The 461,373-nt window shown below is 59.4% G+C and carries 421 protein-coding genes, 5 tRNA genes, 1 other RNA gene, 3 pseudogenes and 1 riboswitch (2 of these 431 only partly in view); of the genes and pseudogenes, 169 read left to right on the top strand and 261 right to left on the bottom strand.

Features of this window, described 5'->3' with window-relative positions; genetic code table 11:
• Both galU and K5K95_RS18515 read left to right on the top strand, forming a co-directional pair.
• Positions 1-534 carry the 3' portion of a UTP--glucose-1-phosphate uridylyltransferase GalU gene (gene galU, locus K5K95_RS18520; RefSeq protein WP_222585489.1) on the top strand. Its footprint begins 300 nt before the window's first position, so only the last 534 of its 834 coding nucleotides appear in the window; its start codon lies off the left edge, out of view; its stop codon occupies positions 532-534.
• A gap of 54 nt (positions 535-588) precedes the next feature.
• Entirely contained in the window at positions 589-954 is a 366-nt protein-coding gene (locus K5K95_RS18515) for a mannose-1-phosphate guanylyltransferase (RefSeq protein WP_222585488.1), read from the top strand.
• Between the two features lie 3 nt (positions 955-957).
• On the opposite strand, the gene K5K95_RS18510 is transcribed toward K5K95_RS18515, so the two are convergent.
• The 8 genes from K5K95_RS18510 to K5K95_RS18475 form a co-directional block, all read right to left on the bottom strand.
• On the bottom strand, positions 958-2,103 hold the full coding sequence (locus tag K5K95_RS18510) for an SGNH/GDSL hydrolase family protein (RefSeq protein ID WP_222585487.1): 1,146 nt from the start codon (positions 2,101-2,103) through the stop codon (positions 958-960).
• A 38-nt stretch (positions 2,104-2,141) separates the two neighbouring features.
• Entirely contained in the window at positions 2,142-3,179 is a 1,038-nt protein-coding gene (locus K5K95_RS18505) for an acyltransferase family protein (RefSeq protein ID WP_222585486.1), read from the bottom strand.
• A 12-nt stretch (positions 3,180-3,191) separates the two neighbouring features.
• Positions 3,192-4,295 (bottom strand): hypothetical protein, encoded by a 1,104-nt coding sequence (locus K5K95_RS18500; RefSeq protein ID WP_222585485.1) that lies wholly within the window; start codon positions 4,293-4,295, stop codon positions 3,192-3,194.
• Positions 4,295-5,515, bottom strand: coding sequence for a polysaccharide biosynthesis C-terminal domain-containing protein (locus K5K95_RS18495; RefSeq protein WP_222585484.1), 1,221 nt, complete (start codon positions 5,513-5,515; stop codon positions 4,295-4,297). The genes K5K95_RS18500 and K5K95_RS18495 overlap by 1 nt, the downstream gene beginning before the upstream one ends.
• Positions 5,512-6,624 (bottom strand): polysaccharide pyruvyl transferase family protein, encoded by a 1,113-nt coding sequence (locus K5K95_RS18490; protein ID WP_222590366.1) that lies wholly within the window; start codon positions 6,622-6,624, stop codon positions 5,512-5,514. The genes K5K95_RS18495 and K5K95_RS18490 overlap by 4 nt, the downstream gene beginning before the upstream one ends.
• Positions 6,625-6,639: 15 nt before the next feature.
• Positions 6,640-7,722 (bottom strand): glycosyltransferase, encoded by a 1,083-nt coding sequence (locus K5K95_RS18485; protein WP_222585483.1) that lies wholly within the window; start codon positions 7,720-7,722, stop codon positions 6,640-6,642.
• A 101-nt stretch (positions 7,723-7,823) separates the two neighbouring features.
• A complete protein-coding gene (locus K5K95_RS18480) occupies positions 7,824-10,052 on the bottom strand; it encodes a polysaccharide biosynthesis tyrosine autokinase (protein WP_222585482.1) in 2,229 nt (742 codons plus the stop codon).
• 44 nt (positions 10,053-10,096) lie between these two features.
• Positions 10,097-10,534 (bottom strand): low molecular weight phosphotyrosine protein phosphatase, encoded by a 438-nt coding sequence (locus tag K5K95_RS18475; RefSeq protein ID WP_222585481.1) that lies wholly within the window; start codon positions 10,532-10,534, stop codon positions 10,097-10,099.
• 316 nt (positions 10,535-10,850) lie between these two features.
• On the opposite strand from K5K95_RS18475, the gene K5K95_RS18470 reads away from it, so the two are divergent.
• A complete protein-coding gene (locus K5K95_RS18470; protein WP_222585480.1) occupies positions 10,851-11,819 on the top strand; it encodes a glycosyl hydrolase family 5 in 969 nt (322 codons plus the stop codon).
• Positions 11,820-11,835: 16 nt separating this feature from the next.
• Here K5K95_RS18470 and K5K95_RS18465 read toward each other — a convergent pair whose 3' ends face one another.
• Positions 11,836-12,222 (bottom strand): hypothetical protein, encoded by a 387-nt coding sequence (locus K5K95_RS18465; RefSeq protein WP_222585479.1) that lies wholly within the window; start codon positions 12,220-12,222, stop codon positions 11,836-11,838.
• Positions 12,223-12,561: 339 nt separating this feature from the next.
• On the opposite strand from K5K95_RS18465, the gene tal reads away from it, so the two are divergent.
• Positions 12,562-13,488, top strand: a complete 927-nt coding sequence (gene tal / locus K5K95_RS18460) for a transaldolase (RefSeq protein WP_090182140.1) — start codon at positions 12,562-12,564, stop codon at positions 13,486-13,488.
• Positions 13,489-13,598: 110 nt separating this feature from the next.
• On the opposite strand, the gene rssC is transcribed toward tal, so the two are convergent.
• Positions 13,599-14,081 carry an anti-sigma factor antagonist RssC gene (rssC, locus tag K5K95_RS18455; RefSeq protein WP_090182139.1) on the bottom strand — a complete coding sequence of 161 codons (483 nt, stop codon included), beginning with the start codon at positions 14,079-14,081 and terminating at the stop codon, positions 13,599-13,601.
• A complete protein-coding gene (gene rssB, locus K5K95_RS18450) occupies positions 14,081-15,262 on the bottom strand; it encodes a two-component system response regulator RssB (RefSeq protein WP_090182138.1) in 1,182 nt (393 codons plus the stop codon). Before rssB ends, rssC begins: the two co-directional genes overlap by 1 nt.
• A 275-nt stretch (positions 15,263-15,537) precedes the next feature.
• On the opposite strand from rssB, the gene K5K95_RS18445 reads away from it, so the two are divergent.
• Positions 15,538-15,837, top strand: coding sequence for a PilZ domain-containing protein (locus K5K95_RS18445; protein WP_222585478.1), 300 nt, complete (start codon positions 15,538-15,540; stop codon positions 15,835-15,837).
• A 58-nt stretch (positions 15,838-15,895) separates the two neighbouring features.
• Here K5K95_RS18445 and K5K95_RS18440 read toward each other — a convergent pair whose 3' ends face one another.
• Positions 15,896-16,585 (bottom strand): VacJ family lipoprotein, encoded by a 690-nt coding sequence (locus K5K95_RS18440; RefSeq protein ID WP_222585477.1) that lies wholly within the window; start codon positions 16,583-16,585, stop codon positions 15,896-15,898.
• 199 nt (positions 16,586-16,784) lie between these two features.
• On the opposite strand from K5K95_RS18440, the gene K5K95_RS18435 reads away from it, so the two are divergent.
• Both K5K95_RS18435 and K5K95_RS18430 read left to right on the top strand, forming a co-directional pair.
• Positions 16,785-17,396: an HAD family phosphatase gene (locus K5K95_RS18435; RefSeq protein WP_222585476.1), complete on the top strand. Its 612-nt coding sequence runs from the start codon at positions 16,785-16,787 to the stop codon at positions 17,394-17,396.
• Positions 17,397-17,505: 109 nt separating this feature from the next.
• Positions 17,506-17,769 carry a DUF4404 family protein gene (locus K5K95_RS18430; protein WP_222585475.1) on the top strand — a complete coding sequence of 88 codons (264 nt, stop codon included), beginning with the start codon at positions 17,506-17,508 and terminating at the stop codon, positions 17,767-17,769.
• A 110-nt stretch (positions 17,770-17,879) separates the two neighbouring features.
• Here K5K95_RS18430 and queF read toward each other — a convergent pair whose 3' ends face one another.
• Together queF and K5K95_RS18420 are read right to left on the bottom strand one after the other, a co-directional pair.
• The gene (queF, locus tag K5K95_RS18425; RefSeq protein WP_222585474.1) at positions 17,880-18,710 is read right to left on the bottom strand and encodes an NADPH-dependent 7-cyano-7-deazaguanine reductase QueF; all 831 of its coding nucleotides are present in this window, start codon (positions 18,708-18,710) and stop codon (positions 17,880-17,882) included.
• 61 nt (positions 18,711-18,771) lie between these two features.
• A complete protein-coding gene (locus K5K95_RS18420; protein ID WP_222585473.1) occupies positions 18,772-19,296 on the bottom strand; it encodes a plastocyanin/azurin family copper-binding protein in 525 nt (174 codons plus the stop codon).
• A 155-nt stretch (positions 19,297-19,451) separates the two neighbouring features.
• Between K5K95_RS18420 and K5K95_RS18415 the strand changes: the two genes are divergently transcribed.
• Positions 19,452-20,132 carry a heavy metal response regulator transcription factor gene (locus K5K95_RS18415; protein WP_208672073.1) on the top strand — a complete coding sequence of 227 codons (681 nt, stop codon included), beginning with the start codon at positions 19,452-19,454 and terminating at the stop codon, positions 20,130-20,132.
• Positions 20,132-21,481 carry a heavy metal sensor histidine kinase gene (locus K5K95_RS18410; RefSeq protein ID WP_222585472.1) on the top strand — a complete coding sequence of 450 codons (1,350 nt, stop codon included), beginning with the start codon at positions 20,132-20,134 and terminating at the stop codon, positions 21,479-21,481. The genes K5K95_RS18415 and K5K95_RS18410 overlap by 1 nt, the downstream gene beginning before the upstream one ends.
• A 123-nt stretch (positions 21,482-21,604) precedes the next feature.
• On the opposite strand, the gene K5K95_RS18405 is transcribed toward K5K95_RS18410, so the two are convergent.
• The 3 genes from K5K95_RS18405 to K5K95_RS18395 all read right to left on the bottom strand — a co-directional run bounded on the left by K5K95_RS18405 (position 21,605) and on the right by K5K95_RS18395 (position 24,857).
• Positions 21,605-22,849, bottom strand: a complete 1,245-nt coding sequence (locus K5K95_RS18405) for a lipoprotein-releasing ABC transporter permease subunit (protein WP_090182123.1) — start codon at positions 22,847-22,849, stop codon at positions 21,605-21,607.
• Between the two features lie 66 nt (positions 22,850-22,915).
• On the bottom strand, positions 22,916-23,599 hold the full coding sequence (lolD, locus tag K5K95_RS18400) for a lipoprotein-releasing ABC transporter ATP-binding protein LolD (protein ID WP_222585471.1): 684 nt from the start codon (positions 23,597-23,599) through the stop codon (positions 22,916-22,918).
• Between the two features lie 7 nt (positions 23,600-23,606).
• On the bottom strand, positions 23,607-24,857 hold the full coding sequence (locus K5K95_RS18395) for a lipoprotein-releasing ABC transporter permease subunit (RefSeq protein ID WP_222585470.1): 1,251 nt from the start codon (positions 24,855-24,857) through the stop codon (positions 23,607-23,609).
• Between the two features lie 94 nt (positions 24,858-24,951).
• On the opposite strand from K5K95_RS18395, the gene K5K95_RS18390 reads away from it, so the two are divergent.
• Both K5K95_RS18390 and K5K95_RS18385 read left to right on the top strand, forming a co-directional pair.
• The gene (locus K5K95_RS18390) at positions 24,952-25,530 is read left to right on the top strand and encodes a PilZ domain-containing protein (RefSeq protein WP_222585469.1); all 579 of its coding nucleotides are present in this window, start codon (positions 24,952-24,954) and stop codon (positions 25,528-25,530) included.
• A gap of 13 nt (positions 25,531-25,543) precedes the next feature.
• Positions 25,544-26,266 carry a glycerophosphodiester phosphodiesterase gene (locus K5K95_RS18385; RefSeq protein WP_090182118.1) on the top strand — a complete coding sequence of 241 codons (723 nt, stop codon included), beginning with the start codon at positions 25,544-25,546 and terminating at the stop codon, positions 26,264-26,266.
• Between the two features lie 42 nt (positions 26,267-26,308).
• On the opposite strand, the gene sthA is transcribed toward K5K95_RS18385, so the two are convergent.
• Positions 26,309-27,703 (bottom strand): Si-specific NAD(P)(+) transhydrogenase, encoded by a 1,395-nt coding sequence (gene sthA / locus K5K95_RS18380; RefSeq protein WP_007907752.1) that lies wholly within the window; start codon positions 27,701-27,703, stop codon positions 26,309-26,311.
• Positions 27,704-27,910: 207 nt separating this feature from the next.
• Complete coding sequence (locus tag K5K95_RS18375) at positions 27,911-28,897, bottom strand: FAD:protein FMN transferase (RefSeq protein WP_261397997.1); 987 nt, start codon at positions 28,895-28,897, stop codon at positions 27,911-27,913.
• Between the two features lie 200 nt (positions 28,898-29,097).
• On the opposite strand from K5K95_RS18375, the gene K5K95_RS18370 reads away from it, so the two are divergent.
• A complete protein-coding gene (locus K5K95_RS18370; protein ID WP_222585467.1) occupies positions 29,098-30,396 on the top strand; it encodes an MFS transporter in 1,299 nt (432 codons plus the stop codon).
• A gap of 175 nt (positions 30,397-30,571) precedes the next feature.
• Here the strand turns inward: K5K95_RS18370 and K5K95_RS18365 are convergent, their stop codons facing one another.
• Entirely contained in the window at positions 30,572-32,035 is a 1,464-nt protein-coding gene (locus tag K5K95_RS18365) for a glyceraldehyde-3-phosphate dehydrogenase (RefSeq protein WP_222585466.1), read from the bottom strand.
• A gap of 362 nt (positions 32,036-32,397) precedes the next feature.
• Here K5K95_RS18365 and mfd point away from each other — a divergent pair, with 362 nt between their 5' ends.
• The 3 genes from mfd to K5K95_RS18350 are packed head-to-tail and all read left to right on the top strand — an operon-like array spanning position 32,398 to position 39,141.
• Positions 32,398-35,847: a transcription-repair coupling factor gene (gene mfd / locus K5K95_RS18360; protein WP_090182111.1), complete on the top strand. Its 3,450-nt coding sequence runs from the start codon at positions 32,398-32,400 to the stop codon at positions 35,845-35,847.
• Between the two features lie 10 nt (positions 35,848-35,857).
• Entirely contained in the window at positions 35,858-36,436 is a 579-nt protein-coding gene (locus K5K95_RS18355; protein ID WP_222585465.1) for a CsiV family protein, read from the top strand.
• 11 nt (positions 36,437-36,447) lie between these two features.
• Positions 36,448-39,141: a DEAD/DEAH box helicase gene (locus tag K5K95_RS18350; RefSeq protein ID WP_222585464.1), complete on the top strand. Its 2,694-nt coding sequence runs from the start codon at positions 36,448-36,450 to the stop codon at positions 39,139-39,141.
• Positions 39,142-39,210: 69 nt separating this feature from the next.
• Here K5K95_RS18350 and K5K95_RS18345 read toward each other — a convergent pair whose 3' ends face one another.
• The 4 genes and pseudogenes from K5K95_RS18345 to K5K95_RS18330 form a co-directional block, all read right to left on the bottom strand.
• Positions 39,211-42,501, bottom strand: coding sequence for a DEAD/DEAH box helicase (locus K5K95_RS18345; RefSeq protein WP_222585463.1), 3,291 nt, complete (start codon positions 42,499-42,501; stop codon positions 39,211-39,213).
• A gap of 55 nt (positions 42,502-42,556) precedes the next feature.
• Positions 42,557-43,294 carry an S-methyl-5'-thioinosine phosphorylase gene (locus K5K95_RS18340; RefSeq protein WP_222585462.1) on the bottom strand — a complete coding sequence of 246 codons (738 nt, stop codon included), beginning with the start codon at positions 43,292-43,294 and terminating at the stop codon, positions 42,557-42,559.
• Between the two features lie 12 nt (positions 43,295-43,306).
• On the bottom strand, positions 43,307-44,317 hold the full coding sequence (nagZ, locus tag K5K95_RS18335; protein WP_222585461.1) for a beta-N-acetylhexosaminidase: 1,011 nt from the start codon (positions 44,315-44,317) through the stop codon (positions 43,307-43,309).
• Positions 44,318-44,475: 158 nt separating this feature from the next.
• Positions 44,476-45,172 (bottom strand): annotated as a pseudogene (locus K5K95_RS18330) (TetR/AcrR family transcriptional regulator).
• A 229-nt stretch (positions 45,173-45,401) separates the two neighbouring features.
• Here K5K95_RS18330 and lexA point away from each other — a divergent pair.
• Together lexA and sulA are read left to right on the top strand one after the other, a co-directional pair.
• Positions 45,402-46,010 (top strand): transcriptional repressor LexA, encoded by a 609-nt coding sequence (gene lexA / locus K5K95_RS18325; RefSeq protein ID WP_090182100.1) that lies wholly within the window; start codon positions 45,402-45,404, stop codon positions 46,008-46,010.
• Positions 46,011-46,020: 10 nt separating this feature from the next.
• Positions 46,021-46,494 carry an SOS-induced cell division inhibitor SulA gene (sulA, locus tag K5K95_RS18320; protein ID WP_222585460.1) on the top strand — a complete coding sequence of 158 codons (474 nt, stop codon included), beginning with the start codon at positions 46,021-46,023 and terminating at the stop codon, positions 46,492-46,494.
• Positions 46,495-46,584: 90 nt separating this feature from the next.
• Here the strand turns inward: sulA and K5K95_RS18315 are convergent, their stop codons facing one another.
• From K5K95_RS18315 to K5K95_RS18285, 7 genes are all read right to left on the bottom strand, one after another.
• The gene (locus tag K5K95_RS18315) at positions 46,585-46,818 is read right to left on the bottom strand and encodes a hypothetical protein (protein ID WP_090188568.1); all 234 of its coding nucleotides are present in this window, start codon (positions 46,816-46,818) and stop codon (positions 46,585-46,587) included.
• Positions 46,819-46,957: 139 nt separating this feature from the next.
• Positions 46,958-47,482, bottom strand: a complete 525-nt coding sequence (locus K5K95_RS18310) for a DUF6586 family protein (protein ID WP_222585459.1) — start codon at positions 47,480-47,482, stop codon at positions 46,958-46,960.
• Positions 47,483-47,624: 142 nt separating this feature from the next.
• A complete protein-coding gene (gene topA / locus K5K95_RS18305) occupies positions 47,625-50,252 on the bottom strand; it encodes a type I DNA topoisomerase (RefSeq protein ID WP_222585458.1) in 2,628 nt (875 codons plus the stop codon).
• A 114-nt stretch (positions 50,253-50,366) separates the two neighbouring features.
• Positions 50,367-50,603 (bottom strand): DUF1653 domain-containing protein, encoded by a 237-nt coding sequence (locus tag K5K95_RS18300; protein WP_046047845.1) that lies wholly within the window; start codon positions 50,601-50,603, stop codon positions 50,367-50,369.
• Between the two features lie 100 nt (positions 50,604-50,703).
• Positions 50,704-51,879 (bottom strand): acetyl-CoA C-acyltransferase FadA, encoded by a 1,176-nt coding sequence (gene fadA / locus K5K95_RS18295; protein ID WP_090182092.1) that lies wholly within the window; start codon positions 51,877-51,879, stop codon positions 50,704-50,706.
• Positions 51,880-51,911: 32 nt separating this feature from the next.
• Positions 51,912-54,059 (bottom strand): fatty acid oxidation complex subunit alpha FadB, encoded by a 2,148-nt coding sequence (gene fadB, locus K5K95_RS18290; RefSeq protein ID WP_222585457.1) that lies wholly within the window; start codon positions 54,057-54,059, stop codon positions 51,912-51,914.
• Positions 54,060-54,596: 537 nt separating this feature from the next.
• On the bottom strand, positions 54,597-55,034 hold the full coding sequence (locus K5K95_RS18285) for a hypothetical protein (protein WP_222585456.1): 438 nt from the start codon (positions 55,032-55,034) through the stop codon (positions 54,597-54,599).
• A 104-nt stretch (positions 55,035-55,138) separates the two neighbouring features.
• Here K5K95_RS18285 and K5K95_RS18280 point away from each other — a divergent pair, with 104 nt between their 5' ends.
• A complete protein-coding gene (locus K5K95_RS18280; RefSeq protein ID WP_090182088.1) occupies positions 55,139-55,576 on the top strand; it encodes a universal stress protein in 438 nt (145 codons plus the stop codon).
• 98 nt (positions 55,577-55,674) lie between these two features.
• On the opposite strand, the gene K5K95_RS18275 is transcribed toward K5K95_RS18280, so the two are convergent.
• Positions 55,675-57,594 carry an ATP-binding cassette domain-containing protein gene (locus K5K95_RS18275; RefSeq protein WP_222585455.1) on the bottom strand — a complete coding sequence of 640 codons (1,920 nt, stop codon included), beginning with the start codon at positions 57,592-57,594 and terminating at the stop codon, positions 55,675-55,677.
• 214 nt (positions 57,595-57,808) lie between these two features.
• Between K5K95_RS18275 and K5K95_RS18270 the strand changes: the two genes are divergently transcribed.
• The gene (locus tag K5K95_RS18270) at positions 57,809-59,737 is read left to right on the top strand and encodes a transglycosylase SLT domain-containing protein (protein ID WP_222585454.1); all 1,929 of its coding nucleotides are present in this window, start codon (positions 57,809-57,811) and stop codon (positions 59,735-59,737) included.
• 80 nt (positions 59,738-59,817) lie between these two features.
• Here K5K95_RS18270 and K5K95_RS18265 read toward each other — a convergent pair.
• Both K5K95_RS18265 and K5K95_RS18260 read right to left on the bottom strand, forming a co-directional pair.
• Positions 59,818-60,627, bottom strand: a pseudogene (locus tag K5K95_RS18265) (Fic family protein); the annotation flags it as partial.
• Positions 60,628-60,685: 58 nt separating this feature from the next.
• Positions 60,686-62,473 carry an ABC transporter transmembrane domain-containing protein gene (locus K5K95_RS18260; RefSeq protein ID WP_222585453.1) on the bottom strand — a complete coding sequence of 596 codons (1,788 nt, stop codon included), beginning with the start codon at positions 62,471-62,473 and terminating at the stop codon, positions 60,686-60,688.
• A gap of 238 nt (positions 62,474-62,711) precedes the next feature.
• Here K5K95_RS18260 and K5K95_RS18255 point away from each other — a divergent pair, with 238 nt between their 5' ends.
• Entirely contained in the window at positions 62,712-62,891 is a 180-nt protein-coding gene (locus tag K5K95_RS18255; protein WP_222585452.1) for a PA1571 family protein, read from the top strand.
• A gap of 182 nt (positions 62,892-63,073) precedes the next feature.
• Here K5K95_RS18255 and pdxB read toward each other — a convergent pair whose 3' ends face one another.
• On the bottom strand, positions 63,074-64,216 hold the full coding sequence (gene pdxB, locus K5K95_RS18250; protein WP_222585451.1) for a 4-phosphoerythronate dehydrogenase PdxB: 1,143 nt from the start codon (positions 64,214-64,216) through the stop codon (positions 63,074-63,076).
• 175 nt (positions 64,217-64,391) lie between these two features.
• Here pdxB and K5K95_RS18245 point away from each other — a divergent pair, with 175 nt between their 5' ends.
• Complete coding sequence (locus K5K95_RS18245) at positions 64,392-65,801, top strand: MATE family efflux transporter (RefSeq protein WP_222585450.1); 1,410 nt, start codon at positions 64,392-64,394, stop codon at positions 65,799-65,801.
• Here the strand turns inward: K5K95_RS18245 and tusA are convergent.
• Both tusA and rlmM read right to left on the bottom strand, forming a co-directional pair.
• A complete protein-coding gene (gene tusA / locus K5K95_RS18240) occupies positions 65,798-66,049 on the bottom strand; it encodes a sulfurtransferase TusA (RefSeq protein ID WP_111450598.1) in 252 nt (83 codons plus the stop codon). The genes K5K95_RS18245 and tusA overlap by 4 nt on opposite strands.
• Positions 66,050-66,288: 239 nt before the next feature.
• Positions 66,289-67,362 (bottom strand): 23S rRNA (cytidine(2498)-2'-O)-methyltransferase RlmM, encoded by a 1,074-nt coding sequence (gene rlmM / locus K5K95_RS18235; protein ID WP_222585449.1) that lies wholly within the window; start codon positions 67,360-67,362, stop codon positions 66,289-66,291.
• 222 nt (positions 67,363-67,584) lie between these two features.
• Here rlmM and acnA point away from each other — a divergent pair, with 222 nt between their 5' ends.
• From acnA to K5K95_RS18220, 3 genes are all read left to right on the top strand, one after another.
• On the top strand, positions 67,585-70,326 hold the full coding sequence (acnA, locus tag K5K95_RS18230; protein WP_222585448.1) for an aconitate hydratase AcnA: 2,742 nt from the start codon (positions 67,585-67,587) through the stop codon (positions 70,324-70,326).
• 279 nt (positions 70,327-70,605) lie between these two features.
• Positions 70,606-71,397 (top strand): CPBP family intramembrane glutamic endopeptidase, encoded by a 792-nt coding sequence (locus K5K95_RS18225; RefSeq protein ID WP_222585447.1) that lies wholly within the window; start codon positions 70,606-70,608, stop codon positions 71,395-71,397.
• 103 nt (positions 71,398-71,500) lie between these two features.
• The gene (locus K5K95_RS18220; protein ID WP_222585446.1) at positions 71,501-73,066 is read left to right on the top strand and encodes a methyl-accepting chemotaxis protein; all 1,566 of its coding nucleotides are present in this window, start codon (positions 71,501-71,503) and stop codon (positions 73,064-73,066) included.
• A gap of 171 nt (positions 73,067-73,237) precedes the next feature.
• Here K5K95_RS18220 and K5K95_RS18215 read toward each other — a convergent pair whose 3' ends face one another.
• Positions 73,238-73,597: a DUF6124 family protein gene (locus tag K5K95_RS18215; RefSeq protein ID WP_222585445.1), complete on the bottom strand. Its 360-nt coding sequence runs from the start codon at positions 73,595-73,597 to the stop codon at positions 73,238-73,240.
• A gap of 1,435 nt (positions 73,598-75,032) precedes the next feature.
• A complete protein-coding gene (locus tag K5K95_RS18210) occupies positions 75,033-75,710 on the bottom strand; it encodes an alpha/beta family hydrolase (protein ID WP_261397995.1) in 678 nt (225 codons plus the stop codon).
• An 85-nt stretch (positions 75,711-75,795) separates the two neighbouring features.
• On the opposite strand from K5K95_RS18210, the gene ccoN (K5K95_RS18205) reads away from it, so the two are divergent.
• The 8 genes from ccoN (K5K95_RS18205) (at position 75,796) to ccoP (K5K95_RS18170) (ending at position 82,698) form a co-directional block, all read left to right on the top strand.
• A complete protein-coding gene (gene ccoN / locus K5K95_RS18205) occupies positions 75,796-77,220 on the top strand; it encodes a cytochrome-c oxidase, cbb3-type subunit I (RefSeq protein WP_222585444.1) in 1,425 nt (474 codons plus the stop codon).
• Positions 77,221-77,230: 10 nt separating this feature from the next.
• Positions 77,231-77,839: a cytochrome-c oxidase, cbb3-type subunit II gene (gene ccoO / locus K5K95_RS18200; RefSeq protein ID WP_222585443.1), complete on the top strand. Its 609-nt coding sequence runs from the start codon at positions 77,231-77,233 to the stop codon at positions 77,837-77,839.
• A 3-nt stretch (positions 77,840-77,842) separates the two neighbouring features.
• A complete protein-coding gene (locus tag K5K95_RS18195) occupies positions 77,843-78,043 on the top strand; it encodes a cbb3-type cytochrome oxidase subunit 3 (protein ID WP_222585442.1) in 201 nt (66 codons plus the stop codon).
• A complete protein-coding gene (gene ccoP / locus K5K95_RS18190) occupies positions 78,040-78,993 on the top strand; it encodes a cytochrome-c oxidase, cbb3-type subunit III (protein WP_222585441.1) in 954 nt (317 codons plus the stop codon). Before K5K95_RS18195 ends, ccoP (K5K95_RS18190) begins: the two co-directional genes overlap by 4 nt.
• A gap of 483 nt (positions 78,994-79,476) precedes the next feature.
• Positions 79,477-80,919, top strand: coding sequence for a cytochrome-c oxidase, cbb3-type subunit I (gene ccoN / locus K5K95_RS18185; RefSeq protein ID WP_090182059.1), 1,443 nt, complete (start codon positions 79,477-79,479; stop codon positions 80,917-80,919).
• Positions 80,919-81,527, top strand: a complete 609-nt coding sequence (gene ccoO, locus K5K95_RS18180) for a cytochrome-c oxidase, cbb3-type subunit II (RefSeq protein WP_054054085.1) — start codon at positions 80,919-80,921, stop codon at positions 81,525-81,527. Before ccoN (K5K95_RS18185) ends, ccoO (K5K95_RS18180) begins: the two co-directional genes overlap by 1 nt.
• Positions 81,528-81,532: 5 nt before the next feature.
• Positions 81,533-81,718 carry a CcoQ/FixQ family Cbb3-type cytochrome c oxidase assembly chaperone gene (locus K5K95_RS18175; RefSeq protein WP_003175465.1) on the top strand — a complete coding sequence of 62 codons (186 nt, stop codon included), beginning with the start codon at positions 81,533-81,535 and terminating at the stop codon, positions 81,716-81,718.
• Positions 81,715-82,698, top strand: coding sequence for a cytochrome-c oxidase, cbb3-type subunit III (gene ccoP / locus K5K95_RS18170; RefSeq protein WP_222585440.1), 984 nt, complete (start codon positions 81,715-81,717; stop codon positions 82,696-82,698). The genes K5K95_RS18175 and ccoP (K5K95_RS18170) overlap by 4 nt, the downstream gene beginning before the upstream one ends.
• Positions 82,699-82,753: 55 nt before the next feature.
• On the opposite strand, the gene K5K95_RS18165 is transcribed toward ccoP (K5K95_RS18170), so the two are convergent.
• Positions 82,754-83,755, bottom strand: coding sequence for a metallophosphoesterase family protein (locus K5K95_RS18165; protein WP_222585439.1), 1,002 nt, complete (start codon positions 83,753-83,755; stop codon positions 82,754-82,756).
• Between the two features lie 472 nt (positions 83,756-84,227).
• Here K5K95_RS18165 and ccoG point away from each other — a divergent pair, with 472 nt between their 5' ends.
• From ccoG to K5K95_RS18125, 8 genes are all read left to right on the top strand, one after another.
• Complete coding sequence (gene ccoG, locus K5K95_RS18160; protein ID WP_222585438.1) at positions 84,228-85,643, top strand: cytochrome c oxidase accessory protein CcoG; 1,416 nt, start codon at positions 84,228-84,230, stop codon at positions 85,641-85,643.
• An 11-nt stretch (positions 85,644-85,654) separates the two neighbouring features.
• Positions 85,655-86,194, top strand: a complete 540-nt coding sequence (locus K5K95_RS18155; RefSeq protein ID WP_222585437.1) for a FixH family protein — start codon at positions 85,655-85,657, stop codon at positions 86,192-86,194.
• A gap of 146 nt (positions 86,195-86,340) precedes the next feature.
• Positions 86,341-88,791 carry a heavy metal translocating P-type ATPase gene (locus K5K95_RS18150; protein WP_222585436.1) on the top strand — a complete coding sequence of 817 codons (2,451 nt, stop codon included), beginning with the start codon at positions 86,341-86,343 and terminating at the stop codon, positions 88,789-88,791.
• A gap of 22 nt (positions 88,792-88,813) precedes the next feature.
• A complete protein-coding gene (gene ccoS, locus K5K95_RS18145) occupies positions 88,814-89,032 on the top strand; it encodes a cbb3-type cytochrome oxidase assembly protein CcoS (protein WP_208672037.1) in 219 nt (72 codons plus the stop codon).
• Positions 89,025-89,708, top strand: coding sequence for a sulfite exporter TauE/SafE family protein (locus K5K95_RS18140; RefSeq protein ID WP_222585435.1), 684 nt, complete (start codon positions 89,025-89,027; stop codon positions 89,706-89,708). Before ccoS ends, K5K95_RS18140 begins: the two co-directional genes overlap by 8 nt.
• A gap of 203 nt (positions 89,709-89,911) precedes the next feature.
• The gene (hemN, locus tag K5K95_RS18135) at positions 89,912-91,294 is read left to right on the top strand and encodes an oxygen-independent coproporphyrinogen III oxidase (RefSeq protein ID WP_222590364.1); all 1,383 of its coding nucleotides are present in this window, start codon (positions 89,912-89,914) and stop codon (positions 91,292-91,294) included.
• Between the two features lie 152 nt (positions 91,295-91,446).
• Complete coding sequence (fnr, locus tag K5K95_RS18130) at positions 91,447-92,181, top strand: fumarate/nitrate reduction transcriptional regulator Fnr (protein WP_222585434.1); 735 nt, start codon at positions 91,447-91,449, stop codon at positions 92,179-92,181.
• A 79-nt stretch (positions 92,182-92,260) separates the two neighbouring features.
• Positions 92,261-92,809, top strand: coding sequence for an adenine phosphoribosyltransferase (locus K5K95_RS18125; RefSeq protein WP_222585433.1), 549 nt, complete (start codon positions 92,261-92,263; stop codon positions 92,807-92,809).
• Positions 92,810-92,942: 133 nt separating this feature from the next.
• Here the strand turns inward: K5K95_RS18125 and K5K95_RS18120 are convergent, their stop codons facing one another.
• From K5K95_RS18120 to dnaX, 5 genes are all read right to left on the bottom strand, one after another.
• Positions 92,943-94,091 carry an acyl-CoA dehydrogenase family protein gene (locus tag K5K95_RS18120; RefSeq protein WP_222585432.1) on the bottom strand — a complete coding sequence of 383 codons (1,149 nt, stop codon included), beginning with the start codon at positions 94,089-94,091 and terminating at the stop codon, positions 92,943-92,945.
• Positions 94,092-94,282: 191 nt separating this feature from the next.
• Positions 94,283-94,885: a recombination mediator RecR gene (gene recR / locus K5K95_RS18115; protein ID WP_208672035.1), complete on the bottom strand. Its 603-nt coding sequence runs from the start codon at positions 94,883-94,885 to the stop codon at positions 94,283-94,285.
• A 65-nt stretch (positions 94,886-94,950) separates the two neighbouring features.
• A complete protein-coding gene (locus tag K5K95_RS18110; RefSeq protein WP_222585431.1) occupies positions 94,951-95,985 on the bottom strand; it encodes an NADP-dependent oxidoreductase in 1,035 nt (344 codons plus the stop codon).
• A gap of 286 nt (positions 95,986-96,271) precedes the next feature.
• On the bottom strand, positions 96,272-96,610 hold the full coding sequence (locus K5K95_RS18105; RefSeq protein ID WP_007933349.1) for a YbaB/EbfC family nucleoid-associated protein: 339 nt from the start codon (positions 96,608-96,610) through the stop codon (positions 96,272-96,274).
• Positions 96,611-96,677: 67 nt separating this feature from the next.
• Positions 96,678-98,762, bottom strand: coding sequence for a DNA polymerase III subunit gamma/tau (gene dnaX, locus K5K95_RS18100; protein WP_222585430.1), 2,085 nt, complete (start codon positions 98,760-98,762; stop codon positions 96,678-96,680).
• A 143-nt stretch (positions 98,763-98,905) separates the two neighbouring features.
• On the opposite strand from dnaX, the gene K5K95_RS18095 reads away from it, so the two are divergent.
• Positions 98,906-99,655: a substrate-binding periplasmic protein gene (locus K5K95_RS18095; RefSeq protein WP_222585429.1), complete on the top strand. Its 750-nt coding sequence runs from the start codon at positions 98,906-98,908 to the stop codon at positions 99,653-99,655.
• Positions 99,656-99,735: 80 nt separating this feature from the next.
• On the opposite strand, the gene K5K95_RS18090 is transcribed toward K5K95_RS18095, so the two are convergent.
• The gene (locus K5K95_RS18090; protein ID WP_222585428.1) at positions 99,736-101,436 is read right to left on the bottom strand and encodes a putative bifunctional diguanylate cyclase/phosphodiesterase; all 1,701 of its coding nucleotides are present in this window, start codon (positions 101,434-101,436) and stop codon (positions 99,736-99,738) included.
• A gap of 301 nt (positions 101,437-101,737) precedes the next feature.
• Here K5K95_RS18090 and K5K95_RS18085 point away from each other — a divergent pair, with 301 nt between their 5' ends.
• Complete coding sequence (locus tag K5K95_RS18085) at positions 101,738-102,052, top strand: helix-turn-helix domain-containing protein (RefSeq protein ID WP_222585427.1); 315 nt, start codon at positions 101,738-101,740, stop codon at positions 102,050-102,052.
• Positions 102,053-102,237: 185 nt separating this feature from the next.
• Here the strand turns inward: K5K95_RS18085 and ffs are convergent.
• The 6 genes from ffs to K5K95_RS18055 all read right to left on the bottom strand — a co-directional run bounded on the left by ffs (position 102,238) and on the right by K5K95_RS18055 (position 111,661).
• Positions 102,238-102,334: signal recognition particle sRNA small type (gene ffs, locus K5K95_RS18080), an RNA gene on the bottom strand.
• Positions 102,335-102,484: 150 nt separating this feature from the next.
• Positions 102,485-103,651 carry a putative zinc-binding metallopeptidase gene (locus tag K5K95_RS18075; protein WP_222585426.1) on the bottom strand — a complete coding sequence of 389 codons (1,167 nt, stop codon included), beginning with the start codon at positions 103,649-103,651 and terminating at the stop codon, positions 102,485-102,487.
• Positions 103,652-103,824: 173 nt separating this feature from the next.
• On the bottom strand, positions 103,825-106,182 hold the full coding sequence (gene ligA / locus K5K95_RS18070; protein WP_222585425.1) for an NAD-dependent DNA ligase LigA: 2,358 nt from the start codon (positions 106,180-106,182) through the stop codon (positions 103,825-103,827).
• Between the two features lie 158 nt (positions 106,183-106,340).
• Positions 106,341-107,195, bottom strand: coding sequence for a cell division protein ZipA (gene zipA, locus K5K95_RS18065; RefSeq protein WP_222585424.1), 855 nt, complete (start codon positions 107,193-107,195; stop codon positions 106,341-106,343).
• Positions 107,196-107,510: 315 nt separating this feature from the next.
• A complete protein-coding gene (smc, locus tag K5K95_RS18060; protein WP_222585423.1) occupies positions 107,511-110,999 on the bottom strand; it encodes a chromosome segregation protein SMC in 3,489 nt (1,162 codons plus the stop codon).
• Positions 111,000-111,001: 2 nt separating this feature from the next.
• Positions 111,002-111,661, bottom strand: coding sequence for a GntR family transcriptional regulator (locus tag K5K95_RS18055; RefSeq protein WP_222585422.1), 660 nt, complete (start codon positions 111,659-111,661; stop codon positions 111,002-111,004).
• Between the two features lie 266 nt (positions 111,662-111,927).
• Here K5K95_RS18055 and xdhA point away from each other — a divergent pair, with 266 nt between their 5' ends.
• The 4 genes from xdhA (at position 111,928) to guaD (ending at position 118,049) form a co-directional block, all read left to right on the top strand.
• The gene (gene xdhA, locus K5K95_RS18050; protein WP_222585421.1) at positions 111,928-113,382 is read left to right on the top strand and encodes a xanthine dehydrogenase small subunit; all 1,455 of its coding nucleotides are present in this window, start codon (positions 111,928-111,930) and stop codon (positions 113,380-113,382) included.
• Positions 113,375-115,774: a xanthine dehydrogenase molybdopterin binding subunit gene (gene xdhB / locus K5K95_RS18045; RefSeq protein WP_222585420.1), complete on the top strand. Its 2,400-nt coding sequence runs from the start codon at positions 113,375-113,377 to the stop codon at positions 115,772-115,774. Before xdhA ends, xdhB begins: the two co-directional genes overlap by 8 nt.
• 116 nt (positions 115,775-115,890) lie before the next feature.
• Entirely contained in the window at positions 115,891-116,736 is an 846-nt protein-coding gene (gene xdhC / locus K5K95_RS18040) for a xanthine dehydrogenase accessory protein XdhC (protein ID WP_222585419.1), read from the top strand.
• A gap of 8 nt (positions 116,737-116,744) precedes the next feature.
• Complete coding sequence (gene guaD / locus K5K95_RS18035) at positions 116,745-118,049, top strand: guanine deaminase (RefSeq protein ID WP_222585418.1); 1,305 nt, start codon at positions 116,745-116,747, stop codon at positions 118,047-118,049.
• Between the two features lie 179 nt (positions 118,050-118,228).
• Here guaD and K5K95_RS18030 read toward each other — a convergent pair whose 3' ends face one another.
• Complete coding sequence (locus K5K95_RS18030; protein ID WP_090182016.1) at positions 118,229-118,993, bottom strand: GntR family transcriptional regulator; 765 nt, start codon at positions 118,991-118,993, stop codon at positions 118,229-118,231.
• Positions 118,994-119,351: 358 nt separating this feature from the next.
• Here K5K95_RS18030 and K5K95_RS18025 point away from each other — a divergent pair, with 358 nt between their 5' ends.
• Positions 119,352-120,542 (top strand): benzoate/H(+) symporter BenE family transporter, encoded by a 1,191-nt coding sequence (locus tag K5K95_RS18025; protein ID WP_222585417.1) that lies wholly within the window; start codon positions 119,352-119,354, stop codon positions 120,540-120,542.
• 59 nt (positions 120,543-120,601) lie between these two features.
• Here K5K95_RS18025 and K5K95_RS18020 read toward each other — a convergent pair whose 3' ends face one another.
• Entirely contained in the window at positions 120,602-120,946 is a 345-nt protein-coding gene (locus K5K95_RS18020; protein WP_007896965.1) for a YggL family protein, read from the bottom strand.
• A gap of 235 nt (positions 120,947-121,181) precedes the next feature.
• Between K5K95_RS18020 and dacB the strand changes: the two genes are divergently transcribed.
• The gene (gene dacB, locus K5K95_RS18015) at positions 121,182-122,642 is read left to right on the top strand and encodes a D-alanyl-D-alanine carboxypeptidase/D-alanyl-D-alanine-endopeptidase (RefSeq protein ID WP_222585416.1); all 1,461 of its coding nucleotides are present in this window, start codon (positions 121,182-121,184) and stop codon (positions 122,640-122,642) included.
• Positions 122,643-122,774: 132 nt separating this feature from the next.
• Here the strand turns inward: dacB and K5K95_RS18010 are convergent, their stop codons facing one another.
• Together K5K95_RS18010 and rlmKL are read right to left on the bottom strand one after the other, a co-directional pair.
• Positions 122,775-125,165 carry a GGDEF domain-containing protein gene (locus tag K5K95_RS18010; RefSeq protein WP_222585415.1) on the bottom strand — a complete coding sequence of 797 codons (2,391 nt, stop codon included), beginning with the start codon at positions 125,163-125,165 and terminating at the stop codon, positions 122,775-122,777.
• A 142-nt stretch (positions 125,166-125,307) separates the two neighbouring features.
• The gene (gene rlmKL, locus K5K95_RS18005) at positions 125,308-127,578 is read right to left on the bottom strand and encodes a bifunctional 23S rRNA (guanine(2069)-N(7))-methyltransferase RlmK/23S rRNA (guanine(2445)-N(2))-methyltransferase RlmL (protein ID WP_222585414.1); all 2,271 of its coding nucleotides are present in this window, start codon (positions 127,576-127,578) and stop codon (positions 125,308-125,310) included.
• Between the two features lie 529 nt (positions 127,579-128,107).
• Between rlmKL and rmf the strand changes: the two genes are divergently transcribed.
• Entirely contained in the window at positions 128,108-128,323 is a 216-nt protein-coding gene (gene rmf, locus K5K95_RS18000; RefSeq protein WP_003223300.1) for a ribosome modulation factor, read from the top strand.
• 285 nt (positions 128,324-128,608) lie between these two features.
• Here the strand turns inward: rmf and K5K95_RS17995 are convergent, their stop codons facing one another.
• Positions 128,609-129,628 carry a quinone-dependent dihydroorotate dehydrogenase gene (locus K5K95_RS17995; protein ID WP_222585413.1) on the bottom strand — a complete coding sequence of 340 codons (1,020 nt, stop codon included), beginning with the start codon at positions 129,626-129,628 and terminating at the stop codon, positions 128,609-128,611.
• A gap of 230 nt (positions 129,629-129,858) precedes the next feature.
• On the opposite strand from K5K95_RS17995, the gene K5K95_RS17990 reads away from it, so the two are divergent.
• The 8 genes from K5K95_RS17990 to cobA all read left to right on the top strand — a co-directional run bounded on the left by K5K95_RS17990 (position 129,859) and on the right by cobA (position 141,615).
• Positions 129,859-131,070, top strand: coding sequence for a CmpA/NrtA family ABC transporter substrate-binding protein (locus K5K95_RS17990; protein WP_222585412.1), 1,212 nt, complete (start codon positions 129,859-129,861; stop codon positions 131,068-131,070).
• Positions 131,071-131,085: 15 nt separating this feature from the next.
• The gene (locus K5K95_RS17985; protein WP_008146285.1) at positions 131,086-131,661 is read left to right on the top strand and encodes an ANTAR domain-containing response regulator; all 576 of its coding nucleotides are present in this window, start codon (positions 131,086-131,088) and stop codon (positions 131,659-131,661) included.
• A gap of 373 nt (positions 131,662-132,034) precedes the next feature.
• Positions 132,035-133,246, top strand: coding sequence for a nitrate/nitrite transporter (locus tag K5K95_RS17980; RefSeq protein WP_222585411.1), 1,212 nt, complete (start codon positions 132,035-132,037; stop codon positions 133,244-133,246).
• Between the two features lie 7 nt (positions 133,247-133,253).
• The gene (locus K5K95_RS17975; protein WP_222585410.1) at positions 133,254-134,924 is read left to right on the top strand and encodes a bifunctional protein-serine/threonine kinase/phosphatase; all 1,671 of its coding nucleotides are present in this window, start codon (positions 133,254-133,256) and stop codon (positions 134,922-134,924) included.
• A gap of 416 nt (positions 134,925-135,340) precedes the next feature.
• A complete protein-coding gene (gene nirB, locus K5K95_RS17970; protein ID WP_222585409.1) occupies positions 135,341-137,809 on the top strand; it encodes a nitrite reductase large subunit NirB in 2,469 nt (822 codons plus the stop codon).
• Positions 137,806-138,123 carry a nitrite reductase small subunit NirD gene (nirD, locus tag K5K95_RS17965; RefSeq protein WP_090181907.1) on the top strand — a complete coding sequence of 106 codons (318 nt, stop codon included), beginning with the start codon at positions 137,806-137,808 and terminating at the stop codon, positions 138,121-138,123. The genes nirB and nirD overlap by 4 nt, the downstream gene beginning before the upstream one ends.
• Positions 138,123-140,840 carry a nitrate reductase gene (locus K5K95_RS17960; protein ID WP_222585408.1) on the top strand — a complete coding sequence of 906 codons (2,718 nt, stop codon included), beginning with the start codon at positions 138,123-138,125 and terminating at the stop codon, positions 140,838-140,840. The genes nirD and K5K95_RS17960 overlap by 1 nt, the downstream gene beginning before the upstream one ends.
• Positions 140,841-140,850: 10 nt before the next feature.
• Entirely contained in the window at positions 140,851-141,615 is a 765-nt protein-coding gene (cobA, locus tag K5K95_RS17955; RefSeq protein ID WP_222585407.1) for a uroporphyrinogen-III C-methyltransferase, read from the top strand.
• Between the two features lie 77 nt (positions 141,616-141,692).
• Here cobA and K5K95_RS17950 read toward each other — a convergent pair whose 3' ends face one another.
• From K5K95_RS17950 to ppsA, 8 genes are all read right to left on the bottom strand, one after another.
• Complete coding sequence (locus tag K5K95_RS17950; RefSeq protein WP_222585406.1) at positions 141,693-142,742, bottom strand: OmpA family protein; 1,050 nt, start codon at positions 142,740-142,742, stop codon at positions 141,693-141,695.
• A gap of 107 nt (positions 142,743-142,849) precedes the next feature.
• The gene (sigX, locus tag K5K95_RS17945; protein ID WP_008146300.1) at positions 142,850-143,440 is read right to left on the bottom strand and encodes an RNA polymerase sigma factor SigX; all 591 of its coding nucleotides are present in this window, start codon (positions 143,438-143,440) and stop codon (positions 142,850-142,852) included.
• 87 nt (positions 143,441-143,527) lie between these two features.
• Entirely contained in the window at positions 143,528-144,352 is an 825-nt protein-coding gene (locus tag K5K95_RS17940; protein ID WP_008048604.1) for a mechanosensitive ion channel family protein, read from the bottom strand.
• Positions 144,353-144,354: 2 nt separating this feature from the next.
• The gene (locus K5K95_RS17935) at positions 144,355-144,603 is read right to left on the bottom strand and encodes a CrfX protein (RefSeq protein WP_090181900.1); all 249 of its coding nucleotides are present in this window, start codon (positions 144,601-144,603) and stop codon (positions 144,355-144,357) included.
• A 63-nt stretch (positions 144,604-144,666) separates the two neighbouring features.
• Positions 144,667-145,662, bottom strand: a complete 996-nt coding sequence (locus K5K95_RS17930; RefSeq protein WP_222585405.1) for a zinc transporter ZntB — start codon at positions 145,660-145,662, stop codon at positions 144,667-144,669.
• Positions 145,663-145,685: 23 nt separating this feature from the next.
• Entirely contained in the window at positions 145,686-146,177 is a 492-nt protein-coding gene (gene rraA, locus K5K95_RS17925; RefSeq protein WP_222585404.1) for a ribonuclease E activity regulator RraA, read from the bottom strand.
• A gap of 121 nt (positions 146,178-146,298) precedes the next feature.
• Positions 146,299-147,288 carry an alpha/beta fold hydrolase gene (locus K5K95_RS17920; protein WP_222585403.1) on the bottom strand — a complete coding sequence of 330 codons (990 nt, stop codon included), beginning with the start codon at positions 147,286-147,288 and terminating at the stop codon, positions 146,299-146,301.
• A 99-nt stretch (positions 147,289-147,387) separates the two neighbouring features.
• A complete protein-coding gene (ppsA, locus tag K5K95_RS17915; protein WP_090181893.1) occupies positions 147,388-149,763 on the bottom strand; it encodes a phosphoenolpyruvate synthase in 2,376 nt (791 codons plus the stop codon).
• 174 nt (positions 149,764-149,937) lie between these two features.
• Between ppsA and K5K95_RS17910 the strand changes: the two genes are divergently transcribed.
• Positions 149,938-150,756, top strand: a complete 819-nt coding sequence (locus tag K5K95_RS17910) for a pyruvate, water dikinase regulatory protein (protein ID WP_077748193.1) — start codon at positions 149,938-149,940, stop codon at positions 150,754-150,756.
• A gap of 118 nt (positions 150,757-150,874) precedes the next feature.
• On the opposite strand, the gene prpD is transcribed toward K5K95_RS17910, so the two are convergent.
• The 6 genes from prpD to K5K95_RS17880 all read right to left on the bottom strand — a co-directional run bounded on the left by prpD (position 150,875) and on the right by K5K95_RS17880 (position 159,530).
• Complete coding sequence (gene prpD / locus K5K95_RS17905; protein WP_222585402.1) at positions 150,875-152,359, bottom strand: 2-methylcitrate dehydratase; 1,485 nt, start codon at positions 152,357-152,359, stop codon at positions 150,875-150,877.
• Between the two features lie 210 nt (positions 152,360-152,569).
• A complete protein-coding gene (gene prpF / locus K5K95_RS17900; RefSeq protein ID WP_222585401.1) occupies positions 152,570-153,760 on the bottom strand; it encodes a 2-methylaconitate cis-trans isomerase PrpF in 1,191 nt (396 codons plus the stop codon).
• A gap of 56 nt (positions 153,761-153,816) precedes the next feature.
• A complete protein-coding gene (gene acnD / locus K5K95_RS17895) occupies positions 153,817-156,414 on the bottom strand; it encodes a Fe/S-dependent 2-methylisocitrate dehydratase AcnD (protein WP_222585400.1) in 2,598 nt (865 codons plus the stop codon).
• Between the two features lie 205 nt (positions 156,415-156,619).
• Complete coding sequence (prpC, locus tag K5K95_RS17890) at positions 156,620-157,747, bottom strand: 2-methylcitrate synthase (protein ID WP_222585399.1); 1,128 nt, start codon at positions 157,745-157,747, stop codon at positions 156,620-156,622.
• 176 nt (positions 157,748-157,923) lie between these two features.
• Positions 157,924-158,814 carry a methylisocitrate lyase gene (gene prpB, locus K5K95_RS17885; protein WP_008146328.1) on the bottom strand — a complete coding sequence of 297 codons (891 nt, stop codon included), beginning with the start codon at positions 158,812-158,814 and terminating at the stop codon, positions 157,924-157,926.
• Complete coding sequence (locus K5K95_RS17880) at positions 158,811-159,530, bottom strand: GntR family transcriptional regulator (RefSeq protein ID WP_222590363.1); 720 nt, start codon at positions 159,528-159,530, stop codon at positions 158,811-158,813. Before K5K95_RS17880 ends, prpB begins: the two co-directional genes overlap by 4 nt.
• A 301-nt stretch (positions 159,531-159,831) precedes the next feature.
• On the opposite strand from K5K95_RS17880, the gene K5K95_RS17875 reads away from it, so the two are divergent.
• From K5K95_RS17875 to pabB, 4 genes are all read left to right on the top strand, one after another.
• Positions 159,832-160,368 (top strand): ATP-dependent zinc protease, encoded by a 537-nt coding sequence (locus K5K95_RS17875; RefSeq protein ID WP_046047911.1) that lies wholly within the window; start codon positions 159,832-159,834, stop codon positions 160,366-160,368.
• Positions 160,369-160,373: 5 nt separating this feature from the next.
• Positions 160,374-161,909, top strand: a complete 1,536-nt coding sequence (locus K5K95_RS17870; RefSeq protein ID WP_222585398.1) for an inactive transglutaminase family protein — start codon at positions 160,374-160,376, stop codon at positions 161,907-161,909.
• Positions 161,909-162,895, top strand: a complete 987-nt coding sequence (locus K5K95_RS17865) for an alpha-L-glutamate ligase-like protein (RefSeq protein WP_222585397.1) — start codon at positions 161,909-161,911, stop codon at positions 162,893-162,895. Before K5K95_RS17870 ends, K5K95_RS17865 begins: the two co-directional genes overlap by 1 nt.
• 213 nt (positions 162,896-163,108) lie before the next feature.
• Positions 163,109-164,446 carry an aminodeoxychorismate synthase component I gene (pabB, locus tag K5K95_RS17860; protein ID WP_222585396.1) on the top strand — a complete coding sequence of 446 codons (1,338 nt, stop codon included), beginning with the start codon at positions 163,109-163,111 and terminating at the stop codon, positions 164,444-164,446.
• Between the two features lie 151 nt (positions 164,447-164,597).
• On the opposite strand, the gene thrH is transcribed toward pabB, so the two are convergent.
• Positions 164,598-165,215, bottom strand: coding sequence for a bifunctional phosphoserine phosphatase/homoserine phosphotransferase ThrH (gene thrH, locus K5K95_RS17855; RefSeq protein ID WP_222585395.1), 618 nt, complete (start codon positions 165,213-165,215; stop codon positions 164,598-164,600).
• A 173-nt stretch (positions 165,216-165,388) separates the two neighbouring features.
• Between thrH and K5K95_RS17850 the strand changes: the two genes are divergently transcribed.
• From K5K95_RS17850 to K5K95_RS17840, 3 genes are all read left to right on the top strand, one after another.
• Positions 165,389-166,129, top strand: coding sequence for a phosphoadenylyl-sulfate reductase (locus K5K95_RS17850; protein ID WP_008042297.1), 741 nt, complete (start codon positions 165,389-165,391; stop codon positions 166,127-166,129).
• A 572-nt stretch (positions 166,130-166,701) separates the two neighbouring features.
• Entirely contained in the window at positions 166,702-168,237 is a 1,536-nt protein-coding gene (locus K5K95_RS17845) for an NCS1 family nucleobase:cation symporter-1 (protein ID WP_222585394.1), read from the top strand.
• 57 nt (positions 168,238-168,294) lie between these two features.
• Positions 168,295-169,023: an aspartate/glutamate racemase family protein gene (locus K5K95_RS17840; protein WP_222585393.1), complete on the top strand. Its 729-nt coding sequence runs from the start codon at positions 168,295-168,297 to the stop codon at positions 169,021-169,023.
• Between the two features lie 35 nt (positions 169,024-169,058).
• Here the strand turns inward: K5K95_RS17840 and K5K95_RS17835 are convergent, their stop codons facing one another.
• Positions 169,059-169,982 carry a LysR family transcriptional regulator gene (locus K5K95_RS17835; RefSeq protein ID WP_222585392.1) on the bottom strand — a complete coding sequence of 308 codons (924 nt, stop codon included), beginning with the start codon at positions 169,980-169,982 and terminating at the stop codon, positions 169,059-169,061.
• 126 nt (positions 169,983-170,108) lie between these two features.
• Here K5K95_RS17835 and K5K95_RS17830 point away from each other — a divergent pair, with 126 nt between their 5' ends.
• Positions 170,109-170,855, top strand: coding sequence for a 3-oxoacyl-ACP reductase family protein (locus tag K5K95_RS17830; RefSeq protein WP_222585391.1), 747 nt, complete (start codon positions 170,109-170,111; stop codon positions 170,853-170,855).
• A gap of 60 nt (positions 170,856-170,915) precedes the next feature.
• Here K5K95_RS17830 and K5K95_RS17825 read toward each other — a convergent pair whose 3' ends face one another.
• On the bottom strand, positions 170,916-171,611 hold the full coding sequence (locus K5K95_RS17825) for an HAD-IA family hydrolase (protein WP_222585390.1): 696 nt from the start codon (positions 171,609-171,611) through the stop codon (positions 170,916-170,918).
• 252 nt (positions 171,612-171,863) lie between these two features.
• Between K5K95_RS17825 and K5K95_RS17820 the strand changes: the two genes are divergently transcribed.
• Together K5K95_RS17820 and K5K95_RS17815 are read left to right on the top strand one after the other, a co-directional pair.
• On the top strand, positions 171,864-176,723 hold the full coding sequence (locus K5K95_RS17820) for an RHS repeat-associated core domain-containing protein (protein ID WP_222585389.1): 4,860 nt from the start codon (positions 171,864-171,866) through the stop codon (positions 176,721-176,723).
• Between the two features lie 2 nt (positions 176,724-176,725).
• Positions 176,726-177,121, top strand: coding sequence for a hypothetical protein (locus K5K95_RS17815; RefSeq protein WP_222585388.1), 396 nt, complete (start codon positions 176,726-176,728; stop codon positions 177,119-177,121).
• A gap of 130 nt (positions 177,122-177,251) precedes the next feature.
• Here K5K95_RS17815 and K5K95_RS17810 read toward each other — a convergent pair whose 3' ends face one another.
• The 8 genes from K5K95_RS17810 to K5K95_RS17780 form a co-directional block, all read right to left on the bottom strand.
• Positions 177,252-177,464: a hypothetical protein gene (locus K5K95_RS17810; protein WP_222585387.1), complete on the bottom strand. Its 213-nt coding sequence runs from the start codon at positions 177,462-177,464 to the stop codon at positions 177,252-177,254.
• A 105-nt stretch (positions 177,465-177,569) separates the two neighbouring features.
• A complete protein-coding gene (locus tag K5K95_RS17805; RefSeq protein WP_222585386.1) occupies positions 177,570-177,764 on the bottom strand; it encodes a hypothetical protein in 195 nt (64 codons plus the stop codon).
• Between the two features lie 128 nt (positions 177,765-177,892).
• Positions 177,893-178,321 carry a hypothetical protein gene (locus K5K95_RS17800; protein ID WP_222585385.1) on the bottom strand — a complete coding sequence of 143 codons (429 nt, stop codon included), beginning with the start codon at positions 178,319-178,321 and terminating at the stop codon, positions 177,893-177,895.
• Between the two features lie 192 nt (positions 178,322-178,513).
• Entirely contained in the window at positions 178,514-178,879 is a 366-nt protein-coding gene (locus K5K95_RS17795; protein ID WP_222585384.1) for a bacteriocin, read from the bottom strand.
• Between the two features lie 335 nt (positions 178,880-179,214).
• On the bottom strand, positions 179,215-179,403 hold the full coding sequence (locus tag K5K95_RS33095; protein WP_261397994.1) for a hypothetical protein: 189 nt from the start codon (positions 179,401-179,403) through the stop codon (positions 179,215-179,217).
• 188 nt (positions 179,404-179,591) lie between these two features.
• Positions 179,592-179,912 (bottom strand): YbjQ family protein, encoded by a 321-nt coding sequence (locus K5K95_RS17790; RefSeq protein WP_222590362.1) that lies wholly within the window; start codon positions 179,910-179,912, stop codon positions 179,592-179,594.
• A gap of 148 nt (positions 179,913-180,060) precedes the next feature.
• A complete protein-coding gene (locus K5K95_RS17785; RefSeq protein WP_208672255.1) occupies positions 180,061-180,243 on the bottom strand; it encodes a hypothetical protein in 183 nt (60 codons plus the stop codon).
• A gap of 330 nt (positions 180,244-180,573) precedes the next feature.
• A tRNA-Ser gene (locus tag K5K95_RS17780) sits at positions 180,574-180,663 on the bottom strand.
• 308 nt (positions 180,664-180,971) lie between these two features.
• Here K5K95_RS17780 and K5K95_RS17775 point away from each other — a divergent pair.
• The 3 genes from K5K95_RS17775 to K5K95_RS17765 all read left to right on the top strand — a co-directional run bounded on the left by K5K95_RS17775 (position 180,972) and on the right by K5K95_RS17765 (position 183,731).
• A complete protein-coding gene (locus tag K5K95_RS17775) occupies positions 180,972-181,661 on the top strand; it encodes a crotonase/enoyl-CoA hydratase family protein (protein WP_222585383.1) in 690 nt (229 codons plus the stop codon).
• Between the two features lie 212 nt (positions 181,662-181,873).
• Positions 181,874-182,596 carry a lysophospholipid acyltransferase family protein gene (locus tag K5K95_RS17770; protein WP_222585382.1) on the top strand — a complete coding sequence of 241 codons (723 nt, stop codon included), beginning with the start codon at positions 181,874-181,876 and terminating at the stop codon, positions 182,594-182,596.
• Between the two features lie 163 nt (positions 182,597-182,759).
• On the top strand, positions 182,760-183,731 hold the full coding sequence (locus K5K95_RS17765) for a magnesium and cobalt transport protein CorA (protein ID WP_222585381.1): 972 nt from the start codon (positions 182,760-182,762) through the stop codon (positions 183,729-183,731).
• Positions 183,732-183,823: 92 nt separating this feature from the next.
• Here the strand turns inward: K5K95_RS17765 and K5K95_RS17760 are convergent, their stop codons facing one another.
• The 3 genes from K5K95_RS17760 to K5K95_RS17750 form a co-directional block, all read right to left on the bottom strand.
• Complete coding sequence (locus K5K95_RS17760; protein ID WP_222585380.1) at positions 183,824-184,546, bottom strand: amidotransferase; 723 nt, start codon at positions 184,544-184,546, stop codon at positions 183,824-183,826.
• A 95-nt stretch (positions 184,547-184,641) separates the two neighbouring features.
• On the bottom strand, positions 184,642-186,786 hold the full coding sequence (locus K5K95_RS17755) for a 3-hydroxyacyl-CoA dehydrogenase NAD-binding domain-containing protein (RefSeq protein ID WP_222585379.1): 2,145 nt from the start codon (positions 186,784-186,786) through the stop codon (positions 184,642-184,644).
• Between the two features lie 25 nt (positions 186,787-186,811).
• Positions 186,812-188,017 carry an acetyl-CoA C-acetyltransferase gene (locus K5K95_RS17750; RefSeq protein WP_222585378.1) on the bottom strand — a complete coding sequence of 402 codons (1,206 nt, stop codon included), beginning with the start codon at positions 188,015-188,017 and terminating at the stop codon, positions 186,812-186,814.
• A gap of 272 nt (positions 188,018-188,289) precedes the next feature.
• Here K5K95_RS17750 and K5K95_RS17745 point away from each other — a divergent pair, with 272 nt between their 5' ends.
• Positions 188,290-188,502 (top strand): hypothetical protein, encoded by a 213-nt coding sequence (locus K5K95_RS17745; RefSeq protein ID WP_222590499.1) that lies wholly within the window; start codon positions 188,290-188,292, stop codon positions 188,500-188,502.
• A 106-nt stretch (positions 188,503-188,608) separates the two neighbouring features.
• Positions 188,609-189,431: pseudogene (locus K5K95_RS17740) on the top strand (c-type cytochrome).
• Positions 189,432-189,570: 139 nt separating this feature from the next.
• Here K5K95_RS17740 and K5K95_RS17735 read toward each other — a convergent pair.
• The 10 genes from K5K95_RS17735 to K5K95_RS17690 form a co-directional block, all read right to left on the bottom strand.
• On the bottom strand, positions 189,571-190,386 hold the full coding sequence (locus tag K5K95_RS17735; RefSeq protein WP_208671982.1) for a transglutaminase N-terminal domain-containing protein: 816 nt from the start codon (positions 190,384-190,386) through the stop codon (positions 189,571-189,573).
• On the bottom strand, positions 190,383-191,333 hold the full coding sequence (locus K5K95_RS17730; protein ID WP_033055742.1) for an alpha-E domain-containing protein: 951 nt from the start codon (positions 191,331-191,333) through the stop codon (positions 190,383-190,385). Before K5K95_RS17730 ends, K5K95_RS17735 begins: the two co-directional genes overlap by 4 nt.
• A 12-nt stretch (positions 191,334-191,345) precedes the next feature.
• Complete coding sequence (locus K5K95_RS17725) at positions 191,346-192,755, bottom strand: circularly permuted type 2 ATP-grasp protein (protein WP_090181836.1); 1,410 nt, start codon at positions 192,753-192,755, stop codon at positions 191,346-191,348.
• Between the two features lie 405 nt (positions 192,756-193,160).
• Positions 193,161-193,502: a ribonuclease E inhibitor RraB gene (locus K5K95_RS17720; RefSeq protein ID WP_090181832.1), complete on the bottom strand. Its 342-nt coding sequence runs from the start codon at positions 193,500-193,502 to the stop codon at positions 193,161-193,163.
• Between the two features lie 218 nt (positions 193,503-193,720).
• Entirely contained in the window at positions 193,721-193,954 is a 234-nt protein-coding gene (locus tag K5K95_RS17715) for a hypothetical protein (protein WP_222585376.1), read from the bottom strand.
• A 148-nt stretch (positions 193,955-194,102) separates the two neighbouring features.
• Positions 194,103-194,978 carry a polyamine aminopropyltransferase gene (speE, locus tag K5K95_RS17710; protein ID WP_222585375.1) on the bottom strand — a complete coding sequence of 292 codons (876 nt, stop codon included), beginning with the start codon at positions 194,976-194,978 and terminating at the stop codon, positions 194,103-194,105.
• Positions 194,979-195,239: 261 nt separating this feature from the next.
• Positions 195,240-195,431, bottom strand: coding sequence for a PLDc N-terminal domain-containing protein (locus K5K95_RS17705; RefSeq protein WP_054048570.1), 192 nt, complete (start codon positions 195,429-195,431; stop codon positions 195,240-195,242).
• A gap of 63 nt (positions 195,432-195,494) precedes the next feature.
• A complete protein-coding gene (locus K5K95_RS17700; RefSeq protein ID WP_222585374.1) occupies positions 195,495-196,025 on the bottom strand; it encodes a hypothetical protein in 531 nt (176 codons plus the stop codon).
• A gap of 73 nt (positions 196,026-196,098) precedes the next feature.
• On the bottom strand, positions 196,099-196,617 hold the full coding sequence (locus K5K95_RS17695; RefSeq protein WP_222585373.1) for an ankyrin repeat domain-containing protein: 519 nt from the start codon (positions 196,615-196,617) through the stop codon (positions 196,099-196,101).
• Positions 196,618-196,728: 111 nt separating this feature from the next.
• Positions 196,729-198,555, bottom strand: coding sequence for a long-chain-acyl-CoA synthetase (locus tag K5K95_RS17690; protein WP_222585372.1), 1,827 nt, complete (start codon positions 198,553-198,555; stop codon positions 196,729-196,731).
• A 343-nt stretch (positions 198,556-198,898) separates the two neighbouring features.
• On the opposite strand from K5K95_RS17690, the gene K5K95_RS17685 reads away from it, so the two are divergent.
• Positions 198,899-199,177 carry a DUF3509 domain-containing protein gene (locus tag K5K95_RS17685; protein ID WP_222585371.1) on the top strand — a complete coding sequence of 93 codons (279 nt, stop codon included), beginning with the start codon at positions 198,899-198,901 and terminating at the stop codon, positions 199,175-199,177.
• Between the two features lie 204 nt (positions 199,178-199,381).
• On the opposite strand, the gene mtnC is transcribed toward K5K95_RS17685, so the two are convergent.
• Genes mtnC through aroC form a run of 5 tightly spaced genes read right to left on the bottom strand, consistent with a single transcriptional unit; the run spans position 199,382 to position 203,530 of the window.
• A complete protein-coding gene (mtnC, locus tag K5K95_RS17680) occupies positions 199,382-200,065 on the bottom strand; it encodes an acireductone synthase (RefSeq protein WP_222585370.1) in 684 nt (227 codons plus the stop codon).
• 4 nt (positions 200,066-200,069) lie between these two features.
• Complete coding sequence (locus K5K95_RS17675) at positions 200,070-200,615, bottom strand: 1,2-dihydroxy-3-keto-5-methylthiopentene dioxygenase (RefSeq protein WP_222585369.1); 546 nt, start codon at positions 200,613-200,615, stop codon at positions 200,070-200,072.
• 21 nt (positions 200,616-200,636) lie between these two features.
• Complete coding sequence (locus K5K95_RS17670; RefSeq protein ID WP_222585368.1) at positions 200,637-201,263, bottom strand: methylthioribulose 1-phosphate dehydratase; 627 nt, start codon at positions 201,261-201,263, stop codon at positions 200,637-200,639.
• Complete coding sequence (locus K5K95_RS17665; RefSeq protein ID WP_222585367.1) at positions 201,260-202,426, bottom strand: MFS transporter; 1,167 nt, start codon at positions 202,424-202,426, stop codon at positions 201,260-201,262. The genes K5K95_RS17670 and K5K95_RS17665 overlap by 4 nt, the downstream gene beginning before the upstream one ends.
• 12 nt (positions 202,427-202,438) lie before the next feature.
• Positions 202,439-203,530: a chorismate synthase gene (aroC, locus tag K5K95_RS17660; RefSeq protein WP_222585366.1), complete on the bottom strand. Its 1,092-nt coding sequence runs from the start codon at positions 203,528-203,530 to the stop codon at positions 202,439-202,441.
• A gap of 129 nt (positions 203,531-203,659) precedes the next feature.
• Between aroC and K5K95_RS17655 the strand changes: the two genes are divergently transcribed.
• Both K5K95_RS17655 and K5K95_RS17650 read left to right on the top strand, forming a co-directional pair.
• The gene (locus K5K95_RS17655) at positions 203,660-204,613 is read left to right on the top strand and encodes an alpha/beta hydrolase (RefSeq protein WP_222585365.1); all 954 of its coding nucleotides are present in this window, start codon (positions 203,660-203,662) and stop codon (positions 204,611-204,613) included.
• A gap of 96 nt (positions 204,614-204,709) precedes the next feature.
• Positions 204,710-205,501 (top strand): hypothetical protein, encoded by a 792-nt coding sequence (locus K5K95_RS17650; RefSeq protein WP_222585364.1) that lies wholly within the window; start codon positions 204,710-204,712, stop codon positions 205,499-205,501.
• Positions 205,502-205,623: 122 nt separating this feature from the next.
• Here K5K95_RS17650 and prmB read toward each other — a convergent pair whose 3' ends face one another.
• Positions 205,624-206,532 (bottom strand): 50S ribosomal protein L3 N(5)-glutamine methyltransferase, encoded by a 909-nt coding sequence (gene prmB / locus K5K95_RS17645; RefSeq protein ID WP_090181807.1) that lies wholly within the window; start codon positions 206,530-206,532, stop codon positions 205,624-205,626.
• A gap of 238 nt (positions 206,533-206,770) precedes the next feature.
• On the opposite strand from prmB, the gene K5K95_RS17640 reads away from it, so the two are divergent.
• The 5 genes from K5K95_RS17640 (at position 206,771) to K5K95_RS17620 (ending at position 209,551) form a co-directional block, all read left to right on the top strand.
• The gene (locus K5K95_RS17640; RefSeq protein WP_090181805.1) at positions 206,771-207,361 is read left to right on the top strand and encodes a cysteine hydrolase family protein; all 591 of its coding nucleotides are present in this window, start codon (positions 206,771-206,773) and stop codon (positions 207,359-207,361) included.
• A gap of 130 nt (positions 207,362-207,491) precedes the next feature.
• A complete protein-coding gene (locus K5K95_RS17635) occupies positions 207,492-207,812 on the top strand; it encodes a hypothetical protein (protein WP_222585363.1) in 321 nt (106 codons plus the stop codon).
• An 85-nt stretch (positions 207,813-207,897) separates the two neighbouring features.
• Positions 207,898-208,455, top strand: coding sequence for a Smr/MutS family protein (locus K5K95_RS17630; protein ID WP_222585362.1), 558 nt, complete (start codon positions 207,898-207,900; stop codon positions 208,453-208,455).
• Positions 208,456-208,532: 77 nt separating this feature from the next.
• Positions 208,533-209,078, top strand: a complete 546-nt coding sequence (folE, locus tag K5K95_RS17625; RefSeq protein ID WP_003204506.1) for a GTP cyclohydrolase I FolE — start codon at positions 208,533-208,535, stop codon at positions 209,076-209,078.
• A 101-nt stretch (positions 209,079-209,179) separates the two neighbouring features.
• The gene (locus tag K5K95_RS17620) at positions 209,180-209,551 is read left to right on the top strand and encodes a glutathione S-transferase N-terminal domain-containing protein (protein WP_222585361.1); all 372 of its coding nucleotides are present in this window, start codon (positions 209,180-209,182) and stop codon (positions 209,549-209,551) included.
• Positions 209,552-209,638: 87 nt separating this feature from the next.
• Here the strand turns inward: K5K95_RS17620 and K5K95_RS17615 are convergent, their stop codons facing one another.
• Complete coding sequence (locus tag K5K95_RS17615; protein ID WP_222585360.1) at positions 209,639-210,805, bottom strand: PLP-dependent aminotransferase family protein; 1,167 nt, start codon at positions 210,803-210,805, stop codon at positions 209,639-209,641.
• 82 nt (positions 210,806-210,887) lie between these two features.
• Here K5K95_RS17615 and K5K95_RS17610 point away from each other — a divergent pair, with 82 nt between their 5' ends.
• The 3 genes from K5K95_RS17610 (at position 210,888) to K5K95_RS17600 (ending at position 213,722) form a co-directional block, all read left to right on the top strand.
• A complete protein-coding gene (locus K5K95_RS17610) occupies positions 210,888-211,334 on the top strand; it encodes a MarR family winged helix-turn-helix transcriptional regulator (protein ID WP_222585359.1) in 447 nt (148 codons plus the stop codon).
• A 333-nt stretch (positions 211,335-211,667) separates the two neighbouring features.
• Positions 211,668-213,017: an NCS2 family permease gene (locus K5K95_RS17605; RefSeq protein WP_222585358.1), complete on the top strand. Its 1,350-nt coding sequence runs from the start codon at positions 211,668-211,670 to the stop codon at positions 213,015-213,017.
• Between the two features lie 78 nt (positions 213,018-213,095).
• Complete coding sequence (locus K5K95_RS17600; RefSeq protein WP_222585357.1) at positions 213,096-213,722, top strand: LysE family translocator; 627 nt, start codon at positions 213,096-213,098, stop codon at positions 213,720-213,722.
• 197 nt (positions 213,723-213,919) lie between these two features.
• On the opposite strand, the gene uraH is transcribed toward K5K95_RS17600, so the two are convergent.
• Positions 213,920-214,273, bottom strand: a complete 354-nt coding sequence (uraH, locus tag K5K95_RS17595; protein ID WP_010456673.1) for a hydroxyisourate hydrolase — start codon at positions 214,271-214,273, stop codon at positions 213,920-213,922.
• Positions 214,274-214,692: 419 nt separating this feature from the next.
• On the opposite strand from uraH, the gene puuE reads away from it, so the two are divergent.
• From puuE to K5K95_RS17555, 8 genes are all read left to right on the top strand, one after another.
• Entirely contained in the window at positions 214,693-215,619 is a 927-nt protein-coding gene (gene puuE / locus K5K95_RS17590) for an allantoinase PuuE (RefSeq protein WP_222585356.1), read from the top strand.
• Entirely contained in the window at positions 215,616-216,131 is a 516-nt protein-coding gene (gene uraD, locus K5K95_RS17585; RefSeq protein WP_222585355.1) for a 2-oxo-4-hydroxy-4-carboxy-5-ureidoimidazoline decarboxylase, read from the top strand. The genes puuE and uraD overlap by 4 nt, the downstream gene beginning before the upstream one ends.
• A 90-nt stretch (positions 216,132-216,221) precedes the next feature.
• Positions 216,222-217,217, top strand: coding sequence for an allantoicase (gene alc / locus K5K95_RS17580; protein ID WP_222585354.1), 996 nt, complete (start codon positions 216,222-216,224; stop codon positions 217,215-217,217).
• A gap of 117 nt (positions 217,218-217,334) precedes the next feature.
• On the top strand, positions 217,335-217,838 hold the full coding sequence (locus tag K5K95_RS17575; RefSeq protein ID WP_090181784.1) for an ureidoglycolate lyase: 504 nt from the start codon (positions 217,335-217,337) through the stop codon (positions 217,836-217,838).
• A 50-nt stretch (positions 217,839-217,888) separates the two neighbouring features.
• Complete coding sequence (locus K5K95_RS17570) at positions 217,889-219,190, top strand: urate hydroxylase PuuD (RefSeq protein ID WP_222585353.1); 1,302 nt, start codon at positions 217,889-217,891, stop codon at positions 219,188-219,190.
• Between the two features lie 138 nt (positions 219,191-219,328).
• A complete protein-coding gene (locus K5K95_RS17565; protein ID WP_222585352.1) occupies positions 219,329-220,687 on the top strand; it encodes a nucleobase:cation symporter-2 family protein in 1,359 nt (452 codons plus the stop codon).
• A 160-nt stretch (positions 220,688-220,847) separates the two neighbouring features.
• On the top strand, positions 220,848-221,633 hold the full coding sequence (locus tag K5K95_RS17560; protein WP_222585351.1) for an outer membrane protein OmpK: 786 nt from the start codon (positions 220,848-220,850) through the stop codon (positions 221,631-221,633).
• Positions 221,634-222,009: 376 nt separating this feature from the next.
• Positions 222,010-222,795, top strand: a complete 786-nt coding sequence (locus K5K95_RS17555) for an outer membrane protein OmpK (RefSeq protein ID WP_222585350.1) — start codon at positions 222,010-222,012, stop codon at positions 222,793-222,795.
• 116 nt (positions 222,796-222,911) lie between these two features.
• On the opposite strand, the gene K5K95_RS17550 is transcribed toward K5K95_RS17555, so the two are convergent.
• Positions 222,912-224,084 carry a patatin-like phospholipase family protein gene (locus tag K5K95_RS17550; protein WP_222585349.1) on the bottom strand — a complete coding sequence of 391 codons (1,173 nt, stop codon included), beginning with the start codon at positions 224,082-224,084 and terminating at the stop codon, positions 222,912-222,914.
• A gap of 35 nt (positions 224,085-224,119) precedes the next feature.
• Entirely contained in the window at positions 224,120-225,052 is a 933-nt protein-coding gene (locus tag K5K95_RS17545) for a lipid A biosynthesis lauroyl acyltransferase (protein ID WP_222585348.1), read from the bottom strand.
• A 118-nt stretch (positions 225,053-225,170) separates the two neighbouring features.
• Here K5K95_RS17545 and minC point away from each other — a divergent pair, with 118 nt between their 5' ends.
• From minC to K5K95_RS17510, 7 genes are all read left to right on the top strand, one after another.
• Entirely contained in the window at positions 225,171-225,908 is a 738-nt protein-coding gene (gene minC, locus K5K95_RS17540; RefSeq protein ID WP_090188538.1) for a septum site-determining protein MinC, read from the top strand.
• A gap of 191 nt (positions 225,909-226,099) precedes the next feature.
• Positions 226,100-226,912: a septum site-determining protein MinD gene (gene minD / locus K5K95_RS17535; RefSeq protein WP_090181772.1), complete on the top strand. Its 813-nt coding sequence runs from the start codon at positions 226,100-226,102 to the stop codon at positions 226,910-226,912.
• On the top strand, positions 226,912-227,166 hold the full coding sequence (gene minE, locus K5K95_RS17530; RefSeq protein WP_007898843.1) for a cell division topological specificity factor MinE: 255 nt from the start codon (positions 226,912-226,914) through the stop codon (positions 227,164-227,166). Before minD ends, minE begins: the two co-directional genes overlap by 1 nt.
• Before the next feature lie 90 nt (positions 227,167-227,256).
• Positions 227,257-227,892: an RluA family pseudouridine synthase gene (locus tag K5K95_RS17525; RefSeq protein WP_030131660.1), complete on the top strand. Its 636-nt coding sequence runs from the start codon at positions 227,257-227,259 to the stop codon at positions 227,890-227,892.
• Between the two features lie 112 nt (positions 227,893-228,004).
• Complete coding sequence (locus K5K95_RS17520; protein ID WP_090181768.1) at positions 228,005-229,294, top strand: M18 family aminopeptidase; 1,290 nt, start codon at positions 228,005-228,007, stop codon at positions 229,292-229,294.
• Positions 229,295-229,474: 180 nt separating this feature from the next.
• Positions 229,475-229,651: a hypothetical protein gene (locus tag K5K95_RS17515; RefSeq protein WP_167360485.1), complete on the top strand. Its 177-nt coding sequence runs from the start codon at positions 229,475-229,477 to the stop codon at positions 229,649-229,651.
• A gap of 76 nt (positions 229,652-229,727) precedes the next feature.
• Positions 229,728-231,896, top strand: a complete 2,169-nt coding sequence (locus K5K95_RS17510; protein ID WP_222585347.1) for a mechanosensitive ion channel domain-containing protein — start codon at positions 229,728-229,730, stop codon at positions 231,894-231,896.
• Between the two features lie 124 nt (positions 231,897-232,020).
• Here K5K95_RS17510 and K5K95_RS17505 read toward each other — a convergent pair whose 3' ends face one another.
• Positions 232,021-232,734 carry a UTRA domain-containing protein gene (locus tag K5K95_RS17505; RefSeq protein ID WP_090181765.1) on the bottom strand — a complete coding sequence of 238 codons (714 nt, stop codon included), beginning with the start codon at positions 232,732-232,734 and terminating at the stop codon, positions 232,021-232,023.
• A gap of 349 nt (positions 232,735-233,083) precedes the next feature.
• Between K5K95_RS17505 and K5K95_RS17500 the strand changes: the two genes are divergently transcribed.
• The 6 genes from K5K95_RS17500 to K5K95_RS17475 all read left to right on the top strand — a co-directional run bounded on the left by K5K95_RS17500 (position 233,084) and on the right by K5K95_RS17475 (position 238,512).
• Positions 233,084-234,148 carry an ABC transporter substrate-binding protein gene (locus K5K95_RS17500; protein ID WP_222585346.1) on the top strand — a complete coding sequence of 355 codons (1,065 nt, stop codon included), beginning with the start codon at positions 233,084-233,086 and terminating at the stop codon, positions 234,146-234,148.
• Between the two features lie 173 nt (positions 234,149-234,321).
• Complete coding sequence (locus K5K95_RS17495; RefSeq protein ID WP_222585345.1) at positions 234,322-235,128, top strand: alkaline phosphatase family protein; 807 nt, start codon at positions 234,322-234,324, stop codon at positions 235,126-235,128.
• On the top strand, positions 235,125-235,970 hold the full coding sequence (locus K5K95_RS17490; RefSeq protein ID WP_222585344.1) for an ABC transporter permease: 846 nt from the start codon (positions 235,125-235,127) through the stop codon (positions 235,968-235,970). The genes K5K95_RS17495 and K5K95_RS17490 overlap by 4 nt, the downstream gene beginning before the upstream one ends.
• Complete coding sequence (locus tag K5K95_RS17485; protein ID WP_222585343.1) at positions 235,957-236,757, top strand: ABC transporter permease; 801 nt, start codon at positions 235,957-235,959, stop codon at positions 236,755-236,757. Before K5K95_RS17490 ends, K5K95_RS17485 begins: the two co-directional genes overlap by 14 nt.
• On the top strand, positions 236,754-237,743 hold the full coding sequence (locus K5K95_RS17480; protein WP_222585342.1) for an ABC transporter ATP-binding protein: 990 nt from the start codon (positions 236,754-236,756) through the stop codon (positions 237,741-237,743). The genes K5K95_RS17485 and K5K95_RS17480 overlap by 4 nt, the downstream gene beginning before the upstream one ends.
• Positions 237,744-237,858: 115 nt before the next feature.
• On the top strand, positions 237,859-238,512 hold the full coding sequence (locus K5K95_RS17475) for an HAD family hydrolase (protein WP_045058073.1): 654 nt from the start codon (positions 237,859-237,861) through the stop codon (positions 238,510-238,512).
• A 111-nt stretch (positions 238,513-238,623) separates the two neighbouring features.
• Here K5K95_RS17475 and K5K95_RS17470 read toward each other — a convergent pair whose 3' ends face one another.
• Positions 238,624-239,586: a zinc-binding dehydrogenase gene (locus tag K5K95_RS17470; RefSeq protein ID WP_222585341.1), complete on the bottom strand. Its 963-nt coding sequence runs from the start codon at positions 239,584-239,586 to the stop codon at positions 238,624-238,626.
• A gap of 139 nt (positions 239,587-239,725) precedes the next feature.
• Between K5K95_RS17470 and K5K95_RS17465 the strand changes: the two genes are divergently transcribed.
• Positions 239,726-241,807: a carboxy terminal-processing peptidase gene (locus tag K5K95_RS17465; protein WP_222585340.1), complete on the top strand. Its 2,082-nt coding sequence runs from the start codon at positions 239,726-239,728 to the stop codon at positions 241,805-241,807.
• 138 nt (positions 241,808-241,945) lie between these two features.
• On the top strand, positions 241,946-243,736 hold the full coding sequence (locus K5K95_RS17460) for a bifunctional diguanylate cyclase/phosphodiesterase (RefSeq protein ID WP_222585339.1): 1,791 nt from the start codon (positions 241,946-241,948) through the stop codon (positions 243,734-243,736).
• 557 nt (positions 243,737-244,293) lie between these two features.
• Here the strand turns inward: K5K95_RS17460 and K5K95_RS17455 are convergent.
• The 6 genes from K5K95_RS17455 to K5K95_RS17430 form a co-directional block, all read right to left on the bottom strand.
• On the bottom strand, positions 244,294-244,701 hold the full coding sequence (locus K5K95_RS17455) for a sel1 repeat family protein (RefSeq protein ID WP_222585338.1): 408 nt from the start codon (positions 244,699-244,701) through the stop codon (positions 244,294-244,296).
• Positions 244,702-245,073, bottom strand: a complete 372-nt coding sequence (locus K5K95_RS17450) for a hypothetical protein (RefSeq protein ID WP_003223109.1) — start codon at positions 245,071-245,073, stop codon at positions 244,702-244,704.
• Complete coding sequence (locus K5K95_RS17445) at positions 245,070-245,411, bottom strand: helix-turn-helix domain-containing protein (RefSeq protein WP_222585337.1); 342 nt, start codon at positions 245,409-245,411, stop codon at positions 245,070-245,072. The genes K5K95_RS17450 and K5K95_RS17445 overlap by 4 nt, the downstream gene beginning before the upstream one ends.
• A gap of 114 nt (positions 245,412-245,525) precedes the next feature.
• Positions 245,526-245,981, bottom strand: a complete 456-nt coding sequence (locus tag K5K95_RS17440) for a YkvA family protein (protein WP_222585336.1) — start codon at positions 245,979-245,981, stop codon at positions 245,526-245,528.
• A gap of 293 nt (positions 245,982-246,274) precedes the next feature.
• Complete coding sequence (locus K5K95_RS17435; RefSeq protein WP_222585335.1) at positions 246,275-246,988, bottom strand: FKBP-type peptidyl-prolyl cis-trans isomerase; 714 nt, start codon at positions 246,986-246,988, stop codon at positions 246,275-246,277.
• A gap of 13 nt (positions 246,989-247,001) precedes the next feature.
• Positions 247,002-247,256 carry a hypothetical protein gene (locus K5K95_RS17430; RefSeq protein ID WP_222585334.1) on the bottom strand — a complete coding sequence of 85 codons (255 nt, stop codon included), beginning with the start codon at positions 247,254-247,256 and terminating at the stop codon, positions 247,002-247,004.
• 1 nt (position 247,257) lies between these two features.
• Here K5K95_RS17430 and K5K95_RS17425 point away from each other — a divergent pair, with 1 nt between their 5' ends.
• Both K5K95_RS17425 and K5K95_RS17420 read left to right on the top strand, forming a co-directional pair.
• The gene (locus K5K95_RS17425) at positions 247,258-249,066 is read left to right on the top strand and encodes a di-heme-cytochrome C peroxidase (protein ID WP_222585333.1); all 1,809 of its coding nucleotides are present in this window, start codon (positions 247,258-247,260) and stop codon (positions 249,064-249,066) included.
• Complete coding sequence (locus K5K95_RS17420) at positions 249,063-250,196, top strand: catalase family protein (RefSeq protein ID WP_222585332.1); 1,134 nt, start codon at positions 249,063-249,065, stop codon at positions 250,194-250,196. The genes K5K95_RS17425 and K5K95_RS17420 overlap by 4 nt, the downstream gene beginning before the upstream one ends.
• 86 nt (positions 250,197-250,282) lie before the next feature.
• Here the strand turns inward: K5K95_RS17420 and K5K95_RS17415 are convergent.
• The 4 genes from K5K95_RS17415 to K5K95_RS17400 form a co-directional block, all read right to left on the bottom strand.
• Positions 250,283-250,359, bottom strand: a tRNA-Asp gene (locus K5K95_RS17415).
• Between the two features lie 18 nt (positions 250,360-250,377).
• Positions 250,378-250,453 (bottom strand) — tRNA-Val (locus K5K95_RS17410).
• A 189-nt stretch (positions 250,454-250,642) separates the two neighbouring features.
• A tRNA-Asp gene (locus tag K5K95_RS17405) sits at positions 250,643-250,719 on the bottom strand.
• Between the two features lie 18 nt (positions 250,720-250,737).
• Positions 250,738-250,813, bottom strand: a tRNA-Val gene (locus K5K95_RS17400).
• Positions 250,814-250,974: 161 nt separating this feature from the next.
• Here K5K95_RS17400 and rdgC point away from each other — a divergent pair.
• The 3 genes from rdgC (at position 250,975) to sugE (ending at position 253,439) form a co-directional block, all read left to right on the top strand.
• Positions 250,975-251,895 (top strand): recombination-associated protein RdgC, encoded by a 921-nt coding sequence (rdgC, locus tag K5K95_RS17395; RefSeq protein ID WP_045061665.1) that lies wholly within the window; start codon positions 250,975-250,977, stop codon positions 251,893-251,895.
• A 144-nt stretch (positions 251,896-252,039) separates the two neighbouring features.
• On the top strand, positions 252,040-253,005 hold the full coding sequence (locus K5K95_RS17390) for a bile acid:sodium symporter family protein (RefSeq protein WP_222585331.1): 966 nt from the start codon (positions 252,040-252,042) through the stop codon (positions 253,003-253,005).
• Between the two features lie 119 nt (positions 253,006-253,124).
• Positions 253,125-253,439 (top strand): quaternary ammonium compound efflux SMR transporter SugE, encoded by a 315-nt coding sequence (sugE, locus tag K5K95_RS17385; RefSeq protein ID WP_222585330.1) that lies wholly within the window; start codon positions 253,125-253,127, stop codon positions 253,437-253,439.
• A 126-nt stretch (positions 253,440-253,565) separates the two neighbouring features.
• Here sugE and K5K95_RS17380 read toward each other — a convergent pair whose 3' ends face one another.
• From K5K95_RS17380 to K5K95_RS17370, 3 genes are all read right to left on the bottom strand, one after another.
• Positions 253,566-255,440, bottom strand: coding sequence for an MFS transporter (locus K5K95_RS17380; protein ID WP_222585329.1), 1,875 nt, complete (start codon positions 255,438-255,440; stop codon positions 253,566-253,568).
• Between the two features lie 98 nt (positions 255,441-255,538).
• Entirely contained in the window at positions 255,539-256,690 is a 1,152-nt protein-coding gene (locus K5K95_RS17375) for a TDT family transporter (protein WP_222585328.1), read from the bottom strand.
• Between the two features lie 115 nt (positions 256,691-256,805).
• The gene (locus tag K5K95_RS17370) at positions 256,806-257,705 is read right to left on the bottom strand and encodes a LysR family transcriptional regulator (protein WP_222585327.1); all 900 of its coding nucleotides are present in this window, start codon (positions 257,703-257,705) and stop codon (positions 256,806-256,808) included.
• A gap of 160 nt (positions 257,706-257,865) precedes the next feature.
• Between K5K95_RS17370 and K5K95_RS17365 the strand changes: the two genes are divergently transcribed.
• The gene (locus K5K95_RS17365) at positions 257,866-258,615 is read left to right on the top strand and encodes an SDR family NAD(P)-dependent oxidoreductase (protein ID WP_222585326.1); all 750 of its coding nucleotides are present in this window, start codon (positions 257,866-257,868) and stop codon (positions 258,613-258,615) included.
• A gap of 46 nt (positions 258,616-258,661) precedes the next feature.
• On the opposite strand, the gene K5K95_RS17360 is transcribed toward K5K95_RS17365, so the two are convergent.
• Entirely contained in the window at positions 258,662-259,858 is a 1,197-nt protein-coding gene (locus tag K5K95_RS17360) for an MFS transporter (RefSeq protein ID WP_222585325.1), read from the bottom strand.
• 91 nt (positions 259,859-259,949) lie between these two features.
• Between K5K95_RS17360 and K5K95_RS17355 the strand changes: the two genes are divergently transcribed.
• Both K5K95_RS17355 and K5K95_RS17350 read left to right on the top strand, forming a co-directional pair.
• Entirely contained in the window at positions 259,950-260,489 is a 540-nt protein-coding gene (locus K5K95_RS17355) for a TetR/AcrR family transcriptional regulator (protein ID WP_222585324.1), read from the top strand.
• A 234-nt stretch (positions 260,490-260,723) separates the two neighbouring features.
• A complete protein-coding gene (locus tag K5K95_RS17350) occupies positions 260,724-264,191 on the top strand; it encodes a PAS domain-containing hybrid sensor histidine kinase/response regulator (protein WP_222585323.1) in 3,468 nt (1,155 codons plus the stop codon).
• Between the two features lie 148 nt (positions 264,192-264,339).
• On the opposite strand, the gene rmuC is transcribed toward K5K95_RS17350, so the two are convergent.
• Positions 264,340-265,704, bottom strand: a complete 1,365-nt coding sequence (gene rmuC / locus K5K95_RS17345) for a DNA recombination protein RmuC (RefSeq protein ID WP_222590361.1) — start codon at positions 265,702-265,704, stop codon at positions 264,340-264,342.
• Between the two features lie 175 nt (positions 265,705-265,879).
• Positions 265,880-266,203, bottom strand: coding sequence for a sel1 repeat family protein (locus tag K5K95_RS17340; protein WP_222585322.1), 324 nt, complete (start codon positions 266,201-266,203; stop codon positions 265,880-265,882).
• Between the two features lie 941 nt (positions 266,204-267,144).
• On the opposite strand from K5K95_RS17340, the gene K5K95_RS17335 reads away from it, so the two are divergent.
• The 3 genes from K5K95_RS17335 to K5K95_RS17325 all read left to right on the top strand — a co-directional run bounded on the left by K5K95_RS17335 (position 267,145) and on the right by K5K95_RS17325 (position 269,545).
• Positions 267,145-267,369: a hypothetical protein gene (locus K5K95_RS17335; protein ID WP_008031832.1), complete on the top strand. Its 225-nt coding sequence runs from the start codon at positions 267,145-267,147 to the stop codon at positions 267,367-267,369.
• A 276-nt stretch (positions 267,370-267,645) separates the two neighbouring features.
• The gene (locus K5K95_RS17330; protein ID WP_222585321.1) at positions 267,646-268,128 is read left to right on the top strand and encodes a hypothetical protein; all 483 of its coding nucleotides are present in this window, start codon (positions 267,646-267,648) and stop codon (positions 268,126-268,128) included.
• A 145-nt stretch (positions 268,129-268,273) separates the two neighbouring features.
• Positions 268,274-269,545 carry an OmpP1/FadL family transporter gene (locus K5K95_RS17325; RefSeq protein WP_222585320.1) on the top strand — a complete coding sequence of 424 codons (1,272 nt, stop codon included), beginning with the start codon at positions 268,274-268,276 and terminating at the stop codon, positions 269,543-269,545.
• Between the two features lie 89 nt (positions 269,546-269,634).
• On the opposite strand, the gene K5K95_RS17320 is transcribed toward K5K95_RS17325, so the two are convergent.
• The 14 genes from K5K95_RS17320 to cobO form a co-directional block, all read right to left on the bottom strand.
• A complete protein-coding gene (locus K5K95_RS17320; RefSeq protein WP_222585319.1) occupies positions 269,635-270,186 on the bottom strand; it encodes a glutathione peroxidase in 552 nt (183 codons plus the stop codon).
• A 55-nt stretch (positions 270,187-270,241) separates the two neighbouring features.
• Positions 270,242-270,364, bottom strand: coding sequence for a hypothetical protein (locus K5K95_RS33090; RefSeq protein WP_259151027.1), 123 nt, complete (start codon positions 270,362-270,364; stop codon positions 270,242-270,244).
• Entirely contained in the window at positions 270,361-271,569 is a 1,209-nt protein-coding gene (locus K5K95_RS17315; RefSeq protein WP_222585318.1) for an MFS transporter, read from the bottom strand. Before K5K95_RS17315 ends, K5K95_RS33090 begins: the two co-directional genes overlap by 4 nt.
• A gap of 53 nt (positions 271,570-271,622) precedes the next feature.
• A complete protein-coding gene (locus tag K5K95_RS17310; protein ID WP_222585317.1) occupies positions 271,623-272,027 on the bottom strand; it encodes a MarR family winged helix-turn-helix transcriptional regulator in 405 nt (134 codons plus the stop codon).
• Between the two features lie 174 nt (positions 272,028-272,201).
• A complete protein-coding gene (locus K5K95_RS17305; RefSeq protein WP_222585316.1) occupies positions 272,202-272,933 on the bottom strand; it encodes an adenosylcobinamide-GDP ribazoletransferase in 732 nt (243 codons plus the stop codon).
• A 2-nt stretch (positions 272,934-272,935) separates the two neighbouring features.
• Positions 272,936-273,511: an alpha-ribazole phosphatase family protein gene (gene cobC / locus K5K95_RS17300; protein WP_222585315.1), complete on the bottom strand. Its 576-nt coding sequence runs from the start codon at positions 273,509-273,511 to the stop codon at positions 272,936-272,938.
• Positions 273,508-274,563, bottom strand: coding sequence for a nicotinate-nucleotide--dimethylbenzimidazole phosphoribosyltransferase (cobT, locus tag K5K95_RS17295; RefSeq protein WP_222585314.1), 1,056 nt, complete (start codon positions 274,561-274,563; stop codon positions 273,508-273,510). The genes cobC and cobT overlap by 4 nt, the downstream gene beginning before the upstream one ends.
• Positions 274,560-275,081, bottom strand: a complete 522-nt coding sequence (gene cobU, locus K5K95_RS17290) for a bifunctional adenosylcobinamide kinase/adenosylcobinamide-phosphate guanylyltransferase (protein WP_222585313.1) — start codon at positions 275,079-275,081, stop codon at positions 274,560-274,562. Before cobU ends, cobT begins: the two co-directional genes overlap by 4 nt.
• A gap of 109 nt (positions 275,082-275,190) precedes the next feature.
• Complete coding sequence (locus K5K95_RS17285; RefSeq protein WP_222585312.1) at positions 275,191-276,642, bottom strand: cobyric acid synthase; 1,452 nt, start codon at positions 276,640-276,642, stop codon at positions 275,191-275,193.
• Entirely contained in the window at positions 276,639-277,631 is a 993-nt protein-coding gene (cobD, locus tag K5K95_RS17280) for a threonine-phosphate decarboxylase CobD (protein WP_222585311.1), read from the bottom strand. The genes K5K95_RS17285 and cobD overlap by 4 nt, the downstream gene beginning before the upstream one ends.
• Positions 277,624-278,532 carry an adenosylcobinamide-phosphate synthase CbiB gene (gene cbiB, locus K5K95_RS17275; protein WP_222585310.1) on the bottom strand — a complete coding sequence of 303 codons (909 nt, stop codon included), beginning with the start codon at positions 278,530-278,532 and terminating at the stop codon, positions 277,624-277,626. Before cbiB ends, cobD begins: the two co-directional genes overlap by 8 nt.
• On the bottom strand, positions 278,529-279,179 hold the full coding sequence (gene bluB / locus K5K95_RS17270) for a 5,6-dimethylbenzimidazole synthase (protein ID WP_222585309.1): 651 nt from the start codon (positions 279,177-279,179) through the stop codon (positions 278,529-278,531). The genes cbiB and bluB overlap by 4 nt, the downstream gene beginning before the upstream one ends.
• A complete protein-coding gene (locus K5K95_RS17265; protein ID WP_222585308.1) occupies positions 279,176-280,576 on the bottom strand; it encodes a cobyrinate a,c-diamide synthase in 1,401 nt (466 codons plus the stop codon). Before K5K95_RS17265 ends, bluB begins: the two co-directional genes overlap by 4 nt.
• Positions 280,577-280,586: 10 nt before the next feature.
• The gene (gene cobO, locus K5K95_RS17260) at positions 280,587-281,198 is read right to left on the bottom strand and encodes a cob(I)yrinic acid a,c-diamide adenosyltransferase (RefSeq protein ID WP_090181682.1); all 612 of its coding nucleotides are present in this window, start codon (positions 281,196-281,198) and stop codon (positions 280,587-280,589) included.
• An 80-nt stretch (positions 281,199-281,278) separates the two neighbouring features.
• Positions 281,279-281,510, bottom strand: a riboswitch (cobalamin riboswitch).
• A 154-nt stretch (positions 281,511-281,664) separates the two neighbouring features.
• On the opposite strand from cobO, the gene K5K95_RS17255 reads away from it, so the two are divergent.
• Positions 281,665-282,249, top strand: a complete 585-nt coding sequence (locus K5K95_RS17255; RefSeq protein WP_222585307.1) for a hypothetical protein — start codon at positions 281,665-281,667, stop codon at positions 282,247-282,249.
• 67 nt (positions 282,250-282,316) lie between these two features.
• Positions 282,317-283,630, top strand: a complete 1,314-nt coding sequence (locus K5K95_RS17250) for a PQQ-dependent sugar dehydrogenase (RefSeq protein ID WP_222585306.1) — start codon at positions 282,317-282,319, stop codon at positions 283,628-283,630.
• Positions 283,631-283,742: 112 nt separating this feature from the next.
• On the opposite strand, the gene K5K95_RS17245 is transcribed toward K5K95_RS17250, so the two are convergent.
• From K5K95_RS17245 to K5K95_RS17220, 6 genes are all read right to left on the bottom strand, one after another.
• Positions 283,743-284,396 carry a class I SAM-dependent methyltransferase gene (locus K5K95_RS17245; protein ID WP_222585305.1) on the bottom strand — a complete coding sequence of 218 codons (654 nt, stop codon included), beginning with the start codon at positions 284,394-284,396 and terminating at the stop codon, positions 283,743-283,745.
• A 22-nt stretch (positions 284,397-284,418) separates the two neighbouring features.
• Complete coding sequence (locus K5K95_RS17240) at positions 284,419-284,958, bottom strand: C40 family peptidase (protein ID WP_222585304.1); 540 nt, start codon at positions 284,956-284,958, stop codon at positions 284,419-284,421.
• 222 nt (positions 284,959-285,180) lie between these two features.
• Entirely contained in the window at positions 285,181-285,822 is a 642-nt protein-coding gene (locus K5K95_RS17235; protein WP_222585303.1) for a C40 family peptidase, read from the bottom strand.
• Between the two features lie 214 nt (positions 285,823-286,036).
• Positions 286,037-286,741: a DnaA regulatory inactivator Hda gene (hda, locus tag K5K95_RS17230; protein ID WP_010456804.1), complete on the bottom strand. Its 705-nt coding sequence runs from the start codon at positions 286,739-286,741 to the stop codon at positions 286,037-286,039.
• 230 nt (positions 286,742-286,971) lie between these two features.
• The gene (locus tag K5K95_RS17225) at positions 286,972-288,045 is read right to left on the bottom strand and encodes an AI-2E family transporter (RefSeq protein ID WP_222585302.1); all 1,074 of its coding nucleotides are present in this window, start codon (positions 288,043-288,045) and stop codon (positions 286,972-286,974) included.
• A gap of 38 nt (positions 288,046-288,083) precedes the next feature.
• Complete coding sequence (locus tag K5K95_RS17220) at positions 288,084-289,145, bottom strand: DUF2066 domain-containing protein (RefSeq protein WP_222585301.1); 1,062 nt, start codon at positions 289,143-289,145, stop codon at positions 288,084-288,086.
• A 383-nt stretch (positions 289,146-289,528) separates the two neighbouring features.
• Between K5K95_RS17220 and purM the strand changes: the two genes are divergently transcribed.
• The 3 genes from purM to K5K95_RS17205 are packed head-to-tail and all read left to right on the top strand — an operon-like array spanning position 289,529 to position 291,959.
• Positions 289,529-290,587: a phosphoribosylformylglycinamidine cyclo-ligase gene (gene purM, locus K5K95_RS17215; protein ID WP_010456810.1), complete on the top strand. Its 1,059-nt coding sequence runs from the start codon at positions 289,529-289,531 to the stop codon at positions 290,585-290,587.
• A complete protein-coding gene (gene purN / locus K5K95_RS17210; RefSeq protein ID WP_222585300.1) occupies positions 290,587-291,237 on the top strand; it encodes a phosphoribosylglycinamide formyltransferase in 651 nt (216 codons plus the stop codon). Before purM ends, purN begins: the two co-directional genes overlap by 1 nt.
• Positions 291,238-291,245: 8 nt before the next feature.
• Entirely contained in the window at positions 291,246-291,959 is a 714-nt protein-coding gene (locus K5K95_RS17205; protein WP_222585299.1) for a DUF3108 domain-containing protein, read from the top strand.
• A 64-nt stretch (positions 291,960-292,023) separates the two neighbouring features.
• Here the strand turns inward: K5K95_RS17205 and K5K95_RS17200 are convergent, their stop codons facing one another.
• Both K5K95_RS17200 and K5K95_RS17195 read right to left on the bottom strand, forming a co-directional pair.
• Positions 292,024-293,202, bottom strand: a complete 1,179-nt coding sequence (locus K5K95_RS17200) for a cystathionine gamma-synthase (RefSeq protein ID WP_222585298.1) — start codon at positions 293,200-293,202, stop codon at positions 292,024-292,026.
• The gene (locus K5K95_RS17195) at positions 293,199-294,575 is read right to left on the bottom strand and encodes a pyridoxal-phosphate dependent enzyme (RefSeq protein WP_222585297.1); all 1,377 of its coding nucleotides are present in this window, start codon (positions 294,573-294,575) and stop codon (positions 293,199-293,201) included. The genes K5K95_RS17200 and K5K95_RS17195 overlap by 4 nt, the downstream gene beginning before the upstream one ends.
• Positions 294,576-294,826: 251 nt before the next feature.
• Here K5K95_RS17195 and K5K95_RS17190 point away from each other — a divergent pair, with 251 nt between their 5' ends.
• Both K5K95_RS17190 and K5K95_RS17185 read left to right on the top strand, forming a co-directional pair.
• Positions 294,827-295,243 (top strand): OsmC family protein, encoded by a 417-nt coding sequence (locus K5K95_RS17190; RefSeq protein WP_222585296.1) that lies wholly within the window; start codon positions 294,827-294,829, stop codon positions 295,241-295,243.
• A gap of 61 nt (positions 295,244-295,304) precedes the next feature.
• Positions 295,305-296,192, top strand: a complete 888-nt coding sequence (locus tag K5K95_RS17185; RefSeq protein WP_222585295.1) for a pirin family protein — start codon at positions 295,305-295,307, stop codon at positions 296,190-296,192.
• A gap of 117 nt (positions 296,193-296,309) precedes the next feature.
• Here K5K95_RS17185 and K5K95_RS17180 read toward each other — a convergent pair whose 3' ends face one another.
• The 4 genes from K5K95_RS17180 to K5K95_RS17165 form a co-directional block, all read right to left on the bottom strand.
• The gene (locus K5K95_RS17180; protein WP_222585294.1) at positions 296,310-297,041 is read right to left on the bottom strand and encodes a dienelactone hydrolase family protein; all 732 of its coding nucleotides are present in this window, start codon (positions 297,039-297,041) and stop codon (positions 296,310-296,312) included.
• A 67-nt stretch (positions 297,042-297,108) separates the two neighbouring features.
• Entirely contained in the window at positions 297,109-299,013 is a 1,905-nt protein-coding gene (htpG, locus tag K5K95_RS17175; protein ID WP_222585293.1) for a molecular chaperone HtpG, read from the bottom strand.
• Between the two features lie 81 nt (positions 299,014-299,094).
• A complete protein-coding gene (locus tag K5K95_RS17170; protein ID WP_090181651.1) occupies positions 299,095-299,547 on the bottom strand; it encodes a PaaI family thioesterase in 453 nt (150 codons plus the stop codon).
• Positions 299,544-300,020, bottom strand: a complete 477-nt coding sequence (locus tag K5K95_RS17165) for a PaaI family thioesterase (RefSeq protein WP_222585292.1) — start codon at positions 300,018-300,020, stop codon at positions 299,544-299,546. The genes K5K95_RS17170 and K5K95_RS17165 overlap by 4 nt, the downstream gene beginning before the upstream one ends.
• A 156-nt stretch (positions 300,021-300,176) precedes the next feature.
• On the opposite strand from K5K95_RS17165, the gene K5K95_RS17160 reads away from it, so the two are divergent.
• Positions 300,177-300,410 (top strand): hypothetical protein, encoded by a 234-nt coding sequence (locus K5K95_RS17160; protein WP_090181648.1) that lies wholly within the window; start codon positions 300,177-300,179, stop codon positions 300,408-300,410.
• Positions 300,411-300,477: 67 nt separating this feature from the next.
• On the opposite strand, the gene K5K95_RS17155 is transcribed toward K5K95_RS17160, so the two are convergent.
• The 12 genes from K5K95_RS17155 to sdhC form a co-directional block, all read right to left on the bottom strand.
• Positions 300,478-300,879, bottom strand: a complete 402-nt coding sequence (locus tag K5K95_RS17155; protein WP_222585291.1) for an MAPEG family protein — start codon at positions 300,877-300,879, stop codon at positions 300,478-300,480.
• Positions 300,879-301,616 carry a DUF599 domain-containing protein gene (locus tag K5K95_RS17150; protein ID WP_222585290.1) on the bottom strand — a complete coding sequence of 246 codons (738 nt, stop codon included), beginning with the start codon at positions 301,614-301,616 and terminating at the stop codon, positions 300,879-300,881. The genes K5K95_RS17155 and K5K95_RS17150 overlap by 1 nt, the downstream gene beginning before the upstream one ends.
• A 265-nt stretch (positions 301,617-301,881) precedes the next feature.
• Positions 301,882-303,195 carry a branched-chain amino acid transport system II carrier protein gene (gene brnQ / locus K5K95_RS17145; protein ID WP_222585289.1) on the bottom strand — a complete coding sequence of 438 codons (1,314 nt, stop codon included), beginning with the start codon at positions 303,193-303,195 and terminating at the stop codon, positions 301,882-301,884.
• A 418-nt stretch (positions 303,196-303,613) separates the two neighbouring features.
• Positions 303,614-304,495: a succinate--CoA ligase subunit alpha gene (sucD, locus tag K5K95_RS17140; protein WP_007898976.1), complete on the bottom strand. Its 882-nt coding sequence runs from the start codon at positions 304,493-304,495 to the stop codon at positions 303,614-303,616.
• Positions 304,495-305,661, bottom strand: coding sequence for an ADP-forming succinate--CoA ligase subunit beta (sucC, locus tag K5K95_RS17135; RefSeq protein WP_007898980.1), 1,167 nt, complete (start codon positions 305,659-305,661; stop codon positions 304,495-304,497). Before sucC ends, sucD begins: the two co-directional genes overlap by 1 nt.
• 179 nt (positions 305,662-305,840) lie before the next feature.
• Complete coding sequence (lpdA, locus tag K5K95_RS17130; RefSeq protein WP_222585288.1) at positions 305,841-307,277, bottom strand: dihydrolipoyl dehydrogenase; 1,437 nt, start codon at positions 307,275-307,277, stop codon at positions 305,841-305,843.
• 106 nt (positions 307,278-307,383) lie between these two features.
• Positions 307,384-308,604, bottom strand: coding sequence for a 2-oxoglutarate dehydrogenase complex dihydrolipoyllysine-residue succinyltransferase (odhB, locus tag K5K95_RS17125; RefSeq protein ID WP_222585287.1), 1,221 nt, complete (start codon positions 308,602-308,604; stop codon positions 307,384-307,386).
• 42 nt (positions 308,605-308,646) lie between these two features.
• Complete coding sequence (locus K5K95_RS17120; protein WP_222585286.1) at positions 308,647-311,478, bottom strand: 2-oxoglutarate dehydrogenase E1 component; 2,832 nt, start codon at positions 311,476-311,478, stop codon at positions 308,647-308,649.
• 259 nt (positions 311,479-311,737) lie between these two features.
• Positions 311,738-312,442, bottom strand: coding sequence for a succinate dehydrogenase iron-sulfur subunit (locus K5K95_RS17115; protein ID WP_010456852.1), 705 nt, complete (start codon positions 312,440-312,442; stop codon positions 311,738-311,740).
• Positions 312,443-312,453: 11 nt separating this feature from the next.
• Entirely contained in the window at positions 312,454-314,229 is a 1,776-nt protein-coding gene (gene sdhA, locus K5K95_RS17110; protein WP_027922415.1) for a succinate dehydrogenase flavoprotein subunit, read from the bottom strand.
• Positions 314,230-314,232: 3 nt separating this feature from the next.
• Positions 314,233-314,601, bottom strand: coding sequence for a succinate dehydrogenase, hydrophobic membrane anchor protein (gene sdhD / locus K5K95_RS17105; protein ID WP_222585285.1), 369 nt, complete (start codon positions 314,599-314,601; stop codon positions 314,233-314,235).
• Positions 314,595-314,969, bottom strand: a complete 375-nt coding sequence (gene sdhC, locus K5K95_RS17100) for a succinate dehydrogenase, cytochrome b556 subunit (protein WP_027922413.1) — start codon at positions 314,967-314,969, stop codon at positions 314,595-314,597. Before sdhC ends, sdhD begins: the two co-directional genes overlap by 7 nt.
• A gap of 363 nt (positions 314,970-315,332) precedes the next feature.
• Here sdhC and gltA point away from each other — a divergent pair, with 363 nt between their 5' ends.
• Positions 315,333-316,622 (top strand): citrate synthase, encoded by a 1,290-nt coding sequence (gene gltA, locus K5K95_RS17095; RefSeq protein WP_017337241.1) that lies wholly within the window; start codon positions 315,333-315,335, stop codon positions 316,620-316,622.
• Positions 316,623-317,917: 1,295 nt separating this feature from the next.
• Here gltA and K5K95_RS17090 read toward each other — a convergent pair.
• The 3 genes from K5K95_RS17090 to K5K95_RS17080 all read right to left on the bottom strand — a co-directional run bounded on the left by K5K95_RS17090 (position 317,918) and on the right by K5K95_RS17080 (position 320,963).
• Positions 317,918-319,576 carry a cation acetate symporter gene (locus K5K95_RS17090; RefSeq protein ID WP_222585284.1) on the bottom strand — a complete coding sequence of 553 codons (1,659 nt, stop codon included), beginning with the start codon at positions 319,574-319,576 and terminating at the stop codon, positions 317,918-317,920.
• Positions 319,573-319,884, bottom strand: a complete 312-nt coding sequence (locus K5K95_RS17085; protein WP_201118703.1) for a DUF485 domain-containing protein — start codon at positions 319,882-319,884, stop codon at positions 319,573-319,575. Before K5K95_RS17085 ends, K5K95_RS17090 begins: the two co-directional genes overlap by 4 nt.
• 227 nt (positions 319,885-320,111) lie before the next feature.
• Positions 320,112-320,963: a glycine betaine ABC transporter substrate-binding protein gene (locus K5K95_RS17080; protein WP_222585283.1), complete on the bottom strand. Its 852-nt coding sequence runs from the start codon at positions 320,961-320,963 to the stop codon at positions 320,112-320,114.
• 328 nt (positions 320,964-321,291) lie between these two features.
• On the opposite strand from K5K95_RS17080, the gene K5K95_RS17075 reads away from it, so the two are divergent.
• Positions 321,292-322,845 (top strand): beta (1-6) glucans synthase, encoded by a 1,554-nt coding sequence (locus K5K95_RS17075; RefSeq protein WP_261397991.1) that lies wholly within the window; start codon positions 321,292-321,294, stop codon positions 322,843-322,845.
• A 96-nt stretch (positions 322,846-322,941) separates the two neighbouring features.
• On the opposite strand, the gene K5K95_RS17070 is transcribed toward K5K95_RS17075, so the two are convergent.
• Positions 322,942-323,310, bottom strand: a complete 369-nt coding sequence (locus K5K95_RS17070; protein WP_222585282.1) for a hypothetical protein — start codon at positions 323,308-323,310, stop codon at positions 322,942-322,944.
• A gap of 224 nt (positions 323,311-323,534) precedes the next feature.
• Here K5K95_RS17070 and K5K95_RS17065 point away from each other — a divergent pair, with 224 nt between their 5' ends.
• Both K5K95_RS17065 and K5K95_RS17060 read left to right on the top strand, forming a co-directional pair.
• Entirely contained in the window at positions 323,535-324,833 is a 1,299-nt protein-coding gene (locus K5K95_RS17065) for a serine/threonine protein kinase (RefSeq protein WP_222585281.1), read from the top strand.
• Complete coding sequence (locus K5K95_RS17060) at positions 324,826-325,614, top strand: VacJ family lipoprotein (RefSeq protein WP_222585280.1); 789 nt, start codon at positions 324,826-324,828, stop codon at positions 325,612-325,614. The genes K5K95_RS17065 and K5K95_RS17060 overlap by 8 nt, the downstream gene beginning before the upstream one ends.
• A gap of 189 nt (positions 325,615-325,803) precedes the next feature.
• On the opposite strand, the gene K5K95_RS17055 is transcribed toward K5K95_RS17060, so the two are convergent.
• Positions 325,804-326,718, bottom strand: a complete 915-nt coding sequence (locus tag K5K95_RS17055; RefSeq protein ID WP_222585279.1) for a DUF808 domain-containing protein — start codon at positions 326,716-326,718, stop codon at positions 325,804-325,806.
• A 134-nt stretch (positions 326,719-326,852) separates the two neighbouring features.
• Here K5K95_RS17055 and K5K95_RS17050 point away from each other — a divergent pair, with 134 nt between their 5' ends.
• Positions 326,853-327,458: a TetR/AcrR family transcriptional regulator gene (locus K5K95_RS17050; protein ID WP_222585278.1), complete on the top strand. Its 606-nt coding sequence runs from the start codon at positions 326,853-326,855 to the stop codon at positions 327,456-327,458.
• Between the two features lie 127 nt (positions 327,459-327,585).
• Here the strand turns inward: K5K95_RS17050 and K5K95_RS17045 are convergent, their stop codons facing one another.
• Together K5K95_RS17045 and K5K95_RS17040 are read right to left on the bottom strand one after the other, a co-directional pair.
• Positions 327,586-328,044 carry an REP-associated tyrosine transposase gene (locus K5K95_RS17045; protein WP_222585277.1) on the bottom strand — a complete coding sequence of 153 codons (459 nt, stop codon included), beginning with the start codon at positions 328,042-328,044 and terminating at the stop codon, positions 327,586-327,588.
• Between the two features lie 216 nt (positions 328,045-328,260).
• Entirely contained in the window at positions 328,261-328,701 is a 441-nt protein-coding gene (locus K5K95_RS17040; RefSeq protein WP_222585276.1) for a GlcG/HbpS family heme-binding protein, read from the bottom strand.
• 267 nt (positions 328,702-328,968) lie between these two features.
• On the opposite strand from K5K95_RS17040, the gene gcl reads away from it, so the two are divergent.
• The 8 genes from gcl (at position 328,969) to K5K95_RS17000 (ending at position 338,568) form a co-directional block, all read left to right on the top strand.
• Entirely contained in the window at positions 328,969-330,744 is a 1,776-nt protein-coding gene (gene gcl / locus K5K95_RS17035; RefSeq protein WP_222585275.1) for a glyoxylate carboligase, read from the top strand.
• Positions 330,745-330,881: 137 nt separating this feature from the next.
• Entirely contained in the window at positions 330,882-331,664 is a 783-nt protein-coding gene (hyi, locus tag K5K95_RS17030; protein WP_222585274.1) for a hydroxypyruvate isomerase, read from the top strand.
• Positions 331,665-331,816: 152 nt separating this feature from the next.
• Positions 331,817-332,707, top strand: a complete 891-nt coding sequence (locus K5K95_RS17025) for a 2-hydroxy-3-oxopropionate reductase (RefSeq protein ID WP_222585273.1) — start codon at positions 331,817-331,819, stop codon at positions 332,705-332,707.
• Positions 332,708-332,882: 175 nt separating this feature from the next.
• Positions 332,883-334,163 carry a glycerate kinase gene (locus K5K95_RS17020; RefSeq protein ID WP_222585272.1) on the top strand — a complete coding sequence of 427 codons (1,281 nt, stop codon included), beginning with the start codon at positions 332,883-332,885 and terminating at the stop codon, positions 334,161-334,163.
• Complete coding sequence (gene pyk / locus K5K95_RS17015; RefSeq protein ID WP_222585271.1) at positions 334,153-335,568, top strand: pyruvate kinase; 1,416 nt, start codon at positions 334,153-334,155, stop codon at positions 335,566-335,568. The genes K5K95_RS17020 and pyk overlap by 11 nt, the downstream gene beginning before the upstream one ends.
• Before the next feature lie 147 nt (positions 335,569-335,715).
• Positions 335,716-336,630 (top strand): urea transporter, encoded by a 915-nt coding sequence (locus K5K95_RS17010; protein WP_222585270.1) that lies wholly within the window; start codon positions 335,716-335,718, stop codon positions 336,628-336,630.
• 21 nt (positions 336,631-336,651) lie between these two features.
• Complete coding sequence (locus tag K5K95_RS17005) at positions 336,652-337,476, top strand: ion transporter (RefSeq protein WP_222585269.1); 825 nt, start codon at positions 336,652-336,654, stop codon at positions 337,474-337,476.
• A gap of 93 nt (positions 337,477-337,569) precedes the next feature.
• The gene (locus tag K5K95_RS17000; RefSeq protein WP_222585268.1) at positions 337,570-338,568 is read left to right on the top strand and encodes a sulfate ABC transporter substrate-binding protein; all 999 of its coding nucleotides are present in this window, start codon (positions 337,570-337,572) and stop codon (positions 338,566-338,568) included.
• A 156-nt stretch (positions 338,569-338,724) separates the two neighbouring features.
• Here K5K95_RS17000 and K5K95_RS16995 read toward each other — a convergent pair whose 3' ends face one another.
• Entirely contained in the window at positions 338,725-339,354 is a 630-nt protein-coding gene (locus K5K95_RS16995) for a DUF5666 domain-containing protein (RefSeq protein ID WP_222585267.1), read from the bottom strand.
• 234 nt (positions 339,355-339,588) lie between these two features.
• On the opposite strand from K5K95_RS16995, the gene K5K95_RS16990 reads away from it, so the two are divergent.
• Positions 339,589-340,794: an MFS transporter gene (locus K5K95_RS16990; protein ID WP_222585266.1), complete on the top strand. Its 1,206-nt coding sequence runs from the start codon at positions 339,589-339,591 to the stop codon at positions 340,792-340,794.
• Positions 340,795-340,855: 61 nt separating this feature from the next.
• On the opposite strand, the gene K5K95_RS16985 is transcribed toward K5K95_RS16990, so the two are convergent.
• Positions 340,856-341,260 (bottom strand): type II toxin-antitoxin system HicB family antitoxin, encoded by a 405-nt coding sequence (locus K5K95_RS16985; protein ID WP_208671878.1) that lies wholly within the window; start codon positions 341,258-341,260, stop codon positions 340,856-340,858.
• Positions 341,261-341,575: 315 nt separating this feature from the next.
• Here K5K95_RS16985 and K5K95_RS16980 point away from each other — a divergent pair, with 315 nt between their 5' ends.
• Both K5K95_RS16980 and K5K95_RS16975 read left to right on the top strand, forming a co-directional pair.
• Positions 341,576-342,295 carry an SDR family oxidoreductase gene (locus K5K95_RS16980; protein ID WP_222585265.1) on the top strand — a complete coding sequence of 240 codons (720 nt, stop codon included), beginning with the start codon at positions 341,576-341,578 and terminating at the stop codon, positions 342,293-342,295.
• Between the two features lie 126 nt (positions 342,296-342,421).
• Positions 342,422-342,889 carry a helix-turn-helix domain-containing protein gene (locus K5K95_RS16975; protein WP_090181594.1) on the top strand — a complete coding sequence of 156 codons (468 nt, stop codon included), beginning with the start codon at positions 342,422-342,424 and terminating at the stop codon, positions 342,887-342,889.
• 182 nt (positions 342,890-343,071) lie between these two features.
• On the opposite strand, the gene K5K95_RS16970 is transcribed toward K5K95_RS16975, so the two are convergent.
• The 10 genes from K5K95_RS16970 to ccmA all read right to left on the bottom strand — a co-directional run bounded on the left by K5K95_RS16970 (position 343,072) and on the right by ccmA (position 350,458).
• Positions 343,072-343,476: a hypothetical protein gene (locus K5K95_RS16970; protein WP_222585264.1), complete on the bottom strand. Its 405-nt coding sequence runs from the start codon at positions 343,474-343,476 to the stop codon at positions 343,072-343,074.
• A gap of 31 nt (positions 343,477-343,507) precedes the next feature.
• On the bottom strand, positions 343,508-344,710 hold the full coding sequence (gene ccmI / locus K5K95_RS16965) for a c-type cytochrome biogenesis protein CcmI (RefSeq protein WP_222585263.1): 1,203 nt from the start codon (positions 344,708-344,710) through the stop codon (positions 343,508-343,510).
• Complete coding sequence (locus tag K5K95_RS16960) at positions 344,707-345,177, bottom strand: cytochrome c-type biogenesis protein (protein WP_222585262.1); 471 nt, start codon at positions 345,175-345,177, stop codon at positions 344,707-344,709. The genes ccmI and K5K95_RS16960 overlap by 4 nt, the downstream gene beginning before the upstream one ends.
• A complete protein-coding gene (locus K5K95_RS16955) occupies positions 345,174-345,710 on the bottom strand; it encodes a DsbE family thiol:disulfide interchange protein (RefSeq protein WP_222585261.1) in 537 nt (178 codons plus the stop codon). Before K5K95_RS16955 ends, K5K95_RS16960 begins: the two co-directional genes overlap by 4 nt.
• Positions 345,707-347,695, bottom strand: a complete 1,989-nt coding sequence (locus K5K95_RS16950; protein WP_208671873.1) for a heme lyase CcmF/NrfE family subunit — start codon at positions 347,693-347,695, stop codon at positions 345,707-345,709. The genes K5K95_RS16955 and K5K95_RS16950 overlap by 4 nt, the downstream gene beginning before the upstream one ends.
• Before the next feature lie 3 nt (positions 347,696-347,698).
• Positions 347,699-348,154, bottom strand: coding sequence for a cytochrome c maturation protein CcmE (ccmE, locus tag K5K95_RS16945; RefSeq protein WP_054596313.1), 456 nt, complete (start codon positions 348,152-348,154; stop codon positions 347,699-347,701).
• The gene (ccmD, locus tag K5K95_RS16940) at positions 348,151-348,327 is read right to left on the bottom strand and encodes a heme exporter protein CcmD (RefSeq protein ID WP_027922383.1); all 177 of its coding nucleotides are present in this window, start codon (positions 348,325-348,327) and stop codon (positions 348,151-348,153) included. The genes ccmE and ccmD overlap by 4 nt, the downstream gene beginning before the upstream one ends.
• Positions 348,324-349,079, bottom strand: coding sequence for a heme ABC transporter permease (locus tag K5K95_RS16935; RefSeq protein ID WP_090181584.1), 756 nt, complete (start codon positions 349,077-349,079; stop codon positions 348,324-348,326). The genes ccmD and K5K95_RS16935 overlap by 4 nt, the downstream gene beginning before the upstream one ends.
• Positions 349,080-349,157: 78 nt before the next feature.
• Positions 349,158-349,826: a heme exporter protein CcmB gene (gene ccmB, locus K5K95_RS16930; protein WP_090188533.1), complete on the bottom strand. Its 669-nt coding sequence runs from the start codon at positions 349,824-349,826 to the stop codon at positions 349,158-349,160.
• The gene (gene ccmA / locus K5K95_RS16925; RefSeq protein WP_222585260.1) at positions 349,823-350,458 is read right to left on the bottom strand and encodes a cytochrome c biogenesis heme-transporting ATPase CcmA; all 636 of its coding nucleotides are present in this window, start codon (positions 350,456-350,458) and stop codon (positions 349,823-349,825) included. The genes ccmB and ccmA overlap by 4 nt, the downstream gene beginning before the upstream one ends.
• Positions 350,459-350,655: 197 nt before the next feature.
• Between ccmA and K5K95_RS16920 the strand changes: the two genes are divergently transcribed.
• Both K5K95_RS16920 and K5K95_RS16915 read left to right on the top strand, forming a co-directional pair.
• Entirely contained in the window at positions 350,656-352,230 is a 1,575-nt protein-coding gene (locus K5K95_RS16920) for a flagellar hook-length control protein FliK (protein ID WP_222585259.1), read from the top strand.
• Positions 352,227-352,556 (top strand): EscU/YscU/HrcU family type III secretion system export apparatus switch protein, encoded by a 330-nt coding sequence (locus K5K95_RS16915; RefSeq protein WP_222585258.1) that lies wholly within the window; start codon positions 352,227-352,229, stop codon positions 352,554-352,556. The genes K5K95_RS16920 and K5K95_RS16915 overlap by 4 nt, the downstream gene beginning before the upstream one ends.
• A 117-nt stretch (positions 352,557-352,673) precedes the next feature.
• On the opposite strand, the gene K5K95_RS16910 is transcribed toward K5K95_RS16915, so the two are convergent.
• The 66 genes from K5K95_RS16910 to K5K95_RS16585 form a co-directional block, all read right to left on the bottom strand.
• A complete protein-coding gene (locus tag K5K95_RS16910; RefSeq protein ID WP_222585257.1) occupies positions 352,674-353,066 on the bottom strand; it encodes a DUF2802 domain-containing protein in 393 nt (130 codons plus the stop codon).
• Positions 353,067-353,552: a chemotaxis protein CheW gene (locus K5K95_RS16905; RefSeq protein ID WP_008155806.1), complete on the bottom strand. Its 486-nt coding sequence runs from the start codon at positions 353,550-353,552 to the stop codon at positions 353,067-353,069. It abuts the gene before it with no gap.
• An 89-nt stretch (positions 353,553-353,641) separates the two neighbouring features.
• Complete coding sequence (locus tag K5K95_RS16900; protein WP_222585256.1) at positions 353,642-354,526, bottom strand: CheW domain-containing protein; 885 nt, start codon at positions 354,524-354,526, stop codon at positions 353,642-353,644.
• A 1-nt stretch (position 354,527) separates the two neighbouring features.
• Positions 354,528-355,316 (bottom strand): ParA family protein, encoded by a 789-nt coding sequence (locus K5K95_RS16895; protein ID WP_090181574.1) that lies wholly within the window; start codon positions 355,314-355,316, stop codon positions 354,528-354,530.
• Positions 355,317-355,359: 43 nt separating this feature from the next.
• Positions 355,360-356,250 (bottom strand): flagellar motor protein MotD, encoded by an 891-nt coding sequence (gene motD / locus K5K95_RS16890; RefSeq protein ID WP_222585255.1) that lies wholly within the window; start codon positions 356,248-356,250, stop codon positions 355,360-355,362.
• 15 nt (positions 356,251-356,265) lie between these two features.
• Positions 356,266-357,006, bottom strand: a complete 741-nt coding sequence (locus tag K5K95_RS16885) for a flagellar motor protein (protein ID WP_208671866.1) — start codon at positions 357,004-357,006, stop codon at positions 356,266-356,268.
• Entirely contained in the window at positions 357,006-358,133 is a 1,128-nt protein-coding gene (locus tag K5K95_RS16880) for a chemotaxis response regulator protein-glutamate methylesterase (protein WP_222585254.1), read from the bottom strand. Before K5K95_RS16880 ends, K5K95_RS16885 begins: the two co-directional genes overlap by 1 nt.
• A gap of 49 nt (positions 358,134-358,182) precedes the next feature.
• Complete coding sequence (locus K5K95_RS16875) at positions 358,183-360,414, bottom strand: chemotaxis protein CheA (protein WP_222585253.1); 2,232 nt, start codon at positions 360,412-360,414, stop codon at positions 358,183-358,185.
• Between the two features lie 55 nt (positions 360,415-360,469).
• A complete protein-coding gene (locus K5K95_RS16870) occupies positions 360,470-361,258 on the bottom strand; it encodes a protein phosphatase CheZ (protein ID WP_222585252.1) in 789 nt (262 codons plus the stop codon).
• Between the two features lie 23 nt (positions 361,259-361,281).
• Complete coding sequence (locus K5K95_RS16865; protein WP_003183998.1) at positions 361,282-361,653, bottom strand: chemotaxis response regulator CheY; 372 nt, start codon at positions 361,651-361,653, stop codon at positions 361,282-361,284.
• Positions 361,654-361,819: 166 nt separating this feature from the next.
• Positions 361,820-362,560, bottom strand: a complete 741-nt coding sequence (fliA, locus tag K5K95_RS16860) for an RNA polymerase sigma factor FliA (protein ID WP_007894214.1) — start codon at positions 362,558-362,560, stop codon at positions 361,820-361,822.
• Positions 362,557-363,387, bottom strand: a complete 831-nt coding sequence (gene fleN, locus K5K95_RS16855; RefSeq protein ID WP_003222917.1) for a flagellar synthesis regulator FleN — start codon at positions 363,385-363,387, stop codon at positions 362,557-362,559. Before fleN ends, fliA begins: the two co-directional genes overlap by 4 nt.
• A gap of 116 nt (positions 363,388-363,503) precedes the next feature.
• Positions 363,504-364,838, bottom strand: a complete 1,335-nt coding sequence (flhF, locus tag K5K95_RS16850; protein ID WP_222585251.1) for a flagellar biosynthesis protein FlhF — start codon at positions 364,836-364,838, stop codon at positions 363,504-363,506.
• Positions 364,839-364,849: 11 nt separating this feature from the next.
• A complete protein-coding gene (gene flhA / locus K5K95_RS16845) occupies positions 364,850-366,979 on the bottom strand; it encodes a flagellar biosynthesis protein FlhA (RefSeq protein WP_222585250.1) in 2,130 nt (709 codons plus the stop codon).
• A 247-nt stretch (positions 366,980-367,226) separates the two neighbouring features.
• A complete protein-coding gene (gene flhB, locus K5K95_RS16840; RefSeq protein ID WP_222585249.1) occupies positions 367,227-368,366 on the bottom strand; it encodes a flagellar biosynthesis protein FlhB in 1,140 nt (379 codons plus the stop codon).
• Positions 368,367-368,369: 3 nt separating this feature from the next.
• Positions 368,370-369,155, bottom strand: a complete 786-nt coding sequence (gene fliR, locus K5K95_RS16835) for a flagellar biosynthetic protein FliR (RefSeq protein WP_222585248.1) — start codon at positions 369,153-369,155, stop codon at positions 368,370-368,372.
• 3 nt (positions 369,156-369,158) lie between these two features.
• Positions 369,159-369,428: a flagellar biosynthesis protein FliQ gene (gene fliQ / locus K5K95_RS16830; RefSeq protein WP_090181555.1), complete on the bottom strand. Its 270-nt coding sequence runs from the start codon at positions 369,426-369,428 to the stop codon at positions 369,159-369,161.
• The gene (fliP, locus tag K5K95_RS16825) at positions 369,425-370,183 is read right to left on the bottom strand and encodes a flagellar type III secretion system pore protein FliP (RefSeq protein ID WP_222585247.1); all 759 of its coding nucleotides are present in this window, start codon (positions 370,181-370,183) and stop codon (positions 369,425-369,427) included. Before fliP ends, fliQ begins: the two co-directional genes overlap by 4 nt.
• Positions 370,183-370,644: a flagellar biosynthetic protein FliO gene (fliO, locus tag K5K95_RS16820; RefSeq protein WP_222585246.1), complete on the bottom strand. Its 462-nt coding sequence runs from the start codon at positions 370,642-370,644 to the stop codon at positions 370,183-370,185. The genes fliP and fliO overlap by 1 nt, the downstream gene beginning before the upstream one ends.
• Positions 370,645-371,103, bottom strand: coding sequence for a flagellar motor switch protein FliN (gene fliN / locus K5K95_RS16815; protein ID WP_090188530.1), 459 nt, complete (start codon positions 371,101-371,103; stop codon positions 370,645-370,647).
• 65 nt (positions 371,104-371,168) lie between these two features.
• Positions 371,169-372,137: a flagellar motor switch protein FliM gene (gene fliM, locus K5K95_RS16810; protein ID WP_222585245.1), complete on the bottom strand. Its 969-nt coding sequence runs from the start codon at positions 372,135-372,137 to the stop codon at positions 371,169-371,171.
• Positions 372,138-372,146: 9 nt separating this feature from the next.
• Complete coding sequence (gene fliL, locus K5K95_RS16805; protein WP_222585244.1) at positions 372,147-372,644, bottom strand: flagellar basal body-associated protein FliL; 498 nt, start codon at positions 372,642-372,644, stop codon at positions 372,147-372,149.
• 226 nt (positions 372,645-372,870) lie between these two features.
• Positions 372,871-374,256, bottom strand: a complete 1,386-nt coding sequence (locus K5K95_RS16800; protein ID WP_222585243.1) for a flagellar hook-length control protein FliK — start codon at positions 374,254-374,256, stop codon at positions 372,871-372,873.
• A gap of 105 nt (positions 374,257-374,361) precedes the next feature.
• Positions 374,362-374,709 (bottom strand): Hpt domain-containing protein, encoded by a 348-nt coding sequence (locus K5K95_RS16795; protein ID WP_222585242.1) that lies wholly within the window; start codon positions 374,707-374,709, stop codon positions 374,362-374,364.
• 30 nt (positions 374,710-374,739) lie between these two features.
• On the bottom strand, positions 374,740-376,443 hold the full coding sequence (locus K5K95_RS16790) for a fused response regulator/phosphatase (protein ID WP_222585241.1): 1,704 nt from the start codon (positions 376,441-376,443) through the stop codon (positions 374,740-374,742).
• A gap of 5 nt (positions 376,444-376,448) precedes the next feature.
• Complete coding sequence (locus K5K95_RS16785) at positions 376,449-376,754, bottom strand: STAS domain-containing protein (RefSeq protein WP_222585240.1); 306 nt, start codon at positions 376,752-376,754, stop codon at positions 376,449-376,451.
• Positions 376,755-376,872: 118 nt separating this feature from the next.
• Complete coding sequence (gene fliJ, locus K5K95_RS16780) at positions 376,873-377,322, bottom strand: flagellar export protein FliJ (protein ID WP_222585239.1); 450 nt, start codon at positions 377,320-377,322, stop codon at positions 376,873-376,875.
• A gap of 6 nt (positions 377,323-377,328) precedes the next feature.
• Complete coding sequence (gene fliI / locus K5K95_RS16775; protein ID WP_222585238.1) at positions 377,329-378,687, bottom strand: flagellar protein export ATPase FliI; 1,359 nt, start codon at positions 378,685-378,687, stop codon at positions 377,329-377,331.
• Complete coding sequence (gene fliH, locus K5K95_RS16770; RefSeq protein ID WP_222585237.1) at positions 378,677-379,486, bottom strand: flagellar assembly protein FliH; 810 nt, start codon at positions 379,484-379,486, stop codon at positions 378,677-378,679. The genes fliI and fliH overlap by 11 nt, the downstream gene beginning before the upstream one ends.
• 7 nt (positions 379,487-379,493) lie before the next feature.
• Complete coding sequence (fliG, locus tag K5K95_RS16765; RefSeq protein ID WP_007894195.1) at positions 379,494-380,513, bottom strand: flagellar motor switch protein FliG; 1,020 nt, start codon at positions 380,511-380,513, stop codon at positions 379,494-379,496.
• The gene (fliF, locus tag K5K95_RS16760) at positions 380,506-382,293 is read right to left on the bottom strand and encodes a flagellar basal-body MS-ring/collar protein FliF (protein WP_222585236.1); all 1,788 of its coding nucleotides are present in this window, start codon (positions 382,291-382,293) and stop codon (positions 380,506-380,508) included. Before fliF ends, fliG begins: the two co-directional genes overlap by 8 nt.
• A 14-nt stretch (positions 382,294-382,307) precedes the next feature.
• Positions 382,308-382,637 carry a flagellar hook-basal body complex protein FliE gene (fliE, locus tag K5K95_RS16755; RefSeq protein ID WP_008072611.1) on the bottom strand — a complete coding sequence of 110 codons (330 nt, stop codon included), beginning with the start codon at positions 382,635-382,637 and terminating at the stop codon, positions 382,308-382,310.
• Between the two features lie 145 nt (positions 382,638-382,782).
• Entirely contained in the window at positions 382,783-384,168 is a 1,386-nt protein-coding gene (gene fleR / locus K5K95_RS16750) for a sigma-54-dependent response regulator transcription factor FleR (RefSeq protein ID WP_222585235.1), read from the bottom strand.
• Positions 384,169-384,173: 5 nt separating this feature from the next.
• The gene (locus K5K95_RS16745) at positions 384,174-385,397 is read right to left on the bottom strand and encodes a sensor histidine kinase (RefSeq protein ID WP_409999703.1); all 1,224 of its coding nucleotides are present in this window, start codon (positions 385,395-385,397) and stop codon (positions 384,174-384,176) included.
• A gap of 110 nt (positions 385,398-385,507) precedes the next feature.
• Entirely contained in the window at positions 385,508-386,983 is a 1,476-nt protein-coding gene (locus K5K95_RS16740) for a sigma-54 dependent transcriptional regulator (protein ID WP_090181532.1), read from the bottom strand.
• Between the two features lie 169 nt (positions 386,984-387,152).
• Positions 387,153-387,449, bottom strand: a complete 297-nt coding sequence (locus K5K95_RS16735) for a flagellar protein FliT (protein ID WP_222585234.1) — start codon at positions 387,447-387,449, stop codon at positions 387,153-387,155.
• Between the two features lie 10 nt (positions 387,450-387,459).
• Entirely contained in the window at positions 387,460-387,855 is a 396-nt protein-coding gene (gene fliS, locus K5K95_RS16730; RefSeq protein WP_222585233.1) for a flagellar export chaperone FliS, read from the bottom strand.
• Positions 387,856-387,986: 131 nt separating this feature from the next.
• Positions 387,987-389,408 carry a flagellar filament capping protein FliD gene (gene fliD / locus K5K95_RS16725; RefSeq protein WP_222585232.1) on the bottom strand — a complete coding sequence of 474 codons (1,422 nt, stop codon included), beginning with the start codon at positions 389,406-389,408 and terminating at the stop codon, positions 387,987-387,989.
• An 82-nt stretch (positions 389,409-389,490) separates the two neighbouring features.
• Positions 389,491-389,853: a flagellar protein FlaG gene (locus K5K95_RS16720; RefSeq protein ID WP_222585231.1), complete on the bottom strand. Its 363-nt coding sequence runs from the start codon at positions 389,851-389,853 to the stop codon at positions 389,491-389,493.
• Positions 389,854-389,925: 72 nt separating this feature from the next.
• Positions 389,926-390,777 carry a flagellin domain-containing protein gene (locus K5K95_RS16715; RefSeq protein ID WP_090181524.1) on the bottom strand — a complete coding sequence of 284 codons (852 nt, stop codon included), beginning with the start codon at positions 390,775-390,777 and terminating at the stop codon, positions 389,926-389,928.
• Between the two features lie 246 nt (positions 390,778-391,023).
• Positions 391,024-391,290: a hypothetical protein gene (locus K5K95_RS16710; RefSeq protein WP_222585230.1), complete on the bottom strand. Its 267-nt coding sequence runs from the start codon at positions 391,288-391,290 to the stop codon at positions 391,024-391,026.
• Positions 391,287-392,579 carry a motility associated factor glycosyltransferase family protein gene (locus K5K95_RS16705; protein ID WP_222585229.1) on the bottom strand — a complete coding sequence of 431 codons (1,293 nt, stop codon included), beginning with the start codon at positions 392,577-392,579 and terminating at the stop codon, positions 391,287-391,289. The genes K5K95_RS16710 and K5K95_RS16705 overlap by 4 nt, the downstream gene beginning before the upstream one ends.
• Positions 392,580-392,664: 85 nt before the next feature.
• Positions 392,665-393,591, bottom strand: coding sequence for a ketoacyl-ACP synthase III (locus K5K95_RS16700; protein ID WP_090181518.1), 927 nt, complete (start codon positions 393,589-393,591; stop codon positions 392,665-392,667).
• Positions 393,592-393,819: 228 nt separating this feature from the next.
• Entirely contained in the window at positions 393,820-394,872 is a 1,053-nt protein-coding gene (pseI, locus tag K5K95_RS16695; protein ID WP_222585228.1) for a pseudaminic acid synthase, read from the bottom strand.
• Positions 394,865-396,370, bottom strand: a complete 1,506-nt coding sequence (gene pseG / locus K5K95_RS16690; RefSeq protein ID WP_222585227.1) for a UDP-2,4-diacetamido-2,4,6-trideoxy-beta-L-altropyranose hydrolase — start codon at positions 396,368-396,370, stop codon at positions 394,865-394,867. Before pseG ends, pseI begins: the two co-directional genes overlap by 8 nt.
• Positions 396,367-397,074 carry a pseudaminic acid cytidylyltransferase gene (gene pseF / locus K5K95_RS16685; protein WP_222585226.1) on the bottom strand — a complete coding sequence of 236 codons (708 nt, stop codon included), beginning with the start codon at positions 397,072-397,074 and terminating at the stop codon, positions 396,367-396,369. The genes pseG and pseF overlap by 4 nt, the downstream gene beginning before the upstream one ends.
• A complete protein-coding gene (locus K5K95_RS16680) occupies positions 397,071-397,691 on the bottom strand; it encodes a pseudaminic acid biosynthesis-associated methylase (protein ID WP_222585225.1) in 621 nt (206 codons plus the stop codon). Before K5K95_RS16680 ends, pseF begins: the two co-directional genes overlap by 4 nt.
• Before the next feature lie 59 nt (positions 397,692-397,750).
• Complete coding sequence (gene pseC / locus K5K95_RS16675; protein ID WP_222585224.1) at positions 397,751-398,908, bottom strand: UDP-4-amino-4,6-dideoxy-N-acetyl-beta-L-altrosamine transaminase; 1,158 nt, start codon at positions 398,906-398,908, stop codon at positions 397,751-397,753.
• Positions 398,905-399,906: a UDP-N-acetylglucosamine 4,6-dehydratase (inverting) gene (pseB, locus tag K5K95_RS16670; protein ID WP_222585223.1), complete on the bottom strand. Its 1,002-nt coding sequence runs from the start codon at positions 399,904-399,906 to the stop codon at positions 398,905-398,907. The genes pseC and pseB overlap by 4 nt, the downstream gene beginning before the upstream one ends.
• A 30-nt stretch (positions 399,907-399,936) precedes the next feature.
• Complete coding sequence (locus tag K5K95_RS16665; RefSeq protein ID WP_222585222.1) at positions 399,937-402,855, bottom strand: glycosyltransferase family 2 protein; 2,919 nt, start codon at positions 402,853-402,855, stop codon at positions 399,937-399,939.
• Positions 402,856-402,910: 55 nt separating this feature from the next.
• On the bottom strand, positions 402,911-403,648 hold the full coding sequence (locus K5K95_RS16660) for a cephalosporin hydroxylase family protein (RefSeq protein WP_090181503.1): 738 nt from the start codon (positions 403,646-403,648) through the stop codon (positions 402,911-402,913).
• 17 nt (positions 403,649-403,665) lie between these two features.
• Positions 403,666-404,736: a class I SAM-dependent methyltransferase gene (locus tag K5K95_RS16655; RefSeq protein ID WP_222585221.1), complete on the bottom strand. Its 1,071-nt coding sequence runs from the start codon at positions 404,734-404,736 to the stop codon at positions 403,666-403,668.
• Complete coding sequence (locus K5K95_RS16650; protein ID WP_222585220.1) at positions 404,726-405,583, bottom strand: NAD-dependent epimerase/dehydratase family protein; 858 nt, start codon at positions 405,581-405,583, stop codon at positions 404,726-404,728. The genes K5K95_RS16655 and K5K95_RS16650 overlap by 11 nt, the downstream gene beginning before the upstream one ends.
• Positions 405,580-406,806, bottom strand: a complete 1,227-nt coding sequence (locus K5K95_RS16645) for a class I SAM-dependent methyltransferase (protein ID WP_222585219.1) — start codon at positions 406,804-406,806, stop codon at positions 405,580-405,582. Before K5K95_RS16645 ends, K5K95_RS16650 begins: the two co-directional genes overlap by 4 nt.
• Complete coding sequence (locus K5K95_RS16640; RefSeq protein ID WP_090181495.1) at positions 406,803-407,363, bottom strand: dTDP-4-dehydrorhamnose 3,5-epimerase family protein; 561 nt, start codon at positions 407,361-407,363, stop codon at positions 406,803-406,805. The genes K5K95_RS16645 and K5K95_RS16640 overlap by 4 nt, the downstream gene beginning before the upstream one ends.
• Positions 407,360-408,442: a CDP-glucose 4,6-dehydratase gene (gene rfbG, locus K5K95_RS16635; RefSeq protein ID WP_222585218.1), complete on the bottom strand. Its 1,083-nt coding sequence runs from the start codon at positions 408,440-408,442 to the stop codon at positions 407,360-407,362. Before rfbG ends, K5K95_RS16640 begins: the two co-directional genes overlap by 4 nt.
• Complete coding sequence (gene rfbF / locus K5K95_RS16630) at positions 408,424-409,197, bottom strand: glucose-1-phosphate cytidylyltransferase (RefSeq protein WP_222585217.1); 774 nt, start codon at positions 409,195-409,197, stop codon at positions 408,424-408,426. Before rfbF ends, rfbG begins: the two co-directional genes overlap by 19 nt.
• 1,041 nt (positions 409,198-410,238) lie before the next feature.
• The gene (locus K5K95_RS16625; protein ID WP_222585216.1) at positions 410,239-413,835 is read right to left on the bottom strand and encodes a glycosyltransferase; all 3,597 of its coding nucleotides are present in this window, start codon (positions 413,833-413,835) and stop codon (positions 410,239-410,241) included.
• Between the two features lie 116 nt (positions 413,836-413,951).
• Positions 413,952-415,529: a flagellar hook-associated protein 3 gene (locus K5K95_RS16620; protein ID WP_222585215.1), complete on the bottom strand. Its 1,578-nt coding sequence runs from the start codon at positions 415,527-415,529 to the stop codon at positions 413,952-413,954.
• 13 nt (positions 415,530-415,542) lie between these two features.
• A complete protein-coding gene (gene flgK, locus K5K95_RS16615) occupies positions 415,543-417,582 on the bottom strand; it encodes a flagellar hook-associated protein FlgK (protein WP_222585214.1) in 2,040 nt (679 codons plus the stop codon).
• Positions 417,583-417,605: 23 nt separating this feature from the next.
• Positions 417,606-418,898 (bottom strand): flagellar assembly peptidoglycan hydrolase FlgJ, encoded by a 1,293-nt coding sequence (gene flgJ / locus K5K95_RS16610; protein ID WP_222585213.1) that lies wholly within the window; start codon positions 418,896-418,898, stop codon positions 417,606-417,608.
• 11 nt (positions 418,899-418,909) lie between these two features.
• Positions 418,910-419,998: a flagellar basal body P-ring protein FlgI gene (locus K5K95_RS16605; protein WP_167360535.1), complete on the bottom strand. Its 1,089-nt coding sequence runs from the start codon at positions 419,996-419,998 to the stop codon at positions 418,910-418,912.
• Positions 419,999-420,025: 27 nt separating this feature from the next.
• Positions 420,026-420,721 (bottom strand): flagellar basal body L-ring protein FlgH, encoded by a 696-nt coding sequence (flgH, locus tag K5K95_RS16600; RefSeq protein WP_222585212.1) that lies wholly within the window; start codon positions 420,719-420,721, stop codon positions 420,026-420,028.
• Positions 420,722-420,772: 51 nt separating this feature from the next.
• Complete coding sequence (flgG, locus tag K5K95_RS16595; protein WP_222585211.1) at positions 420,773-421,558, bottom strand: flagellar basal-body rod protein FlgG; 786 nt, start codon at positions 421,556-421,558, stop codon at positions 420,773-420,775.
• Between the two features lie 46 nt (positions 421,559-421,604).
• Positions 421,605-422,345 (bottom strand): flagellar basal body rod protein FlgF, encoded by a 741-nt coding sequence (locus K5K95_RS16590; RefSeq protein ID WP_222585210.1) that lies wholly within the window; start codon positions 422,343-422,345, stop codon positions 421,605-421,607.
• Positions 422,346-422,665: 320 nt separating this feature from the next.
• A complete protein-coding gene (locus K5K95_RS16585; protein WP_222585209.1) occupies positions 422,666-424,228 on the bottom strand; it encodes a sigma-54-dependent transcriptional regulator in 1,563 nt (520 codons plus the stop codon).
• 281 nt (positions 424,229-424,509) lie between these two features.
• Between K5K95_RS16585 and phhA the strand changes: the two genes are divergently transcribed.
• The 7 genes from phhA to K5K95_RS16555 all read left to right on the top strand — a co-directional run bounded on the left by phhA (position 424,510) and on the right by K5K95_RS16555 (position 429,880).
• Positions 424,510-425,295, top strand: coding sequence for a phenylalanine 4-monooxygenase (gene phhA / locus K5K95_RS16580; RefSeq protein WP_222585208.1), 786 nt, complete (start codon positions 424,510-424,512; stop codon positions 425,293-425,295).
• A 105-nt stretch (positions 425,296-425,400) separates the two neighbouring features.
• Positions 425,401-425,757 (top strand): 4a-hydroxytetrahydrobiopterin dehydratase, encoded by a 357-nt coding sequence (locus tag K5K95_RS16575; RefSeq protein WP_222585207.1) that lies wholly within the window; start codon positions 425,401-425,403, stop codon positions 425,755-425,757.
• Positions 425,757-426,950 carry an amino acid aminotransferase gene (locus tag K5K95_RS16570; protein ID WP_409999702.1) on the top strand — a complete coding sequence of 398 codons (1,194 nt, stop codon included), beginning with the start codon at positions 425,757-425,759 and terminating at the stop codon, positions 426,948-426,950. The genes K5K95_RS16575 and K5K95_RS16570 overlap by 1 nt, the downstream gene beginning before the upstream one ends.
• Positions 426,951-427,506: 556 nt before the next feature.
• The gene (locus K5K95_RS16565; protein ID WP_222585206.1) at positions 427,507-427,890 is read left to right on the top strand and encodes a DUF6124 family protein; all 384 of its coding nucleotides are present in this window, start codon (positions 427,507-427,509) and stop codon (positions 427,888-427,890) included.
• A gap of 295 nt (positions 427,891-428,185) precedes the next feature.
• Positions 428,186-428,317 carry a hypothetical protein gene (locus tag K5K95_RS33085; protein ID WP_010461912.1) on the top strand — a complete coding sequence of 44 codons (132 nt, stop codon included), beginning with the start codon at positions 428,186-428,188 and terminating at the stop codon, positions 428,315-428,317.
• Between the two features lie 76 nt (positions 428,318-428,393).
• Positions 428,394-428,576, top strand: a complete 183-nt coding sequence (locus K5K95_RS16560; RefSeq protein ID WP_090188525.1) for a hypothetical protein — start codon at positions 428,394-428,396, stop codon at positions 428,574-428,576.
• Between the two features lie 104 nt (positions 428,577-428,680).
• Positions 428,681-429,880: an MFS transporter gene (locus K5K95_RS16555; RefSeq protein ID WP_222585205.1), complete on the top strand. Its 1,200-nt coding sequence runs from the start codon at positions 428,681-428,683 to the stop codon at positions 429,878-429,880.
• Here the strand turns inward: K5K95_RS16555 and arfB are convergent.
• Entirely contained in the window at positions 429,877-430,290 is a 414-nt protein-coding gene (gene arfB, locus K5K95_RS16550; RefSeq protein WP_090181465.1) for an alternative ribosome rescue aminoacyl-tRNA hydrolase ArfB, read from the bottom strand. The genes K5K95_RS16555 and arfB overlap by 4 nt on opposite strands.
• Before the next feature lie 229 nt (positions 430,291-430,519).
• Complete coding sequence (locus tag K5K95_RS16545; RefSeq protein WP_222585204.1) at positions 430,520-431,935, bottom strand: amino acid permease; 1,416 nt, start codon at positions 431,933-431,935, stop codon at positions 430,520-430,522.
• A 931-nt stretch (positions 431,936-432,866) separates the two neighbouring features.
• Here K5K95_RS16545 and K5K95_RS16540 point away from each other — a divergent pair.
• Both K5K95_RS16540 and K5K95_RS16535 read left to right on the top strand, forming a co-directional pair.
• The gene (locus K5K95_RS16540) at positions 432,867-433,004 is read left to right on the top strand and encodes a hypothetical protein (RefSeq protein ID WP_167360483.1); all 138 of its coding nucleotides are present in this window, start codon (positions 432,867-432,869) and stop codon (positions 433,002-433,004) included.
• Positions 433,005-433,072: 68 nt separating this feature from the next.
• The gene (locus K5K95_RS16535) at positions 433,073-434,038 is read left to right on the top strand and encodes a leucyl aminopeptidase (RefSeq protein WP_222585203.1); all 966 of its coding nucleotides are present in this window, start codon (positions 433,073-433,075) and stop codon (positions 434,036-434,038) included.
• A 199-nt stretch (positions 434,039-434,237) separates the two neighbouring features.
• Here K5K95_RS16535 and rluB read toward each other — a convergent pair whose 3' ends face one another.
• The 6 genes from rluB to K5K95_RS16505 form a co-directional block, all read right to left on the bottom strand.
• Positions 434,238-435,506, bottom strand: a complete 1,269-nt coding sequence (rluB, locus tag K5K95_RS16530) for a 23S rRNA pseudouridine(2605) synthase RluB (RefSeq protein ID WP_090181460.1) — start codon at positions 435,504-435,506, stop codon at positions 434,238-434,240.
• 169 nt (positions 435,507-435,675) lie between these two features.
• A complete protein-coding gene (locus tag K5K95_RS16525) occupies positions 435,676-435,867 on the bottom strand; it encodes a DUF1289 domain-containing protein (protein ID WP_222585202.1) in 192 nt (63 codons plus the stop codon).
• Positions 435,868-436,012: 145 nt separating this feature from the next.
• Positions 436,013-436,999, bottom strand: a complete 987-nt coding sequence (scpB, locus tag K5K95_RS16520) for an SMC-Scp complex subunit ScpB (RefSeq protein WP_222585201.1) — start codon at positions 436,997-436,999, stop codon at positions 436,013-436,015.
• Between the two features lie 11 nt (positions 437,000-437,010).
• Positions 437,011-437,769 (bottom strand): segregation and condensation protein A, encoded by a 759-nt coding sequence (locus K5K95_RS16515; protein WP_222590357.1) that lies wholly within the window; start codon positions 437,767-437,769, stop codon positions 437,011-437,013.
• 60 nt (positions 437,770-437,829) lie between these two features.
• Positions 437,830-438,459 carry an L-threonylcarbamoyladenylate synthase gene (locus tag K5K95_RS16510; RefSeq protein ID WP_222585200.1) on the bottom strand — a complete coding sequence of 210 codons (630 nt, stop codon included), beginning with the start codon at positions 438,457-438,459 and terminating at the stop codon, positions 437,830-437,832.
• 13 nt (positions 438,460-438,472) lie between these two features.
• Positions 438,473-439,336 carry a PHP domain-containing protein gene (locus K5K95_RS16505; RefSeq protein WP_222585199.1) on the bottom strand — a complete coding sequence of 288 codons (864 nt, stop codon included), beginning with the start codon at positions 439,334-439,336 and terminating at the stop codon, positions 438,473-438,475.
• Positions 439,337-439,423: 87 nt separating this feature from the next.
• On the opposite strand from K5K95_RS16505, the gene K5K95_RS16500 reads away from it, so the two are divergent.
• The 6 genes from K5K95_RS16500 to K5K95_RS16475 all read left to right on the top strand — a co-directional run bounded on the left by K5K95_RS16500 (position 439,424) and on the right by K5K95_RS16475 (position 443,622).
• The gene (locus K5K95_RS16500; RefSeq protein WP_222585198.1) at positions 439,424-440,020 is read left to right on the top strand and encodes a septation protein A; all 597 of its coding nucleotides are present in this window, start codon (positions 439,424-439,426) and stop codon (positions 440,018-440,020) included.
• Position 440,021: 1 nt separating this feature from the next.
• Positions 440,022-440,321 (top strand): YciI family protein, encoded by a 300-nt coding sequence (locus tag K5K95_RS16495; protein WP_222585197.1) that lies wholly within the window; start codon positions 440,022-440,024, stop codon positions 440,319-440,321.
• 109 nt (positions 440,322-440,430) lie between these two features.
• Positions 440,431-440,844 carry a translation initiation factor 2 gene (locus K5K95_RS16490; RefSeq protein ID WP_222585196.1) on the top strand — a complete coding sequence of 138 codons (414 nt, stop codon included), beginning with the start codon at positions 440,431-440,433 and terminating at the stop codon, positions 440,842-440,844.
• Between the two features lie 7 nt (positions 440,845-440,851).
• Positions 440,852-441,529: a response regulator transcription factor gene (locus tag K5K95_RS16485; RefSeq protein ID WP_222585195.1), complete on the top strand. Its 678-nt coding sequence runs from the start codon at positions 440,852-440,854 to the stop codon at positions 441,527-441,529.
• 125 nt (positions 441,530-441,654) lie between these two features.
• Positions 441,655-442,113 carry a Spy/CpxP family protein refolding chaperone gene (locus K5K95_RS16480; protein WP_222585194.1) on the top strand — a complete coding sequence of 153 codons (459 nt, stop codon included), beginning with the start codon at positions 441,655-441,657 and terminating at the stop codon, positions 442,111-442,113.
• Between the two features lie 174 nt (positions 442,114-442,287).
• Complete coding sequence (locus tag K5K95_RS16475) at positions 442,288-443,622, top strand: sensor histidine kinase (RefSeq protein ID WP_222585193.1); 1,335 nt, start codon at positions 442,288-442,290, stop codon at positions 443,620-443,622.
• Between the two features lie 131 nt (positions 443,623-443,753).
• On the opposite strand, the gene K5K95_RS16470 is transcribed toward K5K95_RS16475, so the two are convergent.
• Positions 443,754-444,317, bottom strand: a complete 564-nt coding sequence (locus tag K5K95_RS16470; RefSeq protein ID WP_222585192.1) for an NAD(P)H nitroreductase — start codon at positions 444,315-444,317, stop codon at positions 443,754-443,756.
• Between the two features lie 122 nt (positions 444,318-444,439).
• Between K5K95_RS16470 and K5K95_RS16465 the strand changes: the two genes are divergently transcribed.
• Positions 444,440-445,894, top strand: a complete 1,455-nt coding sequence (locus tag K5K95_RS16465) for a TrkH family potassium uptake protein (protein WP_222585191.1) — start codon at positions 444,440-444,442, stop codon at positions 445,892-445,894.
• On the opposite strand, the gene K5K95_RS16460 is transcribed toward K5K95_RS16465, so the two are convergent.
• The gene (locus tag K5K95_RS16460) at positions 445,851-446,912 is read right to left on the bottom strand and encodes an AraC family transcriptional regulator (protein ID WP_222585190.1); all 1,062 of its coding nucleotides are present in this window, start codon (positions 446,910-446,912) and stop codon (positions 445,851-445,853) included. The two genes, K5K95_RS16465 and K5K95_RS16460, sit on opposite strands and share 44 nt — an antisense overlap.
• A gap of 163 nt (positions 446,913-447,075) precedes the next feature.
• On the opposite strand from K5K95_RS16460, the gene K5K95_RS16455 reads away from it, so the two are divergent.
• Positions 447,076-447,387, top strand: coding sequence for a DUF962 domain-containing protein (locus tag K5K95_RS16455; RefSeq protein WP_222585189.1), 312 nt, complete (start codon positions 447,076-447,078; stop codon positions 447,385-447,387).
• A gap of 99 nt (positions 447,388-447,486) precedes the next feature.
• Positions 447,487-448,080, top strand: coding sequence for an HD domain-containing protein (locus tag K5K95_RS16450; RefSeq protein WP_222585188.1), 594 nt, complete (start codon positions 447,487-447,489; stop codon positions 448,078-448,080).
• Between the two features lie 132 nt (positions 448,081-448,212).
• Here K5K95_RS16450 and K5K95_RS16445 read toward each other — a convergent pair whose 3' ends face one another.
• On the bottom strand, positions 448,213-449,028 hold the full coding sequence (locus tag K5K95_RS16445; RefSeq protein WP_222585187.1) for a UDP-2,3-diacylglucosamine diphosphatase: 816 nt from the start codon (positions 449,026-449,028) through the stop codon (positions 448,213-448,215).
• A gap of 130 nt (positions 449,029-449,158) precedes the next feature.
• Between K5K95_RS16445 and K5K95_RS16440 the strand changes: the two genes are divergently transcribed.
• Positions 449,159-449,923: a helix-turn-helix transcriptional regulator gene (locus K5K95_RS16440; protein ID WP_222585186.1), complete on the top strand. Its 765-nt coding sequence runs from the start codon at positions 449,159-449,161 to the stop codon at positions 449,921-449,923.
• A gap of 181 nt (positions 449,924-450,104) precedes the next feature.
• Positions 450,105-450,998: a DMT family transporter gene (locus K5K95_RS16435; protein ID WP_222585185.1), complete on the top strand. Its 894-nt coding sequence runs from the start codon at positions 450,105-450,107 to the stop codon at positions 450,996-450,998.
• Here K5K95_RS16435 and K5K95_RS16430 read toward each other — a convergent pair.
• The 4 genes from K5K95_RS16430 to recQ all read right to left on the bottom strand — a co-directional run bounded on the left by K5K95_RS16430 (position 450,992) and on the right by recQ (position 455,930).
• A complete protein-coding gene (locus K5K95_RS16430) occupies positions 450,992-451,279 on the bottom strand; it encodes a SelT/SelW/SelH family protein (protein ID WP_090181428.1) in 288 nt (95 codons plus the stop codon). The genes K5K95_RS16435 and K5K95_RS16430 overlap by 7 nt on opposite strands.
• Positions 451,280-451,324: 45 nt before the next feature.
• A complete protein-coding gene (locus tag K5K95_RS16425; RefSeq protein ID WP_222585184.1) occupies positions 451,325-453,121 on the bottom strand; it encodes a FimV/HubP family polar landmark protein in 1,797 nt (598 codons plus the stop codon).
• 128 nt (positions 453,122-453,249) lie between these two features.
• The gene (locus K5K95_RS16420) at positions 453,250-453,684 is read right to left on the bottom strand and encodes a MarR family transcriptional regulator (protein WP_208671801.1); all 435 of its coding nucleotides are present in this window, start codon (positions 453,682-453,684) and stop codon (positions 453,250-453,252) included.
• Positions 453,685-453,803: 119 nt separating this feature from the next.
• On the bottom strand, positions 453,804-455,930 hold the full coding sequence (gene recQ / locus K5K95_RS16415; RefSeq protein ID WP_222585183.1) for a DNA helicase RecQ: 2,127 nt from the start codon (positions 455,928-455,930) through the stop codon (positions 453,804-453,806).
• Positions 455,931-456,331: 401 nt separating this feature from the next.
• Between recQ and K5K95_RS16410 the strand changes: the two genes are divergently transcribed.
• The 5 genes from K5K95_RS16410 to K5K95_RS16390 form a co-directional block, all read left to right on the top strand.
• Positions 456,332-456,919, top strand: coding sequence for a YecA family protein (locus tag K5K95_RS16410; protein WP_222585182.1), 588 nt, complete (start codon positions 456,332-456,334; stop codon positions 456,917-456,919).
• Positions 456,920-456,929: 10 nt separating this feature from the next.
• Positions 456,930-457,325, top strand: a complete 396-nt coding sequence (locus K5K95_RS16405) for a YbaN family protein (protein ID WP_222585181.1) — start codon at positions 456,930-456,932, stop codon at positions 457,323-457,325.
• A gap of 92 nt (positions 457,326-457,417) precedes the next feature.
• Positions 457,418-458,125 (top strand): cysteine protease LapG, encoded by a 708-nt coding sequence (gene lapG / locus K5K95_RS16400; RefSeq protein ID WP_222585180.1) that lies wholly within the window; start codon positions 457,418-457,420, stop codon positions 458,123-458,125.
• A gap of 22 nt (positions 458,126-458,147) precedes the next feature.
• Positions 458,148-460,088, top strand: coding sequence for a cyclic di-GMP receptor LapD (gene lapD / locus K5K95_RS16395; RefSeq protein ID WP_222585179.1), 1,941 nt, complete (start codon positions 458,148-458,150; stop codon positions 460,086-460,088).
• Positions 460,089-460,226: 138 nt separating this feature from the next.
• On the top strand, positions 460,227-461,373 hold the 5' portion of the coding sequence (locus tag K5K95_RS16390; protein ID WP_222585178.1) for a hypothetical protein. Its footprint extends 2,255 nt past the window's final position; only the first 1,147 of its 3,402 coding nucleotides appear in the window; it begins with the start codon at positions 460,227-460,229; its stop codon lies beyond the right edge, outside the window.

Genomic DNA, 461,373 nt, shown 5'->3' with positions numbered 1-461,373 from the left:
CGCCAGGTCGAAATGAAAGGCCTGGGGCATGCGATTCTCAGCGGTCGCCCCTTGATCGGCGACGAACCCTTTGCCGTGGTGCTGGCAGACGACTTGTGCCTGAACCTGCAAGGCGACGGCGTCCTGGCGCAGATGATCCAGCTCTACAAAAAATTCCGCTGCTCGATCGTGGCCATTCAAGAAGTCCCCCATGACCAGACGCACAAGTACGGCGTCATTGCCGGCGAACTGATTTCCGAAGGGATCTACCGGGTCAACAGCATGGTCGAGAAGCCGGCCCCTGAGGACGCCCCCTCCAACCTGGCAATCATCGGCCGCTACATTCTGACCCCGGACATCTTCGACCTGATCGCCGACACGCAACCTGGCAAGGGCGGCGAAATCCAGATCACCGACGCACTGATGAAGCAGGCGCAAAATGGCTGCGTGCTGGCCTACAAATTCAAGGGCCTGCGCTTTGATTGCGGTGGTGCGGAAGGCTATATCGACGCGACCAATTTTTGCTATGAGCAGTTGTATCTCAACGGCCTTTAAGCACTGTTGACCCTGCGCATCCGTCATCAAATCCATTCACCCAGGCAGGCCACTATGACCACCGCAAAACGCTCGGCAGACATCAAACCGAAGGCGAGCAACTTCGCAGTGATGGCCTGGCTGGGCACCAGCCTGCTGGTGGAGCGCATCGGGGTGTTTCCCTCGTCGGGCGATCTCCTTCGCCCGGTCAAGGAGCTGCTTCCCCTGCTCGCTCACCTCAAGAGCCTGTACGTTCACCAGGCGCTGGATATCGAGGAGCACAACGGACTTAAAATGATATTCAACGACTGGCGATTCCGGGTTCGTCCCCACGACAGCGACCCGGTTGTCGTGATCACGATTGAAACGCGCTGCGATGCGGATCTGATGCCGCTGAAAACCGCAGAGCTGCTCAGTCATCTGGAGCATTTTGAGCGGTGACGATTATTTCAAACCGCCAGCGCAGCCCTGCTCCTCGAGCCCACCGACGATCAGTCGATAAAGATGATCGGCGATCAGCCGGCCGCCCGAACCGGGGATGGGATGTATCTTGTCCGGACCGATCATCGGGGTCGGCCCGTCGCTGGCATAGCGTTTGAAGTCAGGACCGAATGCACACTGCAAACTCAAATACGTGATGGTTTGCGAACGCGCCCAGGGTTCCAGCACCCGGGCATAATCCGCCATCGGATAGGCACTGGAGCGCGTGGTGTCCTGACGCAGAATCACGTTGATGCTCGCCGCCGGATGGATCTCGCGAATCATCCGCACCAGCCCTTTGATGTTCTCCAGATAGTCCTGGGGCTTTACGCCGAACCCCTGATCGTTACCCCCCAACATAATCAGGTAAACGTCCGCTGGTATCTTTGAAACGACTGCCTTCCACTGGGTTTGCCACTGGCGGTCATCTTTATAAAAGTCAGCGGAAGTGGCGCCGGAAGCAGCGAGTTTGGAGACCCTGACGCCACCGCGATTATTGGCCAGCCACAAACCGAACAACGTCGGCGCACCCTTCACCACTTCGAGCCTTAACGCCCAATCAGCACTGGCGGGGACGCTCAATTGCACTTCCTGAACCCCGGAGCCCGCCATCGTCAACGCCTGCCAGGGGTCTGAAGGTGCCCACCGATAGCGCAACTCATTGGTTTTGCCGTCGCCCAGATAGAGCAATCTGGCTTGGGCAATAGAGGTATCGATGACGGCCGTTCGACTGGAATCCACCTCAAGCCACGCCCCCACCTGGCCGGTCACAGTGCGGCTGTCCGGGCTCGCCTGGCCAAGCCTGGAAACGTCCCAATCACCACTGAAGTACTTCTCGCTGCTGCGGGTGTATTTGACGTTGGTACCGCCGAGCGCAGCGCCATGGTTGAACCCGACATAACCGGGTCCGGCGAAACCGAAATCCTTGGCCAGACGTTGAGTCAGGGTGTTCAGATAAAAGTCCTGGCCGGCGCTGTAGCTGTCGCCAATCACCGAAATGTCCAGCACCTCCCCCGCATTACCCTTGCCCAGCCCGGCAAGCCGTTCACTGGAACTGCGCACCTCGACAACCGGAGCCGGCACGGGACGCACATCATCGACATAGGCCATTGGCTCATTCCTCTATCAAATCACCCGCTGAATGCTGCTCAGGATTGAGACACTTTCAGCTCGGGTGTTGGCGTCTTTTTGCCGCTCGCGCGCTCACCCAGAAACAGCACGGACGTCAGGGCGAAACGACTGAACACGTTCGACAACAGCACCGGCCCCAACAGTCCGCAGAGCACACCTCCGATAACCAGGACGCTGTCGTCGGTAATGCCCAGACGACCGAACGCGAACCGTGAACTGGCCGCAAACAACACGTGAAACAGGAAGATCGCGTAAGAGTATCCGCCCAGCCAGATCAGCGCTTTTGAACGCATGTCACTCGACAGCAGCGCCACGCAGGACGCACAGCCGACAAGCAATCCGACAAGGCTTCTGCGATCGACGATCAGTTCGCGGTCCACCGCAGCAATGTAGAGCAATGCGATGGAGATCAACACAAACACCACCGGCCCGATCACTTTGAGCGATTGCTTTATGACCGCGACCTTCTCGTGGCAGATCATTCCCGTGACGAAAAACGGCAGCAAATAGAACGCGCCATTGATGCCAAACGCATCGATCGCGAAAGGCGGCAACAAGAACGCCACCGCTGAAAAGAAAAACAACAGGTACAGCCGCGTCATCGTTTGCAACAGACCACGCCACTGCAGAAAACCGACAAACATGAAAATGATGAACACCGCCTGCAAGAACCAAAAATGGTTGACCGGCAGATAAAACGACAACAACGCCTGGATTAAACCGACGTCCTTGTTCACACCCGGCGCGACAGCCTGCAACACCGAAAATGGAACACCGACAAAAAACAACGGCACGATCAACCGCCTCACCTTGCCTGTGCAGTAAGCGGAAAAGTCATTGCCCCTGATTTTGTAGATGGAATAGATGTAGCCCGATATGAAGGTAAACAGCGGCATCCGGACGTACACCATCGAATCAGCCAGCACTCGAAACGGCGACCCCAGGTCTATTTTCAATCCACCGCCCAACGGCCCGATCACGTGATAGAGCACCAGCAGCAAACACGCCAGGCCTCTGAGGGTTTCTATTTCCAGCGACTTCTTCTTGCTTTGCATACAGCCCAAACCTCAGTTCAAGACCCGTGATTCAACCGGCCCGGGGTTTCTTGCGCGTAACTGCAGCCCCAGCCCCAGAAAGAGCACCGGCACCACCATGGAGAAATGTCGTGCGAACGAACCGAAGTCAGGCTCGAACAAGCCCTGCACCAATAAGAACGACAGTGGGATCGCAATCAGCTCTTTGACTTTCGGTTCGATGATCGAGCCCTTGAAGTGACTCGCCGTCATCATTTTGAAGATCAACAACGAGGTCATCATCATCAGCACGACAAAGATGATCTGGCCCAGGCCAGACAACAGGATCAACTCCACCGGGAACGACAGCCTGAAAAAAATGCTCATCGAGTCCACGGCCTGGGAAACGAAGTCACCGCCGCTGAGCCACGACACAATCAATGACTTCGAGCCCTCCTCCCCGAGAGTGCGCTGTTCGTTGTTACTGGCGCGAATCGACGACACCGAATAACCGACCAGCAGTTGAATCGAGGTGGCAATCACCAGGTAGAACATGAACAACATCACGAAAAAGCTGAAGCGCGATACACGCTTCTTCATCACGCACACACCGACCCAGACCAGCGAAAACAATATCCAGTAGGGCCGAATCAGCACGCCATAGAACAGCGCAGAAAGAAAAAAGCCCGCCCGGTATCGCTTCGAAAAGGAAAAAAACAGGATGGCGATGACCGCCACCGACACAATGATTTCCTTGGTCAGGTTATCCAGAAAAAACGACCTGACCACGCCCCACAGGCACAGGGTCAGAAAGATCGTCAGCGGTATTCTTCTGAAGATGAAGATCGGAATAGACGTCAGGAACAAGTTGCACAACATGCCGTAGGCCCACGCGTTGTCCAGGTTGATCCCGGTGGGTCGCAACAGGTACGCGGAACATTCGTAGGAAGAACGGTCTGGCGAAAACGGATTCCAGAAGTTGCAGTTGTCCGAGCGAGCGTAGGACGTCCACAAAGTCATCGCATCAGGACCCGGATCGCGGTGCATCAACAGCGGCATCGCAATGGACAGGAAAAGACCGCAAAACAGAATCAGGAAGGAAATGGACGAATCCAGTTTTCTGCCGCGAAACTCGATGGAAGGCAGGGATAACGCCATTACACAGTCCCCTTCGTCCGGGCAAACCGAGTCAGCAACGCAATAACGACCAGTTGCACCGTAATCGAAAAGACATTGCCCCACGCCGCGCCATAGATTGAATAGTGCTTGATCAGCACGTAGCTGACGGGCAGCGAAATCACCAGGCAGATCGCCGCACTGGCCAATGACACTCGACTGTTCTTCGAAGCGATAAGGCCTCCCCAAACGATGTCGCCAATGGCACGAAGCGCAAACGAAAAAATCAGGACCGCTAAAATCCGGTTGTCCGGGCGCGGAACAGCTACATCCACATAATCCAGCAGGATGTTGAAAAAGGCGTAGATCGCCACCGCCACAGCGGCGGAAACCACCAACGAACGCAGCACCCATTGATTCAGGAACAACTGCCGAACCGTCAGCGCCTGTGGATTATTCTTGTAGCGCTTGGCGAGCACGGGAATGCCGACGACAGCAACAACCGCGTAGGACAGCGCTTGCAGGGTGTTGGCGGCGGACCAGGAATACACGTACTTGCCGAGGCTGGCGTAGGGCTCGATGTCCAGAATAAGAAAGCGCTCGGCGTATTGGCTCAACGCGATCAAACCGCCGCCCAGATAAAAAGGCAGCCCGGCTTTCCAGACGGACACCGTGGTGACGGTACTGACCTCCCGCTCCCGGTGAACGTTAACCACAATGAAGTAGCCGGCCAGGATCACCAGCACGTTGGTGACTACCCACAACCACAGCACGCTGGCGATGGAAGACACGACGCCCGTCATGAGTCCGCCTACGGCAATGAGCGCCCAGAGCCCGGTTTTTATGAAGAACAGCAACGCGCCCCAGTTGGCTTTTTGTGCGGAAAAGACAAACGAATTGATTTCGAACGACAGATGCTCGGTGAGCAACAACAGCGTCACGCAAGCGATCAACGCGGCACTCGCCTCGACATTGCTGATCAGCGAGTAAAGCGTGACCGTTACCACCGACAACAACAGACCCACCGCCAGGTACAAGATCAGCACCTTGTCGAGGACACCTCGCGAACTGCCGCCGACACTGATCAGCCGGTTGATCTCGGAACTGAACCCGACGCTGTAAAACTTCGAGGCTATCAGTGAGGCCGCCACCACGACGCCGTAAAAACCCAATGCGTCGTAGCCCAGATAATGAGTAATGGCCAACACCAGCAAAAACTTGGCACCGAGTGCGCCGCCCCGCAGCAACAGCCGGAATATCATCGAACAATCCCTTTGATGATAGTGTCCATCTGCAGCGTTTTGGCTTCGATTTCCTTACAGGTGTCCGTGAGTCTTTTGCCGAATCGGCTCAGCGCATTCGGCGCATAGACAGTGTCGATGATGGTGTCGACGTTGATGTCTGCGCCGTTGATCACCCAGTCTTCCACGCCCATGTCTTCATAGGCGCCAAAGCCTTTGCGCTCATAGCTGATATGAAATGCCGGTACGCCGGCCAGCAGCGACTCGATGGCGCCGTGCAGCCTGACGGAAATGACCAGGTCGGGCTGATACTTGGCCAGCGTCGCCTTCAACGGCAGCAGATCCTCGGTGATACCGAGTTCACGATAAAACGCCCCGTCATCGTTGCCGCGCACGGCGCTTTGTACGGCGCACACCACTTTGCTCTTGGCCCGCAATCGCTGCAGAAGAAGTTTCAGATTGGCCACGTAGCCGACTTTCTTGTCTTTGCTCCATTGTGGCGGTTTGCGTAACACCACGCAAACCACGGCCGGCGACGCTGCACAGCGGGTGAACTTGGGTTGCAGCAGGATCTTCTTGGCCAACGCCTGGACCGCCAGATCCGGCGCGCGATACACGTTTTCATGGGCCGCGAAAATGGCTGAAGAACGGTTGTCGCGGACAAACACTGCATCGGCGCTGGCGTAGTGCTCTACGATCTTGCTGCTCTGGCCATGGAACGGACCGATACTCTGCGGCAGGTAAACCGACGGCACCTTGCTCAAGATCGCCGTCTCGAGTTGCTTGGCATGCCCCAGTTTCAGCTTGATATGTTCAAAGACGCTTTTGGAGCGCATGTACCCACCGCCGACCCCGACAATCAAATCACAGGTGCTCAACAGATCAGCCAGCGCGGTGTAAGACTGGTTGAGAAACACGGCTTCCTTGACCCGGCCAAATCCTTTAGCCGCCATGACAGGCGCGTCATACCGCTTATAGGGAAGATAACTGAATGATTTGGGGTCCGACGCAACTACGTTGATTAAAGTGTCAGGCCCGAAATTTCGCAGCACCAAGGCGATTGCCAAATCCACGAGAAGGCCATCGCCCGAGTTGGACGCACTGTAGCCATGCAAAATAGTTACGTTCATCATCTTGATTTCTACTTAATAGGTTTGAGCGGAATACACGTCGTAGGTTTGCTGAATCATCAAGGTCGCACTGAACCGCTCGCGCACTTTCTTGCGGCTTTCGGTCCCGAGCTCGAACAATTTTTGCTTTTTGATGTTCAGTAGAATGTTGGCCAGCGCCTGGTAATCGCCCGTCGAAAACAAGTAGCCGGTGATGTTGTCCGTCACCAGCTCAGGCAGCGAAGTGCAGTCACTGGCAATCACCGGCACGCCCATGGCCATGCCCTCAAGCGGCACCATGGCAAAGCCTTCCCAACGACTGGGCACAATCAGGGCATCGGCGGTTTTATACAGCTCGTTGACTTCAGCAGGCGTTACCCAAGGCAGGTATTCCACGGCATCGATAGCCGGGCATTCGACGGACTCTTCATTGACAGCACTGCCCACGACCGTAAGCCGCAAGTCCGTTCGCTCGACTTCAGCAAACGCCTTCAGCAGGACATCGAAGCCTTTCTGATAGTCGAGTCGCCCCACGAACAGCAGCTGAATGTCCGTGCTCTCGCCAGACTTGTTCTCATCGCTTCTGTAATGAATACCGTTGTAGATCAGCTTCATCCGGTGCCGGTCGATACCGAACGAAGCTGCCTTATCCATTTCGTACTGGCTGACACAGATAATGACGTCGGTGACTTTTTGCAAAAGCCGCTCGATCAGCGAATACACTTTCTGTTTGACCGGAGAGCTCTCCATCAAGAAAGAAAATGCATGTGGGCAGTAGATGATTTTGGGTGCACGCCATGGGCGCATGACCAGACAGACACACCGGCCAATGACCCCGGAGAATGTGCTGTGCAGGTGCACGACATCCGGTTTTTCCTTGAAGATCACACGGATCAGTTGCCAGGCAAACCGCAGGAGGGAGATCACATCCCGCTTGTTCCTGGAGAAGGTCCTGATGTCTTTTTCATCAATACCGTGCAGTTCTTTTTTCTGATCGAACGGGATCAGATACACCAACTCGTATTGACGAGCGTCGCCCTCGGGCGGCGTCGATATCGTACGAATGACTGTTGCCACTCCGCCCTTAATCGTTTCGGCCACGTGCAGTATTTTTTTCACAATCTACCCATCTCCATGATCGTAGTCGCAGGCGATAAAGCGCTGAGCGTGGGTATGTTTCACCCCACGCTCGGTCAATTACCTGGCAGATAGAAGTCGCGTCACGCCTTGTCAGAGGCGTATTCATAGTTGTAATAGCCATAGCTGCTATTACCGTAATAACTGGACGCCCGTTTCTCGACGCCATTGAAAATGGCGCCCTTCAACTCGATGCCGTTTTGAGCAAACCGGCGAATGGTCAGCTCGATCTCTTTGGCCGGATTAACGCCAAAACGCGTCACGATCAGATTGATGGCGGCTTCACGTCCGACAATGGCTGCATCGGTGACAGCCAAAAGCGGCGGAGTGTCGATGATGACCACGTCGTAGCGTTCGCTGAGTTCCGCCATCAGCTCTCGGAAGTTGGCATGCATCAGCAGTTCCGAAGGATTCGGCGGTACTTGGCCACGACTGATGAAGTGCAGGTTTTCGACCTCCAGCTTATTGATCGCCTGGTCCAGACTGCAGCGTTTAACCAACAGGTCCGACAAGCCGTTGTTGATCGGGGTCGCCAGCGTCTTGTGCAAATGACCTTTACGCATATCCGCATCGATCAGGATGACCCGCTGCCCGCTTTGAGCCATGACGGCGGCGAGGTTAGAGGAGACAAATGTCTTGCCGACCTGAGGGCTCGGGCCGGAAATCATGATGCGATTGTTGGTCGCGTCCAGCCCCGCAAAATGCAAACAGGTTCGCAGGCTGCGTATCGATTCGATGGACAAATCGGTGGGGTTACGCAGCGCCAATAGAAAGCCTTGATTAGCACTACCGTCGGCCAGCCGGAGTTTCTTGGTGTCCTCTTCCTGCTGTAACGCGCTGTACGGAATAGAGGCGTAAACAGGCAGCCCAAGTTGCTCGATGGCTTCGGGCCCTTCAAGTCCTCGGCTCAGCGATTTGCGTACCAACACCAGGGCGACGCCGACAAACGCTCCCAGAAAAGTCGCTATAAGCACGATCAGGACTTTACGTGGCTTGACCGGGGTGGTGATGTCGACATCCGCCGTATCAATGAGCCGCGCATTGCCGACTGCACCGGCCCTCACGATGTCCAGCTCCTGGGATTTGTTCAGAAGTTGGGTGTAGATCTGCGTCGCCACTTCGACATCACGGGTGAGGTTCAACAACTCTTGTTGCGTCGCCGGCAGATCCTGAACCTTCTTCTCCAGTCCACGGCGCTGGCTGTTCAAATCGCCCATCTGAGCCATCAAGGCGCGGTAAGCCGGGTGCTCGCGGGTGAATTTACGATCCAGGTCGGCTTGCTGCAGCTTTAAATCCGAGAGGCGCGTATCCAGCACCACAATCTGTTCCAGGACAGACTTGGTTTCCAGGGAGATATTCACGGTGTTGCCGCGAGTCTGATAGCTGTTGAGCGCGTTGCTGGCTTTGACCAGATCGTCTTTGACTTGAGGAAGCTGTGCCTGCAGGAAGTCCAGGCTCTGCGCCGCCTCGGCAGACGTGCGTTGCACGTTCTGCTGCACGTACAGGGTCGATATCTTGTTGAGTATCTTCACCGCCAGGGCGTAGTCGGTGCTGGCCAGGGCGAGGCTGATGATGCCCGACTCCTTGCCTTGCTCGGAGACATCCAGCGCGTCCTGGTAACTTTGAATGGTGACGATACGTGAATTGCGCACCACCTCGAATTTCGTCCCCGGGTTGGCGGCCATACCCGTTACGAGCACCTCGACGCCGTTCTCTGCAGCGGCAACGCCTGCGGTACCGCTGACTAACAAACCGCCGTTGTCATCAAACAGCTGGAATCGGTTTTGCTCACCGGCAATCAGCATCAGCTTCTTGCCCAGCAACTCATCGGGCAGTTTGAGCCGTTCGATTTCAAGGCGCTCACCGCCCCAGGCAAAACTGCTCAACCCAAAGCGTGCAGGTGACACCGGTTGATCGGGAGCACTTTTATAACGACGCGCCAGAAAGCCGCCAATCACGGGAAAAGTGTTGGGCGTGACCACAATATCCAGGCGCAGATCATCGACCGTTTTACCAATGACCGCGCGGGACTTGATGATGCCAATCTCGGTAGCCGCCGGCGATTGCCCGCCAAGCATGCTGCTGATATCCGAGAAGCCCAGCATGTCGTTCTTTTTCGGCTCGACCTGTACCAGGGCGTTCGCCAGATACACGGGCGGCGATAAAACCGAATACGCGGCACCGGTCACCATGAACGCACCGGTGATAGCACCTATTAACCATTTATGGTCAATCAATGTGCCGAGTAAACCGAGAAGATCAATCTCGTCTCTATCTTTATCCCGGGTGCTGATTACTGACGGTAACTGCATAAGGTCTATTCTTTTACCAATATTGCTAATCTGAAAATCATCCATTAACGTCCGAGGCGCTGCGCCCATGAGCAAACAGCCTCTTCAATCAATGCATGGGCATGGACAAAAGCAGCTTTTCCCTGACGATACGGATCCTTTATTTCGCGCTCACGCTGCCACTTCCCCAGCAGAAACACTTTGCCTCTGGCATGTGATGCAATATCGAGCACGCGTTTTACATGCTCTTTTTCCATGACCAGAATAAGGTCTGATTCATTAACGATGGCCGCTGTTATCTGCCGTGCTTTGAAGTTCGGCGCAGCGCGTCCATGTTCTTCCAGTACCGAAAGTGCATCGGGCTCCATAGACTCGCCCACCCGCGCGCCAAGGCCCGCAGAGGTCACTGAAATTGAAGGTTCCAGCGCATTGCGCAGCAACATTTCGGCTGTGGGGCTTCGGCAAATATTGCCTACGCAAACGACAAGAATTTTTTTAAACAAGGCTACTCTTCCCGTTGTAGTGTCGAATCGGCCAATGTGCAGCGGGAGTTGAGTGAACCCATAAGATCGTCCCGCAGTCAGCGCTGGATCCATCATGAAATTACAAGTGTATTAAATACCACGCCCCATAAAAAACGCCCAACCAGAATAACTGGACCAAAAATAACAACAGCATGTCCGCCATTATTTATCCGACAAAAAATAACAACGGTATGTTTTAAGTAAGCGATTAGGGGTATGGCTGTATTGATTGTTCGATGTTACTTTCATTCGACTAACACCGGGACGATACACTTGATTACCAGGAAAACTGCCAATGACCTTGACGCGCTTTCGACTGATGACGACTTCCATGCTCTTTCTATGCGCCGCCAGTCCTGCTTACGCCGCGCAGCCTTTTGCAACGCTGGCGAAAGACGACAAGACAATAGGCGTTCAGGTAAAAATCCAAAGCTTCACCGCTAAAGATGCCCAACAGATCAAAGCCTCGGGGTTTGGATTCGTGCGCCTTGGCGTATGGACCAACAGCTTGGGCACCCCGTCGTATCAACAGCAGATCAGCGAAGCCTTCGCCGCCGCCAAAACCGCTGATCTGCCGGTATTGATGACCGTGCGCTCAACCAAACCCTTGACCAGTACGACAAACAGCAGTGACAGCGATCTCGCCGCGGCAGGTGAGGCATTCGCCCGCTCGGTCATCAGCCTGGACAACGCATACAGCACGCAACTTGTCGCCATCGAAATATGGAATGAACCGGACTTGCCGAAATATTGGCCGACTCAAGACTTCGAAGTAACGTTTGCGCCCTTCATGAACGCTGTGTGCAGCGGGCTGCAAAAACGCGACACTTCAACCCCGCTGATCGGCTTTGGATTTGCAAAGGCACCTGCCCAGGGCTCCAAGGCTACCGTCGCACTGAACAAAATCATCAATGAACACCCCAAGTGCCTGAGCGCGGTGTCCTATCACCCCTACGGCATGTCGAGCGCGCAAATCAGCAATGCTCAAGCTTTCATACTCGACAACTTTCATCTGCCGGGCGTCATCAGCGAATGGGGCGTGCCATCGCTCAGCTCCATTGGCGGCGCCACCGGGCAAGCCTCTCGAATCACCCAATTCATCAGCGACACCCGAAAACTGAACATACCGCTGACGTCTATTTATGAATGGAAAAACAGCGATTCCGGAGGCAATGATCGCGAGAGAAGTTTCGGAATCTTGTCTTCGGACGGGACTTCAAAACCCGCGGCCACCGCCGTCAAGTCGCTATTAAAATCACACTAGTCAATCAGTGCCCCTTCTATTGGAGAGGGGCCTCTTTGTCCAACTGCGAATAACGCTCGATATCCATCGCCAGCGATGCCTCCACCAGCGCATCAAACAGAACGATTTGCGCTTGGAAACGCTGGTCTTGCTTGAATGTCTGCGCGTCGTTCATTTGCTCGATCAACACATGGGAGACCTGGATGGGCGCGCTGGATTCCACGCGCTTCAGCCAGAAGGGAATGAGGGCTGCGCCTTTGACACTCCCCATCTGCAGCAAACCCTGCATGTTGTCCGGATGGTGTTGCCGGGAAACTTCCATCAACGCTTCAAAAACGTCGGTCAGTTTTTTCAAGACATAACCCAGAATAAGGTTATCGACGACCTCCACACTGACGCACGCTTGTTGCTCCTGTGAAGCCATGTTCCGATCCACTGCGTCCATTTATCAGCAGCACATTACACGGCATCCGCACGCCTCTATTTGACATCTTATAACGTCTGCACCCGACCCTTTTTAACAGCGCAAAAGGCTCAAATTCAGGCATCAAAGTGGACGCACCGGCGCTGACCGAGCGATGCCAACGGTCAATCGCTTTGAACCTGTGTCGTGTTTTGGCATCGTATTATCACTACCGTGCCCCGCCTTTCAAACATCCGTTTTGCGGATGTTGCCGCCGGGACCCATCGATACGTACATGCGCCCTTGAGTGGCTGTCAGCGCTCGGGTAATGTCATTAGACCCATAGGACAGAGCACGCCCATGACTTCCAAGCTGGAACAACTCAAACAAATGACTACCGTAGTTGCCGACACCGGCGACTTCGAAGCTATCGCTCGCGTTAAACCCGTGGACGCTACCACCAACCCTTCCCTGCTGCTCAAAGCCGCAGCCATTTCCGGTTATGCCGAGTTGTTGAACGCCTGCGTTCACGACTGCAAAGGTGATGTAGGCCTGGCCAGCGACCGTTTTGGCGTCGCCGTCGGCCAGGAAATCCTGAAGGTCATACCGGGTCGCATTTCCACCGAAGTGGATGCACGCTTGTCGTTCGACACTGACGCCGTATTGAAGCGCGCGCACCGTCTGATCGAGTTGTATGACAAAGCAGGCATTGGCCGCGACCGCGTGCTGATCAAGATCGCTTCCACCTGGGAAGGCATCCGCGCTGCCGAGATCCTGGAAAAAGAAGGCATCCAGACCAACCTGACGCTGTTGTTCTCGTTTGCCCAGGCCGCCGCGTGTGCCGATGCGGGCGTGTTTCTGATTTCGCCCTTTGTCGGTCGTATCTACGACTGGTACAAGAAAGCCAACGGCAACGACTACACCGGCGCGGATGATCCGGGCGTGCAGTCGGTGACGCGCATCTACAACTATTACAAGGCCAACGACTACAAGACCGTGGTCATGGGCGCAAGCTTCCGCAACCTCAATCAGATCGAGCAGTTGGCCGGGTGTGATCGCCTGACCATCAGCCCGGATCTGCTGGAGAAACTGGCGGCCGACACCGGCAAGCTGGAGCGCAAACTGGCGCCGGGTCATGCCGGCGAAGCGCGTTTGAGCTTGAATGAAGCGCAGTTCCGCTGGTTGTCCAACGAAGATGCGATGGCGACCGAGAAGCTGGCAGAAGGTATTCGTCAGTTCGCTCGCGACCAGGAAAAACTCGAAGCATTGCTGCAAGCCAAGCTCTGATCGAGTAAGGCAAACGCAAAAAGGGCGAACCTTGACGGGTTCGCCCTTTTTTATGCGTTGGTTTTGAGGCTGTCATGCAGCCTAGGGAGAGCTTGCTCCCTCGCCAGACGTCAGTGGCGCTCGAGAGCGTTCACCAGGTCATGAAACGCTTCACGATTGGAGTCGTTCAGGCCCATGAGGATCTTGTGCGCCTCCAGCACTTTGATTCGCACCACTTCTTCGGACTGGTCCTGATCCGGCAAGTCGGTCAGGCACTCAGGGCACGGAATCGGGCGGTCAACAATGTTGAACACTTGCTCGAAGCCCATGGACTCCAGCAGACGCGTGATGTCTTCGTGGGTGGTGACGACGGTCGGCAGCAGGCCAACCTTTTGCCGCGACAGGATCGACAATTTAGCCAGCAGGCCAAGGGTGGTGCTGTCGATGCTGCGGGTTTCGGTCAGGTCGATCACGATCGCGTTGAAGTTCAACGCCGTGAAGATCCGATCAATAGTCGCATCCAACGCCGAACACAGGGTCAGGCGAACTTCACCGACGAACTTCAGGACGAAGGTGCCGTCCTGCTCGGCGAACTGGATTCTACCGGTACTCATTAAAGATTCCTGCTCAACACCAACAGGGCGATATCATCCGGCATCTCCCCTAGCGTGGCCAATCCAAAAACCTGCCGCAGACCATCCAGGCTGCCGCCCGCTGCCTTGACCCGTTGGGGCAAAGCCGCCTCTTTTTCTTTGAGTGTCGGTTCTGGCAAAAGGTCCAAAATGCCATCGGACATCAGCGTCAGGCTGAACGTCGGCGGCAGCTCCAGTACGTGGTCTTCGTAGGTGGCTTCATTGAAGAGGCCCACCGGCAGGCCACGTCCTTCCAGATAACGAACACTGTCTGGCGTGTACAACACTGGCAACGGCAAATGACCACCGATGCTATAGGTCAACAAACCTGTCTCCTCGTCGATGACTCCACCGACCATTGTGACGTGTTTACCCAGCTTACAACTGATCAGGCCCCGGTTGATATGACCAAGAACCTCTGAAGGCTTGAATTCCGGCAATGTACCGCTGCGCTTGGACTCGAACAGCAAGCGCGTGGTCATGAACTTCAGCAGCACAGTGACGAAGGCTGAAGAGGCGCCATGACCGGAAACGTCCGCCAGATAGAACGCTACCCGACGCTCGTCGACCCGAAAGTAGTCAACGAAATCACCCGACAGGTACAGCGACGGGATGATCTGGTGAGCAAACTGGAACTCATCGATGGTCCAGGGACTGACCGGCAGCATGTTCATCTGCACCTGGCGACCGGCGTTCTGGTCTTCCTGGAGCAGGTTCAGGCTGGCGGCGAGCTCGCGGTTGGCTTTTTCCAGCTTCTCGCGGTAGCGCTGGTTTTCCACCAGCAAGCGTGCGCGATCCAGGGCCCGGCGCACAGAGTGCTCGAGCACAGCCAGATCTTCGAGAGGCTTGATCAGGTAGTCCGCCGCGCCCAGGCGCAAGGCCTCGACCGCGTCGTTCATCACCCCGGCACCCGACACCACGATCACCGGCGTTTGCGGTGACCGCTCAGTGACCTGACGAATGAGTTCGAGACCGCCCATCTGCGGCATGCGCAGATCGCAGATGACCAGGTCGGGCTTGTCTTGCTCGAATACCTGAAGACCCTGCTGACCGTTACTGGCCTGCAGGACACTGAAACCACTGTCTTCCAAATAGGCCGCGAGGCTCGCGCGCACTACTTCGTCATCATCGATTATCAGCAGCGTGGCACTGGTTTTTGGCATGTGGGCAAACGGCGCCAGAATTAGGTTGGCGTAGCAGGCGGGGCTGTGGCCCGGCTCACACTACTGGATTCGCTTTCTAGCCTCTCTGTCGCACCATTTTCGAGCATCCGCCCTACTCACAGGTTCACCAGAGGTGCCCTTCTAAGGCGCAGACGGTACTCCCATCCGCGGGGCGTTTCAAGCTCACGCCGATGGTCGCTTGACGACTTTACTTGTCAAATCACCGGGAGTTATAAGAACAGACAAAACCGTAACCCAATGGAAGGATGGAGCCCATGCGTCAAACCGATCGGGACTACAGCGAAAAGCGCGATTTCATCCGCATGCGGGTCGATGCCGATGTGTCGCTGATTCATGAAGGCGATGAGGTGCCAGCTGTCTGCATCGACCTTTCCAGCAGCGGCATGCAGGTCGAAGCGCCGCGTTCGTTCAGGGTTGGAGACCGGCTCAGCGTGCGTATCGATTCCGATCACGCGGCACTCAAAGGGCTTGAGGCTGACACAGAGGTGGTGTGGGTGAAGGAACAGGACGGAGGCAGTCAGAAACTCGGGCTTACAATCTTGAAGATGAAATAACCCCCCAAACGCAAAGAAGGCGGCCAACTGGCCGCCTTCTTCGTTTTACAAGTCGAGATCAAAAATCGTCGACGACCTTGCCGTCTTTGACTTTGAATTCGCGGTTCTGCAAATACGCATTGCGAATGAAGGTGTATTTGTCACCGGTGATCAACTTCTCGCTCGACAGCAGACTGGCGCGGGTGTCGACAATGTTCAGACCGAAGACCGAGTTACGCACAGGCACATCGTTGATGTACGGGTATGGGCCGGTGTAGTTGTCGACGACCTTGGATGGCGCATCACGCAACGTGCTTGGGCCCAACAGCGGCAGCATCACGTACGGACCGCTGCCAACGCCCCAATACCCGAGGGTCTGGCCGAAATCTTCGTCGCTGCGATTCAGGCCCATTTTGGTGCCCACATCGAAGAAGCCCAGCAGGCCGAAAGTGGTGTTGAAGATCAGGCGAGCCGTATCGACGCCAGCGGCGGCTGGTTTGGCCTGCAAAATGTTGTTGGCAAGGTTGGTGACATCACCCACGTTGCGAAACATGTTGTGGATGCCGTCTTCCAGAAACTGCGGCGTCACGAACTCATAGCCTTGAGCGATAGGCTTGAGTGCATAGGTATCGACGAAGTCGTTGAACTGGTAGATCGGACGGTTGACGCTTTCCCAAGGGTCTTCTTCCGTAGCAGCCTGGGCTACGAACGGAACCAGCGTTACGCTGGCACACACACAAAACTGAGCTAGATAATTGCTCCAGCGCATAGAAAACTCCTTGGATTATACTGGCACGGGCACATGAGCCCAGGCGTTAAGCTGGGCAGTATAAGACGGAAACGCCGATTTAGGCAGCCTCACCGCAACAGGCTACAGATGATTCTTCTGAATCGGGAGCGGTTCACCTGCCTGTCACGCAACTGTCATGGACGGCACCTAGCCTTGTGGCTATTTCAGGGACGTTGATATGCCGCACGCCAACACCTTGCCCCTCGCTGCCCCCAACCTGACCGCCGTGTTGTTCGGCCTCAGTGGTTGCCTGGTGGATTTCGGTGCCCGGACGCGTCACGGCAGTCTCGCCCCCGAGCATGCCGAAGCCACGCCCGGCGCGCTGGACAGCCTCAGCAGCTTGCAGCGTCAGCAGATTCCGTGTGCCTGGCTCGACGAATTGCCCCTCACCCACTCGCTGGCCGCTGCCCTGCCTTCGTGGATCAAATCTTCGCAACACCTCGCAACGAACGCTCCCTGGCCAGCGCCGAACGCTTGCTGGCAGGCGCTGATGGCGTTGAACGTCGGGCAACTGGATGGTTGCGTGCTGGTCAGTGGCGAACCTCGCTTGTTGCAGTCAGGCCTGAATGCCGGGCTGTGGACCATCGGCCTGGCCTCCTGTGGCTCGCTCTGCGGACTGGCACCCAATGAGTGGCTCGCCTTGAGCCCGAAAGAGCGCGAACACTTGCGTGGCCAGGCGACGGTGCAGCTGTTCAGCCTCGGCGTGCACTCGGTGATCGATCACCTGGGCGAACTCGACACCTGCCTGGCGGATATCAGCCTGCGTCGGCTAAAGGGCGAAAAGCCCTGACTGAGATCATGCAGGTTGCGCGCGAGTGGATTAATCTAAAGGTCAGCCATAGACCTTTGGCGCGCTGCCGCGGTCTATGCCAGTGCCTATCGATAAAAGGAAGAACGTCATGCCTGCCCGCGAACTGCAAGAACAGCTCAACACTCTGCGCGAGCAATTGGAACAGAATCCGCCGCTGACGGAAGCCGAGCGCGCCGACCTGCACGCACTGATGCAACAGATCGAACTGGAGATAGAGCTCGAAACCAAAACCCAGGACTCCAGCCTCGCCGACAATGTGAACCTGGCCGTCGAGCGCTTCGAAATAGAGCACCCTACCCTTGCCGGCACCTTGCGCAACATTGTGCAAGCCTTGGCCAGCATGGGGATTTGAACCCACCAGATGCAAAAAAGCCCCGCTATCGCTAGCGGGGCTTTTTCATATCCGTGATTTGCAATGCAATCCCCTGTGAGAGTGAGCCTGCTCGCTCCCACATCGGCTGCTTATTGACGGACCAGGCGCTGGTTCGGCAGTTGCACGTCTTCGGTACTGCGATACGGGTTGATGTCCAACCCACCACGGCGCACATACCGCGCGTACACGGTCAGTTTCTCGGGTTTCAGCAAGCGCTGCAGGTCGAGGAAAATCCGCTCCACACACTGCTCATGGAAGTCCGAGTGCTGGCGGAAGCTGACGATATATTCCAGCAGACTCGCGTGATCCAGCGCCGCGCCACGGTACTCCACCGCCACGCTGCCCCAGTCCGGCTGGCTGGTCACCGGGCAGTTGGATTTGAGCAAGTGACTGTGCACGCTCTCTTCCACAATGCGCGATTGATCGCAGCGCAGCAGCTCAGGGCGTGGGTGCTCGTAATTGCTGACGCTGATCTCCAGATCGTCGATGCACACGCCCGGCAACGCCACGACACCTTCGGCTTCAACCTCCTTGAGGCTGCGAATACGCACGCCCACCGGTTTGCCGGCAGCTGCCGACAGGTCTTTCACCAGGGTTGCTTCAAGGGTGGCGGTATCGGCGAACGGCGTCTGGTTCAAGGAGTTCAGGTACAGCTTGAACGACTTCGATTCGATGATGTTCGGCGAATCCGCCGGAATGCTGAATTCACCAATCGCCACCACGGGTTTGCCGGACGGCAGCAGCCACGACAACTCGAAGCAGTTCCAGAAATCCACACCCTTATACGGCAGGGTTTCAGCGGTCAGGCCCAGCTCCGCCCATTTCGCGGTGCGCGGGATCGGGAACAGCAAAGACGGCGTGTAAGTGGCGATGTATTCGCTGGATTTGCCCAGCGGCGAGTGTTCGGCTGCGGGATGCATGGCGGAAACCTGACTGAAGAATCAGCGGATTCTACCAGCCTTTGCTCCCGCCTTTGAGTGCTTACTGACTGACAGTCAACTTACCGACCATGCCAGCCTGATAGTGACCTGGAATATTGCAGGCAAATTCCAGGTTGGTGGCCTTGGTAAAAGTCCAGGTCAGCTCGGCTGTCTTGCCCGGCTCAACGAGGACGCTGTTGGGATCGTCGTGTTTCATCATTCCATGGTCCATGCCCGCCATCGAGCCGTGGTCCATTTCCTTCATGCCGGTCGGCGTGAGCATGCCGCTCTGCTGCATCTTCAGCATTTCCTGCTGGTGCCTGGCATGCATCGCCGCATCGCCGAGGTTGAATTCGTGCAACAGCTGGCCTTTATTCACCAGGACAAAACGCACGGTCTCACCGGCCTTGATATCGATGGCCTTGGGGGTGAAAGACATATCACCCATCACCACCTCGACACTGCGGGTCGCCTTGGACGCCGGGGCCGGTTGACCGAAATCGTAGGTCGACGCAGGCGAGGCCCATACCGGCGAGCTCAGCGCCAGCAAACAGGCGGCCAGCAACAGCGGTTTGCGCAAAAACATAGTCGTACTCCAACAAGATAAGGTTCAGCCTGTGGAAAACTCTAAACTGCTACCACTGCCCGCAAGCTGACAGCCAGATTACAACTTTGTCAGGTTGACCTGTACTAACGCTGCCCACGGTATAAAGCGTTCGTTCCACTTGCCTTGAGTTGCCCATGAAACTGCTGATTGTCGAAGACCAACCGAAAACCGGCCACTACCTGCGCCAGGGCCTGACCGAGGCCGGCTTCAATACGGAACTGGTGGCCGACGGCAACACCGGACAGCAATTGGCGTTGAGTGGCGATTACGCGCTGTTGATCCTCGACGTGATGCTGCCCGGGCGCGATGGCTGGCAGATTCTGCAAGCCGTGCGCGGTGCCGGTCTCGATACGCCGGTACTTTTTCTGACCGCGCGAGATGCGGTGGAGGACAGAGTCCATGGCCTCGAACTGGGGGCCGACGACTATCTGGTCAAGCCTTTCGCCTTCTCCGAGTTGCTGGCCCGGGTCCGCAGCCTGTTGCGCCGTGGCAGCGCTTCGCCCCAGGAAACCAGCCTGCAACTGGCCGATTTGCGCCTGGACCTGATCCGGCGCCGGGTCGAGCGAAGCGGTCAGCGCATCGACTTGACCGCCAAGGAGTTCGCCCTGCTGGAAATGCTCCTGCGGCGCCAGGGTGAAGTGCTGCCCAAGTCGCTGATCGCCTCTCAGGTCTGGGACATGAATTTCGACAGCGACACCAATGTCATCGAAGTCGCGATCCGTCGTTTGCGCCTGAAGATCGACGATGAATTCCCCAACAAGCTGATTCACACCGTGCGCGGCATGGGTTATGTCCTTGAAGAGCGTCCCGCCTGATGCGCCGGCTGTCTTTGAGCAGTCGCCTCGCGCTGTTGTTTGCCGCGTGCACCGCCGTGGTTTCACTGTTCGCCGGGGTGCTGTTCAGTCGCGCCAGCGAGGCGCACTTCGTTGAACTGGACCAGCAGTTGCTGGACGGCAAACTGATTGGCCTGCGCCGGGCACTTCACGACATTCAATCGAGCGAAAGCGAAATCAGGCTGGCCGATGAATTGAGCCGACAAGCTGATTTGTCGCTGCGGATCACAGGCAGCGACGGCAAGCGCTGGTATGACAGCTCGACAGGTTTGCCCGAGGACTTGCCACATCAGCCGGGCCTGTCGACGGTCAGCGACGAAGGCACGGACTATCGCGTATTGAATGCTCCGCTGTATCCCGACAAGCCCGACTCGCCACAACTGACCCTGCTGCTGGACATCACCCATCACCAGCATTTTTTACAACGCATGCAGCACCTGATCTGGCTGACCGTGGGCTTGTCAGCGCTGGCCACGGCACTGCTTGGCGCATGGGCGGCGCGCAGCGGGTTGCGGCCGTTGCGCAGGATGAGTGCGATTGCCAGCGGCGTTTCGGCGCAATCGCTGAATGCCCGGCTGCCCGAAGAGAACATGCCGTCAGAACTCACGGAATTGGCCCACAGTTTTAACGCCATGCTCGGACGCCTGGACGATTCCTTCCAACGGCTCTCGGCGTTTTCCGCCGACATTGCCCATGAACTGCGCACCCCGCTGTCGAACTTGCTGACCCACACCCAGGTCACCCTCACCCGCCCGCGCGCCCTGGAGGATTACCGCGAAGCGCTGCACAGCAACCTCGAAGAGCTGCAATGGATGGCGCAACTGGTCAACGACATGCTGTACCTGGCCAAGGCTGACCATGGGTTGCTGACGCCCAATCGAGAGCCATTGGAGCTGGCAGAGGAAGTGGATGTGTTGCTGGAATACTTTGCGCCGCTGGCCGAAGACGCCCGTGTGATGCTGAGCCGTGAAGGAAGCGCGCACATGGAGGGCGACCGAAGCATGCTGCGTCGAGCGCTTTCCAACCTGCTGGATAACGCGTTGCGCTGTACCCCCGCCGATGGCGAGATTCGGGTGCGGATTGCCGATCAGCTCAATGGTTTGAGCCTGACGATCGAGAACAGCGGAGATGGTATTGACCAGGCGTTGCTGCCGCGCTTGTTCGATCGCTTCTACCGCGCTGATCCGGCGCGCCAGGAAGGCAGTAGCGAACATGCGGGATTGGGGCTGGCGATCACCCAGTCAATCATCCGTGCCCATGGCGGGCAGATTCATTGTGAGTCGGATAAGGGATGGACGCGGTTTGTGATTGAGTTGCCGAAGGGGGATTGAGGCCAGCGGCCTCAGGCCTCTTCGCGGGCAAGCCCGCTCCCACAAGGTCCGGAGTCGTTCACAAATTTGTGGCTCAACCCGGTCACTGTGGGAGCAGGCTTGCCCGCGATGAGGTCTGACAGATTACGAATACCGCAACGCAGTTGCCGGTTCGACTTTCGCCGCCCGCCACGCCGGATAAACCGTCGCCAAAAAGCTCATGATGAAACCGGCGGAGCAGATCAACAAGACATCCCCGCCCTGCAGTTCCGAAGGCAGATTGCTGACGAAATACACATCAGAACTGAAGATGTGCTGCCCGCTCACCCGCTCCATCCAGCCCACCAGTGCACTGACGTTCAGCGCGGCAATCACGCCAAGCACACCGCCAATCAAGGTGCCGACAATCCCGATCACCGTGCCCTGCACCATGAAGATCGCCATGATCTCCCGGGGTGTCGCGCCGATGGTGCGCAGGATCGCGATGTCCGCGCCCTTGTCGTTCACCACCATGATCAGGGTTGCAATGATGTTGAACGCGGCCACGGCAACGATCATCAGCAACAGCAGGCCGATCATGGTTTTTTCCATCTTCATCGCACTGAACAGGCTGCCCTGGGTGTGGGTCCAGTCGTCAGCCTTGTAAGCCGTGCCCAGTGCGCCGGCAATATCGCTGGAGACCTTCGGCGCGGCGTACAAATCCTTCACCGCCAGGCGCACGCTCTGCACCTGATTCGGCTGCCAATGCTGCATCTGCGCGGCATCGGCCATGTGGATCAACGCCATCGAACCGTCCAGTTCGGCGCCCACCTTGAACACGCCAACCACGTTCAGCCGCTGCATGCGCGGGGTGATGCCACCCGGCGCGGTGCTGACTTCCGGCACGATCAAGGTGATCTTGTCGCCGACATTCAAGCGGAAACGTCGCGCGGTGATCTCGCCGATCACCACGCCGAATTCACCTGGCTTCAAAGCCTCGAGACTGCCCTGCACGATGTGCTTGGCAACAATCGACACCTTGCCTTCCAGTGCAGGATCGACGCCGCTGACCTGGATCGGCTGCATCGTGCCCTTATAGGAGAGCATGCCTTCCATTTCAGTGAACGGCACGGCGGCGGTGACTTCCGGGTTTTTCATCGCGGCGGCGGCCACCGGCTGCCAATCGTCAATCGGATTGACGCCGACGATGGTCGCGTGCGGCACCATGCCGAGGATGCGTGAGCTCATTTCGCGCTGGAAGCCGTTCATCACCGATAGCACCACGATCATCGCCAGCACGCCAAGGGCGAGGCCGATCATCGAGGTCATCGAGATGAAGGAAACGAAGCGATTGCGGCGCTTGGCGCGGGTATAGCGCATGCCGATAAAGATCGATAACGGTCTGAACATTCGCTGGGGCACCGTATAAAAATAAAAGACCCGACGCACTGTTCAGTGACGTCGGGTTTCGGCCAGTCAGATAGGGGTCAGGCAACCTTCCTGCAAATGCAGGACGCGATCCATCTGACGGGCCAGGTTCATGTCGTGAGTCACCACCAGGAACGCCGTGCGCATCGAGGTGCTGAGCTCCAGCATCAAATCCTGAATGCCCTGGGCGGTGTGGGAGTCGAGGTTGCCGGTCGGCTCGTCGAGCATCACCAAGCCCGGCTTGTTCACCAGGGCGCGGGCGATGGCCACGCGCTGACGTTCGCCGCCGGACAACTCGGACGGTTTGTGTTCCAGGCGATGGCCCAGCCCTACCCGCTCCAGCAATGCCGTCGCACGCTGACGCGCTTCCGGGATCGCCGTCTTGCAGATCAGCAACGGCATGCAGACGTTTTCCAGTGCGGTGAATTCCGGCAGCAAGTGGTGGAACTGGTAAACGAAACCCAGCGACCGGTTGCGCAACAGACCGCGATTCTTCTCGCTCAGGGCCGACAGCTCTTCGCCGTCGAGCCAGACGCTGCCCTTGGTTGGTGTGTCGAGACCGCCCAACAGGTTAAGCAACGTGCTTTTGCCCGAACCGGAGGTGCCGACAATCGCCACGCGCTCACCCGGGTGCAGCTCCAGTTGCAGCCCTGCCAGAACTTCTACCGACTCCGGGCCTTCCTCGTAGGATTTGCCCAGGTTGCGGCAGCTCAAGATTGCTTTATCACTCATGCCCGACTCACTCATAACGTAGCGCCTCCGCAGGCTGGGTGCGCGCAGCACGCCAGGCTGGATACAGGGTGGCGAGGAAACTCAGGACCAACGCGGCGGCGCAGACCATCAATACATCCTGGCTCTGCACTTGCGACGGCAGGTAATCGATGAAGTAAACGTCGGCGTTGAGGAATTTATGCCCGATCAAGCCTTCGAGGACCGAGATCGCGGCGCTGACGTTCAGTGCGGCGACGATCCCGACCACGGCGCCGATCAGCGTACCGATCACACCGATGACCGTGCCCTGCACCATGAAGATCGCCATGATCTGCCCCGGCGTGGAGCCGAGGGTGCGCAGGATCGCGATGTCGCCCTTCTTGTCGTTGACCACCATCACCAGCGTGGAAATGATGTTGAAGGCCGCGACGGCGACGATCAGCAGCAACAGCAGGCCGATCATGGCTTTCTCCATGCGGATCGCCTGATACAGGTTGCCGTGGGTGCGCGTCCAGTCGCGGGCATAGAAGCGGTCTTCACCGAGCTGCTGGGCGATTGTCCACGCCACGCGCGGCGCCTGGAACAGGTCGTCGAACTTCAGGCGGATGCCCTGGACCTGATCCGGCTTCCAGCGATGCAGCCTGGCCAGATCCTGCAGGTTGGTGACGCCCAGGTAACCGTCGATCTCGCCGGCGCCGACATGGAAGATGCCGACGACGGTAAAGCGCTTCATGCGCGGAAACATGCCGGCTGGGGTCACCGTGACTTCAGGCGCGACAAACGTCAGCTTGTCGCCGATGGCCGCACCGAGCTTGGCCGCGGCTTTGTCGCCAATGACGATGCCGAAGCTGCCAGGCGCCAGATCGTCAAGTTTGCCCTGGAGCATGAACTTGTCGATGATCGAGACCTGCCGTTCCAGCGCAGGGTCGACGGCATTGAGCAGCACTTTGGACACCTTGCCGTTGTTGGTCAGCAGGCCCTGCATCTGGGTGAATGGCGCAACGGCCGTCACCTGCGGGTTCTGCTTGACCTTGGCGGCCAGGCTTTGCCAGTCGCTGATCGGCTCACTGGACTCGATGGTCGCGTGGGGCACCATGCCCAGCACACGGGTGCGCATCTCATGATCGAAGCCGTTCATGACCGACAACACGACAATCATCACGACCACGCCGAGGGCCAGTCCGATCATTGAAGTCAGGGAAATGAACGACACAAAATGATTGCGACGCTTTGCACGGGTATAACGCGTGCCAATAAATACGAAGAGAGGTCTGAACATGTCGGGGCTTGTTCGGAGGGAAAAGGAACGTCCTTGTGGCGGGGGTCGGTAACCAGCTTTACACTCAGACCACCGCCGCTACCATGGGTTCGCCATGTCGACATTAGATGAAGAAGATCGCCGCGAATACTACCGTATCGAGGACATGATCGCACTGGAAATTCGGCCCCTGTCCGCTCCCGAAGCCGCAGGCCAGGAAGTGTTGCAGGATGCTTCTCCACTATTCAACTTGCTCAGCGAGCTGCACCTGAGCGAATTCGAGTCGCAGCACCTGCTGCGCCAGATCAGTGAGCGTGACCGCAATCTCGCGGCGTTCCTGAAATCCCAGAACAAACGCATCGATTTACTGAGCCAGGTGATCGCCATCACCGTGCTCGGGCAGATTGGCGAACCGCAGCCGGTGATCATTTCCGAAGGCGGTATCGAATTTCAGCACCCGACTCCCATCGCCGTGGACGCGCACCTGTCGGTCAAACTGGTGTTGATGCCGCAAGCCCTCGGCCTGTTGCTGCGCGCGCGCGTCACCCATTGCGATAGAAAGGGCGAAAGCTATGAAGTCGGCACCGAGTTCGAGTATCCGACCGATGCCCAGCGCCAGTTGCTGGCCCGTTACATTTTGCAGAAGCAGGCCCAGGAACGACGTCTGGCCCGCGAAAACGAATCAGGCATTTAATTAAGGAAGAACCGTGACCCTCATCTACGGCCATCGCGGCGCCAAGGGCGAAGCACCGGAAAACACCCTGACCAGTTTTCAGGAATGTCTCAAGCACGGCGTACGCCGTTGCGAACTGGACTTGCACCTGTCCAAGGACAACGAGTTGATGGTCATCCACGACCCGACGCTTAAACGCACCACGGAGCGGCGCGGCAAGGTCGTCGAGCACACGGCGGCCGAGCTGGTGACCTATGACGCGCGCAAGGGCGGCCCGGGCTGGATCAAGCCCTGCCCGATTCCGACACTGGAAGAACTGTTCGAGAAATGCGATTTCGAGCATTGGCAGCTGGAAGTCAAAAGCGCTTCACGCACCCGCGCCGCGACGACCGTTCTGGCGATTCGCGAGATGGCTCAGCGTTTCGGCTTGCTGGACAAAGTGACCATCACCTCAAGTTCGCGCGAAGTGTTGAAAGCCGCGCTGGACCTGGTGCCGGACGTGTCCCGCGGATTGGTGGCCGAGTACGCCTGGCTCGACCCGTTGAAGGTCGCACAAAGCTATGGCTGTGAGATTCTGGCGCTGAACTGGACCCTGTGTACGCCGGAACGCCTGCAAAAGGCGCAACGTCAGGGGTTGCATGTGTCGGTATGGACAGTCAACGAGCCCGCGCTGATGCGCAGACTCGCCGACTTCGGCGTTGACAGCCTGATTACAGACTTTCCCGGTTTGGCCAGCGCCACGCTCGAGAATTGCTGAAATCGGTCTCCCCGGCCGGCTCAGGCCACCGGCCGGAGCCGCTCAAAAAAGCCGGTTGAGGCCATCGTACGCCGCTACCCGATAGGCTTCGGCCATGGTCGGGTAGTTGAACGTCGTGTTGACGAAGTACTTCAGCGTGTTCAGTTCGCCCGGCTGGCTCATGATCGCCTGGCCGATGTGAACGATCTCCGACGCCTGATAGCCGAAGCAGTGAACGCCCAGCACTTCCAGGGTCTCGCGGTGGAACAGGATCTTCAGCATGCCCTGAGGCTCGCCGGCGATCTGTGCACGCGCCATGCTCTTGAAGAACGCCTTGCCCACTTCGTATGGCACTTTGGCTTGGGTCAGCTCCTGCTCGTTCTTGCCGATCGAGCTGATCTCCGGAATGGTGTAGATGCCGGTCGGCACGTCATTCACAAAGCGCCAGCTGTTGTTATCGACGATGCTGCCAGCGGCCGAACGGCCCTGGTCGTGCGCGGCACTGGCCAGGCTCGGCCAGCCAATCACGTCACCGGCACCGTAAATGTTCGGCACGCAGGTGCGGTAGGCTTCGTCGACTTCGATCTGGCCACGGCTGTTGACCTTCACGCCGATGTTTTCCAGACCTAACTGATCGGTGTTGCCGGTACGACCGTTGCACCAGAGCAAGGCGTCGGCCTTGATCTTCTTGCCGGACTTGAGGTGCAGGATCACACCGTTGTCCACGCCTTCGACGCGGTCGTAGTCTTCGTTGTGGCGAACCGTGATGTTGTTGTTGCTGAAGTGGTAGCTCAGGGCCTGGGAAATTTCCGAGTCGAGGAAGCTCAGCAACTGACCACGGTTGTCCACCAGTTCAACCAACACACCCAGACCGCTGAAGATCGAGGCGTATTCGCAGCCGATCACGCCGGCGCCGTAAACGATGAGTTTGCGCGGGGTGTGACCGAGGCTGAGGATGGTGTCGCTATCGTAGATACGCGGGTGATGGAAATCGATGTCCGCCGGGCGATACGGGCGCGAACCGGTGGCGATGATGATGTGCTTGGCGACCAGCTTTTCGACCACGCCATTGGCGCAGACCACTTCGATGGTTTGCTCGTCGGCGAAGCTGCCGGTGCCGAAGAACACGTCGACACGGTTACGGGCGTAGTAGCCGGTGCGTGAAGCGACTTGCTTGGAAATGACTTTCTCAGCGCTTTTCAGCACGTCCGGGAACGAGAACCAGCGCGGCTCACCAATGGCCCGGAACATCGGGTTGGTATTGAACTGCATGATCTGCCGGACCGAGTGACGCAGGGCCTTTGACGGAATGGTGCCCAAGTGGGTGCAGTTACCGCCGACCTGGCGACGGCTATCGACCATCGCCACCTTGCGCCCTGCTTTAGCGGCGTTCATTGCCGCGCCTTCTCCCGCCGGGCCGGAACCCAGCACCACCACGTCGTAGTTGTAGACAGCCATGCGTACTCCTCAGAACAGGCCGCGGCGCCCTCGGCACCTGCGGCTAAATCACGCCATCTGCGGCGTGAAGGAACAATTTGGGGCCAATGCAGAACCCGGACACAGTCTATAGAAGCGTCAACGCCGGGCACATTAACCCTTGGTCGCGTCGTAGGCTAGTTTTGCCTGCACTACAACGCCAGTCTTTCAATGCGCGAATCGCCGTGATCATTCGGTTTTGCCGGCACTGAGCCGCTCAAAAGCCTGATTGGCTCGTGTGACAAAACCTGTATCGGCACGAATCACAAAAAATGCGCCGATATCGTGTTTTTCTGCGTAGTCCCAACCCTGTTCGGGGCCGAGAATCAGCAACAGCGTCGATAAGCCATCGGCCATCAACGCGGAAGGATTAATTACCGTGACGGATGCCAGGGTGTGCGAGACCGGTGCACCGGTACGAGCATCGAAGGTGTGGGAATAGCGCCGGCCATCCTGCTGAAAATAATTGCGGTAGTCGCCGGAGGTAGACAGACCGTAGCCGTCGACCGCGATGATTTTTTGCGCGACCTGCTGATCGTCACGGGGCTCTTCCAGCGCGATCTTCCAGGGTGAGCCATCGAGCTTCTTGCCCGACGCCTTGAGCTCCCCAGTGGCTTCGGCGAGGTAATCGTGGATGCCCATCGCTTCCAGTCTTGCGGCAATCGTGTCGACGGCATAACCGGCAGCGATGCTGTTGAAGTCGACTTCGACGGCGGCGTCCTTGCACAGTTGATCACGGTCGATGCGCAGGTGCTGATAACCGACTCGCTGCCTGACATCAGCCAGCGCCTGGGCGCTGGGGACTTTTTCTTCACGAGCCTGCGGGCCGAACCCCCAGAGATTGAGCAGCGGCTCCACGGTCAGGTCGTAGGCGCCTTCGCTTTGCTCCGAAAGTTGCTCACCGAAGCGGATCAGCTTGAGGACCGGCGCAGGCATTTTCTGACAGCGATTGGCGGGCAAATCGTTGAAGCGTTCGATGTCGGAGTCGCTGCGGTAGGTCGACAGTTGTTGATCGACCTCGGCGAGGATTTTTTCAACTTGGGCCTGGACGGCGTTCGCAGCAGGAAGACCGGCGTGACGTACGTACTTGATCGAATAGGTGCTGCCCATGGTCGGGCCGCCGAAGCTTTCCAGACTGTCGCCGTTATCACAACCGGACAAAACGCCGGCCAGCATCACAATTGCGCCCCACCGTCCAGTTAACAAAACTTCATCTCCCCTCAAAACCGCGCCCGCCATTATGGGCTTCGGAGCGAATGAGAGCGAGACCTGCCTCTGCTGCCCGCAAGCAAAACCTGTGCTCGCGCCCCCTAGCCACACAGGCCCACGCAGGTGCAGCGCTTTCAAATAAGATTTACCAGAGTGAGTATCTATAAATGGCTTCCAATACGGGCAAAGGCAAAGCGATTTTTCGCGTTGTCAGCGGCAACTTTCTCGAAATGTTCGACTTTATGGTCTACGGCTTCTACGCCACGGCCATCGCCAAAACCTTCTTCCCCGCCGACAGCGCCTTCGCGTCCCTGATGTTGTCACTGGCGACCTTTGGTGCCGGCTTCCTGATGCGTCCGTTGGGGGCCATATTCCTCGGCGCCTACATTGACCGTCATGGCCGTCGCAAAGGACTGATCATCACCCTGGCATTGATGGCTGCCGGTACGGTGCTGATTGCCTGCGTACCGGGTTATGCAACGCTGGGTGTCGCGGCGCCGTTGATCGTACTGTTTGGCCGATTGCTGCAAGGCTTCTCGGCCGGCGTGGAGTTGGGCGGCGTGTCGGTGTACCTCGCCGAAATCTCCACCCCGGGCCGTAAAGGCTTTTTCGTCAGTTGGCAGTCGGCCAGTCAGCAAGCTGCGGTGGTGTTCGCCGGCCTGCTGGGTGTGGGTCTGAACCACTGGCTCAGCCCGGAACAAATGGGTGATTGGGGCTGGCGCGTGCCGTTCCTGATCGGCTGCATGATCGTGCCGGTGATCTTCGTGATTCGCCGCTCGCTGGAAGAAACTCCGGAGTTCCAGGCGCGCAAACATCGCCCTACCCTGCGGGACATCCTCCGTTCGATCAGCCAGAACTTCGGCATCGTTATCGCTGGCATGGCGCTGGTGGTGATGACCACCGTGTCGTTCTACCTGATCACCGCCTATACCCCGACCTTCGGCAAAGCCGAGCTGCATTTGTCGGATATGGATGCGCTGCTGGTGACGGTGTGCATCGGGCTGTCGAACTTCTTCTGGCTGCCGGTGATGGGCGCGCTGTCCGACAAGATTGGCCGTAAACCCCTACTGTTGGCGGCGACGATTCTGGCAATTCTCACGGCTTACCCTGCCCTGTCGTGGCTGGTGGCGAACCCGAGTTTCAGCCATTTGCTGATCGTCGAGTTGTGGTTGTCGTTCCTGTATGGCTCGTACAACGGCGCCATGGTGGTGGCCCTGACCGAAATCATGCCGGTGGAAGTTCGTACGACCGGTTTCTCCCTGGCCTACAGCCTGGCGACTGCGACCTTCGGTGGTTTCACACCGGCGGCCTGTACTTATCTGATCCATGTGCTGGACAACAAGGCAGCGCCGGGGATCTGGCTCAGCGGCGCAGCGGTGTTGGGCTTGATTGCCACGCTGGTGTTGTTCCGCGGCAATCGGCATGAGTTGCGGACTGCGCAGGCGTCAGTGGTCCGCGGCGCCTGACAGACCGCAATCGCCAACAGGCGAGCTCCCACACTGGATCTGTGGCGTTCACAAGTCCTCTGTGGGAGCTAGCCTGCTAGCGATGAGGCCAGTACAGGCAACAAAGACCCAACAGACACACAAACAAAAACGCCCCGACCTAGGTCGGGGCGTTTTCATGTGCAGCTATTGAAGCTTAGCGCGGGAAAGCTGGCGGGTTTACACCGGCCATGTCTTCCATCACGCGAACCACCTGGCAGCTGTAACCGAATTCGTTGTCGTACCAAACGTACAGCACAACGCGGTTGTCTTGGGTGATGGTCGCTTCAGCGTCCACAACGCCTGCGTGGCGCGAGCCAACGAAGTCGGTGGAAACCACTTCCTGCGAGTTGACGTAGTCGATTTGCTTATGCAGATCGGAGTGCAACGCCATGTAGCGCAGGTATTCGTTCATCTCTTCACGGGTGGCGGCTTTCTCAAGGTTCAGGTTGAGAATCGCCATCGACACGTTTGGCGTCGGAACGCGGATCGCGTTACCGGTCAGCTTGCCGGCCAGCTCAGGCAATGCCTTGGCAGCAGCGGTGGCAGCACCGGTCTCAGTGATCACCATGTTCAGCGCGGCGCTACGACCACGGCGATCGCCTTTGTGGAAGTTGTCGATCAGGTTCTGGTCGTTGGTGTACGAGTGAACGGTTTCGACGTGGCCATTGATGATGCCGAACTTGTCGTTGACAGCCTTCAGTACCGGCACGATGGCGTTGGTGGTGCAGGAAGCGGCCGAAACGATCTTGTCATCAGCGGTGATTTCACCGTGGTTGATGCCATGAACGATGTTCTTCAGCTTGCCTTTGCCAGGCGCAGTCAGCACGACGCGGTCGATACCCGGGCAGGACAGATGCTGGCCCAGGCCCTCGGCGTCACGCCATACGCCGGTGTTGTCCACCAGCAGTGCGTCTTTGATGCCGTACTGGGTGTAATCCACCTCAGTCGGGTTTTTCGCGTAGATCACCTGGATCAGGTTGCCGTTGGCGGTGATGGTGTTGTTGGCTTCATCAATAGTGATGGTGCCATCGAACGGACCATGAACCGAATCACGACGCAGCAGGCTTGCACGCTTGACCAGATCGTTCTCGGCGCCCTTGCGGACAACGATGGCGCGCAGACGCAGGCCGTCGCCACCACCGGTTTTCTCGATCAGGATACGCGCCAGCAGACGGCCGATACGACCGAAGCCGTAGAGAACCACGTCAGTGCCTTTGCGCGCGGCAACGTTCTGCTGGCCAACCACGTCAGCCAGTTCTTCACGGACGAACTGCTCGGCAGTACGGCCATTGCCTTCGGCCTTGAACTTGACCGCAAGCTTGCCCAGGTCGACCGAAGCGGCGCCGAGTTTGAGCTCGCTCATCGCCTTGAGCAGCGGGAATGTTTCGTGGACGGAGAGTTCGCTGTCATCGGACTGGCGGTGACGAGCAAAGCGGTGAGCTTTGAGAATCGCAATGACTGAACGGTTGATCAGGCTGCGGCCATAGATCGAGCTCACCACGTTGTTATTGCGGTAGAGCTGACCGATAAGCGGAATCATCGCTTCTGCGAGTGCTTCACGGTCGATCCATTCACCAAGACACTGGTCGGGCTTCTGAGTCACGGGAACCTTCCACATGTAGGGGCAGAAAAAAGGGGCTACATTATGCCGCCGAGTGCCTCCCGTAGCAATGCGCGCCTGTCGTGCGATCCGTAACAAATTTCTGTTCAAAAAAATCACGCATCGCTAAAGCCCAGTAAATACGCGGCTTTCAGCGCAGTCAATTTTTTGGAGATACCGCTGTCTTATCCGTAACCCTCCGTAACACTCGGTCGTTTTGCCACTACATAATCATCAATTTTCAGTAAAAAACGGCCAGATTTTGTCTTTACCACTACATTTCGCCAAACCTGCGTAATAGACACACTAGCAACTGACAGGCGGCACCCGGGGCCGCTACAATTACCGACTTTGTCGCAACGCTTGGAGCTCAACCTTCCGTGCCCGTTCTGCGTCTACCGCTTCTCCCTGCCGCGGCAGGTAAACAGCACTGGGGCAACTTGCCCGGTGCCGCCCTGAGCCTGGCCATCGCCGAGGCTGCCAGCGCTGCCAAGCGCTTTACCCTGCTCCTGACCGCCGACAGCCAAAGTGCCGAACGGCTGGAACAGGAGCTGAGTTTCTTCGCCCCGGATTTGCCGGTGCTGCATTTCCCGGACTGGGAAACCCTGCCCTACGATCTGTTTTCGCCACACCAGGACATCATTTCCCAGCGTATCGCCGCTCTTTATCGATTGCCGGAACTGAGCCACGGCGTGCTGGTGGTACCGATCACCACGGCTCTGCATCGCCTGGCGCCGACCAAATTCCTGCTCGGCAGCAGCCTTGTTCTGGATGTCGGTCAGAAGCTCGATGTCGAGCAAATGCGTACCCGACTGGAAGCCAGCGGCTATCGCTATGTCGATACGGTTTACGAACACGGTGAATTCACCGTGCGCGGTTCGCTGATCGATCTGTTCCCGATGGGCAGCAAACTGCCCTTCCGGATTGATCTGTTCGACGATGAAATCGAGACGCTTCGTACATTCGATCCGGAAAACCAGCGCTCCATCGACAAAGTGGACACCGTTCGCCTGTTGCCCGCGCGGGAGTTCCCGCTGCAGAAAGACGCGGTCACACGCTTCAAGGCACGCTTTCGTGAACGCTTCGATGTCGACTTCCGCCGCTGCCCGATCTTTCAGGACTTAAGCAGCGGGATCACTCCGGCCGGTATCGAGTATTACCTGCCGCTGTTTTTCGATGACACCTCGACGCTGTTCGATTACCTGCCTCAGGACACGCAAGTGTTCTCCTTGCCGGGCATCGAGCAGGCGGCGGAAAACTTCTGGAACGATGTGCGCAATCGCTATGAAGAGCGCCGCGTCGATCCCTCCCGTCCTTTATTACCACCGGCCGAACTGTTCCTGCCGGTGGAAGATTGCTTTGCCCGCCTGAAAAACTGGCCACGGGTGGTGGCCAGTCAACAGGACGTGGAAACCGGTGTCGGCCGCGAGCGCTTTCCGGCACGCGAATTGCCGAACCTGGCCATCGAAGCCAAGGCCACCCAGCCGCTGGCGGCGTTGGCCGGTTTCCTCGACGAGTTCCCCGGACGCGTGCTGTTCACCGCCGAGTCCGCGGGCCGTCGCGAAGTGCTGCTGGAATTGCTCGAACGCCTGAAGCTGCGACCGAAGACCGTCGACAGCTGGCCGGACTTTGTGGCGAGCAAGGAGCGCCTGGCAATCACCATTGCGCCGCTCGATGAAGGCCTGTTGCTGGACGATCCGGCCCTGGCGCTGGTCGCCGAAAGCCCGTTGTTCGGGCAGCGCGTGATGCAACGCCGTCGCCGCGAAAAACGCGCCGACGCCAACAATGATGCGGTCATCAAGAACCTCACCGAGCTGCGCGAAGGCGCACCGGTGGTTCATATCGATCACGGCGTCGGTCGTTACCTGGGACTTGCGACCCTCGAAATCGACAATCAGGCCGCCGAGTTCCTGACTCTGCAATATGCCGAGGGCGCCAAGCTTTACGTGCCGGTGGCCAACCTGCACCTGATCGCGCGTTACACCGGCAGCGACGACGCCCTGGCCCCGTTGCATCGACTTGGTTCCGAAACCTGGCAGAAAGCCAAGCGCAAAGCCGCCGAACAGGTGCGCGATGTGGCCGCCGAGTTGCTCGACATCTATGCCCGCCGCGCCGCTCGCGAAGGTTATGCCTTCGAAGATCCGAAAGCCGATTACGCGACATTCAGCGCTGGCTTCCCGTTCGAAGAAACGCCAGATCAGCAAACCACCATCGATGCCGTACGCGCCGACATGCTCGCGCCGAAGCCGATGGATCGACTGGTCTGCGGTGACGTCGGCTTCGGCAAGACCGAAGTGGCAATGCGCGCCGCGTTCATCGCCGTGCATGGTGGTCGCCAGGTGGCGATCCTGGTGCCGACCACCCTGCTCGCCCAGCAGCATTACAACAGTTTCCGCGACCGCTTCGCCGACTGGCCGGTGACCGTGGAAGTCATGAGCCGCTTCAAGTCGGCCAAGGAAGTGAACGCGGCGGTCGCAGACCTTGCCGAAGGCAAGATCGACATCGTCATCGGCACGCACAAGCTGCTGCAGGATGACGTGAAAATCAAAAACCTGGGGCTGGTGATCATCGACGAAGAACACCGCTTTGGTGTCCGCCAAAAAGAACAGCTCAAGGCCCTGCGCAGCGAAGTCGATATCCTGACCCTGACTGCCACGCCGATTCCGCGCACGCTGAACATGGCGGTGTCGGGCATGCGTGACCTGTCGATCATCGCCACGCCGCCGGCACGTCGCCTCTCGGTGCGCACCTTCGTCATGGAACAGAACAAGAGCACGGTCAAAGAAGCCCTGCTGCGTGAGCTGTTGCGTGGCGGCCAGGTCTATTACCTGCACAACGACGTGAAGACCATCGAGAAATGCGCGGCCGACCTCGCCGAACTGGTGCCGGAAGCACGGATCGGCATCGGCCACGGACAGATGCGCGAGCGTGATCTCGAACAGGTGATGAGCGACTTCTATCACAAGCGCTTCAACGTGCTGATCGCCTCGACCATCATCGAGACCGGCATCGACGTGCCGAGCGCCAACACCATCATCATCGAGCGTGCCGACAAGTTCGGCCTGGCGCAGTTGCACCAGTTGCGCGGCCGGGTCGGTCGCAGCCACCACCAGGCTTACGCGTATCTACTGACACCGCCGCGCCAGCAAATCACCCCGGATGCGGAAAAACGTCTGGAAGCGATCGCCAATACCCAGGACCTCGGCGCGGGCTTCGTCCTCGCGACCAACGACCTGGAAATCCGCGGCGCGGGCGAACTGCTGGGCGACGGTCAAAGCGGTCAGATCCAGGCCGTCGGTTTCACGTTGTACATGGAGATGCTTGAGCGCGCGGTGAAGTCGATCCGCAAGGGCGAGCAACCGAATCTCGATCAGCCGCTCGGCGGAGGTCCGGAAGTCAACCTGCGAGTCCCGGCGTTGATTCCCGAAGCCTACTTGCCCGACGTGCATGCCCGACTGATTCTCTACAAACGCATCGCCTCGGCCACTGACGAGGAAGGCCTCAAGGACCTGCAGGTGGAGATGATCGATCGTTTCGGCCTGTTGCCGGAGCCCACCAAGAACCTGATGCGCATCACGGCGTTGAAGTTGCAGGCCGAACTGCTGGGCATCAAGAAAGTCGACGGCGGCCCGCAAGGCGGTCGAATCGAGTTCGCGGCGCAAACACCGGTCGACCCGCTGACGCTGATCAAACTGATTCAGGGCCAGCCAAAACGCTACAAATTCGAAGGCGCCACGATGTTTAAATTCATGGTCCCGATGGAAAGCCCGCAAGAGCGCTTTAATACTGTAGAGGCGCTGCTTGAATGCCTCATCCCGAAAACTGCTTGAAGGACGCCGCATGCGCCTGTTTCGTTTACTGACCTTGCTGACAACGTTGCTGATAACGTCGTTCGCCCCAACGGCGTTTGCCGATGACCTGTATCAGATTGAAATGATTCTGATCCGGCAGAACGCCGTGCCTGCCATTGTCAGCAAAGCCGCACCGGAAGACTGGGCTGTCGGCGCCCAACGCATCAGCCCCGACAGTCTGCGCACGCCGAGCCTCAACGGTGAAGTGGCAAAACTTACTGCCAGCACGGATTACACGGTGTTGCTGCACAAGGCCTGGCAACAGACCCTGGGCGAAGAAGCCACCAAAGTTGCGATCAACGACGGCAAGGAACAGTTCGGCCAGTTCCCGATCGAAGGCACCCTGGCCCTGAAACTGGGGCGTTTCACCGACGTCGATGCCGACTTCTGGGTCAACCAGATTGACGCCAACGGCCTGGTCACCGCCAGCGAACGCCTGAAGCAGAACAGTCACACCAAGAACGGCCAACTGAATTTCCTCGACAACGGCCATCTGGCCCTGCTCATCAAGATCACCTCGCTGACCGTCCCTGCGCCTCGGCCAGTCCCCGATGAAATTCCGGACTGATTGAAGTCTCTATGGCCCCGACCCTGAGCAAACCCCTGGCACCTTCCTGGGTCAGCCGATTCAAGGAACAAAGCCTGGAGCGCGGCCGCCGCTACGCGCTGGAAAACCGCGTCAGGATCGTCGAGGCCGGCGACGCAACGATCCTCGCTGCGTGCGAAGGCTCGGGCGGCAACGTCTACCGTCAGACCATTCGCCTGCGCGAGTCAGCCAAATCCACGCTGCTGATGATCGATGCGACATGTACATGCCCAGTGCACAGCAACTGCAAACATTGCGCGGCGGTGTTGCTGAAAGTTCAGGAAACCCTGGACTACCCCGCTGCCGCGCAAGATGCCGAGCTGCTGGAAAAACTTCAGGCGGTGCTGGAAAACCGTAGCCCCAAGGCGCCGCCACAAGTGCTGGTGGACAACGTGCAACCGGTGCCGCGCCTGTGGCTGGCGAGCATCGAGTTCAGCGCCTTCGAACCGCGCAACGGCAAGATGCAGCGCTACATCCAGCATCGCGCGGCGTTGTCGTTCAGCTATCTGGATGAATACGTCAGCGGGCAGAAGAATGCCGACATCCTGATCCGCCAGGAAACCCAGACACTGCGGATAAAGCGCCACCCGGAAGTCGAACAGGCCTACAGGGAACAGCTGCGAATCCTCGGTTTCAAAGTTGCGACCCGGCAAAGCAAAGCCTTGCCGGAAAGCGCCGGCGAACTCTATGAGATGGTCAACGACAGCGCCTGGCTGACCTTCACCCTCAATGAGCTGCCGAAACTGCGCACCCAGGGCTGGGAGCTGCAGATCGACGAGGATTTCGGTTTCGACCTGACGGCCGTGGATGATTGGTACGCCACCGTCGAACAGGCGCCGGAGCGCGACTGGTTTGATCTGGAGCTGGGGATCATTGTCAACGGCGAGCGGCTGAGCCTGCTGCCGATCCTGCTGAACCTGATGCGCTCCCACACCGAAATCCTCAACCCGGAACGCCTCGCCCGCCGTCGTGATGACGAACTGATTTTGGTGAACATCCCCAATCGCCCGAATTCCGAGTACGGCCCCTTGCAGGTCGCCCTGCCCTTCGGTCGATTGAAACCGGTGCTGGCGACCCTCGGCGAGTTTTATCTGCAGGAACCCGGCGAAACCACATTGCGCCTGAGCAAGGCCGATGCCATACGCCTGAATCCACTGGAAGGCATGCCGCTGCTGTGGGAAGGCGGCGAGCAGATCCGCACCTTTGCCCAGCGCCTGCGCGACATCAAAGACTACACCGCCACCGCGCCGGAAGGCTTGAATGCGACCTTGCGTCCGTATCAGCTTGAGGGCCTGAGCTGGATGCAGTCGTTGCGGCAACTGGAAGTCGGCGGAATTCTCGCAGACGACATGGGCCTGGGCAAAACCCTGCAAACCCTGGCGCACATTCTCAGCGAGAAAATCGCCGGACGCCTCGACCGGCCGTGCATGGTGGTAATGCCCACCAGCCTGATCCCGAACTGGCTGGATGAAGCGGCGCACTTTACGCCGCAGCTCAACGTACTGGCGCTGTACGGTGCCAGTCGCAAAAAGCATTTCGACACTCTGGCCGATTACGACCTGATCCTGACCACTTATGCATTGCTGCCCAAAGACATCGAACGCCTGGCGGCGCAGCCGTTACACGTGCTGGTGCTGGACGAAGCGCAATACATCAAAAATCCCAACAGCAAGGCCGCTCAAGCTGCCCGCGAGTTGAACGCGCGCCAACGCCTGTGCCTGAGTGGCACGCCGCTGGAAAACCACTTGGGCGAACTGTGGTCGCTGTTTCACTTTTTGCTGCCCGGCTGGCTCGGTGACGTCAAAAGCTTCAACCGCGATTACCGCGTACCGATCGAAAAGCGTGCCAGCGAAATCAGGCTTCAGCATCTGAACGGTCGGATAAAACCGTTCCTGTTGCGCAGGACCAAGGAACAAGTCGCAACGGAATTGCCGCCCAAGACCGAAATCATCCATTGGGTCGAACTCAATGAAGCGCAGCGCGATGTGTACGAAACCATGCGCCTGGCGATGGACAAGAAAGTCCGCGACGAAATCACCCGCAAAGGCGTGGCGCGCAGCCAGATCATCATTCTTGAGGCGCTGCTGAAGCTGCGTCAGGTGTGCTGCGATTTGCGCCTGGTCAACGACGCTGCATTGCCCACTCGCGGCAGCACGTCAGGCAAGCTCGACAGCTTGATGGAAATGCTTGAGGAGTTGTTCGAAGAAGGTCGGCGGATTCTGCTGTTTTCGCAGTTCACCTCGATGCTGGCGCTCATCGAAGTGGAGCTGACGAAACGCGGCGTTAAATATGCACTGCTGACCGGACAGACCCGAGACCGGCGCGCGCCGGTGAAAGACTTCCAGAGCGGCAAGCGTCAGATCTTTCTGATAAGCCTGAAGGCCGGTGGTGTTGGCTTGAACCTGACCGAAGCGGATACGGTGATTCACTACGACCCGTGGTGGAACCCGGCGACGGAAAACCAGGCGACTGACCGGGCGTATCGCATCGGTCAGGAGAAGCCGGTGTTCGTCTACAAGATGATTGCCCGCGGGACGGTGGAGGAGAAGATTCAGCATCTGCAAAAGGAAAAATCCGACCTGGCGGCCGGCGTGCTGGATGGACGTCAGACCGGGGACTGGAAGTTGCAGAGCGATGATATCGAAGCGTTGTTTGCGCCGTTGCCGGACAAGCTGGAGAAGCGCTGAAACGCCGGTGCCTGATAGATTGCATTCGCGAGCAGGCTCGCGAAGCGGCCTTCACTCATAAACTATTGATCAAGATTTGAGACCCGGCAGCGGCGCAAATAACGCCTCGATATCACTCTGCTCAAGCTTCAATCCACCCGTCGTCCCACCCTCAAGCACCGCCCCCGCCAACGCGGCCTTCTCCTGCTGTAATGCCTGTATTTTTTCTTCCACGGTGCCACGGGCAATCAGCTTGTAGACGAACACCGGTTTGTTTTGCCCGATTCTGTAGGCACGGTCCGTCGCCTGATTTTCTACCGCCGGGTTCCACCAAGGATCGAAATGGATCACCGTGTCCGCAGCCGTCAAATTCAGACCTGTACCTCCGGCCTTCAGGCTAATCAGAAACAGCGGCACTTTACCGCTCTGGAAATCCCTGACCGGTGTACGCCGATCCGTCGTTTCGCCCGTCAGCAATGAATAACCGTAGCCACGCTGCTGCAACTCCTCCTCGATCAACGCCAGCATCGAGGTGAACTGCGAAAACAACAAAATCTTACGGCCTTCGCTGAGCAACTCTTCCAGCATCTCCATCAAGCTGACCAGTTTCCCACTGCCTGATCGAAGCGCCTTTGCCGTGATCGGCATGTTGATCAAGCGCAGATCGCAGCAGACCTGACGCAACTTGAGCAACGCATCGAGGATGATGATTTGACTGCGGCCGACGCCACTGCGGGCGATTTCGTCCCGGACCTTCTTGTCCATCGCCACGCGCACGGTTTCGTACACATCCCGTTGCCCATCGCTGAGATCAACCCAGTGGATGATTTCGGTTTTCGGCGGCAATTCGGTGGCGACCTGATCTTTCTTGCGACGCAGCAAAAAGGGTTTTATCCGAGCGGTCAAATGTCGCATCCGCTCACTGTTGCCGTGTTTTTCAATCGGTGTGCGGTAGTCGCGATTGAAGGTTTTGCTGTCGCCAAGCCAACCGGGCAGCAAAAAGTGAAATTGGGACCAGAGCTCGCCGAGGTGGTTTTCCAGCGGTGTGCCACTCAGGCAAAGCCGTTGACGCGCCTGTAGATCACGGGCGGCCTGAGCGGCTTTGCTGACCGGGTTCTTGATGTTCTGCGCCTCATCGAGAATCAGCACGCTCCAGACCTGAGGCTGTAAAATCGGCAGATCCCGCGACAGCAATGCGTAGGTGGTCAACACCAGATCGTATTCGGCCAGGTTGGCAAAGTCTTTTTGCCGTGCCGCGCCATGCAGCGCCAACACCTTCAATTGCGGAGTAAAGCGCTGTGACTCGTCGAGCCAGTTGGGGATCAGGCTGGTGGGCATCACGGCAAGTGCCGGACGATCAAGTCGCCCGGCCTGCTTTTCCGTCAGCAGGTGAGCCAGGGTTTGCAGGGTTTTGCCCAGCCCCATGTCATCGCCGAGAATGCCACCGACTTCCAGCTCGCGGAGGGTTTGCATCCAGTTCAGACCTTCCAGCTGATAAGGTCGCAGTGTCGCTTTCAAGCCCTCGGGCGCCGAGATATGAACATGGTTCGACTCTCGCAGACGCTTCGCAAAATTGCGCAGTCGTTCACCGCCCTGCCAAACCAGCGGGACGCCTTCCAGTGCACTGAGGCGCGCGGCATCCGGCAAACTCAAACGCAATGAATCACCTTGATGCCCTCCCAGGTACAACTCGCCCAGGGTGGCCATAAGCGGTTTTATCCGACCATAGGGCAGCGCGACTTTGCCATCGGGTTTGGCACCGAAACGCCCATCACCCAGTCCAATCAGCAACAATTCGTCATCGTTGCGTTGGGCCAGAGTTGCAGGATCCATCAACTGTGGCTGGCTACGCAGCAAATGCAGCAATATCGGCAGCAGGCTGTGACGCTCGCCGTTGACCACGATGCCCAGTTGCAGGTCAAACCACTGATGCCCCGACTCTTCCTCGACTTGCGCATACCAGTCTTCTACAGGCTGCACGTTGAAGTGAAAGCCATGGCCTATATCGATGTGCCAGTTTTTCTCGCGCAGCGCCGGAAGCCCGTTTTGAACAAAGGCCAGCCAGGTCGCATCATCCGGCAGATCGAACATCTCGCCGGGGCGGTCCACGCTGCTTTTGCGCGTGGCCTTTTTGAAACCATATTTTTGCAGGATCTGACGCAAGGCTTTTTCGGCGGCGGGCTGGCGCTGAATTCGCCGGGTTTCAGTACCGGAAAAGATCAACACTTCCGGGTTTCTGTCCGACGTCGGATGCCCGTCGTAGGTGAACGCCAATGCGGCGCGATGCTCAGGCTCATACTTCCAGTTTTTGTAGCGCATGCCGCTATTGAGCGTCAGGTGCGCTTGGGGATTAATGTCATCGATCACCCGCTCCGTCAGCCTGTGCGGTGGAGCAACTTTCGTCGAGGCACTCATCCGATGGCTGAATTGCATTGCCTGATGTGCCGGGATTTCCGGAGCCAAAGTCAGGTGACAAGCCAGTTTGTCATCCAGTTCGTTGAACAGCGTTCCGACTTGTAGCTGCTCGCGATCCAGGTAGTACAGGGGCGCCACGGCCAGCACTGTTTCACACGCGGCTTCGTCGCTGCTCCACTGAGGGTAGAAACTGCCGTTGGATCTTTCGACCCAGGCAAACTTACCCGCCCTCTTCGCTCCTGGAGCCAAGGGCGGTTGCTCGAAATCAAGGAACAGCCGAGCGCTACGCAACAACATCTCCAGGAGTTCGGCGCCACTGCTGCCCTCCAAGGGGTAACCGCCGTAATACGCGTGATGGGAGTGAACGGCCACCAGAAGCCTGGCGACTCGAAGGTCCAGTTCAGACACATAGGCGGGTTGTCGCACCAGCATTTCCGACAATGAGTACATGGCCCGAATGTCTTGAAAGGCGCCGTTCTTGAGCTGGCGAGCCTTGAAAACCTCCAGCGTCCATTTCCCGGCGACAGGCGTTGCCTTGAGCCTGTAGAGCAGGCAGGCATTCGTCCCCAGCGCCGGCTCACCGGGCGTCTTGTCTGTTAAAGGAATTGCGTCGAGCCAGCGCTCCAATTCGCGATTCAGGTGGACCTGAACGGCGCTTTCAGGCTGTTGACCGTGATGATCTTGCAGGTGATAGATAACTGCAGCGCAGTGCTTGCAATTGAACATGACAGGACAGGAACAAACGCATCGAAGCTCTTCTTGCCCCTGCAGAGATTCAGAGAGCTCAATGACTTGCTCATACACCTGCGATTTGGAGCCGACGCACGATGCGACAATCATCGAATCGTCGATCTGATGGATCGTTATCCGATCCTTATCCGCATAACTGCGGGCCTTCTCCAGAGCGCGATGACTGAACACCTCTGCCCAACGAAGTGCATGAAGTTGTTTGGTTATTGCCGTCATAAATCAACGCCGCTTGAAATCAGTAAGGCAGCCGGACATTTCATCAGGCCGAAATTCAACCCGCCAATACCCGCGCCAACGTCGATTTCACCTTGCCCATCCCGTCATGCAACGCCTGCTCGATCTGGGCCATGGTGATCACCGCCGAGGACTTCCCCGCTGCCGGGTTTACCACCAGCGCCAGACAGGCGTAATCCAGTTCAAGTTCACGCGCCAACGCTGCTTCCGGCATGCCGGTCATGCCAACGATGTCGCAGCCGTCACGCTCCAGTTTCGCGATTTCAGCAACGGTTTCCAGGCGAGGACCTTGAGTGCAGGCGTACACGCCTTGATCGCTGTAGCCCACGCCTTCAGCCGCCAGCGCCGCAATCAATTGCTGACGCAGTGATTCGCTGTAGGGGTAGCTGAAATCGATGTGAGTGACGTGTTCCAGGTTATCGGCAAAATAGGTGTGTTCGCGGCCGCTGGTGTAGTCGATCAGTTGGTGCGGCACGCAGAAATGCCCGGTGCCCATCGCCGGGTGAATACCGCCCACGGCATTGACCGCCAGGATCGCTTCGGCACCGGCCTGCTTCAGTGCCCAGAGGTTTGCGCGGTAGTTCACCTGATGCGGCGGGAACCGGTGCGGGTGACCGTGACGCGCGAGGAACAGCACTTCCTTGCCCGCGTACTCACCGATCTGCACCTCAGCCGAAGGGGCGCCGTAAGGGGTATCCACCGCTAGCGACTGACGAATGTTCAGGCCTTCTAACTGAGTCAGGCCGGTGCCACCGATAATCGCGTAAACCGTCATAACGAAAAGTCCTTAATCAATCAGTTGAGCTTCTTTGAGCGCGCCGACTGCGGCGAGCCAGCGCGGGTCTTGACGGTATTCGGTGCCGGCGAACGACTGCCCGCGCATCCGCGCGATACGCGGCGACGGCTTGACCTTCATGCGTTGGGCGGCGCTCAGCGCCAACTCCGCGGCAGCACGGTCATTGCACACCAGGCCCATGTCGCAACCGGCGGTCAGCGCGGCTTCGATTCGACTGGCGGCATCACCGACCACGTGGGCGCCAGCCATGGAAAGATCATCACTGAAGATAACCCCATCGAACTGCAACTCGCCACGCAGGATGTCCTGCAACCAGCGCCGGGAGAAACCGGCAGGCTGGGAATCGACCTGTGGATAAATCACATGCGCCGGCATGACGGCGGCCAGTTGCTTGCTCAATCGGGCAAACGGTACCAGGTCTTTGGCGCGGATCTCGTCGAGGCTGCGCTCGTCGGTGGGAATGGCCACGTGGGAGTCCGCCTCGGCCCAGCCGTGACCCGGGAAATGCTTGCCCGTGGCGGCCATGCCGGCACTGTTCATCCCGCGGATGAAGGCACCGGCCAGAAGCGCGGCGCGCTCCGGGTCACCTTCAAAGGAACGGGTGCCGACAACGGCGCTACGCTGGTAATCCAGGTCGAGCACCGGGGCGAAGCTCAGGTCCAGGCCAACGGCCAATACTTCGGTCGCCATGATCCAGCCACACTGCTCGGCCAGGTATTCGGCGTTCAGGTTGTCGGCGATGGCACGCATGGCCGGCAGCCGGACGAAGCCCTGACGCAGACGCTGAACCCGCCCGCCTTCCTGGTCTACCGCCAACAGCAGATCGGGGCGAACGGCGCGGATTGCAGCGCTCAACTCGCGCACCTGGCGTGGGTGCTCTATGTTGCGGGCAAAAATGATCAGGCCGCCCACTTCGGGCTGGCGCAACAATTGGCGATCTTCGGCCGTCAGCCAGGTACCGGCGACGTCCACCATCAACGAGCCTTGCAGGCCAGCAGTCATAAAGATTCCTTGAGAACGATGAATCCGTCTCGCACATAATCGCCGCCGTAGGCGGTGCCCGGCAGGACGGCGATATCGATAGGGAGCGGGTTCAGAACGAGAGTCGGCATGGGCGGCTAGCTTAGCGGATGTCAGCTGCCCCGCCCACCCGTGTGCGGTTAAACCTTGGCGGCAACCGGGGCTGATTTGCTGCGCGGGCGCAACTGCGCAGTGGCCATCGCCGAATCGGTAACGCCGGTTTCAGCGCGCATGCCAGCGGCCAGGAACGGCACCATCAGGCGCATCACCTGCTCAATGGAGGTGTTGACGCCGAAATCGGTTTCGGCAATCGCACGCAGCGCCTTGATCCCCGACATGCTGAATGCCGCGGCACCGAGCATGAAGTGCACGCGCCAGAACAACTCGATCGGTGGGATACGCGGTGCGGCTTCGTTGACCAGCATCATGTAGCGGCGAAATACCTTGCCGTACATGTCTTCCAGATAACGTCGCAAGTGGCCCTGGCTCTGACTGAAAGCCAGGCCCAGCAACCGCATGAAAATAGACAGATCGTTGCCACTGCGTGGCTGCACGACGAGCGCCTGCTCGACAAGAATTTCGAGCAACTCTTCAAGCGTCGGCTTGTTTTCAGGCTTGGCCTGACGGCGTTCGAGCTCTTTATCGAGACTCAGGCAGAACGGGCCGAGAAAACGCGAGAAGACGGCCTGAATCAGCGCCTTTTTCGATCCGAAGTGATAGTTCACCGCCGCCAGATTGACACCGGCCTTGCTGGTGATCAGACGCAAAGAGGTTTCCGCGAAACCTTTTTCGGCGAACAACTGCTCGGCAGCGTTCAACGGTTTCCGACTGGGCCATGGCTACTCCGCCTGACAAACACTTGTTTGAAACATACGTTTCAGCCTGTGCGTTGTCAAGCCTGCCGGTTCGTTTTGGGAATGGTCGGTCAGCTATTTAACCATACATCGTCGACGCTTTAATCAGCAGCCTGATTGACCGTCCAGCGGCCAGTAAAAAAAGGGGCATTGCCAAGACCGATCCACTGTATATAATCCCAGTCACTGTATAAAAAGACAGAGCGATCAATATGCTAAAGCTGACGCCACGCCAAGCAGAGATTCTGGCCTTCATCAAACGCTGCCTCGAAGACAACGGTTACCCGCCAACACGTGCGGAAATCGCTCAGGAACTGGGTTTCAAATCGCCCAACGCGGCGGAAGAACACCTGAAGGCACTGGCCCGAAAAGGTGCGATCGAAATGACCCCGGGCGCCTCCCGCGGCATTCGCATCCCTGGCTTCGAAGCCAAGGCCGACGAGTCCACACTGCCGATCATTGGCCGAGTGGCCGCCGGTGCGCCGATCCTGGCCCAGCAGCACATCGAAGAGTCCTGCAACATCAACCCTGCCTTCTTCCATCCGCGCGCCGACTACCTGCTGCGCGTTCATGGCATGAGCATGAAAGACGTCGGTATTTTCGACGGCGACTTGCTGGCGGTCCACACCACCCGTGAAGCCCGCAACGGCCAGATCGTCGTGGCACGGATCGGTGACGAAGTGACCGTCAAGCGTTTCAAGCGCGATGGCAGCAAAGTCTGGTTGCTTGCCGAAAACCCTGAATTCGCCCCTATCGAAGTGAACCTGAAAGATCAGGAACTGGTGATCGAAGGCTTGAGTGTTGGCGTCATTCGCCGCTAAAGGAGGCTCTATGCAGTTCCCACACACACCACAACAAGCCCAACTGCCATTGTTCGAGGCATTTCTGGCACAGCCATTGGCACCGATCCTGAAAGACGTGGTCGAGTCGCCTTGGGGCGCAGAACCCGAAGTCTTCAGCGAGCTGTCATTGCGTGGTGCGGCGGGGAACTGCCTGAATCTTCTGGCGCCCATTCTTCGGGAGCTGAGTCAGGATCAGGACGCACGCTGGCTGACACTGATTGCTCCGCCCGCCAGCCTGACTCAAGTGTGGTTGCGCGAAGCTGGCCTCAACCGCGAACGCATCCTGCTGCTGCAACCACGCGGTACTCAGAGTGCCCAGCAGCTGACTTGCGAAGCCTTGCGCCTGGGCCGCAGCCACACGGTTGTCAGCTGGCTCAACCCGCTGAACGCAAATTCACGGCAACAACTGATCAGCGCAGCCCGTATCGGGGATGCCCAAAGCCTGAATATTCGACTGGGTTAACGTGCAACAAGACGCCATGAATAGCGCAGGGCTTCTCAACGGACAGAGAAGCCGGACTGGAGCGGTTTCAGCAGAAAGCGACGAACGGGATCAATGAAGGACCCGCGAGCTCTCATCCGTATTGAATTCACCTTCAACCAGGCGCCCTGCCATCTGCACGCCGACGCTCAACATCGCCTTGGCGACTTCCACGTGCTGACCTTGCAGGAACACTTTGGCATCCTCGGAGAAATCCAAAGTAACCAGAGAACCTTCGTCCTCGGCCCTGCGCAGCTCGATTCGGCCGTCTGGTAACTCGACAATTTCTAGAAAGGACGTTGGCATAAAGGTCTGTTCTCCACGAAAGGCGGGGATTATATAGGCATCGGCCAGGCTTCGCTCAGTAACTTGACCAGATGTCATCACGAAGCAACATCTACCAGCGCTCATCCCTGAGCAGACGACCCATCGGGTCATCCTTCCCTTAACACTCGTTCAAACCTTCGCGAAACCGAATCGCCAACCCTTTCAGGTTCTGACGCCAGCTCTCCAGCTCTTCCCGACTCAGCTCCTCTGGCGCCTCTTCATCATCCAGGTTAACCGCCAGGATGAGTGGTTGCGTCACATCGCCTTTAGGCTTGTGCGGAGCGCGAGGTGGTTGAAACAACGCTGCATGCGCCGCCAACAGTTTGGCCAGCCAGGTTTCAGGGTTTTGCGCCAACTCGACCATCTCGGCCATTTCGGGAATGGCGATGGCGTCCAGCACCTCGCGAGTCAGCAGTAACTCGGCCCGAGGCGCGCTGGCCTGAGGCAGGCGATAGAAGCCGGCGATTTCATGACACAGGCCCAGCAGCGCACCGTACAGGTGGAACAGCGCCGATTCACGTCCTGCCTGAATCAACGCCAGGGAGTTCATTGCCCGCCCTTCTTCGGCTTTGGCCAGCGCTTCCAGCGACAGGCCGGCGAAATAAATCTTCTGGTTGGTGCGGGTATAGAGTTCGTGGGCCATGACGGCAGTCTCCACAACGAAATAATTGCTTCACGCAGGTCAGACAGTGTCGTGGATCACCTCCGCCTCCCGCAAGCACAAAACAAAAAGGCCGCATGAAAACCCGAGGGTTTGCATGCGGCCTTCTGTGTATCGCGCCTGATTAAGCCTTGGCTGCCGGACGCTTGTCTTCAACAGTCCACTTACCGCCGTCGTAATACGCTTTCCAGCCAGTCGGCTTACCGTCGACTTCAGTCTGTACGTACTGCTCTTTGGTCTTGCGGCTGTAACGGATCACGGCAGGCAGGCCGTCCGGATCCTTTTTCGGTGCTTCGCAGAGGAAATGGTACTTCGGATCGATCTCATCCTTGTGCGGCACGATTTCCATGACCAGCGGAGCACGAGTCTCGCGGTTTTTCGGGAATTGGCTGGCCGCCAGGAACAGACCGGAAGCACCGTCACGCAAGATGTAGGTGTCGTTGACCTTCTCGCATTTAAGCTCAGGCATCTTCACCGGGTCCATCTTCGGCGGCGCCGCGTCCCCGCTTTTCAGCAGTTTGCGGGTGTTCTTGCACGTTGGATTGGTGCAACCGAAGAACTTGCCGAAACGGCCAGTCTTGAGCTGCATCTCACTGCCGCACTTGTCGCATTCCAGACTCGGACCTTCATAGCCCTTGATGCGGTAGTTGCCCTCTTCGACTTCGTAGCCGTCGCAATCCGGGTTGTTACCGCAGATGTGCAGCTTGCGCTTTTCATCCAGAAGGTAAGCATCCATCGCCGTGCTGCAAATCGGGCAACGGTGTTTGCCGCGCAGGACCAGCGATTCCGACTCACCCTCGTCGTCCGCAGCGATTTCATCGCCCGGCACCAGGTTGACCGTGGCCTTGCAGCGTTCTTTCGGCGGCAGGCTGTAGCCCGAGCAACCCAGGAACACACCAGTGGACGCTGTACGAATCTGCATTGGACGACCGCACACCACACACGGAATGTCAGTCATTACCGGTTGGTTGGCGCGCATGCCGCCTTCGGCGCTTTCGGCTACTTCGAGCTTCTTCTTGAAGTCGCCGTAGAACTCGTCGAGCACGTTTTTCCAGTCGCGTTCGCCTTGGGCTACGTCATCGAGATTCTCTTCCATGCCGGCGGTGAAGCCGTAGTCCATGAGATTTGAGAAGCTCTCGGCCAGACGCTCAGTGACGATGTCACCCATCTTTTCCGAGTAGAAACGACGGTTGTGCAGCGCGACGTAACCACGGTCCTGAATGGTCGAAATGATCGCTGCATAAGTCGAAGGACGACCGATGCCGCGTTTTTCCATCTCTTTAACCAGGCTCGCTTCCGAGTAACGCGCCGGCGGCTTGGTGAAGTGCTGGGTCGGATCAAGCTTGATCAGCTTCATCGCGTCACCCTGGGCCATGTCCGGCAGCACATCGTCATCGCCTGGCTTGGCGATTTGCGGCATGACGCGGGTGTAACCGTCGAACTTCAGGATACGGCCCTTGGCGCGCAACTCGAAATCACCGGCGCCGACAGTAACAGTGGTCGACAGGTATTGAGCCGGCAGCATCTGGCAAGCGAGGAACTGGCGCCAGATCAGCTCATAGAGCCGCTCTGCGTCACGTTCCATGCCCGACAGCTTGCTTGGCTCGGTATTGGCGTCGGACGGACGAATCGCTTCGTGAGCCTCTTGTGCGCCTTCCTTGCTGCTGTAGACGTTCGGGGTTTCCGGCAGGTACTTCTTGCCGAACTCGCCTTCGATATAAGTGCGCGCCATCGTCACGGCATCGGCCGAGAGGTTGGTGGAGTCGGTACGCATATAAGTGATGTAGCCCGCTTCATACAAGCGCTGGGCCATCATCATGGTTTTCTTCACGCCGAAGCCCAGGCGATTACTCGCCGCCTGTTGCAGGGTGGACGTGATGAACGGTGCCGACGGCTTGCTGCTGGTCGGCTTGTCTTCGCGTTTTACGATGCTGTAGCTGGAAGCCTTGAGCTTCTCCAGCGCAGCCATGGCCTGGGCTTCGTTGAGCGGCTTAAAGGCCTCGCCTTTCTCGCGAGCCACGTCAAAGCGCACGGTCGCGCCCTTGGCGGTGCCCAGGTCAGCGTGAACCTCCCAGTACTCTTCCGGGTTGAACGCGCGAATTTCACGCTCACGCTCAACGACCAGCTTCACCGCCACCGACTGCACACGACCGGCAGACAGACCACGGGCAACTTTGGCCCACAGCAGCGGAGAAACCATGTAACCCACGACACGGTCGAGGAAACGACGTGCTTGCTGTGCGTTTACACGATCAATGTCCAGCTCGCCCGGTTTGGAGAAGGCTTCCTGGATCGCTTTCTTGGTGATTTCGTTGAACACCACGCGCTTGTAGCGGCTGTCGTCACCACCGATGGCTTCGCGCAGGTGCCAGGCAATGGCTTCCCCCTCGCGATCCAAGTCGGTTGCGAGATAGATGGTGTCAGCATCCTTGGCGAGCCGGCGCAGCTCTTCGATGACCTTTTCCTTGCCCGGGAGGATCTCGTACTTGGCTTTCCAGCCATGATCGGGATCGACACCCATGCGCGAGACCAGCTGCTTGCGCGCTTTCTCTTTCGGCGTGAGCACCGGACCTTCACCCGCGGCGGCCTTGCCGCGCTTGGCGGCTGGCTCTTTGCTGGCGCTAGCCGAACCGCTGGTGGGCAGGTCTCGGATATGGCCGATACTCGACTTCACCACGTATTGGTTACCCAGATACTTGTTGATGGTCTTGGCCTTAGCCGGGGATTCCACAATGACCAGCGATTTGCCCATGGATCAGAAAATTCCTGAATTCTAGAAGTGAAAGGCGGTTGGCGCCTGACGCGGCACCGCTATATATAGTGGCTACAAGGTGAGGTCAAGCGCAGGGTTTTGCGCGCACTCAGCTTATGGCTTCGAAAAAAGGCTCGGTTCGGCTTGCACCAAAGCAAAGCGTGGCACCTGTTCGCCGTCAACTTCGACCGACTCCAGGAACATGCTCAAGGGACGCACCCAAAAGCCGTAATCGCCATACAGGGCTTGATAGAAGACCACTTCTTCTTCGGTTTCCGAGTGCCGCGCAATGCTGAATACGCGGTACTGAGGACCTTTGTAATGCTGGTAGAGCCCAGGTTGTATCGGCATGGCTTGGCCCTCACTCAAATCTTTTAAAAATAAAAACAAAAAATAAATTCAGAAAAACAAAAACCGGGGCACTTGGCCCCGGCTTCCGTCAACGGAACGCTTAAACGCGTTCGAAGACGGTGGAGATGCCTTGGCCGAGACCAATGCACATGGTGGCTACCCCGAAGGTGCCGCCATTTTGCTTCATCACGTTCAGCAGAGTGCCGGAGATACGGGCACCGGAGCAACCGAACGGGTGACCCAAGGCGATTGCGCCGCCGTGCAGGTTAACCTTCTCGTTCATCTTGTCGAGCACTTTCAAATCTTTCAGCACTGGCAAGGCCTGTGCGGCGAAAGCTTCGTTGAGCTCAAAGAAGTCGATATCGTTAATACCGAGGCCCGCACGCTTCAAGGCTTTTTGGGTGGCCGGTACTGGACCATAGCCCATGATCGCCGGGTCCACACCTGCCACTGCCATCGAGCGGATCACCGCCATAGGCTGGATACCCAGGTCTTGTGCACGCTGCGCCGACATCACGATCATGCACGAAGCACCGTCGGTGATCTGCGACGAAGTACCTGCTGTCACGGTGCCGCCCTTCGGGTTGAAAGCAGGCTTGAGAGCCGCCAGGCTTTCCAGGGTGGTTTCCGGACGAATGGTTTCGTCGTAGTCGAACAGTTTCAGGAAACCGTTCTCGTCGTAGCCTTGCATCGGGATGATTTCGTCTTTGAACTTGCCTTCCACAGTCGCCTTGTGAGCGAGCTGGTGGGAACGCACGCCGAAAGCATCCTGCTGTTCGCGAGTGATGCCGTGCATTTTACCCAGCATTTCAGCGGTCAGGCCCATCATGCCCGAAGCTTTTGCCGCGTACAGCGACATGTGCGGGTTCGGATCGACACCGTGCATCATGCTCACGTGGCCCATGTGCTCGACGCCGCCGACCACGAACACGTCACCGTTGCCGGTCATGATCGCTTGTGCGGCAGTGTGCAGAGCGCTCATCGACGAACCACACAGACGGCTGACGGTCTGGCCGGCGGCAGTGTGCGGGATCTGAGTCATCAGGGACGCCATGCGGGCGATGTTCCAGCCCTGCTCCAGGGTCTGGTTTACGCAGCCCCAGATGACGTCTTCGACTTCATTCGGGTCGACCTTGACGTTGCGTTCCAGCAATTTGCTGATCAAGTGCGCCGACATGTCCTCGGCGCGGGTGTTGCGGTGCATGCCGCCCTTGGAGCGGCCCATCGGAGTACGACCGAAGTCGACAATCACGACGTCTCTTGGATTCAAGCTCATAAAATTTCACTCTCGCTCAAAAGTTGGGACGCTTAACCGAAGAACCGTTGGCCGGTTTTGGCCATTTCACGCAGTTTTGCGGTCGGGTGGTACAGCGCGCCCAAATCAGCGTACTGGTCAGCCAGGGCAACGAACTCGGCAACACCGATCGAATCGATGTAGCGCAGCGCACCGCCACGGAATGGAGGGAAACCAATACCGTAGACCAGACCCATGTCGGCTTCGGCAGCGGTTTCGACGATACCGTCTTCCAGGCAGCGTACCGTTTCCAGGCACAGCGGGATCATCATCCAGTTGATGATGTCTTCGTCAGTGACTTCGCGCTGCTCGTAAACGATCGGCTTGAGCACTTCCAGCACCGACGGATCGGCCACTTTCTTCTGCTTGCCTTTCTTGTCGGTCTCGTAGGCGTAGAAGCCTTTGCCATTTTTCTGGCCCAGGCGCTTGGCTTCGTAGAGCACGTCGACAGCCGAGCGGCGGTCGTCTTTCATGCGGTCCGGGAAGCCTTCAGCCATCACGTCACGACCGTGGTGACCGGTGTCGATACCGACCACGTCCATCAGATAGGCCGGGCCCATTGGCCAGCCGAATTTTTCCATGACCTTGTCGATACGGACGAAGTCCACACCTGCGCTGACCAGCTTGGCGAAACCGCCGAAGTACGGGAACAGCACGCGGTTGACCAGGAAGCCCGGGCAGTCGTTGACGACGATCGGGTTCTTGCCCATTTTCTTGGCGTAGGCAACGGTGGTGGCAACTGCCAGCTCACTGGACTTCTCGCCACGAATCACTTCAACCAGCGGCATCATGTGCACCGGGTTGAAGAAGTGCATGCCGACGAAGTTTTCCGGACGCTTGAGGGCTTTGGCCAGCAAGGTGATGGAAATAGTCGAGGTGTTGGACGCGAGGATGGTGTCCTCTTTGACCTTGTCTTCGACTTCAGCCAGCACGGCTTGCTTGACCTTTGGGTTCTCGACGACAGCTTCAACCACCAGATCCACGTGACCGAAATCACCGTAGGACAGGGTCGGACGAATGCCGTTGAGCACTTCAGCCATTTTCGCCGGGGTCATACGACCTTTATCAACGCGGCCCACCAGCAGCTTGGCGGCTTCAGCCAGACCTTGCTCGATGCCGTGCTCGTTGATGTCCTTCATCAGGATCGGAGTGCCTTTGGACGCCGACTGATAAGCGATACCGCCGCCCATGATGCCAGCGCCCAATACGGCAGCCTGCTTCACGTCCTTGGCGATTTCATCGTAGGCCTTGGCCTTTTTCTTCAGTTCCTGATCATTCAGGAACAGACCGATCAAGCTCTGCGCGGCAGAGGTCTTGGCCAGTTTGACGAAACCGGCCGCCTCGACTTCCAGCGCCTTGTCACGACCGAAGTTCGCGGCTTTCTGGATGGTCTTGATCGCTTCAACCGGCGCCGGGTAGTTAGGGCCCGCTTGCCCGGCAACGAAACCTTTGGCGGTTTCGAAAGCCATCATTTGTTCGATGGCGTTCAGCTTGAGCTTTTCCAGCTTCGGCTGACGCTTGGCCTTGTAGTCGAACTCGCCGGAGATGGCGCGCTTGATCAGCTCAAGGGCTGCTTCCTGCAGCTTCTCAGGTGCAACCACTGCATCGACGGCGCTGACTTTCAGTGCGTCTTCAGGACGGTTTTCCTTGCCGGAGGCAATCCACTCGATGGCGTTGTCGGCACCGATCAGGCGCGGCAGGCGCACGGTGCCGCCGAAGCCAGGGTAGATGCCCAGCTTCACTTCCGGCAGACCGATCTTGGCCTTGGTCGACATGACGCGGTAGTCCGCCGCCAGGCACATTTCCAGACCGCCACCCAGGGCGATACCGTTGATCGCGGCGACAGTCGGGACGTTGAGGTCTTCGAAATCGCTGAAAATCTTGTTGGCTTCCAGATTGCCAGCAACAAGCTCGGCATCAGGCAGCTTGAAGTTCTCGACAAATTCGGTGATGTCGGCGCCGACGATGAAGACGTCCTTGCCACTGCTGACGATCACACCCTTGATCGAAGCATCTGCCTTGATGGTGTCTACGGCCTGACGCAGTTCGTTCAGGGTTAGACGGTTGAACTTGTTGACGGACTCACCCTTGAGGTCGAATTTCAATTCGACGATGCCACTTTCAAGAGCCTTAACCGTGATGGCTTTACCTTCGTAAATCATCAACTGATCTCCACGATATGGAAGCTGAACAGTACACGTCGGACGCAGGCAAATGGCTTGGCAGGACGTTTAACGTCGATGCTACGCCCATCTACCCGGCACACCCGCCAACGCGATAGTCGGGATTCTGTAGGAGCATTCTGAAAACAAACGCTCAATTCATACGCCCGTTTGATTTGGGTACGCCACCTTCACGGAATTTCCGACAATTGTCAATCGCCCAAAATACGGGTTGAAACGCGACTTTGCGGTCACTTCCGTACTGCGAAGATCTTCAACACGCGGATGCATGTGTAGCCATTCATAGAATCAATAGTTAGAAAAGTCGCCCTAATTCGCTGCAGCCTTTGTTTAACAAGCTACGCTGGCAGGAACCTGAGGAAAAAATATCAACGCTGTTGGCGAATGCCCGGCGAAGATTCAGTGACGCAAAGAATTACCGGCCTGCCTGGCCAATCCCGCCCGATGATGATGTCGGGCTTTTTATTGCCTGTCTGTCGGAGGTTTCGCGCCATTGCAGCGCGAAATGTCCACGGGTCATGCCAGCGCTTTCAGCACCGCATCAATGTCCTGCAATACTGTCGCTTCTCCTTTTTCGCCCCAATACAGCGTAATCATTTGCTTGTCCGCCTCAACCTTGTAGACATTGGCTGGCAATTTTTCGAAATGATTGAGCAGTGTCTGATCTTCACAGACTTCCTGCCACTGATTCACCCACACACCCGGCGACTTTTGCCAGTAGCTCCAGCACGCGGGCTGGTTGCCACGACGCGGCCGATGGTACTGGGCACAAGGGCTTGGCGGCTCCTGACTCAGCCAGTGCGGCCACTCTTGCGGTGCCAGTTGCATGGACAGCCCGATGCGTCGCGCCTCCATGCGCAACGCCATTCGACCACTCTGCCCGCGAGACGGGCGCAACCATGCCAGCGGGCTCAGTACCACCAGCAGGATTGACACCACTATCCAGACCGTCATATCTGTACTCCCGATTCTTGATGGGCGCTTTGAGTCACTTTGGAACCAATGCGCTTGAAACCAGCCATACTTACCAATATTGCAATCCTCAGGAGGAGCACCTCATGCCCTACACCCACATTCTGGTCGCTGTAGACCTAACCGAAGAGTGCGACCCTGTCATCCACCGTGCTCGCGAGCTGTCAGTGAGCAGCGGTGCGAAATTATCCCTGGTGCACATCGTCGAACCCATGGCCATGGCCTTTGGCGGCGACGTCCCCATGGACCTGTCACAACTGCAACAACAACAGTTTGATCAGGCCAAGGAGCGTCTGGACCGGCTGATCGTGAAATACCCGGAACTCTCCAAGGAATACAGCCACCTGACCTACGGCCAGCCACGCCAGGAGATCCACCACCTGGCCAAGGAGCAAACCTGCGACCTGATCGTGGTGGGTAGCCATGGTCGACACGGCCTCGCACTGCTGCTGGGCTCGACCGCCAATGACGTGCTGCACGGTGCGCCTTGCGATGTACTCGCGGTTCGCCTGATCAAGAGCTAACCGCGCCACAGGGCACCTACAACAGCCTGTAGATCGCAATCCATACAAAAAGCCCGGCGCTCATCACTGAGCGCCGGGCTTTTTTATCGCAGGGTCAATCAGGCATCCAGCTCGGCCCAGCGCTCGACCATCACGTCCAGTTCAGCCTGCAACTGTTCCAGCTGGGCGATCACCGCTGCTGTCTCCGTCGCCGGACGCTGATAGAAAGCCGTATCTGCCATCTGAGCTTCAACGGTAGCGATCTGCTTTTCCATGACTTCAATCTGGCCCGGCAACATTTCCAGCTCACGCTGCAATTTGTAGCTGAGCTTTTTCTTCGCCACCGGTGCTTCGACCGCTGCTGCCACCGGCGCTGCTTCGGCAGTCACGACCGCGGAGGCCAAGTCGGCCTTGCCGGATTTGCTTTCGGTCACGCCCAACAGACGCGGCGAACCGCCCTGACGCAACCAGTCCTGATAACCACCGACGTATTCACGAACCTTGCCTTCACCTTCGAAAACCAGGGTACTGGTCACCACGTTGTCGAGGAATGCCCGGTCGTGGCTGACCATCAGCACGGTGCCATTGAAGGTCAGCAAGACCTCTTCCAGCAGTTCGAGGGTTTCCACGTCGAGGTCGTTGGTCGGTTCGTCGAGGACCAACAGGTTGGCTGGCTTGCTGAACAGTTTCGCCAGCAGCAGGCGCGCACGCTCACCACCCGACAGCGCCTTGACCGGCGTGCGGGCACGCTGCGGGCTGAACAGGAAGTCGCCGAGGTAGCTCAGGACGTGACGGCTCTGACCGTCGATATCGATGAAGTCGCGACCTTCGGCAACGTTGTCGATCACGGTCTTTTCCAGATCCAGCTGATGGCGCAACTGGTCGAAATAGGCCACGTCGATGCGCGTCCCCTCCTCCACCGTGCCGCTGGTCGGTTGCAGACCACTGAGCATCAACTTGAGCAATGTGGTCTTGCCGGTACCGTTGGCGCCGAGCAGACCGATACGGTCGCCGCGCGTCAGGACCATCGAGAAGTCCTTGATCAGGAACGGGCCACCCGGGTGAGCGAAGCTCACGTTCTCGAGAACCATTACCTGCTTGCCGGACTTGTCAGCGGTGTCCAACTGAATGTTGGCCTTGCCGGTGCGTTCACGACGCTCGCTACGCTCGACGCGCAGGGCTTTCAAGGCGCGTACGCGGCCTTCGTTACGGGTGCGACGCGCCTTGATGCCTTGGCGGATCCAGACTTCTTCCTGGGCCAGCTTCTTGTCGAACAGCGCGTTGGCGGTCTCTTCAGCCGCCAGCGAGGCCTCTTTGTGAACGAGGAAACTGGCGTAGTCGCCGTTCCAGTCGATCAGGCCACCGCGATCCAGTTCCAGAATGCGGGTGGCGAGGTTCTGCAGGAACGAACGGTCGTGCGTGATGAACAGCACGGCGCCCTGGAAATCCTTCAGCGCTTCTTCGAGCCAGGCAATCGCACCGATGTCCAGGTGGTTGGTGGGTTCGTCGAGCAGCAGCAGGTCCGGTTCGGAAACCAGGGCCTGAGCCAGCAGGACGCGACGACGCCAGCCGCCGGACAATTGGGCGAGGGTTTTGTCGGCCGGCAATTGCAGACGGCTCAAGGTGCTGTCGACCAGTTGCTGCAGGCGCCAGCCATCACGGGCTTCGAGGTCGTGCTGGACATGCATCAGTTTGTCCAGGTCGGCATCGGTGACGATGTTCTGGCTCAGGTGGTGATACTGCGCGAGCAGCTCGCCGACACCGTCCAGGCCTTCGGCAACCACGTCGAACACGGTCCGCTCGTCGGCTACCGGCAATTCTTGCGGCAATTCGCCAATCTTGAGGCCTGGCGCACGCCAAACGGAGCCCTCATCGGGCTTCTGGTCGCCCTTGACGAGCTTCATCATGCTGGACTTGCCAGTGCCGTTGCGGCCGATGATGCACACCCGCTCTCCACGGGCGATCTGCCAGGACACCTTGTCCAACAACGGCATAGCGCCGAAAGCAAGGGACACATCGCTGAATTTGAGCAGGGTCATGAGCTTCTCCAAAAACCGGGCGCGTATTCTACCTGACTTGAGGCTTCAGAAGGCCGGCAATTTCACCTTCGTCTCACTCTGCATGACAATTGTTGCGAACTTGTGCCGCAAGGCCGGCAAAGCTTTCGCCCGTTGCTGGCAAAAGGCTAAGCTACAGATTATCCAGTGCGACTTACGTCAGCACTTGTCATGATTTTCTCTGCCCGGACGTCTCATGCGCAGTCGCCTTTTTAGTTTTTTATCTTGTTTGATTCTCTCTGCCGCTGCCGTTCAAACCGCCCAGGCGGTGGACCTGTCTACCCAACGTCAATATTACGATGAGGCCAAGCGCGCCCTGGCCAAGGGCGATACCGGCCCTTATTTCCGCTACAGCCAGGCCCTCAGCGATTATCCGCTGGAACCCTACCTGGCTTACGATGAGCTGACCGCGCGACTGAAAACCGCCAGTAATGCCGAGATCGAAAAATTTCTGGCCGAACACGGCGACCTGCCGCAGGCCAACTGGATGAAACTGCGCTGGTTGCGCTGGCTGGCCGAGCGCGGTGACTGGGCGACTTTCGTCAAGTACTACGACCCCAAGCTCAACTTCACGGAGCTGGACTGCCTGAACGCGCAATATCAGATCGGTCACAACCAGAAAACCGAAGGCTACGCCAACGCGAATAAACTCTGGCTGACCGGCAAGTCCCAGCCCGCTGCGTGCGATGCACTGTTTGGGCAATGGGCCGCCGAAGGTCAGCTGACCGAACAGAAACGCTGGGAGCGCACCAAGCTCGCCGCCCAGGCGCGCAACTATCCGTTAGCCAACAGTCTGGTCAGCGGCCTGACGACCCTGGCCCCTCGAGGCCGCTTGCTGATCGATGTGGCGCAAAAACCCGAGCTGCTCAACCAGCCTTCGCGCTTCACCCCGGCCGATGAGCCAATGTCCGACGTGGTCAGCCTCGGCCTGCGCCGCCTGGCCCGCCAGGATCCCGACAAGGCCATGGAGTTGCTCGATGGCTATGCCAGCAGCATGCATTTCTCCCGTGATGAGAAAGTGGCCATCGCCCGTGAAATCGGTTTGACCCTCGCCCGCCGCTTCGACCCTCGCGCGCTGGACGTCATGACCAAATATGACCCCGAGCTGCGCGACAACACCGTGTCGGAATGGCGCCTGCGCCTATTGCTGCGCCTGGCCCGCTGGGACGATGCCTATCAGCTGACTCGCCGCCTGCCGCAGGATCTGGCGACCACCAATCGCTGGCGCTACTGGCAGGCTCGCAGCCTGGAACTGGCGCAGCCGCAGAACCCGGAAGCGCAAACGCTCTACAAGAACCTCGCTCGTGAGCGCGACTTCTACGGTTTCCTCGCCGCCGATCGTTCGCAGTCTCCGTATTCACTGGCGAACAAGCCGCTGGTGCTGAGCCAGGCATTGATGAACAAGGTGCGCAACACGCCGGGCATTCGTCGCGCCCTGGAGTTTCACGCTCGCGGGCAGATCGTCGATGGCCGTCGTGAGTGGTACCACGTCAGCCGGCACTTCAATCGGGATGAAATGGTCGCCCAGGCAAAACTGGCCTACGACCTGAAATGGTATTTCCCGGCGATCCGCACCATCAGCCAGGCGCAATACTGGGACGATCTGGACATCCGCTTCCCGATGGCCCACCGCGAAACCATGGTGCGTGAAGCCAAGGTCCGTGGCCTGCACTCGAGCTGGGTGTTTGCCATCACTCGTCAGGAAAGCGCCTTCATGGACGACGCCCGCTCCGGCGTCGGCGCCAGCGGCCTGATGCAACTGATGCCGGGCACCGCCAAGGAAACCGCGCGTAAATTCAGCATCCCGTTGGCCTCGCCGCAACAAGTGCTCGACCCGGACAAAAACATCCAGCTCGGCGCCGCCTACCTGAGCCAGGTTCACAGTCAGTTCAACGGCAACCGCGTCCTCGCCTCCGCCGCCTACAACGCCGGCCCTGGCCGCGTTCGTCAATGGTTGCGCGGCGCCGATCACCTGAGCTTCGACGTTTGGGTGGAGAGCATCCCGTTCGACGAAACCCGCCAGTACGTGCAAAACGTGCTGTCGTACTCGGTGATCTACGGCCAGAAACTCAACTCGCCACAGCCACTGGTGGACTGGCATGAGCGGTATTTTGACGATCAGTAAGGATGGTTTGACCTGCTGAACAAAAATGCCCGCATCGATTGATGTGGGCATTTTTTTTACCTTAAGAACGTCTACGCCGATTAGAGCCGTGCGGCAGTCTGTTTACCCTGCGAGGTCAGACGATACTTTTGAGCCGGGCTGCTTGGCGATTCGGGATGGGTCATTTCAATCAAATCAGCAGCCAATGCAGGCTTGAGGTAGTTAGCCCGAAAGATGGCCTTGTGCACCAAACCGACCTCAGCCATCAAGTCGCTGATTTTAAGCGGACCATTAACATGAAGCGCAGCCAATAACTTCCCTACTGGGTCGGTTACTAGGTCGGTTACTGGGTCGGTTACTGATTCAGTGTCGGCCGCTTCCTTCAACGCAACGCTCAATGCTTGCAGCATGAACTCGACGAAAGGTGTCGATTCAGCCAACTGGTCTGCCGCCGACAATGCTGCGTAATAGGCATCCTGCTGCTCTCGAATAACCGCTTCGACTGGCAGATAAGCCAACACCGATCTCCATTGACTGAGTATCAAGGTTTGCCAGAGTCGCCCAATTCGACCATTTCCATCAGCGAAGGGATGAATGAACTCGAATTCGTAGTGGAACACGCAGCTGACAATCAAAGGATGCCAATCCGAATCCCCGAGCCACGCCAGTAAATCGTCCATCAAGTGCGCAACACGACTCGGCGGCGGGGCCATGTGGACCAACTTTTCGCCACGGTAAATACCTACACCGGCTCGGCGAAACTGCCCACAGTCGTCAATCAATCCACCCATCAGCAACTCATGCGCCCGTAACAGGTCAGCGCGGCTGCTCGACCGCCACTCAGGCATGGCCTCATAAGTCGCAAACGCGTTACGCACTTCCTGGATTTCTCGCGGCAGGCCAAGTACGTCGCGTTCGCAACAGAGGTCGACATAATGCCCGAACCCGGCAGTATTCAGCAGCTCTCATTCATGCCGCTACGTGCCCATCACTGAACTGCAACGCCGCCAGCCGCGCATACAGCGCATTGCTCGCAATCAGCTCCTGATGCGTCCCCACCGCCACCAGTTTTCCCTGGTCCATCACCGCGATCCGGTCGGCGTTTTTCACCGTAGCCAAACGATGGGCGATGACCAGTGTGGTGCGGTTTTTCATCAGGCTTGGCAGGGCTTGCTGGATCAGGTGTTCGCTCTGTGCGTCGAGGGCGCTGGTGGCTTCGTCCAGCAGCAGGATCGGTGCGTCCACCAGCAGCGCCCGGGCGATGGCCAGGCGTTGACGCTGGCCGCCGGACAATCCGAGACCGCCGTCACCCAGGTGAGTCTGATAGCCATTGGGCATTTGCTCGATGAACTCATGGGCGTAGGCGATTTTTGCGGCTTCCTGGACCTGAGCCAGGGTTGCCGTCGGATTGCCGTAACGGATGTTCTCTTCGATGCTGCCGAAGAACAGCGCCGGGGTTTGCGAGACCAGGGCGAAACAGCGGCGCAGGTCGAGGGGATCGAGCTGGGTCAGCGGCACGCCATCCAAAAGAATCTGCCCTGAGGCCGGATCGTAGAAACGCAGCAGCAGGTCATACACCGTTGACTTGCCAGCACCGGACGGACCGACCAGGGCGAGGGTTTCCCCGGCATTGATGGTCAGGCTCAAGCCATCGACGGCATAACTCTCCGGGCGTGAAGGATAGGAAAAGCGCACGTCTTGCAGCGCCAGACTGCCCTTCACCCGATCAGGCAGGGTCACCAAACCCGTGGTTGGGGGCTGGATAATGTTTTCCGAACGCAGCAACTCGGCAATACGTTCCGCCGCCCCTGCCGCGCGCTGCAGCTCGCCGATCACTTCGCTCAACGTGCCGAAGGCGCTGCCGACAATCAGGCTGTAGAAGACAAATGCCGCCAGTTCCCCCGCCGAGATGCGCCCGGCGATCACGTCCATGCCGCCGACCCAGAGCATCACGCCGACGGCGCCCAGCACCAGCACGATCACCAGCGTAATCAGCCAGGCCCGCTGGAAGATGCGTTTGCGAGCGGTGTTGAACGCCTCTTCAACGGTGACGGCAAATCGTTGCTCGTCCTGGACCTGGTGGTTGTAGGCTTGCACGGTTTTGATCTGGCCAAGGGTTTCGGAAACATAGCTGCCGATGTCGGCAATCCGGTCCTGACTCTGGCGCGACAAGCTGCGCACCCGGCGACCGAAGATCAGGATCGGCGCGATCACCAGGGGCAGCGCCACCACCACGATACTGGTGAGCTTGGGGTTGGTGATGAACAGCAAGACGATCCCGCCGATCACCATCAGTAAATTGCGCAAAAACAGCGACAACGAAGAGCCGATCACCGATTGCAGCAACGTCGTGTCGGCGGTCAGGCGTGACTGAATCTCGGAACTGCGATTGTCTTCGTAGAAACCCGGATGCAGATAAACCAGGTGATTGAACACTTGCCGGCGGATGTCCGCGACAACGCGCTCGCCAATCCAGGACACCAGATAAAAGCGTGCAAAGGTGCCGATCGCCAGCCCCACCACCAACACCATGAACAGGCCGATGGATTGGTTAAGCAGGTGCGGCGACTGAGTCATGAAACCCTGATCCACCAACAACCGAATTCCCTGCCCCATGGACAAGGTGATGCCGGCGGTGACGATCAACGCAAGCAAAGCGCCGAAGGCTTGCCAACGATAGGGGACCAGAAATCGCAGGGTAAGGCGGAGCGCGCGGCGGTGACGGGCAGAGAGCATCGAGGTTTTCCAGGTACGCATTGGATGGCTCAGCCTACACCGCTCAACGTGGGCTGAAACGCTGTAAATCACAATGAGTCACTTTAATTATGTCCGCAGAGACTAGGCGCTAGACGCTATTGGTCTAAAGTGCGGGTGGCAACGTTCGGGAATTTCTGGTGGAGTGGAGTTGCCGATCTGGAAAGACCGTAGGGAGTTGTCACAGCCCGGTCACCTGGCGGTTTTAAAGTAGGCGCACAACCTGAAGAGGAGACAGGCCATGTCCTTGCAACACAGCAGCGATGACAAGATTCAAGTGATCCGCACACAGCCCGACCAGTCTCTGGGTTGCTCGATTATTGATGAGAATGGGCGCGAAGTACCGATCACTGAAGACATGATCCAGAACGCTTGCCGCGAACTGGAAAAGCGATTGGTCAAGCCTGCCGAACAAGAGTGATATAGCCACCGTCTTCTTGACCCGGCACTGATGGCCGGGTTTTTTATGGGTGCTTTCTGGAAATTTTGGCGCGACCATCGCGAGCAGGCTCGCTCCCACAGGTTTCGGGGCGTTAGCCAATTAGATGAACGACGCAAAACCAGTGGGAGCGTGGCTTGCCCGCGATAGGGCCGACTCGGTTCCTAGACCGCCGTCGCACCCAAAGCCGACACTATCTTCAGCAACTCAGGCGAATCCCCCTCGATCCGCACCTTGAGCCCATCGATCTCGCGCCGCTGCGGGTAATGCTTGCGCAACGCATCAAACGCCGCACGCTGCTCGCTCACATTGCCGACAAGGCTACGACGGAAATCCGCATCGTCGCGGCGCGGGTCGTACACGCCGCGGCACAGCATCGCCAGTGCCCAGGCCGGATCGCTTTCGGCACTCAGGGTGACCTGCGACAACCACGGCGCCGGCAGCAAATCGCTCAAGCTGACCTGCGGCGCTTGCCCGATAAATTCGCAATACGCCTGATAGATCTGCGCCGTCCCGCGCTGCTTGCCATCAAGGCTGTAACCGGCAATGTGCGGCGTCGCCAACACGCAGAGCTCAGCCAGCGCCACATCGACTTCGGGCTCACCTTCCCAAACGTCGAGCACCGCTTGCAGGTCTTCACGCTGCATCAACACTTGGCGCAGGGCGGCGTTATCCACCACCGGGCCGCGACTGGCATTGATCAGCCAGGCGCCGTGCTTGAGCTGGTTCAGGCGGTTTCTGTCGAACAGATGCCAGGTCGACTGGGCGCCGTGTTTCTTTAAAGGGGTGTGCAGGCTGATGACGTCGCACTGTTCGATGACCTGTTCAAGACTGACGTAATCGCCGCCTTCAGCGGCTTGCCTTGGTGGATCGCACACCAGCACGTTCCAGCCCAGGCCACGCAGAACCTTGACCAGGCGACCACCGACTTCACCGGCACCGATCACGCCGTAAGTACGCTGGTTCAGGTCGACGCCCTCGATCTCGGCCAGGGTCAACAGACTGCCGAGCACATAGTCGACTACGCCCCGGGCATTGCAGCCGGGCGCGCTGGACCAGGTGATGCCGGCCTGTTGAAAGTAGTCCAGGTCCAGGTGGTCGGTGCCGATGGTGCAGGTGCCGACAAAACGCACCTTGCTGCCTTCAAGCAGCGCGCGGTTGACGTTGGTCACCGAACGCACGAGCAATACATCGGCCTGCTCTACAGTGGCGCGGTCGATGGAGCGTCCCGGCACTCGGCGGATTTCGCCGAAACGTTCGAAGAAGGCATCGAGCAGCGGGATATTTTCGTCGGCAACAATCAGCATGGCAGGCTCCTTTGGGGGATCGGCAGTTTAGGCGTAGATGAAGGTGATGGGCCACCCGGGATGCATAAAGATCCGCAAACCGCTTACAAATCCCTAACACTGGACTTTTCCTGACCGCTGCGTCAACGCGTAGAATGCGCCGCCTCGCGCCTCAAAATCTTTGGACGTTTCGCCCTTGAATTCCGTAACTGACCGCCCCGCCGCTACTTCCCTCACCCGCCCGGCCCGGGTTCGCCTGGAGCTCAGAACCCTGCTCGCGCTCGCGCTGCCGATCATGATCGCGCAGTTGGCAACCACCGCCATGGGCTTCGTCGATGCGGTGATGGCCGGTCGGGTCGGACCGCGCGATCTGGCGGCAGTGGCACTCGGCAACTCGATCTGGGTGCCGGTGTTCCTGTTGATGACCGGCACCCTGCTGGCCACCACCCCGAAAGTCGCCCAGCGTTTCGGTGCCGGCACCCACAGCGAGATCGGTCCGATCGTGCGTCAGGCGCTGTGGCTGGCATTGGTCGTGGGCTTGATCGCGACGGCCATGCTGTTCAGCGCCGAACCGATCCTGCACAAGATGAAGGTCGATCCAGAGCTGATCGGCCCGTGCATGCAGTACCTGCACGGCATCGCCAGCGGCCTGCCCGCGGTTGCCATCTACCATGTGTTGCGCTGCTTCAGCGACGGCCTGGGCCGTACACGCCCGGCGATGGTCCTTGGTCTGTGCGGCCTGGCGCTGAACATTCCGCTGAACTACATCTTCATCTACGGCCACTTCGGTGTGCCCGCCATGGGCGGTGTCGGCTGTGGCTGGGCCACGGCGATCGTGATGTGGGTGATGGCGCTGGGGATGGCCGGCTGGGAGCGCTGGGCACCGGCCTATCAGTCGAGTCAGTTGTTCAGCCGTTTTGACTGGCCACAATGGTCAGTGATCAAACGCCTGCTGGGCATCGGCCTGCCCATCGGCATTGCGGTGTTCGCCGAGTCGAGCATTTTCGCGGTGATCGCCCTGCTGATTGGCAGCCTCGGCGCCACAGTGGTTGCCGGACATCAGATCGCGCTGAACTTCAGCTCGCTGGTGTTCATGATCCCCTACTCCCTGGGCATGGCCGTGACGGTTCGGGTCGGCCAGGCGCTCGGGCGACAGGAACCACGCGAGGCGCGCTTCGCTGCCGGGGTCGGCATGGGTACGGCGCTGGCTTACGCGTGTATTTCGGCGAGCATGATGCTGTTGCTGCGCGAACACATCGCAACGATCTATACGGCTGATCCGACGGTGATTCGCGTGGCGTCGATGCTGATTGTGTATTCGGCGCTGTTCCAGTTTTCCGACGCGATCCAGGTGACCGCGGCCGGCGCGTTGCGCGGTTATCAGGACACGCGGGTGACGATGATCCTGACCCTGTTCGCCTATTGGGGGATCGGTTTGCCGGTGGGTTACGCCTTGGGCTTGACCGACTGGTTCGGCACACCAAGCGGCCCGAGCGGGCTGTGGCAGGGTTTGATCGTGGGCTTGAGCTGCGCGGCGCTGATGCTGTCAATCCGCCTCACGCGCAGCGCACGCAAGCGGATCCGCATCAGCTCTTCGGCGGGTTAAACGAGTTTCTTGCGGATCCAGTACAGGTAGGTGCCCGCCTCTTCGTGCTGCGCGACCAGTTCGTGGTCGAGAAACACGCAGAATTTGGGAATGTCGCGACGGGTCGAGGGATCGGTCGCGATGACCTTGAGCAGGCCGCCAGGCACCAGGTCACGGATGTGCTGGTGCAGCATCATCACCGGTTCCGGGCAGTTGAGGCCGGTGGCGTCGAGGGTGCCGTCTACCGGCGTATCGATCATTTCACTCATGATTAACTCCTGAAACTGGCCGGCATTGTCGCGCATTGCCGGGTGTTCGGTCATCTATTGCGTTACACCGCCCCCAGCAGGAGCTGTGTAGGAGCTGTGTAGGAGCTGTCGAGTGAAACGAGGCTGCGATCTTTTGATCTTCAGCGATTTCAAATGCGCCGAAAATCAAGATCAAAAGATCGCAGCCTCGTTTCACTCGACAGCTCCTACAGTCCTTGGGTTCTACAGAGGCCAGTCAATCAGCGGGACTTGGGTTTCTTTACGTCAAGCCGGCGCAAATGGCAGGTCACTTCCTCGCGGTCGTGATAGAGCTGCTTGCAGCCGATCTCGACCCGAATGCCACGCGCCTTGAAGCCATCGGCAATCCGCTCCAGCAAACGCTTCACTTCGGCGTAACGCTGCTTCATTGGCAACTTGAGATTGACCACCGCTTCGCGGCAATGCCCCTCGCCAATCCACTCTTCGAGCATCGCGGCGTTACGCGCCGGTTTCTCGACGATGTCGCAGACCATCCAGTCCACTGGCTGCTTGGGCTTGAAAGTGAAACCGTCGGCCATCAAGTGCTGCACCAGGCCGGTGTCCATCAGGCTTTCGGCCATTGGCCCGTTGTCGATGGCGGTCACCAGCATGCCACGATTGACCAGCTGCCAGGTCCAGCCACCGGGCGCGGCGCCGAGGTCGACGCCGGTCATGTCGCTGTGCAAGCGCTCATCCCACTGATCGCGGGGGATGAAGTGGTGCCAGGCCTCTTCCAGCTTCAGCGTCGAACGGCTTGGCGCTTCACGCGGGAACTTCAGGCGTGGAATGCCCATCGGCCACATCGCCGAGTTGTTCGACTCGGCCAGGCCCATGAATACTTCGCGACCACTTTTGAACGTCAGCAGCAGACGCGGCTTGTGGGCGTCTTCGACCAACTTGCCCGCCGCCATCAGCGCCTTGCGCAGGTGAACTTCGAATTTCTTGCAGAAGTTTGAAAGCTCTTTGCCATCATTGGTGTCGACCATTTCCAGCCACAGGCTCCCGCACAGCGGAAAGTCGGCCATGTGCGCGAGGATCACGCTGATGCGGTCGGTTTCCGGCAGGTCGATGAAGATCCCGCGGGCCCATTGGCGTGGAAAGATCAACTCGGCGAACCGCTGGCCGCGCATCAGGCGCTCGGCGCCGTCTTCTTCGGTGCAGATGAACTCGGCAAAGGCGCTGGCGGTCTTGGCCTTGGCATAACCGGCCACGTTCAGCCGTGCGGCGTGTTCGGAAATCTCGGAACAGACTTCGCCTTCGAAGCCTGGCCGGCAATGCATAAAGAGGGTGTTCATTGTTACTCCTGAGCAGATGGCGAGGAATTCAGCCACTGCGCGATGCCCAGACTTGCGTTGAAGCAAAGCCTGTCACGAAAACCGGCGCATGATAGCCGAGATCGGAACCTTGGACTTATCCATAGAGTCCAGTTATTAGCTTTAACGCTCAAACAGGGCTAGGTTGAATGCTCTGTCCGTCCCCTCAGTCCGCAGCCGTGCGGACTCAAAGGAGTGATCGCAATGCCGTCCCTCGATAGCCTTAAATCCCTTAAAACCCTGCAAGTCGACGACAAGACCTATCATTATTTCAGTCTGCCCGACGCTGCCAAGAGCCTCGGTGACCTCGACAAATTACCGATGTCGTTGAAAGTGCTGTTGGAAAACCTACTGCGCTGGGAGGACGAAAAAACCGTCACCGGCGCCGACCTGCGAGCGATTGCCGCCTGGCTCAAGGAGCGACGCTCCGATCGCGAAATCCAGTACCGCCCCGCGCGGGTACTGATGCAAGACTTTACCGGCGTGCCCGCCGTAGTCGACCTGGCGGCCATGCGCGCCGCCATGGCCAAGGCCGGCGGCGATCCGCAGCGGATCAACCCGTTGTCGCCGGTGGACCTGGTGATCGACCACTCGGTAATGGTCGACAAGTTCGCCAGCGCCAGTGCCTTCGAGCAGAACGTCGATATCGAAATGCAGCGCAACGGTGAACGTTACGCCTTCCTGCGCTGGGGCCAGAACGCCTTCCACAACTTCAGCGTGGTGCCACCGGGCACCGGCATTTGCCACCAGGTGAACCTTGAATACCTGGGTCGCACCGTCTGGACCAAGGATGAGGACGGCCGCACCTATGCCTTCCCCGACACCCTGGTCGGCACCGATTCCCACACCACCATGATCAACGGCCTCGGCGTGCTCGGCTGGGGCGTCGGCGGGATTGAAGCGGAGGCGGCGATGCTCGGGCAACCAGTGTCGATGCTGATTCCGGAAGTGATCGGCTTCAAACTCACCGGCAAGCTCAAGGAAGGCATAACCGCCACCGACCTGGTGCTGACCGTCACGCAGATGCTGCGCAAAAAAGGCGTGGTCGGCAAATTCGTCGAATTCTACGGCGACGGCCTCGCCGACCTGCCGCTCGCCGACCGCGCGACCATCGCCAACATGGCCCCGGAATACGGCGCCACCTGCGGTTTCTTTCCGGTGGACGACATCACCCTCGAATACTTGCGCCTGTCGGGTCGCCCACTGGAAACCGTGAAACTGGTCGAGGCCTACAGCAAAGCCCAGGGCCTCTGGCGGTTGCCGGGCCAGGAGCCGGTGTTCACCGACACCCTGGCGCTGGACATGGCCAGTGTCGAAGCCAGTCTCGCCGGGCCAAAACGCCCGCAAGACCGCGTCTCGCTACCGAATGTCGCGCAAGCGTTCAGCGATTTCATCGAGCTGCAATTCAAACCCACCAGCAAGGAAGTCGGTCGCCTCGAAAGTGAAGGCGGCGGTGGCGTTGCGGTGGGCAATGCCGATCTGGCGGGTGAAGCCGACTACGAATACGACGGCCAGGTCTACCGGTTGAAAAACGGCGCGGTGGTGATCGCCGCGATCACCTCGTGCACCAACACGTCCAACCCGAGCGTGATGATGGCCGCAGGCCTCGTGGCCAAGAAAGCCGTGGAGAAAGGCCTCAAGCGCAAACCGTGGGTCAAGAGTTCGCTGGCCCCTGGCTCCAAAGTGGTCACCGACTACTACAAGGCTGCAGGCCTCACTCAATACTTGGATGAGCTGGGTTTTGCCCTGGTCGGTTACGGCTGCACCACCTGCATCGGCAACTCCGGGCCTTTGCCGGAGCCGATTGAAAAAGCCATTCAGGCAGCCGACCTGACCGTTGCCTCGGTGCTGTCGGGCAATCGCAACTTCGAGGGGCGCGTGCACCCGCTGGTGAAAACCAACTGGCTGGCGTCCCCGCCGCTGGTCGTTGCCTACGCGCTGGCCGGCACGGTACGCATCGACATCAGCAGCGAGCCTTTGGGCACTGACAAGGACGGCAACCTGGTTTACCTGCGGGACATTTGGCCGAGCACCAAGGAAATCGCGGATGCGGTAAACCAAGTCAACACCGCCATGTTCCACAAGGAATACGCCGAAGTGTTTGCCGGTGACGAGCAGTGGCAAGCCATTGAAGTGCCGCAAGCGGCGACTTATGTCTGGCAAGACGATTCGACCTACATCCAGCACCCACCGTTCTTCGATGACATCGGCGGGCCACCGCCGGTGGTCAAGGATGTCGCTGCGGCGAGGATTCTCGCGCTGCTCGGCGATTCGGTGACCACCGACCACATCTCCCCCGCGGGCAACATCAAGGCTGACAGTCCCGCCGGCCATTACCTGCGCGAAAAAGGCGTGGAGCCGCGAGACTTCAACTCCTACGGCTCGCGTCGCGGCAACCACGAAGTGATGATGCGCGGCACCTTCGCCAACATCCGTATACGCAACGAAATGCTCGGCGGTGAAGAAGGCGGCAACACGATCTACATCCCCAGCGGGGAAAGGATGCCGATTTACGATGCCGCCATGCGCTATCAAGCGTCGGGCACGCCGCTGGTGGTGATTGCCGGTCAGGAATACGGCACGGGTTCAAGCCGCGACTGGGCGGCCAAGGGCACCAATCTGCTGGGGGTGAAAGCGGTCATAGCCGAAAGCTTCGAGCGCATCCACCGTTCCAACCTTGTGGGCATGGGCGTTTTGCCGCTGCAGTTCAAGCTGGATCAGAACCGCAAGAGCCTGAACCTCACTGGCAAGGAAACCCTGGATATCCTCGGTTTGACTGGCGTCGAGCTGACGCCGCGAATGAACCTGACCCTGGTAATCACCCGCGAAGATGGCCAGCGCGAGAAAGTCGAGGTGCTGTGCCGGATCGACACGCTCAACGAAGTGGAATACTTCAAGTCAGGGGGGATTTTGCATTACGTGTTGCGGCAGTTGATTGCGTCGTGATCCACCGCTGACAAAAACACCGCCTTCGGGCGGTGTTTTTGTTGGTGGGGCATTTCGCCTCTATAATCGCCGCGCTTTTGTATGCCGAACACCACCGTCACTGTCGGAGCGAGCTTGCTCGCGATAGCGGTGTATCAGGAAATATTGATGTTGAATGCGATGACGTTATCGCGAGCAGGCTCGCTCCCACAGGGGTTATGTGTCGAGCGCCAATCCCCTGAACAACACCTTCCACAGGGAACCGCGGTGCCGGCCAGTTTCTGGACACAAGGACTTCCAATGATTGCCCTGCCATGGACGTATCTGGCCCTCCTCTCCCTCGGCTACACCCTCGCACTGACCTACGGTCACCTTGGTGGGCTCGCCGGCATTTCCTTTGCGTTGCTGCTGATTGCCGGTTTTGCCGTTCGCCAACAACTGGTTCCCGTCGCTCGCTACCTGGGTCACGGGGTGTTCATTATCCTGGCCCTGGCGCTGGCGACGCACTGGCTGCCGGGTTTCTACAACGGTCGCGCCATCGACCCGCAACGCTTCACCGATGATGCCGTGCAGTTCGCCATGTACCTGAATCTGGACAAATCCCTGATCGGTTTCTGGTTACTGCTGGTTTGCCCGTGGATCATCGGCCGGCACTCGCTGCGCCGTTCTTTGCTCGCCACCGCACTCGCCCTGCCCCTGAGCGCCGTGCTCGCCTTGGGCGGCGCGCTCTTGCTGGGCGTAATCCATTGGGCACCGAAATGGCCGGATCAAGCCGGATTGTGGGTGCTGAACAACCTGTTGCTGGTGACGCTGGTGGAGGAAGCCTTGTTTCGCGGTTATATCCAGGGCGGCCTGAGCCGGTGTTTGAAACACCGACCCTACGGCGAACATCTGGCGTTACTGCTTGCTTCACTGTTATTTGGCCTGGTGCATGCGGGTGCCGGCGCGCAATGGGTGCTTCTGGCGAGCCTGGCGGGTGTCGGCTATGGTCTGGCCTACCGTTTTGGCGGCTTGGGCGCGGCCATCGCCACCCATTTTGGCCTGAACGCGCTGCATTTCGCGCTGTTCACGTATCCGATGCTCGCCGGCTGATGCAATGGCTGTTTTGCAACGCGCTGCTGATTATCGAAAAATAATTTCAATAAATTCCTGACACCGCCGACAACCTCTCAAAGCCTTGCGGATTGAAAAAGCCATGCGTAATAACCAGCCCATCACACAGCGCGAACGGACCTTCCCGGCTCAGCAACGGTTGATTTCCACCACCGATGCCAAGGGCGTGATCACCTACTGCAACGACGCCTTTGTCGAAATCAGCGGGTTTTCTCGTGAAGAGCTGATCCGTGCGCCGCACAACCTGGTCCGTCACCCAGACGTGCCGGCGGCGGTGTTCGCGCACATGTGGGCCACACTGAAACAAGGCTTGCCATGGATGGGCATTGTCAAGAATCGCTGCAAGAGCGGGGATCATTACTGGGTTAACGCCTACGTGACGCCCGTGTTCGAAGGCAATCAGGTGATCGGGTACGAGTCGGTGCGGATCAAACCCACCGCCGAACAGATCCGCCGTGCCGAAGCGCTCTACCAACGCATCAATCAGGGCAAGTCGCCGATTCCTTCAAGGGACAAATGGCTGCCGGTGCTTCAGGACTGGCTGCCGTTCATTCTGGTCAGCCAGCTGAGCTTCATGATCGGCGCCACGCTGACGTCCCAATGGGGCTTTGCCTTGGCCGCCGGTCTTTCCGTACCGTTGGGGCTGATGGGCTTGAGCTGGCAACAGCGCGGCCTCAAGCGCCTGCTGGTCCTGGCCGGGCAAACCACTTCCGACCCGTTGATCGCACAGATGTATACCGACAGCCGCGGTGCGCAAGCGCGCCTGGAGATGTCGATCCTCAGCCAGGAAGCACGCCTGAAAACCTGCCTGACCCGTCTGCAGGACACCGCCGAACACCTCACCGAGCAAGCGAAGCAGTCCGACGCGTTGGCGCACAGCAGCTCCACAGGCCTGGAACGGCAACGCGTTGAAACCGAGCAAGTGGCCACTGCCGTCAACCAGATGGCCGCCACTACTCAGGAAGTCGCCAGCCACGTGCAACGCACCGCCGATGCGACTCAGGAAGCCAATCGCCTGACCGGTCGCGGTCGCGACATCGCAGGCGAAACCCGCGATGCCATTCAGCGCTTGTCGGTGGTAGTCGGTGAAACCGGCATGACTGTGACCCAACTGGCCAAGGACAGCGACGAAATCGGTGGCGTGGTCGATGTGATCAAAGGCATCGCCGACCAGACCAACCTGCTGGCCTTGAACGCCGCCATCGAAGCCGCTCGTGCCGGCGAGATGGGCCGTGGTTTTGCGGTGGTGGCCGACGAAGTGCGCCAACTGGCGCAACGCACCAGCGAATCCACCGGGCAGATCCACGCCCTGATCGCCAAGCTACAACAGACCGCCAGCACCGCCGTGCAAACCATGGAAGCCGGGCATCGCCAGGCAGAAGAAGGCGTGGCGCGGGTACTGGAAGCGGATCAGGCACTGGTGGGAATCAGCGAAGCGGTGGCCAACATCACCGACATGACCACACAGATTGCCGCAGCGACCGAAGAGCAAAGTGCGGTGGCCGAAGAAATCAGCCGCAACATCAGCAACATCTCGCACCTGGCGGATCAGACCTCGGAACAGGCGCAGAACTCGGCGTTGTTGAGTGAAGAGCTGACCAAAACCGCGAATACCCAGTATTCGTTGGTGGAGCGGTTTAACCGCTAAAAGCAAAAGATCGCAGCCTGCTGCAGCTCCTACAGGGAAATGCATTCCAATGTAGGAGCTGCCGCAGGCTGCGATCTTTTGATCTTGCTCTTCATTCAAAAAAAGCCCGGAAAGCGAAAGCTCCCGGGCTTTTTATTGACCTGCTGAAACGTCAATCGCCAGTGCCACCGATTACTTCGGCAAACGAAGCCTGTCCAGCAATCGATTGACCAGCAGCTCGTTCAACATGATCAGCTGTTGCAGCGCCAGCAGCGGTTTGCGCTCCGGACCTCTCACCGAGTTGGCGATATTGCCGGCCATGGCATTGGCCGACGACAGCGATTCACTGGCTTCGACGAGCAGCGTTTCGTCATCCAGCGTGGGGTCGACCTGATAGATGGGGCGGGTCTTGGGTGGAAAGTACTGCGGAATTTCGGGGCAGAGGTAATAGTCGAGTGCGCGGTCGGCGGCTTCTTTTGTCTTTTGAGATTCGAGCTCGGGATCGTGGGAGGTTGGATCGGTTTCTGGTGGGTTGGGTGTGGCTTTGAACATAGGTGTAACTCCGGTTTCGAATTTTAGGAGCCATCACCCTCGCTACCAAACGAAGGGTGGTGGCCATACGCGGGTTGGTAGACCGGTCGAAACGGGAAACCCGGCGCTCACAAAGGAGCCCCACGCATGCCCACCATAAAAATCTGAGCCCCACATAAAGGACTGCATACGGTGACGCCATACGACGGTTTCGAAGCGGGCTACCAAACCCGATCACTGTTTTTCAGTGACAGGGAAACGATATAGCCCACCCCATAGCCGCGTAAGCCGGCGGATTCTGGCGTACGCGTAGGCAACGACGCAAGGTGTTGTAGCCCTTATGGCGTAACGGTTCGTGTACTTTAAACGTGCTCTCGGGATTACGTTTATGCACAGACAGCGGCCGGATATTTTCCTGATCCCTTGATGTGATCTGGTCAGACCGCTTTCGGCAGATCGCCGCCCGGAGCAAGCTCGCTTGCACATTTAGATGGGGACACCAGTAAAAAATTGGTCGGCTGTCAGGCCGCCATCGCTGGCAGGCCAGCTCCCACAGTTGGGTTGAGTGCATTCAATTAGAAATTGGTTGGCTGGCAAGCCGCCATCGCTGGCAAGCCAGCTCCCACAGGTTTGATTTGAGTGCATTCAGTTAGAGATTGGTTGGCTGGCAAGCCGCCATCGCTGGCAGGCCAGCTCCCACAGTTTTGATTTGAGTGCATTCAATTAGAGATTGGTTGGCTGGCAAGCCGCCATCGCTGGCAGGCCAGCTCCCACAGTTTTGATTTGAGTGCATTCAATTAGAGATTGGTTGGCTGGCAAGCCGCCATCGCTGGCAAGCCAGCTCCCACAGTTTTGATTTGAGTGCATTCAGTTAGAGATTGGTTGTCTGGCAAGCCGCCATCGCTGGCAGGCCAGCTCCCAAAGTTTTGATTGGAATACATTCAGCTAGAGATTGGTTGGCTGTCAGTCCGCCATCGCTGGCAGGCCAGCTCCCACAGTTTTCATTGGAATGCATTCAGTTAGAGAATGGTCGGCTGTCAGGCCGCCTTCGCGAGCAAGCTCGCTCCCACAGAAGAGCAATAGCAGAACGCGTACCGCTTCTGCTTCTGCTCCTCACCACTCAACAGGATGAGCGTTAGCTCGGCTGCAGCTCTTGATCTTGATCCACGGGCGACATCGGAAGGCTGAGTGGAGGGATTCATCCGGGGGTGGGAGCGCAGCGACCGTTCGACGAAGTCGAACACATCGAGAGGAGGCGCAGCGAAGCAAACCGGAGGCGATGCCCCCGGATGGATCCCGGAGCGAAGGAACCCCGAGCCTCAGCGAGCGGGCCGAACGTAGGAGCAAGCGTTTTTTTGCTTACTTTTTTTAGGCGTTTGTAAAAAAAGTGAGTCGCCGTCAGGGCGAAACCCTAAGTGGCCGTTACCGCAGCAACGGATATGCCCCCCCTCAAATCTCACTGAAGAAATGCAGCAACCTTGCCCGCCGCAGCCGCCAGATGCTGCTCATGGGTAAACCCCGAGGCCTTCAAAGGCTTCAAGTCATGATCCCCAGCGGCCAACCAAAACACCTCAATCCCCGTCGATAACGAATACCCCTCAACCGCCTCACGATTACCCAGAGCATCCCGCTCCCCCTGCACAATCAACGTCCGAGTCCGCAAAGAAGCCAAATGCTCGACCCGAGGCTTCTCCGGCTTCCCCACCGCATAAAACGGATAACCGAGGCACACCAAGGCATCCGCACCCAGTTCATCAGCCAACAGACTGGCCATCCGCCCGCCCATGGACTTGCCGCCAATGGCCAGACGCCCCGTGACATGGCGTCGCACCACGGCATACACCTCACGCCAGCATTCCAGCAGTTTTGGCGCCGGATTCGGAGGACGCTTGCCGCCATCGACACGCCTTTGCGCCATGTATGGAAACTCAAAGCGCAATACATTAACGCCTTGAGCTGCAAGGCGCGCAGCCACATCGTCCATCCAGGCACTGTCCATCGGCGCACCGGCACCATGGGCAAGAATCAGCGTCGCCGATGCTGACACTGACGCGGCATTCCACAACCATCCATGCTCCCGCACACATTGCGCCCATTGATCCCCGTCAATACTGGCCTTGTGCTCTTTGTCCATGCTTGCCTCGCTTTTAGTCTGCCTATAACTCCAGGCGAAGCGGCGCTGCTGGCGCTCACTTCGGCTGAACCGTGGATGGGGAACCATGAACACTTCTATCAGTACCGCCTACAACTACAAGGTGGTCCGCCAATTCGCCATTATGACGGTGGTGTGGGGCATCGTCGGCATGGGTCTCGGGGTTTTTCTCGCGGCTCAATTGGTCTGGCCCGAACTCAACTTCAATCTACCGTGGACCAGTTTCGGGCGGTTGCGCCCATTGCACACCAACGCGGTGATCTTCGCTTTCGGCGGTTGCGCCCTGTTTGCCAGTTCGTTCTATTCGGTGCAACGCACCTGCCAGACTCAATTGTTCGCGCCGAAAATCGCCGCGTTCTGCTTCTGGGGCTGGCAACTGGTGATCCTGCTGGCGGCCATCAGCCTGCCACTGGGTTACACCAGTTCCAAGGAATACGCCGAGCTGGAATGGCCGATCGACATCCTGATCACCATCGTCTGGGTCGCCTACGCCATCGTGTTCTTCGGCACGCTGGCCAAGCGCAAGACCAAGCACATCTACGTCGGCAACTGGTTCTTCGGTGCGTTCATCATCACCGTGGCGATCCTGCACATCGTCAACAACCTTGAAGTGCCGGTGAGTTTCACCAAGTCCTACTCGGTGTACGCCGGTGCGACCGATGCGATGGTCCAGTGGTGGTACGGACACAACGCCGTGGGCTTTTTCCTCACCGCCGGTTTCCTGGGGATGATGTATTACTTCGTGCCCAAACAGGCCGAGCGCCCGGTGTATTCCTATCGCTTGTCCATCGTGCACTTCTGGGCGCTGATCACCCTTTACATCTGGGCCGGTCCGCACCACTTGCACTACACCGCGCTGCCGGACTGGGCGCAGTCGCTGGGCATGGTGATGTCGCTGATCCTGCTGGCGCCAAGCTGGGGCGGGATGATCAACGGCATGATGACGCTCTCGGGCGCCTGGCATAAGTTGCGCAGCGATCCGATCCTGCGCTTCCTCGTGGTGTCCCTGGCGTTCTACGGCATGTCGACCTTCGAAGGGCCGATGATGGCGATCAAGACGGTCAACGCCCTCTCCCACTACACCGACTGGACCATCGGCCACGTTCACGCTGGCGCGCTCGGCTGGGTGGCGATGATTTCCATCGGTGCGCTGTATCACATGATCCCGAAAATCTTCGGTCGCGCGCAGATGCACAGCATCGGCCTGATCAACGCGCACTTCTGGCTCGCGACCATCGGCACCGTGCTGTACATCGCCTCGATGTGGGTCAACGGCATCGCCCAGGGCCTGATGTGGCGCGCCGTCAACGAGGACGGCACGCTGACCTACTCCTTCGTCGAAACCCTGGTGGCCAGCCACCCAGGCTTCGTCGTGCGACTGGTGGGCGGTGCGATCTTCCTCAGTGGCATGTTCCTGATGGCTTACAACACCTGGCGCACCGTGCGGGCCTCGCAGCCTGCCGAAGTCGCCGCTGCCGCGCAGATGGCCTGAGGAGTCCGCCATGAAACACGAAACAATCGAGAAAAACGTCGGCCTGCTGATGCTGCTGATGGTCCTGGCCGTGAGCATCGGCGGTCTGACCCAGATCGTCCCGCTGTTCTTCCAGGACGTGACCAACAAGCCGGTGGAAGGCATGAAGCCCTACACCGCGCTGCAACTGGAAGGACGTGACATTTACATCCGTGAAGGCTGCGTCGGTTGCCACTCGCAGATGATCCGCCCGTTTCGCGCCGAGACCGAACGCTACGGCCACTATTCGGTCGCCGGTGAGAGCGTCTGGGATCACCCGTTCCTGTGGGGTTCCAAACGCACCGGGCCGGACCTGGCACGGGTCGGCGGCCGTTACTCCGAAGACTGGCACCGCGCGCACTTGTACAACCCGCGCAACGTCGTGCCGGAATCGAAGATGCCGGCCTATCCGTGGCTGGTGGCCAATCCGCTCGACAGCAGCCACACCGAAACCAAGATCAAGACCATGCGCACCCTGGGCGTCCCCTACACCGACGACGACATCGCCGGTGCAACGGCCTCGCTCAAGGGCAAGACCGAAATGGACGCACTGGTCGCCTACCTGCAAGTGCTCGGCACTGCCATCAAGAGCAAGAGGTGAGCCATGGTCGTTGAGTTAAGCAGTGGAATGATCCGAGGCCTGGGCACGGTCGTGGTGTTCGTGGCCTTCGTCGGCCTGTCGTTGTGGGTGTTCAACAGCAAGCGCAACCCGGCATTCGCCGAAGCGAGCCTGCTGCCGTTCGCCGACGAACCACAACTCGATAGCCCTCAAGAACCCGCAACAACAAGGAGTACCCGGCCATGACCACCTTCTGGAGTACGTGGATCTGCGTACTGACCATCGGCAGCCTGATCGGCCTGACCTGGCTGCTGATCGGCACCCGCAAGGGCGAAACCAAGGGCAGCGTCGACCAGACCATGGGCCATAGCTTCGACGGCATCGAGGAGTATGACAATCCGCTGCCGCAGTGGTGGTTCATGCTGTTCGCCGGCACGCTGGTGTTTGCCGTGGGCTATCTGATCCTTTATCCCGGCCTGGGCAACTGGAAAGGCGTCCTGCCGGGTTACGAGGACGGCTGGACCGGCGTCCACGAATGGGAAAAGGAAATGAACAAGGCTGACGCGAAGTTCGGGCCGATCTTCGCCAAATTCGCCGCCATGCCGCTGGAAGAAGTGGCCAAGGACCCGCAAGCGCTGAAAATGGGCGGTCGTCTGTTCGCCTCCAACTGCTCGGTCTGCCACGGCTCGGATGCCAAGGGCGCCTTTGGCTTCCCGAACCTGACCGACGCCGACTGGCGCTGGGGCGGTGCTGCCGACACCATCAAGACCACCATCATGGGCGGTCGCATGGCGGCAATGCCGGCCTGGGGTGAAATCCTCGGCGAAACCGGTGTGAAAAACGTTGCCGCGTATGTACGTCACGAACTGGCGGGCCTGCCATTGCCAGCCGACAGCGGTGCCGATGTGCAAGCCGGACAGCAACTGTTCAGCACCACCTGCGTGGCCTGTCATGGAGCAAACGGCCAGGGCACTGAAGCCATGGGAGCGCCGAATCTGACGCACCCGGCCGGATTTATCTATGGAACAGGCCTGACGCAGCTTGAGCAAACGATACGTCATGGCCGCCAGGGCCATATGCCGGCGCAGAACGAATTGCTCGGCAACGACAAAGTACAACTGCTGGCTGCGTATGTTTACAGCCTGTCTCACGGCCTGAGCACCGAGCGCTTGCAAGCCGAAGGCAAACGCGAATAAATCTCGACCGCTCTACTGCCGCATTCTCCCGGATGCGGCAGTTCCCTGCTTTTTTGCGACCAAGTGTCGCACCCCTCCTTGGGTCGCTCCTTTCGGTTCACCAGATTCGGGTCTAAGCTTCTGCGATGCGGACTGGCATGAGCCGGTTCCAGGTCGACCCAACCCGATGCGTTCGACGAATTCGCTCGATGACAGGCCGCAAAGGCTGGTAGATACCGGCTGTCGTGCCAATCGCCGTCTGTCACTCGATCGTTGCGTTTGAACACACCCCGTTACAACTGACCTGACCCCCTCACACTTTTCGTTCGCTGCGACATTTTGTCCGGGGGCAATTTTGTCCTTACGCGGCGCATGGAAAGGCCGCAGAATCAGCTTTTGAAAGCATTGATCCAGGTCATGGCGCGTTGCAATGACCCCCTGCTTTCTCCATACTTGCGACCGATTTTTACTCCTAATAAAACACCCAAACCGTGGAACCTTAGAATGAGCACAGCAATCAGTCCGACTGCTTATAACTATAAGGTAGTCCGCCAGTTCGCCATCATGACGGTGGTCTGGGGGATCCTTGGCATGGGGCTTGGTGTCTTCATCGCCTCACAGCTCGTATGGCCGGAATTGAACTTCGGTCTGCCGTGGACGACTTTTGGACGCTTACGCCCGTTGCACACCAACCTGGTGATTTTCGCCTTCGGTGGTTGTGCACTGTTTGCCACTTCTTATTACGTCGTGCAGCGAACCTGCCAAACGCGACTGATTTCCGACAGTCTCGCCGCCTTCCACTTCTGGGGATGGCAAGCGGTGATCATCGGCGCCATCGTTACCTTGCCGCTGGGTTACACCACCACCAAGGAATACGCTGAGCTGGAATGGCCCCTGGCTATTTTGCTGGCCATCGTCTGGGTTGTTTACGGTCTGGTGTTCTTCGGCACCATCGTCAAGCGCAAGACCAAGCACATCTACGTCGGCAACTGGTTCTACGGTGCCTTCATCGTCGTGACGGCGATGCTGCACATCGTCAACCACATGTCGCTGCCGGTCAGCCTGTTCAAGTCCTACTCCGCCTATGCGGGTGCGACGGACGCGATGATCCAGTGGTGGTACGGCCATAACGCGGTCGGTTTCTTCCTGACCACCGGCTTCCTGGGGATGATGTACTACTTCGTTCCGAAGCAGGCCGAGCGTCCGATCTACTCCTATCGCCTGTCGATCGTGCACTTCTGGGCGCTGATCACCCTGTACATCTGGGCCGGTCCGCACCACTTGCACTACACCGCACTGCCGGACTGGGCTCAGTCCCTGGGCATGGCGATGTCGATCATCCTGCTGGCTCCGAGCTGGGGCGGCATGATCAACGGCATGATGACCCTGTCGGGCGCCTGGCATAAGCTGCGCACCGACCCGATCCTGCGCTTCCTGGTGGTATCGCTGGCGTTCTACGGCATGTCGACCTTCGAAGGCCCGATGATGGCCATCAAGACCGTGAACTCGCTGTCGCACTACACCGACTGGACCATCGGCCACGTACACGCCGGCGCTCTTGGCTGGGTAGCGATGATCTCGATCGGCGCCATCTACCACATGATCCCGAAACTGTTCGGTCGTGCGCAGATGCACAGCATCGGCCTGATCAACACACACTTCTGGCTCGCAACCATCGGTACCGTTCTGTACATCGCCTCGATGTGGGTCAACGGCATCACCCAGGGCCTGATGTGGCGTGCAATCAACGACGACGGCACCCTCACCTACTCGTTCGTCGAAGCCCTGCAAGCCAGCCACCCTGGCTACATCGTTCGCGCCCTGGGCGGTGCGTTCTTCGCCAGCGGCATGCTGTTCATGGCTTACAACGTATGGCGTACCGTACGTGCCTCGAACCCGGCAGAAGCCAAAGCCGCTGAACAGATTGCTGTAGTTGGAGCTCACTGATGAAGCATGAAGCAGTCGAGAAGAACATTGGCCTGCTGGCCTTCTTCATGGTTATCGCCGTCAGCATCGGCGGCCTGACCCAGATCGTTCCGCTGTTTTTCCAGGACGTCACCAACAAGCCGGTCGAAGGCATGAAGCCTCGCCCTGCGCTTGAAGTCGAAGGACGCGATGTGTTCATCGCCAACGGTTGTGTCGGCTGCCACTCGCAGATGATCCGCCCGTTCCGTGCTGAAACCGAACGTTACGGCCACTACTCGGTCGCCGGTGAAAGCGTCTGGGACCACCCGTTCCTGTGGGGTTCCAAGCGTACCGGTCCGGACCTGGCCCGCGTCGGCGGTCGTTACTCCGATGACTGGCAGCGTGCGCACTTGTACAACCCGCGCAACGTAGTGCCTGAGTCGAAAATGCCGGCCTACCCGTTCCTCGTGGAAAACAAGCTCGACGGCAAAGACACCGCCAAGAAACTGGAAGTCTTGCGCACGCTCGGCGTCCCTTACACCGACGAAGACATCGCCGGCGCCAAGGATGCTGTGAAGGGCAAAACCGAAATGGACGCGCTGGTGGCCTATCTGCAAGGCCTGGGCACCATCATCAAAAGCAAACGGTGATTTAGATGGATATCGGGATGATTCGTGGCCTGGGCACCGTTGTTGTGATGGTGGCCTTCATCGGTCTGGCGTTGTGGGTATTCAGCCCCAAGCGCAAGTCGGAGTTTGAAGACGCGACCTTGCTGCCTTTCGCGGATGATCCCGAAGCCATCAAGCACGTCGAGCAAGCTTCTAGGAGTAACAAAGAATGACTACGTTCTGGAGTCTGTACGTCACAGTCCTCAGTCTCGGCACCATCTTCGCCCTGACCTGGCTGCTGCTGTCCACCCGCAAGGGCCAGCGCAGCGAAGCCACCGAAGAAACGGTTGGCCACTCCTTCGACGGGATCGAGGAGTACGACAACCCACTGCCAAAATGGTGGTTCATGCTGTTCGTGGGCACCATCATCTTCGCCCTGGGCTACCTGGTGCTGTACCCGGGCCTGGGCAACTGGAAAGGCCTGCTGCCAGGTTACAACTACCTCGATAACGAGAAGCAGACCGCGTTCGCCAACGGCCAGTCCGGCTGGACCGGCGTTCACGAGTGGGAAAAGGAAATGGCCAAGTCGGACGCCAGGTTCGGTCCGATCTTCGCCAAGTTCGCTTCCATGCCAATCGAAGAAGTGGCCAAGGACCCGCAAGCCCTGAAGATGGGTGGCCGTCTGTTCGCCTCCAACTGCTCGGTCTGCCACGGTTCCGACGCCAAGGGCGCCTATGGCTTCCCGAACCTGACCGACGCCGACTGGCGCTGGGGCGGCGAGCCGCAAACCATCAAGACCACCATCATGGGCGGCCGTCATGCGGTCATGCCAGCGTGGGCTGACGTGATCGGCGAGCAAGGCGTTGCGGACGTTGCTTCGTTCGTACTGACCAACCTCGATGGCCGCAAGCTGCCGGAAGGCACCAAGGCTGACCCGGTTGCCGGCCAGAAGCTGTTCGCCGCCAACTGCGTGGCTTGCCACGGTCCGGAAGGCAAAGGTACGCCAGCGATGGGCGCACCTAACCTGACCCACCCGGCAGCGTTCATCTACGGTTCGAGCTTCGCTCAACTGCAGCAGACCATCCGTTACGGCCGTCAGGGCCAGATGCCTGCGCAAGAACTGCTGCAAGGCAACGACAAGGTTCACCTGCTGGCCGCTTACGTCTACAGCCTTTCTCACGGTGAGAAGGCTCCGGCGGCAGATGCTCAGTAAGGCAAATGCTTGATGCAACAAAAAGGGCCCCGCCAGTGATCTGACGGGGCCTTTTTTATGGGCGACTGGCCCAGATCGATTTCACCGGCACCGTATCCAGCAGCTTTCGGGTCTGCCACTGGTTGTTCGTCACAAGGTTGATGTGCAATTGCTTGCGATCATCCGAGAAGCTGGCAATCAGGTAGGTTTGCTGGGAACTGGCGCCGCTGAGGTACATTGGCACGCCATTCACTTCATAGGCATCGCCACCATTTTGATGGTAATGACCGGCAAAAATGGCAGTGACCTCATACTTCCTGATCATTTGGTGGAAACGCCTCACTTGCTCACTGCTCCCCATCATTTCCTCCGGCTTGTGCATGTTGATAATGATGGCGTAGCCCTGAATCCGAGCGTGTCTCAAATCGATTTCAAGCCAATCCAGGGTACTGTTGATATCGAAGGTCGTCGGGTTTAACGCGTGAGAAATCCTGGTCGCATAGGTCGGTTCATTATTGAGTTGCACCATATGGACGTCACCGATGTTCTTGGAATAGGCGAGGCTGCCCGAATACTGCCGGCTAATGAAACTGCCCGTAATGTTCAGATCAAAGTTATCAACCTTGCCTTCATGGTGTTCTTTGAACTCCACGATACTGCCGGCCGCGCAACTATTGCTGAAGCAATCATCCACATTATTCTCATAATCGTGATTACCCAACCCATACAGATAATCGTCCTTGAAGTATTTTTTCAATACCGAGTTCATGTAAGAGCGCTGCCAGCCGTGACCGAAAGCGGTGATATCACCATTGATCATCAGCGGGACATGGGATTGCGCATTGTTTTTCCGAAAGTCGGCAATACTCGCAAACTGGGTCTCTACCAGCCATTTTGAACGGCTATTGAAATCCGCTTCTGACTCCGGCTCTCTGCGGTCGAGCTTATCGGTCCACGGGTATTGCGTATCCGAAGCGAAGATCATGTGATGTGGAGCACCCTCCACTGAATAGGCCACAGGCATCGTAGACAACAGGCACACGCCCAGCACAAACTGCTTAACTTTCTTGGCAATCATGAAATTCCGTTTCCATTAGTATTAAATAAAGTGCGATTAAAGCCGCACCCCACCAACTTAATGAAAACGAACAAAAACCTCAAACAACCAACCAGAGCCAATTAAATAAATATATTTCCGCTACCCGCAATTAATACAGAAGAACAACTTCGCCCAACTTTCTTTTTGCAGTTTATATTCAGCGTGTGGTGAGCCCCACCAGGAAGCCGCTGCGGCAATCCCTTCGGTGATCGGCATGCCGGGCGGCCACGAATCGCATCACCTCCCAATCTGAATCCCGAAAAACCGTCCATAATTCATAAGTCAATTGATTCAAGTCATTACACCGTCAGTTGATTTCTACCAACGTGACCAAAGGTCGCACCCTTGAGGTAGAGCTACAGGCGTATCATTGCGCCACTGCTACACCCCTTTTCGACCGCGGTCGGCATGCACTGACCGAGGCATTTTTCCACTGCCGTGGGATGCAATGATGAGCAATCAGATTCCGGTACACGACGTCACACCGCCTGCCAAAAACGCGAACAACAGCGTCGACCTCTACGCCTCCCGAGAAAAGATCTACACCCGAGCCTTCACCGGCCTGTTCCGCAATTTACGAATGATGGGTGGGGCCTTTCTGTTCCTGTTGTATTTCGGCACGGTCTGGCTGAACTGGGGCGGTCATCAAGCCGTGTGGTGGAACCTGCCGGAACGTAAATTCTTCATTTTTGGCGCCACCTTCTGGCCCCAGGATTTCATCCTGCTTTCCGGCATCTTGATTGTCAGCGCCTTTGGCCTGTTCTTCATTACCGTGTACGCCGGCCGGGTCTGGTGCGGCTATACCTGTCCGCAAAGCGTCTGGACGTGGATTTTCATGTGGTGCGAAAAGGTCACCGAAGGCGACCGTAACCAGCGCATCAAACTCGACAAGGCGCCGATGAGCGCCAACAAATTCCTGCGCAAACTCAGCAAACACTCGATGTGGCTGTTGATCGGCTTCGTGACCGGCATGACCTTCGTCGGTTACTTCTCGCCCATTCGCGAACTGACCATCGATTTCTTCACCGGCGAAGCGGATGGCTGGTCGTATTTCTGGGTCGCGTTCTTCACCCTCGCCACCTACGGCAACGCCGGCTGGCTGCGTGAGCAAGTGTGCATTTACATGTGCCCGTATGCGCGCTTCCAGAGTGTGATGTTCGACAAGGACACGCTGATCGTTTCCTACGATCCACGTCGCGGTGAAAGCCGTGGTCCACGCAAGAAAGGCATCGACTACAAGGCCCAGGGCCTGGGCGATTGCATCGATTGCACCATGTGCGTGCAGGTTTGCCCGACCGGGATCGACATCCGCGATGGCCTGCAGATCGAGTGCATCGGCTGCGCCGCCTGCATCGATGCCTGCGACAGCATCATGGACAAAATGGAGTACCCACGCGGTTTGATCAGCTACACCACCGAACATAACCTGTCCGGGCAAAAAACCCATAAACTGCGCCCGCGCCTGATCGGCTACGCCTTGGTGCTGCTGACCATGATGGGCTTGCTGGCCGGCGCGTTCTTCATGCGTTCGCTGGTCGGTTTCGACGTCAGCAAGGACCGCGTGCTGTACCGCGAGAACGCCGAAGGCCGGATCGAAAACGTCTACAGCCTGAAGATCATGAACAAAGACCAGCGTGACCACACCTACGTGCTGGAAGCCTCTGGTTTGCCGGACCTGAAGCTGCAAGGCAAGCGTGAAATCAAAGTCGCCGCCGGGGAGATTTTCAGCCAGCCCGTGGAATTGTCCATGGCGCCGGAGAAACTGCCGTCGAGCACCAACGAGGTCAAATTCACCCTCAAGGATGCCGACGACAACAGTGTCCACGTTGAAGCCAAGAGCCGATTCATCGGCCCACAAATTCGTTGAGAGAAGTGATCATGCCCGCAGCAAATGCCGCAAGCCCTTGGTACAAGCATCTTTGGCCATGGATCATCATTGCCATCCTGGCGTGCTCCGTGACCCTGACCTTGTCCATGGTGACGATCGCGGTGAACAATCCCGACAACCTGGTCAATGACAACTACTACGAGGCCGGCAAAGGCATCAACCGCTCCCTGGACCGCGAGCTGCTGGCCCAGACCCTGTTGCTGCGTGCCAGCGTGCATCTGGACGACGTGACGGGCGAAGTCGACTTGCGCCTGAGCGGCAACAGCCAACCCAAGACCCTTCAACTGAACCTGATCTCACCGACCCAACCCGAGAAGGATCGCAAGATCACCCTCGCCCGCAGCGAAACCGAACAAGGCCGCTACATCGGCCAGCTGAGTGACAAGATTGAAGGTCGTCGCTTTGTCGAATTGCTGGGTGTGCAGGACGACAAGACGTGGCGTCTGTTCGAGGAAGAACAGGTCATCCATGACAAGGACCTGATGCTGGGCGATGAGCCGCTGCAAGGCGCCGAAGACCTGAAGAAGTAAGCCTCACCTTGATCGTTCCCACGCTCTGCGTTGGAACGCAGCCAGGGACGCTCTGCGTCCCAGCCGAAGCGGACGCAGAGCGTCCGGGGAGGCATTCCCACGCAGAGCGTGGGAACGATCATCGGACAACACGCTGTGAAAACCCCATGACCAGTCCACTCCCCTGCTACCACTGCGCCCTGCCCGTCCCGACCGGCAGCCGCTTCACCGCCGTGGTCCTCGGTGAAACCCGCGAGTTCTGCTGCCCGGGCTGCCAGGCCGTGGCTGAAGCCATCGTCGCCGGCGGTCTGGAAAGCTATTACCAGCATCGCAGCGAATCCTCGGCCAACCCCGAAGCCTTGCCCGTGCAGTTGGTGGATGAGCTGGCGCTGTACGACCGCGCCGACGTGCAACAACCGTTCGTGCGCCACAACGGCGAACTCGCCGAAACCACCTTGCTGATGGAAGGCATCAGTTGCGCCGCCTGCGGCTGGCTGATCGAGAAACACCTGCGCGGCTTGCCGGCGGTAGCCGAGGCGCGGTTGAACCTGTCCAATCATCGCCTGCATGTACGCTGGGCTGATGCGCAATTGCCATTGAGCCAAGTGCTCAGCGAGTTGCGCCACATCGGCTACGCCGCCCATCCCTATCAAGCCGACCGCGCCAGCGAGCAACTGGCCGCCGAAAATCGCCTGGCCCTGCGCCAACTCGGCGTGGCCGGCCTGCTGTGGTTCCAGGCGATGATGGCGACCATGGCCACCTGGCCCGAATTCAACATCGACTTGAGCCCCGAGCTGCACACCATCCTGCGCTGGGTTGCACTATTCCTCACGACGCCGATTGTGTTCTACAGCTGCGCGCCCTTTTTCAAAGGCGCCCTGCGCGACCTGCGCACCCGTCACCTGACCATGGATGTTTCGGTGTCATTGGCAATCGGCAGCGCCTACATCGCCGGGATCTGGACCTCGATCAGCGGTGTCGGCGAGTTGTATTTCGATGCGGTGGGCATGTTCGCGCTGTTCCTGCTGGCCGGACGTTACCTGGAGCGTCGCGCCCGGGAGCGCACCGCCGCCGCTACCGCGCAACTGGTCAACCTGCTGCCCGCCTCGTGCCTGCGCTTGAGCACTGATGGCCAGAGCGAGCGAATCCTGCTCAGCGAACTGCGCGTCGGCGATCAGGTGCTGGTACACCCTGGCGCGATTCTGCCGGCGGACGGCAAGATCCTCGATGGCCAGTCAAGCATCGACGAATCGCTGCTGACCGGCGAATACCTGCCGCAACCTCGAACGCTGGGCGATGCCGTCACCGCCGGTACGCTCAATGTCGAAGGCGCGCTGACCGTGCAAGTCCTCGCCCTCGGCCAAGACACGCGGCTGTCGGCCATCGTCCGCCTGCTGGACCGCGCCCAGGCCGAGAAGCCGCGCCTGGCGGAAATCGCCGACCGCGCTGCGCAATGGTTTTTGTTGCTGACCCTGATTGCCGTCGTGGCCATCGGCTTGCTCTGGTGGGAACTGGATTCGTCCCGCGCCTTCTGGATTGTCCTGGCGATGCTGGTTGCGACCTGCCCGTGCGCCTTGTCGCTGGCCACACCGACCGCCCTCACGGCCGCCACCGGCACCCTGCATAAACTGGGTTTACTGCTGACTCGCGGTCATGTGCTTGAAGGCCTGAACCAGATCGACACAGTGATTTTCGACAAGACCGGCACACTGACCGAAGGACGCCTGGCGTTGCGCTCGATCCGTCCGCTCGGCGAACTCGGCAGCGATCAATGCCTAAGCCTGGCCGCCGCGCTGGAAAACCGCTCCGAACACCCGATCGCCCGCGCCTTTGGCCGCGCGCCGCTGGCCGCCGAAGAAGTCCACAGCACACCGGGGCTGGGGCTTGAAGGGTTGGTCGGCGCGCAACGCTTGCGCATCGGTCAACCAGGTTTCGTCTGTGAGCTCAGTGGCGCTTCCGTGCCGTCGATGCCGCAGGAAGCGGGCCAATGGCTGCTGCTCGGCGACAGCCAGGGCCCCCTGGCCTGGTTTGTGCTCGACGACCGCCTGCGCGCCGACGCCCAAACGCTGGTTGACGCCTGCAAGGCCCGTGGCTGGCGCACGCTGCTGCTGTCGGGCGACACCTCGCCGATGGTCGTCAGTGTCGCCGCCGAACTGGGCATCGATGAAGCCCGGGGTGGTTTGCGCCCGGATGACAAATTGCAGGTCCTGCAACAGCTGCACAAGGAAGGCCGCAAGGTGTTGATGCTCGGTGACGGGGTCAACGACGTGCCGGTGCTGGCCGCCGCCGATATCAGCGTGGCGATGGGCTCGGCCACCGACCTGGCGAAAACCAGTGCCGATGCGGTCCTGCTCTCGAACCGCCTCGAGGCGCTGGTACAAGCCTTCAGCCTGGCGCGGCGCACCCGCCGGGTAATCATCGAGAACCTGTTGTGGGCCGGGCTGTACAATGGCCTCATGTTGCCGTTCGCCGCCCTCGGCTGGATCACGCCGATATGGGCCGCGGTCGGCATGTCCATCAGTTCGTTGACCGTGGTGCTCAATGCCCTGCGCCTGACTCGCCTGCCGAGCGCGCCTGCCAGCCGTACCACGCCAGAAACCCGTCCGCTGCCGGCCTGAGCCGCGCGGGCATGGAGTCCAGATGCCAGCTCTCTACGTGATGATCCCGGCCGCGCTGCTGATCGTGGCCATCGCCGTTTACATCTTCTTCTGGGCGGTCGACAGCGGTCAGTACGACGACCTCGACGGCCCGGCCCACAGCATTCTGTTCGACGACCAGGACCCGAACCACAAGGCCGCGGTCGACGAAGCCAGCGGTCATCCGGTCAAACCGGACGACAAGGCTCCTCCGCATGCTTGAGTTGGCGCCGCTGTTAGTGTCTGCGGTGATTCTCGGGCTGCTTGGTGGCGGGCACTGCCTGGGAATGTGCGGCGGCTTGATGGGTGCGCTGACCCTGGCGATTCCCAAGGAGCAACGCAGCCGCCGCTTTCGGCTGCTGTTGGCCTATAACCTGGGACGAATTCTCAGCTATGCCACCGCCGGACTCTTGATCGGCCTGGCAGGCTGGGCCGTGGCCAACAGCCCGGCGGCCATGTTCATGCGGGTGATCGCCGGTTTGCTGCTGATCGCCATGGGCTTGTACCTCGCCGGATGGTGGAGCGGCCTGACCCGCATCGAAAGCCTCGGTCGCGGCCTGTGGCGGCATATCCAGCCGGTCGCCAACAAACTGTTGCCCGTGTCGAGCCTGCCCCGCGCTTTGCTGCTGGGCGCGCTGTGGGGCTGGCTGCCGTGCGGACTGGTTTACAGCACCTTGCTGTGGGCCGCCAGCCAAGGCAATGCTTTGGACAGTGCACTGTTGATGCTGGCCTTCGGCCTGGGCACCTGGCCGGTGCTGCTTGCCACAGGCCTGGCGGCTGAGCGGGTCACGGCGTTGTTGCGCAAACGCAGTGTGCGGATGACCGGCGGGTTGCTGGTGATTCTGTTCGGCCTGTGGACCTTGCCGGGGCCGCATCAGCATTGGTTGATGGGGCATTAAATCGGCGGTGCCCCCATCGCGAGCAAGCTCGCTCCCACAGGGATTTACAGTGTTCACAAAACCTGTGGGAGCGAGCTTGCTCGCGATGAGGCCCTCACTGACAACAAAGATCTTGAAGCCCGTTGATGCAAATCAAGATGCCCCACCGCCCCGCGCCCTAGACTCGCTGACACTGCCAGCCTATCCGGGGGAACGCCCGCATGATGCTCGACGCCATTCGTTGGGACACTGATCTGATCCGCCGTTACGACCTGGCGGGACCGCGCTACACCTCTTACCCGACCGCCATGCAATTCGACGGACAGGTCGGCACCTTTGACCTGTTTCACGCCCTGCGCGACAGCCGCAAGGCGCTACGCCCGTTGTCGCTGTATGTGCACGTGCCGTTCTGCGCGAACATTTGCTACTACTGCGCCTGCAACAAAGTCATCACCAAAGACCGCGGCCGCGCCCTGCCGTACTTGCAGCGACTGGAGCAGGAAATCCAGCTGATCGCCTGCCACCTCGACCCCACGCAAAAAGTCGAGCAACTGCACTTTGGCGGCGGCACCCCGACCTTTCTCAGCCACGACGAACTGCGCCAGCTGATGGCCCAGTTGCGCAAACACTTCAACTTGCTGGACGACGATTCCGGCGATTACGGCATCGAGATCGACCCACGCGAAGCGGATTGGTCGACCATGGGCCTGCTCCGCGAGCTGGGCTTCAACCGGGTCAGCATTGGCCTGCAAGACCTCGATCCGGCGGTGCAACGGGCAGTCAATCGCCTGCAAAGCCTGGAAGAAACCCGCGCGGTGATCGATGCCGCCCGAACCCTGCAATTTCGCTCGATCAACATTGACCTGATCTACGGCCTGCCGAAACAGACCCCGGAGAACTTCGCGCGCACCGTCGACGAAGTCATCGCGCTGCAACCGGACCGGCTCTCGGTATTCAACTATGCGCACCTGCCGGAACGCTTCTTGCCGCAACGGCGGATCAACAGCAACGAGCTGCCGACACCGGCGCAGAAACTGGAAATGCTCCAGCGCACCATTGAACAGCTGACCGCCGCCGGTTACCGCTACATCGGCATGGACCACTTTGCGTTACCCGACGATGAGTTGGCGATTGCCCAGGAAGAATCGACCCTGCAGCGCAATTTCCAGGGCTACACCACCCACGGTCATTGCGATCTGATCGGGTTGGGCGTGTCGGCCATCAGTCAGATCGGCGACCTTTACTGCCAGAACAACAGCGACCTGAGCCAGTACCAGAGCGCTCTGGCCAGCGCTCAACTGGCGACCAGCCGTGGCCTGGTGTGCAACGCCGATGATCGCGTGCGGCGGGCGGTGATTCAGCAATTGATCTGCACGTTCAACCTCGAGTTTTCGGCGATAGAGCAGACGTTCAACATCGATTTTCGTGGCTACTTCGGGGAACTGTGGCCGCAGCTCCAGACCCTGGCCGATGACGGCTTGATCACGCTCGACAACGATCGGATCACCGTACTGCCCGCCGGACGTCTGCTGGTGCGGTCGGTGTGCATGGTGTTCGATGCCTATCTGCAACAGCACAATAACCAGCGTTTTTCCCGGGTGATCTAGTGCCTCATCGAGTCGGCAGTCATCAGGCAGACGTTGAGCGTCGAGAGAGCGCCCCGTCATCGACAAGCGACAAAACGGCGCAGGCTGGCTTGAATGTCCTCCCGTGAGTTACCCTTACGGCTTATGTGTGTTTTCCCACAAGGATTGAAGAAATGTCCGAGCCAGTAAAACTGCGTGCTCACAGCCAGGCCCATTGCAAGGACTGCAGTCTGGCCCCGCTTTGTCTGCCGCTGTCTTTGAATCTGGAAGACATGGACTCGCTGGACGAAATCGTCAAACGTGGCCGACCGCTAAAGAAAGGCGAATTTCTGTTCCGCCAGGGCGACACCTTCGACTCCGTTTATGCCGTTCGCTCCGGCGCCCTCAAGACTTTCAGTCTGAGCGATGGCGGTGAAGAACAGCTCACCGGCTTCCACCTGCCGAGCGAATTGGTCGGCCTGTCGGGCATGGACACCGAAAAGCACCCGGTGTCGGCGCAAGCCCTGGAAACCACCTCGGTGTGCGAAATTCCTTTCGAACGTCTCGATGAACTGGCCTTGCAACTGCCGCAACTGCGCCGGCAGCTGATGCGCGTGATGAGCCGCGAGATTCGTGACGATCAACAGATGATGTTGCTGCTGTCGAAGAAAACCGCCGACGAGCGCATCGCCACCTTCCTGGTCAACCTCTCGGCACGTTTCCGCGCCCGAGGCTTCTCGGCCAACCAGTTCCGCTTGAGCATGTCGCGCAACGAAATCGGCAATTACCTGGGCCTGGCCGTGGAGACCGTGTCCCGCGTATTCACGCGCTTCCAGCAGAACGAACTGATCGCCGCCGAAGGCAAGGAAATCCACATCCTCGACCCGATCCAGCTCTGTGCACTGGCCGGTGGCTCGCTCGAAGGCTGACGGTAACGAATGCGGCTGAGCGAAACGGTTCAGCCGCCGTTATACTGCGACGTTTGCAGCCTGCCAGGATTCTTCGACTATGGCCTTCGATGCCTTCGACATCAAATCCCTCATCCGCCCGGTAATCGACTTTCCGAAGCCGGGGGTGATCTTTCGCGACATCACACCTTTGTTCCAGTCCCCAACCGCCCTGCGCGTGGTAATGGACAGCTTCGCCCACCGTTATGTCGAGGCGGACTTCACCCATATCGGCGCGATGGATGCTCGCGGTTTCTTGATCGGTTCGGTGCTGGCCTATCAACTGAACAAGCCGCTCGTGCTGTTTCGCAAGCAGGGCAAACTGCCGGCCGACGTGCTGGCTGAAGGTTATGCCACCGAATACGGCGAAGCGTTCCTCGAAGTGCATGCCGACAGTTTGTGCGAAGGCGATTCGGTGGTGATGTTCGATGACCTGATCGCCACCGGCGGCACGCTGCTCGCCGCGACGAACCTGATTCGACGCATGGGCGCGCGGGTTCATGAAGCGGCGGCGATTATCGATTTGCCGGAGCTGGGTGGATCGAAGCGACTGCAAGAGATGGGGATCCCGACGTTCTGCCTGACGCAGTTTGCGTTGAGCGAGAAGTAAGCGGCGTTCTCAAGGGCCTCTTCGCGAGCAAGCCCGCTCCCACAGTGATCTACGCCGTACACAAGATGTGTATCTGACGATAATCCTGTGGGAGCGGGCTTGCCCGCGATAGCGTCAGCCGCCACACCAAGGATTAGAGCCCCATCTGCTTGCTGATGATTTCGTTCATCACTTCCCGCGTCCCGCCGCCAATCGACAGAATCCGGTTATCCCGGTACAGCCGCTCCACCAGGCTCTCGCGCATATAACCCAGGCCCCCAAGGATCTGCACCGCATCCGTGGTGATCCGGTCGGCCGTGTCGGTGGCAAAGTTCTTGGCCATCGAAATCTCCTTGATCACGCTCTGCCCCGCCGCCATTTTCGCCGCCTGACGATAAGTGAACTCCCGCGACACCTCCAATGCCGTGGCCATTTCCGCAAGACGGTGTTTAAGCACCTGGAACTTGCCGATCGGCTTGCCAAACGCTTCGCGCTGACGCGCCCATTTCAGGCTTTCTTCCAGGGCCAGTTGCGCGGTCATGTTGGCCATGAGCGCCAGGGCCAGGCGTTCACTCTGGAAATTGCCCATGATGCAGGCGAATCCCATGTTCTCGGCACCGATCAAATTACCCGCCGGCACCCGGCAATCATCGAAGAACAGTTCGGCGGTGTCCGATGCCCACCACCCCATCTTCTTCAACTGGCGACCGACCGTGAATCCAGGCGTGCCTTTTTCGATCAGCAGCAGGCTGATGCCACCGAAACCTGGGTCACCCGTGCGCACCGCAACCGTGTAGAAATCGGCGCGGACACCGCTGGTGATAAAGGTTTTGCTGCCGCTGACCCGGTAGAAATCGCCTTCACGCACGGCGCGGGTTTGCAGGTTGGCGACGTCGGAGCCGCCGCTGGGTTCGGTGACTGCCAGGGCACTGATTTTCTCGCCGGACAGCACGTGCGGCACCACACGCTCGCGGACCTCGGGCTTGGCCCACTTGAGGATGGGTGGCAAGCCGATGTCCAGCGAGCCGAGACCCGCCACCAGACCGCCAGAGCCACAACGCATCAATTCTTCGCTGGCCGCGATCTTGGCGAACAGGTCGCCTTCGTGACTGCCGCCCAGGGATTCGGGGTAACCGATCCCCAAAATACCCGCCGCACCGGCCTTGAGGTAGAGCTCGCGGGGAAAGCTTTCAGCCTCTTCCCACTGGTCGATGTCCGGAAGAATCTCGCGCTCGACGAAACGTCTGACGCTGTCGCGGACCAATTGGTGGCTGGGGTCGAAGTATTCCTCAAAGGCAGGCATCGGCGAGCTCCACTGAAGGTTCAGCGAAGTTAACCGAGCGCTTGCTTGGTTTTCAAGAGGATTGTTTTGAAGCAGATGGATCGAGGCGTGCCATTCGCGAGCAAGCCCGCTCCCACACTGGATTTTCGGCGCATGCGCCCCCCCTGTGGGAGCGGGCTTGCTCGCGAAGGCGTCAGCCCAAACAACACAAATTACAAGGCAATCGGCTTACGCCCGGCAAACGAATGCGCCAACGTCCCGCCATCCACCAACTCCAGCTCACCGCCCAACGGCACGCCATGGGCAATGCGCGAGGCAATCAAACCTTTGTTGCTGAGCAACTGCGCGATGTAATGCGCCGTTGCCTCACCTTCCACGGTCGGGTTGGTGGCGAGGATGACTTCTGTGAACGTGCCCGCTTCTTCGATGCGCGTCAGCAGTTGCGGAATACCGATGGCCTCAGGTCCCAGGCCATCAAGTGGCGACAGATGCCCTTTGAGCACAAAGTAGCGACCACGGAAACCGGTCTGCTCCACCGCGTAGACATCCATCGGTCCTTCCACCACGCAGAGCAAGGTGTCGTCGCGGCGGGTGTCTGCACATTGCGGACAGAGGTCGTCTTCGGTCAGCGTGCGGCACAACCGGCAATGGCCCACCCCTTCCATGGCCTGGCTCAAGGCCTGGGCCAATCGCGAACCACCGCTGCGATCACGCTCAAGCAGTTGCAGCGCCATGCGCTGGGCGGTTTTCTGACCCACGCCCGGCAAAATTCGCAGGGCGTCGATCAGTTGGCGAATCAAAGGGCTGAAGCTCATGGGGAAACGTCCGACATAACAACGAGACGCGGTTTATACCCGCGCCTCTCTTTAGCGTCAAATACTCAGTCTTGCGCGACCCGCACCACCAGTTTGCCGAAGTTGCGTCCTTCCAGCAGTCCGATGAACGCTTGCGGTGCCTGCTCCAGGCCATCGACCACGTCTTCGCGGAATTTCACCTTGCCATCACGCACCCACGGCGCCATCGCGCTGACGAATTCCGGCTGACGATCGCCGTAGTCGTCAAACACGATGAAGCCCTGGATACGCACGCGCTTGGTCAAAAGCGTCCGTTGCAATTGCGGCAGGCGGTCCGGCCCGGTCGGTGCTTCGTGGGCGTTGTAGGAAGCGATAAGGCCACAAAGCGGAATCCGTGCCTTGGCATTGAGCAGCGGCACCACCGCATCGAATACGTTGCCGCCCACGTTTTCGTAATAAATATCGATGCCTTCGGGGCACGCTTGGGCCAGTTCTTCGGCGAAGTTCGGGCTCTTGTGGTCGACGCAGGCGTCAAAGCCCAATTCCTCGACCACATAACGGCACTTCTCCGAGCCACCCGCCACGCCAACCACACGCAGGCCTTTGATCTTGGCCACCTGGCCGACCACCGAGCCTACTGCGCCCGACGCTGCCGCCACCACCAGGGTTTCACCGGCTTTCGGCTGACCGATATCCATCAGGCCCATATACGCCGTCATGCCCGGCATGCCTAACACTCCCAGGGCCATCGACGGGCTCGGCAGCCCGGACGGCACGGGAATGATGTTGCCACCGTCGCTGATGCTGTGGCTCTGCCAGCCAGTGGAGCCGACCACCAGGTCACCTTCCTGAAATTTCGGATTCAGCGAGCGTTCGACGCGGCTGACAGCCCCACCGGTCATCACTTCGCCGATTTGCACCGGAGCGGCGTAGGACGGTGCGTCACTCATGCGACCGCGCATGTAGGGGTCCAGCGACAAGTACAGAGTCTTGAGCAAGACCTGACCGTCGGCCAGGTCCGGCAGCGCTTCGCGCTCCAGGCGAAAATTCTCCGGCGTCGGCGCGCCTACAGGCCGGGACGCCAGGACGATGCGTTGGTTCAGGGTCAGTGGGTCAGACATGGCAGCGTCTCCTTGAATGTTGAATTCGATGGTATAGGGAGCAGACCGTTGTGAGGGTGTGGCGTTCGATGTTTCTGTCTGGCACTGATCGTTCCCACGTCGAGGCGTCGAACCGTCCGCGTGGGAATGCAGCCCGGGACGCTCCGCGTCCCTTGCGAAGCGGACGCAGAGCGTCCATTGAGGCATTCCCACGCAGAGCGTGGGAACGATCAGTGTGTGCCAGAAACAAAAATGCCAGGCGCGATGCCTGGCATTTTTTGTAGCTCATCGGACGCGCCTTGGCGAATCAGAACGGCAGTTTCATACCCGGTGGCAGTTGCATGCCAGCGGTCATGCTGCCCATTTTGTCCTGGCTGTTGGCTTCGATCTTGCGCACGGCGTCGTTGACGGCGGCGGCGAACACGGCCTCCAGCATCTCCTTGTCGTCTTCGCTCAGGCCTTCGACCAGGCTTGGGTCGATGGTCACGCGCTTGACGTCGTGACGACCGGTCATCACCACGGTGACCATGTCGCCGCCGGCTTTACCGGTGACTTCAGCGTTGGCCAGTTCTTCCTGCATCTTGGCCATTTTTTCCTGCATCTGCTGCGCCTGCTTCATCAGGCCGGCCATGCCACCTTTCATCATGGGAATCACCTCAAAAGTACTTGGATTAAAACAGCGCCCGGCCCTTGAGGCCGAACGCCTTCAGTTATTAGCCCTGACTGACCAGGGCTTCGACAGGTTCAATAGTATCGTTGCGGACCACCGCACCGAACTGCTGCATCATTTGCTGGATGAACGGATCACCGTGGATCGATTCCTCCGCCTCGCGCTGACGGTTCGCACGGCGACGGGACGCGGCCTGGGCCGGCGTTTCCTGCTCGGGCTTGATCAGCTCCATGGTCAGGGTCAGGGTGCGCCCGTGAAACTGGTTCAACGCGTCGTTGAGTCGACGTTGCTGGGTCGCGTTGAACAAGGCGCTGTGGGCCGGATCCAGGTGCATCAGCCAGTGATCGCCCTCGACTGAAATCAACGTGCAGTTGGCGGCGATGCTGCCCGTCATGCCGGAGATCGGCAATTTCGGGAACATCTCCAGCCATTGCAGGGCCAGACCGGTGGCCGGCATGGCCGCGGGTTCGGGCTCAGGTTCTGGCGCCGGCTCGGCGGAGTGTTCGCTGGCCAGTTCATCAAGGTAACTGTAGGCCGAATCCAGGTCTGGCTCGATGTAATCCTCGTCCAGCGGCGGCTCGTCGTCCAGGTCCATGCCCGGCGTGGCGGCATCGACTTCGGCGACCGACGGCTCCGGTATCGGTGCAGCGGCCCATTCCGGCGCGTCCGGCACCACGCTGTCAGGTGTCGGCAATGGCATCGGCGGCAAATCAGGTTGCTCGCCGGCGGTTTCCAGAACCGGCTCGACGGCCGGTTGCTGGACGACTTCAGGCACTACCGGATCGTTCCACGGCAGATCGACCACCGCTTCGACCGCTACGGACTCAACGACGGGTTCAGGCACGACCACCGGCGCAACAGGCTCAGGCTCGGGGACCGGGACTGGAGCAACAACCGCAGCGACGGGCGCAGGCGAGACCGGTGCAACTGCCGCAGGGACTACCGGCGCAACAACAGGCGCGGCAGCCACTGAATTTGCGGAATCAACTGTGGCCTGGCTGATCCCCACTGGCTTTAGCGGTTGCCTCGGCGCATCCGCGGTGTCTGCCGGCCTGAACGCGAGCATGCGCAGCAGGACCATTTCGAAACCACCACGCGGATCTGGCGCCAGCGGCAGGTCGCGACGGCCGATCAGGCCCATTTGGTAGTAGAACTGCACGTCTTCGGCCGGCAGTGCCTGAGCGAGTGCCAGCACCCGATCGCGGTCGCCGTGACCGTTGTCGACACCTTCAGGCAGGGCCTGGGCGATGGCAACGCGGTGCAGCACGTTGAGAATTTCCGACAGCACACCGTTCCAGTCCGGGCCTTGTTCGGCCAGGTGACGGACGGCTTCGAGCAGCGCCTTGGCGTCGCCTTCGATCAACGAATGCAAAACATCGTAGACCTGACCGTGATCAAGGGTGCCCAGCATCGCCCGCACGTCAGCGGCCATGACCTTGCCTTCACCGAAGGCGATGGCCTGGTCGGTCAGGCTCATGGCGTCGCGCATCGAACCGTCGGCGGCACGGCCCAGCAGCCACAGCGCGTCATCTTCGAACGGCACGTTCTCGGCACTCAACACATGGGTCAAATGCTCGACCACCCGTTCCGGGGTCATGTTTTTCAGGGAGAACTGCAAACACCGCGAAAGAATGGTTGCAGGAAGTTTCTGCGGATCCGTCGTCGCCAGGATGAACTTGACGTAGGGCGGCGGCTCTTCAAGTGTTTTCAACAGCGCATTGAAGGAATGGCTGGAGAGCATGTGCACTTCGTCGATCAGGTAGACCTTGAAGCGCCCACGGCTCGGCGCGTACTGCACGTTGTCGAGCAGCTCGCGGGTGTCCTCGACCTTGGTCCGGCTCGCGGCGTCGATTTCGATCAGGTCGACGAAGCGGCCTTCATCGATTTCGCGGCATACAGAGCACTCGCCGCAGGGTGTCGAAGTGATACCTGTTTCACAGTTCAGGCATTTGGCAATGATGCGCGCGATGGTGGTCTTGCCGACCCCGCGCGTACCGGTAAACAGGTAGGCGTGATGCAGCCGCTGGCTGTCCAAGGCATTGATCAGAGCCTTGAGCACATGGGTCTGGCCGACCATTTCGCGGAACGAGCGCGGACGCCATTTACGTGCAAGAACCTGATAACTCATCGAAAACCGTCGCCACGAAGGAACACAAGCGGCTAATGCTAGCGGAGCAAGGCCAAAATTGCATCCGGCGCGCTCGTCTAATCTGGCTAAGATGCACTTTGGGGGCTTTTATCCACTCAGGTTTTCGTCATACCGGAGCGTTTATGCGTTTTGCCTTGGGGGCACTGCTGTGGATAAGTCTGAACGTCGCCGCCGCCGAGCCGCCGTTGCGTTTTGTAATACCCGACAGCTGGGCGATGCCGATGGTGCAACTGGACCACGGTCGCCCGACCCAGGGCATTCTGTATGACGTGATGCTCAGTCTTGCGACCCAGGTCGGCGTCCCGGCCGAATTTCATGTCCTGCCCCGGACACGTGTGCAAAACGCCATGGAACACGGCGAAGTCGATGTCCGCTGCTATGCCGCGCAGTCCTGGCAGCCCAATCAGTCCGGCGATTATATCTGGAGCATTCCGCTCTGGACTCAGCCCGACGTGCTGATCACCCGGCAGACCCCACCGAGCGCCGTAATCGCGGCGGACTTGCCGCGGCAATCCATCGGCACGGTGCTCGGCTACAGCTACCCGACTCTGCAACCGCTGTTCGACGCCGACCGATTGCAGCGCGAGGACGCGCGCAGTCAGGAACAAGTGCTGGAAAAACTCCACGCCGGACGCTATCGCTACGCCGTGAGCAATCAATGGACGCTGGACTGGTTCAATCAGCGGTTGTTGCCCGAACGGCAACTCAAAAGCGTGGCGGTGCTGCAGGAGCAGCGTGTCGGCTGCTATGTGCGCAACGACCCCAAGGTGCCAGTGCAACGGATCCTGCGCACATTGCTGCGGATGAAAATGTCGGGAGAGATCGATGACATCATCCGGCTTTATATAGGCGGCGAACCCGGTACGCTCTAGACGAATCTTCCGATCAACGCGGCGCGTTGTGGGAGCGAGCTTGCTCGCTCCCACAAGAGATCAGTGTTGGCCAGCAAACTTCAGCCAACCTGATCCAGCGCCTGCCATCGCGCGGGCGCGACGAACTTCGCAACCCAATCCGGCACATCGGCGGGCGGCATTGGCCGGGCGATGAAATAGCCTTGGGCAACTTCACACCCCAGCCGCAGCAGCAGTTCACCGTGCTCGATACTTTCCAGCCCTTCAGCGATCACCTGCCGGCCAAACGCCCGTGCCAGACCGATCACAGCCGTGGTCAGGGCCAGGTCGTCGCGATCCTCAAGAATGTCGCGCACAAACGATTTATCGATCTTGATGGTTTGGGTGCGCAAGCGCTTGAGGTAGCTCAGCGATGAATATCCAGTGCCAAAATCTCCCAGGGAAAACTGCACGCCGAGCGCTTGGCAGGCCTGCAAACATTCGCTGACATGCTGGATGTTTTCGATCGCGACCGACTCGACGATTTCCAGATCCAGCATTTGCGGAGCGACATCCGCATGCCGGGCAAGTACATAACTGAGCCGGTCGACAAAGTCCGCACGCTGAAAATGTCGTGCCGCGATATTGATGCTGATCGGCCAGCACTGCCCCGCCTGCTGCCAGCGGCGGAGCTGCGACAGCACCTGATCCATCACCCATTCGCCGATGTCGATGATCAGGTCCGTCTCTTCCACCACAGGCAAAAAATCCCGGGCCGGCACCATGCCGTTCTCAGGGTGCTGCCAGCGCAACAGCGCCTCGAAACCCACCACTACGCCCAGGCGCATATTGACCTTCGGTTGAAAATGCAGGCACAGCTCATCGGCGGCCAGCGCCTGGCGCACCCGCTCGACCGTCTGGTGGGTGACTTTGACTTCCTGATCCCTGGACACATCGAACAGATGAAAACGGTTGCGACCGCGCTGCTTGGCCACGTACATGGCCTGATCGGCGTGACGCAGCAAGGTTTCGGCATCCTCGTTATCGAGGGGAAACAGAGTGACGCCGATGCTGGCGAACACATTGATGTCCTTGCCATGCAGCGTGTATGGCGCCGAGATCGCTCCCAGCACCCGGTTCAGTGCCGCGCGCAACTCCGTCAGATCACGCACATAACGCAACACCAGCACGAACTCGTCACCGGCCAACCGCGCCACCACATCTTCGGCACGCACGATCTGGCGCAGACGCTTGGCCACTTCAACCAGCAACTGATCGCCACTGGCGTGACCGTAGCCGTCGTTGACTGCCTTGAACCCGTCGAGGTCGAGCATGCACACGGCCAACGGGATGTTTTCCTGACGGGAAAACTCCAGCGCCTGATCCAGCAAGTCTGAAAGAAACGCACGATTGGGCAGCCCGGTCAGCACGTCGTGCCCGACCCGCCATTGCAGGGTGTGCAGCAACTGGCGTTTTTCGCTGACATCGAAACGAATCGACAGGTATCGGTCAACGCGCCCGGTGGCATCGTCGAGTACCGGCACCATGGTACTGTCGACCCAATACAGGCTGCCGTCCTTTGCCCGATTGCAGATCTCGCCCTTCCAGACGTTGCCCAGCGCGATGGTGCGCCACATCGTCGCGAAGAAGTCGGTGCCGTGCAGGCCGGAGTTGAGAAGACGGTGATTCTGACCGATCAATTCCGCACGGCTATAGCCGGACACGGCGCAAAACTGATCGTTGACGTAGGTGATCCGGCCGCTCAGGTCCGTCTCGGAAAATATGGCGGCGGCATCCACGGCCCTGCGGTATTTCTCATCCATGAATCAGGCTCGCTGTCACTAGCGGTGGGACTGCGCAGACACGTTACAACTCCATGATCAGCATTTGATGGCCTGCAGAACCTTGATCAGCCAGGCTCAAAGACCTCAAGAAACGCTGACAAAGAAGCGCAGTGCCGGCCGTTTCGCATTGCCGATTTTCTGGAAACAGGTCACCAAATACCGCTTAATGGCGGCAATTCTACGAAATGCATCACATTTTGCAAAGCAAGGTGATGGATCATGCAGTTGCCTAATGCAAAAATCTATCGTTAAGTTCTTGATTCTAAATGGGAATTGAGCGATGCACATTTCAAGTTTGGGTCCGGCCATCCGACGTTACCGCAAGGGCGCGGGGCTTACTCAGGCTGAACTCGGCGAAAAAACCGGTTTTGACCCCAAAACCATCAGCCGCTTTGAAACCGGAACCTACACGCCCAGCGTTGAAGCCTTGTTCCGGCTTGCTGATGCACTGGACGTAAAGCTCAAAGTCTTTTTTGCAGATTCAGGCGATGAAGATGAACAGCGGGCGTATTTGTTCAGTGTCATACACAAAGCAACCCCCAAGGATCTGGGAAAGCTGATCGCAGCGGTTGACCAGGCCTTGTCCAAGCCTTAGCGGCGAAAAACTGCCGCTCATGAAAAAGGAGGCTCCGTGTCTGATATAACAGGCCGGCCTCCTTTGGGTGCTCATGTGGAAAATCGGAAACGACGAAAAACCGCACCGGACAACGCCCGTGGCAGTAAAAAGTATTTTTTTAAAAGATAACGCGAGAGAAGGCTCGCGGTGCGTTATGGAGGCAACCCCACCAGCCACACCCCGGCACACAATGTTCCCGCTGTGGCTGCTTCCTTCCGGATCTGACCAGGTTCACGGGTAATCGTTGCGGGGGGACCGATGGGGTCACCATAACGACGCTCACCTGACGGCGAGCCGCGCCATTGTACCTGTCTGAGAAGAACTTACAACCGTTCGTGCGGATTAAAAAATCTGTGCTGCTTCAAGGACATGCAATACCTGCGCAACATCGAAGATTGAAGCCGCGTGCAGCTAGAGATCCTGCAGCACCTCATCCACCCTGCCGCCCTCTTCCTGGATCACCAGGTGAATGAAGTGCAGTTTGGCAATCACCGCTGGCGGCAGGACAAATGGATAGAAATCCGGCTGCCCCATGCTGCGCGACAGCTCGTTGAGCATGCCAGCCAGTTCGATCCACGCATTGACGAACGACAGGAACGCCGCACCGCCGGGATGTTGTGGATCGTAGAGGACGCTGGACGGAAACGGCTGGTAATCGAAATCCATTTCCCTCGCGCTCATGCCAAACCCCAGCGCCGTATCCACCGCATCCATCATGTGCAGATAGTGCGCCCAGGTTTCGGCCCAGTCTTCCCACGGATGCATGGTGGCGTATGCGCTGACGGCTTGTTGCTGCCAGTCGAGCGGCGCACCTTGCTGGTAATGCCGTTCGAGGGCCTCGGCGTAGCTCGCCCGCTCGTCGCCGAACAAACCGCGGAACGGTTCCAGCCAGTGACTGTTGGCGATCAGCCGGTCCCAATAATAATGCCCGACCTCATGCCGAAAATGCCCCAGCAGCGTGCGATAGGGCTCGTGCATTTGCACCCGGACCTGCTCACGATGAGCGTCGTCGGCTTCCTTGATATCGAGGGTGATCAGGCCGTTGGCGTGACCGGTGGTTGGCGCGTTGCCTTCAAGGTCGACACCAATGAAATCGAACGCCAGGCCGGTGTCTTCGTCAAGGGTTTTGGGGATGACCTGCAAACCAAGACTGATCAACTGCGCGACCAGACGACGCTTGGCGGTTTCCACCTTGCGCCAGCGTTCATGGTTTTCGGCAATCGACAGATCAGGGATGGTTCGATTCAAACTACAGGCGATGCACAACGCATCGTTATCGTTGGCCGGCAGCAGCCAGTTGCACGCCGCCGGCGAATCGAGGTTGGCGCAGCGACGGAACACTCCCGCCTCGGGATCGGCATCGAGCAACCATGTATCGGCTTGCACACCTGGTTGCAGCGAAGACAAACGACTCTGCTCCGGCTGATAACCCAACGCCGCCGAACAGGCCAGGCACTGACTGTTGCGAAAGAACAGCGACTGGCCGCAGCGGCAGTGCCAGATTTTGCTGTTACGCGAACTTTCGCCGATGAAAGGCGCGGCAATGCGTGTACTGAGCTGTTCGAAGAAGCGGTACATGACGATCTCTCCCTGGGGCTTGCCAAGACTAGATCATGAATGGCCGTCGATCGTTCCCGGTTTTTTGCGCAATACAACTATCGCCTTCGCGGGCAAGCCCGCTCCCACATTTGATCGCATTCTTACAGGGAGAACTCAGTTAAATGTGGGAGCGGGCTTGCTCGCGAATGGCATCACACCGAAATATCGTGCTGGCGCAAAAACTCGACAAACGCCTCTTCATCCAGAACCTTCAACCCCAGCTCATTGGCCTTGGCCAGCTTGGAGCCAGCCCCCGGCCCAGCCACCACGCAATGAGTCTTGGCCGATACCGAACCGGCCACTTTGGCACCCAGGCTCTCGAGCTTGTCCTTGGCGACATCGCGGCTCATCAATTCCAGCGAACCGGTCAGCACCCAGGTCTGCCCGGCCAGCGGCAATCCTTCGACGACTTTTTTCTCGCTCTGCCAATGCATGCCGAAATCGCGCAGCTGCTTTTCAGCGGCTTCAGCGAGCTGACGATTTTCAGCGACTGCAAAAAACTCGCGAACCGAATTGGCCTGCTTCTCGGGCAACGCCTGGCGCATGTCCAGCCAGTCGGCGCTCATGACCGCTTCCAGCGAACCAAACTTGTCCGCCAACTTCTGCGCACCACCCGGTCCGACCGAAGGAATGTTCAACTTGTCGAGGAAGCCGCCCAGCGTAGTGCTCGCAGCAAACTCTGCGCCCAGCTCGCCCTGATCCTGAATCTGCAGGCCATGCTTGAGTAGATCCTTGATCACCTGCTGGTTATGCGCATCTTCAAAGAAGCTGTGAATCTCGTGTGCCACTTCCAGGCCGACATCCGGCAAATACGTGAGCACTTGCGGCAATGCCTGCTGAACCCGTTCCAGCGAGCCGAGAGAGCGCGCCAGCACCTTGGCCGTCTCTTCGCCGACATCAGGAATCCCGAGGGCGTAGATAAACCGTGCAAGGCTCGGGCGCTTGCTGTCTTCAATGGCGCTGAGCAGGTTCTTGCTCGACAGCTCGGCAAAACCTTCCAGGTCGACAACCTGCTCAAACGTCAGGGCGTACAGATCGGCCGGCGAACTCACCAGGCCTTCATCGACCAACTGCTCGACGCTCTTCTCGCCCAGGCCTTCGATGTCCATGGCACGGCGCGACACGAAGTGAATGATCGCCTGCTTGAGTTGCGCACCGCAGGCCAGTCGACCGACACAACGATAGACCGCGCCTTCGCTGACGGTCTCGCGCCCCTTGCTGCGCTTGACCAGCTGCGTGCGCTCGACGTGCGAGCCGCAGACCGGACATTGTTGCGGAATCTGTACCGGCCGCGCGGTTTCCGGGCGACGCTCCATGACCACTTGCACCACTTGCGGAATCACGTCGCCTGCGCGACGGATGATCACGGTGTCGCCGATCATCAGGCCCAGGCGTGCCACTTCATCCATGTTGTGCAACGTTGCATTGGCCACGGTAACGCCGGCGACCTTGACCGGTTTCAAGCGCGCCACCGGCGTCACGGCACCGGTGCGGCCCACCTGGAATTCCACGTCGAGCAATTCGGTAAGCTCTTCCATCGCTGGAAACTTGTGCGCGATGGCCCAGCGCGGTTCGCGAGCGCGGAAACCCAGTTCACGCTGGGAGGCGATGCTGTTGACCTTGAACACCACCCCGTCGATTTCGTAGGCCAGCCCGTTACGGCGCTCACCGATGTCGCGGTAGTAATCCAGGCATTCATCGATGCCGTGCGCCAGTTTCAACTCGCGACTGATCGGCAGGCCCCATGCCTGAAGCTGTTTGAGATTACCGATGTGCGTATCGGCGATATCTTCCGACACCTGGCCGATGCCGTAGCAGCAGAACTCCAGAGGACGATTGGCGGTGATCTTCGAATCCAGCTGCCGCAAGCTGCCTGCCGCCGCGTTGCGCGGGTTGGCGAAGGTCTTGCCGCCCACTTCAAGTTGCGTGGCGTTCAGGCGTTCGAAACCGGCCTTGGACATGAACACTTCACCGCGCACTTCGAGAGTCGCGGGCCAGCCGGTGCCTTGCAGCTTGAGTGGAATATTGCGCACGGTGCGCACATTGACGCTGATGTCTTCGCCGGTGGTGCCATCGCCGCGCGTGGCGCCGCGCACCAGCACACCGTCCTGATACAACAGGCTGACCGCCAGGCCATCGAGCTTCGGCTCGCAGCTGTATTCCACCGCCGCGCCGCCGCCAAACAAGTCGCCGGCCGGCAGATCCAGGCCTTCCGTCACGCGGCGATCGAATTCGCGCATGTCGGTTTCTTCAAAGGCGTTGCCGAGGCTGAGCATCGGCACTTCATGACGCACTTGCGTGAACGCCGACAACGCCGCGCTGCCCACACGCTGGGTCGGCGAGTCGCTGGTGATCAGTTCGGGATGCGCCGCTTCAAGGGCCTTGAGTTCGTGGAACAACCGATCGTATTCGGCGTCCGGAATGCTCGGTTCATCCAGCACGTGATAGCGATAGTTGTGCTGATCAAGCTCGGCACGCAGCTCTAGAATGCGGGTTTTGGCGGCGGTCATGGGTGTTCTCTCATAAAGCAAAAGAGCAGCCGTGGCTGCTCAATCTCATTTCATCCAGATCAAGAGATCGCAGCCTCGTTTCACTCGACAGCTCCTACATTGGAATGCGTCCATCCTGTAGGAGCTGTCGAGTGCAACGAGGCTGCGATCTTTTGCCTTTATCGTTTCTGGGTCAGGGCGCGGCGTTCGAATTCAACGATGCGCTGACGGTAGTGCTCGATGGTCTGGGCGGTCAGCACGCTGCGCTGATCGTCCTTGAGTTCACCGTTCAGCTCCTGGGACAGCTTGCGTGCCGCGGCAACCATCACGTCGAAAGCCTGTTTCGGATGACGCGGACCTGGCAGACCGAGGAAAAAGCTTACGGCTGGCGTGCTGAAATGGTCGATGTCGTCCAGATCGAACACGCCCGGCTTGACCGCATTGGCCATGGAGAACAGGACTTCGCCATTGCCGGCCATGCTTTCGTGACGGTGGAAGATATCCATCTCGCCGAAACGCAGACCGCTTTCCAGAATGTTCTGCAACAACGCCGGGCCCTTGAAGCCTGCCGCATCACGGCAGATAACACTGATCACCAGCACTTCTTCGGCTTGCGGTTGTTCCTTGTCGCTGACCGAAGGCGACGATTTGCTGTCATCCGGGAAGTCATCGTCACGGCTGCTGAAGCTCGGGCCGCCATCGAGGTCCAGGCTGAGGTTCATGTCGCCCTGGGACGGCTCGCCATGGCCACGCTTGCCGCGCTTGGAACCCGATTCGCGGGGTTCCCGGGCCGGCATGCTCACGGACGGCAGATCATGCTCATCCAACTGCGGTTCTTTATGCGTATCCAGCACACGAGGCGGGCCCAACAGCTCGGCGCTGGTGTCCTCGTCCGGCAGGTTGGATAAACTTCGGTCAAGACGGAATTTCAGTTTTCCCTTGCCGCCGCGCATGCGACGCCAGCCATCGAAAAGAATACCGGCAATGACAATAATGCCGATGACGATCAGCCACTCGCGCAGACCGATTTCCATTTAATCCCGTGCCTCTATAAAAAATGCTGAAAAATAAGGGGTTTACAACTCGTAAACCGCTTTAAAACGTGGCGCCAACTCTATGTTCTGACAGGCGTTTTGCCCACGTATACGAAAAATTGACATTAAACTAGCACGACCAAAGGTAACTTTACACCGTCTGTCAAAATCGCTGCGCAAATTGTGTCGATTTGCCATCTTCATTCAACAACCCGTACAGACGCATGGCATGCGCAGCTCAAGCTAAAAGTCTCAAGCTTAAAGCCTCAAGTCACTGCTCTTGAAGCTTGAGGCTTATGGCTTCTAACTGCGCCGCTAGGCGTCCACCATCGCCATTGCCTCTTCGACATCCACCGCCACCAGACGCGAGCAACCAGGTTCGTGCATCGTCACCCCCATCAGTTGATCGGCCATTTCCATGGCGATCTTGTTGTGGGTGATGTAGATGAATTGCACCGTTTCCGACATCTCTTTAACCAAGCGTGCGTAGCGTCCCACGTTAGCGTCGTCCAGTGGTGCGTCAACTTCATCAAGCATGCAGAACGGCGCCGGATTCAATTTGAAGATGGCAAACACCAGGGCCAATGCCGTCAGGGCTTTTTCGCCACCGGAGAGCAAATGGATGGTGCTGTTCTTCTTTCCTGGCGGCTGCGCCATGATCGTTACCCCTGTATCGAGTAGATCTTCGCCCGTCAGTTCCAAATACGCGCGTCCTCCACCGAAAACTTTCGGGAAAAGAGCCTGTAAACCGCCATTGATCTGATCAAAGGTATCTTTGAAGCGGTTGCGGGTTTCCTTGTCGATCTTGCGAATCACGTTCTCGAGGGTGTCGAGTGCTTCCACCAGATCGTCGTTCTGCGCGTCCAGATAACGTTTGCGCTCGGATTGTTGCGTGTATTCGTCGATGGCCGCCAGGTTGATCGCACCGAGACGCTGAATGCGTGCGGCAATGCGTTCAAGTTCTTCCTCGGCGTCCTTCTCGTTGGCCTCGGTCGTCAGCGTGGCGAGCACGCCGTGAAGGTCGTAGCCGTCTTCCAGCAATTGATCTTCGAGGGTCTTGCGGCGCACGGTCAGGGCTTGCCATTCCATGCGCTGGGTTTCCATCTGACCCCGAATCAACTGCGACTGCTGTTCGGCCTGGTGACGGCGTTTCTCGGCGTCGCGCAGTTCGCGGTCGGCGTCTTCCAATGCGATTTGCGCGGTCTTGAGTTCTTCGTCAACGGTCATGCGCTTGTCGAGCAACTCTTCGAGTTTCAAGCGCAACTCTTCCAGTGGTGCCTCGCCCTCCTCCAGATTGAGACTCAGTTGTTCGCGTTTTTCGGTCAGGCGCTCGGACTGCATTTCCAGTCGTTCAAGTGCCTGACGTGTGGAGTCATGTTGCGCCTTGAGCGAGCCCAGACGCACCGCCAGCTGATGGGCGTGATCCTTGTGCTGCCGGGCTTCCTGACGCACGCGATCAAGTCGCTCGCGCAGGCTGTCGCGCTGGGCCAGCAGCAACTCGCGCTGCTCGGTGTCCAGCGCCATGGCGTCGAGGGCTTCCTGCAACTGCAGACGCGCCTCGCCGATGTTTTCGTGTTCCAGCGCGCGCTGCTCGGCCAGTTCGGTGAGCTCTTCATCCAAGCGTGTACGGCGCAAGGTCAGTTGCTCGGCCTTGGCTTTGCCGGCGGATAACTGCGCCTTCAACTCGCCTTGCTGACGCGCTTCGTCTTGCAGCAAACGACGCAAGTGCTCGCGACCGTTCTCCTGCTGACGCTGTTGCGCCCGCAGGTTTTGCAATTTCGTTTCGAGGGTTTCGACCGTGGCTTCGCGCTCTTCGCGCTCCTGGGTCAGACGCTGGATTTCCTGGCCACGGGCGAGCACGCCGCTTTCCGCTTCGCTGGCCCGGCGCACACGTAAAAAATGCCGGCCGACCCAGTAGCCATCGCGACTGATCAGGCTCTCACCGGCGGCCAGTGTGCCGCGCAAAGCCAAGGCCTGCTCAAGGGTGTCGACCGGTTTGACCTGACCCAACCAGGGCGACAGATCAACAGGGGCTTCAACTTTATCGAGCAGGCTGCCCGGCACCCGCACGCCATCACTGGCCGGGCTGAGCAAGCGCAAATCGCCTTGGGCAAAACCGGCCAGATCGAAGTCGCCGAAATCGTCCACCAGCACCGCTTGCAGGTCGGCGCCCAGCACGGTTTCCACCGCCAGCTCCCAACCCGCTTCGACTTTCAGGCCCTCAGCCAGGCGCGGACGGTCGGCCAGATGCTGATCGCGCAGCCATTCAGCGGTGCCGGTGCCTGGATCGAGTGCCGCTTGCTGCAACGCTTCAAGCGATGCAAGACGACCGTTGAGGCGCTGCAAGTCGCCTTGGGCCTGTTGCTGGTTTTGCAGGGCAAGCTGCAATTCCTGGCGCAGTTGCTCAAGGCGTTCGACCTGGGCTTCTTCGCTGGCTTGTAAATCTTCAAGCGTGGCCTCGGACGCGGCCAACTGCTCGCTGAGTTCCATGATCGCCGCGTCTTCCGGGTCCGCCGAGAGCAACGCACGTTCTTCGCCCAGGCGCTTCTGGCGGTCGGCCAAACGCTCCATGCTGGTTTCCAGCTGCTGGATGCGCGATTGCTGCACTTCAGACTGGCGACGCGGTTCAGCGGCGGTGAGGTTGAACGTGTCCCACTGCTCCTGCCACGCGTGCATGGTGGTTTCAGATTCTTCCAGCGCAGCGGCGGCTTCTTCGGCGGCTGCGCTAGTCACTTCCTGCTCGGGGGTGAGCATGTCCAGCTCTTCGCCGAGGGTCAGCAGCAAAGTGCGGTCGTGGCCCAAGTGAGATTCGGTTTCCAGACGCGCGCGCTCGGCTTCTTTGAGATCGTCCTGCAACTGCCGCAAACGCTGCTGGCCGTGCTGGATGCTCTGTTCGACCCGAGCGATATCGCCACCGACCGAATAGAAACGCCCCTGCACCAGATTGAAGCGTTCGGACAGGTCATGGTGCCCGTCACGCAAGCGCTCGATGGCCGCGTCGGCGTTGCGCTGCTCGGCGACCAACGCTTCGAACGTGACTTCCTGATTACCGATGATCGCTTCGCGCTGACCGACCTGTTCGTTCAATGCCTGCCAGCGCAGGGCCGACAGTTGGGCCTTGAGCTGACGCTCCTCGCCTTTGTATTCCTGATACTTCCTGGCGGCCTCGGCCTGGCGGTGCAAGCGTTCGAGCTGGCGTTCGAGTTCTTCGCGCAGATCGGTCAGGCGGGCCAGGTTTTCGTGGGTGCGGCGGATACGGTTTTCAGTCTCGCGCCGGCGCTCCTTGTATTTGGAAATGCCCGCCGCTTCTTCAATAAAGTTGCGCAGGTCTTCGGGCTTCGACTCGATCAGCTTGGAGATCATCCCCTGTTCGATAATCGAATAGCTGCGCGGGCCCAGGCCGGTGCCGAGGAAGATGTCGGTGATATCGCGGCGCCGGCACTTGGTGCCGTTGAGGTAGTAAGTAGTCTGGCTGTCGCGGGTCACTTTGCGGCGAATGGAAATTTCCGCATAGGCGGCGTATTCACCGAGCAACGTGCCGTCGGAGTTATCGAACACCAACTCGATGCTGGCCTGGCTCACCGGCTTGCGGCTGGTCGAACCGTTGAAGATGACGTCGGTCATCGACTCGCCACGCAGGTTCTTCGCCGAGCTTTCGCCCATCACCCAACGTACGGCGTCGATGATGTTCGACTTTCCGCAGCCATTGGGCCCGACGACGGCCGCCATGTTGCTGGGGAAGTTCACCGTGGTCGGGTCGACGAAGGATTTGAACCCCGCCAGCTTGATGCACTTTAGCCGCACGCTTAAGCGTCCGTCAGGGCGGAAACCACCAGATCGCAGCTGCGCTGGCCGTAAGCCGTCAGCACTTCGCGAATCTGCGCAAAGTCCCGGGCCAGCACCGCCGCCAGCAGGCGTTCGAACAGCTCAAGAAATTCGCTCATCGACGCTTTGCGCTGGTCCAGGGCGAGAAAATACGCGCGGCTCATGGCCGGCTGCAGATTTTCGACGGTTTCCTGCAAATAAGGGTTGTTGGCAAACGGGTACGCAGCACGCATCACGTTGAAGCTGTCGTCAACGAAGGTGCGGATGTCCTGTCGCTCATAGCTGGCGGCCAGGCGCTGCTGGATCTGCACGAACGGCGCCATGTCGGCCTGGACTTTCCAGCCGCTGGCTACGGCGTTGCCGAGCAGAATGTAAAGTTCGCTCATCAGCGCGCACAGGCTCTGGACCTTGTGGGTCGTGAGCTCGGTGACATGCGCGCCCCGTCGCGGCAGGATCGCAATCAGGTGGCGGCGTTCGAGGATCAGCAATGCCTCACGGACCGATCCGCGGCTGACATTGAGGGCCAGCGTGACCTTCTGTTCCTGGATGCGCTCTCCCGGCTTCATTTCGCCACGAATGATGCGTTCGGCGAGGTGATGGGCGATTTGCTCGGCGAGGCTGTCCGGCGCCTTGAACGTCATGGGTGTCCTTCAAATTCTTCGATCTGTACAAGCGGCGCAGTGTAGCGCACATGAAGGGTCATGGCGGAGTGCCCACTCAGCGGTTTTTGGCACGAATCACGCAAAAGGCAAGCTATCCCGCGAGGGTCAATAATGAAGAAACGAGTCGTTGATCGACAAAATGCCATTTCCTGACCTTTAAGTCAGAAAATCATTGACCGCAAAGTCAGACCTGATAAATTCGGGTCAAGTCGGTTAACAACAATAATGAGTCTGCGAGGCCTTCCGTGATCCAGTTTTTACTTAACCAGGAACTCCGTAGCGAGCACGCCCTGGACCCAAACCTGACCGTGCTCAATTATCTGCGCGACCATGTGGGCAAGCCCGGCACCAAAGAAGGCTGCGCCAGCGGTGACTGTGGCGCCTGCACCGTGGTGGTCGGCGAGCTGCAAACGGATGACGATGGCCGCGAACACATTCGCTATCGCAGCCTCAACTCGTGCCTGACGTTCGTCTCGTCATTGCATGGCAAACAATTGATCAGCGTCGAAGACCTCAAGCACCAGGGCGAGCTGCACAGCGTGCAGAAAGCCATGGTCGAGTGTCACGGCTCGCAATGCGGCTTCTGCACCCCGGGCTTCGTGATGTCGTTGTTTGCGCTGCAAAAGAACAGCGATCAACCCGACTCGCACAAGGCTCACGAAGCACTGGCCGGCAACCTCTGCCGCTGCACCGGCTATCGGCCGATCCTGCAAGCCGCCGAGCAATCCTGCTGCGCCAAGCAGCCGGACCAGTTCGACGCCCGTGAAGCCGAGACCATCGCACGCCTGAAGGCCATCGCCCCCACCGACATCGGCGAACTCAACAGTGGCGACAAGCGTTGCCTGGTGCCGCTGACCGTGGCCGATCTGGCCGACCTCTACGACGCTTATCCACAGGCGCGCCTGCTGGCTGGCGGGACGGACCTGGCGCTGGAAGTCACCCAGTTCCACCGCACGCTGCCGGTGATGATTTATGTGGGCAATGTCGTCGAAATGAAGCGCATCGAGCGCTTCGACGATCGCCTGGAAATCGGCGCCGCGACCACCCTCTCCGATTGCTACGACGCCTTGAAAGCCGAATACCCGGATTTCGGCGAACTGCTGCAACGCTTCGCGTCCTTGCAGATCCGCAACCAGGGCACCCTCGGCGGCAACATCGGCAACGCCTCGCCCATCGGTGATTCGCCACCGCTGCTGATTGCCCTGGGCGCGCAGATCGTTTTGTGCAAAGGCGAAACCCGCCGCACGATGGCGCTGGAAGATTACTTCATCGATTACCGCGTCACCGCGCGCCAGGAAAGCGAGTTCATCGAAAAGATCATCGTGCCCCGTGCCAGCGCGGAACAATTGTTCCGCGCCTACAAGGTGTCCAAGCGTCTGGACGATGACATTTCCGCCGTCTGCGCCGCGTTCAACCTGCGCATCGACAACGGCATGGTCGCTGATGCCCGTGTCGCCTTCGGTGGCATGGCGGCGATTCCGAAACGCGCCAGCCACTGCGAAGCCGTGTTGCTCGGTTCACCGTTCAACAACGCCACCGTCGAACGCGCCTGTGCCGCACTGGCCGAAGATTTCACGCCGCTCTCGGACTTCCGCGCCAGCAAGGAATATCGCCTGCTCAGCGCGCAGAACCTGCTGCGTAAATACTTCATCGAACTGCAAACACCGCACATCGAGACTCGGGTGACCGCTTATGTCTAATCATCACGCTGTAGAGAAGACCCAAGCCGAACTGGCTGAACTGTTCGCCAAGGACCTGACCACCGGCGTCGGCCGCAGCGTCAAGCACGACAGCGCCGCCAAGCACGTGTCCGGTGAAGCGCAGTACATCGACGACCGCCTGGAGTTTCCGAACCAGCTGCATGTTTACGCACGCCTGTCGGACCGCGCGCACGCGAAAATCATCAGCATCGACACCAAGCCCTGCTACGCCTTTGAAGGTGTACGCATTGCCATCACCCACGAAGACGTGCCGGGCCTGAAAGACATCGGCCCGTTGCTGCCGGGCGATCCATTGCTGGCCATCGATACGGTGCAATTCGTCGGGCAGCCCGTGGTGGCCGTCGCGGCGAAAGACCTGGAAACCGCACGCAAAGCCGCGATGGCCGCGATCATCGAATACGAAGATCTCGAGCCGGTGCTGGACGTGGTCGAAGCCCTGCGCAAACGCCATTTCGTGCTCGACAGCCACACCCATCAGCGCGGCGATTCGGCTGGCGCCTTGGCAACCGCCGAACATCGCATCCAGGGCACGCTGCACATCGGCGGCCAGGAACACTTCTACCTCGAAACCCAGATCTCTTCGGTGATGCCGACCGAAGACGGCGGCATGATCGTTTACTGCTCGACCCAGAACCCGACTGAAGTGCAGAAGCTTGTCGCCGAGGTGCTTGACGTATCGATGAACAAAATCGTCGTCGACATGCGCCGCATGGGCGGTGGCTTCGGCGGCAAGGAAACCCAGGCGGCGAGCCCGGCATGCCTGTGCGCGGTGATTGCGCACCTGACGGGGCAGCCGACCAAAATGCGTCTGCCGCGGGTCGAAGACATGCTGATGACCGGCAAGCGTCACCCTTTCTACGTCGAGTACGACGTCGGCTTTGACAGCACCGGCCGCCTGCACGGCATCGCCCTGGAACTGGCCGGCAACTGCGGTTGCTCGCCGGACCTGTCGGCGTCGATTGTCGACCGTGCGATGTTCCACGCCGACAACTCGTACTACCTGGGCGATGCGACCATCAACGGTCACCGCTGCAAGACCAACACCGCGTCGAACACGGCGTATCGTGGTTTCGGTGGCCCGCAAGGCATGGTCGCGATTGAAGAAGTGATGGACGCCATCGCCCGTCATCTTGGCCTCGACCCGCTGGCCGTGCGCAAGGCCAACTACTATGGCAAGACCGAGCGCAACGTCACCCATTACTACCAGACCGTCGAGCACAACATGCTCGAGGAAATGACCGCCGAACTGGAAGAAAGCAGCCAGTACTTTGAGCGCCGCGAAGCGATCCGTCGCTACAACGCCAACAGCCCGATCCTGAAAAAAGGCCTGGCGCTGACCCCGGTCAAATTCGGTATTTCCTTCACCGCCAGCTTCCTCAACCAGGCCGGCGCGCTGATCCACGTCTACACCGACGGCAGCATCCACCTGAACCATGGCGGCACCGAAATGGGCCAGGGTTTGAACACCAAAGTCGCGCAGGTTGTGGCCGAGGTGTTCCAGGTTGAAATGGACCGCGTGCAGATCACCGCAACCAACACCGACAAGGTGCCGAACACCTCACCGACCGCGGCTTCCAGCGGCGCAGACCTGAACGGTAAAGCCGCGCAGAACGCCGCTGAAATCATCAAGAAACGCCTGATCGAATTCGCCGCGCGGCAGTACAAGGTCAGCGAAGAAGACGTGGAATTTCACAACGGCCACGTGCGGATTCGCGATCACATCCTGACCTTCGAGGCGCTGATCCAGCAGGCGTATTTCGCTCAGGTGTCGTTGTCCAGCACCGGGTTCTACAAGACTCCGAAAATCTTCTACGACCGCAGCCAGGCGCGGGGTCGGCCGTTCTACTACTACGCCTTTGGCGCGGCCTGTTGCGAGGTGATCGTCGACACCCTGACTGGCGAGTACAAGATGCTGCGTACCGACATCCTCCACGACGTCGGCGCCTCGCTGAACCCGGCCATCGACATCGGTCAGGTCGAGGGCGGTTTCATCCAGGGCATGGGCTGGCTGACCATGGAAGAGCTGGTCTGGAATGCCAAGGGCAAATTGATGACCAACGGCCCGGCCAGCTACAAGATCCCGGCGGTGGCCGACATGCCGCTGGACCTGCGGGTGAAGCTGGTGGAAAACCGCAAGAACCCGGAAGACACGGTGTTCCATTCCAAGGCTGTGGGTGAGCCGCCGTTCATGCTTGGTATCGCCTCGTGGTGTGCGATCAAGGACGCGGTGGCGAGCCTGGGCGATTACAAGCATCAACCGAAGATCGACGCACCGGCGACGCCGGAGCGGGTGTTGTGGGGTTGTGAGCAGATGCGCCAGTTGAAGGCTTTGAAGCCTGCGGAGGCTGAAGCCGAGTTGGCTTCGCTGTAAGACCGAGGCGCGGCCAATCGCCAGCAGGCTAGCTCCCACAGGAGAATGCGATCAACTGTGGGAGCTGGCCTGCTAGCGATGAGGCCCGAACAGACTACAGAGATGTTGAGGTGAATATGTACAACTGGATCGACGCCCTCGCCGACCTGCAATCCCGGGGTGAACCCTGTGTGTTGGTGACCATCATCGAAGAGCTCGGCTCGACGCCGCGCAATGCCGGCTCGAAGATGGTCATCAGCGCCACCCAGACCTTCGACACCATCGGTGGCGGGCACCTGGAATACAAAGCCATGCAAATCGCCCGCGAGATGCTCGCGAGCGGCAAGCAGGACACCCATCTGGAGCGCTTCAGCCTCGGCGCCAGCCTTGGCCAGTGCTGCGGCGGCGTGACCGTTTTGCTGTTCGAACCGATGGGCCAGGTCCAGGCGCAGATCGCCGTGTTCGGCGCCGGTCATGTGGGTCGCGCATTGGTGCCATTGCTCGCCGGCCTGCCCTGCCGCGTGCGCTGGATCGATTCCCGGGAAGACGAATTCCCTGAACACATCCCTCATGGCGTACGCAAGATTGTCAGCGAAGAACCGGTGGACGAAGTCGACGACCTGCCCGCCGGCAGCTACTGCATCGTCATGACGCACAACCACCAGCTCGACCTCGAACTCACCGCCGCCATCCTCAAGCGCAATGACTTCGCCTACTTCGGCCTGATCGGTTCGAAGACCAAACGGGTGAAGTTCGAGCATCGCCTGCGCGAGCGCGGTTTTGACAGCAGCGTGCTGCAACGCATGCGCTGCCCGATGGGCATCGGCGAAGTCAAAGGCAAGTTGCCTGTGGAAATCGCCATCTCCATCGCCGGCGAGATCATCGCCACCTATAACGCGGATTTCGGCCAGCACACTGCCAGCGCCGGATCATCAATTGCCAAACTGCTGCCTGCTTCACGCCGCAGCCAAGCCACACGTTGAGAAACCACATGCCTTTCACTCGTAAAGCCTACCGCGCCGCCATCCTGCACAGCATCGCCGACCCCGCCGAAGTGGGCATCGAAGCCTCCTATGAGTATTTCGAAGATGGCTTGCTGGTGGTCGAAAACGGCCAGATCAGCGCCCTCGGTCACGCCAGCGAATTGCTGCCGAACTTATCGGCCGATATTGAAATCACCCATTATCAGGACGCGTTGATCACCCCCGGCTTCATCGACACCCACATTCACCTGCCCCAAACCGGCATGGTCGGGGCCTATGGCGAGCAGTTGCTCGACTGGCTCAACACTTACACCTTCCCGTGCGAAAGCCAGTTCGCCGACAAGGCCCACGCCGATGAAGTCGCGGACATTTTCATCAAGGAACTGCTGCGAAACGGCACCACCACCGCGCTGGTGTTTGGCAGCGTGCACCCGCAATCGGTGAATTCGTTCTTCGAAGCCGCCGAACAGCTGGACCTGCGGATGATCGCCGGCAAGGTGATGATGGACCGCAACGCGCCGGACTACCTGACCGACACCGCTGAATCCAGCTACGTCGAAAGCAAGGCGCTGATCGAGCGCTGGCACGGCAAGGGCCGCCTGCATTACGCGGTCACCCCACGCTTCGCGCCGACCAGCACCCCGGAACAACTGACCCTCGCCGGTCAGTTGCTCAGCGAATACCCAGACCTGTACATGCAGACCCACATCAGCGAAAACCTCAAGGAAGTTGAATGGGTCAAGGAGCTGTTCCCGGAGCGCAAGGGTTACCTCGACGTCTACGACCACTACAAACTGCTCGGCGAGCGCTCGGTGTTTGCCCACGGCGTGCACCTGTGCGACGACGAATGCGCACGACTGGCGCAAACCGGCTCGGCCATCGCCTTCTGCCCGACCTCGAACTTCTTCCTCGGCAGCGGCCTGTTCAACCTGCCGATGGCCGAGAAGCACAAACTGAATGTCGGTGTGGGCACGGACGTGGGTGGTGGCACCAGCTTCTCGATCCTGCAAACGTTGAACGAAGCCTACAAAGTCATGCAGCTGCAAGGCGCGCGGCTGAGCCCGTTCAAATCGCTGTACCTGGCGACGCTGGGCGGCGCGCGCGCGTTGCGCCTGGAAGACAAGATCGGCACCCTGCAACCGGGCACCGACGCCGACTTCCTGGTGCTGGACTACAACGCCACGCCGCTGCTGAGCTATCGCTTGAAGCAGGCCAATAACATCGCCGAAACGTTGTTTGTGTTGATGACGCTGGGGGATGACCGGACGGTGCTGCAGACGTACGCGGCGGGGAATCAGGTGCATCAGCGCTAGTTTTCTTCGGGCCATAAAAAATCCCCCAGTGCTTTTCAGCCTGGGGGATTTTTTGTGTCGTTGAGGCCGCCTTCGCGAGCAAGCCCGCTCCCACATTGAATCTATGCCTTACACAAATAGTGTGGTCGCTGGAGATCAAGTGGGAGCGGGCTTGCTCGCGAAGGGCGCGCCTCGGTGTGTCAGAGCTTCGCAGCAGGACGCCCTGGCTTCTTGGTCTGCAACAAATGCGAGAACACCGCATGCAAGTCATCCGACGCACTTTCTTCGTCGAGGTTGAGTTTGCTGTCGATGTGATCCATGTGATGCATCATCAGATTCACTGCCAACTCACCGTTGCGCGCTTCGATCGCGTCGATCAGCTGGGTGTGCTCGTCGTAGGAACAGTGCGAGCGATTGCCGCTTTCATACTGGGCAATGATCAACGATGTCTGGGACACCAGGCTGCGCTGGAAGCTGATCAGTGGCGCGTTTTTCGCCGCTTCGGCCAGTTTCAGGTGGAACTCGCCCGACAAACGGATACCGGCACCACGATCGCCACGGGAGAAGCTGTCGCGTTCGTCGTTGACCATCTGGCGCAACTCGGCAATCTGTTCGGCGGTGGCGTGTTGTACGGCCAGCTCAGTGATCGCCCGCTCCACCAGACGCCGCGCGAGGAACACCTGACGGGCCTCTTCGACACTCGGGCTGGCAACGACCGCGCCACGGTTTGGACGCAGCAGCACGACGCCTTCATGGGCCAGGCGCGACAGCGCGCGGCGAATGATGGTGCGACTGACCCCGAAAATTTCCCCCAGCGCTTCTTCGCTCAACTTGGTGCCGGGCGCCAGACGCTGTTCGAGGATGGCCTCGAAGATATGCGCGTAGACAATATCGTCCTGGGTACCGCTGCGGCCGGCTTTGCCTGCTCGCGGTTGTTTCTTTAGGGGTTGCAACTGTTCGTTCATGGGCACTCGAGTCGGGAGAACTGCGGCGAATTGACCGTGACTGTAATACGGCACAGTGGGTCGCTGGCAAGTATCGCGTAAAAAACACTGCGATTGTACACAATGGATGGTGGCAACACGACTGTACGGCTGTTTGTCACTTCCGCTGTATTGCAACGACTGGTTACTTTTGAGTTTAGGCTTGAACACAGAATCCGCTGCCTGATCGCAATCCCCTGTGGGAGCGGGCTTGCCCGCGAAGGCGGTGTGTCAGTCAAAGCAGATGGCGACTGACAAGACGCTTTCGCGGGCAAGCCCGCTCCCACAGGGTTCAACGTTGCAACGGACATCTTTATCAGAACAAGGAAACACCGCTGTCATGAACGACGCCACGCACACGCAGCTCCGCCCCCTGGCCGACACCTCACCGTCGGCGATCGTCGCCGGCTTCATCGCCATGATGACCGGTTACACCAGCTCCCTGGTCCTGATGTTCCAGGCCGGGCAAGCGGCGGGTTTGACCAGCGGGCAGATTTCATCGTGGATCTGGGCGATCTCGATCGGCATGGCGGTCTGCTCCATCGGCCTGTCCTTGCGTTACCGCACGCCGATCACCATCGCCTGGTCGACGCCCGGCGCAGCGTTGCTGATCACCAGCCTGGGCGGCGTCAGTTACGGCGAAGCCATCGGCGCCTACATTACCTGCGCGGTGCTGGTGACGATTTGTGGTTTGACCGGCAGCTTCGAACGCCTAGTGAAAAGAATTCCGGCTTCATTGGCTGCGGCATTGCTGGCGGGGATCCTGTTCAAGATCGGCAGCGAAATCTTCGTCGCCGCCCAGCATCGCACCGGGCTGGTATTGGGAATGTTCTTCACTTACCTGGTGATCAAGCGCCTGTCGCCACGCTATGCGGTGCTCGCGGCACTGCTGATCGGCACGGCGCTGTCGGGGTTCATGGGGCTGCTGGATTTCAGCGGCTTTCATCTGGAAGTGGCAACACCGGTCTGGACCACGCCGCATTTCTCTCTGGCCGCGACCATCAGCATCGGCATCCCGCTGTTCGTGGTGGCAATGACGTCGCAGAACATGCCCGGCATTGCCGTGCTGCGCGCCGACGGCTACACCGTGCCGGCCTCCCCGCTGATCACCACCACCGGGATCGCTTCGTTGCTGCTGGCGCCGTTCGGCTCTCACGGGATCAACCTGGCGGCCATCAGCGCAGCGATCTGCACCGGGCCGCACGCCCATGAAGATCGTAACAAGCGCTACACGGCGGCGGTGTGGTGCGGGATTTTTTACGGGATCGCCGGCGTGTTTGGCGCGACACTGGCGGCGTTGTTTGCCGCGTTGCCTAAAGAGTTGGTGCTGTCGATTGCCGCGCTGGCGCTGTTTGGTTCGATCATCAATGGCTTGAGCATCGCCATGACCGTAGTGAAGGAGCGTGAAGCGGCGCTCATCACCTTTATGGTCACGGCGTCGGGGCTGACGCTGTTTTCCATCGGGTCGGCGTTCTGGGGGATTGTGGCGGGGGTGTTGACGCTGTTGATCCTGAACTGGCGTAAAAACTGAAAGATCCTTTCTGCAGGCATAAAAAAACGGCGACCCTTGGGTCGCCGTTTTTTATGACATCAAGCTACCGGATTGATCGGCTTTTCCGGGTACCAGACGTCGATCAGCGGGCTGACGGTTGCTTCGGTCAGTTCGCTGCGGCCTTTGAGCCAGGCTTCAACAGCGGCACGCTGCTCTTCGGATACCGAGCCACGCTTCTGCAGGCAAACCAGACCGAAGTCGTCGCCGCCAACATAGCCCAGACCGTTGGCTTCCATGGCTTCTTTCAGGAACGCGTCGAGGAAAGCATCAATGGCTTCATCAGCCAAATCTTCTTTGAAATCCAGGTTCAGTTCGAAACCCAGCTCTTGAAATTCATCGACGCACAGTTTTTTGCGCAGACGCTGGGAACGGTTAGTCGCCATTGGAACAATCCTCATAAGTAATAACGGGCGGCACTTTAGCAGTTTCAGCCGCTGATTGCCCGACTCTCGGCGGCGTGACGCCTACCGCCGGTAAAAAAATAGCAAATCAGAGAGGCCTGGCACGGCACAAGCGGTTGCACCTTGGGGCATAATGCCGACACTTTCATGACCACTGAGGGATTTTTGTCTCCATGCCCTCGTCTTTTTTCCCCTCGGCTGTAGGGTTTTATTTCACATGATCAAGTCTTTGCGTCCATTGCTGCTGGCCGGTTTCCTTCTTCCCCTGGCCTTCTCCGTTTCCGCCGCTTCCATCAATACCGGCCTGTCGCCCAACGTCGAAAAAGCCCTCAAGGCCAGCAAACTGCCGGACACCGCCCTGTCGCTGGTGATGATTCCGCTGACCGGTCCCGGCACCCCAACCATTTTCAACGCTGACGTTTCGGTCAACCCGGCGTCGACCATGAAGCTGGTCACCACCTACGCCGCGCTGGAAATGCTCGGCCCGAACCATCAGTGGAAAACCGAGTTTTACACCGACGGCACGCTGAGCGGCGGCATCCTCAACGGCAACCTCTACCTCAAGGGTGGCGGCGATCCGAAACTGAACATGGAAAAACTCTGGCTGCTGATGCGTGACCTGCGCGCCAACGGCGTGACGCAAATCACCGGCGACCTGGTGCTGGACCGCAGCTTCTTCGTCCAACCGCAATTGCCCGAGTTCAACGATGACGGCAATGACGAGAACAAGCCGTTCCTGGTCAAGCCAGACTCGCTGATGGTCAACCTCAAGGCCCTGCGCTTCGTGGCACGCAACGACAATGGCCGGGTGCTGATTTCGGTGGAACCGCCGATCGCCACCATCAACATTGAAAACCAGGTCAAAGCCATCAATTCCAAGCAATGCACCGGTGGCGTGCGCTACAACCCGGTGACCCAGGCCGATGGCAGCGTGACCGTGACGGTTGGCGGTCAGTTGGGCGATGGCTGCAGCTCGCAGACTTACCTGTCGCTGCTCGACCACGCCACGTATACCGCTGGCGCGGTGCGTGCGATCTGGAAAGAACTGGGCGGCAGCATCCAGGGCAAGGATCGCCTGGCCCCGACGCCAGGCAACGCCAAGGTGCTGGCCCGGGCTTACTCGCCGGACCTGGCGGAAATCATTCGCGACATCAATAAATACAGCAACAACACCATGGCCCAGCAGTTGTTCCTGAGCCTGGGCCAGAAATTCCGCACCGACGCTGACGGCGACGACGCCAAGGCTGCCCAGCGTGTGGTGCGCCAGTGGCTGGCGAAGAAAGGCATCACCGCGCCGCACCTGGTGATGGAGAACGGTTCCGGCCTGTCCCGTGCCGAACGGGTAAGCGCGCGTGAAATGGCGGCGATGCTGCAAGCCGCATGGCACAGCCCGTACGCTGCCGAGTTCATCAGTTCGATGCCGATTGCGGGTACCGATGGCACCATGCGCAAACGCCTGAAAACCACCGCGATGCGCGGCGAAGCCCACGTCAAGACCGGCACCCTGAACACCGTACGCGCGATCTCCGGCTTCAGCCGCGACGTCAACGGCAATACCTGGGCGGTGGTGGCTATTCTCAACGACAAGGCGCCGTTTGGTGCTTCGTCGGTGCTGGATCAGGTGCTGCTGGACCTGTATCGCCAGCCGAAAATGCCGGAAACGGCTTCGGTGCTCTGACCTGTTTTACCAAACACTGGAGATCCATGTGGGAGCGGGCTTGCCCGCGATGAGGGAGTGTCAGTCGAAATCATGTTGACTGATACACCGCTATCGCGGGCAAGCCCGCTCCCACAGGGTCAGCATAAAGCCTTACTTCGTCTCTTCCTGTACCCGATCCCGTCCCGCCTGCTTCGCCGCGTAAACCCCCGAATCCGCCCGCAACAACAGCGCATCCGCGCCCTCCCCGACGCGCCAACTGGCAATCCCGAAACTCGCGGTCACGATGCCAACGCCTTCAATCGGCGAACTGCGCAACCCTTGCCAAAGCTGCAAGGCCAAGACATGCGCATGCTCGCCGTCAATGTCCGGGCAGAGCACCATGAACTCCTCGCCGCCCAGGCGACAGAACACGTCCGTGCGGCGCAGGCGATGACTGATTCGTTCGCACACGACCTGCAACACCCGATCGCCCACAGCGTGGCCATGCAGGTCATTGATGCGTTTGAAGTGGTCGATGTCGAGCATGATCACCGACAATTCGCCGCCACCGCGTTCGACCCGGGACATTTCCGTGGTCAGGCGCTCCTGGAAGTAGCGGCGGTTGTGAATTCCGGTCAGGGAGTCAGTGATCGACAACGCCCGCAGTTCTTCCTCCACCCGCTTCATGTCGGAAATATCCGAAACATAGCCATGCCAGAGCACGCCACCGCCGGGCAGTTCTTCCGGAGTCGCCTCGCCACGCACCCAACGCAGACCACGCTTGGGCAGTAGCACCCGGTATTCCTCGCGCCACGGGCTGAGGGTGTCCGCCGACGCCCGGATCGAGGCGCGCACGCGCGTCATGTCCTGCGGATGAATCCGCGTGAAGATCGCTTCGGCGTCGAACAACAGCACGTCCGGTTCGAGTTCGTAGATGTCGCGAATACCGTCGCTGGCGTAAATCAAGCTGAAGCGCCCGTCGAATTCCATCTTGAATTGATAAATGCCACCGGGCACATGGGCGCTGAGTTTTTTCAGCAGCAGGTCCCGCGCGGCCAATGCCTCGTGCACGCGTTTGCGTTCGGTGATGTCGATGCAAATGGCCAGATGCCCGACCCACAGGCCTTGTTCGTCGAGCACCGGAGTCGCGAGCATGTTGACCGTCAAATGGCTGCCATCCTGGCGGACCAACGTCCACTCCCGCGCTTCGTGGCCTCCTTTTTCGCCCCCTTCGACCAGCATCGCCTGACAGGTCGGAATCGGCTTGCCATAGGACGCACTCAATTCGGCCGCGCGGGTGACCAGCTCGCGGGGGAAGTGCAGGTTTTCCAGGGTCATGCGCCCCACCACTTCGGCACTGGAGTAACCGAGCATCTGCTCGGCCCCGGCGTTGAACGTGCTGATGACACCGCGCAAGTCGGTGGCGATGATAGCCACCTGAGTCGCCGCATTCAGCACGCCACGCAACTGGCCATGGGTGCCGCGCAACTCCTGCTCACGGGCGTGCAACTCCTGAGTGCGCTGCTCGACCATGCTCAGCGCACGCTGGCGCTGACTGACCAATACATAGAGCAATGCACTGAGCAACAAACTGAGCAAACCGCCGAGCACCACCAGGCTGCTCACCGAGGAATGGTTGGCTTGCAGAAAGGCTTCGCTGGGCAGGATGTCGACTTGGTAGTCATGGTCAGCCATGCGCAACAGGCGTGTCGCTGACAACTCGCTGGTGGCTGGCGTGTTGGAGGATTCATAAAGCACTTCGTGCTGATCATCGGTGGACAAATCGAGGATTCGCACCGAGAGGTAGTCATGACTGGCCTCGGGCAGCCCATCCGCCAGCAGCTGACGCATGCTGATCACCGCCATGACATAACCGGAGGGTTTCCCGGCCGGATCACTGGCCTGCTTCACCGGCGCCACCAACAACACCCCGCGCGCGTAAGCCGGCTCGATGCTGACCAGGTGCATTGGCTTCGACACCGCCATGCCCCCCCGTTGGTTGGCCCGCTCCAGCGTATCGCGACGCAAGGGCTGGGCCCACAAGTCGTACCCCAGCGGCGAGCCGAGCCGGCTTTGCGTCTGACTGTAAAGCACAGCCACGTACTCATCCCGTTCGGCCGCCAATTGCAGTTGGCCTTCGCCATTGAGTTCGCGGATGGTGAAGTCGCTCAACCCCTCGTCGCGCACCCGGCGTTCGAAGGCAGGACGTTCGGCGCGAGTGACCCGAGTGGCGAACGAGTACGCCTGTGTGCGGTGCAAGAGTGGTTGGGTGTAGCCGTCGAACTCCTCGCGGGAGACCGACTCGGAATTGGCGAAGAACCGGCGCAACCCGTCAAGGCGTTGCTCCTGATCTTCGAAACGTTCTTCGATGCGGCTGTAACGTTCGCTGGCCAGCAGTTGGAAACGTTGCCGCAATTGATGCTGAAACAGATTGAGCGTCGACCAGGCCAGCAAACCGGTGAGAATCCCGCCAACGAGCAATACCAGCAGCGCGACCAGCCAGGCCGAGACATCTTCACTGATAAAACCCAGGATCTTGGGGCGCACGGCGTGCAACGACATAGACGCAACTCAAAACGCCATGTGCGGGAAAGCCCATTGGCCATGCGTTGAGTTATAGCTATTAGCCACTAATTTGGCCAGCACTGAAAGAACCAAAGAGCCTTTAAAAATCAAGGCTCTGTGGATCCAATCGGCTTAACCGTCAACGGGCCGTGATTTTCCAGGCACGGTGGATCTTGCCATTCCGGGCGAAATCCGGATCGATGGTCTGGGCGGTGATTTCTTCGACGACATAACGCTCGGTGAGGTTTTCCTCAAGCGTGAATTTGCGGAAGTTGTTGGAGAAGTACAACACGCCGCCCGGCGCCAGGCGCGCCATGGCCAGGTCGATCAATTGCACCTGGTCACGCTGCACGTCGAAGATGCCTTCCATGCGCTTGGAGTTGGAGAACGTCGGCGGATCGATGAAGATCAGGTCGTACTCGTCGCGGCAAGCTTCAAGCCACGCCATCACGTCACCCTGCTCCAGACGGTTCTTGTCGGAGAAACCGTTCAGCGACAGATTGCGACGCGCCCAGTCGAGGTAGGTTTTCGACAGGTCGACGCTGGTGGTGCTGCGGGCGCCACCCTTGGCCGCGTGAACACTGGCGGTCGCGGTGTAGCAATACAGGTTGAGGAAGCGCTTGCCGGCCGCCTCTTTCTGAATCCGCATGCGCATTGGACGGTGGTCGAGGAACAGACCGGTGTCGAGGTAGTCGGTCAGGTTGACCAGCAACTTCACACCGCCTTCATTGACCTCGACGAACTTGCCCTGCGCCGCCTGGCGTTCGTACTGCTTGGTGCCGCTCTGGCGCTCGCGGCGCTTGACCACTACCCGGCTCTTGTCGATGTTCAAGGCCTGCGGAATGGCGGCCAGGGCATCGAACATGCGCGCCGAGGCTTTTTCCGGGTCGATGGATTTCGGCGCGGCGTATTCCTGGACGTGGACCCAATCCTGATAGAGATCGATGGCCATGGAATATTCCGGCATGTCGGCATCGTAGACGCGATAGCAATCGATGCCTTCGCGCTTGACCCATTTGCCCAGTGCCTTGAGATTCTTTTGCAGGCGGTTGGCAAACATCTGCCCGCCTTCGCTCAAGCGCGGCTGCTCGATCACCACCGGGGCCGGTTTGATCGGGTTGCCGTTCTTGTTGTACTTCTCGTACTTGCCCGGTGCCACGTCGTTGTCGGCAACTTCGACTTCAGCTTGCTCGCGCTCAACCTGACGCTGTTCCGGGGTGCGACGCTCGCCGGTGACGAACTGGTCCGGGGTGACCTTGATCAGCAGCAGCTTGCACGGCAAGGCGCCGTTCCAGAACGAATACTGTTTGAAGCTGCGGATGCCCATGCGCTTGCCCAGCTCCGGGGCGCCGGTGAAGACGGCCGCTTCCCAGTTCAGGCAAGCCTGACGCAGGCGCTCGCCGAGGTTCTGATAGAGATAAAGCAGACTTGCTTCGTCGCCCAGGCGCTCGCCGTATGGAGGGTTGCAGATCACCAGGCCTTTCTGGTTCTGGTCCGGACGTGGCTCGAACGTGGCGACTTCGCCCTGGTAGATCTTGATCCACTCGCTCAGGCCCGCACGTTCAACGTTGTTGCGGCCCGGCTGAATCAGCCGCGGGTCGGCTTCGTAACCGCGAATCCACAGCGGTGGCTTGGCCAGGCCGGCAGCGGCGCGTTCGGTGGCTTCTTCGTGGAGCTTTTTCCACAGTGCCGGTACGTGACCGAGCCAAGCGGTAAAACCCCACTGCTCGCGACGCAGGTTCGGCGCCATGTCGGCAGCGATCATGGCCGCTTCGACCAGGAACGTACCCACACCGCACATCGGGTCAGCCAGTGCGCCGCCTTCGGCCGCAATGCGTGGCCAGCCGGAGCGGATCAGGATTGCGGCCGCAAGGTTTTCCTTGAGCGGCGCCGCGCCTTGCTGCAAGCGATAACCGCGCTGGTGCAGGCTGTGGCCGGACAGGTCGAGCGAGAGAATGGCTTCGCCACGGTCCAGGCGCAGGTGAATGCGCAGGTCCGGGTTGAGCTTGTCGATGGACGGACGGTCGCCTTGCGGGGTGCGCAGCTTGTCGACGATGGCGTCTTTGACTTTCAAGGCGCCGAAGTGGGTGTTGTCGATGCCCGAGCCATGGCCGCTGAACTCGACGGCCAGAGTGCCGTCGTTGAGCATGTGGTCTTGCCACTCGATGTCGAGCACGCCGTGATACAGGTCTTCAGCGTCCTTCATCGGGAAACGCTTGAGCACCAGCAGCACCCGGTTCGCCAGACGCGACCACAGGCACAGGCGATAAGCGGTTTCCATGGTGGCCATGCCGCGCACAGCCGAGGTGTGCTCACGCGCGTCCTCAAGGCCAAGCCCGACGGCTTCCTCGATGAGCAGGCCTTCAAGGCCTTTGGGGCAAGTGAGGAAGATTTCGAATTGATCGGACATTGGAATTTCAAAGCCTTTGGCTAGTGAACCGGCAACGCATTGCCGGCCCGGTTTTCAATCAGGCGCTTTTCTAAAAGAGCGCCCGCGTGGCACGGAGGTGTGCCGTCCCACCCCTGCAAGCCCGGGTTAAAAGAGCTTAGATGCAAAGGCAGATAAAAAAGTTGATGCAACAAAATGTCATAAACCGACCCTTCGTCGAATAATGCCTCCGGGCAACGCGAGGCATTCTCAGCAAGGGATTGGCGCAATCATCCAGCGCGGGGCTGATCATACCGGGGTTTGGTCAATAAACACGGGCAAACATCGTGTTACTTATGGCCATACCACCTTAATGGTTACGTCCTTATGACAAAACGATCATTCCATCGGTGTGACGCATTGGTTAGAACTCAACTCAGGTTGACGCCGCAACGACGTCAACACCTTGGCTCGCGACGCCGGCAGCGAGCCCCAACGGCAGGATTTTTTCTGCCAGACCTCAATTGAGGTCGACGCGATAAATACAGTCAACAAGTGAGGGCAACACCCTATGAGAAGACTTAAGCGTGATCCGTTGGAAAGAGCATTTTTGCGCGGATATCAATATGGCGTTGGTGGCAAATCCCGTGAGCTTTGCCCATTTACTCTACCGTCGGTACGCCAAGCCTGGATTAATGGCTGGCGAGAAGGACGCGGCGACAACTGGGACGGTATGACCGGCACTGCGGGAATCCACAGACTCAACGAACTTCACGCCGTCGGCTAATTTACAGGGCCAAACACTCCGACACGACAATCTGATTACTGAACGACTTAACCACGCACGCCCCATCCGGGCGGCGGGCTCCGGCCCAGGGGCACCTTCGAGGTGCCCTTTTTTATGCCCGTTCACCTATCCCTGTAGGAGCTGTGTAGGAGCTGTCGAGTGAAACGAGGCTGCGATCTTTTGATCTTGTTTTTTTAAAAATAAAAGTCAAAAGATCGCAGCCTCGTTTCACTCGACAGCTCCTACACAGCTCCTACACAGCTCCTACATTGACGGTGTGTGAGATCAGCGCAGGGCGGCGATGGCGTCGACGGACTCGCGAATCAGCGCCGGACCTTTGTAGATGAAACCGGAATAGAGCTGCACCAGGCTCGCGCCCGCGGCGATTTTCTCAGCCGCGTGCTTGCCTTCGGTGATGCCGCCCACGGCGATGATCGGCAAGCGACCGGCCAGCTCCGACGCCAGCACCTTAACGGTGTGGGTACTTTTTTCGCGAACCGGCGCGCCGGACAAACCGCCCGCCTCCTCGCCATGCTCAAGGCCTTCGACACCCACGCGGCTCAGGGTGGTATTGGTGGCGATCACCGCGTCCATCCCGGTTTCGATCAATGCTTGCGCGACCTGCGCGGTTTCTTCATCGGTCATGTCCGGGGCGATCTTGATCGCCAGCGGCACGTGTTTGCCATGGCGCAACGCCAGTTCCGCGCGACGGGTCGCCAGGTCCGCCAGCAACTGCTTGAGCGAATCGCCGAACTGCAAGCTGCGCAGGCCCGGGGTGTTCGGCGAACTTACGTTGACTGTCACGTAGCTGGCGTGGGCGTAGACCTTGTCCAGGCAGATCAGGTAGTCGTCGACCGCACGTTCAACCGGCGTATCGAAGTTCTTGCCGATGTTGATGCCCAGCACGCCCTTGTACTTGGCGGCTGCCACACGGGCCAGCAGGTGATCGACGCCGAGGTTGTTGAAACCCATGCGATTGATGATCGCCTCGGCTTCCGGCAGACGGAAAATCCGTGGTTTCGGGTTGCCCGGCTGCGGGCGCGGGGTGATGGTGCCGATTTCAACGAATCCAAAACCCAACTGCGCGAAGCCGTCGATGGCCGCGCCATTCTTGTCCAGGCCGGCCGCCAGACCGACCGGGTTAGGGAAGTCCAGGCCCATGACCTTCACCGGCATTTTCGCCGGGGCCTTGCACAGCAAACCGTTGAGGCCCAAACGCCCGCCCGCGCCGATCAGGTCCAGGGACAGATCGTGGGAGGTTTCCGGGGAAAGTTTGAACAACAGCTGACGGGCCAGGGTGTACATGGGCGGCTTTGACTCGAATGGCGGCGAAATGAGGCGGCGATTATAGCCGGGCATCGGGGTCGCAAGCGAGGCACGCGGCAAAATCAAGGGCCGATGGCATATGCCTTGCACCGACATAGGCATCAGCACTCATGCCAACGGCGGGATGAGTGGAAGGACAATGGCGTCGTCACAAGGCTTTGCTCACGCAAGGGTCTGGGGCGACGTTTTTTTTTGGAAGGTGTTGAGTCATGAATGAAACCACAGCGGGCCCACTCGCCTGGGTCAACGGCAGCGATGCCCCGGAAAAGACCGAAATCAACCTCGGCTTCATGGCCCTGACAGACTGCGCCTCCGTGGTGGTCGCGGCCACCCAGGGTTTCGCCCAGCCTTATGGCCTGACCCTGAACCTCAAGCGCCAATCGTCCTGGGCGAACCTGCGGGACAAACTGGTCAGCGGCGAACTCGACGCCGCGCACAGCCTTTACGGCCTGATCTACGCCGTACACCTGGGCATCGGCGGTGTAGCCGCCACCGATATGGCGGTGTTGATGGGGCTGAATCAGAACGGTCAGAGCATCAACCTCTCCCATGGCTTGCAAGCCTTGGGCGTGACCAGTCCTGAAGCACTGGATCGGCACGTGCACCAAAGTCGCCCAAAACTGACCTTCGCCCAGACTTTTCCGACCGGCACCCACGCCATGTGGCTGTATTACTGGCTCGCGAGCCAGGGCATTCATCCGTTGCAGGACGTCGACAGCGTGGTGGTGCCGCCACCCCAAATGGTCGCGCACCTGCAGGCGGGTCGCATCGATGGTTTCTGCGTCGGCGAGCCTTGGTCTGCCAGTGCGGTGAAGCAGAACCTGGGGTTTACCCTGGCGACGACCCAGACGATCTGGCCCGATCATCCGGAAAAAGTCCTCGGCTGCACCCGTGCCTTTGTCGAGCAATACCCGAACACGGCGCGGGCGCTGGTGATGGCGATTCTGGAGGCCAGCCGCTTCATCGAGGAAAGCACCGAGAACCGTCGCAGCACCGCCAAGCTGTTGAGCGCGCCGGAATACCTCGATGCGCCGCTCGACTGCATCGAGCCACGGTTGCTGGGTGATTACGCCGACGGACTCGGCAATCGCTGGCAAGATCCGCACGCCCTGCGTTTCCATGGGAATGGCGAGGTCAACCTGCCCTACTTGTCCGACGGCATGTGGTTCATGACCCAGTTTCGCCGCTGGGGCTTGTTGCGTGACGACCCGGACTACCTTGGCGTGGCCCGTCAGGTCCAGCAACTAGACTTGTACCGTGAGGCGGCCGCGGCGGTCGGTGTTGCCGCCGAGGGCCAGGCCATGCGCGCCAGCCAACTGATCGACGGCAAAATCTGGGACGGCAGCGACCCGGCCGCTTACGCCCGCAGTTTCAAGTTGCACGCCATGAGCGACAGCTCGCACCGATTCGCCACCCGCTGACAGGAGACTGCGAACATGTTGCGTATCCTGCTGATCAACGACACGGCGAAGAAAGTCGGTCGCCTGAAAGCCGCCCTCACCGAAGCCGGGTTTGAGGTCATCGATGAATCCGGCCTGACCATTGACCTGCCCGCACGCGTCGAAACGGTGCGTCCGGACGTGATCCTGATCGATACCGAGTCACCGAGCCGCGATGTGATGGAGCAAGTGGTGCTGGTGTCGCGTGATCAACCGCGGCCGATCGTGATGTTTACCGACGAACACGACCCCGACGTAATGCGTCAGGCGATCAAGTCCGGCGTCAGTGCCTACATCGTCGAAGGCATTCACGCACAACGCTTGCAGCCGATTCTCGACGTTGCGATGGCGCGCTTTGAAAGCGACCAGGCCTTGCGCGCCCAGCTCAACGCCCGCGATCAGCAACTGGCCGAGCGCAAGCGCATCGAGCTGGCTAAAGGGCTGTTGATGAAAATGAAAGACTGCAACGAGGAAGAGGCCTACACCCTCATGCGCCGCCAGGCCATGAGCCGGCAGCAGAAGCTGATTCAGGTGGCGGAGCAGATCATTGCCATGAGCGAACTGCTCGGCTAACCCCCCGCCCAATGATCGTTCCCACGCTCCGCGTGGGAATGCCGCCATGGACGCTCTGCGTCCGCTTCGAGCTGTGACGCAGAGCGTCACGAGATGCATTCCCACGCGGAGCGTGGGAACGATCAGATGCTGCGCGTGGAAACGATCATCCTGAACATGGCACAAATCTCGCTAAGTAATCACTACAGGTAACCAACGGCGGTTGCCCCACCTACGACAAAGACGTCGCTCACCTTATTTGCCCATGGCGAATCGGGTGGCGGCGTTTTTTAGTTTTTGGCCCCAGAGACCGGGGCCGGTGGTGCGGCCGATGCGGCGCCCCACCTGCAAGCTCATGACTCTTTCTCGAGACTCCCTACAGCTGAGGTGCGCGATGAATTCAAGCTTCTGGAAATCCGGCCATACCCCGACATTGTTCGCGGCCTTCCTCTATTTCGACCTGAGCTTCATGGTCTGGTACCTGCTCGGCCCGCTGGCGGTGCAGATCGCCGCCGACCTGCACCTGACCACCCAACAGCGAGGGATGGTGGTGGCCACGCCGATTCTGGCCGGTGCCGTGCTGCGCTTCATCATGGGCATGCTGGCTGATCGCCTGTCGCCAAAAACCGCCGGGCTGATCGGCCAGGTGATTGTCATCTCTGCCCTGTTCGGTGCCTGGAAACTCGGCATTCACAGCTACGAGCAAGCGCTGGTGCTGGGCCTGTTCCTCGGCATGGCCGGTGCGTCCTTCGCCGTCGCCCTGCCGTTGGCGTCGCAATGGTATCCACCGCAGCACCAAGGCAAAGCCATGGGCATCGCCGGTGCCGGTAACTCGGGCACTGTGCTGGCAGCATTGATCGCCCCGGTGTTGGCGGCGGCCTTCGGCTGGAGCAATGTGTTCGGTTTCGCCCTGATCCCGTTGATCCTGACCATTATCGTCTTCGCCTGGCTGGCGAAAAACGCGCCTGAACGGCCGAAAGCCAAGTCCGTGTCCGACTACTTCAAAGCCCTGGGCGACCGCGACAGCTGGTGGTTCATGTTTTTCTACAGCGTGACCTTCGGTGGATTCATTGGCCTGGCCAGCGCCCTGCCCGGCTATTTCAATGACCAATATGGCCTGAGCCCTGTGACCGCCGGCTACTACACCGCGGCCTGCGTATTCGGTGGCAGCCTGATGCGTCCATTGGGCGGCGCGCTGGCCGACCGTTTTGGTGGCATCCGCACATTGCTGGGCATGTACACGGTCGCCGCGGTCTGCATCGCAGCGGTGGGTTTCAACCTGCCAAGTTCCTACGCGGCACTGGCACTTTTCGTCTGCACCATGCTTGGCCTGGGCGCGGGTAACGGCGCGGTTTTCCAACTGGTGCCGCAGCGTTTTCGTCGTGAGATCGGCGTAATGACCGGTTTGATCGGCATGGCCGGCGGCATTGGCGGCTTTGCCCTGGCTGCGGGCATGGGCGCGATCAAGCAAAGCACCGGCAGTTATCAATTGGCCTTGTGGTTGTTCGCCAGCCTCGGTGTTCTTGCCTGGTTTGGTCTGCACGGCGTGAAGCGTCGCTGGAGAACCACTTGGGGTTCGGCGGCAGTGACCGCTGCCCGGGTCTGAGACGTTAATGAGCCTGCAACTGAGCTTTGCCGAAGCGAGCGCCATCGGTCCACGCGCGGAAAACCAGGACGCCCTGCGCCTGGTCACGCCGGCCCCGGCGCTGGCGGCGAGCAAGGGTTTCTTGTTCGCCATCGCCGACGGGGTCAGCCAGTGCGCCGATGGCGGTCTCGCCGCCCGTTCGACCTTGCAGGCCCTGGCGCTGGACTATTACGCCACCCCGGAAACCTGGGGTGTTGCGCAGGCGCTGGATCGCCTGCTGTTGGCGCAAAATCGCTGGTTGCAGGCCAATGGCGGCGGGCAACCATTGCTCACCACGGTCAGTGCCCTGGTCATGCGTGGCCGGCGCTTTACCCTGGCCCACGTCGGCGATTGCCGGGTTTATCGCTGGCACGCCGACACCTTGCAACGGGTCAGCGAGGACCACGTCTGGGATCAGCCGGGCATGCAACACGTGCTCAAGCGTGCGCTGGGCCTCGATCAGCATCTGGTGCTGGATTTTCTCGACGGTGAATTGCGCCTCGATGAGAGCTTTGTGCTGCTCAGCGATGGCGTTTGGGCGGTCCTCGGTGACACCGCCATCGCCGCGATTCTGCGCGATCAACCGGACCTTAACAGTGCGGCGCAGACCTTGGTCAGCGCCGCGCACCTGGCCGGCAGCCAGGACAATGCCAGCGCCCTGTTGGTGCGTGTCGATGCCCTCGGTGAGACAAGCATTGGCGATGCGCTGATTCATTTGCAGCAATGGCCGCTGCCTCCGGCACTGAAACCGGGCCAGATGTTCGAGGGTTGGCAGGTCGACGGGATTCTCGGCCAGAGCCAGCAATCGCTGCTCTATCGGGTTCGCGACAGTCAGCAACAACCCTGGCTGCTGAAAACCTTGCCCGTTGCCTTGCGCGATGATCATCTGGCCGGGCAAGCCTTGCTGTCGGAAGAATGGTTTCTCAAACGCGTCGCCGGACGGCATTTTCCTGAAGTGCATGCCGCCAGTCAGCGTCAGCATTTGTACTACGTGATGCGCGAATATTCCGGATCTACCCTCGCCGCCCTTCATGAGCGCGTTGAGCAGCTACCGTTGGCCCAGTGGCAAGACTTGGCTGAACGCCTGCTGCGGGCCGTCGGCATGCTTCATCGACGGCAAATCCTGCACCGCGACATCAAACCGGAAAACCTGTTGCTGGGGGACGACGGCGAGTTACGCCTGCTGGATTTCGGCCTCGCCTACTGCCCCGGCCTGTCTGAAGATCAACCGTCTGCCCTGCCCGGAACACCCAGCTATATCGCGCCGGAAGCCTTTCGCGGCGACCCGCCATCCCTGCAACAGGATCTGTATGCGGTCGGTGTGACCTTGTATTTCCTGCTGACCGGGCATTATCCCTACGGCGAGATCGAAGCCTTCCAGCGCCCACGGTTTGGTGTCCCGATCAGCGCCAGTCGCTACCGCCCCGACCTGCCGGAATGGATCGCGCAAAGCCTGGATCGTGCAGTTGCGGTACAGCCGGCCCAGCGCTTTGAAACCGCAGAGGAATGGCTGCAGGTACTGGAACAGGGTGAACGTCGCAGCTTGAGCGTGCGCCCCAGACCGCTGCTGGAGCGTGAGCCGCTGAAAGTCTGGCGGACGTTGGCGCTGGTGTCGTTGCTGGTGAATCTGGTGCTGCTGGTTTTCGTGTTTCATGGTTGATACCCAGTCGCGCCCTTCGCGAGCAAGCCCGCTCCCACAGGGTAAGCGCATTTCCAATGTGTGCGGGCTTGCTCGCGAAGGCGCTATTACGGACACGAAAATCTAAATAAAGGCCGCTCCATTAATGGGCGACGCGCTTTGATTCGGTGCAATAAGTCGGACGCTTTGACTCAAAACTGTTATTTCCCTCTTTAAATACGGGTTCTGGCAACTTGGCACAACCGCTGCATTACCTTTCTCAACTTACATAAAGCCCAGCCTTCAACGACGAAGGATGCGCTTCCCGAGAGAACGGGACCAGGACAAAGGCGTCCTCGCTAGTTAGCTAGCGGGACGCCTTTTTTTGTTTGCGCAAAATTTGTCGAGCACGACCTGAACGCCCTGATAAGGCGGGTCCGAGCTCCCGGAGAACCTGAATGAAAAAACTAAAACTGGTGATGATCGGCAACGGCATGGCCGGGGTTCGCACCCTGGAGGAATTGCTCAAGCTGAGCAATGAGCTGTACGACATCACCGTCTTCGGCGCCGAACCCCACACCAATTACAACCGTATCCTGCTCTCGCCCGTCCTGGCCGGCGAACAAACCTTCGAAGAGATCGTGCTCAACGATCTGGACTGGTACCTGGAAAACAACATCAAGCTGCTGCTCAACCGCAAGGTGGTGGAGATCGACCGAGTCAAGCGCCGGGTCATCGCCGAAGACGGCACCGAGGCCGAATACGATCGCTTGCTGATCGCGACCGGATCGACGCCGTTCATCCTGCCGATCCCCGGCAACACCCTGCAGGGCGTGATCGGCTACCGCGACATCGCCGACACCCAAGCGATGATCGACACCGCCAAGACCCACAAACACGCCGTGGTCATCGGCGGCGGCCTGCTTGGCCTTGAAGCCGCCAACGGCCTGATGCTGCGCGGCATGCACGTCACCGTGGTGCACATCGGCGAATGGCTGCTGGAGCGGCAACTGGACAAAACCAGCGGCCAGCTCCTGCAAACCGCGCTTGAAGGCCGCGGCCTGCACTTTCGCCTGTGCGAACAGACCCAGGCGCTGCACGATGCCGGCAATGGCCGGGTCGGCTCGGTGCAGTTCAAGAACGGCGACATCATCCCCGCCGACCTGGTGGTCATGGCCGCCGGCATTCGCCCAAACACTGAACTCGCGGAAAAATCCGGCATCCCCTGCAACCGCGGGATTCTGGTCAACGACACCCTGCAAACCTACGACCCTCGGGTCTACGCCATCGGTGAGTGTGCCAGTCACCGGGGCATCGCCTACGGTCTGGTCGCGCCGTTGTTCGAGCAAGCCAAGGTCTGCGCCAATCACCTCGCCCAACTGGGCTTCGCCACCTACAAGGGCTCGGTGACCTCGACCAAATTGAAAGTCACCGGCATCGACCTGTTTTCCGCCGGCGATTTCATGGGCGGCGAAGGCACCGAGACCATCACCCTCTCCGACCCGATCGGCGGGGTCTACAAAAAACTGGTGATCAAGGATGACGTGCTGGTCGGCGCCTGTCTGTACGGCGATACGGCAGATGGCGGTTGGTATTTTCAGCAAATCCGAGGGACTCATAACGTCAGCGAGATCCGCGATCACCTGATGTTCGGCGGCTCTAGTTTTATGGAGCATGCCCTCGGCGATGTAGGACACCAAGGCCAGGACAAAGCCATGAGCATGGCCGACACCGCCGAAGTCTGCGGTTGCAACGGCGTGTGCAAAGGCACCATCGTCAAGGCAATTCAGGAACACGGTCTGTTCAGCGTCGACGACGTGAAAAAACACACCAAGGCCGCCAGCTCCTGCGGCTCCTGTGCGGGGCTGGTCGAACAGATCCTGATCAACACCGTGGGCGGTGCCGCCGACGTCAAACCGAAAAGCGAAAAAGCCATCTGCGGGTGCAGCGACCTCAATCATGGGCAAATCCGCCAGGCCATCCGCGAACAGCATCTGCTGACCATCGCCGGCACCCTGAGCTACCTGAACTGGCGCACCCCGAACGGCTGTGCCACCTGCCGCCCCGCGCTCAATTACTACTTGATTTCGACCTGGCCGGGCGAAGCCAAGGACGATCCACAATCGCGCCTGATCAACGAACGGGCCCACGCCAATATTCAGAAAGACGGCACCTACTCTGTGGTCCCGCGGATGTGGGGCGGTGTGACCAATCCTTCAGAGCTGCGACGCATCGCCGATGTGGCGGACAAGTACAACGTGCCGATGGTCAAGGTCACTGGCGGGCAGCGCATCGACTTGCTAGGCATCAAGAAACAGGACCTGCCGGGTGTCTGGAAAGACTTGGACATGCCCTCCGGCCATGCCTATGGCAAATCCATCCGCACGGTAAAAACCTGCGTCGGCAGCGAGTTCTGCCGCTTCGGCACGCAGAACTCCACGCAACTGGGGATCGAGCTGGAACATGACCTGTTCAACATGTGGTCACCGCACAAAGTGAAACTCGCCGTCTCCGGCTGCCCACGTAACTGTTCAGAAGCGGGCATCAAGGATGTGGGAATTATCGGCGTGGATTCGGGCTGGGAGATGTACATCGGCGGCAACGGCGGGATCAAAACCGAAGTCGCGGAGTTTTTCGTCAAGCTCAAAACAGCCGAAGAAGTGCGCGAATACAACGGCGCATTCCTGCAGCTGTACCGCGAAGAAGCCTTCTACCTCGAACGCACCGTGCACTACTTGCAACGGGTCGGCATGGAACACATCAAGAAAGCCGTGCTGGAAGACCCACAGCGCCGCAAAGCGTTGAATGAGCGCCTGCAATTTTCCCTGTCGTTCGAACAGGACCCGTGGAAAGAACGCCTGGAGCAACCCCTGCTGAAGAAAGAATTCGAGGTCATCCCCGTGAAGAACCTGGAGGTGCAGGCATGAACTGGCTGGATATCTGCGCACTGGAAGAGATCAATGCCCTCGGCTCCCGGATCATCGCCGGCCCGAAAGGCGACATCGCGATTTTTCGTACAAGCGACGACGAAGTGTTCGCCCTCGACGACCGCTGCCCGCACAAGGGCGGACCGCTGTCCCAAGGCCTTATCTATGGCAAACGCGTTGCCTGCCCGCTGCACAACTGGCAGATCGACCTGGAAACCGGCGAGGCCCAGGCCCCGGATATCGGCTGCGCCCATCATCATTCGGCACGGGTCGAGAACGGCCGTGTGTTGCTGGCCCTGCGGGAAGCACGCTGATGAACAGCCAGATCACCGCCTCCACTTGCTGCTACTGCGGGGTTGGCTGCGGCGTGCTGATCGAGCATGACGGCGAGCGCATCTTCGGCGTCAGCGGCGATCCGACCCACCCGGCCAACTTCGGCAAATTGTGCAGCAAGGGTTCGACCTTGCACCTGACCGGCGACCTGACCGCGCGCGCCTTGTACCCCGAGTTGCGCCTTGGCAAAAGCCTGGCCCGCAGCCGCACCGACTGGGACACCGCCCTCGATCATGCCGCCAATGTCTTCGCGCAAACCATTGCCGAGCACGGCCCGGACAGCGTGGCCTTCTACATTTCCGGGCAGTTGCTGACCGAGGATTACTACGCCTTCAACAAACTGGCGCGAGCGCTGGTCGGCACCAACAACATCGACAGCAATTCACGCCTGTGCATGTCGTCGGCGGTGGTTGGCTACAAGCGCAGTCTTGGTGCCGATGCACCGCCCTGCAGCTACGAAGACCTGGAGTTGAGCGACTGCGTGATGATCGTCGGCAGCAACATGGCCTACGCCCACCCGGTGCTGTTTCGTCGCCTGGAAGAAGCCAGATCCCGCCGTCCACAGATGAAAGTCATGGTCATCGACCCTCGTCGCACCGACACCTGCGATCTGGCTGACCTGCACCTGGCGATTCTTCCCGGGACCGATGTCGCTTTGTTCCATGGGATTTTGCACCTGCTGCTGTGGGAAGACTGGATCGACCGCGACTTCATCAAGGCGCACACCGAGGGCCTGGGTGAGCTGAAAAGCCTGGTGCGCGATTACACGCCGCAGATGGTGTCGCAGCTGTGCGGGATCAGCGTCGAGCAACTGCAGCAATGCGCTGAGTGGGTGGGCACCTCGAAGAGCTTTCTATCGTTGTGGTGTATGGGGCTGAACCAGTCCACCGCTGGCAGCGCGAAAAATAGCGCGCTGATCAACCTGCACCTGGCCACCGGGCAAATCGGCCGTCCGGGTGCAGGACCGTTCTCCCTGACCGGTCAGCCCAATGCCATGGGCGGACGGGAAACCGGCAGCCTGTCGAACCTGCTGCCGGGGCATCGCGAAGCGGCCAATGCCGACCATCGCGCGCAAGTGGCGTCCTACTGGGGGGTTGATCAGCTGCCGGCAAACACCGGGCTGACCGCGATTGAATTGTTTGAGCAGGTCCGTAGCGGAAAAATCAAAGCCCTGTGGATCGCTTGCACCAACCCTGCGCAATCGCTGCCGGACCAGACCGCCGTGCGCGCCGCACTGGAGGCCTGCCCGTTTGTGGTATTGCAGGAGGCTTTTCGCACCACCGAAACCGCCGCCTTCGCCGACCTGCTGTTGCCTGCCGCCAGCTGGGGTGAAAAGGACGGTACGGTGACCAACTCTGAACGGCGCATTTCCCACGTTCGTCGGGCCATCGTCGCACCGGGTGAATCCCGCCCCGACTGGTCGATTACGGTAGATTTCGCACAACGCCTGGAAAAATACCTGCGCCCTGGGCAGAACAGCCTGTTTGCCTTTGAGTCGCCTGCGCAGGTGTTCGACGAATACAAACAACTGACTCGCGGGCGCGACCTGGACCTGTCCGGCATCAGTCATGCGCTGATCGACCGTCTCGGCCCGCAACAGTGGCCTTTCCCTACGGGCGCCAGCGAAGGCACCGCTCGTCTGTACCTCGACGGCGTTTTTCCGACTGCCAGCGGGCGCGCGCAATTTGTGGCCGATCCGTATCGCGCCGCCAAGGAACAACGCGACGCACGCTTCCCGCTGACCCTGATCACCGGCCGTCTGCGTGACCAGTGGCATGGCATGAGCCGCACCGGCACTGCCGCGCAGCTTTTCGGTCATGTCAGCGAGGCCGTGCTGAGCCTGCACCCGGATGAACTGCGCCGGCATCGCCTGCAACCGGGCGACCTGATCAACGTCAAAAGCCGTCGCGGCTCGGTGATTGTGCCGGTCAGCAGCGATGACAGCGTGCGGCCTGGCCAAGCGTTTCTGCCAATGCATTTTGGTGACCGATTTCTCAAAGGTGGCGTGAACACCCTTACCCTTCCCGCCTTCGATCCGCTGTCGAAACAACCGGAACTCAAACACAGCGGCGTGCGACTTGAGCCGGTGCAGTTGCCGTGGCAGCTATTCGCCCTGATCGAGGGCAATGTTCAACAGCATATTGAGACGCTACGACCGCTCTGTGAGGCGTTTTCCTACGCTAGCCTCAGCCTTATCGGCCGTGAGCGCCCGGCGTTGCTGATACGCGCTGCCAGCGCCGCAGCGCCCGACCCACAACTGCTGCGTGAAATCGATCAGTGCCTGGCGCTCAACGATGGCCCGGTTCTGGCCTATGACGATCCGCGACGCGCCATCGGCAAACGGGTGCGTATCGAGAACGGCCGAATTACCGCCCTGCGCCTGGCCGGCGAAACACTTGCCCAACACTGGCTGCAAAACCTCTGGCTTGAAGGCCGCGCCGACGAACAACTGCGGCGCTGGCTGCTGGCACCGCTGAGCGCGCCACCGGGCAACGCCGGCGCCGCGTCACTCGGCACAAAAACCCTGTGCAACTGCAAAAACGTCAGCCAAAGCGCCATCTGCGCCGGTATCAGTCGTGGCCTGGACTTGCAGGGCCTGAAACAAACATTGGGCTGCGGCACGCAATGCGGCTCCTGCGTACCTGAAATCAAGCGCCTGTTGGCTGCCACTGCGCAGCCGATCGCCGTCATCTCGTGAGGAAAACACTATGAGCGCAAAAGTCTGGCTGGTGGGCGCGGGCCCCGGCGACCCTGAATTACTGACCCTAAAGGCTGTTCGGGCGTTGAGAGAAGCGGATGTGGTGCTGATCGACGATCTGGTCAATGACGCGGTGCTGGAACATTGCCCCGGCGCGCGGATTATTCCTGTGGGTAAACGCGGCGGATGTCGATCCACCCCCCAAGCGTTCATTCATCGCCTGATGCTGCGTTATGCCCGGCAGGGCAAGTGCGTGGTGCGGCTCAAGGGCGGCGATCCGTGCATCTTTGGTCGCGGCGGAGAGGAAGCGCAGTGGTTGCGCGAGCACGGTGTCGACGTTGAGCTGGTCAACGGCATCACCGCCGGACTGGCCGGAGCGACGCAATGCGATATTTCATTGACCCTGCGCGGCGTGGCGCGTGGTGTGACGCTCGTCACCGCCCACACCCAAGATGGCAGCAGCCTGAACTGGCAAGCCCTGGCCCAAGGCGGCACGACGCTGGTGATCTACATGGGGGTGGCGAAGTTGAGCGAGATCCGCGAGCAATTGCTGGCGGGAGGCATGGCGACAGATACGCCGGTGGCAATGATTGAAAACGCGTCCCTGCCACACCAACGGGAATGTCGCAGCGATCTAACCGCCATGGAACAGGCGGCCAGCGATTTTCAGCTCAAGAGCCCCGCCATTCTGGTGATCGGAGCAGTGGCAGCCCGCGCAACGTCGACCCTGTGGGAGCACGGCTTGCCGGCAATAACCGCCGATCAATCCGCCTGATTCACCCCGTCCTTCACCAAATCGCAGACAAAGAAAAGCCCGGCCTAAGCCGGGCTTTTCTCAGAGCTGCGAGCTAATTACTTAGCTTGAGCTTCAACCTTCGCTTCTACGCGACGGTTTACAGCGCGACCAGCTTCAGTGGCGTTGTCAGCAACTGGGCGGGATTCGCCGTAGCCAACAGACTGAACGCGGGACGGCGAAACACCGTACTGGTTGGTCAGAACTTGTTTAACGGCGTTTGCACGACGCTCGGACAGTTTCTGGTTGTAAGCGTCAGGACCGACGGAGTCAGTGTGACCTTCAACAACAGTAGTGGTCGATGGGTACTGCTTCATGAAGTCAGCCAGGTTTTTGATGTCGCCGTAGCTGTTAGGCTTGACTACCGACTTGTTGAAGTCGAATTTCACGTCCAGCTCAACACGAACAACTTCAGCAACTGCCGGGCAGCCATCAGCGTCAACAGTTACGTTGGCTGGGGTGTTCGGGCACTTGTCAACGTTGTCGCACACGCCGTCGTTGTCGCTGTCGGTGCAGACTTCAGCTGGAGCGGCAACTGGTGCAGCAGCAGGCTTGTTGCCGCCACCGAAGTTCACGCCCACACCGATGGATGGGATGTAGTCCCAACGGCCGTTGTCCAGTTTGTAGTCAGCTTCTACGCCAGCACGGGCGAAGACGTTTTCGAGGAAGTAGTACTTAACGCCAGCGCCAGCAGTCAGGAAAGTCGACTGGTCACGACCGGTGTGGCCATCAGCGGCTACGTTGGTCATGCTGCCGTGCTTAACACCACCTTGAACGTAAGGACGCAGAGCGTCGCCAGCGTTGTTGAAGTGGTACTGGGCGTTCAGACCGAACTGGTCGCCTTCGATTTTTTGATGGCCAGTGCCGTTGTTCGAACGGGTGTAGTCATCGTTGTTGTAGGTAGCGTTCAACGACACGTCGTCGGTCAAGAAGTAACCGATGGAAGCGCCAGGGGTGTAGCCGTCTTCAACATTGTTAATGCTGTCGTTGTACTTTTTCCCGTAGTTGAGCTCGCCTTCAACTGCGCCTTGGCCTTGTGCCAGAGCGCCGAACGAAGTAGCGGCAATAAGAGTACCAATGGCCAAGCCCAAGGTGTTTTTCAGTTTCATCCGTTAAATCCCCATCTGGTGATTGTGAAGCAGTCCCGCAAACCGGGGGACAACTCGGCGGCAAGTCTATCAGAACTTGCCTACACGTAAGAGATATTTGCGCTGAACTAAGTTTCAGCAATGCCTGCAAATTTCTCACGCAATTTATCTAGAGCACGTTTGTAACGCATTTTTGTCGCACTCAAACCCATATGCATGATATCCGCGATCTCTTGAAATTCCAGCTCTGCGACAAAACGTAGCACCAGAATTTCACGATCAATCGGGTTCACATACACCAGCCAGCGATCAAGTCCGCCCTTGTCCTCAGGTTTCGGCGCCTTCTCTTCAGACGCTTCCTCGAGGGGGTCCAGACTCAAAGCGTCCATCAAGCGACGCTTTCGCCTTTCCTTCCGATACTGTGTGATGCATTCGTTGTACGTGATGCTGTAGAGCCAGGTCTTGAACTTCGATTTCCCCTCAAAGTTCTTCAGGCCATACAGCACCTTCAACATCACTTCCTGACAGACATCGTCTGCATCGCGATCGTTCCCTAGATATCGTGCACAGACGTTAAATAATGTTCGTTGGTAACGCCGCATCAGTTCTTCATAGGCGCGGGTTACGTGAAACAGCTCGGTATGCGAGCGCGCGACCAACTCCTCATCAGAGAGCTCGCGGGGGTCGTAGCGCGTAGAGAGCGATTGAGCTTTATTCAAAACAAGTCGGGCCGACAGTCAGGTCAATGTCCGCCGCAGCCCTTACCGGGCACTTTGCGGCGGCATACATTAGCAGGGTTTGCCGGATTAGCGGCTACTCACGTGCTGTTCCAGCAGTATCCGATTGGAGAGAGAGACCAGCTCGCCCTCATCGGTCAGCAACGTGGTTTTAACCGTGCCGATCTCCTCGATCTGACCTTCGACCTCGCCAACACGCACTTGTTGCCCAACCTGATACAACTCACGCACATAGATTCCCGCAAGAATCTGACCGGCAATTTCACGGCTTCCCAACCCCATGGCCAGCGCAACGGCCAGACCAACGGTAATCAATACGATCACAATCACATGGTTGAGCAGGTCAGTCTTGACCTCCAACTGGCTGATTGCAACTGAAATGCTGATGATGATCACAAGGCCCTGGGCAATTCGTCCCAGGCCCGAAGCGTAATCCAGCCCTACGCCTTCCGCTGCGCCGCGAACCAGCCCATTGGCCAGTTGCGCCAGCAAGACCCCTACCAGCAGCACGAGCGCGGCGCCGAATACTTTCGGCAAATACAGCGCAAGCATATCCAGCGTAGCTGAAACTCGCTCAAGTCCAAGGGATTCTGCAGCAGAAACCAGGAAAATAAGCAAAACGAACCAATAAACGATTTTGCCAATCAGGGTCGAGATCGGCACTTGCAGGCCGGCCCGGGACAGCAGCTTGGTCAGACCGGTACCGCCCATCAGGCGATCAAGGCCCAGCTTGGCAAGCAGCTTGGACAGCAACGTGTCCAACAGCTTCGCCACGACGAAACCCAGCAGCAGCACTACCAGCGCGCCGAACAGGTTCGGAATGAAGTTGGCAACCTTGGTCCATAACGCAGTCATTGCAGTGACGAGGCTCTGAGTCCAGAGATCAAGTTCCATATTCAATCAGCCTTATCAGCAGTGCGAGCGGTAGGTTTACGGTGACGGGAAACCGGCGAGATGTGCGCCGAGCCGTTGTTGAGGGCAATCATCAGCGCGGGCAACCAGCGGCCCAGCAGGCTGAACAGATCACCAGCGCCGACCTGCCGGTTGGCGGTTTTCAGGACACGCCCCAGACACGCATCGTCGTCACGGGTGGACGGCGAAGCGTTCAGCATGTCACGCAAAGACTGTTCAAACGGATCGTGCATACGCACCTCTCGTGATGTCTGTGAAAGACGCGGCCAATTTTGCCCGGGTCACATGACTCATCCTCAGACCCAGCGCAAACGTCGGAATAACCACCACTGCCCGAGCGCCACCGAGACCATCATCAGGCAGGCGATCAGGAACCCATAAGGGCTGGACGAGAACGGAATTCCACCGACGTTTATGCCCAGCAGACCGGTCAGGAAACTCATCGGCAAAAAGATCCCGGTGATGATCCCGAAGCGATACATCGTGCGATTCATGCGCACGCTCAAACGCCGGTCTTCTGCCTCGAGGACCAGCCCCACCCGCTCCCGGGTCAATTCCAGCTCCTCAAGGTAACGGGTCAGGCTGTTGTTCAATTCGTTCCAGTAATCGCCATCATCGTCGACGAACCAGGGCAGTTTGATCCGTGTCAGTTGCCCGAAAATATCGCGCTGCGGCGCCAGGAAACGTTTCAGTCCGGCGGCCCTGCGACGGATCTGCAAAACGGCTCCGTGCTCGGGTGTATACCGTTCGTCGGCATCCAGTTTTTCTTCTTCCTCATCGACCACTTCCGAGAGGCAACTGACCAGATCCTGAACCTTGTTGGTCAAGTACTGAGCCATATAAAGGATGAGTTCAGAGGCGGTTTTCGGCCCTTTGCCGTCAGCGAGCTGCACCAGCAATTCATCGGTCGCGCGCAATGGACGCAGGCGCAGGGAAATCACCCGCTGGGCGGATGCGAAAATACGCACAGACACCATGTCTTCCGGTTCCGCGCCAGGGTTCAGGTTGACCCCTCGCAGAAACAGCAACAGCTCGGAGTCAGGCAGAGGCAAAAGTCGGGGCCGGGTGTTTTCTTCAAGCAGTAGGTCACAGCTGAATTCACTCAAACCGCTGGATTTGCGCAACCATGTCTGGGTTTGCGGGTGACTTCGATCCCAGTGCAACCACAGGCTTTCATGGGCCTGCAGTTGCAAATCGTCGAGTTCAGTCCGGGCTATCGCACGCGCACCGCCTTTACCGTCCAGCACCAGGGCATGCACCAGCCCCCACTGCGCGTTTTCTTCCTCGAACATCCTCACCCCTGGGTTGGAAAGCTTTATTCAGGCATTTTCAGCGGACTGGGCGAGATGATCACGCCATTGTTGTCCGCATAAATGTAGTGGCCGGGATGAAATGTCACGCCAGCGAAGGTTACGGCCACGTTGAGATCGCCGATGCCGCGCTTGTCGGTTTTCATCGGATGGCTGGCCAGGGCCTGAACCCCCAGGTCGGTTTGCGCGATGACGTCGACGTCGCGGATGCAGCCGTAGATCACCAGCCCTTCCCAACCGTTCTGCGCTGCTTTCTCGGCGATCATGTCACCCAACAGCGCACGGCGCAGCGAACCGCCACCATCCACCACCAGCACCTTGCCATTGCCCTTGAGCTCGGCTTGTGCCTTGACCAGCGAGTTATCTTCGAAGCACTTGATGGTCACGATTTCGCCGCCGAACGAATCGCGGCCGCCAAAATTGCTGAACATCGGTTCCAGCACCTGCACCAGCTCTGGATAGGCATCGCACAGGTCAGGCGTGAGGTAATGGTTCATCGAGAAACTCCTGTAAAAAGGAAGACAATCGAGAGTGTCGCAAAGTGACCGGAACAGCTGAATGCGTCATATCTTAGCCGCAAGCCGATCAGAGCGAAATGCCCTTGTTAGAGCATCAGGCTCAGCTTGCTGTCGCCAGATCCGGCTTTTCACCCAACAACGGCGTCTGTTGATCGGTCAGCCAACGAGCCACCAATGGCCATACTTCGACCTGAGCGGCTTTGCTGACGAGCATTTCGACATGGCCGAAGTTATCGCCAAAGCCCTGCTCGCGCCCCAGGTTGATGAATTGCTTGTGCTCGGAACCGATCTGGTCGAACAGCTTGCGGCAAGCCCACATCGGGTCCTGATGGTCTCCGGTGGCACTTACAGCCAGTACGGGCAACCGAACCTCGGCCAATCCCGCCCACCAGTTCTTGTCGGCATCGCCAAAGCGCCCGAACAGGCCATACCAGCGCATGCTTTCCAGGGCCAGGCCAATGGGCTCGTCCTCCGGGCCGCGCTTGAGCCGTGAACCTGACAGTTGTGCAAAACGCTTGAGAATAAAGCGCCCGCTCCACTCCACCGGTGGAATTTTCAGTGGCCAGTAGGTGCGGCTGACCTGCGTCCCGAAAAACGCCGCCGAGGCGACCAAAGGCTCGCCGATGTACTCACCACCCAATGCTGCCGCCAGGGTAATGCCACCCAACGAGTGACCGATCCAGTGTGGCACCTGGCCGCTTTGCTCGCGCACGAAGGCGCCAATGGCCGGCAAATCGTAACGGGCGTAGTCGCTGACACGGTTATTGCGGTAGTTCTGGTTGCGTTGGGACAAGCCGTGGCCGCGCATTTCGGGAATCCACACATCGAATCCCAGGCGTGTCAGATAGGCGCCCAGCCCAAGCCCCTTTGGCGAGAACCAGAACCGGCGATTGGAAAAGCTGCCGTGCAACAGGATGACCGGCACGCCACGCACCGCCGGCTCATCGGCCATGCCCAGACGCGTCACCGCCAGCTCGACGGTGCCGTCAGGGCTGTTGCCCGGCTTCAAACGATAGACGTCTTCGCTCAGATCGCCGCGCCGCTCGGCGCTGATCAGGGCGACAGGAAATAGGTTGCTGCTGCTTTGCATAATGCTCTTGCACAAAAAAGGGCGGCGTCCAGAGGAGCCCGCCCTACTTAAAACTCTAAAAGGGCCGCCCCAAAGAGAGCAGCCCTTTCACTTACGCCATCAAGCCGACGCTTGACCTTCAGCCAGGAAGAACCAGGTTTCCAGTACGGAATCGGGGTTCAGCGAAACACTTTCGATGCCTTGTTCCATCAACCATTTAGCCAGGTCCGGGTGGTCCGAAGGACCCTGACCGCAAATGCCGATGTACTTGCCAGCCTTGTTGCAGGCCTGAATCGCGTTGGCCAGCAGCTTCTTGACCGCCGGGTTACGCTCGTCGAACAGGTGAGCAATGATCCCTGAGTCACGGTCCAGGCCCAGCGTCAGCTGAGTCAGGTCGTTGGAACCAATGGAGAAGCCGTCGAAGAACTCGAGGAATTCTTCCGCCAGGATCGCGTTGGACGGCAATTCGCACATCATGATGATGCGCAGGCCGTTTTCGCCACGCTTCAGACCATTCTCTGCCAACAGGTCGATGACCTGGCTGGCTTCGCCCAGGGTACGGACGAATGGCACCATGATCTCAACGTTGGTCAGGCCCATCTCGTTGCGCACGCGCTTGAGGGCGCGGCATTCGAGTTCGAAGCAGTCACGGAACGATTCGCTGATGTAACGCGAGGCGCCACGGAAGCCCAGCATCGGGTTTTCTTCTTCCGGCTCGTAGAGCTTGCCGCCGATCAGGTTCGCGTATTCATTGGACTTGAAGTCCGACAGACGCACGATGACCTTTTTCGGGGTGAACGCTGCGGCCAGGGTGCTGATGCCTTCGACCAGCTTCTCGACATAGAAGCCGACCGGATCGTCGTAGCCGGCAATGCGCTTGTCGACGCTGTCCTTGATGTCCTGCGGCAAACCGTCGTAGTTCAACAGCGCCTTAGGGTGAACACCGATCATGCGGTTGATGATGAACTCCAGACGGGCCAGGCCCACACCGGCGTTCGGCAGCTGCGCGAAGTCGAAGGCGCGGTCCGGGTTACCGACGTTCATCATGATCTTGAACGGCAGGTCCGGCATGGCATCAACGGAGTTTTTCTTGATGTCGAAGCCCAGTTCGCCTTCGAAGATGTAGCCGGTGTCGCCTTCTGCACAGGAAACGGTCACGCCCTGGCCATCTTGCAACAGCTGGGTGGCGTTGCCGCAACCGACCACGGCCGGGATGCCCAGTTCGCGAGCGATGATCGCCGCGTGGCAGGTACGACCGCCACGGTTGGTGACGATGGCGCTGGCGCGCTTCATGACCGGTTCCCAGTCCGGGTCGGTCATGTCGGAAACCAGTACGTCGCCTGGCTGGACCTTGTCCATCTCGGACACGTCCTTGATGATGCGGACCTTGCCGGCGCCGATGCGCTGGCCGATGGCGCGACCTTCCACCAGCACGGTGCCGGTTTCTTTCAACAGGTAGCGTTCCATGACGTTGGCCTGGGTGCGGCTCTTCACGGTTTCAGGACGGGCCTGAACGATGTAGAGCTTGCCGTCGTCGCCGTCTTTGGCCCATTCGATGTCCATCGGGCACTTGTAGTGCTTCTCGATGATCATCGCTTGCTTGGCCAGCTCGCTGACTTCGGCGTCAGTCAGGCAGAAACGTGCGCGATCAGCCTTGTCCACGTCGATGGTCTTGACCGATTTACCGGCCGTGGCGACTTCGCCGTAGATCATCTTGATGGCTTTGCTGCCCAGGTTGCGACGCAGGATGGCCGGACGACCGGCTGCCAGCGTGCCTTTGTGGACGTAGAACTCATCCGGGTTCACCGCGCCTTGTACGACGGTCTCACCCAGGCCGTAGGCGCCGGTGATGAACACCACGTCACGGAAGCCCGATTCGGTATCGAGGGTGAACATTACGCCGGCGGTGCCGGTTTCGGAGCGGACCATGCGCTGCACGCCGGCCGACAGGGCAACCAGCTTGTGGTCGAAGCCCTGATGCACGCGGTAGGAAATGGCGCGATCGTTAAACAGGGAGGCGAACACCTCTTTGGCGGCGCGAATGACGTTTTCGACGCCACGGATGTTCAGGAAGGTTTCCTGCTGACCGGCGAAGGAAGCGTCCGGCAGGTCTTCGGCGGTAGCGGAAGAGCGCACGGCCACGGCCATGTCAGGGTTGCCGGCCGACAGCGTGGCGAACGCGGTGCGGATCTCGGCGTTGAGCTTCTCGGGGAATTCGGCTTCCATGATCCATTGACGGATCTGGGCGCCGGTCTTGGCCAGGGCATTGACATCGTCGACGTCCAGGGCGTCGAGGGCGGCGTGGATCTGATCGTTCAGGCCGCTCAGTTCCAGAAAATCACGATAAGCCTGAGCTGTCGTGGCAAAGCCACCGGGCACCGATACACCGGCGCCTGCAAGGTTACTGATCATCTCGCCAAGGGATGCGTTCTTGCCCCCTACGTGCTCTACATCATGGACGCCGAGCTTATCGAGGGAAACTACGTACTCTACCAAGGTGATCTCTCCACTAACTGTGTTGGAAAAGCTCAGAAGCCGGCTGCTCGGGGGAGCGTTTGCCAGCTATATGGCCTGGACCTGGAAAATAAGTGAGAATGCGGGCCACTGGCGGCCGGCAAATCGCGCCTATCATATCCAAGATTCGTTATTAGCTTAAGGCCCAAGGTGCAAATGAAACGATCTGCTTTCTTTATTTCCGACGGCACTGGCATTACAGCCGAAACCCTCGGCCAAAGCCTCCTGGCGCAGTTCGAAAACATTACCTTCAGCAAATTCACGCGTCCGTACATCGACAACGTCGATAAAGCACGGGCCATGGTACAACAAATCAACAAAGCCGCCGAAACCGACGGCTTCCGGCCGATCATCTTCGACACCATCGTCAATCAGGACATCCGTGAGATCCTCGCAACGTCCAATGGTTTCATGATCGACATTTTCTCGACCTTCCTGGCGCCTCTGGAACAGGAACTGACCGAGCATTCTTCCTACACCGTCGGCAAATCCCACTCCATTGGCACCAACTCCAATTACATGGAGCGTATCGAGGCGGTGAACTTCGCCCTCGACAACGATGACGGCGCCCGCACCCACTATTACGACAAGGCTGACTTGATACTAGTGGGCGTGTCGCGATGTGGTAAGACGCCGACGTGCCTGTACATGGCCATGCAATTCGGCATCCGCGCGGCCAACTACCCGCTGACCGAAGACGACATGGAACGCCTGCAACTGCCGACCGCCCTGCGCGCCCACCAGCACAAGCTGTTCGGCCTGACCATCGACCCGGACCGCCTCACCGCGATCCGCAACGAGCGCAAGCCCAACAGCCGCTATTCGAGCTACGCCCAGTGCGAATTCGAAGTGCGCGAGGTGGAAAACCTGTTCCGCCGTGAAAACATACCGAACATCAATTCCACGCATTTCTCGGTGGAAGAAATTTCCGCGAAGATCCTTGTGGAAAAAGGTGTCGAGCGGCGCTTTAAGTAGTCCTCTATAGCCAGTTCTGGCCTCATCGCCAGCAGGCTGGCTCCCACATTTGATCAGCGCTGAACACGAATCAACTGTGGGAGCTAGCCTGCTAGCGATTGAACGATAATGCGGTCTCCTAGATCACAAACAAATCCACAAACCGATTAACCGGCGTTGCCTCCAGCGCCGCCTGGTCCTTGCACAACTGAAAAATCTCGGCACTACGCTGGCCGGTGAACCGCGTCGCCAGGTTCGCCCTGAACTTGTCTTCCAGCAATGGAATACCTTCGGCGCGACGACGGCGATGACCGATCGGGTACTCGACCACCACATTCTCGGTGCTTGTACCGTCCTTGAAGAAAACCTGAATCGCGTTAGCGATGGAGCGCTTGTCGGCTTCCAGATATTCGCGGGTGAAGCGCGGGTCTTCGACGATGACCATTTTCTCGCGCAGCACATCGATGATCGGGTGCGCGGCGTGGAAGTCATCTTCGTACTGTTCGGCCACCAGATTACCGAAAGCCAACGGCACGGCGGTCATGTATTGCAGGCAGTGGTCGCGGTCCGCGGCATTTGCCAATGGACCGACCTTGGAAATGATGCGGATCGCCGACTCGTGGGTGGTGATGACGATTTTATCGATTTCATGCAGACGATTTCTAACCTGTGGATGCAAGGTCACTGCCGCTTCACACGCGGTTTGCGCATGGAATTCAGCCGGAAAACTGATCTTGAACAGCACGTTTTCCATCACGTAGCTGCCGTACGGGCGGGAGAAGCTGAACGCGCGTTTGTCCTCGGGCTTGAGTGCCAGATTGTTATTGGTATGGCTGAACAGCACGTCGTAGAAGCCCCACTGCCTGGCGGTCAGCACGCCGGGAATGCCCATTTCACCGCGCATCGCGATGTCCGCCAGACGCACGCCCCGGCTGGAAGCATCGCCTGCGGCCCAGGATTTGCGCGACCCGGCATTCGGCGCATGGCGATAAGTGCGCAGCGCCTGACCATCGGCAAAGGCATGGGACAGCGCCGACAGCAATTGCTCGCGATGGGCGCCCATGAGTTTGGCGGTGACCGCCGTCGAGGCGACTTTCACCAGCAACACGTGATCAAGGCCTACACGATTGAAGGAATTTTCCAGGGCAATCACGCCTTGAATCTCGTGGGCCATGATCATCGCTTCGAGCACTGCACGCATCGTCAGCGGCGCATCACCATTGGCCAGGCGTTTTTGCGACAGGTGATCCGCCACCGCGAGAATGCCACCAAGATTATCGGACGGATGGCCCCACTCGGCGGCGAGCCAGGTGTCGTTGTAGTCGAGCCAACGGACGATGCAGCCGATGTCCCACGCGGCCTTGACGGGATCGAGACGGTAATTCGTACCAGGAACCCGGGCGCCGAACGGAACGACGGTGCCTTCGACGATAGGGCCCAGGTGCTTGGTGCATTCGGGGAAGCGCAGGGCCAGCAGGCCACAGCCGAGGGTGTCCATCAGGCAGTTGCGGGCTGTGTCCAGGGCTTCGCTGGATTCGATGTTGTAGCTGAGGACGTAGTCCGCGATGTCCTGCAGAACAGTGTCGTAGTCGGGGCGATTGTTCAGGTCGACGTTGGCGCTCATGTTCGATTCACTCGGTTAGTGCTTCGTTGATGGGACCTCGGTTCAGGGCGATCTCTGTCAGCTACTACTTTCTTATTTGGAATACGATCCACTGTGGGAGCGAGCCTGCTCGCGATGGCGGTATAACTGGCAACAAGGATGTTAAATGTTATGGCCTCATCGCGAGCAGGCTCGCTCCCACAGGTTTTTTTGTTTATCTCAGGTTCCGGATCAGAAAGAATCACCCGGCACACGGACAAACCCTTCCATCAACACCCGCGCACTGCGGCTCATGATGGCTTTGTTCACGGTCCATTCGCCGTTCACCTGGCTGGCCTCGGCACCGACGCGCAACGTGCCGGACGGATGCCCGAAGCGTACCGCGTTGCGTTCGATGCCGCCCGCCGCGAGGTTCACCAGGGTGCCGGAAATCGCTGCCGCCGTGCCGATGGCCACCGCAGCGGTGCCCATCATTGCGTGGTGTAATTTGCCCATCGACAGCGCGCGCACCAGCAGGTCGACATCTCCCGCCGCAATTGCCTTGCCACTCGACGCGACGTAATCAGCTGGCTTGGCGACAAAGGCAACCTTGGGTGTGTGCTGACGCTTGGTCGCCTCGTCCAGGTCCTTGATCAGCCCCATGCGCAACGCGCCATAAGCGCGAATGGTCTCGAACATCGCCAAGGCTTTCGGATCGCTGTTGATCGCACCCTGCAATTCAGTGCCCTTGTAACCGATGTCTTCGGCATTGACGAAAATCGTCGGAATGCCGGCGTTGATCATGGTCGCCTTGAAGGTCCCGACGCCGGGCACTTCCAGGTCATCCACCAGGTTGCCGGTGGGGAACATCGAACCACCGCCGCCCTCTTCTTCCGCCGCAGGGTCCATGAATTCGACTTGCACTTCGGCGGCCGGAAAGGTCACGCCGTCAAGCTCGAAATCGCCGGTTTCCTGCACCTCACCGTTGGTGATCGGCACATGGGCGATGATGGTCTTGCCGATGTTGGCCTGCCACACACGCACCACGGCAATGCCGTTGTGTGGAATGCGGCTGGCGTCCACTAGACCGTTGCTGATGGCGAACGAACCGACGGCCGCCGACAGGTTGCCGCAGTTGCCGCTCCAGTCGACGAAAGGTTTATCGATGGAGACCTGACCGAACAGGTAGTCAACGTCGTGATCGGCCTTGATGCTTTTCGACAGGATCACGGTTTTGCTGGTGCTGGAGGTCGCGCCGCCCATGCCGTCGATTTGCTTGTCGTACGGGTCGGGGCTGCCGATCACGCGCAACAGCAGCGCATCGCGGACCGGGCCGGGAATCTGTGCTGCTTCGGGCAGGTCTTTGAGGCTGAAAAACACGCCTTTGCTGGTGCCGCCACGCATGTAAGTAGCGGGGATTTTGATCTGGGGTGCGTGAGCCATTTGTGCTCCTTCAAAGCGGGCAAGAGACGTATAATCCCCTGCCCGCACAGCCTGTTTTAGACGGCGACCGCCGATTCTTCGAGGAAGTCCTGGGCAAAGCGTTGCAACACGCCGCCCGCCTCATAGATCGACACTTCTTCGGCGGTATCGAGGCGGCAAGTCACCGGCACTTCGACGCGTTCGCCGTTGAGACGGTTGATCACCAGCGTCAGCTGCGCACGCGGGGTACGGTCGCCGATCACGTCGTAGGTTTCGCTACCGTCGATACCCAATGTGTGACGATTAGTGCCCGGCAGGAACTCCAGCGGCAACACGCCCATGCCCACCAGGTTAGTGCGGTGGATGCGTTCGAAACCTTCAGCGGCAATCGCTTCCACACCGGCCAGGCGCACGCCCTTGGCCGCCCAGTCGCGGGACGAACCCTGACCGTAGTCGGCGCCGGCGATGATGATCAGCGGCTGCTTGCGTTCCATGTAGGTTTCGATGGCTTCCCACATGCGCATCACTTGGCCTTCCGGTTCGACGCGGGCCAGTGAACCCTGTTTGACCTTGCCGTTTTCCTTGACCATTTCGTTGAACAGTTTCGGGTTGGCGAAGGTGGCGCGCTGCGCGGTCAAATGGTCACCGCGGTGGGTCGCGTAAGAGTTGAAGTCCTCTTCCGGCAGGCCCATTTTCGCCAGGTATTCACCAGCGGCGCTGTCGAGCATGATCGCGTTCGACGGCGACAGGTGATCGGTGGTGATGTTGTCCGGCAGCACCGCCAGCGGGCGCATGCCCTTGAGCGGACGCGCGCCGGCCAGCGCACCTTCCCAATATGGCGGACGGCGGATGTAGGTGCTCATCTCGCGCCACTCATACAACGGCGTCACTTTCGGGCCGGTGTCTTCGTGGATGGCGAACATCGGAATGTAGACCTGGCGGAACTGCTCCGGCTTGACCGAGGCTTTCACCACTGCGTCGATTTCTTCGTCGCTTGGCCAGATGTCTTTCAGACGGATTTCCTTGCCGTCGGCGTCCAGGCCCAGCACATCTTTTTCGATGTCAAAGCGGATGGTCCCGGCGATGGCGTAAGCGACCACCAGCGGCGGCGACGCCAGGAATGCATTCTTGGCGTACGGGTGAATCCGTCCGTCGAAGTTACGGTTACCGGACAGCACAGCCGTGGCATACAGGTCACGGTCGATAATTTCTTGCTGGATCACCGGGTCCAGCGCACCGGACATGCCGTTGCAAGTGGTGCAGGCGAAAGCCACGACGCCGAAGCCCAGTTGCTCCAGTTCAGTAGTCAGGCCGGCTTCGTCGAGGTACAGCGCGACGGTTTTCGAGCCCGGTGCCAGGGACGATTTGACCCACGGCTTGCGGGTCAGCCCGAGCTTGTTGGCATTGCGCGCCAGCAGGCCGGCGGCGATCACGTTGCGCGGGTTGCTAGTGTTGGTGCAACTGGTGATGGCAGCGATGATCACCGCGCCGTCCGGCATCTGGCCAGGCACGTCTTCCCACTGGCCGGAAATGCCTTTGGCGGCCAGATCCGAAACCGCAACACGAGCGTGCGGGTTGCTCGGGCCGGCCATATTGCGCACTACCGAAGACAGGTCGAAGGTCAGGCCGCGCTCGTATTGCGCGCCTTTCAGGCTGTCGGCCCACAGGCCGGTGGTCTTGGCGTAATTCTCGACCAACTGCACCTGCTCATCTTCACGGCCGGTGAGTTTGAGGTAGTCGATGGTCTGCTGGTCGATGTAGAACATTGCCGCGGTGGCGCCGTATTCCGGGGCCATGTTGGAAATGGTCGCGCGGTCGCCGAGGGTCAGCGCAGACGCGCCTTCGCCGAAGAACTCCAGCCATGCACCGACGACTTTCTGCTGCCGCAGGAATTCGGTCAGCGCCAGCACCATGTCGGTGGCGGTGATGCCCGGTTGCAGCTTGCCGGTCAGTTCGACGCCGACGCTTTCCGGCAGACGCATCCACGAAGCGCGGCCGAGCATCACGCTTTCCGCTTCCAGACCACCAACGCCGATGGCGATCACGCCCAGCGCATCGACGTGCGGGGTGTGGCTGTCAGTGCCGACGCAGGTGTCGGGGAATGCGACGCCATCACGCACCTGGATCACCGGGGACATTTTCTCCAGGTTGATCTGGTGCATGATCCCGTTGCCTGGCGGAATCACGTCAACGTTCTTGAACGCCTTCTTGGTCCAGTTGATGAAGTGGAAACGGTCTTCGTTGCGACGGTCTTCGATGGCGCGGTTCTTTTCGAACGCCTCCGGATCGAAGCCACCGCGCTCGACGGCCAGGGAGTGGTCGACGATCAGTTGCGTCGGCACCACCGGGTTCACTTGCGCCGGATCGCCACCTTGCAGGGCAATGGCGTCACGCAGACCGGCGAGGTCGACCAGTGCGGTCTGGCCGAGAATGTCGTGGCAAACCACGCGCGCCGGGAACCACGGGAAGTCGAGGTCGCGTTTGCGCTCGATGAATTGCTTCAGGGATTCGGTGAGCGTGGCCGGGTCGCAGCGACGCACCAGGTTTTCCGCCAGCACGCGGGAGGTGTACGGCAGAGTGTCGTAGGCGCCGGGCTGGATGGCTTCGACAGCCGCACGGACGTCGAAGTAATCCAGATGGCTGCCCGGCAGCGGTTTACGGAATTCAGTGTTCATCGTCAGGACTCGGTCACGGTGATTACAGAAGGTGGGCGTCTGGCACTAGCCCTGAAGTGAACTCGGTCAAATGTGGGAGCGGGCTTGCTCGCGAAAGCGGTGTATCAGTCGACATCCCTGTTGAATGTCAGTCCGTCTTCGCGAGCAAGCCCGCTCCCACAATGGTCCCTGTTCATTCAGCAACCAGTGTGGGAGCCCCCACCATTCAGCGTTGTTCGATTGGCACGAACTTGCGCTGTTCGACGCCGACGTACTCGGCGCTCGGGCGGATGATGCGGTTGTTGGCACGTTGTTCGAACACATGCGCCGCCCAGCCGGTCAGGCGCGAGCAGACGAAAATCGGCGTGAACAACTTGGTCGGAATGCCCATGAAGTGGTACGTCGACGCATGGTAGAAGTCAGCGTTCGGGAACAGTTTCTTCTGCTCCCACATGGTCTTGTCGATGGCTTCGGAGACGGGGAACAACACGGTGTCGCCCACTTCTTCTGCGAGTTTTTTCGACCAGCCCTTGATCACCTCGTTGCGCGGATCGTTGTCCTTATAGATCGCGTGGCCGAAGCCCATGATCTTGTCTTTGCGCTCGAGCATGCCGAGGGTGCCTTTGATCGCCTCTTCCGGCGACTTGAAGCGCTCGATCATTTCCATCGCCGCTTCGTTGGCGCCGCCGTGCAGCGGACCGCGCAGCGAGCCAATGGCCGCCGTGATGCAGGAGAACATGTCTGACAGGGTCGAAGCACACACCCGCGCGGTGAAGGTCGAGGCGTTGAATTCGTGTTCCGCGTAGAGGATCAGCGAAACGTTCATCACCTTCACGTGCAACTCGCTCGGCTTCTTGTCGTGCAGCAAGTGCAGGAAGTGGCCGCCGATGGACGGTTCGTCGCTCACGCAGCTGATGCGTTTGCCGTCGTGGCTGAAGCGATACCAGTAGCACATGATCGCCGGGAACGCGGCCAGCAGGCGGTCGGTCACATCGTGCTGCTCGGAGAAGTCTTTCTCCGGCTCGATGTTGCCCAGGAACGAGCAACCGGTGCGCATCACGTCCATCGGGTGGGCGTCGGCAGGGATGCGTTCCAGCACTTCCTTGAGCGCTTGCGGCAGGTCGCGCAGCTTGCCCAGTTTGTTGATATAGGCGCTGAGTTGCGCTTTGGTCGGCAGTTCGCCGTACAGCAGCAGGTAGGCCACTTCTTCGAATTGCGCGTCAGCCGCCAGTTCGCGAACGTCGTAACCGCGATAGGTCAGGCCTGCGCCCGACTGGCCCACGGTGGACAGGGCGGTTTGCCCGGCAACCTGGCCACGGAGCCCGGCGCCACTGAGTACTTTTGCTTCGGCCATTGCTGTCTCCAGTTTTTGAATTTGTTAGGGAATCGGCAAGTTGTGATTCATCAGGTCTTTTGGGTGTTGCCGAACAGATCGCAGCCTCGTTTCACTCGACAGCTCCTACATCGACCTCGTTCGGCAACAACCCTGCAGGAGCTGTCGAGCGGAGCGAGGCTGCGATCTCTTGATCTTTACTTCTTCGCCGCAAACAACGCATCGAGCTTCTGCTCGAAGGTGTGATAGTCGATGCGATCGTAAAGCTCCATGCGAGTCTGCATGGTGTCGATGACGTTCTGTTGCGTGCCGTCGCGGCGGATCGCGGTGTAGACGTTTTCCGCGGCTTTGTTCATCGCACGGAAGGCCGACAGCGGGTACAGCACCAGCGACACGTCGGCAGCGGCGAGTTGCTCGGTGGTGTACAGCGGCGTCGCGCCGAATTCGGTGATGTTGGCCAGGATCGGCGCTTTCACGCGGCTGGCAAACAGCTTGTACATGTCCAGTTCGGTGATGGCTTCCGGGAAGATCATGTCGGCGCCGGCCTCGATGCACGCGGCGGCGCGATCCAGGGCGGACTCCAGGCCTTCGACCGCCAGGGCGTCGGTGCGCGCCATGATCACGAAGCTGTCATCGGTACGCGCATCGACGGCCGCCTTGATGCGGTCGACCATTTCCTGCAGGGACACGATTTCTTTATTGGGACGGTGACCGCAGCGCTTGGCGCCGACCTGGTCTTCGATGTGAATCGCCGCCGCCCCGAACTTGATCATCGACTTGACGGTGCGCGCAACGTTGAACGCCGAGGAACCGAAGCCGGTGTCCACATCCACCAGCAGCGGCAGGTCGCAGACGTCGGTGATGCGACGCACGTCGGTCAGCACGTCATCCAGGCCGGTAATGCCCAGGTCCGGCACGCCGAGGGAGCCGGCAGCCACCCCGCCACCCGACAGGTAAATCGCCTTGAAACCGGCGCGCTTGGCCAGCAGTGCGTGGTTGGCGTTGATCGCGCCGACCACTTGCAGCGGATGTTCGCTGGCGACCGCATCGCGGAAACGCTGGCCTGGAGTGCTCTTGTTGGAACTCATGACTCACCTCGTTCTGTGGCTGTCTGGTGCGCGCCGTCCTGGTAATGACGGGCGATATTGCGTTTGGAGGCGCCGATGTGACGGCGCATCAACAACTCGGCCAGCTCACCGTCACGGTCGGCGATGGCGTCGAGAATTCGATGGTGTTCGGCAAAGGCTTGATGCGGGCGATTGGGCGTGGTGGAAAACTGGATGCGGTACATGCGCACCAGTTGATAAAGCTCGCCGCAGAGCATTTGCGTCAGGGTGCGGTTGCCGCTGCCCTGAATGATCCGGTAATGGAAGTCGAAGTCGCCCTCCTGCTGGTAATAGCCTCGCCCCGCCTGAAACGCCTCATCGCGCTCGTGGGTTTCGAGAACCCGACGCAGCTCGTCGATTTCTTCGAGGGTCATGCGCTCGGCCGCAAGGCGACAGGCCATGCCTTCGAGGGATTCGCGAATTTCGTACAGCTCCAGCAGCTCGGCATGGCTCAGCGAAACCACCCGCGCCCCGACATGCGGCACCCGCACCAGCAGGCGCTGGCCTTCGAGACGGTGAATCGCCTCGCGCAACGGCCCACGGCTGATGCCGTAAGTGCGCGCCAGTTCCGGTTCGGAGATCTTGCTGCCCGGGGCAATCTCGCCTTTGACGATGGCCGCCTGGATGCGGCGAAAGACGTTTTCGGAAAGCGTCTCCGTATCGTCTTGGGCAATGACCGGGGGATCGAGTTGATCCAGCATATTGTCGACACCTTGAAAGCTAGTGCCGCAAAAACTAGCGAAAACAGGCGTCACAGTCAAAGGATAAATAAATATTGTCGACAATCGTCTAATAACCGACTGCACCATAACGAAGCAGCACCACTGTTTATAGCCGTCCGCCAGCGCTGGCGCCATAAAACGACCGTGCTAGAATGCCGGCCGCATTTGTCGGTGACATCTGCACTGCTTGTCATAAATAGCTGATAGGCATACGAGGGAGCTTGCGCAGCAATGCCAGGGCCTTGATCGATACACGGACCGCTGCGCACCAGGATTTATGAGACTCAAGCCCTTCCCGACATTCCTTTATCTTCTTTGCCTGCCCGGTTTCGCCGCGGCGGGGGAAAAGACCGTGTACGGTCTCAATGAGTACGCATCTCTCGATGGCATCGACCTGGAAGTCGCCGCCAAACTCGACACCGGGGCGAAAACCGCGTCCCTGAGTGCCCGCGATATCAAACGTTTCAAGCGTAACGGCGAGTCCTGGGTGCGTTTCTACCTGGCCATCGACGCCGCCCATTCGCACCCGATCGAACGGCCATTGGCCCGGGTCAGCAAAATCAAGCGCCGCGCCGGCGACTACGACCCGGAAGAAGGCAAGAAGTACACGGCCCGTCCGGTGATCGAGCTGGATATCTGCATGGGTTCGGCTTTGCGCAGCATCGAAGTGAACTTGACCGACAGAAGCGCCTTCCAATACCCGCTCCTGATCGGCTCCGAAGCACTCAAGCGCTTCGATGCGCTGGTCGACCCCAGTCTTAAATACGCTGCTGGCAAACCCGCCTGCGCCACCGACGCACATACCGCAGAGTAATTCCAATGCGCTCTCTTACCCTCCATCTGAAATTGCTGATCGCCATCCTGGTGGTCCTGGGCATTTCAGTTACGGCCTATCAGATCTTCGTGCTCGGCATTCCCGTGACCGAAGACGCCACGGACGACTTGTGGAACATCGACGCCAAAGTCGAGTTCGTCGCCAGTGCCAAGGACCCGGTCAAGATCCAGATGTTCGTGCCACCGCTGAGCCGCGATTACGTCAGCCTCAATGAGAGCTTCATTTCCAATAACTACGGCGTGGCCGTAAACCGTGTCGATGGCAACCGCAAGGTCACCTGGTCGGCGCGTCGGGCCAAGGGCAACCAGACCCTGTATTACCGGCTGGTGTTGACCAAGCGCTACACCGGCGAAAAAGCCAAAGTCAAAGGCCCGACCTTCCGCGACAGCATTGCCGTCGAAGGCGCGGAAAAAGTCGCCGCCGAAGCCCTGCTCGCACCGATCCGCCAACATTCGGCTGACGTCGAAACCTTCGTTGGCGAAGCGATCAAGCGTGTCAACAATCTCAGCGACGACAACGTCAAGCTGCTGCTGGGCGGCGATACGTCCACCCCCAACAAAGCCAAAATCGTCGAGCTGGTACTGTCCATCGCCCACGTGCCGGTGGAAAAGGTCCACACCATCCGCCTGGTGGCCGATCAGCCGCAAGTGCCTGAACTCTGGCTGCGCAGCTTCAACGGCACCGACTGGCTGTACTTCAACCCGGAAACCGGCGAACAAGGCCTGCCGACCGACCGCCTGCTGTGGTGGACCGGCGACGAAAACCTGATCACCGTCGATGGCGGCAAAAAAGCCAACGTGACGTTCAGCCTGAACAACAGCGAAATGAACGCGATTCGCCTGGCCAAGCTGACCGACGAAAACACCGACGCCAACTTCCTCGAATACTCGCTGTACGGTCTGCCGCTGCAAACCCAGCAGACCTTCATGATCATGGTGATGATCCCGATTGGCGTGCTGGTGATCCTGATCCTGCGCAACCTGATCGGCCTGCAGACCCTCGGCACGTTCACCCCGGTGCTGATCGCCCTCGCCTTCCGCGAAACCCAGCTTGGCTTCGGTATCGTGCTGTTTACGATCATCACGGCGCTGGGCCTGTCGCTGCGCTCTTACCTTGAACACCTGAAGCTGCAAATGCTGCCCCGGCTCTCGGTGGTGCTGACGTTCGTGGTCGTACTGATCGCGGCGATCAGCCTGTTCAGCCACAAACTCGGGCTGGAACGCGGGCTGTCGGTGGCGTTGTTCCCAATGGTGATTCTGACCATGACCATCGAACGCCTGTCGATCACCTGGGAAGAGCGCGGTTCCGGGCACGCCATGAAAGTGGCCATCGGCACGCTGTTCGCCGCGTCCCTGGCTCACTTGATCATGAGCGTGCCGGAGCTGATCTACTTTGTGTTCACCTTCCCGGCCGTGCTGCTGATCCTGGTGGGCTTCATGCTGGCAATGGGTCGCTATCGCGGCTACCGCCTGACCGAACTGGTGCGTTTCAAGGCTTTCCTGAAGAAGGCTGACGCCTGATGTTCGGCTTTTGGAAGACCTGGAAGGCCCTGGAAGCCCAGGGCATCATGGGCATCAATCGGCGCAACGCGGACTACGTGCTCAAGTACAACAAGCGCAGTCTGTACCCGATCGTCGATGACAAGATCATCACCAAGGAACGCGCAATCGCCGCCGGCATTCATGTGCCCGAGCTGTACGGCATCATCTCCACCGAAAAGGAGATCGATAACCTCGACGAGATCATCGGCGGGCGCAACGACTTCGTGATCAAGCCGGCCCAGGGCGCTGGCGGTGACGGCATCATTGTGATTGCCGACCGCTTCGAGGGCCGTTATCGCACGGTGTCCGGCAAGATCCTCAGCCATGAGGAGCTCGAACACCATGTCTCCAGCATCCTCACTGGTTTGTATTCCCTGGGCGGTCACCGCGACCGTGCGCTGATCGAATACCGGGTGATCCCCGACCAGATCTTCAAAAGCATCAGCTACGAAGGCGTGCCGGACATCCGCATCATCGTGCTGATGGGCTACCCGGTGATGGCGATGCTGCGCTTGCCGACGCGCCAGTCCGGCGGCAAGGCCAACCTGCACCAGGGTGCAATCGGCGTTGGCGTCGACCTCGCGACCGGACAGACCCTGCGCGGCACCTGGCTGAACAACATCATCACCAAACACCCGGACACCACCAACGCGGTGGATGGCGTGCAACTGCCCTATTGGGACGGTTTCATGAAACTCGCCGCCGGCTGCTATGAACTGTGCGGACTGGGTTACATCGGCGTCGACATGGTGCTCGATCAGGAAAAAGGCCCGCTGATCCTGGAGCTCAATGCCCGGCCTGGCCTGAACATTCAGATTGCCAATGATTGCGGCCTGACATTGCGCACCCATGCGGTGGAAGCGCGGCTCGAAGAATTGAAGGCCCGCGGGATGACCGAGACAGTGCGCGAGCGAGTAGAGTTTGTGCAGGAGATGTTCGGGCATATTCCGGCGGTTGAGGGTTGATCCAACACCGCGTCGCGCGCATCGCGAGCAGGCTCGCTCCCACAGGGGATCTGTGTCGTACTGAAGATCCAGTGTGGGAGTGAGCCTGCTCGCGATAGCTGACTTCCAGTCACTAAAGCACTCAACCTGCCAATCCCCGACATCCCCTCTAGGAGCAATTCCTGCAGAGGACTACAATCGCCACCCCGCCTCGATGGCTGATCTGCCCCGCCCATGTTGACCTGTTCCGTACATCCGCTGCCTTATCGCGCCAACCCCGCCGAGTACTTCGCGGCGATTCGTCATGCCCCCGGCGCCGTGCTGCTCGACAGCGGCCGGCCCACTGCTGATCGTGGGCGTTATGACCTGCTCAGCGCCTGGCCGCTGGAGCAGTTGGCGGTGCTGCCCTCTGAGCAAGGCAGCGCGTTCCTGCAACGTCTTCGCGACAAGCTGACACAACTGGGCGAAGCGGACGTCCCGTTTGACCTGCCCTTCGCGGGCGGCCTGATCGGCTACTTGAGCTACGATTTCGGTCGGCATCTGGAGCATTTGCCGAGTCAGGCGCAGGACGACCTGCAATTGCCCGACGCGCGGCTCGGCCTGTACGACTGGGCACTGATCAGCGATCACCAGTTGAGCACCAGTCAGTTGGTGTTCCACCCCTCGCTGATCGACAGCGAACGTCAGCGCCTGATCACGCTGTTCAGCCAGCCTGCGGTTACGGCGGTCGAGCCTTTCAAGTTGAAAGCCCCGATGCAGCCCGACCTGAGTGCGGACGAGTATCGCAGCGCGCTGGAGCGCATTCAGCATTACATCCAGGCCGGCGACTGCTATCAGGTCAACTTCGCGCAGCGTTTTCGGGCTCAGTGCCACGGTGATCCATGGGCCGCGTATGTCGCGCTGCGGGCGGCGTGCCCGACACCGTTTTCCGGCTTCCAGAGCCTGCCCGATGGCGGCGCGGTGTTGAGCCTGTCGCCGGAGCGCTTCGTTAAAGTCAGCGAACGCCACGTCGAAACCCGCCCGATCAAAGGCACACGTCCCCGCGGACTGACTGCAGCCGAAGACGCGGCGAACGCCGCCGAACTGCTGGCCAGCCCCAAGGATCGCGCGGAAAACCTGATGATCGTCGACCTGCTGCGCAACGACCTGGGCCGTACCTGCCGCATCGGCTCGGTGCGGGTACCAGAGTTGTTCAGCCTGGAAAGCTATCCAAACGTGCATCACCTGGTGAGCAGCGTGACCGGCGAACTGGCGGAGGACCGCGACGCGCTGGACCTGATTGCCGGCAGTTTCCCGGGCGGCTCGATTACCGGCGCGCCGAAGATTCGCGCCATGCAGATTATTGATGAGCTGGAGCCGACCCGGCGCGGGTTGTACTGCGGTTCGTTGTTGTATCTGGACGTGCGCGGCGAGATGGACAGCTCCATCGCGATTCGCAGTTTGTTGGTCAAGGATGGGCAGGTGTGCTGCTGGGGCGGTGGCGGGATCGTCGCGGATTCGCAGTGGCAGGCCGAGTATCAGGAATCGATTACCAAGGTGAAAGTCCTGCTCGACACCCTGCAAAACCTTTGATTCCGGGCTTGATCGTTCCCACGCTCTGCGTGGGAATGCAGCCCGGGACGCTCCGCGTCCCAGAGCGGACGCAGAGCGTCCATTGAAGCATTCCCACGCAGACGGTTCGACGCCTCGACGTGGGAACGATCAGCGGCGTCTTCTAAGACGACTACAAGGTCAGGGCGCGGTTGGAAGCCTTGATGAACTCCTGCTTCAAATCCGCAAAGGTGTGCACCGCCGGGAACTGCGGGAACTCGCGAATCACGTTGTCCGGCGCATGAAACAGAATCCCCGCATCCGCCTCACCGAGCATCGTGGTGTCGTTGTACGAATCCCCCGCTGCAATCACGCGGTAGTAGAGGCTCTTGAACGACAGGACTGACTGGCGCTTGGGATCTTTCTGACGCAGTTGATAGCTTGTCACCCGTCCCGAATCATCGGTAATCAGGCGATGGCACAGTAACGTCGGGAACCCCAGTTGACGCATCAGCGGCTGGGAGAACTCGTAGAACGTGTCCGACAGAATCACCACCTGAAACCGCTCACGCAGCCAGTTGACGAACTCGATGGCGCCGTCCAGCGGCTTGAGCGTGGCGATCACTTCCTGAATGTCGGTGAGTTTCAAGCCGTGCTCATCGAGAATCCGCAGGCGCTGCTTCATCAACACGTCATAGTCGGGAATGTCCCGGGTGGTGGCCCTGAGGGATTCGATTCCGGTTTTTTCGGCAAAGGCGATCCAGATTTCCGGGACCAGCACACCTTCAAGATCCAGACAGGCAATTTCCACAAGACACTCCCATTTGTATTGATTATTGAGTCGAGCGAGCAAAAGGACTGCCGAACTCTAGCGACTCAGACAAACCTGTGCAACGCAGAGGGCGCGCCAGCGGTTGCAGGATTTTGTTACCATCGCATCCATATAGAGCGCCCAGCGCCACCGACCTGTAGGAAGCCGCCCTGATGAGCCCATCGTTCGATGTTGTGGAACTCGCCACGACCTATGCCAACAAATCCGCCCAGGACATCCTGAAACTCGCGTTTGCCGAGTTTGGCGATGACCTGTGGATATCTTTCAGCGGTGCCGAGGACGTGGTGCTGGTGGACATGGCCTGGAAGCTGAACAAGAACGTCAAAGTGTTCAGCCTCGACACTGGCCGCTTGCACCCTGAGACCTACCGCTTCATCGATCAAGTGCGCGAGCACTACAAGATCGACATCGAACTGGTGTCCCCGGACTACACGAAACTGGAACCGTTCGTGAAGGAAAAGGGCCTGTTCAGCTTCTACAAGGACGGCCATGGCGAATGCTGCGGCATCCGCAAAATCGAACCGCTGCGCCGCAAGCTGTCAGGCGTGACCGCCTGGGCCACCGGCCAGCGCCGTGACCAGAGCCCGGGCACCCGCAGCGCGGTCGCCGTGCTGGAAATCGACACCGCTTTCTCCACCCCGGAACGTACCCTGTACAAATTCAACCCGCTGGCGCAAATGACCAGCGAAGAGATCTGGGGCTACATCCGCATGCTTGAACTGCCGTACAACAGCCTGCATGAACGCGGCTTCATCAGCATCGGCTGCGAGCCCTGCACCCGCCCGGTCCTGCCGAACCAGCACGAACGTGAAGGCCGCTGGTGGTGGGAAGAAGCGACGCAGAAAGAATGCGGGTTGCATGCCGGGAACATCATCAGCAAATCCAAGGCATAACCCCTGCGGTGCGAAGTTCCAAATGTGGGAGCGGGCTTGCTCGCGAATAGGGCGTTTCAGTCGACATCAACGTTTGCTGACCCACCGCTTTCGCGAGCAAGCCCGCTCCCACAGGTTCAGTGACCTGACTCAAAAATGTGTACACACGAATGTCACCATAGGTGCCATTTGTGTGTGCACTTTTTGTTTATGCGCCCCAAAAAGTTACAGCGACCTTTCCTGACTTCCCCAGTTGCGTTTTCCTGCCCACTTCGCTGAAAAATAAATAGCTGTTCAATCGGTCAATTTATATCGCCTTTTTTTCAACCACTTATCCACCATCAATAACAATTCGAAATGAGCGCTGCAATTGATAGATTCAGAGCTGGCATGGATCTGGCTTAAGTGCATACATGTTTTGTATACAATCGTACAAAAACATACACACACTTTAGATCCGCAAGCCTGAAGCGCCCTATCCCGTACAGGCTGCAGATGCCCCGTAACCAATGATGCTTGCCGTCAGCGACGAAGATTTGTCGAGCTCATGCTCATGCACAGTCATCGCGACGCCAAGCTCGGAGCCTGCCGGAATGCGTACTAGCCTCTCCAATAACAACATCGCGCTGGATCTGCCCTCCTTCCCAACCACTGCTCAGGATCAAACCTTTCAAGAACCCGTGTTACTCAGCCCTCGCCTGCACAACAAAGACCTGGCGCCGACCAAAGCGGAAGGTCGACGCTGGGGTCGCTACAGCATCTTTGCCCTGTGGACCAACGATGTGCACAACATCGCCAACTACTCCTTTGCCATCGGCCTGTATGCGCTGGGCCTGGGTGGTTGGCAGATTCTGCTGTCGCTAGGGATTGGCGCGGCGCTGGTGTATTGCTTCATGAACCTCTCGGGCTACATGGGCCAAAAGACCGGCGTGCCGTTTCCGGTGATCAGCCGGATCAGTTTCGGCATTCATGGCGCGCAAATTCCTGCATTGATCCGCGCCGTTATCGCCATCGCCTGGTTCGGCATTCAGACGTACCTGGCGTCGGTGGTCTTTCGGGTGTTGCTGACGGCGGTGCATCCCGGCTTCGCCGAGTACGACCACGACTCAATCCTCGGTCTGTCGACCCTCGGCTGGGTATGTTTCGTGGCCATCTGGCTGGTGCAACTGGGCATCCTTGCCTATGGCATGGAAATGGTCCGGCGCTACGAGGCATTCGCCGGACCGGTGATTCTGCTGACCGTGGCCGCTCTCGCCGGGTGGATGTACACCCAGGCCAACGCCACCATCGCCTGGTCGATCCGCGAACCGCTGACCGGCGGTGAGATGTGGCGCAACATCTTTGCCGGTGGCGCGTTGTGGCTGGCGATCTACGGCACGCTGATCCTCAATTTCTGCGACTTCGCCCGTTCTTCGCCGTGCCGCAAAACCATCAAGGTCGGAAATTTCTGGGGCCTGCCGGTGAATATCCTGGTGTTCGCGGCCATCACCGTCCTGCTCTGCGGTGCGCAATTTCAGATCAATGGCCGGATCATCGAAAGCCCGACCGAGATTATCGCCTCGATCCCCAACACCTTCTTCCTGGTGCTCGGTTGCCTGGCGTTCCTGATCGTCACCGTGGCGGTGAACATCATGGCCAACTTCGTCGCCCCGGCGTTTGTGCTGAGCAACCTGGCACCGAAATACCTGACCTTCCGCCGCGCCGGGTTGATCAGCGCGACCATCGCCGTGCTGATCCTGCCGTGGAACCTCTACAACAGCCCGCTGGTGATCGTGTATTTCCTGTCCGGCCTCGGCGCCCTGCTCGGGCCGTTGTACGGCGTGATCATGGTCGATTACTGGCTTGTACGAAAAGGCCAGGTCAACGTGCCGCAGTTGTACAGCGAAGATCCCAATGGCGCCTATTACTACAGCCGCGGGGTCAATTTACGCGCGGTGGCGGCGTTTATTCCTGCAGCGTTGATCGCCATCGTCCTGGCACTGGTGCCTGGTTTCCACTACGTGTCGCCATTTTCCTGGCTGATTGGCGCCGCGATTGCAGGGATGCTCTACCTGATCATTGCCAAACGGCAGCCTCACTACGCCGACGTCAGCGGTGAAAGCATCGCGGTCGATAACGTCAGTCATTAATCCCATGACAGCCCGGCGATGTCGGGCTGCAGAACCTATGCGCTATAAGGATTTTCCATGCGAATTCTCGTGGTCAACGTCAACACCACCGAATCCATCACCCAGGCCATCGCCCGGTCAGCTCAAGCAGTGGCGGCACCGGGGACGGAAATCATCGGGCTGACGCCCTACTTCGGTGCCGACTCCATCGAAGGCAATTTCGAAAGCTACCTGGCCGCCATTGCGGTGATGGACCGGGTGATGGCCTACGACCAGCCATTCGACGCGGTGATTCAGGCCGGGTACGGCGAACACGGTCGCGAAGGTTTGCAGGAACTGCTCAACGTGCCGGTGGTGGACATCACCGACGCCGCCGCCAGCACCGCGATGTTCCTGGGCCATGCCTATTCGGTGGTCACCACCCTGGACCGCACCGTGCCGCTGATCGAGGACCGGCTGAAATTGTCCGGACTTTGGGACCGTTGCGCGTCGGTACGGGCCAGTGGTTTGGCGGTGCTGGAGTTGGAGTCCGATCCGCAGCGGGCGCTGGAAGCGATTGTTCGTCAGGCGGAACTGGCCGTGCTTGAGGACAAGGCCGAGGTGATTTGCCTGGGTTGTGGCGGGATGGCCGGGCTGGACGAGCAGATCCGCCAGCGCACCGGGGTTCCAGTGGTGGATGGCGTGACGGCGGCGGTGACGATTGCCGAGTCGTTGGTACGCCTTGGATTGTCGACATCGAAAGTGCGGACGTATGCGACACCGCGACCGAAAAATATCATTGGCTGGCCGGGGCGGTTTGGCAGGTAGACCACGATGAACGATGACGCGGTCTCAAGCCAGGCTCAAACCGCACTGAACCGCTGCACCAACCCCTGTTGCGCAAACTGCTCAATGATGAAATCCACAAACGCCCGGGTCTTGCCGGGCAGCAGTTTGTGTTCCGCGTAATAGATGGAAATGTTGCCATCGTCGACATACCAGTCCGGCAACACCCGCTGCAATGTCCCGGCCTCCAGATAAACGGACGCAAACGGCATGCTCACCAATGCAATGCCCAACCCCTGGGCCGCCGTCGCACAAGCGGCCTCCGAATCGCTCATGGTCATTCGCGCCTTGAGCGTCAGCGGGCTGTTTTGCCGGGTACGACTGGTCAACTGCCAGGAACGCACGCGCCCTGTCTGCGGCGACCGAATCAGGATGCCATCGTGATCCGTGAGATCTTCAGGCTCAAGGATCGCCTGCCGCCCCTCCAGATAATCAGTCGACGCCACCAACACCCGATGCGCCGGCGTCAGCTTGCGCGCAACCACGCCTTGCGGCAGTTCAAAACCGCCGCCAATCGCCGCGTCGAACCCCTGCGCAATCAAATCCACCTGGCGGTTATCGAAATGCCAGTCCGGGCTGATTGCCGGAAACCGTCGTAGAAATTCGCCCAGCAACGGCACTACATACAAACGCCCGAATACCGTGCCCATGCTGACCTTCAGCGTTCCTGCCGGGCGCCCTTCAGCGCTTGCCAGGTTGGCCACGGCATTTTGAATCGTGAGCAGGCTGGAACTGACTTCGCCGAGAAACAGTTGCCCGGCCTCGGTCAGCGTCAGGCTGCGCGTGCTGCGCTGGAACAGGCGCACGCCAAGGCGAGCCTCAAGCTTTGCAACACTTTTGCCCACCGCCGCCGGGGTCAGGCTCAGGCGCCGCGCGGCTTCGGCAAAGCTGCCGACTTCGGCGCTACGCACGAAGCATTCGATACTGCTGAAGGTTTCCATAAGCATCACTATAAACTTTTGGTTTACACAGACTATCGCAATAACCGTCTACTCAGCGGGTAATCCTGAATCGATACTAGGCTCCATCAACCGAGACAATCTCGCCTCGGGACTCTGGAGATCGATATGACTACTCATAACCTCAGCGGCAAAGTGGCTTTGATTCAAGGCGGGTCCCGCGGAATCGGCGCCGCCATCGTCAAACGTCTGGCCGCTGAAGGCGCGACCGTTGCCTTCACTTACGTCAGCTCCACCGCCAAAGCCGAAGAACTGCAAAACAGCCTTATTGCCAATGGCGGCAAAGCCCTGGCCATCAAGGCCGACAGCGCCGACGCCGAGGCCATTCGCAATGCCGTCAACGCCACCGTGAAAGCCTTCGGTCGCCTCGATATCCTGGTCAACAACGCTGGCGTGCTGGCCGTTGCGCCGCTGGAAGATTTCAAACTCGAAGACTTTGACCAGACCCTGGCCATCAACGTGCGCAGCGTGTTCGTCGCCACCCAGGCCGCCGCAAAACACATGACCGAAGGTGGTCGCATCATCAACATTGGCAGCACCAACGCCGACCGCATGCCCTTCGCCGGTGGCGGCCCGTACGCCATGAGCAAATCGGCACTGGTCGGTCTGACCAAAGGCCTGGCGCGCGACCTGGGCCCGCGCGGGATCACCATCAACAACGTACAACCGGGCCCGGTCGACACCGACATGAACCCGGCCAGCGGTGACTTCGCCGAGAGCCTGATCCCGTTGATGGCAGTGGGTCGCTATGGCAAAGCTGAAGAAATCGCCAGTTTTGTCGCCTACCTGGTGGGTCCGGAAGCCGGCTACATCACCGGCGCCAGCCTGACCATCGACGGTGGTTTTGGCGCCTGATGCTTTAAACCGCGCAAAAAAAACGCCGGCAAATCTGCCGGCGTTTTTGTGTCTGCTGCTTTATGCCCACTCGAGCGCCGGCAAACCGCAAGCGCTCGGTATGAACGCTTTCAGCGTACGAAGAATGCCATCGGCGTGTGCGTACTTTTCGTCAGCCATCGCTGCGTCCGGAATCGCAATCGCGGTCATCCCCGCCGCTTTCGCCGCTGTGACACCGAAGGGTGAATCTTCAAACACCAGGCAATCTGCAGGCGCAACGCCCAGGCGCCGTGCTGCCGTCAGGAAAATGTCCGGCGCCGGTTTGGCCGCGCCCACTTCCGGGTCGTCAGCCGTCACGACGAAATCGAACAGCGCGAACCAATCGCGGTGCAACGTGGTTTTCTGACCAAACGACTGACTCGAAGAACTGGTGCCAACCGCTATGGGAATGTTATGGGCCTTCAAGTGCCGGACCAGTTCCTCGGCGCCGGGCATCGCCAACGCGGTCGGAAAAAGTTCGCGCATCAGTGGCTCGCGGATCACCAGAAACTCTTCGGCAGTAATCGGCAGGTCCAGGGCTTCGACCACATAACTCGCCAAATCACCCGCGCCACGACCGATGATGTTCTGCTTGATGCTCCAGTCGAAGACCCGGCCATACCGCGCGGCAATTTGCGCGGTCACCTGGGTATAAATGCCCTCGGTGTCCAGCAACAAGCCATCCATGTCGAAAATCACGGCCTTGATCGGGCCGAACTCATTGAGCGTTGCATTCATCGCGTCGGATCCGTTTTTTACTGACATCCCAGAGGCGGCGCAGGTACGGCCGGGTCCGTGATCGATTAAAGGATTCAGCAGCATAACGAGCGTCGCTGGCATTGGGCAACGGGCAATGCCTCACGGAAACAAAAAGCGCTCGTCGTCATTTAGCGATTTCCCCTACATAAAACGCCTCCTTTCCCGACTTCTTTAGCCGCTGATCCCAAGCAAAGTCTCGCGCTCAAATTTGATCTGCGCGAGGGACTGCGAATGTTCGTACCGGACAAGGTACTGGCCTTGAATAACGCCATCGGCCTTCTGGTGGTCGCCGCAATGGACCCCGAGAAGCCTGATGTCGACGCGCTGCTCGCTGATTTTCGGCTCTGCCTCAATGACTACGATGCCTGGGCGCAAAGCTTCTGGACCGGCAAGGCACTGGATATCGAGCAGGTGTTCAAGGTCGGTAACGAAGTCCGCCTGGTCGCACCAAAAACCGCCACCACTCCCGTCAGCGCCACCGTCGCCGCATGCCCGGCCGCCGGTCCCCTGACCTTGGTGCACATGTTCGACGCGGCGCGTTTTGTGCCGATCGGCGATACGCCGGTGATGCTTGAGCCGTTGGCCCCTGACGGTACATTTGGCGAGCCGGTCTATCACCAGATCGGCCCCAGCGGCGTCCTCGAAATCCCCGAGTGCGACCGCAACCTGCGTTATCGAATCACCTTCTTTCCGAATGTTTCCGCTGCGCATGTCAAAGCGCTCTATGCCTCCTATCAAGGCGTCATCGACGATCTGGAAGGCTGGTTGCGTAACGAGTGGACCAGCGAATTCGAATCCTCGTGGGCCGAATTCGCCGAGGCCGGATTCATCAAACGCTACGGTCAGCTGCAACAGGCCGATTGGCGCGGTTTCGAGAATTCGCTGAACGGCTTGTGGGATGACGTGAAGCAGATCTACGCGCTGATCACGGACCTGCAAGCCAACAGCCAAAAGCTCCTTGAGTACCTGACCGAGACCGAACTTGAAACACTGCTGAACGCTTCGGCTGAATCGATTGCAAACCTGTTGCTGGTGTTGAGTGACGAGCCGCTGATGTTCATTCATCTCGCCGCCATCACCAGTTGGTTGCGGATGTTACCGCCGCAGTTCGTCGCCGAAGTCGTGGCAGAAATTCGTACCGGAATACTGATTGGATTGCTGCTGGCGCGCTTCAGCGGTAGCGCAGGGCTGACGCTTGGCATCAGCGCCAAGGTGCTCGACAAGGTCAAAAATGACCGTGCGCGAAACTGGCTGGCCGCCGCGAGCTTGAGGCTGGCGGCGCTCGGCACCCGATCCGATCTGACGGCCCACGCCGGCATCCTCAAACCCCTAGCGGTCCACGCCCGAAAAGCATCGGTGAACCCAGCGCCCGCGGTGCCGTTGCAGATCAGCACGGCCGCCGCGCCGGTGTTGCTTGTGAATAACCCGGTCGCCATTGCTCGCGACAAGTCCGCGGCGATGACTCGATTGGCCCGGCAGGAACGCCGGGATGACGCCCCCGAGCAGGCGAAAAACCCCAATGGCGACAGCGCCGATTGCGGACCGCTGACCTGCACCAACGGCTGCCCGGTGTCGATGGTCACCGGCGAAGAGTTGCTGACCCTTGATGACGGTTCGCTCAACGGTTTGCTGCCGTTTGCGTTTACCCGCCTCTACCGCACCAGCGCCGTGGAAGTTGATTGCGGGCTGGGCTGGGGCTGGAGTCATTCGCTGGCGCATCGGCTGGAGCTGGACGCAGAACACGTCGTCTGGATCGACCATGAAAATCGTCGCACGAGGTTTCCGCTGCCAAGCGCCGAGCGCCCGGCCATTCACAACAGCCTGTCGCGCGCGGCGATTTATCTGGGGGATCAGCCTGAAGAATGGGTGCTCGCGCTGGCTGGCGAAGCCGTGCGGTTTTACCACTTTCAAAGCGGTTGCCTGACCGCGATCAGTGACGCCTACAACAACCGACTGCGCATCACCCGCGACGGTCAGGGGCGCATTCAACGCCTCGACAACGGGACCGGTCGGTCACTGCTGTTGCGTTACGAACGCCGGCACATTGTCGCGGTCGAGTATCAGTCATTCAGTTCCGACGCACCTGAAAACGCCTGGCGTACCGAGCAAACGCTGGCTACTTACCGCTACGACGCTCGTCAGCGGCTGATCGAAGCCACCAACGCCGCAGGCGAAAGCGAGCGCTACGACTACGACGACCAGCACGTGATTCTGCAGCGGCAACTGGCCGGTGGGGCGAGTTTCTTCTGGGAGTGGGAAAGGTCCGGTAAGGCAGCGCGATGCGTGCGGCATTGGGCTTCGTTTGCGCAGATGGATACGCGTTACGCCTGGGACGACCACGGCGCGGTGTTGGTTAAAAACATCGATGGCAGCGAAGAGGTTTACGTCCATGACGATAAGGCGCGTCTGGTGCGTCGGGTCGACCTGGACGGCGGCGAACAGCTCAAGGCCTACGACGACCAGGGGCGGTTGATTGCCGAGCAGGGTCCGCTCGGCGCGGTGACCGAGTACCGCTACGACGAAGTCGGACGGCTGGTGGCGCTGATTCCACCGGAAGACGAGCCAACGTCCTACGAGTACCGCAACGGTTTCCTGCACGCGCGGTTTCGCGGTGAAGCGGTATGGACCTGGCGGCGCAATGCCCAAGGTGACGTTACCGAAGCCATCGATCCTGACGCGCAGGTCACCCATTACCACTACGACGATAAAGGTCAGTTGCTGTCGATCCGCTACCCGGATACCAGCCGGCATGTGTTTGTCTGGAACGCCTTAGGGCAACTGCTCGAAGAGATCTTGCCGGACGGTGGCGTACGGCGCTTTTCCTACGATGCACTGGGTCGGCAGCTTACCCGTCAGGACGAGCATGGCGCTGTTACGAAATACCAATGGGACGCCGTCGGCCGACTGATTCAGACGACTCTGCCGACCGGTGCCAGCCGCGCCTTCAGCTACAACGCCTACGGCAAGATCACCGCCGAACGCGACGAACTTGGCCGCGTCACGCGTTACGAATACCTCGACGATCTGCACCTGGTCAGCCGCCGCCTCAACGCGGACGGCACCGAGCTGAAGTATCGCTACGACAACGCGCAGCTGTTGCTCACGGAAATCGAGAACGAATCGGGCGAAAAGTATCGGCTGGACTACACCCCCGGCGGCTTGATCCGACAGGAAACCGGATTTGACGGTCGGCGCACGGCGTATGCCTACGACCTCAACGGCCATCTGCTGGAGAAAACCGAGTTTGGCGATGACGGCTCGCAGCTTTTTACAAGTTATCAACGGGATGCCGCTGGACGCCTGTTGGTCAAAAAACTGCCCGATGGCGTCAAGGTCCAATACCGCTACGACAGCCTCGGCCGATTGGTCAGCGTCGACGATGGCCACGACCATCCGCTGGAATTCGCGTACGACCAACAGGATCGCCTGATCACCGAGCATCAGGGCTGGGGCACGTTGCGTTATGCCTACGACGCCTGTGGCCAGCTCAACCATCTGCGTCTGCCGGACGGCAGCAAACTCGACTACCACCACGCCAAGGGCGGCGCACTGACCGCCATCGACCTCAACGGCGCGCGGCTCACGACCCACCAATTCGTCTTCGGTCGCGAACGGCAACGCCAGCAAGGCCAGTTGCTCAGCGACTATGCCTACGACGATCAGGGACGTCTGAAGGCCCACGCTGTCAGTCAGCAACACCAAACGCTGTATCGCCGCGACTATGCCTACAGCGCCAACGGCAATCTCGACAGCATCGCCGACACCCGTCACGGCCAGCGCAACTATCAATACGACCCGCTCAACCGCCTGATCCGCGTCCGTCACCTGCGCGACCAGCCGCCCGAAAGCTTCGCCCACGACCCGGCGGGCAACCTGCTGATGCAGGACCGTCCCGGCGCCGCGAAGGTGCAGGGCAACCGCCTGCTGATGCAAGGCGACCGCCATTACGACTACGACGCCTTCGGCAACCTGATCCGCGAACGCCGCGGCACCGCGCAAAAACTCGTCACCGAATACCGCTACGACTGCCAGCACCGGCTCATCGGCGTCACCACCCCGGACGGTCGTTGCTCCAGCTATCGCTACGACGCCTTCGGCCGCCGCATCGCCAAGACCGTCGACGGCAAAACCACCGAGTTCTTCTGGCAAGGCGACCACCTCGTCGCCGAAAGCGGCCACGAACACTACCGTAGCTACGTCTACGAACCCGGCAGCTTCCGCCCACTGGCCATGCTAGACGGCAAAGGCCCGCGCAAGGCCTGCCCGTTCTACTACCAACTCGACCACCTCGGCACGCCCCAAGAACTGACCGACTACAGCGGCGACATCATCTGGGCCGCGCAATACACCGCGTATGGCCGCCTGACCCGACTCAACCGCGATACCCATCAGGTGCTGGATCAGCCGTTGCGGTTTCAGGGGCAATATTTCGATGCCGAGACTGGGCTGCATTACAACCGACATCGGTATTACAACCCGGATGTGGGGCGGTATCTGACGCCGGATCCGAGTGGATTGGCGGGTGGGTTAAACGGGTATCAGTACACAAGGAACCCGACGGGGTGGGTTGATCCGTTGGGGTTGAATGAGTGTCCTGGGGGGGATGGGTGTCGCAAGCCTTCGTTTGGGGATGAGGATCCGGTTGGGAAGGTGAAGGTTGATGAGGGGGAGACAATTACTCCTTCCCCATCCTCCAAACCAAAAAATCGTTACTTATATCGTGGTGATTCACGAGAGTCGTGGGAGATATTTGAAGCGGGATTTGAACCCTTGGGAGACAGCATGGATCTCTACTTACACGCATTAGACAACCGAAGCCCTCCCAGTTTCTTTGTCAGCGCTTCGACTTCTGAAAAGGAAGCTATAAAGTTTGCAACAGGCTACGGATATGAAGACGGCTTCCTCTATGTACTAAAAAATATTCGCGGAATAGATGTGAATAAAAAACTTGGCATGATGTCGCCTCATAGGCGAGAGACTGAAATAGCGTTACCTGGAGGCGTAGACAGTCGGGACATTCTTGGTGTTACCCCAGTCAATGCCGACGGCAGCTATAAGGGCTACTCAACTCCAAACCCAGGCAGGAAGTGATCATGAAAAAAACAATTGAAGTATCCATAAACACCTGCGGAGTTACCCAAAAGGCCTTAATTGAATGCGACCGAAAAAATTTGACGTTAGCATTAAGAACGAAAAACGGATTGAGTAAAACATACACAGCTCAAGATCTTTTCCAATGCTTTGGGTTGTTGCGAGCCGACTTTCAAGAAATAAATTTTCTATGCAAAGGAGCTAAAGTCAATGTCTATCCGTCGCGCATGGCATCGCAAATGGCTGGCGGCATAGTGGCGTATGAACTTCAATTAGGACGGCCTGCAGAGACGGAAGACATCGTAAATATCTTCGACTTTGATGACACAGACATCACAAATGACATTCAACAGCAAAGGGATTTCTATAAACGTTGGATAGAATCGTTAATGCACTAGTCTTGGGCTATCAGACAACAATCACCACATGCAAAAAATTACAACTATACCGGGACCATCAGATTGGCTCGGATCATGGTGCAGCACCCTTAAAAATCTTTAAAAGTGCCGCACAATCAACAAGCAGCCTTCAACTCGGCTCACCCGAAGCGTCATTACCAGCGATATCCGGGTCTTCCGGGGTGGCTTCTACATCGCCACGTTTTACATCATTCGTGCGCAATTGCTCCTCTGCGGCGTCGTCATCCGGCGGACGTTGATCGCGACTCAAGGAATCGGTGGGCGAAGGCAGCGGATATTCAGGGGTTTCGTCGATGTCGGCGTCTTTCGGATCAGCGTTCATTCAGCACCTCTCAAAGGGCCTGAAAAGCAGGCCCTGAAATTTCGAGGGCGAGTCTCCGCGAGTGTTCGATCAAAGAGACGATCGGTCGGTCCGCTCGAATGCAGGTCAATCTTCTTCGTTTTCTTCGTCTTCATCCTCTTCTTCATACTCGGTGTTACCCACATCACCGGCATCATCGGAATCGTTGAGCGGCACCGTTGCGTCATCCATTAAAGAACCAGGATCTTCGTTTCCGGGATCATTGATGAATGGCAACCCACTTGGGCCTTTTTCTTCCTTGCCTTCGGTTTCAGGTGTCATGACGTGCCTCGTAGGATTCAGGGATCTATGAAGTTCGAGGCGGCTCGCGGCCAAACGTTCCGATGCCCAACAGACAGACACGAAAAACCCGGCACCAGGCCGGGTTTTTTCTGTCACTCACTGACGAATCAGTGATTTTTGTTTCTGTGTTTGTTCTTATGCTTGTGGCCGTGTCCAGAATGAGAACCGCCGCCGCCACTGTCTGTACCCAGGTTGTTGCCTAGGGCGCCGCCTGCTGCACCGCCAAGGCCTGCGCCAATGGTCGAACCGGTGGATCCACCGAGGCGATTACCGACCAGCGAACCACCGGCAGAGCCCAGACCACCGCCAATGGCTGCTTCTGTGCGGCTTCCCTTGGGAGCGCCGACGGCACTGCCTGCCGCGCCACCCACACCAGCGCCAATCGCCGCGCCTGTGCTGCCGCCCATGCTCTGGCCGACCACGTTGCCCAAAACACCGCCTAAACCACCGCCAACTGCCGCAGTGCCGTCACCGGCAGCCATTGCACCTTGAGCGACCAAAAGTCCCAGAAACAACGTGGACAAAGTCAAACGCATGATATGAACCTCAAATTCCGCATCGGGGGTAAGAGTACGCTCTGCGGATGGCCGTGAGTCTAACACCTGCACTCACTGAATCCGGTCAGCGATGAAGGTTGGACAGCTTTTAATTCGAAGTAAGCGAAAAAGAAACATTCAGATACGAAAAGCCCGGCATAAAGCCGGGCTATTCAGCAAATCAATCCAAAATCAGTGGCGCTTGTGACCCAGGTTGCTACCTACACCGCCACCCAACGCACCACCCAAGCCGGCGCCGATGGTAGAACCGTTCTTGCCGCCCAGGCTGTTACCGATCAACGAACCGCCCGCGGCGCCGACACCGCCACCAATGGCTGCTTTGGTGCGGCTGCCTTTACGTGCTGCAACAGCGCTGCCTGCTGCGCCCGCAACGCCAGCACCAATCGCAGCGCCAGTGCTGCCGCCCATGCTTTGGCCGACCACGTTGCCCAACGCACCACCCAGACCACCACCGATCGCAGCAGTGCCATCACCGGCAGCCATTGCACCTTGAGTCACCAGAAGTCCCAGAACCAGAGCAGGCAGTGTTAAACGCATGACGAAAAACCTCAAAAATAGGGGAAACCGAAAAGCCGGGGATTGAATGCTTTTGAGGAGGTAACGTCCACACAAAAACCACCGTACCTCGCAATTAGCGACGGTTGGACAGTTTTTATGGAAAAGGTTTTATGACAGGCAAAAAAAAGCCCGCTGGGGAACGGGCAGGTACTGCTTTCTAACGGATGAGCTGAGACTACGTAGCGAGGTGTGAAAAGTTTGTGAAATTAATCAACAGGAAAATGATCATTTTTCTGTAGGCCATTTCGCGGAAAATCAGTCCTGAAAAAATGAAAAAACCCCGCTCTGATAGGCGGGGTCTGAACGGTTGATTGTTACTTCCTGGGAGGCGCCGCCACCCGAGGCAAGAATTTCGTCCTGGCCCCTCGGGGCGCCTTGGATTTCAGCTTTTGGGTCTGGACCGGGTCTTCGCCAAACCCCGCCACATACTCTGTCTGGCCACATTGCACGCAATTGTTGATTGGTAACTCTGCCCCGTCGTCTTCGATATACGGATCAGCCATAGCTCTTCCCCTCTCAAAGCGGGATCGATACCGGCAAGCCCTATTTGCCTGAAAAATACCGACCACCAAGGCTTTTGAGACTAGCCGGTCATTAGCGGACTTGTAATTCAGATTTTGCCATGACCGACGAATGGACCGCGCCACGTCCTACAAAATCCATCAGACGAATAAACAAGATCGCCGCCCACTCACCTCAGCTTGACGGCCGTCCCGGTCACAAACACCACCACCATCCCGCCGTTTCCGGACGGCATGCTGATCTCAAAATCGAGTCCCACCACCGCATCCGCCTGAAGAGCCCGCGCCCGTTCCTTGATCTCGTCGGTCGCCTGAATTCGCGCTTCCTTCAACGCCCGCTCCAATGTCTGTGACCGGCCACCGAAAAAATCCCGCAAGCCAGCGAACATGTCGCGGATGACGTTGACACCCTGTACCGACTCCGCGCTGACGATGTCCAGGTAGGCGGTGATTTGGCGGCCTTCGATGGCGTGGGTTGTGGTGGTGATCATGGGAATTCCTTCTTCACGGGGGCAGGCATTATTCGCCGACAGCCAACGGATGAAAACAGAAAAGCCCAGCATCGGCTGGGCTTTTGAATTCATATTTCGCTCAAGTATCAGGAAATGTATCGGGCGTTGGGCAACTGCATCAACAAGGTCATAGAAGCTTGATCAACACCGTCGTAATGGTTGCCACCGTTCCAATCAATCCCGTCGCAACAGCCACCGGATACCAAAAAGTTTCACGGGTCATCTTGCCAGCTTCGGCATTCAGTTTGCGTTGTTCAGAGAGCAACTTGACGATCTCTACGTGAACCTTTTCCAGCTCGGCCTGTTTCATGGTCATTTCCTGCATTCTTGCGTATGTCCGTCTCGGATAAGGGAGAGCGCCACTTGCGCTGCTCTTTGATTCATTTTGTACCTTTGAAGAGCAAAACAAAAACCCCTACCCAAAGCAGCTCATCAGAGGTGCAAGCCCCATGGAAGCACCGAAACAACTGGCTTTCCAGCATTACTTCCGACACCCCAATGACTGTTCCTACATTACTTCAGGACGTTTCTCCACCGATTGAGCTGCTTCCAAATCGGAGCCGTGACTATTTTTCAGTCTCCCAGAAACCACAAAACCCCTGATTTCTCTCGAAATCAGGGGTTCTGGTTACATCGAATTTGGCGGTGAAGGAGAGATTCGAACTCTCGATACAATTTCTTGTATACACACTTTCCAGGCGTGCTCCTTAAGCCACTCGGACACTTCACCGTATCTCGTCAAACATGTTCTGTCTGTCGAGGCGCGCTAATGTAGTCGAAAGCTTTTGCGATGGCAAACTTTTTTTGCAGAATTTTCATGCGCTTAGCGTTTCAGTCGTTCCAGCAGATTCCGGGCCATGGCAAACCTGCCAATCTCCGGGTTCGCGCCCTCTTCTATAGAGAGGGGAATGCGTTGTGGGGGCGGCGAGCTACGCTTGCCGGGCGGGGAAAGGGTGACTGGCGGGTCAGTCACGGCGCTTTACCTGGGCTGTCGCGGTGGGTAACGTCTGCTCCAACTTTCATATAAGGAATAGCGTCATGAGTGAGTTGATTTCCTACCATCTCGAAGACGGTATCGCGACCCTGACCTTGAGCAATGGCAAGGTCAATGCCATCTCGCCAGACGTGATTGCGGCGTTCAATGCTGCGCTGGATCAGGCGGTGACTGATCGTGCGGTGGTGATTATTACCGGTACGCCCGGGATTCTGTCCGGCGGTTATGACTTGAAGGTGATGACGTCCGGCCCTAAAGAAGCAGTGGCGTTGGTCACCGCCGGCTCGACGCTGGCCCGCCGCCTGTTGTCGCACCCGTTCCCGGTCATCGTGGCGTGCCCTGGGCATGCGGTGGCCAAAGGCGCCTTCCTGCTGTTGTCGGCGGACTACCGCATCGGTGTCGACGGCCCGTTCAGCATTGGCCTGAACGAAGTGCAGATCGGCATGACCATGCACCACGCCGGTATCGAGATCGCGCGTGATCGTCTGCGCAAGTCGGCGTTCCACCGTTCCGTCATCAACGGTGAGATGTTTAATCCGCAAAGCGCCGTTGATGCCGGTTTCCTCGACGTGGTGGTGTCGGCCGAGGAGCTGCAAGGCGCGGCGCTGGCGGCAGCCCGTCAGTTGAAGAAGATCAACATGACCGCGCACAAGAACACCAAGTTGAAAGTGCGCAAGGCACTCCTGGAGACGCTGGACAACGCAATCATCCTGGATCAGGAACACATGGGTTAAGTCCAACCGCGCTACACCGAAAGCCCGACCGTCGTGTCGGGCTTTTTCTTACACCTATTGTTGAAAACTCAACAACCGCTCTAGAACGCGTCTGACCCACAAGTCGGAAACATGCGCACAAACATCGCCTATCTCCTTCCTCTATAGGGGCAATTGCCGAAAACAGTGCACATCCGTACACTGCGCCACCTTTTGTCCCGGTGGGCCTGCAAATGCTGTTTGTGTTGCGTATGTTATTGATGGGCCTGCACTTTGTTCTGGCGGGCGTGCTGGGAGTGATACTCGGGCTGTGCCGACCGTTCAACCCCGACAACAGCCGTCTGTGCGCGCGCCTGTACGCATGGCCGGCGATGTGTATTTTACGTTTGCGCGTGAAGGCAGATGTCGGGCCGTTGATGAACAAACCCGAGAGCTGCGTGATCATCGCCAACCACCAATCCAACTACGATCTGTTTGTGTTCGGCAACGTGGTGCCCCGCCGCACCGTGTGCATCGGCAAGAAAAGTCTGAAGTGGGTGCCGCTGTTCGGTCAGTTGTTCTGGCTGGCCGGCAATGTGTTGATCGACCGCGGCAATGCGCACAAGGCGCGCCAGTCGATGCTGACCACCACGCAGACCTTGCAGCATGAGGACACCTCGATCTGGGTCTTTCCGGAAGGCACGCGCAACCTCGGTGAAGAACTGCTGCCCTTCAAGAAAGGGGCGTTCCAGATGGCGATTGCCGCCGGGGTGCCCATCGTGCCGGTGTGCGTCAGTACCTACGTCAAACACATGCGATTGAACCGCTGGCGCAGTGGGAAAATTCTGATTCGCTCGCTGCCGGCGATTCCAACCGCGGGATTAAGCCTGGACGATATGCCTCTGCTGATTGCCCAGTGTCGTGAACAAATGCGCGAGTGCATCGAGTCGATGGACCGGCAACTGCAAGCCGCGTAAAAGGAAAACCCGCCTGGTGCGGGTTTTCTTTTGCCTGCGAGCTTTGGCCCACGAACTCTGCGGTGTTTGCTGACTCTCAAGCAGCAGACACGGCTAAGCTTAATAGTGCTTGCCACTGAGTTTTCGCTGATAAAAAACGCTGAATAAGAAGTGAATCAACATCATGGGTAGAGTTGTTGCTGCAGCGGTGTATAGCGCCGGTAAGAAAGTCACCAATATCACCCTCGACGAAGGCGCTGCCTGGGCTGCGAAGCCTGGCCACTTTGTCTGGATCGGCCTTGAAGAGCCGAATGCGCACGAGCTGGCCAACCTGCAACGCCAGTTCAATCTGCACGAACTGGCCATTGAAGACGCCCTGGAAAAACACAGCCGACCGAAGCTCGAAACCTTCGGCGATGCGTTGTTTATCGTCACATATTCGCCGATCCGCAATGAAGGCAAACTGGAGTTTATCGAGACCCATATCTTTGCCGGCAACGGTTACATCATTACCGCACGCAATGGTCATTCGGCGTCCTACTCCCTCGTCCGACAACGTTGTGAGGCGCGTCCGATTCTGTTGGAGCACGGGGAAGATTTCGTCCTCTATGCGATCCTCGATTTCGTCATTGAAAACTACCAGCCGATGGGCGAAGCGATCCATGCCGAGATCGATGAACTTGAGCGCAACGTGCTGTGTAGCGAGTTGAAGGAACGTGACATCCAGAAACTTCACAGCCTGCGCCGGGATGTATTGCGCCTGCGTCGTTACGCGGGGCCGATGGTGGAAATCGGTGAGGAACTGCAAAAGCTGAGCTTCCCCTTCATCGACAAGAACATGCGCCCCTACTTTCGCGATGTGCAGATTCATGTAACGCGGCAACTGGAGGATCTGACGACCCTGGCGGACATTGCCAGCCAGACGATTGAAGTTGGAGTTTTGCTGGAGGCTGCACGCCAAAGCGTGGTGCAACGCAAGTTTGCGGCGTGGGCGGCCATTTTGGCATTCCCGACGGCAGTGGCCGGGATTTATGGGATGAACTTCCAGAACATGCCTGAGCTGGCGTGGCATTACGGGTATTTTGCGGTGTTGGGGTTTATTACGTTGGGATGCGTGGGTTTGTGGGCGAGTTTCAAGAAGTCGGGGTGGTTGTAGCCAACACCGGGTCGCCTGGAATAATCGCGAGCAGGCTCACTCCCACATTGGATCTGCGCAACACCGCAGATCCAATGTGGGCGCTTTTAGCGTCAAACAGCTTCGGGCTTGTGCGCGACAAACCGCATCATCCATTCCGCCACGGTTGTGCCGTGATGCTCATGCTCAAGACTCGCCATGCCCTGGGAATAAACCTTCTCGCCCAGCGCTTCCTGACGGATATCCAGTAACGCTCGCGAGTAATCGTGAATGAATTCCGGATGGCCCTGGAAACACAGCACCTGGTCGTTGATGTGGTACGCGGCGAACGGACAGAAATCGCTCGAGGCGATGACCGTGGCGTTTTCCGGCAGCGACGTCACCTGATCCTGGTGGCTGATCAACAAGGTCAGCTCTTCGCGCAGCGGGCTCATCCACGGCGCTTTCGCAGCCATTTTGTATTTGTGCGTGCCGACGCCCCAGCCCTGGGTTGCGCGCTCACTCTTGCCGCCCAACAGCAGCGCCAGCAACTGGTGGCCGAAGCACACGCCCAGCAATTTGTCGCCGCGCTCGTAACGTTTGAGCAAGTAGGCTCGCAGGGTTTCAATCCACGGGTCGGTGCCGAAGGAGTCAGCCTTGCTGCCCGTGATGAGGTAGGCGTCGAACGTCAGATCATCGCTTGGGTACTCGCCCTGCATCACGTTGTAGACGCTGAACTCGGCCTCGATGGGTTGCTGCGAAAACAGACGCTGGAACATCTGCCCGTAACCCTGGTATTGATCGACCAGTTCTGGACGCAGGATGTCGGTTTCCAGAATGCAGATGCGTAACGACATAAAAAATACCTGACACGTGATGGGAATAATGCACACCCCAGAGCCTGCCTTGAAACACGGTGGCAAGGCAAGCCCCGGAGTGCGTCATACGTCCCTTAGAAGGCCTCCCCTTTGGCGGCTTTCTCCAGCAGCAGCGCAGGTGGCGCGAAACGCTCGCCATATTGCCGGGCCAGGTACTGGGCACGGGCGACGAAATCTTTTACGCCGTACTGGTTGATGAACTGCAGCGCGCCGCCGGTCCAGGCCGCGAAGCCGATGCCGAAGATCGAGCCGACGTTGGCGTCCGCCGTCGAGGTCAACACGCCCTCCTCCACGCAACGCACGGTTTCGATGGCCTGCACGAACAGCAAGCGATCACGCACGTCCTTGGGCGAAATCTGTCCGTCGGCTTTCTCGAAGCGGGTTTTCAGTCCGGGCCACAGATGTTTCTGGCCACCGGCCGGATAGTCATAGAAACCGCCTCCGGCCGCTTTACCGGGCCGTTTGTATTCCTTGAGCAGCAGGTCAATCACCGCGAACGCCGGGTGTTCAACCAGCGGTTTCCCTTCCGCTTGCAGGTCTTTAGCGGTTTGCTGGCGGATATGGTTCATCAGGCTGAGGGACACTTCGTCGGAGATCGCCAGAGGCCCGACCGGCATGCCGGCCTTGCGCGCTTCGGTCTCGATCATCGGCGCGCTAACGCCTTCGCCGAGCATGGCGATCCCCTCGTTGGTGAAGGTGCCGAACACCCGCGAAGTAAAGAAACCGCGACTGTCGTTGACCACAATCGGAGTTTTCTTGATTTGCAGGACTAAATCGAATCCACGCGCCAGGGTTTCGTCGCTGGTGTGGGTGCCCTTGATGATCTCCACCAATGGCATTTTTTCCACAGGGCTGAAGAAATGCAGGCCGATGAACTTGCTTGGGTCCGGTACGGCGGTGGCCAGGCCGCTGATCGGCAAGGTCGAGGTATTGGAGGCGATCACTGCGTCAGCGCCAACGACCTTCTGCGCGGCCGACGAGACTTTGCCTTTCAATTCACGGTCTTCGAACACCGCTTCGATGATCAGATCGCAACCGGCAAGATCCGCATCGCTCTGCGTGGTGTGAATCCGCGCCAGAATCGCTTCGCGCTGCTCGGCAAGCATCTGGCCACGGGCAACTTTCTTGTCCAGCAGCGCTGCCGAGTGCGCCTTGCCCTTCTCCGCTGCCATGAGCGTGACGTCCTTGAGCACCACCTCAATACCGGCCGATGCGCTGACGAACGCAATACCGGCACCCATCATCCCGGCACCGAGCACGCCGACTTTCTGCGTCACGTAAGGGGCAAAACCTTGAGGTCGCGAGCCGCCAGCGTTGATCTCATTGAGTTGAAACCAGAACGTACCGATCAGGTTTTTTGAGATTTGGCCGGTGGTCAATTCGGTGAAATAGCGGGTTTCGATCAGGTGCGCCGTGTCGAAATCCACTTGGGCCCCTTCCACCGCCGCACACAGGATCTTCTCCGGCGCTGGCAGGCAGCCTTGGGTTTTACTGCGCAGGATCGACGGCGCGATGGCAAGCATTTGCGCGACTTTCGGGTTCGATGGCGTGCCACCCGGAATCTGATAACCCTTCACGTCCCAACGCTGCACAGCCGACGGATTGGCCACAATCCAGGCCCGCGCCTTGCTCAGCAACTCATCGTGATCCTTCGCCAACTCGTCAATCAACCCCGCCTGCAACGCTTGTTGTGGCCGGACTTTTTTACCCTCGAGCAAGTAAGGCAAAGCCTTTTCAATCCCTAGCATGCGCACCATGCGCACCACCCCGCCGCCGCCCGGCAACAAGCCGAGGGTCACTTCCGGCAAGCCAAGTTGCACCGATGGATTGTCCAGCGCCACACGGTGATGACACGCCAGGCAGATTTCCCACCCGCCGCCCAACGCGGCACCGTTGATCGCGGCGACTACCGGTTTCCCGAGTGTTTCCAGCGTACGCAATTGAGCCTTGAGGGTCAGCACCATATCGTAGAAGGCTTTGGCTTCGGGTTTGCCGACCTTGATCAATTCATTGAGGTCGCCACCGGCAAAAAAGGTTTTCTTGGCCGAGGTGATGATCACGCCGGCAAGGCTGTCCTTTTCGGCCACCAGTCGGGCAACGCAGGTGGCCATGGCCTCGCGATAGACCGCGTTCATGGTATTGGCGCTCTGGCCCGGCATGTCGATGGTCAGGACGACGATCTGGTCCTGACCTTTTTCGTAACGAATGGCTTCTGTCATGTCATTTGTTCCTTAAGGTCGGGGCTCAGAGGCGTTCGATGATGGTGGCAATGCCCATGCCGCCGCCGACACACAGGGTCGCGAGGCCGTAGCGCAGGCGCCGGGTTTCCAGCTCATCGAGCAAGGTGCCGAGAATCGCGCAGCCAGTGGCGCCCAGCGGGTGCCCCATGGCTATGGAGCCGCCGTTGACGTTGACCTTTTCCGGGTCGATGGCCATGTCCTTGATGAATTTGAGCACCACCGAGGCGAAGGCCTCGTTGACCTCGAACAGGTCGATGTCTTCGACGCGCAGCCCGGCCTTGGCCAAGGCCTTGCGCGTAGCGGGTGCGGGGCCGGTGAGCATGATGGTCGGATCGGTGCTGGTCACCGCAGTGGCAACGATCCGCGCCCGCGGCTGTAACCCGAGTGCCCGGCCCTTGGCCTCGGAGCCGATCAGCATCAACGCCGCGCCGTCGACGATCCCGGAGCTGTTGCCCGGCGTATGCACGTGGTTGATCCGCTCGACATGGCTGTACACGCGCAATGCGGTAGCGTCGAAGCCCATTTGCCCCATCATCTCGAAGCTCGGCTTGAGTTTGGCCAGGCCTTCGAGGGTCGATTCGGCGCGAATGAACTCATCGTGATCGAGCAGGATGATGCCGTTCTGGTCCTGCACCGGCACCAGTGACTTGTTGAACGAACCATCGGCCCGCGCCCGCGCCGCTTTCTGCTGGGAGTGCAGCGCGTAGGCATCGACGTCCTGACGGCTGAAACCTTCGATTGTAGCGATCAGGTCGGCGCCCACGCCTTGCGGGGTGAAATGGCTGTGCAGATTGGTTTCCGGGTCCAGCGCCCAAGGGCCACCGTCGCTGCCCATGGGCACGCGAGACATGGACTCAACGCCGCCGACCACCACCAGGTCTTCGAAACCGGAACGGACTTTCATCGCGCCCAGGTTCACGGCCTCCAGTCCCGAGGCGCAAAAGCGGTTGATCTGCACGCCTGACACGCTGACGTCCCAATCGGCCACTTGTGCTGCGGTCTTGGCGATATCGGAGCCTTGATCGCCGATTGGCGTGACACAGCCGAGCACCACGTCATCCACTTGGCTGGTGTCCAACGACATGCGCTGTTGCAATGCCGTGAGCAACCCGGCCACCAGATTCACCGGCTTGACACTGTGCAGGGAGCCCTCAGGCTTCCCTTTGCCACGGGGCGTGCGTAACGCGTCGAAAATCAAAGCTTGGGTCATGACGTCCTCGAACCTGGCGGTGAGTAAACACTGAGCCTCCACCTTATTCCGAGCCCGCACCGATTCAATGACCGCAATGCTCACTGGCGTTGACGGACACGCTCAGACGGACGGTCGCCAACCCGCTGATTAACCGATTCACGTCACCAAGCTGTCTAGCAAAAGGGCGCCCAAGAAGCTGGCAATAGGCCTCATGCCTTTTTAATAGCCTGCAGCAAGCGAACCATATGAAATGGATCTAAACCAAGCGTGACGCGGGCTCTAAGGTGAACATGTACGAAGTTGTCGTCGGGTTTTGCCGAGGCACTCGTCTTACAGGAAGTGCAGCGCTCGCCGTCATGGAGATATGCAGGCAAGCATCAGGAAATAACAAAAAAGGCGGTCAAGCCATGTTCAAACATTCGAAAGTACGTCAAGCCGGGCTCATTTTATTCGCCACTACGCTGTTGTTGATTTTGCCGAACCTGACGAAGGTGATCGGCTAGTCGATCATTTAACGGTGCCAGGTTTTTATATCGCCATCCAAAATATGTGACTGGCTCGCTACCCGGGCCAGCGTGGGTGTGCCAACCTTTAAGGCACTCTCACGACATGGACGGCGATCATCTTGAAAACGCTTATTTTATTCGGGGCCTTGCTGCTTGCCTCGCCCCTGTATGCCGCACAGCTGAATCTGGAGCTGGGCGCGAACAGTCGCACCTGGCAGACCGAGGAGTTGCTCAAGCATCCTCAAGCCCAGACCATCACCATCAGTAACGACGTTTCCTACAAACGGGACATGAGCTATCGCGCCGTTCCGTTGAGCGCGTTGTTGACCGGAATCAAGCCTGACGATCATCTGCAAGCCGTGGCCCTGGACGGGTTTGCCGCGGAGTTGTCGGCGGCGCCATTGCTCAATGCCAAGGGCGCCCGCGCCTGGTTGGCGATTGAGGACCCGGCCAAGCCGTGGCCACCATTGTCCGAAGGCAAGCACAGCGCCGGGCCGTTTTATCTGGTGTGGACCAATCCACAAGCCGGCAATATCAGCCCCGAGCAATGGCCATACGAGGTGGCAAGCCTCAAGCGCATGGCGCCCGTGGCCGAGCGCTTCCCTGCCCTGCTACCTGATCCTGCGTTGAAGGCGGATGATCCGGTGAATAAAGGCTTTGCGCTGTTTCAGAAAAATTGCCTGGCCTGTCATCGACTCAATGGTGCGGGGGACGCGCAGTTTGGGCCGGACCTGAATATTCCGTTCAGCCCGACCGAATACTTCGGCGCGGAATTTCTCAAGCGCTACATTCGTGATCCGCAGAGTTTGCGCCAGTGGCCGCAGGCGAAGATGCCGGCATTTGCGCCGTCGGTGTTGCCGGATGGCGATCTGGAGATGTTGGTGGGGTATTTGAAACACATGGCGGGGCGCAAAGCCAAGCCGTAATCGATCGTTCCCACGCTCTGCGTGGGAATGCAGCCCGTGACGCTCTGCGTCGCATCAAAAGCCGAACGCAGAGCGTCCGTTGAGGCATTCCCACGCGGACGGTTCGACGCCTCGACGTGGGAACGATCAGTGTGCAGGTTTACTGTTGCTGAACGGAGATAACCGGCGCAGGCATCGGCGTTGGCGATACAAACACCTTCGCGTGCATCTGCTCACACCCACCTCCGCGCCGCATACCGCGCACCGGGCAGGCATCCAGATAATCCAGGCCCACGGCCAGTTTCAAATGGCGTTCCGGGCGAGCCAGTTCGTTGGTCACATCGAAGCTGTACCAGGCGTCATCCAGCCAGGCTTCCGCCCAGGCGTGACTGGCCAAGTGCTCGCTGTTCTCGCTGTACAAATAACCCGACACATAACGCGACGGAATGCCCAGGCTGCGCGCACAGGCGAGGAACGCATGGGTGTGGTCCTGACAGACGCCTGCACGCCCGGCGAAAGCCTGGGCGGCGCTGGTGTCGACTTCGGTGGAGCCCGGCGTGTAGGTCATGTGCGAGTTCAGGCCATGCATCAAATCAATCAGCGCCGTACGATCCCGACGTTTTTTGCATTCTTTATCCGCAAACGCGCGCAGGGCTTCGTCCGCTTCAGTCAGCCGGGTGAAACGCAGGAACGGCAGCGCCGATTGGCTTTCATGTTCGGCTTCGCGCAGCTCGTCAATGTCGACCTGGCCACGGGCGCCGATGATGATCGCTTCATGCGGCTCGTCCATGGTCAGCACGTGCAGGATATTGCCGAACGGGTCCAGTTGCGCGCGCACCGGGCGCGGCAGGTCGAGTTGCCAGCTCAGAACATGCTGGCGCTCACTGTCGTGGGGTGTCAGTCGCAAATACTGGATGCTCGCCCGCACCTGATCTTCGTAGTGATAGGTGGTCTCGTGGCTAATGGAAAGTCTCATGCAGCCTCCAGGTAGGAACTGTGAATGGCGTTGCCCAACTGGCGCACCAGCGGGATGAACTCGGTCAGCCAGGCGTGCAGGCCTTCGTCGAGAATTTCGGTGATGCCGGTGTAGCGCAAGCGCGCGTCCATCTCCGCCGCCAGACGTTGCGCGGGACGACCGTTGGCCCCCGGCAACTGGGCGAGGATCTGGTCGATTTCTTCGGTGCAGGCTCGCAAGGAACGAGGAACGTCAGCTCGCAGCAACAGTAGTTCGGCGACATGGCGGGCGCCGGGAGCATCGCGATAGATCTCGGTGTATGCCTCGAACGAGGACAATGCCCGCAGCAATGCGCTCCACTGGTAATAGGCGTGAGCGGTGCCGTCGCTGACCGCCTCGGCCTGATCGCCGGCCATTTCATAGCGGGCGTCGAGCAGGCGCAACGTGTTGTCGGCCCGTTCGATAAACGTCCCCAAGCGAATGAAGCGGAATGCATCGTTACGCATGATCGTGCCGTAGGACGCGCCGCGGAACAGGTGGGAACGCTCCTTGATCCACTCGCAGAAACGGCTCATGCCGTAACGGCTCAAACCCTGATCGGCGATCCCGCGAATTTCCAGCCAAGTGGCGTTGATGTTCTCCCACATGTCAGCGGTGATTCGCCCACGCACCGCATGGGCACTGGCCCGTGCAGCGCCCAGACAGCTGTAGATGCTGGCCGGGTTGGCGGCGTCCAGGGCGAAGAAATGCAGCAGCCGTTCGGCGTGCAAATCGCCGTGGCGCTCAAGGTAATCGTCCAGTGTCCCGGTGATCAGCAATGGCATGGCCAATTCGTGCAGACCGTCACCGCGACCATCTTGTGGCATCAGCGACAGCGAATAACTGATGTCGAGCATCCGTGCGAGGTTTTCCGCCCGCTCCAGGTAACGCGACATCCAATACAAATCCGAGGCAGTTCTACTTAACATGGCAAGCTTCCTTCAATCCTCGACTACCCAGGTGTCCTTGGTTCCGCCGCCCTGGGAGGAATTCACCACCAGGGAGCCTTCGCGCAGGGCGACACGGGTCAAACCGCCGGGCACAACCCGTGTTTCACGGCCAGACAATACGAACGGACGCAGGTCGATGTGCCGTGGTGCGATGCCGTTTTCGACAAAGGTCGGACACGTCGACAATGACAACGTCGGTTGCGCGATGTACGCATGGGGCTTGGCTTTGATCCGCGCACGGAACGACTCGATCTCCGCCGCCGTCGCCGCCGGCCCCACCAGCATTCCGTAACCGCCGGAGCCCTGGGTTTCCTTGACCACCAGGTCTGGCAGATTGGCCAGCACGTGGGACAATTCAGAGGGATTACGGCACTGGAACGTCGGCACGTTCTTCAGGATCGGTTCCTCATCGAGGTAGAAACGGATCATGTCCGTGACAAACGGATACACCGACTTGTCGTCCGCAACCCCGGTGCCGATCGCATTGGCCAGCACCACGTTGCCGGAGCGGTAGGACGACAACAGTCCCGGCACGCCGAGCATCGAATCCGGGTTGAACGCCAGCGGATCGAGAAACGCATCGTCGAGGCGTCGGTAAATCACGTCGACGGCTTTCGGCCCGTCCGTTGTGCGCATGAATACCTTGTCGTCGCGCACGAACAGGTCAGCGCCCTCCACCAGTTCAACGCCCATCTCCCGCGCCAGGAAGGCATGCTCGAAAAATGCGCTGTTGAAGCGGCCCGGCGTCAGCACCACCACGCTCGGGTTATCGATCGGGCTGGAGCTTTTCAGAGTGTCGAGCAACAGATTCGGGTAGTGGTCGATGGGTGCGATGCGCTGAGCCGCGAACAACTCGGGGAACAGGCGCATCATCATCTTGCGGTCTTCGAGCATGTAGCTCACGCCGCTCGGTGTGCGCAGATTGTCTTCGAGCACGTAATACGTGCCGTCGCCATCACGCACAAGGTCTACGCCGGAGATGTGCGAATAGATATCGCGGTGCAGGTCCAGCCCTTGCATCGCCAACTGGTATTGCTCGTTGGCCAGCACTTGTTCGGCCGGAATGATGCCGGCCTTGATGATGCGCTGCTCGTGATACAGGTCGGCGAGGAACATGTTCAACGCCTTGACCCGCTGGATACAGCCGCGTTCGACGATCCGCCATTCGCTGGCGGGGATGCTGCGGGGGATGGTGTCGAAGGGAATCAGGCGCTCTGTCCCCTGCTCATCACCGTAAAGCGTGAACGTAATCCCGGCGCGATGAAATAACAGATCGGCCTCGCGTCGCCGTTGTGCCAATAGCTCGTCAGGCGTCTCGGCCAGCCAACGGGCAAACTCCCGATAATGCGGGCGGACCTGGCCGCCGGCATCGTACATCTCATCAAAATAGGTGCGGATCATGCCGTACTCCTTGTCACCCGGACATCTAGGCTTCGCAAGGCCCGTGCCATCGGCAGAAACGCTTTGATATCAATCAGTTGGATAATGACTCCGTTAGCACCGCACCAATCCTGTGCAGCAAACGCCCCAAGCTGATCGCCCCCGCTTCATTGCAAGGCGAAGTTCTCGCCTATCACCAGCATAGTCAGAGTTGATTTCACTGCCCGGGAGTCGATACGGATAATCCGTGCATCCGTTGCAAAACCTGACTGAAACTTCCCTTTGGCCGCCTGCTCAGGCGGTTTTTTTTGCGTCGGATTCTTGTATCAGGGTTTTGCCGAGTGCAGCCGAGGGCTGCCAGCCACACATACGAAAACGGCCAACCCGAAGGTCAGCCGTTGCTGAGCGTTGTCACTGTTCATAGCGTTATGCGAGTAGCCCTCGTACCTCCTGCTTGACGCCCCACCCTTCGATGATGCCGCCCAGAGGCTCGACCACCGCCTCGAAATCCTGCTCAAAGTCGCCAATCCCGTCATAGGTGGCGTACATCACTTTGCTCAGTTCCAGCGCCCATGCGCCGTCATCGCGCACGCTGATTTGTGCATTCAAGGATTCACCACAGTAATGCCCTGCCGCCCTGCGTGCCCGCTCCTCATCAGGGAAAATGGCGTAGAACTCGATGGGATGGAATCTTGAAAAGTCAAAACCGCCTTCTTTCATGCGGCGCAGCACGCTGCTGCTGATGTCTTCTTGATAGGCTGTGCTCATGAAACGTCCCCCTCAAATTGATGGATAGACTTTCCGTATTCCCGGCACTCGCAACCGATGGGTGCGAGCGATGCGGCAACGATGTTGCCGGTGGGAAGCAAGCATGTAGCTGACAAGACCAGACCTTAGCGATCCGTTCGCTGATCTCGATTGCAGAGTAGCGCCAAGATAGAGCCGTTGCCAAGGCCTGGTGTTTCAAGAATGTGCCAGAGGGTGTATCAGACGGGAGTAATACCGAGGATTTCAATGCTGTTTTGGGCTTTAAGACTTTTGACACTCGCGTCAGCCGTTCGCCCTTCCAGATCATTCAGATCCAGTTCGGCAACGACAGGAAGGAGCCGGGCCTTGATGAGTTTGGCGGCTTCCTCGTTATCGGGGCACTCGTCGCACTCAAAGACTTCGTCGACTGTTTCACCGTGATCATCCACGAAAGTGATTTTCCACTTTTGCATCAGTGCCTCCTCGAACAAACCCGCAAATGGGCTTACCTCTATCTGGACTTTTGGCCTGACTGATCGTTCAACGGATTACGACGTAAACGCATGAAATATATAACCTGTGGGGCAAGCTCCCACAGGGGGTTATGCGTACATCTTCAGTTTAGTCGTTGCTTGGCTTGTTCACGGCTTGCAATACGTATTGCGGCAAGGCGAAGGCGCCGATGTGGATTTCCGGGTTGTAGTAGCGGGTGACGATGCCGCTGCCGGCGAAACGCTGTTGCAGGGTTTCACGGGACAACTTGCGATAGGCAGTATTGGTCGCGCCCCAGGCAAAGGTCATCGAGCCACCGATGTAGGTCGGCACCGCGGCCTGATAGAAGTGCCAGTCCGGGAACAGGCTGCGCAAGCGGCCGGCGGTGGTTTTGACTTCTTCGATCTGCATGAACGGCGTGCCGTTCTGCGTGACCAGAATGCCGCCTTCGTTGAGGCAGCGACGGCACGCCTGGTAGAAATTTTCCGAGAACAGCACTTCACCCGGACCGATCGGGTCGGTGGAGTCGGAAATGATCACGTCGAATTTTTCAGTGGTGGTGGCAACGAAACGCATGCCGTCGTCGATCACCAGGTTCAGGCGTGGATCATCGAATGCACCTTTGGAGTGGTTCGGCAAAAATTCCTTGCACATGTCGACCACAGTGCCGTCGATCTCGACCATGGTAATGTGCTCGACGCCGCCGTGTTTAGCCACTTCACGCAACATGCCGCCGTCGCCGCCACCGATGATCAGTACGCGCTTGGCACTGCCGTGCGCCAGGATCGGCACATGGGTGAGCATTTCGTGGTAGATGAATTCATCGGCTTCGGTGGTCTGGATTACCCCGTCCAGCGCCATCACCCGACCCATGCGCGGATTTTCAAAGATCACCAGATGCTGGTGTTCGGTGCGCACTTCGTGCAGCAGCTTTTCCATGCGAAAACGCTGGCCGTAGCCTTCGTAGAGGGTTTCCAGGTATTCGCTGGTCGGGGTCGTGCTCATGGGAATTGCTCCGAGGAGTGCGGGTGGCAACGGACGGTTACCCGCCCATGATGGCCAATCGATCGGCACGATTGACCGGGAAAGGCGCGCATTCTACGTCGCGGAATATGACAGGTCGAACCTCGCTGATGAGCCAACACAATCCTTTGTGGGAGTGGGCTTGCCCGCGATGAAATCGCTGCGGTCTGTCAGGCACACCGCGGTGATCCCATCGCGGGCAAGCCCGCTCCCACAGGTAAGGTGTCGACCTTCAGAGAGAGATCAGATCCGAACATTGCCCCGTGGCCCGGCGATGGCCCAGATGATCAGGCCCAGGACCGGCAGCAGCAGGATCAGCAGCACCCAGATGATTTTCATCCCTGTTTCAGCGCCACTTTTGAGCACGTTGATGATTGCCCAGATATCGAGGGCAAGAATGATCAGGCCAACCAGACCGTTGAACGTGGAACCCATGGTGTCGCTCCTAAGAGTGGTATGCACTCTTAGGATAGCCGGGCCTTGCGAGGGTTCCGTTATTTAAACGTGAATCGCGACTTTGAGGGCTTCGAGCGAAGGCGCGGCAGCGATGCCGACTTCGGCGCACAGCTCCAGCACGCGAGGCACGTCGTTGCCAAAGACCAGCACCACTTGCAACTCGTCGTCGAGCAACTGACTGAAGTTCATCAGCGTGTAACCGCCGTTTTCCTTGTTCATGCTGCCCATCTGCACCTGAATGCGGTTGAGTGCGGTCAGGGCTTCGGTCTTGGCCAGTTGCTTGGGCTTGATGTTGAAATCCACGCCCGGGCCGAACGAGGCGACGATCTGCGCGAGCAAATCCATGTAGGTATCGGCCTGGAAGAGCACAGTCTCCGGCAGACTGCCGACAACCACCCACTCGCCCAGCGGAATCGGGAAGGTGTCGTCGTAGTTGATATCCGGATTGGCCGCCAGAAAAGCTTCGGGATCGGCGTAGGCCTGGGCCGCTTCCTCAGCGACTTTCAGGATTTCGTCATCGCTCATGCACCCGGAGCTGATTTTGCTGATGAGTTCGACGAGTGCGGCTTTCATGGGACGGATCCTGTAGCGAGTGAATTTTGAGGGCGCGAAGGATAGCGCATTACGCCCCCCAATCCGTAGCCGATCAGCCGAGCAATTTCTGCAATTGCGCAGTGGTATCGACGGCACCCAGGGTTTTCGCGGCGTCCAGTGCCGACACGCCATTGGCGTCCTTGGCTTTCGGGTCGGCACCTTTGCTGATCAGGTAGTCGACGATTTCGACGCGGTTGAACATCGCCGCCATCATCAGCGCGGTACGACCGTCAAACGACGAACCTTCAACTTGTGCGCCACCTTCCACCAACGCCTTGACCACTGCCAGGTCGCCTTTGAACGCAGCGCCGGCAATCGGGCTCTGGCCGTTGTCGTTGCGGATTTCCGGGTCGGCCTTGTGTTCCAGCAGCACTTTTACCGTGTCCACATGACCGTGGTAAGCGGCGAGCATCAACAAGGTGTCGCCCTTATGGTTGCGCAGGTTCGGCGGCAGGCCTTTGCTCAGCAGCGCGGCCATCATCGCCGCATCGCCCTCGCGCGCTTTGTTGAAGACCTGCTCGGCAAATTCGGCGGCTTCTTCGGGGGTCATCTGGCGGCTTTGGTCTGACATCGGGCACTCCACGTTCGGTTATTCGCAAAGCCGACAGTTTCCCGAGCAGCTCCGAAGCTGTCACTTCTTTTTTCTCAAGGGCCGCCATAGCCACCTTCAATAGCGCTGCTTTCAATAACGAAAAGCGCCGCCGTGAATATCCGCCAACACCTGATCGGTGACTTGCACGTAAGTCTGGGTGCCGGGCAGCCAGGCATAGATCGGGTCGTCGCCGGTTTTAGCGAGGTCGAAGGCTTCGTCCTTGAGCCGGGTCTTCTGGTATTTGAAGGTGCCGGTGGTCTCCATTTTCACTTTCACCCGCAGGAAAAGTGGCACCGCATATGCGGGCATTTGCTCGCGGGCAAACGCCAACAGTTCACTGAAATCCAGGGTCGCCAAGGACTCCGCCGGCGTGATCGCGGCCATGCCGGCACGTCCGTTGGTGTTGCGGATTTCGACGCCGTAGGCCACGGCTTCGCAAATATTCGGGTGTTTCAGGAGGATGTTCTCGACCTCGGTGGTCGAAACGTTTTCACCCTTCCAGCGGTAGGTGTCGCCCAGCCGGTCGACAAATTGCGCGTGACCGAAACCGATGTTGCGCAACAGATCGCCGGTGTTGAAGTAACGGTCGCCTTTCACGAACACGTCGTGAAGGACGACTTTCTCGGTCTTTTGCGGATCGGTATAGCCGTCCAGTGGCGCCTTGTCGTCGATCCGCGCCAGCAACAGGCCCTGCTCGCCTTTGCCGACTTTGCGCATGAAGCCCTTGGCGTTACGCGTCGGCTGGCCGCTGTCATGGTCGTAGGCCACCAGTTCCCAGGCCATCAGGGAGAAACCGACGGTGTTGTCAAAGTTGAGAATGTTGCTGAACCCGATGTTGCCGTCGCTGGCGGCATACAGCTCACAGATGTGCCCGACGCCAAAGCGTGTCTTGAACTCGCGCCAGGCGCCGGGACGCAGGCCATTGCCGATCATCTTGGTCACTGGATGCTGGTTGTCGTCGGGGCTGGGTGGTTGATCCACCAGGTAGCGGCACAATTCACCGACATACCCCAGGGTGGTCGCCCGATACTTGCGCACGTCATGCCAGAATTGGCTGGCGCTGAATTTGCGGCGGATGGCAAATCCTGATGCGCCGTTGATCGCCGAGCCCCAACACACGCAAAGCCCGGTGGCGTGATACAGCGGCAAGGTGCAATAGACCACATCCTGGGGCTGCATATTCAGGGCGATCAGGCCGAAGCTGACCGAGCTGCGCATCCAGCGACCGTGCTTGAAGACGCCTGCCTTGGGTAATCCGGTGGTGCCCGAGGTGTAGATATAGAAACAAGGATCGTCGAAAAAGACCTGCCGGCTGCTGACGGGGTTCTCGCTGGACGCACTGGCCGCGTCAGTCATCAGATTGATGAAACCGGCCGGCGCGACACCGGGACGAGTGTAGGTGTCTTGATCGGCAACGAACCAGGTGCGCGTCGTCTCGATCGATACCCGTTCGCGGACTGCGTTGAAGGCCGGGACCAGTTCTTCGCCGACGATGATCGCCACGGGCCTCACCAGGTCCAGGCTGTGGGCCAGTGTGTCACGGGTTTGCGAGGTGTTGAGCAAGGCACTGATCGCACCGACCTTGGCCACGGCCAATATCGTCACCAGCAGTTCCGGGCGGTTCTCGAGGAAAACCGCCACCACATCCCCCTTGCCGATGCCTTGGACAATCAGGTGATGGGCGATGCGATTGGCCCACTGGTTGACCTGTGCATAACTCAGCGCCACATCGCCCTGCAGCAACGCGGGACCATCAGGGTTGCGCAAGGTGGCTTGCTCGAACGTCCAGCCGAGGCCACACGGTTGGGTCGGGTCCTTGACGTTGGCGACTTTCATGCCTTTCACCACACGGGGAATGGTTTTGGCAATGGAAGGCAGCTTGCGGAGCATCATGCCCCAGGTAATCGTGTCGCTCATGCGTGCTCCCGTTAGATCTTTTTATTGTCGGGCGGCGTTCTATGAGACCGAAAATACGTCAGCGGTTCTTGAGCTGTACACGCGGTTTTTGAAATGTTTTGTATCTGCACCAGCAGGTTGAAAACCGTGAACCTCAACGCGGCTAAATGGTTCCATTGAATCGTGCCCGACCACGCAAAATGCAGGATGCACGATGGCCTTTCATGCAGTTTGCACGAATCCAAAAAATCACCTAAAAATTAACTTGTTGATTTATAACGATTTTTAAAAAATCAGGTGCTGGCACAATCGCTGCAACTACCTCTCCATGCTTGCTAATCAAGTGCTAACGGAGCTGATAGACATGAGCCTGATCCAAGAAAAATTTACCTCCCTGTTCTCCAACTTCGAAGTGACCACCCAGCCGCGTCCTGACGGTGGCATTCTGCTGACCTTGCGCAGCAACGAAGGCAAAGTGTTCAAGCGTTCGATTTCCTACCAGCAATTGCATGCTGGTGATCAGTTGTCCTGGGTGATCAGTGCGATCCGTCGTGACCTGGCCGAACAAGCCAGCGAACTGCCGCAGATCTCCATGCTGCAAAGCCAGCAACGGTTTGCCCTGCCGACGTACCACTCGGCGTAAAACCTGCGGTTGTATAAGTCAGTACGCAGCAAACAAACAGGCCGTGAGAGCTTTCGCTCCACGGCCTGTTTTGATTTCAGGCGTAGCACGATTCCTTGTGGGAGCGGGCTTGCTCGCGAAAGCGGTGTGTCAGGTTATACATCTGTCGACTGACACACCGCTTTCGCGAGCAAGCCCGCTCCCACAGGTTATGTGTTTCGAGGCTTAGAGAGTGGAAGGGTCGATCCGCGCGAAACTGTCGACGGTCGTATGCCCCGCCAGTTCCCCGCCCTCTCGGGCCAGCCCGCAAGTCGCCATGCCGGCCGTGCGTGCCGCGTCGAGTTCTTCGACGATGTCGGACAAGAACAGAATCTGCGACGGCTCGACGCCGATGGCTTGGGTGATGCGCATATAAGAAGACGCTTCACGCTTGGGCCCCGACGTGGTGTCGAAATAGCCGCTGAACAGTGGCGACAGATCCCCCGCCTCCGAGCAGCCGAATATCAGCTTTTGCGCCTGAATCGAGCCCGAGGAATACACAAACAGTTTGAAACCTTCCTGATGCCAGCGCTTGAGCGCTTCAACGGCGTCCGGATAAACGTCGCCTTTCAACTGCCCGGCCTGATAACCCTGGGCCCAGACCATTCCCTGCAATGCCTTGAGCGGAGTGGCCTTGCGGTCTTCGGCAATCCAGCCCAACAGAATGTCGATGACTCGCTCGACGTCCGCCTCAGGCTCATTGCTGTCCCGGCGCACGGCCGTCAGTTGCTCGGCCACATCGGCGCGTTCGGCGTGTTGGCGAACGAAGTCCGGCAAGTGTTTGGCCGCGTAGGGAAACAGCACGTCGAACACAAAACTCACCGCGCTGGTGGTGCCTTCAATGTCGGTGAGAATCGCCTTGATCGGCATTGGCTCAGTCCTCAAGACGCGGGAAGCGGTTGGCGATGTCTTCGCCAGTGAAGTTGGCCACCCAGCCTTCAGGGTTGTTGAACAGGCGAATCGCCACGAAATGCGGATGCTCGCCCATGTCGAACCAGTGAGGTGTGCCGGCGGGCACCGAGATCAGGTCGTTCTTCTCGCAGAGCACCGCATAGACGTAATCGTCGATGTGCAGGGTAAACAGCCCACGGCCAGCGACGAAAAATCGTACTTCGTCTTCACCATGGCGGTGTTCGTCGAGGAACTTGGCGCGCAATTCGGCCTTTTGCGGGTGATCGCTGTTCAGGCTGATCACATCGACCGTGACGTAACCGCGCTCGGTCATCAGTTTGTCGATCTGTTCCTGATACGCGGCAATCACTTCTTCCTGGCTGGCGCCGGGCTGGATTTTCGCCGTGGCTTGCCAGCGGTCGAAACGCACGCCCTGCTCGGCCAGGGTCGAGGCGATGTCTTCGAAATGGGTCAACACCTTGTTCGGAATGTCAGGGCTTGAGACGTGGTAAACGGACAGGCTGCTCATCAGGGGCAACTCCTTAACGGTTCATGCATTACGGTTAAAGAGCGAACGCGTCTTCAACTCGCACTCGAACAAAAATTCAAAGGCCTCGATCTGTCGCAGCGCATCGCTCATGCGTGCGCCCCAGGTGTAGAGGCCATGGCCGCGAATCAGGTAGCCGACGCAATCCGGATGGGCTTCAAGCCAAGGCTGCACCTTGGTGGCGAGGCGCGCAATGTCCTGATCGTTGTCGAAAATCGGCACGCACACCCGGGATTCATGGGTCGAGATACCACTGAAAGCTTTTTGCAATTCGTAGTCTTCGAAGTCGATGAATTCGCCCGGCGTCAGGCGTGACAGCACCGTGGCGTTCACCGAATGGGTATGCAGCACCGCGCCGATCTCCGGGCGCCAGTTGTAGAGCTGGGTGTGCAGCAGGGTTTCGGCGGACGGTTTTTTACCCGGTTCCAGACTGTTGCCCGACAGGTCGGTGGCCAACACATCATCCACACCGAGCTGGCCTTTGTGCTTGCCGGACACTGTCAACAGCGCTTCGGTCGCCGACAGGCGGGTCGAATAGTTGCTGCTGGTGGCCGGCGACCAGCCGCGACCATACAGAAAACGCCCGGCGTCGATGATTTCCTGGGCGAGGTGTTCACGGGTAAGGCTCATGGCCTGTCCTCTTGCAGTCGTGTGGCAATGATAACGGCAGCCGCCAGCGCTGCGAGGCTTGCAATACTAAAGGTCAATGTGGCGCCAAGGGCGTTCCAGCTGTAGCCGGCATATAACGCGCCCAGTGCGCCACCGGTGCCGGCCAGCGCCGCGTACAACGCCTGGCCCTGCCCTTGCTGGCGCGCGCCGAAGCTACGTTGCACGAACTGGATGGCAGCGGCGTGAAAGCTGCCAAATGTTGCCGCGTGCAACACTTGGGCAAACAGCAGCACCCACAGAAGCTCGGCGAACGAACCCAGCAGCAACCAGCGCAACGCCGCCAGCAGAAAACTCGCCAGCAGCACCCGACGCACCGAGAAACGCGCGAGGATCTTGCTCATGGCCAGAAACATCAGGACTTCGGCAACCACACCGACCGCCCAGAGCATCCCGATCACGCCACGGCTGTAACCGAGTCGTTCAAGGTGCAACGTCAGAAAGGTGTAATACGGACCGTGACTCATCTGCATCAGCGCCACACACCCGTAAAACGCCAGAACCCCGGGGCTGCGCAGTTGCTTGAGAAAGCCGTCCGCCGCTGGCCGCTCACCGTGAACGGGTTGGGCGTTGGGCACCCACAAGCTGCTCACCACGATCCCGGCCATGATCAGCACCAGCGCCACCGGATAAATGTCCAGGCTCAGCCATTCGAACAACCGGCCGAGCGCGACCACGGTGATGATGAAACCGATGGAACCCCAGAGGCGGATCTGACTGTAGCGCGAGGTCTGGCCTTTCAAGTGCGCCAGGGTGATGACTTCGAACTGCGGCAACACCGCGTGCCAGAAAAACGCGTGCAAGGCCATGACCATCGCCAGCCAGGCGTAGGTCTTGCTGACGAAAATCAGCGAGAACGTCAGCAGCGTGCACACGGCGCCGAAGCGCACGATGGCCAGGCGTCGGCCGGTGTAGTCGCCGAGCCAGCCCCAGATGTTCGGCGCCACGCAGCGCATCAGCATCGGGATCGCCACCAGTTCGCCGATGCGCGCGCTGGAAAAACCCAGGTGATCGAAGTACAGCGCCAGAAACGGCGCCGTCGACCCGAGCAAGGCGAAATAGAACAGATAGAAACTGGAAAGCCGCCAGTACGGGAGCGCCGCCACGTCGTCAGACCGCAGCGGCATTAAGGTCAGCCATTAAAGCTGACCCAGCACCGGCGTGCTCACACGCACGTCGGCATTCTGCCCGCGATGACGCAACAGGTGATCCATCAGCACGATGGCCATCATCGCTTCGGCGATCGGCGTTGCGCGGATACCGACGCAAGGGTCGTGGCGACCTTTGGTAATGACTTCCACCGGGTTGCCGTGGATGTCGATGGAACGCCCAGGCGTGGTGATGCTCGAAGTTGGCTTGAGTGCCAGGTGTGCAACGATCGGCTGGCCCGACGAGATCCCGCCCAAAATGCCCCCCGCGTTGTTGCTGAGGAAACCTTGCGGGGTCATTTCATCGCGATGTTCGGTGCCACGCTGGGCCACGCTGGCGAAACCAGCGCCGATTTCCACGCCTTTGACTGCGTTGATGCTCATCAGCGCATGGGCCAGTTCGGCATCGAGACGGTCGAAGATCGGCTCGCCGAGGCCCGGCATCACGCCTTCGGCGACCACGGTGATCTTCGCGCCGACCGAATCCTGGTCGCGGCGCAACTGGTCCATGTAGGTTTCCAGCTCCGGCACCTTGTCCGGGTCAGGGCAGAAGAACGCGTTTTCTTCTACCGAATCCCAGGTCTTGAACGGGATTTCGATCGGACCGAGCTGGCTCATGTAGCCGCGAATGACGATACCTTGGGTGGCCAGGTATTTCTTGGCGATGGCACCCGCCGCCACGCGCATCGCGGTTTCACGCGCCGAGCTGCGACCGCCGCCGCGGTAATCGCGCTCGCCGTATTTGTGGTGGTAGGTGTAATCGGCGTGGGCCGGGCGGAACAGATCCTTGATCGCCGAGTAGTCCTTGGACTTCTGGTCGGTGTTGCGGATCAGCAGGCCGATGGAGCAACCGGTGGTACGCCCCTCGAATACGCCCGAGAGGATTTCGACCTCGTCGGCTTCCTGGCGCTGAGTGGTGTGGCGGCTGGTGCCGGGCTTGCGGCGATCCAGATCGCGCTGCAAATCCTCAAGGGATATCTCCAGCCCCGGCGGGCAGCCGTCGACAATGGCGACCAACGCCGGACCATGGCTTTCGCCCGCGGTGGTGACAGTGAACAGCTTGCCGTAGGTATTGCCGGACATGCAGGACGCTCCGTGAAATGAACCTGAATACGTAATGCGCGCCAGTATACGCAGGCTACCCAAGTAGTTCATCCTCGAACCTTATGGGTGCCTGCGAGTCCAACCGGCACCTTTGTGAATGATGGCGTGATGATGCTGCGAGTTCTAGTCTTGACTCTTACCCTGTTTACCGGCTTTGCCCAGGCCACTGTCCTGCAACGCCCGATCACCCTTGATACCGGTAGCGGAGAGCTTTTCGGCTCGCTGTTGCTGCCAAAGTCCGACACTCCGGTGCCGGTTGTGCTGATCATTTCCGGCTCCGGTCCTACGGATCGTGACGGAAACAACATAGAAGGCGGACGCAACGACAGCCTCAAACGGCTGGCCTGGGTGTTGGCCAAACACAACATCGCCAGTGTGCGTTTCGACAAACGCGGAGTAGCGGCGAGTCTTGCGGCGACGCCAGACGAGCGCAATCTCTCGGTGGAAGCCTATGTGTCCGACGCCGAGGCCTGGGCCCGCAAGCTCAAAACCGATCCACGTTTCGGCCAACTGATCTTGCTGGGCCACAGCGAAGGGGCGTTGATTGCCACCCTCGCCGCTCCGAGCGTCGACGCCGCTGCGGTGATTTCCTTGTCCGGGAGCGCCCGACCAATCGACCAGGTTATACGCCAGCAATTGAGCAACCGCCTGCCGCCACCGTTGATGCAGCGCAGCAATGAGTTGCTCGACAGCCTCAAGGCGGGCCACGCTGACGATAACGTGCCGCCACAACTGGAGGCGATTTTCCGCCCGAGTGTGCAGCCGTACATGATTTCACTGTTCCGCCAGGATCCGGCCGCAGCGTTCGCGAAGCTGAAGATGCCGGCATTGATCATTCAGGGCAGCAACGATATCCAGGTTGGCGTGGGTGACGCCAAAATGCTCAAGGCGGCCAAACCGGACGCCGAACTGGTGGTGATCGAAGGCATGAACCACGTCATGCGCATCGTGCCCAACGACGTAAAGCGGCAACTGGCGTCCTACAAGGATCCACAATTGCCACTGGCCGCCGAACTCGGGACGCGGATCATCGAGTTTATTGACGGACTTCACTCTCGTTAAGCGACCTACCCTCCAGTCCTGAAAAAAACGGCCGATAAGCCTTTGTCGCCAGCGCTATGGCGGGCGACAAGCAGAGCTTGGACAGGACTCGCCGCGATGACAGATACCCAGACTTCACCCGACACCACCGCTGAAAAAGACGTACCGCCAGCGGTCGAGCTGCCGTGGGCGGACGTCCACGTCGAGCACCACAAGATGCTCCGCCTGGCGCCGCTGCAAACCGACCGCAACACCGGTGGGCGGCCATTGCGCTTTGTCGAGTTCGGTTACGCCGAGCGCACCAGCAAGGAATACAGCCTGATGCGCATGAGCATCACGCTGCCCGGCCAGCGCGTGCGCAAAGAGCAGAATCATCTGGATGTGTGGGTCAACCACACGACCAAATGTGTGCACTTCGGGCCAGACAGCGGCCTGCAGGTCGAGCCGGTCAACCGTGGTATCGGCCGCTTCATGGCCGCTCAAGGCATCACTTGGGCGAAGAAGCGCTGGCCCGGCTACTCCGTTGATGGCACTGACCTGAACAATAAAGATGCGCTGAACGAAGACACACGCCTGCGGCGAGATAGCTTTCTCAAAGCGCACGGCTTTGAGGTGGTGTACGCCGACGCCCAGCATCTGAAAGGCAGCGTCAAAGAGGTTCAGGTCGGCGACCTGAAGGGTGACTGGAACAGCGAAAAGCTGCAGGTGGTGGAAATCATCGAGGCGGCGCAGATGCTTCAGCAGGCCGAGCAGAATCTCGCCGAGCAGGAAGTGAAGCTCAAGAAACACGAAGAAAAAGTCAGCAAGTACAAGCGTGAAGACGCCGGGCTGCGCTTTACCATTACGTGCCTGGTGGCGTTTGCGGTGTTTCAGGCGGGGTTGTTGATCTGGATTGCGACGCACCGCTGATCGCTGATCGTTCCCACGCTCTGCGTGGGAATGCAGCCCGGGACGCTCTGCGTCCCAAGTGGACGCAGAGCGTCCATTGAGGCATTCCCACGCAGAGCGTGGGAACGATCAGGCTGGTTCAGTCAGACGCGGGAAGCGAACAGCGCTTGATGATCGCGGCACTGCTCTGCGGTCAACATGAACACGCCATGCCCGCCTCGCTCGAAATCGAGCCAGGCGAAGTCTACTTCCGGGTACAGCGCCTCGACGTGCACCTGGCTGTTGCCCACTTCAACAATCAGCAAACCCTTCTCGGTCAAATGATCCGCTGCTTCGGCGAGCATCCGTCGCACCAGGTTCAAACCATCGTCGCCACAGGCCAGGCCCAATTCCGGTTCATGCTGGTATTCATCCGGCATGTCGGCGAAATCTTCCGCATCGACGTAGGGCGGGTTCGACACGATCAGGTCGAAACGCTGACCCGGCAAACCGTCAAAACCATCGCCCTGAACGGTGTACACCCGCTCATCCACGCCGTGACGCTCGATGTTCTGGTTGGCCACCTCCAGCGCTTCGAACGACAAGTCGGCCAGCACCACTTCGGCCTTCTGGAATTCATAGGCACAGGCAATGCCGATGCAACCGGAACCGGTGCACAGGTCAAGAATCCGCGCAGGTTCGGCGCCCAACCAAGGCTCGAAACGTTTTTCGATCAGTTCGCCAATCGGTGAACGCGGGATCAGGACGCGCTCGTCGACAATGAACGACATGCCACAGAACCAGGCCTCGCCCAGCAAGTAAGCGGTGGGAATGCGTTGTTCGATGCGACGCTTGAGCAACCGTTGCAGATTGACCACCTCGTCCTCTTCCAGATTGCAGTCCAGATAGCTGTCGGCGATTTCCCACGGCAAGTGTAAGGCACCGAGCACCAGTTGACGGGCTTCGTCCCAGGCGTTGTCGGTCCCATGGCCGAAAAACAGATCCTCCCCATGGAAGCGGCTGACGGCCCAACGGATATGGTCACGCAGGGTACGAAGGCGGGAAGTGATCACGAGGTAGACTCCAGAAAAAACGACTGGCGATTCTAACAGCCAAAACGCGCCACGACGACGCAGGAAAAACACCGGATCAGATGTAGGACATATCCATTTTTACCGGTGGCTATTGAACAAAATGTGCATCTTGACAAGGCTGCACGCCAGCAACGACGGCGTTTGCGATAGTAGCGATTCACAGAACCGCTCAGCCAGAGGACAATGTCGCAAAAGCCCCACTCCAAGGAGCCCCAGAATGTCCGTTCCAAAAACGATGTTTCAACTCAGCGGCCGCGGTTACGCAGCAGCCAATCTGGGTCATGCGACCCTAGTCATCATCGATGCCCAGAAAGAATACCTCAGTGGTCCGTTGGCCCTGAGCGGCATGGATGCTGCCGTCGCGAACATCAAGCAACTGGTCGCCGCTGCCCGCGCGGCAGGTCGGCCGATTGTGCATGTGCGTCACTTGGGTACCGTGGGCGGCCTGTTCGATCCACAAGGCGAACGCGGTGAGTTCATCCCGGGGCTTGAGCCACAGGGCGATGAAACCATCATCGGCAAACTGTTGCCAAGCGCGTTTCACGGCACCCAATTGTACGATCGACTGCAAGAACTGGGCTCCCTGGACCTGATCGTTTGCGGCTTCATGAGTCATTCCAGCGTTAGCACCACCGTGCGCGCGGCGAAAAACCTGGGCTTTCGCTGCACCTTGGTGGAAGACGCCTGCGCGACCCGCGATTTGCCCTACAAGGGTGGCGTACTCACGGCCGAGCATGTGCAGCACACGGAAATGGCGATCATGGCGGATAACTTCGCCACCCTCGCGCTGACTCACGATCTGATCTGATCGGCCTCGGTGAGCGGTCGATACCGCCGCTCATCCACAAAAGCCTCTCATTTGGTGCAATTGACTTAGCCTCAGGAACAACCCGGACAACTCCCGGTCGAAGGGCCGATACCCATTGAGGAAGGTCGGAATGAAGTTATCCGATGGTTTTGATGCACGCCGCCTGCGGCCCAAAGGGCAACGCAATTGGCGTTTTCGATTCGGCGCCGCGTTTGCGGCCTTGCTGGCAACCTGCGGTGTGTTGCTGGCCATGGCGGGCGCCGCCAGCCTGCTGGGTCGTCCACCGGCCCTGGGCGAGTTGAATGCCAGCCGGCTGGGCTCGGCGATCATTCTGGCCGTTGGCCTGTTGGTGCTCTATATCGGCGTGTGGTTGTGGCGCCGCTGCCGTCGCCGCTCGCGCCAGTCGCGAGAGCTGAACATATCCCCGCACCTGATGAAAAAACACGACTGAATCCAGGCCCGCCCTTTGGCGGGCCTCAATTGTTATGGATAGCGCCCCGACTTGGGTAAACTGGCCGCCCTTCGCGGAGGCTGACATGCAAGACGACGATTTTTCCCTGTTCAAAAGTGCGATCCAAGGCGTCAAGCCGATCAAGCACGATCGCGCCGACACCGGCAAACCCAAGGCCGACCGGGCGCAAATCGCCAAGTTGCGCCAGGCCGCGACCGTTCGCACCGACGCCACCACGGTTGATGGCTTGTCCGATCAGTTCGTCATCGACGTCGGCCCGGAAGACGAGTTGATGTGGGCGCGTGACGGCGTTCAGGAAAGCCAGATGCGCAAGCTCAAGATCGGACAGATTCCGTTCGAAGGCAGCCTGGACCTGCATGGCATGACCGTTGAAAAGGCCCGGGAAACCCTCTGGGCGTTTCTGGCCGAAGCGACCAAATTCGAAATCCGCTGCGTGCGTGTCACCCACGGCAAAGCCGTGCGCCTGGACGGCAAGCGGCCGATGATCAAAAGTCACGTCAACACCTGGCTGCGCCAGCATTCGCAGGTGCTCGGCTTCACCTCGTGCCAACCCAGGCACGGTGGCGCCGGCGCCGTTTATGTGATGCTCAAACGAACCATGATGGAAGGCCGCGACGAGTAAAGCTGTCGCTTCACGCTTGCAGCGCCGTGTCCGCCACCGTACCCTTGCCCTTTGCGAAAATCCCCACAGGTAGTTTCATGTCCCTGGAACAGAATTACACCGCGATTCTCGGCCAATTGGGCGAGGACGTCTCCCGCGAGGGCCTGCTCGACACGCCAAAGCGTGCCGCCAAAGCCATGCAGTACCTCTGCCGCGGCTATGAACAGACACTGGAAGAAGTCACCAACGGTGCCTTGTTCAGCTCCGATAACAGCGAAATGGTGCTGGTCAAGGACATCGAGCTCTACTCGTTGTGCGAACACCACCTGCTGCCGTTCATCGGCAAGGCTCACGTCGCCTACATTCCGAGCGGCAAAGTGCTGGGCCTGTCGAAAGTCGCGCGGATCGTCGATATGTACGCCCGCCGCCTGCAGATCCAGGAAAACCTCAGCCGCCAGATCGCCGATGCGGTCCAGCAAGTCACCGGCGCCCTGGGCGTTGCGGTGGTGATCGAGGCCAAGCACATGTGCATGATGATGCGCGGTGTGGAGAAACAGAACTCGTCGATGATCACCTCGGTGATGCTGGGTGAGTTCCGCGAAAACGCGGCGACCCGCAGCGAGTTTCTCAGCCTGATCAAGTAACCCGCAGCACGAAGAAAACCGGCATTCATCGCCGGTTTTTTTTCGCCTGTGAAAATCAGGTAAGCTGCGCGCCTTCTGCTTGCCCCTGTGAGGCTTATACCGTGTTCGTAAAAGCGCTTCGTGTCGGCCTTGGCCAACTGATCATCTTCATCGACTTCATCACCCGTCCCGGCAAGAAACAACGTCCTGCTGAGGTTCAGGCCCAGGTCAACACGGCGGCCAAGAGCCTGACGTTGTATCAGTTTCACGCCTGCCCGTTCTGCGTGAAAACCCGCCGCACCTTGCGCCGTCTGAACGTGCCAGTGGCGTTGCGCGATGCGAAAAACAATGAACAGGATCGCCAGACCCTGCTGCAGCAAGGCGGCAAGATCAAAGTGCCGTGCCTGCGCATTGAAGAGAATGGGCAGACCACCTGGATGTATGAGTCCAAGGTGATTATTGATTATCTGGATAAGCGATTTGCTGCGGCGTGATCGTTTTGTGTTAGCCGGTCTGGCTTCATAAACCTCAGACAAAAATAAACCGGCCGATGAGCCGGTTTATTGGTTTCTACCCTCCCCTCAAGCCGCTTTCACCGCGTAGGCCTGGCGTATCACTGCCGCCAATCGACTGAGCCCTTCGTCCAGCCGCGCCGGGTCGATGTGGCTGAAGTTGAGCCGCAGGTGCCCGGGATTGTTGTCCGGATCGGGAAAGAACGGTTCGCCCGGCATGAACGCAACATCCGCCGCCAGCGCAGGCTTGAGCAATGTCCGGGTGTCCATCGGTTGTTTGAGCGTCAGCCAGAAAAACAGCCCGCCCTGCGGCACATTCCAGTCCGCCAGATCGGAGAAATGCGTTTGCAGCGAACACTGGAAAGCATCCCGGCGCCCCCGATAGAAATCTCGCAACTCGCGCAAATGATGGTCGAATTTCTCAGTGCCAATCCATTGCAACGCTTGCCACTGCCCCACGCGATTGGTGTGCAGGTCTGCCGACTGCTTGAGTTTCAACAAGTGCGGAAACAGGTCCGCACTGGCAATCAGGTAACCGACCCGCAAGCCTGGCAATAAGGTTTTCGATACCGTGCCGGTGTAGATCCAGCTGCTCTTTTTCAGGCGACTGACAATCGGCATCGCACTGCCGCCATCGAAGGTCAACTCACGGTACGGTTCGTCTTCGATCAAGGTCACGCCGAATTCATCCAGCAACGCCGCCACCGCATCACGCTTGGCTTCGCTGTAGCGCACCGCCGACGGATTCTGGAACGTCGGGATCAGGTAGATGAACGCCGGACGATGTTTTTCCAGACGGGCACGCAATTGCTCCAGGTCAGGGCCATCCGCCTCCAGCGGCACGGTGATGCAGTCCGCGCCGAACAACTGGAAAATCTGCAACGCCGCCAGATAGGTCGGCGCTTCCAGCAAGATCTCGGTGCCTTTGTCGATGTACAACTTGGCCGCCAGATCGAGGGTTTGCTGGGAGCCGCTGACCACCAGGACCTGACTCGCTTCGCACGGTACGCCCAGCGCCCGCGCCTCGGCCGCCAAGGCTTCACGCAGCGCCGGCTCGCCCTCACTCATGCCGTATTGCCCCATCGACAGCGGCATGTCGGCCCACTCGACTTTCGGCAGCATGGCTTCGGCCGGCAAGCCGCCAGCGAACGACATCACTTCCGGGCGCTGGGCGGCCGCGAGGATTTCTCGGATCAAAGAACTTTTAAGGCGCGAGACACGTTCGGAAAAAGCCATGGGGGTCACCGGTAGCGAGGCCTGAGGAAAATGAGTCAAACTGATTGACCGAAATTACGACAACTCCAACGGAAACGTCAACATGCTTGACCTTAAAAACCCTGGCACCCAGCAACAAGCCATGGAAGCGTTCTTCTTCGGCTACCAGGCGTTCACCGCAAAGGCTGACGAAATGCTTGAGCGCCGCGGCTTGAGTCGGGTGCACCAACGCATTGTGTTTTTTATCGCTCGCTACCCGAACCTGAGCGTCAAGGAGCTGCTGGCCTTGCTCGGCGTGACCAAGCAGGCGCTGAACATGCCGCTGCGTCAGTTGGTGGAAATGCATCTGGTGAACAGCGTCTCGTCCGAGACCGACAAGCGTAAGCGGCTGCTCGAATTGACCGAGGATGGCGCGCGGTTCGAACAGTCGCTGCGACGCGAGCAGGTGAAATTGCTCGAGCGGGTGTTTGCCGAGGCTGGGGAGTCGGCGGTGAATGGGTGGTTGGCGGTGAATCTGGCGCTGGGGAAAAGTCAGTTGGCTGCAGATTGAGTTTTTCCCTGGTGGATTTGTAGTGGCCAATCTGGCCTCTTCGCGAGCAAGCCCGCTCCCACACTCGACCGCATTCCTCTGAAGGAACCCGATCACCTGTGGGAGCGGGCTTGCTCGCGAAGGGGCCAGAACAGGCGATATATCCCTATCGCCAAACTTTTCGTCTACAAGATCAAAAACATTATTTGCTTTATTTGTATACAAAAGCATAATCCACTTCGTGCGAGTTCCTGACCAACCGGTCAACAAATTCGCAAGTGCCTCAAAGGGCCGCCGCCACCCTCATGGGTCCGGCCCTGGAAATAACAATAAAACTCTTGAGGAGTACTCGCTGTGGAAAGCCGCAAATCCGAAGCCCCGACGCTGGAACTCTCGCCGCCGTTACGCAATGGCTGGCTGGAGCGCATCTTCAAACTCACCTTGCATGGCACCACGGTGAAGACCGAGCTGATTGCCGGTCTGACAACCTTCATCACCATGGCCTACATCATTTTCGTCAACCCCAACATCATGGCTGACGCGGGGATCGATCACGGTGCCGCGTTCGTCGCGACCTGCATCGCCGCGGCATTGGGCTGTCTGCTGATGGGCCTGTACGCCAACTGGCCAGTCGGCCTGGCGCCGGGTATGGGCTTGAACGCTTTCTTCACCTACACCGTGGTCGGCACCATGGGCTACAACTGGGAAACCGCCCTCGGCGCGGTGTTCGTTTCCGGTGTGTTGTTCATGATCCTGACCTTTTCGCGGATTCGCGAATGGCTGCTCAACAGCATCCCGGTGAGCTTGCGCTTCGCCATGGGCGCCGGCGTGGGTCTGTTTCTCGGGCTGATCGGCCTGAAAACCGCTGGCATCGTCGTCGATAGCCCGGCGACCTTGATCAAGCTCGGCTCCCTGCGCGAACCCGGCCCGCTGCTCGCCGCCATCTGCTTCCTGATGATTGCCGTGCTCAGCTACCACAAGGTGTTCGGTGCGATCCTCATCAGCATCATCACCGTGACCCTCGCGGGCTGGGGTCTGGGCCTTGTCCACTACGAGGGCATCATGTCGGCACCGCCGAGCCTGGCGCCCACCTGGATGGCCATGAACATTGCCGGCGTGTTCAACGTCAGCATGATCAGCGTGGTGCTCGCATTCCTCTTCGTGCACATGTTCGACACCGCCGGCACCTTGATGGGCGTCGCCCAGCGCGCCAACCTGGTGAACGCTGACGGCCGGATCGAAAACCTTTCCCGCGCCATGAAAGCCGACAGCGCGTCCAGCGTTTTCGGGGCAATGGTCGGTGTGCCGCCAGTCACCAGCTACGTGGAAAGTGCTGCCGGTGTCGCTGCGGGTGGTCGGACTGGTCTTACCGCAGTGACCGTAGGTGTGCTATTTATTGCCGCCATGTTTTTCGCACCGCTGGCTGGCATGATCCCCGCTTACGCAACCGCAGGTGCGCTGATTTATGTGGCAATGCTGATGATGGGCGGCATGAAGCACATCGAATGGGACGAAGCGACCGACAGCATTCCGGCGATCGTCACCGCGATCATGATGCCGCTGACCTTCTCGGTGGCTGACGGTATCGCACTGGGCTTTATCACTTATGTGGTGCTCAAGGCGTTCACCGGTAAGCACAAGGAAATTTCCGTCAGTCTGTGGGTGCTGTGCGCGATCTTCATCGCCAAGTTCGTTTTCTTGTAAGCCGCATACGCTTCAAAAACAGGATTCAAAACAGCCTCACCCCGTCGGGTGGGGCTTTTGCACAAATGGAGGAAAGAGATGAGTCTGGAAACCTGGCTGCTGTTCAGTGGCGCTGCGCTGGTGGTGATCCTGATCCCGGGGCCGCTGTCCCTGCTGATGATCAGCAACAGCCTGAATTACGGCTTGCGTCGTTCATATCCAGCGTTTCTGGGGGGAGTGATTGCCTCGATCTGTTTGCTCAGCGCTTCGGCGTTGGGGCTGGGCGCGCTGTTGTTGGCGTCGGAACAGTTGTTCAGCGCCCTGAAAATCGTCGGCGCGTTGTACCTGTTCTACCTCGCCTGGCAGAGCTGGCAGCAATCGCGCCAGCCATCGGTGGGCGCTCAAGTGCCCCAGGCTGCGCCAGTGCCACGCTTTCGCGCACTGTTCGGGCGCGCGTTCGTGCTGGGTGCGAGCAACCCGAAAGACATCCTGTTCTTCGCCGCTTTCCTGCCACAGTTTTTGAATGCAGGGCAGCCGTTCCTGCCGCAACTGCTGGTGATGATTGCGACCTGGACCGTGCTCGATCTGCTGTGCAAATTGGCTTACGGACTGGGCGCGCATGGTGCGGCGCGGTATCTGCGCAGCGGCAAGGGCCAGAGCTGGTTCAACCGGGTCAGTGCCGGGTTGTTCAGTGGTGCCGGCGCTGCGTCGCTGTTGAGTCGATAAGGGCAAAAGATCGCAGCCTCGTTTCACTCGACAGCTCCTACATGCAGACGCATTCCCTTGTAGGAGCTGTCGAGTGCAACGAGGCTGCGATCCTTTGACTTTCCAGCAGGCAAAAAAAAGCCCGCAGTGTGAGCGGGCGAAAGACCAAAGAAGCTATATGCGCAGTCGCTTCCAGGTTGAGGCAGCTGCTTGGGGGATCAGCTGCCGCGGTACGTGGAATAGCTGTATGGCGAAATCAGCAGCGGTACATGGTAGTGATCCTGTTCGGCAGAGATGCCAAAACGCAGCACCACCACATCCAGGAACGCCGGCTCCGGGAGCTGAACGCCACGGGCGCGGTAGTAATCGCCCGCATGAAACTGAACCTGATAGACCCCGGAACGGTAGTCATCGCCTTGCAGCAGCGGCGCATCGACACGGCCGTCGCTGTTGGTGATCGCGCTGGCGACCAATTCCAGCTGCGAGCCTTCAACGCGGTACAACTCGACCTTGATCGAGCTGCCCGGGCAACCGTGTGCAGCGTCCAAAACGTGTGTAGTCAAACGTCCCATTGATTCTGCGCGCCCGCCTGCAAAGAGCAGTCAGGCCTCGCGCCTCCCGAAGTCAGTTGAAAAGGAGACCGCACCGATTCGGAGCACGAAACGCTGCGGCGAGCGACTGATTAAGACACTTTTCAAAAAAATTGTACACAATAAAAACGACATTTTTGCAGCCAGTCCCGCCATTGTCGATTTCAAAGTGAATCTGAAGCAAAACCATGCGCTCAGCGGACCTCCCATCCATTACCTGACCAACTGGGCAAGTTTCTTGCAGTAGCATGAGAAGATGACAGTTCATCAAAAATGCAAAAAATCAGGCTTACAAAGTGAATATAAAGTTGTATACAATCAGCCCATCGCTGTGACGCCAGCCTGTCATCTCATCGCCAGGCCGCCACACAACCTGTCAACGAATAAGAAGGAAGACTGCAGTGAGCGCTGACTACCCACGCGACCTGATCGGTTACGGCAGTAACCCTCCTCACCCCCACTGGCCGGGCAATGCCCGCATCGCCTTGTCGTTCGTACTCAATTACGAAGAAGGCGGCGAGCGCAACATCCTGCACGGTGATAAAGAGTCTGAAGCCTTCCTCTCGGAAATGGTTTCGGCCCAGCCGCTGCAGGGCGCGCGCAACATGAGCATGGAATCCTTGTACGAGTATGGCAGCCGTGCCGGCGTCTGGCGGATTCTGAAACTGTTCAAGGAATTCGACATTCCGCTGACCATCTTCGCCGTGGCCATGGCCGCCCAGCGCCACCCGGATGTGATCCGCGCAATGGTCGAGGCCGGCCACGAGATCTGCAGCCACGGCTACCGCTGGATCGATTACCAGTACATGGACGAGGCGCAGGAACGCGAGCACATGCTCGAAGCGATCCGCATCCTCACCGAACTCACCGGCGAACGCCCGCTGGGCTGGTACACCGGCCGCACCGGTCCGAACACTCGTCGACTGGTGATGGAAGAAGGCGGTTTCCTCTATGACTGCGACACTTACGACGACGACCTGCCCTACTGGGAACCCAACAACCCGACCGGCAAGCCGCACTTGGTGATCCCGTACACCCTGGACACCAACGACATGCGCTTCACCCAGGTTCAGGGTTTCAATAAGGGCGACGATTTCTTCGAATACCTCAAAGACGCCTTCGACGTGCTGTACGCCGAAGGCGCCGAAGCACCGAAGATGTTGTCGATCGGCCTGCACTGCCGCCTGATCGGCCGTCCAGCGCGCCTGGCCTCGCTCAAGCGCTTTATCGAATACGCTAAAAGTCATGAGCAGGTGTGGTTCAGCCGCCGTGTCGACATCGCACGCCACTGGCACGAAACCCACCCGTACCAAGGGGCTGCCAAATGAGCACCTTTCAAACACTGAAACCCTCGACCCTGAGCCGCGACGCGTTCGTCAAAGCCTTCGCCGACATCTACGAACATTCGCCATGGGTAGCCGAAAAGGCTTTCGACCTGGGCCAGGACGCCTCGATCGACGAGATCGAAACCTTGCACCAGCGCATGAGCGACATCCTGTTGAGCGCTGATCACGAAAGCCAACTGGCCCTGATCAACGCTCACCCGGACCTGGCCGGCAAAGCCGCCGTCCAGGGCCAACTGACCGAAGCCAGTACCAATGAACAAGCTGGCGCCGGTATTCACCAATGCACGGCCGAAGAGTTTTCTCGCTTCACCGAGCTGAACGACGCCTACAAGGCCAAGTTCAAGTTTCCCTTCATCATGGCGGTAAAAGGCAGCAACCGGCATCAGATCCTCGCGGCGTTCGAAACGCGCATTCACAACTCGGCAGATACCGAATTCAAGTGCGCGCTGGCGCAGATCAACAAGATCGCCCTGTTCCGATTACTGACCCTATAAGCAAGCCTCGCCCGAGTGTTCTTAAACGCGAAGAAACACCCAGGGCCTGGCAAGCATCCCAAGCCAACTTATTAAAGGCAGACAAGAAGAATGAAAGCTTACGCCGTACCTTTCGAGAAGTTCGTCAATCTGGCCGATGCCCGCCTGGGCACCAAGATCATTTCGGTCACCGATGACTGGTTCGCTGATGCCAACCGCCTGTTCCAGCCGACTCCGGCTGTGTGGAAAGAAGGCGTGTTCGATGACAACGGCAAGTGGATGGACGGCTGGGAATCGCGCCGCAAGCGCTTTGAAGGCTACGACAGCGCCGTGATCCGCCTGGGCGTACCGGGCTCGATCAAAGGCGTGGACATCGACACTTCATTCTTCACCGGCAACTTCCCGCCGTCGGCCTCCCTGGAAGCGTGCTTCCTGGCCTCGGGCGAACCGGACGACAACACCCAGTGGACTGAAGTGCTGTCCGCTGTCGAGCTGCAAGGCAACAGCCACCACTACCACGAAATCAGCAATGACCAGGCCTTCAGCCACCTGCGCTTCAACATCTACCCGGATGGTGGCGTGGCCCGTCTGCGTGTCTACGGTATTCCGTTCCGCGACTGGTCCGCTGTCGGTGACAACGAGCAAGTCGACCTGGCCGCCGCCCTCAACGGTGGCCGCGCCCTCGCCTGCTCCGACGAACACTTCGGTCGCATGAGCAACATCCTCAACCCGGGCCGTGGCATCAACATGGGCGACGGCTGGGAAACTGCACGTCGTCGTACCCCGGGCAATGACTGGGTGATCGTCGCGCTGGGTCATGCCGGCGAGATCGAAAAAGTCATCGTCGACACCCTGCACTTCAAGGGCAACTACCCGGACACCTGCTCGATCCTGGGCGCCTTCGTGAAGGGCGGCACCGACAGCCAGATCGAAACCCAATCGCTGTTCTGGCGCGAATTGCTGCCGGCGCAGAAACTGGAAATGCACGCCGAACACACCTTCGCCGAGCAGATCAAAGCCCTGGGCCCGATCACCCACATCCGCCTGAACGTGTTCCCGGACGGTGGTGTGAGTCGCCTGCGCGTTTTGGGCAAGGTCGCTAAGTAAGCGCTGAACCCAATCGCCAGCAGGCTGGCTCCCACAGGGAAATGCATTCCAAATGTGGGAGCTGGCCTGCCAGCGATGACAATAGAACCAACAACACAGAATTCGGAAAAGAACAGCATGCGCACACTGACGATTGAACCGCTGACCAAAGAAGCCTTCGCCCCTTTCGGTGACGTGATCGAAACCGACGGCAGCGATCACTTCATGATCAACAACGGTTCGACCATGCGCTTTCACAAACTGGCGACGGTGGAAACCGCCACGCCAGACGACAAGGCGATCATCAGCATCTTCCGCGCCGACGCGCAGGACATGCCGCTGACCGTCAGCATGCTGGAGCGTCACCCGCTGGGCAGCCAGGCCTTCATTCCGCTGCTCGGCAACCCCTTTCTGATCGTGGTCGCGCCACTTGGCGATGAACCTGTATCAGGCTTGGTCCGCGCCTTCGTCACCAACGGCAGGCAGGGCATTAATTACCATCGCGGCGTTTGGCACCATCCGGTGCTGACGATCGAAAAGCGGGATGACTTCCTGGTGGTTGATCGCAGTGGCACAGGCAACAACTGCGATGAGCATTTTTTCAAAGAGGATGAGCGTTTGATCCTCGCCCCCCACCAATAAGAGAAGGTCTGATCACTCGACAACAGAGTGACAGGCGAGAGGTAAAGACTGTGGAAGCACATCTGTTGGAATGGCTGAACCTGAGCGTGCGCTGGGTTCACATGATTACTGGCGTGGCCTGGATCGGCGCGTCGTTCTATTTCGTCTGGCTGGAAAACAACCTCAATCGGGTCAACCCGAAAAGCGGTCTGGCCGGCGATTTGTGGGCGATCCACGGCGGCGGTATCTACCACCTGGAAAAATACAAACTGGCCCCACCGACCATGCCGGACAACCTGCACTGGTTCAAATGGGAAGCCTACTTCACCTGGATGTCAGGCATTGCGCTGCTGTGCGTGGTGTTCTACTCCAACCCGACGCTGTATCTGCTGGCACCCGGCAGCACCCTGAGCGGTCCTGAAGGCGTGGCCATCGGTATCGGCTCGCTGTTCATCGGCTGGTTCATCTACTCCTTCCTCTGCGACTCGGCCCTGGGCAAACGCCCTGCCCTGCTCGGTGCAATCCTGTTCGTGCTGATCATTGCCGCTGCCTACGGCTTCAGCAAAGTGTTCAGCGGTCGTGGTGCTTACCTGCACGTCGGCACGATCATCGGCACCATCATGGTCGGTAACGTATTCCGCATCATCATGCCGGCGCAGCGCGCACTGGTGGCAGCGATTGCCGAAAACCGCACGCCCGATCCGGCGCTGCCGGCCAAAGGCCTGTTGCGTTCGCGGCACAACAACTACTTCACCTTGCCCGTGCTGTTCATCATGATCAGCAACCACTTCCCGAGCACTTACGGCAGCCAATACAACTGGCTGATCCTGGCCGGGATCGCGGTGCTGGCGGTGTTGGTGCGTCACTACTTCAACACCCGTCATGACAGCCACAAGTTTGCCTGGACGTTGCCGGTGGCAGCGGTCGGCATGATCTGCCTGGCTTACGTGACAGGCCCTGCGCCGATGTCCAGCGCACCTGAAGTGGCCAAGGCGCCTGGCGCCATCGAGTACCAGCCGCTGCCGGAAACCGCCCTCGGTGGTGGCGCCAAACCTGAAGCCGCGAAACCTGCAGCTCCGGCTGCCACACCGGCCCAGGCGTCGAACCAGGGTCCGGCGTTCGACAAGGTGCACAGCGTGATTCAGGAACGTTGCGCAGTGTGTCACTCGGCCAAACCGACCAGCCCGCTGTTCAGTGCCGCACCGGCCGGCGTGATGTTCGACACCCCCGAGCAGATCCGCCAGAACGCACCACGCATCCAGGCGCAAGCCGTTACCAGCCAGATCATGCCTCTGGGCAACATCACCCAGATGACCCAGCAGGAACGTGACCTGATCGGTGCCTGGATTGTTCAGGGAGCTCAAACCAACTAACCGTTGAAAAGCATCGCAGGCAAGCCAGCTCCCACAGGATTCAGGTTGTCCCTGTGGGAGCGGGCTTGCCCGCGATTGGCCGCGCCGCGGTCAACCTGACGCAAAAAATCACAAGAATAAAAAGATCCGAGGTGTTGCATGTCCGAGCTATCCGAAGCGCGCATCCCCGACGCACCCGCTATTCAGCGATTGCCCCTTTTGCAACTGATTCTGGTTGGCCTGCAACACGTTCTGCTGATGTACGGCGGTGCCATCGCAGTGCCTCTGATCATCGGACAGGCCGCCGGCCTGAACCGCGAAGAAATCGCCTTTCTGATCAATGCCGACCTGCTGGTAGCCGGGATCGCCACCATCGTGCAGTCGCTGGGCATCGGCCCGATGGGCATTCGCATGCCGGTGATGATGGGCGCCAGTTTCGCCGCGGTGGGCAGCATGGTCGCCATGGCCGGAATGCCGGGTATCGGTCTGCAAGGGATCTTCGGGGCGACCATCGCCGCCGGTTTCTTCGGCATGATCATCGCGCCCTTCATGTCAAAAGTCGTACGCTTCTTTCCGCCCCTGGTGACAGGCACCGTGATCACCTCGATCGGTTTGTCGCTGTTCCCCGTGGCCGTCAACTGGGCCGGTGGTGGCGCTGGCGCCGCTCAATTCGGTTCACCGGTTTACCTGGCCATCGCCGCGTTGGTGCTGGCCACCATTCTGTTGGTACACCGCTTCATGCGCGGTTTCTGGGTCAACATTTCCGTGCTGATCGGCATGTGCCTGGGCTACGTGGTCTGCGGGCTGATCGGCATGGTCGACCTGAGCGGCATGGCCCAGGCGCCATGGCTGCAGATCGTCACCCCGTTGCACTTCGGCATGCCAAAATTTGAACTCGCACCGATCCTGTCCATGTGCCTGGTGGTGGTGATCATCTTCGTCGAGTCCACCGGGATGTTCCTTGCGCTGGGCAAAATCACCGGTCAGGAAGTCTGCCCACGGATGCTGCGTCGCGGCTTGCTGTGCGATGCCGGCGCCTCGTTTGTCGCCGGTTTCTTCAACACCTTCACCCACTCATCTTTCGCCCAGAACATTGGCCTGGTGCAGATGACCGGCGTGCGCTGCCGTTCGGTGACCATCGTTGCCGGTGGCTTGCTCGTGGTGTTGAGCCTGCTGCCCAAAGCGGCGTTTCTGGTGGCGTCGATTCCGCCAGCGGTGCTGGGCGGCGCAGCGATTGCGATGTTCGGCATGGTTGCGGCCACCGGCATCAAGATCCTTCAGGAAGCCGACATCGGTGACCGTCGCAACCAGTTGCTGGTGGCGGTGAGCATCGGCATGGGGCTGATTCCGGTGGTGCGACCGGAATTCTTCGCCCACTTGCCGTTATGGATGAGTCCGATCACGCACAGCGGCATCGCCATGGCGACATTGAGTGCGCTGTCCCTGAACCTGCTGTTCAACATCCTCGGCGGCAAAGAACGCGCGGCCATCAACGACTGCCCCGCTCACCCGCACTAACCCACCAGCGCCACAGAAACCTGTGGGAGCGGGCTTGCCCGCGAAGGGGCCATCAGCCTCAACATCTTTGTTGACTGACACACCGCTTTCGCGAGCAAGCCCGCTCCCACAGGTCAGGGCTGCCTGTGCCTCAAACAATAAAAACAAGAGGGAGCAACAGATGATTCGGACACAGACAAACATGCTGTTAGGCGGTGGTCTATTGGCCGCCAGTCAGGCCATGGCCGGCGATTTGCTGCTGTGGCAGACCAACAGCCTGAGCTATCTGTATGGCAAGGACTTCGCGGTCAACCCGTCGATCCAACAGACGATCACCTTTGAACACGCCGACCGCTGGAAGTACGGCGACAACTTCCTGTTCCTCGACAGCACTTACTACAACGGCGAGAAAGACCGGAACAAAGGCGTTCACGCCTATTACGGCGAGTTCAGTCCGCGCCTGTCTTTCGGCAAAATCCTCGACCGCCATTTAGGATTCGGCCCGATCAAGGACGTGTTGCTGGCCATGACCTACGAGAATGGCGAAGACGATACCGAAGCCTATCTGATCGGCCCCGGTTTCGACCTCGCGGTTCCTGGCTTCAATTTTTTCACCTTGAACTTCTACTATCGCCAGACCGAAGGCTCGCGCCCCGGCGACGATGTCTGGCAGATCACGCCGGCCTGGTCCTACACCCTGCCATTGGGCAACTCGAACCTGTTGATCGACGGTTACATCGACTGGGTCGTGGATAACGACCAGAACTCACAGGGCACCTACCACGCCAACCTGCACTTCAATCCGCAGATCAAGTACGACCTGGGCAAAGCCCTGGGCTGGCGGGAGAAACAGGTGTACGTCGGCGTCGAGTACAGCTACTGGAAAGACAAATACGGCATCGAAAACAGCGCTCGCCTCGACACGAATGAGAACACCACCAGCCTGCTGGTGAAGGTGCACTTTTAAGATGGCCCGCAACCGTGCTCCAAACCTGTCGTCGGTGCGCTGTTGCGGGGCACTTGAGACCTGGCCAAGGAGTCAGTATTCTCCGCGGCCGCCTGAATCCGCGTTAAAAAAAAGCCCGGATTTAATTTCTGACCAGAAAGCCAACTTATCCCGGCTCTGGACGGTACCAAGGCCCTCCAAAACCCCTCTCAATCGACTGTTCTTGAGCAGCCGAGCGGGAGTTTTTTTGCTTATCGAAAGCCTTGGCGCAGCTCTTGCTAACAGCACTAAAGCTGACCGGATGGATAATTTTTTACAGCTAAAGAAAAAGGCGCCACACCAGAGCGCCGACCTTAGAAAAATAACGTGGAACCACCTTCTTTTTGGGAGCAACCGAATGAAACGTACGTGCACCAGCCTGATGCTCGCGGGTTCGTTACTGGCCGGGGGCCAGGCAATGGCCGGCGACTTGCTGCAATGGCAGAACAACAGCCTGACCTACTTGTATGGCAAGGACTTCCAGGTCAACCCGCGCATTCAGCAGACCGTGACGTTCGAACACGCCGACGGCTGGAAATACGGCGATAACTTCTTCTTCATCGACAAGATCTTCTATAACGGCAAGCAAGACGCCTTCGCGGGTGAAAACACGTACTACGGCGAATTCAGCCCGCGCCTGTCGTTCGGCAAAATCTTCGATCAGAAACTGGAGTTTGGCCCGATCAAAGACGTATTGCTGGCCATGACCTATGAGTTTGGTGAAAACGACACCGAGTCTTACCTGATCGGTCCAGGCTTTGACCTGGCCATCCCGGGCTTCGACTACTTCCAGTTGAACTTCTACAACCGTCACACCGAAGGCGACCGTCCGGGTGACAACATCTGGCAGGTCACGCCGGTCTGGTCCTACACCATTCCTGTCGGCGATTCGAACATCCTGATCGATGGTTTCATGGACTGGGTCGTCGACAACGATGTGAACAAAAAAGGCGAATACCACGCCAACCTGCACTTCAATCCGCAGATCAAATACGACCTGGGCAAAGCGCTGAACCTGGGCGAAAAGCAGTTATATGTGGGCGTCGAGTACGACTACTGGAAAAACAAGTACGGTATCGAAGACAGCCAGGGCTTCAAGACCGATCAGAGCGTGACCAGTTTCCTGGTCAAGGTGCACTTCTGATCCGGCGGCGTCTGTAAGGACGCCATCGCGAGCAGGCTCGCTCCCCAAGGTGATCTGAGTGACACTGAAGATCCACTGTGGGAGCTAGCCTGCGAGCGATAGCAACACCCCCAATCTCAAGCCGAAACCACAGGCTCCGCCAACCCGAGAAACCGGCACAGCTCCTCGCGCTTGGCCAACGCGTCCCGGCGCCCCAGGTCGATCAATTCGCTGCAATACCCCGCCTCGAACAGCAAATAGCTCAACACCCCCGCCCCGCTGGTCTTGGTCGCCCCTGGCCCGCGCAGAAACAGGCGCAACGCCGCCGGCAACTCCTGCCGATGCCGCGCCGCAATCTCGTCGATCGGCTGACTCGGCGAAATCACCAATACGTCTACCGGCGCCACACCCAGCGCACGGGTCGGCGTGCCATCGGGAAGCAGGTGACTGAACTGATTCAGACGCTGCAGCAACTCGATGTCACTTTCCAGGCTGTCAATGAACGTACTGTTGAGCATGTGCGCACCGATCTGCGCCAACGATGGCTGCTGCCCCGTGTAAGCCCGTTGCAGCGGCTGCTCCGGGTCGACACCGCGCGGGTTGCCGCTGACGCCCACCACCAGCACTCGGCTCGCGCCCAAGTGCAGCGCCGGACTGATCGGTGCGGATTGGCGTACCGCGCCATCGCCGAAATACTCCTCGCCGATTTTCACGGGGGCGAACAACAGCGGAATCGCTGAGCTGGCCAGCAAGTGTTCGACGCTGAGTTGAGTGGGAATGCCGATGCGTCGATGACGCAACCAGGCGTCGATGGTCCCGCCGCCCTGATAGAACGTGACGGCCTGTCCGGACTCGTAACCGAACGCCGTGACGGCAACCGCGTGCAACTGCTTTTGCGCGATGGCCTCGGCGATGCCGCTCATGTGCAGTTTGTCGTTGAGCAAACCACGCAGCGGCGAACTGTTGAGCAACGCCACCGGCACCGGCGCCCCAAGCCCCAGCAAACTGTGGCTGACAAACCGGGTGGCCTGGCTGATCACGCCAGGCCAGTCACTGCGCAACACCAGATGACTGCGAAAGCCCTGCCAGAAAGCGGTCAGGCGCTCGATTGCCCCGCGAAAATCCATCGCCCCGCTGGCCAGGCTGACCGCATTGATCGCCCCCGCCGAGGTGCCGACGATCACCGGAAACGGATTCGCCGCGCCCATCGGCAGTATCTCGGCAATCGCCGCCAGCACGCCCACCTGATAAGCCGCCCGAGCCCCGCCGCCGGAAAGAATCAACCCTGTAACCGGTTCAGCAGGACTCATCGCAACACTCCATGGCGCTTAAGGGAATCGGTGACTCAACCGCGCTTTTTATACAGCTTCGGCTCGCCCGGCGGACGGCTCTTGAAGCGCCGATGGGCCCAGAGATATTGCTCCGGACATTCGCGCAACGCACCTTCGACCCACTGGTTGATACGAATGCAATCGGCCTCTTCAGTCTCGCCGGGAAACCCTTCGAGCGGTGCATGGATCACCAGTCGATAACCGCTGCCATCGGCCAGGCGGCGCTGGGTGAACGGCACGACAAGTGCCTTGCCCAATCGCGCAAATTTGCTGGTGGCGGTAACGGTCGCCGCCTGGATCCCGAAAAACGGCACGAAAATGCTTTGCTTGGCGCCATAGTCCTGATCCGGCGCGTACCAGATCGCCCGACCGGATCGCAGCAGCTTGAGCATGCCACGCACGTCGTCGCGTTCCACCGCCAGCGAATCAAGGTTGTGGCGCTCGCGGCCACGGCGCTGGATGTAGTCGAACAGCGGATTCTTGTGTTCGCGGTACATGCCGTCGATGGTGTGCTGCTGCCCCAGCAGCGCCGCGCCGATTTCCAGCGTGGTGAAATGCACCGCCATCAGGATCACGCCCTTGCCTTCACTGTGCGCCTTTGTCAGATGCTCCAGCCCTTCGACATGGGCCAGCTTCGCCAGACGCTGGCGCGACCACCACCAGCTCATGGCCATCTCAAAGAAGGCGATGCCGGTGGAGGCAAAGTTTTCCTTGAGCAGGCGCTTGCGCTCGGCAGCGGATTTTTCAGGAAAACACAGTTCCAGATTACGTTTGGCAATGCGCCGTCGGTCGCCCGCCACCCGGTACATCAATGCGCCCAGCAGGCGACCGATAAACAGCAACGCCGGATACGGCAACTGAACAATCAGCCACAACAGCCCCAAGCCACACCACAGCGGCCAGAAACGCGGCATAAGAAATGTTTTTCGAAAACGCGGGCGATCCATTAAATGTTCCGGAAAGACAATGGCCGCGCATTCTACATCGTTCGACCCGGCTTGCGGCTTGCGGGCGTTCTCGTTATAAGTCTCGGCACTTTTAGTGACAAGCCGTTGTATGCCGACCATGAGCCAAACCGAACCGCTAGACCAAGATCCCGTGTTCCAGCTGAAGGGCAGCATGCTCGCCATTACGGTGCTGGAACTGGCCCGCAACGACCTCGAGAACCTTGATCGGCAGCTGGCCGCAAAGGTTGCGCAGGCGCCGAATTTCTTCAGCAACGCGCCGTTGGTGCTGGCCCTGGACAAACTCCCGGCCAGCGAAGGCGCGGTCGATCTGCCGGGGCTGATGCGCGTTTGCCGCCAGCATGGCCTGCGCACCCTGGCGATCCGCGCCAGCCGCATCGAAGACATCGCGGCCGCCATAGCCGTCGATTTGCCGGTGCTGCCGCCGTCCGGTGCCCGTGAGCGTCCACTGGACCCGCTGGAAGGCCAGGTGAAGAAAAAACCGGAAAAGCCGCCCGAGCCGACGATCAAACCGACAAAAGTCATCACGTCGCCAGTACGTGGTGGCCAGCAGATATATGCCCAGGGTTGCGATCTGGTGGTGATTTCGTCGGTCAGCCCGGGTGCGGAACTTCTCGCCGATGGCAACATCCATGTATACGGCCCGATGCGCGGTCGCGTGTTGGCCGGAGTCAAAGGCGACACCAAGGCCAGGATTTTCTGTCAGCAAATGAGCGCTGAACTGGTCTCCATCGCCGGCCATTACAAGGTGTCCGAAGATTTGCGCCGCGACCCTTTATGGGGTTCGGGTGTGCAAGTCAGCCTGTCAGGCGACGTGTTGAACATCATTCGGCTTTAACGGATACTGCCGCATTTTCCAAGCATCTCTAAAACGTAGCGAAAACGGCTCAAACGAAGTAGGAAAAAGGCCAAAAGCAGTGTTTATCGCTGTTCCGGACCGGATTCCAGCCAAGGCTGTCCGACTGCAGTAGTTTTTCAAGAGATGTTTTTCAGGGGCTAAATGTCCTTTTTCCTTAGGGGTGAAACACCTTGGCCAAGATTCTAGTGGTTACATCCGGCAAGGGTGGTGTGGGTAAGACCACCACCAGCGCCGCTATCGGTACCGGCCTCGCTCTGCGCGGTCACAAAACAGTTATCGTCGACTTCGACGTTGGTCTGCGTAACCTCGACCTGATCATGGGTTGCGAGCGTCGCGTGGTGTATGACTTCGTCAACGTGGTCAACGGCGAAGCCAACCTGCAGCAAGCGCTGATCAAAGACAAACGCCTCGAAAACCTCTACGTGCTGGCCGCCAGCCAGACCCGCGACAAAGACGCGCTGACCGTCGAAGGCGTGGAAAAAGTCCTGATGGCGCTCAAGGAAGACTTCGAATACGTGGTCTGCGACTCCCCGGCCGGTATCGAGAAAGGTGCCCACCTAGCCATGTACTTCGCTGATGAAGCGATTATCGTGACCAACCCGGAAGTGTCCTCGGTACGTGACTCGGACCGCATGCTGGGCCTGCTGGCCAGCAAATCCCGTCGCGCCGAAAACGGCGAAGAGCCGATCAAGGAACACTTGCTGCTGACTCGCTACAACCCGCAACGCGTCAGCGATGGCGAAATGCTGGGCGTGGAAGACGTCAAGGAAATCCTGGCGGTTGCCCTGCTGGGTGTCATTCCGGAGTCCCAGGCGGTACTCAAGGCTTCCAACTCGGGCGTGCCCGTGATTCTCGACGACCAGAGCGACGCCGGTCAGGCGTACAGCGATGCGGTCGATCGTCTGCTGGGCAAAACTGTGGAGCATCGTTTCCTCGATGTGACGAAGAAGGGCTTCTTCGAGCGCCTGTTTGGAGGTAGATAATGAATCTTTTTGACTTCTTTCGTGCCAGCAAAAAGGTCAGCACCGCGTCGGTAGCGAAAGAGCGTCTACAGATCATCGTGGCGCATGAACGCGGCCAACGCAGTACGCCGGACTATCTTCCAGCCTTGCAGAAGGAACTGGTGGAAGTGATCCGCAAGTACGTCAATATCGGGTCCGATGACGTGCACGTCGCTCTGGAAAACCAGGGCAGCTGCTCGATCCTGGAACTCAATATCACCCTGCCTGATCGCTAGTCGATCCAGCGGGAGCCACGGCGGCTCAGGGCCCTTCTGTGACAGGAAGGGGCCTGAGTCGCCGTTGGCGTTTGTTACGAGGCTGTTTTAATGCCGTTGTCCAACATCCGCATCATCCATCAGGACGCCGCCGTGCTGGTGGTGGATAAACCGACCCTGTTGCTCTCCGTCCCTGGCCGGGCCGATGACAACAAGGATTGCCTGATTACCCGCCTGCAAGAAAACGGCTACCCGGAAGCACGAATCGTCCATCGTCTGGACTGGGAAACGTCGGGCATCATTCTGCTAGCCCGTGACCCGGACACTCATCGCGAGCTGTCTCGGCAGTTTCACGACCGCGAAACCGAAAAGGCCTACACCGCCCTGTGCTGGGGCCAGCCGGAACTGGACAGCGGCAGCATCGACCTGCCCTTGCGCTACGATCCGCCGACCAAGCCGCGCCACGTGGTCGATCACGAATTTGGCAAACACGCCCTGACGTTCTGGCGTGTGCTGGAGCGTTGTGGTGACTGGTGCCGGGTCGAGTTAACGCCGATCACCGGCCGGTCGCACCAGTTGCGCGTGCACATGCTCTCCATCGGTCACCCGCTGCTGGGCGACGGCCTCTATGCCCATGAGCAAGCCCTGGCTGCCTGGCCACGATTGTGCCTGCACGCCAGCATGCTCAGCTTCACCCATCCCCAGACCGGCGAACGCTTGCGCTTCGAGTGCCCGGCACCGTTTTAAGCGCTAGCAAAAAGCCTGTGGGAGCGGGCTCGCCCACTCCCACAAGTTCTGCGCCGCCGCACTTTGCGCTTTCAATACGGTAAACTTGCGCCATTGCTGTCTGGAGCTTCTTATGCGCGAAGAGTTGAACCAAGGCCTGATCGACTTCCTCAAGGCCTCCCCTACCCCGTTCCACGCCACCGCCAGCCTTGCCCAGCGCCTGGAAGCGGCGGGTTTTGTGCGTCTGGACGAGCGTGAGCCGTGGACCACCGAAGCCAACGGCCGTTACTACGTCACCCGCAATGATTCCTCGATCGTCGCGTTCAAGATGGGACGCCATTCGCCGCTGCATGGCGGGATTCGCCTGGTCGGCGCCCACACCGACAGTCCGTGCCTGCGGGTCAAACCCCAGCCGGAGCTGCAGCGCCAGGGTTTCTGGCAGCTGGGTGTCGAAGTCTACGGCGGTGCGCTGCTGGCGCCGTGGTTTGACCGCGACCTGTCTCTGGCCGGCCGCGTGACGTTCCGCCGCGACGGCAAGGTCGAAAGCCAGCTGATCGATTTCAAGGCGCCGATCGCCACGATCCCGAACCTGGCGATCCACCTCAACCGTGAAGCCAACATGGGCTGGGCGATCAACGCACAGAACGAACTGCCGCCGATCCTCGCGCAATTTGCCGGCGACGAGCGCGTGGACTTCCGCGCTGTGCTGACTAATCAGCTGGCGCTGGAGCACGGTTTGAATGCCGACGTGGTGCTCGACTACGAGCTGAGCTTCTACGACACCCAAAGCGCGGCCGTCATCGGCCTGCATGGCGACTTTATCGCCGGCGCGCGCCTGGACAACCTGCTGTCGTGCTATGCCGGCCTGCAAGCCTTGCTGACCGCCGAAACCGATGAAACCTGCGTGCTGGTGTGCAACGATCACGAAGAAGTCGGCTCCTGCTCGGCGTGCGGTGCCGATGGCCCGATGCTTGAGCAAACCCTGCGTCGCCTGCTGCCCGAAGGTGACGAATTCGTACGCACCATTCAGAAATCCCTGCTGGTCTCGGCCGACAACGCCCACGGCGTACACCCCAACTACGCCGACAAACACGACGCCAACCACGGCCCGAAACTCAACGCCGGCCCGGTGATCAAGGTCAACAGCAACCAGCGCTATGCCACCAACAGCGAAACCGCCGGGTTCTTCCGCCATCTGTGCATGGCCGAAGAAGTGCCGGTGCAGAGCTTCGTGGTGCGCAGCGACATGGGCTGCGGCTCGACCATCGGCCCGATCACCGCCAGCCACCTGGGCGTGCGCACCGTGGACATCGGCCTGCCGACGTTCGCCATGCACTCGATCCGCGAACTGTGCGGCAGCCACGACCTGGCACACCTGGTCAAAGTGCTGAGCGCGTTCTACGCCTGCCAAGAGCTGCCGTAATCACTGGCGCCATCGCGGGCAAGCCCGCTCCCACATTGGAATGCATTTCAAATGTGGGAGCGGGCTTGCCCGCGATGGCGCCGGCTCAGACCCCGCTGATTTAAAGATCCAGCACACCTCACCAACGGCCGCCCAAAAGCCACCTAGACTTTAAATATTCGTCCGACAAGGCAGTCACCCATGATCACGTTGTCCTCGTTCCACGCCATGCTGATCCCCATCCTTGCCGGGATGATCCTGTTGGCAATCGGCTTCAACTTTCGCGATAAAAACGCCGGTGTATTTGCCATGTGGATCGGCATGCTGACGATCCTCGCGACGGTGGTGTTCAAGATCCTCGCCAAACTCAACGAATAAATCCTCCCCCTGACTCGCATTGATTTTGACGGGCTCGTACACTCGGTCGATCCGTTCATCCGAGGTTGACTGCCTAGTGCTCGCTCGTCTTTTCGCCCTGCCATATCTTTTCCTTGTCTGCCTGATGACGCTGCTGCCGATGGCGCCTGCGCAGGCGGTTGGTTTGCCGAGCCTGCTCAGCGGCTCAACCAAGGCCCAGCCAGAGGCACAGGCCCCGCTGGGACAATCGCTGGACGAAGTCATCAAGTCGCTGGAGAACGATCAGCAACGGGCAAAGTTGCTGGCCGACCTGAAGAAACTGCGCGATGTCACCAAGAAAGCCCAGCCGGCTGCCGAGGAAGGCGTTCTCGGCCTGATCGGCGGCACGCTGGCCTCTTTCGAAAAGCAGTTTTCCGGCGCCGACAGCCCGCTCACGCGCTGGTCCGAGGAGTTTTCCCTGGCCGAGGACGAGCTGATGGCCTTGATGCTGCCGGCCAATGAATGGCTGCCGATCATCTTTGCGTTCGCCATGATCCTGATGGTCTGGAGTCTGCTGGCTGCTGCGCTGATCTGGGTCGGTCACCGGGTGCGCATGCGCTTTGGCTTGACCGAAGAACTGCCGCAACACCCCAAGGCCCTGGACATGTTGCGCTTTGCCCTGCGCAAACTCGGGCCGTGGCTGATCGCCTTGGTCATCACGGTCTACATGAGCTATGCCCTGCCCTCGTCACTGGGCAAAAGCCTGGCCATGGTGCTGGCGTACGCGCTGGTGGTCGGCACCTGTTTCTCGGCCATCTGTGTCATCGCCTTTTCCGTGCTCGATGGCCCCCATCGCCATCGCGCCTTGTACATCCTGCGGCATCAAGCGTTTCGGCCGTTGTGGCTGATCGGCAGTTTTGCGGCCTTCGGTGAAGCGCTGAGCGATCCGCGCCTGGTCACCAGCCTCGGCACTCATTTAGCGCATACCGCAGCCACCGTGGCCAACGTCCTGGCGGCACTGTCCACGGGGCTGTTCATCCTGCGTTTCCGCCGACCCATCGCGCACCTGATCCGCAACCAACCTTTGTCCCGCCGCCTGACCCGCCGCGCGCTCAGCGACACCATCGATATTCTGGGGACCTTCTGGTACGTGCCGGCCCTGGTGTTGGTGGCCATCTCGCTGTTCGCCACATTCGTGTCGGCCGGCGACACCAGCACCGCATTGCGTCAGTCGCTGATCTGCACCGTGCTGCTGGTGTTGTGCATGGTCATCAACGGCCTGGTGCGGCGCCATTCGCTGAAACCGCAACGCGGGGTGAAACGTCATGCGCTGTATTCGGAGCGCCTGAAAAGCTTCTTCTACAACCTCGCCCATCTCTTGGTGTGGCTGGCGTTCATCGAGTTGGGCCTGCGTGTCTGGGGCATGTCGCTGATCGGCTTCACCGAGGGTGAAGGCCATGAAATCAGCGTCAAACTGTTCAGCCTCGCGGGCACGCTGATTTTTGCCTACCTGGTCTGGATCCTCAGCGACACCGCCGTGCACCACGCCCTGACCCGCTCACGCAAAGGCCTGGCAAACGCGCGCGCGCAGACGATGATGCCGCTGATCCGCAACGTGCTGTTCGTGGCGATTTTCATCATCGCGCTGATCGTTGCGCTGGCGAACATGGGCATGAACGTCACGCCGCTGCTGGCCGGTGCCGGTGTGATCGGCCTGGCCATCGGTTTCGGTGCGCAGTCGCTGGTCGCGGACTTGATCACTGGCCTGTTCATCATCATCGAAGACTCCCTGGCCATCGACGACTACGTGGACGTCGGCGGCCACCTGGGCACCGTCGAAGGCCTGACCATCCGTACCGTGCGGCTGCGGGACATCGACGGCATCGTCCATACCATTCCGTTCAGCGAAATCAAAAGCATCCAGAACTATTCGCGGGAATTCGGCTACGCGATCTTCCGGGTAGCGGTGCCTTCCAGCATGGACATCGACGAGGCGATCAAGCTGATGCGCGAAGTCGGTCAGAAAATGCGCACCGACCCGCTGCAACGCCGCAACATCTGGTCGCCACTGGAGATCCAGGGTGTCGAGAGCTTCGAGTCCGGCAACGCGATTCTTCGCGCCCGGTTCAAGACCGCGCCGATCAAGCAGTGGGAAGTTTCACGGGCGTTCAATTTGTCGCTGAAGCGGCATCTGGATGAAGCGGGGATGGATCTGGCGACACCGCGGATGAGTGTGCAGGTGATTACGGCAGGCGGTGGGCCGCAGAAGGATGTGTCCGCTACTTGATTGATAGGGTGGCTGTCAGGGCCCCTTCGCGAGCAAGCCCGCTCCCACATTGGAATGCATTTCAAATGTGGGAGCGGGCTTGCTCGCGAAGGGGTCGACACGACCCACAGTCAAACCACGCCAGTCAAACCACATCCACACCGACATGAATCGCATCATGCCGCCAAAACTCCAGGTCACAGTCGATCAACCGCTCATGCTGGTCATAATTGACCCGGGCAATCCGCAAGCCCGGACTTCCCACCGACACCCGTAAGGCCGCCGCCGCATCCACCGACAACGCCGTCGGCACGATCTCGAAACGTACTCGCCCGTAGTGCAAGTCGTAGTGCCTGGCGTACAGCTCGGTAATCGACTGATTCAAATCAAACTCCAGAATCCCCGGAAAATACTGCGGATTGAGGTAGTGCTCCACGTACAACACCAGCCGCTCATCGATACGCCGCGCCCGGCAGATCTGGATCACGCTCGACAACGCCGGCAACTGCAACCACGCACACACCGCCGCCGACGCCGGCTGCAAGCGCGCCGAAATCACCTCGGTGGACGGCACACGCCCCTGGGCGCTGACCATCGCGTGGAAGTGACTGCGCTGCATCAGGTTGTAAGCCAGGCGCGGCGGCGACACAAACCAGCCGCGGCGCTCCTCGCGATAAATCTGACCTTGGGCCTCCAGTTGCAACAATGCTTCACGCACGGTGATTCGCGTGGTACCGAACAACTCACTGAGTTTGCGCTCGGACGGCAGCTTGCTACCGGACGCCAACAGGCCGTGGTCGAGCTGTTCCTGCAAAACCTGACCGATGGCTGTCACCGCTTTGGTGGTCTCGATGCGCATCAACGTTACCTATCTGGACTAGACCAGCACTGTTTCGGGGCGGAACCGTCGCTCAAACCGGCTCCATCAACTCCCTGCAAGCCTAGGCACTGCTTGTGACTGGCAGATGACAAAGCCGCCGAACGGTTGAGTCAGACACCTGCAAAATTACAGCCAAGTCCTTTTGTATCAGCCCTTTAGCCATGGTCTACGCTTAGTCCGAAGCCTGAGTCCTACTGTTTGAAAAAAAGAGGCAGACCGATCGTCGACATCAAAATGTCATCAGCGGCGCCTAAATTGGCTCAGGTATTGCTGACCTAGACCAACACAACCGCAATCGCAGCGTTGAAAACGCCCAAAGGAGCTTCGGATGAAAAAGCTTTTCCTGGCATCACTGTTAGGCTCGACCATTGCCATGTGCACCGCCGCAATGGCCGCTGATGATTTGAAAACCCTGGAAGCCGCTGCGAAAGCGGAAGGCGCGGTCAATAGCGTCGGCATGCCCGATGACTGGGCCAACTGGAAAGGCACCTGGGAAGACCTGGCCAAGAATTACGGCCTGAAACACATCGACACCGACATGAGCTCGGCGCAGGAAATTGCCAAGTTCGCCGCTGAAAAGGACAACGCCAGTGCCGACATCGGCGACGTTGGCGCGGCTTTCGGCCCGATCGCGGTCAAACAGGGCGTGGTGCAACCTTACAAGCCAAGCACCTGGGATCAAGTTCCGGAGTGGGCCAAAGACAAGGACGGCAACTGGGCACTGGCCTACACCGGCTCCATCGCCTTCATCATCAACAAAAAGCTGCTGCACGAATCCGATGCGCCTACCAAATGGGCTGATCTGAAAACCGGTAAATACAAGGTCTCCATTGGTGACGTGAGCACCTCCGCGCAGGCGGCCAACGGTGTACTGGCAGCAGCACTGGCCAACGGTGGCGACGAGAAGAACCTGCAGCCGGCGCTGCTGTTCTTTGCAGACATTGCCAAGCAGGGCCGCCTGTCGATGACCGACCCAGTGATTGCAACCATGGAAAAGGGTGAAATCGAAGTCGGCGTGGTCTGGGACTTCAACGGCCTGAGCTACAAGGCCAAGATGGTCAACCCGGATGACTACGTGGTGGTGATCCCTTCCGATGGCTCGGTGATTTCCGGCTACACCACCATCATCAACAAATACGCGAAGAACCCGAACGCCGCCAAGCTGGCCCGCGAATTCATCTTCAGCGATGCCGGTCAGATCAACCTGGCGAAAGGCAACGCCCGTCCGATCCGCGCCGAGCACATCACACTGCCGGAAGACGTCAAGGCCAAGCTGCTGCCTAACGAGCAGTATAAAAATGTTACGCCGATCAAGGACGCGGATGCATGGGAGAAGACCTCCAAGGCTCTGCCGCAGAAGTGGAACGAAGAAGTCATCGTCAATATGCAGTAATGCGGTAGAGCAAACGCTGAAAATCTAATGTGGGAGCGGGCTTGCTCGCGAAAGCGGAGTGTCAGTCAACTTAAATGTTGTATGTGAAACCGCTTTCGCGAGCAAGCCCGCTCCCACACTGGACCGTGTGAAGTCTGAGTTTTTTGAATTCCTGTTTCGCGGAGTTTTGCCCTATGAAGCACAACGTCATCCTTGTCGTGCTCGACGGCCTCAACTACGAGGTCGCGCGCCACGCCATGGGGCACCTGCAGGCTTATGTCGGCGCAGGACGCGCGGCGCTCTACAAACTGGAGTGCGAACTGCCGGCCCTGTCCCGCCCCCTTTACGAATGCATCCTCACCGGCGTTGCGCCCATCGAGAGCGGCATCGTTCACAACAACGTCTCGCGGCTGTCCAACCAGCGCAGCATTTATCACTACGCCAGCGATGCCGGCCTGAAGACAGCCGCCGCGGCCTATCACTGGGTCAGCGAGCTGTATAACCGTTCGCCGTTCGTGGCGGCACGGGATCGCCACACCGACGACCCCGACCTGCCGATCCAGCACGGTCACTTCTACTGGACCGATCACTACCCCGATTCACACCTGTTCGCCGACGCCGAAAACCTGCGCCTGCGTCATGACCCGGCGTTTTTATTGATTCACCCCATGAACATCGACGACGCCGGGCACAAGCACGGCCTCGACACCCCGCAATACCGCAACAGCGCCCGCTCGGCCGACATCATCCTCGCCGACTACCTGCAAGGCTGGCTCGACAGCGGCTATCAGGTGCTGGTGACCGCCGACCACGGCATGAACAACGACCGCTCCCACAACGGCCTGTTGCCGGAAGAGCGCGAAGTGCCGCTGTTCGTCCTCGGCGACGCCTTCAGCTTCAACGCCGGCGCCACACCGAAACAGACTGAAATCTGCGGCACCGTCTGCGAACTGCTGGGTGCGCCCCATGACAAACCTGTGTGCAGGGAGCTGCTCAAGTGAATGCCATGACTCGCGGCAAATGGCTGGCAGCGTTATGCCTGGTGCCCTTCGTATTGTTCTTTATCGTGTTCGAGATCGCGCCCCTGGTCTGGGTGATGATCAACAGCCTGCAATCGGAAGAGTTCGGCTGGGGAATCGCCAACTTCACCAAGATCTTCAATTCGAAGTTCTATATGCAGGCGATCCAGTACAGCCTCGAGATCAGTTTCTGGTCCAGCGTATTCGGCATCATCATCTCGGTGCTGGGCGCTTATTCCCTGCGCCGGGTCGACTCCAAACTGCGCAATTTCGTGAATGCGTTCGCCAACATGACCAGCAACTTCGCCGGCGTGCCTTTGGCCTTTGCGTTCATCATTCTGCTGGGCTTCAACGGCAGCTTCACCATCATGCTCAAACAGGCCGGGATCATTCAGGATTTCAACCTGTACTCGAAAACCGGGGTGATCATTCTCTACACCTACTTCCAGATTCCATTGGGCGTATTGCTGCTCTACCCGGCCTTCGACGCCTTGCGCGAAGACTGGCGTGAGTCCGCCGAACTGCTCGGGGCCAACAGCTGGCAGTTCTGGCGGCATATCGGCTTGCCCGTGCTGACTCCGGCATTGCTTGGCACTTTCGTCATCCTGCTGGCCAACGCCCTCGGCGCCTACGCCACGGTCTACGCGCTGACCACAGGCAACTTCAACGTGATGCCAATCCGCATCGCGGCGATGGTCTCCGGCGACATTTCTCTGGACCCGAACCTGGCCAGTGCCCTGGCTGTGGTGCTGGTGGCGTTGATGACCCTGGTAACCATCGTGCATCAGCTGCTGTTGAAGAGGAGCTACCATGTCTCGCGTTGAACTGGGCCCTGCCGGTGTCTATCACCGCGTCGTGGTGTATCTGCTGTTTGCGATTCTGTTGCTGCCGCTGCTCGGGACGCTGATCTACTCGATCGCCAGCAGTTGGTCGGCGACGATTCTGCCCAGCGGCTTTACCTTCAAGTGGTACATCCAGCTGTGGAGCGATCCACGTTTTCTGCATGCGTTCGGGCAGTCATTGCTGGTGTGCGTCGGCGCGCTGATCCTGTCGGTGGTGCTGATTCTGCCGCTGCTGTTCGTGGTGCATTACCACTTTCCAAAACTCGATGCGCTGATGAACATCCTGATCCTGCTTCCCTTCGCGGTGCCGCCGGTGGTGTCGTCGGTGGGGCTGTTGCAACTCTATGGCTCCGGGCCGTTTGCGATGGTGGGTACGCCGTGGATTCTGATTGGTTGCTACTTCACCATCGCGCTGCCGTTCATGTACCGGGCGATCACCAACAACCTGCAAGCGATCAACCTGCGCGACCTGATGGACGCCGCCCAACTGCTCGGCGCCAGCACCTGGCAAGCCGCGTTCCTGGTGGTGCTGCCCAATCTGCGCAAGGGTTTGATGGTGGCGTTGCTGCTGTCGTTCTCGTTCCTGTTCGGTGAATTCGTGTTCGCCAACATCCTCGTCGGCACCCGCTACGAAACCCTGCAGGTCTACCTCAACAACATGCGTAACAGCAGCGGCCACTTCACCAGTGCGCTGGTGATTTCCTACTTCTTCTTCGTGCTGGTTCTGACCTGGGCGGCCAATATCTTGAACAAGGACAAAAGCGAATGAGCTATGTCAGCGTCCAACACCTACAGAAAAGCTACGCGGGCACCACGGTGTTCAGCGACATCAACTGCGAAATCCAGAAAGGTGAATTCGTCACCCTGCTCGGCCCGTCCGGTTGCGGCAAATCCACACTGCTGCGTTGCATCGCCGGCCTGACCTCGGTGGATGGCGGCAAGATTCTGCTGGAGGGGGTCGATCTGGTGCCGATGAGTCCGCAAAAACGCGGAATCGGCATGGTGTTCCAGAGTTATGCGCTGTTCCCCAACATGACCGTGGAACAGAACGTCGCCTTCGGTTTGCGCATGCAAAAGGTCAACGCCGACGACAGCCAGAAACGCGTGACCGAAGTGCTGAGCCTCGTGGAGCTCAACGACTTCGCCGCCCGCTATCCGCACCAACTGTCAGGCGGCCAGTGCCAACGTGTGGCCCTCGCCCGCTCGTTGGTCACGCGGCCTCGGTTGTTGTTGCTGGATGAACCGTTGTCAGCCCTGGATGCACGGATTCGCAAACACTTGAGAGAACAGATCCGTCAGATTCAGCGCGAACTGGGCCTGACCACGATCTTCGTTACACACGATCAGGAAGAAGCGCTGACCATGTCTGACCGGATTTTCCTGATGAATCAGGGAAAAATCGTACAGAGCGGCGACGCCGAAACCCTATACACCGCCCCGGTGGATGTTTTTGCCGCCGGCTTCATCGGCAACTACAACCTGCTGGACCCTGCCAGCGCTTCGAAACTGCTGCAGCGGCCGATCAACCATCGCATTGCGATCCGCCCGGAAGCCATCGAACTGAGCCTCAATGGCGAGCTTGATGCGCAAGTGCGCAGCCACAGCCTGCTGGGCAACGTGATTCGCTACCGGATTGAAGCCCGGGGCGTGGAATTGGTGGTGGACGTACTGAACCGCTCGGCGGCCGATTTGCATCCCGATGGTCAGCGCCTGGCACTTTCCATCGATCCGACGGCCCTGTGTGAAGTAGCTTGAAAGCAGCGGCAAGCTGCAAGCTGCTGGCTACAAGTTGTAAACTGCTGACCACCTTAATCACTTCTTGCGGCTTGAAACTTGCCGCTTGAAGCTGTTCTCGGAGAGAACCGCACTAATGGCCTTGGCAATTTTTGATCTGGACGAAACCCTGATCCACGGCGACTGCGCCACCCTCTGGAGCGAGCAAATGGGCCGCCTGGGCTGGGTCGACCCGGAGTCGTTCATGCGGCAGAACAACGAACTGATGGACGCCTACAGCCACGGCAAGCTGCGGATGGAGGACTACATGACCTTCAGCCTGGAGCCGATGATCGGGCGTACACCGGAAGAAGTGGACCATTTGGTCGGGCCTTGGGTGGAAGATTTCATCGAGCCGATCATCTTCAGCGACGCCACCAAGGCCATCGCCGCCCACCGTAAGGCTGGCGACCGGATTCTGGTGATTTCTGCGTCGGGTACGCACCTGGTCCGGCCAATTGCCGACCGCTTGGGCATCGACGAGATTCTCGGCATCGAGCTGGAAGTCGCGCACGGGGTTTATAGCGGCCACACCGTCGGCACCCTGACCTACCGCGAAGGCAAGATCACTCGGTTGCTGGAGTGGCTGGATGCCGAAGAGGAAAACCTCGAAGGCGCGAGCTTCTATTCCGACTCGCGCAATGATTTGCCGCTGCTGCTAAAGGTCGATTTCCCACACGTGGTGAATCCGGATCCGGTGTTGCTTGAGCACGCCGAAAAGGCCGGTTGGCCGATCCATCTCTGGAAATAACCCAAAAACCCTGTGGGAGCGAGCCTGCTCGCGATTCAAGCGACGCGGTTTAGCTGGAAAACCGCGTCATCGTTCATCGCGAGCAGGCTAGCTCCCACAGGTTTTGTATAGTCAGGTCAGGCTTGCGTCGATTATCAGCACCAACTTCCCCGCCACCTTGTTGCTCGCCAACTCCGCAAACGCCGCCTCGGCATCCTTGATCGCAAACGTCTTCGCCAACTGCGCACTCAACCGCCCTTCGGCAAACAGCGGCCAGACATGCTGACGGAGGTCACTGAACAAATCCGCCTTGAACTGATCGTCGCGACTGCGCAACGTCGAACCCAGCAGTTGCACCCGCTTGGCCAGCACCTGCGCCAGATCCAGCTTCGCCTCACGGCCGCCCATCAGGCCGATCAGCACCCAACGGCCATCCAGGGCCAGCATTTTCAGATTAAGCGCTGCGTAGTCACCGCCGACCGGGTCGAGGATCACATTGAACGGTCCCAGATCCCTCAAGCTGTCCAGATCCGTTGTCCGCACCGCCCCGCCCTGGGCACCCAATGCTTCGCAATAGGCCAAGCGTTCGGCGGAACCGACGCTGACCCAGCACGGGTTGCCAAAGGCCTTGCACAGCTGAATGGCGGCTGAACCGATTCCACTTGCTCCGGCATGCAGGAGAACTTTCTCACCCGGTTTGAGCGCAGCCAGTTGAAACAAATTCAGCCAAACGGTCGCGTACACTTCTGGCAACGCAGCGGCCTCGGCCAAGGTCATTCCGTCGGGAACCGGCAGCACATGCCGTCCGTCGACAACTACCTCTTCAGCCATCCCGCCCCCGGCCAGCAAGGCGCAGACCCGATCACCGACCTGCCAGGACGAGCCCGCACCGACCTCGCTGATCACCCCCGAACACTCAAGACCCAGCGCCTGACTGGCTCCCGGCGGTGGCGGATAAAGGCCGGCTTTCTGTAACAAATCGGCTCGATTGAGTCCCGCAGCCGCCACTCGAATCCGAACTTGTCCTACATCACATGTAGGACTGGGCTCTTCAACCCACACCACTTGATCTTCCACGCCTTGCAATGCTTTCACAGTGCCTCCATAGTGAGTCTGGACTGAGCCCGTAGCTGTAGCGCCGGGCTTTCTTGCATTATGCGACCGGCTCTCGTAGAACCGGCGACTTCAAAGACGGCCTAATATGCGTGATCAATTGTCCCCGCGTCGAATCAGCATGAAGCACTTTTTCCCAAGCACCGCCCTAGCCCTGTTCATTGGTATCGGTCTGTTGCCGATGTCGAGCAATTCGTTTGCCGCCAATAGCTGGGACAAGCTTCAGCCTGATCGTGACGAAGTAATCGCCAGTCTGAATGTCGTCGAGTTGCTCAAGCGTCACCATTACAGCAAGCCGCCGCTCGATGACGCGCGCTCCGCGATTATCTATGACAGCTACCTCAAGCTGCTGGATCCGTCGCGCAGCTACTTCATGGCCAGCGACATTGCCGAATTCGACAAGTGGAAAACCCAGTTCGACGACTTCCTCAAAAGCGGCGACCTGAACGCCGGGTTCACCATCTACAAGCGCTATCTGGACCGCGTCAAGGCACGTCTGGACTTTGCCCTTGCCGAGCTGGACAAAGGCGTCGACAAGATGGACTTCACCACCAAGGAGACCTTGCTGATCGATCGCAAGGACGCCCCTTGGCTCAAGTCCACCGCAGAACTTGACGACCTGTGGCGCAAACGCGTCAAGGACGAAGTCTTGCGGCAGAAGATCGCGGGCAAGGACTCCAAGCAGATCCAGGAGACCCTGACCAAGCGCTACAAGAATCAGTTGACGCGCCTGGACCAGACCCGCGCGGAAGACATCTTCCAGGCGTACATCAACACCTTCGCCATGTCCTACGACCCGCACACCAACTATCTGTCGCCGGATAACGCGGAAAACTTCGACATCAACATGAGCCTGTCCCTCGAGGGCATCGGTGCCGTGTTGCAGAGCGATAACGATCAAGTGAAGGTCGTGCGTCTGGTGCCTGCAGGCCCGGCGGACAAGACCAAGCAAGTCGCACCGGCTGACAAGATCATCGGCGTTGCCCAAGGCAACAAAGAGATGGTCGATGTGGTCGGCTGGCGTCTGGACGAAGTGGTCAAGCTGATCCGTGGTCCGAAAGGCACCGTGGTGCGCCTGGAAGTCATTCCGGCCAGCAATGCGCCAAACGACCAGACCAGCAAGATCGTGCCGATCACCCGCGAAGCGGTGAAGCTTGAAGACCAGGCTGTGAAGAAATCGGTCCTCAACCTGAAACAGGATGGCAAGGACTACAAGCTCGGCATCATCGAGATTCCGGCCTTCTACCTCGACTTCAAGGCGTTCCGTGCCGGCGATCCGGATTACAAGAGCACCACCCGCGACGTCAAGAAACTGCTGACCGAGTTGCAAAAAGACAAAGTCGACGGCGTGGTCATCGACCTGCGCAACAACGGCGGCGGTTCCTTGCAGGAAGCCACCGAGCTGACCAGCCTGTTCATCGACAAAGGTCCGACCGTACTGGTGCGTAACGCCGATGGCCGGGTCGATGTGCTGGAAGATGAAAACCCGGGCGCCTTCTACAAAGGCCCGATGGCGTTGCTGGTCAACCGTTTGTCCGCCTCGGCTTCGGAGATTTTTGCCGGCGCCATGCAGGACTACCACCGCGCACTGATCATCGGCGGCCAGACCTTCGGCAAAGGCACCGTGCAGACCATTCAGCCGCTGAACCATGGCGAACTGAAACTGACACTGGCCAAGTTCTACCGGGTTTCCGGCCAGAGCACCCAGCATCAGGGCGTCCTGCCGGACATCGATTACCCGTCGATCATCGACACCAAGGAAATCGGTGAAAGTGCCCTGCCGGAAGCCATGCCGTGGGACACCATCAAAGCCGCTATCAAGCCGGCGGTCGACCCGTTCAAACCGTACATCACGCAGCTCAAGTCCGAGCATGACGTGCGCACGGCCAAGGACGCGGAGTTCGTGTTCATCCGCGACAAGCTGGCCCTGGCCCAGAAGCTGATGGCCGAAAAAACCGTCAGCCTCAATGAAGCCGATCGCCGTGCTCAACACGCCGATATCGAAGCCAAGCAACTGGCGATGGAAAACATCCGTCGCAAGGCCAAGGGCGAAGAACCGCTCAAAGAGCTGAAGAAAGAAGACGAAGACGCGATCGCGGCCGAGCCGGACAAGACCAAGCCAGAAGACGATGCCTACCTGAGCGAGACCGGGCGGATTCTGCTGGATTACTTGAAACTCAACACGGCGGTCGCCAAGCACTAAAGGGCTGATGGCAATTTAATGCTGACGCTCCCCGGAGCGTCATCAAATAGTCATCATTCTGTCGTGAAATAAAGGATTGGGAGCCCTCTTTATCCAAGAGAGTGCTTCCAGTCCTTTTTTTTATCGCCAGAGAATGCCATGACCACTACCGAACAGCTGAGTGCGTTGAGTTCAATATTGGCTCAAAGCGGTTTGCACAGCCTGTTCCAGCCGATCATTTCCCTCTCTGAGCGACGCATTGTCGGCTATGAAGCCCTCACTCGTGGCCCGTCAAACAGTCCGCTGCACTCCCCCATCGCATTGTTCGCCGTAGCGCGCCAGGCCGGTCGCTTGAGCGAGCTGGAAATCGCTTGCCGGGAAAGTGCCTGTCGGCGGTTCAACGAACAACAACTGCCGGGCAAACTGTTCCTCAACGTGTCGCCCGAATCGCTGCTCGAAGTCGCTCACCAGCCCGGTCGCACCCTGCAATTGCTGCAGGATTTCGGTATACCCCCAGATCAGGTGGTGATCGAACTCACCGAACAAACCCCGACCGATGATTTTCAGTTGCTGCAAAACGCCCTGCATCACTATCGGGCCATGGGATTTTCCATCGCGCTGGATGACCTCGGCGCGGGTTACTCGAGTTTGCGCCTGTGGTCCGAGTTGCGTCCGGACTACGTGAAGATCGACCGGCACTTCATCGACGGCATCCACCATGACGCGCTCAAGCGCGAATTCGTCGGTTCGATCCTACAAATCGCCAAGGCGTCGCGGGCCAAGGTGATCGCCGAAGGCATCGAACTGCCCGAAGAACTGGCGGTGTTGACCGAGATGGGCGTGGACCTGGTCCAGGGCTATTTGTTGTGTCGCCCGCAGGAACAGCCACCTCGCGATGCACGCGCCTTGATGCCCAAGCGCGACAGCGCTGCCGTGGCGCTGAATGACGAAGGCAGCGACCTCAGCGCCTTGCTCAACGAGCAACCGGCCGTGACCCGCGATACACCGACGGCCACGGTGCTGGAAGCCTTTCGCCGCCAGGCCAACCTGAACTCGCTGGCGGTGCTCGACGAGCAAGGCCACCCCTGTGGCATCGTCCACCGGCATTCGCTGTCGGACGCGCTGCTCAAGCCCTTTGCCACCGACCTGTTCGCCCGAAAGCCGATCAGCCGCTTGATGAACGATGATTTTCTCGCCGTGGAAATGAGCCAGTCGCTGCAACAGGTCAGCCGCCTGATCACCAGTCGCGCCCGACAGCGTATCGAAGAGGATTTCATCATCACCCTCGACGGCGGTTATTTGGGATTGGGCCGGGTGATCGATGTGCTCAAGCTGATTACCGAACTGAAAATCCAGCAAGCCCGCTATGCCAACCCGCTTACCTTGCTGCCGGGTAACGTGCCCATTCAGCAGTGCCTGACCCGGCTGCTGCAACAGCAGCGCGAATCGGTGATCTGCTACGTCGACATCGACAGTTTCAAACCTTTCAATGATATCTACGGCTACGGTCGTGGCGACGAAGTCCTGCTGTGCCTGGCGCAATGCCTGAACGACCGCGTCGACCCGTCCCGCGACTTCGTCGGCCATATCGGTGGCGATGACTTCCTGCTGGTGCTTGGCCCGCAAGACTGGCGTAAACGCCTGAATCAATTGCTCGAAGACTTCCAGAGCCAGTGCCGGCGTTTCTACCGCAGCGAACACCTGGAAGCCGGCTGCTTTATCGCGCCGAACCGTCAGGGCGTGCGTCAGGAGTTTCCACTGCTGTCACTGTCAATCGGCGTGGTGCATTTGCATCCCCAGGCCTGTGGAAAACTCGATGCGAGCCAGTTGGCTGAGATGGCCTCGCAGGCCAAGCACCACGCGAAGAATGTGCCGGGGTATAGCGTGCATGTGATTGATAGTCTGGCGGTGCCAGCGCAGCACGAGGAATTGTTCATGGGGCAGCGGTGATTGGGCTGACGCTATCGCGAGCAGGCTCGCTCCCACAGTTTTCTGTGGTTGTATGAGATTATTGCGAACGACACAAATCCCTGTGGGAGCGGGCTTGCCCGCGAAGAGGCCAGACCAGACAACCAAAATCTCAGGATCTAATCAGCCAAAAGCCTTCCTACAGGCTTGGGTGGCAGCTATACGCGGGGTAGGAATACCGAGCATCGGAGACTCGACCACGCCGAAGCGTGCCCGCGCACAGCCGCCGCAATAGATGTTACGGACGCACATGGACGGCCGCAAATCAGGTTTCGACGCTTACGCGATACCGATGCTGAAAGGGTTCCTACACCCCACCACTGAGTTCTCAGTGACCATCAAAGGCTATCGGGTGAACTGACTTCGCACCAGTTCATGAAAGCCGCTACAACTCGAAGGAAATCTCCGACAGGCTTACACAGCAATAAACACGCAGGACTTTGCGGGGGATCAATCCGGAAAAAAGTCAGGAACGGACGATGTTGGCGTAGGGCAATTCTCTAATACGTCACGAACGGTCAGAAACGCAAACGATCGGGTTACTTCGCAGCATCCCGAGCCGCCAGCTCTTTCAATTTAAGCTCAGCCAACGGATGCCCCGCCTTCGCCGCTATGTTCCAAAATCTCGCCGCTTCCACCGGGTCCGGCGCCTTGCTCGGCGTTCCCGCCAAACTGATCACGCCCACTTGATACGCCGCCTTGCCATCCCCCGCCAACGCAGCCAGGCGCAGCAATCGCACGCCTTCCTCACGAGCGCCAAGGCCGACGCCGCGAAAGGTCAGGATGTGGCCATAGAAGCTTTGCGCGCCGACGTCACCCAGGTTGGCCATGCGCGCAAACTGGCCTTCGAGCCAGCTCCAGCCCCGTGGCTGTCGCACGAACCATGACCAGTGAAACAGCCGGCGGGCCAGCCAGTAAGAGGCCCGTGCCTTGAGCTTTAAAAACACTCAGGCCTCCGCTGATTCGGGGTATTCGTATTCGAAGACTCGCACCACTTCCGAGGCGTGCCACGAGGCGGCAGCAACGCCGTCTGACGGCCCGGAGAATCGCCCCAGACGCTCGACGCACTCGAAGAAACCGGTACGAGGCAGGCGACTGGCGCCTTGGCTGATCACCAGCGAGCTGCGCAGCGGCTGCTCGGCCTTGGCGTCCAGCGCTGCCAGATGCTCGAGCGCTGCGGTCAGGGTTTGCATGGCCGGCGTGGGCAATTGCAAACGTTCCAGCAAGGCTCGGTAAGTCAAAAGATGTCGCTGGCGACGCGCCTGATCCAGCTCACCCAGCAACCCGTCCCAATGTTGACGACTGATGCGTACGCTCACGATTCGTCCCTCCACCCTGGCACCGTCAATTCCCAGGCCAGGCTGCGGCGAATCGCTGCGTCGGGTTGACGCTCGCCACTTTCGATCAAGGCCAGATAAGACGGGCTGATGCCTACCGTGCGGGCCAGCGCCTCGATGGCGATGCCCTTCCCTTCGCGCAAACTGCGTAGTTGATCCAGACCAGGCAAAATCTGGTCTGGCGGTGCCGCCTGACGTGCCGGTGCGTCGGGCACCGGCTGCTCGTTAATGCCTGCTGCTTTCAGTAGAGCCTGATACTGAGCCCACGGCAAAACCGCATATTCGGGCTCGCCTTCGCGTGTGATTATCTGGATATCCATGACTTCCCCGTAGGACAACGACACTTAGCGAGTCGGCACTTTTCCCTAGAAGTGTAATCCTAACAGCGGCCAAGGTCGCGCGGGGGCATGAAATAGGGACGATGTCCCATCAAATCATGCTTTTTTCGGTCCTTGTAGCCGAAGTTGTTCGGGAGTGTCAGGGAGACGTTCGACCACCGCAAGCTTCTCCGGCTGCTGACGATTGCGCCAGGCGCGAAAGCCATTGAGTTCATCGTCGAGAACTTTCATCAGCCAGGCCAGCACGGCGATGTCATCGAGCATGCCAAATACCGGGATGAAATCCGGGATCGCATCCACCGGGCTGAGGAAGTACATCAGGCCGGCTACTACAGAGATCATCGCCTTCGGGCTGATGGCGCGGTACTCGCCGCGCCAGTACGCCAGGCAGAGCGCCTGCAACAAGCGCAGATCGTCTTTGAGCTTGCCCAGTCGGTTGCCCTGACTTGCACCTTTGCTGGCGACAGCGAACAACAGGGTCGGCAAACGGCCCCGGGCAAGCAGGCGTCCGGCGAGGGGCAGGAAACGCTCGAAATTCCAGGGTGCTTTCATCATTCCTCCGACTGAAATGTTATCCACACAAATTGTGGATAACCTTGTGAACAGAGCTATTTTTCACGGCTGAAAGCCCCGTTTCATAAGGCCTCAACTCAGATCGGGCGTTTTTTACTCACATAAAAAAACCCAAGATTTCATTGACTTGGCGCTCCAGCGCGGCTAGCGATGGCGTCTCAATGGCTATGACTGCACTGTGTGGCATCCGTTCGCTTTGTTTACCCTTGCTGAACGCCAGATGCAACAACGCCCCGCATATAGCGAGGCGTTGTTTTTGGAGCAGACGCGTATTACTTGGCAGCGTCTTCTTTTGCTGGATCTTTGATCCCCAGCAGTTCCAGGTCGAATACCAGCACCGAGTTGGCTGGAATCGCCGGGCTCGGGCTTTGGGCGCCGTAAGCCAGTTCGCTAGGGATGTACAGCTTGTACTTCTCGCCAACGTGCATCAGTTGCAGGCCTTCAACCCAACCCGGAATCACGCCGCTGACCGGCAGATCGATCGGGCTGCCACGCTCGACGGAGCTGTCGAATACGGTGCCGTTGGTCAGCTTGCCGGTGTAGTGAACGGTCACTACGTCAGTCGGCTTAGGCTGTGCGCCGTCGGCTTTCTTGACCACTTCGTATTGCAGGCCCGAAGCTGTGGTGGTGACACCGGCTTTCTTGGCGTTGTCTTCGAGGAATTTCTTGCCGGCAGCAGCCGACTCTTCGCTCATTTTGGCCATGCGCTCTTCAGCACGCTTTTGCAGCGCTGCGAAGGCTTCAACCAGTTCGTCGTCCTTCAGTTTCTGTTCTTTCTTGCCGACGGCATCTTCGATGCCTTGGGCTACAGCCTTGGAGTCGAGGTCATCCATGCCTTCCTGAGCCAGGCTCTTGCCCATGTTCAGGCCAATCCCGTAGGAAGCTTTTTGCGCCGGGGTTTTCAGCTCTACGCTGGTCTGCGAATCACAACCCGCAAGTACCAGGCTAACCAGGGCCACCGCCGCCGCCAACCGATGCTGTTTCATGCTATTTCCTTGTTCATGCGCCTAAAGGGCAATCGAGTAAAGCCGCGAGCTTATCAGGCGGCCACGACCAATGGCTACCGGCATGAGAGCAGGAAACGTCCGATAAGTTCAGGTGTTTTAACGCATTTCCCCAATGCAATGATGAAGCTTCTGTCATCTCACGCTCACCGGATGCTGCTGGATCCCCCAGCATCTGGCGTAATGGCCACTTGCCGCCACCTTGGACGCTGAGGCATAAGAGAGCCAGTAAATCGACAAGGATGTTCATCTTGCGCCTCTTATTCCGTTTGCTGGCTCTGCTTGGAGTGTTGCTGGGCCTGGGCCTGGCCGTGGTGCTGTACTTCGTCGCCAATCCGAAATTGCCGACAGAATCACCCGCCCGGCAGGTGCATTACCTGGACCAATGGAGCGACGCTGACCGTCAGGTTTTCTACTTCACACCCCAGGGTACCGAGGTCAAAGGGTTGCGTTATGACTGGTTCAGGGCCCTTGAACTGCCCTTCTCGTCACAACGATTCGCCGCTCCCGAATACCTCGCACGTTTTGGTTTTCTGATTGACCCTGAGCAGAAGGCCACGCCAGACAACCCAGGCAACTTGCCGGTGGGGTTTGCCCGGCATAAAAAACCTGGCAGCCAGGAAGAGTATCTGGACATCACCTGCGCCGCCTGCCACACCGGGGAATTGCGCTTCAACGGGCAGGCCGTGCGCATCGACGGCGGCGCGGCGCAGCATGTCTTGCCTTCCAGCGTTCCGACATTGCGCGGTGGCAGTTTCGGGCAAGCGTTGGTGGCAAGTTTGGCCTCGACGTATTACACCCCCTGGAAATTCGAACGTTTCGCACGCAACGTGCTGGGCGACGACTACGACACCCGGCGCCAACAACTGCGCAAGGACTTCAAAGCCTCGCTCGATACCTTCGTGAAGGTCGCCTGGAACGACACCCATCGTGGACTTTATCCAACCGAGGAAGGCCCTGGCCGCACCGACGCTTTTGGGCGTATTGCCAACGCCAGCTTCGGTGACGCGATTTCGCCCCGCAATTACCGTGTAGCCAACGCCCCTGTGGACTATCCGCAACTGTGGGACATGTGGACGTTTGACTGGGTGCAATGGAACGGTTCGGCGCAGCAACCGATGGCCCGCAATATCGGCGAGGCACTGGGGGTCGGGGCCACGCTGAACCTCTTCGACGCCGATGGCCAACCGCTCAAAGGAGACGATCGCTACCCCTCCAGTGTGCGGTTGCACGATTTGCACCTGATCGAACAAACCCTGCAACGGCTCAAGCCACCCGTCTGGCCGGAAGCGCTGTTGGGTGCGGTCGATAAGCCTCTGGCAGCTCAAGGGCGCGAATTGTTCAGTGAAAACTGCGCCGGCTGCCACGTACCGCGATCGGCCCAAAGTGACGGGCGCTGGGTACAGCATCTGAAAATGCTGCCGGTGGACTACATCGGCACAGATCCGGGCGCGGCCAACAACATTGCCGACCATCGCTTCGACCTCAGTGCACTGCAATGGGACCCGGCGGAACTGGCGAAACTGGATGTCCAGTTGCAGCCAACGCCCACCGAACCACTGGACTTGAGCAAGCTCTCGTCAGCCAGAGGATTTGCCTACATCACCGCTTTCGTCGGCAAGCGGGCCTACCTCGACGCGAACATCCCTCTCGCCCAGCAACCCGCCATGAACGGCTTCGGCCTGCCGATCGGCGTGCGTGAAATGCGCGCCTACAAGGCTCGGCCATTGGCCGGTATCTGGGCAACGGCGCCATTTCTGCACAACGGTTCGGTGCCAAGCCTTTATCAGTTGCTCTCGCCCCAGGATGAGCGCGCGACGACCTTCTATAAAGGCACGTTCGAGTACGACCCCAAGCACTTGGGGTATCGCACCGAGGCTTTCAGCAATGGTTTCGTGTTCGACACGCGCATCACCGGCAATCACAACAGTGGCCACGAATTCCGTGCCGGCAAGCGCGGCAATGGCGTGATTGGGCGTCTGCTGCAACCCCAGGAGCGCTGGGCGCTGCTGGAGTATTTGAAAGTGTTGGGCGGCCCGTTGGAGGCACAATTGCCATGAGCAGACTCTGGATGCGCCTTGGCGCCTTTTTCGGCAAATCCCTGTTGTGTTTGCTGGGCCTTGGATTGCTCGGCTGGGCACTGGCTACGGCGTGGTTCGCCTGGCAGCACAGAGGACCGGTCTCGGCTGAAGAGTTGATTCCAGACGGCGAAGCGGCGATGACTCAGGACATCATTCAGACCGCCGTGCGTATTGTCGATCAGCACCGTGAAAGCACTCGCTACCTGCGCGATGCGCATGCAAAGGCCCATGGCTGCGTGAAAGCCGACGTTCAGGTGCTACCGGATCTGGCGAGTGAACTGCGTCAGGGTGTGTTCAGCGAACCCGGGAAAACCTGGCAAGCGACGGTGCGGCTGTCCAACGGCAATGCCTACCCGCAATTCGACAGCATCCGCGATGCACGCGGCATGGCGATCAAGCTGATGGATGTGCCGGGCAAACAACTGCTGGACGATCAGCAGAGTCGGCATGAGCAGGACTTCGTGATGTTCAGCCATCCGAATTTCTTCGTCAGCGATGTCGCCGAATACCGGCAGAATGTGGCCGCCCAGGCAGACGGCAAGACGTTGATGGCGTTCTTCCCTGGCTGGGATCCGCGCACCTGGCAGGTTCGCCATCTGTTTATTGCCTTGGCGACACTCTCCCCCGCCCCGCAAAGCCCGACGCAGACCACATACTTTTCGGTTTCGCCCTACAAGTTCGGTGAAGCCAATGCCAAGTTCCGCGTAGCGCCAGATCCTGACAGCTGCCCGACTTACGCCCTGCCCGCTCAAAACCAGAAGCTGCCGAATTTTCTGCGCGCGGCGTTGAATCAGCAGTTGTCGACGGATCGGGTGCCGGCGTGCTTCATCTTGCAGATCCAGCGACAGGATCCACGCCGGTACATGCCGATTGAAGATACGAGTATCGAGTGGCAGGAAAACGATGCGCCATTCCAGACCGTGGCGCGGATCACGCTACCTGCACAGGATTTCGACACGCCGTCGCTGAACCTGCAATGTGACAACCAGTCGTTCAATCCGTGGTTCGGGCTGGAGGCGCATCGACCGATTGGCGGTATCAACCGCCTGCGCAAAGCGGTGTATGAAGCCGTGAGTGATTACCGCCACAGCCGTAACGCCGAACAATAAAACCCAAATCCCAGACAGCAAAAAGCCCGCATAAAGCGGGCTTTTTCCGTGGTGACCTGGCGTTCAGCGTTCCAGATTACCGAATATGGCGCAGCGGACGGGACTCGAACCCGCGACCCCCGGCGTGACAGGCCGGTATTCTAACCGACTGAACTACCGCTGCGCGTAACATTGAAAGTAGTGGTGGGTGATGACGGGATCGAACCGCCGACCCTCTGCTTGTAAGGCAGATGCTCTCCCAGCTGAGCTAATCACCCTTTACCTTCGTTGCGGGGCGCATTGTGCCACAGATTTTCATAAAGTGTTGATTTAATTAATAAATTTATTAAAAAAATCTGAAAATCAATGAAACGACACACCCTGCAGGAACAACAGGCAGAAAAAAACCCGCGTTAAGCGGGCTTTTCCGTGGTGACCTGGCGTTCAGCGTTCCAGGTTACCGAATATGGCGCAGCGGACGGGACTCGAACCCGCGACCCCCGGCGTGACAGGCCGGTATTCTAACCGACTGAACTACCGCTGCGCGTAACACTAAAGCGAATGGTGGGTGATGACGGGATCGAACCGCCGACATTCTGCTTGTAAGGCAGACGCTCTCCCAGCTGAGCTAATCACCCTTCACTTTCGGTGTGGCGCGCATTCTACGGAGCGACCACATCTGTGGCAAGCACTTTTTTAAATAATTTTCTCAGGCCTTCCAAAGGCTTAGCGAAGGGTTGGCCTATGGCTTCGCTAAGAGAATAATGCCCCCCTTTGTATATAAGGAGAGACTCACCCCATGTGGTTCAAAAACCTGCTTATCTATCGCCTGACCCAAGATCTGCCTTTTGATGCCGAGGCGTTGGAAACTGCACTGGCCACCAAACAGGCGCGTCCATGTGCAAGCCAGGAGTTGACCACCTACGGTTTCGTCGCGCCATTCGGCAAAGGCGAAGATGCTCCGCTGGTGCACGTCAGCGGCGATTTCCTGCTGATCTCCGCCCGTAAGGAAGAGCGCATCTTGCCGGGCAGCGTCGTGCGTGACGCGGTGAAGGAAAAGGTCGAAGAGATCGAGGCCGAGCAAATGCGCAAGGTCTATAAAAAGGAACGCGACCAGATCAAGGATGAAATCATCCAGGCGTTCCTGCCGCGCGCCTTTATCCGTCGCTCGTCGACCTTCGCCGCCATTGCGCCGAAACAGGGCCTGATCCTGGTCAACTCGGCCAGCCCGAAACGTGCCGAAGACCTGCTCTCCACCCTGCGCGAAGTGATCGGCACACTGCCGGTACGTCCGTTGACCGTGAAAATGTCGCCGACCGCCACCATGACGGAATGGGTCACCACCCAGAAAGCCGCGGACGACTTCTTTGTGCTGGACGAGTGCGAGCTGCGCGACACCCACGAAGACGGCGGCATCGTGCGTTGCAAGCGTCAGGACCTGACCAGCGAAGAAATCCAGCTGCACCTGAGCACCGGCAAAGTGGTCACTCAGCTGTCGCTGGCCTGGCAAGACAAGCTGTCTTTCGTCCTCGACGACAAGATGGTGGTCAAGCGCCTGAAGTTCGAGGACTTGCTGCAAGACCAGGCGGAACAGGACGGCGGCGAAGAAGCCCTCGGCCAACTGGACGCCAGCTTCACCCTGATGATGCTGACGTTCGGCGACTTCCTGCCGGCGCTGGTTGAAGCATTGGGCGGTGAAGAGACCCCGCAGGGGATCTAAACCGACGCGGTCTAAATGTGGGAGCGGGCTTGCTCGCGAAGGCGGTCTTACAGGCGACATAAATGTTGAATGTACCGGCCTCTTCGCGAGCAAGCTCACTCCCACAGTTGTTTTGTGATGTCACTCAATAATAAGGATCAGACCATGCGCGCACTGGCTGCATTGAGTCGTTTTGTCGGCAACACCTTCGCTTACTGGGTGCTGATTTTCGCGGTTGTGGCCTTTCTGCAACCGACCTGGTTCATCGGCCTGAAAGGCGCAATCGTGCCACTGCTGGGCCTGGTGATGTTCGGCATGGGCCTGACCCTCAAACTCGAAGACTTCGCCGAAGTCGCTCGCCACCCGTGGCGCGTGGCTTTGGGCGTGGTTGCGCATTTCGTGATCATGCCCGGCGTGGCGTGGTTGCTCTGCCAGGCATTTCACCTGCCGCCGGAAATTGCGGTCGGGGTAATTCTGGTCGGTTGCTGCCCAAGCGGCACTTCCTCGAACGTCATGACCTGGCTGGCTCGCGGCGACCTGGCGTTGTCGGTGGCCATCGCAGCGGTCACCACCCTCCTCGCTCCGCTGCTGACGCCGGCACTGATCTGGCTGCTGGCCTCGGCCTGGTTGCCGGTGTCCTTCATGGAGCTGTTCTGGTCGATCCTGCAAGTGGTGCTGTTGCCGATCGTGCTCGGTGTGGTTGCCCAGCGCTTGCTCGGCAGCCGGGTTCGTCATGCGGTGGAAGTGTTGCCGCTGATTTCGGTGGTGAGCATCGTGATTATCGTCACCGCCGTGGTCGCCGCCAGCCAGGCGAAAATCGCCGAATCAGGCCTGTTGATCATGGCCGTGGTGATGCTGCACAACAGCTTCGGTTACCTGCTGGGCTACTTCACCGGACGCTTGTTCAAACTGCCGTTGGCGCAGCGCAAGTCACTGGCACTGGAAGTCGGCATGCAGAACTCCGGCTTGGGTGCCGCGCTGGCCAGTGCGCACTTCTCGCCACTGGCGGCGGTGCCTAGCGCTTTGTTCAGCGTTTGGCACAACATTTCGGGCGCGCTGCTCTCGACGTATTTCCGCCGCATGAGCGAAAAAGAAGACCGTAGAATCGCTGCTGAGCAGGCGGCGGACTGACCCGAAAACTTGATCCCCGGATCAATGATGGGCACTCTATCGCCCAACGCGAGGACGACCTCGCGGCTCGATCGAGTCATTAATCTGGGGACGACCCCGTCAATCGATGGAGGTCTCTCATGTCCTGGATCATTCTGTTTTTCGCCGGTCTGTTCGAAGTGGGCTGGGCTGTCGGCCTGAAATACACCGACGGTTTCAGCCGCCCTCTCCCGACTGCACTCACTGTCGCCGCCATGGCCATCAGCCTCGGCTTGCTGGGCCTTGCCATGAAGGAATTGCCGCTGGGCACCGCCTATGCGATCTGGACCGGAGTGGGCGCCGTGGGCACGGTGATCGCCGGGATCATTCTGTTTGGCGAGTCCATGGCGTTGTTCAGGCTGGCCAGCGTGGCGTTGATTGTTGCCGGGCTGGTTGGCCTGAAGGTCAGCGCGTAGGCAACTACCGCTATCGCGGGCAAGCCCGCTCCCACATTGGATCTGTGTTGTGTCGCAAATAGTCGACACACCATCAATCCCTGTGGGAGCCGGGCTTGCCCGCGATGAGGCCCTGACAGTCACCGACTATCGAACTGTGCCGCGCAACTCGCCGACCATCGCCTGCAACTTCGCCGGCTCCGCCGCCTCGACCGCCACCGCCGGCCCCGCGACCAACGTCACCCGCGACCACAACCGACGAAACAATCCCTTGCCCGGATCGCGGCTGAAGAAACTCCCCCACAACCCTTGCAACGCCAGCGGAATCACCGGCACCGGCGTCTCTTCGAGTATCCGCGTCAGCCCGCCCTTGAACTCGTCGATCTCGCCGTTGGCGGTCAACTTGCCTTCGGGGAAGATGCACACCAGCTCGCCATCCTTCAGATATTCAGCGATCCGCTTGAAGGCTTTTTCGTAGATTTGAATGTCTTCCTGACGTCCCGCGATCGGAATCGTCCCGGCGGTGCGAAAGATAAAGTTCAGCACCGGCAAGTTGTAGATCTTGTAATACATCACAAAGCGAATCGGCCGACGCACCGCGCCACCAATCAGCAACGCATCGACAAAGGACACATGGTTACAGACCAGCAATGCTGCGCCTTCATCGGGAATCAGTTCCAGGTTGCGATGCTCCACGCGGTACATGGAATGGCTGAGCAGCCAGATCATGAAACGCATGCTGAACTCGGGAACGATGCTGAAGATGTAGGCGTTGACACCGATGTTCAGCAGCGACACCACCAGAAACAGCTGCGGGATCGACAGCTTGACCATGCTCAGCAGGACAATCGAGACAATCGCCGAGACCACCATGAACAGTGCGTTGAGAATGTTGTTGGCGGCAATCACCCGCGCACGCTCGTTCTCGGGAGTGCGTGACTGGATCAGCGCATACAGCGGCACGATGTAGAACCCGCCGAAAATCCCCAGCCCAAGGATGTCGATCAGTACCAGCCACGCGTGGCCAAAACCGAGGACTTCGATCCAGCCATGGCCGTTGACGCTGTCCGGAATACCGCCGGAATGCCACCACAGCAGCAGGCCGAACACCGTCAGTCCGAACGAACCAAACGGCACCAGACCAATCTCGACTTTACGCCCCGAAAGCTTCTCGCAGAGCATCGAGCCCAATGCGATGCCTACTGAGAACACCGTCAGGATCAGCGTCACCACGGTTTCGTCGCCGTGCATCCATTCCTTGGCATACGCCGGGATCTGCGTCAGATAAATCGCTCCGACAAACCAGAACCACGAGTTGCCGACGATGGACCGCGACACGGCGGGCGTTTGCCCCAGGCCCAGTTTCAACGTGGCCCAGGACTGGCTGAAGATGTTCCAGTTCAGGCGCAATTGCGGCGACGAGGCCGCCGCCCGCGGAATACTGCGACTGGCCAGGTAACCCAGCACCGCGACCCCGACGATCGCCGTGGAAACGACAGGCGCGTAATGACTGGACGACATCATGATCCCGGCGCCGATGGTCCCGGCGAGGATCGCCAGGAAGGTGCCCATTTCCACCAGCCCGTTGCCCCCCACCAGCTCTTCGTCATGCAGGGCTTGAGGCAGGATTGAATACTTCACCGGCCCGAACAGTGCCGAGTGCGTGCCCATGGCGAACAGCGCCACCAGCATCAGCGACAGGTGATCAAACAGGAAGCCGACGGCGCCGACCGCCATGATGGCGATTTCCCCAAGCTTGATCAGGCGAATCAGTGCGTCCTTGGCGAACTTTTCCCCGAACTGGCCGGCCAGCGCCGAGAACAGAAAGAACGGCAAGATGAACAGCAGCGCACAGAGGTTGACCCAGATCGAGCGGTCACCCTCGATCGTCAGCTTGTACAGGATGGCGAGGATCAACGACTGCTTGAAGATGTTGTCGTTGAATGCCCCGAGGGACTGTGTCACGAAGAACGGCAGGAAGCGCCGGGTGCGAAGCAAAGTGAACTGTGAGGGGTGGCTCATCTTCCATGTGTCCCTGATGTTGGGTGAAGCGTGGCGTGGAATTTGTTATTGGAATGTCGTACGTCGATCCAGGCCACACATTACCTAATCTTTGCAGGTTATTTGTTTAATCCTGCAATGCACGGCGAGACAAACAACTCGCCCCGCCACGCGCCCTGCACGGTCCGTTTCGAGACGATCAGCCACATCACCGCCAGCATCGCCACCAGCACGCAGCCAAAGACATTGAAAAACGTCAGGTTCAAGGTGCTGCCCAGTTTCAACGTCGTCAGAGAATAGACGCCCAGCGGAAAGGTAAAGCCCCACCAGCCGAGGTTGAACGGAATGCCGGCGCGCAAGTAACGCGCAGTGATCAGCATCGCCATCAGCATCCACCAAAAGCCGAAGCCCCATAGCGTGATGCCGGCCACCAGTCCCAACCCAGCAGCGATTTCACCCATGCCCGGCAGGCCATTGGCGGCAAAGATGGCCGGTGAATCGGCGCCCAGCAGCAACATGCCCAATGCCCCGGTGCCAATCGGTCCGAGCGCCAGCCAGCTCGAGGCGGCCATGTTTTCGTGAGGCAATTTGTGCAACGCCATGCGCAGCAACAGGATGGTCAGAATGCTGAACGCCACCGGCAGGGAAAACGCCCAAAGCACGTAGCTGGTCACCAGCATCACCAGTTGCGAATGGGCATCGGCCAGGTGCGGCGCCAGCAGACCACCGCTGGCGGCGGCCACTTCCGCCGCCACTACCGGCAACAGCCAGACGGCGGTCATCTGGTCGATGCTGTGTTCCTGGCGGGTGAACATCATGTAAGGAATCAACACGCCGCAGGCCAACGACAAGGCCACATCAAGCCACCACAGCACTTCAGCGACATGGATCACGCCGTCACCCCAGCGTGGCAACCCGAAAACCAGAAAGCCGTTGATGATCGTCGCCAACCCCATGGGAATGGTGCCGAAAAACATCGATACCGTGGAGTGACCGAAAATCCGCCGAGCCTCATCAAAGAACAGTACCCAGCGTGCCGAATAGGCTGCGGTGAACAGCGCAAACAGCAGGATGTTGAATAGCCACAAACCCTCGGCTACCGCGCGCAGGCCGGGCATGGCAACGGGCAGTTGCGCCAGCGCCAATGCGAGCACGCCCGTGCCCATGGTTGCGGCGAACCAGTTCGGGGTGAATTGGCGGATGGCCTCAAGCGGGTGCTGCAAATGGCTGAGCGGTTTAAAACCGAGGGTGTTGCTATTGGGGCAGGTCATGGCGAATTCCTCTCCTCTTGTGAGGTGGAATTCATGGTAGATCCGAATCGAATATCTATATAACGGGTAATATCTCTAACTGTTATCTGTTTTGTAGATAAGCGCGACACCAAGACTAATCCATATCGGCGAACAGCTGCGCCAGCCAGTCGATAAATACCCGCACCCGATTACTCTGATGCCGGTTTGGCGGGTACAGGACGTGGAATGGATACCGCGGTGGCCGCCAGTCCTGGAGTATCGGCACCAGTTCTCCACGCTGCAGGTGCGCCCGCACGGTATAGGTAAATGTATGAATGACCCCCAGCCCCGCCACCCCGGCCGCCAGGTGGGCATTGCTCTCGTTGACCGTGAAAATTCCCGGCCCGCGGACCTCCAGCTTTTCTCCGTTACGCTCGAAACGCGCCGGCATCACCCGCCCGGTACTGGCTGAGTGGTAACTGACAATGTGATGATTTTTCTCGAGGTCTCGCGGATCGGTCGGGAGGCCAAAACGCTGCAGATACTGCGGCGATGCACAGGTGGTCCATGACGACATCCCCAACGGTCGCGCAGCCAGGGACAACTCGGTCAACGGCCCACCACGAATAACGCAGTCGACGTTTTCGCTGATCAGGTCTACCGGCCGGTCGCTGACGCCCATGTCGATCTGAATATCCGGGTAGCGCGCGTAGAAATCCGGCAACGCGGGAATGATCAGAAGGGTCGCCACCGAGCCTCCGACGTCTACGCGGATCTTGCCGCGCGGATGACCTTGGGCGCTGGCGAAACTGTTGTCCAGATCATCCAGTTCCACCATCAATTGCATGGCACGTTCGTAGTAAGACATCCCGTCCGCCGTCACGGTGAGCCGGCGGGTGGTGCGCTGCAGCAGCCGCGTACCGAGGTGTTCTTCAAGTTCGGCCACCAGTTTGCTGACCGAGGTTTTCGGCAGGTTCAACGAGTCGGCGGCTTTGGTAAACGAGCCGGCCTGCACGACTCGGGCGAAAACACGCATGGCCAATAATTGATTCATCACAAAACCTCAAGGCGACATGCCCTGAGTATTGTCCACAATCATGTACAAACAAACCCGATTCAGATGATTTTTCGACCGAATCTTTGGGCATAGAGTTTGTTCAACGGCGCACAACCCGGCCGGCAAATTCCTACACGACTCACCGGAGATTCACACCATGAGCAGCACACTGAAAGGCAAAATTGCATTGATCACAGGCGGCACCACCGGCATCGGCCTGGCGTCGGCTCAAGCCTTCGTCGACCAGGGCGCCACCGTCTTCATCACCGGTCGCCGTCAAGCCGAACTGGATGCAGCGGTCGAGAGCATCGGCCACCACATCACCGGGATTCAGGGCGACGTGGCGAACCTTTCCGACCTGGACCGGATTTTCGAAGTAATCAAGGCACAGGCCGGACATCTGGACATCGTGTTTGCCAACGCTGGCGGCGGAGACATGCTGCCGCTCGGCGCTATCACCGAGGAGCATTTCGACCGGATTTTCGGAGTCAACGTCAAAGGCCTGCTGTTCACCGTGCAGAAATCCCTGCCACTGCTCAAGGACGGCGGTTCGGTGATCCTCACCGCATCGACCACCGCCACCAAAGGCACGGAAAATTTCAGCGTTTACAGCGCCAGTAAAGCCGCGGTACGCAACTTTGCCCGCTCATGGCTGCTGGATCTGAAAGCCCGCAGGATTCGCGTGAACGTCATCAGCCCCGGCCCGATTCACACCCCGGGCCTGACTGAACTGGCACCGCCGGATCAGCAGCAGGGCTTGCTCGATTTCCTGGCCAGCCAGGTGCCGATCGGCCGCCTCGGAACACCATCGGAAGTGGGAAAAGCGGCGGTGTTCCTGGCCTCGGATGACAGCAGTTTTATCAACGGGATCGAGCTGTTTGTGGATGGCGGGTTCGCGCAGATCTGATCGCAGCCAACAAAAAACGCGGCGCTTTGAGGGCGCCGCGTTTTTTTTATGGCTGGCCGGTGACGCTACAGGGCTGAGCGGCGCGTTGTCGTATCAATGCCGATAAGGCGACGACCGCCAGGACGATCAGCGTGGCGCCGTAGGCATCGGTCGCTGCCACCAGACCAAAGGCCCGCGTCAGACTCCCCGCCAGCAACGACGGCAGGCAGAACGCCAGGTAACTGAGCGCGTAATACGCCGACATCAACCCGGCGCGCTCGTGGGGCAAGGCCAATGGCACCACACTGCGCAACGACCCGAGAAAACTGGCGCCGAACCCGCAACCGGCCACCAGCGTGCCGATAAAAAACAGCGGCAGGCTGGCGCTGTGGACCGCCAGTAAAATCAATGCCACACCCACCGGCAGGATACTCGTACCGATCCACAAGACCTTGTCGGCGGCACGACTGCGTAAGGTGTAGATCATCAACGCGCCAGTGACGGTCAGGACGGCCACCGTCGCACCGCCAATCAGGTTCGAGGTCGATCCGGTGGCCGTGCGAACCAGGGACGGCGCGAGGGAGGCGTAAAAACCACCGAGCGCCCATGCGGCAGTGTTGATTGGCAGCACCCGCCACAGCGCACTCCGAGCCTGGACCGGCACATGCAAGGTCGGACGCAGCGAAGCCAGTGCTCCGGATTGCGCACTCACGCTTTCCGGCAGACGCCAGACGTACAACGCCTGCAACCCGAACAACGCGAGCAGCACGCAAAAGGTCAATTGCAACGGCAACGGCGCAAACTCGGCCAGCAAGCCACACCCCATCGCGCCCACCGCCATGCCCAACAGCGGCGCAACGCTGTTGACCAGCGGCCCCTGCTGACGATCCGTGTCCAGCAACGCCGCGCCTAACGCTGCCGTGGCCATGCCGGTCGCAAAGCCCTGAAGCACCCGCGCGCTGATCAACCAGGCGACGCTATCGGCATTGATAAACAGCAACATCGCCAGCATGTTCAACAGAACGGCGGTGAATATCACCGGTTTGCGTCCCAGGTAATCCGAAAGCGATCCCACGGTGAGCAATGCCGCCAGCAGGCTGAGGGCATACACGCCGAAAATCAGGGTCAGGGTCGCCGCCGAGAATTGCAGGTGGTCCTGATACAGGTGATACAACGGAGTCGGTGCCGTGGAGGCGGCCAGAAAACTGAGTAAAGTGATCGCCAGAAACCACAGGCTAGAACGTTTGGATACTGAACTGGACATGCGCACACTCCGCAAAAGCTAATTTTTTGCTTTTGCGGAGTGTGCTACTGGACAGCGCTTAAAGCAAATTCTTTGTGTTAAGGTCCGATGCATGGCTATTAAAGAAGGTTTACGCCCCGGCGGCCGTAGCGCCCGGGTGCAAGAGTCGGTTCATTCCGCCGTTCGCCAGCTCCTCGAAGAGCAGGACCGCACCACCGTGACCGTCCCGCAGATCGCGGCGCGCGCGGGCGTTACGCCGTCCACCATTTACCGGCGCTGGGGCGACTTATCGGTATTGCTGGCCGACGTCGCCCTCGCCCGCATGCGCCCCGAAAGCGAACCGGCCAACACCGGCAGCCTGCGCAGCGATGTGCGCGCCTGGGCGGAGCAATACCTCGACGAAATGAGTTCCGAGCCCGGCCGGAACATGCTGCGCGATGTGCAATGCAGCACCACACCGGTCTATTGCACGACGATCATTGGCGGGCAGTTGCAGACGATTCTCGACCGTTACCCTGATGAACCGAAACCGAGTGTCGATCGATTGATCAACCTGGTGGCGGCACCGACGGTGTTTCGCATCCTGTTTTCGGCAGCGGCACTTGAGGTCGAGGAGTTGCATCGGTTGATCGATATTGCGTTGCGGCCTTGATGCCGCCAATCGCGAGCAGGCTCGCTCCCACATTATTTGTTCTGTGTTTACCCGATACATTGTGGGAGCGGGCTTGCCTGCGAAGAGGCCCTCTTGAACGCCGAAGATCCAACCAGCAAACACCCTGCGACAGCCCGCCACGCCACGACCTTGGTCGACACTGACTAACCCCTGCCATCGTGCGAGACTGTCTCACCGGGCTGCAATCCGGGGTGTCTTTTGTCTGGAGTTACCATGTCGCTGTCCAGCGGGCTGATCGCCGCCGTCGCCCTGGCCTATATGGCCATCATGTTTGCCATCGCCTTTTACGGCGACCGTCGCAGCACACCGTTGCCGCCGCGAGTGCGTGCGTGGGTGTACAGCCTGTCGCTGGCGGTCTATTGCACCAGCTGGACGTTCTTTGGCGCCGTGGGCCAGGCCGCCGAACAACTCTGGTCGTTCCTGCCGATCTACCTCGGGCCGATCCTGTTGCTGGTCTGCGCGCCGTGGGTCCTGCAAAAAATGGTGATGATCAGCAAGCAGGAGAACATCACCTCCATCGCCGACTTCATCGCCGCCCGCTACGGTAAATCGCAGTCGTTGGCGATCGTGGTGGCGTTGATCTGTCTGGTGGGCGTATTGCCTTACATCGCCTTGCAGCTCAAGGGCATCGTACTCGGGGTGAATCTGCTGATCGGCGCCGGCGCTGACGCAATGGGCACCCGAGCTCAGGACACGGCACTGATCGTGTCGCTGGTGCTGGCACTCTTCACCATCGTCTTCGGGACCCGCAACCTGGATGCCACGGAACACCACCGTGGGATGGTGCTGGCGATTGCCTTCGAGTCGCTGGTCAAGCTGTTCGCATTTCTCGCCGTCGGCGCGTTCGTGACTTACGGCTTGTACGACGGCTTTGACGACCTGTTCGACCAGGCCATGCTCGCGCCACGCCTTGAGCAATATTGGAAAGAAACCATCAACTGGCCATCGATGGTGGTGCAAACCGGCGTCGCAATGATGGCAATCATCTGCCTGCCCCGGCAGTTCCACGTCACCGTGGTGGAAAACATCGAACCCCAGGATTTGCGCCTGGCCAAATGGGTCTTCCCGGCTTATCTGGCATTGGCGGCGTTGTTTGTAGTGCCGATCGCTCTCGCCGGTCAGATGCTGCTGCCCAGCTCCGTGCTGCCGGACTCGTTCGTCATCAGCCTACCGCTGGCCCAATCTCACCCGGCCCTGGCGATGCTGGCCTTTATCGGCGGCGCCTCGGCAGCGACCGGCATGGTGATCGTCGCCAGCGTTGCGCTGTCGACCATGGTCTCCAACGACATGTTGCTGCCGTGGCTGCTGCGCCGAAACAACGCCGAGCGACCGTTCGAAGTGTTCCGCCAGTGGATGCTCTCGGTGCGCCGCGTCAGCATCGTGGTGATTCTGCTGTTGGCCTATGTCAGCTATCGACTGCTGGGCTCAACCGCCAGCCTGGCGACCATCGGCCAGATCGCATTCGCCGCCGTGACCCAACTCGCCCCGGCGATGCTCGGCGCACTGTACTGGAAACAGGCCAACCGCCGGGGTGTATTCGCCGGTCTCGCCACCGGGACGTTCCTGTGGTTCTACACCTTGATCTTGCCCATTGCCGCCAACAGTCTCGGCTGGTCCTTGAGCAGTTTCCCCGGTCTGGCCTGGCTGCACGGTAACCCGCTGCACCTGCCGATCACCCCGCTGACCCAAGGCGTGGTGCTGTCGCTGGCCGGCAACTTCACGTTGTTCGCCTGGGTCTCGGTGCTCTCGCGCACCAGGGTCTCGGAACACTGGCAGGCCGGACGGTTTATCGGCCAGGAAATCAGCGCTCGCCCCAGCGCGCGCTCGATGCTGGCGGTGCAGATCGAGGATTTGCTGCAATTGGCCGCCCGGTTCGTCGGTGAGGAACGCGCCCGACAGAGCTTCATCCGTTTTGCCTACCGCCAAGGCAAAGGCTTCAACCCGAACCAGAACGCCGACGGTGAATGGATCGCCCACACCGAACGCTTGCTGGCCGGTGTACTCGGCGCTTCGTCGACGCGCGCCGTGGTGAAAGCCGCCATTGAAGGTCGAGAAATGCAGCTGGAGGACGTCGTGCGGATCGCCGATGAAGCCTCGGAAGTGCTGCAATTCAACCGCGCCTTGCTGCAAGGCGCGATTGAAAACATCACGCAAGGCATCAGCGTGGTCGACCAATCGTTGAAACTGGTGGCCTGGAACCGGCGTTATCTGGAACTGTTCAACTATCCCGACGGCTTGATCAGCGTCGGCCGGCCGATTGCCGACATCATTCGCTACAACGCCGAGCGTGGCCTGTGCGGTCCCGGCGAAGCCGAAGTGCACGTCGCCCGCCGCCTGCACTGGATGCGTCAGGGCCGCGCCCATACCTCTGAACGACTGTTCCCCAACGGACGGGTGATCGAGCTGATCGGCAATCCGATGCCCGGCGGCGGTTTCGTCATGAGTTTCACTGACATCACCGCGTTCCGCGAAGCCGAGCAAGCGCTGACCGAAGCCAATGAACGCCTTGAACAGCGGGTCATCGCGCGGACCCATGAACTGTCACAACTCAACGTTGCCCTGACCGAAGCCAAGGGCGTCGCGGAAGCGGCGAACCAGTCGAAGACCCGGTTTCTGGCGGCGGTCAGCCATGACTTGATGCAGCCCCTGAATGCCGCGCGGCTGTTCTCCGCCGCCCTCTCCCACCAGGATGGCCTGTCCAGTGAGGCGCAGAAACTGGTGCATCATCTCGACAGCTCACTGCGCTCGGCCGAGGACTTGATCAGCGACCTGCTGGATATTTCTCGCCTGGAAAACGGCAAGATCAACCCGGACCCAAAGCCTTTCGTACTCAACGAGCTGTACGATGCCCTCGGCGCCGAATTCAAGGCGCTGGCCCAGGAACAAGGGCTGAAATTCCGCGTCCGGGGCAGCAAATTGCGGGTCGACAGCGATATCAAGCTGCTGCGACGGATCCTGCAGAACTTCCTGACGAACGCTTTCCGCTACGCCAAAGGGCCGGTGTTGCTTGGCGTTCGCCGGCACAAGGGCGAGCTGCGCCTGGAGGTCTGGGACCGCGGGCCGGGGATTGCCGAAGACAAACAGCGGGTGATATTCGAAGAGTTCAAACGCCTCGACAGCCACCAGACCCGGGCCGAGAAAGGCCTGGGCCTGGGCCTGGCGATTGCCGATGGCTTGTGTCGCGTGCTCGGTCATACCTTGCAGGTACGTTCCTGGCCGGGGCACGGCAGTGTGTTCAGTGTCAGCGTGCCGCTGGCCAGGACGCAAACGGTAGCACCGGCCAAGGTTAACGAGCTCAATGGCCATGCGTTGAACGGTGCGCAGGTGCTGTGTATCGATAACGAAGACAGCATCCTGATCGGCATGAACAGCCTGCTGACGCGCTGGGGTTGCCAGGTCTGGACCGCGCGTAACCGTGACGAATGCGCGGCCCTGCTCAACGACGGCATGCGTCCACACCTGGCGCTAGTGGATTACCACCTGGACGATGGCGAGACCGGGACGCAATTGATGGCGTGGTTGCGCACGCAACTGGGGGAACCGGTGCCGGGCGTGGTCATCAGCGCCGATGGCCGGCCGGAGACGGTGGCCCAAGTGCATGCGGCTGGCCTGGATTACTTGGCCAAACCGGTTAAACCTGCGGCGTTGCGGGCTTTGTTGAGTCGGCATTTGCCGTTGTGAGGCGTCAGGCTTCAGGCTTCAGCCCTGCGGTGTCTGAAATGACGCCATCGCGAGCAAGCTCGCTCCCACAGTGGATCGGTGTTGTTGCTTACATCGAGTGAACGATACAAAACCCTGTGGGAGCGAGCTTGCTCGCGATGCTTTTTAGCTATTCAGGCAACTCAGCCAACCCATCGACATCGGTCATCGCCCGTTCCAGCAAGTCCGCGGGCAAGCTCTTGCTCGCCCGCGCGCCCAGCAACTTCAACTGCTCGCTGCGACTGACCAGATTACCGCGCCCTTCTGTCAGCTTGTTGCGCGCAGAGCTGTAAGCCTTGTCCAGTTGCTGCAAGCGATTGCCGACTTCGTCCAGATCCTGAATGAACAACACGAACTTGTCGTACAGCCATCCAGCGCGTTCGGCGATTTCCCGGGCGTTCTGGCTCTGGCGTTCTTGCTTCCACAGGCTGTCGATGACTCGCAGCGTCGCCAGCAAAGTGGTCGGGCTGACGATGACGATGTTGCGGTCGAACGCTTCCTGGAACAGCGTTGGCTCCGCCTGCAACGCCGCCGAAAACGCCGCTTCAATCGGCACGAAGAGCAAAACGAAATCCAGGCTGTGCAAGCCGTCGAGTCGCTTGTAGTCCTTGCCGGCCAGGCCTTTGACGTGAGTGCGCAAGGACAGCACGTGCTGCTTGATGGCGAGTTGGCCGATGGCATCGTCTTCGGCCGCGACGTATTGCTGATAGGCCGTGAGGCTGACTTTGGAATCGACCACCACCTGCTTGTCGCCCGGCAGATAAATGATCACGTCCGGCTGGAATCGCTCTCCGTCCGGCCCCTTGAGATTGACCTGGGTCTGGTACTCGCGCCCCTTCTCCAACCCGGCATGTTCGAGCACGCGCTCGAGAATCAGCTCGCCCCAATTGCCCTGGGTTTTCTGCCCTTTCAAGGCGCGAGTGAGGTTGGTGGCTTCGTCGCTCAAACGCAGGTTCAACTGCTGCAGGCGCTCCAGCTCTTTGGCCAGGGAAAAGCGCTCTCGAGCTTCGGCCTGATAGCTTTCCTCGACACGTTTTTCAAACGACTGGATACGTTCTTTCAATGGGTCGAGCAACTGGCCCAGGCGTTGCTGGCTGGTTTCGGCGAAGCGCTGCTCACGCTCGTCAAAAATCTTCCCCGCCAGCTCGGCGAATTGTGCTCGCAGCTCGTCTCGCGAGCCTTGCAGGTCATTGAGGCGTTGCTGATGGCTTTCCTGCTGCTCACGCAGCTCGGCGTTGAGCGAGGCCGCCTGGGCGTCGAGGCGCCGCAGCTCAGCCTCTTTGCCGGCGCGCTCGATGTTCCAGGCGTGAGCCGCATCGCGGGCGTCGTCGCGCTCGATCTGTAGCAGTTCAATTTCACGGCGCATGGCCGCCAGGTCTGCCTGCTTGGCAGCGTTGGCCTGGCCCAGATCACCGATTTCATCGCGACAGGCTTCAAGCTGAGCGTTCAAGCCGTCCTGCGCCAATTGCGACATGGCCAGGCGTTCTTCCAGCAAGGCCAGCTCGGCTTGTCCCTCGCTCGCCCGCCGCTGGATGCGCCAGGCCAGCACCAGCAATGGCAGTGCAGCGCCCGCCAGACCGAGCAAAATGCTGGTCAAGTCCATAGCCATAGCGACTCCTGCCGATGAGATAAAGCTTGAAGGTTAACCAAGGCGTCAGAGCTTGGACAGCTCAGTCTTCGATCAGCCCCAGTTCCTGTTGAGCACGCCGATCACCTGCGCGCGCAGCCTTGTGCAGCAAGTCCTGGCCAATGCGACGATCGCGGGCGTTCCCGCATTCGCGGCACATCAGCTGGCCAAGGCGACTTTGTGCGGCCACGACACCTTCACGCGCTGGCTGTTTGAGCAACCGGCCGGCGAGGTGTTTGATGTTGGCGTTTTCACCCAGGCGCGGGCTGTCCAGCAACCACTCGGCCACGCGCATTGAAAAACGCTTGGGCGGGGTAACACGGGGAGGTGTGGAAGTGGCAGAAACTGATACTGAGCGAAACTTCATAAAACACTGTGGGACAGATCGGAGGGCGCGCCACTCTACTCTTTTTTTCTTACAGGTAAAGCCTAAAAAAACCCTGCACGCCCGTGCTAGAGCAAGCGCTCGGGACAATCCACAGAAGCTGTGGATAACTCAGTGGACAACCGCCCTTGAACTCGCGCAAAGCCCTATGGAATGGGGCTCTCAGTCAAACTGACGATTTTTTCACCAATAAAAAAAAGCGATGTTTTTCATTGACTTAAATTTTCAATACAGGCACCCACTGTGGTCGGGGCGCGGATTACACTCCGGTTACAGTCTGCGCAACTAATGTGCACAACTGCCTTCGGGTCGGTTATATCGATGTGCTTTTTGGGAGCGTTTTGTCGGACGTTTCTGGGGATAACCTTGGTAAACCCTTGCCCCAGGCGCGTGCCGAAGCGCCGACCAACCGTCGGAAATTGCTCAATGGCGTGATCTATTTGCCAGACTCAGGAATTAATTTGCAGCCATGCTTCACTTCTCCAACTCAATCCGTTACTATCCGCGGCGTTAGTACCAAGCTGAAAGTCAATTCTGGTCGAACAAATCCTCCCGGTTTGCCTTCCCAACGGAAGCCTCTACCGAATAAGCGGGATCGACCACCTCGATGGTTTCCAGGTAAACCTTGCGTCAACACCGCCTTTGAACAGAAAGCAAAGGGTGTTGCGAAGCTCACTTACTCTGACCGAACCAGCCTGCAAATTGATCAGGATCTTCACCCCGGGCCCAGAACCTTTGCCCTTGATGTGTTGCCTGCCCTCCTAAGTACCTACCTGCCAGCCCAAGCGCGCCAATTATCAGCGCTTCAAACTGGCTGCTTTGTTCCAGTCGGGTTCTTCGTTCGACCAACGGTGGTCGTCGTCACTGGAACGTTTTAATTTTGCACGGCTCTTATCCGTGTCGCTTGTAGGAACACCCAGAACATGACTACTCAAATCCATACCCAGGATGCTATCCGTACCCTGACCAACGCTTTTGCACCAATGAATTGCCTGATCATGGCCGCTCGCAAAGGCTGCTTCAGCTTCACTCTGGTCAACGAACACGGCATCGCTCGTCACAGCGAACGCCTGTACCCCGATCAGTACTCCAGCGCCGAGCCGCTGCAGGCAGTGATCGAGCGTACCCGTCAGGCACTGGTTGCCTGATACGCCAGAAAGGCTGAAACCTCAAAAGCCCTGCTTGAACAGCAGGGCTTTTTATTGCCCGAAATTCCTCATCGGACGGCCCGGGGCTAAGCACAAACCGATATAACGGTTATAACTCGAAGCCGGAAATATTTTAAAAACAGTCCTTTACAGCGCGAATATGACACTACACTTCAACTCAAGCGGTGTAAGCCGCTTCCGGCGAGCCTGATTCGATTCATACGCTGCCAACGCTTACTTCAGGTATCGCCGACCACTTCATGTTTCGAGGGCTTTATGGGTATCGCTGCCTGCGAACTGTGCCGTTATGTGATCCGTCCGACCTTGATCTACCTCGGACGCCATAGCGCGACTGCCGAATCCCTGCTGCTGGGCATTGCTGCCAGCCAGTCAGCCCTTGGTTCCGCCCTGCATGACCGCCGTGGACACGGCCTGTATCGAATCGCCGAACCCCGCCACCAGGCACTCTGGGATCACTACCTGGCACTGGACCCGGAACGCGCAAGCCTGGTTCGCGGCCTGGCCAGCCAGCATGCCTTTCTCAGCGGGCCGCACCTTGAGTTGACCGTCAACCTGCGTTACGCCACAGCCATCGCCTGGCTGCTGGTAGAAGAACAGAATACCCCCCTCCCCGCCGCCGATGACTTGATGGGAATGGCCCGAATCTGGCGCCAGACTTTTCAACCCCAAGGCCGCCTGCGTGACTTCACCTACGCCTGGCAAACCTGTGTTTCACCACTGAATCAGGTCGCTTGCTGACCCGCAATTTCACAAGATCCTGCAACGGGTCGCGATTTCGGTCAGATTGTCCTACAAAACCGCTCTAACTCAAGCGATACAGGCTATGGCGCTGGGACGAAAATGTTGGTAATTTTCGCCCCGGTGATCACCAGGAGTTCTAATAATGAAAAAAGTAATGCTCAAAACCACCCTTAGCCTCGCTGTTACCTTGGCATCCACCCAGATCTTCGCAAGTGGCTTTGCCATCAACGAACAAAGCATCAGCGGGATGGGTACAGGTTTTGCCGGGCGATCTTCCTCTGCCGATGATGCAAGCACAATTTTTGGCAACCCTGCCGGCATGTCCCGCCTCAAGCGTGAACAAGTCACTGGCGGCGCTGCATTTCTAGACGCACACACTGACATCAGCCATGCCTCTTCCAGCCCGAACCGCGGCAGCAACGACGGTGACATGGTTCCGTTCATCGCCGTGCCTATGGGCTACTACGTCAAGCCAATCGACGACCATTGGGCATTCGGTATCGGCATGTACGCGCCGTTCGGCCTGGTGACCGACTACGAGAGCGGCTTTGCAGGTCGTTACTTCGGCAGCAAAAGCGAAGTTAAAATCATCACCCTGCAACCAACTGTCAGCTATGCCTTCAACGACAAGGTGTCGATCGGTTTCGGCCCGACCATCAACCGCATCGACGGCACCCTGGAATCGAACCTGTCGATCACCCAGGCTGCACCGGACGGCAACGTCAAGATCAAAGGCGACGACACGGCGGTGGGCTACAACATCGGCATCCTGGCTCAGGTCACCGACAGCACTCGTGTCGGCCTGACCTACCACTCGAAAGTGAAGTACAAGCTCGATGGCAACACCAAGGTCAACTACAACGTCCTGGGCCTGATCGGTCAGAACCCAAACCAGAAGTATGACGCTTCGCTGGACCTGACCACCCCTGAATCGGTGGACTTCTCGCTGACTCACCAGCTTGACGACAAGTGGACCATTTACGCCGGTAGTACCTGGACTCGCTGGAGCCGCCTGAAAGAAATCACCGTTGAAAACAAAGGTGTTCCGGCGGTCCTCAACGGCCAATTCGGCACCATCACCGAAGAACAGAACTGGCACGATACCTGGGCTCACGCCATCGGCGCGTCCTACCAGCTGAACAAGGAATGGGTACTGCGCACCGGTCTGTCCTTTGACCAGGCGCCGACCAACAACGTCGACCGTTCCCCCCGCATCCCGACTGGCGATCGCAAGATCTTCAGCCTGGGCGCCGGCTGGAGCCCAACCGACGACCTGACCATCGACGTGGCGTACTCGTACCTGCGCGAAGAGTCGGTCACGATCAACAACAGCAACGACCGTGGCCAGACTTACAACGCCAAGTATCAAAACTGGGCGAACGGTTTTGGTGTTGGCGCGACCTACCGCTTCTGATGATTCACGGCGAGCCTGAAACGCTCGCCACCTGAATCAAAAAAGCCCCGCTCTCTTGTACAGAGGCGGGGCTTTTTAATGGGTGTGGATCAGGGTTGCGAAGCCAAGGCCTTTTCCACGGCGGCGATGAATTCAGGATCATCAGGCGTGGTCAGGCTGGAGAAATTGGCAATGACCTTGCCCTTGCGATCAACCACGTATTTGTAGAAATTCCACTTCGGTGCGCTGGACTGTTTGGCGAGTACCTTGAACAGATGAGTGGCCTCGTCGCCGCGTACTTTCTGCGGCTCGGTCATGGTGAACGTCACGCCATAGTTCACGTAACAGACCTTGGCCGTCTCAGCGCCATCCTTGGACTCCTGCTTGAAGTCATTGGACGGCACACCAATCACCTCCAGCCCTTGATCCTTGTAACGCTGATTCAGCGCCTCAAGGCTTTTGAATTGCGGGGCAAAGCCGCAGAAACTCGCCGTGTTGACCACCACCAGCGGCTTACCCTCATACCGCTGGCACAAGTCGATGGATTCCTTGGCGCGCAGCTTGGGTAACGAGCCCTGCAACAGCTCAGGGCACTCTGCCGCTTGGGCCAATCCGGTAAACGCCATCAGCAACGCGGGGACTGCAATCCAGCGCATCAGCATGTCAGTGCATCCTTGTTCAGTTGTCCAAAACGAAGTTACTCGCCCTCGCCCGCTCCTAGCAAGCACCCATGCCCAACTGCATCAGCGCCAGCCCGCCCTGATGCCAGCCCCACCACGCGAGCGCCAGCAGCAAGGCGCCGCCAGCGGCAATAGCAATCCGCGGCCAGAAACTGTTCATATCGCGCTCAGCTGGGTCTGCAGACGCGCGACCGGTCGCTCACGCACCGGCCAGTTCAGGGCGGCCGCCATCAGACTCAAGAGAATCGCCACTTGCCAGATCAAGTCATAGCTCCCGGTTCGGTCATACACCACCCCGCCCAACCAGCCGCCGAGGAACGAGCCGAGCTGGTGGAACAGGAAAACGATCCCGCCGAGCATGGACAGGTTTCGCACGCCGAACAAGGTGGCCACGGTGCCATTGGTCAACGGCACCGTCGACAGCCACAGGAAGCCCATCGCCATGCCGAACAGGTACGCGGTGGTCGTGGTGACCGGCGCCCACAGAAACAGCGCAATCACCACCGCTCGCAGCAGGTACAGTCCGGTCAGCAAGCGCGGCTTGGACATGCGCCCGCCGAGCCAGCCCGCGGTGTACGTGCCAAAGATATTGAACAAGCCGATCAGCGCCAGCACCGTTGTGCCCACCGTGGCCGGAAGGTGCTGATCCACCAGATAGGCCGGCAAATGCACGCCGATGAACACCACCTGGAAGCCGCAGACAAAAAAGCCGAACGCCAACAACCAGAAACCCGAATGCGAACAGGCTTCGCGCAATGCTTCGGACAGGGTTTGATCATGGCCAAGCACCGGCAACGGTTTGTCCTTGAGCATGCTCACCAGCGGAATGATCAACGCCACGAGCAGGCCCAGCACCAGCAAGGCCGCGGACCAGCCGAGCCAGCCAATCAGACCCAGAGTACCGGGCAACATGGCGAACTGGCCGAAAGAACCGGCGGCGCTGGCAATGCCCATGCCCATGCTGCGTTTCTCCGGTGGCACTGCACGACCGACCACGCCGAGGATCACCGAGAACGAAGTGCCCGACAGACCGATGCCGATCAACAGGCCGGCGCTCAGGGACAAGGTCACCGCCGAATCGGACAGGCCCATGAACGCCAGGCCCATGGCGTACAGCACGCCGCCGATCAACACCACTTTCGCCGCGCCAAAGCGGTCGGCCAATGCCCCCGTGAAGGGCTGCGCCAGCCCCCAGATCAGGTTCTGCAAGGCGATGGCAAACGCAAACGTCTCACGCCCCCAGCCGAATTCGGCACTCATTGGCGCCAGAAACAACCCGAAGCCGTGCCGGACGCCCAAAGACAATGCCAGAATCAGCGCACTCCCCACCAACACCCAACCACACGTACGCCACATCGATGTCATTTCTTATTCTCCGGTCGCGGGTATATACCCGCTTAAGATCGGAAAAACCGGCATCAGGCCAGTTCGTCCAGCAATCGCAGCAAGGTTTCGCGTTTCTCGGCGCCCAAACGGTCGATCAACCGTTGTTGCGCCGCCTCCCAGGCCGGCAAGGCTGCAGCCAGGCGTTGTGCGCCTGTCTCGGTCAGCCGGACGATGCGATTACGCATGTCCTCGCCTTCGACCAATGCCACCAGGCCTTCACCTTCCAGCACCCGAAGATTGCGCCCCAGGGTGCTGCGGTCCAGCCCCATGGCTTCGGCCAGGGTGGAAATACTCGGTTCATTCAGTCGCTGCAAATTGCACAGCAAAGAATACTGGGCGACGTTGATCCCGAAGCCGTCGAGAGCGCCGTCGTAATGCCTGCTGACGCCACGGGCGGCGCGACGCAGGTTGATGCATAAACATTGAGAGTCGAGCATGGTGCGTGTATATACCCGCGAGTGTGTTAAATCAAGTTACAGATGGGTTTACCCAGCAGAATGGGAGTGTCAGGCAGACCGCCTTCGCGAGCAAGCTCGCTCCCACAAATGACCGCATTCCCCTGTGGGAACGAGCCTGCTCGCGAAGTGGCCAGCACCTCCAGCACAGAAACATCAGACCAACACCAGCCCCACCAGAACCGCCATCTCCAGCAATTCCAGCAATGCGCCTGCGGTGTCCCCGGTTGTCCCACCCAAGCGCCGCAGCATCACCTGCCGCAACCAGACGAACATCCCGCCCGCCAGCACAAGCGCCCAGACGCCACTGAAACCGGCGATCAGCACACACGCCAGCGCACTGACCGCCAACACCCGTTTACCCGCCGAGCGCGGCAGATGATCGGCCAGCGCCTGGCCCAACCCGCCGGCACGCACGTACGGCGTGGTCAGGAACAAGCCCAGCATCGCGCTGCGGCCGATCAATGGAATGATGATCAGCCAAACGCTGTGCTGCTGCTCGATCAACGCCAACAACGCCGTGAACTTGAGCAGCAACACCAGTGCCAGCGTCACCACCGCGATCGGTCCGCTGCGTGGGTCTTTCATGATCGTCAGGGTGCGTTCACGGTCGCCGAAACCACCGAGCCACGCATCGGCGCTGTCGGCCAGGCCGTCCAGGTGCAACGCGCCGCTGAGCAAGACCCAAACCGTCAGCAGCAACGCCGCGTGAAGCATCAACGGCGCGCCCAGCAACAGCCCGTTCAACGCCCATAAAATGACGCCGAACAGCAGCCCGACCAGCGGATAAAACAGCAACGAACGCCCGAGTTCCTGAGGCGCAGGCATGCCCGGAAGACGAATCGGCAAACTGCTGAGAAATTGCAGGGCGATCCAGAACGGCAACATGGTCAGAGGGTTTCCTTGAGTGTCACGCCCGCCTCGACGCTCAGAGAGAACAGCGCACCGTGGCCGACTTCAACGTTGAGCAATTGCTCACGCGGCAAACCCCGCGCTTGAGCCAGCAGCAAGCGCATGACACCACCATGGCTGATCAGCAAGATCCGCTCGCCCGCATAAGCAGCGTGCAACCGCTCGACAGCGGCCAATACGCGCTCGGAAAAATCCGTTACCGGCTCACCCTCAGGCGGCGTGAACCCATAAGGATCAGCCCAGAACAGGCCCAACGCTTCGGCATCGGTGTCCATCAATGCCGCTGCGCTTTGCCCTTCCCAGGCGCCGAAGTGCAGTTCTTGCAGATCCTTATCGAGCACCACCGGCAAACCCGATTTCGCCCCCAGCTCTTCGGCGAAGCGCGCGCAGCGCTGCAACGGCGAACTGATCAGTCGATCCCACGGCCCCTGCCCGACCACTGCCGCGCGCATCTGCTCCCAGCCCTTGCTGGTCAGCGCATCATCGAGACTGCCGCGCAAACCACCGCCCAGTTCGGTTTCACCGTGGCGCAGCAAGTCCAGGCGCAGCGTCATGCCGGACGATCCGCCACGGCCGCTTCGGCAAACGTTGCCATCTGTCCGTGAAGATCGCAGGCCAGGCGCAACAGCGGCACGGCCAACGCTGCACCACTGCCCTCGCCCAGGCGCAGGCCAAGGTCCAGCAGCGGTTCGGCCTTCAGGGTTTCCAGCACATGACGGTGGCCCGGTTCGGCACCACGATGACCGAACAACAGCCATTCACGGCAGGCGGGATTCAAGCGCACCGCCACCAACGCCGCGACGCTGCAGATAAAGCCGTCCACCAATACTGCGATGCCTTCCTGGGCACACGCCAGGTACGCGCCAACCAGCGCCGCAATTTCAAAACCACCGAGGTTGAACAGCGTCTGCAAGGCATCACCGCGCTGAGCGCCGTGCAAGGCCAAGGCGCGCTCGATGACCTGAGCTTTATGGCTGACGCCCGCTGCGTCCAAGCCAGTGCCAGGACCGGCCAGATGCACCACTGGGCAATCGAGCAAGGCACACGCCAGCGCGCTGGCCGCCGTGGTGTTGCCGATGCCCATTTCGCCGCCGATAAACAACTGCGCACCCGCCGCGAGCGCACGCTGCACGCTGTCGCGGCCAGCCTGCAAGGCGAGCTCGCCCTGGGCCGGCGTCATGGCCGCGCCCGCGACGAAATTGGCAGTGCCCGGACCAATGTTGAGGTGACGCACGCCCGGCAAATTCAACGACGGCGTGACCGTGCCAAGGTCGACCACTTCAAGGGAAGCCCCGAGCTGGCGCGCCAGCACGCTGATGGCGGCGCCGCCACTGACGAAGTTGTGCAGCATCTGCCCGGTGACTTCCTGGGGAAACGCCGACACGCCTTCTGCGACCACGCCATGATCGCCGGCAAAAATAGCAATCCACAGGTGATCGAGGCTCGGCTTGACCTGACCTTGCAGCCCGGCCAATTGCACCGCCACCGATTCGAGCCGGCCGAGAGAACCGGCGGGCTTGGTCAGTTGCTGTTGGCGCGCCTGCGCCTGTTCAACTGCTTGCGCATCGATCGGCTTGCACGGGTTCAGCCACCAGGATTGAGTCATAACGCAGTTCCTTTCAAAGTCAGGGGCAGGCCGGCGACGGTCAGGACGACACGTTGGCAGCGCTCGGCCAGGGCTTGATGCAGCCAACCGGCTTCATCGACGTAGCGGCGAGTCAATTCGCCCAGCGGCACGACACCCATTCCGGTCTCGTTGCTGACAAAAATGATTTCACCCGGCAATGACGCCAGGCAGTCCAGCAAAGCATCACGTTCGGCAATCAGACGCTGATTGTCTTCGAGCATCAGCAGATTGGTCATCCACAGGGTCAGGCAATCGACCAACAGGCAACGGTCGGCCCGGGCGCTGTCGCGCAACACGCGGGCGAGTTCGATCGGTTCTTCGATCAATGCCCATTCGGCCGGGCGACGGGCGCGGTGATGAGCGACCCGTTCGTTCATTTCACCGTCCAATGGCTGGCTGGTGGCGATGTAGGTGACGGCCAGCGCGCTGTCGCCGGCGAGTTGTTCGGCCAGACGACTTTTGCCGGAGCGGGCGCCGCCGAGGATCAGTTGCAGCATGGTTTCATCCTTTCAATTGGCGGTGTGGCAACTTCAGTCATCGCGAGCAGGCTCGCTCCCACATTTGATCTATGTCGTCCCTGCTCGCGATGAGGCATTCAAACTCACCTCAAATCCCGCAGAGTTTCCGCAGCAGCGCGGTATCCAGATGCTTCTCCACCAAATCCGCCAACCGTTCGATATCGCGCTCACGCAACCCGTGATAATCCACGTCCTGCACTTCCTGCAAACCCGCCCAGCGCAGCAAAGCGCTACACGCCGCCGGGGATTCAAATAGACCATGCAGGTACGTGCCCATAATCTGCCCGTCAGCACTTTGCGCACCGTCGCAGCGACCGTCGTCCAGCTGCACGACGGCGTTTTCCAGCGCCAGTCCGGTGGTCACGCCGGCATGAATTTCATAGCCGCTGACCTCGGCATCTTCCAGCACCAGACGACCGCGCACATTGCGCAATTGCTTCTCTTCTTCGAGCTGCGTTTCGAACGCCAGCAACCCCAGGCCAGCACTGGAACCCGGCGCGCCTTCGAGGCCCAGCGGATCATGTACGTGCTCGCCAAGCATTTGCAGGCCGCCGCAAATCCCCAGCACTTTCCCGCCGTACCGCAAATGACGACTGATCGCTGTATCCCAGCCATTGGCCCGCAGGTACGCGAGGTCGCTGCGCACGCTTTTTGAACCGGGGAGGATGATCAGGTCAGCCGAAGGAATCGCCTGGCCGGGGCCGATAAATTGCAGGTTCACTTGCGGGTGCAGGCGCAGCGGATCGAAATCAGTGTGGTTGCTGATGCGCGGCAGCACCGGCACCACCACGTTCAACACCTGGTCTGCCTTGTCGGTCTGGCGCTGATCGATGCCGTCCTCGGCTTCCAGGTGCAAATCCATCACATACGGCAGCACGCCGATCACTGGTTTGCCGGTGCGCGCTTCCAGCCAGTCGAGACCCGGTTGCAGCAACGCGAGGTCGCCGCGAAAACGGTTGATGATGAAGCCTTTGACTCGCGCCTGCTCGGTCGGCGACAGCAGTTCCAGCGTGCCCACCAGATGGGCGAAAACCCCGCCACGATTGATGTCGGCGATCAACACCACCGGGCAATCCACCGCTTCGGCAAAGCCCATGTTGGCAATATCGCCGGCACGTAGATTGATCTCGGCGGGCGAACCCGCGCCCTCGACCATCACCACCGGATAGGCAGCGCTCAATCGTTGATGGGAGGCCAGCACCGCTTGCATGGCGATGGCTTTGTAGTCGTGATAGGCGACGGCGTTCATCGTCGTGACCGCGCGGCCATGGATGATCACCTGCGCACCCGTGTCGCTGTTGGGTTTGAGCAGCACCGGGTTCATGTCGGTGTGCGGCTCCAGATTAGCCGCCTGAGCCTGCACTGCCTGGGCGCGACCGATCTCGCCGCCGTCGGCGGTCACGGCACTGTTGAGCGCCATGTTCTGCGGTTTGAACGGCACCACACGCACGCCCTGACGCGTGACCCATCGACACAGCGCCGTCACCAGCGTGCTTTTGCCGGCGTCGGACGTGGTGCCCTGCACCATCAACGTCGTCATTGGGTTTCCTTGTCGTAGGCCACAAATGCTTGCTCGAGACGCTGCCAATCCGCTTCATCGCCAGGCAAGCCGAAACGCAGGCTGCTGTTGTGGGCGAACAAGCGCAGCAAGATGCCGCGCCGCGCCATGAAGTCGTGAAGGACTTCGGCGCGCTCGGTGATCAGCCATTGAAACAAGGCGCAGCCGCCCTGAGGTTGAAGGCCATGCTGTTCGAGCAACCGCGCCAGGCGCTCGCTCGCCGCTTCGCTGCGCAGGCGCTGCCGGACGTGGCCTTCGGTGTCCAGCAGACACGCTTGGCCCACCACGCGGGTCGGCCCGCTGACTGCCCAGGGCCCGACCTGCTCGGCGAGCAATTTGAGTAATTTGCGCTCCGCCAGTACAAAGCCCAGCCGCACACCGGCCAGACCAAAAAACTTGCCAAAAGAGCGCAGCACGATCAGGCCGACAAGGTGAGTAAAAGGCGCCAGACTCAACATCGGTGTGTTGTCCATGAACGCCTCGTCCACCACCAGCCAGCCACCGCGTGACGCCAGTCGGGCATGCCAGTCGAGCAGACGACTCGGGGTCAGGCTCAGGCCCGTCGGGTTGTTGGGATTGACCACCACCAGCACGTCCAGGCTGTCGAGATAGAAATCGACCTCCTGCTCCAGCACTTCACGCACGATATAGCCGTTGCGCCGCCACGCTTCGGCATGTTCGGCGTAACTGGGCGACAGCACGCCGACCTTGCCGGCGCGGCGCAAACGCGGCAACAACTGGATGGCCATCTGCGAACCGGCGACCGGCAGCACCTGGGTTGTGCCGTAATAGTCGCAAGCGGCCTGCTCCAGACCGTCATCGGTTTCGGGCAATCGCGCCCAGGCCCGCAACGGGATCTCAGGGATCGGGAACGGCCAGGGCGCGAGGCCACTGGACAGGTCCAGCCAGTCGGCTTCTGCAATAGCGTATTCGAGCGCTGCCTTGCGCAAGCGACCACCGTGCTCAAGCATAGAATTCAGCCCCCACGCAGAGGATCAGCAACCATAACCATACCCCGCGCTGGACCAATTGCCAGCCACGGTCGATGGAGTCGGCATCCGCCGGCACGCCCTCGCCCAGTTGCGGTCGTTGATGCAGTTCACCGTGATAGATAGCCGCCCCGCCAAGTTCGACGCCGAGCGCGCCGGCACCGGCCGCCATCACGGGGCCAGCGTTCGGGCTGTCCCAGGTCGGGCCCTGGCTGCGCCAGCATTTCAACGCCAGTCGGGTTTTGCCCAGCAGCGCGTAGGTCAACGCCACCAGCCGTGCAGGAATGTAGTTGAGCACGTCGTCGATCTTCGCCGCCGCCCAGCCAAAGCGTTCGAAGCGTTCGTTGCGATAACCCCACATCGCGTCCAGGGTGTTGCTCAAACGGTAGAGCACCACACCGGGCGCACCGGCCACGGCAAACCAGAACAACGCGGCGAACACCGCATCGCTGCCGTTCTCCAGGACGGATTCAGTGGCGGCGCGGGCGACTTCGGTTTTATCCAGTTCGCTGGTTTGACGGCTGACCAGATAGCCGACCCGTGTGCGCGCTTCAACCAGATCATCACTGCGCAGGGCCTTGGCCACCGGCTCGACGTGTTCACCGAGGCTGCGCATGCCGAGCGCGCAATAAAGCGCGAGGATCTCGACGATCCAGCCGACGTAAGGCGCCCAGGACAATGCCGTGGCCAGCAAGGTCAGCGGCACGACAGCGATCACCCAGGCAGTGACGCCGTGGCTGCGCCAGCCGCGCCCTTCATTGTTGAAACGTTGTTCGATGCGATCGGCAAAACGGCCGAAAGCCACCAGCGGATGCCAGCGTTTGGGCTCACCCAGCAGCGCGTCCAGCGCCACTGCGGCGACACTCAATAACGCCACACTCATTGACTCACTCCCCAATAATTTTCATACAGCAACTCACTGAGCGGACGCGCCTGCGCCCACCCTTCGAGCACCAGCATCGGCGCTGGATAGAATTCCTTGACCGGCCCAAGACAAAGCACCGCCAACGGCTTGGCCCCGGCCGGCAACCCCAGCAGATCCGCCAGCGCTTGCGGCTCGAACAGTGACACCCAGCCCATCCCCAGCCCTTCGGCGCGAGAGGCCAGCCAGAGGTTCTGAATCGCGCAGGACAACGAGGCCATGTCCATTTCCGGCAAGGTGCGACGCCCGAAGATATGCCGTTCGCGATCATCCATGAGCGCAGCGACCAGCACCTCGGCGCAATCGTTGATGCCTTCGACTTTGAGCTTCATGAATTCGTCGGTGCGCTCACCGAGGGCTTCGGCGGTGCGGATGCGCTCCTCTTCAACCAGCGACTGGATTTTGCCGCGCAGGGCCCGGTCGCTGATGCGAATGAAACGCCAGGGCTGCATCAGGCCGACGCTTGGCGCTTGATGCGCGGCTTCGAGCAGGCGCCGCAGCAGCTCGGGCTCTACCGTGCCGCCGCTGAAGTGGCGCATGTCGCGGCGTTCGGCGATGGCTCGGTAGACTGCATCGCGTTCTGACTGGCTGAATGCGTTGTCAGTCATGGCCTCTTCGCGAGCAAGCCCGCTCCCACATTAGATGGAGTACAACCTGACGAAACCTGGTCAACTTTGGGAGCGGGTTTGCTCGCGATGGCGGCCTCAAGTTTTGGCGCAAACAATGCGGCTATCGCTGAAGGATTCGACGGAAAATAAAAATGCACATAAGAGGCCGTCATCCGCCCCTCACGATAAACCGCCTCCGCCCCGCGCCCGCCATTCGGGCTCAGGCCCCGGGCAATCGGCTCAAGCTCGGTGCTGGTCAGCGAATGGTGATAGGTGTGGCCACGCAGCGAACCTTCCGGCAGTTCCACCGCTTGCAACGCCAATGCCGCCAGACGCTTTTGCATCACCGCATCGCCTTTGAGCAAGCCGACCAGTTCGGCACGCGTGCCTTCGACGTCGGTCAGCGAGTCCAGCAGATACAGCATTCCGCCACACTCGGCCAGCAACGGTTTTCCGGCAGCATGATGCGCGCGGATCGCGTCGAGCATCGATGTGTTCCGCGACAGCGCCACATGGTGCAATTCCGGATAACCGCCTGGCAGATAAAGGCTGTCAGCCTCCGGCAATTGGCTGTCGCGGATTGGCGAGAAGAACGACAATTCGGCGCCCATGGCCCGCAGCAAATCCAGGCTCGCGCCGTAGGTGAACGCGAACGCCTCGTCACGGGCCACGGCGATGCGCACGCCGGCCAGCAAAGGCTCGGCAACGATTATTTCAGGTGCCGCGAACTCCACGGGCGGTGGCAGCGCCACGTCGCAACTGCTGGCCAGTGATTCGGCGGCCGCATCGAGGCGCAGATCGAGGTCATTCAACTCACTGGCCTGAACCAGACCGAGATGGCGACTCGGCAATTCGATCCCGGTTTCCCGCGACAAGGCGCCGTACCAACGCAAGCCTTCGGTCAGGCTACCTTCGAGCAATTGCGCGTGACGCAATGTGCCGACGCGGTTGGCCAGCACCCCGGCAAACGGCAAGTCCGGTTGATATTTGGCCAATCCCAACGCCAGCGCACCGAAGGTCTGCGCCATGGCGGTGCCATCAATCACCCCAAGCACCGGCACACCAAAGTGCCGTGCCAGGTCGGCGCTCGACGGCGTGCCGTCGAACAACCCCATGACACCTTCGATGAGGATCAGGTCGGCTTCACCGGCCGCTTCCCACAACAGCCGACGACTTTCCTGCTCGCCGACCATCCACATGTCCAGCTGATACACCGGCGCACCGCTGGCCCGTTCAAGAATCATCGGGTCGAGAAAATCCGGGCCGCATTTGAACACGCGAACCTTGCGCCCCTGATTGCGATGCAAACGGGCCAACGCGGCGGTGACGGTGGTCTTGCCCTGACCGGAAGCCGGCGCGGCGATCAGTACTGCCGGGCAATGACGTATGCTTTTCATAAAATAGTATTCACAGCTCGACGCCTTTTTGCGCCTTGATCCCGGCCTGGAACGCGTGCTTGATCACGCCCATTTCGGTGACGGTGTCGGCCAGTTCAATCATTTCCGGCTTGGCGCCGCGACCGGTGACGACCACGTGCTGCATCGGCGGACGTGCCTGCAAGTCAGTGAGCACCTGATCAAGGTCGAGGTAACCGTGCTTGAGGGCGATGTTCAGCTCATCCAGCACTACCAGGCCGATGGACGGATCGCGCAACAATTCACGGGACACCGCCCAAGCCGCTTCAGCGGCGGCGATGTCGCGCTGACGGTCCTGGGTTTCCCAGGTGAAGCCCTCGCCCATCACATGAAAACGCACCTGCTCCGGAAAGCGGCGGAAGAACAGCTCTTCGCCCGTGCTGTTGCGGCCCTTGATGAACTGCACCACACCGCACTGCATGCCGTGGCCCATGGAGCGGGCGAGCATGCCGAAGGCCGAGCTGCTTTTGCCTTTGCCGTTGCCGGTCAGCACCAGCAACAGGCCGCACTCGTTCGGGGAATTGGCGATGCGTTCGTCGATCACGGCTTTTTTGCGCTGCATGCGCGCCAGATGGCGTTCGTCACGATCGGGGGAATCAGTCATGGGGGAGCTCTCCGTTGAGGCTGGATAACGGCGGGCAGGCACAAGAATAGACGGCAAGAAGCCTGGCATCGCCCACCGTGATGCCGCTGGATGAATCAGGCCGGTCTCCGGGCTCATGAGCGGCTTTCGCCTGACTGCGCGCCTTCCCATGTCAGTCGACACAGTGGCTCAAAGCGCAGCTTTTCACTCATTTACCGTTGCGGGGGCAGCGCCGGGATCGTGCTGTTCATGAGTTGAACCAACGCACTCACCGGCTTCCCTGTTTCACTCTGTCGACCAAGGCCACAGAGCACCTGAAACAAGCCGCGAAGGTTAGAGGGTTGGGGGTGGAGCGTCAATTAAAGCCGGGGTGCCGCCCGGCGAATATCGGCCGCCGATCAAAAATATGACGCCAATCTTGTGCCATGCACGCCGCAATGATATCAAAGAGCCACAATCCCACATCACAATAACAAGGGTAAGCCACATGCAAGGCATGATCATCAGCAATCCGAAGCTGGAATTCCTGCGCCCGGTACTGGAGCGCTGGTTTGACTGTATCGACCGCTACAACGCGGTGCGCGGTGATAACGACACACCTTATTGGTACGACGAAAAAGCCAACCTTGGCCTGCTCGCGGCCGCGGCGTGGATGGCAGAAATGGTCACGCTGCAACAGACCCCGACGCGCAAGCAAACCGAAGAAGGCGACCGCAATGGTCGCGCCGATCTGTTTATCGCCTCCCCCGAGGAGCGCGCCTACCTCCAGGCCACTCAACGTTGGCCACGGGTCAACAACCTGAACCTGACGCAGGCATTGCAGGACATTACCTGCGATGCCAAACGGATCAGCTACGCCAGCGACCTGAAACTCGGCTGTCTGTTCGTGGCGCCGCAAAAGGCCCAGCAGAGCGCGACACCGGAGGAACTTCAGGACATGGTCGACGACCTGCAAAAGGAACACTGCTGCGCCGTGGCCTGGTATTTCCCGTACGCCTACCGCAAGTTGCGCAGCGAAGCCGGCAATTATCATCCCGGCATCGCCGTGCTGCTCAAGGAAGCCCGCGGCTGATGGGTTGAACCATCGCACCACTGATCTTCTCTATGATTAAGTCACTGCATTCATAGGGAAGATCAGTATGCGCAAGCCCCAGCTCGTTCTCGTTATCGCGCTCGCAGGAGGGCTCGCCGCGTGTGGTGATACCTCCAGCCTGCAAGTCACCGACGGCACCGGCCCGTCACCCAAGCTGCCCGAACCGAACAAAACCCTGATTCCGACGGTGAACATCGCCCCGGCGATCGGCTGGCCAGCCGGTGCAAAACCCACTGCCGCGGCAGGCACTCAAGTGGCCGCGTTCGCCGAAGGACTCGATCACCCGCGCTGGCTTTATGTGCTGCCCAACGGCGACGTGCTGGTGGCTGAAACCAACGCGCCACCCAAACCCGATGACAGCAAAGGCGTTAAAGGCTGGGTCATGAAAAAAGTCATGAGCCGTGCCGGCGCTGGCGTCCCCAGCGCCAATCGCATCACCTTGCTGCGAGACAAGGACCATGACGGCATCGCCGAAACCCGCACGGTGTTCCTGGAGAACCTCAACTCGCCCTTCGGCATGACCTTGGTCGGCAATGACCTGTACGTCGCCGACACCGACCGCTTGCTGCGCTTTCACTATGAAAATGGCGACACGGCAATCAAGTCGCCGCCCATCAAAGTGGTCGATCTGCCGGGTGGCACGCTGAATCACCACTGGACCAAAAACGTCATCGCCAGCAAGGATGGCAGCAAGCTGTATGTCACCGTGGGTTCCAACAGCAACGTCGGTGAAAATGGCCTGGACAAGGAAGAAGGTCGCGCGGCGATCTGGGAAGTCGATCGGGCCACCGGCAATCACCGAATTTTCGCCTCGGGGATTCGCAATCCCAACGGCCTGGCCTGGGAGCCGCACACCGGCGCCCTGTGGACGGCAGTCAACGAGCGCGACGAAATCGGCAGCGATCTGGTGCCGGACTACATCACCTCAGTGAAGGATGGCGCGTTTTACGGCTGGCCTTTCAGCTATTACGGCCAGCACGTCGATGTGCGCGTCGAACCGCAAAACCCGGACCTGGTGGCCAAGGCGATCGCACCGGATTACGCGGTTGGCCCGCACACCGCGTCGCTGGGATTGTCGTTCGCCGAGGGCAACACACTGCCGGCGCAATTCAAGGAAGGCGCCTTCATCGGCCAGCACGGCTCATGGAACCGCGAGCCGCACAGTGGTTATAAAGTGATTTTTGTGCCGTTCGCAGGAGGCAAACCAAACGGGAAGCCGGTGGATGTGCTGACCGGGTTCCTTAACAAGGACGAGAAAGCCATGGGCCGGCCAGTGGGCGTGGTGATCGATCAGCAAGGGGATTTGCTGGTGGCCGATGATGTCGGGAACAAGGTGTGGCGCGTTTCGATCGCGAAGTAACTGCAATGTACGCATACCTGTGGGAGCGGGCTTGCCCGCGATGAGGTCGGCACATTCAACATTCATGCTACCTGACCCACCGCAATCGCGGGCAAGCCCGCTCCCACAGGGATCAGCGTTTGCGGCAGAGCGTCAGTCCATCACCCAATGGCAACAACGACAGATCCACACGCAAGTCATCCTTCAAGGCACGATTGAGCGCCTGGATGGCTCGCGTGTCCGCACTCTCGGGATTGTTCTCCAGCACTCGCCCGCTCCACAGCGTGTTGTCGAACACCGCCAGACCTCCGACGCGCAACAGACGCAATGCATGCTCGAGATAATTGGGGTAGTTGGACTTGTCGGCATCAATGAAAATCAGATCGAACTGCCCCGGCTCATCCAGCCTGGTGAGCGTTTCCAGCGCCGGCGCCAGACGTAGATCGATCCGCTGGCCCAAGCCCGCCTCCTGCCAGTAGCGCAGCGCGATGGCGTTGTAGTCGCCCGGAATATCACAGCAAATCAACGAACCGTCATCGGGTAACGCTGCGGCCATGCACAGGGCGCTGTAACCGGTGAACGTACCGACTTCCAGCACGCGCCTGGCCCCCATGAGCTTGATCAACAAAGCGAGGAACTGCCCCTGCTCTGGCGCCACCTGCCAGCGAGCCATCGGCAGCGCCTGGGTTTCATCACGCAGGCGCTTGAGCAGCGGCGTTTCCCTCAGGGAAACGTCGAGCAGGTATTGATACAGGGAATCATCGAGATTGAGTGTGCGAGCGGTCATGACACCCTCCTCGGAGAGAACGTTATGGGTTGCGCGCCAAGTGCTCAGGCTGCAGAACGCGCTTGGCGCTCAGATAAGCTTTCTGCCAATAAGCCTTGGACAAGCTGTCAAGCTTCACGGTGCCGCCGGTGGCCGGCGCATGGACGAAACGACCTTCGCCGACGTAAATCCCGGCATGGCTGACCTGGGAACCGCCGTTGGTGGCGAAGAAAATCAGATCGCCGGTTTGCAAGCCTTCCTTGCCAACGTTGGCCGCCTGCATGGTGATCAACTCGCGAGTGGTGCGCGGCAGGGAAATGCCGGTGACATCACGGTAGACGTAGCCGATCAGGCCGCTGCAATCAAAACCCGAATCCGGCGTGTTGCCACCCCAACGATATGGCGTACCCACCAGGCCGAGCGCGCGGAACAGCACGTCTTCCGCCTCGGGCGAAAAGGGTTGCGGATTGCCGAAGACAATCGGCGCCCGGACCACCACCGGAGCAGGCGGCGGTGCATGGCTGGCGCAGGCGCTGAGCAGCGCTGCGAAGAACATGAGTGCGAGGCGGGCCGACATAGTCATAAACAGAACATCCTGATCTGGCGGCGACTTTTTTCTGCCGAAAGGGCTGAAAAGAAAACCGCCTGCGCAGGACGCAGGCGGTTTGCCATCAATAATAGATCAGGATTCTAGCGCCTATGGGCCAAACTTCAAGTAAGACTTTAAGTTCGCCTTACAAGTTGTCCGTCTACTCCCTTGCGGAGAGACGTTTTGTCGCCACCGAGGTGGCGACAGACTGAATATTTACTTGCGCGCGGTGACCATGGTCGGGGCCATCGCGAGGGCGCGCTTGGCTTCGATGAAGGTCTTGCTCCAGTAGCTGTCGCCCAGGCTATCGACCCGGACACCACCGCTTTTGCGGCTGCTGGAGTGGATGAACTGATTGTCACCCAGGTAGATCCCGGCGTGACTGACACGACCGCGACGACCATTGGTGGCGAAGAACAGCAGGTCACCCGGCTTCAGCGCACCGCGAGCCACCAGCGGCGCGTCGACGTTGATCATTTCGCGAGTGGAACGCGGCAGGTTCATGCCGGCCTGTTCACGAAACAGATAGCCGATGAAACCGCTGCAATCGAAGCCAGCCTCGGAGGTGCCACCGAAACGGTAACGGGTACCGATCAGGGACATGCCACGTTCGAGGATGCTGTCGGCCAGAACCGGAAGCTGGTATGACTTGCCATCGGCGAAGTTTGCCAGTTCTTTATCGGTGGCCACGCCGTCTTGGTAAAGCTCTTCCTGGAAAAGAACGGAAGAAGACTGGGCGGTCATTGAATTTTTGAACTGTTGTTGTTGCTCTTGCTGGGACACTGGAGAGTGGGCAGCGCAACCGAACAACAGGGTGACGAGTGCGAGAGGCACGAGGGGTGCGAAGCGCTTTAGCATGGGCACGACCGTGGCTGATTAGTTGTGAAGAAGCCGCGACTATGCCCGCTATCATCCTCATTTGCAAATTCAATCGAACTTTATGTGACTTCCCGGTTTCGCGTAAACATCTAAGCGCTTAAGCCCCTTTTAGACGCCTGCGCAGCCTACAGCCTGTAGGAAAGCGCATTTTCTGGCGCCTGAAATATGCCAAAACCCCAGCCAGGCTTGGGTTTTACCAGCCTAAAGTTTCTTTCAGGAACGGAATGGTCAGCTTGCGCTGAGCTTGAAGAGAGGCCTGATCGAGGCGCTCAAGCAGCTCGAAAAGTGCACTCATGCTGCGGGTGCCGCGAGTCAAAATAAAATGCCCGACCTCATCGGTCAGGTGCAGGCCGCGACGGGAAGCACGTAGCTGCAGGGCACGCAATTTGTCTTCGTCCGAGAGCGGACGCATCTGGAAAATAAGAGCCAGTGTCAGGCGCGATTTCAGGTCCGCCAGCTTGACCGGCAATTCCCGTGGCGAAGTCGAGGCCGCAATCAGCAGACGTCGACCGCTGTCGCGCAGACGATTGAACAGATGGAACAGCGCCTCTTCCCAATCCGCACGGCCGGCGACCGCCTGCAAATCATCCAGGCAGACCAATTCGTATTGTTCAAGGTTATCGAGGATCGAGATGCCGCGATCCAGCAGCTCGGCCAACGGCAGATACACCGCAGGCTCCCCCAGTTGCTCGAAGCGCAGGCAAGCCGCCTGCAACAGATGCGTACGCCCTACCCCGTCCTTGCCCCAGAGATAAATCAGGCTTTCGGTCCAGCCGGCATCGGCTTCGCATAGCCGCTCGACATAGCCGAGTGCAGCGGCATTGGCGCCTGGGTAGTAATTGATAAAGGTAGCGTCGTCACGCAGACGCACACCTAGGGGCAGCTGAATCGGTTTCATGCTGACTGAACAGTTCCAAAGGAACCGTTAGTGGCCTCTGTGTAAAGTTTGCGAAGTTTATACCCGTGAGGCGGGTCGCACAATGCGACAGACCATAAGCAAAATCAAAGGTTTGCGTTAGCGCCCGGGTTTTATGACAGTTTCTTTGGCGGGGGATGTGACAGCGGCGCAAGGGAAGCAGGTCAGCCCGGCATGAAACCGGGCCGCCCGCGACGGGTCATCAACGCACCTTACAGCTCCGGTTCGTCGACCCCACTGTACATATCGGAATCCTTATACAAATCATGCACATGGCGCACCAGAACCATGATGACCGCGGCCACCGGCAATGCCAGCAGCACACCGGTAAAACCGAACAGCTCGCCACCCGCCAGAATGGCGAAGATTACCGCTACCGGATGCAAACCGATCCGGTCACCCACCAACAGCGGCGTCAGCACCATCCCTTCCAGCGCCTGCCCGACCATGAATACCGCGACGATACCCAGCATGGGGTAGAGATCGCCACCGAACTGGAACAGGCCGGCAATCAATGCCGCGCCGATCCCGATGACAAAGCCCATGTACGGCACGATCGCCGCCAGGCCTGCGATCATTCCGATCAACAACCCCAGCTCCAGCCCCAGCAGCATCAGCCCGGTAGCGTAAATCACGCCCAACGCCAGCATCACCAGCAATTGCCCGCGAACAAACGCCCCAAGCACCTCGTGGCACTCGCCCGCGAGAATGACGACACGCTCTTCACGATCCCGAGGCAGCAAGCCGCGGATCTTGCCCACCATTACGTCCCAATCGCGCAGCAAGTAGAAACTCACCACCGGGATCAACACCAGATTGGCCAGCCAGCCGATCAACGCCAGGCCCGAAGCCGTCGCCTGACTCAGCACCACCCCGACAATGTCGGTGGTCTGGCCCATGTGTTCGCTGATCGCCGCCTTGAGCTTGTCGAACTTCCAGAAGTTATCCGACAGCCCGAATTTCGACTGCGCCCATGGCAGTGCGGTGTGCTGCAACCAGTCGAGCATTTGCGGCGCCAGTTCATACAAGCGAAACAACTGCTTGGCGAGCATCGGCACCAACACCAGCAGCAGCGTCGTGAAGATCAGGCTGAACAGCGTGAATACCGCCACCACGCCCCAGGTGCGTGACAGGCCGGCCTTCTCCAGCCGGTCAACAAGCGGATCGAACAGATAGGCCAGCAGCAACGCAACCAGAAATGGTGTGAGGATCGGATGCAACAACCAGACAAACGCGCAGAGCAGAACCACTCCACCCAACCAGAACCAACGCCGCGTATCGGCCATGTACCACTCCATATGCATCTATATAAAGAAAGAAAACCTTACCAACGGAATCGCAGCTGCGGCACCGGTGCCGGGGTTGGCGCGACCGCTGGCGCCGAACCCTCGGCCAGCGGCTGTACAGGCGTCGCCGGTGCAGGTGCCTGACCAGCCGGAACCTCTTGCAACTTCGCCAGGGACAGCTGCGAACGCAACTGTTCAACGCTGCCACTGACCCGATAGAGAATGCGCTCACCGTCAACGCTTTGCAGATGCGCACCAAACGGCTCCAGCAAGCGTCCGAGCGCGGCGTATCGCTCCAGGTTCATGCCCTGGACTTCCAGCAATTGTTCGCCCGAAGCACCCGGCTTGACGACAAACCGCGGCGCCAGTCGCTCACTGACGGCCAGCATCACCGCATCGGCCACAGCGGCCTGATCCGCGCCCTGCACGCTGCCCGCCTCTTTCTTGTCGCCCAGCCAAAAATTCCACTTGGCCTGCCACTGACCACCCTCTTCACGAGCATGCACCGCGAGCAAGGCGTCAGCGTTGTAACGGTCCGATGCAGCGCGCAGTGGCGTCGCATCCGTGCCTTCAAGATTGGGTGCCGTGGCGACCAGTTGTTCGCTCAAGTCCGCCAACGGCAATCGCAGCGGCAGACCACGGTGTTGAGCCGCGCGACGCAGCGGCGCGGCGCTGGCCTGACCATCGCCCACCAGGCTGGAACCCTCGACGGAGTCGGTCAGCCACCAACTCAGAATCGACGGCCGATTCGCGCCCCACAACGACAGCCCGGCCCGGCGCAGCGCCTGCTCGGTGGTTGCCGGGTCAAAATCGACTTTCAGCACCTGCGGCGGGCCGGCGTCAAAACCGTACTGACTGATGATCTGCTGCGGGTCCTTGCGCAACGGGGCGAGCCCCGGGCTTTGCACCGCCTTCGGATCGCCTGTCAGGCGCAACACCAGTGTGTCGAGCGCGCGCTGTGTCGCCTGATCACGCTCCTCGGTCGATTGACTACTGACCGGCTCACGCACCTGATAAAGGCCTTTGACGGTTTCGGCATGACTCGCCAGGCTGACCAGTGACAAACAGCCTGCAAACACATATCTGGAAATAAAACGCATGGAAGATTCCTGACGACAAGAGCGGCTGGAACAGACCGCATGAAGACGATCGAGCAAGGCTGTGACCACCGCCCTGCGCAAAACATTCACCACGATCTGACGAAGTTTTCGCACTGTCATAACGATAGACGGTTAATCGCGATACCTTATACAGCCATCAAGGAGGCGACCAACACGGGCAATAACGGTTTTTTTCAACCGATATGCCCCTGCCGTCGGCCTGAGGATGGCCGCTGCCCCTCAAGCCTGATAAAATCGCGCGCCTTCGCAGACCGGCAACAGCCGGGCACCCTGAAATTCGCGGACGGCACTCGCCTTCGTTAGTTTCAGCGGTCCCACTGGACTCGGTCGTTACCCCTGAATCCCCCCTAAAGGCCTGGATCATGAGCAAGCAACCCTCCCTGAGCTACAAGGACGCCGGTGTAGACATCGACGCCGGTGAAGCATTGGTCGAACGCATCAAGAGCGTCGCCAAGCGCACTGCGCGCCCGGAAGTCATGGGCGGCCTGGGCGGTTTCGGCGCCCTCTGCGAAATCCCGGCCGGCTACAAGCAGCCCGTGCTGGTTTCCGGCACCGACGGCGTGGGCACCAAGCTGCGCCTGGCACTGAACCTGAACAAGCACGACAGCATCGGCATCGATCTGGTGGCCATGTGCGTTAACGACCTGGTGGTCTGCGGCGCCGAACCGTTGTTCTTCCTCGACTACTACGCCACCGGCAAACTCAACGTCGAAACCGCGACCCAGGTCGTGACCGGCATCGGTGCAGGCTGCGAATTGTCCGGCTGCTCCCTGGTCGGCGGCGAAACCGCTGAAATGCCAGGCATGTACGAAGGCGAAGACTACGACCTGGCCGGTTTCTGCGTCGGCGTCGTGGAAAAATCCGAAATCATCGACGGTTCCAAAGTCGCTGCTGGCGATGCCCTGCTGGCCCTGCCATCTTCCGGCCCGCACTCCAACGGTTACTCGCTGATCCGCAAGATCATCGAAGTGTCCGGTGCAGACATCGAAAACATCCAGCTCGACGGCAAACCGCTGACCGACCTGCTGATGGCCCCGACCCGCATCTACGTGAAGCCGCTGCTCAAGCTGATCAAGGACACCGGCGCGGTCAAGGCGATGGCCCACATCACCGGTGGTGGCCTGCTGGACAACATCCCGCGCGTACTGCCAAAAGGCGCGCAAGCGGTGGTTGACGTTGCGAGCTGGACCCGTCCTGCCGTATTCGACTGGCTGCAAGAGAAAGGCAACGTCGACGAAAACGAAATGCACCGCGTGCTGAACTGCGGCGTGGGCATGGTCATCTGCGTCGCTCAAGAGCACGTTGAAACCGCGCTGAACGTACTGCGTGAAGCCGGCGAGCAGCCTTGGGTCATCGGTCAGATCGCCACCGCTGCCGAAGGCGCAGCTCAGGTTGAACTGAAGAACCTCAAGGCTCATTGATGTCCCAGACCTGTGATGTGGTGGTGCTGTTGTCCGGCACCGGCAGTAACTTGCAGGCCTTGATCGACAGCACGCGGACCGGCGACAGCCCGGTCCGCATCGCTGCGGTGATTTCCAACCGCGCCGACGCCTACGGCCTGCAACGCGCCAGGGATGCGGGTATCGAAACCCGCTTCCTGGATCACAAGGCTTACGAAGGCCGCGAGGCCTTCGATGCCGCGCTGATCGAACTGATCGACGCTTTCAATCCCAAACTCGTGGTACTGGCCGGTTTCATGCGCATTCTCAGCGCTGACTTCGTGCGCCACTACGCGGGTCGCCTGCTCAATATCCATCCCTCGCTGCTGCCCAAATACAAAGGGTTACACACTCATCAGCGTGCGTTGGAGGCCGGCGACACCGAGCACGGCTGCTCCGTGCACTTCGTCACCGAGGAACTCGATGGCGGACCACTGGTCGTACAGGCAGTAATACCGGTAGAGTTGCATGACTCGCCGCAGAGTCTGGCGCAGCGGGTCCATGTTCAAGAACACCTGATCTACCCAATGGCCGTACGCTGGTTCGCCGAAGGGCGTTTAGCGCTCGGCGAGCAAGGTGCTTTACTGGATGGAAAGTTACTCGCGGCCAGCGGCCACTTGATTCGAACCTAGGAGATTTTATGCGTCGCGCCCTGCTCTTCGCTTGCGCTCTGCTCGCCCTGCCGTTTGCGCAGGCTGCAGAACTTCAACCCTTCTCCGCCAGTTACACTGCCGACTGGAAACAGCTGCCCATGAGCGGCACCGCTGAACGCAGCCTGACAAAGCAAGCGAACGGGGCCTGGAAGCTCAGCTTCAAGGCGTCGATGATGATCGCCAGCCTGACCGAAGAAAGCACCCTGACTCTGGACAAGGACACCTTGCTGCCACAGTCCTACCACTTCGAACGCGGTGGCCTGGGCAAAGCCAAGAAAGCCGACCTGGACTTCGACTGGACCAACAAGATGGTCACTGGCACCGATCGCGGTGACCCGGTCAAGGTCCCGCTTAACCGCGGCATGGTCGACAAATCCACTTATCAGCTGGCCCTGCAACACGACGTGGCCGCTGGCAAGAAAAGCATGAGCTATCAGGTTGTCGATGGCGGCGAAGTCGATACCTATGACTTCCGCGTGCTGGGTTCGGAAAAAGTCGACACCAAGGCTGGTCAGATCGACGCGGTCAAGGTCGAGCGCGTGCGTGACCCGACGCAAAGCAAGCGCATCACCGTGCTGTGGTTCGCCAAGGACTGGGATTACCTGCTGGTCCGCCTGCAACAGGTTGAAACCGACGGCAAGGAGTACAACATCATGCTCCTGGACGGTACGGTCAACGGCAAGACTGTCAAAGGCAGCTGATCCGGTTCGACACAAGAATCCGGAATCCACCAAGGATTCCGGATTTTTTTATGCCTGCTGTTTTTCAGATCTTCGCCAACGCCTGGGCCAGATCGGCGCGCAGGTCTTCGACATCCTCGACCCCCACGGACAAGCGCACCAGCGCATCACCAATGCCAAGCTGCGCGCGGGTCGCAACGGGAATGGTGGCGTGAGTCATGATCGCCGGGTGCTCGATCAGGCTTTCCACCCCGCCCAGGCTCTCGGCCAAAGCGAATATCTGCACGTTTTCAAGGAAGCGCCTGGCCCCAGCCAGGTCGCTGTTCAGATCGAGGGAAATCATCCCGCCGAATCCGCGCATCTGCTGCCGGGCCAGTTCGTGCTGCGGGTGCGACGGCAACCCCGGATAGTAGACGCGCGCCACCTGCGGCTGACGCTCCAGCCATTGCGCCAGCTCCAACGCGTTGCTGCAATGGCGCTCCATGCGCAGCGCCAGGGTTTTCACCCCACGCAGAGTCAGGAACGCATCAAAAGGCCCGGCGATTGCGCCGACCGAGTTCTGCAGGAAACCCAGGCGCTCGGCCAGTTCCGGGTTCTGCCCAACCACCGCGATGCCGCCGATCACGTCGGAGTGACCATTGAGGTACTTGGTGGTCGAGTGCAACACGATGTCGAAGCCCAGCTCCAGCGGACGCTGTATCCAGGGGCTGGCAAACGTGTTGTCAGCGACACAGATGATGCCCCGCTGGCGGCAGATACGCGCGACAGCGGCGAGGTCGGTCAGGCTCAGCAACGGATTACTGGGCGTCTCGACCCAGACCATTTTCGTCTCGGGCTGCAGTGCCGCTTCGAATCCCGCCAGGTCCGTCAGATCGACAAAGCTGAACCGATGCCCGGCACTGCGTTTGCGTACCTTGTCGAACAGTCGAAAAGTGCCGCCATACAAATCATTGCCGGAAACGATGTGCGAGCCCGCGTCGAGCAACTCCAGCACCGTGGAAATCGCCGCCAGCCCCGAGGCGAACGCGAACGCCTGGGTGCCGCTTTCAAGGTCCGCCACGCAGCGTTCCAGCGCGAAGCGGGTCGGGTTATGTGAACGCCCGTAATCGAAGCCCTTGTGCACGCCGGGACTCTGCTGCAAATAAGTGGAGTTGGCGTAAATCGGCGGCATTAACGCGCCGGTGGTAGGGTCCGGCGTCTGTCCGGCATGGATCACACGGGTGCCGAAGGCACGGGGCGCAGCGGTTTCATCGTGTTGACTCATTTAAGGGATCTCCGTAAGTGATTGAGCATGTCGACTCGGGTAATCAAACCGTGGAACCCCGAAGCATCGGCGATGATCGCCACCAGCCCGCGATCAAGCTCCGCTTGCAGTTCGGCCAGACTGGCGGCGGCAGGCAGGGTTTGCAACGTCTCGGTCATGGCGCTGGACACAGGCAACCGCAAGTGCGAAGCGTCTTCGTGTACCCCCAGCAGAATATCGGACTCATCGATCACCCCGACCAGGCGCTTTCCGTCCGCCAACACTGGCAGTTGTGACACATCCGCCAGACGCATGCGCTGGAAAGCCGTCAGCAGCGTGTCGTCAGGGCCGACGCTGATCACCCGGCCGTCCTCGAAGCGCCGCGCAATCAGGTCGCGCAAGTCGCCATAGCGCTTGTACTGCAACAGACCTTGATCGTTCATCCACTGATCGTTGTAGACCTTCGACAGATAGCGGGTGCCGGTGTCGCAGACGAAGCTGACAACGCGCTTGGGCTCGGTTTGCTCGCGGCAGTAACGCAGCGCTGCCGCCAGTAATGTGCCGGTCGACGAGCCACCGAGAATGCCTTCGGCGCGCAGCAATTGACGGGCGTGATCGAAGCTTTCCTCGTCACTGATCGAATAGGCGTGGCGCACGCTGGACAGGTCGGCAATCGACGGAATGAAGTCTTCACCGATGCCCTCCACCGCCCACGAACCGGCCTTGCCGAGGATGCCGCTGCGACTGTATTCGGCCATCACCGAACCGACCGGATCGGCCAGCACCATCTCAAGGTTCGGTTGCACGCGCTGAAAGAAACGGGTCAAGCCGGTCAGTGTGCCGGCCGAACCGACACCGACGACAATGGCGTCGAGGTCATGCTGGGTCTGCGCCCAGATTTCCGGCGCGGTGCTGCACTCGTGGGCCAGCGGGTTGGCCGGGTTGTTGAACTGATCTGCGAAGAAGGCATCGGGAATTTCCTGCGCCAGTCGCGCCGCCACGTCCTGGTAATAATCGGGATGGCCCTTGCCGACATCCGAGCGGGTAATGTGCACCTCGGCGCCCATCGCCTTGAGGTGCAAGACCTTCTCGGTGGACATCTTGTCCGGCACCACCAGCACCACCCGATAACCCTTGGCGCGACCGACCAGGGCCAGGCCCAGGCCAGTGTTGCCGGCAGTGGCCTCGACGATGGTTCCGCCAGGACGCAAACGGCCATCGCGCTCGGCGGCGTCGATCATCGCCAGGCCGATACGGTCCTTGATCGAGCCGCCGGGGTTCTGTGATTCGAGTTTGAGGAACAGGGTGCAGGGACCGGTATCGAAGCGGCTGACGCGCACCAGCGGCGTATTGCCAATCAGTTCGAGCACGGCAGGGCGGGAGTCGTTTGGCATGTCGTAACCTCACTGCGAAAATCCGCATTGGATGGACAGCGACGGGCGATGAAATTCGTGCCAGTCGCCGGTAATGCCTCGCATGGAACATAGGCACGGATTGCCTCCTCCGCAACCTTCTGCGGCTGGCCGGTCACATCGCCGGCTCATGGCAGCGTGCAAGAAAGTGGAACGCGCCAGGGCTGCAATGCTCTATACCTTCAAGGTCTTTTTTGATCGAATGTCCTTTCCTGATGCCTGCGAGGTTTCCCATGACCGTTACCGTCAATACCGTTTCCGCCGATGGTTTGCGCCACAGTGTCCAGATCGATGACCACGAACTGTTTGCCGATGCGCCGATCTCGGCGGGCGGCGAAGGCTCGGCACCTGAGCCACACGATTATTTCGATGCGGCACTGGGTGCCTGCAAGGCCCTGACGCTGAAGATGTATGCGAAGAAGAAAGACATTCCCCTGACCGGCGTGACGGTCGAGGTCAAGCGTGACAACAGCGAAGAGCAGAAAGGCAAATATGCCTTGCACGTCAAACTGACCCTCAAGGGTGTGCTCACCGATGCTCAGCGTGAAGAGCTGCACCGCGTGGCGGATCGTTGCCCGGTGCATAAACTGATGACCAGCACTGAAGTCAGCATCGAAACTCATCTGTCCGAAGGTGCCTTCAGCCAATAGCGGCAACGGCTGCGCAAGCGGGTTATGCTCCCTGCGTCACCCGCTCAGCCTGGAATGCACCATGAACACGCCACTCGTGATCCGCCCCCGCGCCGAAGATGTCGAAGGCCAGCCGATTCTGCGCCCTTTGCCGTCAGCCAATTGCCGCAGCGTCGGGCCTTTCGTGTTTTTTGATCACATGCTCGAAACCCGTTATGCGCCGGGTAAAGGCATGAACATCCGCCAGCATCCGCATATCGGCCTGTCTACCCTCACCTATTTGTTCGAAGGAAAAATCCAGCACAAGGACAGTCTCGGTTCCGACCAGGTGGTGGACGCCGGTGATGTCAGCTGGATGACGGCGGGCAGCGCGATAGCTCATGTCGAACGTACGCCTGAAGCCTTGAAGGCCAGCGGCTTCACGATGCACGGTTTGCAGATCTGGCTCGCCTCCCCCAAGGAACATGAACAGGGGCCGGGACACTACAGCCATCACCCGGCCGCAACGCTGCCGGTCAGCGATAACCTTGGGGTGAAGATCCGGATGATTGCCGGGTCAGGCTTCTGCCTGGAGTCGCCGGTCCCGGTGCTTTCTCCTACGCTGTATGCGGAATTGAACCTGCAAACGGCGACCACCTTGCTGATTCCCACCGAGCATGAAGAGCGGGCGCTGTATGTGTTGAGTGGCGAGGTGCAGCTGGAGGGCGAACTGCTGGAACCACACTCGCTGGTGGTCTTGCCGGCCGGGGAAGAGATGACATTGTTTGCCGAGAGCGACAGTCATGCCGTGCTGTTTGGTGGGGCGCCGCTGGATGGACCACGGCGGATCAACTGGAATTTTGTCGCCAGCGATCCGGCCGCAATCGATGAAGCGCGCCGACGCTGGGCAGCCGGGGATTGGCCGACAGTGCCGGGGGAAACCGAGCGGATCGAACTGCCGAAACACCGAAGCGAGCCGACTCCCCTGTAACCGATCGTTCCCACGCTCCGCGTGGGAATGCAGCCCGTGACGCTCCGCGTCACTGGACGCGGAGCGTCCCTAGAGGCATTCCCACGCGGACGGTTCGACGCCTCGACGTGGGAACGATCACCAGGCTTTAAACACTTCATCCAGCAAGTTGTGCATCGAGGTAAACGCCCGAGCGGCTGTCTTCGCGTCATACATCATCTTGCCCGGCACATTCGCATGCGGATCGGTAAACGAATGCACCGCGCCTCCGTAGCTCAGCAATTGCCAGTCCACGCCCGCCGCATTCATTTCCTCTTCGAACGCCGGCAGTTGTTCTCTCGGCACCAATGGATCGGACGCGCCATGCAACACCAGCACCGAGCCCTTGATGTTTTTCGCATCGTTGACGTTCGGCGTATCCAGGGTGCCATGGAACGAAACGGCGGCTTTTACCGGCGCGCCCGTGCGGGCCAGCTCCAGTGCACAGCAACCGCCGAAGCAGAAACCGAACGTCGCCAGTTTAGAGGTGTCGACGGCTGCCTCGCCCTGCCCTTGCAACTGCTCGAACGCCGCCTGCATGCGCTTGCGCAGCAATGCGCGGTCATTCTTCAGCGGCATCATCGCCGCGCCCGCCTCGTCGCCGTTCTGCGGACGCACCGCTTGACCGTACAGGTCCGCGATCAACACCACATAACCCTTGGACGCTACGGACTTGGCAATGGCCTCGGCACCGGCGCTGACGCCCATCCAGTTCGGCGCCATCAACAGACCCGGGCGCGGGCCCTTATGGTCAGCGTCAAAAGCCAGACGGCTTTCATACGACTGGCCATCGATCTGATAGGCGACGGAACGAACAGTGATTTGGCTCATGACAAACTCCCAGTTAGAGACCCCAGAATGAAAAAAACCCGCCGAAGCGGGTTTTTGTACAACGTCGTTAAACCGACAGTTCAACCAGCAGCTTGTTGAGGCGGCGCACATACGCGGCCGGGTCTTTCAAGCTGTCGCCGGCTGCCAACGCGGCCTGATCGAAGAGGATGTGCGACAGGTCGCCAAAGCGCTCGTCGCTCTGCTCATTGTCGAGCTTCTCGATCAGCGGGTGAGCCGGGTTGAATTCGAAGATCGGCTTCGAATCCGGAACCTTCTGGCCGCTGGCTTCGAGGATCTGACGCATCTGCATGCCCAGGTCTTGTTCGCCGATGGCCAGAATCGCCGGGGAGTCGGTCAGACGATGGGAAACCCGTACTTCAGCGACGGAATCGCCCAGTGCGGTTTTCAGACGTTCAACCAGACCTTCTTTGGACTTGGCGACTTCTTCCGCAGCTTTCTTGTCCTCTTCCGAGTCCAGGTTGCCCAGGTCCAGGTCACCGCGCGCCACGTCGACGAAGCTCTTGCCGTCGAAATCGCTGAGGTAGCTCATCAGCCACTCGTCGATACGGTCGGTCAGCAGCAGCACTTCGATGCCTTTCTTGCGGAAGACTTCCAGGTGCGGGCTGTTTTTGACTTGCGCGTAGGTTTCGCCGGTCAGGTAGTAGATCTTGTCCTGACCTTCCTTGGCGCGAGCCAGGTATTCGGCCAGACCTACAACCTGATCGCCGTCATCACCGCTGGTCGATGCGAAACGCAACAGGCCGGCGATTTTCTCTTTGTTGGCGAAGTCTTCTGCCGGGCCTTCTTTCATGACCTGGCCAAAGTTCTTCCAGAAGCCTTTGTATTGCTCAGGCTCGTTCTTCGCCAGTTTTTCCAGCATGTCCAGAACGCGCTTTGTCAGCGCCGACTTCATGGAGTCGATGATCGGATCTTTCTGCAGGATTTCCCGCGACACGTTCAGCGACAAGTCGTTGGAATCGACCACGCCTTTGATGAAGCGCAGGTACAGCGGCAGGAACGACTCCGCCTGATCCATGACGAACACGCGCTGCACGTACAGCTTCAGGCCTTTAGGCGCTTCACGCTGGTACAGATCGAACGGAGCACGGGTCGGCACGTACAGCAGCGAGCTGTATTCGAGCTTGCCTTCGACCTTGTTGTGGCTCCAGCTCAGCGGGTTCTCGAAATCGTGAGCGATGTGTTTGTAGAACTCCTGGTATTCCTCGTCCTTGATTTCGGTGCGAGGACGGGTCCACAGAGCGCTGGCACGGTTGACGGTTTCCCATTCAACGGCTGGCTTCTCTTCGCCTTCGACGGCAGCCACTTCTTTGGGCAACTCGATCGGCAAAGCGATGTGGTCGGAGTATTTCTTGATGATGTTGCGCAGACGCCAGCCGTCGGCAAATTCGTCTTCACCGGATTTCAAATGCAGGACGATGCGAGTACCGCGGTCGGCTTTATCAATAGTGGCGACTTCAAAATTGCCTTCGCCCTTGGACGACCAGTGCACGCCTTCGCTGGCGTCGAGGCCGGCACGACGGCTGAACACGTCGACTTTATCGGCGACGATGAAGGCCGAGTAGAAACCCACACCAAACTGACCGATCAGGTGCGAATCTTTCTTCTGATCGCCCGACAGGTGTTTCATGAAGTCGGCTGTGCCGGATTTGGCGATGGTGCCCAGATGGGTGATCGCATCTTCGCGGCTCATGCCGATGCCGTTGTCTTCGAGGGTGACGGTTTTCGCGTCCTTGTCGAAGCTCACACGGATTTTCAGTTCGGCGCCGCCTTCCAGCAGTTCAGGCTTGGACAGGGCTTCGAAACGTAATTTGTCGACAGCGTCAGAGGCGTTCGAGATCAATTCGCGAAGGAAAATTTCCTTGTTGGAATACAGCGAATGGATCATGAGGTGCAGCAGTTGCTTCACCTCGGTCTGGAAGCCCAGGGTTTCCTTTTGAGTTTCCACACTCATGGTCATCAAACTCCAATCAGATGGCAGTGGCCACGACCATCAGGGTCGGCGGCGGGTTGTCATCAGAGTTTGGGGCTGAGTTCAGGATTTCAAGGGCTCTTCGATTTTGAAATGGGCTCGGGCCGTGGCAATCGGCTCGGCCTGGGTGGTTTGCCAGGCGGTAATCGCTACGTTGGCGACACGCCGGCCCTGGCGGCACACCTGGCAGCGGGCCCACGTATCGCGAAACTGCCCGGCGCGCAGATAGTCGAGGGAAAAGTCGATGATCTTCGGCACACCGGGCGAACCGGTGAAAATCAACAGGTGCAGGGCGGCACTAAGCTCCATGAACCCGGCAATCACCCCGCCATGTATTGCCGGCAGTAAAGGGTTACCAATGTTGTCCTTGTTGGCCGGCAGGCGAAACAGCAATTCATCGCCGACACGCGAACACTCGACACCGATCAGCTTGGCGTAGGGAAGCAAGTGCAGCAGCGAGGCGTAGTCCCCTCGCTCATGGGCCTGCTGAAGTTGTTCCTTGAAGGTGTCAGTCATTTCGCCTCTCCGGCAATCACGCCGCCAAAACCCTTGGTACCTTTGACGGCCTTGCCCATGCGCATGAACGTGCCGACGACATGCGCGATGGGCTGCTCGGGATCGTCCTGATAAGCGAAGCCTCGAGCGAAGATCACGTCGGTGGTGACCCGGTAGCATTGGGCGAAACCGTAGACATCCTTGTGCGGCTCGGCGGCATGCATGTAGTCGATGCGCAAATCGAGGGTCGGACAGACTTCAAATTCGGGCAGCACGCAGAGGGTCGACATGCCGCACGCGGTGTCCATCAACGTTGTCAGCGCCCCGCCATGGATGACGCCGGTTTGTGGGTTACCGACGATTTGCGGACTGTAGGGCAGGACGACGGTGAGCCCCTCGCTGCTGGCGCTGTGAACGCGCAGCCCGAGTACCTGACAATGCCGCAACGCCGACAGGAATCGAGTCGCACGCTCAAAAACGGGGTTTTCGGTCATTCGATAAAAACTCTTGTGAATCTGCGGACTTCGCACTTGGCGCGTTCGGTAAAAGTTCCCGTGGGAATTATCTTATATATCTGAACGAATTGAGGAACTTAACGCTGAGGGCCGTGCTCGAAAGACCAGTAGATATTTTCATAAGGAGAAACACCCATGCGTAAGACTTTAGCTATTGCCTTGATGTTGACCGCTTCCCTCGGTCTCGCTGCCTGCGATAAAAAATCTGAGGACAAAGCTCAAGATGCTGCCAAACATTCTGAGCAAGCTCAGCAAGACATGAACAAAGCGCAGGATAAAGTGAACGACGCTGCGAAAGAAAACGCCGAAGCTGCCAAAGCTCAGGCTGAATCGAACGCAGCAGCTGCAAAAGAAGCACCTAAAAACTAAATCGGTTTTTAGCGTGATAAAGAAAACCCGCCAAGTGCGGGTTTTCTTTTGCCTGCCTTTTATCCAGTTAGAGCAAAATAGTTCTAAACGTCGGACTAATCATCAACAGCAACGAACACACTAGTCCCACGATCCACACCAGACTCCGCTGCCAGGCCATATCAGCCCAATAACACAGTAAATAAATAATCCGGCTAATAACAAAGATAATTGCCAGCGAATCGATCAGCCATCCCGCCGTCTGCGTGGTATGCGCCATCAGCACCCCGACCGCAAACAGGATGAACGCCTCGAAGCAGTTCTGGTGCGCCGCCACCGCACGGGCGCCGAAGCCTGTGAGTTGCGCCTGTTGCTGGCGCGGCAGGTGATTGTTGTAACCGCCCTGCTCTTTCATGGCCTTGGCCACCGGCATACGCGCCACGTGAATCAGCAAGGCGCTGATAAACACACACCAGAACGGAATACTCATCAAGCAGCCTCTTTGTTCAATTCGGGCACTGGCGCCTCTGTAGGGGTATAGACCATCACGTCGAGAACGTCGGAATGAAACTCCCGGCGATACAACACCAGCACCACCCCGGCACTCATCAACATGAACAGCCACGGGCTGACGAACCAGGCCAGCATGGTCATGCCGAAATAATAGGAACGCAGGCCGAAGTTGAACTGGTTCGCGGCCATGGAAATGACCCGGGCTGCTCGGGAAGCGAAGGCTTTACGCTCCTGCTCGGAGACATGCCGCTCACCGATCATCGGTGCCGAACCCACCAGGATTGCCGCGAAGTTGTACTGGCGCATGCACCAACTGAACGTGAAGAACGCATAGACAAACACCAGCGCCAGGCAGAGCAACTTGATCTCTGACATGCCTTGCGACGCCTGCTGCACCATCGGGATATCCGCCAGCAACGATACAGCCCTTTCCGAGGCTCCCAGCACGGTGAGAATGCCAGCCAGGATAATCAGCGTGCTGGAGGCGAAGAAGGAAGCGTTGCGTTCCAGATTGCCAATCACGCTGGCGTCGGCGATGCGGTTATCGCGCAGCAGCATGCGGCGCATCCAGTCTTCGCGATACAGGTGCAGCACGCTGGCCAGGCACGCGGTGTCGCGGCCCTTCCACGAGGCATAACGGGTGTAGCCACCCCAGCAGATGACGAACCAGAGCGCGGCGAGAAGGTGGATGATGTTGGCGTGGATGAACGACATGCAGGTCCTTGTGGTGTGTTGAAGGCGTACCGAAATCCTGTGGGAGCGAGCTTGCTCGCGATTGCTGACTATCAGTCAAAATCGATCTGAATGTCAGGCCCTCATCGCGAGCAAGCTCGCTCCCACAAAGGAATTTGCAGTGCTTCGACGTTAGCTCAGAAAAAAAGACACCGCATCGCACACATAAAAAATGCCCCGTATCGTTTGATACGGGGCATTTCTGTTTCTGCTTGCCAGGCCCGCTTATGGCGGGCCCTGAAGCGGCTTATGCCAGCGCTTCTTCGCGCTTGCCCAACAGACGATCGCAAACCACGGCGACCACCAAAGTCATCACCGACGGCACCAGCCATGCCAGGCCCTGCGCGCTCAGCGGCAGATGGGACAGCTGAGTCGGCATCCAGTCCGCCAGACCTGCGCCCTTGAGCGCATCGATCATGCCGAAAATGAACGAGACCAACATTACCGGCCCCACGATGCGTCCCTGCTCATGCCAGAAGTCCTTGCAGAAGCTCAGCGCTACCAGGGCGATGCACGGCGGGTAAATCGCGGTCAGTACCGGGATCGAGAACGCAATCAGCTTGGTGAGGCCCAGGTTGGACACCAGCAGGGAGAACGCGGCCAGGATGATCACCAGAGTCTTATAGGACAGCGGCAGCACGCGGCTGAAGTACTCGGCGCAGGCACAAGTCAGACCGACTGCCGTGACCAGGCAGGCCAGGGAGATCAGCACGGCAAGGAATCCGCTGCCCAACGAACCGAAGGTGTGTTGAACATAAGCGTGCAAGACCGCCGCGCCGTTGGTGGCGCCCGCCGCTACTTCGTGACTGCCCGAACCGAGGCGGAACAGACTGACGTAAACCAGCGCCAGGCCGACGCCGGCAATCAGTCCGGCAATGATTGCGTAACGGGTGATCAGCGCGGGCGATTCAACGCCGCGCGAGCGGATCGCGTTGACGATGACGATGCCGAACACCAGCGCACCCAGGGTATCCATGGTCAGGTAACCATTGATAAAGCCTTGGGAGAATGGCGCCGCAACATATTCCGGCGTTGCCACACCGATATCACCGGCAGGCAATGCGAACGCGGCGATGCCGAGGGCCGCCAGGGCGATGATCTTCAGCGGGGCGAGGAAACGTCCGACGGTGTCCAGCAAACGGCCCGGGTAGAGCGAGATGAAGAACACCAGCAGGAAATACACCGAACTGTAGAGGAACAACGCCAACGGGCTCTCGCCGGTCAGCGGCGCCAGGCCGACTTCGAACGATACGGTCGCGGTGCGTGGCGTGGCGAACAGCGGCCCCACGGCCAGGTAGCACGCGGCCGCCAGCAAGCCACCGGCGACTTTGCCGATCGGGCTGCTCAGGGCATCCATCGCACCACCGACCTTGGCCAGCGCAACGACCGTGATCACCGGCAAACCGACGGCAGTGATCAAAAAGCCCAGCGCTGCCATCCAGACGTGAGGCCCGGACTGCAAACCGACGATAGGCGGGAAGATGATATTGCCAGCCCCGACAAACAGGGCAAACGTCATAAAACCAAGTGCCAGGATGTCCTGGCCTTTCAACACTTTCATTAAGGAAATACCACACTACTGAATCGGAATTTAGAGAGGGATTTCCCTATGGGTGAGGGAAATGCTGTCGGTCCGTATAGGACTGACCCGTTTAGCGCGACGCTTCCTTGTGGGATGCAAACGCAAAATGGCGGCTAGCCTAACGAATTTGCCCGGCAAACGCACTGTTAGGGTGCGATCATTCCGATACGCGACATTTCCGTGTCGCGTTTACATATCTAAATTTCCTGCCTCGGCACAGATCGTTCCCACGCTCTGCGTGGGAATGCCGCCGGGGACGCTCCGCGTTCCTCCTTTGGATGTGACGCGGAGCGTCACGGGATGCATTCCCACGCAGAGCGTGGGAACGATCACCAGAAACGACAAAGGCCACCCGAAGGTGGCCTTTGTTTGGTGAAGCGTCAGTTAAGCGCGAGGCTTACTTGATCGCCCAACCGGTCAGCTCGGACAAAGCCTTGCCGATGTCTGCCAGCGAACGCACGGTTTTCACGCCTGCGTCTTCCAGGGCAGCAAACTTCTCGTCTGCAGTGCCTTTGCCGCCGGAGATGATTGCGCCAGCATGGCCCATGCGCTTGCCTGCAGGGGCAGTCACACCAGCGATGTAGGAAACAACCGGCTTGGTCACGTTTGCCTTGATGTAGGCAGCCGCTTCTTCTTCAGCCGAACCGCCGATCTCACCGATCATCACGATCGCTTCGGTCTTCGGGTCTTCCTGGAACAGCTTCAGGATGTCGATGAAGTTCGAACCAGGAATCGGGTCACCGCCGATGCCGACGCAAGTCGACTGACCGAAACCGGCGTCAGTGGTTTGCTTCACAGCTTCGTAGGTCAGGGTGCCGGAACGGGAAACGATACCGACCTTGCCTGGCAAGTGAATGTGACCTGGCATGATGCCGATCTTGCATTCGCCTGGAGTGATCACGCCTGGGCAGTTAGGACCGATCAGGACTACACCCAGCTCGTCGCACTTGACCTTGGCATCCAGCATGTCCAGGGTAGGAATGCCTTCAGTGATGCAAACGATCAGCTTGATGCCGCCGAAAGCTGCTTCCAGGATGGAGTCCTTGCAGAAAGGAGCTGGAACGTAGATTACGCTGGCGGTGGCGCCAGTGGCAGCTACAGCATCTTTCACGGTGTTGAACACTGGCAGACCCAGGTGCTCGGTGCCGCCTTTGCCCGGAGTTACGCCACCCACCATCTTGGTGCCGTATTCGATGGCTTGCTGGGTGTGGAAACTACCTTGCGAACCGGTAATACCCTGGCAGATAACTTTGGTGTCTTTATTGATCAGGACGCTCATTATTTGCCCTCCGCAGCTTTAACGACTTGTTGAGCAGCGTCGGTCAGGCTGGTAGCAGCGATGATGTTCAAACCGCTTTCTGCCAGTACTTTAGCGCCCAGCTCAGCGTTGTTGCCTTCAAGGCGAACAACAACCGGGATTTTCACGCCGACTTCTTTCACTGCACCGATGATGCCTTCGGCAATCATGTCGCAACGAACGATGCCGCCGAAGATGTTGACCAGTACTGCAGCGACGTTAGTGTCGGACAGGATGATCTTGAACGCTTCGGTAACGCGTTCTTTGGTAGCACCGCCGCCCACGTCGAGGAAGTTGGCTGGTTTGCCGCCATGCAGGTTGACGATGTCCATGGTACCCATGGCCAGGCCAGCACCGTTGACCATGCAACCGATGTTGCCTTCCAGCGCTACGTAGTTCAGTTCGAACTTGGCAGCGTGCGCTTCGCGCGGATCGTCTTGCGACGGATCGTGGAAAGTCTTCAGCTTAGGCTGACGGTACATGGCGTTGGCGTCGATGTTGATCTTGGCGTCGAGGCAATGCAGATCGCCGTCAGCCTTGATCACCAGCGGGTTCACTTCCAGCAGGGCCAGGTCGTGATCCTTGAACAGTTTGGCCAGACCTACGAAGATCTTGGCGAACTGAGCAACTTGCTTGCCTTCCAGACCCAGCTGGAATGCCAGCTCGCGACCCTGGAATGGCTGTGCGCCAACCAGTGGATCGATAGTGGCTTTCAGAATTTTTTCTGGAGTGTCGTGAGCGATTTTCTCGATGTCCACGCCACCTTCGGTGGAAGCCATGAACACGATGCGACGGCTCGAACGGTCAACGACAGCGCCCAGGTACAGCTCTTTAGCGATATCAGTGCACGATTCAACCAGGATCTTGGTGACTGGCTGACCATTGGCATCAGTCTGGTAAGTCACCAGACGCTTGCCCAACCACTGTTGAGCGAATGCCTTGGCGTCTTCTTTGCTGCGAACCAGCTTAACGCCGCCCGCTTTACCGCGACCACCAGCGTGGACCTGGGCTTTGACAACCCACTCGGTGCCGCCGATTTTGTCGCAAGCTTCTGCTGCTGCTTCCGGGGTGTCTACTGCGTAGCCGGTGGAAACTGGCAGGCCGTATTCAGCGAACAGCTGCTTACCCTGATACTCGTGAAGATTCATGCTTATTACCGTCTTCGTTAGGTACTGCGCATTCGGTGCTGCACTTGTTCAAGTGCCGCACCACCTGTGACTGCTGCTTGCGTAGCGGGGCTACGCAAGACTGCGTCCAGCGGACATTCCGCGGTGAGTCTTGCATGCAAGGCTCACGACGGGCCGTACCGCCGTGGTTTCTTATTGTCTTAACGCTTCTTGCGGTTGGCGATGTGGATGGCGCCGCCATTCACAGCCAGGGCTGCTTCGTGCAGTGCTTCGGACAGGGTCGGATGGGAGAAAACCATCATGCCCAGGTCTTCAGCGCTGGTGCCGAATTCCATACCGATCGCGCCCTGCTGAACCAGTTCTGCAGCGCTCGGGCCAATCACGTGGACGCCCAATACGCGGTCAGTCTTGGCATCGGCAATGACTTTCACGAAACCGCCGGTATCGTTGGCTGCCATGGCACGGCCACTGGCTGCGAACGGGAAGGTGCCGACGTTAACTTCAACGCCTTCAGCTTTCAAGACCTGCTCGGTTTTGCCGACCCACGCGATTTCCGGGTGAGTATAAATAACAGACGGGATCAGGTCATAGTTGATTTGGGCTTTGTGGCCCTTGATGCGCTCAACCACCATGATGCCTTCTTCGGACGCCTTGTGCGCCAGCATCATGCCGCGAACCACGTCGCCGATCGCGTAAACGCCCGGTACGCTGGTCGCGCACTGGTCGTCAACGAATACGAAACCACGCTCGTCGATGTTCACACCGCTGTCAGCTGCCAGCAGTTCGGTGGTCACTGGACGGCGACCAACGGCAACGATCAGCTTGTCGAAAGTGATGGTCTGTTCGCCATTGGCATCGGTGTAGTTCACGACAACTTCATTGCCGTTCACTTTGGAACCGGTGACGCGAGCGCCCAGCTTGATGTCCAGACCTTGTTTGGTCAGGGTTTTGAACGCTTCTTTGGAAACGGCTTCGTCAGCAGCAGGCAGGAACTTCTCCAGTGCTTCCAGAACAACCACTTCAGCACCCAGACGCGACCATACCGAACCCAGTTCCAGACCGATAACGCCAGCGCCGATAACGCCCAGACGCTTAGGTACGGATTGGAATTCCAGCGCGCCAGTCGAATCGACGATCACGTTCTGGTCAACCGGAGCCGGTGGAATGTCGATCGGACGCGAGCCCGAAGCCAGAATCACGTTCTCGGCTTCGATGATTTCGACGGTGCCGTCCGGCTTGGTCAGTTCAACTTTCTTGCCGGCCAGCAGTTTGCCGTGGCCTTGCAGGGAAGTGACGCCGTTAGCCTTGAACAGGGTCGCAACGCCGGAGGTCAGGCCTTTGACGATGTTGGCTTTACGGCCAACCATCGCTGCCACGTCCATGGTCACGCCAGCGTGATTGATACCGTGGATCGCGAAGCCTTCTTTGGCTTCCTTGTATTTCCAGGAGCTGTCCAGCAGCGCCTTGGATGGAATGCAGCCGACGTTCAGGCAAGTACCGCCGAGGGCAAGTTTGCCTTCCTTGTCGGTGTATTTCTCGATGCAGGCAGTGGAGAGGCCCAGTTGCGCTGCTTTGATGGCAGCCACGTAGCCGCCAGGGCCCGCGCCAATCACTACCACGTCGAATTTCTGAGTCATAAAAAGGTTCCCTTTTAGCAGCAAGCTTCAAGCCGCGAGCTGCAAGCTGAAGCCCATTAGCGCGCTTTGCGCTTGAGGCTTGCAGCTTGCAGCTTGCAGCTGCTTTTTAGATATCCAGCAGCAAACGAGCCGGGTCTTCCAGCAGGTTCTTGATGGTAACCAGGAAGGTCACAGCTTCTTTGCCATCGATCAGACGGTGATCGTAGGACAACGCCAGGTACATCATCGGACGGATAACGACCTGACCGTTGATCGCCATAGGACGCTGCAGAATGTTGTGCATGCCCAGGATAGCCGCTTGCGGCGGGTTGACGATTGGAGTCGACATCATCGAACCGAAGGTACCACCGTTGGTGATGGTGAACGTACCGCCGGTCATTTCGTCCATCGACAGCTTGCCGTCACGCGCCTTCTTGCCGAAGGTGGCGATGCCGCCTTCGATTTCAGCCAGGCTCATCAGTTCGGCGTTACGCAGAACCGGTACAACCAGGCCACGGTCGCTGGAAACGGCAACACCGACGTCGGCGTAGCCGTGGTAAACGATGTCCGCACCGTCGATCGACGCGTTGACTGCCGGGAAGCGTTTCAGCGCTTCGGTGGCGGCCTTGACGAAGAACGACATGAAGCCCAGACGTACGCCGTTGTGGGACTTCTCGAACAGGTCCTTGTACTTCGAACGCAGCGCCATGACTTCGGTCATGTCGACTTCGTTGAACGTGGTCAGCATGGCCATGTTCGACTGAGCTTCAACCAGACGCTCGGCAACCTTGGCGCGCAGACGGGTCATTGGAACGCGTTTTTCAACGCGCTCGCCGGCCGCGAACACTGGAGCCGAAGCAGCAGGAGCAGGAGCCTTGGCAGGCGCTGCAGCCGGAGCGGCTTTCTTGGCAGCAACAGCAGCTACCACGTCTTCCTTGGTCACACGACCGCCTTTGCCAGTGCCGGCAACGGAAGCGATGTTGATGCCGTTTTCTTCAGCCAGCTTGCGAGCAGCCGGTGCAGCAACAGGATCGTCTTCGCCTTCAGCAGCAGGAGCAGCAGCTTGTGCAGCAGCCGGAGCAGCAGCAGGAGCTGGAGCAGCAGCAGCGCCGCCGGCTTCGATAGAGCCCAGGACTTCGTCGGACAGAACGGTGTCGCCTTCGTTCTTGACGATAGCGCCCAGTACGCCGTCGGCGGTGGCCAACACTTCCAGAACAACCTTGTCGGTTTCGATGTCGACGATCAGGTCATCACGCTTGACGGCGTCGCCCGGCTTTTTGTGCCAGGTGGCAACGGTGCCATCGGCAACCGATTCCGGGAAGGTGGGGGCTTTGATTTCGATAGCCATTATCTGTGGGTCCTTAAATTCGGTTTCAGGTGCGCGAAGGCGTTAAACAGTAAAGGCGTCTTGCAGCAGTTTTTCCTGCTGCTCAGCGTGCATCGATGCATAACCACAAGCAGGTGCAGCAGAAGCATCACGGCCCGCGTACTCAAGTACGAGAGATTTGTTGTGATTGCCAACGATGCGGCGCATGTGGTGCTGGCTGCAGTACCAGGCACCCTGGTTCATCGGCTCTTCCTGACACCAAACGATATGTTTGAGGTTGGTGTACGGAGCCAGGACTTCGTTCAAGTCGTCCTCAGGGAACGGGTACAGCTGCTCGATACGCACGATGGCGATGTCATCACGACCTTCGGCACGGCGTTTTTCCAGCAGGTCGTAGTAGACCTTGCCGCTACACAGAACAACGCGCTCGACCTTTTTCGGGTCCAGTGCATCGATTTCCGGGATAACGGTCTGGAACGAACCTTCTGCCAGATCTTCCAGGGTCGATACGGCCAGTTTGTGACGCAGCAGCGACTTCGGAGTCAGAACGATCAACGGCTTGCGCAGCGGACGAATGACCTGACGACGCAGCAAGTGGTAGATCTGGGCCGGTGTAGTCGGTACGGCAACCTGAATGTTGTGCTCGGCGCACAGTTGCAGGTAACGCTCCAGACGAGCCGACGAGTGCTCCGGACCCTGACCTTCATAACCGTGCGGCAGCAGCATGGTCAGACCGCAGAGACGGCCCCACTTGTGCTCGCCACTGGTGATGAACTGGTCGATAACCACCTGGGCACCGTTGGCGAAGTCGCCGAACTGGGCTTCCCAGATCACCAGCGCCTCAGGCGTGGTGGTCGAGTAACCGTATTCGAACGCCAGAACCGCTTCTTCGGACAGGAACGAATCGTACAGGTCGAAACGTGGCTGGCCTTTGTACAGGTTCTGCAACGGAATGTAGGTACCCGCGTCCTTCTGGTTGTGCAAGACAGCGTGACGGTGCGAGAACGTACCGCGACCGATGTCCTGACCCGTCATGCGAATCGGGTGACCTTCGAACGCCAGGGTTGCGTACGCCATGGTTTCGGCATAACCCCAGTTGATCGGCAGGCCGCCGACTTGCATCTTCTGACGGTCTTCGTAGATTTTCGAGACCTGGCGCTGAACCACGAAGCCTTCTGGGATTTCCAGCAGCTTGGCGGACAGTTCCTGCAAGGTTTTCAGATCGAAACGCGTGTCGTGACGCGCAGTCCAGGCGTGGCCCAGATACGGACGCCAGTCCACGAACAACTCTTTGTTCGGCTCTTTGACCAGGCTTTTTACAACATGCAGACCATTGTCCAGCGCATTGCGGTATTCATCGACTTTCGCCTGAACACGCTCTACATCCAGAACACCGGACTGGGTCAGACGATCGGCATACAGCTCACGGGTGGTGCGCTGTTTGGTGATCTGCTGATACATCAGAGGCTGGGTGCCGCTAGGCTCGTCGGCTTCGTTGTGGCCGCGACGGCGGTAGCAGACCAGGTCGATTACCACGTCACGCTTGAACTGCATGCGGTAGTCGATGGCCATCTGAGTGACGAACAATACTGCTTCCGGATCATCACCATTCACATGGAGGATCGGCGCCTGGATCATTTTCGCCACGTCGGTCGCGTACTCGGTGGAGCGCGAGTCCAGCGGGTTGCTGATGGTGAAACCGACCTGGTTGTTGATCACGATGTGCACGGTGCCGCCGGTCTTGAAACCGCGGGTCTGCGACATCTGGAAGGTTTCCATTACCACGCCTTGACCGGCGAAAGCCGCGTCACCGTGGATGGAGATCGGCAGAACCTTCTCACCGGTCGGGTCGTTACGACGATCCTGACGGGCGCGAACCGAACCCTCGACCACTGGAGATACGATTTCCAGGTGGGACGGGTTGAACGCCATGGCCAGGTGAACTTCACCGCCGGTGGTCATCACGTTGGACGAGAAGCCCTGGTGATATTTAACGTCACCGGAACCCAGCTCGACCTTCTTCTTGCCTTCGAACTCGTCGAACAGCTCGCGCGGGTTCTTGCCGAAGGTGTTGACCAGCACGTTCAGACGGCCACGGTGGGCCATGCCGATGACGATTTCCTTGGTGCCGTAGGAACCGGAACGCTGGATCAGCTCGTCGAGCATCGGAATCAGGCTTTCGCCGCCTTCCAGACCGAAACGCTTGGTGCCCGGGTATTTGGTACCCAGGTATTTTTCCAGGCCTTCACCGGCAGTGACACGTTCGAGCAGGTGGCTCTTGATGTCTGCGGAGTACGTCGGACGGCCGCGCACGCTTTCCAGACGCTGCTGGAACCACTGGCGCTGCTCCGAATCGGTGATGTGCGTAAATTCAGCGCCGATGGTGCGGCAATATGTCTGCTGCAACGCTTCGTGAATTTCGCGTAGGCTCGCCTCCTCTTTGCCGATGAACAGGTCGCCGGCACGGAAGGTCGTATCAAGATCGGCATTGGTCAAGCCGTAATGATTGATCGACAGGTCTGCAGGTGCAGGACGCTGCCACAGCCCCAGCGGGTCAAGCTGGGCTGCCTGGTGGCCACGCATACGGTAGGCCTGGATCAGTCGCAGCACTTCAACTTGCTTCTTCTCGTGCTCACTGCTCACGCTGCCGGCGGAAACCGGTTGGGCGCGGCGCTGGTTCTTTGCCAGCAAGACGAAATGATCGCGAATTGTGGAGTGCGAAACATCGGTGGCAGGGTTGCCGTCAGCAGGCAACTTCTGGAAGTAGGTGCGCCACTCTTCTGGCACAGCGTTAGGGTCGTGCAGGTAGAGCTCGTAGAGCTCTTCCACATAGGCAGCGTTACTACCGGATAGGTAGGCGCTGTTCCACATGCGCTGCATCACGCTTTCTTGCATGCTTGGTCACCCTCGGTTAGGGGAACACCACCGGCGTCGACACCGAGCAAACTTGCAGAAGTCCAAATGCAGCGACCAAAACAAGCCACTTAGGATCACGCTGATAGTCCGGGTACCAGCCCGGATGCCCCTGCTTGTCTCATTTCTTCAAAATAAGAGCCGCAGCTTTATGGGCTGCTGCTCAGGTTAAAACTACGGCGCCGGTTGAAGCCTGCGCCGTAGCATCTACGGGTACAGCGGTCCTGCGTTTACAGCTGAATCACACGCCGCTTTGCAGCAGCATGTTACGTACGTGTCCGATGGCCTTAGTCGGGTTCAGGCCTTTCGGGCAGACGTTGACGCAGTTCATGATCCCGCGGCAGCGGAATACGCTGAACGGGTCATCCAGCGAAGCCAGACGCTCGGCAGTCTTGGTGTCACGGCTGTCTGCCAGGAAGCGGTACGCTTGCAGCAGGGCAGCTGGACCCAGGAACTTGTCGGGGTTCCACCAGAAGGACGGGCAAGAGGTCGAGCAGCAAGCGCACAGGATGCACTCGTACAGACCGTCGAGCTTTTCACGCTCTTCCGGAGTCTGCAGACGCTCGATGGCCGGAGCCGGCGTGTCGTTCTGCAGGTAAGGCTTCACCTTCTCGTATTGCTTGTAGAAGATGCTCATATCGACGACCAGGTCACGAATTACCGGCAAACCTGGCAGCGGACGAACGATCAGCTTGTTACCTTTTACGACAGAAGACAGCGGCGTAACGCACGCCAGACCGTTTTTGCCGTTGATGTTCATGCCGTCTGAACCGCAAACGCCTTCACGGCAAGAGCGACGATAGGAGAAACCCTCGTCCTGCTCTTTGATCAGGGCCAGCACGTCCAGCACCATCAGGTCTTTACCACCGGTATCGACCTGGAATTCCTGCATGAACGGCGCAGCGTCCTGATCAGGGTTGTAGCGATAAACACTGACTTGCAACATGGCGGCCACCCTTAATAAGTCCGAATCTTAGGTTCAAAAGTCGGAACAGTCTTCGGCGAGAAGTTCACGGCCCGCTTCGTTACGCGCTTGTCACCCGGGAAGTACAGGGTGTGGCACAGCCAGTTTTCATCGTCGCGATCTTCGTAGTCTTCACGGGCGTGAGCGCCGCGGGACTCTTTGCGGATTTCAGCAGCGATGGCAGTGGCTTCGGCCACTTCCAGCAGGTTCTGCAGTTCCAGGGCTTCGATTCGAGCGGTGTTGAACGCCTGGCTCTTGTCGTTGATCTTGACGTTGGCGATACGGCCACGCAGGTCAGCGAGCTGGGCAATACCCTTCTGCATGTATTCGCCGGTACGGAATACACCGAAGTAGTTCTGCATGCAGCTTTGCAGCTCTTTACGCAGGGTAGCGACGTCTTCACCTTCGGTACGCGAGTTCAGGCCATCGAGACGTGCCAGGGCAGCGTCGATGTCGGACTGGCGAGGGCGAGCGTAGTCGACGCCTTCTTTCAGGGTCTGTTCCAGGAACAGGCCGGCGGCACGACCGAAAACCACCAGGTCGAGCAGCGAGTTACCGCCCAGGCGGTTTGCACCGTGAACCGATACGCACGCCACTTCACCTACAGCGAACAGGCCAGGAATGATCTGGTCTTTGCCGTCGGCGTCTTGAGTGATTGCCTGGCCATGAATGTTGGTGGCAACGCCGCCCATCATATAGTGGCAGGTTGGAACGACCGGAATCGGCGCCACGGCTGGATCGACGTGGGCGAAGGTCTTGGACAGTTCCATGATGCCTGGCAGACGGCTGTGCAGAACTTCTTCACCGAGGTGATCGAGTTTCAGCATTACGTGGTCGCCATCCGGACCGCAACCGTTGCCGGCGATGATTTCTTTAACCATCGAGCGAGCAACCACGTCACGACCAGCCAGGTCTTTGGCGTTCGGAGCATAACGCTCCATGAAACGCTCGCCGTGCTTGTTGATCAGGTAGCCGCCTTCACCGCGGCAGCCTTCAGTTACCAGTACACCGGCGCCGGCGATGCCGGTCGGGTGGAACTGCCACATTTCAATGTCTTGTACCGGCACGCCAGCACGCAGAGCCATGCCGACGCCGTCACCGGTGTTGATCAGGGCGTTGGTGGTGGACGAGTAGATACGACCTGCACCGCCGGTCGCCAATACGGTGGCGTTAGCGCGAACGTAGGAAGTTTCGCCGGTTTCGATGCAGATGACGATCATGCCGACAAAGGCACCATCTTCGTTCTTCACCAGGTCGACGCCATAGTATTCGTTGAGGAATACGGTGCCGGCCTTCAGGTTGGCCTGGTACAGGGTGTGCAGCAGCGCGTGACCGGTACGGTCGGCAGCAGCGCACGTACGGGCAGCCTGGCCACCTTTACCGAAGTCTTTCGACTGACCGCCGAACGGACGCTGATAGATGCGGCCCTGTTCAGTACGGGAGAACGGCAAGCCCATGTGCTCGAGCTCGAAAACTGCTTCCGGCCCTACGGAACACATGTATTCGATAGCGTCCTGGTCACCGATATAGTCGGAACCCTTGACGGTATCGTACATGTGCCAGCGCCAGTCATCGTTCGGATCTGCCGAAGCGATGGCGCAGGTGATGCCACCCTGGGCCGATACAGTGTGCGAACGAGTCGGGAAAACCTTGGTAACTACGGCAGTCTTGTGACCACCTTGTGCCAATTGCAGCGCAGCGCGCATGCCAGCACCGCCGCCGCCAATGATGATGGCGTCGAACGAAAGCGTATTAACTGTAGTAGACATGAATCAGATACCCCAAAGAATCTGCACACCCCAGACGAAGTAGGCGAACATCGCGACGCCGCATACTGCCTGGAAGAGGAAACGTATCGCAGTCGCGGACTTGCCCAGCGCCATTGGCGTCAGGTAGTCGGTCGCGATGGTCCACATGCCGACCCAGGCGTGAGCGCCGAGGGCAACGAGGGCCAGGAGACTGAAAATACGCATCCAGTTGCTTGCGAACAGTTCATGCCATTGGGCGTAGCCGATGCCTGGATGGGCAACGACGTATCCGATCAGGAAAATGAAATAAGCCGCGAGAACGACCGCAGACACACGTTGTGCCATCCAGTCATAGAGGCCCGAACGCGACAGGTTCGTGACGTTAGTTACCATATCCAAACTCCTGCCAGAACGATTACCACCACGGAAACGGCGATAACGATTTTCGAGCCCAGTTTGCCGCCTTCAAGCGACTCGCCGATGCCCATGTCCATGATCAAGTGGCGCACACCGGCAACCAGGTGATACAGCAAGGCGGACAGGATGCCCCAAATCACTAGCTTGGCTAGCGGACTGGTCAGACACGCTTTCACCTGACCGAAGCCTTCTTCTGAGCTCAGCGATTTGTCCAATGCATAAAGCATGATGGCCAGGCTGACAAAGAGGATGACACCGGAGATTCGGTGAAGAATGGACGTGTAAGCAGTGACTGGGAGTTTGATGGTCCTTAGGTCTAGGTTTACAGGTCGTTGGCTATTCACGGCTTTTTTTCACACTGAAGAGCCCCTAACAATCAGGGCAAAGTTGTTGGGGAGTGCACTGGTCAGGTACCCACCACCCAGGGAGTGCGACCCCCAATAAAGCAGGCCCAAAAGCCCCTGGCGGTCGGAGGCCGAGTATAGACAGTTAGGCTACTAATGACAACGCGTTCACCTTCCCCTAATAGCGCATTGCACAAGTTGCATAAAAGGCGTAAATGGCAGTCAATTTCGAGGAAAAAGTCCAGTTAAAGCCTTCTGGAGCAAGACTTTAGGCAAATTGACATTCGAATTTATCTCACTATAGTGGTGCGGGCCCTGCGTGGGGGGTCTGTCTGATGATTTCAAGCATAAATAGGAGGCCACATGGCTGACAAAAAAGCGCAGTTGATCATCGAGGGCGCAGCCCCCGTCGAGCTGCCCATTTTAACCGGCACCGTTGGTCCCGATGTTATCGATGTTCGGGGCCTGACGGCCACGGGCCGTTTCACCTTTGACCCTGGTTTCATGTCGACAGCTTCCTGCGAGTCGAAGATCACCTATATCGACGGCGACAACGGCATTCTGCTGCACCGCGGCTATCCGATCGAACAGCTGGCTGAAAAGTCGGACTACCTGGAAACCTGCTATCTGCTGCTCAACGGCGAATTGCCGACCGCAGAACAGAAGGCCCAGTTCGTCAGCACCGTGAAGAACCACACCATGGTTCACGAGCAGTTGAAGACTTTCTTCAACGGCTTCCGTCGCGACGCCCACCCAATGGCCGTCATGTGCGGTGTAGTCGGCGCCCTTTCGGCCTTCTACCACGACTCCCTCGACATCAATAACCCGCAGCATCGCGAAATCTCCGCGATCCGCTTGGTTGCCAAGATGCCGACCCTGGCAGCGATGGTTTACAAGTACTCCATGGGTCAACCCATGATGTACCCGCGCAACGACCTGACGTACGCGGAAAACTTCCTGCACATGATGTTCAACACTCCGTGCGAGATCAAACCGATCAGCCCGGTACTCGCCAAGGCCATGGACCGGATCTTCATCCTCCATGCCGACCACGAGCAAAACGCATCGACTTCTACCGTACGTCTGGCCGGCTCGTCGGGTGCCAACCCGTTCGCCTGTATCGCCGCCGGTATCGCTGCACTGTGGGGCCCTGCCCACGGCGGCGCGAACGAAGCTGTTCTGACCATGCTTGACGAAATTGGCGATGTGTCGAACATCGACAAGTACATCGCCAAGGCCAAGGACAAGAACGATCCGTTCAAACTGATGGGCTTCGGTCACCGGGTTTACAAAAACCGCGACCCACGCGCCACGGTTATGAAGCAGACTTGCGACGAAGTGTTGAAGGAACTGGGGATCAACAACGATCCGCAACTCGAACTGGCCATGCGCCTGGAAGAGATCGCCCTGACCGACCCGTACTTCATCGAGCGCTCGCTGTACCCGAACGTCGACTTCTACTCGGGGATCATCCTCAAGGCGATCGGCATTCCAACCAGCATGTTCACCGTGATCTTCGCTCTGGCGCGGACTGTTGGCTGGATCTCCCACTGGAAAGAAATGCTCTCCAGCCCGTACAAGATTGGCCGTCCTCGCCAGCTGTACACTGGCTACGAGTCGCGTGACATTACCAAGCTGGAAGACCGCAAATAAGACCTGTCTTGCGATAACGTCTTGAGTTGTACGCTGTACCGGGAACGGCCTCTATTTATATAGAGGCCGTTTTTGTTTGGGCGGTGGTTTTTTGGTGGGGATTGGGATTGGGATGGGGGGCATATCCGTTGCTGCGGTAACGGCTGCTTATGGTTTCGCTTTTACAGCGACTCACTTTTCCAGACGCCGAAAAGTAAGCAAAAGGCTTCGCCCCGGCGTACGGCGCCTCGCTGAGGCTCCGCGTACCCTCGCTACTGTGTCCATCAGGGGGCATCGCCTCCGGTCTGCTTCGCGACGACCTCCTCTCGATGTGTGCGGCTGCGCCGCACGGCGCTACGCGCCTAACCCCCCGATGAACACCTACGCTCGGCCTGCCGAAGGGGCGAAAGATCAAAAGCAGATCAAAAGCCAAAGCCAAAGCCAAAGCCAAAGCCGCCAAGCCAAAGCCAAAGCCAAAGCCAAAGCCAAAAGGATCGCAGTCGTCGAGAAGCTTGCGTACATCCGAAAAGAACACATCGACTACAAAGCCCCCTTCGCAGGCAAGCCAGCTCCCACAGGGTCGGTGTACATCTGCAAGAGACTGGTCGACTGTCAGGCCGCCATCGCCAGCAGGCCAGCTCCCACAGGGTTTGGTGTACATCTGCAAGAGATTGGTCGGCTGGCGGGCCGCCATCGCCGGCAGGCCAGCTCCCACAGGGTTTGGTGTACATCTGCAAGAGATTGGTCGACTGGCGGGCCGCCATCGCCGGCAGGCCAGCTCCTACAATAAATCATGGTGTACCACCCGCTTCTCACCACTCAACAGGCCGAGCGGTAGCTCGCCTGCAACTCTTGATCTTGATCTTGATCTGGCTTTTGATCTACCCGCCCCTTCGGGAGGCTGAGTGGAGGCGTTCATCTGGGGGGCAGGCGCGTAGCGCCGTGCGGCGAAGCCGCACACATCGAGAGGAGGTCGAAGCGAAGCCGACCGGAGGCGATGCCCCCAGATGAATGCCGGAGCGAAGGAACACCGAGCCTAAGCGAGGGGCCGGACGTCGGGGCGAGCCTTTTTTTTGCTTACTTTTTTTGAGGCGTTTGTCAAAAAAAGTGAGTCGCCGTCAGGGCGAAACCCTAAGTGGCCGTTACCGCAGCAACGGATATACACCCAATCAACCCAAAACATGGTCGGCCCAAAGGCCGCCACGATAAACATCCCCACCCACAAACAATCCGATAACCGCCCACAAAAAAAAATGCCCCGATCTCACGACCAGGGCATTTGTATTTAACGCAATGACACAGATAAACCCGAAACCTTAGTGCGAAACCGCCCCACTCGCCCCCAACCCAGTCTGCGAACGAACAAACTGCGGGAAGAACAGCGCGCGCTCATTCACACCAGCCGTTGACTTGTCAGTGATCGAGAAGAACCAGATCCCCACAAACGCAATTGCCATCGAGAACAGCGCAGGGTACTCATACGGGAAGATAGCCTTCTCGTGATGCAGAATCTGCACCCAAATGGTTGGCCCCAGCACCATCAAACCAACAGCACTCACCAGACCCAACCAGCCACCGATCATCGCACCGCGAGTCGTCAGCTTCTTCCAGTACATGGAAAGCAACAGCACCGGGAAGTTACAGCTCGCCGCGATGGAGAACGCCAGGCCCACCATGAACGCAATGTTCTGGCTTTCGAACAGAATGCCCAGACCAATCGCCAACACACCCAGACAGATCGTGGTGATTTTCGAAACGCGGATCTCGTCCTTGTCGTTGGCCTTGCCCTTCTTGATCACGCTGGCATAAAGGTCGTGAGACACCGCCGTAGCACCGGCCAGGGTCAAACCGGCCACAACAGCCAGAATGGTCGCGAACGCCACCGCCGAGATGAAGCCGAGGAAAATACTGCCACCCACCGCGTTGGCCAGGTGCACCGCCGCCATGTTGTTGCCGCCCAACAGCGCGCCAGCCGCATCTTTAAAGGCAGGGTTAGTGCTGACCAGCAAGATCGCGCCGAAGCCGATGATGAACGTCAGGATGTAGAAGTAGCCGATGAAGCCAGTGGCATACAGCACGCTCTTGCGAGCTTCCTTCGCGTCACTCACGGTGAAGAAGCGCATCAGGATGTGCGGCAGGCCCGCGGTACCGAACATCAGTGCCAGGCCAAGAGAGAACGCCGAAACCGGATCTTTCACCAGACCGCCCGGGCTCATGATCGCTTCACCTTTAGGGTGAACCTTGATCGCCTCGGAGAACAGCAAGCTGAAGTCGAAGTTGACGTGCTTCATGACCATCAGTGCCATGAACGAGGCGCCGGACAGCAGCAACACTGCCTTGATGATCTGCACCCAAGTGGTCGCCAGCATGCCGCCAAACAACACGTACATGCACATCAGAATACCGACCAGGATCACCGCAACGTAGTAGTCCAGACCGAACAGCAGCTGGATCAGCTTGCCGGCACCGACCATTTGCGCGATCAGGTAGAACGCCACCACCACCAGCGAACCGCAAGCAGACAGCGTGCGAATCTGGGTTTGCCCGAGGCGATAGGACGCCACGTCGGCAAAAGTGTATTTACCCAGGTTACGCAGACGCTCGGCGATCAGGAACAGAATGATCGGCCAGCCCACCAGAAAGCCGATCGAATAGATCAGGCCATCGTAGCCAGAGGTGAACACCAGGGCGGAAATACCCAGGAAAGACGCTGCCGACATATAGTCACCGGCAATGGCCAGACCGTTCTGGAAGCCAGTGATCTTGCCGCCTGCCGCATAGTAGTCAGCCGCCGAGTTGTTACGCTTGGAAGCCCAGTAGGTAATGCACAGAGTCAAGCCGACAAACGCCACGAACATCAAAATCGCGGAAACGTTGAGCGGTTGTTTATGCACTTCGCCAGTCAGGGCTTCAGCCGCCCAAGCGCCAGGTGCAAAGGCTGCGATGCTCAATAGAGCCATTAAACGCCGGATCATTGCTGAGCCTCCTTGAGAATCGCATTGTTCAGGTCGTCGAATTCACCATTGGCGCGTCGTACATAGATGGCGGTCAGGACAAACGCCGAGACGATCAATCCCACACCAATTGGTATTCCCCAGGTAATAGAGGACTCGGGACTGATTTTCGCCCCTAGAATATGCGGCCCGTAAGCAATCAGAAGAATGAATCCGGAGTAAAGCCCAAGCATGATCGCTGAAAGTATCCAGGCGAATCTTTCTCGTTTGCTAACCAGCTCCTTGAAGCGCGGGCTATTTTGAATCGAGAGGTAAATGCTGTCGTTCATTGTTTTTATCCTCGCAGCACAGATTAAAGTTGGAACGTTATCCACTCTATGCGGCTGCGGAAGAGGTTCCAGACGACCTTAGTATTAGAACGACATGACGGTCTGGCCATTTTCCAGCAAATATTAATCAGCCTGCTTTGCCCCCCTGATCCGAAAAAATGAAAAAGGCCCCTTGGCATTACTGCCAAGGGGCCCTGGAAGCGGCTGACCAGAAGCGTCAGCTCAAATCATTTGGTCCAGTCTGCAACGCGCTCAGGGTGTTTGGCCACCCAATCCTTCGCAGCGGCTTCAGGCTTGGCGCCATCTTGAATCGCCAGCATGACTTCGCCGATTTCGTCTTTCGACGCCCACTGGAAGTTCTTCATGAACTTGGCGACTTCCGGAGCTTTGGTTGCCAGTTCTTTGCTGCCGATGTTGTTCACGGTTTCAGCCGCGCCGTAAACGCCTTTCGGGTCGTCCAGGAAGCGCAGTTTCCACTTGGCGAACATCCAGTGCGGCACCCAACCGGTAACAGCAATGGATTCGTTTTTCTTCTCGGCACGGGTCAGCTCGGCAATCATGCCGGCGCCGGAACTGGCCTTGAGTTGATACCCGGTCAGGTCGTAATCCTTGATTGCCTGTTCGGTCTTGATCATCACGCCCGAGCCGGCGTCGATGCCAACGATGCGTTTTTTGAAGCTGTCGTCGGTTTTAAGGTCATCAATGGATTTGGCTTTGACGTACTCCGGCACGATCAGGCCGATTCTCGCGTCCTTGAAGTTCGGACCGTAATCGACAACCTGGTCCTTGTTCTTGGTCCAGTATTCACCATGGGTCACAGGCAGCCACGCAGACATCATGGCGTCGAGTTTGCCAGTAGCCACGCCCTGCCACATGATCCCGGTGGCAACTGCTTGCAGTTTCACGTCATAACCGAGTTTCTGCCTGATCACCTCAGCGGCCACGTTGGTCGTGGCAACACTGTCCGACCAGCCGTCGACATAACCGATAGTCACTTCTTTGGCTTCGGCGCTGGCTATAGTAGAACTGATCGCCAGCACCAAAGCGGCACCTGCGCCCAAGAGTCGTCGCATCTTCATCGTTACTTCCCCGAAAGTGCTGCGCTCGACGGATGCCGAGTCGCGTCAACGTATTGTTATGGTGCACAGCGCCCCCATCACGCCCACCGCAAACTCGCTCGAACATCAGTGGAGTACTGACGCCTCGATAATCAACCTGACGACAACGACGACCTGCTCTGTCAGCGACCTCAAGCCATCGAGAAACGACATCAGATCGCCATTAATCTAGAGCACAGAAATCGTTCCAGCCAATCCGCCCGAACTTTGCATGTCAAAATCATGCAGGCCACCAAGCACAGGGCAAATACAGGTAACATGCGCGGCTTTGTTCCCAGACGGCCTGACCATGTCCGCGACATCCCGCTTCCCTTTCCTTGCCTATTTATTTGCTTGCCTGCTGGGGCTGTTTGCCCTCGCCGGCTTCTGGTACGGCCTCGGCAAACCGGTCATCTTGCCGGACGTAGCCAGCGCAACGCACAAGCTGCAATGCGCCTCCTACACCCCGTTCGACAAGGACCAGTCGCCCTTCGATCAGCCGTTCAAATTGCGCCCCGAGCGCATGGACGCCGACCTCGCGCTGCTGGCCAAAAGCTTTGAATGCATCCGCACCTATTCCATGACCGGCCTTGAGGCCCTGCCCGACCTGGCGCGCAAGCATGGACTGAAGTTGATGATCGGAGCCTGGGTCAACAGCAACCCGGTGGATACCGAGAAAGAAGTCGACCTGCTGATCGCCTCGGCCAATGCCAACGCGGACGTGGTGACCTCGGTCATCGTCGGCAACGAAACCTTGCTGCGCAAGGAAGTCACCGGGGCGCAACTGGCCAAGCTGATCAACAAGGTCAAGAGCCAGGTCAAGCAGCCGGTCACTTATGCGGACGTCTGGGAATTCTGGCTCAAGCACCCGGAAGTCGCGCCGGCGGTGGATTTCCTGACTATCCATTTGCTGCCCTACTGGGAAGATGATCCTTCGAACATCGATGCTGCGCTGCAGCATGTGGCTGAAGTGCGCCAGGTGTTTGGTAACAAATTCGCGCCCAAGGACGTGATGATTGGCGAAACCGGCTGGCCGAGCGAAGGCCGTCAGCGCGAGACCGCCCTGCCGAGCCGGGTCAATGAAGCCAAGTTCATTCGCAACTTCGTGATCATGGCCGAGCAACAAGGCTGGCATTACAACCTCATCGAAGCTTTTGACCAGCCATGGAAACGCGCAAGCGAAGGCGCGGTCGGCGGCTATTGGGGTCTGTTCGATGCCGATCGTCAGGACAAGGGCGTGCTGGCCGGTCCGGTGTCGAACGTGCCGTACTGGTCGCAGTGGCTGGCAGTCGGCGGCTTGATCTTTCTCGCCACGCTGATGCTGGGCGGGCGTGTACGCAGCACTCGCGCCGCGCTGGTGTTGCCGCTGTTCGGTGCCCTGGCTGCCTGTTCGATTGGAGCCTGGGGTGATCTGGCCCGTGTCACCACGCGCTTTGCCAGTGAATGGCTATGGGTGGCGTTGCTGACCGGCTTGAACCTGCTGGTGCTGGCCCATGCCGCACTGACCCTGAGTGCCCGCACCGGCTGGCGTGAACGGGCGTTCAATGCGCTGGAGCGTCGCGCTGGATGGCTGGTCGCTGCCGCAGGGTTTGCGGCGGCGGTGATGATGCTGGAGTTGGTGTTCGATCCGCGTTATCGCAGCTTCCCCAGCGTCGCCTTCATCCTTCCGGCCCTGGTTTACCTGTGCCGACCGGTGAGCGTACCGCGTCGTGAAATCGCGCTGCTGACCTTCATCGTCGGTGCGGGCATCGCGCCGCAACTGTTCCGTGAAGGCTTGCAGAACCAGCAGGCTTGGGGTTGGGCGCTGGTGAGCGTGCTGATGGTGGCAGCGTTGTGGCGCTGCTTGCGGGTTCGCAAGAGCTGACATTCAGCGGCCTTGGTGACCTGATTGCGAGCAGGCTCCCACAATTGACCGAACGCGGTTAAGGGTGAGAGCGAGCCTGCTCGCGATGACGGAGCATCAAGCGCTGCGAGAAGCCCGGACCAGACGCAAACCGCCAATCACCACTGCAAACACCGCCAACGTCGTGTTGTACAACGCCAACGCCGGAAACCCGAACACCAGCGCCAGTACCGCCAACCACCACCCTGCCCGGCCCGGCACCGCAAAACCGATGATCGCTGCGGCCAATGCGGCAAAGCCCAATACCTTGAAGTGAATCATCAACCCCAGGCTGGAACGAACCTGGCATTCCCAGCGGCTTGCCTCGTCCACGCACAAGCCGACCCACTGCGCATCCTCCATGAAGCCATATCGCGCGCCATAACTGGCGGCCAGCCATAAAGGCAGTAAAACGAGCAGCAGAATCACAGGCAGACGGCGGGACATGAAGCACTCCAATAAACGAAAACGGCGGCCAGCTTAATCTCCCCACAGCGGTAAGCAACCGCGCAAAGCAGATAATTGGTCACGCATTCGCTGCAAAGTGTATCGTCTAGCTACTATTACCCCCAAATTAGGCCTGATTGGTGCCGAGGCATGGCACTTTGGCGCAATCGCGGTGGTCATAGCCTGCGAACTTCATTCGGCACCTTTCCCTAAGGGATTCAGTCATGCTCCGTTCCTTGCGCTTCGCCGCCCTATTTGGCGGCCTGATATTAAGTGCGTCCGCATTGGCGGTCGACATCGACGCTGCCAGTTATGGCTATCCCCTGACCAACCCGTTCGAGGCGACTATCGCCACGACGCCACCGGACCTGCGTCCGGAGTTACCGCTGGACGACGACATCGATCAGCAGACACGCAGCGTGACATTGCGCCCGGAGCGGGCATTTCAACTGCCGGACAACTTTTGGCCGGTCAAAAAACTGACCTATCGCATCGCCACCCAGGAAAAAGCCGCACCGCTGATCTTCCTGATCGCCGGTACCGGCGCGCGCTATGACAGCAGCATCAACGAATACCTGAAAAAGCTCTACTACAAGGCCGGCTACCACGTGGTGCAACTGTCGTCGCCCACCAGCTTCGACTTCATGAGCGCAGCCTCACGCTTTGCCACACCCGGTATCACCAAGGAAGACGCCGAAGACATGTACCGGGTGATGCAGGCCGTGCGGGCGCAAAACCCGAACGTTCCCGTCACCGATTACTACCTGAGTGGCTACAGCCTGGGCGCACTGGATGCGGCATTCGTCGCGCACCTGGACGAAACCCGCCGCAGCTTCAACTTCAAGAAAGTCCTGCTGCTCAACCCTCCGGTCAACCTCTACACCTCGATCACCAACCTGGACAAGCTGGTCCAGACCGAGGTCAAGGGCATCAACAACAGCACCACCTTCTATGAACTGGTGCTGAACAAATTGACCCGCTACTTCCAGCAGAAGGGCTATATCGACCTCAACGATGCCCTGCTCTACGACTTTCAGCAGTCCAAGCAGCACCTGACCAACGAACAAATGGCCATGCTGATCGGCACTTCGTTCCGCTTCTCGGCGGCCGACATTGCCTTCACCTCGGACCTGATCAACCGTCGCGGCCTGATCACCCCGCCTAAATACCCGATTACCGAAGGCACCAGCCTCACGCCGTTCCTCAAGCGTGCGCTGCAATGCGACTTCGATTGCTATATCACCGAGCAAGTCATCCCGATGTGGCGTGCCCGCACCGACGGCGGCAGCCTGCTGCAACTGATCGACCAGGTCAGCCTGTACGCCCTCAAGGATTACCTGCACGACAGCCCGAAGATCGCCGTCATGCACAACGCAGACGATGTGATTCTCGGCCCTGGCGATCTTGGCTTCCTGCGCAAGACCTTCGGTGATCGCTTGACCGTTTATCCATTGGGCGGCCATTGCGGCAACCTTAACTACCGCGTCAACAGCGACGCCATGCTGGAGTTTTTCCGTGGCTAAATATCTCCTGCTTATCGCAGCGTTACTCTGTGCAGGCGTCGCTAATGCCGACAACAGCAAAGCCAACGCTCCTGTCGTGGTCGGCACTGACGGCTTCAAAGAGCCGTTGAGCAAACTCAAATTCAACCCGGGGCTGGATCAGCGCGAGTTCGAACGCTCGACACTCAACGCGCTGGCGGTCTATGACCCGCTGGAAGAGTGGAACCGTCGGGTTTATCACTTCAACTACCGTTTCGACCAATGGGTGTTCCTGCCGGTGGTCGACGGTTATCGCTACATCACACCAAGCTTCCTGCGCACCGGCGTCAGCAACTTCTTCAATAACCTGGGCGATGTGCCGAACCTGGTGAACAGCTTGCTGCAGTTCAAGGGCAAGCGCTCGCTGGATACCACCGCGCGCCTGCTGCTCAACACCACCGTCGGCATCGCCGGCCTCTGGGACCCGGCTACCGCCATGGGCCTGCCGCGCCAGAGCGAAGACTTCGGCCAGACCCTGGGCTTCTACGGTGTACCGGGTGGCGCGTACTTCGTGCTGCCGATCCTCGGCCCTTCGAACATCCGCGATACGGGTGGCCTGGCCGTGGACTTCACTACCGAGTCGGCGATCAACTTCCTGAACGTCGCGCAAGTCAGCGAAAACCACCCGGAAATCTGGGTCCTGCGCAGTATCGACAAGCGCTATCAGACCGGCTTCCGTTACGGCCAACTGAACTCGCCGTTCGAGTACGAGAAAGTGCGTTACGTCTACACCGAGTCGCGCAAGTTGCAGATCGCCGAGTAAATCCGGCGGCAACAAAAAAGGCCATTCGATGCGAGTCGAATGGCCTTTTTCATGAGGATGTTTCAAACACCACCAAACCAATGTGGGAGCGGGCTTGCTCGCGAAAGCGATCTGTCAGTTACATCAATGCTGAACTTGCAGCCGCCTTCGCGAGCAAGCCCGCTCCCACAATTTGGGCAGTGTCCGGCTTCAGCCTTTCAGCGCCTTGTAGAGTTTGCTGACCACCATCACCCCCGCCAACACCACCGCACCTGCCACAATCCCCGCCACCGCATTCAGCAACGTCGGCACGATAAACCCGGCACCGCCCGCCCCTGCACTCACGCTTTCAATCCAGTGATGAACCACCGGCACGCCATGGGTCAGAATCCCGCCGCCGACCAGGAACATCGCCGCCGTGCCGATCACCGACAGGCTTTTCATCATGTAAGGCGCTGCACGCAGAATCGCGCCGCCGATGCTTTTGGCCATCTGTGCGGGTTTCTGAGTCAGCCACAGGCCCAGGTCGTCGAGCTTGACGATGCCCGCGACCAACCCGTAAACACCGATGGTCATGACGATGGCAATGCCCGACAGCACGATGACCTGCTGGGTCAACGACGCATCCGCCACCGTGCCCAGGGTGATCGCGATGATTTCCGCCGACAGAATGAAATCCGTACGGACGGCGCCTTTGATCTTGTCCTGCTCGAACGCCACCAGATCGACCGCCGGATCGGCCACCGCCTCGACCAGCTCGGCATGTTCAGCCTGGTCTTCGTCTTGGCTATGCAGAAACTTGTGGGCGAGTTTCTCGAAACCTTCGAAACACAGGTACGCGCCACCGACCATCAACAGCGGCGTGACCAACCAGGGAATGAACGCGCTGATGGCCAATGCCGACGGCACCAGGATCAATTTATTGCGAAACGAGCCTTTGGCGACCGCCCAAACCACCGGAATTTCCCGTTCGGCGCGTACACCGCTGACCTGCTGGGCATTGAGCGCCAGATCATCGCCGAGTACACCAGCGGTTTTCTTGGCGGCCATTTTGGTCATCAACGCTACATCGTCGAGTACTGCAGCGATGTCGTCGATCAACACCAGCAAACTGCTTCCTGCCATGAATCAGGTTTCCTTCTTGAATGAATGCCGCGCAGCATAGCGCGGCCAAGCGCCACACGGGGCATTCTTGAGCGCCGCGCGAGCCCGGTGCTACCATGCGCAACCGCCAGAACAGGCAAGGAACCCCCTGGTTTATGAGCACTATCCGCGAGCGCAACAAAGAACTGATCCTGCGTGCCGCCAGTGAAGAATTTGCCGACAAGGGCTTTGCTGCGACCAAAACCAGCGACATCGCAGCCAAGGCGGGTTTGCCCAAGCCCAATGTCTATTACTACTTCAAATCCAAGGAAAACCTCTACCGCGAGGTCCTGGAAAGCATCATCGAGCCGATTCTGCAGGCCTCGACGCCGTTCAACGCCGATGGGGTGCCGAGTGAAGTGCTGAGTGGTTACATCCGCTCGAAGATCCGCATCTCCCGCGACCTGCCCTTCGCCTCGAAGGTGTTCGCCAGCGAAATCATGCACGGCGCCCCGCACCTGAGCGCCGACCTGGTCGAGCAACTAAACGGCCAGGCCAAGCACAACATTGCCTGCATCCAGACCTGGATCGACCGCGGCCAAATCGCCCCGATCGACCCCAACCACCTGATGTTCAGCATCTGGGCCGCGACCCAGACCTATGCCGACTTCGACTGGCAGATTTCTGCGGTGACCGGCAAGGACAAACTGGATGAGGCCGATTATGAAGCGGCGGCACAGACGATTATTCGGTTGGTGTTGAAGGGGTGTGAGCCAGACTGATACACGGTGGTGCAGCCATCGCTGGCAAGCCAGCTCCCACAGGGATCAAGGGTGTTCACAAATTTTGTGTCCACCACAAACACTGTGGGAGCGGGCTTGCTCGCGAAGGCGGCAACACGGTTTCAGATCAAATCCAGATCGCATCCCACAACGGATAGTCGCCAAGTTTCTCTACCAACCCAGCCCGCAACGGGTTCGCAACAACATACCGAGCAAGCTTCACCAAATCATCTTCTCGCCTCAACGCTCGATCATGAAAACCCTGCTGCCAAAGACTGCCCGTCCTGCCAGTTGCGGCATTGATTGTTCGAGTACTTAACGATTTGGTCTGGCACATCAATTGGCCCAGCGATCCTCTTTGTAGCTGAATCAACCAGTGAAAATGGTCTGGCATGACCACGAAGGCCAATGACTCGCCAAACCCCTGATCCTGAGCTTGTTTGAATTGGTGTACTACCAATCTTCCCAAGGTGTAATCCCCAAAAAAAGGCTCCCGCTTGAGAGTATTGGCAGTCAGAAGGTAGATGCGATTCTGTTCAGCAAAGCGGCCGATGCGCAGGCGATGTGAAGCAGGTAAATCAGGCATTCCTTTGCCTCTCTCATGGATGGGTTCATGAGAAGGCTAGATCAGTGAATTGGCAACCGAGGGGCAGACGTTTAGCTGGATGTGTCTGTGAGATTGCTTTCGCGAGCAAGCCCGCTCCCACAGTGGATCGGCGTTGTTCAGACTTTTTGTGTCCCGAACCAATCCATTGTGGGAGCGAGCTTGCTCGCGATGGCGATAGATCAATCGACAACAATACTAGGCAGTAACCCCAGCATCCGCCCTCAACCCCATCGCCTCAATCGCACTGATCGCGCACTGCTCATCAACATCCGACAGATCCCCGCTGATCCCCACCGCTCCCAGCACATTCCCATCCTGATCCCGAATCAACACGCCACCCGGTGCCGGCACGACGCTGCCTTGCCCCAGGCTATTCAACGCGGCGAAGAAGGCCGGGCGTTGTTGGGCGTCCAGTGCCAGCAGGCGCGAGCCTTTGCCGAGGGCGATGGCGCCCCAGGCTTTGCCGATGGCGACCTGCGGGCGTAGCAGGCTGGCGCCGTCTTCGCGTTGCAGAGTGATCAGGTGCCCGCCGGCGTCCAGCACCGCGACGGTTAACGGGGCTGCCGAGATTGCACGCGCAGCGGAGATGGCCTGAGTGGTCAGGCTGACTGCGACTTTCAAGGTTAAAGCGCTCATGGTGCCGTCCTCATTTTGTTTTTCGGAAAGCCGTTGGGCTGCGCCGTTGTGCCGCAGTCCGATGCAACAAATAGAACACAATGAATTATTTTTTTGTATACAATAATTCTCGAAAAGCGCTACATGCGACGAAAAGCCACAGTAGAACGGCCTTCCGACGAATGAAACAGTCGCTTGAGAAAATGGATTGACCTGCGCCGTCCGCCGTGAATACACTCTGCGCAAAGCCACTTGTATACAATTACAAAACGTAAGAGGCACAAAACCATGAGCAAAATGAGAGCAATCGAAGCCGCCGTTCTGGTGATGCGCCGCGAAGGGGTTGATACCGCTTTTGGCATCCCGGGCGCCGCAATCAACCCGCTGTACTCCGCCTTGCAGAAGGTCGGTGGCATCGATCACGTCCTCGCTCGCCACGTTGAAGGCGCCTCGCACATGGCCGAGGGCTACACCCGAACCAAGGCCGGCAACATCGGCGTATGCATCGGGACTTCGGGACCTGCCGGCACCGACATGGTCACCGGGCTCTACAGCGCCTCGGCCGACTCGATCCCGATCTTGTGCATCACCGGTCAGGCACCACGGGCGCGCATGCATAAGGAAGACTTCCAGGCGGTCGATATCACCACCATCGTCAAGCCAGTGACCAAGTGGGCAACCACCGTCATGGAACCGGGCCAAGTACCCTACGCGTTCCAGAAAGCCTTCTACGAAATGCGCTCCGGCCGTCCAGGCCCGGTGCTGATCGACCTGCCGTTCGACGTGCAGATGGCTGAAATCGAATTCGATATCGACGCCTACGAACCACTGCCGCTGGCCAAGCCAACCGCCAACCGCGTGCAAATCGAGAAGGCCTTGGCCATGCTCGATCAGGCCGAGCGTCCATTGCTGGTCGCCGGTGGCGGCATCATCAATGCAGACGCCAGCGAGTTGCTGGTGGAGTTCGCCGAGCTGACCGGCATCCCGGTGATCCCGACCCTGATGGGCTGGGGCACGATCCCGGACGATCACCCGTTGATGGTCGGCATGGTCGGCCTGCAGACATCGCACCGCTACGGCAACGCCACCCTGCTCAAGTCCGACGTGGTGTTGGGCGTCGGTAACCGTTGGGCCAACCGTCACACCGGCTCGATCGACGTGTACACCGAAGGCCGCAAGTTCATCCACGTTGACATCGAACCGACGCAAATCGGCCGCGTGTTCAACCCGGACCTGGGCATCGTCTCCGACGCTGCTGCCGCGCTGACCGTGTTCATCGAAGTCGCTCGCGAGTGGCAAGCCGCCGGCAAGCTGAAAAACCGCAGCGCCTGGCTGCAAGATTGCCAACAGCGCAAAGCCAGCCTGCAACGCAAGACTCACTTCGACAACGTGCCGGTCAAGCCGCAACGGGTGTACGAAGAGATGAACCAGGTGTTCGGCAAAGACACTTGCTACGTCAGCACCATCGGTCTGTCGCAGATTGCCGGCGCGCAGTTCCTGCACGTCTACAAGCCGCGTCACTGGATCAACTGCGGTCAGGCCGGTCCATTGGGCTGGACCATTCCGGCCGCATTGGGCGTGGTCAAGGCTGACCCGAGCCGCAAGGTCGTGGCACTGTCGGGCGACTATGATTTCCAGTTCATGATCGAAGAATTGGCGGTGGGCGCGCAGTTCAAGCTGCCGTACATCCACGTTGTGGTAAACAACTCGTACCTGGGGCTGATTCGTCAGGCCCAGCGCGGTTTCGACATGGACTATTGCGTACAGCTGTCCTTCGATAACCTGAACGCTCCGGAACTCAATGGTTACGGTGTCGACCACGTCGCGGTCGCCGAAGGCCTCGGTTGCAAGGCACTGCGCGTGTTCGAACCGGGTCAGATCCAGCCTGCCCTGCGCAAGGCTCAGGCACTGATCGAAGAGTTCAAGGTACCGGTGATCGTCGAGATTATTCTGGAGCGCGTGACCAACATTTCGATGGGCACCGAGATCAACGCCGTCAACGAATTCGAAGACCTGGCGCTGGTCGGCAACGATGCGCCAACCGCGATTTCGTTGCTCGATTAACAGCTGATCGTTCCCACTGTGGGAGCGGGCTTGCTCGCGAAGGCTGCGGCACATTCAACATTGATGCCGCCTGACACACCGCTTTCGCGAGCAAGCCCGCTCCCACAAGGGACCCCACACATACACGGGAGACCACCATGCCGCGTTTCGCAGCCAACCTGTCCATGCTCTTCACCGAACAGGATTTCCTCGCCCGTTTCGAAGCGGCCGCCAAGGCCGGCTTCAGTGGTGTCGAATACCTGTTCCCTTACGACTTCAGCTCAGCCGAAATCAAGGCCAAGCTCGATGCCAACGGTCTGACCCAGGTGCTGTTCAACCTGCCGGCCGGTGACTGGGCCAAGGGTGAGCGCGGTATCGCGTGCCTGCCGGACCGTGTTGAAGAGTTCCGCGCCGGTGTCGACCTGGCCATCGCCTACGCACAAGTGCTGGGCAACACCCAGGTCAACTGCCTGGCCGGCATTCGTCCACAAGGCGTCGACGATGCCACCGTGGAAAAAACCTTCGTCGCCAACCTCAAGTACGCCGCCGACAAGCTGCAAGCGGCCGGCATCAAACTGGTGATGGAAGCGATCAACACCCGCGACATCCCGGGTTTCTACCTGAACAACACGGCGCAAGCCCTGTCGATTCGCGAACAGGTCGGCAGCGTCAATCTGTTCCTGCAATACGACATCTATCACATGCAAATCATGGAGGGCGACCTGGCCCGCACCATGGCCGCGCACTTGGGCGAGATCAACCACATCCAGTTGGCCGACAACCCAGGACGCAACGAACCGGGCACCGGTGAAATCAACTACCGCTTCCTGTTCGAACACCTGGACCGCATCGGTTATCAGGGGTGGATCGGCTGTGAATACAAGCCGCTGACCACCACTGAAGCAGGTCTGGGCTGGCTGAAAACTCATAACGCGATCTGACACAGATCCCTGTGGGAACGGGCTTGCTCGCGAAGAGGCCCTGACATTCAACATCTCTGTTGACTGATCCACCGCTTTCGCGAGCAAGCCCGCTCCCACCCAAAGCAGTCCCCCTATTTGCTTGAGCAACACAAAAACAAGAGGAATTTCTCATGGCTAAAATCGGATTTATCGGCACCGGCATCATGGGCCACCCAATGGCGTTGAACCTGCAGAAAGCCGGTCACAGCCTGTTCCTGTCGGCGCACCACGACGCCGCGCCTGCCGACCTGGTTGCCGCTGGCGCCGTCGCCCTGGCGAACCCGAAAGAAGTGGCCCAGGAAGCTGAAATCATCATCATCATGGTGCCGGATACCCCACAGGTAGACGACGTACTGTTCCGCGAAGATGGCGTTGCCGCCGGTGTCGGCAAAGGCAAAATCGTCATCGACATGAGCTCGATCTCGCCGACCGCCACCAAGGCATTCGCGGCAAAGATCAACGAAAAAGGCGCGCAATACCTCGATGCGCCAGTGTCTGGCGGTGAAGTCGGCGCCAAGGCTGCGACCCTGAGCATCATGGTCGGCGGCGATGCCGATGCCTTCGAACGCGCCCTGCCGCTGTTCCAGGCGATGGGCAAGAACATCACCCTGGTCGGCGGCAACGGTGACGGTCAAACCGCGAAAGTGGCGAACCAGATCATCGTCGCGCTGAACATCCAGGCCGTGGCCGAAGCGCTGCTGTTCGCCTCGAAAAACGGTGCTGATCCGGCCAAGGTGCGGGAAGCGCTGATGGGCGGCTTCGCATCGTCGAAGATCCTCGAAGTGCACGGCGAGCGCATGATCAAAGGCACCTTCGACCCGGGCTTCCGCATCAGCCTGCACCAGAAGGACCTGAACCTGGCCCTGCAAGGCGCCAAGGAGCTGAACATCAACCTGCCGAACACCGCCAACACCCAGCAAGTGTTCAGCACCTGCGCGGCCATCGGTGGCAGCAACTGGGACCACTCGGCACTGATCAAGGGCCTGGAACACATGGCGAATTTCTCGATTCGCGATAAGTAACGCCAATCAGAGGCTGGCCCGTTCCTTGTGGGAGCGGGCTTGCCCGCGATGGCATCAGCTCGGTCTACCTGAAAAACCGCGTCGCCTGAATCGCAGGCAAGCCAGCTCCCACAGGGACCGGGCTTGGCCATAGATGATTGTTCTATCCCAATAACAAGAATTCCGGGAGCCCGCCATGTCGGTCGATCCGCAACAACTGCTGCGCGAGCTGTTTGCCACAGCCATCGACGCGGCCCATCCGCAACACGTCCTCGAAGCCCATTTACCCAAGGATCGCAGCGGTCGGGTGATCGTCATCGGCGCAGGCAAAGCCGCCGCCGCGATGGCCCAGGTGGTCGAGCGCTGCTGGCAGGGTGAAGTCTCAGGTCTGGTGGTGACGCGTTACGGTCACGGCGCCCCGTGCGAAAAAATCGAAGTCGTCGAAGCCGCTCACCCGGTGCCTGACGCTGCTGGCCAAGCCGTCGCCAAGCGCGTGTTGGAACTGGTCAGCAACCTGACCGAAGAAGACCGCGTGATCTTCCTGCTCTCGGGCGGCGGATCGGCGTTGCTCGCCCTTCCGGCCAAAGGCATCACCCTGGCCGACAAGCAGTCGATCAACAAAGCCCTGCTCAAATCCGGCGCCACCATCGGCGAGATGAATTGCGTGCGCAAGCACCTCTCGGCGATCAAGGGCGGCCGTCTCGGCAAAGCCTGCTGGCCTGCCACTGTTTATACCTACGCGATTTCCGATGTGCCGGGCGACCTCGCTACCGTCATCGCCTCCGGCCCCACCGTGGCCGACCCAAGCACGTCGGCCGAAGCCCTGGCGATCCTCAAACGCTACGGCATCGATGTCCCGGCCTCGGTGCGCACCTGGCTGCAAAGCCCGGAATCGGAAACCGTCAAACCGGGCGATCCGAGCCTGGCGCGCAGTCATTTCCAATTGATCGCCCGTCCGCAGCAATCCCTGGAAGCGGCAGCGGTGAAATGCCGTCAGGCCGGTTTCAGCCCGCTGATCCTCGGTGACCTGGAAGGCGAATCCCGGGAAGTGGCGAAGGTTCACGCCGGCATCGCCCGGCAAATCGTCCTGCATGGCCAGCCGCTGGCGGCGCCTTGCGTGATTCTGTCCGGGGGCGAAACCACCGTCACCGTGCGCGGCAATGGCCGTGGCGGACGCAACGCCGAGTTCCTCCTGAGCCTGACCGACAGCCTCAAAGGCCTGCCCGGCGTCTACGCGTTGGCCGGCGACACCGATGGCATCGACGGCTCCGAAGACAACGCCGGCGCAATCATGACCCCGGACAGCTACGCCCGCGCCGCCGCCCTCGGTTTGAGCGCCAGCGATGAGTTGGACAACAACAATGGCTACGGTTATTTCGAGGCGCTGGACGCACTGATCGTCACCGAGCCGACCCGCACCAACGTCAATGACTTCCGCGCCATCCTGATCCTCGAGAGCCCTAAACATGACGCCTGATAAAAAGGTCAAAATCCTCGCCACCCTCGGCCCGGCCACCGACGGGATCGACGATATCCGTGAATTGGTGCAGGCCGGGGTCAACATTTTTCGCCTGAACTTCAGCCACGGCGATCACGCCGACCACGCCCAGCGCTATCAGTGGATTCGTGAAGTTGAGCGCCAGTTGAATTACCCGCTGGGCATTCTGATGGACCTGCAAGGCCCGAAACTGCGGGTCGGCAAGTTCGCCGAGGGCAAAGTGCAGTTGCATCGCGGCCAAGCCCTGCGCCTGGACCTCGACCCGACACCCGGCGATCAGCGCCGCGTTAACTTGCCTCACCCGGAAATCATCGCCGCGCTGGAACAGGGCATGGACCTGCTGCTCGACGACGGCAAATTGCGCCTTCGCGTCGTCACCAAGTACGCCGACGCCATCGACACCACCGTGCTCAACGGCGGCGAATTGTCCGACCGCAAAGGGGTGAACGTGCCGCAAGCGGTGCTGGACCTGAGCCCGCTGACCGCCAAGGACCGTCGCGACTTGAGCTTCGGCCTGGAGCTGGGCGTGGACTGGGTCGCGCTGTCGTTTGTGCAACGCCCGGAAGACATCCGCGAAGCCCGCGAACTGATCGGCGACAAGGCGTTCTTGATGGCCAAGATCGAGAAACCATCGGCCGTGACACAGCTGCGCGAGATCGCCGAATTGAGCGATGCGATCATGGTCGCTCGCGGTGACCTGGGCGTGGAAGTGCCGGCCGAAAGCGTGCCGCAGATTCAGAAAAACATCATCGCCCTCTGCCGTCAGCTCGGTAAACCGGTGGTGGTGGCGACGCAAATGCTGGAGTCGATGCGCTTCTCCCCTGCCCCGACCCGCGCCGAGGTCACTGACGTGGCCAACGCCGTGGCCGAAGGTGCCGACGCGGTGATGCTGTCGGCGGAAACCGCGTCCGGCGAATACCCGCTGGAAGCCGTGCAGATGATGAGCAAAATCATCCGTCAGGTGGAAAACGGCCCGGACTACCAGGCGCAACTGGATGTCAGCCGGCCTAAGGCTGAGGCGACGGTTTCCGATGCGATCAGCTGCGCGATTCGGCGTATCAGCAACGTGCTGCCGGTGGCGGTGCTGGTCAATTACAGCGAGTCGGGCACCTCGAGTTTGCGTGCGGCGCGGGAACGGCCGACGGTGCCGATCCTCAACCTGACCCCGAACCTGCAGACGGCGCGCCGTTTGACGGTGGCGTGGGGGGTGCACTCGGTGGTCAATGATCGGCTGCGGCAGGTCGACGAAGTGTGCTCGACGGCGCTGGAGATTGCGCAGGCCCAAGGCATGGCGCAGCGCGGAGACACTTTATTGATCACCGCGGGTGTGCCGTTTGGGCAGCCGGGGTCGACTAACTCACTGCGTATCGAGACATTGATCTAGAGCGCCTATACCGGCCTCATCGCCAGCGGGCTGGCTCCCACATTGGTTTTGTGTCGATCACGGAATCAAGACTGAACGGAGATTCACTGTGGGAGCCGGCCTGCTGGCGATGCAGCCGTCTCGGTTTCACTGACTTTCAGAACTGCCATGCCTGCCAACCACTTCAACACCCACTGCCCCGATTGGGCGACTGCCCTGCTCAACGGTTTCAGCCAGATCTTCCTCCAGCGCCATCCGCTGTGCGGTCTGCTGTGCCTGTTGGCGATTCTTTTTACCGCGCCGGCCTTGCTTGGCGGTGCGCTGCTCGGTGGCGTCGCCGGGCTGCTCACCGCGCAGCGCCGCGGCTACGCCAAGGCCGACCGTCAGGCCGGACTCTTCAGCTACAACGGCGTTTTGCTCGGCCTGCTGCTGAGTCTGTATTTCCCTTGGTCCGCGATGTTGCCTCTGGTGATCATTGCCTGCGGCGGTCTGAGCGCAATGATCACCCAGCAGTGGCTCAAACGCGTGCGGATCAGCCAATACCTGCCTGCCTACACCGCACCTTTCGTGGGGATCAGCTGGCTGCTGTTGTGTTTCGCCACCCCTTCGACGACGGCGCATTTGATCGAAATCAACACGCTAAACATGCTCGCCGCCCCATTCAAAGGCCTGTGCCAGGTGATGTTCCTGGGGCATCCGCTGGCCGGTGCGTTGATTGCTGCCGGTTTGCTGATCGCTGATCGCCGCGCATTCTGCTGGGCGTTGTTGGCATCTGTCGCGGGCATGGGCTGGAGTCTGTTGAACCACGACTTCTACACCGCTCTGCTGGGCCTCGGCAGCTATAACGCCGTTCTCGCCGCCCTCGCCTTCAGCTCGCAGCGCCAGCCGTCGTGGCTGCCGGTGGCCGGCATAGCCTTGGCGCTGCTATTGACGCCGATGTTTGCGGCTGTCGGTATGCCCACGCTGACCGCGCCATTCATCCTCGCCTGCTGGCTGCTGCGTATCGCCACTCAAAAGCTCGGCAAAGCCTCGGTCGCCCATGAGCCTTGCGCTACTGGGGAGAATCAACCTAGGCTTCGCTGATCATTGGTTCAGGCGGTATCCATGGACAGCAGCAAAGACTGGCGTAAAGACCTTTACGTCATGGTTTTCCAAAGCGACACCACGGCAGGACGGCGCTTCGACGGCATCCTGCTGTTGATCATCCTCGCCAGCATCATCATCGTGATGCTCGACAGCATCGACGCGATCCACCAGAACTACGCCAATGTGCTGGCGTACATCGAGTGGGGCTTCACGATCATCTTCGCCATCGAATACGGTCTGCGGCTTTATTGTTCACCCAAGCCGTTGCGCTATGCGTTCAGCTTTTACGGGCTGGTGGATTTGCTGGCGATCGTGCCCGGCATCCTTGCGCTGTATTACGCCGATGCGCAGTACCTGCTGATTATCCGGATCATCCGGATGCTGCGGATCTTCCGTGTGCTCAAGCTCAGCCCGTACCTCAAGCAAGCCAACTATTTGATGTCGGCGCTGCGCGGCAGCAAGCAGAAGATCGTGGTGTTCCTCGTCAGCGTCTGCACCCTGGTGACGGTGTTCGGCACATTGATGTACGTGATCGAAGGCCCGGAACACGGCTTCACCAGCATTCCCAAAGGCATCTATTGGGCGATCGTCACGCTGACCACTGTTGGCTTCGGCGACATCGTGCCCAAGACGCCGTTGGGCCAGGTGATTTCATCGCTGGTGATGATCACGGGTTACTCGATCATCGCGGTGCCGACCGGGATCTTCACTGCGGAACTGGCCAACGCCATGCGCGGCGAACAGCTGCAACATGATTGCCCGGTGTGCAAGAAAAGCAGCCATGAACATGGCGCCGCATTCTGCTCGCGCTGTGGCAATGCACTGTTCAGAAAACTGGAATAAGCAAAGTGCTTTTTAATCTTTAAAGGACTATGCGAGCGCAGTTATAGTCGCTGGCAAATTGCCTCATATTTAAATTAGAACAAGGAATGCGCAGTGAAAAAACTCTTTGGCGCCTCACTTCTGGCCGCTGGCCTGGCACTGACCAGCGTGGCTCAGGCCGCACCGACCCTGCTCAACGTTTCCTACGACGTGATGCGCGATTTCTACAAGGACTACAACACTGCGTTCCAGAAACACTGGCAAGCCGAGCACAACGAAAACATCACTCTGCAGATGTCCTTCGGTGGTTCCAGCAAACAGGCGCGCTCGGTGATCGACGGCCTGCCGGCTGACGTCATCACCATGAACATGGCCACTGACATCAATGCTTTGGCGGACAACGGCAAACTGGTTCCGGACAACTGGGTCACCCGCCTGCCGAACAACAGCGCACCGTTTACCTCGGCCACCGTGTTCATCGTCCGCAAAGGCAACCCGAAAGCCCTGAAAGACTGGCCCGACCTGCTCAAGGACGGCGTGCAAGTGATCGTGCCGAACCCGAAGACTTCGGGTAACGGCCGCTACACCTACCTCTCGGCCTGGGGTTACGTGCTGAAGAATGGCGGCGACGAAAACAAGGCCAAAGACTTCGTCGGCAAACTGTTCAAGCAAGCACCGGTGCTGGATACCGGTGGCCGCGCAGCGACCACAACCTTCATGACCAACCAGATCGGCGACGTGCTGGTGACCTTCGAAAACGAAGCGGAAATGATTGCCCGTGAGTTTGGCCGTGACCAGTTTGAAGTGATCTACCCAAGTGTCTCCGCCGAAGCCGAGCCGCCGGTGTCCGTGGTCGACAAAACCGTCGACAAAAAAGGCACCCGCGCCGCGGCCGAGGAATACCTGAAGTACCTGTGGTCCCCGGAAGGCCAGGAGATTGCAGCGGCAAACTACCTGCGTCCGCGTGATCCGGCCGTGCTGGCCAAGTACACCGACCGCTTCCCGAAAGTGGATTTCCTCTCGGTAGAGAAGACCTTCGGTGACTGGCGCAACGTGCAGAAGACCCACTTCAATGATGGCGGGATCTTTGATCAGATTTACAACGGCCAGTAATTCCTGAGCCCAACACTGACTGATCGTTCCCACGCTCTGCGTGGGAATGCAGCCCGGGACGCTCCGCGTCCCAACAGCGGACGCAGAGCGTCCAATGAGGCATTCCCACGCAGAGCATGGGAACGATCAGTGGTGAGTTCATTCCTCGATGTACCGTTACATCGGTGGCGTAACACCCTCCTTGCCCGCCGAGATCGATTGCGCGGTCAGCGTCCCGTCTGCACTTTGGGTGACGAACGTGACGATCTTCACCCCGACCTTCAACAAGCTGCGATCGCCTGGCACCAGGTTCACGATCGGCACGTCCTCCGGCACCAGAATTTTCTGCTGCCCGCCCTTGTAGTTGACGGTCAGGATCCGGCCGTTGCTGACCACCAGATCCCCCACGCTGCCATTGGTCATGCTGCTGCCCTTGACCAGATCGAACGGCCGATGCCCATCGCCGCTGCCCGCCAGTTCCGGTGGGAAGACATGGACTTCCAGCGCCTTTAAAGTGCCGTCGTCCTGCGGTATCGCCGCCGTACCAATGTAGCTGCCGGGCTTGATGTCTTCGATATTGGCCAGGGTGACGGCGCGGACCTTGGTGTCCGGGGTCAGGTTGATGACCACGTTTTCACCACTGTTGACGTGAACTTTCAAGGCATCCGGGCTCACCCCGGTGATCTCGCCCCGCACGCCGATGCGCATGCCCGGTGCGTCTGCAGCCTGGGCCACGCCCGCCGTGAACAAGCCGATCAAGGTGAGAGCTGAAACGCCGCGAACAAAGTGACGAAACATCGCATTCATGGAAGTGCCTTCCGGTTATGAAACGTGAGGGAGAACATAAGCACGCTATCGAACAGGATGTAAGTGAATGTATCATCAGACCTCAATGTTTTGACGCAAGGCTCATCGACGGACACTACAGGCGTCCGTCACTCATTCCGCAAAGGAATGATTGCTATCACTTCAAACCCTCTTCTGCCCAATTCGATACCTGTTTAGCCTGCGCGCATCCTCTTCTGTTCAGCGAGACTCGTTATGAACCCAGCGACCCAGGTGCCCCACGGCACCGCGACAATGACCAAAGGCATGGTGATGCTGTTCGCCTTTTGCTGCGGCGCCATTGTGGCCAACATCTACTACGCCCAGCCGATCATTGGCCTGATCGCGCCGGACATCGGCCTGACCAGCACAATGGCCAGCCTGATTGTTTCGCTGACCCAGATCGGTTACGCGCTGGGTCTGTTCTTCCTCGTGCCGCTGGGCGATCTGCTGGAAAACCGCCGCCTGATGATCATCACCACCGTGGTGGCGATTGCCAGCCTGTTGGGGGCTGCGTTCACCGATCAGCCAAACGTGTTTTTGCTGATCTCGCTGTTGGTGGGGTTCAGTTCGGTGTCGGTGCAGATACTGATTCCGCTGGCCGCGCACCTGGCGCCCGAAGAGTCGCGCGGCCGTGTGGTCGGCGGGATCATGGGCGGTTTGCTGCTGGGCATTTTGTTGGCGCGGCCGGTGTCCAGTGTCGTGGCTGACCATTTCGGCTGGCGTGCGATGTTCGTGATTGCGGCGGTGTTGATGGCCGCGATCAGCGTTGTGCTGGCGCTGACCATTCCCAAGCGCCAGCCTGATCACAGCGCGTCCTATGGTCAGTTGCTCGGCTCTCTGTGGACGTTGTTGCGCCAACAACCGGTGTTGCGTCAACGCGCGTTCTACCAGGGCTGCATGTTCGCCACGTTCAGCCTGTTCTGGACCGCCGTGCCGCTGGAGCTGGCGCGCAATCATGGCCTGTCGCAAACCCAGATCGCGATCTTCGCCCTGGTCGGTGCCATTGGCGCCATCGCCGCGCCCATTGCCGGTCGACTGGCCGACGCTGGCCACACGCGCATCGCGTCATTGCTGGCCCTGCTGTTCGCCAGCCTGAGTTTTCTGCCAGCCTTCATCCATCCGGCCTACAGCGTTATCGGCCTCGCGGTCACCGGCGTGGTGCTCGACTTCTGCGTACAAATGAACATGGTCCTCGGCCAACGCGCGGTCTACGCCCTCGACGCCAAAAGCCGCAGCCGCTTGAATGCGCTGTACATGACCAGCATCTTCATCGGCGGCGCGTTTGGTTCATCGGTGGCCAGCGCGGTATATGAGCAAGGCGGTTGGTTATGGATCGTGATCGTGGGCAGCGCGTTCCCGTTGTTGGCGTTGTTGCGGTTCTTGAGTGTTTCGCACAAAGCATCGCTGGTGACGGCTTAAGGCGACAAAAGCTTCGCGGGCGATCCAACCAGCCCGCGATTGCAACGCATCCGACAGACACTCAGTGCCGAACCAATTTCTCCATCGCCGCATCTGCCAGAAAGGAGGAACGGCTTTTGACATTGTGCTCACGTACATACCGGTCAATGCGCTGGATCACATAACCGGGAAGCGTGACGTTTACCTTCTCGGTTTTGCCCATGTACGGCGCGATGTCCAGTTCCAGCATGCCCCAACCCATGTTGGCAAAATCAGGGTTCCCACGGTGAACAGCCGCTGAGGTCGGCATAGGTATCGACTCTCCGTCCGCCGCAATCTCCTGAAGCATGATGTGAGCAATTTCGATTGCCGCGTTATAGGCGTCTTCAAACGTATCCCCGGCCGTTACGGCGCCTGGAATATCGGGGATCTGAATACCGATGGCGGTGTTCTCGTCGCCCCACTCGATACAGATTGGATATTGCATTATGGATCTCCTGCATAACTGGCTCCCAGGCAGTACAGTCCGGCTCGCCTCCTTGTTCAGGCTCAAAAAAGTAACCCTAGAGTTATTTTTCCTCAAGCATAAAAGCCGGATTGGGACGCGCGGTTGTTTTACAGGGTGTTTATGTGGGACACGGCATTCCCCTGAATGAATCCTTTTGCGCGGTGTGATTCGTTACGCCGAGGTCAACCCGGATTACACTCAACGCCCAAAGCCTGAAGCGATGCTGGATGCGACTCGCAGCTGATCCTTCAAACGCGGCCTGATCCGGCGGCATGTTCTTTCAAGGAGCGTGAAATGACTCGACGTACCTTTCTCATTACCGGTGCCAGCAAAGGCATTGGTCGGGCAGTGGCCGAGCATCTGGACCGCGCCGGGCATCGGGTGGTCGGCATTGCCCGAACGCCCGACCTGAGCTTTCCCGGGATTCTGTTTCCGCTGGACCTGGGCGACAGAACGCTGACCCAGGAGGTATTGACGGACCTGGCCAGGACTTACGAGTTCGACGGACTGGTGAACAACGTCGGACTGGTCCGCCCGCAAGTGCTGGGTGAAATCGATCTCGACACCTTCGATGACGTGATGCGGGTCAACCTGCATTCGGCGTTGCAGGCCACTCAGGCGCTGCTGCCGAACATGCGCGCCAAGGGTTGGGGTCGGGTGGTCAACATCTCCAGTTTGACGGTGCTTGGTATCACTCAGCGCACCGCGTATGCAGCGGCCAAAGCGGCGTTGATCAGCTTCACCCGGTCCTGGGCGCTGGAACTGGCACAAACCGGCGTGACGGTAAACGCGGTAGCGCCGGGGCCAACGGAAACGGAACTGTTTCGGGCGAACAATCCACCGGGCAGTGAAGGTGAAGCACGGTATCTGGCGGGTGTACCGATGGGGCGTTTGGGGCAGCCTCAGGAGATCGCTGCGGCGATTGCGTTCTTGTTGTCGGAGCAGAGCGGGTTTATCACCGGACAAACGTTGTTTGTCGACGGCGGATCTTCGATAGGCAAAGCCGCGTTCTGACTGACTGCACCCGTCCGGGGGGCGTTGTTAAAAACGAGCTGACGTTTCGATTATTTCGTTTATTGCGATTTTCGATTAATTCGAATAGCCTGCGTGCTTCGATTATTCAGAATATTGGAAACCGCCATGCCACCTGTCATCCACCCGCCGATCACCTTGCCAATGGAACGCGAAGTCCAGGCAGCCGTCGAGGGGCAGCGTGCCTTGGCGGCCTATCTCGCCACTCAATTCGACACTCAGCGCATCCAGATTTTCGACGAGCAGAACGAAGCTCACAGTGTCGAGCTCCCGACCTCGGCACTGCGGCTGCTTGTCGACATTTTGGCTGAGCTCGCCGCGGGCAACGCGGTAAAAGTGGTCCCGATTCACGCAGAACTGACTACCCAGGAGGCGGCTGACTTGCTCAACGTCTCACGTCCGCACCTGATCAAACTGCTCGAATCCGGCGACTTGTCCTACCACAAAACCGGCAAGCACCGACGTGTGCGCTTTGCCGATTTGATGGACTATAAAAACCGGCGCGACACTGCCAGCGAGCAAGCAATGATGCTTCTTGCCGAGCAGGCACAAGCGTTAAGGACAGGATACGAGTGAGGCGGCGCAGCGCCAGCGACAGCAGTTGAAGATGCCGCCGATGGATGTCAGAACCTATCTTGATCTTCTGCTACGCCAAGGCCTGATCAAGTCGGTCAATGCGTTGAATCCTTATCAGTCCATTCTCTGAAACTCTCAGACCCCAAACAGCAAAACGGCGATCCTGAGATCGCCGTTTTCATTTACTGCCCGAATTGCCTGCCCAATCCACCTGGTACGCCATGGATGTCTGTTTCTTCCCATGGCCCGTGAGGGCTGACCGAGCGGCTCCAGCCGTTGTTCCAGCGGTAGTAGGTGCGCTGGCGGTAGAAGGTGTTGGGTTGATCGTCGAGCACGTACACGCCCATCTTGGGATCCCAGTGGCTGTTGCCGCCCGGAGGCGGCGCGAAGCTGGCGGAGGTGCGTGGCAGTGGTTTGGCCGGTTTGCTCGGGGTGGTCGATTTGCCTGGTACCGTCGATGGCGCCGGTTTGGTGCTGGGCTGCGAAGGCGGGATCGGCGGCAGCCGCGTCGGCTCGGGCCGTTGGACCGCACAGGCGCTCAGCCCCAGGACCAGACTGAGCAGGGTGATACGAGCGATGGCGGTCATGGCGGTGCTTCCTGTTAATTGTCCCGGACGGCTATTTGTCCGGGCTGTCGATGGTCAGTTTTTGCGGCGCGTTGGTGCTACTGGCCAGGGGCTGGCTACGACCGATCCATTCGCCGGCAGTCGGTTGGCCGGCGCGGGAAATGCGCGCAACCAGTTGGACTTCAGGGAAGTTCGACAGTTTCAACTGCGGCATCATTGCGTCGGCATCGCCCAGTTCGACGGTTGCCGGCAAGTCGGCCACGGTCAGGCGTTTGGCGGCCAGTGGCGCCGGTGGCCCTGAAGTGGCACGGGCGAAAATGAACACGCTGTCGCCGGGCTGAACCTTGGCCTTCAGTGCTGGCGCTAGATCGACCGTGACTTTCAGCAGCGCAGCCGCCTTGGCCGCTGGCGCCTGGGCGACTTTGCCGCCGCCGGCTTCGAGCTTCTCGGTGGCCCTGGCAATCCCGCCTTGCAGCGCCGCACGGGAATTGTCCTCCGGCGGCAGTTGCGCCAGCAGGCGATTCCAGTAGTCGATGGCATCCTGATAACGCTGGCTTTCAAACGCAGCGATACCGAGCAGGCCAAGGCTGGTGACTTCTTTCGGATCGGCCTTGAGCGCTTCGTCGGTCAATGCCTGAATCTTGTCCGACCATTTTTTGCCATCGGCGAAATACTGGGCTTGCGCCCATTGGCCGAGCAGTTCCGGCTGACGACCGGCCAGGTTCACCGTGCGCTCGAAGATCCTGGCAGCATCGCCCGGACGGTCCTGAGCCATGTAGGTGCGACCGAGGTAGTACAAGCCTTCGGCCGATTCCGGTTGAGCCGCGACCGCGCGTTCCAGACGCCGGGTCATTTCTTCCATCGACTGCGGCGCCTGGGAGAATTCGCGGGTCAGTTCGACTTTGTCGCTGGCACCAAAATGCAGGTACAGGCCAAGGCCCAGGACCGGCACCAGAATCGCCGCCAGCAAAGGCAATGGCTTGCCCAGGCGCGACACCCTCGGTGCCTCGACGCCTTCAGTGTCGGCGAGCAACTCACGGGCGGCTTCAGCGCGCCCGGTGTCCATCTGCGCAGTGTCCAGAACGCCCTCTTCCTGCTGAGTCTGCAACTCAGCCACGCGCTCTTGATACAGCGCAACGTTTAGGGCAGTACGATCCTCTTCAAGCTGCGCGCGACGGCCACGCAGAACGGGGATCAACAGAAAACTCAGGGCAACCAGAAGTAGCAGACCTGCAGCGAGCCAGAAATCAATCATTCTTGGTTTTTATCCAACAGGTGGTCGAGGCGCTCACGCTCCTCGGCAGAGAGCTCATCCTTGGTGTCAGCGCGTTGCACGCGACGACGGCGGACGATCACGGCGATGATCACGAAACCGCCCAGCAGCAGGCCGGCCGGGCCGAACCAGAGCAAGGCTGTCTTGGCGTTCAGAGCGGGTTTGTAACGGACGAAATCACCGTAGCGATCGACCATGAAATCGATGATCTGCTGATTGTCCTTACCCTCGCCCAACATGCGGAAAATCTCTTTGCGCAGGTCGGCGGCGATCGGTGCGTTGGAATCGGCGATGTCCTGATTCTGGCACTTGGGGCAACGCAGTTCTTTGGTCAGCTCGCGAAAACGCTCGCGATCCGCTTCTTTGGCAAACTCATAGGTGTCGATGGCCGCGTGGGCGACGCCAGCCATGCTCAAGCCCAGTACGGCCGCAGTGATCCAGCGCTTCATGGCTTGGCCTCGTCGACCAGTGCCTGGTACTTGGTCGCCAGTTTTTCGCGCCAGACCTGCTCGTCGATCACCCCGACAAACTTGTCGCGGATGATGCCTTTGGCGTCGATGAAGAAGGTTTCGGGAGCACCGTAAACGCCAAGGTTCAGCCCGAGGGAGCCGGCGTCGTCACGAATGTCCAGCTGATACGGGTTGTGGAATTCGGTCAGCCACTTCAAGGCGTCGGCGTTGACGTCCTTGTAGTTGATCCCGTAAATCACCACGCCCTTCTCGGCCAGTTTGTTCAGCACCGGGTGCTCGACCCGGCAGGAAATGCACCAAGTGCCCCAGACGTTGACCAAGGCCGGTTTGCCAAGAATATCGGCCTTGGTCAGGGTCTTCTCGCCCTGCACCGCTGGCAGGGAGAACTCAGGGAACGGCTTGCCAATCATTGCCGAGGGTAACTCGGCCGGGTCCAGATAGAGCCCGCGATAAAGGAAAACAGCCACCACCAGAAAAATCGCCAGTGGCAACAGCATCAACCAACGTCTCATGCAGTGGCTCCAGTCATGCCAAGCGCTTCACGCACGCGGCTTTTCACCTTGACCCGATAACGCCGGTCCAGCGCTGCCAGCAACCCGCCGAAACCTGTGAGCAGGCCACCGAACCAGATCCAGCGCACGAACGGTTTGACGTGAACGCGCACCGCCCAAGCGCCATCGCCCAGCGGTTCGCCCAGTGCAACGTAGAGGTCACGGGTGAAACCGGCGTCGATCCCGGCTTCGGTCATCATCGAGTTCTGCACGGTGTAGAGGCGTTTTTCCGGGTGCAGCACGCTGACTTCCTTGCCGCCCTTGATTACCCGAATGGTGCCTTTGTCAGAGGTGAAGTTGGGGCCTTCGAAGTGCTTGGCGCCTTCGAACACGAAGTGATAACCGGCCAGGTCCATGGACTCGCCCGGGGCCAGGCGCAAGTCGCGTTCGGCACTGTTCTGGCTCGACAGCACGACGCCGAGGGCGCAGACAGCGATGCCCAAGTGCGCGATTTGCATGCCCCAATAACTGCGGGTCAGGGTCGGCAGGCCTTTGATCAGGCCTTTGTGGCGAGTCTTGTCGAGGATGTCGCGCACACCGGCCAGCAATACCCAGGCCGCGAGCATGAACGTCGCAATCACCGCCCAGTTGAAATCGCCATAAGCGACACCGGCCACCACCGCCAACGCGGCGCTGCCGAGTAATACCGGGGTCAGCATGCTCATCAGCCATTTGACCGGGGTGTCTTTCCAGCGCACCAGCATGCCGACAGCCATCACCACCATCAGCAACGCCATCAACGGCACGAACAGCGCGTTGAAGTACGGCGGACCGACCGACAGCTTGGCGCCGGTCATTGCATCGAGAATCAGCGGATACAAGGTGCCGAGCAGGATCATCGACGCCGCCACCACCAACACCAGGTTGTTACCCAGCAACAGGGTTTCCCGGGACCAGAGATTGAAGCCGACATGGCTCTTCACCACCGGAGCGCGCAGGGCGAACAGGGTCAACGAACCACCGACCACAAACAGCAGGAAGATCAGGATGAACACGCCGCGCTCAGGGTCGGAGGCAAACGCGTGAACCGAGGTCAGCACGCCGGAACGCACCAGGAACGTACCGAGCAGGCTCAGCGAAAAGGCGGCAATGGCCAGCAACACCGTCCAGCTCTTGAACACGCCACGCTTTTCCGTGACCGCCAGGGAGTGAATCAGCGCGGTGCCCACCAGCCAAGGCATGAAGGAGGCGTTTTCCACCGGGTCCCAGAACCACCAGCCGCCCCAGCCGAGTTCGTAGTAGGCCCACCATGAACCGAGCGTGATGCCGATACCGAGGAACGCCCAGGCGACGATGGTCCAAGGACGGGACCAGCGTGCCCACGCCGCATCCAGACGACCGCCGAGCAACGCGGCGATGGCGAACGCGAAGGCTACGGAGAAACCGACGTAGCCCATGTAGAGCATCGGCGGGTGAACGATCAGGCCGATGTCTTGCAGCAAGGGATTGAGGTCGCGACCGTCCGCCGGAATCTGCGGCAGGATCCGTGCGAACGGGTTGGACGTGAGGATCAGGAACAGCAGGAAACCGGTGCTGATCATGCCCATCACCGCCAGCACCCGGGCCAGCATCACTTGCGGCAATTGCCGGGAGAACACCGACACCGCGAAGGTCCAGCCCCCGAGGATTAGGGCCCAGAGCAACAACGAACCTTCGTGAGCGCCCCATACGGCGCTGAACTTGTAATACCAGGGCAAGGCGCTGTTGGAGTTGCTGGCCACATACGCAACGGAGAAATCGTCGGTCATGAAGGCGTAGGTCAGGCAACCGAAGGCAAAGACCAGAAAGGTGAATTGCCCCCACGCAGCAGGCTGCGCCAGGCTCATCCACAAACGGTCACCGCGCCAGGCGCCGAGCAACGGCACGACGGCTTGAACCAGCGCGAAACACAGCGCCAGGATCATGGCCAACTGGCCCAGTTCAGGGATAAAGATCGCGGAAGTCATCAATTAACCCTCTTTCGCAGGTGTCGGCGCCGACTGACCGCTGTCTTTCAACGCTTTGGTCACTTCGGGCGGCATGTACTTCTCGTCGTGCTTGGCCAGCACCTCATCAGCGACCACAACGCCGTCAGCGTTGAGCTTGCCGAGGGCCACGATGCCCTGCCCTTCGCGGAACAGGTCCGGCAGGATGCCACGATAGGTGATGGTCACGGATTTGTTGAAGTCGGTAACGATGAATTTGACGTCCAGCGAGTCGCCGGAACGTTGCAGCGAGCCCTTCTCGACCATGCCGCCAGCGCGGATGCGCGTGTCTTGCGGGGCTTCGCCGTTGGCGATCTGGGTCGGGGTGTAAAACAGATTGATGTTCTGCTGCAGGGCGCTCAAGGCCAGGCCGACCGCAGCGCCGACACCAACCAGGATCGCGAGAATGATGATAAGACGCTTTTTGCGCAGCGGATTCACTTGCCGTTCTCCCGGCGCAAACGACGCGCCTCTTGTTGCAGATACCGCTTGCGGGCCAGGATCGGCGCCGCAACGTTGAGGACCAGCACCGCCAGGCAGATGCCATAGGCTGACCAGACATACAGGGCATGATGCCCCATGGCGAGGAAGTCGCCGAATGAAGCAAAACTCATCGAACGGCCTCCAGACTGTTCTGCACTTCAGCCTTTACCCAGCTCGCCCGGGCTTCGCGCTTGAGCACTTCAAGGCGCATGCGCAGCAGCAATACCGCGCCGAAGAAACAGTAGAAACCCAGCACCGTCAGCAGCAACGGCAGCCACATCTCGGCGGGCATGGCCGGTTTTTCGGTGAGGGTGAAGGTCGCGCCCTGGTGCAGGGTATTCCACCATTCCACCGAGTACTTGATGATCGGGATGTTGATCACGCCGACAATCGCCAATACCGCACACGCCTTGGCGGCGCTGTCACGATTGCTGATGGCGTTGCCCAGCGCAATAAGACCGAAGTACAGAAACAGCAGAATAAGCATGGACGTTAGTCGCGCATCCCAGACCCACCACGAGCCCCAGGTCGGCTTGCCCCAGATCGCGCCGGTGACCAGCGCCACGGCGGTCATCCAGGCACCGATGGGCGCCGCGCATTGCAGGGCGACGTCGGCCAGTTTCATCTTCCACACCAGCCCGACCACGCCGCACACGGCCAGCATGACATAGCAGGACTGAGCCAGCATGGCAGCCGGAACATGGATATAGATGATGCGAAAGCTGTTGCCTTGCTGGTAATCCGGCGGCGCGAAGGCCAGGCCCCAGACGACGCCGACGCCAATCAGCAGCAACGCGGCGATGCTCAGCCACGGCAGCAGTTTGCCACTGATGCCGTAAAACCATTTGGGCGAGCCGAGCTTATGAAACCAGGTCCAGTTCATTACTGTTTCCATCACGGTGGCTGCTCGTTATTACAAGCAGCCCAGGGTCTTTACTGGTCAAATTTTGACCAGACCTCATTATTCGCCGACGCTGATCTTCAGGCCAGCAGCTATTGCAAAAGGTGTCAGGGTTATCGCCAGGGCGGTCAGGCTACCAAGCCACAAGAGATAACCGGTCGCCGGCATGCCCTGCAAGGCTGCCTGCAAGGCGCCACTGCCGAGAATCAACACCGGGATGTACAGCGGCAGAATCAGCAGGGCCAGCAATAGACCGCCGCGCTTCAATCCTACCGTCAGGGCTGCGCCCACCGCACCGAGCAGGCTCAGCACCGGTGTACCGAGCAATAAGGAAAGCAGCAACACCGGCAGACAAGCGGTTGGCAAACCGAGCATCAACGCCAGCAGTGGAGCGAGCAAAACCAGTGCCAGGCCAGAGAAGGCCCAGTGTGCCAGTACCTTGGCCAAAACCAGAAGAGGCAGGGGGTGCGACGAAAGGACCCACTGTTCCAGGGAACCGTCCTCGAAATCACTGCGGAAAAGCCCGTCCAGCGAGAGCAACACCGATAAAAGGGCCGCCACCCAGACCAGCCCCGGAGACAAGGTTTGCAACAATTGAGACTCAGGCCCGACTGCCAGCGGGAACAGCGATACCACGATTGCAAAGAATACCAGCGGATTGGCCAGCTCCGCCGGACGGCGGAACAGCAGACGGGCCTCACGGGCGACCAACAGGCCGAAAACACTCATACGGCCCATTTCCCCAAATCAATGTCGCGATAGGTGGCCGGCATCCGGCTCAGCGTATGGTGAGTGGTCAGCACCACCATGCCGCCGCGCTCACAGTGGGCGGCCAGGTGTTCTTCGAGTTGCGCCACGCCTTGTTTGTCGAGCGCGGTAAACGGTTCATCAAGGATCCACAGCGGCGGGCTGTCCAGGTAAAGACGCGCCAGCGCCACGCGGCGTTGCTGCCCGGCGGACAGCGTGTGACAGGGAACATCCTCGAAGCCGCGCAGGCCGACAGCACCCAGCGCCTGCCAGATTGCGTCGTGAGACGCGGGTTGATGCAAGGCGCAGAGCCAGCTCAGGTTCTCTTCCGGCGTCAGCAGATCCTTGATCCCGGCGGCATGGCCGATCCACAGCAGGTTGCGCGCCAGCTCAAGACGCTGATCGTTCAGCGGTTGGCCATTGAGCAGCACTTGACCGGCGGTCGGCTGCATCAAGCCGGACAGCAAGCGCAACAGGCTGGTTTTGCCACTGCCGTTGGGACCGCTGATTTGTACCATTTCGCCACTGCCCAGTCTCAAATCGAGATTTTCGAAGAGCAGCCGAAGGTCTCGCTCACAAGCGAGGGCAACGGTTTGCAGGACTGGACTGGTCAAGAGATCACGGGCCTTTTGCGGTTCAAGTCGGCGGCACAGCGGCCGCTAAAGAGATGCAGCATAGATGCATTGGCGGCCTGTTCTAGAGAGCTGCGTCAAACAATTGCAATGTTTTCGCCACTCCCCGAAAGACGGGCGGCATTATACATGCCATGCCCTACTCTAAAGAGTGCATTTTCCTCAGGTTGTGACCGCGTATGACAGGCGAAATGAACATCCTCCCGCTACCGCAAACCACGCCCGCGACGTCGCGGCCATTGGTGGTGAGTGGCGACCTGCTCAAGCTAGTGACGCCGATGGCGGGCCTGATCAGCGCCGGCCAGACCGCCCAGGCCGAAGTGCTGTCGCTCAAGCAGGCGGATCAGAGCTTTCAACTGTTGCTCAAAGTCACCCTCGACAGCGGCCGCCAGACCACGGTTCAAGCCACCAGCACCCAACCGCTGCCCCAAGGCACCAGCCTGGCGATTACCCAACCGTCGGCGAGTAACCTGGCGATCACCGTACAACAGGCCATCGCGTCCAGCGTCGCCACCCTCACCCGCATCGACACGGCGCAACTGCCGGTCGGCACCTTGCTGCAAGGCAAAGTGTTGACCTCGCAAGTGCTGCCGCAGGTGCCGGGCCAGCCCACGGTGTTTCGCTCGATGGTGAGCCTGCTCAACACCGCGTTGAGTGGCAGTACGCTGAGCATCGACAGCCCGACGCCCTTGCGCATCGGCACACTGTTGAGCGCCTTGGTGCAGGACACGCAAACACTGAAATTCGTGCCATTGAGCAACCGTCAAGAGCAACTGGCGATCACCCAGCAACTGGTCAGCCAGCAGAGCCGCCAAGGGTCATTGGATGGTTTGATCAACGCGCTGCAAAACCTGACACCATCGGACCAGACGTCCAGCGACCTGCGCAGCGCCGTGGAAAAACTGCTGGCGGGTTTGCCGGACGTTCAACAACTCAGTACGCCCAAAGGCCTCGCTCAAGCGCTGGCCAATAGCGGCCTGTTCCTTGAAGCGAAATTGCTGACCGGACAGAACCCGACGCTGGCACCGGACATGAAAGGCGACCTGCTCAAGCTGATCGCACAACTGACGCCAGGGCTGCCGGCCAATACCACTCTCAACGCGATCATCGCCGCCAATACGCTGGTCCAGACCATGCCAAGCTTCGTGCGTAGCGCCTTGGGCATGCTCGGCCAGGTCAGCGCCAAACCGCAACCGACCAGTTTCCCGCTCCCCGAACGCCTGCTGCAAAGCCAGGACGGTGAAAACGATCTGGAGCATTTGTTGCGCCTGGCAGCGGCGGCGGTTTCGCGCCTGCAAAGCCATCAACTGTCGAGCCTGGAACAGACTGGCGTGACGGACGATGGTCGATTGCTTAGCACTTGGCAGCTGGAAATCCCCATGCGCAACCTGCAGGACATCGTGCCGTTGCAGGTCAAGTTCCGGCGCGAAGAAGCCCCCGAAAAAGAACCACCGCACGAACGCCGCGACGAACGCGAGCCGAAACAGCAACTGTGGCGTGTAGATCTGGCGTTTGACATGGAGCCCCTGGGCCCATTGCAGATTCAGGCGCAGCTAATCAAGGGCAGCCTGTCCAGCCAGCTCTGGGCCGAACGGCCGTATACCGCGAGTCTGATCGAAAGCAATCTGGCCGCGCTGCGCCAGCGCCTGCTGGATTGCGGGCTGAACGTCGGCGATCTCGACTGCCACCTCGGCGCACCGCCACAAGGCACCCAAACCCGCCTCGAACAACGCTGGGTCGACGAAACCGCATGAGAAATACAGACACCCCACGCCAGGCCATCGCCCTCAAATACGACGGCACCCACGCCCCGACGCTCACGGCCAAAGGCGATGAAGAACTGGCCGAAGCCATTCTGCAGATTGCTCGCGATTACGAAGTGCCGATCTATGAAAACGCCGAGCTGGTGAAACTGCTGGCGCGGATGGAGTTGGGGGACAGCATCCCGGAGGAGCTGTACCGCACGATTGCCGAGATCATCGCGTTTGCCTGGAACCTGAAGGGCAAGTTTCCAGAGGGGCATGATCCGAATGCGCCGAGGGTGGAGAAAGACGTCACCGAGCGCGGGGATGACTATTGATTCCGTGTTGAATGCAAAAAGATCGCAGCCTCGTTCCACTCGACAGCTCCTACAGGGGTACGCGATCCCAATGTAGGAGCTGTCGAGTGAAACGAGGCTGCGATCTTTTGATCTTTCTCAGTTCTTATGCAGCTTACGCATCAACTCCGCCTCAGCCTGGGTCAACCCGCAAGACTGAGTCAGTTCATCAACGGTAGCGCCCATCCCCACCAGCCGCGCCGCTTGGGCAAACGACAGGCTCGAGGGGTCACGCTGCTCCAGCTGGGCCAGTTTGTCCGGCAGAGGGCTGACCACGGCGCGCAGTTCGTGCAGGGCTTCACCCATGCGCACGCTGCCGCTTTGATAGTCGTCGACGCGCTTGCCCAGGTCCTTGATGCGCTGATCGCGCAGTGCATCACCCTGGGCCTGTTGCGCGGCTAGCAGCCGTTGAGCGCGAATGTACGCCAGAAACATTGCCAGCGTGCCTGCCCAGAAAAGGAACAGGACAATGACCGCTACCTCAAGAATCAATCAGATGTTCTCCAGATCCGACCATTCTTCTTCGCTCATCATCTTGTCCAGCTCGACCAGGATCAGCAGTTCGTTGTTCTTGTTGCACACGCCTTGAATGAACTTGGCGGACTCTTCGTTACCGACGTTTGGCGCGGTTTCGATTTCCGACTGACGCAGGTAAACCACTTCGGCCACGCTGTCGACCATGATCCCGACCACTTGCTTGTCGGCTTCGATGATGACGATACGGGTGTTGTCGCTGATTTCGGCATTCATCAGGCCGAAGCGCTGACGGGTGTCGATCACGGTGACCACGTTACCGCGCAGGTTGATGATCCCCAGCACGTAGCTCGGAGCACCCGGGACCGGGGCGATTTCGGTGTAACGCAGGACTTCCTGAACGCGCATCACGTTGATGCCGTAGGTTTCGTTGTCCAGTTTGAAGGTTACCCATTGCAGGATCGGATCTTCAGAACCTTTTGCATTCGTCGCTTGATTACTCATACCCTGACCCCTCGAAAAACCGCTTCTGGCGGCGTGTGTTCTGTGTGGCGGCATTCAACAATGCCGTCGCATACTTGTTATGTCGGCTGTTATGTCGGTTTATGTAGCGGCTTGCTGCCACCCATGTGCTTTGCCCCGCCGCTGGCGATCAATTCGGCCAGCTCGGAAACGTCCAGCAGCGCACACATGTGCTCAATCACCGTGCCGGCGAGCCAAGGCCGCTGACCTCGATGACTTCTCCATTTGATTTCGTTCGGGTCCAGGCGCAACGAGCGGCTGACCTGATGCACCGCCAGCCCCCATTCGTAACCCTGAACCGAAATGACGTATTGCAGGCCCTGGCGGAAATCGTCGCGGTAGCGGTCGGGCATGACCCAGCGCGCGGTGTCCAGGACTTTCAGGTTGCCGGCCTGGCTTGGCAGGATCCCGAGAAACCATTCCGGTTGGCCGAACAGCGGCGTCAGCTCGTGGCCTGCCAGGGAATAAATGGACCCCAGGCACACCAGCGGCACCGCCAGGGTCAACCCGGCGACATCGAACAGCAAACATTCGAACGGTTCGGCGGCCCATGACGGACGACCGTCGGTTTCCACCGGTGGCGGCGTGTTGCTCGGCGGCAGGTGGACTTCGACCACCGGCGGCACCAGGGTTTGCAGCAGCGGCGCGAGCGTCGAGACCGGTGAAAGAATCGGCGCCGGCGCTTCGATCACCGCGACCGGCGCTGGCTCAACGACAGGCGCAACCGAGGCCGCGACGACAGCAGGTTGGTGCGCATCGCGAGCCTGCTCTTCGAGCACCGCCGCCTGGAACTCGTCCAGCGCCGCTTCAACTTCGACCGTTTCAACGACTTCGATGACTTGAGCAACCGCTTCGACTTCCAGCGGCAATTCTTCGGTCGCCTCCATCAACAAGCTGTCCAGGTAAGACTGGAGCGCGAGTTGCGGACGCGACGTGATTTTCACCGGCCGATTCATCTCACGCCACCTGCGGGACAAGTTGAGCGGCGAGCAAATGCTTGAGCAATGCGCGATACGCGAGAACGCCACGGCTCTTGCCATCGAATTGCGAAGGCGTCAGCCCCGCCCGGCTTGCGTCACGCAGGCGGGTATCGACCGGGATGTAGCCTTGCCAGATTTCTTCCGGGTATTTGTCGCGCAGCACGCGAAGCGTCCCGAGGGAAGCCTGGGTGCGGCGGTCGAACAGGGTCGGAATGATGGTGAACGGCAACGCCACTTTGCGTGAACGGTTGATCATCGCCAGGGTGTTGACCATGCGTTCCAGGCCTTTGACGGCCAAGTGCTCGGTCTGTACCGGAATCACCAATTGCTGGCTCGCCGCCAAGGCATTGACCATCAGCACACCGAGCAATGGCGGGCTGTCGATCACGGCGTAATCGAAGTCTTGCCACAACTGCGCAAGGCTCTTGGCGATCACCAGGCCCAAACCGCTCTGGCCCGGCGACTGACGTTCAAGCGTGGCCAGCGCGGTGCTCGATGGCAACAGCGAAATATGTTCATGACTGGTCGGCAGCAGCAATTGACCGGGCAAACCTTGCGGCACGCTGCCCTTGTGCAGGAACAGGTCGTAGCTGCTGTGTTCCAGAGTGTCGGGGTCGTAGCCGAAGTAGCTGGTCATCGAGCCGTGCGGATCGAGATCGACCACGACCACACGCTTGCCCGCCTCCGCCAATAAACCGGCTAAAGCGATAGAGGAAGTGGTTTTACCAACACCACCCTTTTGATTGGCAACGGCCCAGACTCTCATTCGGATTGTTCCTCCCGGTCGACAAGGTCGACCGAGAAATAGCTCAACGTGTTAATGCAGGTGACGGAGAATTGACGGCGCTCTCTCGTCCCGGCGACTTGACCGGGGTCGGTGCAGTTTGTGTGCCAGCACGCTTCAACGCGGCGTCCGGTTTTGCATTAGCGGTTCCGGTGCCGGTGAGGCTGCGGCGTACATCGAGATTGCGCGACACCACCAGCACAACGCGACGGTTGCGTGCCCGGCCCTCGGCGGTGGCGTTATTGGCCACTGGCTGGAATTCGCCGTAGCCCACCGACGCCAGGCGACCCGGGTTGACGCCCTGCATCGCGAGCATGCGCACGATGCTCGCCGAACGGGCCGAAGACAGCTCCCAGTTGGTCGGGTATTGCGCGGTACGGATCGGCTGATCGTCGGTAAAGCCTTCGACGTGAATCGGGTTGTCGAACGGCTTCAGAATATGCGCGACCTTGTCGATGATGTTGAACGCCATGTCGCTGGGCATGGCGTCGCCGCTGCCGAACAACAGGCTGGAGTTGAGTTCGATCTCGACCCACAACTCGTTGCCGCGCACGGTCATCTGGTTGGACTTGATCAAGTCGCCGAACGCCGCGCTGATGTCATCGGCGATGCTTTTCAGCGGATCGCTGGCTCCGGCAATACCTGCGTCAACCTGCTCGGCGTCTTTGACCAGCGGTTTGGCCGGGGTCACCGTCTGCGGTCGCTCTTCACCGATCGGAATCGGCTTGAGGGCGCGGTCGGTATCGGTAAAGACCCCGATCAGCGCTTGGGAAATGACTTTGTACTTGCCTTCGTTGATCGACGAAATCGAATACATCACCACGAAGAATGCGAACAGCAACGTGATGAAGTCGGCGTAGGAAACCAGCCAGCGCTCATGGTTTACATGTTCTTCAGGTTGCCTGCGACGAGCCATGATCCATATCCCCCATCAATCCATGAAGCCCTGAAGCTTCAACTCAATAGAGCGAGGGTTTTCACCTTCGGCGATCGACAGGATCCCTTCCAGCAACATTTCGCGATAACGCGACTGGCGCAACGCGACAGACTTGAGCTTGGCGGCAATCGGCAGCAACACCAGGTTGGCACTGGCAACGCCGTAGATGGTCGCGACGAAGGCCACGGCAATGCCGCTGCCCAGTTGCGAAGGATCGCCCAGGTTGCCCATCACATGAATCAGGCCCATCACCGCACCGATGATACCGATGGTCGGCGCGTAGCCGCCCATGCTTTCAAAGACTTTGGCGGCCTCGATGTCGCGGCTTTCCTGGGTGTAGAAATCCACTTCCAGAATGCTGCGAATCGCTTCCGGTTCGGCGCCGTCCACCAGCAGTTGCAGGCCTTTGCGCGAGTAGCTGTCGGGTTCGGCATCGGCCACCCCTTCCAGACCGAGCAAACCTTCCTTGCGAGCCGTCAGGCTCCAGTTCACCACGCGATCAACGCCACCGGCCAGATCGACGCGAGGCGGAAACAGAATCCAGCCAAGGATTTGCATGGCGCGCTTGAAGGCGCTCATCGGCGATTGCAGCAAGGCAGCGCCAATGGTCCCACCGATGACGATCAGCGCAGCCGGGCCGTTGGCCAGGGCACCGAGGTGACCACCTTCCAGGTAGTTGCCACCAACGATGGCGACGAACGCCATGATGATCCCGATAAGGCTTAAAACATCCATCAGATGCACGCCTCGGCCAGGTGCTTGCCAATATCGTCCAGGCTGTAGATCGCGTCAGCGAGATCAGCTTTGACGATGGCCATCGGCATGCCATAGATCACGCAGCTCGCTTCATCCTGAGCCCAGATCGCACTGCCACCCTGCTTGAGCAGACGCGCCCCTTCACGACCATCGGCGCCCATGCCGGTCAGTACGACCGCCAGAACTTTGTCGCCGTAGGACTTGGCTGCCGAACCGAAGGTGATGTCCACGCACGGCTTGTAATTGAGACGCTCGTCGCCCGGCAGGATTTTCACCGCGCCACGGCCATCGATCATCATTTGCTTGCCACCCGGAGCCAGCAGCGCCAGTCCCGGACGCAGGATGTCGCCATCCTCGGCTTCCTTGACGCTGATGCGGCACAGCTTGTCCAGACGCTCGGCGAACGCCTTGGTGAAGGCGGCTGGCATGTGCTGGATCAGCACGATCGGAGCCGGGAAATTGGCTGGAAGCTGGGTCAACACCCGCTGCAGGGCAACCGGACCGCCCGTGGACGTGCCGATGGCCACCAGTTTGTAGGCTTTGCGTTTCGGCGCTGGCGAGGACGGGCCCGTCGATGTCGGGGCCGATGTCGGGGCGTAGCTACGCGCCGGAATCGGTGTCGCTGCCGGACGCGCAGGCACGCTGCTGCCGTAAGTGCTGGCACTGGAAGGCGCAGGAGCTGGCGCGCTGTAGGTGTTGGCACGACGATTACTGCGCGAAATGCTGAGAATCTTCTCGCACAGCAGTTGCTTGACCTTCTCCGGGTTACGGGAGATGTCTTCGAAATTCTTCGGCAGGAAATCCACTGCACCGGCGTCCAGCGCATCGAGGGTAACGCGAGCGCCTTCGTGGGTCAGCGAGGAGAACATCAACACCGGGGTCGGGCAGCGCTGCATGATGTGCCGCACCGCTGTGATGCCGTCCATCATCGGCATCTCGTAGTCCATGGTGATCACGTCTGGCTTGAGGGCCAGCGCTTGATCGATCGCCTCTTTTCCGTTGGTCGCCGTACCGACGACCTGGATATTCGGATCCGCTGAAAGAATTTCCGAGACGCGGCGGCGGAAAAACCCCGAATCGTCCACCACCAGGACTTTGACTGCCATAAACACTCCGTTAGATGGAGCGAGGCTTGGTCGCCCCGCTCCACCAGAATCAAATACGCCGCGTGGCGTAACGCTTGAGCATGCTCGGGACATCGAGAATCAGCGCGATGCGACCGTCACCCGTGATGGTGGCGCCCGACATGCCCGGGGTTCCCTGGAGCATTTTGCCCAATGGCTTGATGACCACTTCTTCCTGGCCCACCAGTTGATCGACGACGAAGCCGATCCGCTGAGTGCCCACCGAAAGGATCACCACATGGCCTTCGCGCTGCTCTTCGTGAGCGGCGGAGCTGACCAGCCAGCGTTTGAGGTAGAACAACGGCAGCGCCTTGTCCCGCACGATCACCACTTCCTGGCCGTCCACCACGTTGGTGGTCGAGAGGTCGAGGTGGAAGATCTCGTTGACGTTCACCAGCGGGAACGCGAACGCCTGGTTGCCGAGCATGACCATCAGCGTCGGCATGATCGCCAGGGTCAACGGGACCTTGATGACGATCTTCGAGCCCTGGCCCTTGGTCGAGTAGATGTTGATCGAACCGTTGAGCTGGGAAATCTTGGTTTTCACCACGTCCATGCCCACGCCACGACCCGACACGTCGGAGATCTCGGTCTTGGTCGAGAACCCCGGTGCGAAAATCAGGTTGTAGCACTCGGTGTCGCTCAAGCGATCGGCCGCGTCCTTGTCCATCACACCGCGTTTTACCGCGATGGAACGCAGGACGTTGGGGTCCATGCCTTTGCCGTCATCGGAGATCGACAGCAGGATGTGGTCGCCTTCCTGTTCGGCCGCAAGGATCACTTTGCCGCCGCGGGACTTGCCCGAGGCTTCGCGTTCTTCAGGCGACTCGATGCCGTGGTCGACCGCGTTGCGCACCAAGTGGACCAGCGGGTCGGCCAGGGCCTCGACGAGGTTCTTGTCGAGGTCGGTTTCTTCGCCGACCAGCTCCAGGATGATCTCTTTCTTGAGCTGGCGAGCCAGGTCGCGAACCAGACGCGGGAAGCGTCCGAAGACCTTCTTGATCGGTTGCATCCGGGTCTTCATCACCGCGGTCTGCAGGTCGGCCGTGACCACGTCGAGGTTCGACACGGCCTTGGACATGGCTTCGTCGCCGCTGTTGAGGCCCAGACGGACCAAGCGGTTACGCACCAATACCAGTTCGCCGACCATGTTCATGATTTCGTCGAGACGCGCGGTATCGACCCGCACGGTGGTCTCGGCTTCACTGGCCGGTTTTTCCGGTGGCGGCGCGGACGGCGCGGCGCGAGCCGGTGCCGGTGCAGCAGCGGCAGCCGGTTTCGGCGCTTCAACTTTAGGTTCTGGTTTCGCCGCAGCAGCAGGCGCCTTGGCGGCAGGAGCCGTCACCACGGTGCCGGTGCCCACTTCGGTGAACTTGCCTTTGCCATGCAATTCGTCGAGCAGCGATTCGAATTCGTGATCGGAGATCAGATCACCGCCAGCCGCTTTAGCGGTCGGCGCAGCCGGGGCTGGTACAGCGGCTATGGCCGATTCCAGCGCGTCAACGGCGAAGTTGCCCTTGCCGTGCAACTGATCGAGCAATGCCTCGAATTCGTCGTCGGTGATGTCGGAGCTGTCGCCTGCCGCTTTCGGGGCAGCCGGTGCCGCAGGTGCAGGCGCTGCCACCGCATCGACGGCGAACTGGCCTTTGCCGTGCAGTTGATCGAGCAACGACTCGAACTCGGCGTCGGTGATTTCGTCGCTGGCCGCCGCTTGTGCCGATTGCACGGGCGCAGCCGCCGGTGCCTCAGCCTGAGCCTTGACGGCGTTCAGCGAGTCCAGCAGTAGTTCGAATTCGTTATCGGTGATGTCTCCCGACTCTTCAGCGACCGGCGCCTGGAACACTTCGGCCACCGGAGCAGCTTCGTCGGCCATCTGCGGCTCGGCCAGACGGGCCAGTGCCGCAAGCAATTGCGGCGTCGCAGCCGTGATCGGGCTGCGTTCGCGGACTTCGGTGAACATGCTGTTCACTGCATCCAGCGCTTCGAGAACAACGTCCATGAGTTCAGAGTCGACGCGACGCTCACCCTTGCGCAGGATGTCGAACACGTTCTCGGCGATGTGACAGCACTCCACCAGCTCGTTGAGCTGGAGGAAGCCGGCGCCCCCTTTTACAGTGTGAAAACCGCGAAAAATTGCATTGAGCAGGTCCGCATCATCAGGTCGGCTTTCAAGCTCGACCAGCTGTTCGGACAGTTGCTCTAGAATCTCGCCGGCCTCAACCAGGAAATCCTGAAGGATCTCTTCATCGGCGCCGAAGCTCATTAAGGGGGGTGCTCCTAAAGGTCTAAAAACCTAAAAAACCTAGAATGTTGAAACTCTAAAATCCTAGGCTGGATAACAAATCGTCCACATCGTCCTGACCGGACACAACGTCTTCTCTTTTATCGGCATGAATCTGCGGACCTTCACCCTGAGAGAGATGTTTTTGTGGATCTTTTTCAGCCAGCATCGCTTCACGGTCATGTTCGATACCCGCAAAACGGTCTACCTGGCTGGCCATGAGCACGAGCTTGAGCAGATTGCTTTCAACTTCGGTGACCAATTGGGTCACGCGCTTGATCACCTGACCGGTGAGGTCCTGGTAATCCTGAGCCAGCAGGATGTCGTTGAGGTTGCTCGACACCGTGCGATTGTCTTCGCTGCTGCGTGTCAGGAAACCGTCGACCCGGCGCGCCAGTTCACGGAACTCTTCAGCCCCGACTTCGCGGCGCATGAACCGCCCCCAATCCGTGCTCAATGCCTGGGCTTCCTGGCTCAGGCCGTTGACCAGCGGTGTGGCGTTCTCCACCAGATCCATGGTGCGGTTGGCGGCGGCCTCGGTCAGTTTGACCACGTACCCCAGACGCTCGGTGGCATCGGTGATCTGGGAAACTTCCTCGGCTTGCGGCATGTTCGGGTCAATCTGGAAATTGACGATCGCGCTATGCAGCTCGCGAGTGAGCTTGCCCACCTCCTGATACAGGCCGCGGTCACGGGTCTGATTGAGCTCATGGATCAGTTGCACAGCGTCGCCGAACTTGCCCTTTTCAAGGCTGTTGACCAATTCGACCGCGTGTTTTTTCAGGGTCGATTCAAAATCGCCCTGTGAAGATTCGTTAGTGTCCATAGCTCCCCCGGTGACGCAGTGTCTCAACCGATGCGTTCGAAAATCTTTTCGATTTTTTCTTTCAACGCCTGGGCCGTGAAGGGTTTGACCACATAGCCGTTAACACCGGCCTGGGCCGCTTCGATGATCTGCTCGCGCTTGGCTTCAGCGGTGACCATCAGCACTGGCAGGTGCTTGAGCTTTTCATCGGCGCGCACGTGGCGCAGCAGATCGATGCCGGTCATGCCAGGCATGTTCCAGTCCGTTACCAGAAAGTCGATGCTGCCGCTGTTGAGAACCGGAATGGCAGTAGTGCCATCGTCAGCCTCGACCGTGTTGGTGAACCCAAGATCACGCAACAGGTTTTTTATGATCCGCCGCATCGTTGAGAAGTCATCAACGATGAGGATTTTCATGTTCTTGTCCAATTCGACCTCCAAGCAGTCTTAAACGCGCCCAGCACCTGGACACGCCATTTCAATCAATCCGGCAATGCACTCGATGACTGTCTGGAGCACAACAAATCGCGACCGGTGCAGCTAATCCCGCACCGGTCCCGCTCGCAGTGTCCCCACACTGCCTTCAGCGCGCTCGCCACTCCCCCAAACGCCCCCGCAAGCGGGCCGCGCACTGGCTGTGTAACTGGCTGACCCGGGATTCGCTGACCCCAAGGACCTCACCGATTTCCTTGAGGTTCAGCTCTTCGTCGTAGTACAGCGCCAACACCAGTCGCTCACGCTCCGGCAAATTGGCAATCGCGTCCGCCAGCGCCGCCTGGAAGCGTTCATCTTCCAGATCGCGTGACGGTTCCAGATGTGCACTCGCGCCATCCTCGTGCAGCCCTTCGTGTTCGCCGTCCTGCAACAGATCGTCGAAACTGAATAACCGGCTGCCCAGGGTGTCGTTCAAAATCCCGTAATAATCGTCGAGACTCAATTGGAGTTCGGCCGCAACTTCGTGATCTTTAGCGTCACGACCGGTTTTAGCTTCAATCGAGCGAATTGCGTCGCTGACCATGCGGGTATTGCGGTGGACCGAACGTGGTGCCCAGTCCCCCTTGCGAACTTCATCGAGCATCGCGCCGCGGATTCGAATGCCCGCGTACGTCTCGAAACTCGCGCCCTTGCTGGCGTCATATTTGGTCGACACTTCAAGCAGGCCGATCATGCCGGCCTGGATCAGATCTTCAACCTGAACACTGGCTGGCAGACGTGCCAGCAGGTGGTAAGCAATGCGTTTGACCAGTGGCGCGTAACGCTCGATCAGCTCGTACTGCGCGTCACGTGCCGACTTCTTGTAGAGGTTGTAGCCACTGGCTGTCATAGGACGGGTCCTGCGGTCTGTTGCACGAGACGCTCAACGAAAAACTCCAGGTGCCCACGCGGGTTGGCAGGCAACGGCCAGGTATCGACCTTCTGCGCAATCGCCTTGAACGCCAGGGCGCACTTGGAGCGCGGGAAGGCTTCGTAGACGGCGCGCTGCTTCTGCACAGCCTTGCGTACGCTTTCGTCGTAAGGCACGGCGCCGACGTATTGTAGGGCGACGTCAAGGAAGCGATCCGTGACCTTGGTCAACTTGGCAAACAGGTTGCGACCTTCCTGCGGGCTCTGCGCCATGTTGGCCAGCACGCGGAAGCGGTTCATGCCGTAATCGCGGTTCAGTAATTTGATCAGTGCGTAGGCGTCTGTGATCGAAGTCGGCTCGTCGCACACCACCAGCAAGACTTCTTGCGCGGCGCGAACAAAACTGACTACCGAGTCACCAATACCTGCAGCTGTATCGATCACCAGGACATCGAGGTTGTCGCCGATGTCGCTGAAGGCCTGGATCAGGCCGGCGTGTTGAGCCGGGCTCAAATGAACCATGCTCTGGGTGCCGGACGCGGCCGGGACGATGCGGATGCCGCCGGGGCCCTGCAACAGAACGTCGCGCAGCTCACAGCGGCCTTCGATCACGTCGGCCAGGGTACGTTTGGGTGTCAGTCCCAGCAGGACGTCGACGTTCGCCAACCCCAGGTCGGCGTCCAACAGCATGACGCGACGGCCGAGCTCAGCCAGGGCCAGTGACAAATTCACTGACACGTTAGTCTTGCCGACGCCACCCTTGCCGCCGGTCACCGCGATCACCTGTACGGGATGCATGCTGCCCATGTTATTTCTTTACCTTGTCTTGCATAGACGGAGGCCACATTACTGGCTGCGCGTTCACAAACGGAACAATGCATGGCAGACCATCGATGTAGGTACGAAAACTGTTCATTACTACCTCAGCCAACCTGCTTGGTCGGACTGTGGTAAATATCAGCGAACATGTCAGCCATGGCTTCTTCGCTGGGTTCTTCCTGCATTTGCACGCTAACGGCGCGACTGACCAACTGATGACGACGCGGCAGATGCAAATCATCCGGAATCCGCGGGCCATCCGTCAGGTAGGCCACCGGCAATTCATGACTGATTGCCAGGCTTAACACCTCTCCCAGACTTGCCGTTTCATCCAGTTTAGTCAGGATGCAGCCAGCGAGCCCGCAGCGTTTGTAACTGTGATAAGCGGCCGTTAGAACCTGTTTCTGGCTGGTGGTTGCCAGCACCAGGTAATTTTTTGATTTGATGCCACGGCCGGCCAGGCTTTCGAGCTGCATGCGCAGTGCCGGATCGCTGGCCTGCAGGCCCGCGGTATCGATCAGCACCACGCGTTTGCGCAGCAATGGTTCCAGTGCCTGGACCAGCGACTGGCCCGGATCAATGTGAGTCACCGACACATTGAGGATCCGGCCCAGCGTCTTGAGTTGTTCCTGAGCACCGATACGGTAGCTGTCCATGCTCACCAGCGCGATGTTTTGCGCGCCGTACTTGAGCACGTAACGCGCCGCGAGCTTGGCCAGGGTGGTGGTCTTGCCCATGCCGGCAGGGCCGACCATGGCAATCACGCCGCCCTCTTCCAGTGGCTCGACTTCCGGTGTGGCGATCATCCGCGCCAGGTGCGCCAGCAGCATGCGCCAGGCCTGACGAGGCTCTTCAATATCGGTAATCATCGCCAGCAGATCGCGCGACAACGGGCCGGACAAACCGATGCGTTGCAGGCGACGCCAGAGGTTGGCCTGGGCCGGACGGCTGCCTTGCAGCTGATTCCAGGCCAGGGAACCAAGTTGTACTTCCATCAGTTCGCGCAGGCTGTTGAGCTCGAAACGCATCGAGTCGAACGCCCGTGGATCGACGCCGCCTGCCGCTGGCGCCGGGGCCGGTGCAGCACGACGGGGCTGGGTGTAAGTTGGCTCTATCAGCGGTTCGGCGGCGGTCAATGGCAGGCCGGCGAACAACTGCCGATTGGTGGTTTTGTCGCCGTCGGTCTCGCCTTCGCCACGCAGGCTCAATTCAGCCTGGGCGGTAACGATCCGCGACTGGGTCTTGCGCAGCTCATCCTCGAGTTCCATGTTCGGAACGCGCGGGGCCAGCGCCGACAATTTGTAATCGAGGGCAGCCGTCAGTTCGACACCGCCAGCGATCCGGCGATTGCCGATAATCGCGGCATCAGCGCCCAGCTCATCACGAACCAGTTTCATGGCCTGACGCATATCGGCGGCGAAAAAACGCTTAACTTGCATAAACCACTACCTCAGCCGTTGGGCCCTACTGTCGCAACGATGGTCACTTGCTTGTTGTCAGGAATTTCCTGGTAAGCCAACACATGCAAACCCGGGACTGCCAGTCGGCCGAATCGCGAGAGCATCGCGCGAACCGGACCGGCCACCAGCAGAATCACCGGCTGACCTTGCATTTCTTGACGCTGCGCCGCTTCGATCAACGAGCGTTGCAGCTTCTCAGCCATGCTTGGCTCCAACAGAACGCCCTCTTCCGAGCCTTGTCCTGCCTTCTGAAGACTATTGAGCAATATCTGTTCCAACCTTGGCTCCAGAGTGATAACTGGCAGCTCGGAGTCAGTCCCCACAATGCTTTGGACGATTGCACGGGATACGCCGACGCGCACCGCGGCGACCAGCGCGGCGGTATCTTGACTCTTGGCGGCATTGTTGGCGATGGCCTCGGCGATGCTGCGAATGTCGCGCACCGGCACCTGTTCAGCCAACAACGCCTGCAACACCTTGAGCAGTTGCGACAGCGAGACCACACCCGGCACCAGCTCTTCGGCCAGCTTGGGCGAGCTTTTGGCCAGCAATTGCATGAGTTGCTGGACTTCTTCGTGACCGATCAGTTCGCTGGAGTGCTTGTACAGAATCTGGTTCAAGTGGGTCGCCACGACCGTGCTGGCATCGACCACGGTGTAACCGAGCGATTGAGCCTGGGCTCGCTGGCTGATTTCGATCCAGACCGCTTCCAGACCAAAAGCCGGATCTTTGGCGGTTATGCCATTGAGCGAGCCATAGACCTGCCCCGGGTTGATTGCCAGTTCGCGATCCGGGTAAATCTCCGCTTCCGCCAGGATCACCCCCATCAACGTGAGGCGATAGGCACTCGGCGCGAGGTCGAGGTTGTCACGGATGTGCACAGTCGGCATCAGGAAGCCCAGGTCCTGGGAGAGCTTCTTGCGCACGCCCTTGATCCGCGCCAGCAACTGACCACCCTGATTGCGATCCACCAGAGGGATCAGGCGATAGCCGACTTCCAGCCCGATCATGTCGATCGGCGTTACGTCATCCCAGCCAAGTTCCTTGGTTTCCATGGCGCGGGCAGGCGATGGCAGCAGTTCCTGCTGGCGCTTGACCTCTTGCAAGGCCTGAACCTTGACCACGTTCTGTTTCTTCCAGAACAGGTACGCACCGCCGGCCGCCAGGGCCGCCATGCTGAGAAAGGAGAAGTGCGGCATGCCGGGCACCAGCCCCATCACCGCCATCAAACCCGCCGCGACGGCCAACGCTTTTGGCGAGGCGAACATCTGGCGACCGATCTGCTTGCCCATGTCTTCCGAACCGGAAGCACGGGTCACCATGATCGCAGCCGCTGTGGATAACAACAGTGATGGCAATTGCGCCACCAAACCGTCACCAATGGTCAACAGCGCGTAAACCTTGCCGGCGTCGCCGAAGCTCATGCCGTGCTGGAAGATCCCGACCGCCATGCCGCCGATCAGGTTGATGAACAGAATCAGCAGGCCGGCGATGGCGTCACCGCGTACAAATTTGCTGGCACCGTCCATGGAACCGTAGAACTCGGCTTCCTGGGCAACTTCCATGCGGCGCAGCTTGGCCTGGTTCTGATCGATCAGGCCGGCGTTGAGGTCGGCGTCGATGGCCATCTGTTTACCGGGCATCGCATCGAGGGTGAAACGTGCGCTCACCTCGGAAATACGCCCGGCGCCCTTGGTTACCACGACGAAGTTGATGATCATCAAGATCGCGAAGACCACAATACCGACCACGTAGTTACCGCCGATCACCACCTCACCGAAGGCCTGAATCACCTTACCCGCGGCGGCATGCCCTTCCTGACCGTGGAGCATCACCACCCGCGTGGAGGCCACGTTCAGCGCCAGGCGCATCAGTGTCGCCACCAGCAAGATGGTCGGGAAAACGGCGAAATCCAGCGGCCGCAAGGCGTACACGCAGACCAGCAGCACCACGATCGACAGCGCAATGTTGAACGTGAAGAACACGTCCAGCAGGAACGGCGGCACTGGCAACATCATCATCGCCAGCATGACCAGCAGCAACAACGGCACACCCAGGTTGCCCCGACTTAAATCGGCAACGCTTGTGCGGGCTGTGTTGAATAACTGAGAGCGATCCACCGGTTTTCCCCGTTCCTTTAAAGCAAACTTTTGACGCCCAAAGCAGGCGCAGGGCGGCTATTGCAAGAAGCCTTCCAACTTTTGCAGGTACTTGAAATAGAGGGATTACCAAGGGGAGTTGCGGTGACTGGACTGACCTCATCGCGGGCAAGCCCGCTCCCACAGGTAACCGAGTTCTTCCTGAGGAAATGCGATCAAATGTGGGAGCGGGCTTGCCCGCGATGGGGCCGGCACTGCCAGCGAATTTTCAGGAGTCGCGACGCAGATCCGGCGGAATCGGCAAGTCGTCCTTGAGCGGGTCCGGGCGCTTGCCCTTGCCCGCGCGGTGCTGGCGAATCTGGTAGACATAGGCCAGCACCTGGGCAACTGCCAGATACAGGCCGCCGGGAATTTCCTGCTCCAGTTCGGTGGAGTAATAGATCGAACGCGCCAGGGCCGGCGACTCGAGCAGCAGCACATTGTTGGCCACGGCGATTTCACGAATCTTCAACGCCAGGAAGTCGCTACCCTTGGCCAGCAGCATCGGCGCCCCGCCCTTCTCCGGGTCGTACTTGAGGGCGACGGCGTAGTGGGTCGGGTTGGTGATGACCACGTCGGCCTCCGGGATCGCCGCCATCATCCGGCGCTGGGACATCTCGCGCTGCAGTTGACGAATCCGCTGCTTGACCTCCGGACGCCCTTCCTGATCCTTGTGTTCGTCGCGCACTTCCTGCTTGGTCATCAGCAGTTTCTTGTGGCTTTCCCACAGCTGCACCGGCACATCGACGGCGGCGATGATGATCAGCCCGCAGGACATCCACAAGGTGCTCCAGCCGACCACTTGCAGGCTGTGAATGATCGCCATTTCCAACGGTTCATGGGCGATGCGCTGCAAGTCGGCGATGTCCGACGACAACACTGCGAGCGCCACGAACAGGACGATGATGAATTTGGCAAACGCCTTGATCAGCTCCACCAGCGCCTTGGTAGAAAACATCCGCTTGAGGCCACTGAGCGGGTTCATCCGACTGAACTTCGGCGCCATGGAGCCGAACGCAAACAGCCAGCCCCCCAGGGAGATCGGGCCGATGATCGCCGCCAACACCAACGAGATCATGATCGGCTGAATCGCCCACAAGCCGATTTGCCCCGAATGCAGCAAGTAATTGGCCATGGATTTCTGGTCCATGATCACTTCCCGGGGCAGCGAGAAGTTGATGCGCATCAGCTCCATCATGTCTTGCGCCAGGGCACCGCCGAATATCAGCAGCGCACTGGCGCCGACGAGCATGATCGCCAGGGTGTTGAGTTCCTTGGATCGCGCCACCTCGCCTTTGTCGCGGGAGTCTTTCTTGCGCTTGTCCGTGGGGTCTTCTGTTTTGTCTTGACCGCTTTCGCTCTCAGCCATGACTCAGCGCGCCTTCGCCAGTTCGCGCAACAACTGCAAGGCCTCGACGGCCATGGGTTGGTACTGGTTGAGAATGTCCCCCAGGCTGACCCAGAGAATGAACATCCCGAGCACCAGGGTCAGCGGAAAACCGATGGAGAAAATGTTCAGCTGCGGTGCCGCCCGGGTCATCACGCCAAACGCGATGTTGACCACCAGCAACGCGGTGATAGCCGGCAGCACCAGCACCAACGCGGCACCCAGCACCCAACCGAGCTTTCCGGCCATTTCCCAGTAATGATTGACCATGAACCCGCTACCGACCGGCAGCGTGGTAAAGCTTTCGGTGAGCACTTCGAAGACCACCAGGTGACCATTCATCCCCAGGAACATCAGCGTCACCAGCATGGTGAAAAACTGCCCGATTACCGCCACCGACACGCCGTTGGTAGGGTCGACCATGGACGCGAAGCCCATGCCCATCTGAATCGCGACAATCTGCCCGGCCACCACAAAGGCCTGGAAGAACAACTGAAGGGAGAAACCCAGCACCGCACCGATAAGGATCTGCTCGCCAATCAGCAGCAAACCGCTGAGGTCCAGCGGATTGACCGGCGGCATCGGTGGCAGCGCCGGGGTGATCACGAATGTAATCGCCAGGGCCAGATAGGCTCGTACGCGCCGAGGGACCAGGGTCGTGCCGAAAATCGGCATGACCATCAGCATCGTGCCGACGCGAAACAGCGGCAACATGAACGTCGCCACCCAGGTGCTGATCTGGGTATCGGTCAGTTGCAGCAGCGACGACATGGATTAGCCAATGACCATGGGAATACTGCCGTACAACCGCAGGATGTAATCCATGAAGGTCTGCACCAGCCACGGGCCGGCGACGATCAGCGTCACCAGCATCACCAGCAGACGTGGCAAGAAGCTCAGGGTCTGTTCGTTGATCTGGGTCGCCGCCTGGAACATCGCCACCAACAAGCCGACCAGCAGACTCGGAATCACCAGCACCGCGACCATCATGGTGGTCAGCCAAAGGGCGTCGCGAAAGATGTCTACGGCGACTTCTGGCGTCATGGCGAAACACCTCCGAAACTGCTGGCCAACGTACCGATAATCAACGCCCAACCATCCACCAGCACAAACAGCATGATCTTGAACGGCAGGGAAATGATCAGCGGCGAAAGCATCATCATACCCATCGCCATCAGCACACTGGCCACGACCAGGTCGATGATCAGGAACGGGATGAAGATCATGAAGCCAATCTGGAACGCGGTTTTAAGCTCGGACGTGACGAACGCCGGGACCAGAATGGTCAGCGGCGCCTGATCCGGCGTAGCGATGTCAGTGCGCTTGGACAGGCGCATGAACAGCTCGAGATCGCTGCTGCGCGTCTGGGCCAGCATGAAGTCCTTGATCGGAACCTGGGCCTTTGCTACGGCATCCTGGGCGGTGAGTTTTTCCGCCAGGTACGGCTGCAAGGCGTCCTGATTCACTCGGTCGAATACCGGCGCCATGATGAACAGCGTCAGAAACAGCGCCATGCCGGTGAGGATCTGGTTCGACGGCGTCTGCTGCAAGCCCAGGGCCTGACGCAGGATCGAAAAGACGATGATGATCCGGGTGAAACTGGTCATCAGCATGACGAACGCCGGGATAAAACTCAGCGCGGTCATGATCAACAGGATTTGCAGACTGACCGAGTATTCCTGGGCGCCATTGGCATTGGTGCCCAAGGTGATCGCCGGGATCGACAACGGATCGGCGGCGAACGCCAGCGGCGCGGCCAGCATCAGGGCTAGCGTCAAGACGATGCGTAACGCACCCATTACTTCTTATCCTTCTGATCCTTGCCGAGCATCCTTAACAGATGCTGGGCAAACTCCGGAGTCGCTTTCTCGGTACCGCCAGGCACTTGCACCGGCTCCTTGAGCACGTGCAGCGCGGTGATGGTGCCAGGGCTCAAGCCCAGCAGGATCTGCTCGTTGCCGACCTGCACCAGCATCAAACGGTCACGCGGACCCAGCGCGCGCGAGCCAATCAGCTCGATCACCTGCCCTTTGCCCGCCGGCCCGGCCTGCTGCACCCGGCGCAACAACCAGGCGAGGAAGAAAATCAGCCCCAGCACCAGCAGCAAACCGAACACCAGCTGCGTCAATTGCCCGGCCACACCACTGTTGACCACCGGGGCAGCAGCGGCCGTCGCAGCACTCGCCACCGGCTCGGCAGCCAGAACACTGAACGGCAACGCCAGCAGCAATCCCGGCAAGGCACCCAGAACCTTTTTCACTTAACGCAGCTTCTTGATGCGTTCGCTTGGGCTGATCACGTCCGTCAGGCGAATGCCGAACTTCTCGTTGACCACAACCACTTCGCCGTGAGCGATAAGCGTGCCGTTGACCAGAACATCCAGCGGCTCACCGGCCAGGCGATCCAGCTCGATCACCGAGCCCTGGTTGAGTTGCAGCAGGTTACGGATGTTGATGTCGGTGCTGCCCACTTCCATGGAAATCGACACCGGGATGTCGAGGATCACATCCAGGTTCGGACCGTCCAGGGTGACCGGCTCGTGGTTCTTCGGCACGCTGCCGAACTCTTCCATCGGCAGACGGTTGGAGCCCGACGAACCGCTATCGGCCGCCAGCAGCGCATCGATATCGGCCTGCCCGGCGTCTCCGGTCTCTTCCAGGGCCGCGGCCCATTCATCAGCCAGTGCCTGGTCGTCCTGGGCGTTCATATCGTTGTTCATCATGTGTCCTCGGCGGGCAACTGCTCAATCAAGAGCAGCGAATTAAAGGGGGATTGGAGCGCCGGTCAGCGGCGCTCGATCGGCTCGATCACCTGCAACGCGAGGTTGCCTTTGTGCGAGCCCATCTTGACCTTGAAGGCCGGCACGCCGTTGGCGCGCATGATCATTTCTTCCGGCATCTCGACCGGGATCACGTCCCCCGGCTGCATGTGCAGAATGTCGCGCAAACGCAACTGGCGACGGGCAACCGTGGCACCGATCGGCACGTCGACATCCAGCACGTCCTGGCGCAAGGCGTTGATCCAGCGCTCGTCCTGATCGTCCAGGTCCGACTGGAAGCCGGCATCGAGCATCTCGCGCACCGGCTCGATCATCGAGTACGGCATGGTCACGTGCAGGTCGCCACCACCGCCATCGAGTTCGATGTGGAACGTCGACACCACGACGGCCTCGCTCGGGCCGACGATGTTGGCCATGGCCGGGTTCACTTCCGAGTTGATGTACTCGAAGTTCACTTCCATGATCGCCTGCCAGGCTTCCTTCAAATCGACGAAGGCCTGCTCCAGCACCATGCGCACGACGCGCAGTTCAGTGGGGGTGAATTCACGTCCTTCGATCTTGGCGTGACGACCGTCGCCACCAAAAAAGTTGTCCACCAGCTTGAACACCAGCTTGGCATCGAGGATGAACAGGGCGGTGCCGCGCAACGGTTTGATCTTGACCAGATTGAGACTGGTCGGGACGTACAGCGAGTGCACGTATTCGCCAAACTTCATCACCTGCACGCCACCGACGGCAACGTCTGCCGAGCGGCGCAGCATGTTGAACATGCTGATGCGGGTGTAGCGGGCGAAACGCTCGTTGATCATTTCCAGGGTCGGCATGCGTCCGCGGACGATGCGATCCTGACTGGTCAAGTCGTAGCTTTTGACGCTGCCGGGTTCAGCAACGTTATCGGTCTGTACCAGACCATCGTCGACGCCATGCAACAGCGCGTCGATCTCATCCTGGGACAGCAGGTCTTGCACGGCCATGTCGTGTTCCTACTGCAGTACGAAATTAGTGAAAAGCAGCTGTTCGATCACCACTTTGCCGAGTTCTTTCTGCGCCACTTCCTGGACGCTGGCCGTGGCCTTCTGACGCAACATCTCCTGGCCGACCGGGGTCGCCAGCGTGGCGAAATCCTGGCCGGAGAACAGCATGACCAGGTTGTTGCGGATCACCGGCATGTGCACTTTGAGCGCTTCAAGGTCGGCCTGATTGCGACCTTGCAGGGTGATGCTCACCTGCATGTAGCGCTGGCGACCGTTCACGTTGTAGTTGGCCACGAAGGCCGGGGCCATCGGTTCGAAGATCGCTGGCTGCTTGCCGACCACGGCCGGTTGCGCCTCAGCAGGTTTGCTCTGGGCGCTGTGCATGAAAAACCAGGTCGCCCCCACAGACACGCCAATCGCCAGCAGCAGAGCCACCACGATCACAATGATCAGCTTGATCTTGCCTTTGGTTGCGGGGTCTTTTACTGCTGCTTCGCTCTTCGCCATGCCAATAATCCGTCACTATTCGGGTTTTCACAGTCGCACGGCAAGGCAAGAGCAAGTGTTATGCCAGAAGTGTCAGGCAGGGGCTGGGCGCGGGATTATGGACACCCCAAAACAAATGTGGGAGCGAGCCTGCTCGCGATAGCGGTGTGACATTCAACATGCTCGTTGACTGCTACACCGCTATCGCGAGCAAGCTCGCTCCCACAAGAGCGGGTATTGCGTTTGATCAGGCGTAGTAGTCGACGGCGCTGGAGCCGATGACACTGGTGGTGGTGGCGGCGGTGGCGGCCACTTCGGCGACGGTCGGGTTGATTTCGTCATCCATCGCGTCGAGGCGACCACCACTGGCATTGATACGGCCACCTTGCCCCTGCTGCGCCTGTTCCTGGCCCTGCCCCTGACCTTGCCAGCCACGCGACTGGTCGGAGACGTTGACGTCAACCTGCCCCATGCCCTGTTGCGCGAACATGTCACGCAGGCGGTGCATTTGCCCGTCCAGCGCCTCGCGCACGCTTGGATGGGCGCTCATGAAGGTGATCTGGGTCTGCTGATCGGGAATAATGTTCACCCGAATGTCGAGACGCCCCAGTTCAGCCGGTTGCAATTGAATGTCCGCTGCCTTCAGATTGGCGCTGGAGAGGTACATGACCCGGTTGACCACTTCTTCGGTCCAACCGCTCTGATGCATGGCGATTGGCTGGTTCACCGGCAAGGCATTGGCGGTCTTGGGGGTGGCCGCCTGGGTCAATGCCGCCAGACGGTTGGCAAAGTCATCGACACGGGTATCGCTGGTGGCGCTCTTCAAGTCCTTGAGGCCGTCATCGATCAGACCGCTGAAGGCCTTCTCGCCACCCTGGCTGGTGCTGTCCTTGTCGGCCTGCACGTTGAGCATGCTGGCCATGCCAGCGGCAAAATTCTGCGCCGAGGTCAGTTCGCCGTCAGCCTGGGTCTGCGCAGGCGTCGCTTTAGGCTGAGCCTGGCTGCTGGCGGAGACGTGGCCACTCTGCTCCATGGCCATGCGTACGGCTGGCAGTGCATCGAGCGGGTCAGCTGCAGGATCGAAATCGCTATCGGCAGCGGCGGCCGCCGGCGCTGGTGCCTGCGTAGGCGTAGGCGCGGCTATGACAGAGGCCACTGACGCTTCAACCTGCGGCTGAGCACTCTGGGCAACCGGCGGGGCCGCTGGCGCGACCGGAACGGTCATCAGCGGCGGCAGCACCCCCGGCATCAAGGCAGGGTCCACAGGCGTCGTATCGGCCACGGGTGTTGCCGTGACGTCAGTCTTGTCATCACTGGTGGTTGTGTCGTTCGCCTGCGCCGGTTTATCGGCAGGCAAGGAATTGCCGCTATCGGCAACCGCCGGTTCCGGGGCGGCAGGCTTATCGTTGCTCACATCCTTTTTGCCCGAGCCCTTTGGGCCACTGTCGGCAACAGGTTTGGCAGGTTTATCCGCCACCACAGAAGGCTTGTTCTGGGCTTGATGGGCATAAACATCAGCGAAGCTGGACGCCTTGCCCGCTGGCTCAGCGGCCGGTGCCGGGGTATTGGCGCTGGCGGCTTGAGTCTTGGCCGTGGCAACAGCCTGAAGAAGCGAATGTGGGGTAACGGGCATTAAACAGTCTCCGCTGCACTGAGATCGTAGGTACAGTTGAGAGAGTTGACTGCAAAGGTCGAGCCAGGTCTGCCCGACCGATGACAAAAGTGCCGAATGGTAGCCTTAGCCAGCGGGAGAGCGCTGGCGCTCCGCCTCGTACAGCGGTCGGATAAAGGCGAACTCGCGATCAATTTCCCCGACCAGTTTTTCAATGCCAGCGAGGTTTTTTTGCTTGGCGCGCTGCTCAAGCTCACTGCAAAGCTCAGTGAGGCGAGTGGCCCCCATGTTGCTGCTGCTCCCCTTGAAACTATGGGCGGCGTCCATCAACGTGACGGGATCTTCAGCCTTTCGCAGAAGAAGCAATCGCTCTTCGGAGTCTGCCAGGAAGGTATCCAACAACACTGGATACTCATCTTCCATCACTTCCCGCAACGTGCTCAGCACATCGCGATTCAGGTGTGTGTCAGCCACTTGCTCACTCCTTGATCAAGAATGGGTGAATTATGCCAGAGCGTCCCAGAAAAACTCCACGCGCGCACTACGACCATTGTCGGACCAGCTCGCGTTGCGGCTCAACTGGCGGATCAGACTGACACCGCGCCCCGACAGACGACCACCATCGATGGGACGCTCCATCACCCGGGCCACGTCAAAACCTTCGCCGCTGTCTTCTACCCGGATAATCAGTTGACCACCCTCGCCGTGCGGCGCGATCTGCAGATGCACCCGCACGTAACCGTCTCGCAACTCATCCAGCCGCTCATTACGCTGCTGGTAATAGCGGGCGAAACCCGCCGCATCGCGCTTGAGACTGGAATCCAGACCGAGCACGCCATGCTCCAGGGCATTGGAATAAAGCTCCGCCAGTACACTGTAGAGCGCACCACTCTGAGCCCGCAGGCCATGCACCTCAAGCAGTAATTGCAACAGGTACGGCAACGGGTTGTATCGTTTGAGGGTATCGGCACGGAACTCGAAACTCACCGACCAATCCAGCGGGCATGACTGGCCACTGTCGGAATACACCAGCGCTGGCGGGCTCAGTTGCGCCGCTTCCAGCAGACTGATCTCGACCATGCTCACGTCATCGCGCGCTTCGCCACGGAAATCCCGCAACGCCTGCTCGATCTCCTCGAACAGCGCATCGGGCTCTCGATTGGCCGCAAACACCCGCTGCAAGCGCTCCACGCCAAACAACCGTTCGTTGGCATCGCAGGTGTCGATGACCCCGTCCGACAACAGGAATACACGATCGCCAACGGCCATCGGAAACACTTCGGTGCTGTCATTGAAGGTTTGCGGGCTAAGCACCCCCAGTGGTAAATGTCGCGCCAACAGCGGCGTGCGCTCACCGCTGGCGATGCGGTGCAGGTAACCGTCCGGCATCCCGCCGTTCCAGACTTCCACCGAACGTCGCTGAAAGCTCAGGCACAGCAGCGTGGCGCAACAGAACATATCCACCGGCAGGATGCGTTTGAGCTTGGCGTTCATCTCGCGCAGGGTTTCGGCCAGGCCGTAGCCCTTGGCCGTCATTCCATAGAAGACTTCAGCCAGAGGCATGGCGCCGACGGCAGCGGGCAGACCATGACCGGTGAAATCGCCCAGCAGCACGTGCATGTCGCCGGCCGGGGTGAACGCCGCGAGCAGTAGATCGCCGTTGAACAGCGCATAAGGCGATTGCAGGTAGCGGATGTTCGGTGCATTCAGACAGCCCGAATGCGCGACCTTGTCGAACACGGCTTTGGCCACTCGCTGCTCATTGAGCAAGTAATCGTTATGTTTGGAGATCAGGTCCCGCTGCTGCAGCACCGTGGCCTGCAACCGTCGCAAGCGGTCCATTGCCTTGATTTTGGCGGCAAGGATCACCTGGTTATAGGGTTTTGCCAGAAAATCGTCGCCGCCGGCCTCCAGACAACGGGCCAGCGCTTCGCTTTCAGTCAGCGAGGTCAGGAAGATGATCGGCACCAGGGTTTCCCCGGCCAGATCCTTGATTTGCCGCGCCGCTTCGAATCCGTCCATGACCGGCATCATGGCGTCCATCAGCACCAGGTGCGGGCGTTGCAGGCGAAAAGCCTCGACGGCCTCGGCACCGTTGGCGGCCGTGAGCACGGCATGCCCCTGGCGACGGACGATGCTCGACAGCAGCATGCGATCGGCCGCGCTGTCTTCAGCGATGAGGATTGTCAGCGGTTCGAGTGACTGCACGGCCTTCAACTGATGTCGAACAGCTTATCGAAATTGGAGATGGCGAGGATCTTGCGCACATCTGAACTGCTGTTGATCAAGCGGACATCGGAGTTGTCGCCACCCGCATGATCACGAAGCAGGAGCAACATGCCCAGCGCCGAGCTATCGAGGTAAGTGGCCTCTTTTAGATCGATGACGACAGAGTCGGGTTTCGTGTTGAGTTTTTCGTAGGACTCACGAAATTCCTGATGTCTGCCGAAGTCGAAGCGTCCCTTGATCGAAATCGTCAGCGTTTTCCCTTCCTGGGAGGTTTCTGCAGTAACTGACATGTAACGGCTTCCTTGTCATGGATGGACGTGCGTGTACAAGGTTTAGCACTTGGCGGGGATGGGAGCAAGGCTGGAAAGTCGCGAAGTCATCAAGTACGCCTTCGTGGGCCCGCCAGACCTAGTACGGATCATGCCGTGGCAACCGCTGGGACAATTCATCCAGCAGCTTCTGCTCGCGTTTGTCTTCGAGCTTGCGCGCTTCGGCTATGTAACGTTGTACAAGTTTTCGCAGCCCTTCAACCCGTGCAAACGCCTGCTGCCAGGACTCGCGCGCCTTGTTGAGGTTGTTCTGGTGCCAGTTCAAGCTCTGGCGCTGCTGATCGATGGCCGTGCCCAGTTGTGCAAGAAAGCCTTGATAGCCGAGCAACCATTGGCCGGAAACGCCACTGCTGCCGCGTACGATCCATTGTTCCTGATAATCGAGGCGGAAGCTTTCGAGGTCGGCGAGCTTGCTTTCCGCCAGACGCACCTGGCCCTGAAAGTGCCCAAGGCGCATGACCGCGGTTTTTTCGGCCTTTTCAGCCATTTCCACCACGGGTGCCAGGCGTGCCGCACGGCTTTGGGCCATGACCGGTTAGCCGCCCGCTGCCGGGGCGAAGATGGTAGCGAGATGGTTTTCGCTGGCCGCCATGCCGATGTTGTCGTTCAAGCCCTGACGCAGATAGGTGGTCATGGCCGGTTGCAGCGAAATCGCGATGTCGGTTTCTCGATCGCCGCCCGGCACGTAGGCACCTACGCTGATCAGGTCGCGACTTTGCTGATAACGCGACCAGTACTGTTTGAACATCTGCGCGCGCGTCATGTGCTCGGGACTGACAACTGACGGCATGACCCGGCTGATGGAAGCCTCGATATCGATGGCCGGGTAGTGACCTTCTTCAGCCAGACGCCGGGACAGCACAATGTGTCCGTCGAGCACGCCTCGCGCCGAGTCGGCAATCGGGTCTTGCTGGTCATCGCCTTCGGACAATACGGTGTAGAACGCAGTGATCGAACCACCGCCCTTCTCGGCATTGCCGGCCCGCTCCACCAGTTTCGGCAACTTGGCGAAAACCGACGGCGGATAGCCTTTGGTCGCCGGTGGCTCGCCGATGGCCAGGGCGATTTCCCGCTGAGCCTGGGCGAAACGGGTCAGGGAATCCATGAGCAACAGGACATTCTTGCCCTTGTCGCGAAAATACTCGGCGATGCGCGTGCAGTACATCGCGGCGCGCAGTCGCATCAGCGGTGCATCGTCCGCCGGCGACGCGACGACCACCGAACGCTTGAGCCCTTCTTCACCGAGGATGTGCTCGATGAACTCTTTAACTTCACGACCCCGCTCACCGATCAGTCCGACGACAATAATGTCGGCCTCGGTGAAGCGCGTCATCATGCCCAGCAACACGGATTTACCGACACCGGTACCGGCGAACAGGCCGAGACGCTGACCACGACCGACCGTCAACAATCCGTTGATGGTGCGGATACCCACGTCCAGCGGCTCGCTGATCGGTTCGCGCTTGAGCGGGTTGATGGTCGGGCCATCCATCGGCACCCAGTCTTCGGCTTTCATCCCACCCTTGCCGTCCAGCGCACGACCGGCACCATCGAGCACCCGCCCGAGCATGCTCATGCCCATCGGCAAGCGACCGGTGTCGGCCAACGGCACGACGCGGGCACCCGGCGCAATACCGGCGACGCTGCCGACCGGCATCAGGAAAACCTTGCTGCCGGAGAAGCCCATGACTTCGGCTTCGACCTGCACCGGCTGATAACTGTCGTCGTTGATGACCATGCAGCGAGTGCCCATGGCGGCGCGCAAGCCCTCGGCTTCGAGGGTCAGGCCGACCATGCGCAGCAAGCGCCCTTCAAGGATCGGCGCCCCGGCAAGCTCGGTGACCTCGGCGTAGCTGCCCAGGCGCTTGGCGAAGCTGGTGCGGTCAAGGCGCATCGGGATCATCCGTCTGCCCTTCTACCGGCGCCTCTGCCGGCTTGTCATCGATGGGCAATTCCAGGCTCAGATCCGGCTCCGCCGGGTGCAAGGCCTGGTCATGCAACTGATCGAACAGCTTGACCATGACTTGCGCCACGCGGGTTTCGACGGTGGCGTCGATGCGACTGTGTTCGGTTTCGACCCGGCAACCGCCGGGCAACAGGTGCGCGTCCTCGACGATGCGCCAGGTTTCTTCATGGCGCTCGCGCAGGGCTTTGACCTGTTCGAAGTCTTGCGGGTTGATGTACAAGCGCACATTGGTCGCGCCCAACGGCAAAAGCTTGAGGGCCTCGCGCATGACGTGTTCGATCTGCGTCGAGTCGATGGCCAGTTCGCGCTGAATCACCTGCTTGGTGATGTGCTGCACGAGGTCGATCAGCGACTTTTCGATCTGGGTGTCCTGCTCGGCGATGGGCTCGAACAGGTTGACCATCATCTGTTCCAGGCCTGCGACTTTCGGCGCCAGGATCGCTTCGGCTTCCTGACGGACCTTGAGCGTGGCGCTGTGGAAACCTTCTCTCTCGCCCACCGCGAAGCCTTCGTTGTAGGCCTCCTGGCGAATGCTTTCGAGCTCTTCGAGGGTCAGTGGCTGGACTTCGTCCAGCGGCACTTCTTCCATTTCCGGCGGCTCGGGCTCGGGTTCCGGCTCGGGCTCTGGCACAAACGGGTCGAAACTGGGCAACGCCCAGACGTCAAAACCGGCGACGGCCTTGCCACGGATCAGGTCGGTCTGGGACTCATCATGTTTGGACGACATAGTGACCTTAGATCATCTCTTCGCCGCCCTTCCCGCCGAGAACGATTTCTCCGGCTTCGGCCATACGGCGGGCAATGGTGAGGATTTCTTTCTGCGCGGTTTCCACGTCGCTGACGCGCACCGGGCCCTTGGCCTCGAGGTCGTCGCGCAACAGTTCGGCCGCACGCTTGGACATGTTCTTGAAGATCTTCTCCTTGACGCCTTCGTCCGAACCCTTGAGGGCCAGCACCAGCACGTCGGAGGACACTTCGCGCAGCAATGCCTGAATCCCGCGGTCGTCGACATCGGACAGGTTGTTGAACACGAACATGAGGTCTTCGATCTGACCGGACAGGTCTTCGTCGACTTCGCGAATCGAGTCCATCAACTGGCCTTCGATCGAGCTGTCGAGGAAGTTCATGATATCGGCCGCGCGCTTGATGCCACCCAGGGTGGTGCGCGAGGCATTCGAGTTGCCGGAGAACTGCTTCTCGAGAATCTGGTTGAGTTCTTTCAGGGCCGCCGGCTGCACCGTGTTCAACGAGGACACTCGCAGAATGATGTCCAGGCGCACCTTGTGGTCGAAGTTGCCCAGCACTTCACCGGCCTGGTCCGGGTCGAGGTACGCCACGACGATCGCCTGGATCTGTGGGTGCTCGTAACGGATCACGTCGGCGACGGCGCGCGGCTCCATCCACTTCAGGCTGTCGAGGCCACTGGTGTTGCCGCCCAGCAGGATGCGGTCGATCAGGCCGTTGGCCTTGTCTTCGCCCAGTGCCTGGGTGAGCATTTTGCGCACGTAGTCATCGGAACCGACGCCCAGGCTGGTCTGGTCGCCGACGATGTCGACGAACTCGCTCATGACCTGCTCCACCTGTTCGCGGTGGACGTTGCCCATCTGGGCCATCGCCACGCCCACACGCTGGACCTCCTTGGGCCCCATGTGGCGCAGCACTTGTGCAGCATCGGTGGAACCGAGGGACAGCAGCAGAATCGCGGCTTTGTCGACCTTGGTCAGTTTGGCGGCAACGGCTCGGTTATCACTCATCTGCGTTAATCCACTCTTTCACGACCTGGGCCACACGGCCCGGATCTTCTGCCACCAAACTCTTGATTGCGTTCAACTGTGCATCATAGCCTTCGCTCGGGCTCGGCAGCAGGATGCTGGTCGGGCCACCGAGGCTGACGCGGTCGTTGGCCAGTTCGCCGTCCAGGCCGCCCATGCCACCGAGTTCCACGTCGCTGCCCAGTCCTGCAAGTTGCTTGCCTTTGCCGCCACCGGTGATGTTGTTGAGCACCGGGCGCAGCACGCCAAACACCAGCACCAGGATGAACAAGACACCCAGCACTTGCTTGACGATGTCCCAGAACCACGGCTGGGAGTAGAACGGAATATCGGCAATCACTTCACCGCGCTCGGCAGAGAACGGCATGTTGATCACGCTCACGCTGTCGCCACGGCTGGCGTCGAAACCGACGGCGTCCTGGACCAGGCGAGTGAAGCGCGCCAATTCGTCGGCGCTCCACGGTGCACGGGTGGTTTCGCCGTTGGCTGCGTTGATCTTGACCTGATCGTCCACCACCACCGACACCGACAGGCGATTCAAACGCCCCTGCTGCTGCTTGGTGTGGCTGATGGAACGGTCGAGCTCGAAATTCTTGGTGGACTGTTGACGCTTGTCCGCCGGGTACGGCGCCAGCATCGGCTGACCGGTGGCCGGGTCCATGATTTGCTGACCGTTGGCATCGATCAATGGCTGGCCTGGCTGAACCATGCCGGCCGCTGCGGTGCTGCCACCCGTGGTTTGCGGCGCAGAGGCCGGCGATGGCGGCTGGTTGCTCAAGGCACCCGGCACACCTTGCGGACCATTGCTGGCAGTGCGTTGTTCGTTGACCGACTGCTCGCTGCGCAACGCCGGTTGATCCGGGTTGAACTGCTCGGAGGTCGACTCGACAGCGCTGAAGTCCACATCCGCGGAGACTTCGGCTTTATAGCGATCGTTGCCCAGCACCGGTTGCAAAATGTTGTGCACGCGCTGGGTCAGCATGCTCTCCATACGACGGCTGTAATCGAATTGCTTGCCGGCCATGGTCAGTTCAGAATTTTCCGCCTGATCCGACAGCAGGTTGCCCTTTTGGTCGACCACGGTGATCTGCGATTTGCTCAGCTCAGGAACACTGGTAGCCACCAGGTTGATGATCGCCAGTACCTGACCCGGCTCCAGCGAGCGGCCGGAATACAGTTCAACCAGAATCGACGCGCTTGGCTTGCGCTCGTCACGCACGAACACCGAACTTTTCGGAATCGCCAGGTGCACGCGGGCACCCTTGACGTTGTTCAGGCTGGAAATGGTGCGTGCCAATTCGCCTTCCAGGCCGCGACGATAACGGGTCGCTTCCATGAACTGGCTGGTCCCGAGGCCCTGGTCCTTGTCGAGGATTTCAAAGCCGATGTTGCCGTCACTGGGAGTGACACCAGCAGCCGCGAGCTTGAGCCGCGCACGGGACAGGTCATCGGCCTTGACCAGCAAGGCACCGGAGTTGGGTTCAACGGTGTAGGGAATGTCGGCAGCGGCCAGGGTTTCCATGACCTGCTTGGCATCCAAGCCGGCAAGACTGCCGTACAGAGGCCGGTAATCAGGCTGCTGGGACCACAACACCACGGCAAAGCCAATCGCCACGCTCGCAGCCAGGCCGACCAACAGGCCCACCTGACGCAACATGGTCATCTCGGAGAGGTTTTCCAGGAAGGACAACCCGAACAGCGGCGGTTTGCCGTCTACCGGAGTGGCCTTGGCCGGAACGTTATCGGCGATTGCTTCTGCCATGACTCAATACGTCCTTAAACCGGCATCTGCATGATGTCTTGATAGGCCTGAACCAACTTGTTGCGCACTTGGGTCAACGCCTGGAAAGACACGCTGGCCTTCTGCGAGGAAATCATCACGTCCGTCAGGTCGACGCCGCTCTTGCCGATCTCGAAGGCGCTGGCCAACTGATTGGATGCTTGCTGCGTGTCGTTCACTTTATTGACAGCCTGGCCGAGCATGTCGGAAAAGCTGCTGCCACCCAGTTCCGGAACGGCGGCAGTCGATTTCGGCGCAGACATCGCATCCATTTGCATGGAACGCATGTCCAGCATCAACCGATTGAATTCAATACCTTGGCTCATGGCTTCTCTCTTTGACGAGCTTACGTCGTTGACGACCCGCAATTTTTTGACACTCACTCGGCGGGTAGTGAGGTGTTAGCAACAAGGGTGCCAGCTCTGTGGCCGTTCTGAACAAAAGCCCTTCCCGGGCGTTGCCCCTGACGAATCAGGTGGCGAACAAGTAGGCTTCGACGTCCATTCCGGCGTCGCGCATCTGTGCCAGCTTGTAGCGCAAGGTGCGCGGGCTGATACCCAGTCGCTCGGCCGCTTCCTTGCGACGACCACGTTCGGCACGCAAGGTGTCGATGATCATCTGAAACTCACGACGTCGCAGGTCATCGCCCAGTGCTCCGGCCGACTCGGTTTCAACCTCGACAGCGCGCACGGGTGCCGCCGCCAACACTGGCAACGGCGCGCAGGCCACCGGCCCGGACAGGCAAAAATCCTGCGGCTGGATCAAACCGCCCTGCTGCAGAATCAGTGCGCGCTGGATAGCGTTATCCAGCTCACGCACGTTGCCCGGCCACCGATAAGCAATCAGGCACGCTTGCGCCTCGGGCGAGAGTGTTGCCGCCGCATGCTTCATTTTATTGACGTGTTTGACCAGCAGGCGCTCGGCCAGCGGCAGGATGTCGGCGGTACGCTCGCGCAACGGACGCCAGGCCAGCGGGAACACCGACAGCCGATAATAAAGGTCTTCACGAAACCGCCCCGCCGCCACTTCACCAGCGAGGTCGCGGTTGGTGGTGGCGACGACCCGAATATCCAGGCTGATCGGTTTGCGCGCGCCGACGCGCTCGACTTCGCGTTCTTGCAAGACGCGCAGCAACTTGGCCTGCAGCCCGAGGGGCATTTCAGAAATTTCGTCGAGCAGGATGGTCCCGCCATCGGCCTGCTCGAATTTGCCGGCCTGCGCCGCTATCGCGCCGGTAAACGAACCTTTTTCATGACCGAACAATGTGGCTTCGAGCATATTGTCCGGGATCGCGGCGCAATTGATCGCAATGAATGGCTGCGTGGCGCGATGGGAATGCTGGTGGATATAGCGCGCCAGCACCTCTTTGCCGGTACCGGACTCGCCAGAGATCAACACGGTGGAATCACTGCGCGCGACCCGCGCCGCCAACTCCAGCAGTTGCGCACTGGCCGGCTCGAACGCAATCGGCCCTTCGCTTTCGCTCGCGCCGAGATTACCCAACGCGTGTCGCGCCACCAGATCGAGCAAGGCCTTGGGCTCGAACGGCTTGACCAGATAATCCGCCGCACCTTGACGCATCGCGTCGACCGCACGCTCGACAGCGCCGTGAGCGGTCATCAACAACACCGGCAACTGTGGCTGCCGCGCTCGCAGCAGACCGAGCAATTGGTGCCCGTCCATGCCCGGCATATTGACGTCGCTGATGACCAGGTTGAACGCCTCGACACCCACCGTCGCCAGCGCCTCCTCGGCCGAACCGACCGCCGTGTAATCGTGCCCCGCGAGCAGCAACGTATCGGCCAGTGCTTCGCGTAGCGCGCGGTCGTCCTCGACCAGTAAAACCTTGATTGCCATGTCCTTCACTCGGCTCCCTGAACGCTGTTTTGTTCACCCGAAAAAAGCGGCAGGATGACCTGCGCACACGTGCCGCGACCCGGCCGCGAACGCAACTGCAATTCTCCTTGATGAGCACGGGCCACCGCCTTGACCACGGTCAGCCCCAGGCCAGTGCCGGTGGTCTTGGTGGTAAAAAACGGCTCGCCCAGACGCGCCAGGACGCTTGCCTCGATACCACTGCCGCTGTCACTGACGCACACGCGCAGGGTGTTTTCACGGGTATAGAGATGAACCTTCAGACGCACATTGCCGGCACTGGCCTGAATCGCGTTCTCGATCAGGTTGAGGATCGCCCCGATCAAGGTGTCGCGATTGCACAGCAATTCGCCGGCATGACTGTCGCACTGCCAACGGATCGGTAATTCCTGAACATGGGTCTGCGCCGCCGATTGCAGCGACTGCATCAACACCTTGGGCGTGACGCGATCCGTCAGCGGCAACTCGCCGCGGGCGAACACCAGCATATCGCGCACCTGGTGTTCGAGCTCATGCAAACGCTCTTTCAGGCGTCCGGCAAATCGCTGCTGCGTGGCCACCGGCAGTTCCTGTTCGGTCAAGTGACTGGCATAGAGCAAAGCGGCCGACAACGGTGTACGAATCTGATGAGCCAAGGACGCGACCATCCGGCCGAGAGACGACAGCCGCTCATGACGAGCCAGTTGACCTTGAAGTTGACGGGTTTCAGTCAGGTCGTTGAGCAACACCAACTGACCTGGCTCGGCATCCAGCGAGCGAGTGGCAATCGACAGACGCCGACCGTCCTTGAGAGAGATTTCGTGACCGTCGTCTTCGCGAGGTGCGAAGCAGCGGGCAATGACATGGCGCCAGAGTTCGCCTTCGAGGGGCAGCCCCAGCAGTTCGCATGCCGCCGGATTGGCTTCGCGCACGATGCCCTGGGCGTCGATGACGATAACGCCGCCGGGCAACAGATCGAGGAGGTTTTGCAGGCGGTTGGCCAGGCGTTCTTTTTCCGCCAGCTCCTGCATGCGCTGGGCACTGACCACCGCCAGTTCACCCTTGAGCTCGGTGACCCGGGCTTCGAGCATGCTGTAGGAATCGGTCAACTGGCTCGACATCTGGTTGAACAGCGCGAACGCCTGCTCAAGGCCAAGCCGGCTTGCCTGCTCTACGGACGACGGTAGCCCCGAAGTGTCAGGGACAGGAGACATCTGGGCGGCTTGGGGCATCGTGCTCTCTCGCTTGGCTGACCGTCAGTTAAACGGAACGTTGCGAGGGATGTAGCAATACCCGTGCCTAAAAAAAATCGCCCATAAATGAACGACTTGAAAAACAGGCGTCAATCATCCGCCTGTTCATCTCCATCGCGACGGCTCATGCCGTACTTGCGCATCTTCTCCACCAGCGTGGTGCGGCGAATGCGCAGACGCTCAGCGGCACGGGCGACGATACCATTAGCATCATCCAGCGCCTGCTGAATCAGACCCTGCTCCAGACCACCGAGGTAGTCTTTCAGGTCCAGGCCTTCAGGCGGCAGCATGGCATTGGCGGTGAAGTCCGGGGTATGCCCGTTGATGGCCACCCGCTCTTCCAGATCGCTGCGCAGGCTGTCGACCATCTGCTCGTCTTCGTCATCGACGTAACGGAACTTCTTCGGCAACTCGACCACGCCGATCACCCCGTACGGATGCATGATCGCCATGCGTTCCACCAGGTTGGCCAGTTCGCGAACGTTGCCCGGCCAGCCGTGGCGACACAGCGACATGATCGCCGCCGAGTTGAAACGGATAGAACCGCGTTTCTCGTGCTCCATGCGCGAGATCAATTCGTTCATCAGCAGCGGAATGTCTTCGACACGCTCGCGCAATGGCGCCATCTCGATCGGGAACACGTTCAGGCGATAGTACAAGTCTTCGCGGAAGGTACCGATCTCGATCATGCTTTCGAGATTCTTGTGGGTCGCTGCAATGATGCGCACGTCGACGCTCTGAGTCTTGTTGCTGCCCACGCGCTCGAAGGTGCGCTCCTGCAACACGCGCAGCAACTTGACCTGCATCGGCAACGGCATGTCGCCGATTTCGTCGAGGAACAGGGTGCCACCATTGGCCAGTTCGAAGCGCCCGGCGCGGCTGGTGATTGCGCCGGTGAAGGCACCCTTCTCGTGACCGAACAGTTCGCTTTCCAGCAACTCGGCCGGGATCGCCCCGCAGTTGACCGGCACGAACGGCGCATCACGACGCTTGGAGTGATAGTGCAGGTTACGCGCGACCACTTCCTTGCCGGTCCCGGACTCGCCGAGGATCAGCACGCTGGCGTCGGTGTCGGCCACTTGCTGCATCATCTGACGGACGTGTTGAATCGCCCGGCTGGTGCCGACAAGACTACGGAAAAGATTGGGTTCGCGATGACGACCGCGCTCGCGGGCCTGGTCATACATCTCGCGATAGACCTGCGCACGGTGCAGCGAGTCGAGCAATTTGCTGTAGCTGGGTGGCATTTCGAGCGTCGAAAGCACTCGGCGACGCTGGTCTTCCGGCAATTCAACGGAAGAATTATCGCCCATCAGCAAAACCGGAAGGAACTCATCCCAGGTTGCGAGTGTCTTTAACAGGCCCGGAAGTGCGCCAGGAGCATTGACCGTCCCGATCAGGACACAGATCACTTCACGACTTGACGACAAAGAGCCGACCGCCTGCTGCCAGTCATGGCTCCCGCAGGGTAAATTTTCTTCACCGAGAAAATTTAAAATCACCGCCAGGTCGCGGCGACGGACGCTATCGTCATCAATCAGCAGAATTTTGGTTTCACGCCACATGCAATAGCAACTTCCCTAGTCAACTCAATGCCCGAAATGAGGGGGCAAGCTAGACGCTTGCAGACACGTTATGCCTGTAGACGCCTGAAATCTGGAACCAGCCACTAGTTAAGTCAAAAAACCGTGCACAGTCAAATTTATGGCGCACTATGTTTGGATTAACTGCGGATTAACCAAACAGATGGTAAACCTTTGCCGCGTTCTGTGCTTGGTGGATCTGAGACATCTCGTCGACAATCGCCTGCCTCTCCCCCACCGCCACCTCGAGAAGTTCCTTGTAGACCCCCAGCAACTCCTCCAGGTTGGCACGCAACGCCACCTCGTCCAGAGAATCTTCATTCAAGACGTCTTCCATGCAGGAACGGCAATCAAGGTCCAATTGACCGATAGCTTCCCAGTTACGCTCGGCCAATGCGCCGACCAACGCTTCACGGGTGTGTTCGATTCGCTGCAATACAAGACTCATGATGATCTCCTTAAAACTGCGGACCTGGCGCGGCGATGGCGTCCCAGCCTTCTTTGACCGTGCGCAGCAAACCTGCGACTTCATCGAGAATACGCGGGTCACTCTTGATGTTCGCCTCGGCCAGGCGCTTCATCATGTAAGCGTAGAGACGGTCGAGCTCGCCGACAGTTTCTGCAGCCTTTTCAAGATCCAGGCCTTCACGCAAGCCACCAATGATCCCGATGGCCTTGCTGATAGACACACCCTTGCCGGGGATGTCGTTGCGCTCCATCGCGCCCTTGGCCTGAGCGATGCGATCCAGACCACCTTCCATCAGCATTTGCACCAAGCGATGCGGACTGGCTTCTGACGTCTGGGCCTGCGCCCCGACCTTCTGATATTGCCGAAGGGCTAACCGCGGATTCATGTTCTACCTCACTGCCACTCAATGACTCGTATGATCAGTGTATCGTCTTCGAGACTGAAAACTTTAGACCAGAAGACAAAAACCCGGCACACGCCGAAAAGCGTAGCCGGGTTTTTGTCGTCAGCCCATATCTACCTGCTGGACTGCTGAGCGTTCAACGTCTGGAAGAAGCCGGTGATATTGCTGGCAGTGGCCTTCATCTGGCCGACCAACAGATCCATCGCGTTGTATTTGGCAGTCAGGGATGCGGTGAGGTTGGTCACTCGTATATCCAGCGCCGTCTGCTGGCTGCTCAGATCCTTCTGGACCTTGCCGAGGTTGCTGCTTCGCTGATCCAGAATCCCGCCAGTCTGGGAGTAAGGCGTAATCGCTGCCGACATACGCGCCAACAAGCCATTTTTTGCATCAGTACCCGTGAACAGGTTCTGTACCGAACTGCTCATGCCGGGGGTTGCCATAGCCTTGGCGTACTTGGTTGGGTCGATGGTCAGCGTACCGGTCTTCTGATCGGTCTGAATACCCAACTGCGACAGTACCGACAATTGACCGCCCGCTCCAGGCGCTACCAACTCATTGCGCACGGCAGTGATCAAGTTACGCGGCAACGAGTCACCGGTCATTGCCGCGCCGATGGTCGGCTTGCCAGCGTCATCCAGGCTTGGCTTGGTCAGAGCAGTCAGGGTGTTGATGACGTTGTTATAGGCATCGACGAACGACTGCAGCGAGGTCTTCAGGCCATCGGTGTTAGTGCCGACAGTGACTGTGACCGGCGTCGTACTTTTCGCCAGCAAGGTCATGTTGATGCCACCAACAGCCTGGCTGATCGTGTTGCTTTTACTGGTGACGGTAAGGCCATCGATCGTGACCGACGCATCCGAAGCCAAACCACCAATGTTGCCAGAAGCGCCGGCAGCCGGAGTGGTACCCAGACTATTGGTTCCATCGATTTCCAGACCAGCAATGCCGCTGACCGTAAGGTCGGAGCCTGCGCCTGTCACCGTCGAACCAATGACCAATCGCGAACCATTGCCGTCGGTCACGATGTTGGCGCTGATGCCTTTGCCTTGAAGCGTGGTGTTGATCGCGTCACGGGTCGACTGCAACGTCGCGCCGCTCGCGATGGTCACCGGGTAATCAATACCATTTTGACTGATTTTCAATGTACCAGTCGGAATGGCACTGCTGGCACCGCCGGCAAACGCCGCGCTTGCCACTTTGGAGCCGGTCGCCAGGTTGTTCACTACAACGCTATAGCTACCATTTACCGCCGTGTTATCAGACGTGACGGTCAATGTGGTCGGCGTACCCGACGTCGCGGTAAAACCGGAAAACGCAGGCGCGTCTTTCTTACCGAGGTTGGTCATGGCCGTCTGGAACGCTGCGAGAGCCGATTTCAACGAACCGGTAGCAGAAATCTTGGCCGTGTTGATAGACGTCTGTTTGGTGATCAGCGTCTGCTTGGCCGATTTGTCGGAGTTGACCAGCGCGGTCACGATCGCACCGATGTCGAGACCGGACCCTAGACCCGAACCCGGTAGAATTGGACTTGCCATGTGCATCTCCTTATCTATGCGTTGCCGGTCTATTGACCACTAGCCGCGGTCAATGATCGTACAAACACGTTTCATGCCAGTGTCAGGCTTTGGCATCGAACAATACGTTTCTGGCGTTGTGCAGGCTTTCAGCCAGTTTCATGGCTTCGGCAGATGGAATCTGTCGGATGACTTCACCGGATTCGCTGGCAATCACTTTGACGATGACCTTGCCCGTCGACTCATCGATGGAAAACTCAAGGTTACGCTTGACCGACTGAACGAACTTTTCGATCTCCTGAACGGCCATTTTCAACTTATCCGAGTTGTCCGAATCTGAGCTTTTACCCGTTGCAGCAACAGGCTGGGTGCTTTCAGCGCTAGGCTTTTCGGCCGGCTTATCAGTAGTGCTGACCGCCGACTTCACGGCTGGGTAAGACAAGTTCAGCTTAACGCTCATGTCCATGACCATCACCTCTTAAACGGAAAAAGCGAGAGAGCACGCAAGCGCACTCCCCCGCTAAAACTCAATCCGATATTACTGAAGCAGTTTCAGTACAGCGGATGGCAGCTGGTTAGCCTGGGCCAGAACAGCGGTGGAAGCTTGTTGCAGAGTTTGCTGTTTGGTCAGGTTAGCGGTTTCTGCGGCGAAGTCGGTATCTTGTACGCGACCTTGTGCAGCAGTAACGTTTTCAGTGATGTTTTGCAGGTTGGAGATGGTGCTGGTCAGACGGTTTTGCGAAGCACCCAGGTTTGCACGGGTTGCACCGATGGCAGCGATTGCAGCGTCGATCGCGGTGATCGCGTTGTCGATGTTCGAAGCGGCAGCAGCGCTGGTAGCACCGGTCAGAACAACAGTACCGCTACCTACGGACAGGCTGACGGCGTCGAACTTGGAGCTCAGAACCAGGTCGATGTGGTTGGCAGAACCGGTGTTGGAACCCACTTGCAGGGTCATGGTGCCAGCCGAACCGTCCAGCAGTTGCTTGCCGTTCAGGTTGGTCGAAGCCGCGATACGAGTCAATTCGTCAGACATCTGACCGAATTCGGCGTTGGTTGCGGTTTGGTCAGCAGTACCGTTGGTGCCGTTGCGAGCTTGTACAGCCAGTTCACGCATACGTTGCAGAATGTTGGTCGATTCTTGCAGAGCGCCTTCAGCGGTCTGAGCCATCGAGATACCGTCGTTGGCGTTTTTAACCGCAACGTTCTGGCCGCGAATCTGGCTGGACATACGGTTGGAGATCTGCAGGCCTGCAGCATCGTCTTTAGCGCTGTTGATTTTCAGGCCGGAAGAAAGACGAGACATCGAAGTCGACAGAGCGTCGGCGGCACGGTTCAGGTTTTTCTGAACGTTCAACGACGTGGTGTTGGTGTTTACTGTTAAAGCCATGACGAATTCCTCGTTGGTTGGGTACTGCGGCTTCCGGCCCTGGCAACCGCCGGGTGTGGCCTAGAGAACCTTCGTAATAGTTATCGTCGGGATTGCAGGTTGCTTGAGGGCTTTTTAAAAAAATATTGCCATCACACTGCCATCCCCTAGAAAACAAGGGCTTAGCCGCCCCTCACCATCCGAAAAATGACGCCATAAAACCGTCCGACACCCAAACCTGCCAACCAGAGCTGTCCGTCCGGCTTTTTAAACCTGAACGCTGTCCAGCAAATCCACCAATTCGTACTCCATGAAATCAGCAAGCCCGAGCCAATCCTGACGCTCCTGACAGGCCAGCATTTGCGTGAGCACCTGCGTCCACTTCAGTTGCACGTCCTGGGGCGCCGCATGTAAAAGCCTTTGCGCCTCGTCAAACAGATCAACCATGGTCAACGCCGCTTCGACATCCCGCCCCAGGCGAAATAACCCTGCGCATTGACGGCATTCGTTGATGCATTGCGAAAGCGCGCTCACTGCACGAACTCCCGATTGAACTGCGTGCCGGCAATCATCGCGCCGGCCCGACTGCTGTTAAGGAAACGCACCTTGGGGTGCCCGGCGATGTATCGCTCCAGCTCGCACAGGTAGCTGCGGAAATTCAGCTGCGTGCGGACCCTTTCGCCATACCCGTCGCGCACCCAGTGCCGGGCCAGGTTTACCCCGGGCCCCAAATCCCCGTCGCGCCAGCCGGCATGCGTCTTGTTCATCGGAAAGGCAAAGTCGGCGCCAAACAACGTAATGCACCCGGCGCCCATTTTGACCGCCAGGTCCACGGCCGGATGAATCACGCTGCCGCCCACGTACAGTTCCGCCCTCGGGTGCTGGCAACGCAAGGTGGCGTAGATCGGGCTGGCGGAATAACCGCCATAGCGCTTGCCCTTCCACGCTTTCAACACTTCAGGATCGCTCATCGGCAGGTACACCAGCGGAATGCCGTCGGAGTCCTCGAAGGGCAAGTGCCGAAAGCTGATGCGCTGGTCAATGCTCACCACCAGATCAGGCTTGATCCCGTGCTCTCGCAACGGTCGGTAGGCGGTATCGACGCAAATGAACAGAGGCCGTTGCGCCTGCTCACGTATCGCCGCCAGTTGCTCGAAATGGCTTTCAAGGCTTGGCCCGGTGGCGATCACATAGACTTCCTGGCCGGCGCATGTATTGAACAACTGCGCAACATCGTCGTCGGCGAGCAGCACGTCGAGGCTGTCCTGCAAGCGCTGGAGAATAATCGGGGATTGCGGATCGAATTCGCGATTGTTGAAACTCAGGTGGACTTCGCTGACCAGGCGATCGCGAATTTTCGCGTTGAAGTCATCCGCCAGCACCATCTCGGAAGGCAGTGCAAAAAAGGGCGTGTAAATATCCGCTTGATCACCGGCATACAACAGCTCTACCCGAGGATCGTCGAGCCATTGGCGCTGATCAAGCAACTGCAGCACCAAGGCAAAAAGGGCACCGTTGAGGATATGCACGTACAGCCGCTCAAGCTCGTCGCGCTCCAGCAGGACCGTCGGCAAATCGCCCAGCCCCGTACCGTAGACATGCAACTGTGGCTTGCCGGGCGGCAGGCTGGCCGCCTGCACCCGGGCTTCGTGGACGCGATCATGACGACTGGTGAGTTGAATGCCATCGATGCTCAGCGTCGACCCCAACCCTTCGGACAATTCAGCCTGGATCGCCGTACTGTCTTCCAGCATCAGTCTGGCGTAAAGCATCGGCCAGCGCCGTTCTATCACCCGAGCATTGTCGTCAAAGCTTTCGCTCATGCTGCCTCACTGTTTTCGCAGGCAAAAAAATAGCGTTCAAAATGTACACCTTGAACGCTATTTTTTGTATTGGGTGGAGGGTGGATCAAGGACGATAGATGATCGCCGAGCCCCACGACAGCCCCACACCAAAACCACTCAGTGCAACGCGCTTCCAGTCTGAATCCAGCACGTGCTTCTCAAGTAGCAAAGGAATGCTCGACGACACCGTGTTGCCAGTCTCGACCATGTCCTTGATGAACTTCTCAGGATCGCCTTCAAAGCGTCGCGCCACCGCATCGACAATTGCCGCACTGCCCTGATGGATGCAGAAGGCATCGATATCGGCAGGCGTCAGTTGCGAGTCGGCCAGCAACTCATGCAAGTGCGCCGGGACTTTGAGCAACGCAAAGTTGAACACCTGGCGACCGTTCATGAAGAACACGCCATCGGTCACTTTCAGGTGCGGCGCGCCGGAACCGTCGGTGCCGAACTTGGCTTTGCCCAACTGCCATGGAGCGTTTTCACCCATCCAGGTCGCGGTGGCGGCGTCACCAAACAGCATGGTGGTGTTGCGGTCTTCCGGGTCGACGATCTTGGAATACGGATCGGCGGTGATCAGCAGGCCATTCTTCAAGCCGGCGGCTTCCATGAAGCCCTTGATCGCGTAGATGCCGTAGACGTAGCCGGAACAGCCCAGGGAAATATCGAACGCGGCAACAGTGGTCGGCAGACCGAGTTTGTCCTGAACGATGGCAGCGGTATGCGGCAGGCCTTCTTCGTCGCCGTTCTGGGTGACGACGATCAGCACGTCGATGGCGTCGCGTTTCAGATCAGGATTGTTGGCAAACAGCGCATTGGCTGCTTCGACACACAGGTCGGAGGTTTCTTGCCCGGCGTCTTTGCGCGGCAGGAAGGCCGAACCGATTTTGCCCAGGATGAATTCTTCATCCTTTTCGAATTTTGCACCTTGTGCGTAATTGTCCACGCCGGCTACAGGAACGTAGCTCGCAATGCTTTTTATGCCAATCATTACGGCTTCCCAATAATAAACAGCCCAATACCACCGCTCGTAATGATTCGAGGGGCGCCGACAAACAGAGATAAACGTCGCCCTGCAGAGGCGACAGCGGGAAGAATAAAAGGCTATCACCGGGCTGAAAACAGGCCGGGCGCCACCTTCCCGATTTATACAATACAGTGAAGATGCGCGTTATGACTCACAGGTCACTCTATTTTGCCGAATCAGGCCGATAAGGCGTTATTCGACCAACGACCAGTCCAGCGGCGTTCCACGCTTGATGGCGTGGCGGGCACGGCGCCCCAGAAGGGTTTCAGCGTGTTTGGGAGGCAGGCCCAGACCTGGGCGGATGGCACGCAGGTTCGCAGCCGTGAAGGGCTCTCCGGCGGCCATGTCCTGGGTGACATACAGCGAGCGCCGGTACACCAGGGACTTAAGCTCCGCTTCGGTCACGCCGTAATGCACCTGGCCCATGGCCTGCCAGGCCCGCTCGGTCTCGATCACCAGGCTTTCGAGTTCGGCCGGCTCCAGCGAGAAACTGGCGTCCACGCCCCCGGCAGCGCGATCAAGGGTGAAATGCTTCTCTACCACCGTCGCCCCCAGCGCCACCGCCGCCACGGACACGCCCACCCCCATGGAGTGATCGGACAGCCCGACCTCGCAACCAAACAATTCACGCAGGTGTGGAATGGTGCGCACATTGCTGTTGGCGGGCGTCGCCGGGTATGTGCTGGTGCACTTGAGCAGCACCAGGTCCTTGCACCCCGCCTCACGGGCGGCGCGCACGGTTTCATCCAGTTCGGCGATGCTGGCCATGCCGGTGGAGATGATCAACGGCTTGCCGGTGGCGGCGACCCGTCGAATCAATGGCAAATCGGTATTTTCGAAACTGGCTATCTTGTAGGCCGGTACGTCGAGGCTTTCGAGGAAGTCCACCGCGCTGTCATCGAACGGCGTGGAGAACGCCAGCATGCCCAGTTCCCTGGCGCGGGCGAAAATCGGTGCGTGCCACTCCCACGGCGTGTGGGCCTTCTCGTACAACGCATACAACGAAGAGCCGGCCCAGAGACTGTTGGGGTCCTTGATGAAGAACTCGCCCTCGGACAGGTCCAGGGTCATGGTCTCGGCGGTGTAGGTTTGCAGCTTCAAGGCGTGGGCACCGGCCTTGGCGGCGGCTTCGACGATTTGCAGCGCCACCTCCAGCGACTGGTTATGGTTGCCACTCATCTCGGCAATGATGAACGGCGGCGCATCGGCACCGATCACGCGCTCGCCAATCTTGAAGCTAGTCATTGCCTTGATCCTTTAAAACGCGGGTGAACGCGCAAGCTTGCTGAGAGAAACCGGCGTCGCGAAATACCTGCAACGACGGCTGGTTGGCCGGCAACACGTGCGCAGTGATGGCGGTCAGTTGGGGCCAATGGGCGGTCACGAAGGCCTCGCCCCGAGCCAGCAGCGCCCTACCCCAACCCAGGCCGATGCGATCTTCGAACAGGTAGATCGAGACTTCGGCTTCAAACCCGCGCCGGTCATAACGCAACACACCCACCGGTCCGTCGTCGGCCTCGGCGATCAACAGCAAGCGCTGCGGATTGCTCAAACTGGCGGTCAGCCAGTTCTGATGCGCCGACCATTCAATCACGCCCGTCTCCAGCGACCAGCGGCGTACCGCCTCGGCATTGCGCCCGTCAAACAACAACTGTGCATCGTTGGCGGTCGCCGGGCGGACCTGCAACACCGCGCCGGCCAACGCTGCCGCCACGCGCTGCGCACCACGGCCATCGACCAACTGCCGGGACCGTTCAGCCATGCTCTGACGCAAACCCTGATTGCCCACGACAAAACCGACAGCCTGGCGCAGTTGCTCGACGCTGACCTGTTCACGCGCACCAAGGAACACATGAGCGCCAGAACTCGCCATGACCTCACCGTTGGCCTGCTGATTATTCGACACCGCAATGCAAATGGTCGGCAACCCCAAGGCCGCCCGCTCCCAACTGGTGCCGCCACCGGCGCCGACAAACAAGTCGGCCTCGGTCATCAGCCGATAGAAGTCGCTGACAAAACTGTGCAAGCGCCAGTTGGGACGATCCGCCGCCAGTGCCTGCATCTCGTCCCAGGCCGGGTTGTCGGCACCGGCGACGAAGTCGACGTCCAAGTCATTGAAATCCGCCAGCGCCAGCATCGCGTGATGGGTTTGTCGCGCCACATCAAAGCCGCCGAAATTAACCAGCACACGCTTGGCCCGGGGTTTGATGGCGATCGCCGGGCAGCAGAACTCATCACGCAGCATCGCGAAGCGTGGACCGAGCAAGGTCCGGCAATCGGCGGCAAGCAGTCCGGCATAAGCCTCAGGCGTACCCGACAGATTCTGGTTCAGCAGCAAATCGACGCTGTAGGTACGCGTCGCCAGATCATCCACCGCCGCGATCCGTAACGCCCAGCGCCGGGCAGCGGTCTGCCAGAGATGGTCGAGGCCGTAGTGGTCGACGATGATCCAGTCGAAGCCTGGAGCGTGTTCCAGCGCTTGCGCCAGTGCAGCGATGTCCGCCTGCCACGGCAACATGGCCTCGATTGGCTGTTGCGGGTCTTCGTCGGGATAGCGATCCGGCAACGCGAAAGTTTCAAAACCTTCGGCGGCGAGGCTGGTGAGCCGATGGCCCGGCAACTGGCGACAGGCAAACGCCACATGTGCGCCCTGCCGGCGCAGCACCCTGGCCAGCGTCAGGCAGCGGGCAATGTGACCGCTGCCGATGGTCGGCGAGGCGTCGGCGCGGATCAGAACTCTCATTGCAACTCCCCTCCTGCCTTCAGCGCCGCGTAAAGGTATTCGGCGCGCTTCCAGTCTTCGGGGGTATCGATGTCCTGCACCAGATAACGCGGCAGGATCACCGGCAGGCTTTGCGGTGAATACAACACCTCGCCCTGGCGCCAGGCACTGCTGCGGCCCCAGTAAAACTGCCCGGCGTCCTGATAGGCCGGCGGCAGGTCCTGAGAGCGGGTTTGACTGAATTGCGGGTACAACGCGGTCAACGCGCCCTGACTGTCAACGGTCAGCGCGCGCTGCACCGGAAAGCCGAAATCGCAGACCGAGAAGGCGAAGGATTTATCCGGATGCTGCTCCAGCAGGTGTAAGCCCTGCTGTAAAAATCGGGTTTGCAGCAACGGCGCCGTGGCATAGATACAACAGGCCAAATCAAAATCCTGGCCCTGTCGATGCAGCTCCTCCAGGGCATGCGCAATCACTGGCGCCGTGCCGGTGAAATCATCCGCCAATGCCGCAGGCCGCATAAACGGCACTTGCGCACCACTGGCTCGAGCCAGCTCGGCGATTTCTTCATCGTCGGTACTGACCACCACCAGGGCGAACAACCCGGAATCAAGAGCGGTTTGAATCGAACGGGCAATCATCGGCACGCCGTCGAACGGCTTGAGGTTCTTGCGCGGTATGCGTTTGCTGCCACCGCGAGCCGGGATGATTGCAACGTTGTTCAAGGGCGTTTTTCCAACAGGAACCAAGTGATGTCGTCCACCGGGAATTGCGGGTCGCGGTGGTAACCGAAACCGTAGTCCAGCAGTTGCAGATCATCGTAACGATCAAGCATCTCACCGGCAAAATCACGCTTGAACAACTTGCCGCTGTTACCGCGATAGGACACTTCGACCGGTGCCGGGTTGTAGTACTCGGCGATCAGGATGTAACGCTGGCTCAGTTCATACAACTGCGCATAGGCCGCTGGCAACAACTCCGGCGCCAGATGGATCAGCACGCCTTTGCTCAGGGTCAGGTCAAAGCTGCGCTCGCGAGGGAAATCAAACAGCGAGCCGTGCCAGATTTGCGCGATACCCAGCGCTTGGGCCTGGGCACAGGCGCTGGCATTGATCTCCACGCCAAACAGTTCACACCGGGGCAACAGGTGATGCAGCGCCTGCAAATTGTTGCCGGCGTTGGTGCCCAGTTCCACCAGGCTTTCAATCTGCCCGGCCCGGGTCAGCGCCTTGGCGAACAATGCCAGGTTCGCCGCCACCAATGGCTGGCCGACGTTGCGATCAACGTATTGGTTACCGAAGTCGCCCTGCCAGAATTTTTCCTGCTCGCTCAGTTCACGCATCGTTCTCTCTCATTTGAAGCACAGCGCCTGGGGGACCGCACCTGACCTGCTGGCCGTATTTATTCAGTCAGCCGCCGCAGTTGTTCGACCACGTAGTCCTGCTGCTCATCACTGAGCAACGGAAACAGCGGCAGGCTGATGGCTTCTTCGTAGTAACGCTCAGCTTGCGGAAAGTCACCTTCAGCGAATCCCAAATCACGGTAGTAAGGCTGCAAATGCACCGGAATGTAATGCAGGTTCACACCGACCCCGGCAGCCCGCAACCCTTCGAACACCTGTCGATGACCGAGGCTGATGCGATCAAGCTGCAAGCGCACCACATACAGATGCCACGCCGACTCGGCTTCAGGCTGAGGGCTGGGCAAGGTCAGCGGCAAGTACGTGAGCAAACGGTCATACCGTGCTGCCAGCTCGCGGCGGCGTTCGATGAAGTCATCCAGTTTGTTCAACTGTGACAACCCGAGGGCAGCTTGCAGATCGGTGATCCGATAATTGAAGCCCAGCTCAATCTGCTGGTAATACCAGGGACCATGGCTGGATTCGGTCATTTGTGCCGGATCGCGAGTCATCCCGTGGCTGCGCAAGCGTTGCAGGCGCTCGGCCAGGTCCCGGCGATTGGTCAGGACCATGCCACCTTCGCCGCTGGTGATGATTTTCACCGGATGAAAGCTGAACACCGTCATCGCCGCAAAATCGCCACAACCCACCGGGCGCCCGGCATAGGAGGCACCGACCGCGTGGGAGGCATCTTCAATCACCGTGAATCCATAACGCTCGGCCAGTCCGGCGATCATCCGCATGTCGCAGCTCTGCCCGGAGAACGCCACCGCCACCAGCACTTTAGGCAGCGTGCCGGTGTTCTCCGCCTCTTCCAGCTTGGCTTTGAGGGCGTAGGCGTCGAGGTTCCAGGTCAGCGGATCGATGTCGACGAAATCCACCTCGGCGCCGCAGTAACGACCGCAATTGGCCGAGGCCAGAAAGGTGTTGGGCGTTGTCCATAAACGATCACCCGGCCCGAGCCCGGCCGCCAGGCAAGCAATGTGCAATGCCGCCGTGGCGTTACACACCGCCACCGCGAAATCGGCTTGGCAACGTTGAGCCAGGGCCTGTTCGAAGCGCTCGATCGTTGGTCCCTGGGTCAGCCAGTCGGACTGCAAAACGGCGACGACCGCGTCGATGTCGGCCTGATCGAGACTCTGCCGACCGTAGGGAATCATGCTGACAAGTCCGCGTGCAGGTCGGCGATCTGCCCGACTGACAAGAACTGCGGGTTGGTGTCGGAGCGGTACTCGAAGTCTTCACTCACCGGCTTGCCCTGCTCGCCCAGCTTGTCCACGGCAAAGTCCACGTCGACGCTGGTGAAGCGGATCGACGGCTGGATCGTGTAGTGATCGGCGAATTCCAGGGTCATCCGTGCGTCGTCCAGCGGCACCATCAACTCGTGGAGCTTTTCCCCCGGGCGAATTCCCACGTGCTTGTGCGGCAAGTGCTCGGCCATGCCCAGCGCCAGATCGACAATGCGGATCGACGGAATCTTCGGCACGAACACTTCACCACCGTGCATCCGCGCAAAGCTGTCGAGCACAAATTGCACCCCGTGATCGAGGGTGATCCAGAAGCGCGTCATGCGCTCGTCAGTGATCGGCAGTTCGGTGGCGCCTTCGTTGATCAGCTTGCTGAAAAACGGCACCACCGAGCCACGCGAACCGGCGACGTTGCCGTAGCGCACCACGGCAAAGCGGGTTTGCTGTTCGCCGGCAATGTTGTTGGCGGCCACGAACAGTTTGTCCGACAGCAGCTTGGTCGCGCCGTACAGGTTGATCGGGCTGGCCGCCTTGTCGGTGGACAGCGCGACGACTTGTTTGACGCCATTGTCGATGGCCGCAGCGATGATGTTTTCCGCGCCGTTGACGTTGGTCCGAATGCATTCGGTCGGGTTGTACTCGGCCGCCGGCACTTGCTTCAAGGCCGCCGCATGCACCACGTAATCGATGCCGCGCATGGCTTGGCGCAAGCGCTCGGCATCGCGCACATCACCGAGGAAATAACGCATGCACGGCGCGTTGAACGTCTGCTGCATCTCGTATTGCTTGAGCTCATCACGAGAGAACACCACCACGCGCTTGGGCTGGTATTGCTCCAGCAAGCGACGGATGAAATTGCGCCCGAACGAGCCGGTGCCGCCGGAGATGAAAATCGATTTGCCGTTGAACATGCCTTGAGTCCTTGTGCCTGTCAGCCAGGTTTATGCGAGCAACTGCGCCCAGTTGATCGGAGCGCTGTCACCCAGGGCAAAACCCTTGCCGGTCAACGCCAGATTGGCGTTGTAGGCCTGGTCCTGTGCGAAGGCGGCGGCCCATTTTTCCCGCAGGGCGTCGAGCACCTGAGGAGCCTGCGACACCTCGCCCGGATGAATCACCTGAACAAGCGGCGTCCACGCGGTGAGATAACCCGCCTGTCCGGCCTTGAGGCACAGATCGACGTCGCTCAAGCCTTCGGCGAATGTCTGGTCATCCAGGCCACCCAAGGCCTCGAACAACTCTTTGCGCACCATCAGGCAAGCCTGCGACACCGCCGAATAGTTCTGCTCCAGTGCCAAGCGCTGCAGGTAGCTGTTGCTGGCGTCATAACGGTCGCCGATAAACGCCGAACCAACTCCGCCACGCATCCCCAGAATCAGACCGGCTTGCGTGACCTTGCCTTCACGATCGACAAGCGTGGCACCGACAATCCCCACTTCAGGACGCTGGGCATGGTTGAGCAGCGACTCGATCCAGTTCGGATTGACCACTTCACCGTCTGCAGCCAGCAGCACCAGGTATTCGCCCTGCGCTTGCTGACTCGCGGCGTTGTACAACGCCACGTTGCTCAGCGTCTGGTCTGCATACAGGACGCGCACCTTGGCGTTCTGTAGCGTGCCCAGCCAATCGTTGACCTCGGCCGACTGGGTCGGATTCGCCGCAATCAGCACTTCGTAGCGGGTGTAGCGGGTACGCAGCAACACGCCTTGCACGCACTGTTGCAGCAGGGCCAGGTCATCCCCGGCCGGAACGATGATCGAGACCAGTGGACGCTCGGTGTGACGGTAGTCGACCTGATAGGTGCCAGGCGTTGCCGAGGTGATTTTGGCCTTGTAGCCGCGGTTGCCCAGATGACGCAGCAACGCGAGGCGTTCGTCGGCGTTCTCTTCCAGTACCGGCGCCTGCGCGATCAGCAATGGCTCGTCGAGGTGCGCCAGACCGCTCAGGCCGCCCGCCTCGATGATGCGCAGCAGCAAATCGAATTCCAGGGCCTTTCTGAAATCGGGCTGGTAACCACCCGCCTCGATCAACACGTCGCGGCGGATCAGCCAGTGCCGCGCCATCAACGCGGGCAGGCTTTGCAGCAGGTCCAGGTTGAAGCCCGGCCGGAACACATCCACCAGTGCGCCGTTGTCGGTACGCTGGATTTCATCGGTCGCTACCGCACGGATGTCACTGGCGGACAACAGCTCCAGGCTGGCACGCAACAGGCCAGCCGGGGTGAACTCATCGCCGGCCTCGGCCAGCAGCAGCCAGTCACATGGCGACTGACGGGCGCTCTGATTCAGTTTTTCGACAAAGTTGCCTGGCGTCACACGGACAAAGTGCAGGGTGTTCTGTGCCGTGGTGGCCGCAGGCGCTTCGCCGGTGGTGAAGACCACGACTTTGAAGGCCTTGCAGTGGCCTTCAAGCAAGCTGTCGAGGGTGACCTGCAATTTCTCGACATCGTTATCCAGGTCCAGCAAAAGGATGCCGAAGTGTGGCCCCCCGCCATTCATTGCCAAGTGTCGGGCAATCGCCTCGGCCTGTTCGGCATCGGGCGACCGGGCCTCCAGCCACTTGAGCAGGCGACCCGAACGCATGTTTTCAAACGTCAAGTGATGATCCACGACCGACAACGCATCAAGGCGTGCGAACCAGTCGCGCATCGATTCAGCTTCTTCGTCCTCGCCCAGCAGTTCCAGTTGCGCCACCAGGCGCTTGACCACCGTACGGTTGAACGCATTGGCGTCGTAGGCCTGCCACAAACGGTCGACCACGCTTTCCGACGTATCGTTGTTGCGCGGGCTCAGCAAGTGTTCCTGGCGAGTCCACACGCCTTCAAGCTGTTCGAGCTGAAGACGACCGGCCGGCATCGCATGAAGCATGAATTCGAACTGGGTCAACTTGTCGAAGAACGCCTGATTGTAGAACGGCATTTCGACGTACTGTTTTGGCCCGAAAAGACGATCGGGTGCCTTGAGGGTGTTGTTCCAGATGGACTGGAAAACCAACTCCGCGGTCAGGGCACGTCCGGTTTGCAGGCTGTCGATCATGGCGTCGAAACTTTCCATGACGAAGGCTTTGGCCTGTGCCGGATCGAGCCCCTTGATCCCGGTTGGCAACGAGGCCAGGAATTCGGCAAAGGCGTCACGCTCGGCCACCGATTTGGCGTCGGTATACGTCAGCGAGTGATACACCTCGGTGTTGTGCTCGGAGTTGCCGTAGTTGATCTCACGCACCACATAAGGGGTTGGCAGGATCCGCGCCTTGGCGCACGCCAGCATGTAGTAGACGTGACCGATCTCCTGCCATTGGAAACTGGTGCCCGGCGGCAGCAGCGAATACCAGGATTTCATCAGCGAAGTACGGGTCACCGCGTAAAACGGCGGCAAGTATTGATGCATGTACTCGACGACCCGATCCTGAGGTCGTTCGGAGGAATAGTCCTCGCACACCTTCTTGTCGCGCCGGTAGTAGCTCACGCTGTTGGCGAAGGTCAGGTACATCAGGCAATAGCCGTGGCACATGCCGTAGTCGCGGTTCGCTTGCAGGAAGTCCACCGACTCGGCCAGCGCATCATGAACGATGAAATCATCGTCGGCCGCCAACACCATGTACGGGGTGGTCACTTGCTCCACGCCATAGCCAATTTTGGCCTGGAAGCCGCTGTAGGCGAATTGCGGCACATGCCGGTATTCGACGTCAGGCAGCTCGCCCTTGAAAGGCTCAGTGGCGGAATCGAGCACCAGTACTTTGCAAGGCAAGTCACCGTAATACTTCATTGCCCGGCGCAAAAAAGCCGGACGGTTGTGGGAAATCAACACCACCGTCAGCAGCTCATTCAACGGCAACATGTGCTCAGAAACGGACTTGCCTTGCATAACTTCTCCCACTGCCGGCGAAACGCCTGACTAACACTTTAATGATGTGCCGAAATTAACGAACGCGACGCAGGTAGCCGTCCGGTGCAACGGTGAGCAGCAGCTTGTTTTGCATCTGCTGGTCGATCTCGAAATCCTTGTTCTCTTCAAGGTATTTCCACACCGCGGTTTTCGGGTTGTCGCCCGGGCCCCATGGACGGTCCGGGAAGAAATCGGCCGGCATGTCTTCGACCACGGTGTCCATGACCACGCAGTAGCTGTCCACCGACACCAGTGGCGCGTAAAGGCGCAGCTCTTCCAGCACGTGGTCGTGGGTGTGGTTGGAGTCGAGCACCAGAATGACTTTCTTGCCTTCGGCCGCAGCACGAACCTGGGCAGCGATCGCCGGGTCGATGCTCGAACCTTCGATCATTTTGATGCGCTTGCTCATCGGGTGGCTTTCGATGGCTTCGCGGTTGTGCGGGCGAATATCGAGGTCAATGCCCAGCACTTCGCCGTGGCCTTGCAGCTCCAGCAAGGAGGCGTAGTAGATGATCGAGCCGCCATGGGCGATGCCGCATTCGATCACCAGGTCTGGCTTGACCTGCCAGATGATCTCTTGCATCGCCATCATGTCTTGCGGCAGCTGGATGATCGGACGGCCCATCCACGAGAAGTGGTAGCTGTACTTGTGTTTGGCCGATTCGTTGAAGAAATCCCGGGCCAGACCGGTCAGTTTCTGGTCGTCGCCCTGACGCGCGATTTCTGCCTGGCACTCGGCTTCGAAGGCTTTATTGATGGTGTTGTCGGTCATTTTTCTAATCTCAATAGTCACTGGAACGAAGCGCTGTCGACGGCGTGATAGACGTAACGTCCACCGGTCATCCGCTTGATTTCTTCGAGGTAGTTGGAGTTCATCACAAACAGGTTGGCGCCTTCGGGCAACGCATCCATGGCCTCTTGCGGCGAGGACACCCGCACGCCGCTCAAGGGCAGATACCGCCCCTGTTTGGCCGGGTTGATGTCCACCACGCGATCCACCGCCACCCCGGCCCGTTGCAGGAACAGCGAATAGATCACGCCTTTGGACGAGGCACCCCAGATCGCCGAACCCTGTTCGGGGGCGTCCTGGATAATCTGCACCGCGCGCTCAAGACTGCTGGTGAAACCTTGTGGCAACTCAAGGCGCGGCACCGGTTGTTCCGGGGTCAGGCGCAAGGTCGACAGGTCCGCCACGATGTACAGGTATTGGCCACCGAACAGGTGACCGGCCTCGTGCACCGTGCCGAACATCCGGCGCAGGTCATCGAGGCGGAAATAATTGACGTGCTCGTAGAACAGGTCGAACCAGGCGCGGTGCTCCAGGATCCAGTCGAAGCACGGCACTTCGATGTAGATCTGTCCGCCCTGATTGGCCTCAGCCATCTCGGCGAGAAAACTCACCGGGTCCTGGATATGTTCCAGCACATGACGCAACACGATGGCATCCGCCGCCAGACCGAGGCCACGCGTAAACGACGCCTTGATCACGTCGGCGTTGCTGCCTTCGTAGGCCGGGTCAATGCCGGTGATGGCGTAGCCCAGGCCCCTCAACAGTTCGAGAAAGTAGCCTTTGCCGCAACCGACTTCGATCAGTTCCTGCCCCTTGAAATGGCGGGCAATAATGCCTTCGACATCGCTCAGGTGCTTCTGGAATTGCCCCGAATGCGCTTGCTCATTCTGGTAGTCGGCGTCGTAGCTGAGCTTGTCGGCATCGAAGGCCTGATTGAAGATCAACCCGCTCAGTTCGTCCTGCACCAGGACCATATCGGCGCTGGCAGAGGCCCGGGCCGAATCCGGGTCGGCGAAGGTGCGATTCTGCAGCACCGGCAGGTCAGCGACCCGATACAACTCATGCTTCATGATTGCCTCCCAGCAGCTGTTGCAAACGGTCCGCCACGCCCCAGAACGCCATCGGTTCGTGGGTCGGGTAAGGGTAATGACCGAGGTTCAAACGGATCGATGCGCCGCGTGCGCGCAATCGCTGCTCGACCAGCGCCCGCACCGACACCGGCTGGCCGCTGGAGCAATTGATCAGCCCATTGAATTCCCGTTGTTGCAGAATCGCCGCCAGGTAATCGGCGGCGATGTCGATGGCGAGGTAATCGCGCAACTGCTCGCCGGCCGACATGTTGAACGTGTCGTCGCCGGCATCGATTGCCCGGTCCAGTGCTGCCAGCAAACTGTTGGGGTTCTGGCCTTCGCCGTGCAGGTAGAACAGACGCGCCCATTGCAGGGTGAACGGCTGGACCCGTTGCAAATTTTCCAGAAACAGCCGCAGGGTGTTTTTGGCTAACCCATAAGGATTGCTCGGCTGCGGTGTGGCCTGCTCGCTGAGCGGCCCGCTTTGCATGCCGTATTCGAAACAGGTTCCGGTCACCAGTACTTGCGACACGCCCGCCTCGACCGCGCCCTTGATGAACCGGTAATCGGCCATCAGGTTGTGCTCGAAATGGAACAGCGCCTGATAGTTCGGCAACCCCGGCCACGCCAGATGCGCCAGGGCATCGATGTTCGCGGTTAGCGCAGCGATGTCCAGATCGTCGGCGTGAATGTCCGCCGCCATGAACTCCACGGCGTTGATCCACGGCATCGTCGCGGCGGTCTCGGCGTTGCGCGCCACCGCCCGGACTTCGCAGCCGCGGGCGAGCAAGGCGGCGACCAAATGGCGGCCGACGAAGCCGGTGGCCCCGGTCACAAGCACTTTCACAGGACGGTCAACTCAGGCACGGCAATCACGAAGCGAGCGTCCCACTGACGTACCTGCGCCAGTTGCTGACTGACTTCGTGCAGCAAGTTCCAGGGCAGGACCAGCACGTAGTCCGGTTTCTCGATATCGATCTGTGCCGGCGACACGATTGGAATGCGACTGCCTGGCAAGTACTTGCCCTGCTTGTGCGGATTGGCGTCGGCCACCCACGCCAACAGATCGGACTTGACCCCGGCGTAGTTGAGCAAGGTGTTGCCCTTGGCCGCGGCGCCGTAACCGACCACCCGCTTGCCATCGGCCTTGGCCTGCAACAGGAAACGCAGCAGTTCGTGCTTGATGCGTTCGGCGGCTGGCGCGAGGGTCGCGTAATACTCGGGGGTTTTCACGCCGGCTTCGAGCTCAGCTTGCAGTTGTTGAGCAACCGCCGGCTGCACGTCGCGGCGAACACCGTCGATGCGCTGGACGAACACACGCAGCGAGCCGCCGTGTGTCGACAGCTGACTGACGTCGAATACTTCCAGGCCGTTGCGCTCGCACAAGGTCTGCACGGCGGTCAGCGACAGGTAGGAATAGTGCTCGTGATACAGCGTGTCGAACTGCTGCCCGGCCATCAGCGTCAGCAGCTGCGGAAATTCGAACGTGGCCACGCCGGTCGGCTTGAGCAAGGTCGCAAAACCGCCGAGGAAATCATTGATGTCCGGCACGTGGGCCAACACGTTGTTGGCGGCCATCAGGTCGGCCGACCAGCCTTCACTGACCAACTGCGCAGCAGTGTCACGGCCAAAGAACAGTTCACGAATCTGTAGGCCTTTTTCCCGCGCCGCTTGCGCGGTGCTGCGGGTCGGCTCGACGCCCAGGCAAGGGATGCCGCGCCCGGCGACGTACTGCAACAGGTAACCGTCATTGGCGGCGATTTCCACCACACGGCTGTCGGCGGTCAGGTCGAAGCGCTCGGTCATCTCGGCGACGTAGCGCTCGGCATGGGCCAGCCAGGTGCTGGAGAACGAACTGAAATACGCATACTCGGCATCGAACAGACTGTCGGCGCTGGTGTAATCCTCGGTCTGCACCAGCCAGCACTGCTGACAGACCGCAACCTTCAGCGGCACCCATTGTTCGGCTTGCTCCAGCTGATCGGCACGCACATAAGCGTTGGACGGCGGCGACGTGCCGAGGTCAATCAGCGGCAAAGCCAGAGGAGTACCGCAACCACGGCAATTCATACACGCACTCCAGCGAAGTGGTCATCGAGCAAGGGATGGCTGGAATCCCGCGCTGACAGATTATTGACAGGCAGCGGCCAGGCAATCGCCAGCCGCGGATCGTTCACGCTCAAACCACCCTCGTGCACCGGCGTGTAGTCCGCGCTGTGCAGGTAGAGCAATTCGGCGTCGTCGGTCAGTGTCTGGAAACCGTGGGCGAACCCGGCCGGGATCAGCAGGCTGCGACCGTCGCCGGCGCGCAGGTGTTCGGCGTGCCAGTGCAGGAAGGTCTCGGAGCCGGGGCGCAAATCCACTGCCACGTCCCAGACTTCACCGCGCAGGCAGGTGATCAACTTGGCTTCCGGCGCGCTGGCATTCTGGTAATGCAGGCCGCGCACACTGCCGCGTTCGCGGGTGCAGGAGTGGTTGATCTGGCGGATATGAAACGGCTCGCCGAACGCACTCAGGCTGCCTTCGCAGAACAGCCGCGCGAAGTGCCCACGCTCATCTTCAAAGCGTTTGTGCTGCACGCTGAACAGTCCGGCCAGGGGCAGCGGCTGCAATAGAAACTCACTCACAGCGCGCCTCGGTACAGGTTCAACTGGCCCAACGTAATGGCGCGCATGTCGTCGCCGTTCTGCCATGCCAAGTGCCAGTCGAGCGTGTGGGTCAGGCACTCTTGCAACGACCAGCGCGGCTGCCACGCCAACAGTTGACGGGCGCGGCTGCTGTCCAGGCGCAGCAGGCCGGCTTCATGCAAATCGCTCGGTTCGATGCGCAAACCTCGGGCTTGCGGCCAGCGGCTGGCGAGCAATTCGACGACTTCGCCGACGCTGCACATGTCCGCTTCGCTCGGGCCGAAGTTCCACGCGCCGGCAAATGCCGGACCTTGTTCATAGAGGCCGGCGGCCAGTTGCAGATAACCGGCCAGCGGTTCCAGCGCGTGTTGCCAAGGGCGCACCGCTTGCGGGTAACGCAGGGTCACCGGTTCGTCGGCGGTCCAGGCCTTGAGCACGTCGGGAATCAGCCGTTCCGGTGCAAAATCACCACCGCCCAGCACGTTACCGGCGCGCGCCGTGGCCAGGGCCAGACCGTGCTCGGCATGCTTCTCGGCCGGGAAGAACGAAGCGGCGTAAGACTGCGCCAACAATTCGCAGCAGGCTTTGCTGCTGCTGTAAGGATCGTGTCCACCGAGGGCTTCGTCTTCGCGGTACGGCCACAGCCATTCCTGATTGGCGTAGACCTTGTCGGTGGTCACCAGCACGCAGGCACGCACGCAGCCGACCTGACGGATGGCTTCAAGCAGATTCAGGGTGCCCATGACGTTGCTGGAATAAGTGCCCAGCGGGTCGCGATAGCCTTCGCGCACCAACGGCTGAGCTGCAAGGTGCAAGACAATCTCTGGCTCGGTTTCAGCGATGATTTCAAGCAGCGCACCCAAGTCACGCAGGTCGCCGCGCTGATCGTTGATGCCTTCGTGCACCCGTGCCAGTTCGAACAGGCTCGGCTCGGTGGACGGATCAAGGGAAAACCCGATGACCTTGGCGCCCAGGCTTTGCAGCCACAGCGTCAACCAGCTGCCCTTGAAACCGGTGTGCCCGGTGACCAGAACCCGCTTGCCGCGCCAGAATTGCGGACTCAGTCCCATTGCTTCCATGGGGCCTCCCCGCTCAGCCACAACGCTTCGAGGTGATTTTTGTCCCGCAGGGTGTCCATCGGATGCCAGAAACCGTCGTGCTGGAACGCCTGCAACTGGCTTTCACTGGCCAGTGCCGCCAGGGGCTCTGCTTCCCAGGAAGTCTGGTCGTCGCCGATGTACGGCAACACCTTGGGCGACAGGACGAAGAAGCCGCCATTGATCCAGCCGCCGTCGCCCCGTGGTTTCTCGATGAAGCCTTTGACACTGTCACCGTCGCGCTCCAGGGCGCCGTAACGTCCTGGCGGTTGCACGGCGGTGACGGTCGCGAGTTTGCCGTGGGCCAGGTGGAAGTCCACCAATGCGCCGATGTTGAGGTCCGAGACACCGTCTCCGTAGGTAAAGCAGAAGGCTTTTTCGCCCTCCAGATAACGCGCGGCGCGGCGCAGACGGCCACCGGTCATGGTGTCTTCGCCGGTGTCGATCAACGTGACGCGCCACGGTTCGCTGTAGTTCTGGTGAACGTCCATGCGGTTGTTGCACATGTCGAAGGTGACGTCGGAGGTGTGCAGGAAGTAGTTGGCGAAGAAGTCCTTGATCGCGTAGCCCTTGTAGCCAAGGCAAATCACGAAATCGTGGATTCCGTGCGCGGAGTACTGCTTCATGATGTGCCAGAGAATTGGCTTGCCGCCGATCTCGATCATCGGCTTGGGCTTGAGGTGCGACTCTTCGCTGATTCGCGTGCCCAGGCCACCCGCCAAAATAACTGCCTTCATCCTCTACCCTCTCTTGTTCGTCACAGGGCTCAGCCAAGCTGTATCAAGCTTTTGCAGGCCTTCTGGATAAAACGCTCAACGCCGCCGTGTGGACTGCCCGCTACGCCGCAAGTGCTCGTTTTATGGCGATATAAAGGGGGACTTGCAGGAAACGCGCCAGCTCCTGGCGTCCAGTGGGTGGTGGTGGTGGTGCTAGGCAAATGCAGGGGGTACATATCCGTTGCTGCGGTAACGGCGGCTTAGGGTTCCGCCCTGACGGCGGGTCACTTTGGAAAAGCCCCAAAGTAACCAAAGGGCTCTTGCCCCTGACGTTCGGTGCCTCGCCAAGGCTCGGCATGCCCTCGCTCCGGTCCTGCTCCGTGGGCCCGCCGCCATCGGCCATCCATGGCCGGGGGCGGCTACCGCGGCATCCTTGCCGCGGTGCCCACTGCGCAGAACCTGCGCTCGGCCTCTCGAGGGGGCGTGTACCGCCAAAGCAAAACGAGGCGGCCTGCGGGCCGGCCTGATTCTTCAACGCTTACGCGTCCCGATCATTCCCACGCTCCGCGTGGGAATGCCGCCGGGGACGCTCTGCGTTCCGCTGTCGACACCAGGCTTGAGTCTTGCGCGATGGTGACGCGGAGCGTCACGGGATGCATTCCCACGCGGAGCGTGGGAACGATCAACAGCCAAGATCAACAGCATCGCGAGCAGGCTCACTCCCACATAAAGCAGAGCAGGCCGGCGCAGTGCTTTTGCTTCTCACCACTCATCAGGTCGAGCGTTAGCTCGCCTTCAGCTTTTGATCTTGATCTGCCCCGTCGGAAGGCCGAACGCAGGTTCTGCGTAGTGGGCAACCCGGCATGGATGGCCGATGGCGGCGGGCCCACGGAGCAGGACCGGAGTGAGGGAATGCCGAGCCTAGGCGAGGCACCGTACGTCAGGGGCGCAAGCGCTTGGTTACTTGGCGCTTCTCCAAGTGACCCGCCGTAAAGGCGGAACCAATAGCCGCCATGACCGCAGAAACGGATATGCACCCAACTGGCAGGGACCGGCCGATGATCAATCCGCCAACCAGCCATTTTCCCAGTAGCGCAGATTGTCGCCGCGCAGCACGTAATCACGCAGAACCACCTCGCGCAACTCATCGCCCATGCGGTAGCTGGCGTCCGGGTCGGCCAGGTGCATGCGGATCGCTTGCAGCCATTCATCGGTGGAGTTGGTTTTGATTCGGGTACATGGCAAGTATCCGCGATAAGCCTCGGTGTCGGTGCAGATCACCGGGTAGCCGCACGCCCCGTACTCCAGCAGACGCAGGTTGCTCTTGCAGTCGTTGAAGATGTGGAATTCCAGCGGTGCCAGCGCCAGGTCCAGGTTCAGGCTGGCCAGCTTCGCCGGGTAGACGTCCAGCCCGATCACACCATGGAACTCATGCATATACGGACGCAAATCATCCGGGCACATGCCGAAGAACACCCAGTCGACTTCGTTGGCCAGTTCGCGAACCACGTCGGCAATCACCGCCAGGTCGCCGTGGTGACTGGTGCCGCCGCCCCAGCCGACCCGAGGTTTTTTTGAAGTACGACGCTGGCTGCGCATGTCGCTCCACAAGTGCTTGGCCAGCATGTTTGGCACGACACGAATGTCGTCATGCATGTCCGACAATGCGTTGCCCAGCGCGTCGGTGGAGACCACCACGCGGTCGCACATGCCGATCGCGCGCCGTACCAATTTCTCCATCTCGTCCTTGCCCGGCATGTTGCGGATATGCGCATTGCGATGGGGAACGTTGATGACATAGTCATCCAGCTCGTAAATCCGTCGGGCGCTGGAGTAGGTTATCAGGCCCGGAATCTCGTTGATCGGTCCTTCGGAGTAACGACCTTGCAGGATGATCACGTCAGGTGACTGACGCTCGACCTCAATGATCGACGGCAAGTTGTAGTGAATACGTCCATGAGCCCTGCCCGCCGCTTCCAGTTCGATCAAGGGCTGCGTCACGCGGTAGTGACCGATGGCCGAGGCATTGACTGGCAGTGCAAGAATTGTCGGCAACTGAGATGTCGAGAACGGACTCCAGCCGGCACGCAGGCCCGGCTCAAGGCTGAAGCTCGAACCGCCCAGCCCGTGCAACGACAAATTGACGTTGTAGGCCGGATCGCGAGCCACAATGGGCAGCCAGCGCTTGTAAAACACTTGCTGTTCCTGAGTGCGCGAGGCCTGCTCGGCCTCCGACAACGTTACCGCTGGCTGAGCGCCCAAGGCCAGTTTGGCAAAGGGTGTCCAGACCACCAGATAACCGTCCTTACCCACACGCAGGCACAGGTCCACTTCGTTGAGGCTCTGGCCCAGGTTCTGCTCGTCCAGGCCACCGACGGCGTCAAATACGGCTTTGCGGATCATCAGGCAATCAGCGCCGACGGCACTCAAGTCATGGACCACCTGCAGGCGATACATATAACCCGCAGCGTTCAGCGATTCGCCGTAAAACGGCACGCCTGCCGGCCCTTGCAAACCAAGGATCAGGCCCGCGTGCAGAACTCGTCCATCCGGGTTGAACACCTTCGCCCCCACAACGCCGACTTCCGGTCGTTGTGCGTGATTGAGCAACTCATCCAGCCAGTCACTCTGAGTGATCACGGTGTATGGGTTAAGCATCAGCACGTAGTCGCCAATAGCCTGCTTCACGGCGAAGTTGCGCACCGCCGCGCCATTGCCTTGCTGTGGATACGTCAACACACGAATCCGCTCGCTGCCCAACTGCGCCATACCCGTCAGCCACGCGTGGGCCTCGGCGCTTTCGCTACCGTTGTCGACAAGCAGCAACTCATATTCGCTGTAGGCGGTTTTTTCCAGCAGGCTCTCGACACAGCGCTGCATGGCGATGGTCTGATCCTTGCCAACGATGACGATCGACACTAACGGACGATCCTCATGGTGATAGTCAACCCGGTTAAGCAACGTCGAACCCGCGTCGCGAATAACATGTGCGATGCCCATGCGGTCCAGGTGCGCCTGCAGCAACAGCGGATTGTTATTGACCACTTCAGGCTGGGACAGCCACTTGGCAAGATCGAACGGCGACTCCAGCAGGATTTCGGCAACGTGTCCGATCACTTGCGGGCCGTCATTCTCGACCAGACGCCAGAGCACATCGTGAGGGGCCAGTTCGCCAAAGACGGAATCAAAACCGCCCAACGCCAGGAACGCTTCACGGTCAAACGCCAGCGCTCGCCCGACATAGGGGTAGCTGCGCATCAAGTCCAGGTTAAAGTCTGGCTTGAACGCCGGCTCGGCCGACTCGCCTTGCCGCAGGCCACCTTCATCGCTGTACAGGCACTTCAACGTGCGCGAGAGGGCAATCCGCTCAGCCATTACCAGCAAGGCCGGCGCCACCAGGCGATCGCCGGCACGCAGCAGGTAGAACCAGTCGGCCCCGTCCAGTTGCGGCAACAAGTCATTGATTTGCTGCTGCCAGTCATCTTGCAGCGGCAAACGGAAAATCCGCTCATCCAGCTCGGCTTCCATGCACGCCGAGGACAACACCAGTGTCAGTTCAGGTGGATAGTCTTGCGCGGCAAGGGATTGCAACGTGTGGTCCAGCGCTGAGCGGCTGCCCTGCTCATCAATAATGATCGGGACGATTTTTGGCGTGCGCGGCCAGCCCACCAATGTTTCGGGCAACAATGTGCGCTGCCCCTCAGTGAGGCAGCGGCACGCCAGCCACTGGGCGTACAGCTCGGAGAAACTGACACTGGCAATGCCGACATGCCAGTCCTGGGTGGTCTGCTTGGTGCCCAGGGTTCGGCTCAGCGGTAACTCTTCCCAAACCCGGGGTAACTCGTCGGCCTTGGTCAGCGGCAAGTAGCGAACCCAACCCGGCGCTGGCGCAGATTCGCCGCTGCGGGCCTTGAGCATTTGCAACAGCCATTGCCGCTCGGCCTCGACCGAATCCTTCATCGATTGTTGACCGCTCAAACGCTCCGGGTACAGGCGCTCGACACTCAACACATGATTGGACACCACCAGATTGCCGCGCCGCAGCAGGCACATGTACAAGGCAAAATCCAGGGTCGCGACAAAACAATGACCGGGTTGAGTCAAGGCCGGCAACAGCTCCAGTACATCGGCACGACGGAACATGGCATTGCTGAAACCGCCGAGGATATTGACCGGGAAATTCTCGAAGATCGCCAGCAGGTCTTCACCCTTGAACAGCCCGCACACCGGGGAAAGCGGTGTGTTTTCAAGCCGCGAAGGCAAAGGCAGATCATCGGCATCCCAGAACAACCGCTGGGCCAGTACCAGATTCACATCTTCACGATCGATGAGCACTTGTGCCTGACGCTCAATGCACGTAGCGAACAATTGGTCATCATCGCAAAGAAACTTGATGAACTCGCCTTGCGCTTCTTCCAGGCAGACTTGCAGGTTTCCCACCAGTCCGAGCGTGCGGGGATTGCGCACATAGCGCACAACGACATCCGTCTGCCCGCTCAACGAATTGACCATCTCTTCGATTTCAGTGCCACGGCTATCGTCGCAAACAATGACCTCGAGATTGCCATAGTCCTGGCTCACGGCACTGTGCAACGCCCGACCAAAAAAGCGCGGATTGAAGGCAGGAATGACAAGGCTGACAAGAGGGAGTGAATTCACGGCGGACTCGCAGGCGGCGAGAGCTCGCCCAGAAAAGCGAGCCCTTGGAACCGCGGAAAAAGACAGTAGATATGGGAGGGTCAGCGGTCACCGGACGCTTGCGCGCCCGGCTGCCGTCAGATCTTGTTGAACAGCCCCAGCGAAGTGATCTTGCTGAACGCCAGTTGCGCGGCTTGCAGCATGGTCTGCTGCAGGGTCAGGCGCGTCATGACTTCGGCAGGGTCGGAGTCGCGAATCGACGACTGGGTCGCCGTATTCGCCAGGCTCAGGCTCTGGTTAGTCGTGGTCTGATCGTCCAGTGACTGACCGCGCGCACCGATCGACGTAATGGCCGAGCCCAACTGGTTACTGGCGCTATCCAGATTCGCGAGGCCCGATTCCATGGCCGCCTGGAATTGCTGCTTGGCGTTCGTGTTGCCATCAACTGGCAAGCTCATCGCGCTGATCATCTTGCCCAATGTGTCGAGCACGTTCTGGGTCTGGTGATTGTTGGACTGGACCGCGAACTGATCGTTGGCGGCGGGTGCACCACCGCCCAGGGTGAATGTCACGCCCGCAGCAGTGGCGGTGGACGGAGGACCGGCCACCACGGCGCCCGAAGACACGGGGCGACTGTCGACGGTCACCGGCGCAGCGTAGAGGTCGAAGGCTGTCGGACTGGTGAACTTGAGGACCGCCCCACCCGTCGGGAATGCAGCATTGTAGGCCGCCGGGTTAGTGATGGCGGAACCGGTGATGACGGCTGTGGACGCGTTGCCGGCGCTGCGCGTGGCGTTGAACGAGTCCTGCGAGGCCGACAGCTGGAAGGTGTGACCGGCAATCACTGTGTCCGGTACATCGCCCGGCTTGAGGTTGATGTTCAGGTTCAGGTCGACGCCACGAAAGTTGACCACCTGGTTGGCGCCGTTGCTGTTGCTGAACGCGCCGTTCTGGCTGGCCTCGGTCGTCACGTCGTTGCCCAGCCCATCAGTGATCTTCAGCTGGGTGCTGCTCAAGAAGGTGACCGTGTATGGCTGACCGCTGGCGAACTTGGCGTCGTAGGTTGCGCTGTTGCTGACCTGACCATTGGACAGGACCACGCGACCATCATCCACCGCCGGAGCGGTCATGGTGGCCTGGGTGCGGCTGGTATTGATGGTCTGCTGGAACGCGTCCCAACCAGTGGTGTTGGATGCCACCGTCAACCCATCGCCGATGCCCAGGTTGATGCTGGTCTGGTCACCGTTGTAGGTGTAGGTGCCGTCGGAATTCTGTGAGTAAGGCGGGGTGTCTGTTTTCGAACCGGAGAACAGGAAGTTGCCGGAGGCATCCTTGGAGTTCATCAGGCCCAGCACTTGTTGCTGGATCTGGCCCAATTCCGAGGCATACGCTTTACGGTCGTCGTCGGTAGCGATGCCGTTGTTGGCACTGAGGGCGATTTCCTTGGCGCGCTGCAAGGCGGTGCCAATGGAATCCAGGGTGGTTTCCTGCAGGCTCAATGAACTCTTGGTCGAACTGATGTTGCCGTTGTACTGGTCCAGCATTGCGCTCTGCTGACCGAGCTGCAGCAAACGACCGGCACCGACCGGATCATCTGCGGCGGTGTTGACGCGCGTCAGGCTGCTGGCTTCATTGCTGGTCGCGATCGCCTTGTTGAAGTTGCGCTGATAGTTGGCAGCGGTTGTCTCGTAATACTGGGCGGTAGAAATGCGCATGAATTACGACTCCTTAAAGGCTGTTGATCAGCGTGCTGAAAATTTCCTGCGCAGCCTTGATGATCTGCGAAGACGCGGTGTAGTACTGCTGGTATTTGACGAGATTGCCGGTTTCCTCATCCAGGTCGACCCCGGACAGGGAATCACGGGCGCCCTTGGCCTGGGTCAGGATCGCCGAGGTGGCAGCACTGTCCGACTTGCCTTGAGCGGCTTTGGTCCCGACGTTGGTCACCAGCGTGTTGTAGGCGTCGGTCAGGCTGATGCCCTTGCTCGCCGAACCGGTGTCCACGGTCTGTTTGGTTTGCAAACCGACCAGCGCTTGAGCGTTGCGGTTGTCCGAGGATGCCGCACCGGTCAGGGAGATCGAGAAGCTCTCGCCGTTGGCTGGCGAACCACCCACCGTGGTTTGTACGGTGAAGGTTTTCTGCACCGGCGGAGCGCCGCCCATGATCGGGTTGCCGCTGGCATCGATCATGGGCACTGTCAGGTTCAAGGTGTTGTTCTGACCCGGAACAATGGTGCCGCTACCCAACGGGTTGCCTTGGGCGTCACTCAGGTTGTAAGTCTGGCTGCCACCGCTTGGGGAACCGAAGGTCACCTTGACCGGCGTCGAATACTTGAGCCCTGTCTGCATGTCGGCCTGGGCCGCCGGGCTGTAGATGTCCAGCGTGCTGGTCAGCGTCGGCTGGGTGTAAGTGCCCGTGGCTTTGGAGCTGGCCACACCGCTCAATGGCGCTGCCGCCGCGATTTTTTTCGGGTCGTTCAGGACCGTCTGGATGCTGGTTGCGGCGCCGCGAGTCGGGGTCACCTTGAAGGTATCGCCAGCGCTCAGGGCACCGCCGTTCAGGGACAGGCTGAAACCATCGATCACTGGAGGTGGCGTGGTCAAGGTGCTGAAGGCGCCCATGGCGGTGCCGTCAGAACGCTTGACGGTGTAGTCGGTGGGAGTGCTGAACGTCACCTGATAGTCGCTGGTGGTCAGCTTGCCGGTGTCCTTGATGGTGACATCGAGGTTGCCCGAGCCGGCGCTGTTGCCCGCCTGGCCAATGCTGCGCTGGCTGATCAGCGCGGCGCTGTTGATGTTGTTGAAAATCGCTGCGCCGAATTCACCGTTCTTGTCGATGCCTTGCGCCTGCTGGCTGTTGATCTGGTCAGCCATCACCAGGGCCACACGCCCCAACTCGTTGAGCGACGGGTCGAGCACGTCCTTGCGATAGGAGAGCAAGCCGCCGATTTCGCCACCACTGACCACCGACGTGATGTCGATGGTGCTGGAGCCACGATCCATTTGCAGCGCCATGCGCGACGGATCGTCTTTGCTCGGCACGGTGCCCAGGGAGTTGGTGGTGTTGCCGATCACCAATGGCTGGCCGCTGCCGACGTAGATATCGTAGCTGGTGCCGCGCTCGACCACTTGGGTGCCGACCAGCTCGGACAGCTGGCGTACCGCTTCGTTACGGTTGTCGAGCAAGTCGTTCGGCTGACCACCGCTGGTGGAGACCTCACCGATTTTCTGGTTCAACGATGCAATCGACGTGGCCAGCTTGTTCACCTTGGTCGCCATGTCGGACAGGCTGCCATTGAGGGTGGTGTTCTGGTCATTCAATTGTTTGGCGACGGTATTGAAGCGATTGCTCAGCGCCTGGGCACCGGTCAGCACCGACTGGCGCGACGTATCGTCGGTCGCCGATGACGAAACACCCTGCAGGGAGGTGAAGAACTTCTGCAGGACGCCGGTCAACCCGGTGTTGGTATCGGACAGCGTGGCGTCCAGTGGCGTGGCCTGAGCCTGGTACGCCGAGGCTTCACTGTTGAGCGAGGTGGCGGTGCGCAGCTGAGCATCGAGGTAGGAGTTGTATACCCGGCGAACGTCCGCCAGGGTCGTCCCGGTGCCGATGAACACATTACCGAACTGCTGCGAAGCCTTGGTGCTCTGCACGGTTTGCTGACGCGAATAACCGGCGGTGTCGACGTTGGCAATGTTGTTGCCTGTCACAGACAAAGAGGATTGGCTAGCCGCCAGACCCGACATCCCGATATTGAGCAAACTCATGGTTCAGACCTTATGCCTTGTGCCTATAAAGGCGTGGTGGTAGCGCCCGCCGCAGCGTAGTTTTGGTAACTCGTCATCTGCTTGGCTATCTGCGAAATCTTGCTGGCGTAGGCCGGGTCGGTTGCATACCCGGCTTTCTGCAACTCGCGTACAAACTGTTCTGGGTTATCGGCAGACTTCACCACATCTTGATAGCGATTATTGGTCTGCAGCAAAGTCACCAGGTCATGGAAGCTGTCTTTGTACGAGTCGTAGGAACGGAACTCGGCCGTCTCCTTGACCATCTCGCCATTGCGGAATTCGCTGGTGATCGCTCGCGCCGAATCACCCTTCCAGCTGCTGCCGGCCTTGATGCCGAACAGGTTGTGGCTGCTGCTGCCATCCTGGGCGCGCATGACTGATTTGCCCCAGCCGGTTTCCAGTGCGGCCTGAGCCACCAGATAACGTGGATCGACGCCAATACGGTCGGCGGCTTCCTTGGCCAGCGGCAACATGGTGTTGACGAATTCGTCGGCGGAGCTGAAGGCTTTTTTCGCGGGCGCCAAAGGAATCTGCGCCATGGCCCGACCATAAATCTGCATCTGCCCCTTTGACGATGTGTCCGTCTGCGATGCCAGCCAATCGCCGTTGAACAGCGGGCCGGCGCCGGTCTTGGCGTTCTGCGGCAACTGGATCCGGGTCTGTGCGGTCGCGGCAGTGGCCGCAGTGTTCGTGACCGACGGCACCAGCCCGGCGAGCAAACGGTCTGCCAGTTTCGGCGGCAGCGCCAGGCGGCGCTGATTGAGCATCGCCACATCATTCGTGTGATCGGCGGTGTGCGTCGGCACCCTGCCCGAGCGCGACGCCCACAACGGACGCTGGCCATTGAGGCGCGACAACGGACCATTGGTGCCCGTCGTGCCTGCGTCTATCGGGGTTTGTACGGCCGCTTTCGCCGCCGCCTGTTTCGCCGCAGATGCAGCCTCAGCCTCACCTGGCGCCAGCGGTTTGTTCTTCGACATCTGGCGCATCAGCACATCCGCCAGACCAATACCACCGCCTTCGCGGGACATGGAAATCGCCAATTGCTGGTCGTACATTTCCTGGTATTGCTTGGCAGCCGGCGTGTTGAGCGGATTGTCCTTGCCCAGCGCTTCGGTGGCCGAACGCATGGACTTGAGCATTTCACCGAGAAACAGCGATTCGAATTCCTGAGCGACCTTGCGCATGTTGCCGTCGCTGTTCTTGTCGCCGACCTTGAGCTGGTTCAGGCGATTGAGGTCCGAATAGGACCCCGAATCGCTGGTGCTGAGTGTGCCGGCCTTGCGCATGTCCATGGTCGCTGTCCTCAGATCACGATCAGGTCGGCTTGCAGCGCGCCGGCCTGTTTCAGTGCTTCGAGGATGGCCATCAAGTCACCCGGCGCCGCGCCGACCTGGTTCACCGCACGCACGATTTCGTCGAGGGTGGTGCCCGGGCCGAACTTGAACATCGGCTTGGCTTCTTGCTGGGCGTTGACCCGCGAGCGCGGCACGACGGCTGTCTGTCCGTTGGACAAAGGGCCGGGCTGGCTGACGATCGGGTCTTCGGTAATGGTCACGGTCAGGCTGCCGTGGGTCACGGCGGCCGGGGACACTTTCACGTTCTGGCCAATGACAATGGTGCCGGTACGGGAGTTGATGATGACTTTCGCCACCGCCTGGCCCGGATCGACTTCGAGGTTTTCAAGGATCGACAGATAGTCGACACGCTGGCTTGGGTCCAAAGGTGCCGTGACGCGAATCGAGCCGCCGTCGATGGCCTGGGCAACGCCAGGGCCGAGCATATCGTTGATCTTGTCGACCACGCGCTTGGCGGTGGTGAAGTCCGAACGATTGAGGTTCAGGGTCAGGCTGTTGCCCTGGTTGAAACCGCTCGGTACCGAACGCTCGACCGACGCACCACCCGGGATACGACCCGCCGACGGAACGTTGACGGTGATCTTCGAACCGTCACGACCTTCAGCATCGAAACCACCGACCACCAGGTTGCCCTGGGCGATGGCGTAGACGTTGCCATCGATACCCTTGAGCGGCGTCAGCAGCAAGGTGCCGCCGCGCAGGCTTTTGGAGTTACCGATGGAAGAAACGGTGATGTCGACCTGCTGACCCGGTTTGGCAAACGCTGGCAATTCGGCACTGATCGACACTGCTGCGACGTTCTTCAGCTGCACGTTGCCGGACCCTGGCGGCACCTTGATGCCGAACTGCGAGAGCATGTTGTTGAAGGTCTGCAGGGTGAACGGGGTCTGGGTCGTCTGGTCGCCGGTGCCGTTAAGCCCGACCACCAGGCCGTAACCGATCAATTGGTTGGTCCGCACGCCGGAAATGCTGGCGATATCCTTCAGACGCTCAGCTTGAGCGTTGAAGGCTGCGGACAGCAACAGGGCGGCCACCATGAGACTTTTGAAGTTCAACGTAGCCACCTAGAAAGGGAACAGCGGGCTGAGGAAGAAACGGTCGAACCAGCCTGGCTGACTCGCATCGGCAAACGAACCGGTGCCCGAGTAGGTGATGCGTGCATCGGCAATGCGCGTCGACGAAACCGTGTTATCGGTGGCGATGTCATCGGCACGAACCAGGCCGGCAATCCGTACCAGTTCATCACCGGTATTGAGGGTCATCCACTTCTCGCCACGCACCGCAATGATCCCGTTGGGCAACACGTCGGCGACGGTTACGGTGATCGAACCGGTGAGGCTGTTGCCCTGCCCGGCCTTGCTATCGCCCTTGGTTGCGCGGTCGCCGCTGTAGCTGGCATCCAGAGTCAGATCGCCGCTGCCGACCGGGTTATTCACGTTGGGCGTACTGCCAAACAGTGAGGACAGGCCAATGCTGGTCTTGCTGGTCTTGCCGACCTGGGAGTTGGCGTTCTTGCTTGCCTGGGTCTTCTCGTTCAGGGTGATGGTGATGATGTCACCGACCCGGAACGCCTTGCGGTCGCTGTACAGGTTCTGTTCGAAACCGGCCTGATAGATCGAGCCGTTGTTCGCGGCAGCCGGCAACGGCGTTCGCGGCAACACCGGGGCGTAATAAGGGTCATTGGGCTTGGGCGTCGGTGCGACGCAGCCTGCAAGCGAGACCACCCCACTCAGTGCCAGAACAGATACAAAGCGATTCATGACCCTACCTCACGGTGCTGCAGGCGGCTTCATGCCGCCTCATAGACTTGATTACAGATTCTGCGTTACGAACGAGAGCATCTGGTCGGCGGTGGAGATCACCTTGGAGTTCATCTCGTAAGCGCGCTGAGTGGTGATCATGTTGACCATCTCTTCAACGGTGCTGACGTTGGACCCTTCCAGGGTGTTCTGCAGCGTGGTACCGAAACCGTTCAGGCCCGGGGTGCCGACTTGTGGTGCGCCGCTGGCCGCGGTTTCCTGGAACAGGTTGTTACCGACCGCTTGCAGACCGGCCGGGTTGATGAAGTCGGCGGTTTGCAGGTTGCCGATCACCTGAGAGGCCGCGCTGCCGGGAACGGTGATGGACACTGTGCCGTCCGTACCCACGGTAAAACTCTGGGCGTTGTTCGGAACGACGATCGCCGGTTCCAGAGCGAAACCGCTGGCATTCACGACCTGACCGTTGGAATCGAGGTGGAACGTGCCGTCACGGGTGTAGGACGTGGTGCCATCCGGCTGCAGGATCTGGAAGAAACCGCGACCATTGACCGCCAGGTCGAGTGGCTGCTCGGTGGTCTGCAGGCTGCCGGCGGTGAAGTTTTTCTGGGTGCCGACAATGCGCACACCGGTACCCACTTGCAGACCGGTCGGCAGTGCGCTGTCCTGGGTCGACTGGGCGCCAGGCTGGCGTTTGATCTGGTACAGCAAGTCCTGGAACTCGGCGCGGTCACGTTTGAAACCCGTGGTCGATACGTTCGCCAGGTTGTTGGAAATGGTGGTCAGGTTGGTGTCCTGGGCGGACAGACCTGTTTTGGCAACCCATAGAGCCGGAAGCATTTCGATTCTCCTCGTGCGCCTGTTTTACGGCGCGACGTTCTGGTAATTAGCTGATCTGCAAGACCCGAGCCATGGCCTGGTCATCGTCTTTGGCGGTGTTCATCATCTTGATGTGCAGCTCGAATTGCTTCGACAAGGCCAACACCGAGGTCATTTCTTCCACGGCATTGACGTTGCTCGACTGAAGGAACCCGGACACCAGCTTGACGCTCGCATCGGCTTGCGCCGGCTTGCCGTCCTTGGTGTGGATTGAACCATCCAGGCCTTTGGTCATGTTCTTCGGGTCAGGGTTGACCAGTTTGATACGGTCGACTTGCGCGATCACCCGCGGGCCTTCGCCCATCGAACGAATACTGATGGTGCCGTCCTCGCCCACTTCGATTTTCTGCTCGGGCGGCACCGCGATCGGTCCGCCATTGCCCATCACCGGCATACCGTTGCCGGCCCGCAGCACGCCCAAGGCGTCAACGTCCAGGCTCCCGGTGCGCACGTAACTTTCGCTGCCGTCAGGGCTTTGCACGGCAATCCAGCCATCGCCGGTCACTGCCACATCCAGATCACGGCCGGTTTCTACCATCGAACCTGACGAGAAGTCGGTGGCCGGACGCTCGGTCATGGCAAAGGCACGCGCCGGAAAGCTGTCACCAAACACCGGCATCGAACGAGCCTGTTCCAGGTCTTTCTGAAAACCGTTGGTGGAGATGTTTGCCAGGTTGTTGGCATGAGCCTTCTGCGCCAGTGCATTCTGGCTGGCGCCGGTCATTGCCACATAAAGGTACTTGTCCACAGTCGTTCCTCTGCATGCCGGACGTTTGCCGCCCACTGCTGTACTGCTGAGCGATAAGCAATTTGCAGACCAACTTTTTTCTGACGGTGCCGGGCCCGGCAAACAAAGGACTTGAGGGGTTTTCAAGGGATTGGGGAAATGTATCGAAGACGAAAAACCGGCGGTGTTATGCCGCTTCGCGGCAATCTTAAATGCCGTTGTCCATATGATCGTTCCCACGCTCTGCGTGGGAATGCAGCCCGGGACGCTCCGCGTCCCATCAAGAGCCGAACGCGGAGCGTCCGTTGAGGCATTCCCACGCAGAGCGTGGGAACGATCAGTCAGGTGCCGGGCTCTTTGCCGACTTCGTACTCACGCAATTTATTGGCAATGGTGGTGTGCGAGACCCCCAGCCGCTTACCCAGCTGCCGACTGCTCGGATGCTCGGAATACAGGCGCTCCAGCACGGCTTTCTCAAAGCGCCCGACAATCTCATCCAGCCCGCCCTCAAGCGAAAAATCGCCGAGCGGCTGACGCACACCGTAATCCGGCAGACGAATATGTTCGGCCTTGACCGTCCCACCCTCACACAACGAAACCGCCTGGAACAACACGTTTTCCAATTGCCGGACATTGCCCGGCCAGTGGTAATGGCTAAGCCGCTCCATCGCCGCTGGCGCCAGCTTCGGCAGCGGACAACCAATCTGCCGGCTGGCCTGATCGAGGAAGTGTTCCACCAGCGGCGTCAGTCCATCGAGGCATTCACGCAGCGGCGGGATGTGCAAAGAGAGCACGTTCAAACGGTGATACAAATCCTGGCGAAACTCGCCGCGCGCGCACAACTCGGACAAGTCGACCTGCGTCGCGCAGATCACCCGAACATCCAGATAAACCTCTTCATCGCTGCCCACACGACGGAAGCAACCGTCCTGCAGGAAGCGCAGCAGTTTCACCTGCAAGCGCGGGCTCATTTCCCCGACACCATCCAGAAACAGCGTGCCGCCCGCCGTCAGCTCCAGCAGCCCAAGCTTGCCTTCGGCCCGTGCGCCTTCGAAAGCGCCGGGGCCGTAACCGAACAACTCAGTCTCGGCCATCGATTCCGGCAGACCGGCGCAATTGAGCGCCATCAAGGGGGATTGGCCTCGTGGACTGGCCAGGTGACAGGCCCGCGCCAACAACTCTTTGCCAGTGCCGGTTTCGCCTTCGATCAAGAGCGGCGCATCCAGTGGCGCCATGCGTCGCGCCTCGCGCACCACCGCTGCCATCACCCTGGAGCTTTGGAAGATGCTGTCGAACCCGCGCAACTCCTGCTTGCGCACGTTATAAATGCGCTCGCCGACGCGGTCGGCGCGGTGCAACGTCAGCACCGCACCCGCCATTGCCTCGCTGTCGTCATGCTCTGATTGCAGTGGCGCGATATCGGCCAGAAACACATCGCCCTTGACCTTCACCCGCAAGCCGTTGATCCGCGATTTGTTGGCGCGCACCAGTTCCGGCAGGTCGAAATCCTCGGCGTAACGCGACAGCGGAATCCCCGGCACCTCATCCACCCGCACCCCGAGTAGCTGCGCCGCCGCACGGTTGGCGGCGACAATCGAGCCGCCCATGTCGATCGACAGCACCGGAAACTCCAAGGCACCAAGCAAGGCATTGAGCTCCATATGCCGACGCTCGCTGGGCATCAGCCCTACGCGTTTGACGCCAAATACGCCGGCAATCGATTCAAATTTCGGACGCAGGGCCTGGAACTGAATGTTGATCAGGTTCGGGCAATGCAGGTAGATCGCGTTGCCATGCTCACCGCCGACCTCGCCGCGAGCGACGTTGATTCCGTACTCGACCAGCAAGTTGAGAATGTCGCGCAGAATGCCGATGCGGTTCTGGCAGTGGACTTTGATGCGCATATAAAAGGCCCGAAACAGGAGTGATCGAGGGCCCGAGCCAGGAATTTTCTGCGCAGGCGCCAACTTTGTCGTCAAGATTATGTGACAGGTGTAGGCCGATTCAACCCCACAAATCGCAATACCTGCGCCATAGCGCGCAAACCGTAACGAATTCTTTACGGAAAATGCGGATTTTTCCTACTCTCGACACTTGGCACCTGCTGCAACGCCGCACACCTTGGGGTATTTCTAGATCCATAGCAGGACATAACAAGAACGAAATCCCCTAGCAGGAGAGCAGCATGAAGCAGACGCAATACGTGGCTCGCGAGCCCGATGCGCAAGGTTTTATCGACTACCCCGCCGAAGAACACGCGGTGTGGAACACGCTGATCACTCGCCAACTGAAAGTGATCGAGGGTCGTGCGTGCCAGGAATACCTGGACGGTATCGAAAAACTCGGTCTGCCCCACGACCGCATTCCGCAACTTGGCGAAATCAACAAAGTCCTCGGCGAAACCACCGGGTGGCAAGTTGCCCGGGTGCCGGCACTGATCCCCTTCCAGACCTTCTTCGAATTACTGGCCAACAAGCAGTTTCCGGTGGCGACGTTTATCCGCACCCGTGAAGAGCTGGACTACCTGCAAGAACCGGATATTTTCCACGAGATCTTTGGCCACTGTCCGCTGCTGACCAACCCCTGGTTCGCCGAATTTACCCACACCTACGGCAAACTTGGCCTACAGGCTTCCAAGGAAGAACGCGTGTATCTGGCGCGCCTGTACTGGATGACCATCGAGTTCGGCCTGGTTGATACCGAGCAAGGCCTGCGTATCTACGGCGGCGGCATTCTCTCTTCGCCCAAAGAAACCGTTTACTGCCTGTCGGACGAGCCTGAACATCAAGCCTTCGATCCGCTGGAATGCATGCGCACGCCGTATCGCATCGACATCCTGCAACCGCTGTATTTTGTCTTGCCGAACCTCAAGCGCCTGTTCGATCTGGCCCATGAAGACATCATGGGGATGGTCAAGCAAGGCATGCAGTTGGGCTTGCACACTCCAAAATTTCCGCCCAAAGCTGCTTGATCCGCAGCTTTTAGAATCAAGTGAGCCTGTCAGGACCCGACGCTTTGGTTTAGCGTGGGGGTACTGACGGTCGAATTCCAATAATCAGATTTCAGGAATCTCATCATGTCCACATTGAACCAAGCCCACTGCGAAGCCTGCCGCGCCGATGCCCCTCAGGTCAGCGACGAAGAATTGCCGGTACTGATCAAGCAGATCCCCGACTGGAACATCGAAGTTCGCGACGGCGTCATGCAGCTGGAAAAAGTCTTCCTGTTCAAGAACTTCAAATATGCGCTGGCGTTCACTAACGCGGTCGGCGAAATCTCCGAGGCCGAAGGTCACCACCCGGGCCTGCTGACCGAGTGGGGCAAAGTCACCGTGACCTGGTGGAGCCACTCCATCAAGGGTCTGCACCGCAACGATTTCATCATGGCCGCGCGCACTGACGAAGTGGCCAAGGACGCCGAGGGCCGCAAATAATGCATTTTGACGCCATAGGTCGAGTGCCCGGCGACCCGATTCTCGGCCTGATGGAGGCCTATGCGCAGGACCCCAATCCGCGCAAATTCGACCTTGGCGTGGGTGTCTATAAAGACGCCCAGGGCCTGACCCCGATTCCCCAGTCCGTGAAGCTCGCCGAGCAACGCCTGGTGGATCGCCAGACCACCAAGACCTACATCGGCGGCCATGGTGAGCCAGCGTTCGGCAAGGCGATCATTGAATTGGTGCTCGGCGCCGATTCGCCGCTGATCGCTGAACAACGCGCTGGCGCCACCCAGACACCGGGTGGCACCGGCGCGCTGCGTCTGAGTGCGGACTTCATTGCCCAATGCCTGCCCGGTCGCGGCGTGTGGTTAAGCAACCCGACCTGGCCGATCCACGAATCCATTTTCGCGGCGGCCGGGGTCAAGGTCAGTCATTACCCGTACGTCGGCAGCGATAACCGCCTCGATGTCGACGCCATGCTGGCCGTTCTCAACGAAGTGCCGAAGGGCGATGTGGTGCTGCTGCACGCCTGCTGCCACAACCCGACCGGTTTCGACCTGTCCCATGACGACTGGCGCCGCGTGCTGGACGTGGTGCGCAGCCGCGACCTGGTGCCGCTGATCGATTTCGCTTACCAGGGTTTCGGCGATGGCCTGGAACAGGATGCCTGGTCGACCCGTCTGTTCGCCGACGCGTTGCCGGAAGTGCTGATCACCAGTTCCTGCTCGAAGAACTTCGGCTTGTACCGCGACCGTACCGGCGCGCTGATTGTCTGTGCGAAAACCGCTGAGAAGCTGGTGGATATCCGCAGCCAGTTGGCCAACATCGCCCGTAACCTGTGGTCGACACCACCGGATCACGGTGCCGCCGTGGTCGCGACCATCCTTGGCGATCCGGAGCTGAAAAGCCTCTGGGCCGACGAAGTGGAAACCATGCGCTTGCGCATCGCCCAACTGCGTAGCGGTCTGCTGGAGGCGCTTGAACCGCACGGCTTGCGTGAGCGCTTTGCGCACATGGGCGTGCAGCGCGGGATGTTTTCCTACACTGGCTTGTCGCCGGCGCAGGTCAAACAGCTGCGTGATCACCACAGCGTTTATATGGTTGGCACCGGCCGGGCCAACGTCGCCGGAATCGATGCAACCCGCTTGGACCTGCTGGCTGAGGCGATTGCCGAAGTCTGCAAGTAACCTTCAGGCAAAACACATCCCCCTGTGGGAGTGAGCCTGCTCGCGATAGCGGTGAGTCAGTCGACAGATGTATCGACTGACTCACCGCTATCGCGAGCAGGCTCACTCCCACATTTGTTTTGTGTTGGCGCTTCCAACAAGCCAATCGCTGAAATCGCTCCCGACTACGTAAGACCTTTCTCAAAAAATCCAAATCCAATAAACACGATCAGCCACGGCTGTTTATCGACACGCCGTGATACGTCCCAAGGGCTACAAAACCTTGCGCCGTTGCCTACGGCTACGCCAGAATCCGCTGGCTTGTGCGCCTGGTGCTTGCTGGGTAATTTGATTGCGTCACTGATTCCAGTGATCGAGCTTAGCGGCTCGGCTAGTCGTCTACGGTTGCACATGTCGAATCCAGTCAGGCACTCGCCTGCACTTGATGGTGGCTGTGCGCATGGCACCTTCGGGTGCACCGGGTTTTAGGTGACTACCGGTCCGCTAACTTGCGCACAGCTGCCACCCCTTCGCTTAGCGGCGAGAAGGTTGCAGCCTCACCAAAGGTTAGTCACCCATGCTCAAGGTAACGCCAAACCCGCCAGTCACCGAACCGGCCTCCATCACTGATCCAACCTCCCCCTACGAATGCCCTGACTCAAAAAAATTCAACGAAGCCGCCGAGCGCGCCCTCGACTATTATCTGGGTCCACCAACCGCCCGGATCATGGCGGCGCCCTATTGCCCCAATCGCCTCTACATGACCAATCCGAAGTCCAGCAACGAATCCCTGCTGGTCGACGCCAGCGAGACCCTCGGCTCAGCCAACGTCATGCTCAACGACTTCGCTGCCCTGCTCGAAGGCACCCATCGCAAAACGCTGTTAGGTATCGCCCAGATCGTCATGTTGGGAGAGTTGGCGGTTAATCAGGTGCTGGATAACCTGGTACCGACTGAGTAATTCCGGCTGGATCAAGCTATTTCCCTAGTCTGCAAATAACGAAATGGGAGAGAGAGCCCGCTCGCGAATGCGCAGTGTCAGTCGACATCAACACTGACTGATCCACCGCTATCGCGAGCAGGCTCGCTCCCACATTTTTTTGGGTCACCCCTATTGACCTGTCTAGACAATCCCATCCGTCGAAACAAATGGATATAAAAGTCTATTTGTCATTTCTCCTGCTGTATCCTGCCCAAGCTTTGTAAAAGCGCGGATCTACCAGATCTATCAACAGACTTTGCGAGGAGCGCGAAACATGCACGAGATCCCTAATCTCCCCTTCCCAAGCCTGCACGAAACTGAGCAGACAACCACGCAACAAGCCGGCGCCCAACAGCCCGAGCCGAAGGAAGCCACTGAACGCCGCCAGGCTGACAGCGAAGACTGAAACACCCGCAATGCCAGACCGTGTGGAAAGCGCTAACATGCGCTTTCCACACCGCCTGAACCGCGAGTTCGACACCATGAGCGATGATTTCACTGAAACCCAAGCCAGCGTCCTGATCGGCACCGCCGAGAAGATGATCGAGATCTGGAATCGCCTTTCCCCCGAAAAACAAGCCACGCTGCTCGCCCGTTTCGGTAGCGAAGAAAACGCCCTGGCCGCCCTGGTCACGACGCAACTGGTCGCCCCCACCAAAACCTGACTTACGCCACCCGGCAAATAGTTTTACTTTTTCCACGCCCCTCGGCCGCCCGCGCCGGTATCATAAGCAGCCTATCTATCCTGCTTTCCCGTGGACCTTTACCCATGTCTGAAAACCAGCGCCCCCTGGCGGTCACGCTGCAAGTCGTTTCCATCGTCCTGTTCACCTTCATTGGCTACCTCAATATCGGCATTCCCCTGGCCGTATTGCCCGGCTATGTCCACAGCGACTTGGGCTTTGGCGCTGTGATCGCAGGGCTGGTGATCAGCGTGCAATACCTGGCCACTCTGCTCAGCCGCCCTTATGCCGGGAAAATCATCGACAACAAAGGCAGCAAGCTGGCGGTGATGTACGGCCTCGCCGGCTGCGGCTTGAGCGGTGTGTTCATGCTGATCTCGGCCTGGACCCAAAGCCTGCCGATGCTGAGCCTGATCAGCTTGTTGATCGGCCGACTGGTGCTTGGTAGCGCGGAAAGCCTGGTGGGTTCCGGTTCGATTGGCTGGGGGATTGGCCGGGTCGGCGCGGCGAACACCGCCAAGGTGATTTCCTGGAACGGTATCGCCAGCTACGGCGCGCTGGCGGTCGGCGCACCGCTGGGGGTGCTGCTGGTCAGTCAGTTGGGCTTGTGGAGCATGGGGGTGAGCATTGTGCTGCTGGCCTTCCTCGGTCTGGCGCTGGCCTGGCCGAAAACCGCCGCGCCGATTGTGGTCGGCGAACGGCTGCCGTTCATGCACGTGCTCGGTCGGGTGCTGCCGCACGGTTGCGGTCTGGCACTGGGCTCGATTGGTTTCGGCACCATTGCCACTTTCATCACCTTGTATTACGCCACGCAACACTGGAACAACGCGGTGCTGTGCCTGAGCCTGTTCGGCGCCAGTTTCATTGGTGCGCGGCTGCTGTTCGGCAACCTGATCAACCGCCTCGGCGGCTTTCGCGTGGCAATTGCCTGCCTGTCGGTGGAAACCCTGGGCTTGTTGCTGTTGTGGCTCGCACCGGATGCGCATTGGGCTCTGGCCGGCGCGGCATTGAGCGGTTTCGGCTTCTCGCTGGTGTTTCCGGCGTTGGGCGTTGAAGCGGTCAACCTGGTGCCCGCCTCCAGCCGTGGCGCAGCGGTCGGGGCCTATTCATTGTTCATCGATTTGTCGCTGGGGATCACCGGACCGCTGGCCGGTGCGATTGCCGCAGGCTTTGGTTTCGCCTCGATCTTCCTGTTCGCCGCGTTCGCTGCGTTGAGCGGATTGGCACTCAGCGTGTACTTGTACCGGCAAGCGCCAAGGTATCGGGAAGAACGCGACGCCCGCTAGAAATCCACTTTGCCGCGTCCGGCCTTGATGCTGCCGCGCTTGGTCTTGGATTCGAGCCGACGCTTCTTCGAACCGAGGGTCGGCTTGGTCGGACGACGTTTCTTTTCGACCTTGGTGGCGCTGAGAATCAACTCGACCAGCCGCTCCAGCGCATCCGCGCGATTGGCTTCCTGCGTGCGGTATTGCTGGGCCTTGATGATCAACACGCCGTCACTGGTGATGCGACTGTCACGCAGCGCCAGCAGCCGTTCCTTGTAGAACTCGGGCAAGGACGACGCCGCAATGTCGAAGCGCAGGTGCATGGCGCTGGAGACTTTGTTGACGTTCTGCCCACCGGCGCCCTGGGCGCGAATGGCCGTCAACTCGATCTCGGCATCCGGCAGATGCACATTGTTGGAAATCACCAGCATGGAAAAGCGTCCGTATTCAGAACGTGCAGGATACCGCGAATCAGATCCCCGGTACGCCGAAGATCCCTTGTGGGAGCGGGCTTGCTCGCGAAGGCGGTGAATCAGGCGATGTTGATGTCGACTGACACACCGCCTTCGCGAGCAAGCCCGCTCCCACAGGGGATTTGTGTAAACCCATAAAGCAACAAACCCGGCACATGGCCGGGTTTGTTGTTTCTGCGTGCTGCGCTTACTTCACGTTTGCCGCGTGCAGGGCATGTTGCGCACTGCGTTTGTTCTTGATGCCGTAGCAAACCCACATGAACGCCACCCACACCGGGATCGCGTACACCGAGATCTGAATCCCCGGGATCAGCAGCATCACGCCGAGAATGAACACCACGAACGCCAGGCAGATGTAGTTCCCGTACGGGTACCACAGGGCCTTGAACAGCGGCGTCTGTTTGGTCTTGTTCATGTGCTGGCGGAACTTGAAGTGCGAGAAGCTGATCATTGCCCAGTTGATCACCAGGGTCGCAACCACCAGCGACATCAACAGTTCCAACGCGTTTTGCGGGATCAGGTAGTTGAGCAAAACTGCGATCAGCGTCACCGCCGCCGACGCAAGGATCGAACGTACCGGCACGCCGCGCTTGTCGATTTTCGACAACACCTTGGGCGCATCGCCCTGCTCGGCCATGCCCAGCAGCATGCGGCTGTTGCAGTAGGTGCCGCTGTTGTAGACCGACAACGCCGCGGTCAGCACCACGAAGTTGAGGATGTGCGCGGCGGTGTTGCTGCCGAGCATCGAGAACACCTGAACGAACGGGCTACCGCTGTAGGAGTCGCCAGACGCGTTCAAGGTAGCCAGCAGGCTGTCCCAAGGGGTCAGCGACAACAGAATGACCAGCGCACCGATGTAGAAAATCAGGATCCGGTAGATCACCTGATTGATGGCTTTGGGGATCACGGTTTTCGGTTTGTCAGCTTCGGCGGCGGTGAAACCGAGCATTTCCAGGCCACCGAAGGAGAACATGATGATCGCCATCGCCATCACCAGACCGCTGACGCCGTTCGGGAAGAAGCCGCCGTGAGACCACAGGTTACTCACCGAGGCTTGCGGGCCGCCGTGGCCGCTGACCAGCAAGTAGCTGCCCAACGCGATCATGCCGACGATCGCCACGACCTTGATGATCGCGAACCAGAACTCGGCCTCGCCAAAGACTTTGACGTTGGCCAGGTTGATCAGGTTGATCAAGACGAAGAAGCCGGCTGCGGAGACCCAGGTCGGAATGTCCGGCGCCCAATAGTGGATGTATTTGCCGACGGCAGTCAGCTCCGACATGCCCACCAGAATGTACAGGATCCAGCAGTTCCAGCCCGACAGGAAGCCGGCGAAACCACCCCAGTATTTGTGCGCGAAGTGGCTGAAGGATCCGGCCACGGGCTCTTCGACGATCATTTCGCCGAGCTGGCGCATGATCATGAACGCAATGAAGCCGCAGATGGCATAGCCGAGGATCATCGACGGACCGGCGGATTTGAGCACGCCGGCCGAGCCGAGGAACAACCCCGTACCGATCGCGCCACCGAGGGCGATCAATTGAATATGGCGATTTTTCAGGCCGCGTTTCAGCTCGCCTGAATGCGAGTTTTGTCCACTCATGAAAAGGGTCTCACGCAAGGTTTGATGATGTTCAGTAGACGTTGCTGCTCAATTGCACTTTCAAGCAGCGCCGATCAAACCCCAGCGCAAGCACCAGGAGTTCAGCGTATTTACTACGGTCATGCGTCACCTGTTTGTTTTTATCTGTGACGAAATCGAACCCGACACGCTCGTGACGCGACGGAGTGAACAAGGCGGATAGCCTCGAAATTTGCGCATTTGCGCAGGAGGTCACAGGTAAAACGCGGCGCATTGTACACCTGTAACCCCCTGCTGCCAGACACCACTGGATCAGCGTGTCATTTGCCGGGATTGCCTGTGTCCGCCCCGAGCGTCTCGGGCGGCTGCATAAATAGGGTCAGACCTTTGCAGGTCATCGACGGGAGCAACGATTAAATCGCCCCACGGGGAGAGATGAAGATGAGTCACGGCGTTCATTGCGCCTCCTTCTTGTTATGCACCTGCACGGCAGGCATGGGGCGCATCTCACCCTTCCGGAGCGCCTGAAACAAGCCGCCCAGAGCCCTGCAAGCGAGTTAAACGGTGTCAGGACGGCAGGTTTTCCTTACAGGCTTGCCGTGTCCGTCAATCCAAGGGGTTTGAAGGGCATTTTCGTCAGCATTTCTTTACAAGCCGTAACGTAAATATTCCACATCAGATCCCTTCGCCGGACGACTGCAAATTGACGGTGGGACGCTTCTGACGGAAAAGGTCGAGTTAGTTTTTTGTTTTCTATTAATAAATTCGCCGCCTAAAAACAGAATAAAAAGTTCAAATAAATCTTATTTAATTATTTTTTTGCAATTTAAAAAGCCCTGAACTAGGTTTTCAGCGACGTGCCGAAACGCATCAACCGGCAAGTTGGCGCGTTATTCAATGACTGAAAAATGCGTCGCTGCACTTACCGAAAAAGTCATCTAGGAGATTCACAATGCAAGCACTTGAAAAAGACTTGGACACTGAACTGCAACTGGACGATTGGTTTGAAGCACCGACCCATGAAGCCGCCGTTGAAATGATGCAAGCCGACGCGGTTGTTCCGTTCGGCACGGCGATGTGGCCTTTGTAAGCCATCCTGGCGGGCATAATCCGGCCGGTTGTGCCCGCCACTTTTCTCGGTTTGTCAGGGAGGACTACATGGATAAGCAACGCGCCATTTCGCATTTCCTTTACTACCTCGAACATCACCCTGCCCTTGCCGGCCTTCATCCGGCGAAGGTCTTGCTGGGCCATACGGCTGATTACGAGGCGCTGACCGGTGCCATCGTCGAACAGGCCACTGGCAGACAGCCATTTTGTTTCAGCACCCTGCGCCTGGACCTCGAACCGACAGAAACGCTGGCCCAGGCGATTATCGACAGCGACCTGTACATTTTCTTCTATGACTCTTCCACCCTTGCCAATCCACGGCCCGAAGGCCCGGAGTTTGTCCGCGCGCTGCAAGGCGTAATGGCCGAGAACTGGAAGAAGTCGCTGCTGTTCAAGGATTACGGCGATTACTTCTACGACACTTTCAGTGTCACGCCGCAACGTATTGCCGGGTTGAACAGCCACTTGATCCAGCGCATGTCGCAGGCGACAACCCTGAGTTTCAAAGATGATCTTGGCTCGTGGTTTGAAACACCGCTGAGCAGCATCAAGAAGTGGACCGACATCAACGGTGTCGGCAACTTTGACCTGGCCCCCGGTGAAATCGCGACGCACAGCGAAGCCATTAATGGCCGGGTAAAGTTTATGGGGACGTTCCTCAGCACCATCCCGTTTGCCCGCAAATACGGCGTATTGGAATCACCGCTGGAGTTGTGGATCGAGAACTCGACCATCAGCAAGATCGCCACGGACGTGCCGGGGCTGGAACATGACTTCAACAAATACCTGGATGCCAACCCATCCAATCGGCGGATCGAGGAGCTGGGGATTGGCACCAACGAAGGCGTGAAGGCGCTCTACGCGCGCAACGCCGGCTTTGAGGAGCGTCATTGCGGCTTGCATCTGGGGCTGGGTGGCGGGGCCAAGGGCAGCCATCACCTGGACCTGATTTTTTCCAGCGGCGTGTTGGCGCTGGATGATGAGCCGGTGTTTGATGGGCGATTTGTCTTCTAGACCGTGAGGTAGCGGTGTTGCTAATGGCCTCTTCGCGAGCAAGCCCGCTCCCACATTTGATTGCATTCCCCTGGAAAAAACCGGTCAACTGTGGGAGCGGGCTTGCTCGCGAAGGCGTCCATACAAACAACACATCACTTAAGCCAGCAAAAAAAAACGCCAACCCGAAGGTTGGCGTTTTTTTATGGGCGCTTACCGATTACTCAGGCTTGCGGCGACCAAAGCCCGGGCGCTGGCCCGAACCGGCTGGTGCACCGCGACGCTTGCCCGATGGCGCGTCCTTGTCGACCAGAACGATGCCTGGGCGTTTCTTCGGCGCTGGCTTGGCCGGGCGCTTGGTGTCCGAAGGACGGTCTGCCACAGGCGTACCGCGACCTGCTGGAGCACCGCGATCACTGCGACCACCGCTTGGCGCACCGCGGCCTTCGCCACGTTCAGTGCGACCATTGGCCGGACGCGGCGTGCGTGGACCGCGCTCGCCATCGGCACGCGGTGCCACTGGCTTGCGGGCCGGACGCTCGCCTTCGATCTTCGGCTCACGTGGAGCACGTGGACCGGCAGCCGGGGCGCCAGCAGCTGGGCGCAACGTACGCACGCGCTCGGTCTTGCCGACCGGACGGGACGATTTGCGCTGCATACGCTCAAGCTTGTCTTTGCTCTTGGCGTTCATCTGCGGCATGGCCACCGGGGTCAGGCCCACTTCAGCACTCAGAATGTCGACTTCGTACTGGCTCATTTCGCGCCAGCGACCCATCGGCAGGTCGGAGTTGAGGAACACCGGACCGAAACGCACGCGCTTCAGACGGCTGACCACCAGGCCCTGGGATTCCCACAGGCGACGGACTTCGCGGTTGCGACCTTCCATCACTACGCAGTGATACCAGTGGTTGAAACCTTCGCCGCCCGGAGCCTGCTTGATGTCGGTGAACTTGGCCGGGCCGTCTTCGAGGACGACGCCTGCTTTCAGACGCTCGATCATCTCATCATCGACTTCACCACGTACACGTACCGCGTATTCACGGTCCATTTCGTAGGACGGGTGCATCAGGCGGTTAGCCAGCTCACCGTCGGTGGTGAACATCAGCAGACCGGTGGTGTTGATGTCCAGACGACCGATGTTGATCCAGCGGCCTTCTTTCGGCTTCGGCATTTTGTCGAACACGGTCGGACGGCCTTCCGGGTCGTCACGGGTGCAGATTTCACCGTCGGGCTTGTTGTACATGATCACGCGGCGTACCGACTCGGCGGCTTCTTCGCGCTTGATCACCTTGCCATCAATGGTGATGGCGTCATGCAGGTCGACGCGCAGGCCAAGTGTGGCGTCTTTGCCGTTGACCTTGATGCGGCCATGACTGATCCAGGCTTCTACGTCACGGCGCGAGCCGACGCCGATACGGGCGAGGACTTTCTGCAGCTTTTCGCCTGCTGGGCCGATTTCCTGGTCGTCTTTCTGGTCGTTGATACTCATCTGGGCACCTCCCGGTGTGGTCTGTTCAGGCGGCCCATGATTGAGCGTCCTGAAGCGATGTAAAACTGTTACTTTTTTGAAGAGCTTGGGCGTAGGGATCGCCGAAGGGTCGCGAATCATACGCTCATGGGAGCGTTTGCGCATCAGAGACTAGCTGATGATTGCCTGCTTATTTGCTTTTACGCCGAACGGCGCCGCCGAGTTTGTTCAACCTGAGCGCCGACTCCGCGAGCACTGTGCGCTTGTCCGCCTTGTCGAGCTTCTTCCAGGCCTTGATCTCGCGCTTGCTGCGGCCACAGCCGAGGCAGATGTCGTCGTTGAATTTGCAGACGCTGATGCATGGGTCTTTGGTAGAACTCATCAAATACTCCAGACAACACAAACCCCTTGTGGGAGCGGGCTTGCTCGCGAATGCGGTGGGTCAGTCGACATCTTTGTTGCCTGACCCACCGCATTCGCGAGCAAGCCCGCTCCCACAGGGATTTCTATTGTTCTCAGGGTTGAGGTCAGTCGTCGAATTCGCGGCGTTCGGCTTCGATTGCTTCGGCCAAGGCTCGGGCTTCGGCTTCTTCGTCGCTCAATTCGGGCTCGGGTTTCGATTGTTCGAGAGCGGCGACAGCAGCCAGGAGTTTTTCGCGCGCTTCGGCGACGCCAAGCACGTCATCCTCAAGCTCTTCTTCCGGCTCCTCTTCGACTGTGGCTTCAGGCTCAGGATGAAGTTCAACTTCGATTTCCGGCTCCGGCTGCTCCAGGACTTCTTCAGTCTCAGTCAACGCACCATCGCGCAAAATGTCGTCGAAGTCGGTCTTGAGCCCCTCCTCCATGGTGTCCAGTTCCAGCAACAGCGTATGGAAACTGGTTTCTTCCTTGGGCTCTTCCGGCTCGGCACTGGCGTCGGCCAGTTCCTGCAAGCTGGCCGGGACTGGCGCGTCGTCGAAGTCGAGCACCGGATCAGGCTCCAGCTCACGCAAGTCAGCCAGTGGCGGCAAGTCGTCGAGGTTTTTCAGGTTGAAGTGATCGAGAAAAGCCTTGGTGGTGGCGAACATCGCCGGTTTGCCGGGCACGTCACGGTAACCGACGATGCGGATCCACTCGCGCTCCAGCAGGGTCTTGACGATGTGACTGTTGACCGCCACGCCCCGCACGTCTTCGATCTCGCCCCGGGTGATCGGCTGGCGATAGGCGATCAGGGCGATGGTTTCGAGCATGGCGCGCGAATACCGCTGCGGGCGTTCTTCCCACAGTCGTCCGACCCAAGGCGAAAACTTTTCGCGAATCTGCAGGCGATAGCCGGAGGCCACTTCCTTCAGCTCGAAGGCGCGACCGTCGCAGGACTTGGCCAGAATCGTCAGGGCTTTCTTGAAGACCGGCGGCTCGGGTCGCTCGCCTTCCTCGAAGAGTTCGAAGAGGCGTTCCAGCGATTGCGGTTTTCCCGAGGCCAACAGAAAGGCTTCAAGCAGTGGCGCCAGCTCGCGGGGTTCAGTCAGGTTCATGATTCAACTCGTTATTCGGCTCGGGCTCGCACGTGGATCGCCGCGAACGGCTCATTCTGCACCAGCTCGACCAAAGATTCCTTGACCAGTTCGAGGATCGCCATAAAGGTCACCACGACCCCCAGGCGTCCTTCTTCAGCGGTGAACAGCTCGACAAAGGGCACGAAACCGCCGCCCTTGAGCCGGTCCAGCACGTCGCTCATGCGCTCGCGGGTGGACAGCGCCTCGCGGCTGACCTGGTGACTTTCGAACATGTCGCCACGGCGCAGGACTTCGGCCATGGACAACAACAGCTCTGACAGGCGCACGTCCGGCAACAGTTTGCGCGCCCGGGCTTCGGGGGCATCGAGCTTGGGCACGACCACGTCGCGCCCGACCCGGCTCAGGCCATCGATGCCTTCGGCGGCAGCCTTGAAGCGTTCGTACTCCTGCAAGCGCCGGATCAGTTCGGCACGCGGGTCCTCTTCTTCGTCTTCGATGGTTTCGGCACGCGGCAGCAACATCCGCGACTTGATCTCGGCCAGCATCGCGGCCATCACCAGGTACTCGGCGGCCAGCTCCAGGCGCACCGACTGCATCAACTCGACATACCCCATGTACTGACGCGTGATTTCCGCCACCGGGATGTCGAGGATGTTGATGTTCTGTTTGCGGATCAGGTACAGCAGCAGGTCGAGGGGACCTTCGAAGGCTTCGAGAAAAACCTCGAGTGCGTCCGGCGGGATGTACAGGTCCAGCGGCATTTCCATGACCGCCTGGCCATAGACCATGGCGAAGGGCAGCTCCTGCTGGGCGCCGGCCTGACTGTCAACGGGTTCTACTGCGGACATCTACGCCTCGGCCATGAACGGCGCAGGGTCGCCGCAACCCACACGGATCACTTCCGGCTCGCCGTCGGCGAGGTTGATCACGGTGGACGCCTTGATCCCGCCGAAACCGCCATCGATGATCAGGTCGACCTGATGCTCGAGCACCTGGCGCATTTCGTAAGGATCGGTCATCGGTTCGGTTTCGCCGGGCAGGATCAGGCTCACGCTCATCAGCGGCTCGCCGAGCTCTTCAAGCAGCGCCAGGGCTATCGGATGGCTTGGCACCCGCAGGCCGATGGTGCGTTTTTTTGGATGCAGCAACAGGCGCGGGACTTCGCGCGTGGCGTTCAGAATGAAGGTGTACGGCCCCGGCAGGTGCGCCTTGAGCAAGCGGAACAGGCCGGTGTCGATCTTGGCGAACAGCCCCAGCTGCGACAGGTCGCTGCAAATCAGCGCGAAGTTGTGCTTGTCGTCCAGCCCGCGCAACCGGCGCACGCGCTCCACGGCGTTCTTGTCGCCGATCTGGCAACCGATTGCGTAGGACGAGTCTGTGGGATAAATCACCACCCCGCCTTTGCGGATGATCTCGACAGCCTGCTTGATCAGGCGCGCTTGCGGGTTTTCCGGATGAATCTGGAAAAATTGACTCACATTCTCTACCTGTTCAGACGACGGCAATAATTGGGTCATGTTTGAATCGACACCACAGTGGTGGCAGATCCTCCGGGAGCGGGCGATATTCACCGATCTCGGACCAGCCTCCAGGGCCATGAAAATCACTGCCGGCGCTGACCAGCAGACCGAACTCACGGGCGAGAATCGCCAGGCTGCCCACTTGTTCGGCGGGCTGATGGCCATTGACCACTTCGATAGCGTGGCCCCCTGCTTGAATATAGTCAGAAATCAGGCGGCGACGCTTGCTGCGAGTGAAATCGTAGTGCCACGGATGCGCCAGGCTGACCCAGGCTTGCGCGGCCCTGAGGGTTTCAACCGTGTCTTCAAGGGTCGGCCAGTGTTGCTTGACGTCGCCCAGCTTGCCGGCGCCCAGCCATTTGCGGAACGCTTCGGCGCGATCCTTGACGAAACCTTCACGCACCATCCAGTCGGCGAAATGCGGTCGGGCCGGGGCATTGCCGCTGTCACCCAGCTCCTGCTGCATGGCCCGGGCACCGTCTAGCGCTCCCGGCATACCTTTCAGCGCCAGTTTGCGACTTATTTCTTCGGACCGTAGCCAGCGGCCATCGTGCAATTTGGCAATGGCCTCGACCAACGGTGCGGCATTGACATCAAACCCGTACCCCAGCACATGAATGGTCGCCCCACCCCAGGTGCAGGACAATTCGACGCCATTGACCAGTTGCATTCCCAGTTCGGACGCAGCGGTGCGGGCCTCATCGAGGCCTTCCAGGGTGTCGTGATCGGTCAAGGCCAGGACTCGCACGCCTTTCTCGTACGCACGCGCAACCAGAACTGCCGGCGCGAGTGCGCCATCGGAAGCGGTGCTATGGCAGTGCAAATCGACATTCACGGGGATGTGTTACCTCAAATCAGCTGACGCTATCGCGCGCCCATATGTTTGTTATTATGCCGCCACATCCTGCTTCTGGCTGCCACTGTGAAACAATTCATCGATTTCATCCCGCTTCTGCTGTTTTTCATCGTCTTCAAGATCGATCCACGGGTCGTCGACGTCGCCGGCCATGAAGTGACTGTAGGCGGTATTTACAGCGCCACCGCGATGCTGATCATCAGTTCCCTGGTGGTTTACGGCACGCTGTTCATCAAGCAGCGCAAGCTGGAGAAGAGCCAGTGGCTGACCCTCATCGCCTGCCTGGTGTTCGGTAGCCTGACCTTGGCGTTCCACAGCGAGACCTTCCTTAAATGGAAAGCGCCGGTGGTCAACTGGCTGTTCGCCCTGGCCTTCATTGGCAGCCACTTCATCGGCGACCAACTGCTGATCAAGCGCATCATGGGCCACGCACTGACGCTGCCGGACCCGATCTGGACGCGCCTGAACATCGCCTGGATCGGGTTTTTCCTGTTTTGCGGTGCCGCCAACCTGTTCGTCGCGTTCACGTTCCAGAGCTACTGGGTCGACTTCAAGGTCTTCGGCAGCCTGGGCATGACGTTGCTGTTCCTGGTCGGCCAGGGCATTTACCTGTCCCGCCACCTGCATGACACCGATACCACAACGCCAAAAACCGAGGACTGACATGCTTTACGCAATCATTGCCACAGACGTTGCCGACTCCCTCCAAGCCCGCCTGGCCGCACGGCCTGCACACCTTGAGCGCTTGCAAGTGCTCAAGGGCGAAGGGCGTATCGTGTTGGCCGGTCCGCACCCGGCGGTCGACAGCAATGATCCGGGCGCCGCGGGTTTCACCGGCAGCCTGATCGTCGCCGAGTTCGACTCCCTGAGCGCGGCACAAGCCTGGGCCGATGCGGATCCTTACGTCGCCGCAGGCGTCTACGCCAACGTTTCGGTCAAGCCGTTCAAGCAAGTCCTGCCATAAAGTCCTGCCTCGCGGTGAACCTTGACGGTTCATCGCGCTCTCAACGCTCATTATTCTCGTTTGACGGCCGACAACCTGCCCAATACTCGTATTGGAATCAGGAGTGGCGATGCGCAAAGGTCCGTTGTGTCTGATGTTGATGACGTTGTCGATTGTGGCCCCTGTCCACGGTGAGGAACGCGCCGAGGGCGCCGGTTCGACGCCGTTGTCATTGAGCGCCGGCAGTCAGATCACCGAGTTGCAACAACGCTTGAAAGCTAGCGAACAGCAACGAGAAGAACTGAGCAAACAACTGCAAAATACCGATAACGAACGTGAAAGCGCTCAACTGACCCGGTTGCGCCAAGAGAACCAGCGCCTCAAGCTGCAACTCAAGGAAACCCAGGCCAGCAACCCGCTGCCACGCCTGCTGACCGATCAACAGCAGTGGTTCGTCATTGGCGCCGCAGTTGCGCTTTTGGCGCTGCTCTGCGGTATCTTCGCCAGCGGTGCCACGAGAAAACGTAGGCAATGGCTAAATTGAGTGAGTCATGAGCGAGCTGTTATTAATTGATGATGACCAGGAGCTGTGTGAGCTCCTGAGCAGTTGGCTGAGCCAGGAAGGCTTTCAGGTCCGCGCCTGTCACGACGGCCAGAGTGCCCGCCGGGCGCTGGCCGAGACGTCTCCGGCAGCCGTGGTGCTGGACGTGATGCTGCCCGATGGCAGCGGCCTGGAGCTGCTCAAGCAACTGCGCAATGACCATCCCGACTTGCCGGTGCTGATGCTCTCGGCCCGAGGCGAACCACTGGATCGCATTCTCGGCCTGGAACTGGGCGCCGACGATTACCTGGCCAAGCCGTGCGACCCGCGGGAACTGACAGCCCGTCTGCGCGCCGTATTGCGCCGCAGCCATCCGGCGGCCGCGTCGAGCCAGCTCGAACTGGGCGACCTGTGTTTCAGCCCGGTGCGCGGCGTGGTCAGCATCGACGAACAGGAATTCACCCTCACCGTTTCCGAAAGCCGCCTGCTCGAAGCTTTGCTCAAGCAACCTGGCGAGCCGCTGGACAAGCAGGAACTGGCGCAAATCGCCCTCGGTCGCAAACTGACCCTGTACGACCGCAGCCTGGACATGCACGTCAGCAACCTGCGCAAAAAGATCGGTCCGCACCCCGATGGCCGTCCACGCATCGTTGCCCTGCGTAGTCGCGGTTATTACTACAGTCTGTAAGATTTGTCAGGTCAGTACAAAATCATCTTTACCCAAGCTTTACGCTGCGCTGACCGCCGCTTACCTTGATCCTCGTAATCTGTACTCATCCGGAACGTACCGGGAACGAGACAAGGAGATACACCATGCGCAAGACTCTTATCGCTCTGATGTTCGCTGCCGCCCTGCCGACCATTGCCATGGCTGCGCCTGAAGGTGCCGGCCCGATGGGTGGCCCGATGGACGGTTCGCACCACGGCGGTCAGATGCACGGCATGCACGGCAAAGGCCCGTATAGCCAGCTCGACCTGAGCCGCGAACAGCGCGACCAGATCCGCAAGATCATGGGCGAGCAGATGCACGAGCGTAAGCAACTGGTCGAAAAATACCTGGAAAAACTCTCGCCAGCCGACCAGAAAGCCATGAAAGACGAAATGGCCGCCAACCACAAGAAAGCCGAAGCCGACGTGCGTGCCCTGCTGAAACCGGATCAACAGAAGAAATTCGACGAAATCCAGAAAAAACAGGCTGAGCGTCGCGCCGAATGGGCTGAGTTCAAGGCCTGGAAAGCACAGCAACAGCAGCAACAGCCAAAAGCGCAATAATGCGCTAACCCCGGACCCGACGGCTAAACCCGTCGGGTCTTTTGCCACTCAATTTAATGTGGGAGCGAGCCTGCTCGCGATGGCGGTGTGTCAGGCAAATATTTGTTGACTGATACACAGCCATCGCGAGCAGGCTCACTCCCACACTGGTTTGTGATTGTTCGAGGATTTTCTGTGCGCTCATTGTTCTGGCGTATTCTGGCCAGCTTCTGGCTGGCCATCGCCCTGGTTGCGGGGCTGTCCATTCTACTCGGGCACATGCTTAACCAGGACGCGTGGATACTCAGTCGCCACCCGGGCCTGAACAACCTGGCCGAACAGTGGACGCAAACCTACGAATCCCAGGGCGAGGAAGCGGCCCAGGACATTCTGGAACAGCGCAAACGCCAATATCACATCGACGTTCAAGTGCTCAACGAGAGCGGCGATCCCGTGGTGCGCGGCACGTTCCCCCGTCGTGCCGCAGCCTTCGAAGCACGGCAGAACAATGACGATCGGCGCCTGCCATGGCGGCGTCTGACCGCGGAATACACCAGCGACAAAACCGGCGACACCTACCTGCTGATCTACCGTATCCCACACCCGGAACTGGACGCCTGGCACCGCGAAAGCCTGCTCTGGCCGTTGAGCGCATTGGGTATTGCCCTGGTGGTGCTGACCCTTTTCAGCCTGTTCGTCACCCTGTCCATCACGCGTCCGCTGAGTCGCTTGCGCGGCGCGGTGCATGATCTGGGGCAAACCACCTATCAGCAGAACAGCCTGGTGAAACTGGCCAACCGCCGCGATGAATTCGGCGTGCTGGCCAACGACTTCAACCGCATGGGTGCGCGTCTGCAAAGTCTGATCAGCAGCCAGCGGCAATTACTGCGCGACGTGTCCCACGAATTGCGCTCCCCCCTCGCCCGACTGCGCATTGCGCTGGCATTGGCCGAACGGGCAACACCCGAGGAACGGGAAAAACTTGCGCCGCGCCTGACGCGCGAGTGTGATCGGCTGGAAGCGTTGATCAGTGAAATCCTGGTGTTGGCGCGAGTCGATGCCGACAACGCCAGCGCCGAAGACGTAGATCTCAATGCGTTGCTCAACACCCTGCAAAAGGATGCGCAATTGGGTTCGCCGGAGCAGAACGTACACCTTGTTGCCGAACCGCAGCTGAACCTCAAGGGTTGGCCGACGATGATTGAACGCGCCGTGGATAACCTGCTGCGCAACGCCCAGCGATTCAACCCGGTGGGTCAGGCGATTGAAATGCAGGCGGTGCGTCAGGGCGAGCGGATCGTGGTCAGCGTGCGTGACCATGGGCCGGGTGTCGATGCCGGGCACTTGAGTCAGTTGGGCGAACCGTTCTACCGGGCTCCCGGGCAAACAGCACCCGGACATGGCCTCGGGTTGGCGATTGCGCGCCGGGCGGCAGAACGACATGGCGGGGCCCTGGTGCTGGCCAACCACCCGGATGGCGGGTTTATCGCCAGCCTGGAATTACCGTTGGTGCCCGGAGTCACCTCTTAACTGACCGAGATGAGAACGCGCTGATGATCGTTCCCACGCTCCGCGTGGGAATGCAGCCCGGGACGCTCTGCGTCCCATTGGAACGCGGAGCGTCCCTTGAGGCATTCCCACGCAGAGCGTGAGGAACGATCTTACGTGGCTGGCCAGGCGCTGACGAATTCGGCCAGATCAACCTTCTCCGCCACGCGCGGTTCTTTCTGCGGCGTGCCGAGATAGAGAAACGCGATGACCTGCTCACCCTCCGCCAATCCCAACCCTTTGGCCACATGCGCCGAATAGGCCAGATCACCTGTGCGCCACACCGCGCCAATGCCTTGCGCATACGCGGCCAGCAAAATCCCGTGAGCCGCGCATCCCGCTGCCAGCAATTGCTCGGACTTCGGATACTTGATGTGATCCTGCAACCGCGCGATCACCACGACCACCAGCGGCGCACGCAGTGGACCGTTACGCGCCTTGTCCAGCGCCGCTTCCGACACTTCGCTGTCCTGCAGCTTCGCCGCCTCAGCCAGCAACTCGCCCATCTGCTCACGCGCCGCGCCTTCGACTGTCAGGAAGCGCCAAGGCTGCAAGTGGCCGTGGTCGGGTGCGCGCATCGCGGCGGCGAACAGCACTTCGCGTTGTTCTGCGGTGGGTGCCGGGTCGATCAGTCGTGGAACGGAAACACGGTTGAGCAAAGCGTCGAGAGCCTGCATCGGCCACCTCCTGTAAAAAATGTTTGGCTATTCTAGCGGTAACCACCTCAGGAGTGCCGGTTTACATAGCAGGCCCCACGGGTAGAATGGCGCCTTTCCCATTATCAGCCAGAGCGGACTTCATGGCGTTGCCGACCTTACGGACTATTGGTTTCATCATCGGCATCTTCCTGATCACGCTGGCCATCGCCATGGTCGTGCCCATGGCCACTCTGGTGATTTTCGAACGCACCAGTGACCTGCCATCGTTCCTCTGGGCGAGCATGATCACCTTTGTCGCCGGCCTCGCGCTGGTCATCCCCGGTCGCCCCGAACACGTACACCTGCGTCCGCGAGACATGTACTTGCTGACCGTCAGCAGTTGGGTGGTGGTGTGCATCTTCGCTGCGCTGCCATTTCTGCTGACTCAGCGCATCAGCTACACCGACTCGTTCTTCGAAAGCATGTCCGGCATCACCGCTACGGGCTCCACGGTATTGACCGGCCTGGACACCATGTCCCCCGGCATCCTGATGTGGCGCTCGCTGCTGCACTGGATCGGCGGCATCGGCTTCATCGGCATGGCGGTCGCGATTCTGCCGTTGCTGCGCATCGGTGGCATGCGGCTGTTTCAGACAGAGTCGTCGGACCGTTCCGAAAAAATCATGCCCCGCTCGCACATGGTGGCGCGTCTGATCGTGGCGGCCTACGTCGGCATTACCATCCTCGGCAGCCTGGCGTTCTGGTGGGCCGGGATGAGCCTGTTCGATGCGATCAACCACGCGATGTCAGCCATTTCCACCGGCGGATTCTCCACGTCCGACCAGTCGCTGGCGAAGTGGACACAACCGGCGGTGCACTGGGTGGCGATCGTCATCATGATCCTCGGCAGCCTGCCGTTCACCCTGTACGTGGCCACCTTGCGCGGTAACCGTCGGGCACTGATCAAGGACCAGCAAGTTCAAGGTTTGCTCGGCATGTTGCTGGTGACCTGGCTGGTACTCGGCACCTGGTATTGGTGGACCACCAAACTGCACTGGCTCGATGCCCTGCGCCATGTGGCCCTGAACGTGACGTCGGTGGTGACGACCACCGGTTTTGCACTGGGGGACTACAGCCTCTGGGGCAATTTCTCGCTGATGCTGTTTTTCTACCTGGGTTTTGTCGGCGGTTGCTCGGGCTCGACGGCGGGCGGGATCAAGATTTTCCGCTTCCAGGTCGCCTATATCCTGCTCAAGGCCAACCTTAATCAGCTGATTCACCCGCGCGCGGTGATCAAGCAGAAGTACAACGGTCACCGTCTCGACGAAGAGATCGTGCGTTCGATCCTGACGTTTTCGTTCTTCTTCGCCATCACCATTTGCGTGATCGCATTGCTGCTGTCGCTGCTCGGCGTGGACTGGATGACCGCCCTCACCGGCGCGGCCAGTACCGTCTCCGGCGTCGGTCCGGGCCTAGGCGAAACCATCGGCCCGGCGGGCAACTTCGCCACCCTGCCGGACGCCGCCAAGTGGATTCTCTCGTTCGGCATGCTGCTGGGACGACTGGAGATCATTACGGTGTTTGTTCTGTGCATTCCTGCGTTCTGGCGTCACTGACAGGCGCCGGCGCTTCCATCAGCCGTGCCCGGTACTCGCCGGGCGTGGCGTCGAACCAGCGGCGGAAGGCGCGGAAGAAATTGCTCGGGTCGGCAAACCCCAACAGGTAGGCAATTTCCAGCAGGGTCATGGTGGGCTGCGCCAGGTATTGCTCGGCCAGTTCCCGTCGCGTGTCATCCAGCAACGTCTGAAAACTCGTGCCTTCTTCCTGCAAGCGTCGCTGCAGGGTCCGTTGCGACAAGTGCAGCGTCTGCGCCACGGTATCGCGCTTGGGCTCGCCCTGGGGCAACAGACGGCACAGCACCTGCCGCGCCTTGTGGGTCACCCGGCTCTCGGAAAACCGCGCCAGATACTCACCGGCAAACCGGTCGTGCAGCAGCGCCATCGCCTCGTTGGCGGTCGGCAGCGGCGCCTCCATGTCGGCGCGCTCGAAGATCAACGCGTCATAAGGCGCGTTGAACACCAACGGCGCATGGAACGCTTGTTTGTAGGGTTCGAGATTGCTCGGCTGATCGCCCTGCACCAGCACTTTGCGCGGTTGCAGCGTGCGCCCGGTCAACCAGCCGCACAGCGCCAGCGCACAGGCCAGCGAGGCTTCGGCGCTTTGTCGGGTCGGCGGCAGGTGGTCGCCATGGACCGTCAGAATCAGCGCATACCCTTCATCCAGTAACCGGAAGCTCAGGTCAGCACTTTCAGCAATGATCCGCTGATAGCGCACCAGTCGTTGAAAGCCTTCGGCCAGGGTCCGGCTGGACATCAGCGCGTAACCGGCGACATGAAAGGACGCCGGGCGCACCACTTTGCCCATGTTCAGGCCGATCGCGGGGTTACCGGACAGCTCGACCGCGCGCTGCCACAGTCGTGTCATGGAGTCTTGCGGGAAGCGCGCATCGGGGTCATCCAGTGCCGCGTAGTCGAGCCCCAGCTGCTTGAACAGAACCCGGCAATCCAGGCCGTCCATCTCCAGTGCTTTGACAATCCCCATCGCCCAGCTTGCAGAAGTCGTACGTTCGCTCATGGCGTTTACTTACTGATTGGTGAGCCGTCTAACGCGGCAAGTTTTCGAAGGATACTAAAGTGGCGCCTATTGTCACTGGCTGACGCCATTGATCACTCTAGACTCAAATAAGCTACCCGCAGAACAACTTGCAATCAGAACAACTACCACAGAGATCGCAGTCGTGGAAAACATCAGACGTTTCAACAGTTTCGCTGAGTTTTACCCGTACTACCTCAGCGAACACAGCAACAGCACCTGTCGACGATTGCATTTTGTCGGTACCAGCCTGGTCATTTTCATTCTGGCGTTGGCCGTTGGCAGAGGCGCGTGGCTGTTGTTGCTCGCCTTGCCGCTGGCGGGTTACAGCTTTGCCTGGGTCGGCCATTTCTTCTTCGAGAAGAACCGCCCGGCGACCTTTCAGCACCCTCTTTACAGCCTGCTCGGTGACTTCGTCATGTACCGCGACATGGTGCTGGGTCGGGTGCCGCTCTAGGCTCCCCTAGTCATAAAAGCGTCCTGCGTGGCCAGTGCAGAATTGGATCCAAGTCCTACACTCAAAATGTCCCATTCGCTTAGAACAAGAGGATAGCTGATGAATGCCAGCGCTCGTTTCACCCACATGCAGGATGGCACGCAGGAAGACTGGGCGATCATCGCCGCGGACTTCAGTGCCTATGCGAGGCAGCTGCCGACACGGATCGTGGCGCACCTGAAATTACTGGAGGGTGATTTTGGCGGCTTCCCGGTGGATCGCCTGACCCATTCCCTGCAAACCGCCAGCCGTGCCTGGCGCGACGGCCGCGATGAAGAATATGTGGTCTGTGCGCTGCTGCACGACATCGGCGACACGCTGGGCTCCTACAACCATCCGGACATTGCCGCGGCGATCCTCAAGCCGTTCGTCAGCGCCGAGAACCTGTGGATGGTGGAGAAGCATGGGATCTTCCAGGGCTATTATTTCTTCCATCACCTGGGGATGGACCGGCATCTGCGCGAGCAATTCAGCGAACATCCGCAGTATCAGGCAACCATTGAGTTCTGCGCCAAGTACGATGCGGCGGCGTTTGATCCAGCGTATGAGACGTTACCGCTGAGTTTCTTCGAGCCGATGATGGAGCGCTTGTTTGCGCAGCCTAAACATTCGATCTACAAGGCGGCGATGGAAGAACACGCGCCGGCCTCATAAATCCATCGGGACCGCTGCGCGGTCCAATCGCGAGCAAGCCCGCTCCCACAGGTGACCGAATCGTTAGCCCGAAAGCGGTCTAATGTGGGAGCGGGCTTGCCCGCGATGAGGACCGTGCAGGCAACTTGATTTTCATGCCGGCTCTGCGACTTTAATGGCCTTCAATTCAGCCTCCCGCGCCTGCGCATCCGCCAACCGATACAACTCGATCGACCCGTCCCAATGCTCGATCAACGCCGTACACGACTCCACCCAATCCCCGCAATTGAGGTAGTCCACCCCGCCCACCTTGCGGATCTCGGCATGGTGAATGTGCCCGCACACCACGCCGTGCAATTCGCGCTTCACGCATTCGTGGGCAATGGCCTCTTCAAAATCACTGATGAAACTGACCGCCGTTTTCACCTTGTGCTTGAGGTACGCCGACAGTGACCAGTAGCCATAGCCATAACGGGCGCGCCAGTGATTCAGCCAACGGTTGAGGGTCAGGGTGAATTCGTAGGCCGAGTCGCCAAGAAAGGCCAGCCAGCGATGATAGCGGGTGATGACGTCAAACTGATCGCCGTGGATCACCAGCAGATGGCGGCCATCGGCGGTCACGTGCACCGCCTCGTCCACCAACTGGATGTTGCCCAGCATCAGCTTCGAATAACGGCGCAGGAATTCGTCGTGGTTACCGGTGACGTAGATCACCTCGGTGCCGCGCTTGCTCATGGTCAGCAGCCGGCGGATCACATTGGTGTGCGCCTGTGGCCAGTACATGCCGCTGCGCAGTTTCCAGCCGTCGATGATGTCGCCGACCAGGTAGATCTTGTCCGCGTGATAGCCCTTTAGAAACTGCGACAGGTGTTCGGCCTGGCAATCCCGGGTGCCCAGATGCACATCGGAAATCCACAAGGTCCGCACACGTTGCTTACGGCTGGGTTTGGCGAGCTCGGCGCTGGTCATGGGTAAACCCTCAGGACAGATTTTGGCAAGCTTGCGCCGGTCGGGTTAATGGCCCATGACAGTGCCGAGTCAGTCCTGTGACAGCACCCTGGCGGTGTAGACTGACCGCATCTTGCCCGGGAGACCTGCGATGAGACCGATCCTCACGCTACGCCAGTACACCGAAGACCTGATCGTCCACAGCCACGACCACGCACAACTGGTGTTCGGGCTCTCGGGCGCGCTGGACTTTGAAGTCGGCGGGCGTGGCAGCCAAGTGGTGCAACAGAGTTTCGTGGTGGTGCCGTCCGGCTTCCATCACGCCTGCGGCAGCAGCAATGGCAGTCGCTGCCTGGTGCTGGATGTGCCGAGCGACCAATGGATTTCGCAGTCCTTGGGCGATCACGCCGAGGCCAGTCGACGCCTGCTCGACAACGCCGGTCGCCTGCCGCTGGACGCCGGTCAAAGTCAGTTGGTGAGCTGGCTTGCGGCCAGTCAGGTCAGTGATCCGTTGATTGCCCAGCAAGGCGCGGTGCTGTTATTGGCCAGCCTCAACAACGCCAAGCCAGACGTCGTGGGCGGTCGACGCTTGCCGTATGCCGCCCTGAATGCGCACATCGATCAGTATGCGGCTTATCCGCTGCAGGTCGCCGATCTGGCGCGCATCGCCGGCTTGTCGAGCGCTCGGTTGCACGCGCGGTTTGTCGCGGAATGCGGGCAGACGCCGATGGACTACATTCGCAGTCGACGGCTGCATATAGCGGTGGGATTGCTGCGTGACTCGCCGCTGCCTGTCGGCGAGATCGCCAGTCGGGTCGGTTACAGTTCCCAGAGCGCATTCGCTGCGGCGGTGTTGCGCGAGTTCGGTGCGACGCCGGGCGAACTGCGCCGCGAGTCTGGCAACAAAAGTCGATAGTTTGCCGACAGACATAACCGCCGTCATACCGTTCAATGTAGGAGCTGTCGAGTGAAACGAGGCTGCGATCTTTGGTCTCGCTTTTAAAAGATCAAGATCAAAAGATCGCAGCCTCGTTTCACTCGACAGCTCCTACAGTGCCCCCGGTGTCTGTTGGCCCGGTTCAATATCAAGGATTGCAATGACTCCGCGTACCGCCCTTGGCGCCCTGCATATCGGCGCACTGATGTTTGGCCTGACTGGTGTGTTCGGCAAACTCGCTGCCGCCTCCCCCTCGGTCATCGTTTTTGGTCGGGCCGCGTTTGCCGTGCTGGCATTGGCATTCTTCGCACGGTTCGCCAGCAACACACGCTGGCAGAAACTCGAAGCGCAGGACTGGCGCCGCCTGCTGCTCAGCGGCTTACTCCTGGCGGGGCATTGGGTGAGTTTTTTCATTGCGGTGAAAGTCGCGGGCGTGGCGATTGCGACTCTGGGGTTCGCCAGCTTCCCGGCGTTTACCGTGATTCTCGAAGGGCTGATTTTCCGTGAGCGGATTCGCGCCAACGAAATCCTCCTGGTCGTGCTGGTGAGTGTCGGGCTGGTGCTGGTCACGCCTGATTTCGATCTGGCGAGTGGTGCCACCGTGGGCCTGCTCTGGGCCGTCGGTTCAGGCTTGCTGTTCGCCCTGCTGTCACTGACCAACCGCGCCAGCTCCGGACGAATCCCGGCGGTGCAGGCCGCGCTGTGTCAAAACGTGGTGGTTGCCCTGTGCCTGCTGCCAGTGGCAGCACCGCTATTGAGCGACGTGCGCACTATCGACTGGCTGTGGATCGGTCTGCTCGGCGTATTCTGCACCGGGGTTGCCCACAGTTTGTTCGTCGCCAGCCTGGCGGTCATCAAAGCGCGCACCGCCGCCGTGGTGTTCGCCCTGGAGCCGGTCTACGGGATCACCGTGGCGTGGCTGTTGTTCGATGAAAACCCGACGCTGCGCATGCTGATCGGCGGAGCATTGATCATCGTCGCAATTGTGGTTTCCAGCAGATTGTCAGGCGGCTCCAGTAAAAAAACCGTGGCGGCCGAGGCCGCCTCTCACTGAGTCCGGTCGTTGTGGCCCAGGTCGCGGTCAGGGTCGATCTGATCGCGGACCCGCTGCTTGAGCACCTTGGCTTCCGGGAAACCACCATCAGCCTTGCGCTCCCAGAGCTGCACCTCGTCACAGAAAATGTGGAAGACACCGCCAGTGCCGGGCACCAGCGAAACCTTGCCCAAGTCATCGCCAAAGGTGCTGAGCAGTTCTTGCGCCAGCCAGGCCGCGCGCAACAGCCATTGGCATTGCGTGCAGTAGGTGATGACGATTTCCGGTTTTTGCGTGGTCATGATGGGCCGAATTCCTGAACCTGAGTGCGCCGCCAGTTTAGTTGCTCAGCGGATTCCGGCCAACAGACTCCGGGCGGTCTGCTTGAGCGGCTCATCACCGTCTTTAAGCAACTCGTTGAGCAGTTCGATGGCGCTGTCCAGATCACCGTCGTCGATGCAGTTCTGGGCTTGCTCCAGCTTGCCGGCGCTGGTTGGCCTGGCCGGTTCAAGGTTGAGGGGTTCAAGGTTGAGCGGTTCCAGCTCCAGCGATTGTCCGCTGTCGCTGAACGTGTCGAGAAAGTCGTCATCCAGTGACTGCGAGTCAGGTTCGGGCACCCATTCGAGTTCGGGTTCGTCCAGGGTGATCTCGTCGGGCATCTCGAACACATCGGGCAATACGTGCAGATTTGAAGCGAACGCGGGCTCAGCGGCCTTGGGCGGTGCATTGGCAGGTTTGGTTGTTTCGAAGGGGCTGACCAGATCCCAATTCGCATCCATCGACAGGTCATCCAGGTTCAACCGGAATTCGTCGGCGTGCGCACTTTCGGGTTTCACCGCAACGATGCTTGCCGCCACCGCAGGCACGAGCACCGGCACCGGCACCGGCATCGCACTCAGTTTCGGATGACGGGCGCGCATGTCCTGAAGTTCCTGAGGGTCGAACCCGGCGTCACGCAAGCTGTTTTCCTGCACCTCATAGGCGCGAACATCACCTTGCTTGCCGAGGACCTCCAACAGTTGCACCGCCAGGTCCGTGCGCTGTGGTTGCTTGGCCAAGGCGTCTCGCAACAAACCGGCGGCTTCGGAATATCGGCCATAGGCCAGGTAGATGCCAACGCCTTCCAGCACATCACCCGCCGCCGTTTCTTCATGAGGTTCGGGAGATGTTGCGGGCGGTGGAGCGTTTTCCACCGCAGCAGCCGCTCGATCGAGCACCGGCTCCTGGCGTGGCGGTAAAGCGGCTGGATCCGGCGCCAATACCTGACCGCGCTGTTGTCGGCGGCGAACGAACAGCCCCAGCAACACCAACGCTATCAACCCCAGCAAGCCGATGATCAGCGGCCACTGGCTGTCGGTCTCTTCAACAACGACCGGGGCAGCAGGCGCTATCGCGACTGGTGCTACAGGCGGAGCCTGCTTGATCTCAGCCAGTTGGGTTTGCAGTTCGGACACCTGTTTTTTCTGGCCAGCGGCCTGCTCATCCTGAGCCTTGAGCTTCGCGCTCAACTCATCGACGGTCTTTTGCAGTTGCTGGTTTTGCAAAATGCTGGCGGCCAGTTGTTCGGCAACGGGATCGCTCACAGGGGGCGCGACAAGTGGATCGACCTTGGGCGCCGTCGCGGATTTTTTCGCCGCCGGCGCTGACACAATGGCCGGTTTGACGCTCGGGAAGGGAGAGTTTGGTTGATTGGCGACGGGTACATCGTCGTCCGGCACGATCCCGGGGGAACCCGGTGGATCGATCAGTACCGTGTACTCGCGCAGCAAACGCCCGTTGGGCTGATTAAGCTGCACTACGAAATTCAGGAAGGGTTCGTTGACCGGTTTGCTGGAGGTCACCCGGATCAGGCTGCGGTTGCCCCGCAACACCGGTGTGAACTTCAAATCGTTGAGGAAGAACACCCGGTCGACGCCGGCGCGGCTGAACTCATCCGCCGTCGCTAGGCTGACGGAGAGCTCGCCCTCCTCCAGACTGCCGACATCCACCAAGGCAATGTCGGCACGCAACGGCTGATTCAACGCGGAATGAAGGGTGATCTCACCCAATCCCAGCGCAGGGGCCAATGCCGAGTAAGTGACAGCACCACCGACCAGAAGCAGCCTGGCGCAACACCGCAAAACAACGTGCCAACTCTCGAGCATGTGCATCCCTTAGATAACCAGAACCAACCTGTACGTGTTCGCACATCCGGTACGAACACGATATTGCCTAGTAGTTCTTTATAGTCCGCTCAACGGGGTATCTCAAAAAGCTGACACGCGGTTATGCCTCAAGACTTTTCCAGGTTCGCCAGAATGTGCCCGTGAACGCGCATGCAGATCTTCAACTCCGCCTCATCCACGCCTTCGAACAGTTCGCGGCGCAGTTGATTGGCAATGGTTTCAATTTGTTCGATCAGGGGACGGGCCGGGGCACACAGGACGATCTTCTTCGCCCGACGGTCTTCCAGCACCGATTGGCGCTGGACCAGTCCCTGGCTTTCCAGGCTATCAAGCAATCGGGCCAGGGTCGGCCCTTCGACGCCGACGCTTTGCGCCAGTTCACGCTGGGTTGGCGCTTCGTCGAAACGCGCCAGGTGCAGCAGCACCAGCCAGCGAGCCTGGGACAATCCGAGGCCTGCCAGACGGCGGTCCAGTTCGGCACGCCAGCCACGCGACATCTGGGCCAGTTGCATGCCAAAACGGTGTTGATCGGTTAACGGCATAAAACACTCATGATCAGACTGAAATAGAGAAAAACTAATTATTAGTCAGCTAAGCATGACCATTGGCTCGAGGCAAGGACTGGTCTGTAGTGAATCGTTACACCACCCTGACCGGTCACTTAAACCTCAAATTCAGATTGCAGCGCCGCCCGTACGCAGTACAACACCCCTTCCGGCACTCTCCCCGCAAACAACGCGGCGATCTCCGAGACCGGCGGCAATTCGCCCTCGCCGTCGAGGAATGCGTCCTGGACTTCGCCCATCAATTCTTCCGGCAGGTCCAGCGCCTGTTCCAGCGATAACTGCTGTTTGCCGATGGCCTCGGCGAGCATGGTGTAGACATTCTTTTCCGAGCATTGCAGCTGACCGGCAATTTGCAGCGGCGTCATGCCGGCCCGGGCCAGGGTGATCAGCTCGTGGCGTACGTCGGCCACCACTTTCGGCGCCTCGACCTGTCCACCCAACACTTCGAGGAAGGCTTCGCCGTAACGCTCCAGCTTGCGCGCGCCGACGCCACTGACGGTGGCCATTTCCGCCAGCGAGGTCGGCTGGCTGCGGAGCATTTCCAGCAAGGTCGAGTCGGGGAAGATGACGTAAGGCGGCACACCATGCTCCTCGGCGAGCTTGCGACGCAGGGCGCGCAAGGCTTCCCACTGTTCGCGCTCTTCGCCGCGCACCAGCTGGCTTGCCTGGCTCTTGCTGCTTTTGGCAGTGGTTTGCGGTTTGAGGTCGCGGCGCAACTCCAGGGTCACTTCGCCCTTGAGCAATGGCCGGCAGGTGTCGCTCAGACGCAGGCCGCCGTAGCCTTCGAGGTCGATGTCGGCCAGGCCACGGGCCACCAGTTGGCGGAACAGGGAGCGCCATTCGCTCTCGCCCAGCGCTTTGCCGACACCATAGACCGACAGATGCTGATGGCCGAAGCTGCGGATCTTTTCGTTGTCCTTGCCCAGCAATACATCCACCAAATGCCCGACGCCGTAACGCTGACCTGTGCGGTAGATCGCCGAAAGCGCCTGGCGGGCCGGCTCGGTGGCGTCCCAGGTCTGCACGCCGTCGACGCAGTTGTCGCAATGGCCGCACGGCTCGGGCATGTCTTCATCGAAGTACGCCAGCAGGGTCTGGCGACGGCAGCGGGTTTCTTCGCATAGCGAGAGCATGGCGTCGAGCTTGTGCTGTTCCAGACGCTTGTGGCGCTCATCGCCTTCGGAGTTTTGCAGCATCTGCTTGAGCATCACCACGTCTTGCAGGCCGTAGGCCATCCAGGCATCCGCCGGCAGGCCATCACGGCCGCCGCGACCGGTTTCCTGGTAATACGCCTCAAGGGATTTCGGCAAGTCGAGGTGAGCGACAAAGCGCACGTTAGGCTTGTCGATGCCCATGCCGAACGCCACGGTGGCGACCATGATCAGGCCCTCTTCGTTGAGGAAGCGCTTCTGGTGATGGGCGCGGGTGTCGTTGGGCAAACCGGCGTGATACGGCAGCGCCGGGAAACCTTGCTCACTGAGAAACACCGCCACCTCGTCGACTTTCTTACGCGACAGGCAATAGACGATGCCGGCATCGCTGCGGCGCTCGGCGAGGAACGCCAGCAACTGCTTGCGCGGCTGCTCCTTGGGCACGATGCGGTAGAAAATGTTGGGGCGGTCAAAACTCGACAGAAAGCGCTCGGCATTGTGCAAATGCAGCCGGTCGACGATTTCTTCACGGGTACGTTTGTCAGCAGTGGCCGTCAAAGCAATGCGCGGGACATTGGGGAACAACTCCGCCAACTGGCCCAGTTGCAGGTATTCGCGACGGAAATCGTGACCCCATTGGGACACGCAGTGCGCTTCGTCGATGGCGAACAGGGAGATTTCAAGACTTTGCAGGAAGGCCAGCATCCGCGGCTGGACCAGCCGCTCGGGCGCCAGATACAGCATCTTCACTTCGCCGCGCTTGATCCGCGCGGCGAGGTCGCGCTGCTGCTCGGCGCTGAGCGTTGAGTTCAGCGCGGCGGCGGCGACACCCAGTTCTTCGAGCGTGGCGACCTGATCGTCCATCAGTGCGATCAGCGGTGACACCACCACGGCCAGGCCTTCGCGTAGCAGTGCGGGCACCTGGAAACACAGGGATTTGCCGCCACCGGTAGGCATCAGCACCAAGGCGTCGCCGCCACTGGCCACGCGCTCAATGATTGCACCCTGACGGCCACGGAAACTGTCGTAGCCGAAGATGTCCTTGAGGACGCGTTGAGCCTGCTCGAGCATAAAAACTCCAAAAATCACCGAAACATCCCTGCAAGGCTGGTTCAGAACCACGAAAGCTGCACCGACAAATCGTAAGTGCGCGTTGCATGACGCTTCATACTTTCAGCCGCGACGCCAGCAGGGCATCACAAAACGCGCGAGTATACCCGAGGCCTCCTCCTCAAAGGGTGCCGCTGAGAAGACACGTGACGCTAACGCAATGCAAAACCTGTGGGAGCGGGCTTGCTCGCGAAGGCGGAGTATCAGTCGACATCAATGCTGCCTGACACGACGCCTTCGCGAGCAAGCCCGCTCCCACAGGGATTGTGGTGTTCCGGGGTGCAAATATGCCGCGCGGCTGGCCTGTGTGCTCAAGAAGGCCTAGAATTCCCGCATCTGTTAATTCCCAAGGTAGCCCTTTAATGTCCTTCGCTGAGCAACTAACCCGTTTGCAAGTCTTCCTCGACGCCGACGAACTGCATGACGAGGCGCTGGACTATGTGGCCGCCCACGGCTACCTCACCGCGCTGTCGATCTGCTCCGAAGTGGTTCCGGATCGTGAATGGATCGACGCCCTTTTCGCCGAAGAGCCGCATTACGCCGACGACACCGAGCGTGAAGCCATCGAATCCACCCTGCTCGCGCTCAAGGCGCACATCGCTCGCCAACTGGCCTCCGATGAAGAATTCGAGCTGCCGTGCGAGCTGGACCTGGGCGAGGAGCCGGACGATTCCGACCTGCGCGGCTGGTGCATCGGCTTCATGGAAGGCGTGTTCCTGCGCGAAGCGGCCTGGTTCGAAACCGCCGAAGACGAAGTCAGCGAAATGCTGCTGCCGATCATGGTCGGTTCGGGCCTGTTCGACGAACAGCCTGAGTTCGAAGACATCGCCAAAGACCCCAACCTGATGGACGACATGATCGTACAGATCCCGGAAGCGCTGACCGCGCTGTACCTGCTGTGCCAGGCGCCAGACGAAAAACCGGCGATCCTCAAGCCACGTCACCACTAAGGTTTTGCCTATGGACAACCCCATAGGCAACCGCTCCCTGATGTTGCGTTACGTGCTGCTGGCCATCGGCTGGCTGAGCGTAGCGTTGGGGGTGATCGGGATTTTCCTGCCGGTGTTGCCCACCACCCCGTTCCTGCTGCTGGCGGCCGCCTGCTTCGCCCGCAGTTCGCCACGTTTTTACCAGTGGCTGGTCGAGCACCCGCAGCTTGGCCCGTGGATTCGCGACTACCTCGACGGCAACGGCATTCCGCTCAAGGGCAAGGTCTACGCCATCGGGCTGATGTGGGTGAGCATCCTGTTTTCCTGCTATCTGGTGCCACTGCCGTGGGCCCGTGGATTCATGCTGACCAGCGCGGTGCTGGTCACGATCTATATCCTCAGACAGAAAACCCTGCGCAAATCCTGAGCCCTGATCCGCGGACTGACCCGACGATCACCCCACCTTTTTAAAGAACTGCGCCTAGACTTCAGTCATCTGCACCCGAGCAGCAGCCAGACATGTCCCGTCGCCGGCGTAGTCCAGGATGGCCAGCGCTCCGATTTCGGCTCGGCGGATGGCTGCTGCTGGCCGGTTTTCTACTGACGGGACTGGGCAGTGTCTGGGCCAACTGGGAGTTTTCACAGATTCTGCAGACCGCCGAAAAGCGCTACGGCCCGCTCGGCGCTGCCCAAGGAAGAATCGAGGCCTGGAGTCAAATGCTCAAAAGCGAAGCCAACCAGCCCGAGCGCGAGCAACTGGACGCGGTCAATCGCTTTTTCAATCAACAACTGAGTTTCCAGGACGACACCCGCATCTGGCGTCAGACCGATTACTGGGCCACGCCAGAAGAATCACTGATCAAGGGTGCAGGCGACTGCGAAGACTACGCCCTGGCGAAATATTTCAGTTTGCGCCAACTCGGGATTCCCAGCGAAAAGCTGCGCATCACCTACGTCAAGGCCCTGACCCAGAACCAGGCGCACATGGTCCTGACCTTCTACAGCAACCCTGCGGCCGAGCCGCTGGTGCTGGACAACCTGATCGGCGACATCCGCCCCGCTTCCCAACGCAAAGACCTGTTGCCGGTGTACGCCTTCAACGCAGAAGGCCTGTATTTACCCGGGGCCAATGGCGGCACGCGCAGCAGCGACTCGAAAAAGCTGTCGCGCTGGCAAGACGTGTTGAAAAAGATGCAGGCTGAAGGGTTCGCCGTGGGCGAAGGTTAGCGGCCATCGCAAGGAGCGTTGTATGTCACTGCGCAAACAGTTGTTCATCGCCATTTGCCTGTTTTTGCTGGTGGCGTTCAGCGGCAGTTTTTTTGTCAGCCTCGAAAGCTCGCGCGAACAAATGCTCGGCCAGTTGCGCTCCCACGCCCAGGACGCGGCCACCGCACTGGGCTTGTCGCTGACGGAGCAGATCGACGATCCGGCAATGACTGAATTGATGGTCAGCTCGATCTTCGACAGTGGCTATTTCCGCAGCATCCGCGTCGTCAACATCGTCGATGGAGAGGTGCTGGTCGAGCGCAACGCAGCGACGCACATCGAGGGCGTCCCCGGTTGGTTCGTGAGCCTGGTCAACCTGCGCCCGGAAGGGGGCGATGCACTGGTCATGCGTGGCTGGGAACAGGTGGCGCGAGTCGAAGTGCTGAGCAATCCGCAGTTTGCCTTGGCCAAACTCTGGGACAGCACACTCGGTAGCCTGATCTGGTTGCTGATCTGCGGATTGCTCAGCGCCGTGTTCGGTGGCTGGCTGCTACGTCGGCAATTACGCCCGCTGGACAAAATGGTCAAACAAGCCCAAGCCATCAGCAAACGCGAGTTCCTGAGCCTGCCAAAACTGCCACGCACACCCGAATTGAAACGCGTGGTGCTGGCAATGAACCAAATGGTCGAAAAGCTCAAGGCGCTGTTCGCCGAAGAGGCCGCGCGCAGTGAAAAACTACGCGCCGAGTCCTATCAGGACGGCCTCACGGGACTGGCCAACCGGCGCTTGCTGGATGAGCAACTGGCCGATCATTTACTGGTCGGCGAGCAGAGCAGCGACGGCCATCTGCTGATGTTGCGGATCAACGATCTGATCGGACTCAACCAACGCCTCGGTGGTCAGCGCACCGATGCGCTGATCAGGACCGTCGGCGAATTGCTCAAGCGTCTGACTCAGGTTCCAGCACGGCGCACCTGGCTGGCAGCGCGCAATCGCGGCGGCGAATTCTGCGTGCTGGCAGCCGGTCTGGACAGCACGGACGCGGCTCGCCTGGCCTCGGAAATCAGCGCCACCCTGGAAAACCTGCGCCTGACCGGCGCCAGCGACTGCATGCCCGTGGCGCACCTGGGCGTGGTCGCCTATCACCCCGGCGAACCGGCCAGCGACGTGTTCCTGCGCCTCGATCAGGCACTGACCCAGGCCCAGCAACATCCAGAACGCCCATGGATACACCTGGCTCACACAGATACCACGCCAAACCACGCTCAACACGACTGGCGCACCTGGATCGACGACGCGCTGACCGAAGGCAAGATGCAATTGTATTTCCAACCCGTGGTGCAATGCGCCGACACCAGCCAGGTGCTGCACCACAAAGTCCTTGCGCGCCTGCTCGACCCACAGGGCAAGGCGATACCCGCCGGGCATTTTCTGCCGTGGATCGAGCGTCTTGGCTGGTCAGCACGCTTCGATCTGGCGATGCTCGAAGCCACCCTCGAATACCTCGTCGTCGATCGATGGCCGCTGGCGTTAAGCCTGTCGGGCAACACGCTGCGCGACCCAGTGCAACTGCGACAGATCATCGACATGCTCGAATCGCTGCCCGAACTGGCCCCCCTGCTGATCCTGGAAATTGACGAACGCCAACTGCCGCCGCCGGAAGAATTGCAGCGCCTGAGCCATAGCCTGCTCAACACCGGGTATCGCATCGGATTGCAGCATTTCGGTGGCAGCTTCAGCCAGATCGGCAATCTGACGCAATTGGGCCTGGCGTACTTGAAAATCGATGGGGCGTATATCCGTCACATTGACGAGCAGCCTGACAAGCGGCTTTTCATCGACGCGATCTACCGGGCAACCAACAGCATCGATTTGCCATTGATTGCGGAGATGGTCGAGACCAAAGGGGAACTGGAGGTGATTCGAGAGCTGGGATTGTTTGGAGTGATGGGGAGGTTGATCGGGCCGCCGGAGCCGATGTGAGGGGAGTGACCGCTTGTCTTAAAGCAGCGGCTACCTGTCAGATCTGACAGTAGGCAAACATGAGCGGCGACGCTCTAATCCTTCCATATCGGTGCCGCCCAACCGGGAACCGGGCGCCTCTCTGGAAGGTACGCATTCATGAACAGCCCCATGACAAACGCTGACCCCGCCGCCAATGGACAAGTCGTCGTCTTCCCGCCCGAACGCGGCATCGGCGTGCTAGCGGTCGCACCGCCCTACCCGCCTGGCTATAAACTGCAGAGCGACGGTGCGTTGGGAATCAACATCAACATGGTGCACAGTGATCGTGACGGATTGCTGGTCTATATCCTGGCCTATGAGAGCATGGCCATCGGCGACTACATCAGGGTGTACATCGAAACAAAAAACGCTCCCGTCGCTGAGTTCTCGGTGACCGAAGCGCATTTCGATGCAAACGGCAACGCGAAAAACATTCCCTTCTACATTGCCTCTAATGTCATGGAAAGCAGGTTTCTGCCCTTCCAGGCCAACAACCTGCCCCTGTGGTTCGATGTTACGCGCGTGAGCGGGAACGGCACCGAGGGATCGCCACCCGTTCCGCTGTTTTACAAGTACCCGGCGCCGGGCGAAGCGGACACGGACGGGGGCAAGCCGTTCAATCAGGGCCTGAAATTGCCCGTCGCCTCGGAAAGCATCATCGATCAGACCGTGATCGACGAAGGCATGTTCGTGACCGTGCTGGCGTACTTCAACCAGTCCATCGGTGACGTGGTAGTACTTGCCTTTGGAACACTGCTTCTGGAACACACCGTCACCGTGTTGGGTGACATTGTTTTTGAACTGACACCGCAAATGCTCGCCAGCCTGATGCCCACCAACAGTCTGGTGGTGCGTTGGGAAGTGATCGACAGGGTGCAAAACACCAGCGGCTGGTCGGATGCGCTCATGCTCACAGCCAAACCCGGCACGGTGTTGCTGATCGCGCCGATTTTTGAACAGGCTGATCCGGACAATGTGGTGAATCATGATCTGCTTCTGGGTGGCACCCTGGGTCTTCTGGTCACCGGACTCTTTGCAGCGAATGATCTGATCAAGCTAGTGCTGACAGGGCTCACCAAAGGCGGCGACACCACTATCCAGACCTTCAGTCAGACGCTCCCGGCCAGCAGGAGCGTGAAATTTGAGGTTCCAAATGAGTGGGTGCGCAACCTGATTGGAGGTTCGGCGCGAGCGTCCTACGATCTGATCAGCGCAGGAAACACCCGGGGCTCGAAACCCGCCGACGCCACGTTCAGCGGCTCAT

Origin of the sequence: Pseudomonas sp. DR48 (genome assembly GCF_019823085.1) — a bacterium.
Taxonomy (GTDB): domain Bacteria; phylum Pseudomonadota; class Gammaproteobacteria; order Pseudomonadales; family Pseudomonadaceae; genus Aquipseudomonas.
The sequence above is the reverse complement of the archived record's forward strand: the minus strand, read 5'-3'. Positions and strand labels throughout refer to the sequence as shown.

Bases quoted from the DNA above. Each gene is read 5' to 3' on its own strand.
- K5K95_RS18515 (WP_222585488.1), top strand. From the start codon at position 589: ATGACCACCGCAAAACGCTCGGCAGACATCAAACCGAAGGCGAGCAAC.
- K5K95_RS18510 (WP_222585487.1), bottom strand. From the start codon at position 2,103: ATGGCCTATGTCGATGATGTGCGTCCCGTGCCGGCTCCGGTTGTCGAG.
- K5K95_RS18505 (WP_222585486.1), bottom strand. From the start codon at position 3,179: ATGCAAAGCAAGAAGAAGTCGCTGGAAATAGAAACCCTCAGAGGCCTG.
- K5K95_RS18500 (WP_222585485.1), bottom strand. From the start codon at position 4,295: ATGGCGTTATCCCTGCCTTCCATCGAGTTTCGCGGCAGAAAACTGGAT.
- K5K95_RS18495 (WP_222585484.1), bottom strand. From the start codon at position 5,515: ATGATATTCCGGCTGTTGCTGCGGGGCGGCGCACTCGGTGCCAAGTTT.
- K5K95_RS18490 (WP_222590366.1), bottom strand. From the start codon at position 6,624: ATGAACGTAACTATTTTGCATGGCTACAGTGCGTCCAACTCGGGCGAT.
- K5K95_RS18480 (WP_222585482.1), bottom strand. From the start codon at position 10,052: ATGCAGTTACCGTCAGTAATCAGCACCCGGGATAAAGATAGAGACGAG.
- K5K95_RS18470 (WP_222585480.1), top strand. From the start codon at position 10,851: ATGACCTTGACGCGCTTTCGACTGATGACGACTTCCATGCTCTTTCTA.
- K5K95_RS18465 (WP_222585479.1), bottom strand. From the start codon at position 12,222: ATGGCTTCACAGGAGCAACAAGCGTGCGTCAGTGTGGAGGTCGTCGAT.
- tal (WP_090182140.1), top strand. From the start codon at position 12,562: ATGACTTCCAAGCTGGAACAACTCAAACAAATGACTACCGTAGTTGCC.
- rssC (WP_090182139.1), bottom strand. From the start codon at position 14,081: ATGAGTACCGGTAGAATCCAGTTCGCCGAGCAGGACGGCACCTTCGTC.
- rssB (WP_090182138.1), bottom strand. From the start codon at position 15,262: ATGCCAAAAACCAGTGCCACGCTGCTGATAATCGATGATGACGAAGTA.
- K5K95_RS18445 (WP_222585478.1), top strand. From the start codon at position 15,538: ATGCGTCAAACCGATCGGGACTACAGCGAAAAGCGCGATTTCATCCGC.
- K5K95_RS18440 (WP_222585477.1), bottom strand. From the start codon at position 16,585: ATGCGCTGGAGCAATTATCTAGCTCAGTTTTGTGTGTGTGCCAGCGTA.
- K5K95_RS18435 (WP_222585476.1), top strand. From the start codon at position 16,785: ATGCCGCACGCCAACACCTTGCCCCTCGCTGCCCCCAACCTGACCGCC.
- K5K95_RS18430 (WP_222585475.1), top strand. From the start codon at position 17,506: ATGCCTGCCCGCGAACTGCAAGAACAGCTCAACACTCTGCGCGAGCAA.
- queF (WP_222585474.1), bottom strand. From the start codon at position 18,710: ATGCATCCCGCAGCCGAACACTCGCCGCTGGGCAAATCCAGCGAATAC.
- K5K95_RS18420 (WP_222585473.1), bottom strand. From the start codon at position 19,296: ATGTTTTTGCGCAAACCGCTGTTGCTGGCCGCCTGTTTGCTGGCGCTG.
- K5K95_RS18415 (WP_208672073.1), top strand. From the start codon at position 19,452: ATGAAACTGCTGATTGTCGAAGACCAACCGAAAACCGGCCACTACCTG.
- K5K95_RS18410 (WP_222585472.1), top strand. From the start codon at position 20,132: ATGCGCCGGCTGTCTTTGAGCAGTCGCCTCGCGCTGTTGTTTGCCGCG.
- K5K95_RS18405 (WP_090182123.1), bottom strand. From the start codon at position 22,849: ATGTTCAGACCGTTATCGATCTTTATCGGCATGCGCTATACCCGCGCC.
- lolD (WP_222585471.1), bottom strand. From the start codon at position 23,599: ATGAGTGATAAAGCAATCTTGAGCTGCCGCAACCTGGGCAAATCCTAC.
- K5K95_RS18395 (WP_222585470.1), bottom strand. From the start codon at position 24,857: ATGTTCAGACCTCTCTTCGTATTTATTGGCACGCGTTATACCCGTGCA.
- K5K95_RS18390 (WP_222585469.1), top strand. From the start codon at position 24,952: ATGTCGACATTAGATGAAGAAGATCGCCGCGAATACTACCGTATCGAG.
- sthA (WP_007907752.1), bottom strand. From the start codon at position 27,703: ATGGCTGTCTACAACTACGACGTGGTGGTGCTGGGTTCCGGCCCGGCG.
- K5K95_RS18375 (WP_261397997.1), bottom strand. From the start codon at position 28,897: ATGCTGGCCGGCGTTTTGTCCGGTTGTGATAACGGCGACAGTCTGGAA.
- K5K95_RS18370 (WP_222585467.1), top strand. From the start codon at position 29,098: ATGGCTTCCAATACGGGCAAAGGCAAAGCGATTTTTCGCGTTGTCAGC.
- K5K95_RS18365 (WP_222585466.1), bottom strand. From the start codon at position 32,035: ATGTGGAAGGTTCCCGTGACTCAGAAGCCCGACCAGTGTCTTGGTGAA.
- K5K95_RS18355 (WP_222585465.1), top strand. From the start codon at position 35,858: ATGCGCCTGTTTCGTTTACTGACCTTGCTGACAACGTTGCTGATAACG.
- K5K95_RS18350 (WP_222585464.1), top strand. From the start codon at position 36,448: ATGGCCCCGACCCTGAGCAAACCCCTGGCACCTTCCTGGGTCAGCCGA.
- K5K95_RS18345 (WP_222585463.1), bottom strand. From the start codon at position 42,501: ATGACGGCAATAACCAAACAACTTCATGCACTTCGTTGGGCAGAGGTG.
- K5K95_RS18340 (WP_222585462.1), bottom strand. From the start codon at position 43,294: ATGACGGTTTACGCGATTATCGGTGGCACCGGCCTGACTCAGTTAGAA.
- nagZ (WP_222585461.1), bottom strand. From the start codon at position 44,317: ATGACTGCTGGCCTGCAAGGCTCGTTGATGGTGGACGTCGCCGGTACC.
- lexA (WP_090182100.1), top strand. From the start codon at position 45,402: ATGCTAAAGCTGACGCCACGCCAAGCAGAGATTCTGGCCTTCATCAAA.
- sulA (WP_222585460.1), top strand. From the start codon at position 46,021: ATGCAGTTCCCACACACACCACAACAAGCCCAACTGCCATTGTTCGAG.
- K5K95_RS18315 (WP_090188568.1), bottom strand. From the start codon at position 46,818: ATGCCAACGTCCTTTCTAGAAATTGTCGAGTTACCAGACGGCCGAATC.
- K5K95_RS18310 (WP_222585459.1), bottom strand. From the start codon at position 47,482: ATGGCCCACGAACTCTATACCCGCACCAACCAGAAGATTTATTTCGCC.
- topA (WP_222585458.1), bottom strand. From the start codon at position 50,252: ATGGGCAAATCGCTGGTCATTGTGGAATCCCCGGCTAAGGCCAAGACC.
- K5K95_RS18300 (WP_046047845.1), bottom strand. From the start codon at position 50,603: ATGCCGATACAACCTGGGCTCTACCAGCATTACAAAGGTCCTCAGTAC.
- fadA (WP_090182092.1), bottom strand. From the start codon at position 51,879: ATGAGCTTGAATCCAAGAGACGTCGTGATTGTCGACTTCGGTCGTACT.
- fadB (WP_222585457.1), bottom strand. From the start codon at position 54,059: ATGATTTACGAAGGTAAAGCCATCACGGTTAAGGCTCTTGAAAGTGGC.
- K5K95_RS18285 (WP_222585456.1), bottom strand. From the start codon at position 55,034: ATGACGGTCTGGATAGTGGTGTCAATCCTGCTGGTGGTACTGAGCCCG.
- K5K95_RS18280 (WP_090182088.1), top strand. From the start codon at position 55,139: ATGCCCTACACCCACATTCTGGTCGCTGTAGACCTAACCGAAGAGTGC.
- K5K95_RS18275 (WP_222585455.1), bottom strand. From the start codon at position 57,594: ATGACCCTGCTCAAATTCAGCGATGTGTCCCTTGCTTTCGGCGCTATG.
- K5K95_RS18270 (WP_222585454.1), top strand. From the start codon at position 57,809: ATGCGCAGTCGCCTTTTTAGTTTTTTATCTTGTTTGATTCTCTCTGCC.
- K5K95_RS18260 (WP_222585453.1), bottom strand. From the start codon at position 62,473: ATGCGTACCTGGAAAACCTCGATGCTCTCTGCCCGTCACCGCCGCGCG.
- K5K95_RS18255 (WP_222585452.1), top strand. From the start codon at position 62,712: ATGTCCTTGCAACACAGCAGCGATGACAAGATTCAAGTGATCCGCACA.
- pdxB (WP_222585451.1), bottom strand. From the start codon at position 64,216: ATGCTGATTGTTGCCGACGAAAATATCCCGCTGCTCGATGCCTTCTTC.
- tusA (WP_111450598.1), bottom strand. From the start codon at position 66,049: ATGAGTGAAATGATCGATACGCCGGTAGACGGCACCCTCGACGCCACC.
- rlmM (WP_222585449.1), bottom strand. From the start codon at position 67,362: ATGAACACCCTCTTTATGCATTGCCGGCCAGGCTTCGAAGGCGAAGTC.
- acnA (WP_222585448.1), top strand. From the start codon at position 67,585: ATGCCGTCCCTCGATAGCCTTAAATCCCTTAAAACCCTGCAAGTCGAC.
- K5K95_RS18225 (WP_222585447.1), top strand. From the start codon at position 70,606: ATGATTGCCCTGCCATGGACGTATCTGGCCCTCCTCTCCCTCGGCTAC.
- K5K95_RS18220 (WP_222585446.1), top strand. From the start codon at position 71,501: ATGCGTAATAACCAGCCCATCACACAGCGCGAACGGACCTTCCCGGCT.
- K5K95_RS18215 (WP_222585445.1), bottom strand. From the start codon at position 73,597: ATGTTCAAAGCCACACCCAACCCACCAGAAACCGATCCAACCTCCCAC.
- K5K95_RS18210 (WP_261397995.1), bottom strand. From the start codon at position 75,710: ATGGACAAAGAGCACAAGGCCAGTATTGACGGGGATCAATGGGCGCAA.
- ccoN (WP_222585444.1), top strand. From the start codon at position 75,796: ATGAACACTTCTATCAGTACCGCCTACAACTACAAGGTGGTCCGCCAA.
- ccoO (WP_222585443.1), top strand. From the start codon at position 77,231: ATGAAACACGAAACAATCGAGAAAAACGTCGGCCTGCTGATGCTGCTG.
- K5K95_RS18195 (WP_222585442.1), top strand. From the start codon at position 77,843: ATGGTCGTTGAGTTAAGCAGTGGAATGATCCGAGGCCTGGGCACGGTC.
- ccoP (WP_222585441.1), top strand. From the start codon at position 78,040: ATGACCACCTTCTGGAGTACGTGGATCTGCGTACTGACCATCGGCAGC.
- ccoN (WP_090182059.1), top strand. From the start codon at position 79,477: ATGAGCACAGCAATCAGTCCGACTGCTTATAACTATAAGGTAGTCCGC.
- ccoO (WP_054054085.1), top strand. From the start codon at position 80,919: ATGAAGCATGAAGCAGTCGAGAAGAACATTGGCCTGCTGGCCTTCTTC.
- K5K95_RS18175 (WP_003175465.1), top strand. From the start codon at position 81,533: ATGGATATCGGGATGATTCGTGGCCTGGGCACCGTTGTTGTGATGGTG.
- ccoP (WP_222585440.1), top strand. From the start codon at position 81,715: ATGACTACGTTCTGGAGTCTGTACGTCACAGTCCTCAGTCTCGGCACC.
- K5K95_RS18165 (WP_222585439.1), bottom strand. From the start codon at position 83,755: ATGATTGCCAAGAAAGTTAAGCAGTTTGTGCTGGGCGTGTGCCTGTTG.
- ccoG (WP_222585438.1), top strand. From the start codon at position 84,228: ATGAGCAATCAGATTCCGGTACACGACGTCACACCGCCTGCCAAAAAC.
- K5K95_RS18155 (WP_222585437.1), top strand. From the start codon at position 85,655: ATGCCCGCAGCAAATGCCGCAAGCCCTTGGTACAAGCATCTTTGGCCA.
- K5K95_RS18150 (WP_222585436.1), top strand. From the start codon at position 86,341: ATGACCAGTCCACTCCCCTGCTACCACTGCGCCCTGCCCGTCCCGACC.
- ccoS (WP_208672037.1), top strand. From the start codon at position 88,814: ATGCCAGCTCTCTACGTGATGATCCCGGCCGCGCTGCTGATCGTGGCC.
- K5K95_RS18140 (WP_222585435.1), top strand. From the start codon at position 89,025: ATGCTTGAGTTGGCGCCGCTGTTAGTGTCTGCGGTGATTCTCGGGCTG.
- hemN (WP_222590364.1), top strand. From the start codon at position 89,912: ATGCTCGACGCCATTCGTTGGGACACTGATCTGATCCGCCGTTACGAC.
- fnr (WP_222585434.1), top strand. From the start codon at position 91,447: ATGTCCGAGCCAGTAAAACTGCGTGCTCACAGCCAGGCCCATTGCAAG.
- K5K95_RS18125 (WP_222585433.1), top strand. From the start codon at position 92,261: ATGGCCTTCGATGCCTTCGACATCAAATCCCTCATCCGCCCGGTAATC.
- K5K95_RS18120 (WP_222585432.1), bottom strand. From the start codon at position 94,091: ATGCCTGCCTTTGAGGAATACTTCGACCCCAGCCACCAATTGGTCCGC.
- recR (WP_208672035.1), bottom strand. From the start codon at position 94,885: ATGAGCTTCAGCCCTTTGATTCGCCAACTGATCGACGCCCTGCGAATT.
- K5K95_RS18110 (WP_222585431.1), bottom strand. From the start codon at position 95,985: ATGTCTGACCCACTGACCCTGAACCAACGCATCGTCCTGGCGTCCCGG.
- K5K95_RS18105 (WP_007933349.1), bottom strand. From the start codon at position 96,610: ATGATGAAAGGTGGCATGGCCGGCCTGATGAAGCAGGCGCAGCAGATG.
- dnaX (WP_222585430.1), bottom strand. From the start codon at position 98,762: ATGAGTTATCAGGTTCTTGCACGTAAATGGCGTCCGCGCTCGTTCCGC.
- K5K95_RS18095 (WP_222585429.1), top strand. From the start codon at position 98,906: ATGCGTTTTGCCTTGGGGGCACTGCTGTGGATAAGTCTGAACGTCGCC.
- K5K95_RS18090 (WP_222585428.1), bottom strand. From the start codon at position 101,436: ATGGATGAGAAATACCGCAGGGCCGTGGATGCCGCCGCCATATTTTCC.
- K5K95_RS18085 (WP_222585427.1), top strand. From the start codon at position 101,738: ATGCACATTTCAAGTTTGGGTCCGGCCATCCGACGTTACCGCAAGGGC.
- K5K95_RS18075 (WP_222585426.1), bottom strand. From the start codon at position 103,651: ATGTACCGCTTCTTCGAACAGCTCAGTACACGCATTGCCGCGCCTTTC.
- ligA (WP_222585425.1), bottom strand. From the start codon at position 106,182: ATGACCGCCGCCAAAACCCGCATTCTAGAGCTGCGTGCCGAGCTTGAT.
- zipA (WP_222585424.1), bottom strand. From the start codon at position 107,195: ATGGAAATCGGTCTGCGCGAGTGGCTGATCGTCATCGGCATTATTGTC.
- K5K95_RS18055 (WP_222585422.1), bottom strand. From the start codon at position 111,661: ATGACGTTCAAGGCGCCGGACAGCCTCGCCGAGCAAATCGCCCATCAC.
- xdhB (WP_222585420.1), top strand. From the start codon at position 113,375: ATGTCTAATCATCACGCTGTAGAGAAGACCCAAGCCGAACTGGCTGAA.
- xdhC (WP_222585419.1), top strand. From the start codon at position 115,891: ATGTACAACTGGATCGACGCCCTCGCCGACCTGCAATCCCGGGGTGAA.
- guaD (WP_222585418.1), top strand. From the start codon at position 116,745: ATGCCTTTCACTCGTAAAGCCTACCGCGCCGCCATCCTGCACAGCATC.
- K5K95_RS18030 (WP_090182016.1), bottom strand. From the start codon at position 118,993: ATGAACGAACAGTTGCAACCCCTAAAGAAACAACCGCGAGCAGGCAAA.
- K5K95_RS18025 (WP_222585417.1), top strand. From the start codon at position 119,352: ATGAACGACGCCACGCACACGCAGCTCCGCCCCCTGGCCGACACCTCA.
- K5K95_RS18020 (WP_007896965.1), bottom strand. From the start codon at position 120,946: ATGGCGACTAACCGTTCCCAGCGTCTGCGCAAAAAACTGTGCGTCGAT.
- dacB (WP_222585416.1), top strand. From the start codon at position 121,182: ATGATCAAGTCTTTGCGTCCATTGCTGCTGGCCGGTTTCCTTCTTCCC.
- K5K95_RS18010 (WP_222585415.1), bottom strand. From the start codon at position 125,165: ATGTCGTTGCACGCCGTGCGCCCCAAGATCCTGGGTTTTATCAGTGAA.
- rlmKL (WP_222585414.1), bottom strand. From the start codon at position 127,578: ATGTCCGATCAATTCGAAATCTTCCTCACTTGCCCCAAAGGCCTTGAA.
- rmf (WP_003223300.1), top strand. From the start codon at position 128,108: ATGAGAAGACTTAAGCGTGATCCGTTGGAAAGAGCATTTTTGCGCGGA.
- K5K95_RS17995 (WP_222585413.1), bottom strand. From the start codon at position 129,628: ATGTACACCCTGGCCCGTCAGCTGTTGTTCAAACTTTCCCCGGAAACC.
- K5K95_RS17990 (WP_222585412.1), top strand. From the start codon at position 129,859: ATGAATGAAACCACAGCGGGCCCACTCGCCTGGGTCAACGGCAGCGAT.
- K5K95_RS17985 (WP_008146285.1), top strand. From the start codon at position 131,086: ATGTTGCGTATCCTGCTGATCAACGACACGGCGAAGAAAGTCGGTCGC.
- K5K95_RS17980 (WP_222585411.1), top strand. From the start codon at position 132,035: ATGAATTCAAGCTTCTGGAAATCCGGCCATACCCCGACATTGTTCGCG.
- K5K95_RS17975 (WP_222585410.1), top strand. From the start codon at position 133,254: ATGAGCCTGCAACTGAGCTTTGCCGAAGCGAGCGCCATCGGTCCACGC.
- nirB (WP_222585409.1), top strand. From the start codon at position 135,341: ATGAAAAAACTAAAACTGGTGATGATCGGCAACGGCATGGCCGGGGTT.
- nirD (WP_090181907.1), top strand. From the start codon at position 137,806: ATGAACTGGCTGGATATCTGCGCACTGGAAGAGATCAATGCCCTCGGC.
- K5K95_RS17960 (WP_222585408.1), top strand. From the start codon at position 138,123: ATGAACAGCCAGATCACCGCCTCCACTTGCTGCTACTGCGGGGTTGGC.
- cobA (WP_222585407.1), top strand. From the start codon at position 140,851: ATGAGCGCAAAAGTCTGGCTGGTGGGCGCGGGCCCCGGCGACCCTGAA.
- K5K95_RS17950 (WP_222585406.1), bottom strand. From the start codon at position 142,742: ATGAAACTGAAAAACACCTTGGGCTTGGCCATTGGTACTCTTATTGCC.
- K5K95_RS17940 (WP_008048604.1), bottom strand. From the start codon at position 144,352: ATGGAACTTGATCTCTGGACTCAGAGCCTCGTCACTGCAATGACTGCG.
- K5K95_RS17935 (WP_090181900.1), bottom strand. From the start codon at position 144,603: ATGCACGATCCGTTTGAACAGTCTTTGCGTGACATGCTGAACGCTTCG.
- K5K95_RS17930 (WP_222585405.1), bottom strand. From the start codon at position 145,662: ATGTTCGAGGAAGAAAACGCGCAGTGGGGGCTGGTGCATGCCCTGGTG.
- rraA (WP_222585404.1), bottom strand. From the start codon at position 146,177: ATGAACCATTACCTCACGCCTGACCTGTGCGATGCCTATCCAGAGCTG.
- K5K95_RS17920 (WP_222585403.1), bottom strand. From the start codon at position 147,288: ATGCAAAGCAGCAGCAACCTATTTCCTGTCGCCCTGATCAGCGCCGAG.
- K5K95_RS17910 (WP_077748193.1), top strand. From the start codon at position 149,938: ATGAAACGATCTGCTTTCTTTATTTCCGACGGCACTGGCATTACAGCC.
- prpD (WP_222585402.1), bottom strand. From the start codon at position 152,359: ATGAGCGCCAACGTCGACCTGAACAATCGCCCCGACTACGACACTGTT.
- prpF (WP_222585401.1), bottom strand. From the start codon at position 153,760: ATGGCTCACGCACCCCAGATCAAAATCCCCGCTACTTACATGCGTGGC.
- acnD (WP_222585400.1), bottom strand. From the start codon at position 156,414: ATGAACACTGAATTCCGTAAACCGCTGCCGGGCAGCCATCTGGATTAC.
- prpC (WP_222585399.1), bottom strand. From the start codon at position 157,747: ATGGCCGAAGCAAAAGTACTCAGTGGCGCCGGGCTCCGTGGCCAGGTT.
- prpB (WP_008146328.1), bottom strand. From the start codon at position 158,814: ATGAGTTCCAACAAGAGCACTCCAGGCCAGCGTTTCCGCGATGCGGTC.
- K5K95_RS17875 (WP_046047911.1), top strand. From the start codon at position 159,832: ATGAGACTCAAGCCCTTCCCGACATTCCTTTATCTTCTTTGCCTGCCC.
- K5K95_RS17870 (WP_222585398.1), top strand. From the start codon at position 160,374: ATGCGCTCTCTTACCCTCCATCTGAAATTGCTGATCGCCATCCTGGTG.
- K5K95_RS17865 (WP_222585397.1), top strand. From the start codon at position 161,909: ATGTTCGGCTTTTGGAAGACCTGGAAGGCCCTGGAAGCCCAGGGCATC.
- pabB (WP_222585396.1), top strand. From the start codon at position 163,109: ATGTTGACCTGTTCCGTACATCCGCTGCCTTATCGCGCCAACCCCGCC.
- K5K95_RS17850 (WP_008042297.1), top strand. From the start codon at position 165,389: ATGAGCCCATCGTTCGATGTTGTGGAACTCGCCACGACCTATGCCAAC.
- K5K95_RS17845 (WP_222585394.1), top strand. From the start codon at position 166,702: ATGCGTACTAGCCTCTCCAATAACAACATCGCGCTGGATCTGCCCTCC.
- K5K95_RS17840 (WP_222585393.1), top strand. From the start codon at position 168,295: ATGCGAATTCTCGTGGTCAACGTCAACACCACCGAATCCATCACCCAG.
- K5K95_RS17835 (WP_222585392.1), bottom strand. From the start codon at position 169,982: ATGGAAACCTTCAGCAGTATCGAATGCTTCGTGCGTAGCGCCGAAGTC.
- K5K95_RS17830 (WP_222585391.1), top strand. From the start codon at position 170,109: ATGACTACTCATAACCTCAGCGGCAAAGTGGCTTTGATTCAAGGCGGG.
- K5K95_RS17825 (WP_222585390.1), bottom strand. From the start codon at position 171,611: ATGAATGCAACGCTCAATGAGTTCGGCCCGATCAAGGCCGTGATTTTC.
- K5K95_RS17820 (WP_222585389.1), top strand. From the start codon at position 171,864: ATGTTCGTACCGGACAAGGTACTGGCCTTGAATAACGCCATCGGCCTT.
- K5K95_RS17815 (WP_222585388.1), top strand. From the start codon at position 176,726: ATGAAAAAAACAATTGAAGTATCCATAAACACCTGCGGAGTTACCCAA.
- K5K95_RS17810 (WP_222585387.1), bottom strand. From the start codon at position 177,464: ATGAACGCTGATCCGAAAGACGCCGACATCGACGAAACCCCTGAATAT.
- K5K95_RS17805 (WP_222585386.1), bottom strand. From the start codon at position 177,764: ATGACACCTGAAACCGAAGGCAAGGAAGAAAAAGGCCCAAGTGGGTTG.
- K5K95_RS17800 (WP_222585385.1), bottom strand. From the start codon at position 178,321: ATGCGTTTGACTTTGTCCACGTTGTTTCTGGGACTTTTGGTCGCTCAA.
- K5K95_RS17795 (WP_222585384.1), bottom strand. From the start codon at position 178,879: ATGCGTTTAACACTGCCTGCTCTGGTTCTGGGACTTCTGGTGACTCAA.
- K5K95_RS33095 (WP_261397994.1), bottom strand. From the start codon at position 179,403: ATGGCTGATCCGTATATCGAAGACGACGGGGCAGAGTTACCAATCAAC.
- K5K95_RS17790 (WP_222590362.1), bottom strand. From the start codon at position 179,912: ATGATCACCACCACAACCCACGCCATCGAAGGCCGCCAAATCACCGCC.
- K5K95_RS17785 (WP_208672255.1), bottom strand. From the start codon at position 180,243: ATGAAACAGGCCGAGCTGGAAAAGGTTCACGTAGAGATCGTCAAGTTG.
- K5K95_RS17775 (WP_222585383.1), top strand. From the start codon at position 180,972: ATGAGTGAGTTGATTTCCTACCATCTCGAAGACGGTATCGCGACCCTG.
- K5K95_RS17770 (WP_222585382.1), top strand. From the start codon at position 181,874: ATGCTGTTTGTGTTGCGTATGTTATTGATGGGCCTGCACTTTGTTCTG.
- K5K95_RS17765 (WP_222585381.1), top strand. From the start codon at position 182,760: ATGGGTAGAGTTGTTGCTGCAGCGGTGTATAGCGCCGGTAAGAAAGTC.
- K5K95_RS17760 (WP_222585380.1), bottom strand. From the start codon at position 184,546: ATGTCGTTACGCATCTGCATTCTGGAAACCGACATCCTGCGTCCAGAA.
- K5K95_RS17755 (WP_222585379.1), bottom strand. From the start codon at position 186,786: ATGACAGAAGCCATTCGTTACGAAAAAGGTCAGGACCAGATCGTCGTC.
- K5K95_RS17750 (WP_222585378.1), bottom strand. From the start codon at position 188,017: ATGACCCAAGCTTTGATTTTCGACGCGTTACGCACGCCCCGTGGCAAA.
- K5K95_RS17745 (WP_222590499.1), top strand. From the start codon at position 188,290: ATGTACGAAGTTGTCGTCGGGTTTTGCCGAGGCACTCGTCTTACAGGA.
- K5K95_RS17735 (WP_208671982.1), bottom strand. From the start codon at position 190,386: ATGAGACTTTCCATTAGCCACGAGACCACCTATCACTACGAAGATCAG.
- K5K95_RS17730 (WP_033055742.1), bottom strand. From the start codon at position 191,333: ATGTTAAGTAGAACTGCCTCGGATTTGTATTGGATGTCGCGTTACCTG.
- K5K95_RS17725 (WP_090181836.1), bottom strand. From the start codon at position 192,755: ATGATCCGCACCTATTTTGATGAGATGTACGATGCCGGCGGCCAGGTC.
- K5K95_RS17720 (WP_090181832.1), bottom strand. From the start codon at position 193,502: ATGAGCACAGCCTATCAAGAAGACATCAGCAGCAGCGTGCTGCGCCGC.
- K5K95_RS17715 (WP_222585376.1), bottom strand. From the start codon at position 193,954: ATGCAAAAGTGGAAAATCACTTTCGTGGATGATCACGGTGAAACAGTC.
- speE (WP_222585375.1), bottom strand. From the start codon at position 194,978: ATGAGCACGACCCCGACCAGCGAATACCTGGAAACCCTCTACGAAGGC.
- K5K95_RS17705 (WP_054048570.1), bottom strand. From the start codon at position 195,431: ATGGGTTCCACGTTCAACGGTCTGGTTGGCCTGATCATTCTTGCCCTC.
- K5K95_RS17700 (WP_222585374.1), bottom strand. From the start codon at position 196,025: ATGAAAGCCGCACTCGTCGAACTCATCAGCAAAATCAGCTCCGGGTGC.
- K5K95_RS17695 (WP_222585373.1), bottom strand. From the start codon at position 196,617: ATGTCAGACCAAAGCCGCCAGATGACCCCCGAAGAAGCCGCCGAATTT.
- K5K95_RS17690 (WP_222585372.1), bottom strand. From the start codon at position 198,555: ATGAGCGACACGATTACCTGGGGCATGATGCTCCGCAAGCTGCCTTCC.
- K5K95_RS17685 (WP_222585371.1), top strand. From the start codon at position 198,899: ATGAGCCTGATCCAAGAAAAATTTACCTCCCTGTTCTCCAACTTCGAA.
- mtnC (WP_222585370.1), bottom strand. From the start codon at position 200,065: ATGCCGATCAAGGCGATTCTCACCGACATTGAAGGCACCACCAGCGCG.
- K5K95_RS17675 (WP_222585369.1), bottom strand. From the start codon at position 200,615: ATGAGCAGCCTGTCCGTTTACCACGTCTCAAGCCCTGACATTCCGAAC.
- K5K95_RS17670 (WP_222585368.1), bottom strand. From the start codon at position 201,263: ATGAGCCTTACCCGTGAACACCTCGCCCAGGAAATCATCGACGCCGGG.
- K5K95_RS17665 (WP_222585367.1), bottom strand. From the start codon at position 202,426: ATGCCGCTGCGGTCTGACGACGTGGCGGCGCTCCCGTACTGGCGGCTT.
- aroC (WP_222585366.1), bottom strand. From the start codon at position 203,530: ATGTCCGGCAATACCTACGGCAAGCTGTTCACTGTCACCACCGCGGGC.
- K5K95_RS17655 (WP_222585365.1), top strand. From the start codon at position 203,660: ATGATGCTGCGAGTTCTAGTCTTGACTCTTACCCTGTTTACCGGCTTT.
- K5K95_RS17650 (WP_222585364.1), top strand. From the start codon at position 204,710: ATGACAGATACCCAGACTTCACCCGACACCACCGCTGAAAAAGACGTA.
- K5K95_RS17640 (WP_090181805.1), top strand. From the start codon at position 206,771: ATGTCCGTTCCAAAAACGATGTTTCAACTCAGCGGCCGCGGTTACGCA.
- K5K95_RS17635 (WP_222585363.1), top strand. From the start codon at position 207,492: ATGAAGTTATCCGATGGTTTTGATGCACGCCGCCTGCGGCCCAAAGGG.
- K5K95_RS17630 (WP_222585362.1), top strand. From the start codon at position 207,898: ATGCAAGACGACGATTTTTCCCTGTTCAAAAGTGCGATCCAAGGCGTC.
- folE (WP_003204506.1), top strand. From the start codon at position 208,533: ATGTCCCTGGAACAGAATTACACCGCGATTCTCGGCCAATTGGGCGAG.
- K5K95_RS17615 (WP_222585360.1), bottom strand. From the start codon at position 210,805: ATGGCTTTTTCCGAACGTGTCTCGCGCCTTAAAAGTTCTTTGATCCGA.
- K5K95_RS17610 (WP_222585359.1), top strand. From the start codon at position 210,888: ATGCTTGACCTTAAAAACCCTGGCACCCAGCAACAAGCCATGGAAGCG.
- K5K95_RS17600 (WP_222585357.1), top strand. From the start codon at position 213,096: ATGAGTCTGGAAACCTGGCTGCTGTTCAGTGGCGCTGCGCTGGTGGTG.
- uraH (WP_010456673.1), bottom strand. From the start codon at position 214,273: ATGGGACGTTTGACTACACACGTTTTGGACGCTGCACACGGTTGCCCG.
- uraD (WP_222585355.1), top strand. From the start codon at position 215,616: ATGAGCACCTTTCAAACACTGAAACCCTCGACCCTGAGCCGCGACGCG.
- alc (WP_222585354.1), top strand. From the start codon at position 216,222: ATGAAAGCTTACGCCGTACCTTTCGAGAAGTTCGTCAATCTGGCCGAT.
- K5K95_RS17575 (WP_090181784.1), top strand. From the start codon at position 217,335: ATGCGCACACTGACGATTGAACCGCTGACCAAAGAAGCCTTCGCCCCT.
- K5K95_RS17565 (WP_222585352.1), top strand. From the start codon at position 219,329: ATGTCCGAGCTATCCGAAGCGCGCATCCCCGACGCACCCGCTATTCAG.
- K5K95_RS17560 (WP_222585351.1), top strand. From the start codon at position 220,848: ATGATTCGGACACAGACAAACATGCTGTTAGGCGGTGGTCTATTGGCC.
- K5K95_RS17555 (WP_222585350.1), top strand. From the start codon at position 222,010: ATGAAACGTACGTGCACCAGCCTGATGCTCGCGGGTTCGTTACTGGCC.
- K5K95_RS17550 (WP_222585349.1), bottom strand. From the start codon at position 224,084: ATGAGTCCTGCTGAACCGGTTACAGGGTTGATTCTTTCCGGCGGCGGG.
- K5K95_RS17545 (WP_222585348.1), bottom strand. From the start codon at position 225,052: ATGGATCGCCCGCGTTTTCGAAAAACATTTCTTATGCCGCGTTTCTGG.
- minC (WP_090188538.1), top strand. From the start codon at position 225,171: ATGAGCCAAACCGAACCGCTAGACCAAGATCCCGTGTTCCAGCTGAAG.
- minE (WP_007898843.1), top strand. From the start codon at position 226,912: ATGAATCTTTTTGACTTCTTTCGTGCCAGCAAAAAGGTCAGCACCGCG.
- K5K95_RS17525 (WP_030131660.1), top strand. From the start codon at position 227,257: ATGCCGTTGTCCAACATCCGCATCATCCATCAGGACGCCGCCGTGCTG.
- K5K95_RS17520 (WP_090181768.1), top strand. From the start codon at position 228,005: ATGCGCGAAGAGTTGAACCAAGGCCTGATCGACTTCCTCAAGGCCTCC.
- K5K95_RS17515 (WP_167360485.1), top strand. From the start codon at position 229,475: ATGATCACGTTGTCCTCGTTCCACGCCATGCTGATCCCCATCCTTGCC.
- K5K95_RS17505 (WP_090181765.1), bottom strand. From the start codon at position 232,734: ATGCGCATCGAGACCACCAAAGCGGTGACAGCCATCGGTCAGGTTTTG.
- K5K95_RS17500 (WP_222585346.1), top strand. From the start codon at position 233,084: ATGAAAAAGCTTTTCCTGGCATCACTGTTAGGCTCGACCATTGCCATG.
- K5K95_RS17495 (WP_222585345.1), top strand. From the start codon at position 234,322: ATGAAGCACAACGTCATCCTTGTCGTGCTCGACGGCCTCAACTACGAG.
- K5K95_RS17485 (WP_222585343.1), top strand. From the start codon at position 235,957: ATGTCTCGCGTTGAACTGGGCCCTGCCGGTGTCTATCACCGCGTCGTG.
- K5K95_RS17480 (WP_222585342.1), top strand. From the start codon at position 236,754: ATGAGCTATGTCAGCGTCCAACACCTACAGAAAAGCTACGCGGGCACC.
- K5K95_RS17475 (WP_045058073.1), top strand. From the start codon at position 237,859: ATGGCCTTGGCAATTTTTGATCTGGACGAAACCCTGATCCACGGCGAC.
- K5K95_RS17465 (WP_222585340.1), top strand. From the start codon at position 239,726: ATGAAGCACTTTTTCCCAAGCACCGCCCTAGCCCTGTTCATTGGTATC.
- K5K95_RS17460 (WP_222585339.1), top strand. From the start codon at position 241,946: ATGACCACTACCGAACAGCTGAGTGCGTTGAGTTCAATATTGGCTCAA.
- K5K95_RS17445 (WP_222585337.1), bottom strand. From the start codon at position 245,411: ATGGATATCCAGATAATCACACGCGAAGGCGAGCCCGAATATGCGGTT.
- K5K95_RS17440 (WP_222585336.1), bottom strand. From the start codon at position 245,981: ATGAAAGCACCCTGGAATTTCGAGCGTTTCCTGCCCCTCGCCGGACGC.
- K5K95_RS17435 (WP_222585335.1), bottom strand. From the start codon at position 246,988: ATGAAACAGCATCGGTTGGCGGCGGCGGTGGCCCTGGTTAGCCTGGTA.
- K5K95_RS17430 (WP_222585334.1), bottom strand. From the start codon at position 247,256: ATGAACATCCTTGTCGATTTACTGGCTCTCTTATGCCTCAGCGTCCAA.
- K5K95_RS17420 (WP_222585332.1), top strand. From the start codon at position 249,063: ATGAGCAGACTCTGGATGCGCCTTGGCGCCTTTTTCGGCAAATCCCTG.
- rdgC (WP_045061665.1), top strand. From the start codon at position 250,975: ATGTGGTTCAAAAACCTGCTTATCTATCGCCTGACCCAAGATCTGCCT.
- K5K95_RS17390 (WP_222585331.1), top strand. From the start codon at position 252,040: ATGCGCGCACTGGCTGCATTGAGTCGTTTTGTCGGCAACACCTTCGCT.
- sugE (WP_222585330.1), top strand. From the start codon at position 253,125: ATGTCCTGGATCATTCTGTTTTTCGCCGGTCTGTTCGAAGTGGGCTGG.
- K5K95_RS17380 (WP_222585329.1), bottom strand. From the start codon at position 255,440: ATGAGCCACCCCTCACAGTTCACTTTGCTTCGCACCCGGCGCTTCCTG.
- K5K95_RS17375 (WP_222585328.1), bottom strand. From the start codon at position 256,690: ATGACCTGCCCCAATAGCAACACCCTCGGTTTTAAACCGCTCAGCCAT.
- K5K95_RS17370 (WP_222585327.1), bottom strand. From the start codon at position 257,705: ATGAATCAATTATTGGCCATGCGTGTTTTCGCCCGAGTCGTGCAGGCC.
- K5K95_RS17365 (WP_222585326.1), top strand. From the start codon at position 257,866: ATGAGCAGCACACTGAAAGGCAAAATTGCATTGATCACAGGCGGCACC.
- K5K95_RS17360 (WP_222585325.1), bottom strand. From the start codon at position 259,858: ATGTCCAGTTCAGTATCCAAACGTTCTAGCCTGTGGTTTCTGGCGATC.
- K5K95_RS17355 (WP_222585324.1), top strand. From the start codon at position 259,950: ATGGCTATTAAAGAAGGTTTACGCCCCGGCGGCCGTAGCGCCCGGGTG.
- K5K95_RS17350 (WP_222585323.1), top strand. From the start codon at position 260,724: ATGTCGCTGTCCAGCGGGCTGATCGCCGCCGTCGCCCTGGCCTATATG.
- K5K95_RS17340 (WP_222585322.1), bottom strand. From the start codon at position 266,203: ATGAAGTTTCGCTCAGTATCAGTTTCTGCCACTTCCACACCTCCCCGT.
- K5K95_RS17335 (WP_008031832.1), top strand. From the start codon at position 267,145: ATGACTACTCAAATCCATACCCAGGATGCTATCCGTACCCTGACCAAC.
- K5K95_RS17330 (WP_222585321.1), top strand. From the start codon at position 267,646: ATGGGTATCGCTGCCTGCGAACTGTGCCGTTATGTGATCCGTCCGACC.
- K5K95_RS17325 (WP_222585320.1), top strand. From the start codon at position 268,274: ATGAAAAAAGTAATGCTCAAAACCACCCTTAGCCTCGCTGTTACCTTG.
- K5K95_RS17320 (WP_222585319.1), bottom strand. From the start codon at position 270,186: ATGCTGATGCGCTGGATTGCAGTCCCCGCGTTGCTGATGGCGTTTACC.
- K5K95_RS33090 (WP_259151027.1), bottom strand. From the start codon at position 270,364: ATGAACAGTTTCTGGCCGCGGATTGCTATTGCCGCTGGCGGCGCCTTG.
- K5K95_RS17315 (WP_222585318.1), bottom strand. From the start codon at position 271,569: ATGACATCGATGTGGCGTACGTGTGGTTGGGTGTTGGTGGGGAGTGCG.
- K5K95_RS17310 (WP_222585317.1), bottom strand. From the start codon at position 272,027: ATGCTCGACTCTCAATGTTTATGCATCAACCTGCGTCGCGCCGCCCGT.
- K5K95_RS17305 (WP_222585316.1), bottom strand. From the start codon at position 272,933: ATGTTGCCGTTCTGGATCGCCCTGCAATTTCTCAGCAGTTTGCCGATT.
- cobC (WP_222585315.1), bottom strand. From the start codon at position 273,511: ATGACGCTGCGCCTGGACTTGCTGCGCCACGGTGAAACCGAACTGGGC.
- cobT (WP_222585314.1), bottom strand. From the start codon at position 274,563: ATGACTCAATCCTGGTGGCTGAACCCGTGCAAGCCGATCGATGCGCAA.
- cobU (WP_222585313.1), bottom strand. From the start codon at position 275,081: ATGCTGCAACTGATCCTCGGCGGCGCCCGCTCCGGCAAAAGTCGTCTG.
- K5K95_RS17285 (WP_222585312.1), bottom strand. From the start codon at position 276,642: ATGACGACGTTGATGGTGCAGGGCACCACGTCCGACGCCGGCAAAAGC.
- cobD (WP_222585311.1), bottom strand. From the start codon at position 277,631: ATGCTTGAGCACGGTGGTCGCTTGCGCAAGGCAGCGCTCGAATACGCT.
- cbiB (WP_222585310.1), bottom strand. From the start codon at position 278,532: ATGAGTGTGGCGTTATTGAGTGTCGCCGCAGTGGCGCTGGACGCGCTG.
- bluB (WP_222585309.1), bottom strand. From the start codon at position 279,179: ATGACTGACAACGCATTCAGCCAGTCAGAACGCGATGCAGTCTACCGA.
- K5K95_RS17265 (WP_222585308.1), bottom strand. From the start codon at position 280,576: ATGAAAAGCATACGTCATTGCCCGGCAGTACTGATCGCCGCGCCGGCT.
- cobO (WP_090181682.1), bottom strand. From the start codon at position 281,198: ATGACTGATTCCCCCGATCGTGACGAACGCCATCTGGCGCGCATGCAG.
- K5K95_RS17255 (WP_222585307.1), top strand. From the start codon at position 281,665: ATGCAAGGCATGATCATCAGCAATCCGAAGCTGGAATTCCTGCGCCCG.
- K5K95_RS17250 (WP_222585306.1), top strand. From the start codon at position 282,317: ATGCGCAAGCCCCAGCTCGTTCTCGTTATCGCGCTCGCAGGAGGGCTC.
- K5K95_RS17245 (WP_222585305.1), bottom strand. From the start codon at position 284,396: ATGACCGCTCGCACACTCAATCTCGATGATTCCCTGTATCAATACCTG.
- K5K95_RS17240 (WP_222585304.1), bottom strand. From the start codon at position 284,958: ATGACTATGTCGGCCCGCCTCGCACTCATGTTCTTCGCAGCGCTGCTC.
- K5K95_RS17235 (WP_222585303.1), bottom strand. From the start codon at position 285,822: ATGCTAAAGCGCTTCGCACCCCTCGTGCCTCTCGCACTCGTCACCCTG.
- hda (WP_010456804.1), bottom strand. From the start codon at position 286,741: ATGAAACCGATTCAGCTGCCCCTAGGTGTGCGTCTGCGTGACGACGCT.
- K5K95_RS17225 (WP_222585302.1), bottom strand. From the start codon at position 288,045: ATGGCCGATACGCGGCGTTGGTTCTGGTTGGGTGGAGTGGTTCTGCTC.
- K5K95_RS17220 (WP_222585301.1), bottom strand. From the start codon at position 289,145: ATGCGTTTTATTTCCAGATATGTGTTTGCAGGCTGTTTGTCACTGGTC.
- purM (WP_010456810.1), top strand. From the start codon at position 289,529: ATGAGCAAGCAACCCTCCCTGAGCTACAAGGACGCCGGTGTAGACATC.
- purN (WP_222585300.1), top strand. From the start codon at position 290,587: ATGTCCCAGACCTGTGATGTGGTGGTGCTGTTGTCCGGCACCGGCAGT.
- K5K95_RS17205 (WP_222585299.1), top strand. From the start codon at position 291,246: ATGCGTCGCGCCCTGCTCTTCGCTTGCGCTCTGCTCGCCCTGCCGTTT.
- K5K95_RS17200 (WP_222585298.1), bottom strand. From the start codon at position 293,202: ATGAGTCAACACGATGAAACCGCTGCGCCCCGTGCCTTCGGCACCCGT.
- K5K95_RS17195 (WP_222585297.1), bottom strand. From the start codon at position 294,575: ATGCCAAACGACTCCCGCCCTGCCGTGCTCGAACTGATTGGCAATACG.
- K5K95_RS17190 (WP_222585296.1), top strand. From the start codon at position 294,827: ATGACCGTTACCGTCAATACCGTTTCCGCCGATGGTTTGCGCCACAGT.
- K5K95_RS17185 (WP_222585295.1), top strand. From the start codon at position 295,305: ATGAACACGCCACTCGTGATCCGCCCCCGCGCCGAAGATGTCGAAGGC.
- K5K95_RS17180 (WP_222585294.1), bottom strand. From the start codon at position 297,041: ATGAGCCAAATCACTGTTCGTTCCGTCGCCTATCAGATCGATGGCCAG.
- htpG (WP_222585293.1), bottom strand. From the start codon at position 299,013: ATGAGTGTGGAAACTCAAAAGGAAACCCTGGGCTTCCAGACCGAGGTG.
- K5K95_RS17170 (WP_090181651.1), bottom strand. From the start codon at position 299,547: ATGACTGACACCTTCAAGGAACAACTTCAGCAGGCCCATGAGCGAGGG.
- K5K95_RS17165 (WP_222585292.1), bottom strand. From the start codon at position 300,020: ATGACCGAAAACCCCGTTTTTGAGCGTGCGACTCGATTCCTGTCGGCG.
- K5K95_RS17160 (WP_090181648.1), top strand. From the start codon at position 300,177: ATGCGTAAGACTTTAGCTATTGCCTTGATGTTGACCGCTTCCCTCGGT.
- K5K95_RS17155 (WP_222585291.1), bottom strand. From the start codon at position 300,879: ATGAGTATTCCGTTCTGGTGTGTGTTTATCAGCGCCTTGCTGATTCAC.
- K5K95_RS17150 (WP_222585290.1), bottom strand. From the start codon at position 301,616: ATGTCGTTCATCCACGCCAACATCATCCACCTTCTCGCCGCGCTCTGG.
- brnQ (WP_222585289.1), bottom strand. From the start codon at position 303,195: ATGAAAGTGTTGAAAGGCCAGGACATCCTGGCACTTGGTTTTATGACG.
- sucD (WP_007898976.1), bottom strand. From the start codon at position 304,495: ATGAGCGTCCTGATCAATAAAGACACCAAAGTTATCTGCCAGGGTATT.
- sucC (WP_007898980.1), bottom strand. From the start codon at position 305,661: ATGAATCTTCACGAGTATCAGGGTAAGCAGCTGTTCGCTGAATACGGC.
- lpdA (WP_222585288.1), bottom strand. From the start codon at position 307,277: ATGACTCAGAAATTCGACGTGGTAGTGATTGGCGCGGGCCCTGGCGGC.
- odhB (WP_222585287.1), bottom strand. From the start codon at position 308,604: ATGGCTATCGAAATCAAAGCCCCCACCTTCCCGGAATCGGTTGCCGAT.
- K5K95_RS17120 (WP_222585286.1), bottom strand. From the start codon at position 311,478: ATGCAAGAAAGCGTGATGCAGCGCATGTGGAACAGCGCCTACCTATCC.
- K5K95_RS17115 (WP_010456852.1), bottom strand. From the start codon at position 312,442: ATGTTGCAAGTCAGTGTTTATCGCTACAACCCTGATCAGGACGCTGCG.
- sdhA (WP_027922415.1), bottom strand. From the start codon at position 314,229: ATGTCTACTACAGTTAATACGCTTTCGTTCGACGCCATCATCATTGGC.
- sdhD (WP_222585285.1), bottom strand. From the start codon at position 314,601: ATGGTAACTAACGTCACGAACCTGTCGCGTTCGGGCCTCTATGACTGG.
- gltA (WP_017337241.1), top strand. From the start codon at position 315,333: ATGGCTGACAAAAAAGCGCAGTTGATCATCGAGGGCGCAGCCCCCGTC.
- K5K95_RS17090 (WP_222585284.1), bottom strand. From the start codon at position 319,576: ATGATCCGGCGTTTAATGGCTCTATTGAGCATCGCAGCCTTTGCACCT.
- K5K95_RS17085 (WP_201118703.1), bottom strand. From the start codon at position 319,884: ATGAACGACAGCATTTACCTCTCGATTCAAAATAGCCCGCGCTTCAAG.
- K5K95_RS17080 (WP_222585283.1), bottom strand. From the start codon at position 320,963: ATGAAGATGCGACGACTCTTGGGCGCAGGTGCCGCTTTGGTGCTGGCG.
- K5K95_RS17075 (WP_261397991.1), top strand. From the start codon at position 321,292: ATGTCCGCGACATCCCGCTTCCCTTTCCTTGCCTATTTATTTGCTTGC.
- K5K95_RS17070 (WP_222585282.1), bottom strand. From the start codon at position 323,310: ATGTCCCGCCGTCTGCCTGTGATTCTGCTGCTCGTTTTACTGCCTTTA.
- K5K95_RS17065 (WP_222585281.1), top strand. From the start codon at position 323,535: ATGCTCCGTTCCTTGCGCTTCGCCGCCCTATTTGGCGGCCTGATATTA.
- K5K95_RS17055 (WP_222585279.1), bottom strand. From the start codon at position 326,718: ATGGCAGGAAGCAGTTTGCTGGTGTTGATCGACGACATCGCTGCAGTA.
- K5K95_RS17050 (WP_222585278.1), top strand. From the start codon at position 326,853: ATGAGCACTATCCGCGAGCGCAACAAAGAACTGATCCTGCGTGCCGCC.
- K5K95_RS17045 (WP_222585277.1), bottom strand. From the start codon at position 328,044: ATGCCTGATTTACCTGCTTCACATCGCCTGCGCATCGGCCGCTTTGCT.
- K5K95_RS17040 (WP_222585276.1), bottom strand. From the start codon at position 328,701: ATGAGCGCTTTAACCTTGAAAGTCGCAGTCAGCCTGACCACTCAGGCC.
- gcl (WP_222585275.1), top strand. From the start codon at position 328,969: ATGAGCAAAATGAGAGCAATCGAAGCCGCCGTTCTGGTGATGCGCCGC.
- hyi (WP_222585274.1), top strand. From the start codon at position 330,882: ATGCCGCGTTTCGCAGCCAACCTGTCCATGCTCTTCACCGAACAGGAT.
- K5K95_RS17025 (WP_222585273.1), top strand. From the start codon at position 331,817: ATGGCTAAAATCGGATTTATCGGCACCGGCATCATGGGCCACCCAATG.
- K5K95_RS17020 (WP_222585272.1), top strand. From the start codon at position 332,883: ATGTCGGTCGATCCGCAACAACTGCTGCGCGAGCTGTTTGCCACAGCC.
- pyk (WP_222585271.1), top strand. From the start codon at position 334,153: ATGACGCCTGATAAAAAGGTCAAAATCCTCGCCACCCTCGGCCCGGCC.
- K5K95_RS17010 (WP_222585270.1), top strand. From the start codon at position 335,716: ATGCCTGCCAACCACTTCAACACCCACTGCCCCGATTGGGCGACTGCC.
- K5K95_RS17005 (WP_222585269.1), top strand. From the start codon at position 336,652: ATGGACAGCAGCAAAGACTGGCGTAAAGACCTTTACGTCATGGTTTTC.
- K5K95_RS16995 (WP_222585267.1), bottom strand. From the start codon at position 339,354: ATGAATGCGATGTTTCGTCACTTTGTTCGCGGCGTTTCAGCTCTCACC.
- K5K95_RS16990 (WP_222585266.1), top strand. From the start codon at position 339,589: ATGAACCCAGCGACCCAGGTGCCCCACGGCACCGCGACAATGACCAAA.
- K5K95_RS16985 (WP_208671878.1), bottom strand. From the start codon at position 341,260: ATGCAATATCCAATCTGTATCGAGTGGGGCGACGAGAACACCGCCATC.
- K5K95_RS16980 (WP_222585265.1), top strand. From the start codon at position 341,576: ATGACTCGACGTACCTTTCTCATTACCGGTGCCAGCAAAGGCATTGGT.
- K5K95_RS16975 (WP_090181594.1), top strand. From the start codon at position 342,422: ATGCCACCTGTCATCCACCCGCCGATCACCTTGCCAATGGAACGCGAA.
- K5K95_RS16970 (WP_222585264.1), bottom strand. From the start codon at position 343,476: ATGACCGCCATCGCTCGTATCACCCTGCTCAGTCTGGTCCTGGGGCTG.
- ccmI (WP_222585263.1), bottom strand. From the start codon at position 344,710: ATGATTGATTTCTGGCTCGCTGCAGGTCTGCTACTTCTGGTTGCCCTG.
- K5K95_RS16960 (WP_222585262.1), bottom strand. From the start codon at position 345,177: ATGAAGCGCTGGATCACTGCGGCCGTACTGGGCTTGAGCATGGCTGGC.
- K5K95_RS16955 (WP_222585261.1), bottom strand. From the start codon at position 345,710: ATGAGACGTTGGTTGATGCTGTTGCCACTGGCGATTTTTCTGGTGGTG.
- K5K95_RS16950 (WP_208671873.1), bottom strand. From the start codon at position 347,695: ATGACTTCCGCGATCTTTATCCCTGAACTGGGCCAGTTGGCCATGATC.
- ccmD (WP_027922383.1), bottom strand. From the start codon at position 348,327: ATGAGTTTTGCTTCATTCGGCGACTTCCTCGCCATGGGGCATCATGCC.
- K5K95_RS16935 (WP_090181584.1), bottom strand. From the start codon at position 349,079: ATGAACTGGACCTGGTTTCATAAGCTCGGCTCGCCCAAATGGTTTTAC.
- ccmB (WP_090188533.1), bottom strand. From the start codon at position 349,826: ATGAGTGTTTTCGGCCTGTTGGTCGCCCGTGAGGCCCGTCTGCTGTTC.
- K5K95_RS16920 (WP_222585259.1), top strand. From the start codon at position 350,656: ATGACAGGCGAAATGAACATCCTCCCGCTACCGCAAACCACGCCCGCG.
- K5K95_RS16915 (WP_222585258.1), top strand. From the start codon at position 352,227: ATGAGAAATACAGACACCCCACGCCAGGCCATCGCCCTCAAATACGAC.
- K5K95_RS16905 (WP_008155806.1), bottom strand. From the start codon at position 353,552: ATGAGTAATCAAGCGACGAATGCAAAAGGTTCTGAAGATCCGATCCTG.
- K5K95_RS16900 (WP_222585256.1), bottom strand. From the start codon at position 354,526: ATGAATCGGCCGGTGAAAATCACGTCGCGTCCGCAACTCGCGCTCCAG.
- K5K95_RS16895 (WP_090181574.1), bottom strand. From the start codon at position 355,316: ATGAGAGTCTGGGCCGTTGCCAATCAAAAGGGTGGTGTTGGTAAAACC.
- motD (WP_222585255.1), bottom strand. From the start codon at position 356,250: ATGGCTCGTCGCAGGCAACCTGAAGAACATGTAAACCATGAGCGCTGG.
- K5K95_RS16885 (WP_208671866.1), bottom strand. From the start codon at position 357,006: ATGGATGTTTTAAGCCTTATCGGGATCATCATGGCGTTCGTCGCCATC.
- K5K95_RS16880 (WP_222585254.1), bottom strand. From the start codon at position 358,133: ATGGCAGTCAAAGTCCTGGTGGTGGACGATTCGGGGTTTTTCCGCCGC.
- K5K95_RS16875 (WP_222585253.1), bottom strand. From the start codon at position 360,414: ATGAGCTTCGGCGCCGATGAAGAGATCCTTCAGGATTTCCTGGTTGAG.
- K5K95_RS16870 (WP_222585252.1), bottom strand. From the start codon at position 361,258: ATGGACACTAACGAATCTTCACAGGGCGATTTTGAATCGACCCTGAAA.
- K5K95_RS16865 (WP_003183998.1), bottom strand. From the start codon at position 361,653: ATGAAAATCCTCATCGTTGATGACTTCTCAACGATGCGGCGGATCATA.
- fliA (WP_007894214.1), bottom strand. From the start codon at position 362,560: ATGACAGCCAGTGGCTACAACCTCTACAAGAAGTCGGCACGTGACGCG.
- fleN (WP_003222917.1), bottom strand. From the start codon at position 363,387: ATGGGCAGCATGCATCCCGTACAGGTGATCGCGGTGACCGGCGGCAAG.
- flhF (WP_222585251.1), bottom strand. From the start codon at position 364,838: ATGCAAGTTAAGCGTTTTTTCGCCGCCGATATGCGTCAGGCCATGAAA.
- flhB (WP_222585249.1), bottom strand. From the start codon at position 368,366: ATGGCTGAGAGCGAAAGCGGTCAAGACAAAACAGAAGACCCCACGGAC.
- fliR (WP_222585248.1), bottom strand. From the start codon at position 369,155: ATGTCGTCGCTGCTGCAACTGACCGATACCCAGATCAGCACCTGGGTG.
- fliQ (WP_090181555.1), bottom strand. From the start codon at position 369,428: ATGACGCCAGAAGTCGCCGTAGACATCTTTCGCGACGCCCTTTGGCTG.
- fliP (WP_222585247.1), bottom strand. From the start codon at position 370,183: ATGGGTGCGTTACGCATCGTCTTGACGCTAGCCCTGATGCTGGCCGCG.
- fliN (WP_090188530.1), bottom strand. From the start codon at position 371,103: ATGAACAACGATATGAACGCCCAGGACGACCAGGCACTGGCTGATGAA.
- fliM (WP_222585245.1), bottom strand. From the start codon at position 372,137: ATGGCCGTGCAAGACCTGCTGTCCCAGGATGAGATCGACGCGCTGTTG.
- fliL (WP_222585244.1), bottom strand. From the start codon at position 372,644: ATGGCGAAGAGCGAAGCAGCAGTAAAAGACCCCGCAACCAAAGGCAAG.
- K5K95_RS16800 (WP_222585243.1), bottom strand. From the start codon at position 374,256: ATGCCCGTTACCCCACATTCGCTTCTTCAGGCTGTTGCCACGGCCAAG.
- K5K95_RS16785 (WP_222585240.1), bottom strand. From the start codon at position 376,754: ATGTCAGTTACTGCAGAAACCTCCCAGGAAGGGAAAACGCTGACGATT.
- fliJ (WP_222585239.1), bottom strand. From the start codon at position 377,322: ATGGCCCAAAGCCGTGCGGCACGCCTGGCACCCGTGGTGGAAATGGCT.
- fliI (WP_222585238.1), bottom strand. From the start codon at position 378,687: ATGCGCCTTGACCGCACCAGCTTCGCCAAGCGCCTGGGCAGCTACGCC.
- fliH (WP_222585237.1), bottom strand. From the start codon at position 379,486: ATGTCGTCCAAACATGATGAGTCCCAGACCGACCTGATCCGTGGCAAG.
- fliG (WP_007894195.1), bottom strand. From the start codon at position 380,513: ATGAGTGATAACCGAGCCGTTGCCGCCAAACTGACCAAGGTCGACAAA.
- fliF (WP_222585236.1), bottom strand. From the start codon at position 382,293: ATGGCAGAAGCAATCGCCGATAACGTTCCGGCCAAGGCCACTCCGGTA.
- fliE (WP_008072611.1), bottom strand. From the start codon at position 382,637: ATGAGCCAAGGTATTGAATTCAATCGGTTGATGCTGGACATGCGTTCC.
- fleR (WP_222585235.1), bottom strand. From the start codon at position 384,168: ATGGCAATCAAGGTTTTACTGGTCGAGGACGACCGCGCGCTACGCGAA.
- K5K95_RS16745 (WP_409999703.1), bottom strand. From the start codon at position 385,397: ATGCCCCAAGCCGCCCAGATGTCTCCTGTCCCTGACACTTCGGGGCTA.
- K5K95_RS16740 (WP_090181532.1), bottom strand. From the start codon at position 386,983: ATGTGGCGTGAAACCAAAATTCTGCTGATTGATGACGATAGCGTCCGT.
- K5K95_RS16735 (WP_222585234.1), bottom strand. From the start codon at position 387,449: ATGAGTCTTGTATTGCAGCGAATCGAACACACCCGTGAAGCGTTGGTC.
- fliS (WP_222585233.1), bottom strand. From the start codon at position 387,855: ATGAATCCGCGGTTAGCCCTTCGGCAATATCAGAAGGTCGGGGCGCAG.
- fliD (WP_222585232.1), bottom strand. From the start codon at position 389,408: ATGGCAAGTCCAATTCTACCGGGTTCGGGTCTAGGGTCCGGTCTCGAC.
- K5K95_RS16720 (WP_222585231.1), bottom strand. From the start codon at position 389,853: ATGGACATGAGCGTTAAGCTGAACTTGTCTTACCCAGCCGTGAAGTCG.
- K5K95_RS16715 (WP_090181524.1), bottom strand. From the start codon at position 390,777: ATGGCTTTAACAGTAAACACCAACACCACGTCGTTGAACGTTCAGAAA.
- K5K95_RS16705 (WP_222585229.1), bottom strand. From the start codon at position 392,579: ATGAGCGAAAGCTTTGACGACAATGCTCGGGTGATAGAACGGCGCTGG.
- K5K95_RS16700 (WP_090181518.1), bottom strand. From the start codon at position 393,591: ATGATTGGCATAAAAAGCATTGCGAGCTACGTTCCTGTAGCCGGCGTG.
- pseI (WP_222585228.1), bottom strand. From the start codon at position 394,872: ATGACTAGCTTCAAGATTGGCGAGCGCGTGATCGGTGCCGATGCGCCG.
- pseG (WP_222585227.1), bottom strand. From the start codon at position 396,370: ATGAGAGTTCTGATCCGCGCCGACGCCTCGCCGACCATCGGCAGCGGT.
- K5K95_RS16680 (WP_222585225.1), bottom strand. From the start codon at position 397,691: ATGCGTGAACTGAGCGAGCAGGAAAAATTCTGGCAGGGCGACTTCGGT.
- pseC (WP_222585224.1), bottom strand. From the start codon at position 398,908: ATGATTCCCTACGGTCGGCAGAGTCTCGATCAGGCCGACATCGACGCG.
- pseB (WP_222585223.1), bottom strand. From the start codon at position 399,906: ATGTTCAACGGCAAATCGATTTTCATCTCCGGCGGCACCGGCTCGTTC.
- K5K95_RS16665 (WP_222585222.1), bottom strand. From the start codon at position 402,855: ATGCAAGGCAAGTCCGTTTCTGAGCACATGTTGCCGTTGAATGAGCTG.
- K5K95_RS16660 (WP_090181503.1), bottom strand. From the start codon at position 403,648: ATGACCGACAACACCATCAATAAAGCCTTCGAAGCCGAGTGCCAGGCA.
- K5K95_RS16655 (WP_222585221.1), bottom strand. From the start codon at position 404,736: ATGAAGCATGAGTTGTATCGGGTCGCTGACCTGCCGGTGCTGCAGAAT.
- K5K95_RS16645 (WP_222585219.1), bottom strand. From the start codon at position 406,806: ATGAATTGCCGTGGTTGCGGTACTCCTCTGGCTTTGCCGCTGATTGAC.
- rfbG (WP_222585218.1), bottom strand. From the start codon at position 408,442: ATGGAAGCAATGGGACTGAGTCCGCAATTCTGGCGCGGCAAGCGGGTT.
- rfbF (WP_222585217.1), bottom strand. From the start codon at position 409,197: ATGAAGGCAGTTATTTTGGCGGGTGGCCTGGGCACGCGAATCAGCGAA.
- K5K95_RS16620 (WP_222585215.1), bottom strand. From the start codon at position 415,529: ATGCGCATTTCTACCGCCCAGTATTACGAGACAACCGCTGCCAACTAT.
- flgK (WP_222585214.1), bottom strand. From the start codon at position 417,582: ATGAGTTTGCTCAATATCGGGATGTCGGGTCTGGCGGCTAGCCAATCC.
- flgJ (WP_222585213.1), bottom strand. From the start codon at position 418,898: ATGGACATGCGCAAGGCCGGCACACTCAGCACCAGCGATTCGGGGTCC.
- K5K95_RS16605 (WP_167360535.1), bottom strand. From the start codon at position 419,998: ATGGTGGCCGCCCTGTTGCTGTCCGCAGCCTTCAACGCTCAAGCTGAG.
- flgH (WP_222585212.1), bottom strand. From the start codon at position 420,721: ATGAATCGCTTTGTATCTGTTCTGGCACTGAGTGGGGTGGTCTCGCTT.
- flgG (WP_222585211.1), bottom strand. From the start codon at position 421,558: ATGCTTCCGGCTCTATGGGTTGCCAAAACAGGTCTGTCCGCCCAGGAC.
- K5K95_RS16585 (WP_222585209.1), bottom strand. From the start codon at position 424,228: ATGCGCATCAAAGTCCACTGCCAGAACCGCATCGGCATTCTGCGCGAC.
- phhA (WP_222585208.1), top strand. From the start codon at position 424,510: ATGAAGCAGACGCAATACGTGGCTCGCGAGCCCGATGCGCAAGGTTTT.
- K5K95_RS16575 (WP_222585207.1), top strand. From the start codon at position 425,401: ATGTCCACATTGAACCAAGCCCACTGCGAAGCCTGCCGCGCCGATGCC.
- K5K95_RS16570 (WP_409999702.1), top strand. From the start codon at position 425,757: ATGCATTTTGACGCCATAGGTCGAGTGCCCGGCGACCCGATTCTCGGC.
- K5K95_RS16565 (WP_222585206.1), top strand. From the start codon at position 427,507: ATGCTCAAGGTAACGCCAAACCCGCCAGTCACCGAACCGGCCTCCATC.
- K5K95_RS33085 (WP_010461912.1), top strand. From the start codon at position 428,186: ATGCACGAGATCCCTAATCTCCCCTTCCCAAGCCTGCACGAAACTGAG.
- K5K95_RS16560 (WP_090188525.1), top strand. From the start codon at position 428,394: ATGAGCGATGATTTCACTGAAACCCAAGCCAGCGTCCTGATCGGCACC.
- K5K95_RS16555 (WP_222585205.1), top strand. From the start codon at position 428,681: ATGTCTGAAAACCAGCGCCCCCTGGCGGTCACGCTGCAAGTCGTTTCC.
- arfB (WP_090181465.1), bottom strand. From the start codon at position 430,290: ATGCTGGTGATTTCCAACAATGTGCATCTGCCGGATGCCGAGATCGAG.
- K5K95_RS16545 (WP_222585204.1), bottom strand. From the start codon at position 431,935: ATGAGTGGACAAAACTCGCATTCAGGCGAGCTGAAACGCGGCCTGAAA.
- K5K95_RS16540 (WP_167360483.1), top strand. From the start codon at position 432,867: ATGCAAGCACTTGAAAAAGACTTGGACACTGAACTGCAACTGGACGAT.
- K5K95_RS16535 (WP_222585203.1), top strand. From the start codon at position 433,073: ATGGATAAGCAACGCGCCATTTCGCATTTCCTTTACTACCTCGAACAT.
- rluB (WP_090181460.1), bottom strand. From the start codon at position 435,506: ATGAGTATCAACGACCAGAAAGACGACCAGGAAATCGGCCCAGCAGGC.
- K5K95_RS16525 (WP_222585202.1), bottom strand. From the start codon at position 435,867: ATGAGTTCTACCAAAGACCCATGCATCAGCGTCTGCAAATTCAACGAC.
- scpB (WP_222585201.1), bottom strand. From the start codon at position 436,999: ATGAACCTGACTGAACCCCGCGAGCTGGCGCCACTGCTTGAAGCCTTT.
- K5K95_RS16515 (WP_222590357.1), bottom strand. From the start codon at position 437,769: ATGGTCTATGGCCAGGCGGTCATGGAAATGCCGCTGGACCTGTACATC.
- K5K95_RS16495 (WP_222585197.1), top strand. From the start codon at position 440,022: ATGCTTTACGCAATCATTGCCACAGACGTTGCCGACTCCCTCCAAGCC.
- K5K95_RS16490 (WP_222585196.1), top strand. From the start codon at position 440,431: ATGCGCAAAGGTCCGTTGTGTCTGATGTTGATGACGTTGTCGATTGTG.
- K5K95_RS16485 (WP_222585195.1), top strand. From the start codon at position 440,852: ATGAGCGAGCTGTTATTAATTGATGATGACCAGGAGCTGTGTGAGCTC.
- K5K95_RS16480 (WP_222585194.1), top strand. From the start codon at position 441,655: ATGCGCAAGACTCTTATCGCTCTGATGTTCGCTGCCGCCCTGCCGACC.
- K5K95_RS16470 (WP_222585192.1), bottom strand. From the start codon at position 444,317: ATGCAGGCTCTCGACGCTTTGCTCAACCGTGTTTCCGTTCCACGACTG.
- K5K95_RS16465 (WP_222585191.1), top strand. From the start codon at position 444,440: ATGGCGTTGCCGACCTTACGGACTATTGGTTTCATCATCGGCATCTTC.
- K5K95_RS16460 (WP_222585190.1), bottom strand. From the start codon at position 446,912: ATGAGCGAACGTACGACTTCTGCAAGCTGGGCGATGGGGATTGTCAAA.
- K5K95_RS16450 (WP_222585188.1), top strand. From the start codon at position 447,487: ATGAATGCCAGCGCTCGTTTCACCCACATGCAGGATGGCACGCAGGAA.
- K5K95_RS16445 (WP_222585187.1), bottom strand. From the start codon at position 449,028: ATGACCAGCGCCGAGCTCGCCAAACCCAGCCGTAAGCAACGTGTGCGG.
- K5K95_RS16440 (WP_222585186.1), top strand. From the start codon at position 449,159: ATGAGACCGATCCTCACGCTACGCCAGTACACCGAAGACCTGATCGTC.
- K5K95_RS16435 (WP_222585185.1), top strand. From the start codon at position 450,105: ATGACTCCGCGTACCGCCCTTGGCGCCCTGCATATCGGCGCACTGATG.
- K5K95_RS16430 (WP_090181428.1), bottom strand. From the start codon at position 451,279: ATGACCACGCAAAAACCGGAAATCGTCATCACCTACTGCACGCAATGC.
- K5K95_RS16425 (WP_222585184.1), bottom strand. From the start codon at position 453,121: ATGCTCGAGAGTTGGCACGTTGTTTTGCGGTGTTGCGCCAGGCTGCTT.
- K5K95_RS16420 (WP_208671801.1), bottom strand. From the start codon at position 453,684: ATGCCGTTAACCGATCAACACCGTTTTGGCATGCAACTGGCCCAGATG.
- recQ (WP_222585183.1), bottom strand. From the start codon at position 455,930: ATGCTCGAGCAGGCTCAACGCGTCCTCAAGGACATCTTCGGCTACGAC.
- K5K95_RS16410 (WP_222585182.1), top strand. From the start codon at position 456,332: ATGTCCTTCGCTGAGCAACTAACCCGTTTGCAAGTCTTCCTCGACGCC.
- K5K95_RS16405 (WP_222585181.1), top strand. From the start codon at position 456,930: ATGGACAACCCCATAGGCAACCGCTCCCTGATGTTGCGTTACGTGCTG.
- lapG (WP_222585180.1), top strand. From the start codon at position 457,418: ATGTCCCGTCGCCGGCGTAGTCCAGGATGGCCAGCGCTCCGATTTCGG.
- lapD (WP_222585179.1), top strand. From the start codon at position 458,148: ATGTCACTGCGCAAACAGTTGTTCATCGCCATTTGCCTGTTTTTGCTG.